Origin of the sequence: Mycobacteroides sp. PCS013, from assembly GCF_049532645.1 — a bacterium.
Classification (GTDB): domain Bacteria; phylum Actinomycetota; class Actinomycetes; order Mycobacteriales; family Mycobacteriaceae; genus Mycobacterium; species Mycobacterium gwanakae.
Genome location: NZ_CP150131.1, coordinates 284897 through 742116 on the forward strand (window position 1 = coordinate 284897; position 457220 = coordinate 742116).

A 457220-nucleotide genomic window follows, 5' to 3' on the forward strand; every position below is an offset into this window, starting at 1 on the left:
GCCGCCAGGGTTCCCGCGTAGCCTCCGCCGATCACGATCACTCGGGTGTTCTCGGTCATTTCGGTGACTTCCTTTCAGTCGCTGATGCCCTTAAGACACCGGCGCGACGAAATCTGTGACAGACCGTGACCGGGATCACTTTTGCGACCTACTTGGGCACCTGATACTTCGGGAACACACCCGTCGGTGCGGGCAGGCTCACACCGGGCTTGAGCCGTGTCCCGATCGCGGAGAAGTCCCGCTGATCTTCGGACTGGCCCAGCAGATCCAGCAGTTTGGCCGCGGACTCGGGCATCACCGGCTGCACCAGTAGCGCGACGATCCGCACCACCTCCAACGTGGTGTACAGCACGGTGCCGAACCGCAGCTGATCCTCGGCGCTGTCACTTTTGCCCAGCACCCAGGGCTCCTGCGCCGAGAAGTACCGGTTGCTCGCGCCCAGCACCTGCCAGATCGCCTCCAGCGCGAGATGCATCGCCGGCACCTCGAAATGGGTGCGGGCTTGTTCCAGCAGGCTGTCCGCGGCGCTGAGTAGTTCCAGATCCTCGGGTGCGAAGTCGCCCGGTTCGGGCACGATGCCGTCGAGATTCTTGGCGACCATGGACAGCGATCGCTGTGCCAGGTTGCCCAGTTCGTTGGCCAGGTCGGCGTTGATCCGCCCGATCAGACCGTCCTCGGTGTAGCTGCCGTCCTGGCCGAAGGGAACCTCGCGCAGCAGGAAGTAGCGCACCTGGTCCAGCCCGAAGGTGTCGATGAGGTTGATCGGGTCGACCACATTGCCGATCGACTTACTCATCTTCTCGCCCTTGTTGGTCAGGAAGCCGTGTGCGAAAACCCGCTTGGGCAGTTCGATTCTGGCCGACATCAGAAATGCCGGCCAGTACACGGTGTGGAACCGGCTGATGTCCTTGCCGATCATGTGCAGATCGGCGGGCCAATACCGCGTGAACGAGTCCGACGAGGTGTCGGGGAAGCCCACCCCCGTCAGATAGTTGGTGAGGGCGTCCACCCACACGTACATGACGTGTTCGGGGTGGTCGGGTACCGGCACACCCCAGTCGAACGTGGTGCGGGAGATGGACAGATCGCGCAGACCACCGGAGACGAAGCTGACGATCTCGTTGCGCCGCACCGCCGGGCCGATGAACTCCGGATGGGCCTCGTAATGTGCCAGCAGTTTGTCCTGGTAGTTCGACAGCCTGAAGAAGTAGGAATGTTCCTCGGTCCAGTCGACTGGGGTTCCCGTCGCGGTGGCTGTGCGGGTGCCGTCGGGGGCGACGGTGGTTTCGGCGTCGGTGTAATACGCCTCGTCACGCACCGAGTACCAGCCCGAGTAGGTGTCCAGATAGATGTCGCCGTTATCGGCCATCCGGCGCCAGATCGCCTTCGATGCCTCGTAGTGATCGGGGTCGGTGGTTCGGATGAACCGATCGAAGGAGATGTTGAGCTTGCGCTGCAACGCCTCGAACACGTCGGAATTGCGCCGGGCTAGTTCCGCCGTCGGGATTCCGGCTGCCGTGGCCGTCTGCGCCACCTTCAAGCCGTGTTCGTCGGTACCGGTGAGGTAACGCACGTCGAAGCCGTCCAGCCGCTTGAAGCGGGCGACCGAATCGGTCGCGACGTACTCGTACGCGTGGCCGATGTGCGGCTCACCGTTGGGGTACGCGATGGCGGTGGTGATGTAGAACGGATCCAATGATTCAGGCATGGTCTGAGCAACTTTATAGACTGGTGTTCTGATGACGCCCGGCAATAAGAGGCAAGCCCCGCCCAACCCCGAGCCGCTCGCGCCCCTCATCGATGCGCACACCCATCTGGATGCATGCGGCGCCGTCACGGACCAGGACGTGCGTGCCATCGTCGATCGCGCGGAGTCCGTAGGTGTGGGACGTGTGGTGACAGTGGCCGATGATCTTGAGTCGGCGCGGTGGGCGGTGTCGGCCGCCGCGAGTGATCCGCGGGTGTACGCCGCCGTGGCGCTGCATCCCACCCGTGCCGGTGATCTCACCGACGGTGCGCGTGCGCAGTTGGAAAATCTGGCCGCACATCCCCGCGTCGTGGCCATCGGCGAGACCGGTTTGGATCTGTATTGGCCGGGCCGATTGGAGGGCTGCGCGGAGCCCTCGGTTCAACGCGAAGCATTTGCTTGGCATATCGAACTGGCTAAGCGGACGGGCAAGGCGCTGATGATTCACAACCGCGATGCCGACGCCGAAGTGCTCGATGTGCTGAAGTCCGAGGGCGCGCCGGCCACGGTTATCTTCCACTGCTTCTCATCGGATGCTGAGATGGCGAAGAGATGCGTCGCTGAGGGCTGGATCTTGAGCTTGTCGGGGACGGTGAGTTTCAAGAACGCGCATGCGCTCCGGGAGGCCGCCGCGCTCATTCCCGACGAACAACTGCTGGTAGAGACCGATGCCCCCTACCTGACCCCCCATCCGTATCGGGGTGCACCGAATGAGTCGTACTGTCTGCCGTACACCGTCCGGGCCCTCGCCGAGATAACCGGGCAACGCCCGGAGCGATTAGCGGCCGCGTCCACGGCGACGGCAGTAAGGGTGTTCAAGATGGTTGATGAGTTGCCTCCGCGCGATGCTTTCGTTACCGTGTCGTGATCAGATTGCCGGGTGGTGTCACCGTTGACTACCGGTATCGAGGCACCGAAACGAACGCAGGAATCTCCTACTCGTGAATGCACTGACGAAGCTCAACGCAACGCGATCGCCCTTGCTGCGCGCCCTTGTGGCCGCCCTGCTGGTGGTGATCGGCGCGGGCGGTGGCTACGCCATCGCTGCGCACAAGACTCTGACTCTCAACGTCGACGGGAACGCCATGACGGTCACGACCGTCAAGTCGCAGGTGTCCGAGGTCCTGGCCGACTACGGGTATGCGCTGACGGATCGTGACGATGTCGCTCCCGCCAAGCACGACGCGGTGCGCGACGGCGACACCATCGTGCTCAAGCGCTCGCGCCCGCTGGACATCTCCGTGGACGGGCAGGGCACCCAGCAGGTCTGGACCACCGCCAACACGGTGAACGACGCGCTGTCTCAGTTGTCCATGACCGACACCGCCCCGACCGCCGCCACACGCGGCAGCCGTCTCCCGTTGGAGGGCATGTCGCTGGCGGTGGTCAGTGCCAAGACCGTGCGCCTGAACGACGGCGGTGCGATCAGCACCCCGCGTATCGCCGCGCCCACCGTGGGAACGCTCCTGGAGGCCACCGGTAACCCGCTGCAGCAGTTCGACACCGTCGATCCCGCGCCGAGCACTCCCGTGACCGCCGATATGCCGATCACTGTGACGCGCATCCGCGTCAGCAAGGTGACCGAACAGGCTCCGTTGGCTCCGACTCCTCAGAAGATCGAAGACGCCGACATGAACATGAGCCGCTCGGTCGTCGAAGACCCGGGCGCTCCCGGTACTCAGGACATCGTGTACTCGGTGCTGACGGTCAATGGCCGCGAAACCGGGCGTATGCCGGTGTCCAACAACGTGCTGACCCCCGCCCGCGACTCGGTGCTGCGGGTTGGTGCCAAGCCGGGCACCGAGGTGCCCGCGGTGACCCGTGGCTCGGCGTGGGACGCCCTGGCTTCCTGTGAGGCCGGTGGCAACTGGGCCATCAACACGGGCAACGGCTTCTACGGCGGCGTGCAGTTCGATTACGGGACCTGGCTGGCCCACGGCGGCGCCAAGTACGCACCGCGTGCCGACCTCGCGACGCGTGAGGAACAGATCGCCATCGCCGAGAAGACGCTGGCTGTGCAGGGTTGGGGCGCTTGGCCGGTATGCAGCGCGAGGGTCGGTGCCCGCTGACCATCAGGCTGCTCGGCCGCACCGAGATCCGACAACTGGCCAAGGATCTCGATTTCCGACCGACGAAGACGCTGGGCCAGAACTTCGTTCACGACGCCAACACCATTCGCCGGATTGTGTCGGCATCGGGTGTCGGTAAGGGCGATCACGTCATCGAGGTGGGGCCCGGCCTGGGCTCACTGACGCTGGGGCTGCTGGACAAGGGCTGTGCGGTGACCGCCGTCGAGGTGGATCCGGTGTTGGCTCGACGCCTTCCGGCCACCGTCAAGGAGCACTCGCACAGCGAGTTCAACCGGTTCTCGGTGATTCACCAAGACGTACTGAAGCTCACCCCCGCCGATATCACGGGGGATCCGCCGACGGCCATGGTGGCCAACCTGCCCTACAACGTCGCGGTCCCGGCGCTACTGCGGATTCTGACCGAATTCGAGTCGGTGAAGACCATTTTGGTGATGGTCCAGTCCGAGGTGGCCGATCGGCTGACGGCGGAGCCGGGTTCGCGGATCTACGGTGTGCCGAGTGTGAAGGTGCGCTACTTCGGCAAGGTGAAGCGTCTCGGTACGGTGTCTCCCGCGGTGTTCTGGCCGATTCCGCGGGTGTACTCGGGTCTGGTGCGCATCGACCGCCATCCTGACGCGATCTGGCCCTCCGATGCCGGGTTCCGTAAGGAGCTCTTCGACCTCATCGACATCTCATTCGCCCAGCGCCGCAAGACCTCTCGTAACGCATTCGCGGAGTGGGCGGGCTCGGGTGACGAGTCGGCACGCCGGCTGCTGGCTGCCAGTATCGATCCGGCGCGGCGCGGCGAGACGCTGGATGTCGCCGATTTCGCCCGGCTGCTGGAGCGTTCGGCGATCGTCTAGGTTCTACTTGTCTCCGAGGTTGGGCGGATCGTCCATCATCGGAGTCTCCGCGATCACCGGGTATTGCCCGGTGTAGCCCACGCGCTCGCGGGCCAGCTGCATGACGCGTTCCTTGGATAGGTACCAGCCGATGATGAGCAGCGGCGTGAAGATGCCCAGAGCCACCAGGTTCCAATAGTTTTCGTAACACATGAGCACCAGCACCACCAGCAGGAAAATGAGTGTGGCGTACCCGGTGTAGGGAGCGCCGGGCATCTGGAACTTGCCGCGTTGCAAGATGCCCCGTTGCGTCCATTGGTACAGCCGCAGCTGACAGATGACGATGGTGGCCCACGAGGCGATGATTCCGAGTGCTGCCACATCTAGCGCGGTCTCGAACGCCTTGGCCGGGATGACCATGTTCATGAAGACGCCGACGACGGTGAAGCACGCGGTCAGTGCGATGCCCGCGAAAGGGACGCCGTTGGATGACATGCGGGACAAGAGTTGCGGTGCACTGCCATTCATGGACATGGAACGCAAGATGCGGCCGGTGCTGTACAGGCCCGCGTTCAGGCTTGAGAGCGCGGCAGTGAGCACCACAAAGTTCATGATGTCGCCGGCGTAGGGCAGACCCACCCGAGAGAAGAACGTCACGAACGGGCTCTCGCCCTCCTTGTAGAGGGTGTAGGGCAGCAGCAATGCCAGCAGAATCAATGAGCCGACGTAGAAGACGGCGATACGAATCACCACGGCGTTGATGGCCTTCGGCATGACCTTCTCGGGGTTCTCCGTCTCACCCGCCGCGGTGCCCACCAATTCCACTGAGGCGTAGGCGAAGACCACACCGGAGGTGACCACCACCAGGGCCAATAGTCCGGTGGGGAAGAGTCCACCGTTGTCGGCGAGTATCGAGGGCCCGGTGGCGGCACCTTCGACGGTGAATCGTCCCGCCAAGAACACGATGCCGACGATCAAGAAGGCCACGAGTGCAACGACTTTGATGAGTGCGGCCCAGAACTCCATCTCGCCGAACAGCTTGACGCTGATCATGTTCATGGTGAGCACGATGACCAGGGCGATGAGTGCGATGGTCCACTGGGGAATGGCCTTGAAGGATCCCCAGTAGTGCATGTACAGGGCGATCGCGGTGACATCCACAATCGAGGTGGCCGCCCAGTTGACGAAGTACATCCAGCCGGCGACGTAAGCGGCCTTCTCCCCGAGGAATTCACGCGCGTATGACACGAAGGACCCCGATGACGGGCGGTGCAGCACCAGCTCGCCCAGGGCGCGCAGCATGAAGAAGACGAAGATGCCGCAGACCGCGTAGACGAGCCAGAGGCTTGGCCCGGCCTCATGCAGTCGTTTTCCGGCACCCATGAACAGGCCGGTGCCGATGGCACCGCCGATCCCGATCATCTGGACTTGGCGGTTCTTCAGGCCTTTGTGATATCCCTCGTCCTCGCGAGTGAGGGCGGACGTATCGTAATTAGCTGGAGATGCCATGGGGCGACGGTACCGGGGATTAGGTCATCGCGTGTGTCAAAAGTGTTATGAACTCCGTACATGTCGGATAGCGGCTTAACGGATCTTTGGCCATGGCCTTGGCGACGATCGAATCGAACGCTCGGGGGATGTCCTTATGGCGGTATGAGATCGGCCACGGAGTGGCGTTCAGGTGCAGGTCAGCGAGTCTCATCGCCGTGCGCGCGGTGAAGGGGGGTTTACCGTCGAACAGTTCGACCGCGGTGCAGGCCAACGCATACTGGTCGGTGGCCGCCGTGACGGGTTGCCCGCGCAGCACCTCGGGTGCCGCGTAGGGCAGCGATGTCTGCACCACGGGCCTGCGCGGCCCGGAGGCGAGAGCAAGTTCCTGGGCGATACCGAAATCTGTGAGCACGGCGCCGCCCGAGCGCCGGCGCATGATGTTGGACGGCTTCACATCGCAATGCACCACCTGGGCGTCGTGAATGTAGTCCAGCGCTCCGGCGATCTGTTGAAGGGTAGTTAGCTTGATGGGCATGATCCAGCTTTGATCTGTGCCCACCAAGTCTTTCGCCGAGCCGCCGGTGAGCGCTTCCATGGCCAGCCAATCGTCACCGCGTTCGTAGACCGTGATGATGCGCGGATGCGAAAACCTTTGGGCTAAATCAAATTCCCGGTGCAACCGGTCGATACTCTCGGGGTTTCTATGCCGTGGATCCAGCACCTTCAGGGCGACGTCCGGACCGCTATCGCGGTGCGCCAGGAAGACCTGTGCCGTACCGCCACGGCCCGCCACAGCGTCGATGACGTAGCCATGGAATTCGCCACCCGGTACCGGCATGCACCGAGGGTGTCACGAGTAGCCCAGCGTGGTGGCGGATTTCGTCCTACTACGCGTGTCTGGGGAACTCTGTGGTCACCGGATCTGGTCCCGCACCGACGGGCGCTGGGGGAGGCGGTACCGAACCTGCCGGCTGAGGTGTTCTCGGCGGCGGCAGTGGCCGGGTGCGCACATTCAGCGGCCACCAGAACCAGCGGCCCAGCAGGGTCGCGATGGCTGGTGTCATGAACGACCGCACCACCAGGGTGTCGAAGAGCAGACCCAGACCGATGGTGGTACCCACCTGGCCGATGATCGTCAGATCGCTGATGGCCATGGCCATCATGGTGAAGGCGAACACCAGGCCCGCGGATGTCACCACGCTGCCGGTGCCACCCATTGCCCGGATCATGCCCGTCTTCAACCCGCCCGGTAGTTCTTCCTTGAGCCGGGACACCAGCAGCAGGTTGTAGTCGGATCCCACGGCGAGCAGCACGATGATCGCCATTTGCATGACCATCCAGTGCAATTCCTGCCCCAGGATGTACTGCCAGATGATGACCGACAAGCCGAATGACGCGCCCAGGGACAGCAACACGGTGCCGACGATCACCAGCGAGGCCACGAAGCTTCGGGTGATGAGCAGCATGATCAGGAAGATCAGGCACAGCGCGGAGATGCCGGCGATCATCAGGTCGTATCGGGCGCCGTCGGACATGTCCTTGAATGTCGCTGCGGTGCCACCCAATTCGATCTTGGCATCCTCAAGGGGAGTGCCCTTGACGGCTTCGATCGCGGCCAGCTTGATGGGCTCGATATGTGAAAGTCCTTCGGGCGACGTGGGATCACCGCGATGCGAGATGATCATGCGCAGCGTCTTGCCGTCGGGGGACAGGAACATCTTGAGGCCGCGCTTGAAGTCGGGGTTGTCGAAGATCTCCGGCGGCAGGTAGAAGGAGTCGTCGTTCTTGGCCTTGTCAAAGGCCTTGCCCATGGCGGTCGAGTCCTTGCTCATCTCGTCCATCTGGTTGTACATGCCGCCCATGGTGCTGTACATCGTCAGCATCATGTTTTGCATGGATTCCATGAGCGGGATCATGTCCCGCATATCGGCAACCATCTGGGGCATGATGACGTCCATCTTCTCCATCGAGAGGACCATGCCGTCCATGTTCTCGGTGAGCTCATCGATCTTGTCGAGCACCTCGAAGATCGATCGGAACGCCTGGCAGACCGGGATATCGAAGCAGTGCTTCTCCCAATAGAAGTAGTTCTTGATGGGGCGGAAGAAGTCGTCGAAGTTCTCGAGGCTGTCCCGCATGTCATGGATGGTGCCCTGCAGGGTGTGCATCTCGACGATCATCTGGTGCATCACGCCGGTGAGCTCGGTCATGTTGGCCAGCATCTTTTTCATGGTGTTCACCATGAGGCCCATTTGGTCGGCCTGGACCTTCATATCGGCCATCCGGTCCTTCATCAGCTTCATGTTCTGAACCTGGCCGACGCCCTGGGCGCTGATGAGGAAGGGGATGGAGCTGTGTTCGATCGGGGTGCCTTGAGGACGGGTAATCGCTTGCACGCGTGCGATTCCCGGAACCTTGTAGACAGCCTTGGCCAGCTTGTCGATCACCAGGAAGTCCGCGGAGTTCCGCATATCGTGATCTGACTCCAAGACCAGCATTTCCGGGTTCATCCGGGCCGGGTCGAAGTGCCGGTCGGCGGCTTGGAAGCCCTGGTTCGCCGGGATGTCCTTGGGGATGTACTTCTTGTCGTCGTAGCTGGTCTGGTAGCCGGGAAGCGCGGCCAGTCCGATGATCGCGATCGCCATCGAAGCGGCCAGGATCGGGCCCGGCCAGCGGGTGATCGCGGCACCGATACGGCGCCAGGTGCGAATTCGCATGGCGCGCTTGGGCTCGAACAGGCCGAAGCGGCTTCCAATGGTGATCAGCGACGGTCCCAGAGTGAGGGCGACGGCCACGGCCGTCAGAACCGCCACGGCGCAGGGCACGCCCAGGGTCTGGAAGTAAGGCATGCGGGTGAAGCTCAGGCAGTACATGGCGCCGGCGATCGTCGATCCCGTGCCCAAGATGACATGTGCTGTGCCATGGAACATGTCGTAGTACGAGGCTTCGCTATCCAGCCCCTTGACCCGGGCTTCCTGATATCGCCCGATGAGGAAGATGGCGTAGTCGGTTCCCGCCGCGATGACCAGCACCACAAGGAGATTCACCGCGAAGGTGGACAGTCCGATGATGTGGTTGTCGCCGAGCACCGAGATCACTCCGCGTGCGGCGCCCAGCTGGATGCCCACCATGAGCAGCACCAACAGCACGGTGAAGAACGATCGGTAGAAGAACGCCAGCATCACGATGATGACGATGAACGTCAGCCCGGTGATCTTGATCATGCTGCTGTCGCCGGCGTGGGCCAAGTCGGTCTGCAGGGCGGCGGGCCCGGTGACGTAGACCTTGAGCCCGTCCGGCATCGGCTTGGGGTTGCCCTGCGCGTCGGTGGTCAGTTTCTTGATGATGTCGCGGACGGACTCGATCGATTCATTCGCGAGCGTCTCGCCCATGTCGCCGGCCAGGTTGACCTGTACGTAGGTGGACTTGCCGTCGGTGCTCTGCGCGCCGGACTCGGTGAGCGGATCGCCCCAGAAGTCCTGAACGTGCTGAACGTGTTTGGTGTCCGCGCGCAGCTGCGTCACCATTTCGTCGTAGAACTTGTGCGCGCCGGGGCCCAGCGGTTGGTCGCCCTCCAGCACGATCATGGCCGCGCTGTTGGAGTCCGACTCCTGGAAGAGCCGTCCCATGTTCTTCATGGCCTTCATCGACGGCGCGTCGTTGGGGCTCAGCGAAACGGTGTTCTCTTGACCGACCTGTTCCAGCTGAGGCGCCGAGAGGGCGAGGATGACGACGATTGCCACCCATGCGATGACAATGGGAACCGACAGGCGCCGAATCCATTTGGCGATGAATGTGGGCTCGCCGTTGGCGTGTGCCCCGCTCATGCGGACTTCACAAAGCAGTAGACGTAGGCGCTCACCTCGTTGGTATACCTCTCGTCTTTTATCTCGCCATTGGCCGTAATGCGGCAGCCCAGCCCGTCAGCATTGCGGGTCTGCGCCAGGATGTTGCCCGTCATCGACGGTGCCGTCGTGACGATCTCAATCGACCACGGTAGCGTCGCCCCGTTGATCTGGTGGGGCTCCCCTTCCTTGTCGATGTAGTTGATGTCGGCAACGGTTCCGGGCGGGCCGAAGATGTCGTAGACCACGTGCTTGGGCTTGGAGTTGTTTTTGTCGTCGGTCATGCTGCCGGCGTAGGTGGGCAGCTGATGAGAACCGAAGATGCCGCGAATGCGCCATACCGCAAAACCCGCGATAGCCAGGACAAGCACCATGACCACCGGGATCCACGCCCGCTTCAATGCGCTGAGAATCGCAGGACCCCTTCACCCGTGTGCTGTCGAACAGATCGTTTACCGGAAAGTGCATGAAGCGTTCACGTATAACGCATAGCGTGTGCGTTACAGGCAACCTACCAGCGGGTAAGTGCGCCCGCAAGTCACACGCCGTGCGTTATCTTGAGGTGGATGACACATCTGGGTTTCCGGCGCGCACGTTCGGAGGAGAACAAGCGTCAACGTGCGGCAACGATCGTGGAAGCGGCGCGCTCGCTGGCGCTGGAGTCCGGTGTCGCGTCGGTCACTCTCACGGGTTTGGCCAATCGTGCGGGTGTCCATCACTCCGCGGTGCGCCGCTACTTCAGCTCCCATAAAGAGGTGCTGCTGAGGCTCTCGACAGAAGGTATGGCCGCGTTGGCCGAATCCGTGTGCTCGGCATTGGACGGCTCGCAGGAACGGTCGCCCGCAGACGTCGGTGCCGTGCTGTCGCGTGCTCTCATCGAGGCGCCGCTGTTCTGCGATCTGCTGGGTAGCCATTATCTGCACCTTGAGCACGAGGTGGAACTCGGCCAGGTCCGGGAGGCTCAGCGGGTCAACCAGGCGGCGGCGATGACGATGGTCGACGCGATAGAACGCGCGGTGCCGGAGCTGGACCGCAACAGCGCGCTCGACATCGTCACTTCGGCCTTCGCACTGTCCGGAATGCTGTGGCAGTTCACTCATCCCCCCGAGGGGCTCGAGCACGATTTCAAGGAAGAGCCAGGCTTTCCGCAAGACTGGGACACGGATTTCGCCAGCACGCTGACGCGGCTGCTCACCGCCACCTGCATCGGGGCCGCGAAAACGCCTTAACCCAGCCGCTTTTCGAACCAGTGGTGCGCGTACTTTTCGTCGTTGAACGCGGCGACCTCGCTGTAGCCCGCCGAGCGGTACATCGCGATCGCTTCGGTAAGCGCCCGGTTAGTGTCCAGGCGAATCGTGCGGGCGCCGTGGGTGATCGCCCGCTGCTCAAGCTCGGCGAGAATTCGTTTCCCGAGTCCCATACCGCGGACATTGGGGGAAATCCACACTCGTTTGACTTCGGCCGTTTCGATGATGCCGCCAGCGTTCCTGAGGAGCTTGAGCCCACCGCAGCCGACGGGCTCTTCATGCAGGGTTGCGACGAGGAACAGTCCGGCGGGGGCGCAGAGTTCGGCGTCTCCGGCGGGGAGCGTCAGCGCGGGATCAAACCCGCCGGAGAACCTCGCCGAGATCTCGTCGAAGTAGGCGCGAATGCAATACCGGGCCTCCGAGGAGCGGGTGTCCATGACAGCGACCTGAACCTGCGAGGCCACAAAGAGTCGTTCGACTTCGGCCATGGCATCGGCGAGCCGTTGCCGCTGGCTGATGCTGAGCGGTTCCAGGATTGAACGCGCTAGGTCGTCCGAGCGACGATCCAGCTCGGACAGTTCGGTGTGGCCTGCGGGCGTCAGGCGCGCGGTGCGCACCCGGGTGTCGCCGTCCGCGGCATTCACATCGATGAGCCCACCGCCTTCCAGGGCACGCAACAGCCGGCTCAGGTACCCCGAGTCCAGTCCCAGGCGGGCACGCAGCTCGCGGATATCGCATCCCCCCGAGAGTCCGGAACCGTTGGCGCCGATCTCCCACAGCACCCGGGACTGCCCCAGTGGGCGGTCCCGGGTGAGGTATTCGCTCTCGAGGACGCCTATTCGTTGGGTGACGGTTCTGTTGAAGCTGCGCAACCCGTCGACCAGGGCATCGGTCATTTACCTGACTCTAGTCAGATAAAGCCGCGATGTCTCCGTTGTTCGACGGGTAACGGCCAAGTGCGCCGCCAGAACGTACCCTCATGGGCGTGTCCGAGACCGTCTCCGATTGGGTGCCCACCGGCGCGGTAACCGTTCGGGCGCCCGGCAAGGTCAATCTGTACCTCGCCGTTGGAGACCTGCGTGACGACGGCTATCACGAGCTGACCACCGTTTTCCATGCCGTTTCCCTGGCCGATGACGTCACGGTTCGGGATGCCGATGTGCTGTCGGTCGACGTTGTCGGGCAGGGCGAGGGGACGGTGCCCACCGACGAGCGCAACCTTGCCTGGCAGGCCGCCGAACTCTTCGCCGACCATGTGGGCCGCGCCCCCGACGTGTCGATCTTCATCAACAAGGACATCCCGGTCGCAGGCGGTATGGCCGGCGGATCCGCCGATGCGGCCGCGGTGCTGGTCGCGATGAACGAGCTCTGGCGCGCCGGTGTGCCGCGCCGCGATCTGCACCACCTTGCCGCGCGGCTCGGCAGCGATGTCCCGTTTGCATTGCACGGAGGAACCGCCCTCGGTACGGGCCGGGGCGAGCAGCTGGCCACGGTTTTGGCGCGCAACGTCTTTCACTGGGTCTTTGCGTTCGCCGACGGGGGATTGTCGACACCCGATGTGTTCCGGGAGATTGACCGGCTGCGCGAGAACGGCGATCCGCCGCGGCTCGACGAGTCCGACGAATTGCTCGGGGCGCTCGCTGCCGGGGACGCACGCCGGTTGGCGCCGCTGCTGGGCAATGAGCTGCAGGCCGCTGCGGTGAGTCTCAATCCGGGTCTGCGGCGCACGCTCCGGGCAGGGGAATCCGCGGGTGCTCTCGCCGGAATCGTGTCCGGTTCCGGCCCCACGTGTGCGTTCTTGTGTACCTCGGCCGACGATGCGGTGCAGGTGGGTGCCGAGCTCGCCGGCGCCGGCGTGTGCCGGACCGTCCGGGTGGCCAGCGGGCCCGTGCATGGCGCGCAGGTCATCCAGGGTCGCAGCGACGGCTAGACACGCCGAATAGTGCGACACGCCGAACGGCCAGATCACAGTGGGTTTTGACGGCGATTAAGAAAAGCCTAAGATGCTACGGGATCGTACGAAGGCATCCGGACTGTCACCTGAACGATATGAATCCGCTGCTAACGGCCCCGCGCGCGCCTACCGCGCGTCGCGGCAGCTGTGGCGGACCATCCGATAAGGACGCGTGACTCGCCCAACAGGCCTAGGCCAGGAGGAACTGTGAGCAGGTTTACCGACGAGCTCTACGCCAATGCGCTGTCCAGCAGCAAGGGCATGGTCACCGGCGAACCCGACACTCCCGTTCGGCACACTTGGAAGCAGGTCCACGAGCGCGCCAAACAGCTGGCCGGTGGTCTGGCCGCCGCAGGTCTCGGGCCTGACGATGCGATCGGCATGCTGGTGGGTATGCCCGTCGAGATCGCCCCGGCGATCCAGGCGGTCTGGATGCGTGGTGCCTCGCTGACGATGCTGCACCAGCCGACCCCGCGCACCGACCTCGCCGTGTGGGCCGAGGACACCCTCAAGGTTGTCGACATGATCGGGGCGAAGGCCGTCATCGTGTCCGCGCCGTTCGACGCCGCCGCACCGGTGCTGGAGGAGAAGGGCGTCATCGTCGTCCAGATCAAGGATCTGTGGGACGCCGATGCGATCGAGCCCCTGGATGTCGACGAGGATGCTGTCGCGCTCATGCAGCTGACCTCGGGGTCGACGGGTTCCCCGAAGGCGGTCAAGATCACCCACCGCAACCTCTACGCCAACGCGCACGGCATGTACGTCGCCTCCAAGTACAAGCCCGAGTCCGACGTGATGGTCAGCTGGTTGCCGCTGTTCCACGATATGGGCATGGTCGGCTTCCTCACGGTGCCGATGTTCTTCGGTGCCGAGCTGGTGAAGATCACCCCGATGGACTTCATGCGCGATGTTCTGTTGTGGGGCAGGCTGATTGACAAGTACAAGGGCACCATGACGGCAGCCCCGAACTTCGCCTACTCGCTGTTCGCCAAGCGGCTGCGCAACCAGGCCAAGCCGGGCGACTTCGACCTCTCGACCCTGCGATTCGTGCTCTCCGGCGCCGAGCCGGTGGATCCGGCCGTGGTCCACGACCTGTGCGATGCCGGAAAGCCCTTTGGGTTCAAGCCCTCCGCGATGGTTCCTGCCTACGGCATGGCCGAAACCGCCTTGGCCGTGTCCTTCTCGGAGGTTGAAGCCTCCGGTCTCATCGTCGACGAGGTTGACGCCGACCTGCTGGCCGCGCTGCGCCGCGCCGTTCCCGCCACCCGCGGAAATCTGCGCCACCTGGCGACACTCGGCCCGCTGCTGCCCGGCATCGAGGCGCGTGTCATCGATGAGGACCTGAACGTGCTGCCCCCGCGCGGCGTCGGCGTCATCGAGTTGCGTGGCGAGTCGGTGACCCCCGGTTACGTCACTATGGGTGGATTCCTGGCGGCACAAGACGAAAACGGTTGGTACAACACGGGTGACCTCGGTTATCTGACCGAGCGTGGACACGTGGTGGTCTGCGGTCGTGTCAAGGACGTCATCATCATGGCGGGCCGCAACATCTACCCGACCGATATCGAACGTGCGGCCGGCCGCGTCGAGGGTGTACGGCCGGGTTGTGCGGTCGCCGTGCGGCTGGAAGCCGGGGTGGACCCCAAGAATCAGCGCGAGACCTTCGCGGTTGTGGTGGAGTCCAACGCATTCGAGAATGCGGACGAGGTTCGCCGGATCGAGCAGCAGGTCGCGCACGAGGTCGTTGCCGAGGTCGATGTGCGTCCGCGCAACGTGGTGGTGCTTGGACCGGGCAGCATTCCGAAGACGCCGTCCGGCAAGCTGCGCCGCTCGACATCGGTGGCCCTCGTCATCTAGGTGCTAACGCTTCTGCTCATCGGTGCCATCGCGTTGATCGTGTGGCGCATAGGCGGCCCAGGCTGGAGGCGCCAGTCCGCACAGCGTCGTTTGGCGCACGCCGCCCAGACATGCGCTGCAGATCCCTCTTTCCGGCTCGGACGTATCGTGTCTGTACTGGCAAGCTATCCGGATCGCGGGTTGTTGGCTCGAATCATGTGGTCTGGCACAGGCATCCAGCAGGATGTCTGGTTCGAACAATCGTGGCCCATCGACGGTGTGTGGGTGGTGGTCAGCGGAGCCGAGGGAGATGGTCGCCCCGGATTCGATCCGCAGGTCTTCTACGTCTCGGCGGTACACGACACCATCGCACTCTGACTGCCCCACGAGCTCGCGTGATCGAGGCCGTATCGTTGCTACGGCTGCGGGAATGGGTGTGACAGCGTGCCGTGGCTCGGTTCGCTCACATGTGCCATACGCTTGCCCATGTTGAGACGGTGAGTAAGGAGCGAGCAGCTGTCTTTGTTGGATCGGTTTGAGGAGCACCCATTTGCGGTTCTCTTCAATGAGGTCGATGACCCGATAGACGCGCGCGTTCTGGACGCTGCGGCCGAACTGATCGGAGATTGCGGCGAGCGGAACGTCACGATGCCGCACATTGTTGAGCGCTCAGGGGTCAGTCGTGCGACCATCTTTCGACGATTCGGCACCAAGGGCACAGTGGTCAATCGTGTCATCCTTCGAGAACTTCGAAAGTTCGTCGTCGAACTCCTGCGGACGATTGAGGTATCGGCTGGTCCTGCAGTGGCGCTTGCTGACTTGTTGGCTCAGGCGGTCCGCTTCTCGCGCGTCAATCCCGCGTTTCGACGGCTGCTTGCCGATGATCCGCAGCAGTTGGTCGACTTCTCTCGATCTCAAGAGCTGCCTGCCATGGAGCTGGCGCGCGCGCTGGTAGCGAGCATCATCGCGGAAACTGACCGGCCGGCGCGTTCTCCTGTGGACAATGTCGACCTTGCCGACCTCGTATGCCATTTGGCGATTGCCTATGCGCTGGTGCCGGACTCGAGCATGGATGTGGCTGGCACCGATGAGCTTCGTGAGTCTTTCCTTGCGTTGGTTGGCCCCGCGTTCGAGGGGCGCCGCAAGTCTCGGGGCTAGCCCTGGCCCACCAAGGCTCCAGTCCCGGACTGGGTGCGCGCGGGTACTGGGTGTGTACGGAGCGCCCGGGCCTGCGGTGAATAGACGCACAGAATCGGTAGCGCAAGATTGGCCGCGGTAGCGATCAGTCCCAGGATGAGCAGACTTGAGCGCGAAGCTCCCGTGTTCAGGCCCAGATACATCGGCCACGTGGTGACGAACGCCTGCAGTCCAAAGGATAGCGGAACCAAAAGTGCGAGAAGCAGTTTCCGCACACCCAGCAGATGCGGAGCCGCCACCAGAATCGTCCAACCGCCGACCAGGGCAAGTGCACCATTTTGCATAAGCGAGTACAGCGGTAGTCCAAGTATCAGTGTCGGATTGTCGCCGTAGTAGGTCATTACGTGGAACTGGCTGATGGTCATTTCCATGGCGGCGTCGAAAAGGCTGAAGGCAACCAGGATCCCGAGAAGGCGTGCTACTGATGTTCCGGTGACAAGGAACCGGTAAGCGAAGTAGACGGCGGTCGCAAAGAACATGGACTCGCCGACGAACACGAACAGCGGAATGTGACGTCCCCACAGCTCGAAGACCAGCAGCGGGGTGTTCAACGGATAAAACGTGGCGCCAAGAATGTCACCGCCAGGCTCGAGGAACCCGCAGAGCACCCCGCCTGCCATGAGTATTAGCGGAAGCCAATCCCGGGAACGTGTTCCCATGCGCAACGCCCAGGCCAGGGTTGCGACGAACGAAACGGCAGTAAATGCCAGAAATCCCCAGGACACCGCGACATTGGCGGTCATGTCGAGGGGGACTGGCGGGTGCTTGAACTCCATCTGTGTCTCCCGGTTGGTTGGAGCGCCGCAGCGCCTGTTCACAAATTAAGACTATTGCTATTGAAAAGTCTCATGAGACTTTTGTAGAGTGATGGTCGCACAGAGACTATCGATTCACAAGAGTCTCATCACAAAACGTCTGTGGGCGATCGTTCACAGGCATCCGTCCAGGTAAGAGGTATGGAGACGTAGATGGCATTGCCGATTAGCGACGAGCTGGGCAGCCCGAATGAAACAGGCGTGAACTCGGCGCCACCGTTTGCGCCCGAGGCCTCTCGATGGTCGCGGGGGAGGCTGAGCATTCTCAATTCGCTTCGTAGCGATCCCTTTTGGCCCACTCGTCGTCCGCTTCGGGTCGCTACATGTGCGGTGAATGGCTCGGGCCGCCCGACACCCTTACCGCCCGGCCCCAAGGGGCTGCCCGTCGTGGGTTCCTTGATTCCGTACTACCGAAACCCCTACGAGTTTCTCCGGGCGAACGCTGAAAAGTACGGAGACGTGTACCGCGTGCCGCTGCCTATTCATGACCTCATCGTGGTCAGCCACCCAGATGACATCTCTGCCTTCATGGATGACGCCACCGGCCGGTACAGCATGTTCGGTACCACGCAATGGTTGTTCCGGTGGATCGGCCGTTCCGTCCCGACCCTTGAGGGCGAAATGTCCAGGGAACGAAGAAAGATGTTGCTGCCGATGTTTGGGCGGCGGCATCTGGCGCGGGTGGCCGACGTTTTGTCCGAGGAATTCGTCAACCGGGTAGATCGATGGGGTCAATGGGCAGATACGTCCAATCCCGTCAACCTCCAGCATGAGATCGCCCGGGTGACACTGCCCGCGTTCTTGCGGACGATGTTCTCAACCTCGATCTCCGATAAGGAAATTCACGAGATCGACGTGGATGTCCGCGCGACGATGCGTCTCGGCGCGTCGTATCTGCTGCTGTCCATGCCTCCAAATCCGTTGCCTTTCCCTGGTGTTCAAAGCGCGCCACACTCGCTCTTGCGGCTCGTGCTGCAGGTCAAGAAGATCGTGAGGCGCCGCCGCGACAACCCTGTTCAGAATCCGGATCTGCTGAGCATCCTGTTGGAGGCGCGCTACGACGACGAGTCGACGCTAAGTGAGCGAGATCTGATTGCAGAGCTGATCGTGCTCATCACCGGTGGTTACGAAACGATTGTGGCGGCGATGTCGTGGACCTTGGCCCTGCTTCTGAAGAACCCCGAGCACGTCGCCCGGTTGTACGAGGAGGTAGATGCGTTGGGTGGCAACGTGCCCGGTGTGGCTGACCTTCCTAAACTGAACTGGGCCAAAGCATGTTTCGATGAAGGTCAACGCCTGCAGGGTGCGCCGCTCAATTGGCGCTTTGCGATGGATGAGAACGAGATCGGCGGATATCCGATTCCCAGGCGCAGCGTTGTGGCCACGTCGCTGTATGTGGTGCATCGGGATCGTCGATGGTGGGGCGACGACCCGGACCGATATGACCCGATGCGTTTCATGGATCCCGAGCAGGTACGTGCACGTCCGCGGTTGGCATTCATGCCCTTCGGATCGGGTACGCATCACTGCGTGGGTACGGGTATGGCGTACATGAATGCCCAGCTGCTGTTGGCGACTATCTTCCAGCGGTACAGACTCGCGGTACCCGAAAATTGGGCACCACGACACAAGTTCGCTTTCTCGACCGTCATCGACGGCGGCCTGCCTGTGACCCTTACGCGGCGTTGAGAGGTTGATGACTATGCCGTCCGTGTCTATCGACCAGAACGTGTGCATGGGGTCCGAATACTGCGTCCGCGCTCATCCAGAGCTGTTTAGCCTCGGCGATGAGGGAGTCGCGACACTGGCAGACGGCGGGGCCGGACCACTGGCCCTGGCTGCGGGTCAGGTGGAGGTGGTGCAGCAGGCAAGCAGGCTTTGTCCTGCAGGCGCAATCGAGTTCTGTTGAGCTGCGCTGACTACTCGAATGGAACGGGTGGCATTCTGACCACCTGCGCGGCATAGCTCAGTCCGGCGCCGTATCCGATGAGCAGGGCCAGATCACCCGGCTTGGCGGCGCCGGTGGACAGCAGGCCCTCCATGGCCAACGGGACCGAAGCGGCAGAGGTGTTGCCCGTGTGCTCGATGTCGTTGGCGATCACCGCATCCGAACGCAGGTGCAGGTTCTTGGCCAGGAGTTCGTTGATCCGGCTGTTGGCCTGGTGTGGGACGAAGACGTCGATATCTTCCGGGCCAACCTTGGCTGCTTCCAGGGCGCGCTGGCCCACCTTGCCCATTTCGAATGCGGCCCAACGGAATACCGAGGTTCCCTCGATGCGCAGGTAGGGGCGCGGGCCCTCCGGGTCGGGTGCTGCCGCGAAGTCCATCCAGTCGATGTCCTGACGAATGGCGTTGGCCTGGCTGCCATCACTGCCCCATACCGTGGGACCGATGCCCTGTTCGGCGGTCTCGCCGACGACAACCGCGCCTGCCCCGTCGCCGAAGATGAAGCAGTTGCCGCGATCGGTCATATCCAGCGCGGGGGAGAGCTTTTCGGAACCGATGACCAGCACCTTGCTGGCGCTGCCGCCGCGGATCATGTCGCCCGCCACGCCCACCGCGTATCCGAACCCGGCACAGCCGGCGGACAGGTCGAATGCCGGGACACCCTGGGCCCCCAGCGCGGTGGCGACGGCCGGAGCAGACGCCGGCGTCTGCAGGTAATGGGTGCTGGTGGCGACGATCACCGCGTCGATCTCGGCGCCGGTGAGCAGTGCGTTGGCGATGGCCTTACGTCCGGCTTCGATGGCCAGAGTCTGGGCGGATTCTTCCTCGGCAGCGAACCGGCGGGTCTTGATGCCGGTGCGGGTGTAGATCCACTCGTCCGAGGACTCGATGCGCTCGCAGATCTCTTCATTGGTGACGACGCGTTCGGGACGGTATGCCCCCAGGCTGAGCAGGCCGATCTTGTTGATGCCGGTGATCTCCGCGATGTCGGTCATGAGGAGACCATAGCGGGGCCGCCCGGATGTCTAACCCCAGGCATGTACCTGATTCTGTGCTGCCTCCAGGCCGAGGCGGATCAGCAGCTCAGTCGCATCGACACCCTGTTCGCAGAGCAACGGAACCTGTTCGGTTTCCGTCTTGGCGAAATTCTCCAGCACGAAGGCCGCAGGATCCTTGCGGCCGGGTGGGCGCCCAACGCCCAGGCGGACCCGCAGATAGTCCTTGGTGCCCAGTGATTGCGATACCGAGCGCAGCCCGTTATGGCCGCCCTCGCCGCCGCCGAGCTTGAGGCGCACAGTGCCGAAATCGAGATCCAGCTCGTCGTGCATGACGATGACGTTCCCGGGGGGAACGGAAAAGAACTTGGCCAGCGCGGCCACCTGAGGGCCGGATGTGTTCATGAACGTGCGTGGTTTGGCCAGATTCACGGCCCGGCCGCCGAGGCGAATCGTTGTCGCCTCGGCGCCGGACTTCTTGTGCGGCTTGAATGTTGCGCCGTCCTTGGCCGCCAACAGGTCGGCGACCATGAATCCGAGGTTGTGCCGGGTCTTGGCGTAGGTCGGCCCGGGGTTGCCCAGGCCGACCACCAGCACGGCGTCGTCGGATAGAGGCACGGATTACTCCGCTCTACTCTTCGGTGGAGTCCTCGGTGGCTTCCTCGGCGGGAGCCTCGGCGCCTTCGTCGCCGCTACCCTCGGCCTCGAGGTCGGCAGCGGTCGGTGCGGTGACGACGTTGACGACCAGGGTTTCCGGATCGGAGATCAGGGTGACGCCCTTGGGCAGCTCGATCGATCCGGCGGTGATCTGGGTGCCTGCGGCAAGGCCCTCAACCGACACGGTCAGGCTTTCGGGGATCGACAGTGCCTCGGCCTCGATCTCCAGGGTGTTGGCGTCCTGGGTGACCAGGGTGCCGCTCTCGGCGTCGCCCTCGACATGGACGTTCACCTCGACGGTGACCTTCTCGCCCTTGCGCACGACCAGCAGGTCGGCGTGCACCAGGTTGCGGCGGATGGGGTGGATCTCGATGGTCTTGGTGAGAGCCAGCTGCTCGCGGCCTTCGATGTCCAAGGTCAGGACGGCGTTGGTGCCGGAGTGGCGCAGCACCGCCGCGAAGTCGCGGGCCGGCAGGTTCAGGTGCTCGGGGTTGGTGCCGTGGCCGTACAGGACCGCGGGGACCAAGCCGTCGCGGCGGGCGCGGCGCGAGGCACCCTTACCGGTGTCCGTGCGGACGGTGACGGTGAGGTTATTGCTGGTGGGGGCGTTCTTCTTGGACATCTGGTCAGCTCCTTGCGTTTCGTGAGACACGGCGCAGGGAGGACATCAGGATGACGCCCATGATCCCGTCGATAACGGTGGGAAGACCCACCCTCGCCGTGACAGCCCGTTCAGAGTAGCCGAGCCCGGACCTGAAAGACCAATCAGCGTGGGTGTCAGAGAGGGAAGGACACCCCGGTGAGCTGCTCGGACAGGTCCCATAGGCCCTTAGCGCTCTCGGCGTCCTGTGCTCTGCGGCTGCGGCCCACCTGCTTGGGGTAGCCCTTGGCTTCGAACGGGCCGTCCGGTCCGATGTACGTGTCGCCCGGCAGATCCTGGGATGCGGCGTACAGCGTCGGCAGGGCGCCGTGCGCGGCATCCTGCGCAAAGAGGTTGCCGGTCTTCAAGGCGATCTCGAAGATCGGGTTCCCGCTGTGCGACTGCAGCTCGGTGGCGGCCACACCCGGATGGACGGTCAGCGCGCGCACCGACGATCCGGCCGCGCTCAGTCGGCGCTGCAGCTCCTTGGTGAACAGCAGGTTGGCGAGCTTGGATGCGCCATACGCTCCGGCGCGGGTGTATCCGCGCCGCTCGTAGTTGAGGTCGGCGAGGTCGATCTTCCCGGCGCGATGAGCGACCGAGGACACCGCGATCACACGGTCGGTGATCTTGGGGAGCAACAGATTGGTGAGTGCGAACGCGCCGAGATGGTTTGTGCCGATTTGGCTTTCGAAGCCATCGACGGTCTTGGCCTGCGGCACCATCATGATGCCGGCGTTGTTCACCAGGATGTCGGCGGTATCGACGGTGTCGGCGAAGGCGCGCACCGACGCCAGATCGGCGACGTCGACCTGACGCACCTCGGTGCTTCCCGTGATCGAGGACTGGGCGGCCTTGCCCTTCTCGGTGTTGCGCACCGCCATGACGACATGGGCGCCGACGCGAGCCAGCTCGCGGGCGGTCTCCAGGCCGAGTCCACTATTGGCTCCGGTGATGATGACGGTGCGGCCTTCGAATGACGGCAGCGCCGCGGCGGTCCATTTGGTCACGGGAGCTGACCCTAATGCTCAAGCTCGATACCGTCGAGGGCGTGACTTTTGAGGCAGACGTCGACGCCTTCCTTTCGGGCCTGCAGTCCCCACCTCGCCTGCTCGGTATCGGAGAACCAACTCACGGGCCGCAGGAGTTCGGGTACCTACGCAACCGGCTGCTCCGTCACCTTGTGGTCGAGCGCGGCTTCCGGTCGGTCGCGCTGGAGAGTGACGCCGTGGCCGGATTCGCCGTCGACCGGTATGTGACGGCAGGGGAGGGCACCCTCGACGAGGTGCTCGACACCGGATTCAGTCACGGGTTCGGCGCCTATTCGGCCAGCCGCGAGCTCATCGCGTGGCTACGCGACTGGAACAGCGGCCGAGGCCCCGGCGAACAGGTGCGGTTCTACGGTTTCGATGCCACCACCGAGATGATGGCGTCGCCGAGTCCGCGCGACACCCTCCTCGCGGTGCACAGGTATCTGTCGAACGGTGGTGCCGCCCTGCCCTACTCGGAGGAGGTGATCACCGATCTGGTGGGTGAAGATGCCGCCTGGTCTCACCCGGACGCCATGCTCGATGCCAAGGTCTCGATCGGCCGATCGGCTCCGGCACGTGCATTGCGGCTGATCGCCGATGAACTCGTGATCGCGCTGGCGAGGTACGCCCCCGCGTTGCGCGCCTCAACGTCGCCGCAGCAGTTCTGGCAGATGTGCACCGTCGCCCGCGCGGCAGTGAGCCTGCTGCGGGCACATTTCGCGATGGCCGACCCTGGCCCGGATCGCATGTCCACCATGCTGGGAGTCCGGGATGCGCTCATGGCCGAGAATCTGGAGGCTATCGCCGAGGCCGAAATGCATAGGGGCCCAACGTTGGTGTTCGCCCACAACGAGCACCTGCAGCGACATCAGAGCACGGTGTCCATGGGCCCTGCGCTGGCGAGTTGGTGGTGCGCCGGAGCGCTGGTGGCCTCGGCCGATCGCGTCCCGTACGCGGTCATCGCGAGCGATTTCGGCACTCATGAGGCCGCGAACATCGGCGTGCCGCACGCTGCCACCCTGCAGGGATGGATGTGGAGCTGGGAATCCGATCGGATCCTGTTTCCCGTGGGCGAGATACCGGACGGACTGCTCGCCCGTCAGGACGTGGCCCCGCAGACGGGTTGTTACCCGATCGATCCCGCTCACCTGGAGGGGGTGGACGCCATCGCTTTCATTCGGCGCCTCAGCGCTTCGTGATCTTCAGACCGCCGGTGAGAGCGGCGACGTCCTTGGCCAGTGCCGACGCCTGCGCCTCGGTGGTGGTCACCGTGAGCTGCACGAGGTAGTGCAGCGGTCCGTCCGGCACGATGACGTCCCGATTCCACGCGTGCACCCGAACGTTCTGGTTGTCGTAGGTGCCTTCGATGGCTGCCGACGGATATCCCTGAAAGTCGTCCAGAGATGAGCTGATCTTCTGAAAGCCCTGGGCGTTCTGCGCGTCGACGAACCCGTGCTCGGTGATCGCCGTGCGGGCGTCCAGGGCACCCTCCAGCCTGATGAGGTAGATCACCGCGCTGGGTGTTCGTCCTTGATCGGCCGCGCTGGGTTTGTCACTGACCAGGTAGGCGGGCTCGAACGCGCCCAGATTTTCCCAGCCTTCGGGCAGCGGCATCTCGACGCGCACGTTCGCCGAACTCTCCGGCGATACCGGGACTACCTTGACGCCGGCGCTTTGCAGGTACTCGTTCATCGAGGTCGGCGTGGTGGTGGGTGTCGCCGTGGTGCTCGATGCCGAGCTGCTTGACGAACCAGCTTGTGGCTCGGGTTGTTTCGACTCGCATCCGGCGGTCGCGAGCGCCAGCAGGCACCCCGCGACCAGCGCGGCGCTACGCATTCCCGTCGAAAAGTCCTGTTACCGAACCGTTCTCGAAAACTTCGCGGATGGTGCTGGCGAGCAGCGGCGCAATCGACAGCACCGTCAGCTGGGGGAAGCGCTTCTCCTCGCCGATGGGCAGCGTGTTGGTGACCAGCACCTCGCGGGCACCACAGTTGGCCAGGCGCTCGGCGGCGGGGTCGGACAGCACGCCGTGGGTGGCGGCAATCACGACGTCCTTGGCACCGGCCTCGTGCAGCAGCCCGACGGCCCCGGCGATGGTGCCACCGGTGTCGATCATGTCGTCGGTGATGACGCAGGTCTTGCCGGTGACGTCACCGACGACGCGGTTGGCCTTGACCTGGTTGGGCACTCGTGGGTCACGTGTCTTGTGGATGAAGGCCAGCGGCACACCGCCCAGGGAGTCGGCCCACTTCTCTGCGACGCGCACGCGCCCGGAGTCCGGCGACACGACGACGACATCTTCGCCATTGCTCACGTAGTGCTCGGCGATGTATCCACACAGCAGCGACTGGGCGCGCATGTGATCCACCGGTCCGTCGAAGAAGCCCTGAATCTGGTCGGTGTGCAGGTCCACCGTGACGATGCGGTCGGCGCCCGCGGTCTTGTACAGGTCTGCCACCAGGCGCGCCGAGATCGGCTCGCGGCCACGGTGCTTCTTGTCCTGGCGCGCATACGGGTAGAACGGCAGGATCGCGGTGATCCGCTTGGCGCTGCCGCGCTTGAGCGCATCGATCATGATCAGCTGTTCCATCAGCCACGTGTTCAGCGGTGCCGGATGCGATTGCAGGACGAACGCGTCGCAGCCGCGTACCGACTCCTCGAAGCGCACGAAGATCTCGCCGTTGGCGAAATCGCGGGCGGTCTGCGCGGTCACCTGGACGTCGAGTTCCTTGGCGACCTGTTCGGCCAGTTCAGGGTGCGCACGACCCGAGAACAGCATCAGATTTTTGCGGTTATCGGTCCAGTCGGTGCTCACGGCGCAGCTAGTCCTCTTGGGTTCGTAATTTTGGGCTTCACAAGGACGGCGCCGGGTACCGGCCCGCCGGGCTAATGGTACGGACCTTCCCCCGGTGGCTGGGAGCGGGTTGCCGGAATTTGAACGCGAGATGTCCAACCCCGGCTTTCGGAGGCCGTGTTCGCCCTCGGAGGTCAGGAATCCCTGGACGCTTCCTCGGCGGCCCTGGCCGCATCGCTTCCGGGGCGTTTCTGCGCGACCCAGCCTTCGATGTTGCGCTGTGGACCGGCCGACACCGCCAGCGCGCCCGGCGGCACGTCCTCGCGAATGACCGTGCCCGCGCCGGTGTACGCGCCGTCGCCGACGGTCACCGGGGCCACGAACATGGTGTCCGATCCGGTCTTCACATGCGAGCCGATGACGGTGCGCCGCTTGGTTTCTCCGTCGTAGTTGACGAAGACGCTGGATGCGCCGATGTTGCTGTGCTCGCCGATATCGGCGTCGCCCACATAGGTCAGATGCGGCACCTTGGTGCCCCGGCCCACCGTCGAGTTTTTGACCTCCACGAACGCGCCCAGTTTGGCGCTCTCGCCGGTCACGGTGCCCGGTCGCAGGTACGTGTACGGCCCGATCACCGACCGTGCGCCGATGGTGGCGCCCTGGCCGTGGGTGCGGATGACGGTGGCCGAGTCGCCCACCGTCACGTCGATGAGGGTGGTGTCGGGGCCGATGTGGCAGTGGCCGCCGATGACGGTCTGCGAGTGCAGCTGGGTGCCGGGCGCGATGGTCGCGTCCTGCCCGATCCGGACGTCGACATCGATCCACGTGCTCGACGGGTCGACGATGGTGACTCCGGCGCGCTGGTGGAATCGGATGATCCGCCGATTCAGCTCGGCGCCCATCTCAGAGAGCTGCACCCGGTCGTTGACGCCGGCCACCAGCGCACTGTCGTCAACATGGTTGGCGTGCACCGCTTTTCCGCCCTGGCGGATGATCGACACGGCGTCGGTGAGATACAACTCGTGCTGGGCGTTGTCCGAGCGCAGCTGAGATAGCGCCGCGTGTAGCGGCCCGATGTCGAAGGCGTACACCCCGGCATTGACCTCACCGATGGCACGTTGGCTGTCGGTGGCGTCGGTCTGCTCCACGATGGCGATGACCTCGCGGTCCTGGGTGCGCAGGATGCGCCCGTAACCGGTGGGATCGGCCAGGGTGGTGGTCAGCAGGGTGGCGGCGGCGGGCTCGGCCTGATGCCGGTTGATCAGCCCGGCAAGTGTTTCCCCATCGAGTAGGGGGATATCGCCGGAGGTGACGACGACGGTGCCGGCGAAGTCCGCGGGCAGCGCCTGCAGGCCGCATGCCACGGCGTGCCCGGTGCCAAGCTGCTGTTCCTGCACGGCGATAGCGATCTCGCGATGCAGCGATTCGGCGAGTATCTCCACCGCGGTGGCGATGCGTTCGCGGTCGTGTCCCAGCACGATCACCAGGTGTTCGGGGTTGACACTCGCGGCGGCATGTACCGAGTGCGCCAACATCGAGCGGCCGCCGAGGGTATGCAGCACCTTGGGGATGTCCGAACACATGCGGGTACCGGCACCCGCGGCCAGCACGATTACTGCAGTCCCAGCGGGATTGCCTGGCATTTCCTACTCCCTACTGCTCCGTCGCCAGGACTCGAACCTGAACTATCTGAACCAAAATCAGAGGTGCTGCCGATTACACCACGACGGACTGTTACAGAATGAAGACTGTAGTCGACCAAGGAGCGAGGCTTGTCCGAGCGACATCAGGTCAACAAGCTCGGTCGTGCGGCCGAGGAAAGTGATGGCACATGTCGGTACCAAGCAGGCCGGACGGCCCCGGGCGGACTCCTCGCGTCCGGATGGCCGGTACTGAGCGGCGCCGCCAGCTGATCGATGTCGCGCGGTCGTTGTTCGCCGAACGTGGGTACGAGGCCACCTCCATCGAAGAGATCGCCCAACGCGCCGGAGTCTCCAAACCCGTCGTGTACGAGCATTTCGGCGGTAAGGAGGGCCTTTACGCCGTCGTGGTGGATCGTGAGATGTCGGTGCTGCTCGACGGCATCACCTCGTCGTTGACGAGTTATCGCTCGCGGGTGCGGCTGGAACAGGTGGCGTTGGCCTTGTTGAGCTATATCGAGGACCGCACCGACGGTTTCCGGATCCTGATCCGGGACTCACCGCCCGGGGTCAGCTCGGGGACATATTCGAGCCTGCTCAACGACGCGGTCAGTCAGGTGTCGAGCATCCTGGCGGGCGACTTCCAGCGCCGTGGACTGGATGCGGAGATGGCGCCGCTGTATGCGCAGGCGTTGGTGGGGCAGGTATCGATGACAGCCCAGTGGTGGCTCGATGCGCGGGAGCCCAAGAAGGAAGTGGTGGCGGCGCACATCGTCAACCTGTGTTGGCATGGCTTGAAGCATCTGGAAGCAGATCCGCAGCTACAGGAGGAATGAGTCTTCACCCCGGAACATCTGCGCGCCGCGCTTCGTTGGACATGACGGGTGGTACGCGCAGGAGGTGGTCGGTGGTGACAGGGATTCGCCTGGTTCTCGGTGCCGCGGCCGCTGTCGCGGTCGCGTTGATGGGTGCTCCCGTTGCGGCCGCAGACGACTGCAGTGGTCCGCTGACCGCGCGGGTGTGTGTGAAGCCGGGCAACGCCGAGTTGCATTCCACGCCGAACCGGGAGTTCATCCCTGATGTTCCGCAGGCCTCGCCGTGGCTGGTCGTGGGTGGCACCGGCTCGGGTATCCGGATCCCATAGCGGGCGCGCTGTCGAACCGAATCAGTGCGTGACATGCGCCGATCACCTAGAATTTAAGTCGTTGGGGTTGACCACAGGATGAGGTGTATGTGATGACGTCAGTAGTTGTGCGATGGGCTGTGGTCGGCGCCGCCGCGGCCGCGCTGGGCGTTTTGCCCGTGTCGCTGGCTTCGGTTGCCGCGGCTGATCCGGAGTGTGCGGACCCGGCGATGTGTCAGTCCGAGCCGCCTAACCCCGAGAACTGCAACGGTGGACCCGACGACATGGTGTGCACCCGTGCGGGCGATGCGGAGCTGCATTCTTCGCCGAACCCGGCAGATATCCCGCCGGTGCCGCAGGCCGAGACTCCGCCCTGGATGGTTTTCGGTAACCCCGGTATGGGCGGCCACTAGCCGGCAACCCCGGGGTAGCACTGCCCTTGATGGTTGCTTTCAGATCCTAACGAGTTTAATGTTGTGTCGTTAGGGAATCTAAGCATTTAAGGGGTGTTGTCCCATGCCTGGCCTTCGATATGCCATGGCGGTGGTAGTGGTGAGTCTGCTGGCAGCGGTGCCCGCCGGTCCCAGTTCAGTGGATGTAGCGAGTGCTGTCCGTGGTGGGCACGGAAATTGCGCGCAGCCTCGGACCGGATCCGAGGTGTGCATAACTCCGGGTGATGCCGAGCTGCGGTCGTGGCCGGATCCGGCCGATCTGCCGACGCCGCCTGATGTTCCGTTACGCCCGGACAACCTCTGAGGTGATTCGGGGCCAGAACCTTCGCGATAAGTTCGAAAAAGCTGTGAACTAGCTGTGTGACGTGCAAAAAGCGCCTAAAGTCAGACTCTGGGGTCGATGGATAGGCGAGGTGGTCGTCATGACGTCAACAGTGATGCGGTGGGTGGTGGCAGGAGCCGCCGCGGCGGCGCTGGTGGTCACGCCCGCGGTACTTGCTCCGATGGCTGGGGCGGAGCAGCCGTGCGCGGATCCGGCGATGTGCCAGGCACCGACGCCGGGGCCGGTGCACGAGGATGCCGAGCTGCACTCGAAACCGAATCCAGCGGACATGCCGCAGGCCCCGCAGAGTGGCATGCCGCCGTGGCAGATGATCAACGCTCCGGGGGAAGCGCGTAACCACCCCTGAGCCTTGGCGCGGTCGGTCGTCAGCTGTGAACTGGCTGGGAATAGCGCTGGTCTGATGGCATCTTGAGTCGCCTCGACTTATCGTCGTGCTCATGATGTTTGTGCTGGTACGGCGTGCGGCGCTGCTGGTGGCGGCGGGTGTGACCATCGGTGTGCCGCTGGCATTGGGCGTATCGCACGCCGACCCCCCGTGTGCACCGGGCGCTGCCGCGTGCGCGCTGCCTACGGCGGTCGTCCCGCCGGCAGGAGCGCACGAAAAGTGCAGTGCACCAAAGCCGGGCGAGGAGGTCTGTGCCGAGCCCGGCGATGCCGAGCTCCACTCAACCCCGACGGCTCACATCCCGGCACCGCCGTTGACGGTTGCTCCGACCAAGGGTGGTGCTGCGCTCTAGCGCGCGCCGCAGTCTCGGGAGAGCAGATCGGCGATCGTCTCGCGGCGTACCAGCTCGCGCACCCGTCCGTCGCGGACTGCTAGCACGGGGGGACGTCCAACCAGGTTGTAGGACGAGGCCATGCTGTGGTTGTACGCACCCGTGCAGGCCACTGCCAGCACGTCGCCGGGGCGCACATCGGAGGGCAGGCTGACATCGCGGGCGATCTCGTCGCCGGATTCACAATGCCGCCCGGCCACTGTCACGAGTTGCGGTGGGGCAGAGGGATGCCTATTTGCCAGTGCGACACTGTATTTCGCGTCATACAGTGAGACGCGGGGGTTGTCGCTCATGCCGCCGTCGACGGCTACGAAGGTACGCCCGCCGGGCTGAGTCTTCACCGACACCACCCGGTACAGCGTCACTCCCGCGCGGGCGGAGATGGCACGGCCGGGCTCCACGACGACGCGGGGCCGCGGGAAGCGCTCGGCCGCGCAGGCGGCGTCGAGGGCGTCGTCGATGAAGTCGCGCAGTTCGGCGAGGTCGAGTTCGGGGTCACCCGAGCGGTAGGGAACGCCGTGGCCGCCACCGATATTGAGCTCACCCAGGATCACGCCGCGCTTGGCGCGGATATCGGCCATCGCGGCGATCATGTGGCGAATGGTTTCGCCGTAGAGCGTGCAATCGGTGACCTGTGAGCCGATGTGGCAGTGCAGGCCGACTAGGTCCAGCAGGGGCTGGTCCAGCACGCGGCGGACGGCCTCGGTGGCATGCCCACTGTGTAGCGGGAATCCGAACTTCTGATCGGTGACGCCCGTTGTTACCGCGGCGTGCCCGTGGATGTCGATATCGGGGGTGACCCGTACCAGTACACGCTGGCGTTTCTTGAGCCGGGTCGCCAGGAACATGATCTCGGTGTTGGAATCCAGCACGATCCGGCCCACGCCGACCGCGGCCGCGTCACTGAGCTCGTCAGGGGTCTTGGCGTTGCCGTGCATGATGATTCGTTCGGGGTCGAAGCCGCCCGCGAGCGCGGTCGCCAGCTCGCCGGAAGAGCAGACATCCAGCGACAGCCCCTCCTGCGCCACCCAGCGCGCGATATCGGTCGTCAGCAGCGCCTTGCTGGCGTACGCGATCTCGATCTCGCGCAGGGTGCGGCGATAGTGACGGGCGCGGTGGCGGAAATCCTCCTCGTCAACCACGTAGGCGGGGGTGCGGAATTGGTCGGCGATTTCCGAGAGCGCCGTCTCTCCGACGCACATCCGGCCCTGCTCGTCCAGGTGTGTGGTGACCGGCCACACGGCCGGGTCGACGCGAGGTCGCGCCACGTTATGTAAGGACGGCAGGAGGTCCAGAAGTGTCATGCATCTACCGTGCGCCTGTGGCGACCCCATGCGGAGTTTCTTGACGTGGCCTTGACGGTGATGGGCCCGATCTTTTCGAGATCTGGGCGCCGTAGAATGAACGCACCATGACTGTGACTGCCCCGCCTCTCGCCGGGGTGATCCGGACAGCCTTGCGGGATCCCGCATTCGATGTTCTTGCCCCGGCCCTCGCCGCCAAGACCGGCCTTGATCTGACGGCACCGTCGTGTGCCCGCCCATTCGTCGTCACCGGTATGGCCGATGCGAGCGATGCGCCCGTCCTGGTGGTGACGGCCACCACCCGGGAAGCGCAAGATCTCGCCGCCGAGCTGCGTGACGTGTACGGCGACTCGGTCACCCTGCTGCCGTCGTGGGAGACACTTCCGCACGAACGGCTGTCACCCGGCGTCGACACCGTGGGAGCCCGGTTGCAGGTGCTGCACCGGCTCGCCCATCCGGAGGACTCCCGGATGGGGCCCGCGCTGCGGGTGGTTGTCACGACGGTTCGCTCGCTGTTGCAGCCGATGTCGCCCGAGCTGTTCGATCTGGAGCCGGTGGAGCTCACCGTGGGGGCCGAGTCGGAATTCGACGGGCTGATCGCCCGACTGGTCGAGCTCGCGTACACCCGGGTGGACATGGTGGCCGGCCGTGGCGAGTTCGCGGTGCGCGGCGGCATTCTCGACGTCTTCAGTCCCACCGCAGACCATCCGGTGCGCGTGGAGTTCTGGGGCGACGAGGTCAGCGAGATGCGCTACTTCTCCGTTGCCGACCAGCGGTCGATCCCCGAACTGCAGGTCACCTCCGTGCTGGCAATGCCCTGTCGCGAACTGCTCCTCACCGAACAGGTGCGCACGCGTGCGGCCGAGCTCGCGGCGGCGGCCGGAGACTCTGGTAGTACCGAGGGCGAGCACCGGCTCGGTACCGGGCTGGGGGAGATGCTGGCCAAGCTGGCCGACGGAATCTGTGTCGACGGAATGGAATCGCTACTGCCCGTGCTGCATTCGGGTGAGCTGACCATACTGGTAGACCATCTGCCCGAGGGCACTCCCGTGCTGATCTGCGATCCGGAGAAGGTGCGCACCCGGGCGGCGGATCTGGAGCGCACCGGCCGGGAGTTCCTGGAGGCATCCTGGTCGGTCGCCGCGATCGGCGCCGACGCACCAATCGATGTTGCCGCGCTGGCGGATTCGGGATTTCGGGAGCTTGATGACGTCAAGCACGCGGCAGACGAGACCGGGCATCCGTGGTGGTCACTGAGCCCGCTGAGCATGGGCGACGATCAGGCGATCGATCTCGCGGTACGGCCATCGCCCTCTTCGCGCGGCCACAAGGAGGGTGCGGCGGAGATCTTCGCGATGCTGCGCGCCCACGTGATGACCGGCGGGCGGGCCGTGGTGGTGGCCGCTGGTACCGGCACCACCCACCGGATCATCGAGCAGCTGGCCGAAACGGAAACGCCGGCAAAGCTGTTGGAGCCGGGCACGGAGCCCGTCGATGGCGTTGTCGGAGTGCTGCGTGGTCACCTCACCGACGGTGTGGTGCTCGCAGGCGCCAACATCGTCATCGTCACCGAGACGGACCTCACCGGCAGCCGGGTCGCGGCCACGGATGGCAAGCGGTTACCTGCCAAGCGCCGCAACCAGGTTGACCCGCTGGCCCTCGCGGCCGGCGATCTCGTTGTGCACGATCAGCACGGCATCGGGCGATTCGTCGAGATGGTGGAACGCACCGTCGGCGGGGCGCGCCGGGAGTATCTGGTGCTGGAATACGCGTCCGGTAAGCGTGGCGCCGCCGCCGGTGGGCAGAGCGATCGCCTGTACGTGCCCATGGACTCCCTCGATCAGCTGTCCCGGTATGTCGGTGGCGAATCTCCCGGCCTGAGCCGTCTCGGCGGCAGCGACTGGGCCAATACGAAGACCAAGGCGCGCAAGGCTGTTCGTGAGATCGCGGGTGAGCTGGTGGCGTTGTACGCGGCGCGCCAGGCCGCGCCCGGACATGCCTTCGCGCCGGATACTCCGTGGCAGCGGGAGATGGAAGACGCCTTCGGGTTTGTCGAGACGGTTGATCAGCTGACCGCCATCACCGAGGTGAAATCCGATATGGAGAAGCCGGTTCCGATGGACCGGGTGGTGTGCGGCGACGTGGGCTACGGCAAGACCGAGATCGCGGTGCGCGCGGCGTTCAAAGCCGTCCAGGACGGTAAGCAGGTCGCGGTGCTGGTGCCCACGACGCTGCTGGCCGATCAGCATCTGCAGACGTTCACCAATCGCACCGCGGGATTCCCGGTGAAGGTGGCAGGCCTGTCGCGGTTCACCGATCCGGCCACCTCGAAGCTGGTCATCGAGGGAATGGCCGATGGCTCAGTCGATATCGTCATCGGCACACACCGGCTGCTGCAGACCGCGGTGCGGTGGAAGGACCTCGGTCTGGTGATCGTCGACGAAGAGCAGCGATTCGGCGTCGAACACAAGGAACACATCAAGGCGCTGCGGACCCATGTCGACGTTCTGACCATGAGTGCCACCCCGATTCCGCGCACCCTGGAGATGAGTCTGGCGGGCATCCGGGAGATGTCGACCATCCTGACGCCGCCCGAAGAGCGTTACCCCGTGCTCACCTACGTCGGTCCGCATGACGACAAACAAGTGGCAGCCGCCCTGCGGCGCGAGCTGTTGCGCGATGGTCAGGCGTTCTACGTGCACAACCGGGTGAGCTCCATCGATCGGGCCGCCGCGCGCATACGTGATCTGGTTCCTGAGGCCAGAGTCGTTGTGGCACACGGCCAAATGCCCGAGGAATTGCTGGAGCGCACCGTCGAGGGGTTCTGGAACCGCGAATACGACATCCTGGTGTGCACCACCATCATCGAGACGGGTCTGGACATCTCCAACGCCAACACCCTGATCGTGGAGCGGGCGGATATCTTCGGGCTATCGCAGCTGCACCAGCTGCGCGGGCGCGTCGGCCGTAGCCGTGAGCGCGGTTACGCGTACTTCCTGTACTCGCCCGAGGTGCCGCTGACCGAGACCGCCTACGACAGGCTCTCGACCATCGCGCAGAACAACGATCTGGGTGCCGGCATGGCGGTGGCCATGAAGGATCTGGAGATCCGCGGCGCGGGCAATGTGCTCGGCGTCGAGCAGTCCGGCCACGTCGCCGGGGTGGGGTTCGACCTGTACGTCCGGCTCGTCGGCGAGGCTGTCGAGGCGTATCGCGCGGCGGCCGACGGCAAGACGGTGCAGACCGCCGAGGAACCCAAGGAGGTGCGTATCGATCTGCCGGTCGACGCGCACTTGCCCACCGACTACATCGGTAGCGACCGGTTGCGCCTTGAGGCATACCGCAGGCTGGCGGCGGCCGGGGACGCCGCGCAGATCGGCGCGGCGGTCGAGGAACTCGTCGACCGGTACGGTCCGCTGCCGCTTCCGGTGCAGCGACTGGTCGCGGTGGCCTCGCTGCGTTTGCTGTGTCGTGAGATGGAAATCACCGATCTTTCGGTGGTCGGTACCAACATCCGAATACAGCCGTTGCCACTTCTGGATTCGGCGCAATTGCGGCTCAAGCGTTTGCACCCGGCCGCGCAATATCGTGCGACGACTTCCGTTGTGCAGGTGCCTATCCCGCGTGCCGGCGACGGGGGCGTGGGCTCAGAGCGCATCCGCGACCTGGAGCTGGTGCACATGATTGTCGATCTGCTGCTGGCGTTGTCGGGGCGCCCCGCGGGCAGTGTTGATATAACACCAGTGGAGGTGAGCAAATGACCGTCATCCTTGTGGACCCGCGCCATCCGTCGATGGTGCCGGTCGAGGCCGTCGGTTTGCTCGCCGGTGATCTGCAGTACACCGAGGAGCTTCCCGTCCGGCTGGCGTGGTCGCTGTCGACCGCACGTCCGGTGTACATCGGTGAGGACGCCCCGGCGCTGTTGTCCTCGGACCGCAACCATCCGGAGGTGAAGGCGCGGATCGCGGCCGGGGCCACGGTCATCGCACCGCCGGTGCGGCAGGGCGAGAAGCTCATCGACGCGGTGGCGGTGATGGACAGGCTGCGCACGAACGGCCCGTGGGAGGGCACTCAGACTCACGATTCGCTGCGGCGATACCTGCTTGAAGAGACCTACGAGCTGTTCGACGCGGTGCGTACCGGTGACGTCGACGAGCTTCGTGAAGAGCTAGGGGATGTACTGCTGCAGGTGCTTTTCCACGCCCGCATCGCCGAGGATGCCCCGGAGCATCCCTTCAACATCGACGATGTCGCCGAGGCGCTGCTGAAAAAGTTGGGCAACCGCATTCCGGTGATCCTCGGCGCCGGTGGCGATTCCAGCTCGATCTCGCTGGAAGAGCAACTGGCGCAATGGGAAGAGCGTAAGGCGCAGGAGAAGGATCGCGACTCGTGTCTGGACGGTGTGTCCAGCAGCCAGCCGGCCCTGGCACTCACGCAGAAGGTGCTCGGCCGGGTGACGGCCGCTGGTCTGCCCACCGAGTTGATCCCGGCGCAGCTGCTTTCGGTGACCATCGAGCTGGATGGAGATGCCGAGAACCAGTTGCGGGCAGATGTTTTGGAATTCATGGATACCGTGCGTCGCGCCGAGAAGAGCATCCTGGCCGATCGCCGCGGTGAGGACACCGCCGCCGGATTGGCGAGCGCCGATCTGCGTGATGTCGCTGCCGGGGAGTGGCGCGAGCATTGGCTGAGGAATCCGGTTGAGGCTCCTGCCGACGATGCCGTCGAGGTACCCGCCGAGAGCTAGGGCGTAGCCCGGGAGACCGTGCGGCGGGACTTTGTGCCTGGCCTCGCGGGACCATGGTCCGCACAGCATTTGCACAGCATTTAGGTACGCCATACCTTATCTACGTGGTGTTATCGGATGCGGTCCCCAATCTGTTGATTGGCCTGAGAGAGGGTCTCGAAGCAGGACTTGTGGTGAGCATCCTGCTTGCCGCCGTCCATCGTTCACCGCTGGCGGCCAACGGGCGCCGGGCCACGGCGCCGGTGTGGCTGGGCGTGCTCGGGGCGCTCTCGGTATCGGCCAGCTTCGCGGCGGTGCTCACGTCCACGACCAGCTCGCTGGGCGCAACCGGCCAGGACGTGGTGGGCGGCGTGCTCAGCATCCTGGCCGTCGGGTTGGTCACCGCGATGATCTTCTGGATGTCGCGCACCGCCGCCAGCCTCTCCGGTGAGCTGTCCGGGAAGGTGGAGCACGCGCTCACCCTCGGTGCGGGCGCGCTGGCCCTGACGGCGTTCTTGGCGGTCGCCCGCGAGGGATTAGAGACCACGCTGTTCTTCTGGACCGCGGCCAAGGCAGCGGGGGAGATCACCGGACCGGTGATCGGTGGCGCCCTCGGGCTAGCGATCGCGGTGACGTTGTGCTGGCTGCTGTATCGCCGCGCGGTGAAGCTCAATCTCAAAGTGTTCTTCACCCGTACGGCGGTCGTGCTCATTGTGATCGCCGCCGGAATTCTGGCGTACGGCATCGGGGATCTGCAGACCGCGGGCTGGTTGCCCGGGCGGACCTGGTACGCCTTCGATCTGAGTCAGCGCATCTCCGCGGACTCCTGGTGGGCCACCATCGTCACCGGCATTACCCAGCTCACCCCGCGGATGACCGTGCTGCAGGTGGTGGCCTGGGCTGGATATCTGATACTGGTGATACCCCCGTTCTTGCGGGTATCACGTGAAAACCATTCGCCCACTGCCGCGTCCGAGCTCGACGAGGAACCCTCGGCCTTCGCGCGCGTGATCGGCCAGCGCCCCTTCGCGGTTGCCGCGACCATCGTGGTGGTACCGGTACTCATGGCGGCCGCGGTGATTGCGATTCTGCCGTCCGCCAACCGTGATGCCGATACGCAAGTCACCGTGACGGCTAGCGGGTGCGCCGACGACTGGACGTCCGCGGGTACCGGCCTGCAGACGTTCTCTGTCGTCAACAAGTCGGGCAAGACCGGTGAGATCAACCTCGTGGACGGCAACAACGGTGTGGTCGCCGAGATCGAGACCCTGGGCCCTTCCACCAGTGCCACGCTCACCGCGACGCTCTCGGACGGGACGTACAAGTTCGCGTGCCTGATGGCCGGAGAGCCCGCCAGATACTCCGCATCTCAACAAGTCCGGGGCAAGGCCGACCCTGGGGCGCCGCAGCCGGTGGTCAGGGTGACCGAGGACGATCTCAAGCCGCCGATGCAGGCCTACCAGCGTTACGCCGACAATCTCCTCGCGGTGCTGGGTACCCAGGCGCGCGCACTTCGTGCCGACCTTGCCGCGGGCAACATCGAAGCGGCGAAGAAGGATTGGCTGCCGGCGATTCTGACCTGGAATCGAATCGGTGCGGCGTACGGCAGTTTCAAGGACTACGGGGACGCCATTGCCGGGCTGCCGCATGGGCTCCCCGACGGAGTGCACGATCCCGATTTCAAGGGCTTACGCCGCCTGGAGTACGGGTTGTGGCACGGGCAACCCGCGCCGGTGTTGGTGCCGGTGGCAGACGAATTGGTCTCGACCATCGACAAGCTGCGTGCCAACCTGGCGGACGTGATGACGGAGCCGGCCGACCAGACGAAACGCCCACACGAAATCCTCGAGGACACCTTGCGATTCCAGCTCATGGGCTACACGAACCAGGGAGCGGGAACCGAGTATGCGGAGGCGGCAGCTGCGGTCGAAGCCACCCGTGCGGTGCTGGGCCAGTTCTCCGCGCTGATCAATGCCCGCGCGCCGAAGTTATTGGCGGAAAGCAACTCCCAGCTCGATATCCTTGACGCCGCACTCAAGGCGACGCAGCAGGGTGGACAGTGGCGTCCGCTCGAGCAGGTGCCGCTGGCCGGTCGCCAGGCGGTGGATGCCGCGCTGGGGCAGGTGCTCGAGACGCTCGCCTCGGTGCCACTGCTCATCGAACTTCCGCCGAGCCGATGACCAAGGAGGCGCGCAATATGGATGTCAACCGCAGGAACTTCCTCCGCGGCGCGGCCATCGGGGCCGCAGGCACGGCCGTCACGGGTGCGGTGCTGGCGCACGGTGCCGAGGTTGACGCGAACGCGGCGGCAGTGGCCGCGCCCCCGAATCGGTACCCATTCCACGGGGCCAAGCAGTCGGGAATCCTCACCCCGGTGCCCGCCGAGAAGCAGAATTTTGCCTGCCACGTGGCGTTCGACGTGACATCGAAGAACAGGGATGCGCTGACCGGTGCCTTCAAGAAGTTGACCGAGCGGGCGCGGTTCCTCTGTACCGGCGGCACCCCGCCCGAGCTGGGGGTGGGGCAACCGCCGGCGGATAGCGAGGTGGTTGGGCCCGTGGTCGAGGCCGACGGCCTCACCGTCACAGTGGCGGTCGGGTCGAGCCTGTTCGATAGCCGATTCGGGCTGACCGACCGCAAGCCCGCCAAGCTCAAACCAATGACGGTATTTCCCAACGACTTTCCTGATGCGGCGTGGACACACGGTGATCTGCTGGTTCAGCTGTGCGCCCACAATCCGGATACCGTGCATCACGCACTGCGCGATATCACCCGCGCGGTGCGGGGCGATCTGCAGATGCGCTGGCGTATCGAGGGGTACAACTCGCCCCCGCGCCCGTCCGGAACGGGCCGAAACCTTTTGGGGTTCAAGGATGGCACCGCCAACCCGGTGTCCAACGATGCCGAAAAGCTGATCTGGGTGGGCGATGGCGAACCCGCCTGGACCGCGGACGGCACCTACATGGTGGTACGCCTCATCCGGATGCTCGTCGAGTTCTGGGATCGGGTTTCCATCAACGAGCAGGAGCGGATGTTCGGTCGACGTCGCGACAGCGGCGCACCGTTGGACGGGAACAACGAGTTCGATAACCCCAACTACACCACTGATCCCGAAGGCCAGACCATTCCCCTGGATGCGCATATCCGGCTGGCCAACCCGCGCACCGCGGAAACCGACAACCAGCGGCTGGTCCGGCGTTCCTACAACTACGACCTGGGCGTGGAACCGAACGGGAACATGCAGTCGGGACATGTCTTCGTCTGTTTCCAGCAGGACCTCGAGCGCCAGTTCGAAACCGTGCAGAACCGGTTGAACGACGAGCCCCTCGTCGACTATGTGCAGCCGTTCGGGGGCGGATACTTCTTCGCGCTGCCGGGCGTCGCCGACGAGAACGACTGGTACGGAAGGACCTTGCTCAGCTAGCCGAAGAGCGACTGACCCCAATACTCCTTGGGACCCAGGCCCGGTGGACAGGCGAAGATCGCCGAACCGGTGTGCAGGATGTATTCGTTGAGGGCGTCCTCGGTGGCCAGCTTGCGCTGCATCGGGATGAACTGCGATTGCGGATTGCGCACGAAGGCGATGAAGAACAGCCCCGCGTCCAAATGCCCGAACCCGTCCGACCCATCGGTGAAGTTGTAACCGCGGCGCAGGATCTCGATACCGCCCAGTTCTTCGGCGGAGGCCAGTCGCACGTGCGCGTCCACATCCAGCAGCGGTTCCCCATCGGATTTCTTGCCGGTGAAGTCGATGGCCGCGAACTCGTCGCTCTGGCCGATCGGCGCACCCGATCCCTTGGAGCGCCCGATGACTCGTTCCTGCTCGTTGAGTACGGTGCGGTCCCAGCTCTCGATCAGCATCCGGATGCGCCGCGCCACCAGGTAGGTGCCGCCGGTCATCCATTCGGGGTTGTCGCCCTTGGCTACCCAGACGCTGGTGTTGACCTTCCCGGTGTCTTCGGCCTTGATGTTGCGGGTGCCGTCCTTGAACCCGAACAGGTTTCGCGGCGTCACCTGCGACCGGCTGGTCGAGGAGGTGCGGCCGAATCCGAGCTGCGACCACTTGACCGCGACGGTTCCGAAGCCCACCCGGGCCAGGTTGCGGATGGCATGCACCGCGACTTGTGGGTCGTCGGCGCAGGCCTGAATGCAGATATCGCCGCCGCAGCGGGCAGGGTCCAGCTTCTCGTTGCGGAACTTCGGCAGTTCCTGCAGTGGCGCCGGTAGCTTGTCGGCGATGCCGAACCGGTCCACCCCGTCCTTACGGAAGAACGAAGGGCCGAAGCCGATCGTCAGGGTCAGTGCGGAGGCGGCCAGGTCCAATGCCTCGCCTGTATCGGTCGGCGGGGCATAGGGATTGCCGTCGATCGCACCGCCCGGTGTGGTCTCCTCGCCCTGGGACATCCGCTCGGCCATCTCGGTCCACTGACGCAGCATGGCCTGCACCTCGCCGCGGGTGGCGTTGGGCATCACGTCGAAGGCGCAAAAATGCATCCGGTCCTGCGCCGGGGTGGTGATCCCGGCCTGGTGTTCGCCGCGGAACGGGACCTTGACGTTGTCCGGTCCGATGCTTGCCGCGCTCGCGCGGCCGCCCAGCACTCCGGCTCCCGCGGCACCGGCCACGGCGGCGGTAACTCCCGCCGCGCCCAGCAGCTTGCGGCGGTTGAAGCCGTTACCGTCCGGCGATGACACCTTGCACCTCGCTGACCTCCTTGGACAACGCATCGATGGCATGTGCCAGCTCGATGCGCTGATCCTGGGTCACCGTGTCGTAGAAGACGAATCCGTCACCCTTGCGGTACTTGCCCAGCAGGGTGTCGACTTCCTTGAACCGCTTGTCGATCGCCTGTCCCAGTTCGGGTTTGCGCTCGTCGAGGATCGGGCGCACGGTAGCGACCGCGTTCTGCGAGCCGTCCACGTTGGCCTGGAAGTCCCACAGATCGGTGTGGCTGAAGGCCTCTTCCTCACCGGAAATCTTCGTCCTGGCCACCTCGTCGAGCAGCGTCTGCGCTCCACCGGCGATCTTGGTGGTGTTGATGTCGAAGTCCTTGGCGCGCACGCCGTCCGAGAGCTCCTTGATGTCCTTGAGCAGCTGATCGGCGATGGCGTCGGTGTCGGGCTGCAGGCCGGTCACCCACAGGTCCTTCTCCAGGCGGTGGTAGCCGGTCCACTTCTCGCCGGGCTGAAGGTCGGCCTCGCGCAAGTCGATTCGAGGGTCCAGGTCGTTGGGGAAGGCCTCGGCCACCGGCTCGATCCGCTCGTAGTACACGCGGCTGGTCGGGTACTGGGCCTTGGCGGAGGCGATGTCCTTGGCCTTGACCGCCTCGACGAACTTGCCGGCGGATTCACTGAGGGCGTCCACCTGGCTGATCACGTAACCCCGGTAACGATCCGTGGCGTCCTTGAACTTGCCCTCGGCGTCGAGCTTCACCGCGGCTCCGGTGATCTTGAAGTCGCCGCGAATGCCGTCGCCGATCATGCCGGGCTTGCAGGCGGTCTGGTAGGTGCCGGGCTCGGTGAACTGCACGATGAGCTTGCGGTTGATGCCCGAGCCGATGTTCTCGACCTCACCGAGCGCGCGGTCGCCCTTGTCGTAGACGTAGAACTCGGTGACCTTTGACCCGTTGTTGGTCACCTTGAAAGTGACTGGGCCCGTGGTGGCCTCGGTCTCGGACACCTCGCAGCTGGTGTCGGTGGCGGTGACGGTGATCTCCTGACCAGCACCGGCGGCACCGCTCTCGGCGGGCTCCTTGGGGGTGCAGGCCGCCAGGGTCGTACCGGTGGCCATCGCAAGCGCGGCGGCTACGTAGGCGAGTGATGGTTTCATCCAGCGGTCCTCTCGGGTTGGGCTTCTGTGGTGTCGGTGGTGGGCGCCTTGGGCTGAGTGGCCACAGGACGTAGGAAGAGTCCGAGCACGATCACCAGGTAGGTGATCCAGCCCGCCAGTTGCAGCACTGTCGGGGTCGGTGTCACGTTGAAGATGCCGCGCAGCAGCTCGCCGTACCAGGCGCTCCAGTCGAACCAGCCGGTGATGTCAAAGGCCTTGTGCGACAGCCCGGGAAGCCATCCGACGGTCTGGAGGGCGCCGATGCCATAGGACAGGATGCCGGCGGCCACCACGACCAGGAAGGCGCCGGTGTACTTGAAGAACTTGCTCAGGTTGATCCTGACCGCGCCGCGGTACATGCCATAGGACAGTGCGGCCGCGGCCGCGACTCCGGTGACGAGTCCGGCCAGGGGCCAGGCGGTTTCGGCCTTGGCGTACCCGACCATGAACAGGGCGGTTTCGACGCCCTCACGTCCGACGGACAGGAACGCCACGGTTAGGACCGCCAGCGAGCCAGCTTCCAGTGCCTGGGCCATGCCCTGACGCAGTTCGCCGGCGATGCTGGCGGCGGCGGTGCGCATCCACAGCACCATGGTGGTCACGATGGCCACCGCGACCAGCGAGGCCACCCCGGCGATCGCTTCGGCGCCCAGGTCGCTGATGGTGTTACTGCCGAAGTGGATCGTCAGGAAGACGAGCAGGGTCATCGCGATGGCACCGGCGACGCCCAGCCACACCCAGCGCAGCGCGTCGCGTCGGTTCGACTTGACCAGGAACGCCACCAGGATCATCACGACGATCCCGCATTCGAGGCCCTCGCGCAGTCCGATGAGGCCGCTGCTGAAGTATTGCGAGAAGTGAGTCGGCCCGTCGGCTAGGACGCCGATACTGCGCATGTCCAGGGTCCTTTTCCCTCATGTGACTTTGGCTAGCCAACGCTTGCCAAGGTGCGGCTGACCTTACCTGAATAGGTCCTGTGGAAGTGATGGCAACGCATCGGCTGCGTCCGTGTGTGTCCAGCTCATGCGACGATGGTGAGCAATCCATCGCACCGTCTAGGAGTTCCGTCGTGTCGTCCCTCGCCGTGCGCTCCTTGTCGGCGCGTTTAGTGCGGATCGTGCTCGTCGTCTCCATTTCGACGTTTCTGCTGGCAGCGGGCTGTTCCTGGCAGTTGGGTGGGCGTACCCCGCTACCGCAGGGGGTGCCGCCGCCTGCCGGAGATCCGGTGCCCGATATCGAGACGCCGCCCGCGCAGATTCATGGCCGTCCCGCTGACCAGCTCCGTGACTGGTCCACCCCGCGTGCCCAGAAGACGGGAATCCCCGTCATCGCCCTCGAGGCGTACGCATACGCGGCCAAGGTTGCCGAGCGCGAGAATCCACGGTGCAAGATCGCGTGGACGACGCTGGCCGGAATTGGCACTGTCGAGAGCCACAACGGCACCTACCACGGCGCCGAATTGCACCCCAACGGCGACGCACTGCCCCCGATCCGTGGGGTGCGCCTGGATGGATCCAACGGAAACCTGCGGCTTCCGGACACCGACAAGGGCGTGCTGGACGGTGACGCGAACCAGGACCGGGCGATGGGACCCATGCAGTTCATCCCCGAGACCTGGCGCATCTACGGCGTCCGCGCCGCAGGTGAGGGCGACCCCAGTCCCGACAACATCGACGATGCGGCGCTGTCGGCGGCGGGGTACCTGTGCTCGCGTGGTGGCGACCTGAGCACCACCGAGGGCTGGATCAAGGCGCTGTGGGCGTACAACATGTCGGACGTGTACGCCGAGCAGGTACGGGATTGGGCCACGGCCTACGCCAAGGGCGGGTCGCTGTAGCACTAGTCTGTACCCGATGTTCTTCGCCCGAGTGGCTCATCAACATACGACGTCGGAACCGCAGCACCCCTAAGGAGAGACAGTGCCGATTCTTGAGCAGGTAGGCGCCCGCGAGATCCTCGACTCACGCGGCAATCCGACCGTCGAGGTCGAGGTCGCCTTGACCGATGGCACGTTCGCACGGGCGGCGGTCCCCTCGGGTGCCTCCACCGGTGAGCATGAGGCCGTTGAGCTGCGCGACGGCGATGCACGTTACGGCGGCAAGGGCGTCACCAAGGCCGTGAACGCCGTGCTCGACGAGATCGCCCCGGCCATCATCGGTGAGAGCGCCGATGACCAGCGCCTCATCGATCAGGCCCTGCTCGATCTGGACGGCACCCCGGACAAGTCGCGCCTCGGCGCCAACGCCATCCTGGGCGTCTCGCTGGCGGTGGCGAAGGCTGCCGCCGACTCGGCCGGGCTGGCACTGTTCCGGTACCTGGGTGGCCCGAACGCGCACATCCTGCCGGTGCCGATGATGAACATCCTCAACGGCGGCGCGCATGCCGACACCGGGGTCGATGTCCAGGAGTTCATGGTGGCGCCCATCGGTGCGCCGAGCTTCAAGGAATCGCTGCGCTGGGGCACCGAGGTGTACCACTCGCTCAAGTCCGTGCTCAAGAAGCAGGGCCTGTCCACCGGACTGGGTGACGAGGGCGGGTTCGCCCCCGACGTCGCCGGAACCCGGGCCGCGCTGGATCTGATCAGCACCGCGATCGAGGCGACAGGTCTCAAGCTGGGCTCGGATGTGGCGCTGGCGCTCGATGTCGCAGCCACCGAGTTCTACAGCGCCGCAGACGGTTACAGCTTCGAGAAGGAGAAGCGCACCGCCGAGCAGATGGGCGCCTTCTACGCCGAGCTGCTCGACGCCTACCCGCTGGTGTCCATCGAGGACCCGCTGTCCGAGGACGACTGGGACGGATGGGTGGCACTGACCACCGCGATCGGTGACCGGGTGCAGCTGGTCGGCGACGACCTGTTCGTCACCAACCCCGAGCGCCTGGAAGAGGGCATCGAGCGGGGCGCCGCCAATGCCCTGCTGGTCAAGGTGAACCAGATCGGCACCCTCACCGAGACGCTGGATGCGGTGACACTGGCGCACAGCAGCGGCTACAAGACGATGATGAGCCACCGCAGTGGCGAGACCGAGGACACCACCATCGCGGACCTGGCGGTCGCGGTGGGCAGCGGTCAGATCAAGACCGGCGCCCCGGCGCGTAGCGAGCGGGTGGCCAAGTACAACCAGCTGCTGCGTATCGAGGAAACACTTGGGGACGCTGCCCGTTTCGCGGGTGATCTTGCCTTCCCGCGGTTCTCGATCGAGACGTCCGACTAGCGGACAAGCCGACGGGCTGAGGCCGAGCTATGGCTGATTCCAAGCGCCGCCCCGCGTCCGGTAGGTCGCGGGGTCCGGCTCCGGCTGCCCGTAAACGGACACCGGTCAAGCGGCCGGCGCAGAAGGTCGTCCGAGGCCCCGCCCGCAGCGGTCCGGCGGCTCCTACCAAGGCGGCCAAGCCCGGCGGGGCGACCGGCGCGGTGGCCGCGTCGATCGAACGCAGTGCCGAGCATCAGTCCGAGCAGCGCCTGGGGTCCACCGCACGCCGGGCCGCTGTTCTTGCCGCCGTGGTGTGCGCGCTGACCCTGACCGTGGCCGGTCCGGTGCGCACCTACTTCTCGCAACAGGCCGAACGGAATCAGCTTGCGGCGGCGGAAGCTCAGCTGCGCGACCAGATCGCCGGGCTCGAGGACAAGAAGCGCCGGCTGGCGGACCCGGCCTATATCGCCGCCCAGGCACGTGAGCGGCTGGGGTTCGTGATGCCGGGTGAGGTGCCGTTCCAGGTGCAGTTGCCGAACACCCCCGTCGATGCCAAACCGCAGAGCCAGGGGCCGGTGGACAACGGCAACCCGTGGTACACCAACCTGTGGCACAACATCGCCGACTCGCCCACGGCAATACCGACCGCCCCGGCGCCGATCCCGTGATCTCCGACGACGATATCGCTGCGGTCACAAGTCAATTGGGTCGCGCACCGCGAGGCATGCTGGAGGTCTCCTACCGTTGTCCCAACGGGGAGCCCGCCGTAGTCAAGACCGCTCCGCGGCTCCCCGACGGCACACCGTTTCCCACCCTCTACTACCTGACGCACCCGGCTCTGACGGCCGCGGCGAGCCGTCTGGAGTCCGGCGGGCTGATGCGCGATATGACCGATCGCCTTGCCTCCGATGAGGAGCTGGCCGCCGCGTATCAGCGCGCCCACGAGAGCTACCTCGCCGAGCGTGACGCCATCGAGCCGCTCGGCACTACGGTGACCGCAGGCGGAATGCCCGACAGGGTGAAGTGTCTGCATGTGCTGATCGGACATTCACTTGCCGTGGGGCCCGGAGTCAACCCTCTGGGGGATGAGGCGATTCGAGAGCTGCTGGGCACCATGCCGGGTGTGCTGCCGGAGGTCTGGTGACGGCCCTGCGGGTTGGCGCCGTGGATTGCGGCACTAACTCGATCCGTCTGCTGGTCTCGGATGTCGACGATGCCGGACGGCTGACCGATGTACACCGCGAGATGCGGATTGTGCGGCTGGGGCAGGGCGTGGACGCGACGGGGGAGTTCGCGCCGGAGGCCATCGCGCGCACCCGGGTGGCGCTCAAGGCGTACACGGAATTGATGAGCTCCCTTGGGGTGCAGCATGTGCGCATGGTGGCCACCTCGGCCGCGCGTGACGTCACGAACCGCGAGGCGTTCTTTGCGATGACCGCTGAGTTGCTCGGATCCGTTGTGCCGGGGGCGGTGGCGGAGGTGATCACGGGCACCGAGGAGGCCGGGCTGTCGTTTGCCGGCGCGGTAGGCGAGTTGGATTCGGCGGCGGGGCCCTATGTCGTGGTGGACCTTGGCGGAGGGTCGACCGAGACGGTGATCGGCGATGCCGGTGGGGTGAGGGCCAGCTTCTCGGCCGATATCGGATGCGTACGGCTCACCGAGCGGTGCCTGCACTCGGATCCGCCCACCGACGATGAGATCGAAGCAGCACGCGACGCGGTGCGCGCGCAGCTGGCGCGGACCTTCGAGGTGGTGCCGGTCCAGGACGCGCGAACCTGGGTGGGGGTGGCGGGCACCTTCACCACGCTGGCGGCGCTGGCGCACCGGCTGGACGCCTACGATCCCGCCGCGATTCACCTGTCGCGGGTGCCGCTGGAGCGTTTGTCCGAGGTGACGTCCGAGTTGATCGCGATGCCGCGCGCGCAGCGCGCCGCCCTGGGGCCGATGCATGAGGGACGCGTCGATGTCATCGGTGGTGGATCGATCGTCGTGCAGGAACTGGCGCGCGAGTTTTCTGCCCGCGCCGGCATCACCGAGCTGGTGGTCAGCGAGCACGACATCCTCGATGGCATCGCAATGTCCTTACGCAGGTAACCAGGCCTTAACACGTAGCCATGTGACCTGCGTAACAGTTGACAATGTACCCCCTGCTCCAGTTGACAAGTTGATCAAATCAACTGACAGTTGATATATCAACACAGACCGATAACGGACAGTTGAAGTTCCATAAACGGTCAGTTGAGAAGGCGCAGCGTCGCGCGGAGCCCGGATCGGCAACGTTTGATTAGGTGCGGAAGGTTTGGATATCCCATGTCCGGATTGATGTCGAAGGCCGAAGTACGCGAAATTGGGGTTTCGGAAACAGGTTTCGTGCGACGGCCCGACCCGGACGGTGCCGCGGTCGCGTACCGGACGTATGGGCGCGCGCGGCCCGGTGTCGCCGATGTGGTGTTGGTGCACGGCAGCCTGCAGAACTCGGCCGTGTGGTCCAAGCACGGCTACATTGCGCAGCTGTCTCAGCAGTACCGGGTGACCACCATCGACGTGCGCGGGCACGGCGCCAGCGAGAAGCCCGATCATCCCGGCGGATACGCCATCGCCTCGTCGGCGCGGGATGTCTGCGCGGTCATGGATCACCTGGGCATCCACCGGACGCACTACATCGGCTACTCGCTGGGCGGGCGCATCGGGCTCACCCTTGCCGCCACCGCTCCCGAGCGGCTCACCTCGCTGGTGGTCGCGGGGTCCTCGCATCGGCCTCAGCGTGGTGCGGTGGACGTTCTGATCTTCCCCAACGCCGTTCGCGTGGTGGAGGAGTCCGGTCTGGAGGCTTTCGTCGACGGCTGGGAGGCACACCGCGGCCAGCAGATGAGCTCGGGATTCCGGGCGACCATCGAGGCCCTGGGCCAGCGTGGCCTGGCGGCGCTGCTGCGGCAGTGGGATGCCGAGCCGGGTGTCGCCGAAGACGTTCTGCTTCAAATCGAGACGCCCACACTGTTTTTCGCCGGGTCCGAAGACCCCATGCGACTGGCCGAGTCGCGGGAGGCGGCGGTCCGGATGCCGCGTGCCTACTTCGCCCTGCTGGCCGGCTGCAACCACGGGCAGACGGTGACGATGCGTGAGCGCATCCTGGATCGCGCCGAGGCGTTCTTCCGGCTGTCCGAGTTCTCCGATATCGAGAAGCTGCGGGTGGCCGGGTGACCGGAGATCCTGGGCCGCGCCCGAGCCTGGCGACGCTTGCCCGCATCGGCGTGCTCGGCGGTATGTCGGGCGGGCTGCTGGGCGGTGGCACCGGAGTGATCACCGTGCCCTCGCTGGCTCGGGCGACCACGTTGAGCCGGGCCGTCATTCACGGCACCTCGACGCTGCCGAACGTCTCTGCCGCGATCGCGGGCAGCACCGTCTACGCGCTGCACGGGGCGAAGGTCGACGTGGTGGCGGGCGCCGGGCTGATGGCGGGCGGCGTGATCGGCGCGGTGGTGGGGGCCAAGCTGGTGGCCCGCATTCCCGAGTGGATTCTCAAGGCGCTGTTTGTTTTTGTGCTGCTGGCCACCGCGCTCAAGCTGCTTCTCAGCGCCGCAGGCATTGACCCTTCGGCGGGTGAGGCACTGCTTCCCGATGCTGTGCTCGCCCATGTGCCATCGGTCATCGCTATCGGTGCCGTGGTCGGTTTCGTGGTCGGTGCGTGGTCGGCCGCACTAGGTCTTGGCGGTGGGCTGCTGACGGTTCCGGCGATGCTGGTGCTGTTTGGTTCGGATCTGCACGTGGCAGAGGGCACTTCGTTGATGGTGATGCTGCCCAACGCGCTGGTCGCGGCGACCACACATCTGCGTCAGGGCACCGCTGATGCTCCGATAGGTTTCCGGTTGGCGGCATTCGCGTTGCCCGGCACCGTCGTCGGGGCGTTGCTGGCGCTCGCCCTGAACGCGCGCTGGCTCGCGCTGGTGTTCGGGTCCTATCTGGTGTTCATCGCCATCCGCGAGATCGTGCGGGTGTTTACGAGCTCGTCTGTCCGGACGACGACGAAACCAAGTCCGGCGCCAGCGTCGCAGGCGTGTGTTGGCGGTTGATCTTCTGCAGCTCCCGGGCGACGTCCAGGAGCCAGTTCAGTTCTTCCTTGCGGTTGGCGCCCGTACGTTCGCCGATGATCTTGGTGCCGGAGGTCTTGTCGTGCTGCGGTGCGGTGCGCTGTTGTTCGATGGCCGAATGAATTTGGCGCGCCGCGGATGTGGTGGACGCGTCTTCGGTGAGGTAGGGGCGGATGGCGCTCAGGCCGTCGCGGATCTCGACGATTCTGCGATAGAGCCGGTAATTGTGATCGCCGATGGCGGCCTGCGGTGGTGCCAGTGCGATCTGGGCGTTGCCCTCATACAGCGCGGTCCACAGCGGCTCGAGTTGACGGTGCTGCCGGTAGGCCTGGATGCGTTGGCGTGCCGACGTGACCAGCTGTGAGAAGGACGGTCCGGCAAGGCCTACCACGATGAGGATCTGCCCGATGGTGGCGGCCAATGGGGCCAGACGCTGCCAGGAGTAGCTGTCGTTGGTGATCATGCCGTAGATGGCCGAGTGTGCCCGCATGATGCAGAACAACAGGCACATGGCGGCTCCGGCCGCGGTGAGCAGCATGCTGCGTCGCAGCCACGCGACATCGTGAAAACGGGCGTACTGCAGGCATTTGACGGTGATCAGGAGTGCGCCCAGGCCGTAGGTGATCAGATAGATCAGCATGTAGAGCACCCAGGCCGGCTTGTTGCCGTGCGAGGCGTAGAAGTCCTGTGGCAGTTCAGAAGTCGGTGCCACAAACCAGCAGAGAACCAGCGCGGCGCCGATGGCTACTGCCATGCCGACCCAGAGCCGTGCACGCTGCACCGCACGGGGGCCGGATTCACCCCAGAAGGTGATGACCGTGAGAACGCATGCGGTCCAGGCCATGCCGCCCGAGAGGTTCAAGACGAGCCGGCCCATGTTGTGCACGCCGACCAAGTTGTCGAACTTCTCGTAGAGCGGCGGAGTCGCCAAGGTGACGGCAATGCCCTTGAAGAGGAATGACAACAACAGTGCCACCGAGGCGGGTGGACGGACCCGGGAACGCAGCATCGCGGCGGCAACCACGACCACAGCGCCAAAGCTGAAGACGGCCGCTATCGAATACGCCGCGGCGGAGTCTTCAAAAACTGAGGTCACGGTGCCGCCGGTGAGCCTTCCAGCACGAGTGATGCCAGGATGCGCCGGAGGTTGGCGTTCGTGACGGGGATGGGGCGGTGGCTGTCGGGACTGACGCGCTGCCCCATCATGGAGGCGAGCATTTCTGCCTCGACCTCCTGGTCGTCGAGATAGGTCTCGCGACACAGGACCTCGGCCAGTTCACGCTTGCTTGAACTGGTGTGTCCACACATCACATGGCTCAGCTCATGCAGGATGATGTGCTCGCGATGCATGGTGGTGGTGTCGCTGTCGTACACCACGTAGTCGGTGGCATCGGTGCGGACCAGCAGGCCGTGCACGCCGCTGCCGGAGAGCGCGTAGGGCACCAGCTGGATATCGCGCTCGCTGAGTTCACTGGCGCGGGCGCGGATGTCCTCGACGGTCGTGAGTGTGTCCAGGCCCAGGTCCGCGAGCTTGCGGGTGCACTGCTTGTGGATAGCTTGAAGTTCGCGAGTGGACCGTAGATCGGTTGTGACACAACGCATCTTCGGCATGATTACTGCCCGTTGCTGACCGAGTTGTCCACCGTCGGCAGGCCCTGTAGCGCGCGCACGTGATCGAGCACGGCGGCGACTGTTTCCAGGCTCTGCTTGTTCAGGCCGATCGCACGTAACGCGATCAGCTCCACCTCGTCCCGCGTGGTCTCATCCAGCGCACCGAGACGCTCATCGAGCGAGTAGGTGCGCTCGGGATCGGTGAGCACCGAGAGCGGAACGCGGAAGAAGTCGGCCAGTGCGCCGAGCAGGTCGATGGCCGGACGGGCGCGCTTACCGGTGCGCAGCGCCGAGAGGTAGGCACCGCCGACCTTGATGCCGGGGTGAGCCTTCTTGATGCCGTTGGCGACCTCATCATTGGTCCACATCCGGCCGTCGGGACGACGATGCGACTGGAAGAGCGCATTGATGCGATCAGCGAGGTTCGCGTCGGCGGCTTTGGCGTCCTGAAGGGACACCTGCGGCGGGCTCGTAGTGGCCATCTACTAAGTCAAACACCGATGCCGCGCGCCCTCAACGTGAGGGGGCAGACTCCCAGTGTGATTCAACGCACAGTTGAGGTTGGTCTTAGCGGTAGGCGCCCGTGAGATATTCCGCACGGCACGCGCCACGGGCGAGTTTTCCGCTGGTGGTGCGGGGTATCGCTCCCGCGGCGACCAGCCGGACGTCGGCCACGGGCAGATTGTGCTGGCGTGAGATGGCGGCACGGATCGCCTCGACGACGGGAGCGTGTTCGGCCCGTCCCGAACCTGGCGCACGTTCGGCGACGATGACCAGGCGCTCGCTGGTGTCGGCAATGGCGGCCTCAGCGAGCTGATTGGCCGCGACGGAGAACGCCGCGACATAGCCGGAACGCACCGCGGACGAGGCCTCCGAGGCGGTGGCCTCGATGTCCTGCGGGTAGTGGTTGCGCCCGTCGATGATGATGAGGTCCTTGATGCGGCCGGTGACGTAGAGGTTGTCGTTCAGGTACACCCCGAGGTCGCCGGTGCGCAGCCATCGGGCCTCGGCGGTGGTTCCGGTTGCGTGACTGCGCTGGGTGAGTCGCGACTTCAGTGTGTTGCCGAAGGTGTCTTGGGTTTCCTTGGCGCGACCCCAGTAGCCGCGGCCGATGTTGTCGCCGTGCAGCCAGATCTCGCCGATTTCCCCTTCGGGGAGTTCGTTTCCGGTGCGCGGGTCGACGATGGTCAGCCATTGGCTGGAGATGACCTGACCGCAGGAGACGTGCGGGACCGCCATGGGCGCATCCGGTGAGACGGGCACGGCGCGGTCTTCGGCGAGCTGGTCGCGGTCCAGGTAGATGACGCTGGGGCGCGCGTCGATGGCGATGGTGGCCACGGAGAGCGTTGCTTCGGCCATGCCGTACGACGGTTTGATCGCGGTGGCCGGGAATCCGTAGGGAGCGAAGGCCTCGGTGAACTTCTCGATCGCGGAGATGGTCACCGGCTCAGATCCGTTGAGCAGACCCGCGACATTGCTCAGATCCCAGGTCTCGCCGGCCGGTGGGCGGCCACGCTGGGCGGCGAGTTCGAAGGCGAAGTTGGGGGCCGCGGCGAACACCCGCCCGAACGCGGATTCGGCGGCCAGTTGTTTGACCCAGCGCCGGGGGCGCCGCACGAAGGCCAACGGCGACATCAAGGTGATGTGGCCGCCGCACAGCGGAGGAAACAGGATCATGATCAGGCCCATGTCGTGATACAGCGGCAGCCAGCTCACGCTGCGGATGTTGGTGTCCAAGCCGCCGGCCAGAATCATCTGCAGCACGTTCGTACAGGCCGCGCGGTGGGTGATCTCGACACCGGCCGGGGTACGGGTGGAACCCGAGGTGTACTGCAGGTAGGCCAGGTCCTCGGAATCGAGTTCGACGGGGATGAATGTCGCGCCGACCGAGTCCGGCACCGCGTCGATGGCGATGACGCGCGGGCGCCGCCCGCGAGGAAGCTTGCGCAAGAACGCGTTCACCGATTCGGCGGCGCTGTCGGTGGTCAGGATGACCGACGGGGTGGCATCGGCGAGCACTGCGTCGAGGCGTTCGGTGTGGCCGGGCAGCTCGGGGGCGAAGAGGGGAACCGCGATGTTTCCGGCCTGAATGGCGGCGAAGAATCCGATGACGTAGTCCAGGCCCTGCGGCGCCAGGATCGCCACGCGATCACCCGGCTGGGTGACCTGTTGCAGGCGGGCGCCGATGGCGCGCATCCGGGTGTCCAGCTCCACCCAGCTCAGCTCGATCGCGACACCGTCATCGTCACGGGTGAAGTCCAGGTAGCGGTAGGCGGCCGTAGCGCCGAATTCAGCAATGTTGTGTGCGAAGTTGGAGAGCAGGGTGGTGCCGGGAGGAAGGTCGATCGAGCCCTGCGCGTCGAGATAATCCTCAACTCCACTCTGGCGAACCGCCACTGCATCTGACATATCCAACTCCCGACTCACGATGGAAAACACTACCTGCGCTAACTAAGGAATCTCTTTGTTTGCAGGTGACCCGTCGTGCGAGGAGCGGGCGGCAACTTTCAATGTCGGCGTTCGCGCGGTCTGGTGACGAATCACACCAGAGTCCAATCGAATCCTGGTGCTGTACAAGGGGTATCACTATCTGTCGGAGAGTTTCAATGTGACGCCAGGGTGTGTCGCGCCGGGGTGTGATCTTTGTCCCAGGTCAGCGGGGGTGGAGACCGGAAGTTGGCGCCAGGGGATGCGCCGGGTAGAACTAGGGCTGACCTGCAAGGCCCCCATAGCCCAATTGGCAGAGGCAGCGGACTTAAAATCCGCCAAGTGTCGGTTCGAGTCCGACTGGGGGCACTCTGTTGGGGCGGCTAGATGGGCGCGCGACCTACTCGGGCTGCTTTCGTGGCCCCTTTACCTCGGCGTCGCCCCGGCCATGTGGCGAGTACACAGGCACGGAGCACGCGCGAACGAGGAACGAGGGCAATATCCTCGAATGGCTCATCGACCCCTACCTTGGTCATAACCTTTCCAGATGCCTGGAATCTGGGTTGTTGACGGCGTTGACTTGCGGATCAGTGATATTCGACTTGAACTGGGTGCCGAGGGTCTGGTGCCCTCGTCCCCGAAGTTGGATCTTCGATTAGAGCTGTGGCGGTACTGGCTCATCGAAGCTGTAAGCGCTGCAATCGAAGCCGCAGGAATTGCACCCAAATTGTCCGCTGAGGTTCTGGCGACCGATCGCGAAGAGGCTGCACAGCTGTTGATCAATGAGTTTCGCGCCTCGATGCGTGCGATCACCTCAGCCGCATTCGCTATTGACGCCTTCTACGCATCCGTAAAGGTGAGGTCTCCAGATCGACCGTGCCCGGACGCTTGGAGTGAAAAGCGCCCAAGTAGGCACCAGCAGGTTGCCGAAACATTGAAGCACCATCTCAGAATCACCAAGAATGACCAGTCGAAGGAGATAAGCAAACGAGTGAAGGAGATTTTCGGGCTTCGGAACTCGGCGGTGCACCCAGGTAGCCGATTCAAGAATCCCGCGTACCGGGAAGACCTAGACGCCCATGTTGATTGGCATTTCAATGCCTTCTGCGCCACCAACGCCGTGGCCGGCGTGGCCAAGACCGTCCAACTACTCGACTTCTTAGTAGCAGTACTAGACCGCGGCTCCAAGGAATTGGCGGAGTGGAAGCCCTACGCTCGGAGCGCGATGAACCAGATCCTGGATACGTACGAGGCATCAGACAAACTGATTCCAATTGACAGAGTCGAGCCATCTAGCTACGACGTATAGTTCGGTCTAGCAGCGGTGTGGGTTACTGCATCAAACTGACGAGGGGTGTTGTTGTGGGGGCTTCAGGTCAGAACGTTTCTGAACCAGGCGGCTCGGGTGTCATTCGACTGGAGCCGGATCCTGTGCACAACCATGCCAAGGACGTGTTTCGGATTGCCGATGCGTTGGATCGCTTGAACATTGATTCGGTGTTGTCTGCGGGGTCAGCAGCGTGTCCCGGAACGGACCTGGTTTCGGGACTGTCGCAGCACGCGGTCGATGAGCACGCACACGTGAAAGGCATGTCGAAGGAAGCCGACCGTCTAGCCGGGAATGTTCGTGACGTGGTGGAGGCGTTTCGCCGGGCTGATGAACTCTGAAAAGCAGGCGGGGCCATGACCACTGTTTCAGATGTGCGTGCTTGGAACCTCGGTGAGTTGTCGAATACGGCTGCTGGATTGCGCTCGGGAGCGGCGAGCTTGGCCGAGCACGCGTTAACAGTGATCAACGGGCTCAAGGGAATCACTACCGACTGGGAGGGTGAATCCAAGGACGCTTACGCCGTCAAGGCTCTGGATTTGGCGGGCGAAAAGCAGAAGAAGGCGGAACGCTGGAGCAACGCCGCCAAAGTCCTGGACACCGCTGTTCAACAGATGGGTTTATTGCGTAACGCGATCCTCAACGTGGTTGATAATGCGGATAACAAGGCTAAGTACGTGTTTGGCGATGACGGCAATGTTGAGTTGACGGACTCCTATTCCAAGACCCTTACTTCCGAACAAGATCAGAAGGATGCCGAGGCTGCCCGTAGTGAACTGGAGTCTGCGCTCCGCTCCTTGTTGGCGACAGCTGATGTTGCTGGGCAGCAATATGATTGGCAGACCACGAATGCGCTGCGAGGCGAGACTGATGGGTCGCGTCCGTTTCAAGCCCGTGTCCCTAGATCGCCGCAAGCCCCTAAGGGGGCAAAGGAGCAGGCCAACAAAGACGGATCAGGGCCAGATCAATACGGGATAGATAAGCCAGACTGGCTCGGTAAGATGCGTCTACAGGGCACGAAGTCCATGTTTGAGCTGGCGATGGAAGCGGGGCGAATCGGTGGTGACTACGCCCCAACCTGGTTGGCGCACTTCCTAAAGGGCGGTGGTGAACCGATGCAGGCCCCCGTGGGTGCGATGCTCAAAGACATGCCGTGGTTTAGACAGGGCTCGGAAAACACGGCTAAAGCCGCGCTGGCTAGTGCTACTAAAGCGATGCCTCCCGGCTACACCGGGCCTATCGCCTTCCAAACGGACTATTCAGCCAGAATGGGCGGAAAGCCGGTGCGGCCGGACAAGATTGATAATCCGGACTGGTTCGCGACTGTCGGGACATTCAGTTACCAGGTCAGCGGTGTGGCGACGCCCACCGGTAATGGGAACTACAGCATCGCCGCACAGACCAGCGTCTACGATTACTTCAACTTCGATACCACCGACCCGAAGCCCTGGCCTCAAGCCTCAGACCTGAACAAGCTGCACCGCGCGGGTAACGGATGGGGGCAAAACTTCGAAACCTTCGGAACGTCAAACCCCTACCAGGTGCCTTACCCATGATGATGCGGCAGCTCACGGCCACCCTGACAGTTTGCGCGACCTTGCTCATTGCGGGGTGTGTGGGGCCAGGATTGACTGACGAGGGTACCGACGAGGTCAGCCTGATGAAGATCGAGGTCCCGCAGTCGGCCACCAATGAGGTTGGATCAGTGAACCCTTACAAGGTCCGATTCCTCATGCCTAACGACGAATGGCGGGATTACCTCGCCAAGTACGACCTGAAACCTGAGCCGTCGAAACTGAAATACACGACTGAGTACGAGGTTCCGCCTGATTGCATTCCGGCATTCCGCGCAAAGGGAGACTTGGAGCATTGGACTGCCGGAGGCAACATCAAGTGGCGCAAAACCGAACGCGATGCCTACCGTTTCGTGAGTGTGATCCCTGATTGCGAACCTGGTAAGGCGATGCTCCTCTGGCAGTTGGACCCGAAGTAGAATCTCGCGGAGACCACACTCCTTTTCGCTTGCAGTTCAGAAAGCCTGCTCCGCACGACCTGTCGCGAATGCTTCCTTTAGTAACGTCAAATCCCCTTTGGCCCTCGCGGCAGAACGGCGGGGGCTATCGCGCAGCAGGGGAGCGATACGCGGTACCGCTCGACTGATCGTAGCCGCTCGCGATTGGCGCGTTCTACGACACCATTTTCCGCTACGCCCTGGAGGCAATCGGCTTGCCGGCCACTCGACCGGCCCCAAAGACACACCTGCGCGACGCGGTGTACGGCTACACGACTTCCGGCACACGTTCGCGGTCCTACCGCTTTCGGCGGGCGTGCACTTCATGCTGGTATCGAAGTGGCTCGGACACAGCACCTACACGCTCAACCCTTGATGTGTACGGCGACTACATCCCAGAAGAAGATGGCGGCGCGCTCGACACCCTGCCAGCACCACCCGCCCCGGCGAAGCAAGCCGACGAGCTACCAAGCAACGTCATCAGTCTGTTTGGGCGGCAGGCGAATTAGTCCGAGTCGCTCTCGGGAATGAGGCCAAGGGACGGCTCCGCCTGTTCGACCAAGTTGGTTGCCACTTCCAGAGCTTTCGTGGCGCTAGCAAGCGTCTGCGGGACGCCGCTATGAGCAGCCTTGTTTCGAGGCTCCTGTAGGTCATTCTTGAAATTCGTTGGGACCAAACCCGCGCCAAGCTCTCTCATGAGCTTCGATCGACCCTCAAGTGTTCTGCTTCGACCGATGAGCGCGTCATGGAGCACGGTGTCAGCGGCCGCCAAATCTTGGTCGAGAATTTCGGTCATTGCCAATTCTGCAGCGGTCCCGGCGTCTATCACCGCCCGACGAAAATCGCCCCTGGCGATGAGCGCACGCGCGTCTCGGATAAACATCCACATGTCAGGCGGGGGCTGTCCGTCAGCGGCGAGCCTCATGCAGGCTTCTAGGGTCGTGACGTCAACTGGTGCCCCAGCTGTCTGGTTGTAGACCTGTCCGGACCGTGCCACCCCTGCGTTGCGTCGGCTGACGAGATCGCTTGCATCCCATATCCAGATCGGCTCGGCACGTATGCCTCCGCTCGTTCTCCTGGTCGATATGTTGTGCGAAGTTATGATTTCAAGCCAGGAGCTAAACAACTCCCACCACTCGTCAATCTCTTCCATCGCGGACCAGGCTGTGGAGCTGAAAGACGCACCCGCCGGAAATTCAACAAGGAACTCGATGCGCCATCGGTCGACCCGCGCCGTAATCGGAAGTTGACTGCCATCGGGTGCATTTTCCCAGGCCGTGATCACTCCCCACTTGAAGTCCCCTTCCTGCTCTTTCAGGTCTGCGGGATTCGTTGCGTTCGCATGCCATTCGGGAGCAACGAGTTGAAGGTCGTAGTTGAAGCGCGGCAGCGTCACGACCAGATCGAATGACTTCGTCTTTGTGTTGAAAGATTCGCCGACGCAGTCCGCGATGACGGGAATACCAGCGCCGCAGGCGACGTGCCCTTCAACTAGACGTATGTCGGCGTTGCCCGATGGCGTAACTGTCAACGGTAGCCATCGAAACGTATTACGGCTTCAGGGAGGAAGGTTATCGTGATCACCTTTTTCGGGTTCCACATGCTTTGTCCTCTTACCTCGATGACCTCACGATTGAGTTGGTCGTCCTGAACGCGACGGTATGTCCTGAGAAGGTACTTCTCGGTAGAGCCATGGGGGTCGTTGAATTCGACCTCTAGCCACTTCCACATCTCGTCTCCGCGGACTAGGCGGAACTCACTGCCCGGCAGCGGCTCATCTGGTTGCGCGAGCCTGTCGATTGCTTCCCCTGGATAAGCGGGCTTCTCAAAGAGCCCTGCCCCGCCCCGAACAAGCTCTCCATTGATCACGATCATCCCCGCTGGCGGCGGGTCGTCGCGAATGTCGAGAATCTTGCCGTGCATAGCAGCTTGCGGCGACGGGTCGTCTGGGTTTGGTACCAATATCTCGTCGCCTGGCCTTAGCGACCGGGCCGCAGTAGGGCGAATCGGCCAAAACTGGACCGGTTCGCCTTCCGGAGTCTCGCCGAACACTCCAACACCCCCCTCCCGCTACGTGTTGCGTGCAGTATTGCATTGGGAGTACGGCAACCCCACCACAATGCTCGCTAAACCCCTTACCCGGTGAGACCCCGGCGACTGAGGGCGATACGGGGCCTTACCGAAGGCCTAACTACGCCGTACCGCCACCGCTCTAAAATGGGCCTCTTACAGCGCTTTTGATACTTTTAGCGACCCCGTTTCGCCTGGTCGCGATAGGTGGCCCGTCCGGACTTAAAATCCGCCAAGTGTCGCTTCGAGTCCGACTGGGGGCACAGAGTACGAATTGGTAACGGCCCTGGGGACAAAACCGTGTACAGCGCGCTCGCCGCAGTCATACATTGAGCCGTGGAGCCAAAACGGCTCACGAGCCGACCCACGAAGCTGATGCCAGCAGCGCAGGCGCCATCGTTGCGGGTTCTGGTCGTCGGCGCCGGTGTCGGCGGTATCTCCATCGCGCGGGGGCTATTGCGCGACGGCCATGACGTGACCGTCTACGAGCAGCGTCCGGATGTGCACGCCGGTGGCGGTGCGGTGACCATCTGGTCGAATGGGGCCACGGTGCTGCGGCAGCTGGGCGTGGATATGGACCGGGCCGGCCAGCAGCTGTCCACCGTGCGGGTCATGACGTCGACGGGGCGCCCGCTGGCCACCTTGGACGTGGCCTCGATCGCTGACCGGCTGGGCGAGCCGATTCGGATGGTCCCGCGTCACGTCTTGCTTGAGCGGCTGCTGAAAGACTTTCCGGCGGAACGTATCCGGTGTAATGCCCGGGCCGTTGCGGTGATGGGCGGACGCAACGGAGCGCGCGTCGAGTTCGCGGACGGCAGCGTGGCCGAGGGAGACCTGGTGATAGGCGCCGATGGCAGGCATTCGCTCGTTCGCGATGTCGTCGGCGCAGACCAGGCGGAGCCGACCGGATGGTGCAGCTGGCAGGGGCTGACGACCCTCCCGGACGGCGCCAATGAGCAGGTTGCCTTTGTCGTCATCGGTGAGCGCGCAAGCCTGGGTCTGTGGCCGGCCGGAGGCTCCGATGTGCAGTGGTGGTTCGATCTGCCCTGGTCGTCCGGCTTTGTCAGACCCGAACGCCCGATCGACATGATCCGGTCCACGTTCGCCGGGTGGTCCGGGCCCGTCGATCGCGTACTCGCCACGCTCACCAATGATGATCTGGCGCATTCGCCCTATCCGCATTTCCGCCATCCGATTCCCCGGCCGGGCCATGGAGTGCTGACGCTGCTCGGCGATGCGGCCCACACCATGCCGCCCACGCTTGCACAAGGCGCCAACCAGGCACTGCTCGACACGATGGTGTTGTGTAGGGCGGTTTCGGAATTCCAGCGCGGCCACAACACCGACCTGCCTGAGGCGCTGCGCTGGTATGAGAAGACCCGGCGGCGCCGCGCCGCCGCCGTGTCCCGGGTTGCCTCGCTTCAGGTTTCGCACGGTGAGGCCGTGCTGAGAACCGCGGCGATGGTCTCAGACCGTTTCATGACGTGGGCACTGGCGACGTTCCTACAGTCGGTGAGTCATCGCCGGATGGCCGCTGACATCAGCCGGGGCCATGCCGCCGACACCGCCTGCCGGCCGTGATGTCCGACGCCGTCCGTGTGCGAGGCGGGATCGACGCGCCCTCGCGCTGGCTCTTTCTCGTCAAATGGTGCGTGCTGGCGGTGCCGCACTACCCCATATTGATCGTCCTTTATCTGATGTATCCGGTGCTGACCGTCGTCGCCGGTATCGCGATCTTGTTCACCGGGCGATATCCGCGAATCATCTTCGACGTCAACGTCGGAGTGCTGCGGTGGTCCTGGCGGGTGATGAACTACCGGTTTCCGATGAACAGCACCGATAGGTATCCGCCTTTCACGCTCGCCGCGCGGCCCGACTATCCCGGCGAACTCGACGTCGACTATCCAGAACACCTCACCCAGTGGGCAGTGCTGGTGAAGGTATTGCTGGCACTGCCGCAGATCATCATCTGCTGGGCCATGGAGCCACTGCTGCAGGTGCTGGCCGTCATTTCCGCGGTGCGGTTGTTGGTCAGAGGCACGGTGTCGCAAGGCATGTTCGACCTCCTCATGGGAATCGTGCGGTGGCGTTACCGGGTGGCCGTGTACGTCTCGTTGATGTGCGACGAATACCCGCCGTTCCGAATGGACTTGGGTGGTGGCGGCACGTGAAGCACCGTAATCCGTTGTTCCCGTACATATATGGGATCGGTATGCCGATTTTCGACCGGCTGTTCTACCGGCGATACCGGCGGGCGGCGATGAGTCTTGCGACCGGCAGGCTGCTCGTCGTGGGCCTCGGCCCGGGAACCGACCTCATGTTTCTGCCGCCCGCGGTGACATCGGTCGCGGCGGTCGAGCCGGAGGCGGCGATGCGTCGGATGGCGGGCGCCCTGGCACGCCGCTGTGGCGTCGAGGTCGACATCGTGGAGGGGGTCGGGGAGGCGATGCCGTTCCCGGACAACAGTTTCGACTCGGTACATGTCGGGCTGGTGTTGTGCTCGGTCGACGATGTGGCGGCAACCCTCGGGGAGATCCGGCGGGTGCTTGCCCCGGGAGGCCGGTTGGTGGTTCTGGAGCATGTCCGCGGCGACGGCGTGATGGGGCGGTTCCAGGATCTGATCGCCAAGCCGTGGTCGTGGCTTGCCTCCGGGTGCGAGCCGAACCGCCGGACCGTCGAGGCGATTGCCGCGGCCGGATTCGATACCAGCGGCCTGCGCAGTGTTCGAAGAACCCTGGTGCCGCCGCCGTGCACGCCTCACCTGCAAGGCGTCGCCACCGTAGTCGAATAGTGCTATTCGACATCGTTATTCGACGCTGATGGCCTCGATGATGTTGAGCCGCGCGGCGCGGCGTGCGGGTGGGACCGAGCCCAGCAGGCTGATCGCCAGCGCGCCCACGGTGAAGGCCACCGCCATCGGGCTCGGCCGGAAGGTGACGTCGAAGTTCATGATGGTGCCGCTGACGAGGCTGAACAGCCACTGATCAACCACACCAATTAGCAGCCCCGCGACACCGCCCACGAGCCCGATGGCCGCGGCCTCAGCAAGAACCATGCCCAAGGTGTATCGGCGGCTCGATCCCATCGCCCGCAGTACACCGATTTCCCGGCGTCGTTCGAGTACCGAGAGTGTCAACGTGTTGAGTAGCGCGACCGCGGCGACGAACACCACGATGATCCACACGGCGTTGGCGATCAGCATGCTTTGGTGCAGCGGGGCTTCCAGACCGGCCAACGCGGCGCGGCCGTCGTACACATAGTTCGGTTCGGGCACCGCACCGCGCACGGCGGCCAGTAGCCGTCCCGGATCTGTGCTCTCGACGGCGGTGACTTGCAGTGTCGTCGTGCCCGGGCGGTCAAACCATGCCCGCATGCGTTCCAGGCTCATTCCGACGGTGCCGATGACCGTCGAGAAGTAGGGCACCAGGGCCAGCACGGGCGTGCGCTGTGGACCGTGGGGCGTTTGCAGCTCCAGCTCGTCGCCCACCCGGACGTCGAGAGTCTTACCCAGGTTCTGTGAGAGCACCACGCCCCGGCCGGCGAGTACGTCCTGACGTACCCGTTCGTCGAGCGCACGGAAAAGCGGATTGTGGGTGCCGTGGGAGAACCCGTCGAGCATCACGCGGGTGCCGCCGATGACGGCAAATCCGGAGGCACCTTCGACGACGTTAGCTACACCCGGAACCGCTGCTACCTTCTCGGTAAGACCTTGCGGCAGAACATCAGTGGGGTAGCGGTCGGGTGAGTTCGCGCTCACCCAGACATCGATATCGGCGACCGGCGCGAAGATGGCGCGCGCGGATCGGATCATGTCGTTGTTCGTCCCGGTGATCACCACGGTGGTGACTACGGCGATCAACACGGTCATGACCGTGGCCCACACCCGTCGCGGCGCGCGCTGGACCGTCGGCGCCGCCAGCGCCCCGGGCGAACCGAACACTCGGGCCACGGTGGCTGTCGCACCGACGATGGGTCCGGCCAGCGCGAAACCCAGCGCGATCTCGGCGACGAACAGTGCTGCGATCGCGACAAAGGCGAGCGACCCCGGTTGGTAGAGCACGGTCAGCATCGATGCCGCCAGGACCGCCGCAGCCACGACTCCGCTGGCGATACGCAGCCAACGCGGCACGTTGTCGGCCACGGAGACCCCGACGGGTGCCAGCGCCTCGATCGGTGACACCTTGTACACCTGCCGGGCGGCCATCGCCGACGCGGCCACACTGGTCAGTACCGTCGCGGCGACGGCCGCCGGGATCGCGTAGTCGGGCAGCCAGTATTCGATGCGGGCTTCGAGCCCCTGGGTTACCGTCGGCGGCAAACGGTCAATCGCCTTTCGGCCCAGCAGAATTCCGAGAGCCGAGCCGATGGCGCCGCCGATCAGCCCGAGGATCGCGGCCTCGGCGAGCATGTCGCGAATGATCGTGACGCGGCGCCCGCCGATGGCGCGCAGCATCGAGATGACCGGGCGGCGTTGGGCGATCGCCATGGTCATCGTCGTGTAGATCAGGAACGCGCCGACCACCAACGCGACCGCCGCGCCCATCAGGGCCATGTAGTTCATGAGCTTGACGCCGTCGCCAGCCCGCACCGCCCGCAGGCTCGGATCAGCGACGATCGCCCGGCCGTTCACGGCGGCGGTGACCTGGTCCCGGACTGCCGAGAGATCTGCACCCGGTGTTGTGGTGACCAGAATCGAATCGAGCTGACGTTGTCGCCCGGTGACCTCCTGCGCCAACGGCAGTGCGGCGAGCACATAGTGCCCGCCATTGAGATCCGCGAGTTGCTTGCCCCGGAGCACTTCGGCCACGGTGACCGAACCCGAGCCGAGCCGGAATGTATCGCCCTTCGCGTGGCCGACGGACGGCCCGATCTGGACACCGGCGGCCGTCCGCGACGGTGCGTCAACCTTCACGCCGACAGCATCTTTCAAGGCGCCTTCCAGCGCGGCGCTGCGGTCATCGGCGCCGAACAGCAGAACCGGTTCGGTATCGGTGGGTGCGGACATCCGGATCATCGGTGCCGCAGCCGCCACTCCGGGAACCTTGGCGACATCGGCCAGCACCGCTTCGGGGAACCCCGCATCGGTGATACCCGATACCTCGAGTGCGGCGACTCCGGCGACTCCGTCCGCCAGCCGGTTGACCGATCCGGTGATCGACCCGAAGATTCCGAATATCGCCACGAGATACATTGCGGAAACTGCCATTACGGCAACCGAGGCGACTGTGCGGCGACGATGCACAGTCAATTCGCGCAGGCTGAACACACGTAGCCGGCTCACTGCGGCGGCGATGGTGGCTCCGGGGCCGTGCTGCTCCTGGTGTCCGCGGCCACTCACCCTGGCGCCACCGACATCTCGTCGGAACCGAGCCGACCGTCCTGCAGCGTGATGACCCGATCAGTTGCCGCGGCGGCGTCGGCGTTGTGGGTGACCATCACCACCAGACGGCCGGAGCCCTCCTCGTGGGCGACCTCGGCGAGCAGCGCCAGGATGGCGGTGCCCGTATAGGAATCCAGGTTTCCGGTCGGTTCGTCGGCAAGGATCAGCGGTGGGTCCATCATCATGGCCCGTGCCACCGCGACGCGTTGCATCTCGCCGCCGGACAGTTCGGCCGGGCGGTGTTCGGTCCGCTTACCGAGGCCGACCCGGTCCAGCAGCCGAACCGCGTCCGCTTTGACCTTGCCGAGGCGGACGCCGTCGAGCAGCCTCGGCACCGCCACGTTCTCCCACGCCGAGAGCGTGGGCAGCAGGTTGAAGAACTGAAAGACGAACCCGACCCGATGGTGACGGAACTCCGACTGTTGCTCGTCGCGGAGCCTGCCGATCTCCTCACCGTCGAAGGTGATCGATCCCGAGTCGGGGGAGTCCAACGCCCCGAGCAGATGCAGCAGTGTGCTTTTCCCGGCCCCCGACGGACCGACGATCGACACGAACTGGCCGCCTGCCAGGTGCAGGCTGATCTCGTTGAGCGCGCGCACCGTCTGCCCGCCAACCCTGTACTCGCGCACTACATTGCGCAGTTCGATGGCCAGTTCGCGCTGGGGAGTATCGGTGTTGTCCAGTTGTCTCAAGGTGGCCTCCTACGAGACCGGGTTACCCGGCGCGCGGAGACGTGGTCGGGATATGCGGAGCCTACTCCCGGCGCTCTCGCCACATATGGGCTTATGCGAGGTTCCTAAGTGAGTCCCCCAACCCATTGGTCGAGCACCGGCCACCGGTTCATGCAAGATGGGTGCCATGCCGCAGGAGCTCACCGCCGAACAGGCCGCTGCACTGTTGAAACCCGCCGATACGCTGGGAATCCCTCTGGGCCCCGGCCAGCCACCGGCCTTCCTGCGCGCTCTCGGCGTGCGCACGGACTGGACGGATCTGCGGGTGTACGGCGCGCTGCTGGCGGTCGGCACCGAGCTGTTCTCGCGGCCGGGTGTGCACTACCTGTCGGGCTTTTTCGGCCCGCTCGAACGTGCGCTGCGGGACATGGGTGCCGATATCGAATTCGCCGCCGCGGACTTCCGCCGGTTCGGGCCATTACTTGAGCGCCAGTCGCCGCGGGTGATGACGACCGTCGCGGCGCCACCGGATGCCGACGGCTGGTGTTCCCTGTCGCTACACGCGGGCGGGACCATCGGTGAGCTGCACCGCGCGGGCGCTGATCCGGAGCGACTGCTCATTGCCGAAGTCTCGGAAGGATATCCGCGCACCTACGGGTTTGGGGAGGATCATCGCCACGCGCTGCATATCGACGAGATCGACATCCTGCTGCGCTCGACGGATGCACCACTGGCGCTGCCCGGGGGTGATGCGGAGCCGTCAGATATCGATCGGGCGATCGCGCAGTACGCGGTGGGCTTCATCGGTCCGGGAGCGACACTGCAAACCGGAATCGGCGCCATTCCCAACCAGATTGCGGCTTTGTTGGCCGAAGGTGACGGCGGCGGCTACGGGCTGCACAGCGAGATGTTCACCGACGGCTGCATGCGATTACACCGCGCCGGCAAGGTCACCAACACCGGCAAGGGACAGTACGGCGGCGTCAGCGTGACGACCTTCGCCTTCGGATCACCGCAGCTCTACGAGTGGCTGGACGACAACTCCGATGTCGCGTTCCTGCCGGTCGAGATTGTTAACGCGCCAGAGGTTATCGGCGCCAACAACGACATGATCTCGATCAACGGTGCGCTCTCAATCGACATCCAGGGGCAGGTTGTCGCCGACACCATCAACGGAGGGCAGTTCAGCGGGATCGGTGGCGCCGAGGACTTCGTGGCCGGGGCCGGGCTGGAGCTGTCGGACCGCTCGCTGATCTGCCTGCCCTCAACCTTCGAAAAGGATGGTGTGCTGCAGTCACGCATCGTGCCGTGGTTCGGTCCGGGTGCCGTCATCACCACGCCGCGTCACCAGGTCGATGTGATCATCACCGAGTACGGCGCCGCAGAACTGGAAGGCAGAACGGTCCGTGAGCGCGGAGAGGCGCTGGCATCCATCGCCCACCCGCAGTTCCGGGATGGCCTGTTGGCGGCCGCTGAGCGTGCGTCGAATGGCCGCTCACCGGTCAGCTGAGCTCAGCCCTGCTCGACGGTGTTGTTGTTACCGGACTTGGAGACTTCCGGTTCCCCGGAGTAATAGGTGACCTTGTTGTCGAAGCCCGAGACGCCGATCTTGCTGGCTGTTTCCAGGTGAACCGTGTTCTCGACACCGGATACCGTCAGGGTGTCGCAATTGCCCGTGATTTCAACGGTATTGGACACTCCGCTGACGTTGACCAGACAGCCGTCGCAGTTGACCGCGACCTGCTTATGCGTACCGGAGACGCTGAAGGTTGAACCCGCGGGCACGAAGGTGGGACCCGCGGGCGCGCTCGACGAAGGAGTCGCGCGGGTACGCGTGGCAGGTGGCACGAGAGTTGACCTGACGGGCAGTGAGGATGTCGGACCCGTGCGCACATGCTGGGGCAGTGTGGGTTTGGCGGCGTAGAAGACCAGTCCGGCAACTCCGGCCGTGATCAGGGCGAAGAAGACGATCAATCGCCGGCGAAATCTGCGGACAGGCGGCCGGGGCGGATAGGGCGTTCCGTAGACCGGCGGGGGTGGATACGGGCTCGACGCCGTCGGCGGGTACGGATACGGGTTCGGTTTCGTGACACCCAGTTCCGAGGTCCGTGCGGTCTCGTTCAGGGAGCGTTCCAGCTCTCGGATTCGGGCTTCGGGGTCACCGTCCGGCTCCACCCACAGATAGTCCCACATAGGGGCCACCGCGGCGGTAGCGTTTTGACTATGGGTTCCTCGGAGATTGTCGCTGCCGAACCACAACTGTTCGTCACCGACTTCGAACGCGCCATCGGCTTCTACGTCGACACGCTCGGATTCGAGGTGGCCTTCACCTACGGCGAGCCGCCGTTCTACGGCCAGGTGCGCCGGGGAGGGGCGAGCCTGAACCTACGCAAGGTCGTTGGCCCGGTATATGACGGCAATTTCCTTGCCACGGAACATGATCCGCTTTCCGCCATACTCACGACCTACAAGCTGGGCCCCTTGCATGACGAGTACCAGGCGGCGGGTGTGGCCTTCCATCAGCCCCTGCAGACCGAGGAGTGGGGCAGCGTCACCTTCATCGTGAAAGACCCCGACGGGAACCTGCTGTTGTTCTCTGGTGCGGAAGCCTGAAAAGAAGCTCTCGCCATTGGGGCGCCGAGCGATGACAATGAGGCATGCGATTGCCAACCTCATTTGAAGGGCTCGTCACCGACGGCGGCAAGTCCATCGTGTACGGCGAGCCGTACACGACAGCCGACGGCACCCTGGTCATCACGGTTGCCAAGGTGCGCAGCCGGGGCCGCGGCGCCGACGGCGAAGCCCTGGAATCACGTGCGAGACCACTGGGCGTCTTCGTCGTCAAAGACGGGAATGCTCAATGGCAGCCCGCTTTTAACGCCGATCGGGCCTCGACCCTGGGCATACTCACCGGAATGGTCGCGGCGGTGTTGGGACTGACAGCCCTTATCCGCCGGCCGCCGTGGCCTGATCTCACCTTGCCGGGATGGTCACCGGCAGAAAACCCGCACTGGTTCCGCGACAGGCGCTAACCGCTCAGCGCCTGCCGCGGTAGCCAATCGCTACTTCGGGGTGACGGTCTCCTTGAAGGTCCCGTCGCCCTGGTTCAGCCAGGTGATGGTGCCCTTCTGGAATTCGCCGATCCAGCCGCCCTTGGCGACATCGGGTCCGCCGGCCGTCTCCGCCTCGTCGGCGGTGGGGAAGCCGAGCGTGCCGCCCGCGCCGCCCTGCGCGGTGTACACCTTCAGGATTTCACCCTGAACCAGATGCGCACCGGTGGACGGCGAGCTGAAGATCGTGCCCTTGGCAAAGGCCTGCACGGTGCCGTCGCCCACCTTCTCGGGCTGCCCGGTCGGCAAGCCGAGCTTGGCTTCTCCACCGGCCTTGGTGTACGCCTCGGCGACCGGCGGCTCCAGCGTCACATCGCCGACACCCGGCACATTGACGGTGGAGGGAGCCCCGGCCACGACGGAGGACACCGCACTGCTGGCCGACGAAGCGGCACTCGATGCGGCGCTGCCACCAGCGCTGATGGCCGAGGATGCCGCACTGGTCGCGCTCGACAGCGACTCCTTGGCGGCGTTTTTGTCATCTTGAGAACACGCGACGACGACTGCTGCTGACATGGCGACGATGGAAACCGCGCCTGCTGCTCGTTTCATCAGATTGGTATCCATGAACCGAACGTAACAATGTAAACCGGGCCAATAGGTGAGTTTTTCGATGTTCACCAATTGGTCATCGGGCGATTTCGGCGGAAAAAGGCGCGTTGAACGCACGAAAATGCACCGAAATTACGTGAAAAACTACGAAACCGGTGTCAGCTCGCAGACGTAGTCGCCGACGACGATGTGTACCTTGGTCGCATCCGGCACCGTGGGGGTGGGCACGACGTTGAGCTGGAACTGCTCACGGCCGAACTCATCGGTGGTCCCCGGCCACTGTTCCTGCAGGATGTCGCTGATCAGACCGGCGACCGCGGGTTCGGTGATGCGGTAGGTCTCGGCCTGGCAGAACTTCGAGTACACCTCGGTGACCCGGATGCGCGCCTTTTCGATGGGCAGGGTGCCCAGGTCATCGCCGGTTTCCGGATCGCGTACCGCGGTCCCGGTGGCCCCGATGACCGAGAAGATCATCCCGACCTCGACACCGGCCTCATCGCCCTTGTTGACCAGCACCGAGTAGCGGTCGACGATATCGGCGACCTTCCCGATGATCGGGTCAACGGGCTCCGGCTCCAGTTCACCAGCCGATTGCTCCGCTGGTTTCGTCTCTTCAGGCATTGCCCACGCCGACGGTGTAGTTGTTGGGGCGCGACGCGGTCTCGATCTTTTGCCGCTCCGGCTGCCCGGCGGTCTCGGCCGTGGCGAAATCGGTCTTGGCCTTGGCCACCGCGGCACTCGAGACGTTCTCCGACTCGCGCAGCGCCTGGAAGGCGTGGCGCAAAGTCAGGCGGCTGATGGTCAGCGCGAGGTTCAGCGCGCTGGAGGCGGACTGCTTGTTGCCCTCGTTGAGGTCGTTCGATGCGGTCGCAAGGTGCTTGTCCACGTCGATCATGCCCTGCAGGGTCACCATCGTGGCGTACGCCGACTGCCCGACATTGCGATCAAGCTTGTTGCTCTGCTGAATGCGGTGATACAGATCGGCAATCAAGATCCCGGAGACGAGGGCGAGCAGCGGTGTGACGATGCCCTGGACGAATCGGACGAGTTCGGTGTCGCCCGCCGTGAAGCCGACAACCGCCGCGACGATGGTTGCGACAACCGCCGCTCCGACGATCGTCCAATGAACCAGCGTGGGCTTCGGGGGAAGCTGATCTGAATTTGCCAACGTCGTTACCGTCCGTTCGGTGAGTGGACACATTCATTGCATCCGTGACCCCATGAGCACTGACCGGAGCATGCTAACACCGTGTACAGCTTCATCCAAGGTGAGGTTACGTGCATTAATCGATGTTTGCTGAGTGTTGCGATCGCGTCGGGTTTCTCCGAATATTGTTGAATCGCAAGGGGTGTCGATAGGGGCCCTATCGGGCCGTTCTTAGCACTGTTGCGCGGCGGCGGCGTTCGTCGCCACGATCACCGCAGCTTGCCGGTCCGCGGGCAGCTCATGCCAGGACTTGTGAAATGTCCCGGGGCCGACGTTCCCATTGGTCTGGATGGACTGCAGATAGCCCTCCACAAGCTGGGTGGGGCCATCCTGCTTCCCGGTCATCCAGTCGGCGGCCGCACGGCAGGCCTGGTAGTACTCCTCTTCCAGGGAACTGGGTGCGGCGTCCACGGACGTTGTGACGCCCGCTGGCGACATCCCTGAGCCGGAGGCTGGAGGCTGCGCCGCCGGTGCCTCGATCGGGGTGGTGGAGGCGCCGGCCGGGTTGGGAGCCGCCTTCTCGTCGGATTTCGACGTGCATGCCGCACCGATCAACGGGACACAAAGGGCCATCAGGGTCGCGGCGATGCGGATTGGGACGGTCACCACTCCAAAGTAGCAAGTGCCTACCAGCGGCAACATTTACTCACTCAGAGCTTTTGCCCTGGGGGCAAAACCGCAGGAAAACGCCGGTACCATTTCAGCTGTGATGGGACACAGGGGTTTTCAGGGGTGGTGTTGCGGCTAGCCGCCACCATCCCTGCCCCTGCCATCGATTTGAGCCTTCATGACCACTGCATCTGTCCTGGATCTGCGCCGTCCTGCCTCCGCCGGATCCTCGCCCACCCGCCTGCGCCTGCCGGATCTGCTCCGCATCACCGATGAGGGTGCCGACGACGCCCTGCACGGTCGTTTCGACCATCTGCTGCCCGAGGGCGGCCTTCCGGTCGACGAGCGCTGGGCCACCCGCATTCACGCCGACGACGAGCTCGATGTCTGGCTGATCAGCTGGGTGCCCGACAAGTCCACCGAGTTGCACGACCACTGCGGCTCGCTCGGCGCCCTGACCGTGCTCAACGGCTCGCTGCATGAGTATCGCTGGGACGGAAGCCAACTGGTGCGCCGCCGGCTCGACGCGGGCGATCAAGCGGGATTCCCGCTGGGCTGGGTGCACGATGTGATGCGCGCACCTGAGGCTCCCGTGCGCATCGCCACCGGACCTACGTTGAGCGTGCACGCGTACTCGCCGCCGCTGACCGCGATGTCGTATTACGAAGTGACCCAGGCCAAGACGTTGCGGCGCAGCCGCACCATCCTCACCGACGAGCCCGAAGGACCGGCGGCATGACGGTGCATGATCTGCTGGCCACCGCGCGTGGTCGGCTGCGGCGCCTGCCCGCCGACGAGGTTCCCACCGCGCTGGGCCGCGGCGCGTTCCTGGTCGACATTCGCCCCGCGGCACAACGTGCGCAAGAGGGCGAAGTGGTCAACGCCTTCGTCATCGAGCGCAATGTCCTGGAATGGCGGCTGGACCCCGAGAGCGACGCCCGCATCCCTGAGGCCGGTAATCACGACATCGAGTGGGTCATCCTGTGCCAGGAGGGCTACACCTCCAGCCTGGCCGCGGCCTCGCTGCAGGAGATCGGCCTGTACCGGGCCACCGACGTCATCGGCGGATACAAGGCCCTCAAGGACAAGGGCATCCTGATCTAGGCGGGCACCACGTGCGCGAGGTCTAGGACGTCTGGCTTTAGCCGAAGTCGCCCGCGTCGCGCCGCAGGTGCGTCAGCACCGACACCAGCGTGCGGGTGCGTGAGGGTGACAGCCCGATCTGTGCGAACACCTTGGCGTTCAGGTCGGTGGTCGCCACCGAACCAAGATCGCGTCCGGCATCGGTGATCTCCACCAGCGTGCCGCGTCCGTCGGCGGGGTTGGGCACCCGGCGCACCAGCCCCGCCTCCTCCAGCCGGTCGACCGTGTTGGTTACCGAGGTGGGGTGAACCTGAAGCCGCGCACTGGCTTTGGCCATCGGCATGGAGCCCGCCCGGCTGAACGAGAGCAGCATCAGCAGCTCGTAACGCGAAAAGGTCAAACCGTGCGGGCGCAACACATCTTCGACCCGCGCCAGCATGATCTGGTGCGCACGCATCACCGACGTGACGGCGGCCATCCCGTCGGCGACCTCACCCCAGCCGTTCTCGACCCAATGGCGATGGGCATCGTCGACGGGATCGAACGGCAGAGTCATGGTTCCGGCGAATCTTTACCGGTGACTGAAGTTGGCGGGGCGCTTCTCGACGAACGCGGCCATGCCCTCTGACTGGTCGGCGGTGCCGAATGCCGAGTGGAAGATCCTGCGCTCGAACAGCAATCCCTCGGCGAGGCTGGACTCGAAGGCCCGGTTGACGGCTTCCTTGGCCATCATCGAGGCCGACAGGGACATCTCGGAGATGGTCTTCGCGACGGCCTTGGCCTCGTCGAGCAGGCTCTCGGTGGCGACCACGCGTGACACCAGACCACTGCGCTCGGCCTCGGCGGCATCCATGTTGCGCCCGGTGAGGATCATGTCCATGGCCTTCGCCTTGCCGATGGCACGGGTGAGCCGCTGCGACCCGCCCATGCCGGGCAGCACGCCCAGCTTGATCTCGGGCTGCCCGAACTTGGCGTTCTCGGCGGCGATGATCAGGTCGCACATCATGGCCAGCTCACAGCCACCGCCGAGGGCGTATCCGCTCACCGCGGCGATCGTCGGAGTCCGTACCGCACCCAACTTGCCCCAGGCGGCGAAGAAGTCGGAGCCGAACATATCGCTGAACGACTGGTCGGCCATCTCCTTGATATCGGCACCCGCCGCGAACGCCTTCTCGCTACCGGTGATGATGATCGCCCCGATGCCCTGATCGGCGTCGAATTCCGCTGCGGCGGTGGTGACCTCATTCATCACCTGTGAGTTCAGCGCGTTGAGCGCCTTGGGCCGGTTCAGGGTGATGACAGCGACGCGGTCGATCCGCTCGGTGAGGATGGTTTCGAAAGTCATGACGCTCCTTGAATTCGCGTGAAGATCGCCGAGAAGTCTAGGCCCGAGCCGCCCGAGGTATTGAAGTCGTCGTAGATGTGGGCGGCCGCGAGACCGAGCTGTGCATCAACGCCGTTGGTGCGCACCGCATTGGCGGCCAGCCCCAGGTCCTTGGCCATCAGCGCGACCGCGAAGCCGGGTGTGTAGTCGCGATTGGCGGGGCTGGTGGGCACCGGGCCGGGCACCGGACAGTTCGACGTCAGAGCCCAGCACTGGCCCGAGGCGTTGGCGGCGACATCGAAAAGCGCCTGATGGCTCAGACCGAGCTTCTCGCCCAGTGCGAACGCCTCGCTGATCGCGATCATCGACACCCCGAGGATCATGTTGTTGCAGATCTTCGCGGCCTGCCCCACACCGGGACCGCCGCAGTGCACGATGCGCTTGCCCATGGCCCCCAGAATCGGTTCTGCGTCGGCGAACACCGCGTCATCGCCGCCCACCATGAACGTCAACGTCGCCGCGGTGGCCCCGGGCACACCGCCGGAAACCGGTGCGTCCGCGAAGCGATGCCCCGCCGCCGTCGCAGCATCATGTGCGGCGCGGGCGTCGGACACATCGACGGTGGAGGAGTCGATGAACAGCGTGCCCGGACGCGCTGCGGGCAGCAGCTCCTGGTACGCGGCGAGCACATGCTCACCCTTGGGCAACATGGTGATCACCACGTCGGCGGCCGCCGCTGCCGCCGCGCCCGATTCCGCCAGCGGCACGCCGGCCTCGGTGGCGGCAGCACGTGCCTGCTCGGACAGGTCGAAGGCGGTCACGGTGTGCCCGGCCTTGGTGAGGTTGACCGCCATCGGTAACCCCATGTGGCCCAAGCCGATAAAGGCAATGTTCGTCACGACCACTCCAGATCGTCGTTGACCGGCTGGAAGAAGGCCTCGACATCGGCCGCGGTGACCTCGGCGAGTGTCTTCGGATTCCACTGCGGGTTGCGGTCCTTGTCGACCAGCTGCGCCCTGATGCCCTCGACCAGGTCGTGGGAGCTCACCGACTGGCTGGACACCCGGTACTCCTGCGTGAGAACTGCTTCCAGCGAGGGCAGTTCGCGTGCCCGCCGCACTGCTGCGAGCGTTACCGACAAGGCGATGGGGGAGCGGGTCAGTATCTGATCGGCGGCCGCGCGGGCACGTTCGTCGCCGTAGGCCTGCAGTGCGGCCACGATATCGGCGACGGTGTCGGCGGCGTAGCACTCGTCGATCCAACTACGTTGGGCCAAAAGGTCACTCGACGGAGCGATGGCACCGTGCACTGTGAGCGCGGTGGCGATATCGCTGTCGATGATGGCCTTGACGAACTTCTCAAGCCGGTCATGGGGCACGTAATGGTCGGCGAATCCCAACGCGATGGCGTCGGCACCGGAGAAGGGGGCGCCGGTCAGTGCGGCGTGCAGTCCCAGCTGTCCCGGGGCACGGGAAAGCAGATAGGTCCCGCCCACATCCGGGATGAACCCGATGCCCACCTCGGGCATGCCGACCTTGGAGGTGTCGGTGACGATGCGGGTGTTGGCATGTCCGGCCACTCCGACACCGCCACCCATCACGATGCCATCCATCAGCGCCACATACGGTTTCGGGAACCGGCCGACCTGCGCGTTGAGTTGGTACTCCTCGCGGAAGAAGCGGCGGGCCACCACACCGTCGATCTTGGCGCTGTCGTGGATCTCCACCACATCGCCCCCGGCGCACAGGCCGCGTTCCCCGGCGCCGGAGAGCACCACGGCGCGGATGTCGTCGTCGGCCTCCCACTCGGACAGGGCCACCGACATCGCGGTGATCATGTCGTTGGTCAGTGAGTTGATGGCCTTGGGGCGGTTGAGCGTCAGCAGGCCGACGCCCTTTTCGACCCGCGTCTGGATCTGATCCGTCACGCCGGAAGCCCTTCTTGGATAAGCTTGCGGGACACGATGACTCGCATGATCTCGTTGGTTCCTTCCAGAATCTGGTGCACCCGTAGGTCGCGGACGATCTTCTCGATGCCGTACTCGGCCAGGTAGCCGTAGCCGCCGTGTAGCTGCAACGCCTCGTTGGCCACCGTGAAACCTACGTCAGTGGCGATGCGTTTGGCCATGGCACACAGCTCGGCCGCACGCGGATCGCCCTCGTGCACCGCCGAGGCCGCACGCCAGACCATGGTGCGAGCGGACTCCAGCTCGGTGGCCATATCCGCCAGCCTGAACTGCAGCGCCTGGAACTTGATCAGCTCGTCACCGAATGCCTTGCGTGTGCGCAGGTACTCGATGACCTTCTCCAGTGCGGATCGGGCACCCCCGAGTGAGCAGGACGCGATGTTGAGCCGTCCGCCGTTGAGGCCGCGCATCGCGATGGTGAATCCGATGCCTTCCTCGCCGATCCGGTTGCCCACCGGCACCCGGACATCCTCGAAGACGACCTGCGCGGTGGGCTGGGCGTGCCAGCCCATCTTGCGCTCGGGTGGCCCGAAGGACAGTCCCGGCGCGTCCTTGGGCACCACGATGGTCGAGATGCCCCGTGGGCCGGGGCCACCGGTGCGCGCCATCACCACGTAGAGATCCGCCGCTCCCGCGCCCGAGATGAACTGTTTGACCCCGTTGAGCACGTACTCGTCACCGTCGCGAACCGCGCTGGTTCGCAAGGCCGATGCGTCACTGCCGCATTCGGGCTCGGTAAGGCAATAGGCCCCGATCGTCTCCATGGTGCACATCGAGGGCAGCCATCGTTGGCGCTGCTCCTCGTCGCCGAACTCGTCGATCATCCAGGCGGCCATGTTGTGGATGGAGATGAACGCCGAGACGGCGGAGCACCCGGTGGCCATCGCCTCGAAGATCAACGAGGCATCCAGGCGGGTGAGCCCGGAGCCCCCGACATCGGGGTTGATGTAGATGCCACCCATGCCCAGTGCCGCGGCCTTCGGGAACACCTCGACCGGGAAGTACTTGTCGCGGTCCCATTCCAGGGCGTGCGGTGCGATGTGGATATCGGCGAATTCCCGTGCCGTATTCCAGATTTCGCGCTGCTCGTCGGTGAGATTGAACATGGATAGTCCACTCAGTCCATGGTGGGAATGACGAAGGAAGCGCCTTCCTTGGTGCCCGAGGGCCAACGCTGGGTCACCGTCTTGGTCTTGGTATAGAACCGGATCGAGTCGGGCCCGTGCTGGTTGAGGTCGCCGAATCCGGATCGCTTCCAGCCGCCAAACGTGTGGTATGCCACCGGAACCGGAATCGGCACATTCACGCCGACCATTCCGGTGTTGACCTTGGCGCAGAAGTCGCGTGCGGTGTCGCCGTCGCGGGTGAAGATCGCGACACCGTTACCGAACTCATGCTCGGACGGCAGGCGCACGGCCTCGTCGTAATCCTTGGCGCGCACCACCGATACCACCGGCCCGAAGATCTCTTCTTTGTAGATGCGCATCTCGGGCGTCACGTGGTCGAAAAGTGATGCGCCGATGAAGAATCCATCCTCATGTCCGGACACGGTCAGATCGCGGCCGTCCAGGACCAGCTCGGCTCCCTCGGCGATGCCGATATCGATGTAGTCGCGCACCCTCTTGAGGGCGTCGGCGCCCACCAGCGGGCCGAAGTCGACGCCCTCGTCGAGGGACGGTCCGACCACCAGCTCGCGGGCGCGCTTGGTCAGGCCGTCGACGAGCCGTTCGGCGGTGGACTCACCGACGGGTACCGCGACCGAGATCGCCATACAGCGCTCGCCGGCCGAGCCGTATCCCGCACCGATGAGCGCATCGATGGCCTGGTCGATATCGGCGTCCGGCATGATGATCATGTGGTTCTTGGCGCCGCCAAAGCATTGGGCGCGTTTGCCGTTCGCGGTGGCGGTCTCGTAGATGTACTGCGCGATCGGGGTCGATCCGACGAAGCCGACGGCGGCGATGCGCGGATCGTGCAGCAGCGCGTCGACGGCGGTCTTGTCACCGTTGACGACGTTGAAGACGCCGGCCGGCAGTCCTGCTTCGAGGAACAGCTCGGCCAGGCGCAGCGGCACCGACGGGTCGCGTTCGGAGGGCTTGAGCACGAAGGCGTTTCCGCACGCCAGTGCGGGCCCGGCCTTCCAGAGCGGAATCATGGCGGGGAAGTTGAACGGGGTGATGCCCGCGACCACGCCCAGGGGCTGGCGGATGGAGTACACGTCGATACCCGTGCCCGCACCGCTGGTGTACTCGCCCTTGATGAGGTGGGGGATGCCGGTGGCGAATTCGCAGACCTCGAGCCCGCGTTCGATATCGCCCTTGGCGTCGGCATGCGTCTTGCCGTGCTCCTGGGACAGCATGGTGGCCAGGTCGTCGATCTCCGCGCGAACCAGGTCGACGAACTTGGCGAGCACACGAGCGCGTTGCTGAGGGTTGCGGGCGGCCCAGCCGGGCTGAGCTTCGGCGGCGTTCGCGATGGCCGCTTCGACTTCGGAAACGTCTGCCAGCGGCACCTGCCGTACCGGCTTGCCCAACGTCGGGTCGTAGACGTCGGCATAGCGGCCGGAGGTGCCGGGGACGTGCTTACCGGCGACGAAATGTGACAGTTGCGGTAACGAACTCATGGTGTAGCCCCTTGGGAAACGGTTGGATATCCGGGAGGTCGGCACTTCTGAATCTAGTTGGACATCCATGTAATGTCTAGTAGGACTTCCAGCTAAAAACCCTGGTGTTCACAGGGATTTGCCACAGCGGCAGGCCGCGAGCGGTACTGTGAGGCCACGACGTGGCCGGACAGTTCGGGAACCTGTGGCGTAAGCATGGAACTCTTGCACTTGCCTGCTCGTTAAACGTCCAGTTGACTTGTTTGACGTCATCCGCGGAGGCCGCATATCGCGGCACCGCACTTCCAGGAGAGGATCACGACGGTGCGAACCACCAGCAATCCCATTCTTCGGTCGCTGCCCGGAAAAGAGGGTGGCGGCTATGCGCAGTTCGGGTCGGGCGCTGCAGGTGCCGGTGCCATGGCGGCCCAGCAGCTGCGGCAGGACCCCTACACCGCGTACCCGGAGGCGCAGGCCGGCGTATCCCGGCCACTGACCATCGACGATGTGGTGACCAAGACCGGTATCACCCTCGGCGTGATCGTCGCCGTCGCCGCGGCCGCGTTCTTCTTGATCAGCTCCAACACCGGGCTGGCGCTGCCGTTCCTCGCGGTCGGCGGCATCGGCGGTTTTATCATGGTGATGATCGCCAGCTTCGGGCGTAAGCAGGACAACCCGGCGATCGTGCTGAGCTACGCGGCGCTCGAGGGCCTCTTCGTGGGTGCCATTTCGTTTGTCATCCCGGCCAGCGTGGGTGTCGGAGGGGCCAGCGCGGGTGCGCTAATCGGTCAGGCAGTCCTCGGCACCGTCGGTGTGTTCATCGGCATGTTGTTCGTGTACCGCTCCGGCGCCATCCGCGTGACGCCCAAGTTCCAGCGGATGCTGCTGGCCGGTCTGGTCGGTGTGCTGGTGCTGGCGCTGGGCAACCTGGTGCTCGGCTTCTTCGGTATCGACATGGGTCTGCGCAGCGGTGGCCCGATCGCGATCATCTTCTCGCTGGTCTGCATCGGGATCGCCGCGTTCAGCTTCCTGGTCGACTTCGACGCGGCCGATCAGCTGGTGCGCGCCGGTGCGCCCGAGAAGGCCGCCTGGGGTATCGCCCTGGGGCTGGCCGTCACCTTGGTCTGGCTCTACGTCGAGATCCTGCGACTGCTGAGCTACTTCCAGAACGACTAGTTGTCGACAACAAAAAAGGGCGCCCCGTTCGCGGGGCGCCCTTTTTCATGTCACCGAGAAACGCGGACCCTGCCCGCAGCCTCCGCGGCATTGCGCCGCGCGGTCTCCACGTCCGGGTCGTACGCCAGGGCCACTCCCATACGGCGGGTGACGAAACTCTCCGGCTTCCCGAACAACCGCAGATCGGTGCGCGGCACGGCCAGGGCGGCCTCGAGCCCATCGAACACGACACCTTCCGCGTCGACCCCGCCATAGATCACCGCGCTGGCACCCGGGGTCTTCAACGACGTGTCGACGGGAAGCCCGAGGATGGCGCGCGCGTGCAGTTCGAACTCGTTCTGCCACTGCGTGATCATGGTGACCATGCCCGTGTCGTGCGGGCGGGGGCTTACCTCGCTGAAGTACACCTGATCGCCCTTGACGAACAGTTCGACGCCGAAAATTCCCTGCCCGCCCAGGTTTTCGGTGACGGACCGCGCGATGTGCTGTGCACTCCGCAAGGCTTCATCCGACATGGGGTGCGGCTGCCAGCTCTCGACGTAGTCGCCGTTGGCCTGCCGGTGCCCGATCGGCGCGCAGAAGCTGGTCTCGATCTCTCCGCTGTCTCCCAGCGCCCTGACCGTCAACTGCGTGATCTCATAATCGAAGTCGACGAATCCTTCGACGATCACGCGGTTGTTGGTTACCCGGCTGCCCGCCATCGCGTAGTCCCAGGCCTTCTCGACATCGGCCGGTCCGTCGAGCTTGCTCTGTCCCTTGCCGGAGCTGCTCATCAGCGGCTTGACGACGCACGGGTACCCGATACCGCCGTCGATCGCGGCCTGCAGCTCGGCCAGTGAGTCACAGAATTGGTAAGGGCTGGTGGGTAATCCGAGTGTCTCGACCGCCAGGCGCCGGATGCCCTCACGGTCCATGGTGAGCCTGGCAGCGCGGGCGGTGGGGATTACCCGTACCGTGCCCTCGGCCTCCAGGGCTTCCAGGGTGGCGGTGGCGATCGCCTCGATCTCGGGGACCACCAGATCGGGCTTCTCCGCCTCGATCAGGGTGCGCAGCTGCTCGGGGTCGGTCATCGAGATGACGCGCGCGTGGTGAGCGATCTGGTGCCCGGGGGCGTTCTCGTAGCGGTCGACGGCAATGGTCTCGACGCCCAGGCGTTGCAGGGCGATCAGCACCTCACGGCCGAGCTCGCCGGCGCCGAGCAGCATGACCCGCGTCGCGCGCGGTGACAGGGGAGTTCCGATAGTGGTCATCGCGACTGAACTTTAGTAGCAACGAGACCGAGGTTGTGGCGGGAACGTCTGAGACGAACCCACCACAACCTCGGTCTCGTTGTGGAGAAAAGGGCGAACTAGGCGAGGCGCTCGATAACCATCGCCATACCCTGGCCGCCGCCGACACACATGGTCTCGACACCGAAGGTCTTGTCGTAGGTGGTCAGGTTGTTGAGCAGGGTGGCGGTGATACGCGCACCGGTCATACCGAAGGGGTGCCCCAGGGCGATCGCACCGCCGGAGACGTTGAGCTTGTCCTCGTCGATACCGAGCTCACGAGCCGAGCCCAGCACCTGCACCGCGAACGCCTCGTTGATCTCGAACAGGTCGATATCGCCAATCGTCTTGCCGGCGTTCGCCAGTGCACGCTTGGTGGCCTCGATCGGGCCCAGGCCCATGATCTCCGGGGACAGGCCGGACACACCGGTGGACACGACGCGAGCCAGCGGGGTCAGGCCCAGCTCCTTGGCGCGCGTGTCGCTCAGGATGACCAGCGCGGCCGCGCCGTCGTTGAGCGGGCAGGCGTTACCGGCGGTGATGGTGCCGTTGGGGCGGAAGACCGGCTTCAGCTGGCTGATCGCCTCGTAGGTGGTGCCGGCACGCGGGCCGTCGTCCTTGGACACCACGGTGCCGTCGGCCAGGGTCACCGGGGTGATCTCACGCTCGAAAAAGCCGTCGGCGATGGCCTTTTCGGCCCGGTTCTGGCTGCGCACGCCCCAGTGGTCCTGGTCCTCGCGGCTGATGCCGGTGTGCAGCGCCACGTTCTCGGCGGTCTGGCCCATCGCGATGTAGACATCGGGGGTCAGGCTGTCGTTACGCGGGTCATGCCATTCGGTGGCACCCTGCGCGGCAGTGGCGGTGCGGGCCTCGGCATCGGCGTACAGCGGGTTGTGGCTGTCCGGCCAGCCGTCGGAGGTGCCCTTCGGGAAACGCGAAACCGTCTCCACGCCAGCGGAAATGAAGGCGTGGCCTTCACCGGCCTTGATGGCATGCAGCGCCATGCGGGTGGTCTGCAGCGAGGACGAGCAGTAGCGGTTGACGGTGGTACCGGGCAGGAAGTCGTAGCCCAACTGCACCGCAACCGCGCGACCGATGTTGAAACCGGCCTCGCCACCGGGCTGACCGCAGCCCAGCATCAGGTCGTCGATGTCCTTGGGGTCCAGTGCGGGCACCTTGTCGAGGGCGGCGCGCACCATCTGCGCGGCCAGGTCATCCGGCCGCATGCTCACCAGCGAGCCCTTGCCGGCTCGCCCGATCGGGGAGCGGGCAACGGAAACGATCACGGCTTCGGGCATGAAAACTCCTGAATATAGGGGAATTAGTACTGGTTCTACTCCCCTGGAATCTAATGCAGGGATACAGCGGGCAGGTCGTCGGCCCGGGCGGCGGGCTCGTTCATGCCCACGGCGATCTCCGCGGCGCTGCGCCGCCAGATGCGTCCCAGAACGCGTATCCGGGCACCCATGGTCTGTGATTCCGCGGCAGCGGACACCCATGGCAAATCGGGGATGGGACCACCCGTCCACTCGCCGAGGGCATGCGCGACAGCCGGGAGCAGTAGGCGCGCTGCCAGTGCATATCCGGCTGCCGAGGGGTGGTAGTGGTCGTCGGCGAACATCTCTTCGGGTGCCTGCAGAAACTCCGGTGACAGCAGATCAGCAAGCGGAACCGGCACCCCGCCGGAGGCTCGCACCGCTGCCGCCTGGAAATGCGCCAGGCGTAGCCCGCGCGAGCGCACCACCGCGCGCAAAGGCTGCGGTATGGCGGTGATCACCCCGAAATCGGGGCAGGTACCCACCACCACGGCCGAGCCGGCCGTGCGCAGTCGCCGGATCGCGTCGTCCAGTCGCTGCGCGGAGGCACGCACCGCGTTGAGCGAGGTCACGTCGTTCGCGCCGATCATGATCACGGCGAGATCCGGCGGCGGGCCAATGATCGACATGGCATCGATCTGGGCGGCCAGCCCCTTGGACGTCGCGCCCGATATCGCCTTGGTGGACAGCCGGATTCGTTTCCCGGACTCTTCGGCCAAACCGCGGGCCAGCAGCACTCCCGGTACCTCGTCGGGTATGTGGCAGCCGTATCCGGTGGCGGTGGAGTCTCCGAAAATCGCCAGGTGCAGGTCGAATTCCACGCCCCGGCTGTACCTGGTCACGGGGCCGCCGCCCTGCACGTACACGCCGTCGGCAACCGGGGGAGCGTCGTGAGTCTTCGGGATCACCAGGCGAACCTGCCTGGCCTGCGCGTTCAGGAAGCTGTACGCCCCCCAGAGCCCGGTACCCATCGCTGCGCCCGCAGCCCCGGTGCTCAGGGCTGCCCAGATCGTCCGTCTGCGTGTGGCGAGGATGCTCACGGTGGCTATTTTCACGGAAGGCGACACACCGCGCCAGTCCTCTGACCAGCATCACGCGAAATGAGGCGTGGACGATGCGGTATCGAAAGCGGTTCGTTGCCTGTTGATAGGTATAGTCCATCGGACGCTAGCTGGCAGCTAGCAGTCTGAAGCGTCACAGGACACTGGCTAGGCAAAGGAGCCTGAACAGATGACCGCACCGAAGCGCGCCCCCGAGTACGGGCCTGCAGGGTCGATGGGATCTTCCCTGAACACGCTGGTACGCGCCTTTCCGATGAGCGATGGCGCCGCAGTCGAAGTGATCGAGGACGCGGCGAGTCTGGCCGCACGGGTCCTCGGATTCGGTGTCCGGATGACGGTGCGCACGGTCCTGCAGATCGGCAGCCACGCCCCCACGCTCCCGTACCCGTTTGGGCTGCTCGAAGAGCTGGGCCGTTTCCTGGTTCCCCCGCGCGGCACGGTCAAGGCGACGGTGACGCTGCCGAACACCAATGCGCGGTTGATTCGCGCCAAGGGTGTCGGTCCGGTGGACGGCACCGGACGCGTGGTCTTGTACCTGCACGGCGGCGCGTTCATCGTGGGTGGTCCAAACACCCACAGCGCCTTGGTGTCCACCATCTCCCAGCACGCCGACGCACCGTGTCTGCTGGTCGACTACCGGATGCCGCCCAAGGCCTCCCTGGACCAGGCGATCGACGACTGCCTGGACGGGTACCGCTGGCTGCGTGGGCAGGGGTACGCGCCGGAGCAGATCGTGTTCGCGGGCGATTCGGCCGGCGGTTTTCTCTCGGTCGCGGTGGCCCAGCGGCTGCTCGCAGAGGACGGTGAGGTGCCGGCCGCGCTGGCCCTCATCTCGCCGCTGATCGAGCTGGACCCTGCGCCCAAGGTGGCGCATGAGAACGCCAAGACCGATGTGATGCTGCCGCCCAACTGTTTTGAGGCGCTGCAGAAGATCCTCACCAAGGCCGGCGGCGGCATCCCGCCTCAGGAGATCATCGACAAGGTTGACAGCCGGATGCCACAGACCCTGGTGCATTGCTCCGGCTCGGAGGTGCTGCTGTACGACGCGCGCCTGCTGGGGCAGCGCCTCGCCGAGCAGGGTGTGCCGGTGGAGATCAAGGTCTGGCCCGGTCAGATGCACGTCTTCCAGGTGGCCACCAAGGTCGTGCCCGAGGCCAAGAGGTCCCTGGCACAGATCGGCCAGTACATCCGCGACGCGGTGCCCGAGACTTCCTCGGCCGAGTTCGTCGCACCCGCGGCGGTTTGATCGCTCCGTTAGCTCCCCTGTGCGCGGGCCGGCCGCCGGTCTAATAGCGTTACCGGTATGCGCATTGCCCAGCATGTCTCCGATCTGATCGGTAACACCCCCCTTGTCCAGCTCAACTCGGTGGTGCCCGGGGGCGGCGCGGTCGTGGCGGCCAAGATCGAGTACCTCAATCCCGGCGGTAGCTCCAAGGACCGCATCGCCGTCAAGATGATCGAGGCGGCCGAGGAGGCGGGTCTGCTCAAGCCCGGTGGCACCATCGTCGAGCCCACATCGGGCAACACCGGCGTCGGGCTTGCGCTGGTGGCCCAGCGCAAGGGCTATCACTGCGTGTTCGTGTGCCCCGACAAGGTCAGCGAAGACAAGCGGAATGTGTTGCGGGCCTACGGGGCCGAGGTCGTCGTGTGCCCCACGGCCGTACCGCCGGAGCACCCCGACAGCTACTACAACGTCTCCGACCGTCTGGTGCGTGAGATCGAGGGCGCCTGGAAGCCCGATCAGTACTCCAATCCGAACGGGCCGGCCAGCCACTACGAGACCACCGGGCCGGAGATCTGGGCCGACACCGACGGCAAGATCACCCATTTCGTCGCGGGAGTAGGGACCGGAGGAACCATCACCGGTGCGGGCCGGTACCTCAAGGAGGTCTCGGGAGGCGCGGTGAAGGTCGTCGGCGCGGATCCGGAGGGTTCCGTGTACTCCGGCGGGACGGGCCGCCCCTACCTCGTCGAGGGTGTGGGAGAGGACTTTTGGCCCACCGCCTATGACCCCAGCGTGGTCGATGAGGTCATCGCGGTATCGGATGCCGACTCGTTTGAGATGACACGCCGGCTCGCGCGCGAAGAGGGGTTGCTGGTCGGCGGTTCCTGCGGCATGGCCGTGGTGGCGGCAATTCGACTGGCCGAGAAGGCCGGACCCGACGCCGTGATCGTGGTCCTGCTGCCGGACGGTGGCCGGGGATACCTGTCCAAGGTGTTCAACGACTCCTGGATGTCCTCCTACGGCTTCCTGCGCAGCCGCCTCGACGGCAGCAAGTCCGAGCCCACTGTCGGCGATGTACTACGTGGAAAGTCCGGTGCGCTACCGGATTTGGTGCACACCCACCCGTCGGAGACGGTGCGCGACGCCATCGAGATCCTGCGTGAGTACGGGGTATCGCAGATGCCCGTCGTCGGCGCCGAACCGCCCGTCATGGCCGGCGAGGTTGCCGGGTCGGTGTCCGAAAGGGAGCTGCTGTCAGCGGTATTCGAGGGCCGGGCGCAACTGGCCGACGCCGTGTCCCAGCACATGAGTCCGCCGTTGCCACTGGTCGGCGCCGGCGAACCGCTGAGCACCGCGGGGTCCATGTTGCGCGACACCGACGCGGTGATGGTCATCGACGAAGGTAAGCCCGTCGGTGTCATTACCCGCCATGACCTGCTGGGATTCGTCTCATCAGGTAGAAGCGTGCGCCACTGAATTTGGTCCCAAATCGTTTCGCAGAAGCCAACCTGTGGAAACGCTGAAAGCGTAATGTCCTCTGTTGCTCGACGCTCATGCGTGCCATACGAACTGGAGGACAACCGTGACTGAAGTTCCACCACCCTCGCCGCAGGATCCGGGCGGTTACCCGCCGCCTCCGCCGGCAGCCGGTGCACCAGGTCTACCGGGCGGCAATTTCGAAATCTGGCTCCGGCGCGTCGGTGCCTACATCATCGACGTCATCCCGGTGGCGCTGCTGAGCGGTATCGGCGGCGGAATCGCGGGCGGAACCGCTACGACCGCTGATTGCATCAGCGACTCCTACGGCGACCCCATGACCGGCGGAATGAGCTACATCAGCTGCCAGCCGGAGTACACCGGCGTGGGCTGGGCCGCCTACATTCTGTTCACCCTCGCCGCGATCGCGTTCGCGGTGTGGAACTGGGGCCTGAAGCAGGGCACCACCGGATCCAGCATCGGCAAGGGCCTGCTCGGTATCCGGGTCCTGGGTGAGGCCACCGGTCAGCCGATCGGGTTCGGCATGTCCGTCGTCCGCCAGATCGCACACTTCCTGGACGCGGTCATCTGTTACATCGGCTTCCTGCTGCCACTGTTCACGGCCAAGCGGCAGACGATCGCCGACATGCTAGTGAAGACCGTGGTCGTTCCCAAGTAGAAGTAACCCGTTTGGCGGCGTTGGGCTGTCTCACGTCACGCGGTCCGTATAGGCTCGGACCCGATGAGTGAGCAGCGCAGCGCCGCCGACGCGTCTCGGTGGCAAGGGTTTTCCACACGGGCCATCCATGGCGGTTTCCATGCCGATCCACAGACCGGTGCGGTCAACGTGCCGATCTATGCCAGCTCGACCTTCGCCCAGGATGGCGTCGGCCAGCTGCGCGGCGGATTCGAATACGCACGCACCGGCAACCCCACCCGAGCGGTTCTTGAATCCTCCCTGGCCGCATTGGAGGACGCCCACTTCGGCAGGGCATTCGCATCAGGCATGGCGGCCACCGACTGCGCGCTGCGCGCGCTGTTGCGCCCCGGCGATCACCTGATCATCCCCAACGACGCCTACGGCGGCACCTTCCGTCTGATCGACAAGGTGTTCTCGCAGTGGGGAATTAGCCACACACCTGTTCCGGTGGCCGATGTCGACGCCATTCGCACCGCCATCACCCCCAAGACCAAGCTGATCTGGCTCGAGACACCCACCAATCCGCTGCTGAGCATCGCCGATATCGCAGCCGTGGCCCAGGTGGCTGCCGAGCATTCCGTGAAGCTCTTGGTGGACAACACCTTCGCATCGCCCGCGCTGCAGCAGCCGCTGAACCTCGGTGCCGATATCGCGTTGCATTCCACCACCAAATACATTGGCGGACACTCCGATGTGGTGGGTGGCGCCCTGCTCACCAACGACGAGGAATTGGATACCGCCTTTGCGTTCCTGCAGAACGGGTCGGGCGCGGTGCCCGGTCCGTTCGACGCCTATCTGACCTACCGGGGCATCAAGACATTGGCCTTGCGCATGCAGCGGCACAGTGAGAACGCTCAAGCGGTCGCCGAGTTCCTGGCGGGCCACCCCGCGGTCGCGAACACCATCTACCCGGGCCTGGACCGTCATCCCGGACATGCGGTGGCGGCCAAGCAGATGCGCGCATTCGGCGGCATGATCAGCGTGCGCCTCGCGGGCGGGCGGCAGGCCGCACTCGATTTGTGCTCGCGAACAGAGCTTTTCATTCTCGCTGAATCCTTGGGCGGTGTGGAGTCGCTGATCGAGCATCCGGGCGCCATGACACACGCGTCGACCGCCGGATCGCTGCTGGAGGTACCCGAGGACCTGGTGCGGTTGTCCGTGGGCATCGAAGAGGTTGGCGACTTGATCGGCGATCTCGAGCAAGCTTTGCGCTAGGCGCCCCGCGTCAGTTCATCGAGTGCAGGGCTGCGGAGATCACCGCGCCGGTCACAGCAAGATTGACCGCCGGACCACGATTGTCGCGAACCTGGGCGGCCCAGCCGCCGTCGGCGATGGTCTGCGACCACCGGGACACCTGCTGCTTGCCGACGGGGTCCAGGCTCAGTATCGCGTCGAATCCGTTGACCCCGTGCAGTACTGCGATGATCGCGGCCGTGCTGGGAGCGGGCGGGGCGTAGTGGAACAGCACATCCGTGACGCCCTGTCGCACCGCGTTCGCACGTTCGTTGTTGGTCACCGGCCAGTACTTCTCTGGGAAGAGCCGGCTGCCCATGCGAACTGTGTGGATATCCCCGGTGATCTCCAGCCTGTGCAACATCTGGGAGTTGACGCCGCGACCGACCTTGGTGATCGCCTCGGTCGGGCTCATCGGCCGTCGCCGCAGCCGGTGCACCGCCCTGTCGAGCACGGGGTCCCCGATATCGGGCGCCTGCAGCACCAGCAGATCACCGGCCTTCCCTGGCTCACCGTGGGTGGCCGGCCGGACGCGTTGCGCCAGAGCAAGATCCAGAATGATCGCGGCGGCGAGGGCCTGCATGCGCCGATCCTTGTCCAGCAGAGGCCGTCCGGAGGCATTGTTCAGCAACAGAAGCAGGAGGTCCTCCGCAATCTGTGGCATGAGGGGACAATAGCGGCAGAACTGGTGACATGATGCGTGGCATGGGCATCCAGGCAGCGGGAGCAACAGGGTTGGTGACGGTCCAGGAGATCCAGGAGGTGGCTGAGCGGCTCGCTCCTGTGATGCGGCGCACACCGGTGGTGGCTTTTCGGGCGCTCAGTGAACGCTGCGGTCACGAGGTGCGGCTCAAATGCGAAAACCTGCAACGCACAGGATCTTTCAAACCGCGTGGCGCCTACAACCGGATCAGCCTGCTGCCCGATGACCAGCGGGTGAACGGTGTGGTGGCCGCCAGCGCGGGTAATCACGCCCAGGGTGTGGCCTGGGCCGCGACCACGCTCGGCATCGCGTCCACGGTGTTCATGCCGGTAGGGGCCGCGCTGCCCAAGATCGTCGCGACCCGCGCGTACGGCGCCACGGTGCACCTCACCGGCACGACCATCGACGAAGCGCTGTTGGCCGCGACGGAGTTCGCGGCGGAGACCGGCGCGGTGCTCATCCACCCCTTCGACCATCGGGACGTCGTGGCCGGGCAGGCCACCGTCGGGCTGGAGATTCTGGAGCAGCTTCCCGACGTGGGCACCATCGTGGTGCCTGCGGGCGGCGGCGGGCTGGTCGCGGGTATCGCCGCGGTAGTCAAGGCGGCTCGGCCCGAGGTGCGGATCATCGCGGTCCAGGCCGCGGGTGCGGCCGCCTGGCCGGTGTCGCTGCAAGCGGGGCATCCGGTGGCGCTGGAATCCATGGAGACCATGGCGGACGGCATCGCGGTAGGCAAGCCAGGAGCGGTGCCGTTCGAGCATGTGGCCGCGCTGGTCGATGATGTGGTCACGGTCAGTGAGGAGGCGCTGTCGCGCGGGCTGCTGCTGTGCCTGGAGCGGGCCAAGCTGGTGGTGGAGCCCGCCGGCGCCGCTGCGGTGGCGGCACTGCTCACGCTGTCCGCCGAGGAGCTGGACCTGCGCGGCCCGGTATGTGCGGTGCTTTCGGGCGGAAACATCGATCCGCTGCTGCTCACCCACGTCATCACCCACGGCCTGCGGGCGGCCGGTCGCTATCTGACGGTGCGTGTCACCGTCGCGGACGCGCCGGGCGGTCTGTCGGGTCTTCTCGACGTGTTCCGGGCGTCAGGAGCCAGCGTTGTCGACGTGACGCACTGGCGTAACAGCGAGCGTCTGCGTCTGGGTGAGGTAGATGTGCTGGCGACCGTCGAAACGCGGGGCCCAGAACACCGTCAGGCCGTCCTTGACGCAATCGTCGCGGCCGGCCTGACGGTCCAGGAAGAGCGGTAGCTGCCCGGCCCACAACGAGAGCGAGCCTCACACGGATTTCGGTCAGATCTCCGCGTGAGGCTCGTGCTCGACGAACTATGGAAGGAATCAGTCGTGGTAAGGCTCGGCGCTGACGAGCGTCACCTTGACCTCGGCGCCGTTGGGCACGGTGTAGCTGCGGGTCTCGCCGACCTTGGCGTCGATGAGCGCGCCGCCCAGCGGTGAGCTGGGGGAGTACACCTCGAGCTTGCCGTCCTTGACGCCCTCCTGGCGGGTGGCGATCAGGAAGGTCTCGGTGTCGTCCTTGTCGCCGTCGTAGTAGACCTTGACGACCGAGCCGGGCAGCGCGATACCGGACTGCGTCGGGACCTCACCGACCTTCGCGTTGTTGAGTAGCTCTTGCAGCTGACGGATGCGCGCTTCCTGCTGGCCCTGCTCTTCGCGTGCGGCGTGGTAGCCGCCGTTCTCGCGCAGGTCTCCCTCTTCGCGGCGCTCGTTGATCTCGGCGGCGATGACGGGGCGGTTGGCGATCAGTTGGTCGAGTTCCGCCTTGAGCCGATCATGTGACTCCTGGGTCAGCCAGGTCACCTGGGTGTCGGTCATGGTGCAGGTACTCCTTGTCTCAGGCCAGCAACGTCCACTGGCGCTCATCTATCGGGTGCCGGGTCGGGTGCATTGCTGCGGGTTTGACTGTCCAAAATGCAGCAATACACGGTCCCAGCAGGGATCCGTGTATCCGCCCAGCATACCACTGTCGCTGTGATGTTCAGCCTATTTTTGGACGAGGTTTGCCCGATGTGAACGTTGCCGACGTGTGTCTGTCGGCCCCCGGCGTGGTCCGATGACTCCGGCCGTCAGGAAATCGAGGTCAGGACGCGACCAGATATGGCGGAACCGCCAGGCTGCAGCCGTAGACATCTCCGGTCACCGGGGGATGGGTGGTCTTCACCAGGGCTGTGACCGGCACGGATCGCTGTGAGGACGGCGGTACCAGCACCTCACGCCGTCCTGTCTCGTTTCCGTCGATGGACCGCGCGCGCAGGATGCAGACCGCCGGCCGCGACGGATCTTTCCGTTCCACCGAGGCCGTGACCGATACCGTGGATGAGTCCACGAGCTTGTAGGCGGAAAGTTCGCCCTTGACGTCTCCGGGGCCCAATCGGGCATATCCGATCGCGGCGATCGCGACTCCGGCCACGATGACCAAGGCGGTCAGCCCGACCGCGATCCAGCGGCCGCGGTTGGGCTTGGCGGGCTTGGTGCCGTAACGGTCCTCTGGTCGCTGCACGGGTCAACGGTATGACGGGTATACCCGGGATGAAACGATGGGGGGCGCGAGAACAGTGACGGCTGACAGAAAGAGGCGGGCGCACGGGTGACCGGATGGCGATTGATGGCGGTGCACGCCCACCCCGATGACGAGGCCAGCAAGGGTGCCGCGACCACGGCGCGGTACGCCGCCGAGGGCAACGACGTCATCGTGGTGACGCTGACGGGCGGCGAGCGCGGCGACATCCTCAACCCGGCGATGGACCGCCCTGAGGTGGCCGCGAACATCGGAACCATCCGTCGCGAGGAGATGGCCAAGGCGGCGGCCGAGCTGGGTGTGCAGCACCGCTGGCTGGGTTATGTCGACTCGGGCCTTCCGCAGGGCGATCCGTTGCCCCCGCTGCCCTCGGATTCGTTTGCATTGGTGCCCATCGAGGAGCCGATCGCCAAGCTGGTCGCGGTGATCCGGGAGTTCCGGCCACATGTCATGACCACCTACGACGAGAACGGCGGTTACCCGCACCCGGATCACATCCGGTGTCACGACGTGTCGATGGCCGCCTTCGAGGCCGCCGCGGACCCCGAGCAGTTCCCCGAGGCCGGCGAGCCGTGGACCGTCAGCAAGATCTACTACAACCACGGATTCATGCGGGCGCGCATGCAGTTACTCAACGCTGAGTGCAAGAAGCACGGATACAAAGGGCCGTTCGACGAATGGCTGGAGCGCTGGCCGGCCGATGACGACGTCTTTGATCGCCGGGTGACCACTCGGGTGCCCTGCGCCGACTTCTTCGATGCCAGGGATGCCGCGTTACGCGCGCATGCGTCTCAAATTCCGCCGGACAGTAGCTTTTTCGCGGTCCCGCGAGAATTCGAGCGGCGGCTGTGGCCTACCGAGGATTTCGAGCTCGCGAAATCACGCGTGCCGACGAGCACCCCCGAGGACGATTTGTTCGCAGGAGTTGAGGCCAAATGATGTTGATGGATGCTGTGCTGGTGCTCGCCGACGAGAAGAGCCCGAGCAACATCGGGCCGGATTTCGGCAAGGCGGGCCCGTTCGGTCTGACGGTGGTGGTGCTGCTGCTGGTGGGCACCTTCTTCCTGATTCGGTCGATGAACGCGCATCTGCGCAAGCTGCCGGAGACGTTTGACCCCGAACATCCCGAGCCTGATCAGGCCGTCGACGACGGCACCGTCGGAGCCGCCGATGAACCCGAAAAGCCTTCGGGTTCTGCCGATCAGCGGGGCGATGACCGTTAACCGGCTCGGCGAGGCGACCAGCCCATACCTGCGCCAGCACGTCGACAATCCTGTGCACTGGCAGCAGTGGACGCCAGAGGCATTGCAGGAAGCGCAGTCTCGCGATGTGCCCATCTTGTTGTCGATCGGGTATGCGGCCTGCCACTGGTGTCATGTGATGGCCCACGAGTCCTTCGAGGACGACGAGGTGGCCGCCGTCATGAACGCCGGTTTCGTCAACATCAAGGTTGACCGCGAGGAGCGTCCCGATTTGGACGCCGTCTACATGAACGCCACCGTTGCGATGAACGGACAGGGCGGCTGGCCGATGACGTGTTTCCTCACCCCGGACGGGCGGCCCTTCTATACCGGCACGTATTACCCGAAACAGGGTTTTCTGCAGTTACTTTCGGCGGTTCGTGAAACCTGGGAGCAGCGCCGGGACGAGGTGGAAGAGGCGGCCTCGAGCATCACCGGGCAGCTGCAGGCGATGTCTGGCCGCCTGCCTGCCGGGCCTGGCGTGGATGTCGCGCTGTGCGATACCGCCATCGCGGCGATTCTGCCCGCGGAAGACGTGCGCTTCGGCGGATTCGGCGGGGCACCGAAGTTCCCGCCGTCGGCTCTGCTGGAGGCACTACTGCGCGGATACGAACGCACGGCAGACGCGGCGGTGCTCGGGGTGGTGGCCCGCACCGCGACAGCGATGGCGCGTGGCGGCATCTACGACCAACTGGCCGGGGGCTTCGCGCGGTACAGCGTGGACGCGGCCTGGGTAGTGCCGCACTTCGAGAAGATGCTGTACGACAACGCGCTGCTGCTGCGGGTCTACGCGCACTGGGCCCGCCGCACCGGCGATGCCCTGGCGCGGCGAATCGCCTCCGAGACGGCCGATTTCCTGCTGAATGAACTGCGGGTGGGCGAGCTGTTCGTCTCATCGCTGGACGCCGACGCCGCTGGCTCCGAGGGCTCCACCTATGTGTGGACACCCGAACAACTCGCCGAGGTGCTGGGTGTCGAGGATGGCGATTGGGCGGCAACACTTTTCGAGGTGACCGCGACGGGCACCTTCGAGCACGGCAGTTCGGTGCTACAGCTTCTGCAGGATCCCGATGACGTTGACCGGTGGCAGAACGTGCGCACAGCCTTGCTGGCGGCGAGGTTGCAGCGCGTGCAGCCAGGCCGTGACGACAAGGCCGTCACCGCCTGGAACGGGCTGACAATCACCGCGCTCGTCGAAGCCTCGATCGCGCTGGATCGCGACGATCTATTGGATGCGGCGGCAGGCTGCGCCGCCAGGCTGCTGGAGCTGCATCTGCGTGACGGGCGTTTGCGCCGCGCGAGTCTGGGTGGGCAGGTCTCCGACGGGGAGGGCGTGCTGGAGGATTACGGCACCCTTGCGACGGGCCTGCTGTCGCTGTATCAGGTGACCGGTCAATGGCGTTGGCGCGAGGCCGCCACCGCGTTGCTCGACACCGCGCTCGATCATTTCGCCGATCCCGACTCGCTTGGTGCGTGGTTCGACATCGCCGACGATGCCGAGCAGCTGGTGCTGCGGCCCAGCGATCCCTTGGACGGCGCGACCCCATCCGGGGCGTCCTCGGTGACCGAGGCGCTGCTCACCGCCGGGTACCTGCTGGAGGACTCGCGCTACCGGGAAGCCGCGCACGCCTCGCTGTCGGCGGCGTCCATGGCACTGGCGCGTGCTCCACGGTCGGCCGGTCACTGGCTGGCGGTGGCCGAGGCCGCGGTTCGGGGCCCGATCCAGGTGGCGGTGGCCTGTGATCCGGAGAACTCACCGCTGCTGCGGCAGGCCCGGCAGTCGGCGCCTGGGGGAGCAATTGTGGTTGGCGGGGTGAAGGATTCAAGCGAGTTGCTACGCGACAGGGGGCCGGTGGCCGATGTCGAAGCCGCCTACGTGTGCCGGGGTACCGTCTGCGATCTCCCGGTCACCGGGACCCAACAATTAGACGCCGCGTTGGGTAGGTAGCGTCCGGGGCATGACCGTTACCCGCGAACAAGTTCTCGCCGTCGTCCAGAGCTATTGCGATCTGCTCACCACGGGCACCGCAGCGCAGATCGCCGACCTCTACGCCGACGATGCGACCGTCGAGGATCCGCTGGGCGCCGACGTACTCAAGGGCCGTGAGGCGATCCAGGGTTTCTACGCCGCCATCGAGCCGCTGGACCGTCATGGCGACCTCAAGCTGGTGCGGGCCACCAACAACGAGGCCGCGTTCCACTTCGAGCTGACCATCAAGCACGAGAACGGTGGCATGGTCATCGCACCGATCGACGTGATGACCTTTAACGACGAGGGCAAGATCAGCTCGATGCGGGCCTTCTGGACCCAGGACGACATCAAGCAGCTCTAGCCTTCCCGGGGAGCCGCTACGAGAAGACGGCGAACCAGACCGCGATGTAGTGGCACGTCGCGGCGATGACCGTCGCCGCATGGAAGAACTCGTGATGGCCGAAGTGCAGCGGCCACGGGTTGGGCCATTTCGCGGCGTACAGGATTGCGCCGATGCTGTACAGGGCGCCGCCGACGATCAGCAGCACCACCGCGGGCACCCCGGCGCCATTCAGCAGCGTGGGGAAGAAGCCGACCGCTACCCAACCGAGCAGTAGGTACAGCGGCACTCCCACCCAGCGCGGTGCCGTCGGCCAGCACATCTTGAGAATCACGCCGGCGAGTGCGCCGCCCCACACGATGGCGAGCACCAGGTTCCCTTCGGAGGGCGGCATCGCCAGCATCGCAAAGGGCGTGTAGCTGCCCGCGATGAAGACGAAGATCATCGAGTGATCGAGCCGCTTCATCCAGGTGCGTGTGGTCTGGGATTTCCAGTTCACCCGGTGATAGGCGGCGCTCACCCCGAAGACACCCAGCACCGTCAGGCTGTAGATGGCGGTGGCCAGTCCGGCCTGCGGTGAGCGCACCGACCACGCGACCGACACCAGCACGATTCCCGTGACTATGGCGATCACGCAGGCATAGAAATGGATCCAGCCGCGTGCCTTGGGTTTGATCGGCAGGGTCTCGATACCGCCGACAAGCGCTGCCATCGGGAGCGAGAGCTCGGAGGTCGGTGCTTCGGGTGCAGGAGACTCATCGGTCTGCATGCGTCACAGTATCCCTTCCCCGTCCAAACCCAGTTTGTGAATGTTGTGTGCAGATCGATATCTGCTGCTCCGGCGCGCGGCGGGCTCGCTAGGCTGGATCCGTGGAGATCATCCCGCCGACGCTCAAGGAACCGCTGTACAAGCTCTACGAAATGCGGCTCCGCCAGGAGCTGGCCAAGTCGGCGAAACCACGGCACATCGCCGTCCTGTGCGACGGAAACCGCCGCTGGGCCCGGTCGGCGGGGTACACCGATGTCAGCCATGGATACCGGATGGGCGCCCGCAAGATCGGCGAGATGCTCGGCTGGTGCCAGGACGCGGGCGTCGAGATGGCCACCGTGTACCTGTTATCGGCTGAGAACCTCACCCGTGATCCCGATCAGCTCGGCGAGCTGTTGGAGATCATCACCGACGTCGTCGAGGAGCTGTGCGCCCCGCAGAACAAGTGGAGCGTGCGCAGTGTGGGAGATCTCGATCTGCTGCCCGACGAGGTGGCTGAGCGGATGCGTCAGGCCGTGAAGTCGGCGCCCGCGGACGCGGCCTTCCACGTGAATGTGGCGGTCGGTTATGGGGGCAGGCAGGAGATCACCGATGCGGTGCGCACCCTGCTGAACAAGGAGCTGGCCAACGGGGCCACCGCCGAGCAGTTGGTGCAGGCGGTGACCGTCGACGCCATCTCGGAGAACTTGTACACCTCGGGACAGCCGGACCCGGATCTGGTGATCCGGACATCAGGAGAGCAGCGGTTGTCGGGATTCCTGCTCTGGCAGAGCGCGTACTCCGAGATGTGGTTCACCGACGCCTACTGGCCCGAGTTCCGGCGGGTGGATTTCCTGCGCGCGCTGCGTGACTACGCCGCGAGAAACCGGCGGTTCGGCCAGTAGTTAACGGCGGCCCATCAGTTCGTCGATCTCGCCGACGGTCCAGACCGGGGCCTCGCGGTATCCGAGCGGCGTCGGGACCTGTCGTTTGAAGCGCCCGATGAAACCGCCTGCCGCGATGAATATCTGGCCGGTGATGCGTGCGGAGAGATCCCCGGCGAGGTAGGCGTACAGCGGCGCGACGCATTCCGGCGGTGCCGGTTCGAGCGATGCCTGCAGGGTCATCTCGTCGAGCAGTCCGCGGGCGTACAGATCCCGCAGGTGGGCGATGTACTCCCCGCCCTCCGAGAGCCGGGTGCGTGCACCCGGGCAGATCACATTGGCGCGCACACCGCTTTGCTTCAGCTCGGCGGCGATCGCCAGGGTGAGTCCGTGGACGGCCGCCTTACCCGCCGGATATCCGGTGCCGCCGTAGATGCCCAGGGCGGCAGTCGATCCGGTGTTGACGATGGCTCCGTGTCGCTTGGCGGCCATCAGCGGTGCGGCGACGCGGCAGGTGTGGAACACCGTGCCGAGATGCGCGTCGATCAGCCGCTGGAAGTCCTCGGCGGTGATGGTCAGGATGGACGACCCGGCGGGCTCCGGTATGCCCGCGCAGTTGATCAACGCGTCGAGGCCGCCGAACTCGGTGCGGCAGGTGTCGATCAGATCCGTGGCCGTCTGTTCGTTATCGGGCGACCCCACGAAGGCGACCGCTGCGCCCCCGGCTGACGTGATCGCCGCGACCGTCTCCTCGACAGCGTCGGAATATCGGCCATTGACAACCACATTCGCGCCGAGCTCACCCAGGAGCCGGGCCACCGCCCGGCCGATTCCGCGGCTGCCGCCGACGACAACGCAATTGGCCATCAGGACATCAGTGCGAGACCGGGCAGTAGGCCGTGTCGAACTTCTTGATGCCGTTGATCCAGCCCGAATGAAACCGCGGGGCGTCCCCGATCCGCGAGATGTCGGGCATGCGATCGGCGATCTTGTTGAAGATGATCTCCAGCTCAACCTTGGCCAGGTTGGCGCCCAGGCAGTAGTGGGCTCCCGTGCCGCCGAAGCCCAGATGGGGATTGGGATCGCGGGTGATGTCGAAGGTGTGCGGGTTCTCGAACACCTCTTCGTCGAAGTTGGCCGACGGATAGAGCATGACCACTCGCTCACCGGCCTTGATGGGAACGCCGCCGATCGTGGTGTCCTGCAACGCGGTGCGCTGTTGCGAGATCAGCGGGGAGGTGTATCGGACGATCTCGTCGACGGCAGAGGAAGGCCTGTCCCGTTTGAATAGTTCCCACTGATCCGGGTGCTCCAGGAAGGCCATCATGCCCATGGTGGTTGCGTTACGGGTGGTTTCGTTGCCCGCGACCGACAGCATCACCACGAAGAATCCGAACTGCTCGGGGGTGAGCTGCTCACCGTCCACCGTCCCGGTCAGCAGGCGGGAAACCACATCGTTGCCCGGACAGTCCCGGCGTTGTTCGGCGAGCTGATAGGAGTAGCCGAGGATCTGGGCGGCGCCGACACGGGGATCGATCTCGACATCGGCCTCGTCGTACCCCGTCATCTGGTTGCTCCATTCGAAGAGCTTGACGCGGTCTTCCTCGGGGACACCGATCAATTCGGCGATGGCCTGCATGGGCAGCTCACTGGCCACCTCGCGCACGAATTCGCCGTGCCCGCCCTCGATCGCGGCCCGTACGATGCGTTCTGCCCGCTCCTCCAGGGTGATGCGCAAGGCCGCGATCGAGCGTGGGGTGAACATGCGCGACACCAGTCCGCGGAGCTGGGTGTGTTCGGGGGCATCCTTGTTGATGAGGACAGACAGCGTGGCCTGGAACTCCTCGGGGCTGATGTGGTCCTCGAGACGGGGGATGGCGCCCTTGCGGCCCGACGAGAAGATGTCGGTGTGTAGTGAAACCTGGCGCACGTCACGATGCTTGGAAATCACCCAATAGCCGTCGTCGGCGAATCCGCCCACTGTGCGTGGCTGCGGATTCCACCAGACGGGTGCCTCCCGGCGCAGGGTCGCGAACTCCGCGTGTGGCATCCGTTCCCCGTACAGCCCCGGATCGGTGAAATCGAATCCTTCCGGAAGTCCCAGCTCCGCAGTACTTTTCATTGCCATACACCTCCGTATGTGGCCGAATGTCGACTTTCTGTGCCCGCTGATCGCGGTTCTTCGCCGAAACTCGACACTCGGCGCGGTGGGTGGGGAAGCCCGCCGTTCACCAGAGGGGGACCGGGGTCTTGCCAAGTGGGTAGTAGCCGGGCACCTTCTCGCCCGACAGGCCGCGCTGAATGCGTTTCTGCATGCCCTCACTGAGCTTGCCCGCCTTGATGAGGTCCATGTACAGGGCGGAAACGTGGCCGAAATCGAAGAAGTCGCGTTGCCAATTCCATTGGCCATTACCGGCATACCGGAACCAGCTGCCCCCGATGCCATAGATCTCGGACTCACTGCCGTCGGAGTCCGTGGCGATCTGCTTCCAGAATCCGATGACCTCGCCTTGCTTGTCATCGACGATCACCTTCTGATACGGATACGTCCACCCGTCCAGGCCCTCCATCTCCTGGCCGAGGGCGATATCCCGTATCTCGTCGATGCCGACGCACATCACGTCTTCCTTGGGGCCGATGTTCCAGCCGTAGGTGGCATCGTCGGTGTAGAAGCGAGCCAACGGTTTCCAGTCACCGGCCTTCTCGGCATCCAGATTGGCCTGTAGCCAGTCCGCGACGACATCGTCGAGTTCTTGGCGGGGGAATTGCGGCATCGTTGACGCTCCTATTTCTCGGTGATGAACAAAGCTCGGGCCGGACATTCCTCGACGGCGCGCTCGATCTCGTCGCGGGCGTCCTCGGGCGGTTCGTTGTTCAGGATCTCGACGGTGCCGCGCTTGGGTACGCGGAAGTGGTCGGGGGCTTCCAATTCGCACATGGCGTGCCCCTGACAGAGGTCGGTGTCCACGTCGATCCTGAAAGGCATTGCTCAGGCCCCTCGGCGCCGGTAACGAACCTTGGCGGGCTGTGCCAGCTGCACCACCATCTTGGAGTGATCGTTATGGTACGAGTCGGCGGGCTGCGCCATCTCGAACTCGTACTCGCGCAACAACACCGAGAAGATGGCCTTGATCTGCATGGTGGCGAACGCGGCGCCCACGCAGCGGTGCCGGCCCGCGCCGAACGGTATCCAGGTCCAGCGGTTCACGATGTCTTCCTGGCGGGGCTTCTCGTATCGGTCGGGCACAAATCCGTCCGGGTCGGGGAAGTCCTCGGCGATCCGGTTCGAGACAGCGGGAGAAGCCGCCACCATGTCACCGCTATGGATGGGAAAACCGCCCACCTCGAATTCGCCCTTGGCGACCCGCATCAGGACGATCAAGGGCGGGTGCAGCCGCAGGGTCTCCTTGAGCACATTCTCCAGCTTCGGGATCTGGCGCAGCGCATGGAAACTCACCTCGCTGCCATCGGCGTACAGTTCGTTCAGCTCGTCGATGACCTGCGTTTGGATAGCGGGGTGCCGGAGTAGTTCGATGAGAACCCAGGAGGCGGTTCCCGAGCTGGTGTGGTGCCCGGCGAACATCATGGAGATGAACATGCCGGTGATCTCATCGGCGGTGAAGCGGGGATTGCCGTCCTCGTCTTTGATCATGATCAGCACGTCGAGCATGTCGCGCTGGCTCTTGTCGGTGGGCGGGTTGGCGATCCGGCTGTTCATGATCTCTTGGACCAGCGCCACCAAGCCCGCACGCGCGGCATCGCGTTGCCGGAAGCTCTCGATCTCCAGGTACGGGTCCACGTAGCACAGCGGATCGGTGCCCTGCTCAAGCTGGTGGTAGAGGTGCGCGAACCGGCCGTCGAGTTCATCGCGAAACTTCTTGCCGATCAGGCACGCCGACGAGGTGTAGATGGTCAGCTCGGCGAAGAACTCGAGCAGATCAATCTCACCGCTCTCACCCCACTGCGAGATCATCTGCCGGACTTCGTTTTCGATGGTTGCCGCGTGGCCCTTCATCTGTTCGCCGCGCAGCGCCGCGTTGTGCAGCATCTCCTTGCGGCGTTCGGGATCGGCATCGAATACCACGCCCTTGCCGAAAATCGGCGTCATGAACGGGTACGCCTCGGCCTGATCCAAATCGTCGTCGCTGGAGCGGAAGAAGAATTCGTTGGCCTCAGCACCGGACAGAAATACGACCTGCTTGTCGGCAAGCTGGAAGGTGCCGACGTTCCCGCATTCCTCCCGGATGCGCCGCATCAGTGCGATGGGGTCGGTGCGGAATTCCTCGAGGTGGCCGTACTGGTCCTCACCGCCGGAGACCCGCGGAACGGTGGGAGTGGTCATGAGGGCATTCCTTCCTCACCAAGCTCGAGTTTCTGTTTGTCGGCGGGTGCATCCGTCAGGGGCGCCTCCGGCTGCACCTCCATCTCCGCGATGTGTGCGCCCCTGGGTGTTTCGGCGACGAAGGTGACCGCACGTGCGATGTCGGAGGGTCGCAGGAAGTAGGAGTGCCGCGCTTGTCCCCACGTCTTCCAGTCCTCCAGCATGGGGCCGACCTGTTCGGCCGAGAGCTGCCAGCCCATCGAGGTCAGGGTCGGCCCGGGATGCACAATGGAGGCCCTGACGCCGGTGCCCTCCAACTCCATCCGCATGGTGTTCACCATGGCGAGCAGGGCCGCCTTGGCCGCCCCATAGGCGCCCATGTGGGGGCGCTGGTGCAGTGCGACATCGGATCCGATGAACACCACGTCGCCGCGCCGCCTCGCCACCATGTCGGGCACGATCGCCGTGGCGAGCCGATTGGCGCCCAACAGGTGCACCTGAATCTGCGCGGCGAAGGTATCGGCACTCATTTCATGGACCCGTCCCGGGTACATGTCGCCGGCACCTGATACCAGCAGGTCGATCTCGCCCAGTGCATCAATGCTCTGCGCAACAAAAGACTTCACCGAATCCGCATCGGTGACATCCAGTGGGAAGGCGACTGCCTCTCCGCCGTCGGCCTGGATCTTCTCGACGAGTTCGGTCAGCTTGTCGACGCGGCGAGCGCCTAGCGCCACCGGGAATCCGCGGCCGGCGAGCTCGATTGCCGTCGCTGCGCCGATACCCGAGGACGCTCCGGCGATGATCGATGGACGCCGGTCTGGGTGCGGCTCAAAACGGGGCATTAACAGACCTCCACGGTGATGGGCAGAGAGGCGAACCCGCGGACATTGCTGGAATGCACACGCACGGAAGCGCTTTCATCGATCTCGTAACGGCGAATTCGGGTGAATAGTTCGGTGAGTGCCACCTTGGCCTCCATCCGTGCCAGATGCGCACCGAGGCAGAAATGCGCACCGCTGCCAAAGCTCACGAGCTTGGCGCCGATCTCTCGGCCGATGCGGTACTCATCGGCGTTCTCGAACACCCGGTCATCGCGGTTCGCCGAGCCGGGCAGCAGCAGCAGGATGTCACCGGCGGCAACTGTGGTGTCGTAGAAGGTCATGTCCTCTGCCACGGTGCGCGCGAGGATCTGACTTGAGGTGTCGTACCGCAGCGACTCCTCCACCCATAGCGGTATGAGTTCGTGATCGGCGTGGACTGCGGCAAGCTGGTCAGGGTTGCGATGGCCCCAGTACACGGCGTTGGCCAGCAGCTTGGTGGTCGTCTCGTTGCCGGCGATCACCATGAGGAACAGGAAGGCCAGCACCTCTTCGTCAGTGAGGCGGTCGCCGTCGATTTCCGCCTGCAGGAGAGCGGAAGTCAGATCCTCCGTTGGGCGCCGGCGACGTTCTTTGACCATGTCGATGTAGTAAGTCATCAGGTCAAAGGAGGCCTGGATGGCCTCGGGCGGCACGTCGGCGAGACCATCCTCGCGGTGCATGACTCCGTCGGCCAACTCCCGGATGCGGGTCCGGTCGGGCTCGGGCACGCCCATCAGCTCCGAGATGACATCCATGGGAAGCTTGCCTGCATAGTCGGCGACGAAATCGAAGCTTTCCGACTGCAGGGCGTTGTCCAGGTGCGTGCGTGCAAGCGCGACGACCCTGCCTTCAAGCTCCCGGATTCGCCTGGGGGTGAATCCCTTCGACACCAGCGTGCGAAGCCGAAGATGCTCGGGGTCGTCCATCGCCAGGAACGACATCACCAGTTTGGCGTGTGGCCCGAAGGAGGCCTTGTCCATCGAGACACCGTTGGAGTTGGACAGTGCCTCGCTGTTTCTGAAGCCCTGCAGCACATCCTGATGACGCGAGAGCGCCCAGAAGTTCAGGTCGTCGTTGCGGTACAGCGGCGCTTCGTCGCGTAGGCGCCGGTAGTACGGGTACGGGTCCTCGTGAAAGTTGTAGTCGTACGGATCGAAAACCACAGAGGACATCGAGGCAGCCGTCATTCGTTGCCTCCCAGCATGAGATCCACCACGAAGGTCAGCTTGTCGGCGATCTCGTGATACGTGAAGGTGCCGCTGCCCGCGTGCATGAGGGCGCCGAAGAAGGTCATTTCGAGGGCCGACACCACGCGCGGATCGGCGTCGGGTCCCATGGCCGAGCGGATCCTGCGATGGATTTCCAGCCCGATCTTGTCGCGGACGGCACGCACAGCTTCGTCGTTGTTGCTCAGCAGCGCGGTCGTGCACCCCGTGGCGATCTCGGGCTCGTCGGCGACCACCAATGCCAGGCTGCGCAGCGTCTTGGTGACCCGGGCGGTCTGGCCGTCGTTGACGTCGGTGAAGTAGGGCGCCTCATGGATGAGGTCGAGATAGATCTCGGCCACCAGATGACTCTTGGAGGAGAAGTAGGTGTACGCGGTCGCGGGGGCCACCTTCGCGCGTGCGGCCACGCCGCGGATCGTCATATCCGCATACGTCGTCTCGCCGAGCATCCCCCGGCCTGCGGTGACGATCTTGCGGATCGTCTCTTCCTGCCGCCGGTTTCGCGGCGAGTCGCTCGTCAGGGTCACCACAGCTTCACTGGACACCTGTCCAGATTAGCGTGCGTGCGGCAACCGGGCAATACCGTTCATGAAAAATGCTGTCCAACACTAGTTTTTGAATAGTCACTGGATGCGCTCTTGCCATGGATTGATTCAGGTGGTTATGGTTCACCAGTAAGGAATGGACATGTGTCCAGATTCTTGGAATGAGGTGACATGACGCTTCTGGCCGATGGCGACAGTGATCTGTTCATCGACGGAAAGTTGATTCCCGGCGGTGCCGGACGATTTCCTACGGTGAACCCGGCCACCGAGGAGGTGCTCGGGACTGCGGCCGATGCCGATGCCGATGACATGAGCCATGCCATCGAGGCGGCGCGCCGTGCGTTCGACGACACCGATTGGTCACGCAATGTGGAGCTGCGAGTGCGGTGCCTGCGGCAGCTCCGGGATGGCATGCGGGCTCACATCGAGGAGCTGCGCGACCTAACCATCGCCGAGGTGGGGGCGCCTCGGATGCTGACCGCCGGTGCGCAGCTGGAGGGGCCGGTGGACGATCTGCGATTCGCCGCCGACACCGCGGAATCCTTCGGCTGGAGCACTGATCTCGGTGTTGCCTCACCGATGGGCATCAAGACTCAACGGACTCTCATGCGTGAGGCCGTTGGCGTGGTCGGCGCGGTCACGCCGTGGAACTTTCCGCATCAGATCAACCTCGCCAAGGTGGGGCCGGCGCTGGCCGCCGGTAATACCCTGATACTCAAGCCCGCTCCGGATACTCCCTGGTGCGCGGCGGTGCTGGGCCGAATAATTGCCGAGCACACCGATTTCCCACCGGGCGTCTTCAACATCGTGACTTCCAGCGACCACCGCATCGGTGCGCAGCTGTCGACGGATCCCCGGGTGGACATGGTGTCGTTCACTGGTTCCACGGCGACCGGACGCGCGGTCATGACCGATGCCGCCGCCACCGTCAAGAAGGTGTTCCTGGAACTCGGCGGCAAGTCGGCGTTCATCGTGCTCGATGACGCCGACCTCGCCGCGGCCTGCTCGGTCTCCGCATTCACCACGGCGATGCATGCGGGCCAGGGATGTGCCATCACCACCAGGCTGGTCGTACCGCGTGCACGCTACGAGGAGGCGGTGCAGGCGGCGGCCGCCACGATGGGCTCGCTCAAGCCGGGGGATCCCACCAAACCGGGCACGATCTGTGGCCCGGTGATCTCGGCGCGTCAGCGCGACCGGGTCCAGTCCTACCTGGATCTTGCTGTTGCCGAGGGTGGTTCATTCGCCTGCGGAGGCGGACGGCCAGAGGGTAGAGACCGCGGATTCTTCATCGAACCCACTGTCGTCACCGGACTGACCAACGATGCGCGCGTGGCGCGCGAGGAGATCTTCGGCCCGGTGCTGGTGGTCATCGCCCATGACGGCGACGACGACGCGGTGCGGATCGCCAACGATTCACCGTACGGACTGTCCGGGACGGTGTTCAGTGGAGACGACGAGCGTGCGGCGCGAGTGGCATCCCGGCTACGGGTGGGAACGGTGAATGTCAACGGCGGTGTCTGGTATTCCGCCGACGCACCCTTCGGCGGCTACAAGCAATCGGGTAACGGCCGAGAGATGGGCGTCGCCGGATTCGAGGAATACCTGGAAACCAAAGTCATTGCAACGGCTGTGAAATAGAGGAGATCTCATGGGAGAGTTCGAGGGCAAGGTCGCCATCGTCACCGGAGCCGCGCAGGGCATCGGCGAAGCGTATGCGCACGCGCTGGCCGGCCAAGGTGCGGCCGTGGTGGTCGCCGATATCAACGCCGAGTTGGGGGAGGGTGTCGCCAAGCAGATCGTGGCCGACGGTGGCAAGGCCATCTTCGCAAGCGTCGATGTCTCCGACCCCGATTCGGCAATAGCCATGGCGGACAAGGCGGTCGCTGAGTTCGGTGGTATCGACTACCTGGTGAACAACGCTGCCATCTACGGCGGCATGAAGCTCGACCTGCTGCTGTCGGTGCCGTGGGACTACTACAAGAAGTTCATGAGCGTGAACCAGGATGGCGCGCTGGTGTGTACCCGGGCGGTGTACAAGCACATCGCCAAGCGTGGCGGCGGCGCCATTGTCAACCAATCATCCACGGCCGCCTGGCTGTACTCGGGGTTCTATGGCCTGGCCAAGGTAGGCATCAATGGTCTGACGCAGCAGCTTTCGCGTGAACTGGGTGGCCAGAAGATCCGCATCAACGCGATCGCGCCGGGGCCCACCGACACCGAGGCCACCCGCGGCACGGTGCCTGAGCAGTTCCGCAGCGAGCTCGTCAAGAACATCCCGCTGAGCCGCATGGGCACCGTCGACGACATGGTGGGCATGTGTCTTTTCCTGCTGTCGGACAAGGCGTCCTGGATCACCGGCCAGGTGTTCAACGTCGACGGCGGACAGATCATCCGGTCATGACGCAGTCTGTCCTCTCACTCGGGTACATCGGTCTGGGCAACATGGGTGCGCCCATGGCCCAGCGGCTTGTCGACTGGCCCGGCGGCCTGACGGTCTTCGATCTGCGTGCCGAGACCATGGCGCCGCTTGTCGAGGCCGGCGCGCGTGCGGCGGACAACCTGACCGATATCGCGAATGCCGACCTCATCAGCGTCACCGTGCTGGACGACGCACAGGTACGTGAGGTGGTCGGAGAACTCGCGCCCAGGGTCAAGCCGGGCACCATCATCGCCATCCACTCCACCATCAGTGACGCGACAGCGGTGCAGCTGGCCAACGAACTGGCGCCACAACGGATTCACGTCATCGATGCACCGGTGAGCGGTGGCGCCCCCGGTGCCCACAAGGGCGAGTTGGCCACCATGGTCGGCGCCGACGACGAGACGTTCGCGCGGGTCAAGGAGCCCTTCTCGAAGTGGGCGTCGCTGGTGATTCATGCCGGTTCCCCTGGTGCGGGTACCCGGATGAAGTTGGCGCGCAACCTCCTACATTTCGTTGCCTTCACCGCGGCCGGTGAGGCGCAGCGCCTGGCCGAAAGTTGCGGCCTGAACATCACCGACCTGGGCAAGGTGGTGCGTCATACGGACGCCATCACCGGTGGGCCGGGCGCCATCATGTTGCGCGATACCACCGAACCGGTGACATCGGACAGCTTCTGGCGCCCCATCTTCACGCACGTGCGAGGTCTCGGTGAAAAGGATCTGAGCCTGGCCCTGGCGCTCGGCGAAGAGCAGTCCGTCGAGCTGCCGCTGGCCGCGTTGGCCCGTGAGCGACTGGCCGCGAGTCTTGGTGTGCCACACGAGGAAGGGGCAAGTAATGGATGAGTTGCGCCGCAAGGGTCTGGACAAGATGAAAGAGGTCTATGGCTGGGACATGCCTGACCTGCCCGGCGACTACTTCAAGTACACCGCCGAGCATCTCTTCGGCACCATTTGGGATCGCCCGGAGCTGTCGATGCGTGATCGCCGGCTGCTGCTCCTGGGAGCCGTAAGTGCCCTGGGACTGGACGAGATTCTGGAGATCCAGACAGGGGCCGCCCTGGCCAACGGTGAACTCACCGATGCCGAACTGCGCGAGGTCGCGCTGTTCATCACCCACTACGTCGGGTGGCCGCTGGGGCAGCGTGTCAATAAGCATGTCGAGATGGCCATCGCCAAACGTGCCAAGAAAGACGCGGAATCCGCCGGTGACTAGCCGATTCTCCGAGTTGTCCCGGGATCAGTTGGCGGTCCTGGTTCCCGAGCTGTTGCTCATCGGCCAGCTGATCGACCGCTCTGGAATGGCCTATTGCATACAGCATTTCGGGAGGGAGGAGATGTTGCAGGTCGCCATCGAAGAGTGGGCGTCATCCAGTCCGATCTATACCCGGCGCATGCAGAAGGCGCTGCGGTTCGAGGGCGACGACGTGATCACCATCTTCAAGGGTATGCAGCTCGACATCGGCGCGCCGCCCCAGTTCATGGACTTCCGGTACACCGTGCACGACAAGTGGCACGGGGAGTTTCATCTCGACCACTGCGGTGCGCTGCTCGACGTCGAACCGCTCGGACCCGATTACGTGACAGGTATGTGCCACGACATCGAAGACCCCACTTTCGATGCGACGGCCTTTGCCACCAATCCGCACGCGCAGGTTCGTCCGATTCACCGGCCGCCGCGCACGCCCGCCGACCGGCATCCGCATTGTGCGTGGACGGTGACCATCGACGAGTCGTATCCGGCGGTGTCCGGAATCCCGGCCCTGGACGTTGTCGGCGCATCGATCGCCGCCGGTTGGGAATTGGGAGAGATCGATCCTGCGGACGTGGGAGCCTCCGACTACGCCGGACCGCTGCTGTCGGACTTGGACTTCGGTGCGTTCTCACATTCGGCACTGGTGCGGATAGCTGACGAGATCTGCCTGCAGATGCATCTGTTGTTCCTGGGGTTCTCCATCGCGGTGCGTAAGCGGGCGGCCGATGCGGAGCTGGCCCGCACCGTATGTACCCAGCAGCTGATTGGGCTGGCGGGTGTCGCGGCGGCGCGGATCAAACATGCGTTGCAGGTGCCCGACGGGATCGAGGGTGTCCTCCGGGTACTTCAGGTGCACCCGCTGTTGAGTCCGATTGGCTATGTGAATGCCGAAATCTCCGGCGGTCAGCTCCACGTGTGGGAGTCACCCGCACACGTGGATCACGCCTGGATCTCGCTGTGCGGTCCTGCCGAGACGCGGCCGCTTCAGGCCATCGCGACGGCCATCGATCCGCATATCGGCGTGGAGATTTCTGGAGACGCGCAAGACTGGGTGGTCTCGTTCGTCGAGCATGAGGGCGAGGATAAGCAACTGCCCGAGGTCATGATCGCCAATGTCAGTGGGGGATCGCGGTTTGTCTTCGAGCCGCGCAAGTCACTGCCGCTGACCGTGGTCTGAGACGCCGATGACAAAGGGCTCGAAATACATTGTCCGGGAACCGGTGCGGGTGCAGACCGCCAATGGTGTGGTGGAGGGGTTTCACGATCGAGGTGTGCGCCGCTTTCGGGCCATACCGTATGCCGAGCCGCCGGTGGGCGCGCTGCGTCTGCGCAGCCCGGCGCCCGCGAAGCCCTGGGCTGGGGTGTTGCCCTGCGACTCCTGGAAATCGGCGTCACCGCAGAAACGTATCTATGTGCCGCTCTCGCTCAACAGATTCCAGGCGGTCAGCGAGGATTGTCTGACGGTGAACGTGACAATGCCGGATGAGCCCTCTTCGGAGGCTCTGCCGGTGATGTTCTACATTCACGGCGGCGCCTATGTTTTGGGGAGTTCCGCGCTGTCCTTGTACGACGGCGCCGACCTTGCGCGGCGCGGCTGTGTCTTCGTCTCGGTGAACTACCGGGTCGGCGCCTACGGCGCGATAGACCTGTCGTCCTTATCGGATGATCGGCACACCATCGACAGCAATCTGTACTTACGCGATCTGGTGCTGGCGCTGCGGTGGGTGCGCGACAACATAGCGGCGTTCGGCGGAGATCCGGGCAGTGTCACGATTTTCGGCGAAAGCGCGGGCGCGCATTGCGTCGAGATGTTGTTGGCCGTTCCGGCGGCGGCAGGGTTGTTTCAGCGCGCGATCTGCCAAAGCACGGCCAGCGGAATGATCCATACTCGGGATGAAGCGGCCGCCAATGCGCGCCGGCTCGTCGGGTATCTCGGTGTCGATGTCCGTAACCCCGCCGAGGCGGTTATCAATGCCAGGCCGCGTGATCTCGTGAGGGCGACACACCGGCTGCTCACCGCGAAAACCCGGGAATCGGCCTTCTCGCTAGGTGTGGGCCCCAGCATTGACGGTGACGTTGTGCCCGACGACCCGATCGCGATGATGGAACGCGGGGAGGCGCAACGGGTCCCACTCATCATCGGATACAACGCGGAAGAGGTTCGGTTGTTCAACCGACTGCTGACCCGGGTGTTGTCGGTGTCCCGGTTCGATGCCCGTGCTGTCGCGGGCACGCTCGATGCGCTGAGCCCCGAGGCCGCGAAGCGGGTGATCGATTCCTACGAGGGCTATCCGTCCAAGGCTGCGCTGGTGCGTCTGATGGGCGATGCGATGTTCGGCTCGGAGGCCTGGCGGGTGGCGCGGGCGTACAGCCGGCATGCGCCGGTTTACTTTTACCGGTACGACTACGCGCCGCGGCCGCTGCGGCGTTTCGGACCGGGAGCCGCACACGCGACGGAACTGTTCGCGGTGTTTGGTCTTTTCAAGCGCTGGCCCGCATTGGCAGGGAAACGCGATATGGCTGAGGCGCTAGCGCTGACCGAGGACATTCAGAGCCGGTGGCTCGCGTTCGCAGGCACGGGCATCCCGGGCATCGATTGGCCGGGATACACAGAGCCGGAGCACGCGGTCATGGTGTTCGACCAGCATCGGCGTATCGATATGGATCCGCATCGTGTGCAACGGGAGCTGTGGCGCGATATCAGCCGTGCAGCCTGATCTGCTCGCGCGGGAACTTGCCGAACAAACGCTGCGTTGACGGTCAATGCCCGCTGCTCAGGATGAATTCGACCGCCAGCTTTCCCGCCTGACCGAACTGGGGTGCCCGGTCGGCGACCATGCCAGTCAGCTGGGAAATCGAGTCGCTGACCTTCCGCAATCCGTGGTCGACCCCGGCGATCACATCCCGTTCCTTCTCATTGCCGCCGGAACCAGCTATGAGCAGACGGCGCCGTTGATGAGCCTGAATGGGCGCAAGGGCTTTCATGTCATGGATGACGGCGACGTGAACGTGTACCGACCGATTGTGGAGATTCCGGATCAGGCTTACCTGCTTACCGACGTCGACACCGGCAGCGAGTTCTGCAACGTGACACCGGAGGCGGCGTTGCAGACCATCACCGCGCGTGGACGGACCCCGCTCACCATCGAGGAGGGCATTGCCTTGGTTCTGTTGCGGCCGGACATGTTGCGCAAGAACAAGTGTTTCTCGCTGGCGGCCTCGCGGGGAAACGGACAGCGGGTGCCTGCGATCTGGATATCCGATCGGCGTCCCAAACTCGGGTGGTGCTGGGACCGCAATCCGCACACCTGGCTGGGCACCGCCTCGTGCGGTGGCCGGGTGGCCTTGTAGGCCACGTCCTTCCTTGCCGGATAGACGGGCGTGACTCGTCGGCCGGTCACCTGTCACACTGTTACCAATGGTGGCGATGTCGGCACTGGTTTTCGGACTCAGCTGGTGGCTGGGTCTGTATCTGCTCGCGCGTAATCCCCGTAAGCCCGTCCTCGTGCTCGCGGCCATCGGGCTGATCGGTTACTCCGTAGTCGTCGCACTCGATGCCATCCGCGTCACCCCGGGTTCGGATGCCGACCTCCTGGGCCGTATCGAAGTGTTCACCGCGATCATTCCGAGCGTCTCGTGGCTGTTGGTGCTGCTTGAACTCACCAACACCGGTGACCGGTGGCGTGATCGCGCCGCGATGGCCGTACCCGGTGCCGTCCTGGCCGTCGCGCTGCTCGTGGGCGCCTCATTGGCCGGCACCATCGCCGGTCCGGCTCAACTGGGGCACTGGATCATGTTCTGTGCCAATGGGACCGCCGCCATCGGTGCGGCCATCTTGTTGTTCCGCCGCCGTGCCTCGATACCCGGCTCGGCGCGGGGTGTCGTCCTAGTCGCCACGATGTTCTTCACCCTCGGCGATGCGCAGCTGATCATTCCGCTCGGCATCCTTCCAAGCTGGCTGGCGCTGGCGTCGACCGGCTTCGACCTGGTGCTACTCGGTCTGGGTGTGGCGCTCTGGGATGCCTTCGACGAAGGACAAGCGTTGCGCGGCGACATGCTGCGTTCCTTTGTGGCCTCGATCCTTGTCGGGGCGTTGTTCGGCGCCCAAGCGATGATCGGCATCGCCGTTGTCGGGCAGTCGGTTGCACTGGTGGTCCTGCTGTTCACCAGCGTGGGCCTGGCCATCTGCATTCAGGTGCAATCGGGCCCCTTCGCCGACTTCCTTGACCGCCTGGCCTTCTCGCGTTCCCCGCAGCTGCGCCACGAGCGTTCCGAGCTGCGTAGTACCGAGGCGGCCTTGCCGCTGAAATCGGCATCGCCCATCGACGGCGTCGATGATGAGACATTCACCCGGCTGACCCGCCGGGCCCTGAGCCACTACGGGGATCTGGCCAAACTCGTCGCCAGTCCGCTGACATCACTGCCCGCGATCGACGAAAGACTCACCGATCGTGGCGCTTCCGACCAGCCCGTCGAGCGCGCCAACGAACTCAGAGCCGTGCTCGCCGAATCCATCTCGCGGCTCAAGCCCCGGGATGACGGAGATTTCGGTACCACCGACCAGTGGCGGTACTACAACGCGCTGTACTTCCCGTACGTCATGGGTGTGCGGGCCTATGCGCAGGGCGCGACGGCCGCAGGACTGGACCCGGTATCGCGTCAGGCGTGGCAGTGGCTGGTCACCGAGGTGCCACAGCGTTCGTTGCATAACTGGCAGAACGCCGCGGCCAAACTCATCGCCGCGGATCTGCGCGCACAGACCGTTCCGGTGCCCAATGATGTTCGCACCAACGGTTCGTCACCAGTTCCGCGGTAGCCGTCCCCGTTCCCGGCGCCATCCGGCGTGGCTGCCCGGGTGCCATCGCCACGATGTCGGGATGAACGGCCACGCCAGCGGCACGGCACGGCCCAGCGCGCGGTAGGCGGTCTCGTCGGCCAGGTTCCACCGAATCCCAAAACGCTTGCGCACCTGGGGTGGCAAGCCGCCATAGATGGTCAGCCGCAGCGGAGGTGCCAACGCCATCCGCATCGGTGTGGTGGGCAGCGCGAGTCGTGCAGCCGGCTTCAAATACGACGCCACCGGTAGGTAGGGAGACTTGCTCATGTCGGGAACGGCGCGTCCCTCGATGACTTTCATCAGGTAATCAGCGGCGGGGTTGGGGGTGAGCACCTCGTCGCAGTATCGGTCCCATTCCTGTTGGAACGCGGCCCTATTCGGTGGCAGCGGTTGCTCGCTCATCGCGTACCGGCGATACCATTCGACACCCTCCTGGTAGAGCTGTTCACGTTCGGCGTCGGACAGCTGATAGCGGGAGTACCTGTCGATGGTTTGTTCGACCATCACCTGGAACGTGGCATGCGCCCACCAGAACGTTGTCGGGTTCAGCGCGTGATACCGGACGCCGTCGGGCTGGATTCCCTTGATGCTGCGGTGAAAGTCCCGCACCTTCACCCCGGTGCCGGCGGCGGGCTCGTCGTACACGGTGCCCAGGATCGGTGGCAGCGAGCGGAACACCCTGTCAACGGGGTCTGCGAAGAAATTCGAGTGCTCGATCAGCGCATAACCGATGGCGGGGTCCATCGTTTGCAGGAGCCCGGCCGTACCGCCGGTGAAGGCGATGCGCATATCGCCAGCCCAGCGCCATAAAAGTGAATGACGGCCGAGCTGTGCACCGGGCACGGTAGAGATGACATCCGCTGTTGTCATCCTTAGATGATGGCATACCGCGCAGCGAATTGGCAGGGATTGGCAGTGCCGAATGTCGAGATGGCAGTACATCCCGAGGAATGTCAGTGGTGTCAGCTTTCACCCGGAGCTTTCACACAAGGAGTCCCCAATGTCCATAGCTTCAGAGAACGCCTCGGTACTTCGCACACGATTCGCCCAACCCGACTCGCTCCTGCGATTCGGAATCGGCCTCGACGGCATCGCCACCGGTTCGGTTGCTGTCGTTCTGCTGGTCGCCGCGAAATGGCTTGTCGAGCCGCTTGGTCCCTCATTGGGATTTCAGGTGGCGCATGCCGCCGCGCTCATCGGATACGGGGTACTGGCCTTTGTACTGAGCCGGGCCGACAGGTCCAAGCTCGGAGCCATCGGCGTCGCGTACATCGCGGGCAACCTGCTGGCCACCGTGCTCTATGTGGCTGCGGGTGTCATGAAATGGGTACCGCTGACCACCGCCGGGGTGACGCTTTCCATCGCGTTTGGCATCTACACCGCCGTCATGGCGGACATCCAATTCCTCGGACTACGGCGCCTGCGCTCGGCGTAGCCGCCCACATGCTCGCCTCGTTCTGAAGGCGAGCCGGTGCCGGGCCATCCACTGGATGGCCCGGCACCTTCATGTTTTAGACCGGGGTCAGCGGCAGGCGCAGCGCGCCGGGGGCGGACTCCGGAACCGTCGGACGGTTGGGCTGCACCGGGAAGACGCGCTTGTAGGGCGCACCCAGCGCCGGCCGTGGATCGAGCTCACCCTTGTTGGGCCAGAACGCCATTGCGCGTTCGGCTTGGGCGGTGATGGTGAATGACGGATTCACACCCAGGTTGGCCGAGATCGCTGAACCATCGGAGACATACAGCCCGGGATATCCGTAGACCCGTTGGTACGGATCGATCACCCCGGTCTCGGCAGAATCGCCGATGGGGCAGCCGCCGATGAAATGCGCCGTCAGCGGGATGTTCATCGAATCCAGGTGAGTGCTGCCCGCGTATCCGTCGACCTTGTCGGCCATCCGCCGTGCGACATCGTGGGCGACCGGAATCCAATCCGGGTTCGGTTCTCCCGAGCCCTGTTTGGTGGTCATCTTCTTGCCGAACAGCCCGCGTTTGAGATAGGTGGTCAGCGAGTTGTCCAACGACTGCATCACCAGCACGATGATCGAGTGCTGCGCGGCGCGGTAAGGGAACATCGATCGGAACACCATTGCGGGGTGCCGCACATTGGCCAGCCAGGTGCGCGCGAAACGCCACGGGCCGCCGTCAACCATGTTGGTGCCCAACATGCTCAGGAAGGTCGAGCCTTCCCCGTATCGGACCACCTCGACATGGGTATTGGGTTCGGGGTGGATCGACGAGGTAATGGCGACGCCCTGCGAGAAGTCATCGCGGGTGGGGGAATAGACGATGGGCACCGATTCGGAGTTGGTGCGTGTCTGTTCGCCCAGGCGATCCGACAAGTTGGGCAGCGACCCTGAATCCTTGAACTTGTGCAGCAGCCGCTGGGTGCCCAGCGATGCCGCCGAGAACACCACATGCTGAGCGGTGAACGTGCGCTTCTTCTTACGTACCAGCCGCCCGGTCTGTTTGGTGCTGACCGCATAGCCCTCACGATCCTGCAGGGGCCGCACGTCGAGCACCTCGGTAAGCGGATGTATTTCTGCGCCAGCGTGTTCCGCGAGATACAGGTAGTTGGTCTCGGTGGTGTTCTTGGCATTGTGCTTGCAGCCGGTCATACAGGCGGCGCAGCCGATGCAGCCGGACCGCTCGGGGCCGGCGCCGCCGAAGAACGGATCCGGCACGGTCTTGCCCGGCTCATCGCCGAAGAAGACACCGACATTGGTGGGGTGGTAGGTGTCTTCGACGCCCAGGTCCTTGGCGACGGCGAGCAGCACCTCATCGGGTGGGGTGGTGTGCGGAGTCTGCGCGACTCCGAGCATCCGGCTGGCCTGGTCGTAGTAGGGCGCCAGTTCGGACTTCCAGTCGGTGATATGCGCCCACTGCTTATCGGTGTAGAACTGCTCCAGCGGTTCATACAGCGTGTTGCCGTAGATCAGCGATCCACCGCCCACACCCACCGCGCTGGCGATGAAGGTCTTGCCCAGCACGGTAAGCCGCTGCGGTCCGAAGCACCCGAGCGCGGGTGCCCACATCGCCTTGCGAACGTGCCAGTTGTTCGGGGGAAAATCCTCGCGTTTCCAGCGTTTTCCCATATCTAGTATGCCGACTCGGTAGCCCTTTTCGGTGAGGCGGAGGGCCGCAACGCTCCCACCGAAACCGGACCCGATGACGACTACGTCGTAGTCATAGTCCATGGCGGTCAACCTACTGGTTGGTCGTGAGCTGTGGGGTGAAATCAGCCTTGCGCTTGGGCTAACGCGGCGCGCATCTTCTCGTGCAGCAGATTGATGGCCTGCAACGGACGGATCATGACCTTGAACTCCACGATCTTTCCGGCATCGTTGCAGGTGATGATGTCGATTCCGTTGATGTACTTGCCGTCCACGGTCGCCTCGAACTCGAGTGCCGCGGTGTTCCCGTCCAGGATTTCCTTGGTGTAGTGGAAGTTGTTCTCGGGTCCGGCAAGGGTGGCGAAGGCGGCCAACAAGTACATGGCGGTGATCTGCTTGCCCTGCTGCGGGGTGAACACCACAGGGGAGTAGAAGGCCGCGTCCTCGGCCAGCAGGTCGTTGAGCGCTTCGGGGTTGGCGCCGGAAATGATGCCGTGCCAGGTTTCAACCACGTCGTTGATCATGCGCCGAATATACCATTCGGTCTACTTCATGCAAGCCGATCTATAGCTTGCGCAGGCGCAGCCGGTTGATCGAGTGGTCGGCATCTTTGCGGAGCACCAGCGTCGCCCGTGGCCGCGTCGGCAGGATGTTCTCCAGCAGGTTCGGCAGGTTGATCGAGTGCCAAATCTCCTGTGCGGCAAGGGTTGCCTGCTTATCGGACAGCTTGGCGTAGTGATGGAAATGTGATGAGGGATTTGCGAATGACGTGGAGCGCATGGCCAGGAACCGGGAGATGTACCACTGTTCGATGTCTTCGATGCGGGCGTCCACATAGATCGAGAAATCGAACAGATCCGAGACCATCAGGGTGGGGCCGGTTTGTAGTACGTTCAAGCCCTCGAGAATCAGGATATCGGGTTGCTGCACAACGTGTTTCTCGTTTTTGATGATGTCGTACAGCAGGTGTGAGTACACCGGGGCGGTGACCTCATGGGCTCCCGATTTGACCTCGGTGACGAATCGCAGCAGTCCGCGCCTGTTGTAGCTCTCCGGAAATCCCTTGCGGTGCATGATGTTCCGCCGGGAAAGTTCGGCATTGGGGTAGAGGAATCCGTCGGTGGTCACCAGGTCCACGCGGGGATGGTGGTCCCAGCGGGCGAGCAATGCCTGCAGCACGCGCGCCGTTGTCGACTTGCCTACCGCGACGCTGCCAGCGACGCCGATAACGAAGGGGACAAGACGGTCCGGGTGTTGGTCCCCGAGGAAGGTGGCGGTGGCGGCGAAGAGCCGCTGGCGGGCGGCCACCTGAAGGTGAATGAGACGAGCCAGCGGCAGGTAGACCTCGGCGACCTCGGTCAGATCGATCTGCTCGCCAAGGCCACGCAGGCCGAAGAGCTCTTCCTCGGTGAGGACCAGCGGCGTGGACTTGCGCAGCGCGCGCCACTGTTTCCGGTCGAACTCCACATAGGGGCTCGGCTCGCTCAGCCGCGGCATGGACGCAAGTCTTGCAGGAACCATTCGTGAACGCGGCACTAGGGTTGTGTGACATGGGCGATAACGGCCGGTCGGAGAACAGCCTCGTCAACGAATACCTGCTGCTCGGGCTGCGATTTGACCGTATTGAGAGTGGATACGTCGACTCCTTCACCGGTGATCCGGCGCTGCGGCAGCGTGTCGAGAACGAGCCCACCCCCGATCCGGCAGACCTGGCCCGCCAGGCCGTGGCCCTGCGTGCCGAGCTGACCGCAAGTGACCTCGATGCCGCGCGCAAGGCCTTCATCGATACGCACTTGAAGGCGTTGGCCTGTGCCGGCCGCAAGTTCGCGGGCGAGAACATCGGATTTGTCGACGAAGTGCATGACTACTTCGACGTGCGCATCGCGAAAGGCGACGAAGAGCGCTACCGGGAAGCCCATGAGGCGCTGGAAAATGTTCTGCCGGAGGGTGGTTCGCTGCTGGAACGGAAAACCGCCTATGACCGGTCCCAGGAAATTGACCCGAACCGCCTGCAGGAATGCGTCGACGCGTTCTCCAGTGCGCTGCGCGACCGGGTGCGCGCGGAGTTTCCGCTGCCCGACACCGAGACGATCACCTACGAGATCGTCAGCGACAAACCCTGGTCGGGGTTCAACTATTACGAGGGCAATTACCGCTCGACAGTCGCCATCAACTCCGATCTCAAGCAATATCTGACCAATGTGCCGGCTCTGATCGCCCACGAGTCCTATCCCGGGCACCACACCGAGCACTGCCGCAAGGAGGCGGGTCTGGTGCACCTGGGGGACCAGCAAGAGCAGACCATCTTCCTGGTGAACACACCCCAGTGCCTGATGGCGGAGGGGCTCGCCGACCTCGCCCTGTACGCGGCCATCGGTGACGACTGGGGGCTGTGGGCACAGGAGATCTACGCCGACCTCGGGCTGCGCTTCGACGGCGAACAGGCTCAGGCTGTCGGGCGGGCGCGGGCCGGACTGATCAACGTCCGCCAAGACGCGGCCCTGATGCTGCATGACGAGCACCGTGACGTCGAGGACGTCATCGCATTCCTGAAACGCTGGCTGCTGGTCTCCGACGAGCGGGCCCGGCACATGCTCAAATTCCTGTCCTCGCCGTTGTGGCGGGCGTACATCTCCACCTACGTCGAGGGCTATCAATTGTTGAAGGGGTGGCTGGACCGTCGCCCCCCGGAACAGTCCCTCACGGCCCGCTTCGGGCGGCTGCTCGACGAGCCCCTGGTGGCGTCCACGCTGACATAGCCGCCGACTAGGCTGATGGCCATGACGACCTCAGCATCCAGTGATATCGCGCAGGGCGCGCAGTACGCCGAGACCGCCAGCGCCGCCTACCGATCGGCCCTGGAAGTCATCGCGACCATCGAGCCGCGGATCGCGGATGCGACCCGTAAAGAGCTTGCTGACCAACGCGATTCGCTCAAGCTGATTGCCAGCGAGAACTACGCCTCGCCGGCCGTGCTGCTGACAATGGGTACCTGGCTGTCCGACAAGTACGCCGAGGGCACCATCGGCCACCGCTTCTATGCCGGTTGCCAGAACATCGACACCGTCGAGGCGCTGGCGGCCGAGCACGCCCGCGAGCTGTTCGGGGCGCCGTACGCCTACGCGCAGCCGCACTCGGGTATCGATGCCAACCTCGTCGCCTACTGGGCGATCCTCGCGACACGCGTCGAGGCCCCCGCGCTGGCCGAAAAGGGGGTGCGCAACGTCAACGACCTCTCCGAGACCGATTGGGAGGAGCTGCGCCACCAGTACGGCAATCAGCGCCTGATGGGTATGTCACTGGACACCGGAGGCCACCTGACCCACGGCTTCCGCCCCAACATCTCGGGCAAGATGTTCCACCAGCGCAGTTACGGCACCGATCCCGAAACTGGTCTGCTGGACTATGACGCACTGGCCGCGGCGGCACGCGAGTTCAAGCCGCTGGTGCTGGTGGGTGGCTACTCCGCCTACCCGCGCCGGGTGAACTTCGCCAAGCTGCGTGAGATCGCCAACGAGGTGGGCGCCACCCTGTTCGTCGATATGGCGCACTTCGCCGGCCTGGTCGCCGGAAAGGTGTTCACCGGCGACGAGGACCCGGTGCCGCACGCCCACATCACCACGACCACCACCCACAAGTCGCTTCGCGGACCCCGCGGCGGCCTGGTGCTGGCCACCGCCGAGTACTCCGATGCCGTCGACAAGGGCTGCCCGATGGTGCTGGGCGGACCGCTCTCGCACGTGATGGCCGCCAAGGCCGTCGCCCTGGCCGAGGCGCGCCAGCCCTCGTTCCAGGCGTACGCACAGCGCGTCGCCGACAACGCCAAGTCGCTGGCTGAGGGATTCCTGAAGCGGGGCGCACGCCTGGTCACCGGCGGAACCGACAACCACCTGGTGCTGCTCGACGTGCAGTCCTTCGGGCTCACCGGGCGGCAGGCCGAGTCGGCCCTGCTCGATGCTGGCGTCGTCACCAACCGCAACGCCATCCCGGCAGACCCCAATGGCGCCTGGTACACCAGCGGCATCCGGTTCGGCACCCCGGCGCTCACCAGCCGCGGTTTCGACGCCGACGAGTTCGACAAGGTGGCCGAGCTTGTCGTCGACGTACTGACCAACACGGAGGCCGACGGGACGTCGAAGGCCAAGTACACGCTCGCCGATGGTGTCGCGGATCGCGTGAAGGCCGCTTCGGCCGAACTGCTGGCCGCCAACCCCCTGTATCCGGGCCTCACTCTCTAGGGTCTTTAGTCACCGCGAGCGGACGCTTAGTACCCGCCCTTACTGGGGTTTTGCGGTACTAAGTGTCTCTACGCGAAGGGCCGCGCGGCGATTTCCCATTTCTGATTCGTCCGGTTACCGTTACCGCATGGCACAGAAACCTGTACCCAATGCGTTGACTCTTGAGCTGACGGATGTCGTCGCCGAGAACATCGATCGCCACCGCGACACCGCGGAGCTTTGGTACGCCCATGAGCACGTCCCCTACGACGAGGGTGAGAACTTCGCCTTCCTGGGCGGACGCGACTGGGAGCCCTCTGACGTCAAGCTGCCTAAGGCCGTCGTCGACGCCCTCCAGATCCTGCTGATCACCAAGGACAATCTGGCGGGATACCACCGCGAGATGGTCGAGCATTTCTCGCTGGAGATCATCCCGTGGGCCGACTTCATCGGCCGCTGGACCGCGGAGGAGAACCTGCACGCCATCGCGCTGCGCGAGTACCTCGTGGTGACCCGTAACGCCGACCCCAACGGCGACGAGGACACCCGGCTGGCTCACGTCATGAAGGGCTACCGGGCCGACACGTACAACCAGATCGAGACGCTGGTGTTCAACGCGTTCTTCGAGCAGATGCACGCGGTGTTCGTGCAGAACCTGGCCGCGCGGACCGACGACGCCGTGCTCAAGGGCCTGCTCGCGAACATCGAGAAGGACGAGCGTCGCCACGAGCAGATCTACAGCAACATCGTGCTCGAATGCCTGCGTCTGCACCCCGAGGACACCATTGCCGCCATCAAGGCGCGCGCTGCGGAACTGAAGGTCATCGGCGCCGATATCGACGGTTACGAGGACAAGGTCGCCTCGGTGGCCGACGCCGGAATCATCGACGAGGTCACCGTGCAAGACGTGGTCCGCGAACTCACCGACAAGTGGGGCGTCACCGAGCGGCTCTGATCTTTCGCCGAGTGTCGACCTATCGCGGGGGACACTCGCGTTTTCTGTGTGACAACTCGACACTCGCGCGAAATGTGCGTTAACCCGGAGTTAGTCAACACGCTCGATTCGGTGCGCGGCATCTGCGCGTAGGTGCGAGTAGCGTCAAAAGCGATGGCTAGCGACATGCTTTGCTATCCGGGAGGTACTGATCGTGGCGAAAACGACAGGACCGGCCCCGGTCCTGATGTGGACGGTCTCACGAGGCGTCCACACACGGTACCGACCGCGTCCACGACAGATCGCGTGTGGTGCCGCACGGATGTCAGGAGCGCTCGGTGACTGCTTCAAAGAACCCTGGGACAATCCGTACCTATGTGCTCGACACCTCGGTGTTGTTGTCCGACCCTTGGGCCACAAACCGATTCGCCGAACACGAGGTAGTGATCCCGTTGGTGGTGATCAGCGAGCTGGAAGGCAAGCGTCACCATCACGAGTTGGGTTGGTTCGCCCGCACTGCGTTGCGGATGCTGGATGATCTGCGGTTGGAGTATGGCCGCCTTGATCAGTCCATTCCTGTAGGGACACAGGGTGGTTCGCTGCACGTCGAGCTGAATCACACCGATCCTTCGGTGCTGCCCGTGGGCTTCCGCACCGACTCCAACGACTCTCGGATTCTGGCGTGCGCACTCAACCTCGCCGCCGAGGGCAAGCTGGTTACGTTGGTGAGCAAGGACATCCCGCTGCGCGTCAAGGCCGGTGCGGTGGGCTTGGCCGCCGACGAGTACCGGGCTCAGGACGTGGTGAACTCGGGCTGGACGGGCATGACCGAACTGGACACCACTGCCGAGGTCATCGACTCGCTCTTCGAGTCAGGCGAGGCTGATCTGGAGGCGGCGCGAGATCTTCCGTGCCACACCGGAGTTCGGTTACTCGGCGGCACCTCGAGCGCTCTTGGCCGAGTCAACGCGGAGAAGCGGGTGCAGTTGGTGCGCGGTGACCGCGAGGTCTTCGGACTGCGTGGGCGCTCCGCGGAACAGCGTGTGGCACTGGACATCCTGCTCGATGAGTCGGTAGGCATCGTTTCCCTGGGCGGCAAGGCAGGCACCGGTAAATCGGCGCTGGCGTTGTGCGCCGGACTGGAAGCGGTGCTGGAGCGCCGCAGTCACCGCAAGGTCGTGGTGTTCCGGCCGCTGTACGCGGTCGGCGGTCAGGAGCTGGGCTATCTGCCGGGCAGTGAGAGCGAGAAGATGGGCCCGTGGGCGCAGGCCGTCTTCGACACCCTCGAAGGTCTGGCGTCGCCGGCGGTCATCGAAGAAGTGCTGTCGCGCGGCATGCTCGAGGTGCTCCCGCTCACGCACATCCGCGGGCGGTCCCTGCACGACTCCTTTGTGATCGTCGACGAGGCGCAGTCCCTGGAGCGCAACGTGCTGCTGACGGTGCTGTCGCGGTTGGGCACCGGCTCGCGGGTGGTGCTCACCCACGATGTCGCACAGCGCGACAACCTGCGTGTCGGTCGTCACGACGGTGTCGCTGCGGTGATCGAGAAGCTCAAGGGTCATCCGCTGTTCGCGCACGTCACACTGGTACGCAGTGAGCGTTCACCCATCGCGGCGCTGGTCACGGAGATGCTGGAGGAGTTCGGCCCCGGGCTCTCTTCCTGAACTGACGGTTACGCTGTGGGGCGTGCTATCCAAGCGTGATGTCTTTCGGTGGACGATGGTCGCGGCCGCTGTGGGAAGTTTGATCGCGGCCGCGATCGTCGTCACCGACAAGCAGCGCGCCCTCGCCGAGCCGGTGGACTGCCAACGTGAGAAGTGCGTTGCGCTGACATTCGATGACGGGCCCAGCCCGTTCACCGACCGGCTGCTGGATATCCTGCGAGCCAACGGCGCGCACTCGACCTTCTTCGAAATAGGCAACAAGGTTCAGCGCGATCCGGCGGGCGCCAAACGAGTGGTCGATGCCGGGATGGAACTCGGCAGCCACACCTGGGAACACCCCAACATGACGACGATCCCGCCGGAGGCGATCGCCAGCCAGCTGAGTAAGGCCAGCGACGCGATCGAAGCGGCCACGGGCAAGCGCCCCAAGCTGTTCCGAACCGCCGGTGGCCTGATCAACGACCAGGTGCTGGCCGAGGCCAAGAAACAGGGGCTGGCCGATATCAACTGGGATGTGATCCCGTTCGACTGGGCCAACGATTCGAACACCGACGCCACCCGGGCCATCCTGATGTCACAGATCAAGCCGGGATCTGTGGTGCTGTTCCACGACACTTACTCCAGCACAGTGGATCTGGTTGAGCAGTTCCTCCCGGTGCTCAGGGCCAACGGATACCACGCGGTCACCGTCACGAAGCTGCTCGGTCCGCGTGAACCCGGTAGCAGTTACGGCAGCCGCGATAACGGGCCACCTGTGAACCTGCTGAAAGACATTCCGGAGTCGGAGATTCCGCCGCTGCCGAATACTCCGTCGCCGCTGCCCGCGACGAACATCCCCATCACCGACCTGCCCAATCAGGGTGCGGGCGGACCGGCCGTCGGGCAGTAGCGGTGCGACTCGTCGCCTTGGTGTTGATCACGGCATTGCTTGTCGGACCCGCCAGCGTCGTACTTCCCGCTCCTCAGCGCTACGTCGCGACGATCAGCCGAGACGAACGCGGTGTCCCGCATGTCAGCGCGGATGATTGGGGCTCATTGGGTTACGGCACCGGGTACGCGTTCGCAGAGGACCGCGCCTGCACGCTGATCGACCAGATCATCAAGGTCCGCGGCGAGCGCAGCAAGTGGCTGGGGCCCGGCGCCGGCAATCGGAACGTCGATATGGACTTCGGTTACCGCCACCTGAAACTGTGGGAGAACGCCCCCAAACGCTGGGCGGACCAGCCGGTCAGAGTGCGTGAGCTCGTCGACGGGTACGTCGCCGGGTTCAACGAATCTCTGGCGCTCAACGGCGTGAACGGTGGCTGGTGCGACGGTGCCGGTTGGGTCGGCCCGATCACGTCGCAGGACTTGTACGCGCATTTCTCCGATGTCGTGATGACGGTGTCCAGCATCTCCATGATCACCGAAATCGGCAGGGCACAGCCGCCTTCAGGCACATCGGCGCCGCACCCGGGTGCGCTACCCGCCCGGCCGCAGATGGGAAGCAACGGATGGGCGTTGGGGTCGGAGCGCTCCAGCACCGGCGGCGGCCTGCTGTTGGCCAACCCGCATTACCCCTGGACGGGCGAGAACCGCCTCTGGGAGGCGCATCAGAGCATTCCCGGGCAGCTCAACGTTTACGGCGTCGGATTGTCCGGAATGCCGTTGGTGCAACTCGGATTCACCGATGCGGTGGCGTGGACGGCCACCGTGGCGGCCGGGCGCCGCTTCGCGCTGTATCGCTACGACCTGGATGCGTCCGACCCCACCGCGTACTACGTGGACGGACGGCGCCAGGTGATGACGCCCGACCCCATCACCATCGAAGTGGCGGGCGAACAGGGTGTTTCGCCGATGAGCCGCACCCTCTATTCCACCAAGCACGGACCGGTGGCCGACGTGGACACCGTGGGCTGGACACGGGCCCAGGCCATCGCGATGGCCGACGCCAACGCCGATACCAGCACCACGCTGACCCAGTATCTGGGCATGGCCACCGCGAAATCCATGGATGATTTCCAGGATGTTTTCCGGGCCAATCGGGGTGTGCCATGGATGAATACCGTCTCGACGAGCGCCGACGGACGTGCCTGGATCGTCGACAGCTCCGCCACTCCCAATCTGTCCAGGGAGGCGCTCGCCGCGTGGGCCGTGGATCGCGAAAAGCCGGGCCTGATCAGGGATGCGTATCGCTCCGCGGGCATGGTGGTGCTCGATGGCTCCCGGTCGCTCTTCGACTGGGCCGACGATGACAACGCCGCGGCGCCCGGGCTCATCGGGTACGACCACATGCCCCAGCTCGAGCGGCGGGACTACGTCTTCAACGCCAATGACAGTATGTGGCTTGCTCATCCGGATCAGCTGCTCACCGGCTATCAGCCACAGCAGGGCGGCGAGGGGTGGATGCTGACGCCCCGCACCAAGACCAACGCCCGACTCCTCGCCGAGAACAGCGGTAAGTGGACGATCGACGATGTGGGCGCCGCGTTGTTCTCCGATCGCGCGATCCTGGCCGACCAGCTGCGTATGCCGCTGGTGCGGGCATGCACGGCGACCAAGGTTGTCGACGGCGTGGACCTGGCCCCGGCATGCTCGGCGCTGGCCGCCTGGGACGGCAGATTCACCAAGACCGCCCGCGGTGCCGCTGTATTCCGCGAATGGCTCTCCCGCTTTACCCCCGAGGAGCGAAAGGACCGCGGCAGGCTTTTCGCCGACGGGTTCAACCCGGCCAATCCCATTGGCTCGCCCTCGGTTCCGGCCACCGACGTCGGGCCGTGGCTCACCGAACTGGCGGCCGCCGTGCGGCTGCTGCAGCGCGCCGGCATTCCGGTCGACGCGCCCTTGGGGGATCTGCAACGTGAGGTGCACACCGGACGGCTGCTGCCGATCGGCGGCGGAACCGACATCGAAGGCGCCGCCAACATCGTGGACTGCTGCTCCTGGGGCATCAGCTCCGAGCCGCAGCCCAGTCCCGGTGAACGCCTGGAACCCGGGACGGAGCTGCGCGCCATCCCGGGCCCGTCGGGGGTGCTCAACGGGTACCCCATCCAGGAAGGCGACAGCTTCATCATGGCGCTGCAATACGGTCCCGACGGGCCGGATGCGAAAGGCCTTCTGGTCTACGGCAACCCGGACGATTCCAGGAACCCCGCCTATTACGCGGGCGCGCAGGCATTCAGTGCCGAACAGCTGCGCCCATTGGCCTTCAGCGCCGCCGACGTCGCCAAGGAAGCGGTGTCCACGGTGACGATATCGAGGCCGCGCTAATCCGCCCGGGATTCCTCAGCGGCCGCGAACCACAGCGCCAGTGCCATGAGCGCCGCCGTCACCAACAGGCCGAGTCCTTCGAAGAGTCCCAGAGCCTGGCCCTGGTGATGGTTGGTGTCCACCAGATGGCTCACGGTGTGCAGCACCCAATGGCCGGTGGCAATGGCCAGCGCGGGTACCCGCCACGACGGCCACTTCACCGCGGCCAGCAGCGCCAGCCCTACTGGGATCGCGAAGGACCCGAAGTCGAACAGGTAGTGGTCGTTTCGCACGCCGAACGCACCGAGCGTGTCGAAGAACGATTCAGGGGCCACAATCGCCCAGGTCCCCGTCACCGCCTGGTAGATACCGGCGATGACGAGGACCAGACGGACGAACCGAGCCTTAATTAATCTTTCACCTTCGCCATGGCGAGCACGTCCAGGCGCTTGTCCAGCTCCTCGACGCTCAGCTTGTCGCCGATGAGGCCGCGATCGATGACGGTCTGACGAATGGTCTTGCGCTCCTTGAGCGCTTCCTTCGCGACGGCGGCCGCTTCCTCGTAGCCGATGGCCGAGTTCAGCGGGGTGACGATCGACGGGGAGGACTCCGCCAGCGTCTTCAAGTGCTCCTCGTTGGCCACCAGGCCGTCCACGCACTTGTCGACGAAGAGACGAGACACGTTGGCCAGCAACGTGAACGACTCCAGCAGGTTGCGCGCCATCACCGGGATGTACACGTTGAGTTCGAAGGCGCCGGACAGTCCGCCGACGGTGATGGCGGCATCGTTGCCGATGACCTGTGCGGCCACCTGGGTCACGGCCTCCGGCAGCACCGGGTTGACCTTGCCGGGCATGATCGAGCTGCCGGGCTGCAGGTCGGGAAGCTGGATCTCGCCCAGGCCGGTCAGCGGCCCGGAGCCCATCCACCGAATGTCGTTGGCAATCTTGGTCAATGACGCGGCGATGGTCTTCAGCGCGCCCGACGCCTCGACCAGTCCGTCACGAGCGGCCTGTGCCTCGAACGAGTCGGCGGCGGTCTTCAGCTCCGAGAGGCCCGTCGACTTCTTGAGTTCCTCGACCACCTTGGCGCCGAAGCCGTCGGGGGCGTTGAGGCCGGTGCCGACTGCGGTACCGCCGATGGGCAGCTCACCGAGACGGGGGAGCGTCGCCTTCACGCGCTCCGCGCCCGCCTCGATCTGGCGGGCGTAGCCGCCGAATTCCTGGCCCAGGGTCACCGGCACCGCATCCATGAGGTGGGTGCGGCCCGACTTGACCACGGTCTTCCAGGCCTTGGCCTTGGTGGCCAGCGCCTGCTGCAGGTAATCCAGCGCGGGAATCAGGTCGCGCACAGCGGCTTCCGTCGCGGCCAGGTGAGTGGCCGTCGGGAAGGTGTCGTTGGAGGACTGCGACATGTTCACGTCGTCATTCGGGTGCACCGTCACGCCGTTGTTGGCGGCGATCGAGGCGATCACCTCGTTGGCGTTCATGTTCGAGCTGGTGCCCGAGCCGGTCTGGAACACGTCGATGGGGAACTGGTCGTCGTGCTTGCCGTCAGCGATCTCGGCGGCGGCGGCGATGATGGCGTCGGCCTTGGCCGGGTCCAGCAGACCCAGGTCCTTGTTCACCTGTGCACAGGCGCCTTTGAGGAGGCCGAGTGCACGGATCTGTGTGCGCTCCAGGCCGCGCCCCGAGATGGGGAAGTTCTCGACGGCGCGCTGAGTCTGCGCGCGCCACAGTGCTTCCACGGGTACGCGAACCTCGCCCATGGTGTCGTGTTCGATGCGGTACTGCTGTTCAGACAATGGTCTTCCTTCTCGTCGTCGATGATGGAATTAGGGGAGGGGGTGCGTGGCGTCGTCGTCGCCGGTGAAGTCGACCGCGGAGTACTCGCGGAGCTTGGTGAGGCGGTGGTACGCCTCGATCATCCGAACGGTGCCGGACTTGGAACGCATCACGATGGACTGCGTGGTGCAGCCGCCGCCGAAGTACCGGACACCCTGCAGCAGATCACCGTCGGTGACGCCGGTCGCGCAGAAGAAGACGTTCTCGCCGGACACCAGGTCCTCTGTGGTGAGGATCCGGTCCAGGTCGTACCCGGCGTCGATGGCCTTCTGGCGCTCCTCGTCGTCGCGCGGGGCGAGCTTGCCGTGGATGGCGCCGCCCATGCACCGCATGGCAGCCGCGGCGATGATGCCCTCGGGAGTACCGCCGATGCCCAGCAGCATGTCGGTGCCCGAGTTCGGGCGGGCCGTCGAGATGGCGCCGGCCACGTCGCCGTCGGAAATCAGGCGGATCCGGGCACCGGTCTCGCGCACGTTCTGGATCAGTTCGCCGTGGCGGGGCCGGTCCAGGATGCACACAGTGATATCGGACACCGAACAGTTACGCACCTTGGCGACGCGCTTGATGTTCTCCGAGACGGGCGCGGTGACGTCGATGACATCGGCGGCGTCCGGGCCGACAGCGATCTTCTCCATGTAGAAGACGGCTGAGGGGTCGAACATGGTGCCGCGCTCGGAGACCGCGAGCACCGAGATCGCGTTGGGCATGCCCTTGCTCATCAGGGTGGTTCCGTCTACCGGGTCCACGGCGAAATCGCAGTCCGGCCCGTCGCCGTTGCCGACTTCCTCGCCGTTGTAGAGCATCGGGGCGTTGTCCTTCTCGCCTTCTCCGATGACGACCACACCGCGCATGGAAACGGAGTTGACCAGCTCGCGCATGGCGTCGACGGCGGCGCCGTCGCCCTTCTCCTTTTCCCCGCGGCCGACCCATCGACCTGCGGCCATGGCACCCGCCTCGGTCACTCTGACCAGCTCTAACGCCAGGTTGCGGTCCGGGGCTTCTCTGCGCGACGGGCTCATGGGTTGTGATTGTTTCATGCGCGCCTGCAAGGATGGGGGCGTGGGAGGCGCACCAGATCCGGACCAAGATTCCGGACCCGACGATCGCATCGCCGTGCCCGCACCCCGTCCGGCCAAGCCGCGGTTGTTTCAGGACGGCCGGGACATGTTCTGGTCGATGGCTCCGCTGGTGGTCGCGTGCATCGTGCTGGCCGGACTGCTGGGGATGTGTTCCTTCACGCCGAATGGGCCGACGGTCGGTGACCCGCCCTCATATGACGCGCACGCCGCGCTGCAGGCCGATGCCCGGCAGTTCTCGTTTCCGGTCCGGGAGCCGTCGCTGCCCGCGGGCTGGCGGGCCAACTCCGGCGGGCGGGACAGCGTCGAGGGGATGCCGCTGTCCAAGGTGGGCTACCTGAGTCCGACCGGTACGTATATGGCGGTGGTGCAGAGCGGTGCCCCCGAGGAGAAGTTGGTCCCGAAGCTCAACAGTGGGCTGGTGCCCCGCGGGCCGGAGAATGTCGACGGCGTGAGCTGGGTGGCGTATGAGGGTGGCGAGGGTGCGGAGCCGCTGTGGGCCACGCGGCTGGACAACTCGGTGACCGTCGCGCTCACCGGGTCCGGAAACACCGAAGACTTCCGGACCGTCGCGCGGGCGGTACAAACCGCTAAGCCGCTGCCGCGCTAGGAGGCGCGCATCTAGGTGTTGGCGCCCCGTGCGGCCACCGCCCAGCGGCGCGGGCCGCCCGAGGTATCCACGACCAGCGTGTCGACCAGGTTCACCGCATTGCAGAGATGGTTCGGCGCGATCCGCAGACGGGTGCCGGCATCCGGTGCCTCCCCAGGAAACTCGATGGTTGCGTGATGCTCGGACAGCGCGATGATGCGCGCATCCGGTTCGCTGATTACCCGTCCGAAACCGGTCGCCCAGCCCGGCCGGTCGGCGCCCAGGATCTTGCTGCCCGCGTCCACGACGGCGGTCCGGTCGCGGGTGTGCACCACTGTGGTGACGGCACTGAGAGCGATGTCGTCGAGCGTGCAGACCTCCAACTCGAACTGCTGGGCATCGTTGAACGGGTAGACACCGGGTCGCACCTCGGTCAGCACCGTGTTGTCGGCGGCATCGACGGTGGGGGTGGAGCCGCCGCTGATCACCGACGGCTCGATCCCCTGTGCGCGAAGGCTTTCGGCGGCCGCTCCAAGCGCGTGCGATTCCTGGGCGGCGACCTCTGCGCGGTGACCCGGTGTGTAGCCGTGGCCCGGAAATGTGAAGACACCCACGACATTCAGTCCGGCAGCGCGTGCTGCTGCCGCGACATCACCGGCCTCGGCCGGCTCGACCCCGGTGCGGTGATGGCCGGAATCGACCTCGATGACGACGGTGATGGGTAGATCGGCGAGATACTCGGCCAACTGCCGGGCACCCGCGATGGAATCGACCCCGACCCGCAGTTGCGCGCGGGCGGTCACCTTCCGTATCCGGTCGGCCTTCTGCGGAGTCAGCCACAGCGGGTAAGCGATGAACAGATCGGTGAATCCCGCGTCCGCGAACACCTCGGCCTCGCCGATGGTGGCGACGGTGAGGCCAATGGCTCCGCTGTCGATCTGGCGCTGCGCTATCTCAACGCACTTGTGGCTCTTGGCATGTGGCCGCAGCTGGACCCCGGTGCCGCGAAGGCGCCCGGCCAGCCGTTCGATGTTGCGGTCCATCACCGCCAGATCGATGGCCAGGAAAGGGGTATCGATATCGTCCAGACCACAAGGTTGCGTCGCGTCAGACATGTCTCGACACTAATCGGAGTGAGGTCGCGAGCCCGAGCGGCCCGGCCGCCTACATCCTCACCGGTGACGACAATTCGAAGCAGTATCTGCGGGCCACCGCGGATTCATATGCATTGCACGCCAACCAATCCGAAGCTCCCGACGATTCTGCCTTTGCCGATACGCATTCCCTCGGCCAGCAGCGGGCGGTGAACTTCCTCTGTTACGTCTATGGCTCCGACGAGAAGACCTTCCAGTACCTCGTGGACCAAGGCTCACTCGATGGCGACCGTGCAGGGGGCTGCGCCGCCGAGTACACCCAAATGGCCGACGGGTGGGAAGCGCTACTTGCTCCTTACCTGCGCAAATAGCGTCAGGACCTTGCCGCTGCGTTTGCACGACAATTAGGACAACGGTCAATGTTGTCATTGACAAATGGCAACATTGACTGTTGTCTTACCGATAGCGCCAATGGCGGCGTGCCGGTGAGGAGAATTGTCAATGACGACAGTGCATGAGCCAGTACCGCGATCCGATGGGGTATGCCCGGCGGGGCGCACGCCCACCGCCGAGGCGGTTGAACCGGCTGCCCATTTCCCGGCGGCACCCATGATCAGGGATGCGCTTCTGGTCGGGCTGAGCTACCGGTCGGGCTGGGTCGATCGGGTGCGGGGGCACGACATCGCTCGATTCCGCACGGGGACCAGGCGATTCATCACGCTCTGCCACCCCGAGTACGTGGACCACGTACTGCACGCGGGGCGGCTCAACTACTACAAGTCATTCGAATATGAACTGCTGCGCGCCCTACCGGGTGTCAGCCTGTTCACCGATGAAGAAGAGTCGTGGCAGCGCTACCGCACCATGCTGTCCCCGATGTTCGCCAAACGGCACCTCAACGGGCTTGTCGATCTGATGATCGAACCGATTGACGAACTGCTCAATGAACTGCAGCAGCGCGAGGGGCGCATCGAGGTCGACATGGTCTCGGAGATGGTCGAACTCACGCTCAACGTGGTGGGCAATTCGTTGTTCAGCCAACAGTTCGGGCCCGTCGCCACCGGGATGTCACCCATGGTCACGGGCGGGCTGCGTTTCGGCGAACGTCTGCTACGCGTGTTCATGGTGGCCGCACCGCCGCCGATCGTGTGGCGCGGCCTGGCGCGGGTGGCGTTCACCCCGTTGCCGTTGCCGCCCCCGTTTCGGGACATCCAGCGAATCGTCACGCTGATCGACAATGCGGTGTGGCAGGTCATCAACGACCGGCGGGAGAACCCGGTTGATACGCCGGACCTGCTGAACCATCTGCTGAATGCCTCCGACGAGAAGGGAGGCATGCCGATCAAGAGAGTGCGCGACGAGGCGATCACGCTGATGCTCGCCGGGCACGAGACAACAGCCAACGCATTGTCGTGGATGTGGTACCTGCTGGCACTGAATCCGGGTGCCCGTGACCAAATGTTCGAGGAGATCGACACGGTCCTGGCGGGGCGTACCCCAACGGCCGACGATCTGCCCAATCTTCCATGGACAACAGCGGTTTTCATGGAATCGATGCGGTTCTTCTCGCCCGCGTGGGCCATCCCGCGCGTCGCGGTGCGCGACGATGTGATCGGCGGTCATCACGTGCGCAAGGGCACCACCATCATCGTGCCCGCGCATCTGATCCACCACGATCCGCGGTGGTGGCCTAACCCGGAAGAGTTCGATCCCGGCCGATTTATGCCGGGGGCGGGTAAGGACCGGCCGCGCTCGGCGTACCTGCCCTTCGGCGGTGGAAAACGCAGCTGTATCGGACAGGGGTTCGCCGTCATGGAATCGGTGCTGATCACCGCAATGCTCAGCCAGCGTTATGTTTTCGACTTGGTGCCCGGCCATCCGATTGAGCCCGAGGCCACCTTGACCTTGCGGCCGAAATTCGGCCTGCCCATGATCGCCCGGCGGCGGGAGGTTGCCCTATGAGCGGCATCGAGCCCCGGGGCGCGGTGGTCGTCGTCACCGGTGCGGGCAGCGGGATCGGTGCGGCGGTCGCCGAGCGTTTCGCACGGCTGGGTGCGGTGGTCGTCGCCAGTGATATCGACGAGGCCACCGCCAAGGACACCGCCGAGCGCTGCCGCGCTCATGGAGCGCGGGCTCACTCCTATCAGTGTGATGTCGCTGATGGTGAAGCCGTTGCCGCACTGGCGAAATCGGTGAACTCCGAGGTAGGTGATGTGGACATTCTGGTCAACAACGCCGGAGTCGGAGTCGGCGGGCCATTCCTGGACACCACCGAGGACGACTGGACATGGCTACGGTCCATCAACATCGACGGAGTGGTGCACGGCTGTCGATCGTTCGGCGCCTCGATGGCAGCCCGTCGGCGCGGACAGATCGTGAACATCGCCTCCGGAGCGGCCTATCTGCCGAACCGCAGGATGGCAACGTATTGCGCCTCAAAGGCCGCCGTGGTCGCATTTTCGCGAAGTCTGCGCGCCGACTTTTCGTCCGAACGCGTCGGCGTCTCGGTGATCTGCCCCGGTGTGATCAACACCCCGATCCTCTACAACACCCGACTGCGCGGCACGGCAATCTCTGAAAAAGATCGGCTCTCGCGGGTATTCAGTATCAGCCACTCGCCCAACGCGGTTGCCAAGGCCGTCACCACGGCGGCCGCGCGAGACCGCGCCATGGTGTCGGTCGGCTTCGAAACGCAACTGGGCTATCACGCGCTGCGCCTGATGCCGGTGCTCAACGGATTGGTGGCACGGCTATGAGCACCACGACTGAACAGGTGCGTAAACGCGCGCAGCGCAATACGAAGGTGGCCATGATCGGCGCCGTGCGGACCCGTGTCCTGGACGTCGACGGCAGCGGTCCCACGATCCTGCTGATCCATGGATTCACCGAATCGGCCGACGGCTGGCGGTCGGTGCTCGACATGCTCGGTGAGCAAGGCCACCGCTGCGTGGCGGTCGATCTGCCGCACTTCGGGCGCGCGGCGCGGCCGGTGACGACTGGATATCTATCTGCTGTCGACGATTTCATCGCGGCCGCGGTGCGTCAGTTTGATCGCGGGGATGGCGTTGTGCTCGTGGGTAATTCGGTCGGCGGACTGGCGGTGTTGCGTGCAGCCCAGCGCGCGGATCTGCCGCTGGTCGCCGCGGTGGCCATCGGTCCCGCCGGGCTACACACGACGTGGTGGATGCGACTGGTGCGGCGGGTGCGGCCGGCCACCGACTGGATACTTGGCTTGCCTATTCGGCCGGTTTTCCGGGGCACCGTCACAGCGCCGGCGTTGATCAGTGCGGGGTTCGCGCGTGCGGTGGCCGCGGGCCGTCTGACCCCGGAAGCCAAAGCGCAGTACGCCTCGCATTGGGGGCCCGGGGATCTGCGCCGCCAGCTGATGCTCGGCGGTGAAACCATCGTCGAACTGAGCCGTCCCGATGCCCTGGCGAATGCGCGGTTCGCGGCGCCCGTCACCGCGATATGGGGAAGCAAAGACTGGGTATGCCCGCCGCGAGGCGCAAAAGCCTTGCGTGACAGGCATCCCGATGCGATGCTCCAGTTCATCGACGGTTCAGGGCACTGCCCTCAGTACGACCAGCCGGTGCGAGTTGCCGAGATCATTCGTGCCGCGATTGCTGACGCGGTCAGCAGCCGCGCCGTACCAACCACCCTTCAGGAGAAACTCTCGTGACGACTATTGACAGCCCGGCCCACACCGCACTGCCCACCGGAGGCGGATTGCACAGCGACGTGATAGTCATCGGCGCCGGTTTCGCCGGCATCGGATTCGCGATCAAGTTCAAAGAGGCAGGGTTTCACGATTTCGTCATCCTGGACGAGGCCGACGGGCCGGGTGGCACCTGGCACTGGAACACCTATCCGGGCATCGCAGTGGACATCCCGTCATTCAGCTATCAGTTCTCGTTCGAGAAGCGCCGTGACTGGTCACGCTCGTATGCGCCCGGGCAGGAGCTGAAACGCTACGCCGAGCAATGTGTGGCCAAATATGGCTTGGCCCAACATATCCAGTTCGGTACCAGTGTGCTGTCCGCCAGCTGGGATGGCGCTGCCAACCTCTGGCGCGTCGCCACCGCCGACGGTGCCGAACGCACCTGCCGCTATGTCGTCAGTGCGTCCGGCGTCCTGACCCGGCCCAACAACCCCGATATCCCCGGGGTCGAGGCGTTCGCCGGCATCAAGATGCACACCGCGCGCTGGGACCATGACCAGGATCTGCGCGGTAAACGCGTCGGGATCATCGGGACCGGAGCCTCTGCGGTGCAGATCATTCCGTCCATTGCCGGGGAGGTGGAACACCTCACGGTGTTTCAGCGCACTCCCATCTGGTGCATGCCCAAACCCGACTTCGCCTTGTCCGCGCCATTCCGTTGGGCGCTGCGTCGCGTCCCGGGGGCGCAACAGGCAACGCGGCTCGCGAGCCAGGCGTTTGTCGAGGCGACGTTCCCCATTCCCGCGCACTACGACCGGATTCTGCGGATCAGACCGCTCGCCGAGAAGCTGGGCCGCACCTATCTGCGGTCACAGGTGCGTGATCCGGAGGTTCGCGCCAAGCTCACTCCGCAATATGGGCTGGGGTGCAAGCGGCCCAGCTTCCACAACGGCTACCTGGCCACCTTCAACCGCCCCAATGTCCTGCTGGAGACGGCATCGATCACGGAGATCGGCGCTGATGCTGTGCACACCTCCGACGGAGCCCAGCATCGGCTCGACGTCCTGATCCTGGCGACGGGTTTCAAGGTGATGGATCCCGAAAACATGCCCACCTACGAGCTGCGCGGTGTCGGCGGCCTCAGCCTGCGGGAGAAGTGGTCGAACGAGCGTCTGCAGGCCTACGAAGGTGTGTCGGTACCCCAATTTCCCAATCACTTCAACATCTTCGGCCCGTACGGGTACAACGGGTCGTCCTACTTCGCGCTCATCGAAGCGCAGACCGCACACATCATTCGGGTCCTCTCCCATGCCCGCAAGGTAGGCGCCGAGCGTGTCGAGGTGACCCAGGAAGCCAACGATCGCTTCTTCCAGGAGATGCTGAGCAGACGGCATAACCAGATCTTCTGGCAAGACAGCTGTGCCAGCGCCAACAGCTACTACTTCGACAAGAACGGCGATGTGCCGTTGCGCCCGACCACCACGCTGGAGTCGGCCATCCGCAGTCGGCGATTCAACCTGGATGACTACTCGTTCCGCGGGCGAGCACGCACATCGGCCGAGTCGTCAGCGCGGCGCGCGCACAGCACTCCCGCGGCGAATGCGAACATAGCCACCTAACAACCGCATCCCACCGACAAGGTCCACCATGCCGACACGACGCCCCGCCGCGCCTCCGCGTAGTGACGCGGGACCGGTCACGCCGATCACGTCGATACTCGCCGGGCTGCGCCGCGCCCCGCGGCAGATCCGGCGGCAGTCGCGGGATGCCGTGAAAGCTGTTGTCGAACAGCTATTTACAACTATTGCTCAGTCTCCGGTCGACCAGTCGGCGGTTGGTGCGCTCTCGCCGCAGGAGTACCGCATCGATGACTTGGCGCGCGCCGCCGGAACGGCTATCCGCAATGTTCGCGTGTATCGCGACAGGGGGTTACTGCCTGCTCCGGTACGAGTAGGGCGGTTGGCCCTGTACAACGAATCGCACCTGGCGCGGCTGCGGCTCATCACGTCCATGCTCGATCGCGGATACAATCTGGCCCACGTGCAGGAGATGCTGACCGCCTGGGAGGAGGGCAAGGACCTCGGCGACATCCTCGGCATCGAGACCGCACTCGTCGGTACCTGGGCCGACGAGCGACCCAGCACGATGTCGCGGGCGGAGGCCGAGCAGCTGGTGGATGACCCGGCGGCACGTAAGCGCCTGGCGGCGCTGGGCCTGATCCGCATCACCGGTGACACGGCCAACATCACCCGGCCGAAACTCATCGACGCTTTCAACGACATCCGCCAGTACGGGATGGGGCTGGACCAGCAGATCGACGTGTACGAAAAGGTACTGCCACATATCGAGGAGATCAGCCGCATCCTGGTGGAGTCGGGAGCGCAGATGGTGACGGCGCGCCTCGAATCCGGCGGGAAACAACTCGACGACGCACAGATCCGCGAATTGCTCACGCTGCTAGTCAAACTGCGCACATACTCCGTCAGTTCGGTTCATGACACGCTGGCCGTGTCGATCGAAGCGACGATCGAATCGATGTTCTCCGAACTCCTCGCCGGCCTGGTCACTCCCGCATCCGCGTCGGACACGGCCTAAGGCTCGCGGACGCCTACTCGGAGTCCAGCGCGTCCTCGATGCGCTTGCGTGCGCCCGCCAGGTGCTCCTCGCAGCGTTTGGCCAGTGCCTCACCACGTTCCCAGAGCGCCAGCGAGGTGTCCAGATCCAGGCCGCCCTGTTCGAGCTGCTGCACGACCTCGATGAGCTCGGCGCGCGCCTGCTCGTAACCGAGTTCGGCGGGATTGGTCATGACGATTCTCCTGTCACGGTTGCGGTCACGGCACCATCGGAAACGCGCACGCGCAGCGATGCCCCTGCGGGTGCATCGGTCACCGTCCGCAGCACCTCCACCGTGCCATCGTCGCGCACCCGTTGCACCACCGAGTAGCCGCGGGCCAGGGTAGCGGCCGGTCCCAGCGTGGCCAGCTGCGCCGATAAGTGGCCCACCCGTTGCGATTCGGATTCCACCAGCCGCTTCATATCGCGGCGCAATGCCGTTCGCGCGACGGCGATTTCGTCCTGGCGCACGGTGACCATCCGGAGCGGATCGGCCAGCACCGGCCGGCTGCGTACCTGATCCAGCCCGCGCTGCTCGCGCTGCACCCAGTTGCGCAATGCCTGAGCCGAACGGCGCCGCAGGTCCAGAATCAACGCCTGCTCGGCCGCCGCGTCGGGTACCAGTTTCTTGGCCGCATCCGTGGGTGTGGCCGCGCGCAGGTCCGCCACCAGATCGGAGAGCGGGTTGTCCGGCTCATGCCCGACGGCGCTGACCACCGGGGTGCGGCACGCCGAAATCGCGCGGCACAGAGTCTCGTCGGAGAACGGCAGCAGATCCTCCACGCTGCCACCGCCGCGGGCCAGCACGATCACGTCCACCGCGGGGTCGGCGTCCAGTGCTTGCAGCGCGGCCACGATCTCGGCGACCGCGTGTGGGCCCTGCACGGGGGTGTTGCGCACCGTAAATTGCACTGCGGGCCAACGTGACAAGGCCACCGAGGTCACATCGTGCTCAGCGGCGCTGGCCCGGCCCGTGATCAGGCCGATGCGGGACGGCAGGAACGGGACCGGGCGCTTGAGTCGCGCGTCGAACAGCCCCTCGGCGGCCAGCAGCTGACGCAGCCGCTCGATCCGGGCCAGCAGCTCGCCGATACCTACCGCACGGATCTCGCTGAGCCGCAAAGAAAATGAGCCGCGCACCGTGTAGAAGGTTGGTTTACCGCACACCACCACCTGGGTGCCTTCGGTCAGCTTCACCGGGGCGTTGCGCACCATGTCGGGCGGGCAGGTCACGGTCAGCGACATGTCGGCGGCCGGGTCGCGCAGCACCATGAACACGGTCTTGCTGCCGGGCCGCACATCGATCTGCGTCAGCTGACCTTCCACCCACACCTGGCCCAGGCGGTCGATCCACTTGGCCACCCGGGTGGCAACGGCCCGGACCGGCCACGGGTTCTCGGGGCTTGTCCCCGGATCAGCCACGGGCAGCGGCGCGGGTGATCCTGTTCGCGAGCAAGGTCTGATACGGCGCGCGTGCCTTGTGAGCGTCTTCGTAGGTCAGCAGTTCTTCGAGCTCGCTCACGGACAGCGACTGCAACCGCGCCCGCAGCTGCGCCAGCGTCAGGTCGTGATAGCCGAGCTCGACGACGACATCGGGAGCATTCGGGTCCGCCGCCTCGGACGGTGCCGCCGGGGCTGCCTTTTTGGCCGGGGCCTTCTTGGCGGCAGCCTTCTTCGCGGGCGCCTTACGCGGTGCGGCCTTCGCGGCTACCGGCGCGGCCTCGGGGGCCGGTGCGGTTGCCTCGGGTTCGGAATCCGACGGCGCTGCGGGTTCGGAGGAGTACAGCGCAAACCGGCCCTGGGTCATCCGCTCGGCCGCGTCCTCGTAGACGGCGTTGGCCTGCGTCTCGTCGGGTTCGGGTGCATCGAGCTCGTCGATGTCCTCGTCGAAGGTCGCCCACTCCGGCTGCTCCTCGGTGGGCGGAAAGATGTTTTCCCAGGTCTCGTCGCCCTTGATGGCCAATTCCGTGACGGTCTGCTGGAACCGCATGAAGTTCTGCACGGTCTGGCTGGCGGCCGTCATGGGATAGGTCAGCACCGCCTGCGGCAGCTTGCGGGTCTCTTCAAGAACGGTGGCGGCGACCCCAAGAAGCAACCGGACGCCGAACGGAGGACGAATCATAGGTCCAAGCTTGCCTTACGTCGGTCGTGCAGCGAAAGGCTGGGCCGTAAGCTGGTGACTATGGCTGCAGTCGATATGGGCACTCCGGGGATGGTGAGCACCGTCGTCGGCCCGGCGACGAGCAAGCGCGTGCTGCTGGCTGAGCCGCGCGGCTACTGCGCTGGGGTCGATCGTGCGGTGGAGACCGTCGAGCGGGCGCTGGAGAAGCACGGCGCCCCCGTCTACGTGCGGCACGAGATCGTGCACAACCGATATGTGGTGGACACGCTGGCCAAGGCGGGTGCGATCTTCGTCGATGAGACCGATGAGGTGCCCGAGGGCGCGATCGTCGTGTTCTCTGCGCACGGTGTCGCGCCGACCGTCCACCAGGACGCCGCCGCGCGCAATCTGAAGACCATCGATGCCACCTGCCCGCTGGTCACCAAGGTGCATCAGGAGGCCAAGCGGTTCGCCCGCGACGACTTCGACATCCTGCTGATCGGTCACGAGGGCCATGAGGAAGTCATCGGCACAGCCGGTGAGGCCCCCGATCACGTGCAGCTGGTCGACGGCCCCAGCTCGGTGGACAACGTCACCGTGCGTGACGAGAACAAGGTCATCTGGCTGTCCCAGACGACGCTGAGCGTCGACGAGACCATGGAGACGGTCCAGCGCCTGCGCGAGCGTTTCCCGACGCTGCAGGACCCGCCCAGCGATGACATCTGCTACGCCACGCAGAACCGCCAGGTGGCGGTGAAGGCGATGGCTCCCGAATGTGAACTGGTGATTGTCGTCGGCTCGCGCAACTCGTCGAACTCGGTGCGGTTGGTTGAGGTCGCGCTCGGCGCGGGCTCCAACGCTTCCTACCTGGTTGATTACGCCGAGGACATCGACCCGGCCTGGCTTGAGGGTGTGACGACGGTTGGCGTCACCTCGGGTGCTTCGGTGCCGGAGGTGCTGGTGCGCGGGGTCTTGGAACGGCTCGCGGAGCACGGATACGGCCAGGTGCAGCCGGTCACCACCGCCAACGAGACGCTGGTGTTCGCGCTGCCGCGCGAGCTGCGGGCCTCGCGGCGCTAGGTTCCCGCTAGCGGTCGTAGTCCCAGGCGTCGTCGTATCGCTCTGGACGGCGCCGTGGGGCCGGTGGACGCTCATCTCTGTACCTGACCGCGGGGCGGTGCGGCTCACGCGTGGGTTCTGCGCGGGGCTCCCGGTAGCGGGGCCGCGGTTCATACCCGTAGTCGTCGTATTCGTCGCGGGCCCGACGCGCGGGACGGCGTTCGGTCCGCATCGGGCGCTCGTCTTCCCACGGGGTGCCGACCGCCGATGCCCGCCGCGAGACGGGTTCGGAATCGTGGGCGGGGCGGCGGCGCGTGCCGGACTCGTGCCGTCCGTGGCGTGTCCGCGCGGCGGCCTCGTCGGGGCGGGGACGGCGGGTTCGCGTAGTTGTTCCCGCGCTCCTGCCCGTGGTGTCGGCCTCGGCATCGACCAGCGCCTGTACCCGGGTCCGTGACGACGTCCTCGGCTTGGCGGCCTTGGTGGTCTTCGCGGCCTTGGGCTTGGCCGTCTTTTCTTTGGCGGGCTTACTGGTGAACATTCCCCAGTACCAGCGCACCACTCCGATGATCAGCACGCCCAACGCGGTGCTGATCATCAGCGGGAAGCGTTCGATCAGTGGGTACCCGGTGGTGATGGCCATGTTCCTGATGCCATCGGCCGGTCCCTTCGACATGATCATGTAGGCCATCGGGATGCTCGCGAACAGGATCAGCGGCGGCTGCACGATGGCGGTGAAGATCGATGAATACCGCACCGCGAAAACCGCCAGGACGCATCCCGCCGCGTAGCAGCCGGCGAACGCGCCGGTCAGCTTCTCACCATTGGCCATCGCGTCAATTGCGAAACCGAGCGCGGTGCCAGCGACCGCGATCAGGATTGCGCCCCACCACGGCACACCCGGGATATCGGGATGCGCCGACCGGTGATCGGCTTCCACCGATGAGCGGGCGCGTTGACCTGTCACATGTTGAAAGGTACCGGTGCCGAGCCGGATGTTCGGTAACGGTGCCCGTCAGCGTGCTTGTGTCAGCAGCATCGCGCCGACGGATTGGCGTCCGCATCGGCGTACCGCGTGCGCCAAAATTCGGCCTCGGTGGGCACCGGAGCGCCCGGATGGCGGCGCCGTAGGTGCTCGACATACCGCTGGTAGTCGTGGTCGCCCATGACGGAGGTGAACCACCACACCAGCCCCTTGATCAGCTTCATGTCCGGGTCCCGGCGAGTTCACGTGCTGCCCACTGCTTCTCGACTTCATTCTCCACATCGGTGGGCAGGAAGCCGCTGGGTGCGAAAAGCCGGGACGGAACATCGTCGTCCTCGGTGGTCGGCAGACCTCCGGCCCGCACCGCGCGCAGACACGTCCAGGCGGCGGCCGCGACAACCACCAACACCAACGAGGCGAAGACAATCGACAGCGTTCCCTGCACAAACGTGTTTCGGATCACGGCGTCGATGGCCTCGGGCGTCTTGGCGGTCTTGAACGTCGTCAGACCCGCGTCGCGGGCGTCCGCGTACAGCTGGTGCTGCTTCCAGTAGCCCACCGCGGGATCCGACGAGAAGATCTTCTGCCAGGACGCGGTCATGGTGACAATCAGGTCCCAGGCCAGGGGGACAGCGGGAATCCAGGCCCACTTGTAGAGCCGCTGTTTGACGACGACCGTCAGCACCACCGTCAGGGCGATCGCCGCCAGCAGCTGGTTGGCGATGCCGAACAACGGGAACAGGGTGTTGATACCGCCGAGCGGGTCCGTGACGCCCATGAGCAGGATCGAGCCCCAGCCGCCGACGACGACCGCCGAGCAGATCCACGCCCCGGGCCGCCAGGAGGCGTCCTTGAAGCGGCGCAGCGGGCCGCCCAGGTTCCCCAGGGAATCCGACAGCATGAACCGGGCAACTCGGGTGCCTGCGTCGACGGTGGTGAGGATGAACAGCGCCTCGAACATGATCGCGAAGTGGTACCAGAACGCCTTGAACCCGCTGCCGCCGAATACATCCGACATGACGTGCGAGATCCCGATGGCCAGGGTAGGGGCGCCGCCGGTGCGCGAGACGATCGAGGTCTCGCCGATGTCCTTGGCGGTTTGGGTCAGCTGAGCACCGGTGATGTCGGGCCCGCCGATCGGCAATGCGTTGACGTAGGCGGCCGCGGTTTCGGCGGTGCCGCCCGTGGCCGCGGTGGGTGCGTTGATCGCAAAGTACAAGTGCTGGTTGAGGATCGCCGCGGTGACCAGTGCCATGACGGCCACGAAGGACTCGGTGAGCATGCCGCCGTATCCGATGAAGCGGGCCTGGCTCTCTTTCTCCAGCAGTTTGGGTGTGGTCCCCGAGGCGATCAGCGAATGAAAGCCCGAGAGCGCCCCGCAGGCGATGGTGATGAACAGGAACGGGAACAGCGATCCGGCGAAGGCCGGGCCCGAGGTGTTGAAGGCGAACTCGCTGACCGCCGGCAGTTGCGCCACCGGCCGGGCGATCAGGATGCCCAGGGCCAGCATCGCGATGGTCCCGACCTTCATGAAGGTCGACAGGTAGTCGCGGGGCGCGAGCAGCAGCCACACCGGCAGCACCGAGGCGGCGAACCCGTAGAACATCATCAGCCAGGCGATGGTGGTTTTGTCGAGGCTGAACAGTGTTTCGCCCCAGCCCGATTCGGCAACCCAGCGGCCGGAGATGATCGCGGCGAGCAGCAGCGCGACACCGATGACGGTCACCTCACTGACCTTGCCGGGTCGCAGGTAACGCAGATACACGCCCATGAACAGCGCGATGGGGATGGTCATCGCGATGGAGAACACGCCCCAGGGGCTTTCGCCGAGGGCGTTGACGACGACCAGGCCCAGCACCGCGATCAGGATGATCATGATGACGAAGATGGCCACCATCGCGGCGACACCGCCGACGGTGCCCATCTCGTCGCGGGCCATCTGGCCCAGACTGCGGCCGCCGCGCCGGGTCGAGATCACCAGCACCAGGTAGTCCTGGACCGCCCCGGCTAGCACGACGCCGACGACAATCCAGATGATTCCGGGCAGGTACCCCATTTGCGCGGCCAGCACCGGGCCGACCAGCGGGCCTGCTCCGGCGATGGCGGCGAAGTGGTGACCGAACAGCACCCGCCGGTCGGTGGGGACGAAGTCCTTGCCGTTGTCGAGCGTCTCGGCCGGGGTGGCGCGGTCATCACGCGGTCTGACGAGCTTGCGTTCAATCAGCTTGGCGTAGAACCGGTAGGCGATGAGGTAGGTGCAGATCGCGGCGACGACAAACCACACCGCGTTGACGTGTTCCCCGCGCAGCAGCGCGATCATCGTCCAGGCGAAGGCTCCCAGTAATGCCACCAACACCAGCACCACACGCGACGTGGGTGAGGGTGCCCGATTGTCGATGACGCCGACGGGTGGAAGGTCGGGGTCGGTCCGCAGCAGTTCGACGCCGGGTGGGGGAGTCAGGTCCTGGGGCTCTGCGGCGGTGGCCATGCGCGTTACCTTAGGTCCCCGCTGTGGCGCCCTGTTGTACATCGAGTGTCTGTTCAAGTTCAGGGATAGATCGGGGCCATCCCTGATGTCTTTCGCGGTCTTTGGTTCATAGCGTTGGGTATGACCAAAACAGCGTTGTTTACAAAGGCTTTGGGTGCCTTCGTGGTGTTCCCGATTGCGGCGGTGGCACTGGCGGACGTCGCGCAGGCACGCCCGAAGGACTATGGCGACCCCGAGACTGTGATCAGTTCCCTTGAAGAACAAGGAAATTACGTCATGCTGAACCGAACGGGTACGTGGCCATTGGAGGACTGCGTGGTAACTGGGGTGCGGCAGGGCACCTCGGTGTACCGGGAAGAGCATCCTGTCGGCGCCCACCGCAAGTCGGTTCAGAAGGTGCTGGACCACGGAACCTACTACGTGGACCTGGCATGCTGAGCCGCGAAGACCAGGGAAAGATCAGGGGCTTCCCTGATGCGCCTGGACGTTTCGGCCGCCTACGGTGAACTTATGACTACTGCACTGCGACGGCCCCGCGCGGGGAAGATGATCGGCGGGGTGTGCGCGGCAATCGCGCAGCGCTTCGGATGGGATGTCACGATCGTCCGGGTGCTCACGGTCGCGTCGATCCTGCTTCCCGGGCCGCAGGTGCTGGCCTACCTGGTGTTGTGGGCTCTTATTCCGCGGGAGCAATAGCTCGGCGGCGGGCGTTAAGTTAATTTCTCGTAACCACCGGGTGTATAGATCTCGGCACGGGGGCAAATCATGAGCTAGTGTGCGGGGCATGCGGTCATACGATTACCCCCTAAGGGTTATCGCATTAGCCGTTGTCGTGGGTGTGGTGTGCTTCGTCGGAGTGAATCCCGGAAGTGTCATGGGCCAGGCAACGGCGATGACGCACGCCGTCGACCCGGACGGTGCGAGTGCGGCGCCGGCGGATGCCCCTCAGGTCGATGCCTTCGCGCAGGTGGTGCAGATCGCCAAGATGTGCCGCGGGGTTCTCGCGGGGGCGATGCTGCTGGTGCTGGGGTTCGTGGTGCGCTACGTGCTGCTCACCGCGACTCGGGGATCGCCTGTGCTGCAACGGATTACCGGACAATCGGGCCGGATGGTGTTGCTCAAAGGCTGTGTAAATCGGTGCTGACGGGGTCGGTTAACCCGACCCCATATCAGTCATGCCGCGATAGCGCGGTTCTACACAGGAGCATCCATGATTTCTCGTTTTGCGGTATCCACGCTGGCGGTAGCAGCGACACTTCTCACCGCGCCGACGGCGCAGGCCGGTCCCGACGGCGACCCTGCTGCCGACGTCATCGCCGACTTGGAGGCCCGCGGGAACGTCGTCGTGATCAACCGCGTGGGCAGTGGTCCCATGGCGGACTGCAAGGCGACCGCCGTGCGGCCCGGCAGGTTATTGGCGCCGGGGGCGTCGATCAATGCGCCGGGGACTAGCTGGGGTGGATCGATCCTGTCGACTCATCGCGTGATGCACGTCGACATCACGTGCTGAGGAAATCCCGCAGCACGATCGCGTGATTGTGCTCCGGGTCCTTGGCGGCGTAGAGCAGCGTGACGGTGCCGTGTTCGCGTTCAAGCTCGTGGGCGGTGTCCACTGCCGGGTTGGTAGCCAGCTCGGTGCGGTACTCGTCGGCGTAGGTGCTCCACTCTTCAGCGGGGGCGTGGTGCCAGCGGACCCGCAGGTCGGGGCTTGGGGCGATGTCCTTGAACCAGAGGTCGACCTGCGCGGCAGCCTTGCTCACGCCGCGCGGCCACAGCCGGTCGACCAGCACGCGATAACCGTCCGAGGGGTCGGGAGTCTCGTAGATCCGCTTGGTGGAAAAGGTCACCTGAGCATTCTTATCTACCGGGGTCCGTAGACTCACCATCTCGTGAGCCTGAACTTGGGAATCGTTGGTCTGCCGAACGTCGGAAAGTCGACGCTGTTCAACGCGCTAACGCGCAACAACGTGCTGGCGGCCAACTACCCGTTTGCGACCATCGAACCGAACGAGGGCGTGGTGCCGCTGCCGGACCCGCGCCTGGACAAGCTGGCGGAGGTATTCGGCTCGGCGCGGACCCTGCCCGCGACCGTGACGTTCGTGGACATCGCCGGAATCGTCAAGGGTGCCTCCGAAGGGGCCGGGCTGGGGAACAAGTTCCTGGCCAACATCCGTGAATGCGATGCCATCTGTCAGGTGGTGCGGGTATTCGCCGATGACGACGTCGTGCACGTGGACGGCCGCGTCGATCCGGCCGCCGATATCGAGGTGATCGAGACCGAGCTGATTCTCGCCGACATGCAGACGCTGGAGAAGGCGGTGCCGCGGCTGGAGAAGGAAGCCAAGACCAAGAAGGACCGTCAGCCACTGGCCGACGCTGCCAAGGCCGCTCAGGAGGTCCTCGACAGCGGCAAGACGCTGTTCTCGACGGGGCAGGACTGGTCGGTGGTGCGCGAGCTGAACCTGATGACCACCAAGCCCTTCCTGTACGTGTTCAACGCCGACGAGTCGGTGCTCGGTGACGACGCGCGGGTCGCTCAGCTGCGGGAGCTGGTGGCCCCCGCCGATGCGGTGTTCCTGGACGCGAAGATCGAGTCCGAGCTGCAGGAGCTGGACGAGGAGTCCGCTGCCGAGCTGCTGGAGTCGATCGGGCAGAGCGAACGGGGTCTGGATGCGTTGGCGCATGCGGGATTCCACACGCTCAAGCTGCAGACCTACCTGACCGCCGGGCCAAAAGAGGCGCGGGCGTGGACGATTCATCAGGGAGACACCGCGCCCAAGGCGGCCGGGGTCATCCACACCGACTTCGAGAAGGGCTTCATCAAGGCCGAGGTGGTGTCCTACGAGGATCTCGTCGAAGCCGGTTCGATGGCCGCGGCGAAGGCTGCCGGGAAGGTGCGGATGGAAGGCAAGGACTACGTCATGGTCGACGGCGACGTGGTGGAGTTCCGCTTCAACGTCTGATCAGCAGCCGAAGAAGTAGCGCTATGCCCCTCCCCGAATCCACCCGCTCAGAAGTTGTGAACTATGCACTCGCCGACTTGCCGGGCGACCTTGCCTGGCACGTCAGCTACTTCGATTTTATTGGCGATTCCGATCTTCGTGGTCGACTCGGACAAGAGTTCTACGCTGCGAGATGCTTATACAAGCTCTGGGAAGGGCTGAGGATTGACGAGCAGTGGGCGAGACAGGCGCAGGTGCAGTTGCAGGTTCAGCAGTATGCCTCGATCTACGAGGCATCCGTCCATCACCTTCTGTTTGTTGAAGCGGCCGACGAACCAATAGTTCAGCGCCTCAATGAGTACCGTGGGCTGGTCCAACGTCTGTTACCGGGCCACATTATGGACCGCATTCGTCGCCTCGATGCTGAGGACGCCAACGACATAGTCGGGGCAGTACTGGCGACGCGCCGCGCGCAAGAGTCAAAAATTCGGTTCGATAGCAAGGTTGCAGCGGCTGTGGAACTTGGAATTCTCGACGAGTCCCTCGGGCGAGAGGTTAAAGGCTTTTACACCGCCCGGAACTACATTCACATCCACGCAGAGATCCAACAGGCCGATTTTGAGTGGCAGGTCTCGTTCGCGCGCAACGCGTATCAGCGCTTGGAGCCATTCAAGTCGCAGGTCTCGTCTTGGCTTGCGAAACGGGCTTGATCAAAGACAAGCATGATCGGCTGTTGAGGAGCCTTCAGGCCTCTCCACAAGTGTTCATCGGTCACACCGGATTAGCGTCCGCGATCAATCAGAAACACTCAGCGCGTGATACCGCTGACCTGGTGAAACATCTGTCACGCTTGATGGATGGCATCCGACATCGTGGTCGCGCTTAGTAGTGACGGTGCGTGAATGGCGACAGGGCAGTACGTCATGTCGTCGATCGCCATCGTCCTGTCACTTCTATCGCTTGGCTGGCAAGTCAAGCTCAACTGGTGGGACCGTCCGCATCTAGTACTTGAAGACGAGCGGGTCACGGCTGAGTTCACCTCGGGAGTGCTGACCGGGTGGTCGACGCGAGTCGTGGTGAGCAATACCGGAAACGCTGAGACGCAACTCTTGGCTGTTCTATGGGAATTCGAGTGTGAGTCTGGTAGGTCGCCGAGTATTCACGTCATGGGCTCTATCCATGGAAGTGGAATGGCCGTCGAGGTGACCGAGTTGCCGGAACTGGAGCGGGGGGAGTACAGGGAGATCCTTCGTGATGATCAGAGGACCGCTTTCGAGCCGACTGTCCTGGGGCGGAACCACGGCCGTACCTACGAGTTTGAACTAGCGCCGATTGCTCTGGAGAGTCTTAAACACTGCCACAGAGCACGGCCAGTGGTGAAGTATGTGGATCGCAAGCGTCGGTTCGGCCCCACGCGCCATGGTGTCGGGATTTCCTATGGGCCATGGTGTCTCACACCGCGCAATGCGCCAGATACCAACCGCTAGGCGCAGTGCGACACGAACGCGTGCCCTATCGATATTCAGATCAGACCTGCTGGGATCGGGTCAGTCGGTGAGCGGTTCGGACAGCTCCGGCAGGTAGCAGCGTGGTCCGTCGGCAACGCACGGGCGCGCTATTTGCTCTCTATCAGTTGCCGTGCTTCGTCCTTCGGCCACCTAACGATGACGGTCCCATCATCACCCGGTAGTTCATCCTCGAAATACGTTGCGATGCTCGGCATTAGCTCCCGTAGTACCACCTATTCGTCGGTCCCGATCGTCGCCGCAACGGCGCTGTAATCGGCACCGCCACCGTTGTCATCGTTGTTTTCGTCGCAGATCTCCATTGCCGCTCTAAGCGTGGTCCGAACTTCGGGTGTGAGTGTCATGGCGACTATTTCGCCTCGCCGGTACGACAATCCCTGATCCCCCGATGCTCGGCGTTAGCCCCCTTAGCAGTGGGGTGGTTGACCTGCTCACAGCCCGCCGATACGCCGCACCCACGGGATGTATCCGCTGTTGATCGGCACTACTAGTGCTAGGCCCCTGCTGCCGGAAAGGCGTCCGGTAGGAACTACGAAGGTGATCTGTGCTCCGGCTGTCGTGGCCAGAGTTTCTAAGACGATGGTCGCCGCTGCTACCGAGTCTGGTTGGTGCTGTCCGGCTTCCCGGCCGAGCATGTCAGCCTCCAGGTCGGACAGCTGGCCCGCGATACGGCACGTCCCGGTCTCCAGTGCGGCGATGAGGCCCTGAGCACGAGAAAGGGCCTAGCCCTTTGGTGGCCAGATGGCGACGGTGATCTTGTGCCAGCTGCCGCTGGTCTCCACCGTAGTTCGCTCGCGGCGTCCCGGCTCGGGCTTCTGTCGGATTGCTTACCTCGGCAGGGGGTTCCAGTCTGAAGCGCCAAGATCGACACAACCGTCTGAATCGACTATGGAAACCCGGAAGCCTTGCGTCCCATGCTGGAAGCGAGCGATGCGAAGCTTGGCCCGTTCAAGACGACCGTTCCAATCGGACGGCGGCACCCCATCACCTTTGAACAGCCAATCTGGCCGCAGGTTGTGTTCGTCGTACCAGAACTGCACCTCTGTTGCCTTGGCGTTTAGCTCGGTGGTGAGGTGGGCGCTGCGCGCGTTCACTTGCTCCCAGAACCACTGATAAAAGACGCGCACTCCTGCCATGTAGCGTTCGATGATCGGCGCGAAGTCAAAGCGATCTGGCTGTGCGCGGAGATACGCCGTTGCGGCTGCTCGCCATTCGTCCCAGCGCAACAACTCGTCGCGGGAGAGCTGCAAGGTGTTCACACGGATCACCGGGCCGCCAGCTTCCCAGGACATGCTCGTACCCAAGCCGGGAACTGGAATCGAATAATGCGTGCAGTAGTTCCGCAGCTTCTGCATGAACTCGGCTTCGCCGCTCTCGAACGTGGCTTTCAACTGTGCTGCATAGTCCGTTGTCTCGAACTCCGAGTACTCACCCTTTTTCGCCGACGGCCACCGATGCCGCATGAGTACTCGCTGTGCGTCAATCAGAGTCGTTATCGACGTGAGGTAGTTGTGGAGCAACCGAACAAGTTCGTTGACGTACTCGTCGGACAGCTCGCGAGCAAAAGTGGTCTGCGAAAGCAGGAACTGTCCAACATGCCTGGACAATTCCTCAGCGTTTCGGCCGAAGGTGTAAGAACATCGATTGAGGGCTTCGAGGTCGAGCTTGAGGCGATACCCCGGGAGCGCCTCAAGGTGGTTCTTGCGCCTCTCGAACTCAGCTGAGAACGGGTCCCTATAGATGGTCTCGGTCTCTGGTTCCTCTGCCACCCTTCGACCGTAGGGCCACGCACGGTCACGCTTCAACGCTTTGGGGGATCAAGCCAGGCGCCGAGCGCGATCGAATTCACCCGATGGGTTCAACCCATTGAGCGCGGGTTGGTCCGGGTTCGAAGGGCTCGCCGAAGTACTGCGTTTCGCGGATCACCTCGCCGTCTTCGAACTCCATGATGCTCACAACATGAAAGGGCTTAGCGTCGTACGTCGCGATGAGCTCGCTGACCCATAGATCGCCCCCACCGGTGATCCGTCGCACGGTGAACCGTTTCCTGTTCGGCTGAGCTTCACGCGAGGCTTGAATGTTGGCGCGCCCACGAATTCGCTCACCAGACTGCGGGTATTCGAGAACCGCATCATCTCGATAGACGCGGTGTTCCGCATCGAAGTCGTTCGCGTCGGAAGCCGCCCAGTGGGCTTCGAGCGCGCTTCGCAGATCCATGTCACTCATGGAGGCCTTTCTTTCGATCAGATGGTTCCAGTTTCCCGGACTTGTCGGGGTCCGCACCTAGCATCTGGCTCACCGCGCTGTCCGCCGATCATCGGCGGCATTCCCAGGAGGTCTACCAATGAGATTCGTTTCGACACGAATCATCACAGCCGACGTCGATCGGTTGGTCACGTTCTATGAGATGGTCACCGAAGCAGTGGCCGTCTGGGGGAATGAACTCTTCGCGGAGATTCCGACACCGGTCGGCACGCTGGCGATCGGCAGCGAGAAAACTGTCCCGCTGTTCGGGCGGGGATCTGCCGAGCCGGCTGCGAATCGCACAGCCATTCTCGAGTTCATCGTGGATGACGTGGACGCCGAATTCGCCCGGCTTCGCGAGCGTCTCGCCGATGTGGTCACCGAACCGACAACGATGCCGTGGGGGAACCGCGCCCTGCTGTTCCGGGATCCCGACGGGAATCTCGTCAATCTGTTCACCCCGGTCACCGACGAGGCGCGTGCCAAGTTCGGGGTATGACTCGTCGTGGACATGTGCGCACGATGAGTTTCGATCCGGGCATTCGACTAATCCGCTGCCGTCTCGTTCAGGATCGAAGTGATGAATTCCGAGCGCGGTGTGAATACGTCGAGGAGACCGACTGCACGCACGGCCGGCGCTAGGTTTCGGAGTTCGCTTTCGATGGCTGCGCGCCGTGGATCTGACTCGGCAGTGGTCTCTAAGAGTTTGGCATTCGCGATGAATGCTGCAACTGTGCCCTTCCGTACGGTGAGTCCGTCGACGGTGGTTGAGTTGTCGGCGTCGGACAGAACGTCCTCGGGGCGAACTGCACCTTCACTTGCCACCGGGACTCCCTTCACGTGGTCGTATATCTCTCTGCGAGGGTAGCAATCTTGCTCTCCGTGAAGGTCGCTATGCAGTGCTGCAGAGGATCTGCCGCGCGTCAGTCCTGCACGTAGGACACGACCGCCATCATTCCGGCTTCGCCGTGATAGATGTTGTGGCAGTGGGTAAGCCACTGCCCGGGATTGTCGGCATCGAAGTCCACCTCGACGGTCTTCATGGGGGCGACGAGGACCGTGTCTTTGCGGGCGCGGTATGTCCCCTTCGCATCTCGGACCGAGAAGGTGTGCCCGTGGAGATGCATGGGGTGGAACATCATCGAGTCGTTGACGAAACGTAGCCGTGCCCGTTGGCCCTCACGTACGGGCAGCCCGTCGCGTGGATCGTAGGTCTTGCCGTTGATGGTCCAGGTGTACTTGCCGACTGGACCGGCCAACCGCACATCGTGAATGACGTCCGCATTGCGCTGGCTCAGTTGAACCTCGGGGGCAGCGCTGAGTGTCGCGGTGTCCAGCGGCACCTGCGACTTCATCAGCATCGCGGTATCTTCGGCGCGCCCGCGCACCGGGGTATCTCCGGAACGCAGAATCATTTGGGCGAAGCCATCTTTGCCCTCGGGTACGGCCACCAGCGGCACCGACGAACCAGGGATGGTGACGACGGCGTCGACCCGCTCGCCCATGGTCACCAGGATGGTGTCGGCCTGGAAGGGTTGCACCGGGAAGCCGTCGGTGTGGGTAACCGTCATCGGCACGCCGGGAATGCTGACCCGGAATGCCGTATCGCCGCCTGCATTGACGATGCGCAACCGCACCCGCTGTCCGGCGCGATAGGTGACGGCCTGCGGATCGGCAGCCACCCGCCCATTGATCAGATAGTGGGGGTACTTCACATCGCCGGCGTCCATCCCCAGCGGCGCGGTCGGGTCCGATCCCATGCCTCCCATCATCGAATGATCCATCGGGGGCATGCCCTTGGCGCGTAGCCCTTCGAGCACCTGGTCGGGATCGGTACCGGTGCCGTCGATCCAGTCATCGAGCGCCACCACCAACTCCTCGTCGTACGCGGTGCGCTCATCGGGGTCCTCGATGATCAGCGGCGCGTACAGTCCGCGATCGATCTGCGTACCGACATGGGGGTGGAACCAGTACGTGCCCGCGTGGGGCACCGCGAACTCGTAATCGAACACTCCGGTCGGCGGTATTTCCGGCTGAGTGAGGCCGGGCACGCCGTCCATGTCGTTGCGCAGGGCGAGCCCGTGCCAGTGCACGGTGGTGGGCGCCGGGAGGTTGTTGACAGTTTGCACACGCAGGATTTCACCCTTGCGAACACGGATCTCCTGGCCGGGTACCCGCCCTCCGTATGCCCACGTCTGCACCTGGGTTCCGGCGAGGTCGAGCTGAGTGGGTCCGGCGTTCAGAGCGAACTGTCTGACCGCGGCCCCCTGGGGTCGCCGGGCCGCTTCCACTGCGGCGACCCGGGCTGAATCAGGTTTAACGCGTTGTGGTGTCGCGGTTCCGGAGGGGTTCCTGGTGCAGGACGCGAGAAATCCGGCTGCGGCCACCGTCATGCCCAGACGGAGGAGCTCGCGGCGGCCAAGCAGTGGTGAATTGCCCGTTGTCATGATGATATGTATACCCCGTAGGGGTATTTTAAGCGAATTGCGTGCTACGGTCGGGGTGTGTTGCCGTCCAGTGGTGAACTGCAACCGGTGTGGCGGGTCCGCGTCGTGTCGGGTGCCCGTGCGCTGGCCGAGGCGACGTGGTGAAAACCAGGGGTTCGTCGCGATCTCGATGGATCGCCGTGCTTGTCGCAGGCGTGATCGCCGCACTGCCGGTACTGCACTGCACGGTGATGGCCGATGCGGCGCTCCCGGTCGTCTCGCACCAGCTCGCTGCGTCCGCGTCTGACGCGGTTGAGGGTGTGGGCCAGCACATCGGCCGGGCCTCTCAGGACTTCACCAGCCAGATCTTCGATGTGATCGCCGGAAAAGTCCGATCCGGTAACGCATTCCGAATGCTATGGGCGGCGGCACTGGTCGTGACCCTGGCTGTTTCGCTGCTCCCTTTGCGGGTGGTGGTCCCACGTGCGCCGCCGCGCCGTCGTGCGTGTGTCACAGTCGTTGGCGGCCGAGCCCGTCTGCAGCAGATCTGCGTGAGTCGGCGCTGATGAATCCCTTGCGGCGGATATGTCCTGCTGCCGCATACGGCTGTCAGTGAAGACTCGCCACACCGAAGTGGCGCAGACGTTGGGAATCGTTATGTACGGACGCCTCATCTTCCACCGCCTCGGCGGCCTCTGTTTGGCCGCGGCCGCCGCTGGTGCACTCATGGCTGTTGGCACACCGCGTGCCGACGCCGGTCCCAAGAACCATGGGAACGCCGACGTTGTCATCACATCCCTGAAGGCCCGGGGAGACAAGGTCGTCATCAATCGGCGCGGCAGCGCACCGCTGACCGAATGCGTTGCGACCTCCGTGCGTGAGGGGCGGTCGGAGTACCGCTGGCAGCGCATCCGTGTGGCCGATCCCACCAGTCCGCTGGTTCAGGTACTGGACTACCGGGTCATGCATGTCAGCGTTGAGTGCTGACCACAGTTAGATAGCGATCAGGTCACATACCCCATGAGGGTATGTTAAATCGTGCTAACCTCGCGTCATGCTGACCGGAGCGCGCCGCACGAGTCGCCGTGGGCGGCTGTGGCTGGTCGCGGTCCTCGTCGCAACGGTCGCGACCCTGCCGATCTTGCACTGTGTGTCCGTCGGTCACGGTGGCGGCGAGGCGCCGCACCATAAGGCGACGCACGCCGCACTCCAGGGGCACGGGCCGTCGGCTACCCATGCACACCTCGACAACGCGGTCCATGAGATGGCATGTCAGACCGCAGACGGGCTGGTCGCACTGGCCCGGGGTTTCAATCCACTGCGGATTCTGTTCGTGCTGGCCGCGTTTGCTCTCGCCATGCTGGTGTTCCAGCCCGTGGCCGCCCACCTCTCGCGCGGTCCACCACGTGCCGTCGGCTATCACGGGGCCCGAACGGGCCGCGACATTCTCACCAAACTCTGCGTCATTCGGCGCTGATCGGTCCCTCGGGCAAAGCGGAGTTCCGCAATGCCCGCACGCCGTCATCAGCTTCCCGGCCGTCTCATGCGGCCCCCACGCAGGGATTCTCAATGAACAACAGCATTGCTCTGTCATCTCGTCGTAGCTGCACACACCTAGGGCCTAAGTTCCACGACCCCAACACACTGGTGGGCAACACCCCGGTGCTGTGGGTATCGGAGCCATTCGCGACGCCAGGCACCGGCTTCTGGGCCAAGCTCGAAGGTCACAACCCCAACGGCATGAAAGACCGGCCCGCGCTGCACATGATCGAACAGGCCAGGGCGCGGGGAGAACTCAAGCCAGGTGCCATGATCGTCGAATCAACCAGCGGAACACTGGGGCTGGGACTGGCCCTGGCCGGAATCATCTACCGGCACCCGGTCACCCTCGTCACCGACCCGGGCCTGGAGCCCATCGTGCGCAGCATGTTGACCGCCTACGGCGCTCGGGTCGAGATCGTCACAGAACCACATCCGATCGGAGGATGGCAGCAGGCGCGTAAAGATCGTGTCGCCGAAATACTTGCCGCCGAAACGGATTCGTGGTGCCCTGATCAATACCAGAACCCCGACAATGTCGATGCCTACCGCGGGCTCGCGGAAGAACTGATCGACCAGCTGGGAACCGTGGATACCCTGGTCTGCTCGGTGGGAACCGGCGGACATTCCTCGGGTGTGGGACGTGTACTGCGGGAACACAATCCGAACCTGCGACTGGTAGGTGTCGACACCATCGGCTCCACGATTTTCGGGCAGCCTGCCAGCTCACGCCTGATGCGCGGCCTCGGGTCGAGCATCTATCCGGGCAATGTCGACTACGCCGCATTCGACGAAGCGCATTGGGTGGCACCGAATGAGGCCGTCTGGGCGGCCCGGACCCTGGCCGCTGCGTACCACGCCAGCGGCGGATGGAGCGTCGGGGCAGTGGCATTGGTCGCGGGGTGGGTGGCACGGACCTCGGCTCCCGGATCCCGCGTCGCGGCGATCTTCCCCGACGGTCCGATGCGTTACCACGGCACCATCTACGATGACGACTACTGCCGCAGCCACGATCTGTTGGACCGCCCTCCGGCGCAGGAACCCGACGTGATTGACGATCCGTCGGATCGGGTGGTGGATCGATGGACCAGGCTGACCCGCGTGATCGACCCGATCGGGAGAATGGCGTGATCGAAACCTTGCGCCAGTTCCGGTCTTTCGATCGGCCCAGCCAGATCCTGATGGTGAATCAGTTCGCCATCAACGTCGGCTTCTACATGCTGATGCCTTACCTCGCCGGATACCTGGCCGGGCCATTGGGTTTGGCCGCGTGGATGGTGGGGCTGGTGCTGGGTGTCCGGAACTTCTCTCAGCAGGGCATGTTTCTGGTCGGCGGCACGCTGGCCGACAGATTCGGATACAAGCCGCTGATTGTGGCGGGATGTCTGTTGCGTACCGGCGGATTCCTGATGTTGGCCTTCGTCGGCTCCCTGCCGGCGATACTGATCGCCTCGGCGGCAACGGGTTTCGCGGGTGCTCTGTTCAACCCCGCGGTGCGCGCCTACCTGGCAGCAGATTCCGGGGAACGCCGGGTGGAGGCCTTCGCTGTCTTCAACGTCTTCTACCAGGCGGGAATCCTGTTCGGGCCGATCGTTGGACTCGCATTGACGGCATGGGACTTCCGGATCACCTGCGCCGTCGCCGCAGCGGTTTTCGCGGTCCTGACGGTCATCCAGTTGATGGCGCTGCCGCCGAACCGCACCGAGCAGGAAGCGGAACGCCAGCCGGTGCTCGCCGACTGGCGTTCGGTGGTGTCCAACCGGGCCTTCCTGCTGTTCTCCGGCGCCATGATCGGCTCCTACGTGCTGACGTTCCAGGTCTATCTCGCGCTGCCGTTCCAGGCGGCCCTGCTGACCGGCGACAAGAAGTCTGAAACGGTGTTGGTGACAAGCATCTTCGTGGTGTCCGGATTGGTCGCCATCGCCGGACAGGTGCGACTCACCGGGTGGCTTTCCGTGCGATTCGGCCCCAGCCGCAGCCTGGTGCTCGGAATGCTGGTCATCGCGGCAGCCTTTGTGCCGCTGATGCTGCTACCCACAGCGGCGGCGGCAGGGCAACTCGCTGCCGTTGGTGCGCTGCTGCTGGCGGCGGCCCTGCTGGCCGTGGGCACCATCGCGACCTTCCCCTTCGAGATGGACACCGTGGTCAGGTTGGCGCGCAACAGGTTGGTGGCCACGCACTATGGGCTGTACAACACGATTGTCGGCGTCGGCATCTTGGCCGGGAACCTGCTGACCGGATCGATATTCGGCTACACCCAGCAGCACGGCAAGCCGGCATTGTTATGGGTATCGCTGGCCGGGATCGGGCTGGTGTGCGCGGCGGCGCTGTTCGCGTTGCGGCGGGCAGGTCTGCTGGACCAGGGCAGGGAAGTGGCGCGGGCTGCCAATGCCTGAGTAGTTTGTGGAGGCCATGACCAGCCCCGCTAAACCCATCAACCTCGTCAACCTCGAGAGTGTTTCGAAGTCATACGGCGTCAAGCCGCTGCTCTCGAACGTCAGCCTGGGGGTGCAAGCGGGAGACCGCATCGGGGTGGTGGGCCTCAACGGCGGCGGCAAGACCACGCTGCTGGAGGTGCTCGCCGGTGTCGAACCGGCGGATCAGGGCAGAGTGAGCCGGACCGGTGACCTGCGCCAAGCCGTAGTCACCCAGCGCGACGATCTTGAAGGCGAGACGGTATTCGACGTCGTGATCGCGCCCCTGGGCGTCGCTGAACACGAATGGGCCGGGGATGCGCGCATCCGTTCGATCCTCGAAGGGCTTGGAGTGGCGGCCCTCGGCCTCGATCGGCGCGTGGATGAGCTGTCCGGAGGCCAGCGGCGGCGCGTGGGGCTCGCCGCCGCACTTGTTCGCGATCTGGACCTGCTCATTCTCGATGAGCCGACGAACCACCTGGACGTCGAAGGCGTCCAGTGGCTGGCCGAGCATCTGCTGGCGCGGCGCACCGCGCTGGTCGTCGTGACCCACGATCGGTGGTTCCTGGACACCGTGGCCACCCGCACCTGGGAGGTTGTCGACGGCAGCGTCGAATCGTATGAAGGCGGTTATGCCGACTGGACGTTCGCCCGTGCCGAACGAGGGCGGCAGGCCGATGCCGCGGAGGCGCGCCGCCGCAATCTCGCGCGCAAGGAGCTGGCCTGGTTGCGGCGCGGTCCACCTGCGCGAACGTCCAAGCCGCGATACCGAATCGAGGCGGCCGAGGCCCTGATCGCCGATGTGCCGCCGCCGCGAGACTCTGTGGCGCTGAGCGCATTTGCGCGTCGCCGCCTGGGCCGTATCGTCATCGAGCTTGAGGACGCGACGGTGACGACACCCGCCGGTGAGGAATTGGTGCGCGATCTGACCTGGCGCCTGGCTCCGGGCGAGCGCATTGGCCTGGTGGGCGTCAACGGATCCGGAAAGACGACTCTGCTGCGCGTGCTTGCCGGTGCGGTGCCGTTGGCGGCCGGACACCGCAAGGAAGGCAAGACGGTCAGCATCGGCTGGCTGCGCCAGGAGCTGGACGACCTGCCCGGCGACATCCGGGTGCTCGATGCGATCGAGTCGATCGCATTGCGGATCACGCTGGGAGACAAGGAGCTTTCCGCCTCGCAGGTTGCCGAGATGCTCGGATTCAGCCCGGCACGTCAACGCACGCCGGTCGCCGACCTCTCTGGTGGAGAGCGTCGCCGGCTGCAGCTGACCCGGGTGCTGATGGCAGAGCCGAACGTGCTTCTTCTCGACGAGCCCACCAACGACCTGGACATCGAAACCCTGCAGCAGGTCGAGGATCTGCTGGACGGCTGGGCCGGCACCCTGGTTGTGGTCAGCCACGACCGGTATCTCATCGAGCGGGTGTGTGATTCGACGTGGGCGCTGTTCGGTGACGGCAAGCTGACCAATCTGCCCGGTGGCATCGAGGAGTATCTGCGCCGGCACGTCCAACCCACCGCGGCCCCCACCAAACCGGCGCCCGATCGTGGCCGTGATGGTGCGGCGCTGCGCGCCGCGCAAAAAGAGCTCGGACGACTCGAACGGTCCGTTGCCAAGCTGGGGGAGCGAGAGGCTGTGTTGCATGAGCGGCTCGCTGAACATGCCACCGACCCGGACCGGGTGGTGACGCTGACCGCCGAACTCAATGCCGTCGTCGCCGAGAAGGACGCGGCCGAGGTGCAGTGGATGGAACTCGCCGAAGAGCTTGAGTAGCCCACGCGGGCGTGATCCTCAATAAAAAGCGAGGGCAGTCGGTGTGACTGCCCTCGCTCTAGAACTGAATGGATGAGTGAGAAACATCCGGGACTTGGCCCGGCATGCGATGCGCTACGCGCCTCGCCGATGCGTCCCCCTATGGGGTTCGCCTACCTGCCGTTATACGGCTAGCGGGAACCACTCATCGGTCTGCTCCGAGTTGTCGCCCTCAACCAGCATCTCGCCGCTGTAGATGGCTTCGAAGTCGATCTCGATGACCGTGGCACCGAATTCCTCGTTCGTCATGTACTGAACAGTAGGGGTCACTATTAAGAAATCATTGAGTTACGAATCGGAAAAGTCTGGCAATTTTCGCTAGACGCATCGGCGCAGGTCATAGACCATGAGCGACCTTGCTGAACTCTTAAGAAAACGGGTTGGTGCCCTTAATGAGCACCCACGCGGCGATCGCGCCCCCGATTCCGGCGATGAGCAGCACCGATGAGACCGCGGAAGGCCACTCGTCGCGGCCAAATCGCCCGTCCACAGAGATGCGTCCCGGGCCCAACAGCAGCAGCGCCATGGCTGCCGCGCCGAGCACAAGGGGGAACTGCACGGCCGGGCCCGATTGCAACAGGTCGTTTCGCGCCACATAGGTCTGGGTTGCGACGTAAAGCATCGAACCCAGCACGGCACTGGCGCCAAAGGGAGTGAGAAGTCCGGCGACCAGCATGGCGCCCCCGATGCTGTAGACACCTGCGAGCACACGAGCCGCCGTATCGGGATGCGCAAGGATCGGCGAGGAGCCCAGTTGTGCGAACTGCTCGGAGGCGAACACGATGTTCAGCCCGCTCCAGCACAGCGTCGCTCCCACCGCGACACGCAGGACCAAGAGTCCAATATCGTTGCGAGTCAACGGATCGCTGTACTGCTTGGTGCTCGGCACGCCGGAAGTCTATGGCATGAGGGCTATGGTGAATTCGCTATGGCGGCGGTCCATTCCCGGTATGACGACGGCAACGACATCCCCGGCATACCGTCCGTGCGGGTGGCGCGCGCCGAACTGACAGCGATCACCGCGATCACCGCTCTCGTATTCGGTTGGGCCAGCAGGGGGTACGGGTACTTCTTCGACGAGGCCTACTTCGTTGTCGCGGGCCGCGACCATTTGTCGTGGGGATACTTTGACCAGCCCCCGCTGGTGCCCCTCATCGCGGGCCTCGCCGACAACATCGCGCCCGGCTCCCTCTGGGTGCTGCGCCTGGCGGCGACCGCTGCGGTGGCAATTGGCACGTTGATGTGTGGGCTGATCGCCGCTGAGTTCGGCGGCGGCCGCCTCACACAATCCCTCGCGGCCATCGCGTACGCCACCGCGATGTTCCAGATCCTGGCCCACTGGCTGCAGACACCGGCCATCGATCCGGCGCTGTGGTCGGTGGTGTGCTGGCTGTTGGTGCGCTGGACCCGCAGTCTCCGGGAACGACTGCCCGACGATCGGCTGCTGCTGTGGGCGGGAGTCGTCACCGCGATCAGCATGCAGACCAAATTCCTGATCCCGGCGCTATGGCTTGCGGTACTGCTGAGCGCGGCGGTCCTCGGCCCGCGGGTGCTGCTGCGCAGCCGGCAATTGTGGATTGGGGCGGGTTTCACCGTCGTGGCCACCATCCCGACCCTCATCTGGCAGGGCACCCACGGCTGGCCATACCTGCGGATGGCCGGAATCGTGGCCGCGGAGTCCGAACGCGGGGCGGCGTTGTTGGCGGGCATGCTTATCGGTTCGGTGTTCATCGGACTGGTGCTGCTGCTGGCCGGGGTTGTGGCGCTGCTGGCGGCGCCGTCACTGCGCGCCTACCGATACCTGGGCGTGGCTGCGGTGCTGGTGGGAGCGTTCATGTTCGCCTCTCATGGACGTGCCTATTACGCCATGGGGCTGTACGCCTTGTTGATCGCCGCGGGCGCGGTGGGACTTTCCCGGTGGCGCCCTTCCCGGGCCGCGGCACGGGGCGTGGTCTACGGGCTCATCGGGGTGGTGACGGCCGCATCGGTGATCATGGCGATCGTCAGGCTGCCCATCGTGTCCGAAACCGCTGCCGCACGCTGGTTTTCCTGGGCGGGCGAGATGGGGCCCACCATGCTTGCCGGTGGCGATCACTCCACGGAGGGCCTGCGCCAGGTGGCGCGCGACACCTACGATTCGATGCCGCCCGAGGTACGTGACCGTACGGCTCTGGTGCTGCAGATCTATCCCATGGCCGCCGCCTATGACGTCGAGGCCGGACGCGAGGGCGTTTCCCGTGCCTACAGCTTCCACCGCGGGTACTACTACTTCGGGGCGCCGCCGGAATCGATGACGGACATGATGTACATCGGCGTCGATGCTCCGGATTCCGCACTTGCCCAAGGGTTCCGCGGGGTGCAGCGAATCGAGCTGCTGCACGCCTCCGGCGAGGACGAGACACAGGTCTACCGCTACTACGGCAGAATTGCGCCGTGGCAACAGCTATGGGACCAGTGGCGCACCTACAAGTAGGCGGCTCATCCGTCGAACAGATGGCACCCCGCGACGCCCAGATGTACTGGATGTCGACCAGACTCCCGAACGATCAGTTCCTGCTGTTCTGCTTCGATTCGCCGACGCAGGATGTCGCCGCCCTGCGGAACACGCTCGCCGCGCGCGCGTCGCGCATCGCGGATCTGCGGGTGCGGGCCGTCGACGTCGCCGGACACCTCGATTACCCGTACTGGGCGCCGCGTGACGAATCCCAGGTGCCCCTGACGGTGCACTCGCTGCCGGATTCCAGCTGGACGCAGTGCCGATCCGCGATCGCCGCACTGCTCACGAGCACCGTCGACATTCGCGAAAACCCTTGGCATCTTCACCTTTTCCCGGGAGTGCATGGCGCACCGAGGTCATCGGGTCCGGCGCTTGTCGCGGTATTGCAGGTATCGCACGCATTGGCTGATGGTCAGCGGGCCACCGCGGCCGCGCGGGCATTGTTCGGCGATGCGGCGGGGGAGGCCGGGCTGCTGCCGGAGGTACCTGGTTATGCCGCACTGCGAGGGCTGGCAGGCTTTCCGGTGAAGCTGGGTCGGCTGCTGAGTGCGAGCCGCGATGGCTATCGGGCTTACCGTCAGCAGCAGGAGCTTGTCGCGGCGGGTGAGTTGGAGCCGGAACCGCAGGGATTCCCACTGATTTCACTGAATGCGCGGCCCGATGAGCATCGGGAGATCCGGATGATCGTGCGGCCACGCGATGAGCTTCGCGCCGACGACGTGAGCGTGACCGTCGCGGTCCTCACCGCGATCGGCATCGCGCTGCCGCAATATCTGCGCGACCACGGACAGTGGGTTCCCGAACGGCTGGGCGCGGAGGTAACCGTCGCATCCGCCGGTGAATCTTTGGCGCGCAATAATTTCCGCAATGTTGGCGTCGACCTGTGCTGGGGTGAAACGGATCTACGCGCCCGGGCGCGGAAGATCGCGGACGGTATCGAGAGCAGGCGCCGTCGCGCCATGCACCCGGTGCTGGTCGCGCAACGTGCTGGAGGCGCGGCGCTGCCCGCGCCGATGATGTGGGCGGGTGTCAACGCCTTCAACACCGACCTGATGCCACCCACCGTCGCGGGCAACACCGTGGTGTCGAGCGTGGTGCGCGGTGCTGCCGATCTGACGTTAGGCGGTGGACGGGTGGTGTTCACCGCCGGATTCCCCGCGCTGTCGCCGGTGATGGGCCTGACCCATGGGGTGCACGGCATCGGCGACACCGTGACGGTGAGCGTGCACACCAGCGCGGCAGTGATGCCCGATGCCGATCACTACGAAGACCTGTTGGCCGACGCGCTCACCGAGGTATCTGCCCGGTTGCGATGAGTTTTCTCGTCGGCGCGGGTCGATACAGGTATGCCGACGATTACTCCATGCCTGTGGTTCGATACTCGCGCCGAAGAGGCCGCCAACTTCTATGTGTCCGTGTTTCCGAACTCCCGGATTCTCGAGGTCACCCACTACGGACCGAACACCCCCATGCCGGAGGGCACGGTGCTCACCGTCGAATTCGAGCTCGACGGGCAGCGGTACACCGCGCTGAACGGTGGACCCCAGTTCACGTTCGATGAGGCGATCTCATTTCAGATCGACTGCGGGTCTCAAGACGAGGTTGACCGCTACTGGGAGGCGCTCACGACTAACGGGGGAGAAGAGTCCCAATGCGGTTGGCTCAAGGACAAATTCGGGGTGTCCTGGCAGGTGGTCTCGCGCGAGCTGATCGACCTGATCTTCCACTCTGATCCCGTGACCGGTAACGCGGCGATGCAGGCCATGATGACCATGCGCAAGCTCGATGTGGCCGTCGCCAAGGAGGCGGTGGCCGCGGCGCAGTCCGGGTCTTAGTCGTCGTCTCCGAAGTCGTTACCTTTGCAGGCTGATGGTGAGGGTCTGATCATCGGTTCTCCAGCGAGTGGCGGATGAGATCACGACTGCGCCGGCTTCGGATGCGGTGAATTTCCATCCCCTGAGTACGTCATCGGGGTCGTTGATCGTTGCCAGGTCGCTGACCGGATGGCCGACAGGTAGACGAAGCGCCCCGATCGACCCCTTGATCGTTTCGATGCGACCACTGTCGTTGACGACCTTCAGATCAAAGTCGGGCTGGAGCCTTGCCGGCGCTACGGCCACGAGCAGACGGCTCGTCCCCGATGACCAATTCTCGACGATGTCGCCTGGCCGAATGTCCTTCATGTCGACTTGGTCACCGGCAAGCACAGCAGTAGGCGAGTAGGTTCCGAGTACTGCCAACTGAGTCTGCATGGCTGCCTCGCCCGAGCGCTGGGCTGTGAACGGCTGAGTGCCGGTACACACGGCGATTCTTTCGTTGACAGCGCATTGGATCCCCGTGGCCAGCGCAATGGTCACTTGTGGAAAGGTGCCAATCTGAGCGTGGCTGGTCGTTGTCGGCGCAGGTGCCGTCACGGCGGGCGGTGCGGTGGACTGCACCTCTTGTGTCGCGGTGGGCGGCGCCTCATGCCCGGTGCAGCCGCCTGCGGTCGCCGCCACAGCCAACGCTAGAAGCATGCTTGCGATCATCCGGCTGATGTGGCTCAGGCCATCCGCGCAACGCACGCCCGTCACGGTCGCACCTAGTTTGTGTGGGGTTGTGGTCATTCGATGCCTACCTTCCTTAGTGGGTGGTTTGCCGCTGCGGCATAGCGTCGTACTCACATCACGGGCGCGCCGGACGGACTGCAGCCGATGCTCGACGGCTAGTTACGGTTTGCCGAAGGTGTTGCGGGGCTGAAATACGCGCTGCAAGTGGGCGAGTATTTCTGGGATCAGGCCGATGTCGTTAGACGTTGTCGAGGGTGTGCGTTGTTGAGGTGGCTGGTGGCGGAGCTTTCGGGATAGGTCCAGGGGTCGGTGAAGACGGTCCACAACTGGTAGCGGTTGAGGTCCTCGGCGGTTTCGTTGACCTTGGTGAAGATCTTGTCGGCCTTGTCGTCAGGCAGCGGCAACTCCATCTGGGGCTGGCTGTGCCAGAACTCGGCGGCGACACAGTGGATGCGTTTGAGCCAAAGCATGGCCTCATCGACCGCGGGCGCCAATGCGCCTGCCATGCGGGCAGTTTCACGCGACGCAAGCTGTCCCAGCACATCGATGGCTTGATGCCGGTCGGGCATATCGGCTACTTCTCGTCGCCGAAGTCGACGTTCCAGCCCATGGACTTGTAGCGGCGTTTCTCCGACTCGCGGCGTTGCTTCTCGGCACGTTCGTGCTCGCTCCAGTCGCCGATGACGCCGGGGGATGCCTTGGGCAGATCGCCGAACAGCTCGTTGCCGTTGTCCCAGTTGATGAGGAACTCCGGAGTCTGGTGTTCGTCGTCGTCTTCGCCCTTGCCGCCGCGGCCGTGGGCGCCGCCCATGGGAGCCATGCCCATGCCGCCCATACCCATTGCGCCACCACGGACTCCGGCACCACCGATGCCGGCGGCGTTGGTTCCGGCGCCGCCCGGGCTGGGAACACCTGCGCCACCGCGCAATGCTCCTGGGCCGCTGAGGGTTCCGGTACCCGAGCCTGACCCTGAGCCTGAGGGGGAGCCGAAACCTGCGGCGGTCGTGTTGCCGGGCGCCAGGCCTGAGCCGTCCTTGCCCAGGCCGCCCGCGAGGCCACTGAGTGCATTGCCCAGGCCACTGCCCGAACCACCGGATCCGCTTTGGGGGCTGCCACCGCCCGCGCCACTTCCTCCGCCCGAACCCGCGCCCTGGCCTTGTCCGCTCTGGTTACCCGAACCGTCGCTGAAGGCAGGCTTGGTGTTCTTATCGGCGAGGCCATTGGCCAGATTGTTTGAAGAGCTGGGGTTTTGGCCGCCACCGCCGCCGTTTTGGCCGCCACCGCCACCACCGTTGTTGCCAGATTCGGTTCCGTTGCTGGGCTGCTGAAGCGTGATGTTGCCGGGGTTGTTGCCCTGGGGTGGCCGCACGTCGGTGACATTGTCGCCCTCGCGAACAACCGGCTCGCTGAATAAGCCAACCATCTGTAGGCGCGCGAAGAACTGCTCCTGGTTTTTCCGCTGCTTGATCTCGGCATCGGAGTATCCGGACTTCTTCATGTCTGCGGCAGCGGCATCAGACATCGGCGGCTCGATCTTCGACTTCGCGGTGCTCATCGCGTCGCCCAGCGGCGGCATCCTGTCGGCCACGTGCCGGATACTGATGATGCCCCGTTCTGACGCCCGGAAATACTCGGACATGTTGTTCTGCAAGGATTTTGCGGCCTGGCCACGCCAATCTTCGACTAGCATACCCTGCACTTTGCCGCCGAGCGTGTGCATGATGTCGCCCAGCTGCTCCGCTATGTTGTTGATCGATTCCTGGGCTGCCTGCGGGCTGCCGGTCTGGAATGCCTGGGGCAGCGTTGTAGATCGACTGGTGGTCGTGGCCTTCCCAGTGCTCCTTCTGGATTTGCTTCTTCCCCATGTCTTCTCCTCCTGAAAACTTTTGGCTCTAAGGTATTTTCGGCTCGATCTGCTTCATGATCTGCAGGGCCAACGGGCATTGGTCGTAGCGTTGCTCGGTGAGATCGGTCTTTAGATCGACCTGAACAGTGGCGATTGCTTTTTGCGACGGAATTGTCACCGAGCAGCTCATACCGTTGACGTCGTGAATGAGCCATCCAGATCGCGCACCAACGGTGACCTGCTCATGACGGTCCCACCTGTCGTTCGGCTGTTCTAGCTTCGATAGAGGGGTATCCACCGCGTACACCTTGATAAACCAATCTGGCCCACCCCAAATGCATCCACGTACTCGCTGTCCGAACGCGGTCTGGTGGGCGTCACGTTTGTTGGTGGGGTCGACATTCCACGTCGCGACGTCCGCATCTGTGATCGCAGTGCACGCGGCGAAGGTAGTTCCCTTCACCGGGTCGCTGTCGGTGCTTGTTGTCGTGGAGGACACGCTGGCGGACGATGAAGTCAAGCTGGATGACGAGGCGGATCCTGAGGTAGGCGTGCCTTGGATTCCCTCGTGTGAACACCCTGCAACGAGCGCGGTCGAAACTGCGGCAACGGCGATCGATTTCATCTTCATTAGTTCGAGCCTCCTGACCTGTCAGCTGGTGATGGGCGGCGGATAGACACCCAAGCCATTGCTGTCGATCGTGTCGCCTCTGAGCTGTTCGAATGCTTCGGTGTTTCGGTGCTCGGTGTTGTCGTATTCGGTCTGCGCCACCTTGGCCCACTCTGCCCACGTCTTAACCGTCTTGATGTGGGCGTTAATGACGGCGAGAACGGAGTCGGATTCGCCAGTGACCAACTCTCGAAGTGCGTCATTCCAGGAAGTGCCTTCGGCGCACGAGCCCATTCCGAGGTCGGTTTGAAAGGCCCCTGCATCGTTGCGTAGCGCCTCGAGCTTGTCGACCGCTGCGCTGAACTCCTGCGAAACCTTCGTTGCGGCTCCAGGCGCTAGATGCAGCTCGTTCATATCGAGCCCTGAGTCTCCGGGCATGGACTCTCCCCTCGCTGGTCAAGCAGACATGTTTGTCCTACATATACGTCTGACGTCAGATGAGCCGTTTTGGTTCCATGATTTTTCGGGTGGGTCAATCTGCGGGAACCAGGAAGATTATGGAACCGAACCGGGCGCTGCCTCGTCAGAGCATTACATAGGGGCATAAGTGCTGTTGAGACGAGGGAGAGCCAGACATGTCGACCGTTGCGGGTTCATCGGGTGGACACCTGCATCTGGACCCGGCCGAGCTGCAGACCCATGCAGACCGGCTTCATGGACACGCTTCGGATCTCAAAGAGGCGCACGAGGCCGCTCATCGTGCGATGACGGATGCGCAGGCCGGTTTCGGATCGGGGCGGGCGGCCCAGGCGCTGAGTAGGCGGATTTCCGATTGGCAGAAGGAAACCGCAGACCATCACGCTGAGCTGACCAGCCATAGTGAGAACTACACATCGTCTGCTGCAAAGTTGGTAGAGCGCGATGCGGCCAATCGTGGCCGCATCGAGCAAGCTGGATCAGGCAGCACGGTCTAAACGGGGGAACGTTATGGGGATGACGCTCGACGAGCTACAGAACTGGCCACCGCAGATCAAGGCGCTTGCGGACGCCGCGTCGAAACGTGGTGAGGCCAGCCAACAGGCCGCCGACAAGGTTCAGGCCATCGTCGATGTGTCCACCTGGAAAGGCGACGCGGGCGATGCAGCAAGGGATGCGATGACGCGTTCTGCGGCTCGATTCCAGACCGCAGGATCCCAGGCGACCGCTGTCGCGATGCAGGCCAACAAAGCTTATGGAGAGTCTCAAACGTTGGCTGCTGACATCGGCTCTTTCCTGGCTGATGCTGCCGCGCCTCCCGCTGTGCTCATTGATCCCAAAACCAATGGCGTGACACCTCCCGATATCACTGGGATGGATAAGGATCAGCTACAGAAAGTCATCAACAAACTCAAGGATCTCAAGACCCGTGTGACAGGTCTGCTGGCGCGCGGTGACACGCTCGATGACGAGCTGGCTCGCGTGCTCGACGAAGGCACCGGCGGAAACACCATGGCAGACAAGCTGTCTGGGGAAGAAATGCGGCGGCCGGAAATGCGTCAGCGTGCCGAGCAGGATGTTCAGGATGCGCTAGCGGGTGACGAAGAGGCTGCGAAGCGGGTTGAGACCGTTCTGAACGGCATAAAACCCGGACAGGAATTGACCGCCGAGCAAGGCTCGTACCTCAGTCAGATGCAAGCCCAACAGAAGGGCATGACGGTCGAGGAACTCAAGACGGCCGAAGCGCGGTTGGGCGATCAGAAGCACATCATCGGAGATTCGTGGCAGTTGATGAGCAACGAGAATGTGCGGTTCCCGAAGACTGAAACGACGGTAGACGCCCTCGACGATCCGAACAACGTAGTCAAGGGCGGCTTCGATCAATTGCCGGATTCAGTGAGGAACACAATCTCGAACGGTGGGTACGACACACAAGCCGATCCCCGCAAGATTCAGGACCTGACTGATGTCACGGACATGGTTCGGGATGGAAGACGCGAGCTGCAAACCGGTACGGAGATTGATCGTGAATTAATCCGGTTGGCCGACCGGAGGATGGATTTGCCTCCCCCGTCGGATGATTGGCAGGTGAGAGATATTTTTACGTCTGCTGGGCGTGATCATCAGGTGATCCACGACCAACTGCTCGGTACCCGCGGCGACAACGGTGACGACTTTCTGCACGACATCACAAACGTGCCGTGGGCAGATAAGGGCGCGGCTGCGGGTTCACTGTTCGGCTGGACAAACGAGCAAGCGACTGGCCCCGAGGCCGATATTGCCGCGGAGACCGCCGAGAAGTACGCGCAATACATCGGCTCGCACAAGGATGAGTTGCTGACCGATCGCGGCCCCTTTGCCAACCAAACGCTTGGGCAGGCCAACCCCGAACTGGTGAAGGCGTTTGCCCATGGGCTAACTCCATACATGGATGACATCGCCAGCGTCGCTGGCGCTGGCCGCGACGGCGACAAGTTTGATCCACTGGATCCCACGAACTCGGAACGGCCAATTGCCAAGGGTCTGTTCGCAGTTTTGGGTACACAGCAGGATGCGTATGTGGAATTCAACGGAGCCGCCGATCGCCTTGCACTCGACAGAGCGCACAACTACGCCGAAGACGTCAAGAACGGCGTACCGGTAAGCAAAGATGACGCGAGGCTTCTTGACTCAGCGATCCTCAAAGGTTTAGTCGCCTCGGGTACCGCTGAGGGACTGCATGCGATCGGTCTCAACGATGCCGAGGCTCAGAAATGGCGTGGCTACGCCTACGACGCGGGAGCGAAAACGCTGTTGGGTAGTAACCCACTTGTCGGAGCATTTGCGGCCGCGATGAAAGATTCGATCATCGGCGCGCCACCGAATACCTCCACACCGGTGGTGCCCAACATGGGGGCAGATGAGTCCGCGCGCTTCGTGCTCAATGCGCTCATCGCAGACGGAGCTCCGGTTCCGGGGGTTGATCAGGCCTACATGGTTAACGGACACTTCGGCACGCTAGCGGAATTGAAAGACCGCGAAATTATTCTGTCGGACTCCGAGTACCAGCAGATACTCAACAACGTCTTGGATAACACGGTGGGCAAAGAGAACAATCCGTCGGCGCCATTTGCGCAGAAGTACGAGAACGTCATCAAGCGGCCGGACGCGAACAAATGACGCGTATCCGGGCATTCTTTGCGCTCGTCCTAGTAGTGGCTATGCCGGTGGCGGGATGTCGCTTCTTCGACAGGGACCAACCTGAGATCCAGCGTTGGGGCGGTTTGTTGAGCGAGCTTCGGGTCCAGTGGAATGCCGAGCCCGGCATCGACCTCTTGACCGGCCCGGCTGTCCCAGTACGCGCATACATGGAGTCAAGATTGTTGGCTGAGTACATGGGCGACCTGCAATACGCGTACCCGGGATTCACCGACGTGGTAGCAACCGACGAAATGCGGGGCATCCTAGGCACCGGCTACCGCCAGCCGAATGTGAACCACCCCACGACATCTGCGCTGGTTGGCAACGTCCGTTACCGCATCCTGTCGGTGCGCCGCTCCGGACGGGATCTCGCTATCACACTCTGCAACTACCCCTACGGGATTGCCTCGCAACAGAACGGCACTTTCGCCAGCGCGGGCCGAGCGGTTGGAGACACTCCTGGCGTGTACGCCATGCGGGTCGATCTAACCTCACCGGCGGGCGAGCCGTCCCCCCCGCTGCCCCCGCAGGCCGGGCCCGCGCCGGCCCCCGGAAACAATGTTTTCGGCGGCTGGCAGATCACCGGTTTCCTAAATGACCTATTCACCAGTGACTCTGGATTCGAAACAGTGTGGCCCACCTACGATGCCGACCGCCAGGCCTGTATCGACAAGGCGCCTGATCCGCCGGAGCGGCGCGCTTTCCTCATCGACGGCGAGCATCCCCGCAGTGACTTCCCGACGGAGCCTCCCAGCCCGGGTTGGCCGGGGTCCTGACCCCTGGCCCATCCTTCGCCGAGCGCATACTGCACGCAGGTGAAACGCCCGAAAGGCCTGCGTGCGGTATGCGATCGGCGGGGACGCTCGGAACCTTGACCGCCTAACTTATCGCTGATAACTTAACGCCGTTATTCTCTGGAGGAAGGCGTTGCGATGCTGGAACGTTTGGCTCGATCGGTTATCGCGGCGCCTCGCCTCGTGCTCGGCGCGGCACTACTTATCGCCATAGCGGCCGCCATCTTCGGCGTACCGGTCACCAAGCATCTCGCCGCGGGCGGGCAGCAGGACCCCAACTCCGAGTCTGCCCATGTGACACGGGTTCTCGCGGACAAATTCGGCATCAGCGACCAGTCCCTGGTCTTCATGCTCACCAGCGAGCAGGGTGTGAAGAGCCCGCAGATGCGCGCCGTCGCAAGCGATCTGGAGCGCCAGCTCAAGGAATCCGGCGACGTGCTCAACCTGACCTCGGCGTGGACGGCGCCGCCGCCCGTCGCCGAGGATCTCTTCGGCACGGACGGCAAGTCGGGGTTGATCGTCGCTGGACTGACCGGTGGCGAGAACGACGCGCAAAAGCACGCGGCGACTCTCATCAAGTCGCTCGCCGTCGATCGCGATGGCGTCTCGATCAAGGCCGGAGGAGTCGCCACCCTCTACAACCAGATCGTCACACAGTCCGAGAAGGATCTGCTGGTCATGGAATCGATCGCGATTCCGATCAGCTTCGTGGTGCTGGTCTGGATCTTCGGCGGACTCTACGCGGCGCTACTGCCCCTGGTGGTCGGGGTGTTCTCGATCGTGGGGGCGATGTCGATCCTGCGGGGCCTGACGTACGTCACCGATGTATCGGTGTTCGCGTTGAACCTCGCCGTCGCAATGGGATTGGCGCTTGCTATTGACTACTCGCTGTTGATCATCAGCCGCTATCGCGAAGAGGTGAACGCCGGTAAGCCGCGCGATGAGGCGCTGGTGCTCACCATGACCACGGCGGGGCGCACCGTGCTGTTCTCGGCGCTGACGGTCGCTCTCGCGCTGGTGGCGCTGATCTTGTTCCCGATGTACTTCCTCAAGTCATTCGGCTACGCGGGTGTCGCCGTGGTCTTCGTAGGAGCCATCGCGGCACTGGTCATCGTGCCGGCAGTGGTCACGCTGCTCGGCGACCGGATCGATGCGCTCGACGTGCGCCGTCTCATCCGTAAGATCCTGGGCAGGCCAGAACCCGTCGCCAAGGACGTCACCGAGACGTTCTGGTACCGGAACACCAAACGCGTTATGGCCCGAGCGGTTCCGATCGCCGTCGTGATCGTCACGGCATTGGTGGTTCTCGGCCTGCCATTCCTTGACGGCAAGTTCGGGTTCCCGGATGACCGGGTGCTGCCCGCGTCGGCCTCGGTGCACCAGGTCGGCAACGAGATGCGCCGGAACTTCAACAACAACAGCTCCACCAACCTGTCCGTCATCGCCGAGGGCATCGGGGCGGTGCCGCCGTCGGGAATCGATCAGTACGCGACGGACCTGTCGAAGATCGAGGACGTCAAGGAGGTGGCCGCACCCACCGGCGCCTTCATCCGGGGCATGAAGGTCGGCCCGCCCTCCGGTGCAACCGGGATCAAAGATGGGACAGCACTTTTCACGGTGCAGACGGGCGCTAAGCCCTACACGGCAGATGCCGAGCGTCAGCTCGACGCCATCCATGCCCTACCCGGCCCGGGTGATACCACGGTAAAGATCGGCGGGGGAGCGCAACTGGACCGTGACGCCGTCGACGGCATCGTGGACAAGCTGCCCTTGGTGCTGGCCATCATCGCGATCGTCACCTTTGCACTGCTGTTCCTGTTGACCGGCTCGGTGGTACTGCCCCTGAAGGCACTCGTGCTCAACGTGTTGTCGCTGACGGCTACCTTTGGCGCACTGATCTGGATTTTCCAGGAGGGGCACCTGGGCGGATTCGGGACCGAGGTCACCGGAACGATCGTCGCCACCATGCCGATGCTGTTGTTCTGTATCGCGTTTGGGCTGTCCATGGACTACGAGGTGTTCCTCATCTCCCGGATCCGTGAGTACTGGATGGCATCCGGACGCACCCGCGCCGACAACGACGAGGCCGTGGCGCTCGGTGTGGCCCGCACCGGGCGGGTCGTCACCGCCGCAGCGATGATCATGACTATCGCCTTTGCCGCGCTGATAGCCGCGCAGGTGTCCTTCATGCGCATGTTCGGCACCGGACTGACCATCGCGATCGTGGTCGACGCCACCATCATCCGGATGTTGCTGGTGCCCTCGTTCATGCGAATGCTCGGGCGCTACAACTGGTGGGCACCTAAGCCGCTGGTCAAACTCCATGACCGAATCGGATTCAGTGACTAAGCGTCCGCGTTCGTCGCGCGGGGAAGGAGACCAACTGCGCGACGAAATCATCGACGCCGCAATAGAACTTGTCCTGGAGGCCAAGGAGCTGCGTGCGCCGTCGATCCGTGAGGTGGCCCGCAAGATCGGTGTGACCCCACCGTCGATCTATCTGCATTTCGCGGACAAGGATGAGCTGATGGACGCGGTGTGCGGGCAGTACTACCAGCGGCTGGACGATGAGATGGTGGCCGCGGCCGTTGATCAGCAGACCACGCTGGAGCGCCTGCACGCGCAAGGTATGGCCTACGTGCGCTTCGCCGTCGCGACCCCGCTGATGTACCGGCTGGCCACCTCGGCGCCGCCCCGCGATGACAGCGAACTGGACGAAACGCTGGTGAGTGCGGCATTTGCGCACTTGCACAAGGGGGTTCAAGAACTCGTGGAAGAAGGCTTCTACCCAGACGGCGACACCGTCGCAATGGGTCTGCAGCTGTGGTCGGCGGCGCATGGAGTGGCCTCGATGCTGGTCACCAAACCATATCTGCCGTGGGGTGATGCGGAACTGTTCGCCGACAACGCCTTACGCGCAGCGTGCCTGGGACAGGCGGTCAGTGATGTCGATCTGACCGCAGTGCTGCCGCGTCAGAAGTAGAGCCGCACCGACGCCAACGTGCCCGGTGCCGCCGAGTTGTTGGAGAACTCGAAGAGCCCGACTCCGCGCCGATCACCCAGATGCACGGTGGCCGACACCGAGGAGCCCGCGGCCAGCAGCTTGTTAACGGTCAATGAACTTGTTGCCGAGACAAACTCGGCCAGCGATGCGTCGGTAACGCCGTCCAGGGAGAGGGAGGCGTCGGGGGAGAGCAGCCGGGTGACCGTCGGGACGTCCCGGGCAGCCAGGGCGCCCGCCAGTTCCTGGACGCGCTGCTTGCCTGTCTCGCGAACGCCCTTGAGGCCGCGCATGAACCCCAGTACCCCGTTGAGCCCCTGGTTCTTCAGCAGCTGCGGTCCCAGCTTCGCGCTCGCCAGTAGTCCGTCGCTACCGGCGCCCAACAGCTGGCCGATCATGGCGCGCAATTCCCAGAACGCGAACAACCGATCGATCTTGAGCGATGCGGCCGGCCCGTCCTCCACCACGTCATAGCGCAGGTGCATCGGGATGTGCATGGTGACGCCGGTCGACATCGTGGTGTGAATGGTCAGATCGCGCAGCACCGACATCCCGGCAACCACATCGTTTTCGACCTCGAACACGATGGTGTTGGGCGCGATGAAGGTGTCGTAGAACTTGCTGATCGCGGCCTCACCGATATGAGGCCGCGAACCCACCGGGTCGTTGACCTGGCCGTAGGTGGCGAAGAGGCCGACCCAGCTGTCCTTGTCGTGTGCACCGACAGCTGCGGGCGACGCCTGAACGGTCGCCAGCAGCTCGTCGGCGAATGGTGCGCTGGACACCGGTTTAGGACAGTGCCCCGAGCACCGCGTCGTAGTCGGGCTCCTGAGCGATCTCGGGCACCAGCTCGGTGTAGGCGACATTGCCGTCGGCGCCGATCACGACGATCGCGCGGCCCAGCAGCCCGGTCATCGGGCCGTCGGCGATGGTGATGCCGAAGTCCTCACCGAACGCGCTGCGGAATGCCGAGGCGGTGCCCACGTTCTCGATGCCCTCTGCGCCGCAGAAACGCTTCTGGGCAAACGGCAGGTCCTTGGACACGCACAGCACCGGCGCGCCCGCTTCGGCGGCACGCTGGTTGAAGGTCCGCACGCTGGTCTGGCAGACGGGGGTGTCGATCGAAGGAAAGATGTTGAGGATCACCGGCTTATCCCGGTACTGATCGCTGGTCACAGGGCCGAGATCGGCGCCTACCAGCTCAAATGCCGGGGCAGGAGAGCCGACAGCGGGAAGCTCGCCGACCGTGTTGATGGGGTTTCCGCGCAACGTGATCTGTGCCATGGGTCCAGTGTTCCAGAGTTCGTGTGCTGTTTGCATCAGCGGGGTTAGGTTGGAGGCATGACGACGCCCGTCAGCTTCGATAACCGGTTCTTCTCGGCAACGTGGTCCGCCATCGCGCGGCGCGAACCTCCAGAGATCAAGGAGCTGCGCGCCGAGAATCTGCGGGGCCTGACCGGACGCGTCCTGGAGGTGGGCGCGGGCACCGGCTCGAACTTCTCGCTGTACCCGAACACCGTGACGTCGGTGACGGCCCTGGAACCCGAATCCGGGCTGCGTCCGCAGGCCGAGGATGCGGTCGCTGCCGCTGCGATCCCGGTGACGGTGACCGCCGGCGTGTTCGAGGATCTCACCGTCACCGGCGAGGACCGATTCGATGCGGTGGTGTGCTCGCTGGTGTTGTGTTCGGTCGGTGACCCCGATCGTGCCGCCGCGCAGGCATTCGAAGTGCTCAAGCCCGGCGGTGAGGTGCGTTTCTTCGAGCACGTCGCCCACGGGGGCGCGCTCGGAGTGGCTCAGCGCGCGGTCGACGCGACGTTCTGGCCCCGATTGTTCGGGAACTGCCATACGCACCGCGACACGCTGGCAGCACTCGAGCGGGCCGGGTTCCAGATCGAGGAACGGCGCGACGACTGGCTGAAGATATTCGGAATCCCGATGCCGTCCTCGTCGATCGTGATCGGCCGCGCGGTCAAACCCGCGTAGTGCAGACGTGCTTGGAGCGCCCGCGGATCAACCGAATTCGACGACCGTCATCGCCGGCCTGATCCGGTCAGAGAACGGCAGGTCGTAGAACAGGGGCGTGGCCAGCTTCAGGAAGTTTCCGCGTCCGGGAGGCATCCGCACCTCACGCACCGTGCGTACACCGTCAAGGGCCCGCAGCTGTCCGTATTGGTGCGCGGTGAAGGAGAACGGCATGGGCGGCACCGTGTAGTGCTCGCTGAGCTTCCAACCGCGCCGCTGCGAATAGACGCTCATCAACCAGGGGATGGTGTCGAAGACCATCCACCCGCCGGGAAAGCGCTTAGCGCAGGCGGCGATGAGGTCGAACACCACATCGCGCTCCAGGTACATAAACAGCCCCTCGGCGGTGATCAGGACGCCGTTGGAGTCGTCGACCTGGTTCATCCAGGAGTGCTCGAGTGCGGACTGCGCGATGTAGCGGAGCCGATCAGAGGGCGGAAGCAACTGCTGACGCAACCGCACGATGGGTTCCAGGTCGACGGACAACCAGTTCAGCTCGCCGTTGTCGATGCGCCAGAAACTGGTCTGCAGACCCTCGGCCAGCGCCACCACCGTGGCACGCGGGTGAGCCGCGAGATAGTCGTTGGAAACGTTGTCAAAGGTCAACGCCCGCAGCGCGATTCCCTGGTGGGTGCGACCAAAGTGGTGGTAGTCGTAATCGAGGCTGTCGCGCAGCACGATAGCCATCGGGTCCTCAAGAACGCCGTCGGGCCGGTTCGCCTCGGTGGCCCGCTGATTCAGCGTGATGAGCGCGGTCTCCGACACCCCGTCGAGGTGGCGGGCATCAATGGCAGCCATGCCAGCCACAGTACTAGCGAACGAGTTTGTGCAACGTCCGCAGGTTGCGGGTGGTCGTCGTCGACTTGTACCGCTTCTTGCCCATCGTCTTACCGACGGGGCTGGCCAGGGTCTGCGACTTGGGCACCTGCCAATACAGCACGCCGTCACCGGCGGCGATGCGTTCACGGTCATCGAGCTCGCCGCCAAGGGCTGCCAGTTCGGTGAGCACCGCAGGGTCGCTGCAGAACATCACGTAGGAGTGCACGTCCTCGATATCAGGCTCCCAAGGGAACGCATCGATGATGCGGCCGACCGTGTCCAGGTCGTACACCAGCACCCAGGCCTCGTAACCGAAGCGATCGCCGAGTACCCGCTGTAGCCGTTCCTTGACCGCGGAGGCGGTATCGCTGGAGTCCAGCAGCACATTGCCGCTGGCGAGAATTGTTGTCACACCAGCGAATCCATCAGCGGTGAGGGCTTCGCGGACATCGGCCATCTTCATCGTGATGCCACCAACGTTCACTCCGCGCAGCAGGGCGGCGTATCTGGTCACGGCTATCCGAACTGCAGCAGCGTCATGGAGGGGCGTGTCCGGCGCAGAAATCCACGATCAAGGCGCTTGGAGTTGATGAACTTCCAGAGGCCACGGCCGGGCTGCAGCGGTATGTCGACGGCGGCCACCACTCCCGGGACTGAAGTGAGGGCCTCGCCTTCGTCGGGAGTCAGCGCGAACGGCATCGGCGGGGCCACATAGCGGTCCGACAACCTGAGCCCTTGCAGAGTGCGCCTGCTGAACCAGTGCGGAATATTGTCGAACATCATCTGGCCACCGGGAAAACGCTTGGCACAGGCCTCGATCAGCCCCAGAGATTCCTCCGGCTGCAGGTACATAAGTAGACCCTCGGCCGTGATGAACGCGCCCTCTGAGGCATCGACCCGATCCATCCAACTCAGGTCCAGGGCCGACTGCGCCAGCCCGACGATCCGCTGGTTCTCCGGCAGCAGCTTGTTGCGCAGTTCCATCACCGGCGGCAGATCAACTGAGTACCAAGTGAATTGGGCTGTGGGTTCGGCTCCGCCGAGGCGCCAGAAGCTGGTCTGCATGCCCTCGGCAAGTGCGACGATTGCTGCCCGGGGATGCGTCGCCAGATACACACGTGCCTGCGTGTCGAAGGCCAGTGCCCGCAGCCCGTGCGATTGCGACGGGCGCCCGAACTTGCGGTAGTCGTACTCGATGGCATCGAAGAGTTCCGCGGCCAGCGGATCCTTGATCACACCGTCCGGCCGCTTGGCTTCGGTTCCGCGGTTGTGCAGAGTCCACAGGGTGGTAGCCGAGACGCCCTCCAGACTGTCTCCGCTGATCCCCGATGAGCCGCTGGGGCGAAGAGCATCAGACTCGGTCATGACGCTGATGCTAGTGAAATGGGGCGACGATAGGACTGCCCCTTGGTTAGGCTGACCGGTATGACCGAATCGAAGGCGGGCGGAGACTCGGCCGCGGATGATGCCAAGCGCAAGTTCCGCGAGGCCCTTGACCGCAAGAACAACAAGGCCAACGCCGCCGCCGACCACAAGGACACCGCAAGCAAGCCGACCCATGCACATGGCCGGGCCGGCTCGCATCGCGAATTCCGCCGTAAGAGCGGTTAAGCCACTCGCCTCTGGCTGGCCAGTGACCGGGCGATGATCAGCCCGGCCAGCACCACCACCCAGCACACGAGGCCAAAGCCCTTGAGCCCCCACACCACTGACGCCAGGGTGAACCCGCCGGCGGCCATCAGCGCTACCCCGACGGCCGCGCTGCGCACACCGGGATGCGCGACGTAGCCGCCGTCCCAGCCGGGCAAGGGGTTGTTCTCCAGCGGCCGCAGGGCCAGGAAGAGGCCCGTCACCAGGATGGTCATCGTCACCACCTGAAGCACTGACAAGAAGACGAAATTCGTTGCCGTGGTGTCGTATCGGGGGAATCCCAGGAAATCGAACACCAGGTGCATGCCCAGCAGCGCGGGCATGTGCCAGAGGTACAGCGTCATCGCGCCCGAGTTGCCGATGGCCACGGCCCACCAGACCCGTGGGCGCTGAGCCCATCGATTGATGGCAGGCATCGCTGCGATGGCCAATGCCGACAGGACGATCGCGTGCCCGGCCAACACCAGCGACGGCGGGATCATGTTCGGCACCTTCTGGCCGGCCACCCCGACCAGGCTGATGGTGTACGGGCCGAATGTCACCAGCGCGATGTTGATCGCGAAAACAGCTGCGGCGAGTATCAGCGCCGCCTTCTGGGTGATCAGCTGCCGGCGGTACCCCACGCCTAAAACCGCCGGCAGCAGCCACACCACGAAGTTCACGTATCCGATGCCGGCGGGAGCCCCCAGCCCCAGCCGCAGCACGTCAACTGCCGCGATACCCAGATAGATCCCGGCCAGCGCGCCGAGCATGCTCCGCGTGGTCGTGATGCGGGCAAGCAGCGGAACCGCCGCTAGCACCAGCACGTAGGCGCCCAGGAACCACAGGAGCTGGGTGCTTACCCCCGCGACCGGCTCGTATACGTGCAGCGGCAGGATCTGCCGAAGAATCAGCAGCGCCACCGCCCAGAAGCCCAGGTAGTAGAACACCGGGCGGTACAGGCGGGTGCAGCGATGCATGAGCCAGGATCCCCAGCTGGTTCCGGGCTTCCAGGAGCCCACGCTCGCGGCAACCCCGGCGAAGAAGAACAGCGGCATGATCTGGAAAACCCAGGTGAGTGCCTGGAAAACGGGGCGACCGTTGAGCAGGTTGCCCCACAGCAACACACCGTTGTCGATGGCGCTCACCGCCATGACGGTGTGCCCGAGGACCACGCCGACCAGCGACACGATCCGGATCACGTCAAGTGCGCGGTCGCGCGTTGCCGCCGTGGCGGCGCCCACCTCATCGGCGGTGGGCAGGCCCAGAGTCATCGTCATGCACCTAGCGTCGCCGAGTGCCGATCGCCGACACAGCGCGTCGCTACGCGATCTCGCTAGGTAGTTTCCCCTGGGCCCGCCGCGTAGGACTAGCCGCCGAGCGCGGCGATGAGGTCCTTGATCTTGGCGGCCTCGTCCTCGGTGACCTGCTCCTCGGACTCAACCGCCGTCAGGAAGCCGACCTTGAGGCCTGCGCCATTGGCGGTTTCCTGTGCGGTGAGCCGGGCGCGCCGACGTGCGGTGTACAGACGCTGGCCCAGCGTCGCGCTGGGGCTGTTGGCCGCGTCCTTCATCAGATCGTCGTAGCGATGGCGCACCCCGCTCAGCGCGACGATCACCGACGGCGTCACGCGGCTGCGGCCGGCGGCCTTCGAGATCGCGCCCTCAAGCTTGCGCAGTCCGCTCAGGACGACGGCGACGCGTTCGCCGTATTCGGCGTCGCTGGGTTCGGGCAGGGTGTCGATGGCGGAGGCGTACATGTGCACCGCCGCATCGACGAGGCTGACAATGACTGGGGCTTCGCCGTCATCCGGCACGACTTCAGGCACGACCCATCGACTCCTTCTGAAAAGACCGGTAACGACCCCGAAGTAGGCGGGGGTCGCCGACAACTTAGCGCCGATCCACAGCCCGGACAACCCCTATCGGATGAACGATTTCTGATCCGAGTGTCTAGCCATGGGTGTGCGAACTGTGCTGTGCTACCAACCTTTTCGGCAGTACAGCTGTGGTCATGGGGTGTGGGGGCAACAGATCTTGATTAGCCGGTGCTCACCGGTGCGTCCGGTTTCACCCGGCGCGGGCGCTCTTGCCAGATGACGGCGATCAGGCACAGCGCGGCCAGGGCGGCCACGGCAAGTGCGAACGTGACGCCCGCGGTGCGCAGTCCCCATGCTTGGGCGGCCAGGCCCTCGCCGATGACCGGCAGGGCGATTCCCACATAGGCGACCACGAAGTAGCTGGAGGTCACTTCGGCACGGTTGTCCTCGGGGGTCCGGTCGGCGATGGAGGCGAGTCCGCGGCTGAAGCTGATGCCCTGTCCGATGCCCACCACGACGGCGCTGGCCAGGTACCAGGGCAGTGACGAAGTATGCAGGGCCACCACAACGAGCAGCATCCCGGTCAGCAGGATGGCGCAGCCAAGGATCAGCGCCTTGGCGGCCGGTACCTGCCGGACGAGAATCTGTGCCACACAAGAAGATCCGAACGTCAGGAAGACACTTGCCCCGGCCACCGCGTGGTTGTCGATGCCGAGTACCCCGGACAGGAACCCGGGTGCCACCGCCGTGAAGGATCCGAGTGCCGCGAATCCCGCGAATCCCGCCGTCGCTGCTGCCGCGAATGTCACCCGGACCTCGGGAGGCAGCGAAAGGCGTTGCACACCAAGTTTTCCGTGCCGCGGTGCGGTCTCGGGTGCCAAGAGCAGCGCGACCACGGCGATCGACACAAGTCCGATATGAACGATGAAGGCCAGATGTGTGGGCCAGGGTGCGTACTGAACGAGAACACCGGCCACCAAGGGGCCCAATCCAAGGCCGCCGGTGTTGGCGATGGTGGCCACGGCGGCGGCCCGTCCCCGCCATTGCTCGGGTGCTGCCTCGATGACGGCGACGGTAGCGGCACCGGTGAAAAACCCTGCGGACAGTCCCGAGACGATGCGCGCGACCAGCAGCAGCGGAACCGAGTCGACGAACAGGAAGATGACCGAGCTGAGGATGGCGAACCCGGCTCCGGTCAGCAACAGTGGACGACGGCCGAGAACATCAGACCAGCCGCCGAACATCAGCAGCGCGAACAGCACGCCTGCGGCATAGGTGGCGTAGACGACCGTGGTGGTGAGCACGGAAAAATGCATCTGCTGCGAGTACAACGCGTACATGGGAGTCGGCATGGTGGTGCCGATCATGACTGCCGAGAAGCTGAACGCCAGCAGGATGAACGCGGCCGAGTGGCGCAAGCGAGCAATCACAACCCAATGTAAGTCACGGGCGGGCCTGTCTCATTCCGCCACGATCAGTGTGCAATCGCCTTCTCCGCGCCGATGCCCGTCAGGGAGCGCACCTCCATCTCGGCGTTCACCCCGGGATCGCCCTTGTCGCTGGAGGTGAGCGTGCCGATGATGCCCAGCAGGAAGGCCAGTGGAATCGACACGATGCCCGGATTGGCGAGCGGGAACCAGGCGAAGTCGGCCCCGGGGATCATCGCGGTCTTGGCGCCGGAGACGGCGGGGGAGAAGACGATGAGCACGATGGTGGAGATCAGGCCGCCGTACATGCTCCACAACGCGCCGCGGGTGTTGAACCGCGCCCAGTACAGCGAGTACACGATGGTCGGCAGATTGGCCGCCGCCGCGACCGCGAAGGCAAGCGCCACCAGGAACGCGACGTTCTGCCCGTTGGCCAGGATGCCGAGCCCAATCGCGATGACACCCAGCACTACTGCGGTGATCCGCGACACCCGGACCTGCTCTGCTTCAGAGACATTGTGGCCCTTGATGACCGAGGCGTAGATGTCATGTGCGAAGGAGGCCGATGCGGTGATCGTCAGCCCGGCCACCACCGCGAGAATCGTGGCGAAGGCCACCGCCGAGATCACCGCCAGCAGGATCACGCCGCCGAGTTCGAAGGCCAACAGTGGTGCGGTCGAGTTCTGCCCGCCCGCCGCCGCCAGGATGCGATCGGGTCCGACGAGCGCCGCGGCGCCGTAGCCCAGCGCCAGGGTGAACAGATAGAAGGCGCCAATCAGTCCGATCGCCCACACCACCGAACGCCGCGCCTCCTTGGCGGTGGGCACGGTGTAGAAGCGCATCAAGACGTGGGGGAGGCCGGCGGTGCCCAGCACCAGCGCTAGTCCCAGCGACAGGAAGTTGATCTTCGATGTCAACGAGCCGCCGTACTGGGCGCCCGGCGCCAGAACATCGCGGGACGCAACACCTTTGGTGTGACTGTCGGACACGGCGTGCTGCGCCGCGCCGAGGATGTCGGAGAAGTTGAAACCGAACTTGGCGAACACCGCGGCCGTCATGAGCGCCGCGCCGCTGATCAGCAAGACCGCCTTGATGATCTGCACCCAGGTGGTGCCCTTCATTCCGCCCACCAGGACGTAGACGATCATGAGCACGCCAACCACGCCGATCACAATCGATTGGCCCCATCGGCTGTGAATGTTGAGCAGGAGTGCCACCAGGCCTCCGGCACCCGCCATCTGCGCGAGTAGGTAGAACAGTGACACCGTCAGGGTGGACGTGGCCGCCGCCAGACGGACCGGGCGCTGCCTGAGCCGGAAGCTCAGCACATCGGCCATGGTGAACTTGCCTGTGTTGCGCAGTAATTCGGCCACGAGAAGCAGGGCCACCAGCCAGGCCACCAGGAATCCAATGGAGTACAGGAAGCCGTCATAGCCGTACACCGCGATGGCCCCGGCGATTCCGAGAAAGCTTGCGGCGGAAAGGTAGTCGCCGGCGATGGCGATGCCGTTCTGTGGGCCGGAGAAGGCGCGGCCGCCGGTGAAGAAGCCCTCTGCGGTCTTGTTGCTGCCGCTGGCCCGGATGACGAGGTAGAGGGTGACGGCGACGAAGACGGTGAAGATCGCGATGTTGGTGGCTGGATTGCCGACGGTCTCGGCCGCCAGCGTCGATATGGTGCTCATGCCTGTTCCACCTCGGCGCGGATGGCCGCGGCCTTCGGATCCAGCTCGCGGTTGGCGAATCTGACGTAGAGGCCGGTGATGACGAAGGTCGTAAGGAACTGGCCAAGGCCCAGCACGAGTCCCACGTTGATGTTGCCGACGAGTTTGATCGCCATGAAGTCATGGGCGAACGCGCCCAGCACCAGGTACAGGCCGTACCACGCGAGAAAGAATGCCGTCATGGGAAAAACAAAGCGTCGCAATGTCTTCCGAAGTTCCTGAAACTCCGGGCTGCTCTGGATTTCCAGGGCTCGTTCGGTGGACAGCTCGCTAGGATCGATCGCGGTCAACGCTGGCTCCTTATGGGTACCTGTAAGGGTGCTGGGAGAGCGTAATGAGAGCTGAGTCACAGCGGCGGGGTTTCTGGCGCTGGTTTGTCAGGTGTTCACCTGACCGGCCGCGGGAGCGACCGCTCACACGCTCCGGTGTACCGATTCATCCCCGTACTGCTGGTTGACCGCGCGCAAGAACTTCTCGGCATCGGTCGGTTCGACCGGAGGCAGGTGGATTGTTTCGCTGACGATGCCGTCGGGCAGACGTGGCTCGGAGCCGACATCGGGGATGAAGTTCTTCAGGGCGCCATCGGTGAAGGGCACGCCGGACTTGACCTGATTGTTGGAGACCAGATCGAATGCCCGCGTCATCGCATCGCGGGATTCCTCGGGCAGTGCTGCTTTGATCGCGGCGATCTCGGTGGCGGACTTCCCGTCGAAAGACTGCGCGAACTCGTACAGATACTGCAGCTGATTGGACGGGATGGTGACGCTCTTACCCGCGGCGAGATCCTTGAGCTGCCGATCATCCAAGAGTGATGCCGCGTTGACCCTGCTCAGCACGCTCTGATCGCGCTGGCTGTCCGCCTGGAAATGCTCCCCGTCCCGATTTCCCTGTGCGGGAGTCAGCCCGCAGAAGGGGTTGAACGAGGCCGCCAACTCATCGCAAATGGCGTCGATCTGCTGCTGGGCTTCCAGTTCGGCGGCCCACCACTTGTCGTAGGCCTTGCGCATCACCCGCGTGAACTTGGCGGCGCTTTGGTTTGCCTTCTCGATGACCTCCGCGCTGGCATCGGGCTGCATGTTCCAGCTGACAGTGAGGTCCTCGGCCACGGTGTAGCCATGATCGCTGGCCTCGTTGTACAGGTCGACCGCCTCGCGGCGGTACTCAATCGACTGGAACTCCAAGGTGACCAAGGCCTTCGGGGCGTCATCGAGCAGCACCTGGGTGGCCAGGTAGATCGTCTTCTCGTCACTGGCCGCGGTGTCCTGGACCGCGCGCGCGGTTTCACCGTCCCACGGAAGGCCGCCGGGCATGTCGACCGAATGTTTGTAGTCCTGGGCGCGATGTTGCAGCTCGGTGGCGGTCAGCATCGCCAGGCGCAACGGCACGATCGACTGTTCGGGATGGTTGGTCAACAACCGTCTGGCCGAGTAATCCGACTTCATTGCGGCCTCGACAGGGACGCGGCCGAAAGGATGGTTTGGCGCACGTACTCTTCGGTATCCCCGAACCGGGTCTGTGCTTGCTCGGACAAGTCAGCCATGTTGACGCAACGCGCCGCGAACATGCGCTGTAGCTCGGGGATGACTTCGGTGACCAGTCGTCTGACGGCGGTCAGCGATGGAGCATCCCCCGCTTCGACCCTCGTGGGGTTGTCGGCCCGGCTGCACAGTTTGTGGGCCTGTTCTCGTAATTCCGGCGACAGCTTGCGCAACGCCTCTAGATCAACGTCCAATTGGCCTGACAGCGGCAGCCTCCCCGAACACTGTGATCTTGGTCGCCCAAGTTGCCGTAGCGTAGCACCGCTGGCGTTGTCAAAGTTCAGAAGGAAGGAATGTCACATTGGCGAAATTGCAGCTTGCGCAAGATCCGGCCGCCGATGAGTTGCTGGAGGAGAATCCGCTAGCGCTTCTGATCGCCATGCTCCTCGATCAACAGATCCCGATGGAAGTGGCGTTCGCCGGGCCGAAGAAGATCGCCGACCGGATCGGCGGTATCGACGCGCACCAGATTGCGGAGTACGACCCCGACAAGTTTGTGGCCTTATGTTCCGAACGGCCCGCGATCCATCGCTTCCCCGGCTCGATGGCCAAGCGCGTCCAGGTGCTCGCGCAGGAGATCGTTGATGAGTACGACGGCCGCGCCGAGAACATCTGGAAGACCGGCGATCCGGACGGGGCCGAGCTGCTCAAGCGGCTCAAGGCGCTGCCTGGTTTCGGTGAGCAGAAGGCCAAGATCTTTGTGGCGCTGCTCGGCAAGCAATACGGGGTCCAGCCGAAGGATTGGCGCAAGGCCGCCGGAAATTATGGCGAGAAGGACACCCATCTGTCGGTTGCGGACGTCGTCGACGGCGAGTCGCTGGGGCTGGTGCGCGCCCACAAGAAAGAAATGAAGGCTGCGGCAAAAGCAAAGGCGGCCAAGGCATAAAGCCCTGACCGCCTCGCTTGTGTCGTGAACTACGGCAGCGCCGCGAACAGCGGTGCCGACGGGACCACCCCAACACCGGGAGCGGTCGCGGCGGGCAGCCCGGCGACGGGAGCCGCTGCGGCTGCCGGGATTCCGTTGACCAGGGCCGGCGGAATCAGCGTCTGCTGCACTCCGGCAGGCAGCAGCTTGGGCAGGTTGGTGGCCCACAGATCAACGGTCTGGGTGACACCGTCTGCGCCGGGGATCTGCGAAACGCCGGGCACGCTGCTGGTTGCGGGAACAGACGCGGGGGACAGCGCCTGGGCGGCTGCCGGCGTCAGTGCCTGAGCGGCCGGAGGCAGCGCAGGTGCGGCGGGCGCCAGGCCCGGAACCTGAGCGGCCGGTGCGGCAGGAGCCAGGCCCGGAACCTGAGCAGCCGGTGCCGCGGGAGCGACGGCCGGCAGCGCCGGTGCGGCCGGTGCGGCGATGGCCGCGGGTGCCGCAGGAGCAACCGGTGCGGCGGCGGGCGCGTTACCGAAGCCCGAAGCTGCCTGGCCCAGGATCGCGGCGGGGTTGGTCGGGTTCGGCCCCGGGGCGGGGATGGGGTCAGCGCTGGCGGTCGACGCCAGGCCCAGCGCCAGGCCGGCCGACGCGAAGGCCGCGATCGACGCGCCCATGAAGACGTTGGTGATCCGTGACATATTGAACTCCAATGCTGTTTCGCTAGACGTGATTACTGGTGTTAAACGCCAAGGTAATCCGTTACGCGTGTTACTCAAGTGACGCGTGTGGCGTAGATGGAACCGTTACCAAAACGAGTGAGCGAGGTTATCGAAGCCCCGATGAGAACAGAGCCGACCAGGGCGAATGCCGAGCCCCAGGTTTCGACACGCGGCGCGTCGGCGTGGCGGCGTGTCCGCGAATGGGCTCCGTGGCTGTTGGCGCTGAGTGTCGCGGTGCGCCTCGCCTGGGCGTACCTAACGCCGCACGGTGCCGACCTTGTGGACCTGCATGTGTACGTCAGCGGTCCGGCAACTCTGGGCCACGGCAATCTCTACGAGTTCACCTACCCGGACAAGACGCCGGACTTCCCGCTGCCCTTCACCTATCCGCCCTTTGCGGCCGTGGTGTTCTGGCCGCTGCACCTGCTTCCGTTCACTCTGCTCGGACTGTGCTGGATTCTGGGCACCATCGCCGCGCTCTACGCGGTGGTCCGGCTGAGTCAGCGGTTACTCGGATTCGACGACGCGCGTGGGGCCGCCGTGTGGACGGCCGTGACCATGTGGACCGAACCGGTGCGTTCGACCCTGGACTACGGGCAAATCAATGTGTTGTTGATGCTGCTGATCTTGCTGGCGGTGACGTCATCGCGGTGGTGGATCTCCGGAACGCTGGTGGGACTCGCAGGCGGGGTGAAGCTGACTCCTTTGGTCTCCGGCCTCTACTTCCTGGGTGCGCGCCGCTGGGCGACCGCCATCTGGGCCGCGGTGGTCTTTGTGCTCACCGTGCTGGTGGGCATCGCGATCGTCGGGGAGCAGGGGCGCTACTACTTCACCGATCTGTTGGGTAAGCCGGACCGGATCGGGCCGATCGCCACCGTGTTCAACCAGTCCTGGCGGGGCGGGATCTCCAGGATTCTCGGCCACGACGCGGGCTCGGGAGCACTGGTGCTGGTGGCATACCTGGTGACAGCGGTACTGGCCTTTTTCGCCTGGCGGGCCGTGGACGACAGGTTGGGGCGGATCTGCGTGGTGCAGATGTTCGGTCTGCTCATCTCGCCCATCTCATGGACCCACCATTGGGTGTGGATGGTTCCGTTCATGGTGTGGCTACTCCACGGGCCCTGGCGAGAAAAACTGGGCGCGAAGATCTTTGGGTACGGATGGCTGGTGCTGTTACTGGTCGGGGTGCCCTGGCTGCTCAGTTTCGCCCAACCGGATATCTGGCGCATCGACCGGCCCTGGCCGTTGGCATGGGCCGGGCTGGTGGACATTGTGGCGGCAATGGCGACGTTGACCTGGATGGCGGTGACGGGGATCAGGTCACGGGCTTGGAATCGGGAAGTTTCGCCCACCGGCTAGCGTTGCGGCCATGTCTGAACATTGGACCGTCCTGGTCACCGGTGCTTCCAGCGGGATCGGCGCGAGCGCGGCCCGGATCTTCGTCGAGCGCGGGCACCGCGTCTTCGGTACCAGCCGTAATCCGGACACCATCGCCGACCGCATCGCCGGGGTGCAGTATCTGCGGCTGGACCAAACCGACAAGGCCAGCGTCGCCGAATGTGTCGCGCAGGCGGGCGAGGTGGACATCCTGGTCAACAACGCCGGAGAAAGTCAGATCGGCGCGCTGGAAGACATCTCCATCGATGACTTCGAGAAGCTGTATACCACCAATGTCTTTGGGCCCGTGGCGCTTACCAAAGCGGTGCTACCCGGGATGCGAGAACGGCGCCGCGGCGCCATCGTGATGGTGGGATCGATGGCAGGCACCTTGCACGTGCCCTTTCGGTCGACCTACAGCTCGGCTAAATCGGCATTGCACACCGTGGCCGACTGCCTGCGGTACGAGGTCGCGCCGTTCGGGATCACGGTAAGCACTGTGGAACCCGGCGTCATCGCCACGGGGATCGAGACGCGGCGCAATCGCATCGTGGCCGAGGGATCCGCCTACCGCGAAGCATTCCAGACGGTCGACGCGGCCATGGCCGCGCGGGAACAGCACGGCATGGCCACCGATGATCTGGCCCGCCTGGTTGTGGACGTGGCGCTGAATCCGAACCCGAAGCCTTTGTACGCCAAGGGCAGTAACGCCCCGCTCATCATGGCCGCGCAACGGCTACTGCCCGCCCGGCTGTTCCTGAAGTTCTTGGCGCGCATGCACGGACTGAAGGTGGGGTAGGGCATGTTTCCCATATCTCCCCAAGGGGCCCACCCCACGGGCTCGTCGGATGCCTTCCACTCCAAGGACATCGGCAGGCTGCTGCTGCAATGCCCCGACCGGATCGGCGTGGTCGCCGCGGTCAGCGCGTTCCTGGCCGAGGCCGGCGCCAGCATCATCTCGCTGGCGCAGTACTCGACGGAACCGCAGGGTGGCTGGTTCATGCAGCGCACTGTCTTTCACCGTTCCGGGCTCAGCGCCGCACGCGAAGACATGGAGAAGCGATTCGCTTCCATCGCTGAAGAATTCGAGATCCAGTACCGATTCAGTGAGGCCGCCAAGCCCAAGAGAGTCGCGATCATGGTGTCGCGTACAGATCACTGCCTGCTGGACCTGTTGTGGCGTAACCGTCGCGGCGAGCTCGACATGTCGATCGTGATGGTGATCTCCAACCACCCCGATCTTGCCGATCAGGTGCGCTCATTTGGGCTGCCCTTCGTGCATATCCCGGCAACTCGCGAGAACCGCGCCGAAGCCGAACGCAAGCAGCTGGACCTGCTGCAGGGAAACGTCGACCTGGTGGTCCTGGCTCGATACATGCAGATCCTGTCGCCGGAATTTCTCAACGAGATCAGTTGCCCGCTGATCAACATCCACCATTCATTCCTCCCCGCGTTCACCGGCGCCATGCCGTATCGCCGTGCACGGGAACGCGGCGTGAAAATGATCGGTGCCACAGCGCATTACGTGACAGCGGAGCTGGACGAGGGCCCGATCATCGAGCAGGACGTGATCCGGGTCGACCACACGCACACCGTGGAAGACCTGGTGCGGCTCGGTTCCGATGTGGAACGCCTGGTGCTGTCGCGTGCGGTTGCCTGGCACTGCGAGGACCGGGTCATGCGACACGGCAATGTCACCGCGATCTTGTAAAGCTCCGCAGCGCCCGAGTTCCTCGGCATCCACTGTCCTGTTGCCCGCGTCTATGCGACAACTAGGGCAGTGCAGAGCCTGTAACACGTTTTGTCGCATAGACGCGGGCAGAGCCGATGTGGCATGGACCTAGCGGCCGGTCTGTGAGTCGATGGTTTCGGCCAGCGCCAGATCCTTGTCGGTGATGCCACCTTCGGAATGCGTGGACAGCACGAATGTCACGGTGCGCCATCGGATATCGATATCGGGGTGATGATCGGCGGCTTCCGCGTGCTCGGCGATGCGGCGTACCGCGTCGATTCCGTCGAGAAAGGCGTCGAACGTGACGGCGCGGCGCAGGGAGTCGCCCTCGCGGGTCCACCCGGGAAGCTCGGCGAGCGCTGCGTTGATCTGGTCATCGGTGAGCAGGGCCATCAACTCAACGTATAGCGTCGACCACCATGGCGATAGTGGTCGCGGGTGCGGTGATCGATGGCGACAAGCTGCTTATCGCGCAGCGATCCAAACCTGCCGAGTTGGCCGGGCAGTGGGAGCTCCCGGGCGGCAAGGTCGCCGAGGGCGAATCGGAGCCGCAGGCACTTGCCCGGGAGCTACGCGAGGAACTCGGGATCGAGGTCGAGGTTGACACCCGCGTCGGCGAGGACGTCGTCGTCGGGAATCTGGTGTTGCGTGCCTATCGCGCACGCGTGCACGACGGCGGCATCCCGCACCCGCATGAGCATCTGGCCCTGCGCTGGGTCACCGCCGACGAACTCGACACGGTGGAGTGGGTCGCCGCGGACGCGGGGTGGATCCCCGCGCTGCGGGCGGCGCTAGTGGGCCCGCGCCCGGTGTAGCACCTTCTTGAGCTCCTTGTCGGAGAGCCCGTGCTGCTCGGCTTTCTGCATCTTGTGCACCACAAGAGGGCACTTCATACAGCGTGGTTTGCTCTTACAGCACTTCTTCTTGGGCTTGAGTCGTGCGACCTTGCTGGCCTTCACTGAGGGTCCTACTTCTGGGTCTAAATGCGTCTTGGGCTGTGTTTGTGTCTATGTCGGGCGTCACACGTGATAACGCCAGTTTCGTGAACAGGGGTCCTCACTGCCAGAATTGGCAGACGTGACCCACAGTTTCCGGAACGTAGCCATTGTTGCGCACGTCGACCACGGCAAGACAACCCTGGTCGACGCGATGCTCAAACAATCGGGTGCGCTCACGCACCGAGGTGATGACGCCGTCGAGCGCCTGATGGACTCCGGTGATCTGGAGAAGGAAAAGGGCATCACCATCCTGGCCAAGAACACCGCGGTGCACCGGCACCATGCGGATGGCTCCATGACCGTCATCAACGTCATCGACACCCCCGGCCACGCCGACTTCGGCGGCGAGGTGGAGCGCGGCCTGTCGATGGTCGACGGAGTGCTGCTGCTGGTGGACGCCTCCGAGGGGCCCCTCCCACAGACCCGGTTCGTGCTGCGCAAGGCGCTTTCGGCGCACCTGCCGGTGATCCTTGTCGTCAACAAGACCGACCGCCCCGATGCGCGCATCGCCGAGGTGGTCGAGGAGAGCCACGACCTGCTGCTCGATGTGGCCTCTGACCTCGATGAGGAAGCACAGGCGGCTGCGGAGAAGGCGCTCGATCTGCCCACGCTGTACGCATCGGGCCGCGCCGGGATCGCCAGCACCACCGAGCCCCCGAACGGGGAGAACCCGGACGGCGAGAACCTCGACCCGCTCTTCGACGTCCTGCTCGAGCACATCCCGCCGCCCAAGGGTGACCCCGAGGCGCCGCTGCAGGCCCTCGTCACCAACCTGGATGCTTCGGCGTTCCTGGGCCGGCTCGCGCTGATCCGCATCTACAACGGACGGATCCGCAAGGGTCAGCAGATCGCCTGGATGCGCGAAGTAGATGGCCACCCCGTCATCACCAACGCGAAGATCACCGAGCTGCTCGCCACCGAGGGTGTCGACCGCAGCCCCACCGAAGAGGCGGTCGCCGGTGACATCGTCGCCGTCGCGGGTATGTCGGAGATCATGATCGGCGACACGCTCGCCGACCCCGATCACGCGCACGCGCTGCCGCGCATCACCGTCGATGAGCCCGCCATCTCGGTGACCATCGGTACCAACAGCTCGCCGCTGGCCGGCAAGGTGTCGGGGCACAAGCTGACCGCACGCATGGTCAAGTCGCGGCTGGACTCGGAGCTCGTCGGCAACGTGTCCATCAAGGTCGTCGACATCGGCCGTCCAGACGCCTGGGAGGTGCAGGGCCGTGGGGAGCTGGCGCTGGCCATCCTCGTCGAACAGATGCGCCGTGAGGGCTTCGAACTGACCGTCGGCAAGCCTCAGGTGGTCACCCGGCAGATCGACGGCAAGCTGCACGAGCCCTTCGAGGCCATGACCATCGACTGTCCCGAGGAATTCGTGGGTGCCATCACTCAGCTGATGGCCGCCCGCAAGGGCCGCATGGAGGAGATGGCCAACCATGCCGCGGGATGGGTCCGCATGGACTTCATCGTGCCGTCGCGTGGCCTCATCGGGTTCCGCACCGACTTCCTGACGCTGACCCGCGGCACCGGCATCGCGAACGCCGTCTTCGAGGGTTACCGCCCGTGGGCGGGCGAGATCCGCGCGCGGCACACCGGATCGCTCGTGTCCGACCGGACCGGCAGCATCACCCCATTCGCGATGATCCAGCTGGCCGACCGCGGGCAGTTCTTCGTGGAGCCCGGTGAAGACACCTATGAGGGCCAGGTCGTCGGGATCAACCCGCGTGCCGAGGATCTTGACGTCAACGTCACCCGCGAGAAGAAGCTGACGAACATGCGCTCGTCGACCGCTGATGTCATGGAGACCCTGGCACGGCCCATCGAGCTCGACCTCGAGCAGGCCATGGAGTTCTGCGCGGCCGACGAATGTGTCGAGGTGACCCCGGAAATCGTGCGCGTGCGCAAGGTTGACCTGGATGCCAACACCCGGGCGCGCAATCGCTCACGCGCGAAGGCAGCCGCCAACAACAGCTAGGTTTGGCCGATGGCCTGTCGTATCAGCGAGCTCGTGCTCGATTGTCGCGACCCGGAGGCGCTGGCACGGTTCTGGTGCGAGGTTCTGGACTTCGTCGTGCTGAGTCGTGAGGAAGACGGCTCGCTGGAAATCGGACCCCGCGAGGGGTTCGGCGGCCCGCAGCCGACGCTGTTCCTGAGTTTCAGCGCTGAGCCGCGCTCCGGGAAATCGCGGCTGCATATCGACGTCAACCCCACCGACCGCGATCAGGACGCCGAGCTCGAACGCCTCCTGAAGCTCGGCGCACGTCCGGCCGACATCGGTCAGACCGGCCAGGAGCAATGGCATGTCTTGGCCGACCCCGAAGGCAACGAGTTCTGCCTGCTCAAAGCTCGCCTCAAGGAGCTTTGAGGCTCGCTGTCTCGCATCGCCGCCGGAATGGGAGCAGACTGCATGGCGTGGTTGATTTCAACTCCATCAAGCGCCTCGTGGTTCACAACGCACAGCGGTATCTCGTCAACCCGGTGGGACGAAAACTGCCGGTCGTGATGCTGGAAACCACGGGCCGCAAATCCGGGCAGCCGCGGCACACCGCGATCGGCGGGCGCCTCGTCGGTGACCAATTCTGGTTGGTCTCCGAACATGGCGATCACTCCGACTATGTGCGCAACATCAGGGCCAACCCGGCGGTGCGGCTGCGTATCCGCGACCAATGGCGCACCGGCACTGCGCACCTGCTTCCCGAGGATGACGCCCGCGCGCGGCTGCAGCAGCTGCCGACGGCCAATAGCGCAGTGGTCCGTGCCGTGGGCACCGAACTATTGACCGTCCGGGTCGACCTCGACTGAGTTTGGTAACGGCGGTTGCCCTGGCTCAATGAACTCGTTTGAGCGATAACGGCTTTCGCGATCGCTCGAAGGGGTCTGTGGGTACTATCGCGATATGGAGCAGACCCAGCCCACATCGCGCATCATCGAACAGAACGTGGCGGCGGCGCAGGAACTTCCGTTCGCCAACACTGCGGACCAGGACGACGCCGACAGGGGATTCATCGCGGCCCTGGAACCCGGCATCGTCACCGATGATTCCGGAAAAACAGTGTGGGACAACGACTCCTACGGCTTCTTGCGTGACAGCTGCCCGGCATCGGTGCACCCGAGCCTGTGGCGGCAGTGTGGCCTGAATATCAGGCAGGGGCTGTACCTCGTCACCGAGGGCATCTACCAAGTACGCGGCCTGGACATCTCCAACATGACGCTCGTTGAGGGGGAGCGCGGGGTCATCGTGATCGACCCGCTGGTGTCCGCGGAAACCGCCGCTGCCGCATTGGCGCTCTACCGGAGTCATCGGGGCGATCGCCCGGTGACCGGGCTGATCTACACCCATTCCCACGCCGACCATTTCGGGGGCGCGCTGGGGGTGGTGAGCGCGGAGGATGTCGCAACGGGTCACTGCCCAGTCCTGGCCCCGGCGGGATTCCTGGAACATGCGGTGGCCGAGAACGTGTATGCGGGAACCGCGATGACGCGCCGGGCCGTGTACATGTACGGTGCGGTGCTGCCGAGGGGGCCGCTGGGGCAGGTGGGCTCCGGCCTGGGGCAAACCAATTCGATCGGCACCGTCACGCTGATTCCGCCGACTCTCGACATCACCCATACCGGGCAGGAAGAGACCATTGACGGAGTGCACATGGTCTTCCAGCTCACGCCGGGCACCGAGGCGCCCGCGGAGATGAATTTCCACTTCCCGCAGCGCCGCGCGCTCTGTATGGCCGAGAACGCCACGCACACCCTGCACAATCTGCTGACCCTGCGCGGCGCACTGGTCCGTGATCCGCACGTGTGGGCGCGCTACATCACCGAGGCCATCAACCTGTACGCGCGTGCTTCCGATGTGGTGTTCGCCTCGCACCATTGGCCCACCTGGGGTACCGAACTTCTGGTGGAATACCTTGCCCTGCAGCGAGATTTGTATGCCTACCTGCACGATCAGACGCTGCGCCAGCTCAACCAAGGACTGGTGGGCTCCGAGATCGCCGAGTCGCTGCAGCTTCCCCCGGCCCTTGCCAACGCGTGGCATGCGCGCGGCTACTACGGGTCGGTCAGCCACAACGTCAAGGCGATCTACCAGCGCTACATGGGCTGGTTCGACGGCAATCCGGCGCACCTCTGGGAGCATCCACCGGTCGCGAACGCGCAGCGGCACGTCGAGTTCATGGGTGGCGCCGAGGAGGTACTACGTAAGGCGCGCATCGCCTTTGAGGAGGGCGACTATCGTTGGGTGGCCCAGGTGGTCAACTATGTGATCTTCGCCGATCCGGCCAACGAAGCGGCCAAGGCGTTGCAGGCCAGCTGTTTTCAGCAACTGGGTTACGGATCGGAGAACGCCACCTGGCGTAATTTCTACCTGATGGGCGCCTACGAACTGTCTCATGGCAACGTCGGAACTCCCATCACAGTCGGTTCGCCCTCGGTAGTGGCCGCGCTGACGGTGGATCAGGTCTTCGACGCGCTCTCGCTGCGCATCAACGGCCCGAAGGCCTGGGATGAACACTTCGTCAGCGATTGGCGTTTCACCGACGAGGATCGCGTGCACCGCGTGGAGCTGCGCAACGGCGTGCTGGTGCACTATGACCGGCCCGCGGACATCAGTGAGCCCGACGTGACCTTCACTCTTACCCGGCCGATCCTCATCAAGGTTCTGCTGGATGGCACGGACCCGGCGCAGCTTGTCGCTTCGGGCGAGATCACCGTGGACGGCGACGTGACCGGATTCGCGCGGCTGGTCGCCGTGCTCGATCAGCCCGATCCCAACTTTGCGATCGTGACCCCCTGACCGGTTGCCGCGGGCGCCACGCGCCACCCCACCGATAAGGTTGGTCCTCATGCCGATCGAGTCACCGCGCCTGCGACTGTGCGCAGTACTCGGTGTGGTGCTGCTCGCGGGGTGCTCCGTCAGCGCGCCACCGGCCGTGCAAGGCAGCGAAACCACCAACTCCACGACACCGCCGCCGCCCAAAAAAGAGCAGATCGTGGTGGGTATCGATTCGATCGGCGCCGGATTCAATCCGCACCTGCTGTCCGATCAGTCACCGGTGAACTCCGCGATCAGCTCGCTGGTGCTGCCCAGTGCCTTCCGCCCGGTGCCCGACTCGACGACCACCACCGGCTCACGCTGGGAGCTGGACCCGACGCTGCTGGTATCGGCCGAAGAGACCAGTCAAGAACCCTTCACGGTCACCTACACGATCCGTCCCGAGGCGCAGTGGACCGATAACGCACCCATCGGTGCCGACGATTTCTCCTACCTGTGGCAACAGATGCTCGTTCAGCCCGGGACCGTCGACCCGGCGGGCTACGGAAACATCACCGACGTGCAGTCACGTGACGGCGGCAAGCGTGTGGTCGTCACCTTCGACCACAAATACCCGGCCTGGCGCGAGCTGTTCACCGATCTGCTGCCCGCGCACATCGTGAAGGACATTCCGGGCGGGTTCGCCTCCGGGCTGATCAAGTCGATGCCCGCGTCCGGGGGACGCTTCCGGGTCGACGCGATCGACCCCCAGCGCGACGAGATCCTGCTCGCCCGTAACGACCGGTACTGGGCCAAACCCGCGGTTCCCGACGAAATCCTGTTCCGGCGTGCAGGCGCGCCCACGGTGCTGGCCGACTCGATCCGTAACGGAGACACCCAGGTAGCCCAGGTGCACGGCAGTGCGGTGACCTTCGCTCAGCTGTCCAACATTCCTGGCGTGCGCACCGCGCGCATCGTCGCGCCGCGCACCTTGCAGCTGACCTTGCGCGCCGGACAGCCCACGCTCACCGATGCCAAGGTGCGCCGCGGGCTGCTCGGACTGCTGGATGTCGGGCTGCTGGCCGCGGTGGCTGCCGGCAACGACAACGCCGTCACCCTGGCGGCGGCACAGGTGCGTTCCCCCTCGGACCCCGGATACAAGCCCACCGCGCCCACTGCTCTCACCCGCGACGCGGCCCTGGCGTTACTCAAAGAGGCCGGATATGAAGCCGTCGAGGTACCGCCGGCACCCGGCACCCCGGCAGGTCCGCCACAGATCACCCGGGACGGCGAGCCGCTGAGCCTGGTGATCGGTGCCGCTGCCAACGATCCGACGTCGGTCGCCGTCGCCAACACCGCCGCCGATCAACTGCGCAATGCCGGAGTGCGGGCCAGCGTCCTGGCCCTCGACCCGCCCACGCTGTACGGCCAGGCGATTCCGGACGGCCGCGTCGACGCCATCGTCGGCTGGCACCAGTCGGGCGGAGACTTGGCCACCGTGCTGGCCTCCCGCTACGGCTGCCCGGCGCTGCAATCGAGCAAGCTGCCCGAGACCCGCACCACGACACCGCCCCCGCCACCGGCGAGCAATACGCCGGCGCCGCCAGCGCGGGAAGAATCCGTTCGCGCCCCGAGCAATCTCACCGGGTTGTGCGATGAGGGCCTGCAGGCCAGCATCGACGCCGCGCTTACCGGGCAGGCCGATGTGGGCAAGGTCGTCGATCAGGCCGAGCCGCAATTGTGGAAGATGGCAACGGTGTTGCCGATCATGCAGGACACCACCATCGCCGCGGCCGGGCCCAGCGTGCAGAACGTCGAGCTGACCGGTGCGGTTCCGGTGGGAATCGTGGCCACGGCAGGAGAGTGGAAGAAGACCCGCCCATGACCCGCCGTCTGATGCTCGTGCACGCGCACCCCGACGATGAATCCCTGACGACCGGCGGAACCATCGCGCGGTATGCCGCCGAAGGCGCCGACGTCAAGGTTGTCACCTGCACCCTCGGCGAGGAAGGCGAGGTGATCGGCGACCGCTGGGCACAGCTCGCCGTGGACTACGCCGATCAACTCGGCGGGTACCGCATCGCGGAATTGTCTGCCGCGCTGAAGCACCTCGGGGTCGAGCAGCCCGTTTTTCTTGGTGGTGCCGGGCACTGGCGTGACTCCGGCATGGCCGACACCGGGCCACTGCATCCGCGGGCATTCGCCGGTGCCGACATCGACGATGCCGTCGCGGAACTGACGCGGTTGATCGACGAGCACCGCCCGCACGTCGTCATCACCTACGACCCCTTCGGGGGATATGGGCATCCCGACCACATCCAGGCGCACACGGTGACCACCGCTGCGGTCGAGCAGGCCTCCTGGAAGGTGGCCAAGCTGTACTGGACCGTCATCGCCACCAGTGCGCTGAGCGCGGGGCTCGCCGCGATGAAGCAGCTGCCTCCGGGATGTGAGCCGGCCCCCGTCGACGTCATACCCACTTATGCCGACGAGCAGATCAGCGCCGCCATCGACGTCTCGGCCTATCGCGACGCCAAGGCCGCCGCGCTGCGCGCGCATGCCACCCAGCTCACCGTCTCCGAGGACGGGACCTCGCTGGCGCTGTCGAACCTGATTGCGTTGCCCCTCGCGGACATCGAGCATTTTGTGCTGGTGCGTGGTGTGGCCGGTGTCGACACCGGATGGGAATCAGATCTGTTCGCCGGCGTGGAGTTGTAAGCTCGATCCATGCCACCTGATCCGGACCTGGACCCCAACCAGCAGCATTGGCAAGACCGGCTGGACAACTTCCAATGGGTCGTCGGCTCACTCGTGGCCCAGCTCGACTCCGTCCCGATTTAGACGCCTGAACGTTTATCTGCGCGCGTTCGTGCTGACCGCGCTCGTTGTCGACGGCATCATCAGTGCCATTTTCGGCGCTGCTCTGCTCAACACGCGCTTTGGCGGGGTTCTGGTTCCGCTGGGCCTGGTCATCAGCGCTGTCCTCAACGTGGTGCTGGTGTGGTGCGCGCTGCAATGGGCACCGTCGACGCGATGGTTGGGGGCACCGCTGTGGGCGTTCGTGGCGACCACGACGCTGCTGTTGTTCGGCGGGCCCGGCGGTGACGTGATTTTCAGCGGGTTTGGGCCCGTGCTGCTGTTGGCGTTCGGTGTGCTGCCCGCGGCATATGTCCTACGGCGGGCGAACGCCTAGCCCAAGTACTCAGACTCGAGGACCAGGTCCTTCACCAACGTCTGGTACTCGACATGGGTCTCGTGCTCGATGGTCTGCCAGCGCTTTCCCTGCTGTTCCTTCATGTACGCGCGGTACTTGGGGGAGCCGGGGAAGCCAACGTTGTCGGCCACCACGATCGTGCCCGGATGCAGCCAGCCCCGTTCCATCAGCCGCTGCAGGTCGTCGAGGTAGACGTCCTTCCAGTGGTCGATGAACACGAAGTCCAGGCATCCCTCGGTGAATCCGTAGTCCTTGGTCAGTGTGTCCAGGGTGGTGCCGTCGTCGGCTGTGCCAGTGAGGCAGGTGGTGCGGTCGGCCAGCCCGGCGTGTGCCCAGACCCGGCGGGCCACCGAGGCGTTGGCCCCCGACTTCTCGATGGAGAAGAACTTGGCGCCGGGAGCCGCACGCGCGATCCGTAGCCCGCTGTAGCCGCAGTACGCGCCCAGCTCGAGGGCGATCTTGGGGTTGGCGCGTTTGACGGCCGCGTCGAGCAGCTGCCCCTTCTCGTCGCCGACATTCATCAGAATCGATTGGTCATACGCGAAGTTGTCGATGGCGTTGATCGCGGCGTCGACATCCCCGGCCGGGGCGGTGGCGATGACGTGCTCGGCGGTGGCCTCTTCACGTCCGTCGCCCATCTGACCAGTGCGCATGACGTTCAGCCCGCCGAACACCGCACGCAGAAACGAATACCGCAGAAACGGAAGTTTCTGCTTGAGCGTTCTCGTAAGACTCACGAAGATCAGCCTAGCCATCCCGGGTGTTTTCGCAGCGTGGTCCCGTTGATGAACCCCCGAGTGGTGGGGCTTTTGGTACGGGCGGATGATCTGGGGGTGACCGACGGTTGTACAAACGTGCCCGACGACGTAACGCCGCTGCCGAATCCCGCCTTTCCCGCGCCGAAAGCGGCATCTTCTGTTCCGGATGCCGCACGCGCAGGTGCCTCATCGCCCGCGCTGAGGCGGGTGCTGCGCCGCGCCCGCGATGGCGTGACGCTGAACGTCGATGAGGCCGCGCTCGCGCTGACCGCGCGGGGAGACGATCTGGTCGACCTGATGGCCAGTGCGTCGCGCGTGCGCGACGCCGGGCTGGAGTCGGCCGGGCGTCGCGGCGCGGCCGGGCGTCTGCCGGTCTCCTATTCGCGCAAGGTCTTCATTCCGGTTACCCATCTGTGCCGGGACAAGTGCCATTACTGCACCTTCGTGACGGTTCCGGGCAAGCTGCGCGCGCAGGGCCAGGGCATGTACCTGGAGCCCGACGAGATCTTGGACATTGCCCGTCGCGGCGCCGAATTGGGTTGCAAAGAGGCCTTGTTCACGCTGGGCGATCGGCCTGAGGACCGCTGGCCGGAGGCCAAGCAGTGGCTCGATGAGCGTGGATACGACACCACGCTCGATTACGTGCGGGCCATGTCGATCCGGGTGCTGGAAGAGACGGGACTGCTGCCGCACCTGAACCCGGGCGTGATGACGTGGTCCGAGCTGGCACGGCTCAAGCCGGTGGCGCCTTCGATGGGGATGATGCTGGAAACCACGTCGCGGCGGCTGTTCGAGACGCGGGGCGAGGCGCACTATGGTAGCCCCGACAAGGACCCCGCGGTGCGGCTGCGCACGCTGACCGACGCCGGCCGGCTGTCCATCCCCTTCACCACCGGGCTGCTGGTGGGCATCGGGGAGAACCTGACCGAACGGGCCGAGACCATTCACGCGATCCGGAAGGTGCACAAGGAGTTCGGGCACGTGCAGGAAGTGCTTGTGCAGAACTTCCGCGCCAAGCCGGACACCGCGATGAAGTCGACGCCCGACGCCGACATCGACGACTTCCTGGCCACCATCGCCGTGACCAGGCTGGTACTGGGTCCCAAGATGCGGGTGCAGTCGCCGCCAAACCTGGTGTCCCGCAGTGAATGCCTCGCGCTTATCGCGGCGGGTGTGGACGACTGGGGCGGTGTCTCGCCGCTCACGCCCGACCACGTCAATCCCGAACGCCCCTGGCCCGCAGTGGACGATCTGGCCGACGTGACCGCCGAGGCCGGATACGACCTGGTGCAGCGGCTCACCGCGCACCCGCAGTACGTGCAGGCGGGGGCGGCGTGGATCGACCCGCGGGTACGTGGACACGTGGAGGCCCTGGCCGATCCGGAAACCGGTTACGCCCTGGATATCTCGCCGACGGGATTGCCCTGGCAGGAGCCCGACGAGACCTGGGAGTCGACGGGCCGGGTAGACCTGCATGAGGCCATCGATTCGGAGGGCCGCAACACCGACACCCGTAGCGATCTGGCGAGTGCCTTTGGGGACTGGGAATCCATCCGCGAACATGTTCGTGAACTGAATGCGCGGGCACCGGAAAAGGTGAGCGGTGACGTGCTGGCGGCGCTGCGCTCCGCCGAGAGAGATCCGGCCGGCTGCAGTGACGATGAGTACCTGGCGCTGGCGACGGCCGAGGGTCCGGCTATGGATGCTGTTGCCGCACTGGCTGATTCGATCCGCGCGGATGTGGTCGGCGACGACGTCACGTACGTGGTGAACAGGAACATCAACTTCACCAACATCTGCTACACCGGCTGCCGTTTCTGCGCCTTCGCGCAGCGCAAGGGCGATGCCGACGCCTTCTCGCTGTCGGCCGAGGAGGTCGGAGACCGCGCCTGGGAGGCGTATGTCGCCGGTGCCACCGAGGTCTGCATGCAGGGCGGTATCGACCCGGAGCTGCCGGTCACCGGGTATGCCGATCTGGTGCGCGCGGTCAAGAAGCGGGTGCCCAGCATGCACGTGCACGCCTTCAGTCCGATGGAGATCGTCAACGGTGCGTCCAAGGGCGGCCAGAGCGTTCGTGAGTGGTTGACTGAACTGCGCGCCGCAGGTCTGGACACCATTCCGGGCACCGCCGCCGAGATCCTCGACGACGAGGTTCGGTGGGTGCTGACCAAGGGCAAGCTGCCCGCGTCGGAATGGATCGATGTCATCAGTACCGCACACGAGGTGGGGCTGCGGTCCAGCTCCACCATGATGTACGGGCACGTCGATACGCCCAAGCACTGGGTGTCACATCTGCGGGTTCTCTCCGGAATTCAGGACCGCACAGGCGGATTCACCGAGTTCGTGCCGCTGCCGTTCGTGCACCAGAGTGCCCCGCTGTACCTGGCGGGCGCCGCGCGGCCCGGGCCCACCAACCGCGACAACCGGGCGGTGCACGCATTGGCGCGCATCATGCTGCATGGGCGTATCCACAACATCCAGACCAGCTGGGTCAAGCTGGGTATCGACGGCACACGGGTGATGCTCGAAGGCGGTGCCAACGATCTGGGCGGCACCCTCATGGAGGAGACCATCTCCCGGATGGCCGGATCTGAACACGGATCCGCCAAGACCATCGCCGAGCTGGAAGAAATCGCCGACGGCATCGGACGCCCCGCAGTGGAACGCACCACTACCTACGCGCGGCGGCCGTCCGCCGCGTAAAGCTTGGCTACGCTGAAGCCTTCACTGAGTCTACTCGGGTGAGGCAGTTGACGTCGTGACCATCCCCGCGTGTGCCTGAGTCGCGAAGGCGCCCGACGAGGATCTCGCACGTGATGGATTCAGCCGACCCCATTATGGGGTCCGCCCCTACAAGCTGACTGCCGTTCGCGCTCTGAGTAAATCTGGTCGTACCGCCGCAATGATTGGTTGTCGTCAGCACTCTCGCAGGTGATGAATCCGGCGCGGTGATGTCTATGCAATCCGTACCAGTCCAGGTGACTAGGGTCTCGTAGCTTGCGCCGTCACCGCCGCCCGACAGCAATCCCGGTGCGGGAATCGGCGTTGAAACAGGTTGTGGCGCTTGCATGGTGGGGATTGCTGGCGCGGGGACAGCTTGGCCGGGCGCGGATCCAGATGAGCCGGTCTCACACGCGACACCGTCACCATCGCGGTCGAGCTTCGAACTGTATCCAGGCTGGCCTCGGTACAGGGGCGCAGCCCCGGCCGCTCTCGCAGCGGCGCAATTGGGGTAGGCCTGTGCCAACGGCGGCGAGACGAGACCAAACGATGGGCCTACCAATGTGGCGATAGCGAGATACAGAATCTTGGTACGCAGGTGACCCTCCTCAGATGCAAACGTGACCTTGATCTTTACCGGATCTAAGAGCTGTCGGGAGGTGAATCGCGAGAAGAAATTGGGGCACTGCCCGTACCTGACCGCGGGTGCGGATTTCGGCAGTGGGCTGCCGTTGATGGCGGTAGCCTCGTGCCCTGATGACCGAATTCCCGCCCGACGAGGAGTCGATGCCGCCGACTACCCAGCGGCCATTGAATCCGCCTGCCGCTGCGTACTCCGAGGTGGATGACTCCGAGATTTCCGTAGGCAATCGCTCATGGCGCTGGGTGTGGATCGTCTGTGCGGCGGCGGCCCTGGCCATTGTGGCGGCGTTGGTTCTGGCCCTGCTGGAGGTGGATAAGGCTGAGGAGCCGGTGGCCCCGGCTCCGGTGACGACGACGACCGAACATCCGCGTGTGCCAAGTAGTTCGGTGCCCGTCGCGCCGCCGACGGAGACGGTGGTCACCACGGTTATCGAAACCACCGTGGTGGTGGAGACGCCCGCGCCGGTCGCGCCGACAGAGGTGACGCCAACAGAAGTGGTGCCGACACGTCCAGAAGAAGGCCGGTTGTGTCACGAACTGCACCCGCGGCGCGAATGCGACGGATACCGCTAAGTTGACGCTTTCTGCGCGCACCTGACTGACTGGATCGCGGTGGGTTAACTCCGGTGGCTGGTTTGGGCATCGTGATGTGCGTGATTACCCGACTCGTAGCGACAAGCTTCATCGTTGCCATGCTTGGGTTCATGGTCGCGGTACCGGCCAGTGCAGAGCCGAGAGAGATGGCGCCGCAGTCATATTCGCGGACGACCCGCGATGGCTGGCAACTGCAGATCAGGCTCGACAATGAACGCGTCAACGTGGTTCCCAACCTGGCCGCGGCAACCAACTCGCGTGAGGCATTCATTACCCTGTCGGGCACGGCGACCGCCTCCGGCGGCACCAACCCCATCACCGACAGCCTCTTCGTCATCGGATATCAGCTCGGTTGCCAGTCGGATGTGTCTTCGGGCTTGCAGCTTGGTGGATCGGCGGGTATCGCGCCGTCGGTGAGCCTTGGCGTGGCACCGACACCGTCGGTGGGAGTGGGAGGCAGCGCGGGAGTCAGCGGGTTCGTTCAGACCGTGGTGCAGCCGGGCGTCATCGTGAACCTCCCGATGGCCAATATGGTTCTGTCACACGGTGGTACGGGCGCGCTGGATTTGGACAACGTGCATGTAAAGGCCGATGCCTGTGGTGGTGACGTGACGATCCGTTCCTTCGCCTCGTTGCGGGCGTCGACCGAGACCGGTCACACCGAGTTCGCAATCTATGGCGATCCGATCAAGATCTGATGATGAAATTCGTCTGTGCCACAGGGGTATTAGTGTCCTTGTGGTGTGCGCCGCAAGCCATGGCGGACCCGCCGCCGGTGAACCCGATGCCTGCGGTGCCCGTGGCCGTGCCGGGTGGGACGCCCAACTATGCGGCGACTGCGGCGCAACCACCGTTTGGGCTGTCTCCGGCAACGCCGCGCGGTGCCCGGATCTCCGCCGGTGTCGACTCCGGGTACACCGCCCGAATCGGCGCCGGGATGACCGCCGGGCAGCTGGAGGACCCACGTGGCATGACTGAAGGGGTGGCACCATGATCCGAACATTTTGTGTAGCAACGGTTGTGGCGGCAATCGCGGTCGGCGTTGCCCCGCCTGTCGCCGCGGCTCCGCCGCCGCCCGTTCCGGCGCCCTATAACCCGGTCTTCGTGCCCGGCCAGCTGCCCGCACTGCGTCCCTCGCGCGGTACTCAGCTGCCGGTGCTGATGTCGGGCCCCGCCCGGGGGCCCCGGATTTCGGCCGGGGTAGTCGATGGCGCGGGGGCGCCGGGTGGAGTGAAGCCGGGTGTCGGAGTCGGAGACGGGAAGCTGGAAAGTCCGACCGGCACAGCGACGCGCTGACCCCTGCAAATCGTCCAAGTATTTGGCAGCTGCATCTCAGCGGCACCTCAGAATCGCTCATTAGCGTGGCGGCATCCGGCGCCATCGGCTCGGTAGCAGATCGAGCGATGACCGTCACGGAGGTGCCGAGGAATGCCGTCCTACGAAGACACGGTGCGGGCCTGGAGCGACGGCGGGGACGAGCCCACGCAATTGCTCCCGGTGACCCCGCCGTCTCGGGGCACATCCCGTCAGGTGTGGATCGTTGCGATAGCCGCGGCGGCGGGTGTGCTGGCGATCATTGCTCTCGGGTTTCTGCTTCTCGTTCCCGAGAAGACAACGGTGCCACCACTTGTCCCCATCACGTCGGTGACGACACCCTCGACATCCGCGCCGGTGTCGTCATCCCTATCACCGTCTGCGCCACCCTCGTCGACGGAGACGGTCACCGAAACGGTGACCGCAACCACCTACCTCCCGGCGCCGGCGATCACGCCCACAACCGACGCGCCACCGAGTACCACCACAACGGACCCGAACGACATCTGGAGGGCGTGCCGCCAGATGCATCCGCACCGTTGGTGCAACGGATATCGGTAGGCCCGTCGGCAGTTGGGGGGACTACAGCTTCGCGGCCAGCTCGGTGCCCTGCTTGATCGCGCGCTTGGCGTCCAGCTCACCGGCCAGCGCAGCGCCACCGATCACGTGGGCTTCGACCCCGGCTTCCTTCAACACGTCGTCGAGGTCGCGCACCGATTCCTGGCCCGCGCAGATCACCACGTTGTCGACCTCGAGCACCCGCGGGTCTTTGCGCTCCTCACCGAAACTGATGTGCAGTCCGGCATCGTCGATCCGCTCGTAGTTGACCCCCGCCAGCTCGGTCACCTTCTTGGCCTTGAGTGATGCGCGGTGCACCCAGCCCGTGGTCTTGCCCAGTCCCTTGCCCAGCGATCCCTTCTTGCGCTGGCACAGGTAGACCTCGCGAACCGCTGGAGCCGGAATGGGTTTCGTGAGTGAACCGCGGGAGTCGTGCTCCTCGGAGATACCCCACTCGGCCCGCCACTCCTTGAGGTTCAGCGTCGGTGACTCGTCGATCGTCAGGAACTCGGACACATCGAAGCCGATGCCGCCGGCGCCGACCACCGCTACACGCTTGCCGACGGGCTTGATCTGCTTGATGACCTCCGGGTAGGAGAGCACCATCGGGTGGTCGATGCCGGGGATGGCCGGAACCCGGGGCTTGACCCCGGTGGCCAAGATGACATCGTCGAACTTGCCGGCGATCAGCTCCTGCGCATCCACCTTCTTGTTCAAAAGCACTGTGACGCCGTACTTTTTGAGCATCGTCGTGTAGTAGCGAATGGTCTCGTTGAACTCTTCCTTGCCGGGAATCTTGCGGGCCATGTCGAACTGGCCGCCGATCTCGGGGTTGGCCTCGAACAGCACCACCTTGTGCCCGCGTCCGGCCGCGGTGACGGCGGCCGCCAGTCCGGCTGGGCCCGCGCCGACGACAGCGATCTTCTTGGCATGCCGGGTCGGCAGCAGTTTGAGCGTTGTCTCGTTGCCCGCACGCGGGTTCAGCAGGCAGCTGGCCTTCTTGTTCACGAACGAGTGATCCAGGCAGGCCTGGTTGCAGGCGATGCAGGTGTTGATCTCGTCGGCGTGATCGGCCGAGGCCTTCTTGACCCAGTCCGGATCGGCCAGCAGCGGCCTGGCCATCGAAATCAGCTGCACCTGACCGTCGTTGAGGATCTGCTCGGCGGACTGCGGCATGTTGATCCGGTTGGATGCCATCACCGGAATCCGAACCTCTTGAGCGATCTTGTTAGACAGATCCACGAACGCGTTCTGTGGCACCGAGGTGACGATGGTGGGCACTCGCGCCTCATGCCAGCCGATGCCGGTGTTGATGATCGTCGCACCGGCAGCCTCGATCTCCTTGGCCAGCGCCACGATCTCATCCCAGGTCTGGCCGTCGGGCACATAGTCGGCCATGGACAGCCGATAGCAGATGATGAACTCCGGTCCGACCGCCTTGCGGACGGCCTTGACCACCTCGACGGCCAGTCTGCGCCGGTTCTTCGGGCTGCCGCCGAACTCGTCGTTGCGATCGTTGGTGTACGGCGCGAGGAACTGGTTGATGAAATAGCCTTCGCTACCCATGATTTCCACGCCGTCGTAACCGGCCTTCTTGGCCATCTTGGCGCTATGTGCCCAGTCTTCGATCGTCTGCCAGACACCCTTGGTGCTGAGCTTGCGCGGCTTGAACGGCGTGATGGGTGACTTCTTGTTCGACGCGCTCACCGAGAACGGGTGGTATCCGTAGCGGCCCGCATGCAGCAGCTGGACGATGATCTTGCCGCCGTTCTTGTGCACCGCGTTGGTGACAATGCGATGCCGGTACGCCTCAAGGGAAGTGGTGAGCTTTCCGGCCAGGGGCTTGAGCCAGGCGGCACGGTTGATGGCGTATCCGCCGGTGATGATCATGCCGACGCCGCCTTTGGCGCGCTCGGCGAAGTAGGCCGCCAGGGCGGGCGTATCCCAGGGGAAGTCCTCAAGTCCTGCGTGCATGGATCCCATGACGACTCGGTTCCTCAACGTTGTGAAGCCAAGGTCCAAGGGGGACAACAGGGTTGGATATGGATTACTCATGATTCTCGCTTTCAGTCCGGGCTGTGGACAAGGAAGTGATCATTTCGTCGCACCAATCGGTGAAGCCCTCTTCCATGCGGACACCGCCGCGTAGGACGAGATATTGATGCAGGGCCGCGCCGGTGAGCTGATCCGGAGCGGGAAACTGGCGTTTTTCCATTTCGCGGTAGTTGTCGAGCATGACGAGGTGCGTGTCGCGTTGGACACGGATGTGTTCGACCACCGTGTCGATGTCGCCGTAGGTACCCGCGCGGACCTTGAGGGCCAGGTCGCGCATGTCGGTGCCCTCGGAGCTGTTGACCCACCGGGACAACTCGCGATAGCCCAGCTCGGCGACGTCGTAGACCTTCTTCGCGGGCCGTCCCTCTTGGTCGACGACGGTGCAGCGCAGCCAGCTGTCGTCCTCCATGCGGCGCAGCGTGCGATAGATCTGCTGGTGCGTGGCGCTGTAGAAGTAGCCGATCGACCGGTCGAATCGGCTCGTGAGCTCGTAACCTGACCCGTTCTGCTCGGCCAGGGACAACAGGATCGCGTGGGTGAGTGCCACGGCAGCATGCTGACACGAAACCGGACCCCTATGCAACTTGTTGCAGTGCAACAGTCTGCATATAACTGTCCAGTTAAGTGTCGCGGCCGGTAACGGTGACTGTCTGAAGCATGTCGTTGGGTGCGGTGCTTCCGGAGGTTGTGCGTGATGCAGATGATCGCCGAACCGTGTGCGGGCGCGCCGGATCAAACCTGCACCGGGGGATATGCCGGCGACTGCGTCGACGAGGGTGCGCAGGCCAGCCGCATCAGCCCCGCAGAATGTGCGGATTATGTTGCTTGCGAACCGGTTTGCTCAGGTGACGTCATCGTCTTGGGTGATGACAGGCCTCGCCGGTGGCCGGGTCGCGTATGCGTCGGCACGGACTACGTCGTAGGCCCTTGATCTACCCGAACGGCGCATGTCCGAGAGGCGCGATCGGTGGGGGCATGCCGCGTGGCACGCGTCTGTGGCCCGGGGGCTGAGCGTGGCTGCTGGCGGCAAGTCAAGTTAAACGTTAAGCTAAGTACCTGTAACCGGCGGATACGGCTAGATCGCCCTGGCGAGTTAGGTCAGCCTGTGTCGCGGGGCACATCTATGGACCGGGATACTTGCCGCAACGCATGAACTGGACATCAGCGCAGGAAATGAGGAAACCTTCGTGACCTACACGATCGCGGAACCGTGCGTCGACGTTATGGATAAGGCATGCATTGAGGAATGCCCCGTCGACTGCATCTACGAGGGTGGGCGCATGCTCTATATCCACCCCGACGAATGTGTCGACTGCGGTGCTTGCGAACCGGTGTGCCCTGTGGAGGCCATCTTCTATGAGGACGATGTGCCGGATCAGTGGACCGGCTATATCCAGGGCAACGCCGACTTCTTCGTAGACCTGGGCTCGCCCGGTGGTGCCGCGAAGGTAGGCAAGACCGATTACGACCCGCCGTCGGTCAAGGAGCTTCCGCCCATGGGTGAGGGACACTGAACTTGTCGTCTGAGTCCCGGCCGCGGGTCTCGTCCCGGCTTCCGGAGTTTCCGTGGGACACCATCGCCGGTGCGAAGGCGACCGCCGCGGCGCACCCCGAAGGGATTGTCGACCTTTCCGTCGGTACCCCGGTGGACAGTGTGGCCCCGGTCATCCGCGACGCATTGGCCGCGGCCAGCGACCTTCCCGGATATCCGGCGACCGCCGGCACGCCGGCATTGCGCCAGGCAATCCGCGACGCGGTATCGCGGCGATACGGCGTGGTGCCGCTTGCCGACGACGCCGTGCTGCCGGTCATCGGCACCAAGGAACTCATCGCGTGGCTGCCGACCCTGCTCGGGCTGGGCAGCGACGACCTGATCGTCATCCCCGAGTTGGCGTATCCCACCTATGAAGTGGGCGCCCGGCTTGCCGGTGTGCCCACGGTCCGCGCGGACTCGCTGACTCAGCTGGGTCCGCAGCATCCCGCCCTGATCTACCTCAACTCGCCCAGCAATCCCACCGGCGCGGTGCTGCCGGTGGAACATCTGCGCAAGGTTGTCGAGTGGGCTCGTGAGCGCAGCGCCCTCGTGGTGTCCGATGAGTGTTACCTCGGGCTCGGGTGGGACGCCGAGCCGGTGTCGGTTCTCGATCCACGGGTCTGCGACGGCGATACCACCGGATTGTTGGCCGTGCACTCGCTATCCAAGACCTCATCGCTGGCGGGGTACCGGGCCGGATTCGTGCTGGGCGACGCATCGGTGGTCGGCGAGTTGCTCGCGGTACGCAAGCACGCCGGGATGATGGTGCCGGGACCGGTGCAGGCGGCGATGACCGCGGCGCTGAACGAGGACGAGCATCAGCGCGATCAGCGTGCCCGCTACCAGATTCGTCGCGACAAGCTTTCGAAGGCGTTGATCGGCAACGGATTCCGGATCGACCACTCCGAGGCGGGCTTGTATCTGTGGTCGACGCGGGGTGACTCCTGTGATGACGCGCTGGCGTACCTGGCCCAGCGTGGGATTCTGGTGGCGCCCGGACGGTTCTACGGCCCCCGCGGCAAGGAACATGTGCGAGTGGCCCTCACCGCGACCGATGAGCGGATCGACGCCGCGATCGCGCGCCTGGCCGACTGACCGTCGAAGACCCGAACTACCACACGTAACGTCCCGCCGGATTTCGGTGTTACCTGAGGTTTCGTTGCGCATTGTCCAGATTCCTCGACAGTCATGGGGGAACAGGACGATGCTTAGTGCATGGATGCCATCACCAACGTGCCGGCGCCCGTCAACGAGCCGGTGCTCACGTACGCCCCTAACACTCCCGAACGCGACCGATTGACGACGGCATTGGGTGAGCTGAGTGCCTCGCCCATCGATCTGCCGCATGTGATCGGTGGCGTTCGCCGAATGAGTGAGGGTGAACGCATCGATGTGGTGCAGCCACACAACCACCGTGCCGTGCTGGGGACCGTCACCAACGCAGGTCATGCCGAAGCCGGCGACGCGGTCGAGGCCGCGGTCGCCGCGAAGAATGATTGGGCGGCACTGTCATTCGATGACAGGGCGGCCGTCTTCCTGCGAGCCGCCGATCTGCTGTCAGGTCCGTGGCGGGCCACCCTGAATGCCGCCACCATGCTGGGGCAGTCGAAAACCGCTTATCAGGCCGAGATCGATTCGGCCTGTGAACTGGCCGACTTCTGGCGGTTCAACGTGCAGTTCGCGCGGCATATCCTCGCGGAACAGCCCAGCAGCGGCGGTGGCGCGTGGAACCGGATGGAGTACCGCGCCCTCGAGGGCTTCGTCTACGCCATCACCCCCTTCAACTTCACCGCCATCGCTGGAAATCTTCCAACGGCCCCAGCACTTTTGGGTAATACGGTGGTGTGGAAGCCATCCGTTACCCAGGCCTTCGCCGCGCACTTCACCCTGGAGCTCCTCGAAGCCGCCGGATTGCCGCCCGGTGTCATCAACCTGCTCAACGGGGACGGCATCGCGGTATCGGATGTGACGCTCGCCGATCCGCGTCTGGCGGGTATCCATTTCACCGGCTCCACCCGGACATTCCAGCACCTGTGGCGTGAGGTCGGGACCAACATCGACAGGTACAACACCTACCCGCGGCTCGTCGGGGAGACAGGCGGCAAGGATTTCGTCGTCGCGCACACCTCAGCGCGTCCAGACGTGTTGCGTACCGCACTTATTCGCGGTGCGTTCGACTACCAGGGGCAGAAATGTTCGGCGGCCTCTCGCGCCTTCGTGGCCCGCTCGGTGTGGGATCAGATGGGCGATGAGTTCCTCGATGCCACCTCCGCGTTGACCTACGGGGACGTCACCGACCTCGCCAACTTCGGCGGTGCCGTCATCGACGAGAAGTCGTTCAAGCGCAACGCCGCCGCCATCGATCGTGCCAAGAGTGCCGGGGTGACGATTGCGGCGGGAGGCGAATACGACGACAGTGAAGGATATTTCATCCGACCCACGGTGTTGCTCTCGGACGACCCGACCGACGAGGCGTTTTCCACCGAGTACTTCGGCCCGATCCTGGCGGTACACGTCTACCCCGACGACGACTACGAGCGCATCCTCGACATCGTCGATACCGGTTCCCGATACGCGCTCACCGGCGCTGTCATCGCCGACGACCGCCAAGCCGTCCAGGCGGCCAGTGACCGGCTTCGCTTCGCCGCGGGCAACTTCTACATCAACGACAAGCCCACCGGCGCTGTCGTCGGCCAGCAGCCCTTCGGTGGTGGCAGGGCATCGGGTACCAACGACAAGGCCGGGTCGCCGCTGAATCTGCAGCGCTGGCTGCTGCCGCGATCCATCAAGGAAACATTCGACGCCCCAACCGAATACGAATACCCCCACATGGAGCGTGAGGATGGCTGAGTGGTTCGGCAAAACAGCCAGACCCGCCATCCTGGCGGCCAGTAGGTCTGCGCGGCTTCGGCACGCCGCCGAGCGCATGCCGTTGACGCGCCAGGTAGTGCGCCGTTTCGTCCCCGGTGAATCCGAGGACGATGTTCTTGCGGCGGGTACCGCACTGCTGGACTCGGGGCGGTTCATCTCGATTGATTACCTGGGCGAGGACACCACCGATATCGAGCAGGCCACCCGTACGGTGTCGGCGTACCTCTCGCTGCTGGACGCTCTGGCGCAGCGCAGCGACACCGTACATACCGGTGTGCGTCCGCTGGAGATTTCCCTGAAACTCTCCGCTCTGGGCCAGGCGTTGCCGCATGGTGGCGAGCAGATAGCCCTGGAAAACGCGCAGCTGTTGTGTGCCAAGGCCGATCAGGCCGGGGTATGGGTCACCGTCGACGCCGAGGATCACACCACTACCGATTCGACCCTGGGTATCGTGCGTGAACTGCGCACCGACTTCCCGTGGCTGGGTACCGTGCTGCAGTCCTATCTGAAACGTACGTATGCCGATTGCGTCGATCTCTCCGGTCCGGGCTCGCGCATTCGATTGTGCAAGGGGGCCTATGACGAGCCCGAATCTGTGGCGCATCGAGACCCCGAGGACGTCGATGTCGCGTACCTGCGTTGCCTGCGCGTCTTGATGGAGGGTGACGGCTACCCGATGGTGGCCTCACACGATCCCGCCATCATCGATGCGGCCAACCTGATGGCGCGCGAGACAGGCAGGGGACCAGGCGATTACGAATACCAGATGCTGTACGGGATTCGCGATGCCGAACAGCGCCGCCTCTCAGGTGAGGGGCACCACATGCGGGTGTACGTGCCGTTCGGCGAGGAGTGGTACGGGTACTTTGTGCGACGCATCGCCGAGCGTCCCGCCAACATGACCTTCTTCCTGCGCGCGCTGCTTTCCGGGGGCTAGGCATGTCTCAGCGGCCCTGCAAAGCGGTCGCGTCCTAGGCTGGGCTCATGCTGCTGACGTCCCTTCACCCCAAGTCGCCCGATCTCGCGGACGCGGTTCGCATCGGTGAGGACAGCTGGGGTCGCGCCGACCTGGTAGGTGCGGCGACGGCAGCAGCCGAACGCATCGGTGGCGCCTCGGGTCCGATCGCGGTGCTGGCTCGTCCGAGCATCGACACGGTGCTGTCCGTCATCGCCGGGCTCATCGCCGGAGTTCCCATCGTGCCGGTGCCGGCAGACGTTGGGGTGGCCGAACGCCGCCACATCCTGGCCGATAGCGGGGCCATCGCGTGGCTGGGTGAAACACCAGACGAGCCAGAGGGATTGCCGCACGTGCCGGTACGCCGCCACGCGCGTTCCTGGCATCAATACTCCGAACCTCGCCCCGAGTCGACCGCACTCATCGTGTACACCTCGGGGACGACCGGTGCGCCGAAAGGTGTACAGCTGAGTCGGCGCGCGTTGGCCGCCAGCCTGGACGGGCTGGCTGATGCGTGGGCGTGGACACCCGACGACGTTCTGGTACATGGGCTTCCGCTGTTCCACGTGCACGGGCTGGTACTCGGTCTGCTCGGATCGTTGCGTGTGGGAAATCGGTTTGTACACACCGTCAAGCCGACACCCGAGGCGTATGCCGCCACTCCCGGCACGTTGTACTTCGGTGTGCCCACGGTCTGGTCGCGGGTGGCGGCCGACCAATCCTGCGCTCGTGCACTGTCTTCGGCGCGGTTACTGGTGTCGGGGAGTGCCCCACTGCCGGTGCCCGTTTTTGACGAGCTGCGCGCACTCACCGGACATGCCCCGATCGAGCGCTACGGTGCCACTGAGACTGTCATCACGCTATCGACGCGTGCCGACGGAGAGCGGCGCGCAGGCTGGGTGGGTCACCCCTTGACGGGGGTGCAGACCCGTCTGCTGGCCGAGGATGGCGGCGCGGCCCCACATGACGGGGAAACCGTTGGCCAGCTGCAGGTTCAGGGCCCCACGCTGTTCAGCGGCTATCTCAACCTGCCGGAAAAGACCGCCGAGGTACTCACCGAAGACGGCTGGTATCGCACCGGGGACGTCGCCGTCGTCGACGCCGACGGAATGCACCGGATCGTCGGACGCGAATCGGTCGACCTGATCAAATCGGGTGGCTACCGCATAGGCGCCGGTGAAATCGAAACCGTGCTCCTGGGTCATCCCGGGATCGTGGAGGTCGCGGTGGTGGGAGTACCCGATGACGACCTAGGCCAACGCATCGTCGCCTACGTTGTCGGTGATGTGGTGGAGGACGACGTCATTGGCTTCGTGGCACAACAACTCTCGGTGCACAAGCGTCCCCGCGAGGTCCGTCGGGTGGACGCGCTACCCCGGAATGCCATGGGGAAGGTCCTGAAAAAGGAGCTGATCACTTGGACGTGACCGCGGAGATCGTCGATCAGATCAACTGGCACTGGACCTCCCAGCTGCGTCCCCGCTTCGACGGGCTCACCGACGACGAATACTTCTGGGAACCGGTGCAGGGCTGCTGGAGTCTGCGGCCACGCGGCACCGCGACGACTCCGCTGCAGGGTGGATCAGGCGACTATGTGATCGAATTCGCCGCTCCAACCCCCGAACCCGCGCCGGTCACCACCATCGCCTGGCGGCTCGGCCATATTCTCGTGGGCGTACTCGGGGCGCGTATCACCAGCCATTTCCCCGAGAGCTGGGCCGGACCGGCCATCGATTACCTGACCTACGACTACCCGGTCACCGCGGCCGACGCCCTGCAGCGCCTTGATGTCTTGTATGCCGCATGGCTCGACGGCGTGCGCGGCAAAGACGACGGGGCAATGGCACTACCGGTCGGTCCGGCCGAAGGCCCATGGGCCGACAAGCCGTTTCTGACGCTGGCACTGCACATCAATCGCGAATTGCTGCACCACGGCGCGGAGATCGCGCTGTTGCGCGATCTGTACGGCCGGCGCCGGAACTAGTTGGCGTGCAGCGCCGCGTTCAGCTCGAACGCGCCGCCATCACGCGACACCACCTCAACCGCACCGGTCTGCGAGTTGCGCCGGAACAGCAGATTGTTGGTGCCGGACAATTCCAGTGCCTTGATGGTCTTACCGTCGGGGGTGGCGACCTTGGTGCCGGCGGTGACATAGAGTCCGGCCTCGACGATGCAGTCGTCGCCCAGGCTGATGCCCACGCCGGAGTTGGCGCCCAGCAGCGAGCGCTGGCCCACAGAGATCACCTGGCTGCCGCCGCCGGACAGGGTGCCCATGATTGATGCGCCGCCACCGACATCGGATCCGTCACCCACGACGACACCGGCCGAGATGCGGCCCTCCACCATCGACGCGCCCAGAGTGCCCGCGTTGAAGTTCACAAATCCTTCGTGCATGACGGTCGTCCCGGGGGCCAGGTGCGCACCCAGCCGCACCCGGTCAGCATCGGCGATACGCACTCCGGTGGGCACCACGTAGTCGACCATGCGCGGGAACTTGTCGACGCCGAACACGGTCACCACGCCGCGCGCACGCAGCTTCGCGCGCACCGTCTCGAAATCCTCGACGGCGCACGGGCCGAAGTTCGTCCACACCACGTTGGTGAGCACACCGAACAACCCGTCCATGCTGGCACCGTGCGGTGGGACCAGCCGGTGCGACAACAGATGCAGGCGCAGGTAGGCGTCATAGGCGTCGGCGGGCTTATCGGCGAGCGAGCCAATGGTGGTACGTACCAACACCTTCTCGACGCCACGGTCGGCATCGGGCCCGGCCAGCGCTGCCAGTTCTGCGGGCGCGTCTGCCGCGTCGATTCGCTCGGTACCCGGAGTGCCGGGTGCGTCGGTCAACTCGGGCGCCGGGAACCAGGTATCCAGTACCGATCCGTCCGCCGCGATGGTCGCCAGGCCAAGTGCTACTGCTCCGCTCACGGGGTACACGCTAGCCTGAATCGGTGGCGCTCGAACTCGCTGGTGACCCGATAGCCCTGACGGCTGCCCTGGTAGACATCCCCAGTGAGTCCCGGCACGAAGCACAGATCGCTGACATCGTCGAGGTTGCCCTGCGGGAACAGACGACCGGATTCGAGGTCATACGCAACGGCAACGCGGTGCTGGCCCGCACCGATTACGGTCACAACACCCGGGTGATGCTCGCCGGACATCTCGACACCGTGCCCGCCGCCGACAACGTACCGAGCCACTGGGAACGGAACGAGGACGGCGACATCTTGTTCGGGTGCGGCACCGTGGACATGAAATCCGGTGATGCGGTCTTCCTGCACCTGGCCGCCACCGTGACACCCCGTGTCGACCTGACACTGGTGTTCTACGACTGCGAGGAGATCGAGTCCTCGGCCAACGGGCTGGGCCGTATCGAACGCGAACTGCCCGAGTGGCTCGACGCCGACCTTGCCATCCTCGGTGAGCCCACCGCCGGTCTCATCGAGGCAGGTTGCCAGGGCACCCTGCGCGTGGTGATCCGGGCCGCCGGTACCCGCGCACACTCGGCGCGATCCTGGCTGGGGGACAACGCCATTCACAAGCTCGGCGCCGTCCTGGACCGGCTCGCCGCATATCGGGCGCGCATCGTCGACATCGACGGCTGCGAATATCGGGAGGGGCTGTCCGCGGTGCGGATCGACGGCGGAGTTGCCGGGAACGTCATCCCGGACGCGGCCGCGGTCACCGTCAATTTCCGGTTCGCCCCCGACCGCAGCCCCGAACAGGCGCTTGTCCACGTGCGGGAGGTCTTCGACGGACTCGACGTCGACATCGAACTGACCGACGCTGCGGCCGGGGCACTGCCCGGCCTGGATCGCCCGGCCGCCGCCGAATTGATCGGCGCGGCTGGGGGAGTGGTGCGCGCGAAGTACGGCTGGACCGATGTGTCCCGGTTCGCGGCGCGAGGGATCGCCGCGGTCAACTACGGGCCGGGTGACCCCAATCTGGCGCATACTCGCGGCGAACACGTTCCGGTACAGCAGATCACCGACGTGGCCGCCGTACTGCGGCGCTACCTCAGCGCGTGACGGGTGCGGCGTAGGTTCCCGGTGTCTGACCGAGGATGCGCCGGTACACGTCGATGAACGCACTCGGTGTGGCCCAACCACACTGATGCGCCACATAGGTGACGGGCCGCCCCTCCGCGAGGAGTCGCAACGCGTGATGAAGACGGATCTGCGTGCGCCACTGCGGGTACGTCATACCCATGTCGGTGCGGAACAACCGGGTCAGCGTGCGCTCACTGGCACCTACCCGCCGCCCCAGTTCGGCCACGGTCCACACCTGTGTCAGGTCGTCATCCACCAGCGCACACGCCTCGGCCAACCGCTGATCACGGGGGATGGGCAACTTCAGCGCCTGCTCCGGGCTGCGCCGCAGCTGGTCGATGAGTACGACCTCCAGCCGCGTGACCTCCTCCCGGGGCAGGTCACCGGGAACCGAACACGTGATGATCAGCTCCCGTAGCAGCGGGGACACCGCGATGACGGTCGGAGCTTTCAGTTCCACCAGGTACTTCTCCGGATCGAAGGCCACGGAATGAAACTCGGTGGGGCCGTAAAAGCGATGTTCGTGACCAGCGCCGGCGGGTATCCACAGCGCGCGATTCGGGGGTGCGATCCAGGTGCCGTCGTCCGTCGTCACCGCGATGACACCGGAGGCGGGATACACGATCTGATGCACCTCGTGCCAGTGGCGGTCGATGCGTTGCCCACCGCTCAACGACATCACTCCGGTGAGGTGGCGGCTAATCAACACAAGAGGCGATTTTATCGGAAGTCGGCTGCGTGGGAAATTATCGCGCTGATTCTGCGGGGAATAGCCACCTGAACGCGCGGGGTTGGCCGAGACGTGAAACTCGGAGTGGCGATCGGCCGACCCCTCAGCGTCCAGACCGACACCAACCTGGTCGATGCGTTCATCGCCCACGGGCGCAAAGTCACCGATGCCGGCGTCGGGACGCTGTGGCTGGGGCAGATGTATCACTATGACGCGATCACCGTGGCCGCGGTGATCGGGCAGGCGATCCCTCCGGAAAAGCTGAGCGCTGTGGGGGTTTCGGTGATCCCCATCAATCCGCGTCACCCCATCGAGGTATCGGCGGCCGCGCAGACCGCCCAGGCCGCAAGCCGCGGGAGATTTCAGCTCGGGCTGGGGCTCGGCGCGCCGGTGATCGAGGGCCCTAGCTATGGCCTGCACGTGGACAAGCCGATACGCCGCCTACGCGAATACCTCACCACTCTCCGGCAGCTGCTCGACACCGGAACCGCCGACTTTCACGGCGAGACCCTCACGGTCGCACCGAAATTCACCACCTCACAGCCAGGCGGCGAGAACATCCCCGTGTTGGTCGCGGCCATGGCCCCACAGGCGCTGCGGGCCACCGGCGAGCTGGCCGACGGCACGATTCCGCTGCACGCCGGACCGCGAGCGCTCAGCCGGGAGATCGTTCCCGTCATCGATGCGGCCGCCGAGCAGGCCGGGCGGCCACGCCCGCGTGTCATCGCCGGTGTCGCCGTCGTGGTCACCTCCGATCCGGCACGGGTCCGGGCGCTTGCCATCGAGGACATGGCGTTCTACGAGAACATCCCGTCTTATCGGAAAGTGCTTGACGCCGAGGGGGTTCAGCACACCGGGGAGCTGGCGATCATCGGCGACGAGGAGCATGTGGCTAGCGAGCTGCGGCGATACTTCGATGCGGGAGCCACCGAAGTGTTCGCAAGCCACACCGAGTTGGGCGGACCGGAAGACGAGGCCCGCACGCTGGCACTACTGGGTGAGCTGTCCCGCGGGAATTGATTTGCCCGCTGCCCCTAGGCTGGCGGCGTGCCAGAAAGTACCGAACCCCAACTGCACGGACCGGTTCAGCTGCGTCGTGATCGATGTGAGAACACCACCGCCGACCAACGTCTGCTGGACATCCGCGACACCACCACCTGGACGCACACCGATCCGTGGCGCGTGCTGCGCATTCAGGGCGAGTTCGTGGAGGGCTTCGATGCGCTCGCGGAAACCCCCAAAGCGGTAACGGTTTTCGGCTCGGCCAGAACGAAGCAGGATTCGCCCGAATATCGGCTCGGGCGGGAGCTGGGTGTGGCCCTGGTCAAGGCGGGGTATGCCGTCATCACCGGCGGCGGACCGGGCGCCATGGAGGCCGCGAACCGTGGTGCGAGCGAATCGGGCGGTTACTCGGTGGGCCTGGGTATCGAGCTGCCGTTCGAGCAGGGCCTCAACGAATGGGTGGACCTGGGCATCAACTTCCGCTACTTCTTCGTCCGCAAGACCATGTTCGTCAAGTACGCACAGGCCTTCGTGTGTCTGCCCGGTGGATTCGGCACCCTCGACGAACTCTTCGAGGCGCTCACCCTGGTGCAGACCCGCAAGGTCACGCGGTTCCCGATCATCCTGCTGGGCACCGAGTACTGGTCGGGCCTGCTCGACTGGATCCGCGGGACGATGCTGCCCGCGGGCAAGATCGGTGAGCAGGACATCGCGCTGCTCTCGGTCACCGACAGCATCGACGAAGCGGTGGCGGCCATCGTGCAGGCCGAGGCGGTCAACGGGAAGGGGAGTCACCGATGAGTTTGTCGGTCTGTGTGTACTGCGCGTCGGGCCCCCGCCACCCGGAACTGCTGGATCTAGCCACTCGTCTGGGCACCGCCATCGCCGAACGCGGCTGGACGCTGGTCTCCGGGGGCGGCAACGTCTCGGCCATGGGCGCCGTGGCGCAGGCGGCGCGCGCCGCCGGAGGACGCACCATCGGGGTCATCCCCAAGACACTCGTACATCGAGAGGTCGCCGATACCGACGCCGATGAGCTCGTCGTCACCACCACCATGCGCGAACGCAAGCAGATCATGGAGGACCGATCCGACGCCTTCATCACCCTGCCCGGCGGGATCGGCACGCTGGAAGAGGTTTTCGAGACCTGGACCGCCGGCTATCTGGGGTTACATGAGAAGCCGGTGGTGTTGCTGGACCCCGACGGTCACTACACCGGACTGCTGCGCTGGCTCGATGAACTCCAGGACAAGGGCTACGTGGCCGCACACGCGCGGGACAGACTACTGGTGCACACCGATATCGCCGCTGCCCTCGACGCATGCAAGCCAACGGATTGACGGGGCTGGGTCGTTCGTCAACAATGCGGTGAGCCATTGCCTACTGGGCGGTAAGGAACAGGGAGAACTAGATGTCCGCAAGCAGCGCCATTCCGTCGAATCCCCGTGATCGGGTTCACCTGACCGAGGTATTGGCGCAGCTGCCGGGCATGGCCTGGGACCTGCCGATTCTGGCGCGCGGCATCATCAGCGGTATCAAGTCCAACCCCAAGGGCCGTTGGTCGATCGGGGCGCTCTTCGCCGAGCGCGCCGCCAAGCACGCCGACCGCGTCTTCCTGCGGTTCGAGGGCACCGACATCACCTACGCGCAGGCGAACGCCACCGCCAACCGGTACGCCGCCACGCTGGCCTCGCACGGTGTGGGTCGCGGTGACGTCGTCGGCATCATGCTGCGCAACTCGCCGCAGACCGTCCTGCTGATGCTCGCCACCGTGAAGCTCGGTGCCATCGCCGGAATGCTCAACTACAACCAGCGCGGACACGTGCTGGCGCACAGCATCGGACTGCTCGACTCCAAACTGCTGATCAGCGAGGCCGACTTCGTCGAACCGATCAACGAATCCGGCGCCAACGTCATCTCCCTGCTCACCGGCGACGAGCTGGACCGGGCCTCGGTACTCGCGCCCACCACCAATCCCGCCGCCACCGACGCGGTGATGACCAAGGACCGGGCGTTCTACATCTTCACCTCCGGAACCACCGGCCTGCCCAAAGCCAGTGTGATGACGCACTATCGGTGGCTGCGCGGCATGTCCGGAGTCGGCGACATGGCACTGCGGCTGCGTCCCAGCGATGTGCTGTACAGCTGTCTGCCGCTGTACCACAACAACGCGCTGACCCTCGCCGTATCGACCACCATCAACGCCGGCGCCACGCTGGCGATCGGCAAGTCGTTCTCGGTGTCGCGCTTCTGGGACGAGGTCATCGCCAGCCGCGCAACCGCTTTCATCTATATCGGCGAGCTGTGCCGTTACCTGCTCAACCAGCCGCCCAAGCCCACCGATCGCCAGCACAAGGTGCGCGTCATCATCGGTAACGGGCTGCGGCCCGAGCTGTGGGGCGAGTTCACCCACCGTTTCGGCATCAAGCGGGTCTGCGAGTTCTACTCGGCCAGCGAGTCCAACACCGCGTTCGTCAACGCGCTCAACATCGACCGCACCGTCGGTATCTGCCCGATGCCCATCGCCTACGTCAAATACGACATCGAGACCGGAGAACCGCTCCGCAACTCGAAGGGGCACCTGACGAAGGTCGGAGCGGGCGAGGCGGGTCTGCTGATCAGCAAGGTCACCAGCCTGGCGCCGTTCGACGGGTACACCGATCCGACGGCCTCGGAGAAGAAGCTGGTGCGTGACGCCTTCAAGAAGGGCGACACCTGGTTCAACACAGGCGATCTGATGCGCAACCTGGGCTGGGGACACGCGGCCTTCGGTGACCGACTCGGCGATACCTTCCGGTGGAAGGGCGAGAACGTCGCGACCACCGAGGTGGAAGGCGCACTCCATCACGCCGACGCCATCGAGGAGGCCACGGTCTTCGGCGTCGAGGTGCCGGGTACCGACGGCCGCGCCGGTATGGCCGCCATCAAGCTGCACGACGGCGCCGAGTTCGATCCAAAGGCATTGAGCGACATCGTGTATCAGTACCTGCCCGCCTACGCGCTGCCGCTTTTCGTAAGGATCGTGGACACCCTGGAGCACACCACCACCTTCAAGAGCCGCAAGGTGGAGCTGCGTGAACAGGCGTACGGGGAGGCCGTGACCGATCCGCTGTACGTGCTCGCCGGTCGCGGCGAGGGTTATGTGCCGTTCTATCCGGAATACGCAGGCGAGGTCGCGGGCGGCCAGCGTCCCAAGGCATAGCCCTTCGGCGGGTTACTGTTCCACCGTGGGAGTCAGTCGACGGGTGCGTGCCTCACGGCGCCGTCAACGTCTGGTGAAGCTTGCCGACAACGACCTCACCGACGCGCAGTGGCTGACACTCGTGGAAGCCTGGGGTGGCTGCGCCTATTGCGGTGCGACCGGAACAGCGCTGCAACGCGACTGTGTCCAGGCGATCTCCCGTGGTGGCCGGTACACGCTGTCCAACGTGGTGCCGGCCTGCCCATCCTGCAATGCGAGTAAGTGCAATGCGGAGGTGACCAGCTGGATGCGGCGCAAGCGGCTCGACGAGACCGCCTTCCTGCGTCGCTACGTGGAGATCTCAGCAGCGGGCTAGCCTGCGGTGTACACACCGGTCGGTTCAGCGTGGTAGCCCTTGGCGCCGATCTCGCGGGCCAACGGACTGCGGAAATCCTGCTCTGCGGCAAGGCAATCGAGGATGTGGCGATAGTCGTAGCGTGGTGTCCAGCCCAGTTCGGTGCGGGCCCTGGTGTTGACGTAGACCCGGTCGATCGTCGGGAACATCGTCCATCCGTGCACCGCGTACAGATTGGGCTGCTCGGGGAAGAGTTGAGCCACCACGCCCGGTGCATCGGTGCGCAGCTGCGCGATGTCGGCGCGGGAGAACGGCGTGGTCGCCGAGACCACGTATTTGGCCCAGCCGATGTCCGCCCCGCGTTCGGCCGCCAGCAGGTGTGCCTCGACGACATCGGCCAGATCCACCCGGCGATAGAGGTATTCGTTGGCCTTCACATTCGCATCGGAGTAGCGGGCCCGGACCGCGTCATTGTCGTCCTGCTCGGGGAAGAATCGGGAGGTGCGCAGCACGATGATCGGCAACCCGCTGCCCTGGTGCACCACATGCGCGATATCTTCCGCGGCGGTCTTGGTAGCGCCATAGATGTTCTTGGGCACCGGCGCCACCTCCTCGGTGATCCAGGCGGCCTCCCGGGTGCCTACCAGCGCGTGTCCGAATGCACTGGTGGTGCTCGTGTAGACGAATCCGGCCACGCCCGCGGTGACGGACTCTTCCAGGAGCGCGAGTGTGCCCTCGATGTTGGTCTCGACGAAGTCGGCCCGCGTATGCGAACCCACATGCGGTTTGTGCAGGGTTGCGGTGTGCAGCACCGACGTCACCCCGGCCATCGCCTCGGTGACAACCGCGCGGTCGGCGATCGACCCGACGATATCCGTGGCCGGTCCGGCCGCGATGTCGATGCCGACGACATCGGTCCCGCCCCGGCGCAGGGTGCGGACCAGGGCCTCCCCGAGATGGCCCGAGGATCCGGTGACCAGGAATCGCTTTCCGCCCATGTGCCCATACTGCTCAGGCCCGCAAGTCATTTCGCTCGCCGAGTGTGAAACGCGGGCGGGAAACCGGGGGAAATCTCGCCCACGTTTCCCACTCGGTGCAGCCGCTGGGGCCCTGGCCTGCACAATGAGGGCGTGCATGAGACGTTTTGCGGACGGCCCGTCCGCACCGATCGTGCCCTCATCATGGCGATCGTCAACCGCACGCCGGACTCCTTCTATGACCGGGGTGCCACCTTCACCGACGAGGCCGCCCAGTTCGCGGTGCACAAAGCGGTGGCCGACGGCGCCGATGTGGTGGACATCGGTGGCGTCAAGGCCGGCCCGGGCGAGACCGTCGACGCCGAGGCCGAGATCGCGCGGGTGGTGCCCTTCATCGAATGGGTGCGCGATGCCCACCCTGACCTGCTGATCAGCATCGACACCTGGCGTACCGAGGTCGCGGAGAAGGCCTGCGCGGCAGGCGCCGACCTCATCAACGACACCTGGGCCGGCACCGACCCGGAGCTACCCGCAGTGGCTGCCGCCCATGGCGCCGGACTGGTTTGCTCACATACCGGCGGCGCGGTGCCGCGCACCCGGCCCTATCGGGTGAACTACGGGACCGAGGTGGACGGTGTCGTCCAAGCCGTCATCGCCGAGGTGACCGCGGCCGCCGAACGCGCGGTGGCTCTCGGGGTATCGAAGGACTCGATTCTGATCGATCCGACGCATGACTTCGGCAAAAACACCTTCCACGGGCTCGCTTTGTTGCGCCACGTAAACGATCTCGTTAATACCGGGTGGCCGGTGCTGATGGCATTGAGCAACAAGGATTTCATCGGGGAGACTCTTGGTGTGGGACTGACGGAACGACTCGAAGGCACTCTCGCCGCTACCGCCCTGGCGGCGGCGGCCGGTGCCCGCATGTTCCGGGTGCACGAAGTCGGGCCCACACGCCGCACGCTGGAAATGGTGGGCTCCATCGTCGGAACCCGCCCACCGGCGCGAACAGTGAGGGGGTTGGCATGACCCATCAACTAAACGGAGTAGTTGGTATCGATCCGAGCTGGCTGGAAACGCACAGTTGGAACCGGCCCGATTGGACAGTCGAGCAGCTCATCGCCGCGAAGAAGGGCCGCACCGTTTCGGTGGTCCTGCCCGCGCTCAATGAGCAGGAGACGGTCGCCGCGGTCGTCGACACCATCAGCCCATTGCTGGGCGGTCTGGTGGACGAGCTGATCGTGCTCGACTCGGGCTCCACTGATGACACCGCGATCCGAGCCGTGGCCGCGGGTGCGCGCGTGGTCAGCCGTGAACAGGCGCTGCCCGAGGTGCCGCCCAACCCGGGCAAGGGCGAAGTGCTGTGGCGGTCGGTGGCCGCGACCACCGGCGACGTGATCGCCTTCGTCGACTCCGATCTGATCGACCCCGATCCGATGTTCGTGCCGCACCTGCTCGGCCCGCTGTTGTTGGGTCAGGGTGTCCATCTGGTCAAGGGCTTCTATCGGCGTCCGCTCAAGGTCAGCGGGTCCGAGGATGCCAACGGCGGTGGGCGGGTGACTGAACTGGTGGCCCGGCCTATGCTTGCCGCTCTCCGGCCCGAACTGAGCTGTGTGGTGCAGCCGCTGGGCGGTGAGTACGCCGGCACCCGGGAGCTGCTGTCCTCGGTGCCCTTCGCACCCGGATACGGCGTCGAGATCGGCCTACTGATCGACACGTACGACCGACTCGGACTCAATGCCATCGCCCAGGTGAACCTGGGTGTGCGCAGCCATCGCAACCGGCCGCTGGTCGAACTCGGTGTGATGAGCCGTCAGGTGATGGCCAGCATGCTGTCGCGGTGCGGGATTCCCGACTCAGGGGTGGGCATCACCCAGTTCTTCGCCGACGGTGACGGGTTCACCCCGCGCAGCTCCACGGTGTCGCTGGAGGACCGCCCGCCGATGAACACCCTGCGCTGAGCCTCAGGTCTTCGGGATCTCGCGCTCACCGTCGGTGGGCGACCAGACGGTGACGATCATGTGGTCGTCGTCGAGTCGCACGGCCGAGGCTCCCTCGATATCTGCGACATAGAACGGCGCGAACCGGCGGCCGCGCAGGTCGAATCCGATTGTGGCGTAGAGATACTCGGCGAACGCGGCGTGCAGGTCGAGATCCTGTTCGTCGTGCACGACGCCCCAGACCTTGGCGTCACCGTGGCTGATGCGGGTATCGGTGGTGGCCGTGTGCAGCTCGAAGCGAGGGTCGCGGGCAAGATCAGCGAGCTTGGCGGTGGCGGGCATGCCGCCGACGATCAGCCTGCCCTCGAAGATCCGCGGTTCCATCGGGCTGATCCGTGGGGCGCCACTGCGGCGCAGCGTCGAGAGAAAACACAGATTGCGCGTCGCGTGGTGGCGGCGCGCGAACACGTCGGCGATGGACGGCGCCTGCTGGGTGAACTCTTGCCAGGAGGTCATGGCCCCACGGTAGGTCGCGATGTCATACCGCGCTGGCAAGATCAGTGTTGTGACGTTCGCACTGACGTATCTGCTGGTTCTCGTCGCGGTGGCCGCCGTGCTGTTCGTGCTGGGCTCGATACTGTTCGGCCGCGGGGAGGAGTTGCCGGCGCTCCCCAAGGGCACTACCGCGACAGTCCTGCCCGCCGATGATGTGGCCGGTGCCGATGTAGACGCCGTCAAGTTCTCATTGGTCTTCCGGGGGTACAAGGCCAGTGAGGTTGATTGGGTGCTGGACCGGCTTGCCCGCCAGATCGACGAGCTGCGCGCCGAGCTCGACGAGGTGCAGGGCGCCCGGGCCGGCATCGAAGCCAATGCCGAATAAGGAGCCCTCCCGCTGCTCCTGGGCCGCCGACCCGCCCGGGTCGACGCTGTACGCCGACTATCACGACAACGAGTGGGGACGCCCGCTGTACGGGCGCGACGCCTTGTTCGAGCGGCTGTGCTTGGAGGCCTTCCAGAGCGGGCTGGCGTGGATCACCATCTTGCGCAAACGTGAGGGGTTCCGTCGTGCGTTCGACGGCTTCACACCGGAGAAGGTTGCCCGGTACGGCGACAAGGATGTGGCGCGGCTGATGGCCGATTCCGACATCGTGCGCAACCGCGCCAAGATCGAGTCGGCCATATCCAATGCCCGCGTCGTCCTCGATTTGGACACCGATCTTTCGGACCTGTTGTGGTCGTTTGCGCCGAAACGCCGCGCCCGGCCGCAGCGTCTTTCCGACGTGCCCGCGGTGACCGATGAGAGCATTGCGATGGCCAAAGAACTCAAACGCCGGGGGTTCCGTTTTGTAGGTCCTACCACGGCATATGCCCTGATGCAGGCCACCGGGATGGTCGACGATCATGTGCGTTCCTGCTGGGTTCCGCGAGCCGAAACCGCCCCCTCCGGAAGGTCCAGTTGAGGGTCTGCTGTCCCCAGATGTCCGCGATAGGGAAGAATGGCTCAGTGAAACGGCAGCTCAGATAGGGAACAATGGTCGGAGATGCCGAACACCCTTGGCTGGAATTTGGAGGGAGCACACGATGGCGGCCATGAAGCCCCGAACCGGCGACGGTCCTCTCGAGGCTACGAAAGAGGGGCGCGGGATCGTTATGCGCGTGCCACTGGAAGGTGGCGGTCGCCTGGTGGTCGAGCTGACCCCCGATGAGGCTGCCGCACTCGGCGACGAACTCAAGAACGTCACCAGCTAGGCCCTGCCTCGGGCGTCAGCCGCAGACTTTTTGATAGATCTGCAGCGTCATCTCCGCGATATGCGCCCACGAGAACTCTTCGATACATCGCGCCCTGCCGGCATTCCCATATTCGGTGGCGCGGGCCGGGTCCGCGACCAATGCGTTGACCGCGTCGGCGAGCCCTGCCTCGAACGCCGCGGCTTCGCTGCTCTCGTACGCCACCAGAGTTCCGGTGACACCGTCGGCAACCACCTCAGGTATGCCACCGACACGCGATGCCACGACCGCAGTGCCACATGCCATCGCCTCGAGATTGACGATGCCCAGTGGCTCGTAGATCGACGGGCATACAAACACCGTTGCCGCGGAAAGTATTTCCCGCAGCTTGGGGATGGGAAGGAATTCGCGTATCCAGTGCACTCCGGGCCGTGCCGCGGCTAGCTCGGTGACGGCACCGGTGATCTGCTCGGCGATCTCGGGAGTGTCCGGCTCACCGGCACACAAGATCAGCTGCACCTCGGGGGAGAAATGGTGTGCCGCGGACACCAGGTGCGCGAGACCTTTTTGCCGGGTGATGCGCCCGACGAACACGGCAATCGGGCGGCCCAGATCCACGCCGAGCTCGGCGAGAACCGACCCCGGTTGGGTGATCGCCTCGGCTGGGTCAACCGGATACCAGGTGGTGGTGTCGATTCCGTTGCGCACCACATGGATCCGGTTCGGGTCCAAACCGGGGTAGGTCGCCATGATGTCTTCGCGCATCCCGCTGCTGACCGCGATGACGGCGTCAGCGGCGTGTATCGCGGTGTGTTCCACCCACGAGGACACCCGATACCCACCGCCGAGCTGTTCGGCCTTCCACGGGCGACGTGGCTCCAGGGAATGCGCGGTCAAAACGTGTGGGATGCCATGCAGCAGCTTGGCCAGATGTCCGGCCAGGCCCGTGTACCAGGTGTGTGAATGCGCCACCGACGCACCAGCCGCCGCTGCGGCCATCACCAGATCGGCCGACAACGTCGTCAAGGCGGGGTTGGCGCCGTCCAGCGCCGGGTCTGGCCGGTGCACGAAGGCGCCGTCGCGCGGTGCGCCCATGCAGTGCACCTCGACATCGCACAGTGTGCGCAGCTGAGCCACCAGCTCGGTGACGTGAACACCGGCACCGCCGTAGACCTCGGGTGGGTACTCCCGCGTCATCATTGCCACCCGCGTCGGGGATGAGCCGCGCGCGTGAAGACCCTCCGTCATAGCCACGACCGTAGTAGGTGGCCCCGACGACCGCAGGCCCGCCGGGGGTGTACCGCTGGCCGCTTCTGCCGAGTGCCGATAGGTTGATTGCTATGAGGGCATCGCCACACGTTCTGGGGATCGTGCTTGCCGGCGGTGAGGGCAAGCGTCTCTACCCACTGACCGCCGACCGCGCGAAACCGGCGGTGCCCTTCGGCGGTGCCTATCGCCTCATCGATTTCGTGCTGAGCAACCTGGTCAACGCGCGGTTCTTGCGTATTTGTGTTCTGACCCAATACAAATCGCACTCACTGGACCGGCACATCTCGCAGAACTGGCGGCTCTCGGGCTTGGCGGGGGAGTACATCACCCCTGTCCCTGCCCAGCAGCGCCTCGGTCCGCGCTGGTACACCGGGAGCGCCGATGCCATCCACCAGTCGCTCAATCTGATCTTCGACGAGGATCCCGAGTACATCGTGGTGTTCGGCGCCGACCATGTGTACCGGATGGATCCCGAGCAGATGCTCGACTTCCACATCGACAGCGGTGCTGGAGTGACCGTGGCGGGTATCCGGGTGCCCCGCAGCGAGGCGAGCGCCTTCGGTTGTATCGACGCCGACGACACCGGCCGTATCCGTGAGTTCATCGAGAAGCCCGCGGATCCTCCGGGCACACCGGATGATCCCGACGCGGCCTTCGTGTCGATGGGGAACTACATCTTCACTACCAAGGAATTGATCGACGTCATTCGCGCCGACGCCGACGACGACCATTCCGACCACGACATGGGCGGCGACATCATTCCCCGGCTGGTGGCCGACGGGCGGGCCGCTGTCTATGACTTCAACACCAACCTGGTGCCCGGCGCCACCGAGCGCGATCACGCGTACTGGCGCGACGTCGGAACCCTCGACGCGTTCTATGACGCGCACATGGATCTGGTTTCGGTGCACCCGGTGTTCAATCTGTACAACCGGCGCTGGCCCATCCGTGGCGAGTCCGAGAACCTGGCGCCTGCCAAGTTCGTCAACGGCGGTTCCGCGCAGGAATCGGTGGTGGGTGCCGGCAGCATCATTTCGGCGGGTTCCGTGCGTAACTCGGTGCTGTCCTCGAATGTCGTCGTCGACGACGGTGCCGTGGTGGAGGGCAGCGTGCTGATGCCCGGTGTGCGAGTGGGCCGTGGGGCGGTCGTGCGGCACGCGATTCTGGACAAGAACGTGGTTGTCGGTGTCGGAGAACAGGTTGGTGTTGATATCGAGCGCGATCGCGAGCGTTTCAACGTCAGCGCGGGCGGCGTGGTCGCCGTCGGCAAGGGTGTGTGGATCTAGCCTCTCACCACACCAGTGGCACAAGACGGCTGCGGACCTTCTCGGTGTATTCGTCGTAGCCGGGCAGGTCGTGGCGCAGCATCTTCTCCTCGTCGATGATCCGCACCACCAGTGAGCCGAATGCGGGAATCGCCGCGAGCAGGCCCCAGAACGAACCCAGCGCCAACGGTATGCCCACCATCATCACCAGTGAGCCCGTGTACATCGGGTGGCGCACCAGCCCGTACAGACCAGTTGAGGTGACGGTCTGCCCGGACTCGACGGTGATACTCGCTCCCGCATAGTGGTTCTGGGCCACGACCAGCGTGGCGGCACCCAGCCCGGCGATGACCAGTGCCTCTCCGACGATGACCAGCCAGGTCGGTACATGAGACCAGCCGAACCTGTGATCGAAGGCGCTGACCACGACCAGGGCCAGGAAGGAACTCAACAGCACCGTGACCGCGAGCTTCTGTATCAAGCGTGTCTCCGCGATGGGGCCGCCGCGCATACGACGCCGCAGCACCTCGGGATTCGTCCTGGCCAAGTAGACCGAGGAAATCGTGGAGCTGATCGCGAAGATCGCCAGAAACACCCAGGCCTGCCAGTAGTCGAACGTTCCCGCGGGCCAGAACAGTGCCGCGCCGAAGACAGCGAGGGCGATGATTCCCGAGATAAGAGCTTGTACACCAGTTTTCATGATCTTCCTTTCTCAGAGGGCGTCACGACGGCGGTAGATCTCGCCCGCGGCTGCGATAAGCCCGGTGCCGATGACAATGAGGACGAACATGGTCAACCACGGATACTCGACCGGCGCGCTGACCCGCATCACCGGTGAGAACTTCACAATCCAGGACGGCAGCTGCAGGATGCCTGCGTACAGCATGCCCACGGAAAATGCCACCACGAGCCAGCCGATCCAGCTGTGCCGCAGTGCAACTGATAGGGCAGCGATACCGGCGATCACCAGCAGGGCGGGAATCTGTGCCAATGCGGCGAGCGTGAGACGCCACACCAAATCCGGATTGTGCAACGTGCTCGCCGCGCCCAGTCCACTGCCCAGACCGGCGATCAGCATGAGAATCGCACTGCCCACCAGTGTCACCGCGACCGCGGACAGTAGCCAGTTCCAGCGCGATACGGCACGCGCCAGTACGGCTTCGGCGATGCCGCTCTGTTCATCCTTGGCGAGCCTCATGATTGCCGACACCACGTACGCGGTGACCGCGATGGCGAGCACCTGGTTGAAGGTGGCGAAGATGCTGTCCAGGCCGTGCGCCTGGAACGCCCGGGTCAACAGCGGGTTGGTGTCAATCGAATCCCGCAGGCTCTTGGCCATCGACCCGAAGGCCATACCGCTCAGGAAGATTCCGACTCCCCATCCGGTGAGCAGCCCGCGTTGCAGTTGCAGGTTGAGTCCGAAGACGGACCTGATCTCGGGGGCATTGGCGTCCTCGCCACGTGAGGGCAGCACCCCCGCGTCGTATTGGCGGTGTCCTTCGAGCGCGTGCGCGGCGAGCATCAGGGCCACGGTGGTGCCCACCAGCAGCAGGAGGGGCCACCAACGCAGATCGACGAAGGGCCGCATCTGCTGGGCCCACGCCAGGGGCGAGAACCAACTCAGTCTGCTGCCCCTGTTGTCGATGATGTCGCCGAGCCCGCGGATCACGACGGCTGCTGCCAGGGATGCCATCGCGACACCGGTGGCGGCTCGGGAGGTGCGCCACAACTGGGAGGTGACCGCCGCGATACCGGCGAAAACCATGGAGGCTCCGGTGATTCCGAGACTGATTCCGAGACTGTCGGCGACATCGAATCCCGCGGCGGACAAAGCAATCGTCATGGCCAGGGCCAGAACGGCGTTCATCAGGCCCACCACGATGAGCGCCGCGTAGGTGCGTGCCTGGTGGCCGACGACCGCCGACATGACCAGCTCGGCACCGCCGGATTCCTCTTCGGCGCGGGTATGCCGGATGACCGTCAGGATGGACATGATGGCAGCGGCGGCGATCATGACGGTCATCAGTTCGTTGGCGACCATGACACCGATATCGGTTTCGTTGATGCCGAAATTTGGCCCGCCCATGATGATTCCGGCGGGGGTCTTCATCATCGTGACCCGGGCCATCCGGTCGGCGGACGTCGGATACATCGACGCGAACGCCAGCGGGGTATAGGTCATCAGCAGCGTCAGCCAGCCGACCCACATGCAGATCCGGAGCCTGTCGCGGCGTAGTGCCAACAGGATCAGGGTGCCTGTTCCGGTCAACGGATGTTTCGGGGTACCGTCCGAAATCGGCTGACGCATGGGGAGCGTCGCGAAGTCGCTTCTCATCGCGGTACGCCCTGATACTCGCGCATGAAGAGCTCTTCAAGTGATGCCGGCGCCACGGTGAGGTCGACGATCCCGAGGCTTGCCAGCTGTTCCATGATGCGGTCCAGGTCGCTGCGATCCACGGTGAAGGAGGCCCGGTTGCCGCCGATCGTGAGGTCGCGCAACTGTGGAATCGATTTGAGACCAGAGGGATTCGCCAGTGTGCGTACCGTCACCGAGGTCCGCATGACATGGCGCAGCTCGGCTAGGGAGCCGGACAACACCGCGCGTCCGGCGCGGACAATGGTCACCCGGTGGCACAGCTTCTCCACCTCGGCCAGGATGTGGCTCGACAGCAACACCGCGCATCCGCGCGCGGCCACTTCGGCCACACACTCCTGGAAGACAGTCTCCATCAGCGGATCCAGGCCGGATGTCGGCTCGTCGAGTATGAACAGTTCGGCGTCGGAGCAGAACGCCGCGATGAGCGCCACCTTCTGGCGGTTGCCCTTGGAATAGGTACGTGCCTTCTTGGTGGGGTCGAGTTCGAAACGCTCGATGAGTTCGTTGCGCCTCGGTAGTGAAATATGTTCGGTGCCACGCATCCTGGTGAGGAAGTCAATCGCCTGCCCGCCGGTGAGGTTGGGCCACAGCGTGACGTCCCCGGGCACGTAGGCGATGAGCCGATGCAGATCCACGGCGTTGAGCCACGGGTCGCCGCCGACGAGCTGCACGGTGCCGGAGTCGGCGCGCAGCAGGCCCAGGAGTACTCGAATGGTGGTGGACTTTCCCGCGCCGTTGGGGCCGAGGAAGCCCGCCACCTCGCCGTGGGCGACCGACAGATCGAGCCCGTCGAGTGCCTTGGTCTTCCCGAATGACTTGGAGAGGCCGCGTATTTCGACCGCGAGGTTGGAATACATCACTTCGAGTCTCCTCCGTTGCGAGAGTTTTCCTGTTGTGCCGCAAACGCATCGAGCATGGTGGAATCGGTCATGAGGCCTTCGGTGTAGACCTCGATGGCGGGGAAGATCAGCTCATCGGAGTAGCGGCGCAAGATCGTGCCCAGGTCGTCGTCGGGGTACATCTGTACGTAGATCGACAGCGCGCCTACGCCGTTCAAGGAGAGCCACAGCGCCCGGCCCTTGGGATCACGGCTCGGCTTGATCGTGCCCGCGCGGACTCCGTCGTCCAGATATGCCTCGGCGTTCTCGATGGAGTGCTGAAGAAACGCGCGGCCGGGCTCTCCGCCCGATTGCACACTGAGCAGCAGGTACCTGACCATCGGCGCGAACGTCTCGATTTCGTCGATGGCGTCGAGCCAGACCTTGGGGTCGTTGGAGGTCAGCGTGCGCGATTTCTCCGAGCGGATGTACTCCAGCAGGTATTCATCCACTGCCTGGCGGAGCCCGTCCTTGGATCCGTAGTGATGAATAACCAGTGCGGGGCTCACTCCCGCGGCTTCGGCGATCGCTCGCACGCTGGTGTTCAGCCCCTGTTCGCCCCACAACTTGATGGCGGCATCCCGGATGCGGGCGGCTGCGGTGAGATCATCGACTGAACGCATGTTTAGTACGTTAAACACACGTTCAGCCTGGCGTCAAGGATCTAGCCCGCGTCAGATGAGGGTTTTGACGAGAACGATGCGAAGGCGCCGCCGAAACGACGGTTTACGCGTCAGTCGCGGGTGGCAGCGAGCAGGCCGTCTCCCAGTGGGATCAGCACTGCGGTGAACCGGCCATCATCGGCGATGATGCGCGCGGCTTCGCGAACTCCGACCACATCGGGATCGTTGGCTGCGGGGTCGCCCGCGCGTCCGCCGGCGGACACCCCGTGGATCACTACTGCTCCGCCCGGGCGCAGCAACCGAATGCCACCGGCCAGGAACTCGGGTTGATCGGCCGGCGCGGCATCGATGACGAGCAGGTCATACGACTCGTCGGCCAGTCGTGGCAAGACCTCCTGGGCGCGCCCACCGATCAGCCGGGTGCGCGACGGGGCGATGGCCGCCTCCGAAAAGGCCTGTTTGGCACTGCGCTGGTGCTCGGGCTCCAGATCAATGGTGGTCAGCACGCCGTCCTCGCGCATTCCGGAGAGCAGCCACAGGCCGCTGACCCCCGCGCCAGTCCCGACCTCGACGACGGCCTTGCCGCCGGAAAGGCGTGCGAAGACACTGAGAAGGGCGCCGACAGCGGGCGTTACCGGGCCCGCGCCCAGGTCAACGGCACGTTCCCGGGCGGCGGCGACGATGTCGTCTTCGGAGATGGCGCCCTCGGCGTGGCTGACCATCGCCTCGACGCGGGATCGATCTGCGCTGCTGGTCACGATTCGATCCTGTCGAGTGGGAGGGCATCTGTCCCGCGACACGCCGCACTCATCAAGGATGTGACGGGTTTCTTGTCCCGGATCCCCCGGCGAGATCGGATCGAGACCGCATTCTCAGGAAGAGTTAAGTTAGCTCATAAGTGGCCCACACCTCGGTGATAGAAGGTCATTCACATGTCGCGATCCATCCTGAACGAGAGCCCGAGTGCCCCGCGCCTATCTGGGAATAACACCCGTGGCATCCGGGTTGAGCAGGCTGACAGCTTCCCCATTGGGGGTGAAGCCGCCACAACCGAACAGGAGGAACACGCGATTTCGCCTACGCGTATCAGCGAGTCGGCCGAATACACCGACTTCGTCGAGGCTATCGATCCCGCCGAACTATCCGGGACCGCAGTGTTCGATGCCACCGGAGACCAGGCAGCCATGCCGTCTTGGGATGAGCTGGTTCGTGAGCATGCCGACCGCGTGTACCGCCTGGCCTACCGCCTGTCGGGTAACCAGCAAGACGCTGAGGACCTGACTCAGGAGACCTTCATTCGGGTGTTCCGCTCGCTGCAGAACTACCAGCCCGGCACCTTCGAGGGGTGGTTGCACCGCATCACCACCAACCTGTTCCTCGACATGGTCCGCCGCCGTGGCCGCATTCGCATGGAGGCGCTGCCCGAGGATTACGACCGCGTCCCGGCGACCGACCCAGATCCCGAGCAGATCTACCACGACGCCCAGCTGGGCGCCGATTTGCAGGCCGCGCTGGACTCGTTGGCGCCGGAGTTCCGTGCCGCCGTGGTTCTGTGTGACATCGAAGGTCTGTCTTACGAGGAAATCGGCGCCACCCTGGATGTGAAACTCGGCACCGTCCGCAGCCGCATCCACCGCGGTCGCCAGGCCATCCGTGAGTATCTGGCTGCGCACTCCTCGACGTCCGCGCTCGCGGCCGCCGAGTAGCGCGCAACACCATTGGTGCAGGTTGGTACGCAATGAGTACATTCGCGCGCTATCTTCGAGTTAGGTCGGCACGAGTCCGCCGGCCCTACCGGACCGAAGGGAGCGTCGCCGTGGTGGATAGCGGCTCGTTCCGGCGAGCGTTCTCGAGCTTCTCGTCGTTCTCCCGGCTGCCGTCCCCATTCGCCTCGCAGAGCGAGGCGCCGGTGGGTGCTCCGCGCCAGTTCGGATCGACCGAGCATCTGTCCACTGAGGCGATAGCCGCGTTCGTGGATGGCGAGCTCCGGATGAGCGCGCACCTGCGAGCGGCGCACCACTTGTCGATGTGCGCCGAATGCGCGCTGGAGATCGACGCACAGCGCCAAGCACGCAGCGCACTGCGTGATTCCGGGGGCATCCGGGTGCCGGTTTCGTTGCTCGGGTTGCTCAGCCAGATTCCGCACATCCCGCATGAGGCCGCACCGCCTTCACCGTCTTCACATGAGGGCGACTTGCCACCCGCGTTAGCCAGTGATGAGGTGCGTCGTCGTCGTAAGCGCCGGTAGGGTGGGCCGGTGACCGCACATCAGGACACCGCCCCCCGGTTGGCGCCGCGCCCGGTTGACCGGCCGCCCGTCGATCCGGCTTCGCAGCGGGCTTTCGGCCGTCCTTCGGGGGTATCCGGTTCGTTCCAGGGGGCGGACAAGTACCGAGACCAGGGGGAGTACACACCGCGGGTGGGTCCGCCCGACCCCGTGTTGGCTCAGGCCTTCGGACGGCCCGATAACGCCACGACCTCCTTGCAACGTCATCCCGCCGATGCCGGCAAGCTCAACGCCGTCGACGAGGGCCCGGATGCCGCTGAGGATCCGTGGCGCGACCCGACCGCACAGGTGCAATTGGGCAGGCCCGCGGTGACCAAGGCGCCCGTCGCGCTCGACGGCACGCCCGCCCCGAAGCTGGGCGTCCGCGAGGTCCTTTTCGGCGGACGGGTTTCCATCCCGGCGCTGGCCGTCCTTGCGGCGATCGCGCTGCTGATCGGCCTGGTCGGCGGCATCGTGGGCCGCAAAACGGCCGAGGTGGTGCAAGCCTTCACCACCTCGAAGGTCACCTTGACCACCGACGACAGCACCCAGCCCGATGAGTCACGCTTCACGGCGGTCGCCAACGCCGTCAAAAGCGCGGTGGTGACCATCGAGGCCAGCTCGGACGATGAGGTAGCGCAGGGTTCGGGGGTTGTCATCGACCCCAAGGGTTATGTCATCACCAACAATCACGTGATCTCCGATGCCGCGAAGAACCCCGGCAAGTTCAAGATCGAAGTCATCTTCAACGACAGCAAGAAGGTGCCCGCCAATCTTGTGGGTCGTGATCCCAAGACTGACATTGCGGTGCTGAAGGTGGATAACGTCGACAACCTGACCGTGGCGCGTCTGGGCGACTCGGACAAGGTCGCCGTCGGTGCCGAGGTCATTGCCTTCGGTTCACCGCTGGGTCTGCGTAGCACGGTGACCAGCGGCATCATCAGCGCACTGCACCGTCCGGTGCCGCTCTCGGGTGAGGGCAGCGATACCGACACCGTGATCGACGCGCTTCAGACCGATGCCGCCATCAACCACGGAAACTCCGGTGGCCCGCTCATCGATATGAAGTCTCAGGTGATCGGGATCAACACGGCCGGAAAGTCGTTGAGCGACAGCTCAAGTGGCCTCGGATTCGCCATCCCGATCAACGAGGCTGCCGAGGTCGCGCAGTCGCTGATCCGTGACGGCAAGATCGTGCACGCGACGCTGGGTATCAGCAGCCGCACGGTGAGCAATGCGACCGCTACCGGCGCCGAGGTGGCCAACGTCAAGGCCGGCAGCCCCGCCGAAAAGGGCGGCATGCTGGAGAACGATGTCGTCGTCAAGGTGGGTAACCGGACGGTGGCCGACGCCGATGAGTTCGTGGTCGCGGTGCGGCAGCTGAAGATTGGACAGGAAGCCACCATTACGGTGCTGCGTCAGGGCCGTCCCGTCGAGCTCAAAGTTACTCCCGGCCCCGACGGTTCCTGATGTTCGGCAGTGTCGGCTGGGGGGAGCTGTTGGTCCTGCTGGTCGTGGGACTCGTGGTGCTTGGTCCCGAGCGGTTGCCGGGGGCGATCCAGTGGACCACTGAGTCGCTGCGCAAGGTCCGCGACTACGCCAGTGGCGCGACGGCCTCACTGCGTGAGGAGCTTGGGCCGGAGTTCGATGACGTGCGCAAGCCGCTCGCCGAGCTGCAGAAGCTGCGCGGTATGACGCCACGCGCCGTCATTACCAAACACCTTCTGGACGGCGATGATTCGGTGCTCGATTCGTTGACCAAGCCGCTTGAAGACGTGAAGAAGGCGGTCTCGGAGCCGGCGCCCACGCCCGTCGCCAACCCTGATCTCACCAAGCCTGGGGAGCCGGGCCCGACCCGCTACGACGCCGACGCGACCTAGTTGCGCCGTGCGGTGTCGATGTTCAGCGACATGCCCGCCAGTCCGCGGCTACGTGTCGAGAGCTTGTCGGCGACCGCCCGAAGTGCCTGGCCCGCAGCCGAATCCGGCTGACTGAGCACGATGGGCAGCCCGTCGTCGCCGCCCTCACGTACCGCTGGGTCCAGTGGAATCTGGCCGAGCAGTGGCACTTTCGTTCCCACCACCCTGGTCAGGCTTTCGGCGACGGTGTCGCCGCCGCCGGATCCGAACACCTCCATGCGGGTGCCGTCGGGCAGCACCAGCCAGGACATGTTCTCCACGACGCCGACGATGCGCTGACGTGTCTGGGTCGCGATCGCTCCCGCGCGCTCGGCCACCTCGGCGGCGGCCTGCTGCGGGGTGGTGACCACCAGAATCTCGGCACCGGGAATGAGCTGCGCCACCGAGATCGCCACGTCGCCGGTGCCCGGCGGCAGATCCAGCAGCAGCACGTCCAGGTCTCCCCAGAACACGTCGGCCAGGAACTGCTGCAGGGCGCGATGCAGCATCGGCCCGCGCCACACCACCGGGGTGTTGCCCTGGGTGAACTGGGCGATGGAGATGACCTTCACGTCGTGGGCGACCGGGGGCAGGATCATCCGTTCCACCTGAGTGGGGCGATCCGAGGTGCCCATCATGCGCGGTACCGAGTGGCCATAGATATCGGCGTCGAGCAGCCCGACCGAGAGCCCCTTGGCTGCCATTGCCGCCGCGAGGTTGACGGTCACACTGGACTTTCCGACACCGCCCTTTCCCGACGCCACCGCGTACACCCGGGTAAGCGATCCGGGCTGAGCGAAGGGAATGACGGGCTCGGCGCTGTCGCCACGCAACTGCTTGCGCAACTCGGTGCGCTGCTCGTCGTTCATCACATCCAGCAGCACGCGCACGGTACCTACGCCGTCGACGTCTGCGGCGGCCTGAGTTACTCGTTCGGCGATCTCCGCCTTCTTCGGGCATCCGGAGGTGGTGAGGTAGATCCCGATCTCGACGTTGTGGGCGTCGTCGAAGGTGATGTCCTTGACCATCCCCAATTCAGTGATGGGGCGGCGAAGTTCGGGATCGATAACCCCGGCGAGTGCACTGCGCACGGCCGTGGTGAGCTCGGATGTCACTACCCGAGTCTAGGGCGTGCGGTTTACGGCTTTGGCGCTGCCGGTCCCGGTGCTGGTCCGGGGGCCGGCCCGAGCTCCACTGGCGGCGGGGGCGGAGCGAACGGGTTGAACGGCTGCGGGGCCGGTGCAAACGGGTTGAAGGGTTCAGCCGGCGGTGGTGCGAACGGGTTGAAAGGCTCGGCCGGCGGTGGTGGCGGTGCACAGAAGAACACGCACGGTGCCTGGGGCGCCTCGGGCGCCGGCGTGACGGCGGCGGGTGGGCCCACGACACCGACCCGGTCCGGTGTCAGCGGGGTGAGGATCGGCAGCTGGGCCAGCGGGTCATTGGGGGACAGTCCGGCGACGTCGGTCGCCGAGCCCGGCCCAAGCCCGCGTGACTCGCCGCCGCCCAGGTGAGCCTTGCGCTCGGGTGCGACATCGGCGGCGGTCAGCGGTGGCAGGTTGAGCGGGATGACCCCGGTGGCGTAACCAGCGGCCCAGGCGAGCACGTTCTGTGCGTAGGCCACCGAATTGTTGTAGCGCAGGATGGACGACATCACCTGCGAGCGATCCCGCAAATTCAATCCGCCGCTGCATAAATAGCGGGCGGCGGCCAGGCTCGCGTCGAAGACATTCTGTGGATCGGCCTTTCCGTCGCCGTCACCGTCGGAGGCGTAGTGGTTCCATGTGCTCGGCAGGAACTGCATGGGGCCCATGGCCCGGACGTACACCTGTGCACCTTGGGTGCGGCTCTGCTCGTGGTCGACGATGACTTCGTTGCCCGGAAGACTCCCATCCAGGCTCGGGCCATAGATGGGACGCACCACGCGGCCTTTGATATCGGTGGCGCCGTTGTTGGCATGCCCTGATTCGATGCGGCCGATGCCCGCCAGCAGGTTCCAGCTGACACCGCAACCGGGTGCGGCCTTGGCCATCATCCGTTCGGCGTTTTGGTAGGCGTCCAATGCGATCTTCGGGATACCAAGTCCCCCGGGGGCCATGACGATTCCCGGTGGCGGCGGTGCGATCGCGGCGCTCGGCGCGACACGGTACTGCGTCGGCGGGCGCATCACGGTCACCAGATTCAGCGGGCCCATTTCCGCCTGCTCGGCGACGGCGGAGGCCAGCGGGACCGGAACGGGTACGACGGCCTGCCCGCTGACTTGCGCGCCACTGGCCGCCACGGCAGAGCCAACGACCACCAGGGCGCTCAGTCCGCCCACCCGGAGCCAGGGCACCGGTGCGCCTGCAACGCGGAGCACCGCATCACGGGCATGCTTGACCGACGACGCAACCCAACCCGGAAGCTCCACTGCGCCCCTATCTCTCGGGCCCTCGCTTTTTCGCTGTGGTCCCAATCTGCCGGCACCCATTCTGACGTATGCAGTCGTGACGGATGTGACCGATGTGAACCGGAGCAACCATACCGGCGAGATGTCGGTCCGGTTGCAAAATGGGCAAACCCCAGCGAATTTCGGATCCCCGACGAATCTTCTCTGACCATGGCGAGTTCGGTCCGGGCACGCTACGGAAAATGGGCGAGTGGCTATCTCGGGCCATAGAGATCGCGATTAATCTGACTTACAGTCAGTATCTGGACGTAAAAGTAATCAATTGATAGCGTTGCAGCATGACCGCTTCACCAGATGTCGCCGTCCGCTGGGAGCTCGGCTCCGATCGTCCCCGCGAGGATTACGGATTCTTCGGACCGGACTCACCGACGTGGAAGGTGTGGACAAGCCCCACCGCGCTTATCGGGTTTCAGCGCTCGGTGGTGCTCGAGCACTTCGAACCCCACCTGGCCGCCGCCGTGGCCGATTCGGCGGGCATCTATCGGGATCCGCGTGGGCGGATGGATGGAACCCTCGCCTACTTCCTCATCGTCGCGACCGCCGATTCGCGAACCGCCGTCGAGGCCTCCGAACACCTGCAGAAGGTTCACGCTCGCTCCAAAGGCACCGACCCGGTGACCGGCAAGCGGTACAGCGCCAATGATCCGGCCTCGCAGCTCTGGATCCACGTCACCGGCTGGCATTCGGTGCTCAAGTGCTACGAGATGTTCGGTCCCGGGCCGCTGAGCCAGGCCGAGGAGGACCGCTACTGGTCCGAGTGTGTGATCGCCGCCGAGCTGCAGACCGTCAATCCGGCCGACGTTCCCCGGTCCCGTGACGAGGTGCGTCAGTACTTCGCCCAGATGCGTCCCGCGCTGTGTACCTCCGAGCGGGCACAGCATGCGATGCACTACCTGCTGCGCACCCCGCGGTCGGGCAGCAATCTGCGGTTCTGGGCAGTCAGCCGGATGATGGCCCCGGCGACCATCGCGACACTGCCGCGGTGGATGCGGGAGCTGGGCCAATTCGATCAGCCGGGAATCGTCGACGCCGCGTACCGGCCCCTGGTGTCGGCAGCCATGTCGATCGCCAGCGTTCCCGCGGTGGAAGACTCCATCGCGCGATTCGCCAAGCTGCCGATGACGGCAACGACACTGCGTGAGTTCCACGCGGGCAAGACGCCCGTGCGCCCCGTCACTCTCACTCCCGCCGAAGCCAAGGAGCGGTACGGGAGGCGCGCCACCGCATAATGCGGCGCTTTACGCTGGCTAGTTGTGACAGCTCGCACCTACCGTCCGCGCCGCACCACCCTGGCCGTTCCGGGCAGCAGCCAGAAGATGATCGACAAGGCGAAAACCCTTCCCGCGGACGAGATCTTCCTCGACCTTGAGGACGCCGTGGCGGCACCGGCCAAGGTGGAGGCACGTCAGCGCATTGTTGAGGCCCTCAATGCGCCGGGATGGTCCGGCCAGCTGCGATCGGTGCGCGTCAATGACTGGACCACCGAGTGGACCTACGCGGATGTGGTGGAGGTTGTCACGCGAGCCGGCGGCAACATCGACAACATTCTGCTGCCCAAGGTGGTGGACGTATCGCATGTGACGGCATTGGATCTGCTGCTGACCCAGGTTGAGCGTTCACGGGGTCTCGAGGTGGGCGCGATCGGCATCCAGGCGCAGATCGAGAACGCCGAAGGACTCACCAACATCGATGCGATCGCATCGGCGAGCCCGCGGGTGCAGTCGCTGGTCTTCGGCCCCGCCGACTTCATGGCCAGTCTTGGCATGCGCACCCTGGTCGTCGGGGAGCAGCCACCGGGCTATGACGGCGAGGCGTATCACCACGTGCTGATGACCATCCTGGTCGCCGCGCGTACCCATGGCATCGACGCCATCGACGGCCCCTATCTCAAGGTGCGCGACGTCGATGCCTTCCGGGTTGCGGCCGGTCGTTCGGCCGCGCTGGGCTTTGACGGCAAGTGGGTGCTGCACCCCGCACAGGTTGAGGCCGGCAACGAGATCTTCAGCCCGCGCCAGGAGGACTACGACAGGGCCGAACTCATCCTCGACGCCTACGAGTGGCATACCTCGGTGGCAGGCGGCGCACGTGGCGCGGTGATGCTCGGGGACGAGATGATCGACGAGGCCAGCCGCAAGATGGCCCTAGTGATCGCCGGTAAAGGCCGCGCTGCGGGTATGGCGCGACAGGCGCCCCCGTTCGAGCCCCCGGCGGGCTAGTACGAACTCGAACTGCCGCCCGAAGCGATGCCGATGATCATGATCAGCACCCAGAACACGATCACCGCGGCACCGATGATGATCCCGGCGATGGCGACACCCTTGCCGTCCTGCGGGGAGTTCTTCAGCTGATTGAGCGCGATGAAGCCCATGATGACTCCGGCAATCGATCCGATGCCGCAGAAGACGCCGACGATCGACGCGATCAACGAACCGATGGCCAGCGGGTTGGTGCCGCCACCGGTCTGCCCGTAGGCGCCGTATCCGTACGGGTCGGCGTATCCGGGTGCCGGATATCCGGGATAACCACCGGCAGTGGGATAACCCGGCGGCGGGTATGGGCCCGGCTGTCCCGACTGGTACGGCGGATACGTCTGGCCATATTGCGGATATGCCGGCGGTGCCGTCGGATACGGAGGCGGAGCCGTGGGATAGGCCGTGGGATAGGCGGGAGGAGTGGTCGGATAGGCCGGGTAGGACGGGGGAGGCCCGGGCGTCTCCCACGCCGGGGGAATGCTCGGAGGCACCTGGCTGGCCGAGGACGCGGCATCGGCCGGCGGCGCGGACTGCTCCAGGGACGGATACTCGTATCCGGACGAGGCGTCGGGGCCGGTGCCGGAGGGTTCGTTGCCCGGGGTAGTCATGGCGCAAACCTAGCGTATCGAGGGCGTTTCTGGCCGCGCTGCGGGCGGAAAGTCGCAGGTCGCGGTCAAAGGGGCACCATCTGGTGCGGTCGGGCGTTAAATGGGTGCTAGCTAGCGCGTTACCGTGCATCACCGACTTCTGCAGGAGGACCGAACTCGTGGGACAACCGCTCACACCCGGGCAACCACAGCGCTCGACGTCACCGCGTTCCCCGTTGTCTTCGTCCCTGTCTTTGCCGACGCCACCGCAGGGTTGGCCCATCGGCTCGTACCCGACGTACGCGGAGGCTCAGCGCGCCGTCGACTACCTGTCCGATCAGCAATTCCCGGTCGAGAACGTCACCATCGTCGGCGTGAACTTGATGCAGGTCGAACGGGTGACCGGCCGATTGTCGTGGCCCAAGGTACTCGGCGGGGGCATGCTCAGCGGAGCGTGGCTGGGCCTGTTCATCGGCCTGGTGCTGGGGATGTTCAGCACCAATCTGGCCGGCTCGCTCGTCGTGGGACTTACCGTCGGATTGGTGTTCGGATTGGTCACCGCCGCGGTGCCCTACGCGATGACGAGGGGCACAAGGGATTTCGCATCAACCATGCAGCTTGTCGCGGGTCGCTATGACGTGCTGTGCGAGCCGGCGCAGGCAGAGGCCGCGCGCGACATGCTGGCCAAACTAGCTATCTGAGACTGCTCGGCGGTGAGCCGTATGGCGTTGGCCTGCGGCGTTGCCCGCGCCCCGGGTGGTGGGACGCGCGCACCGAACATGTTGCATGTCACCTGGTTTTAGCTCTACGGTTGCCGCGCGGGACGGGTGTGCCCGCCGTACCGGCACGCGGAGGTGCCGAGACGCGTCAACGAACCAGGAGGCGGTCGTGTTGGAGTCGTCGGCCGGATGGTTCCGACGGAAGGGTGTGGCGCTGGGCGTCACGTGCCTGACGCTGGCTTCGCTGACGGGATGCGCCCGCTCCGACGACGGGGTCGTCATTCGCTTCTACACCCCGGCCAGTGAGGCCGGGACCTTCACGGCCGCCGCGCAACGATGCAATAAGGAACTGGGTGGGCGCTTCACCATCCGGCAGGTGAGCCTTCCGAAGCGGGCCGACGAGCAACGGCTGCAGCTGGCTCGCCGATTGACCGGTAACGATCGCACCCTGGACCTTATGGGCATGGACGTGGTGTGGACTGCGGAGTTCGCCGAAGCGGGTTGGGCGCTACCGCTTTCGGACGATCCGGCGGGTGTCACCGATGCCAACGCCCAGCGCGACACTCTCGCGGGCCCGCTGGCCAGCGCCCGCTGGAAGGACAAGCTGTACGCCGCCCCGTTGAGTACCAACACCCAGCTGCTCTGGTACCGCAAGGACTTGGTTCCGGAACCGCCCGAGACGTGGGAGCAGACGGTGCAGGAAGCCGAGGGCTTCGCGCGATCTGGCGGACCTAGCTGGATTGCGTTGCAGGGCAAGCAGTACGAGGGCCTGGTGGTGTTGTTCAACACCCTGCTGGTAAGCGCGGGCGGCTCGGTGCTGGGCGACGACGGCAAGCGAGTCACCTTGACCGATACCCCGGAGCATCGCGCCGCCACGGTCACCGCCCTGCGGATCATCAAATCGATCGCGACGGCCGATGGTGCCGACCCTTCGATTACCCAGACCGATGAGGGCACAGCGCGTTTGGCCTTTGAACAAGGTAAGGCCGCCTTTGAGATCAATTGGCCGTTCGTGATGGCCAGCATGATGGAGAACGCGATCAAGGGTGGAGTTCCATTTCTGCGCCTGGATCGGCGCCCAGACCTGACCGGTGCGATCGCCGGTGCTGGCCGCTTCGAACCGAACGATGAGCAGTTCACGGCCGCGTACGAGGCGACCAGTGCGGCACTGGGTTTCGCGCCCTTCCCGTCGGCGGTCGCGGGCCAGCCCGCCAGGGTCACCATCGGTGGGCTGAACATCGCGGTCGCCAAGACAACGCGCTACAAGGCGCAGGCCTTCGAGGCATTGAACTGCCTGCGCAGCCGCGAGAACCAGAAGGCGACGGCAATCGAGGGCGGCCTACCCGCGGTGGACTCATCCCTCTATGACGATCCCGAATTCCAGGCCAAGTACCCCGCGTACGCGATCATCCGCGAACAGCTCGCCAACGCCGCGGTGCGTCCGGCCTCCCCGTACTACCAAGCCATCTCGACGAGAGTCTCCGCTGCGCTGGCCCCGATCACCGGAATCGATCCCGAGCGCACCGCCGATCTGCTCACCGATCAGGTGCAAAAGGCCGTGGACGGACGGGGGCTGATCCCGTGACCGGTTCGGGTGTCAAAGGGGCCGCCTCGGCAGGGAAGAAGGCCGAGCGGCGTCTCGGTCTCTTACTCATCGCACCGGCAGCGCTTCTCATGCTCGCGGTTACCGCATACCCCATCTGCTATGCCATCTGGCTCAGCCTGCAGAAGTACAGCCTGGCCAGCCCGCAGGACCGCAAGTTGGTGTGGTTCGACAACTACGTCACGGTGCTGACCGACAGATACTGGTGGAGCGCCCTGGTGGTCACACTTGTGATCACGGTGATTTCGGTGGTCATCGAGCTCGTACTCGGCCTGACCCTCGCGCTGGTGATGCATCGAACGATATTCGGGAAGGGTCTGGTGCGCACTGCCGTGCTGATCCCCTACGGAATCGTCACCGTCGCAGCGTCTTACAGCTGGTACTACGCGTGGACTCCGGGTACGGGATATCTGGCGAATCTTCTTCCGTCGGGTAGTGCGCCACTGACGCAACAGATTCCGTCGCTGGCGGTGGTGATCTTGGCGGAGGTGTGGAAGACCACGCCGTTCATGGCTCTGCTGTTGCTGGCCGGCTTGGCACTCGTCCCAGACGACTTATTGAAGGCCGCCCAGGTCGACGGTGCCAACGGCTGGAGCAGACTGATCCGCGTCACCATCCCGATCATGAAACCGGCGATTCTTGTGGCGCTGCTGTTCCGAACCTTGGACGCCTTCCGGATTTTCGACAACATCTACGTGCTGACCGGCGGCAGCAACAACACGGGGTCGGTGTCGATTCTGGGGTACGACAACTTGTTCAAGGCCTTCAATGTCGGACTTGGTTCGGCGATCAGTGTCCTGATCTTCCTGTGTGTGGCCATCATCGCGTTCATCTTCATCAAGGTTTTCGGTGCCGCGGCCCCGGCGGCCGATGACGAAGGGGCAAGACGGTGAGCCGCACAACGCCCTCGCGCGCTGTGGGCTGGGTGATCGCCGACGTGTTGGTGCTGTGCTACGCGCTGGTACCGGTGCTGTGGGTGTTGAGCCTGTCCCTCAAACCCACCTCGACGGTCAAGGATGGCAAGTTCTTCCCATGGCCGGTGACGCTCGATAACTACCGCAGCATCTTCAGCGGAAATGTGTTCACCTCGGCACTGGTGAACTCCATCGGCATTGGGCTCATCGCGACATTGATCGCCGTCAGCGTCGGCACCATGGCCGCGTACGCGGTGGCGCGCCTGGACTTTCCGGGGAAGAAGGCCCTCGTCGGCGCGGCCCTGCTCATCGCGATGTTCCCGCAGATCTCGCTGGTGACGCCGATCTTCAACATCGAGCGCTCGGTCGGCCTGTTCGACACCTGGCCAGGACTGATAATCCCGTACATCACCTTCGCGTTACCCCTGGCCATCTACACGCTGTCGGCGTTCTTCCGCGAGATCCCTTGGGAATTGGAGAAGGCCGCCAAGATGGATGGAGCCACACCGGCACAGGCCTTCTGGAAGGTCATCGCACCGTTGGCCACACCGGGCATTGTCACGTCCGCGATCCTGGTCTTCATCTTCGCCTGGAACGACCTGCTGCTGGCGATCTCGCTGACAGCCACGGACCGATCCATCACGGCCCCGGTCGCCATCGCGAACTTCACCGGCAGTTCGCAATTCGAGGAGCCCACCGGGTCGATTGCCGCGGGCGCCATCGTCATCACGGTGCCGATCATCATCTTCGTGCTCATATTCCAACGACGGATCGTTGCCGGACTGACCTCCGGTGCAGTGAAGGGTTAGTGATGGCTGAGATTGTGCTGGACCAGGTGTCCAAGACGTATGCGGACGGTTCCGCGGCGGTGCAGGACGTCAGCCTGAATATCGCCGACGGCGAGTTCATCATCCTGGTCGGGCCATCGGGGTGCGGTAAGTCCACGACGTTGAACATGATCGCCGGACTCGAGGACATCTCCTCGGGCGAGCTCACCATTGCCGGTGAGCGGGTCAACGAGAAGGCGCCCAAGGATCGCGATATCGCCATGGTGTTTCAGTCGTACGCGCTGTACCCGCATATGACTGTGCGCCAGAACATTGCCTTCCCGCTGACCCTGACCAAGATGAGCAAGGCCGACGTGAACGCAAAGGTCGAAGAGGCCGCGAAGATCCTGGATCTGACCGACTATCTGGATCGCAAGCCCGCAAACCTCTCCGGCGGACAGCGGCAGCGGGTGGCGATGGGCCGTGCGATCGTCCGCAGTCCGAAGGCATTTCTCATGGACGAGCCGTTGTCCAATCTGGATGCCAAACTGCGGGTGCAGATGCGCACCGAGATAGCGCGGCTGCAAAAACGGTTGGGCACCACCACCGTCTACGTCACGCATGATCAGACCGAGGCGATGACGCTCGGTGATCGGGTGGTGGTCCTGCGCGCCGGAAAGGTGCAGCAGGTCGGTGCTCCCCAGGAGCTTTACGACACCCCGGCCAACCTGTTCGTCGCCGGTTTCATCGGATCCCCGGCCATGAACTTCTTCCCGGCGACGCTTACCGATATCGGAGTGCAGCTGCCGTTCGGTGAGGTGACACTCGAGGCGAGCGTCTACGCCAACGTTTCCGCCAAGAAGGCCGGCGTTTTGGGCAGCGACGTGATCGTGGGGATTCGGCCCGAGCAGTTCGAGGACGCCGCGTTGGTCGACACCTACAAGCGGATCACCGGACTGACGCTCACGGTGAATGCCGACCTGGTGGAGTCGCTGGGCTCGGACAAGTACGTGCACTTCACCACCGAAGGCGGCGCGGCTCATTCGGATGAGCTGGCCGAACTCGCCCAGGAGGCGGGCGTGGCTGGGGCAGACGAAAACGAATTTGTGGCAAGGCTTTCCGCGGCATCCAAGGTCGTGGAGGGGCAGCCCGTCGAGCTGATCATCGACACCGGCAAGCTGGTGATATTCGATGCCGCATCCGGGGAGAACATTTCACTGCCCGGCAATGCCACTGTCGGGCAGTGACCGGCCCGGGGATGAATTCGGACGAGATCGTCCGTCACGTACGCGCCCATCTGGCCGATCACTTCACGGGTATCGGTGCGGGCGAGCCGGATTCGGCCTCGGTCACCTTTCTGGGGTCTGAACCTTATGAGCTGTTGCGCTATGGTCCCGATGATGCCGGGGTATCGCATTTCGTCTCGGTGGGAGCCTCGCGCTATCCCATGGCAGACCCGGGGGAGATGCTGACTTCAGAGGAGCTGGGTCCGCGCGCCGAAGTGCTGATCAGTTTGCGCGGCAATGTCTTTCCCGGCCTGGCCCGATCTCTTGCGGTGCTGGCCGCCTCGCCGGCGGTGGAGGGGCTGGTGCTCACCGAGGACGCGCTGGTCGATCTGGGCCAGCCGCTCTGGGACGATCCGGCACGGCAGGCGTATACGGCGGTACTGCTGCAGAACGGCGATATCCCGGATCTCCTGTTGCCCGAACCGCTCTCGCCGGTGCGTTTTCTGGTGGCGGTGCCCATCACGGCCAACGAAGCGGCCTGGGTGCGGCTCAAGGGCGCCGATGCGTTGAGGGACGCATGGATGCAGGCCGATATCGATGTGAAGGACCCGTCGCGCGCCCACGCGCAGCCGAGCTAGCGCGCTACAGCCACCCGTTCTTCCGGAAGTTCCGGTACAGCAGCGTGCATACGACGACCATGACGAGTAGCACGATCGGGTAGGCGGCCGGCTCGGCCAGCTCGGGCATGTGCTCGAAGTTCATGCCGTAGATGCCGGCGAGCATGGTCGGAAACGCGGCGATGCCCACCCAGGCGCTGATCTTGCGCATGTCGGTGTTCTGCTGCATGGCCACCTTGCCCAGGGCCGCATTCACCAGGGAGGTGAGCATCTCGTCGTAGCTTCCGATCTGATCGGCGGCGTGGCTCTGATGATCGAGCACGTCACGCAGATATCGCCGGACTTCCTTGGTGATCAGGTCGTTGTGGTCCTGGGTGAGCTTGCTGAGGGCTCCCGTGAGCGGGCTGATCGCGCGGCGCAACTCCACCACTTCACGCTTGAGCATGTAGATGTGTTCGATATCGGTGCTGGATCGGGGCGAGAAGACGTTCTGCTCCATCGCATCGATATCGGTTTCGACGAGGTCGGAGACCTCCATATACGAGTCGACCACGCGATCGGCGATGGCATGCATGACGGCATACGGGCCCAACCGCATGTGGTCCGGATCGGAATCCATCTGGGCGCGCACCTTCGCCAACCCGCTGTGGTCGCCGTGGCGCACCGTCACCACGAAGTCGCCGCCCACGAAAATCATGATCTCGCCGGTCTCCACGATCTCGCGGGCCGAGGAGATGGATTCGTGTTCAACGTAATTCACGGTCTTGAGAATCAAGAACAGGGTGTCGTCGTACCGCTCGAGCTTGGGACGGTTGTGCGCATGCACGGCATCCTCGACGGCCAGCCGGTGTAGTCCGAACGGCTGAGCGACCGCCTCCATCTGATGTTCGTCGGGTTCGTGCAGCCCCACCCAGACGAACCCGCGGTCCAGCGAGCGCACCTTTTCCAGCGCAGCGGTGGGCGTGTACTTGCCCGGCAGCCGGACCCCGTCGACGTACACGCCACAGTCGACAATGGCGCGGGCGAGAGGGACCGGGATGCGTTTGGCATCGGTCTCGGGTTCACGGCCGCGGATAGGTGAACGCAACGACGACGGATTGACCGACGGAAATCGCGCCATGATGTGGGCTCCCTGCTCGCAACCAATCGTTCTGCGGAACCGTTCCGCGAGATGGTAACCCGCGAGCCTGTGGGACCGCCTGGGACACTGAAATCGTGACATTCGATATTGCGGTGTTCACCTCAGTGTTCATCACCCTGGTCGTCATCATGGATCCCCCGGGTGCGGTACCGGTGTTTCTGTCGCTGACGGGCCGGCAGCCCGCCGCCGAACGACATCGTGCCGCCTGGCAGGCGCCGGCGGTCTCGTTGACCGTCATCTCGATGTTCGCGATCGGCGGGCAGGCGATCCTGACCTATCTACATATAGGTGTGCCCGCGCTGCAGGGTGCCGGCGGCCTGCTGCTGCTCATCACGGGCCTATCTCTGTTGATGGGCGGCGCCACCAGCCAGAACGCCGATAGCGGCGTCAACGTGGCGCTTGTGCCGCTGGGCACCCCGCTGATGGCAGGACCGGGAGCCATCGCGGCGACCATCATCGCGGTCCGTCAGGCGCAGGGGCAGGTGGGCACCTATCTGGCCATCGCCGCCGCGATCCTGTGCGTGCACCTGGTGCTGTATCTGACGCTGAGGTTCTCTACGGTGCTGATCAGAGTGCTGCGGGAGGGCGGGATCATGCTCTTGGCCCGGGTCGCAGGCTTGTTACTGGCCGCCATCGCGGTGCAGATGATCGCCGAGTCGGTGCGCGGATTCGTGGCAGGCGCGTAACGGGCCGCTCACAGTTCCAGAGTCGCCAGGAGTGACTTTCGTGGGGGCCAGTAGTCTCACCGCTGTGACCGCATCCGACGTTGTCGTGACAGATGAAGAGATTTTCGAAGCACATATCGACGGGAAGCTGTCGGTAGAGCTCAAGTCGCCGCTAGACACACAGCGCGCACTGTCGATCGCCTACACCCCGGGTGTTGCGCAGGTATCGCGGGCCATTGCCGCCGACGCCAGCCTGGCCAAGAAATACACCTGGGCTCATCGCCTGGTCGCGGTCGTCAGCGACGGCAGCGCGGTGCTCGGTCTCGGTGATATCGGTCCTTCGGCGTCGCTGCCCGTCATGGAGGGCAAGAGCGCGTTGTTCAAGACCTTCGCAGGGCTCAACTCCATCCCGATCGTGCTCGACACCAAGGATCCCGACGAGATCGTCGAGACGCTGATCCGCCTGCGCCCCACCTTTGGTGCGGTCAATCTGGAGGACATCTCGGCGCCGCGCTGTTTCGAAATCGAGCGGCGCGTGATCGAGGCGCTGGACTGTCCGGTGATGCACGACGACCAGCACGGCACCGCCATCGTGGTGTTGGCGGCACTCATGGGGGCATCGCGGGTGTTGGGCCGCGATCAGAAGTCACTCAAGGTGGTGATCTCCGGTGCGGGTGCGGCCGGCGTCGCATGCGCCAACATCCTGCTGGCCGACGGCATTACCGACGTGACGGTGCTGGACTCGAAGGGCATCGTGCATTCCAGTCGCGATGACCTCAACGAGTTCAAGGCAGACCTTGCCGCACGCACCAACCCGCGCGGTCTTACCGGCGGACAGGCCGAGGCGCTCGCGGGTGCCGATGTGTTCCTGGGTGTTTCGGCAGGAAAGGTCGACGAGTCGCTCATCGCGACCATGGCAGACGAGAGCATCGTCTTCGCGTGCTCCAATCCCGACCCCGAGATTCACCCGCACGTGGCCGCCAAGTACGCCGCGATTGTCGCGACCGGGCGCAGCGACTTCCCGAACCAGATCAACAACGTGCTGGCCTTCCCCGGTGTGTTCCGTGGGGCACTGGACGCCGAGGCCACCAAGATCACCGAGCGGATGAAAGTGGCTGCGGCCGAAGCAATCTTCTCGGTCGTGGAACCTGACCTGGCGCCGAACAAGATTGTGCCGAGCCCGCTCGATCCGCGCGTCGGACCCGCCGTGGCCGCCGCGGTCCAGGCCGTCGCGCACGAGAGCGACTAGCCCTCTAGCCGTCGATGTTCAAGGTTCGCGCGTGGATAGCGGGGCTGCTGGCTGCAGTGTCGGTACTCGCCGCGTGCTCGGACAATCGTGGTCCCGCACCGTATTTGACGGTGGTGGCCACGAATGACCCGCAGTATCGGGTGCTTGCGCACATCTATGCCGCAGCGGTGAAGGCGACCGGTATCGATACCAAGGTGCGTGAGAGTGCCGATCCGGTAGCCGAATTGGATACCGGTATCGCGAGCGTCGCACCCGGATTCACTGGGCGGCTGCTACGGCAGTTCGCGCCACAGCAGCGGGCCAGCGGTGACGAAGAGGTCACGTATAAGGCCATGATCGCCGCCCTGCCCGCCGGTGTGGCAGCCGCCGATTACGGGACTGCCGAAGATCGTCCGGCGCTGGCGGTGGCGACGTCTCCGAGCGCCTCGTCTAAACCGACATTGAAGGCCCTGGTTCGGCATTGCGATCAACTGGCGCGTAGCGGACAGGTAGGGCAGGGGACGGTGCCGGTGCCGCGCGTTGGTCCGTGTGAGACCGGCACTCCCCGCCAGTTCGCCAGCGCTGGTGAGCTTTTCGCGGCACTGAAGCGCACCGACATCGCGGTGGCATGGACCAGCACGGCCAGTCCGAGCCTGCCTGTCGACGGGGTCACCCTGCTCGACGATGAGTCCGAGTGGCTTCCGGCCAACAGTGTGGTGCCGTTGTACCGGAGAAACGAGTTGACCGAGCCACAAGTGTTGGCGCTCAACAAGGTTGCCGGTGAGCTGACCACCGGAGACTTGGCGGCGATGACCCGGGAGGTTGCGGGCGGTGCAGATCCTCAGCGCGTGGTGGACACCTGGCTCAACGATCACCAGATTTTGCTGCGTTGATGACCGCGACGCTGTGACCTGCGATAACGCCGCAGGCAATCAGATTGTGACTTGACCCGAATATTTGACACGTGGTACCCAAGTGTCACTATGGCGATCCCACTGGGCCCCAATGTTGCGGCCACAGCACCTGTACGTGGCACTGAGCTGTACCCGGGCGACCTGCCCGGATTGCGGCTACCGAACGGAGTGGAGGGCTGGGCGCGGCCCGAGCTGGCTCCCGTGGTCCGAACCTTCGAGTGGATGTTCACCAAGTACCGCCTCGGCGGCGGTGGCCTCTGCGTCTATGTCGACGGTGAACCGGCATTGGACATCTGGGCCGGTGCGGCTGCTGCGGGGCAGGGCTGGACACGGGACACCGGAGCGCTTGTCTTCTCGGCGTCGAAGGGTATCTCGGCCACCGTCATCCACCGTCTGGTCGACCAGGGTCTACTCGCCTATGACGCCCCGGTTGCGCGTTACTGGCCCGAGTTCGGCGCCAACGGTAAGTCGTCGATCACCGTGCGCCAGGTTCTCGACCATCGCGCCGGACTGTCCCGGCTGGATGGGATCGCGCGCCATGCGGAGGAAGTCGCCGACCACGAGCTCATGGAACAGCGTCTGGCCGCGGCGCCGGTCGACAAGTTCTACGGCAAACGCGCGTATCACGCGCTCACCTTCGGGTGGCTGCTTGCGGGCCTGGCCCGGTCGGTCACCGGCAAGGACATGCGTGAGCTGTTTCGCACCGAGATCGCCGAGCCGCTCGGGGTTGAGGGGATACACCTCGGACGTCCACCGCGGACCTCGTCGACCAAGGCCGCCTCGATGTACCCATTCCTGGATCCGGTGGCGACCCGGCCCGTGGTGGGCCGGGTGCTGCCGACAGTCATCCGTGCCGTCGATCGTCTTCCCGGTTTCGAGGGTGCGATCGGCACGATGTACGAGCCCGGAATGGAACGGATCCTCGCCGACGACGGCACTCTGAGTTCAGCGCTGTACGACATGCAGGCACCGGCGGCCAATGCGGTCGCGACGGCACCGGCGCTCGCCAAGATGTACGCAGCCCTGGCAGGCGGTGGCACTGTCGAGGGCCGCGAGTTCCTTTCGCCGGAAACTGTTGCCGGGCTTGCTCGTAGAATCAATCTGAGCATCGACCGCACCATTGTGTTCCCCATGGGCATGCACCTGGGATACATGTCGCTGCCTATGAATGGATTCCGCGGCGGATTCGGCCACATCGGGCTCGGTGGCTCCATGGGATGGGCCGACCCCAAGCGCAAGATCGCTGTCGGCCTCGCGCATAACCGGCTGCCACTGACCATGGCTCTCGATCAGATCTCGTTTGCGTTCTTGTGGCCGCAGATCGTCAAGGCCGTCGGCTGAGATCGTGAAGTGCCCCCAATCGTCGAGCGTCGATTGGGTATCTGTCCTGACATCTGATTCATCACCCTTGTCTTGACGCCAAGTACCTGGTACTCACTGTTACTTATGGCACAACCTCACGGCCTCGACGACGCGGTCCCGGAATCACCGCTACCCACCCCCTTCGCCTATCCGCCGCTGGAACGCGGTGTGGAGCTGCTGCCGCCGGGGGTGAACGGCTGGGCGCGCCCCGAGTTCCGAGGGGTGGTGCGCGTCTTCTCGCTTGCCTTCACCCGGTACCGCGTGGGCGGTGGCGCGATCTGTGTGTACGTGGACGGCGAGCCCGTACTGGATCTGTGGGCCGGTCAGGCGCAGAAGGGGCAGGCCTGGACGCGCGATACGGCGCCGGTGATCTTTTCGGCGTCCAAGGGAGTTACCGCCACCATCGTCCACAAGCTGGTGGACCGCGGACTGCTGGAGTACAACGCCCCGGTCGCCCGGTACTGGCCCGAGTTCGCCGCCCACGGCAAGGGCGCGATCACGGTCGACGAGATCCTGTCGCATACGGCAGGGTTGTCGCGGCTGACGGGTATCGCGCACAACTACGAGGAGATGTTCGACCCGGATCTGATGGCCGACCGGTTGGCCGCGGCGCCCGTCGACAGATATTTCGGCAAGCCCGCCTACCATGCGTTGTCCATCGGCTGGCTCATGGGACGGCTTGCCAAGGCCGTCACCGGTAAGGACCTCGAAGAGCTGTACCGCACCGAACTGGCCGAGCCGCTGGGCGTCGACGGTATCCACATGGGTAGGCCGCCCAAAGATGCGCCGTCCGAATCAGCCGCGCTCACACCGCATTTGGACAGGGTCGCACGGTCCGGCTTTATCCGTCGGACGGCTCCGCCGGTCATGGGGATGCTCGACAGGATGCCCGGGGCCAAGGGTGCGGCCTCCACGCTGTACCAGCCAGGTGCCGAGATGCTGCTGGCCGACGACGGCCACGCGAGTGCTCCCGTGATGGATCTGCGGTGCGGCGCCGGCAGCGCCTGCTGTACCGCACCCGCGTTGGCCAAGCTTTACGCGGCCCTGGCGGGCGACGGGAGCGTTGACGGAACACGGTTGCTCTCGCCCGATGTCGCCCAGGGCCTCGGACGCAAGAACAGCTACCAGATAGACCACACGCTCGGGATACCGATGGGCTGGCACCGTGGGTACCACTCCCTGGTGGCGCCGGTGATCGGTGGCGGCTTCGGGCATATCGGCGCGGGTGGCTCCTTCGGCTGGGCCGATCAGAAACGCAACATCTCCGTCGCCATCGTGCACAACCGGCTGCCCACCACCATGGTCTTTGACCAGACCATCATCGGCACCTTCTTGCCGTCGATCATCCGCGCGGCGCGCTAGCCGGCACGGATGATCGACCCGGGTCGTTACTTCCCGGGCTTGGGCATGATGAAGCCCGTCACCAGCGAGAAGATGTCCTGGTAGCGGGAGCCGGTCACGCGTACGACCAGATCCAGGATCTTGGCGTCGGGTCCGACGAGCACCCGTGGCTTCTTCTTGCGGACGGCGGTCAGGATGATGCGGGCCGCGGCCTCGGGGCTGGTGTTCGCAAGGTACTTGTCGAACATCGCGGCCATCGCCTGCTGGTCGTAACCCTCTGCGGTGGTGGAGTTGCGCGCGATGGCGGTCTTGATGCCACCGGGGTGCACACAGGTGACCGCGACCGGCTTCTTGCCGATGATCATCTCCTGGCGCAGTGATTCGGTGAAGCCGCGCACCGCGAACTTGGCCGAGTTGTAAGCACTTTGGCCCGGCATGGACAGCACGCCGAACAGGCTGGAAACGTTGACGACGTGACCGTCGCCGGAGGCAATCAGGTGCGGCAGGAAGGCCTTGGTGCCGTTGACCACGCCCCAGAAGTCGACGTCGATGATCCGCTCGATGTCCTTGAACTGGCTTTCCTCTACCTCGCCCTGGTAGGCGATGCCGGCGTTGTTGTAGATCTGGTTGACCTTGCCGAAGTGCTCCTTGATGGCATCGGCGTAGAGCAGGAAGGCTTCGCGCTCAACGACATTGAGGCGATCGGCGCGAACATCCGCGCCCAGGGCCTTGACCTGGCGTTCGGTCTCTGCCAGGCCTTCGGCGTCGACATCGCTGATGGCCACCTTGGCGCCCGAGCGCGCGAGTTCCACCGCCAGTGCACGTCCGATTCCCGAACCCGCACCGGTCACCACGGCCACCTTGCCGCTGAAGCCTTCCATAGATGTCTCCTTGTTAGACGACTGTCAAATAGTCAGAGTAATGGGTCAGTGGGAACGTTTGGGCATCAGGAATCGCTCGACGAGAACGAACAGATCCTGGTAGCGCGCACCGGTGAGTCGAACCAGGAAGTCGATCACCTTGGCGTCGGGGCCGACGAGTACACGCGGCTTCTTTTTGCGGACTGCGGTGAGGATGATCCGGGCCGCCGCCTGCGGACTGGTGCGTGCGACCCGATCGAACAACTTCGCGAACTGGGCGTGGTCGTAGCCCTCGGCCATCGTGGCGTTGCGGGCCACGTTGGTCTTGACGCCGCCGGGGTGTACGCAGGTGACCGCGACCGGCTTCTTGCCGGTGATCATCTCCTGGCGCAGTGATTCGGTGAAGCCGCGCACCGCGAATTTGGCTGCATTGTAAGCGCTTTGGCCGGGAGCTCCCATGATGCCGAAGATGCTGGAAACGTTGACGACGTGACCGTCGCCGGAGGCGATCAGGTGCGGCAGGAAGGCCTTGGTGCCGTTGACCACGCCCCAGTAGTCGACGTCGATGATCCGCTCGATGTCCTTGAATTCGCTGACTTCCAGGTCGCCGTGGAAGTCGATGCCGGCGTTGTTGTAGATCTGGTTGACCTTGCCGAAGTGCTCCTTGACGACGTCGGCGTAGAGCAGGAAGGCTTCGCGCTCGGCGACGTTCAGCCGATCGGAGCGAACCTCCGCGCCCAGGGCCTTGATCTGACGTTCGGTCTCGGCGAGGCCCTCGTTGTCGATATCGCTGATGGCCACCTTGGCGCCCGAGCGCGCGAGTTCCACCGCCAGTGCACGTCCGATTCCCGAACCCGCACCGGTCACCACGGCCACCTTGCCGCTGAAGCCATCCATGACTACTCCTGACAGATTTACGTTGCGACGCTGACGTCAATCAGTGAGGGTAATGGATGGTGGCGCGGAGCGGTCGGGTGCCGGGTAGGTGAGGGTCAGGCCTTGAGGCCAACGCAGATCCAGTCGACCGACACCAGCGGTGGCGTGAACGGGCGCTCCACCGGGCGATGCACGACGACATCGAACCCGGCACGCGAGAAGAGCCGCTCCATTTCCCCGGCCGTGGGAAAGTGCGCAGGTCCGCGTTCTCCGGCTCCGCGCCGCATCCAGCGCCGCTCCCTCGGACAGATCGTGGCGACCGAGACCATGCCGCCCGGGGCGAGTACGCGATAGAACTCCGCCAGTGCCGCGGGCTGATCGAAGAAATGGAATGCCGACGTTGTGACGACCGCGTCCAGAGTGCAGTCCTCGAACGGGAGCTGCTCCGCGGGCGCCTTCCTCCACTGGACGTCGGCAGACCGTGCCCTCGCCTTGGCGAGCATGCCATCGGACATATCGATCCCGTAAACAGATGGCTGGGTCAGCTCGGACTGAATCCGCGACGCCAATATGCCAGTACCACAGGCAATATCGGCGATCCGCCGTGCGTCATGTGCGCGTAGCTGCCTAACGGTGTCGTTTTGCGCCGGGCTGTAGATGTGGCGCTGCACGAGCGGGAAGTTGTACACCTTCGACATCACGGTCCAGTACCGCGTGACCAGATTATTAAGCGAACGCCGTGGGGCGATGGCAGTCATCGTTGAAACCTAGGATCGGCGCCCGCGGAAAGTCGGTGACTCGTCCTGATCTTTGTGAAAGATACGAGGCCCACGCCCGAAAGCTATGACCGGCCCCAATAACCGGCGAACCGCTGCGATGAACCTTCGAGCAAACCTCCCAACTCGGGTACAGGACGGTAGGGTGCGCAAGGGTCTCACGGATGCGATCGGTGAGGGATACGGGTATTCCACGATGCAGTGGGAGAAGGTTGGAGTCCGCTGATGACGGCGTCACTCAGTGATCGGTTCATGCGTCGGCTGCCGGAAACGGCGCGCCGCGCGGTGGACTGCTTCGCTTCCGAGGTGCCGTACTACGGAATGCTGCCGCGCGAGGTTCTCGACGGTGAGATCACCGAGTTCACCAAGCAGCACTTCCGAATCTTCTCCCGGGTGATGCTGGAATCGCGGGCGCCCACCGAGGACGAATTCGCGGTGTCGATCCTGGCTGCGTCCCGGCGCGCGCAGGAGGACATACCGCTACCGGCGATCCTGGCCGTCTACAACGTCGCCGCTCGGGTCGGCATCGAGACACTCCGGGAGTTGGCAACCCCCGACGAGTTCGATCAGGTGCTGGCCATCAGCATGCAGGTGCAGCGATACCTGCAATTGATGCTTCCTGCCGTCACCGCCGCGTATCTCGAAGAGCGCCAAGGTCTTTATAGCGCGACGACCGAGGCCCGGCGCGACCTCTTCGATGCTCTGGTCAAGGGGGTGCCGTGGATCGACGCCGCCGAACGCGCCAGTGTCACGCTCGCCCTGTCGTACAACGTGCTGTTCCTATACATGCCCGAACCCGCAGCCAACACCGTGGTCGCGCGCAGACGTGCGCATCTGGTGCAGGACATCGTCGACGAGCACGCGCGCGAGCCCGTGCTCACCTCCCTGGACGGCCGCGGCGGCACCATCTTGCTGCCTGCGGTGGGCGCGGTGGAGTCACTGCTGCCCTTGTTCTCTGAGGTGGCCGGGGGACCGGTCACGCTCGGAGTTTCCCATGCGACCGACCCCGGTGAGATTGCCGCCGCAGCGGATGAAGCACGCGAATTGGCCTTGCTCGCGTTACGGCTCGGCCGAACACCGGGTGCTTACCGGCTCTCCGATCTGCTGCTGGAGTACCAGATCACCCGTCCGGGCAGAGCCCGAGACCTGCTTGCCGCCACCGTCCAGCCACTCGTGGCCCACCCGCATTTGCAGCAGGCGCTCAGTGCGTATCTGCAACACGAGCACGGACGGCAGCTCGCGGCTAAATCGCTGCATGTGCATCCGAATACCCTCGACTACCGGTTGCGCCGGGTCGCAGAACTCACCGGCCTGGACCCCGCGCAGCCCTCGGCCGCACGGACATTGGCGGCGGCCCTGCTAGCGGTCAGAACTGCCGGCGGTATGCCGTCACAGTCGTCCGGCAAGTAGCTTCACGACCGCCAGGATCTGCCGGAGATACATGATCACGGCGCGTGGCGACAGGACCGTTGACAATACGGTCCGGACATCGGGTCGCGTGGGTAATGTCTTGCCGCGCATGCGTTCATCAAGCCAGCCGAGCGCGTCATGACCGCCGGACAGTAACAAGAAGACGCGGTCGCTGGCGCGGTCGCGCCGGTAGGTGACCTGTGCGCCACCGGCTATGTAATCCTCGGCGAGCTGGTCCGTGCTGGAAACCGGCAACAAGACATCGTGGATCGAGTGATAGAGATAAATCGGTGCGGTGGGGGTGCGCAGCCCCAGTGTCATCGCGTCGGTGAGGGCGGCGATTTCCGGGGTGTCCATCACCTCCTCGAGCGGGCGATCGAAGATCTTGTTGAAGTTGAGAAATGGCCAGTACAGCAGGGCCTGAATGACGGTGAGACGCTCGGCCTTCTCGACCATCCGGCGGCCTCTTTTGGTGAGGTGCTTCTGCAGAAATTCCTGGATGGAGGGGCTTACCCGCATCATGGCCGCCAGCACGATGATGATGAGGCCCGAAGCGTACTGGCCACTGAGCTGGTGCATGAGGGGGCCGGGTTGGGGTGCGGGCGCGCCGATCAATGCCCCGACCAGGTTGAGTTCGGGTGCGTACTCACCGGCGAGTTCGGCGGCCCAGGCGGTGGCGTTGCCGCCGGCCGAGTACCCCCATACCGCGGTTGGTGTCTGGTTGGTCAAGCGCGGGATGCCGTCCTCACCGGATGCGGCAATCGTGGCGCGCAGCGCGTCTAGTACGTGGTAGCCGGGTTGTTTGGGTGCCATCCAGAGACCCTTCGGGCCCTCATGGTCACTGATGGTGACGATCCATCCCCGTTGGAGTGCGGCAACCGCGAGCAGAAACTCGTTCTGCGACTGGTTGATACCGAAGGTCCGGTGCTGCAGGTAGTAGGAGGGGAATCTCTTGGGGGTGACGGCATCGATAGCACTCTGAAAGGCCAGTAGCGGCGATTCCGATGTCGCGTTCTTGGGGACGAGCACCGTGGTGACCGTGGTCTCCGGCGCACCGTGCAGGTCGGTGCTGCGATAGAGCACCTGCCAGGCATGCAGCTTCAGCGGGAAGATCCCGAAGAAGCCGATCTGAACTCGCCGGCGTCGCAGGGGTGTTCCGGGTGCGGCCTTCTCCCAGCCGTCAGCCGGACGGAAGAACGGGTCCTGCGGCGACGGTAGTGGCTTGCCAAGTTGCATCGGCCAGGCCTCGATGGGCTGGGTCGCCGGGGCCGACGTGGGCGCAGTGCCGGCTGTCATCTGGCTCCTGTCCTAGCTCTTGTCATCCCGGGTGAATCGATGGGCTGTGCTGATGCCGAAGAAGAATCAGGGGATTCGCGCAGCGTATTCAACAAGAATGATTCGTGGCAACGAATCGACATTGAATCGGGGTTACTCACCAAGGTGCCAGTGTGACCTTGTGGTTCATCACCGATGAGGCAAACGGCCGAAGTCAACCTCGAGACCATTCTCAGGATACATGGGCCACCATCATCGCTGCCCAGAGGGTTGCTAGTGGGGAATGCCGCTACCCAAAATGAACACACTGGTTAATTTCTTGGCACAAAGGATGGCCACCGATGCGCTATCTACAGGCGCCCGAGGAACAGCTTCAAGATCCCCCATTGCCAGCGCAGTTGGCTCCGCGCGGCGCGGAAGGTCAACGAGGTCGAGATCACGGTGCGGACGTCCGGTTCCGGCGGCAGGGGTCTGCCCGCTAACCGCGCAGCCAACCATCCAAGGGCGTCACTGCCGCCGAGTACCGCGAGCAGGATGTGCTCGGTGGTCCGGTCGCGCCGGTACGTCACATGCGTGCCGCCCGCGATGTAGTCGTGTGCCAGCTTGTCGGAGGCCGTGATGGGCAGCAGCTGGTCGTGGACGGCGTGGTACAGGTAGACCGGTGCGTTCGGCGTGCGTTGCCCCAGGCGCATTTCGTCGGTGACAGTGCTGATTTCGGGGGTACTCATCAATTCCTCGACGGGCCGATCGACGAGCGTGTCGAAGTTCTTGAAGGGCCACCGCAGCGCCGATTCGACCAGGCCCACCTCCGCCGCTTTGGTGATGATCTGACGGCCACGCCGATTCAGGTGTTCGCCGAGGAATTCGCGTGCACTCGGGTGTGCCCGCATCATCGCGGCCAGCACCGGTGGAATGAGTCCCGAGGCAAATCTGCCGCTGTGTTTGCGCACCAGCGAGCCCGGCTGAGCCGCGGGAGCGCCGAGTAGGGCTCCGGCGACATTGAGTTCCGGAGCGTAGACAGGAGCCATTTCTGCCGCCCAGGTGCTCGCCGTCCCGCCTCCGGAATATCCCCAGAATCCGACGGGGGCATCGGCGGGGAGCTGAGGTATGCCGTGTGTGCCACTGGCGTTCAAGGTAGCTCGCACACCGTCCAGCACGTGGTACCCCGGCTGCCGGGCCACCATCCATAGTCCTTGTGGGCCTTCGTGATCACTCACCGAAACGACCCAACCGCGGGCGAGTGCGGCCACCATCAACAGCAGTTCGTTCTGGGTCTGGTTGAGCCCGAACGTATGCGGGAGCAGCCCATACGAGGGGAAGGCGCGCGGGGATACCGCATCGATGGCGCATTGGTAGGCCAGGACCGGCGACGTCTCATGTGCGTCGCGGGGAACCAGCATCGTTGTCACGGTGGTTTCGGGCGCTCCGTGCAGATCTGTGGTGCGGTAGAGCAGGTGCCAGGCCTGCAGGCGCAGGGGAATTATGCCGAACAGTGCGATCCGAACTTTCCTGCGCCGCAACAGACTTCCGGGCAGTGTGTTTTCCCAGCCGGACGGAGGGCGATAGAACGGGTCTTCGGGTGAGGGCCTGGGCTTGCCGCTGAGCGGTGGCCATTCCTCCACCGGCAGTGTTATGGGTTCGATAGCGGGTGCGGTCTTGGCCGTCATTGGCGCAGCGTATTGAACACGCGCGCAACGGGGCAGAGGTCCAAGAATGAATCAGGCCCGCCCCCTAAGGGGCGGGCCTGACCTTGGGCTCAATCACTCCTGCGCAGATGTGGGGGCGAAGGCCTCGTCGATGATCTCCTGCTGCTCGACGGCGTGCACCTTCGAGGAACCGGATGACGGCGCCGACATGGCGCGGCGGGAGATCTTGGTCAGACCCGCCAGGCGCGGCACCACCTCGGGCAGGTTCAGGCCGAAGGTCGGCCACGCGCCCTGGTTGGCAGGCTCTTCCTGCACCCAGATGTACTGTGCGTCATCCGGATAACGGCTGAGAGTCTCCTCCAGGCGATACCGCGGGATGGGGTACAGCTGCTCGATGCGCACGATCGCAACGTCGTCACGCTTGTCGGCAGTCTTACGTGCCAGCAGGTCGTAGTACAGCTTGCCGCTGGTCAGCAGAATCCTGCGGACCTTGCTGCGATCGCCGACCCCGTCCTCGTAATTGGCTTCTTCGAGGACAGAGCGGAACTTGCGGTCGGTGAAGTCCTTGATATCGCTGACCGCAGCCTTGTTGCGCAGCATGGACTTCGGTGTGAAAACCACCATCGGCCGGGTGATGCCGTCCAGCGCGTGCCGCCGCAACAGGTGGAAGTAGTTCGCGGGTGTCGAGGGCATCGCGACCGTCATCGAGCCCTCGGCGCACAGCTGCAGGAACCGTTCGATACGGCCCGAGGTGTGGTCGGGGCCCTGTCCCTCGTGGCCGTGGGGGAGCAGCAGTACCACTTCGGAGAGCTGTCCCCACTTGGCCTCGCCGGAGGAGATGAACTCGTCGATGATGGACTGCGCGCCGTTGACGAAGTCGCCGAACTGGGCCTCCCACAACACCATTGCGTCGGGGTTTCCCACCGAGTAGCCGTATTCGAAGCCGACGGCCGCGTACTCGGACAGCGATGAGTCGTGCACCACGAGGTGGCCGCCGGTGGGGTTGCCTTCGGCGTCGACACTGACCAGCTGCAAGGGACTGAACTCATCGCCGTTGTGCCGGTCGATGATCACCGCGTGGCGCTGGGTGAAGGTGCCGCGCTTGGAGTCCTGGCCGGACAAGCGCACTACCTTGCCCTCGGCGACCAGGGTGCCGAATGCCAGGAGCTCGCCGAAGGCCCAGTCGACCTTGCCTTCGTAGGCCATTTCGCGGCGCTTCTCCAGCACGGGCTTGACGCGCGGATGCACGCTGAAGTCCTCGGGTACCGCCAGGAAGGCGTCACCGATGCGCTGCAGCAGTGCCTTGTCGACGGCGGTGACCAGCTTCTGCGGGAGCTGCTGGTCTTCTTCCACGGACTCGCTGGGCCGCTGCTGGTACTTCTCCAGGTCGCGGACCTCGTTGAACACCCGCTCCAGCTGACCTTGGTAGTCGCGGAGGGCGTCCTCGGCTTCCTTCATCGAGATGTCGCCGCGGCCGATGAGGGATTCGGTGTAGGTCTTGCGCACACCGCGCTTGGTGTCGATGACCTCGTACATCTGCGGGTTGGTCATCGAGGGATCGTCGCCCTCGTTGTGGCCGCGCCGGCGGTAGCAGACGAGGTCGATGACGACGTCCTTGTTGAACTTCTGCCGGAAGTCGACGGCCAGGCGTGACACCCAGACGCAGGCCTCGGGGTCGTCCCCGTTCACGTGGAAGATCGGGGCGCCGATCATCTTCGCGATATCGGTGCAATATTCGGTGGAGCGGGAATGCTCCGGCGCGGTGGTGAAACCGATCTGATTGTTCACCACGATGTGAATGGTGCCGCCGGTGCGGTAGCCGGGCAGGTTGGCCAGGTTCAAGGTTTCCGCGACCACACCCTGCCCGGCGAATGCGGCGTCGCCGTGCAGCATCAACGGCACCACGGTGAAGCGGCCACCATCGGTGCCGACGTCGAGAAGATCCTGCTTGGCGCGAACCAGGCCCTCCAGTACCGGGTCGACCGCCTCAAGGTGCGAGGGGTTGGCCGTCAGCGACACCTCGATGTCGTTGTCACCGAACATCTGGATGTAGGTGCCGGAGGCGCCCAGGTGGTACTTGACGTCGCCGGAGCCGTGGGCCAACGCCGGGTTCAGGTTGCCCTCGAACTCGGTGAAGATCTGCGAGTACGGCTTGCCGACGATGTTGGCCAGCACGTTCAGCCGGCCGCGGTGCGGCATGCCGATGACCACTTCGTCGAGCCCGTGTTCGGCGCTCTGATCGATGACCGCGTCCATCATGGGGATGACGCCCTCGGCGCCTTCCAGTGAGAAGCGCTTCTGCCCAACGTATTTGGTGGCCAGGAAGGTCTCGAATGCCTCGGCCGCGTTGAGCTTGGACAGGATGTACTTCTGCTCGGCGACGGTCGGCTTGTCGTGCTTGACCTCGATGCGCTCCTGCAGCCACTTCTGCTGCTCGGGCTCCAGGATGTGGGTGTACTCCACGGCGGCGTGCCGGCAGTACGCGTCGCGCAGCACCGAGAGCACGTCGCGCAGCTTCATGTACTCCTGGCCCTTGAATCCCGACACCTTGAACTCGCGGTCCAGGTCCCACAGGGTCAGCCCGTGGCTGAGCACATCCAAATCGGGATGGCTGCGGAAACGGGTCTTGTCCAGGCGCAGCGGATCGGTGTCGGCCATCAGGTGTCCCCGGTTGCGGTATGCCGCAATCAGTTCCAGCACTCGGGCGTTCTTGTCGACGACGGAGTCGGGGTTGTCGACGCGCCAGCGCACCGGCTCGTACGGGATGCCTAACTCACGGAAGATGTCATCGAAGAAGTCGTCGGAGAGCAGTAGCTGGTGCACCGTGCGCAGGAAGTCGCCGGACTCAGCGCCCTGGATGATGCGGTGATCGTAGGTGGACGTCAGCGTCATGTGCTTGCCGATGCCCAGATCGGAGATGCGCTCCTCGCTGGTGCCCTGGAACTCCGCGGGGTATTCGAGCGCACCGGCGCCGATGATGGCGCCCTGTCCGCGCATGAGGCGCGGCACCGAGTGCACGGTGCCGATGGTGCCCGGGTTGGTCAGCGAGATGGTGACTCCGGAGAAGTCCTCGGCGGTGAGCTTGCCGTCCCTGGCCCGGCGCACGATGTCCTCGTAGGCGTTGATGAACTGGCCGAAAGCCATTTCCTCGCAACCCTTGATGGCTGCCACCACCAGGGTGCGGTTGCCGTCCTTGCCGGGGAGGTCGATGGCCAGACCCAGGTTGACGTGTGCGGGGGTGATGGCGACCGGCTTACCGTCCACTTCGGCGAAATGCCGGTTCATGTTCGGGAAGTTCTTGACGGCCTGGACGATGGCGTAGCCCAGCAGATGGGTGAAGGAGATCTTGCCGCCGCGGGTGCGCTTGAGGTGATTGTTGATGACGATGCGGTTGTCGATCATCAGCTTGGCCGGGACGGCCCGGACGCTCGTGGCGGTCGGGATCTCCAGGGAGGCCGACATGTTTTTCACCACGGCCGCGGCGGCGCCGCGCAGCACCTGCGTCTCGTCACCTTCGGCGGACGGGATGGGAGCAGCGGCCGGCTTCGGCGCCGGGGCGGCAGCGGCGGCCGGCTTCGGTGCGGCGGCGGGGGAGGCGGCCGGCTTTGGTGCGGGGGCGGCCGGTGTCGCGGGCGCGGGGGTCGCTGGTGGTGCGGGCGCGGGTGCGGCGGCGGATTGGCCGTTGGAGACATCGGTGGCGGGCTCGGCCACATAGTCGGCAAGAAATTCGTGCCAGCTGGAGTCCACCGAGGACGGGTCTTCCTTGAATCGCTGGTACATCTCTTCGACCAGCCATTCGTTCTGCCCGAATTGGGGATTTGAACCGTTCACGGCAGTCTTCGCCTCGCTCCGTCTCGTTCGATATTCAGTCCGTTCAGCGACCGGTACCAGGCTAACGCGTCGCCAAAAGGGGTGAGGTGTCACGGTGATATGACAGAGGCGACATCATCGGCGCCGCTGATGGCCGAAGGGTGGCTGGACCGTGAACAGCCAACCTTCCGGTTACTAGGTCTTGGGCGCGACCAGACGCAGTTGCACCGGCCACGCGGTCGGTGCCGGCCCAAAGGCATTACGCGCGTTGGTAATGATCCGCTTGCCGATGAACCGGTTGCCACCAGCGCCGATGACGGCGCCGATCCCGGCCGGCAACAGCTTGCCGAACGCCATGGCCCCGCGTTTCACCGCGAATTTCTTGGTGAACCGCTTGAGCAGGGTGGCGTTGAGATGACTGAGCGCGGGTACCGGCAGCGTCGAGGTCGCGTCGGCCAGCCAGCCGCCGCCGACGGTGCGTTCCTTGCCCAGCACGTCCGAGACGGTTGTCTCACCGTCCTCGCCGAGTAAGACAGCGAGCACCAGTGTGTGCCGATGTTCGATCTTGGCGACCTCGATGTCGTGGACCGCCGCCAGCGCGAGGGTGAACAGGGACGTCGCCTCCAGGAACAGCACTGCCTCTCCGGCGGTGGCCGACAACGCCGCCAGAGTGCCTACCCCGGGGAAGGCGGCGGCGGCGCCGACTGCTGCGCCGCTGCCCATCACCGTCGCCAGATAGCGCTTCTCCAACATGGTGATGATCTCGCCGGGTGCTGCGCCCGGGTGGGAGGCTCGTAGTTTCTGGACATACGCGCGGACCGCGGGTTCCTGAACTTTGGTGCTCTGGTCCAGGATCAGCGAGAGCAGCTTGCCGGAGGCTCCGACTTTGGTTTCTTTGCCCTTGCCTCCCAGGGCGAGCTGCCGCTGCGGTTCGGTGAAGCGAGTGCTCATCGGCGTGTGTTCCTTCAGTGCGGTGGGCTGGATGGGTCCACTGGTTGTGAGCGAAGATTTTGTCTTCACAGTAATGAAGACGAATGACGAGCGCTTTTCGTTCCTACGCCGGGGGTTGATCGGGTGTGTTTCAGATGACTGCTTGACCTCATCCAGCACTTTTGCTCACCGAGGGTGCGGTATTGGCCTGGCAGGTCGCGAGATGGATTCGGACGGCGGCGAGCAAAGCCGCAGCGGGCGGAATCACCGCGGAATAGCCGTGGCGGCGCTGCTGGCCGCGGTGGCGGCGTTGATTGACTTATTCGGGTCGCGCCAGAGGTTCGGCGACGTCGATGGGGATATGGTGCAGGACGGGTACCGGGGGCGACTCATCACACCGTCGCTGGGCATGGAATTGGTGAGATCCAACTCACATTTGTTAGGAAACGGAAGGTTTTGCGGCGTGCGAGCGCTGACCACTGAGATGACAGCTGCCCGGAGTGAGACGACCACGGACGCTCCGACACCGGTCGATTCGGTCTCTCCCCCCACCACTCGGTTGGGCAGGGCGTGGCTCATCACCGTGTTGGGTGCGATGGTTGCCCTGGGGCCGCTCACCATCGACATGTACCTCCCGGCCCTGCCCGACATCGGGACGGATCTGCATGTCACCTCGACCCTGACGCAGCTGACCCTGACCGGGACGCTGCTCGGATTGGGACTGGGACAGCTCCTCGTGGGTCCGTTATCGGATTCGCTGGGGCGGCGTCTGCCGCTGATTGCCGGGGCGACCCTGCATATTTTGGCGTCGTTGGCCATCACGGTGGCTCCGAACATCGTGGTGCTGGGTGTGCTGCGGGCGATCGAGGGCGTGGGTGCCGCGGCGGCAATGGTCGTGGCGATGGCCGTGGTGCGCGACCTCTACACCGATAAGGCGGCCGCCACCGTGATCTCCCGACTGACGCTGGTGATCGGCATCGCGCCGATCCTCGCCCCATCGCTGGGTGCGGCAGTGCTGGTGCACGGGTCATGGCAGCACGTGTTCGCGGCCCTGTCATTTCTGGGAGTGCTGCTGCTGATTCTCGCGGTCCTGGCACTGCCCGAGACGCTGCCACCCGCCGCCCGGCGGCCCTTGCAGGTGAAGGCAATCTTGCGGACCTATCGCGATCTTCTGCGTGACAAGGTGTTCGTGGTCCTGGCGCTCGTCGCCGGACTGTCGCTATCAGGCCTGTTCGCTTACATCTCGGGTGCGTCGTTTGTGCTGCAGGGCCAGTACGGCATGAATCAGCAGGTGTTCGCGGTTGCGTTCGGCGCCGGCGCCATTGCGTTTGTCGCGGCCTCACAGCTGAACGTGGTGTTGCTCAAACGATTCGAGCCGCAGCAGATCGTGCAGTGGTGCCTGTCGCTGGCTCTGATTCCCGCTGCGGTACTGCTGGTGCTGGCTGGGCTCGGGGTTGGTGGGCTCGTCGGCTTCGTGGCTCCGGTGTGGACATTGATGGCGTTCATGGGATTCGTCATTCCCAACGCGCCTGCCCTGGCTTTGTCTCGTCACGGTGAGGCGGCTGGTACCTCGGCGGCGGTGCTGGGCGCCGCACAGTTCGGTGTCGGAGCCGTGATCGCGCCGTTGGTTGGCGCGTTGGGCAATAACGCACTCGCCGTGGCCGTTGTGATGGTGGTCGGCGTTGTGCTGGCCCTGGCGGGGTTGGCCGCCGTGAGAAGCCGTGCCACCACCTGAGCGGCGACTAGATTCCGGAGCTGTAGACCAGGACTATCCGCGGCCGTGGACGACGTTGTGGGTGGTGCTCTTCGGCCTGTTCATGATCCTGCTCGACTCGACCATCGTGTCGGTCGCCAATCCCGCCATCAAGGCCGCTTTCAGTGCCGACTACTCGGCGACGGTATGGGTCACCAGCGCCTATCTGCTGGGCTACGCGGTGCCGCTGCTGATCACCGGGCGACTTGGGGATCAGTTCGGCCCGAAGTCCATGTACTTGGCGGGATTGGCGGTTTTCACCGCCGCCTCGTTGTGGTGTGGACTCGCCGGATCGATCGGGTGGCTTATCGCTGCACGGGTAGTGCAGGGGTTCGGCGCGGCGATGTTGACCCCGCAGACACTGACGGTGGTGCAGCGAGTGTTCCCGCCACAGCGGCGCGGAACCGCCATGGGGGTGTGGGGTGCGGTCGCCGGGATCGCGACCCTGGTGGGCCCGGTTGCCGGTGGCCTGTTGGTCGACGGGTGGGGGTGGCAGTGGATCTTCTATGTCAACGTTCCGGTGGGTGTGCTGGGAATGATCCTGGGCGCCATCTACATTCCGCGCATGGCGACGCATCCGCATCGGCTGGATCTACTCGGCATGGCGCTCTCGGCTGTGGGCATGTTCGCGTTCGTGTTCGCGCTGCAGGAGGGGGAGAGCTTTCACTGGGCGCCCGGGGTGTGGGCGATGATGGCCGCCGGTCTGGCGGTCCTGGGCGTGTTCGTGTGGTGGCAGTCGGTGAATCGGGGCGAGCCACTGATTCCGTTGCGGTTGTTCACGGACCGCAACTTCTCACTCGCCGGTGTCGGTATCGCGTCAATGGGCTTTTGCGTGATCTCCACTGGTTTGCCCATGATGTTCTACACGCAATTGGCGCTGGGTTTCTCGCCGACGAAGGCGGCGTTGACGCAGGCACCGACCGCGATCGTGAGCGGGATCTTGGCGCCAGTGACCGGCTGGCTTGTTGACCGCGTCCGTCCCTCGATACTGATCGGCGGCGGTGTCACGCTGATGATCGCGTCCACGTTGTGGTGGACGGCACTGATGCGGCCCGAGACGCAGATGTGGCAGTTGATGTTGCCTGCGGCGGGTATCGGTGCTGCCATGGCATGCATCTGGGGACCGTTGGCGACCACCGCGACGCGGAATCTGCCCACCGAGGTGGCCGGGGCCGGTTCCGGTGTTTACAACACGCTGCGCCAGGTCGGAGGTGTGCTGGGCAGTTCGGCAATGGGGGCGTTGATGACAGCGCGTTTGACTGCCGAAATTCCTTCAATGCCAGTCGATTCCGATTCCGATGGGGTGTTGCCGCCTGGGCTGCGCGCGCCATTCTCGGCGGCGATGGCGCAATCCATGCTGTTGGGTATCGCCGCGTTGGTCGTGGGCCTGCTGGCGGCCTTGTTCATGCGGCCGACCGCCCTAAAGGTAGGTGCCGTGCCCCTCGATCACATTGTCCCCATCGAAGATTAGGACCTCGTTGACGAGGCCACCCCGGTGGTTTCGGTAGTTGATGACGAGGGCATTTGCGCCCACGTACGTGCCGATCGGTTCGAAATGTAGGTCAGGGTTGCGGGTGAGGGCATCGGCCCAGTAAGCGCGAATGGCGTCCTTGCCCCGAAAGACACCCCCGGTTTCTGGGGCGATCTCGGCACCATAGGCGGAGGTAAAGACGGCGTTGTCGTGGAAATGCGCGAGTACTGCGTCGATGTCGTGGGCGTTCCACGCCGCGAACCAGTCCCGACTGAACCCGTGAGGATCGACGGCGAGTGTCATGCTCGGGTGGCGAATAGCACCGCGGGGTTCAGGTATCCGGTGGGATCGAAGGCTGCTTTGACGGCGCGCATGGCGGCGATGTCGCCCGGTGTGCGGGCCATGCCGAGATAGTCACGTTTGATCGTCCCGACCCCATGCTCGGAACTGACATTGCCGCCCAGGTCGGCGATGAGCGTCATCATGGGCTGATACAACGCGGTGGAGTCGGGGCAGCGCAACACATTTAAGTGCAGGTTGCCCTCGCCGACATGGCCGAACAGCACGGGTATGGCATCGGGGACGGTCGCGGCGATGAGCGCGGTGGCGCGCTGCTCGAACTCGCCGATATGTTTCAGGGGCAGCGCGACATCGAATTTCAGCGGTGGGCCGTACACGCCGAGCTCCTCGGCGATGGATTCGCGTACCTGCCAAAGACGCTCGCGGGAGGTGGCATCCAAACCGACGGCGGCCTGATCCGCCACTCCGGCGGCTTCGAGTGCCTCGGCCAGGTCTTCGGTGGGATCGCTATCGCGGGCGAGTTCGATGAGCAGCAGCCATGGGTTGGCGACGGGGCTCGGTATGCCCAACCTGGCGTCCATGAGTTCCAGGGCCGCGATTCCACTGAGGTCGCGGAAGATCCGGCTCGCCTCGACCAACTGATCCAGATCGTCGAACCCGGTGATCGCGGCGACGCTGTGTTTCGGTACCGGGTGCAGGCGCAGTTCGAGCGCCGTGATGACGCCGAGGGTGCCCTCGGCGCCGACGAACAGGCTGGTGAGGTCGTAGCCGGTGTTGTCGGCGCGAACATCGCTGTGGCGCTCCATGATTGATCCATCGGGCAGGGCAACCTGCAGGCCGATGACTTGCTCGCGCATGTTGCCATAGCGCACCGTGCGCAGGCCGCCGGCGTTGGTTGATGCCATGCCGCCCAGGGTGGCCGAGTCGCGGGAGCCGATGTCGACGCCGAACTGCAGGCTCTCCTTGGCGGCGGCCTGTTGCAGTGCGGCCAGGGTGACCCCGGAACCCACGCGTACGCGTCGATCGATCGTGTCGATGGTGCCGATCTCGGTGAGTCGCTCGGTGGACAGCAGTACGTCGTCGTGCTCGGGAACGGTCCCGGCGACCATCGACGTGCGGCCGCCCTGGGTGGTGACGGGGGTGCCGTGCTCCTTGCAGGCCTTCAGGATTGCGCCGGTTTCCGTGGCGGAACCGGGGCGGATCAGCAGGCTCGCGGCGCCGCGATAGCGGCCGGTGTGATCGATGGTCCGTCCCGTCAGCACGTCAGCGTCGGTACTGACATACCGGTCGCCAACAATCTGGACAAGGGCATCGACGAGCGCGGACATAGACCTCAGTCTGGCATGGGCTACTGCGCCAGGTCCGGACTTAGCGCCAAGAACGCCCCCAGCTCCACCAGTCCGTCGGGTGTGGCCGGCAGATACTCGGTCAATGCCGGCGATCGGACGATCACCGCCTGGAACTTCGCGCGACTGATCGCCACGTTCAAGCGGTTTCTGTTCAGCAGGAACGACATCCCGCGCGGTACGTCGTCGACGGCCGAGGCCGTCATCGATACGAACACCACCGGTGCTTGGCGGCCCTGGAACTTGTCCACTGTCCCCACCAACACCTCGTCCAATCCAGCAGCGGCCAGCGCGGCTCGCACCGTCAGTACCTGCGCGTTGTACGGAGCCACCACCAGCACATCGGACTGCGCCAATGGCCGGGTCCCGGATTCATCGGTCCACTCCGAACCGATGAGCCCCGTGATCTCCGAGGCGATCTCCTCGGCTTCCTGCGGACTGCTGGTCGCGTTTCCGTGATGATCCACCAGCCGCGTCCGGACCCCGGGCAGCTGCCCGGCCAAGTTGCGTGGCGGGGCCGCGGACTCGAGCTCGCCATCGTAAGAAAGCTGTGAGACCTGTTGGCATAGTGCGGGATGCATCCGGTACGAGCGCTCCAAGAAGTACCCTCGCTCGGCGGGCAGCGCGCCATGGCCTTCGACCAGCCAGCCCAGCGCGGAGCAGTCCACCGGCTCGGGGTGCACACCCTGCGACACCTGCGGCAGCTGCTGCGGATCACCGAGCAGCAGCAGGTTCTGTGCTCCCCGTGCGACTGCCAGCGTGTTCGCCAGACTGAACTGGCCCGCCTCGTCAATCACCAGCAGCCGCAGCACCCCATCGGCCACGCGGGTGGTGTTCGCGAAATCCCATGCGGTGCCGCCGATGACGGCGCCCTCACCGGCGTGGGATGCGATGAAACCCGCATAGTCGCTGTCACGAATCTGGGTCCACGCGGCATCGCCGCTGTAGGGCGAGGCCTTCTTGGCCACCCGTTCTGGCGGTACACCTGCCGCGACTATCTGATCGAGGAGGTGTTCTACAACGGCGTGGGATTGGGCCACCACACCGACAAGCCACGCTTCCTGCGTCACTAGTTCGGCAATGACGCGCGCCGCCGTGAAGGTCTTACCGGTTCCCGGTGGGCCGTGTACGGCAAGGTAGGACGAGTCCAGATTCCGCAATGCGGAAGCAATGGCTTCGGCGTATCCGCCGTCGCCCACAGGTGGCAATTGCGCGCCACGAGGGTTGCGGCGCAACAGAATATCGATGGATGCGGTGCTGGGCATATCGGGAAGGCCGTGGGCAACGTCCACGGCGACCTGCTCGATGGCGGATTCCAGTGCCTTGGTCATCACCGGTGCGCCGGGTGCCAGGGCCATCGGCATCTCCGTGAACACCTCGCCGTTCTTCGGCGTGAGCTCCTGGATCGTCACATCCACGGGTACGCCGCCGGATTCGGTGATCTCCACTACGGTGGCCGAACCAGATGCCCGGCGGTCGGGGTCCCCGTCGCCGAGCCCTGCGGGAGCGGGGGGCTCGTAAAGCGCGTAGACACTGTCATCGAGGACGCCGCCAGCGAGGTCGCCCGTCAGCCTCACATGTCGCCGGAGCTTGCGCTGGCTACCTGATTTATGCCAGTCCTCGATCAGTTCCGCGCCCTCCACGATGAAGACTCCCGCCGTGTCGGCCCATTCGTCGACGGGATTGTTCAACCTATCGAAGTGGCTCCACCAGAATGGTTTTCGCTCCCGGGTGTGATATCCGCGCGCCGCCGAAACCATGGCCGCCGCCGTTTGATCGGCGCGCCGGTCGGTGGGACCGCCATCGCCGACGAACGCCGCCAACGCCGCGCCGACCTCATCGGGCTCCGGCTCGTCCTTTTCGCCGACAGCGGCAGAGGAGGACAAGTGAGTAATGCCGTGCTCGAATGCTCGTACCAGTAGCCAGTCTCGGAGCTTTCGTGTGGAGGCGCAGTCATACCGGTTGTACTCGGCGATGGAGTCCAACACCTCTTGCGCTGCGGGGTCGCCGCTGTCGCGCAGCGCGCAGTAGCGTGCGTATTCGTTGATCGAGTCCACCGCGGTGGTGACATCACCGGAGCGTTTTCCGGATTCGATGAACAGCGGCTCCAGCGCCTTGAGCCCGTAACCGCTGGATCCGGAGCGAATGCTTTTGCGTACCACGGGATAGAGGTCAACCAACACGTTGTCCCGAAGGAGATCGTCGATCTGCTCCTCGCCGACGCCGTACCGCCCGGCGAGGCGCAGCAGTGCGGTCTTCTCGTACGCCGCGTAGTGGTAGACGTGCATCCCTGGATATCGGCGGCGACGTTTGGCTACCAGGTCCAGGAAGGTGGTCAGGGCCTTACGTTCGCTGTGGCGATCGTGAGCCCAAATCGGCCGGAACTTCTCATTTCCGGACCGGTCGTACTCAAGCACGCCAAAGAGGTATTCCAGCCCCCATTGCACGCCGTCTGCCGTCCAGAGCGGATCGCCCTCGAAGTCGAAAAAGATGTCGCCAGGGTTGGGTGCTGGCATCGTGCCCAGTGGAATCGGGTCGGCTACCTCGAATTGTGGTGCACCGCTATCGCGTTGGCGCACCTGCAACTGAGACTGTGCCACCAACTGTTGCAGACTGCGCGCCGACAGATCGGGGACCGGCTCGACACGTGTGGCCAGCTCTTCGACGGTGCCGACTCCGGCCTCCAGCAGCGCCGCACGCTGGCTGATCCGCATGCCCGCGACAAGTAACAAGTCGTCAGTGCGATCGACCTCCGGCTCGCACGCGGGACAGCGGAAGCAGGCGCGCACGCGCGCATCTGACCACTGGACCGCAGCACCGCCCGACAAATGGCGATCAAGCAAGTCCTGCAACTGGATTCGTCGTTGGCGATACACGCCAACCAGATCGGCGACCGGATAGTCGACGGTCGAACGGTCGCCCAAAATCAACCGCACCTCCGGCGACACCGGCACATCCGCCGCCATCAGGCTGTCGGCGTAGGCCGCCAACTGCAGCAATGCGGTCACCTTGGCGCTGCGGGCCAGTTTGGTATCGCAGACACGGTATGTCTGACTCTCCCGAACCACGAAGTCCGCGAAACCGAGGAACCGGCCGTCGAACATGGCGGCCTGGTACACCACCGGATGCCCGTCGTCGAAGGCCCGTTTGGTCGCGGCCGCCGCAGCATTCAGTCCATCGAGTGTGAATGTGGGAGGAAACGGGATGCTGGCCACCCCGAAGCCGAAGCGCTTCTGCAGTTCGGCGAGATGGTGAGCCTCGTGAGCGTCACCCAAAGTCGCGGTGCGCGCCAGTAGTTCATCGTCACGCGGGGGCGTAGGCCCCCAACCGAGTTTGGCATCGAACACCCGCAGCAGGGCGTATTCACAGCGGGCGGCGGAGGCAAGATCCGAAGCGCTGTAGACGACCCGGCCGTCGAGGACGAACACCCGATCACTCTAGGTGCTGGCACCGACGGATCGCGGCTACTGTCCGGCCTGTTGCACCTTTTCCACACCAGATCCATTCCAGCGGAACGACACCACACTTTCGAGACCGGGAATGCCGTTGGAGAAATTGAGTACCACCGTGTCCAGGGTGCTCGCCGACAGGTCGATGGCGTTGTAACCGTAGGTATCGGGGACACCATGGGAGATCACCCCACCCAGATGGAAGAACACTGCACGGGTGGCGGAATCGGCCGCGTGTGTGGCTCCGTTGCCGGTGGTGACGATGATCGCCGACAGGGGAGCGCACTTGTTGTAGTTGCCCGCTACCGGTACTGGATTCCACGTGGCGGCACTATCGGGTCCCGGGGGTAAGAGTGCGATGGCCGCCGCGATGGCCGGGTCCTTCAGATTCACCGTGCAGTCGTCGTTGGTCGACGGCGGCGGTTTGGGCTTGGATGTGGGGCCCGCGGTCCCGGGAGATGACGGCGTTTGCGACGGTGAGGCAATGGTGTTGGTGGGCGTTTTGGACACCGTGCTGTCGCCGCCGGTGCACGCGCAGGCGAGGGCGAGCGCAGCCGGAAGCACGGTCAGCGCGGCCACCACATCCATCCTTCGCACGGCCCCGCACACTACCGACATTTATCGAAGATGCCACGGAGGCGGGAGTTGAGCGCTATAGCGCCTAGACTTCTTGACGCCATGACCTCTACAGATATCCCCACGCCCGACACCGGCGAATCGAGTGCACCACGCGCGGATGACGCCGTCACCTTCGCGGACCTACAGATTGCCCCCGAGGTGCTGCGTGCGGTGTCCGACGTGGGGTACGAAACACCGTCGGCGATTCAGGCCGCCACCATCCCGCCGTTGTTGGCAGGTTCGGATGTGGTGGGCCTGGCGCAGACCGGTACCGGGAAGACGGCGGCGTTCGCCATCCCCATCCTCTCGAAAATCGATCTGACCTCCAAGAACACCCAGGCCTTGGTGCTGGCGCCCACACGTGAGCTAGCGCTGCAGGTCGCCGAGGCGTTCGGCCGGTACGGCGCCCATATGCCCAAGCTGAATGTGCTGCCGATCTATGGCGGCCAGTCGTATGTGGTGCAGCTGTCGGGCCTCAAGCGAGGGGCCCAGGTTGTGGTCGGGACACCAGGGCGTGTCATCGATCACCTGGAGCGCGGCACGTTGGATCTGTCGCACTTGGACTATCTGGTGCTGGACGAGGCCGACGAGATGCTCACCATGGGCTTCGCCGAGGATGTCGAACGCATCCTGGCCGATACCCCCGAGTACAAGCAGGTGGCGCTGTTCTCGGCCACCATGCCCACCACCATCCGCCGGCTCACCAAGAAGTACCTGCACGACCCGGTGGAGATCAAGGTCGAGGCAAAGACGTCCACGGCCGAGAACATCACTCAGCGCTTCATCCAGGTGGCGGGCCCCCGCAAGATGGACGCGCTCACCCGGATTCTCGAGGTCGAGACGTTCGAGGCGATGATCGTGTTCGTCAGGACCAAACAGGCCACCGAGGAGGTGGCCGAAAAGCTCAAGGCGCGCGGATTCGCCGCGGCGGCGATCAACGGCGATATCAACCAGGCACAACGTGAGCGGACCATCAACGCGCTCAAGAGCGGGACCATCGACATCCTGGTGGCCACCGACGTCGCCGCCCGCGGTCTGGACGTCGAACGCATCTCCCACGTGCTCAACTACGACATTCCGCACGACACGGAGTCGTATGTGCACCGCATCGGCCGCACCGGTCGCGCGGGCCGCTCGGGTACTGCGGTGTTGTTCGTCTCTCCGCGTGAGCGGCATCTGCTCAAGGCCATCGAGAAGGCCACCGGTGCCAGGCTTGCCGAGGAGCCGCTGCCGTCGGTCGACGATGTCAATGCCCAGCGCGTGACGAAGTTCCGCGATGCCATTACCGCTGCGCTCGCGGCACCGGAAATCGAACTGTTCCGCCGGCTCGTCGAGGACTACGAACGCGATCACAATGTGCCGGTGGCCGATATCGCCGCAGCGCTGGCGGTACTGTCGCGCGACGGCGAGCAGTTCCTGCTCAAGCCCGATCCGCCCCGCGATCCCCGCCATGAGCGTGGGGAACGCCCCGAGCGTGGGCCCCGCGAACCGCGCACGCAGACTCCCGGCTTGGCGACGTATCGCATTGCTGTCGGCAAGCGGCACAAGGTGATGCCCGGCGCCATCGTAGGCGCGATTGCGAACGAAGGCGGTTTGCATCGCAGCGACTTCGGGCACATCACGATCCGCCCCGATCACTCACTTGTGGAGCTGCCCGCCAAGCTGTCGCCCAAGACGCTGAAGGCACTGGAGAACACCCGAATCTCCGGTGTGCTCATCGAACTGCGCCCCGCAGGTGGGGCCGATGGTGCGCGCCCGGCCCGCAAGTTCTCGGATCGCAAGCGTCCAGACCACAAGCACACGGACCACAAACGGTCGGAGGCGAAGCGTCCCAAGCGGTCCCCCAAGAAACCATGACGGCGGTCCCCGCGACTGACAGTGCCCCCGTCGTCCATGGTCCCGGACGCGTCGCTGCGCTCACGGGTATCCGGGCGGTGGCCGCGACCCTCGTGGTGGCCACCCATGCGGCCTACAGCACCGGGAATTATGTCGTCGACGGCGTCTCGCCATGGCGGGCCTATCTGCACCTGATGCAGGCCCGTTTGGAGATCGGTGTCCCGATTTTCTTCGTTCTGTCCGGGTTCTTGCTGTTCCTGCCCTGGGTGCGTGCCGCTGCCGATGGAACTGCCCCACCCTCGGTGAAACGCTATGCCTGGCACAGGTTTCGGCGCATCATGCCGGCGTACTGGATTCTGGTGGCGATCGCGTACACCTGGTATCACATCCGGGATCAATATCCGAACCCCGGACACACCTGGCTGGGCTTGCTTCGAAACCTCACGCTCACCCAGATTTACACCTCCAATTACGGGTATCGCTATATCCATCAAGGCATGACTCAGATCTGGAGTCTTGCCGTCGAGGCGGCGTTCTACGTCGCGTTGCCCTTCTTGGCGTGGCTGCTGATCAAGAAACTCTGTGGGGGTCAATGGCGGCCGGTGCGCCTGCTGGTTGGTCTGGGTGCTCTGGTCCTGGTGACACCGGCGTGGATGACGCTGGTGTACACCGTCAGTGCCCTTCCCGATGGTGCGAAACTGTGGCTTCCGGCCTACCTTTCGTGGTTCGTGGGCGGCATGATTTTGTCCGTTCTCGCCGTGATGGGTGTGCGGTGCTACGCGCTGGTGACCGTGCCGCTCGCGATCATCTGCTACCTCATCGTGTCCACGCGGATAGCCGGAGACCCGACGACCTCGCCGTGGGCGCTGCCGCAAGCACTGACCAAATCGATCTTCTACGTGGTGATTGCGACATTGCTGGTCGCGCCCGCCGGGCTGGGTGACAACGGCTGGTATGTCAGGTTTCTCTCGTCGCGGCCCATGGTGTGGCTGGGCGAGATCTCCTACGAGCTTTTCCTCATCCACATGATCCTGATGGAGATCGTGATGGTCGACCTACTGCACTACCACGTCTATACCGGGTCGGTGGTGATCGTTTTTCTGGTGACGATGGTGGTCAGCGTGCCTGCGTCGTGGCTGATCCATCGGGCTGCGCAGATGCTGCTGGCGTGGGGTTCACGTCTGCGGAAATCATGGGCGCGACGAACTCCGTGATCAGAGTGCGCTCGTCCTGGGGGTTGTCCTCGGGGTAGGACAGCAGCGAGATGATCACCCGGACATACCATTTAGCCCGCAGGTGAGTCACCGCAGTGACATTCTCCGCGGAGACAAACGCCGACACCATGGCGTTCAGGACTTCCGAATGCAGGGCCAGTGAACCGCCGACATACTCGCCGGGCCGGAACCAGGCCGACAGCGCCGGGTTTTCACGCACCAGCCGCAGGCTGGTGAGCACGGCGCTGACCAGCCGCTCCGTCGGATCGTCGATTCCGGCCACCGCTGTGGTGACCTGCCCGGTGATGGTTCGTGCCTCGCGGTGCACATAGGCGATATGCAGCGCCTCGCGGTTCTCGAAGTACCGGTACAGCGTTGCCCGGGAACAGCCGGCCGCTTTGGCGATTTCATTCATGCCCACGGCAGCGACGCCGTCGCGCACGAACAACTCGGCGGCCGCATCGAGGATCTTTTCCGCGGCGACCGAGGTCCGCGTGTCGCTCAACCAACTCATGCTGGTTCACGCTCTTCGCGCCGGCGCCTCATCGCACGATCATCGCACGCGGATGGGAACCGTCAGGGGCCTTCGCACATACGAGCCGTCCGCCCAGGTGACGCCGTCGAGATCGACCTCGAAATCCGGTATGCGGGTGAGTAGTTCCTCGAGCGCTACCCGAGACTGCATGCGTGCTGCTGCGGCCCCAAGACAGTGGTGATTTCCATGGCTGAAGGTGAGCAGCTTGCCTGGGTTCCGCAGGACGTTCAATTCGCCTGCATCATTGCCGTATTCGCGCTCGTCCCGGTTGGCACTGCCATAGAGCAGCAACGCACGCCGTCCCGCGGGAATCGTGGTGTCTCCGAAGGTGACGTCACGGGTTGCGGTGCGTGCCAGACCCTGCACCGGAGAGGTCAGGCGCAGGAATTCCTCCACGGCGCCCGGGATGAGCGATGGGTCTTCGATGAGCTTGCGGCGTTGGTCGGGGTACTGGTGCAAGAGTTGTATTGCACCGCCGAGCATTCCGGTGGTGGTGTCGTTACCGCCCGTCACCATGGTGAATGCGAATCCGAGGATCTGGAGCGTCCCGCTGATGTCTCCATCGGCGCCGACTCCGGCGGCGACGAGGTGGGACACGGTGTCGTCCTCGGGTTCGGCACGCCGCCGCTCGATGAGTCCGGTGAAATACATCATCAGTTCACCGATGGTCTGAGCGACCTCGCCCTGCATGGACTCGATGTCGATGGCACCGCCGGATGCCGCGGCGACGATGCCGTCGGTCCAGACATCGAACTGTGCACGGTCCTCCTCGGGGACCCCGAGGTAGTGCGCGACGACCATGGAGGGCAGTGGCTTGAACAGCTCGACGACGATATCGCCTTCGCCGCGTTCCTTGAGGCGCTCAAGGCGTTCCACCACGAACTCGCGCACCTTGGGTTCTACAGAGGTCACTTGGCGCGGTGTGAATCCGCGGGAGACGAGCTTGCGGAAGTTGGTGTGGGTGGGCGGGTCCTGCATGACCATGGGCGGATTGTCGCCCATGCCGGTCTTCTCGAGATCGCCGTACATGATGGTCAGACCCCGGGCCGAGGAGAACGTTTCCCAGTCACGCGCCGCCTCGTAGATGTCGGCGTGCCGAGTGAGCACGTAGTAGTCCTCGGTCGGGGCGTGCTCGGGTACCACGTGGTGCACCGGGTCGTGATCGCGAAGCGCCGTATACATCGGCCATGGATTGGTCCAGTTGTCGGATGCTCCGGGGATGTAGCGCGGCACAACTGCGTGAGACACATCGACTGACATGTCTTATGTGTAAGGCATGTGGCGTGGAGTGTCAACACTCTTTGTGAAACTAGACGAGCGTCCCAGGGTTCAGGATGCCTGCGGGGTCGAGCGCCTGCTTGATCCGGCGGTTGACTTCCAGCACCTCCGGCCCGACCTGGCCTCCCAACCATGGCTTCTTGAGCCGTCCCACTCCGTGCTCACCGGTGATAGTGCCTCCCAGGGAGATCGCCAGATTCATGATCTCGCCGAACGCGGCATGGGCGCGCTGCGACTCATCGGGGTCGTTGGGGTCGTGCACGATCAGTGGATGGGTGTTGCCGTCGCCGGCGTGCGCGATCACCGAGATGAGCAGCCCGTGTTGTGTGGCGATGGCTTCCACTCCTTCCACCAGCTCGGCGAGCTTGGGAAGCGGGACGCCCACATCTTCCAGCAGCAGCGGACCTTTCGCTTCCACCGCAGGGATTGCGAACCTGCGTGCCGCGACGAAGGCCTCGCCCTCGTTCTGGTCGTCGGTGGAAAAGACTTCGGCCGCATGGTGATCGGCAAATATCCGTGCCATTAGGTCGGCATCCTCTGCCGAGGTTCGACCGCGTTCATCCGAGCGGGCGACGAGCATGGCGGCGGCGGCGCGGTCCAGCCCCATCTTCAGTTTGTCCTCTACCGCGTTGATCGCCACCGAGTCCATGAATTCCAGCATCGACGGCCGGATCTGTGCGGTGATCGCCAGCACCGCGTCGGCCGCCTCGTGCACCGTATTGAACGTCGCCACCACGGTGCACGGCGGCGGTTGTGGGGGCAGTAGCCGCAGCGTGACCTCGGTGATCACTCCGAGGGATCCTTCGCTGCCGACGAAGAGTTTTGTAAGACTCAGTCCAGCAACATCTTTCAGTCGAGGTCCGCCCAGTCGCAGGATCGTGCCGTCGGCCAGGACGACGTGCATCCCCAGCACGTAGTCGGTGGTGACGCCGTACTTGACGCAGCACAGCCCGCCGGCGTTGGTCGCGATGTTGCCGCCGATGCTGCAGATCTCGAAGGATGATGGGTCCGGCGGATACCAGAGGCCGTGTTCGGCGGCGCTGGCCTTTACTTCCGCGTTGAGGGCGCCGGGCTGGGCGATCGCGACACGTGTGGTGGTGTCGATCGTGATAGCGCGCATCCGTTCGGTCGACAGCACGATGGCGCCGTCCTGGGCGGTCGACCCGCCGGACAGTCCTGTGCCCGCACCGCGGGGCACGACGGGGATGCGGTGGGTGCTGGCCCATTTCAGGGTCGCGGAGACCTGCTCCGTACTGCTGGGACGCACCACCGCGACAGGCGTTCCGGCGTCAGGATCGAAGGCGCGGTCCTGTCGATAGGAGGCGGTGATATCCGGATCGGTGATGACCGCACCCTCACCGAGGGTGGTTGCGAGCTCGTCGAGGGCGGTCTGGCTCATATCATTCGCGCCGTCGCGCCGGCGTCGATCGGCAGCACCGTTCCGGTGATGTGCGAGCTGGCTTCGTGAGCCAGGAACAACACGGCGCGGGTGACTTCCTCGGCTTTGAGGAAGGGCGCGTACTGCAGGTGCAGCGACGCGAAGACGGACTCGACGTCCTTGAGGGTCGGTTTGTCGAGGTCGGGGCGCATCATGCCGAAGACGAAATCGTTTTGTGTCATCGGGGTTTCGATGTTCCCCGGTGCGACGGCGTTGACGGTGATGCCGTAGCCGACGAGGTCATGCGCGGCGACCTTGGTCAGCCCGATGACGCCCCACTTCGACGACACGTACGAGGCCTGCGCCCACGTCGCACTGTGTCCGAGCATCGAGGAGACCGTGACGATCCGACCGTAGTTCCGCTTGATCATGCCGGGTGCCACGGCGGCGATGGTGTTGAAGGTTCCGGTGAGGTTGGTGCCGATGACCTCGTCCCATTGCGCAGACTCGACGTCGGGCAGCAGCGCGATGGTGCTGATACCGGCGTTGGTGATGGCGATATCGATTCCGCCGAGTGACTCCTCGGTCTCGGCGACAAACGCCTCCAGCGCTGCACGGTCTTTCACGTCGAGTTTGGCTGAGATGCACTGGCGTCCGGTCTTTTCGACCATCGCGACCGTCTCGGCCAAGTCGTCCTCGGTTGCCAGTGGATACCCCACGGCGTCGCTGTTCTCGCAGCGGTCACAGATCGCGATATCAGCGCCCGCCTCAGCCAGCGCCAGTGCGTGCGAACGCCCCATTCCGCGCGCGCCGCCGGTGATCAGTGCAGTTCTTCCCTCGAAATCAGCCACGGAGCCGACCCTACCGAGTGGGATCCTTTTGGGGCCGCTGTTCGTCCCGGTCCAACTCCCGCAAGACGGGCATCCGCGTGCTGGCGACGGCGATGAGGATCATGGGTATACCGATGATCGTCAAGGTCGACGCGACGCCGAACTTGTCGGCAATCGGGCCGGCGAGCATGAATCCGAGCGGCCCGGCGCAGTACGCGGTGGACGTCATGACGCCCACGACTCGCCCGCGCAAGTGTTCGGGGGAGCGGGTCTGCATCACGTAGTTGGCGATCGGCGCCACCGGTCCGTAGATGAAGCCCAGGCACGCGCCGAGTACCAGCAGCACCGCGATGGGTGGCAGAAGCGACATGCCCAGCGTGGTGATGCCGGCGGTGAAGGTGGCACACAGCATGATGGTGCGGCGTTGGACGTAGCGGACCATGGTGGCGTACCCGAGGGCGCCGAGCAGCCCGCCGACTGAGATGGCCATGAGTATCCAGCCGAGTTGCTGAGGTGTTCCGGCATCGCTGAAGTGCTTGGGCAGCAACACACTTTCGATCGGCAGGTACAGCGCCGTGATGGCCATGTCGATAAGTGCCAGGGTACGGAGGATCTTGACATTCCAGACGAACTTCAATCCCTCGACGACGCCGCTGACGACGCCGGTGGGCTTGGTTTCGGCAGCCGGTTTCCCGCTGCCATCGACCTTGAGAAAGGCGATGGCCACCACCGACACGACGAAGGTCGCAGCGGTGGCCCACATGGTGTTGACACCGCCGATGGAGGCGATCAGCAGACCTCCCAGACCTGGTCCCACGATGTAGGCGACGTTGAACACCGCTTCGTACATGCTGTTCATCCGGTCGAGCGACCAGCCGGCAGCCTTCGCCGCGGCAGGCAGCATTGATTCGCGTGCGGTGATCCCGGCGGGGTCGAAGATGGCGCCGAGCGCGGCAAGGCCCGCGAGCAGCGGCACGCTCAGCCCGGTCGTCATCGCCAGAATCGGTATGGCAGATACGGATAACAGCGAAAGTACGTCGGAGATTATCGACATCTTGCGTCGCCCGAAGAAGTCGACCGCGGTCCCCGAGATCAGGGTCGAGAAAACCAGCGGCAGGGTGCCAGCCGCGGCGACGATCGCGGCATCCGCGGCAGAGCCGGTGCGCTGCAGCACCAGCCAGGGGATCGCGACGATCGACACACCGTTGCCGATGGCGGCTACAACGGATGCGAAGAGCAGCAGGAGTACCGGCCGGCGATTCACCTGATCGATTGTCGGCGAATCCGCCGTCGGAGAGGACATGTCGCGGAAAAACGTAGCAGCGAGCTGGGCGGGTGGTCGAGCGAATTTCTTGGCTAGTTGGCCTGCACCGCTGCGCGGATGATTTGGGCGGTCGCTTCCAGGTTGGGATCGCGACGAACCATGAATCCCTTTGCGAAGGCAAGTTTGTCGCCTCCGCGTCGCGGCACCACGTGTAGGTGCGCGTGCATGACCGTCTGGAATGCGACGCGGCCGTCGTTGAGCGCCAGGTTGGTGCCATCGCTCTGCAGCTCCGAATCGCGCATGGCGTTGGCGATGCGCTGGCCCACCGTCATGATGGCGGCGGCGTCATCGGGCTTCAGATCCGTGAGGTCCTGTGCGTGGGCCTTCGGGATCACCAGGGTGTGTCCGCGGGTGATGGGGCGGATATCGAGGAAGGCGAGCGTCGTCTCGTCCTCGTACACACGGAATGATGGCGACTCGCCGGCGACAATGGCGCAGAAGACACACGACATGAGCACACCGTAGCGGGTCGGCAGATCAATTCACTTCTGTCACAGCTGTTTCAGGGCATGGCTGGGTGCCGATGGGCGAGATTAGCGTCCGAACATGTATTCGATTGGGGTGTTGGGGGCTGCGGTTGATGCCTTCTGTGCTGATGCGATCGATGCGTTGAGCGCTTCTGAGGCGTTGGCGGTGTTGGCCCGGTCAGAGTGGCGCAGCGTCGGCTCTGCGCTGCTGGGCTGGGGTTGGTGCCTGCGGTGACGCCCAAGCCTCGCCGGTTGAACTCGCTGGTACCTCTCATGCCGATGTTTTGTCTGGGCGGTTGCATGTCAGTAAGGGGGCGGCGCGGCGCCGGATCGCTGATGCTGACTGGTTGGCAACCCGACGGGCGGTGACCGGTGAGGTGTTGGCGCCCGTATTGCCCCGCACCGCTGCGGCCTTTGAGCGGGGTGAGATCGGGGGCGAACACGTGCGGATCGTGCGGCAGTTCTAGGACCGCCGTTGCCCAGACTGCCGGGACGCCCGCCCCGATCACGAAAGCCGCCAACAGGCCCGTGCTGGGGGGGGTGTTGGAGGCGGCCTTGATGCCTTCTGTGACCGGGTCTGCATCCGTGGTTTAGCTGTGCGCCACCTCACTCCCGAACGTAATTTCCCGGTGCTCGGCGCGCTCACAGACGACTTCGGCGCCATAATCCTATTGCGGGAGTGTCCCATTCGGGCGGTGGGCGCAATCCGCCTGACCGTCGCGCGTCTGATCGCGCCTAGAGAATCAACTTATAGATGACAGACTTCGTCTACCAGTTGCGAACCCTATCGCCCAGTCTTATCGTTTCTGCTATCAGGTTCACGGCGAGTGATCGCCAAGTGCCAACGTTGTCACCTGATCGAAGTTCGAATCTATCGCCAACTGGCAGAGCCTTTTTCGGCTCGCCTTGAGCGAACCAGACGGCAAAGATGAAAGGCACTCTGATACCCATGAGCAATCTGCTTAGCTACGACCAGATTCACACCATTGTGCGTGAGGAATTGGCCGAGGTGCTCGGCATCGAGACCGAGGAAGTCACGACGGCGCCGATGTCTGACCAGGGCGTAGAGTCGCTCGATATCGTCGAACTCCGGCGCAATCTGGAGTCGAAGTTCCGCGTTACCTTCCCGCGCAGCAACGTTCTCAGCGCTCTCGCTGATGAGCTTGGAGGTAAGGACCGCGTGTACGACGCGGAAGGTCGGATCACCAAGCTGGCTGAAGGTGCGTTGTATCAATCGGCGTTCGGCTACACGGCCGACGACTTCCAGGCCGGTGCTTGGCCGCACGAGGTTTCGGGGGCGACAACGACCGCCCATTGGGCGTCGATGGCGCATCGCCTCCTCAACCCTTCGGCTGGTCCGGTCACCGGCGATGAACTTCTGGTCGCCGATGTGCGGGAAGCACTTACTCAGGCCAACTCGGCTGTCGCATAGCGTCTTTAGCTAAAGCATCTTCACAGATGGAGCTACAGAAACAGTCACCTGACGACGACGATGTAGTCATCACAGGGATTGGACTTGTCGCGGGTACGGTTACCGATCCCGAGGAGCTATTTTGGCAGTTGAACGACGGTGCCTCCTTCATCCGGCAACACCAGGAGCATCGCGATGCTGAGTTGCCCGCGTCGGTTTCCGGGCATGTAGATGAGGAAACCGTGCGCAAGCTGGCGAGTGCCTTGCCGGAGCAGGCGGCTCGGGTTGGTGCGGCTGGTGTAATCGGATGGCATGCGGCAGTGGAGGCTTGGAAGCGCAGTGGCCTGCCTAACCTTGCGGGCAGCGACCGGGTCGGTGTGTTTGCCGCGTGCAACAAGCTCGCGTTCGCGCCGGACACACTCACGGATCTGTCTCGGCTCTATGACCGGCAAGCCGGCACGTTCGACCTCGACGCCTACCTGGACCATCGCGAGGCCGTATCGGATCTTCCGGATGATCTTCTACAGTTTCTTCCGGATACGCTGACCGCCTCTCTGGCCGAGTATTTCGGCCTCGGTGGACCGCTGGTGACTCATGCGGAGGCGTGTGCTGCGGGCGGTGTGGCGATCGGCAGCGGCTACCGGCATATTCGCTCCGGCGAATTGGATGTGGCGCTGGTCGGTGGCGCAGAGCGACTGACTACCTACAGCATCGTCACGGCTTTCGCTGCGCTCGGCGCGCTCGCCCCCACTGGTGACAAACCAAGCGCCGAGATAAGCAGGCCATTCGATAAGGCTCGCAACGGTTTCGTCATCGCCGACGGCGCCGCATTCCTTGTGCTGGAACGACGCTCGCACGCCGAAGCGCGTGGTGCACAGGCGCTGGCAAGAGTCGCCGGCTACACGGGCACCGCCGAAGCAGTACGGATAACCTCAAGCGAGCGGGACGGTGCGACATACGCGGCATGTATGCGTGCCGCGATCGCTGATGCCGGTCTGAATCCGTCAGACATACATCATGTGAACGCTCACGGGACGGGTACGCAAGCCAACGACGAGTGTGAAGCTGCAGCTCTGCACTTGGTGTTCGGTGCCGACGCGGCCTCAATTCCGTTGACCAGCACCAAGTCCTCGCTCGGTCATGGATTTGCGGCAAGCGGCGCGATCGAAGCCGTGCTGTCTGCGATGAGCTTGCGTGAACAGGTTATTCCGCCCACGCTGAATTTCAGCGAGCCGGACGATGTCACCAAAGGGCTCGACGTAGTCACCAAGGCCCGGCACTGTGAGTTCGACACCGTGCTCTCCAACTCCTTCGGCTTTGGCGGCATGAACTGCACACTAATCCTGGCAAAGGAAGCGTGACACTCGATGAATCAGCGGTTGGCGGTAGGACTGTGCAATCCAGGCTTGTATTCCGCAACCGGGCTCGGCGTGGAGGCCGTATGGGAAGCACTGCGAATAGGAAAAAAGAGCACTGTCCCAAACGAATTCATGTTCGGACCGTGGTCCGAGATTCCTGAAGTCTTCGCCGTTCCCGATCCAGATGCATCGACGCTTGGTATCCACCGAAAAGCACTGCGCACGACGGTGAAACAAACTCGCTTGGCGATGTATGGGGCTCAACTGTCACTGAAGGGCATCTCGGACGTGGGCCGCCCTGAGTGGGGCGCCTATCTCGGCTTACCTATGGTTCTCAGTCCGCTACTGCCGCAATGTGATACGCCTGACCTTGACGAGGTGGCGCAAGACCCCCAGAAGATCGCCGAGCTGTATCTTCGAGATATTCCACCGTTCTTCGCGCTGACAGATTCGAACAACACGGTGGCTGGCCATATCGCAATCCTGTTTGGGTTGACCGGCCCCACGTCGGTGTATTCGCCCTTCTCCGATGCAGGCATGCAGGCGCTGATCGAAGGTGCACTCGCAGTTGCGGAAGGCGATTGTGAGACTGCGTTGGTCGGCGCGGTAAGCCCGTCTATATCCCCTTGGTTGGCATTGCAATACGACGATCTGGAGTGGAACGGAGCGATCCCCGGCGAAGCGGCGGCATTCTTCAGCGTCGGGCAGTCCAGCGATGTTGTACTTACGGGCTACAGCCGCGGGTTCGCTACCAGTCAGAATCGCCCCGAGGTGCTTGCGGAGACGCTGCGAAATGCGTTGCGCATGGCCGAATTATCGGTTGAGGACGTGGGCTGGATACTGGCCGACAGCCCATGGACAGACGAGGTGGCTCACGCTCAGCATGCCGCGATTAGCGGCGTGTTCAACGATCAGGCGCCGGTGTTCTCCGCGGAGCAGGCCATCGGAGTTACCGGACCGGCACAGCCCTTGGTACACGTGTTGTTGGCCCGGCACGGACTGCTTCGCGGGCTGCGGCTGTTCCCGGCGAACGGAAACGGCGACGATGCCGTGGCCGAAGAATCACTGTCGAACAATCAGGCGGTTGTGGTGCTCAGTTGCGGTGTCCAAGGACAGGTTTGCGCTGTCGTAGTGGAGAAGGTGGCGCGATGAGCGATGTGAACCAGCCCCGGCACGGCAATCGTGTATTGGTGACGGGCCTTGGCGTGGTCTGTGGCCTTGGCATGAACTGGCAGTCCATGTGGGATGGATTGGTAAACGGGCGTTCGGCAATACAGGCATGGTCGCCGCCCGATGTTCCGAACTTCCCCGTCGGCTATGCGGCACCGGTAGACGACCAAGCGTTTACCGCGTTGTTTCCCGATTTCGGTGCGCCGATGGAGAGGCGCACCCGGTTTGGCCTCGCCGCCGCGCAGCAAGCACTGGAGGACGCCGGTGTGACGAACGCTGAGGCACTGGGCCGAGTCGGTGTTTCGATCGCCTCGGAAATGCCAGAACGTGAATCGGGAGAGTTGTTGAGTGCGTATGTCGATGGCGTCGTGGACTGGAAGCGCGTACACGAACAACAGATCGGACTTGACCGGTCCCACGCGCCGTTGGCCACCGGCGATGCCTTGGCGACCGAAATCGCTACGCGCTCTGGCCTAGCTGGTCCCACGCTGAACCTCAATACGGCGTGCGCCGGGGCAACACACGCACTCGGGCACGGCTTCCGGATGATCCGGCGCGGAGAAACGGATGCCGTGATCGCCGGGGGAGCGGTTAGCCCACTGAATCTGCCGATAATGACGAGTCTGTACCTGCTCGGCGCCCCATCAACATCAAAACTCTACGGCGACAGACTATGTCGGGCATTTGACCGCGATCGCAGTGGGATGGTCACGGCCGAGGGGGCAGCAATGGTGCTCTTGGAGAGCGAGTCGTCGGCACTGGCGCGCGGTGCGCATGTGTACGGCGAGGTGGCGGGATTCGGCAGCTCGCTGGACGCATATCAGGTCACCGCACCCCACCCGCAAGGAGGCGGGTCGGTTTTGGCGATGCAGCGTGCCCTCGCCGATGCTGGAGTCGCACCGTCCGAGGTGGGTTATGTAAGTGCGCACGGTACATCCACCCCGCTGAGCGACGCGGCCGAGACGGCGGCGATCAAGGAAGTGTTCCGCGCCGGTGAGCATTACCGCTCACTCATGGTCAGCTCTATCAAGACGATGCTGGGCCACATGCTCGCCGCGGCGGGCGCCCAGCAGCTGATATCGACGGTGCTGTCGCTGCGCGACGGAATCATCCCGCCGACGCTCAACCTGGAGAACCCCGACCCGGCCTGTGACCTTGATTATGTGCCGGGTCAGGCCCGCAAGGCCGATGTCGAGGTGGCAATCAACAACTCGCTCGGGTTCGGTGGGCTCAACGCTGCTCTGGTGGTACGCCGTTATGACAACTGAACATTCAGATCAATCAATAGTCGTGACGGGAACCGGCGTGGTACTGCCGACGGGTCGTCACATCACGCCCTTGTGGGATGCCTGGACTGACGGAAAACCGGCTATTTCGCCGTACCTCGATCCGCTGGTCTCCACGCGCCGGATCACGCATTTCGGCCATGTACCGGCCGAGGTCGTGGAGCAAAGCCGGGAAGCGGTGCCACACAGACAGCGGAAATACGGCACCCCGTACACCTTCAACGCGGTATTGGCAGCTCAAGATGCGATCATCGAGGCTGGACCAGGCTGGGCGACCATCGATGATCATCGACGCGGACTATTTGTCGCACAGGACAATTCCACTACACCGAGCATCGGAACCTTCGCGCGAGGACTGACACAACTGGGTGAGGGCCGCGAAATCGATTTCGGCGCAGTGACAAACGAGCTACTCATGAACGGAGGGCTTGATCCGTTCACCATCATTCATGCCCTCAACAACAACACGCTCGCGCTGGTAAGCATCGTCCATGAGCTCCGCGGGGATTGCGCAGCGCTGGTCCAGGGCGAATCTGCGGCAGTCACCGCGCTGCAACGAGCCAAGTTCAGTCTGCGTAACGGGCATTGCGATATCGCGCTGGTGGTGGGTGCAGGCAGCTACAACGAACCACTCACGCTGGCCGGGCATTACCGCCTGGGCCATCTCAGTAAAGATGCTGGCGGCGACGGCCAGCTGCGGAGTTTCGATAGTGCGCAAGACGGAACGATCCTGAGTGAAGGCGCGGTAGCGCTGGTGTTGGAACGCTCGCGAGACGCGACCGCCCGCGGTGCCACACCGCTGGTCCAATTATGTGACACGGTTGTCGTTTCGGGCAGCCGCGGCGCCGGGCCCGCACACGTCGCTGGCCGTTATGAAGGCATGCTGCACCAGAACGGGATTGGCACAGAGCAACTCGGTGCGGTGCTGGCCGACGGCAAGGCGGCCCCCGGCTACGACACCGCCGAGATCGAACTGCTCACCACCTTGTTCAAGGGCAGTGGCATACCCGTATCGACCGTTCGGCCGATAACCGGTACGCCAGGTGCGGCCGGCCCGCTGGTCGATATTGCACTCGCTGGGCAAATTTTCACCGAAAATACTCTGCCGGCAATCGCCCATCTCGGAGATCCACTGTCTGATCAGCTCGAGTTCGTACGGGGCGGACCCCGAAAGCAGCGGATCGACTCAGTTCTGGGCACCTATACCAACTTCAACGGAATCTCCAGTGCGGTACTGGCCAAACGTCCAGACACAGCGGGCGCGGCGTGAACATCAGGACCACTTGAGCATCACAAACCAGGGAGAAACGTGTCTTTGAGCGGCAAAGAGTTTGAAGGTCAGGTTGCACTTGTCACCGGGGCCTCACGCGGAATCGGACGTTCCATCGCATTGGCGCTTGCCGAACATGGGGCGGATATCGCAGTGCACTACGGAAACTCGAAACCGGCAGCAGAAGAGGTCGCCGAAAAAATATCCGCGTTGGGTAGACGGGTCCTCCTCTGTCAGGGCGACATAGCCGATCCCGCAGTACCCGAGCTGCTAGCGGATACCGTGCACGCCGAATTCGGCCGGATCGACGTCCTTGTGAACAACGCGGGCACTCACGGAGCCGGACTGCTCCTTGACATCGCCCCGGATTATCTCGAGGAGACGGTGGCTACCAACCTCCTGGGCCCCATCCGGATGACGAAAGCTGTCGTCGCGCACATGCTGGGCCAGCGATACGGACGAATCATCAATATTTCATCCGTGGCCGCCGGCAAGCCCGATAGCGGCCAATCTAGTTATGCCGCAACCAAAGGTGGCTTGGAGTCGTTCACCAAAGCCATAGCCGTTGAGTTCGCGTCGCGAAACATCATCTCGAACGCGGTGGCGCCAGGCGTCATCTACACCGACATGGCGGAGATTACGCGTACCCATGTCCCTGCCACCTTCGAACGCTTGAAGGCCCAGATACTGGCCAAAGACTTTGCAAAGCCGGAAGTAGTTGCCAACGCCGTCCTGTACCTCGCGAGCCCCCACAACACCTACATCACGGGCGAGGTTCTACATATCGACGGCGGATACAAGATGAAGTAGCGACGAAAGCCGAAGAGCGCGAACGTATCACAATTTCTCAGACAGCATCCGCTGGGTTTCATCACAGACGGGCGCCTCGACAGACTAAGGAGGACAGGTGCGCAGGACCGATGAGTTACTGCCTGGCAATCCTTGGCTGCGCAGGCTCCGCGACGGGAGCGGTGCGACGCGGGTGATCTGTTTCCCCCATGCAGGCGGTTCCGCCAGTTACTTCAGGGGATTGGCGAAGATGCTGCCCGTCGACACCGAAGTGCTCGCCGTGCAATACCCGGGACGGGGAAATAGATTGCGCGAGCGGCCGATAGAGTCAGTGCCCCTGCTCGCAGAAGGCATCGCATCGGCCCTACCCGCTAGCGATAAGCAAGACGTACTGTTCGGTCATAGCCTCGGTGGCCATATAGCGTTCGAGGTGGCGCAGCGGCTGCCTGTTCGCAAACTTGTGGTGTCCGGGATAGTGGCACCGTCCAAGGTGGTCGATCTCGGTTATCGCCTACTCGACGAGGCCGAAGGAATCGAAAGAATAGCGGCTCTGGGTGGCTTGCCACCCGAGATCCTCAACGACCCCTCGGCCCTCAGCGCTCTTTTACCGGTGCTGCGAAGCGATTTCACGGCCGGCGAGACATACACCCCACCGCCCGACGCGACCGTCGGTTGCGATATCACCGCGCTCATCGGTGACCACGACGTCTTGGCCCCACAGGAGCGGGTGAGTTCGTGGCGCGAACACACACGTGGCAATTTCGATCTGCAGGTATTCCGCGGCGGCGGGCATTTCTACTTGGAAGACCACATCGACGAAGTAAGCGCCTGCCTCGTTCGGGCGTTCAACGTCAGCCCAATCATCTAGGCGACGATGCAAAAAGCTACTGCCGGAGAATTTCTGACCCCACTGGGAAAGCGAGGAAATGTGTACAACTACATCGTCACGTCCCCCGGGCAAGGTGTGCAGAAGCCGGGCATGCTCGATCCTTGGCTAACCCTGTCCGCTGCCCGCGATCGCATCGCTATCTGGTCTGACGCGGTCAAGTTCGACTTGGTGACCGCCAGCAGAGATGAGAATTCTTTGCGGGATACCGCCGTCGCTCAGCCTGTCATCATCGCGGCGGCGCTGCTGTCACTGAGCTTGCTGCGCGAGAAAGTCGATATCTCCGGAGACAGCGCGCTGTTCGCCGGCCACTCGGTGGGCGAGCTCGCGGCTGGGGTGGGCGCGGGCTATCTGACTGATGAGGCCGCCCTGACGTTGGCCGGCGTGAGGGGCGGTGCGATGTCATCGGCATGCGCCCTCGCCACTACCGGTATGGCCGCGGTGATGCCGACGAAAAGGGGCGGCGCGTCAGATGACGAGATTGTGGCGAAGACGCATGAACATGGCCTCTCAACGGCCAACCGTAATGGCTGCAACCAGTTCGTCGTCGCCGGACCCCTCGACGCTGTCGAGCATTTTGCGGATGCGCCACCCGAGGGCATGCGCGTCATGAAACTGGATGTGGCGGGCGCCTTTCACACATCGGCGATGGATTCCGCGATATCACCGTTTGCGGACGCAGTGAATAGCTGTCCGGTTTCGGCTCCGTCATCTCCCATGATCGGCAATAGCGACGGAGCGATCATCGCAGGTCCATCGGACTTCAAGAAGCGGTTGATCGCCCAGATCAACTCGGTGGTCCGTTGGGACCTCTGCGCTGCCGCGATCGCCGCGGCAGGAACCGCCGACACCCTGTTCATCGAACTAGCACCGAGCGGACCGTTGACCCGTCTGGCGGAACGTTTGGACGCAAAATTTCAGACTGTCGCCATCCGCGAGCCAGGGGACGTGGAGCTGCTTTCCGGCGAGTTTGCGATTGATTAGCCAAGTTCCGTGCGAACACTATGCGTAACAGGGCGAATAGCCAAGAAAGGAGGCAACGTGACAGACACGCGACCGCATCAGGACACGGTGGACGCGCCTGGCGAGCCAATTCGTCCACTTAGCCGCCTGGAGACATACTTCACTTTTGGGTTTGGTCATTTCGGCGGTCAGTCAATGCTCATCTCGGGGGATTTAAATATCGAGGCGCTGAATGACACTTGTATTGAGATGCAGCTCCGCCACGAATCCCTGCGAAGCATCATCCGTAAGAATGATCAAGTCCCCGAGTTTGTGGCGACGCACCAACCGCCCAAATCGATCCGCGTATTCGAGGGAGAAGACCTTGAGACCCGGTCCACTGGGCGTGAGGCCGTATTCGATCAGACGCAGCAGCTTTTCTATGTCGATCTGCTTCTCGGGGACGGCCAGGCCCGCATAACGTTCTTCGTCCACCACTCAATCGCGGACGGCCGTCATGGATCTGCGATCCTCATCGAGTTTTGGAGCCTTTACGTTCAGCGCATCGAGGAAGGGCAGTTCCCGCCGATCCTCACCCAAAAATTCCCGCAGTCGGGGGAGTACTTCCTGAACCGCACTCAGTATCCGGGCGCGGATCCGAGCGTGAAGGCGGATGAAGTATTGCGTGTGCCGCTGTGGGATGAGGCCGCGCTTGCCCAGAAACTCCCGCCCCCTCGGGAGCCCGCGCTCGCCAAACAGATGCAGTTGGAAAAACTCGGCAGAGCAAACCTCGCCCGCCTCGGCAATATCGAAAGCATCTCGATCAACGCGCTTGTATCCGCAGCTCTGATTCGTGCGCATGTCCGCGCTGGCGACCCAGTCCCACTGTATTTCTATCCGGTGGATCTTCGCGACTGTGTGGCGCCTCCGGTTGCCCCCACCGAAGCGACCAACTTGCTCTCCAACGCATGGTTCGGCGATGTTGAGATCGGCCCGGACCTCGTCACACTCGCCAGAAAGATACATGTCCAATTCGACAGGGACTTAGCGGACGGCACAATTCACCGAACGCGAGTTAGAAATGAGCCAACGAAGCTTCTTGCTGATAGGTCTTTTGGTGGCGCAATTCATGCCACTCAGCTAGGTCGAATTCGTGTTCCCCGCCTACCGGGGAATCTGGTCGTAGACGACATCACATCCAGTCATGCATCGGCATTGGGGCCAGCTATTTATACGTTCTTGTACGGTCGGGAGGTTTCGGTGTACACGATTGACTCGCTGAATCAACGACTGCGGGTGGGTTTCCTAGCCGGAAGTTACGAAAAGAGCGATGAGCTTCTTGCGTACATCGAAGACGAACTGACCGCGGCGATAGACGCTCGCATCTGATGGCGTTCCATCGAGGGCTCGGTGCGTTCGGGCGCAAGGTCATCCGACACGGCTGGTTGGTCGTGGTGATAGCGGTCGTGGCCTCGCTTGCATCCGTATCCGTGGTGAAGGTGCGCGCGCTATCTGCCCCGTCGGGGCCGGTGGTGAGTCCGAAGGGTGCACCGAAGCTCCCGTCGTTCGCTCCCAAGCATGTGGTCTACATGGTGTTCGGGGAATCCGCGGACACAGGGACGCTCACTTACCTAGACGTCGACAGCAGACCACACCGTGTCGACTTCACGACGTTGCCTTGGACGCACGAAGAAGTGACGACCCGCACGTCGATGTTGGCCAATCTCATGGCGCAGTCGACGGGGGATCAGCTCGGTTGCAGGATCATCGTCAACGGCGAGGTTCGCGACGAACAGGTCCAGAGTCGCGAGCAGGGATCGGTCGCATGCAAGGTGAAGTCGGCATGACCACCGCACGAGACGACGTGACGCGTGGGTAACAAGCATGTGGGGCCCGACCGCGGCGAAAGGCGCCCTTTCATCGCGCACGCTGTTCGGGTGCTCGCGATCCCGATCGTCCTCTTCTGGGTCGGCGCTGCCGTTGCGGCTAGCTTGTTAGTCCCCAAGCTCGACGGCGTGACAAAGCAACACGCAGGGCCGATGGTTCCCCTGGATGCGCCTTCGCAGCGCGCAATGCTGCACATTGGCGAGAAGTTTCAAGAATCGACTTCCACGAGCCTCGCCTACATCCTGCTGGAGACCGAGGGGCGAATACTGGGGGATGCCGACCACAAGTACTACGACGAGTTAATCCGTTTGCTCGACGCGGACAAGCAGCATGTTCAGTTCATCATGAACATGTGGGGTAAGCCGATCACGGCCGCGGGCAGTCAGAGCCCCGACAACAAGGCCGCCTACGTGATGCTGCGTTTGGTCGGCGATATCGGCGAGGCCGCCGCCAACGAGTCCACCATCGCACTACGCAAGACGGTGCAAAATACCCTTGAGCGAACCCCGCCTCCACCCGGACTCAAGGTGTACGTCTCCGGGGCGGCGCCGCTGTCTGCGGACCTGCTTGACGCCGGCGACAAAAGCATGAAGCGTGTCCTGCTTTTCACGGTTGCCGTCATCATCATCATGCTTGTCTTGGTTTACCGCTCCATTGCATGCGTAGTACTGATATTACTCACCGTCGCCTTCGAATTCACGGTGTCCAACGGCATTGTTTCCTTTTTCGTGGTTCACAACGTCATCGGCATTTCGACATTCGCGACCAGCATGGTCGAGTCACTTATCATTGCAGCCGGAACAGATTACGGGATATTTCTGCTCGGCAGATATCACGAGGCACGTAATGCGGGCGAGGACCGGGACCGCGCGTTTTACACAACGTTTCACGGAGTGTCGCACGTCATTTTGGGGTCGGGGCTCACCATTGCGGGGGCGTGCCTCTGCCTTGGTTTTGCGCGGCTTGGCTACTTCAATACGATGGGGCCGGCCTGCGCCATCGCCATGTTGGTCACTGTCGCAGCGGCGTTGACGCTCGGCCCGGCTCTGCTCGCAATCGCAAGTAAATTTGGCCTTCTCGACCCGAGATCGACCCGGCAGTCCCGGGGATGGCGCAGGGTAGGCACGATCGTCGTGCGCTGGCCAAAGCCAGTCCTCGTTGCCTCAAGTGCAGCAGTACTGGTGGGGGCCGTCTTTCTGCCGTCCTACCGAGTGAGCTATAACGAGCGGGCCTTCCAGCCGGTGAACACGCCCGCTAACGCCGGATTCATGGCCTCGGACCGGCATTTCGCGGGCGGGAAACTGAACTCAGAAATGCTCTTGATCGAGTCCGACCACGATATGCGAAACCCTGCCGATTTCATCTCACTCGATCATATCGCCAAGACCATCTTCCACACTCCGGGGATTGCCCAAGTTCAAGGCATCACCCGGCCGGAGGGCCGTCCGATGGAGCGCGCGTCAATCGCGAACATACTGGCGGGACAAGGTAGTAGCAGTGGTCAACAGCTGCCATTTACCGAGAACCAAGTAGCAGATTTAGATAACCAAGTGGCCGTCATGGATCACACCATCTCGATCATGCAGACAATTCTTGGGCTCATGGATCAAATGACGCAACTCACCCATGACATGGTGGGGACAATGGAGGAGATGAAGGCACTCGCTGACCAGGTGGAAATAAACATCAGCGCCGTCGACGATTTCCTCAGACCTATTAAGAACTACTACTACTGGGAACCGCACTGCGCGGACATCCCCATTTGCTGGATGGGGCGGTCGATGTTCGAGTCGATGGACAGCATCGACGGGATGACGGCACTGACAGCGGAGGCGCTGGCCTCCATGCAGGTCATGGACCAGCTGCTGCCCCGCATGCTTGCCCAGACACGCATGGCATTAAGTGACATGACCATCATGCGCGGGATGATGGTCAAGTCACGCGGCACCCAGGCGCTGAACACCTACACCGCGGCCGACGACGCAAACGACATGATCGATATCGGTCAGGATTTTGACGATTCTCGTAATGATGACCTCTTCTATGCGCCGAAATATATCTTCAGCAACACCGACTTCCAGGTCGCTCTCCGGTTTCTTGTTTCGCCGGACGGTACGGCGGCGAGGTTCATCATCAACCATGACGGTGAGGCCCTGAGCCCCGAGGGGGTAGCCCATGTTAATGCCATCGAAAAGGCCGCCTATGAGGGGCTGAAAGGCACATCTCTCGCCGGGGCGAAGATCTACCTCGGAGGCTCGGCCTCGAATTATCGAGACATCGAACAATATGTAAAGTCCGATCTGCTGATCGCGGCTATCGCCTCGTTCACTTTGATCTTCATCATAATGCTGATCATCACGAGGAGCATTATTGCCGCGTGCACCATTATCGGCACCGTAGCCTTCTCCTTCTCGGGAGCTTTTGGATTGGGCGTATTGATTTGGCAGCACATAGTTGGCTTGAACCTGCACTGGATGGTCCTGCCTCTTGCCTTTATCCTCTTGGTCGCGGTGGGTTCGGATTATAATCTGCTGTTAATCGCACGTATGAAGGAAGAATTGCACGGCGGAATCCAGACTGGGATCATACGGTCGGTCGGGTCAACCGGTGGTGTTGTGACAGCCGCCGGTTTGGTATTCGCATTCACCATGCTGTCCATGGTGCCGAACGATCTACGCGCCATCTCGCAAGTGGGCTCGATTATCTGTGTAGGCCTTCTGCTTGACACCCTGATTGTGCGCTCGTTCATCGTCCCAGCTATCGCCAGGATTCTGGGCCCATGGTTCTGGTGGCCGCGGATCGTGCGTTGGCGCCCGCCGGCGGGTACGTCCGGCACCACCCTCGCGAATGCCCGGAATGGAACATGATGTCGATGTCTACCGCTGAATCGCAGAGCGGCGCCGCAGGCAGGATCCGTGCCAAGTCCCGAGAGTTTCGCGTCGCGGCAGTTGGCCTGCTCCTGGCCTCGATGATTGGACCCGCGCAGCTGTATTGCATCCAGGGAATTCTGCCGCAGGTCGCGGAGGGGCTACAGATCTCTGCGGGCGACAGCCAACTCATTTTCCTGGCGGCATTTGCCGGTTTTGCGCTGGGATTGATCCCCATCAGCCTGTTGTCCGAACGCTATGGCAGGCGGAGCATACTGCTGGCGTCGTCGACACTTGGAACGTTGATTTACCTGCTTCTGGTGTTCTGCGACAGCCTCACTGAAATCGTCTTGTTGAGAGGACTTCAGGGAGTCTTGCTGGCCGGTGTTTCTGCCATTGTTATGGCATACATAGGCGAAGAGTTCGAACCCCAGGCCGTTACCCCTGCGATGGGGATATACGCGGCAGGAAACGCCCTCGGGTCACTCTTGGGCCAAATGTTGCCGGCCTGGATTGTTGGGGGCACGGGTTCATGGCGGTTGGCACTCGGCGTGCTGGCCGTGCTACTGCTTGGAGTAATTGTTGTTTCCGCTATCACACTGCCGCGCTCGAACTTCTTCATATCCAGCGATATTTCGTACGCCATGGAAGCCAGGCTCTTCCTCTCGCACCTTTCGAACCCTCGGTTACTCGTAATATATCTGCTGATATTTTGCTTCATGGGGGCGATTATTTCGATATTCAATGCCTTGCCCTTCAGGGTCGAATCGCCACCATTCAATATATCGCCGAGTATGTACGGCACATTCTTTCTGGTTATTCTGGTGGGCGTTTTCACCGCGAAGACCTCGGGTACCGTAGCCGCGAGGATCGGAATCAGGAACACGCTACTTCTGGCTGTTGTCTTGATGCTGGCCGGAGTAGCGCTACTAGCCGTTCCCGTGGTGTGGATCATTGTGCTTGGCGCAGCGCTTGTCACCGGGGGAGGGTTTGCGGGGTACACGTGTCTCACGAGCCTGTCGGCGACGATCGCGCATAAAGGTAGGGCGCAGGCGTCCTCGCTTTTTCTCGCGTCGAGCTTCAGTGGGAGCGCCGTGTTCGGGCTCGTCGGTAGCCGCGTGCTCACGGATGCGGGATGGGCTGGTCTGTTGATATACATCAGCGGATTGATGGGCCTCGGTTTCTTGCTGGCGCTCACTGTCCGCGACGCACCACCCGCCGATGCCGAAGGTAGGAAATCGTGATCAGGCCCATTGATGCTGTCTTGAAGTCTGTCCTCGATGCGAGCCCGGCGGTGCATCTTGATCGGCCAGCGGATTTGTCTCTGGCACGTGAGTCCCGCCGACATGCTGTCCGCGGTGAGGCGCCGTCGACCGCGGTTGGCCGTGTGAAGGACATCGTGATTCCGGCGACCGACGCACCCCCCATCGCGGCGCGCGTCTACTGGCCGCTGGGCTTCGAAGACGCCGGAGAGCTCCCACTTGCCGTCTACTACCACGGCGGCGGTTTTGCGCTGGGCAGCATCGATACTCACGACTGGGTGGCACGTTCGATATGCGCACATATCGAAGCGGTGGTGGTCTCCGTGGATTACCGCCTCGCGCCCGAAAATCCCTACCCTGCCGCTGTCGACGATGCATTCGCCGCACTCACTTGGGCGGCAGAGCATGCTACGGAATTGGGCGCGGACCCAGCCAGAATCGCGGTAGCCGGCGATTCTGCCGGGGGTAACCTCGCCACCGTAGCCGCCCAGCTGGCCAAAAGCCGCGGTGGTCCACATCTGAAGTTTCAACTGCTCTGGTACCCGGGCACCACCAGCGATCTCTCCTTGCCGTCGGTCATCGAGAATGCCGCAGGCCCGGTTCTCTCCCGCGACATGATGAGGATCTTCGGCCAGGCATATCTCGGTGAATTATCCGAAACCGCTGACCCGACAGCACTACCGTTCACCGTTGCGCCGGTCAACGGGGACCTCGAGGGTCTGCCCCCGGTGTACATCGCCACCGCGCAACACGACCCGCTTCGAGACGACGGCAGGATCTACGCGGCACTTCTCGCGGACGCGGGGGTAGCGGTCCAGCTCCGCAACGCGGACGCCCTGGTCCATGGCTATCTTGATTTCGCCCGGATAGTTCCGGCAGCGAAAGAGGAGTTCCTACTTTCCCTGGACGCCTGCAAGGCCGTGTTGTAGGCGTCTGCGTGCCCGAAAGCCCGGCCTTGAGGTCCCCCCACCACAACCAGAGTTGGGCAAGGCCATCACTGGTGCGTATGAGCGACCGGGCACGCTTTATTCTCCTTTGCTGTAAGGCTTTTGGAATGCATATTTTGGACCGGCGTTCAGTTCCCTACGGGGCAAACAATTTTCGCGCGGTGCGCAGCGGCGATAGTCCTTTGCCCACTCGCGGGATTGTTCTCGATGGGTACCCTCGGGGTGGTGTCAGACCTAGCAATCCAATTGTCCGAGTCCGGCCGGGATTGGCTGATCCATAAGCCGGTCGACATCGCGATCTACATCGTTTTGGCGCTGGTGGTGAGATACGTGTTCCACCGCGCGATCGATCGCCTGGTCCAGGGGGCGAGACGGACAGATCAGGCGGAGAGCCGTCGGCGGTGGTCGCTTTTCACGCACCGCGCACCGGAGACGGCGGAAAACGAGGCTCTTGATGAGGCCGAGCGACGACCCTCGACCGTGCGCACCCTGCGCGGACGTGCTCAGGACCCGGCCCGCGACGCACGAAGGCGTAAACGCCGAGCGCAGCGCGCGCAGACCCTGGGTTCTGTTCTCAAATCAGCAGTCTCGTTTCTGGTGCTCGTCTGGGTGATCCTGCAGTCGCTCGCGATCCTGGGAGTGAACGTGGCGCCCTTCATCGCATCCGCGGGGATCGTCGGCGTCGCGCTCGGATTTGGCGCGCAAAACCTGGTGCGAGACTTCATCACCGGAATATTCATGCTGTTCGAGGACCAGTACGGCGTCGGCGACGTGGTGGACGTCGGTGATGCGGTGGGCACCGTTGAAAGCGTTGGTCTGCGCATCACCACGGTGCGTGACCTGCACGGCACACTCTGGTACGTGCGCAACGGGGCGATCGCCCGCGTAGGCAATTTCAGCCAGGACTATGCGGTGGCCTTCCTGCAGGTGCCCGTGTCCTACAGTGCCGATGTCGACCTGGCCTGCAAGGTGGCGCTCGAGGCCGCTGAGCGGGCAGTCGCCGACGATGCGCTGCGTCAGGACGTGCTCGGAGCTCCGGAGATGCAGGGTGTCGACGGAATCACCACCGACGCGATCAGTCTGCGGTTGACGGTGGCCGTCCGGGCCAATGCGCAGTGGGCGGTGGAGCGCGAGTTGCGGCGCCGGATTCTCGTCGCGTTCGACGAGAACGGTATCCGTCCGCTCTATCTCGACGGGTTACTGCGTGCAGATGCCGAGGTCCTGGAAAAAGCGGACCGCTGACCGCGGCAGAGGCGCAGTACGCTGGTGATATGGCTGGTAAGGAAATCGACAAGCAGCGGGCAAACGCCGCGCTGGCGGTGATCCGTCAGCACCCAGGTATGGCGCTGTTCTTGGCCGCCCCGGTGCTGGCTGTCCTCGGCGCTGTGTGGTGGATCGCTGGTCTCGGATGGGCGCTGGTTCTCGCGGTGGTCATCCTGCTCGCGGGCGGCGCCGCGATCGTTATGCGCCGCAGCTGACGTAGCGTCCGGCGTTCCCCAGGTTGTTCGCTATAGGCGAACGCCGTGACATTTGTAAGTATGTAATTTTGTAATCATGAAACGAGATCAACAATCCGACGCCTCCGACGCCGCGGATTGGTTCGCCGGGCGCCTGCCCGACGGCTGGTTCAGTGGTGACCCCGAAGTCGTTGTCGACCGCGAAGAGATCACTGTCATCGGCCGATTCCCCGCCGAGGACAGTGAGAAGGAAAGTGATGCGCGCGCGGCAGGCCGCGCCTCTCGCTTCCGGGAAGAGACCCGCTCTCACCGAATGCGTATCGCCGATGAGGCGCAAGCCCGGTATGGGCGCAAGGTCTCCTGGGGAGTCGACGTGGGCACCGCCGAAGAGTCCGAGCGGATCCTGTTCACGCACATCGCCGTCCCGGTGATGACTCGCCTGCGCCAGCCCGAGCGTCAGGTGCTCGACACCCTGGTCGAGGCGGGAGTCGCGCGGTCACGTGCCGATGCACTGGCATGGGCGGTGCGGCTGGTCGGCGAACACGCCGAGGAATGGCTGGGCAAGCTACGGGGCGCCATGACAGAGGTTCGGGATCTGCGCACGCAAGGTCCGCAGCTCTAGGCCTGCGTCATCGCGAAGTAGGGACCGCGGCGCGCCAGCAGCTCCGTGTGGGTGCCACTCTCGACCACGCTGCCGCCATCCATCACCACAATGCGATCCGCATCGCGAATGGTGGAAAGTCTATGGGCGATAATGAAACTCGTCCGGTCCCTGCGTAGCTCGGCCATGGCCCGCTGAATCCGTAGTTCGGTGCGGGTGTCCACCGAACTCGTCGCCTCATCGAGTATCAGCAGCTGCGGTCGTGCCAGGAATGCTCGGGCAATGGTGATCAACTGCTTCTCGCCGGCGCTGACGTTCTCGCCGTCGTCGGCGATCCTGGTGTCATATCCGTCGGGAAGTGTCTGCACGAATCGGTCCACGTACGCCGCGCGTGCTGCCTCGCGAACCTCGTCGTCGGCCGCCCCCGGCCGCCCGTAGGCAATGTTCTCGGCGATGGTGCCTGCGAAGAGCCAGGTGTCCTGCAGCACCATTCCCATCCGCGATCGCAGATCGTGGCGGCTCACCGTTGAGATATCAACGCCATCAAGCAATATCCGTCCGGAGTCGAGGTCGTAAAAGCGCATCAGCAGGTTCACCAGGGTGGTCTTTCCTGCTCCCGTCGGCCCGACGATCGCCACCGTCTGCCCCGGTTCGACGCGCAGCGACAGCCCATCGATCACCCGGGTCTCGGGGGAGTAGCCAAAGCTGATGTCCTCGAACTCCACACCCGGCGACCCGGCGGGAATGGTGGCTGCATAGGCCGGGTCCGGAGTCTCCTCGTCGGCATCGAGCAACTCAAAAACCCTTTCGGCGCTGGCGAGTCCGGACTGCAGAGTGTTGTACATCGCGGCCACCTGCGTCAGCGGTTGGTTGAACTGCCGCACATACTGCGTGAACGCCTGGATGCTGCCCAGCGTCAGGTCACCCGAGGCCACCTTGAGACCGCCCACCACCGCTACGGCCACATAGCTCAGGTTCCCTACGAACGCCGTAGCGGGAGACACCAGCCCCGAGAAGAACTGCGCACCAAAGGCGCTGCTGTACACCTTGGCGTTCCGGTCCGCGAAGATCGCCTCTGCGTCGGCGCGATGTCCATACGTCTTGACGATGGTGAAACCGCTGTACGTCTCCTCGATATGTGCGTTCAGTTTCCCGGTGTTAGACCATTGCGCGACGAACAGCCGTTGTGAGCGACGGGCGATGGCCCGCGTCACCCAGAGTGACAGGGGCACCGTGGCGAGGGTGATCACGGCCAGCAGCGGCGAAATGCTGAGCATCATGACAAGCACGGCGACCAGCGTGAGCATCGAACTCAGCAGTTGGTTGATGCTCATCTGCAGGGACGTCTGGATGTTGTCGATATCGTTGGTCACGCGGCTCAGAATCTCCCCGCGCTGGCGGGAATCGAAGTAAGACAACGGAAGCCGATGTAGCTTGTCCTCCACATCGGTGCGCAACGCCACGACCGTGCGCTGCACGGTGACGTTCAGAAGCCGCGCCTGCACCCATGCCAACAACCCGGCCGCCAGATACAGGCCCAGCGCTAGTGCCAACGTCATCCCCACGGCATGAAAGTCGACACCCGCTCCGGGGGTAACGTTCATGCCGGAAAGCATCTGCGCGAATTGGCCGTTCCCGCGTGCCCGTGCCGCCTCGATGGCTTGTTCCTTGCTCAGTCCGGCGGGCAGCTCTCGCCCAACCACCCCGTTGAACAACAGGTCGGTGGCATGGCCCAGGATTCGGGGTCCGATCACCCCGATCGCGATACCGGTCATCGACAGGATGATCACCACGGCGGTCAGAAAACGTTGTGGAGCAAGACGCCTCACCATTCGCACCGCGGTGCCACGGAAGTCCCGTGAACGCTCTGCCAGCCCTTGCTGCACACCTCGAAAACCGATCCCCTGGGTCATACCAGTGACACCGCCTGCGAGTCGCAGATCTCCCGGTACATCCCACAGCAGTCCACCAGCTCGGCATGGGTGCCCACCGCGGCCACTCGGCCATTGTCGAGCACCACAATCTGGTCGGCATCGATTACCGTCGAGATCCGTTGCGCCACCACGATCACAGTGGATTGTGCGGCGACCGCGCGCAGCGCCTCCCGCAACCGGGCATCGGTACGTACATCCAGCGCGGAGAACGCGTCATCGAACAGGTAGACGCCCGGACGGCGAATCACCGCGCGGGCAATGGCTATGCGCTGACGCTGTCCACCGGAAAAGTTGATGCCGCCCTGCGACACCGGCATCTGCAGCCCCGCGGGATGCGTTTGGACGAAATCCGCCGCCCGCGCCACCTGTAGCGCCTCCCACATCTCGTTCTCGGTAGCGTCGGACTTGCCGTAGCGCAGGTTGCTTTCCACCGTTCCGGAGAACAGGTACCCGCGTTGCGGAACCAAACCCATGAATGTCCAAAGGTTCTCCGGGTCATACCGCCGGACATCGTTACCGCCCACGCGTACCGAACCCGCGGTCACGTCGTGCAAGCGGGGGATCAATGACAGCAGCGTGCTCTTGCCGCATCCGGTCGCGCCGACCACCGCGGTGACCGTCCCGGGCCGCGCTGTAAACGAAACCCCTTCCAATACCGCGCGTTCGGCGCCTGGATAGCGGAAGCCGGCATCGATGAACTCGACGATCGGATTCGATGCATCCGGGGAAACCGGATCGGGCGGGGCGGTAATCGATCCCACCGTCTCGAACACCTCGGTGATCCGTTCGGCGCACGCCGAGGCTCGCGGCACCATGACGGCCAGCATGGTGAGCATCATCATCGACATGAGGATCTGCAAGAAGTAGGACAAGAAGGCCACCAGCGAGCCCACCTGCATCTGCCCGTGGTCGATACGCAGCCCGCCGAACCAGATCAGCGCCACGCTGGAGGTGTTGATGACCAGTGAGGTGGTGGGCAGCATCAGGGCCTGCCACCGGCCGGCGGCAAGTGCCGCTTCGGACACCTCGGCGACGGCCACGCCAAACCGCTTGCGTTCCAGAGTTTCCCGGGTAAATGCGCGAATGACACGAATGCCGGACAACTGTTCGCGCATGACCCGGTTGATGCCATCGATGAGCCGTTGCATGCGGCGGAAGATCGGCAACATCGACCGCACGATGTACCAATTGACCAAGCCGAGCGCCGGCATGCTCACGATGAGCAGCCAGGACAACCCCGCATCCTGGTGGATCGCCATCGCGATCCCGCCGATGCACATGATCGGTGCCGTCACCAGCATGGTGCAGGTGATCTGGACCAGTACCTGCAGCTGCTGAACGTCGTTGGTGGTGCGCGTCAACAGGGTCGACGCACCGAATCGAGACGACTCTTCGGCGGAGAACCCGGTGATGTGGTGGAACAGCGCCGACCGCATGTCGCGACCGAACCCTATGCCGGTCCGGGAACCGAAGTAGACCGCGCCGATCGAGCAGGTGATCTGTACCAGAGTCACGGCCAGCATCACCATGCCGAGACGGGTGATCGTGCGCGTATCACCCTGCGCGACTCCGTCGTCGATGATCGCCGCGTTGACTGTCGGCAGATAGAGCGCGGCCAAGGTGCTGATGATCTGCAGCATGACGACCACCGCGACCAGACTGCGGTAGGGACGGACATAACGTCGCAGGAGGGCCCGCAACTGACCCTGAGGCATGCGCACCACTGTCGCACACGACTCCCGCAACAAACCCGCAGCTCAGTGGTTGGCGCGGGTTTGTGCCGCTACAGTGCACATGTGAGGTTGGGCTTGGATTCGCGCAACGTGTGGAGCAAGTGTGCTGTCGCCGTGGTGATGGTGGCACTTGTGGTGGCCGGCTGTTCGGGCGGTGATAAGTCTGATCAGCCCAACGGTAATGAGCCGAACGCGACAGCGCCGGCGCAGACCAAGTCCAAGGGCGTCGAAGGTCCGATGTTCTCGGAATGCGGCGGTGTCAGCGATCAGGCGATGATGCAGCTGACCAAGGTCGTGGGTTTGGTGGGCACCGCGAAGAACTCGGTGGGTTGTGTCTGGCTGCGCGGGGGAAGCATCGTGGGACCGCACTTCTCCTTCAACTGGTACCGAGGTAGTCCTATCGGTCGTGAACGGGCGACGGAAGAGCGGACGCGCCCGAGCGTCGAGGACATCGAGATCGCCGGATACAAGGGTTTCATCGCCACTAACGGCTACCCGGGCACCGTGACCACACTGTGCGAGATCGGCATGGACTTCGGGAACGACTTCATCGAATGGTCTATCAACTTCGAGCCCGGATCCGGCGCTCCCGACTCCTGCGACGTGGCCAAGCAGCTGACCGAGACGTCCATCAAGGCGGCCAAGAAATGATGCATCGGAAAACGAAGTCACTCTTCGCGGCGGCGTGCATCGCGCTCGTCGCATTCACGTCCGCAGGCTGTGGCGGCACCGTCGACGGGGAAGCGGTCATGCCCGGCCGCGGCGATCTGGGTGACGGTACGCCTGCCGAGCAGAAGTACCCCAACCTGCTCAAGGAATGCGACGTCCTCACCACGGACGTTCTGGCCAAGGCCGTCGACGCAGATCCGAGGGACATTCAGAGCACATTTGTGGGCGCGTTGTGCCGTTGGCAGGCGATGAGTAAGAGCGGTGGCCTCGTCGACATCACCCGCTTCTGGTTCGAGACGGGCAGTCTCGAAGCGGAGAAGGCCACAGCGAACAGTCTGAAGTACAACGTCCAGGAACGGGCGATTCAGGGAATCCCGTCGATCGTGATGAAGCCGCCGGACCAGCCGGGCGCCTGTGGAGTTGCCAGCGACGCGGCAGGTGTTGTTGGATGGTGGGTCAACCCGCAGGGCCAAGGCGGAGACTCATGCACGCAGGCAATAAAATTGATGGAGATGACGCTGTCAGTGAACATCTGACAGGTCGTGTTCGCTCGTCCCGTGTGGGCGGGATAGTGCTGTGTGCTGTGCTGGCCATGGGAATGCTGTTGAGTTCTGGGTGTTCCGGAAACCACCACGAAGTCAACGGGCATGAGGTGGCTACCTCGCATGATGTCCGGGTCGGCCCGGGGTACTCCGAGTGCGGCAGCCTCACCACACCCGATGTCATGGCCGTCGTACGCCGGGCTGACCTCAAGCTGATTGCAAAGACCCCCGCCGGATGCACCTGGTCTCCGAATGGATCGTGGAGCGCGCTCCCGAACGTCACCCTGTCCTGGTATCGCGGCAGCCCGATCGGCCGCGAGCGGGAGGGGGAGGAGCGGACGCGTGACGAGGTCAGGGATTTCTCCGCGGGAGGCAAGAGCGGCTTCATCAGTTCGACGTACGGGATGTGCGTCACCGCGCTGGAGTACGGGGACGACCAATTCTTCGAGCTGGCGGTCACCCTGCTCGGTGCGGGTCACGGCACGTCCTCGGACGCATGTCACTGCGCGATGAAGCTGTCCACCCAGGTGGCTGAGAAGGTCTGAGGCCCGCCGACTAGCGCGGCACGTGGAACTTGGTGAGCGATCCGCCGCCCAATTCGAGCCGTGACCATGGCGACCGAGTGGTGAGCACTGCGATCGCGGAGGTCGGAAACTTGGTGGAGATCCGGTTCGCGGCCTCCGCATTGCTGGTACCGGTATCGGCGAGCATGAGTGCCAGCTGCGATGTGGTGGGTTCATGCCCGACGACGAGGACCGTGCTCGCGGAATCCGGTACCGCGTTGATCTCGCCGAGGGTGATTCCCACCGTTGAGTCGTAGAGTTTGTCGCTGAATCTGACGAGCTGGCTGTGTACCCCGGTTTGAGTCAGCGTCGCGCGGGTCCGGGTGGCGGTTGAACACAGCACCGCGTCGATCCGATTGAAATTGTCCTGCAGCCATGTTCCGGCCTGGGTGGCTTGTCGCGTACCGCGGAGATTCAGCGGGCGCTGGTGATCGTCCACTCCCGGCGGGTACGCCGACTTCGCATGCCGCATCAAGATCAGGGTGCGCTTGGCGTCATCCGGCATGGTCGTACGGTAGCCGGGCTGGGTGACGAAAGACGGGCAAATGCCCGACCTGTGGATAAGTCACCAATCCGGGCCCCGGGGATCAGGCGCGGCACCCGGAGGTTGTCAGTGGACGGCCATAGACTTCCCGTGTGAAGTTCCTGCACACCGCTGACTGGCAGCTCGGCATGACCCGGCATTTCCTTGCCGGCGAAGCTCAGCCGCAGTATTCAGCCGCCCGTAGGGAGGCTATCGCTTCCCTTGGCGAGGTTGCTGTGGCTCAGGGTTGCGACTTCATGGTGGTGTGTGGAGATGTCTTCGAGTCCAACCAGCTGGCCCCACGCGTCATCAGTCAGGCGCTGGAGGTGATGCGCGGCGTCGGGGTGGACATCTATCTGCTGCCTGGCAACCACGATCCCCTGGATGCCGCCTCGGTGTACACCAGTGAGCTGTTCCTGGCTGAGAAGCCCGCGAACGTCCACGTCCTCGATACCGCGGGCGTGCATCGGGTGGCTGCCGGTGTCGAGCTGGTCGCGGTGCCGTGGCGTTCGAAGGCACCCACGCATGATCTGGTGGCCGAACAGCTGGAGGCTCTGCCCGTTGACGGCACCCGGCGCATCGTGGTGGCCCACGGCGGTGTGGACGTGCTGGACCCCGACCCGACGAAGCCGGCGCTCATCGCGCTGAAGGCCGTCGAGGACGCTATTGCCCGTGGTGCGGTCCATTACGTGGCGTTGGGGGACAAGCACTCCCGGACCCAGGTGGGTTCCACCGGGCGGGTTTGGTACTCGGGGGCGCCCGAGGTCACCAACTACGACGATGTCGAATCCGATCCGGGACATGCTCTCGTGGTCGACCTGGACGAATCGGGTGCGGTGCAGGTGGATGCCCATCACGTGGGCAGATGGCGGTTCGTGACGTTGCGGCGGTCGGTGGACAACGCACGCGATATCGCCGATCTCGGACTCAATCTCGAACTGCTGCCCGACAAAGAACGCACGGTGGTGCGTCTGGCCCTCACGGGCACGCTCAGCGTGACCGATAACGCCGTGCTGGAAGAGTGCCTGGACAAGTACACGCGGCTATTCGCCAGCGTGCGGGCGTGGGAGCGGCACACCGATATTGCGGTGGTGCCTGCCGACGGAGAGTTCAGTGATCTCGGTGTCGGTGGTTTCGCTGAGTCCGCGATCGCCGAGCTGAAGGAGATGGCGGCCGCGGGCGGGGCATCGTCGGCGGACGCCCAGGGCGCGTTGTCGCTGTTACTGCGCCTCACGTCCAGTACCGGGCGAGGCGGATCGGCCAAGGGCGGCGCGGTGACACGAGGGTCGGCGGCGTGAAGCTGCACCGCCTCTCGGTCACCAACTATCGCGGAATCGCTCATCGCGACATCACTTTTCCCGATCGCGGTGTTGTGGTGGTCAGCGGAGCGAATGAGATCGGCAAGACGTCCATGATCGAGGCGCTGGACCTGCTGATCGAATCCAAGGATCGCTCCACCAAGAAGGACGTCAAGCAGGTCAAGCCCACATTTGCGGACGTAGGCTCCGAGATTGAAGCCGAGATCAGCTGCGGCCCCTATCGATTCGTGTATCGGAAGCGTTTTCACAAACGCGCTGAGACGCATCTGACGGTCATCGAGCCGCGCCGCGAACAGCTCTCCGGCGATGAGGCGCATCAGCGGGTGCTGGACATGCTGGATCAGTCCATCGACATGAACTTGTGGAAGGCGCAGCGGGTTCTGCAGTCGGCAGGCGCGGGTGTGCTCGATCTGTCATCGAGCGATGCGCTAACCCGCGCCCTGGATCTTGCTGCCGGACAGTCGGTTGCGCTGTCCGGTAGCGAGCCCGATCTGGTGGAGCGGATCGACGCCGAGTACGCGCTGTACTTCACCGCGACGGGGCGTCCCACCGGTGAATGGGCCAAGGCCGGCGTCCGGCTGACCGCCGCTGAGGATGCGCTTGCCGTCGCCAACGCGGCCGTGGCCGAGGTCGAGCAACAGGTTCGTGAGCACGACGAGCTGACCCGGGAGCTGGCCTCCGTCATCGCCGACCGTGCCGAGGTGAGTCGTCGGCTGGCTCCGTTGGAGCAGGCCTCGCAAGCCGTTTCGACCTTGATGCAACAACGCGATAACGCAGCGGTAGTCGCGGAGGCGGCGCAGGCCGCGGCGGTGGCGGCACAGACCAAACGTGACGAGCGGGCCCAACTGGTCGCCGATATCCAGGCTCGTCGCGCCGGGATTGATGGCCTCGCCGAGCAGGTGTCGGCCGCGAAGGAAGCGCACGCTGAGGCGCAACAGGTAGCAGAGGCGGCGGAGGTTGCCGCGGCCCGGATGGCCGAGGAAGTCGAGGCTACCCGCGCTCAACTGCAGTCGGCCCGCGACACTTTGGACCGCGCGTTGGCCCGGGATGAGGTGGATGGACTGGCGGCCCGGGTGTCGCGTGTCGACCTCACTACCCGGCAGTTGACCACGGCCGGCGCGGAACTTTCGGCACTGGCCATCACCGCACAGGCCCTCGGTGCTATCGAGGCTGCCGCGCAAACCGTGGGCATGGCAGAGGTGGCTCTGGACACCGCTTCGGCGCAGGTGGAGGTGCGTGCGCTCGCCGATGTCGACATCACCGTCGATGGCCGCCAGCTGCGGGTTGCGGCCGGAGAGCAGTGGGCGAGTGCGGCCACCGATACCGTTGAGATCACCGCTCCCGGCGTGGCAGTCACCCGAATCATTCCGGGGGCCAACGCGGCTCAGCTGCGTGGAAACCTCGATGCGGCTCGTGAGGCACTCACCGGCGCCTTGGCGGCTGCTGGTGTAGCCGATGTCGGTGAGGCCCAGAAGCAGTATGAGCGGCGGACCGAGCTGAATGCTGAACGCGACCGGTTGACGGCACTGCTCGATGGGCTGATGGGGTCGGAGAGTCTTGACGCACTGCGTGAGAAGCTGAGCCGCTTGCGCGAGTTGGCGCCGGAGGCCGACGGTCTGTGGGATGCGATCGATCCGGCGCAGGCTCGTACAGAGGTCGCCCGGTTGGTGGCCGAGGTCGAGCGGCTGCAGGCCGAAGAGGTCACCCACCGCCACGCCGTCCAGGTCGCCAATCAGAAACTCGCCGAGAAGTCCACCGAGGCAATGGTATTGCGAGAGAAGCAGGGCGCCCGCGCCGAAGAGTTGGCCGCCGTGGAGCAGCGCCTGGCCCAGGTTCGGGCATCGGCCTCCGACGATTTGCTGAGCGAACGTCATGACCAGGCGGTCCAAGCGGCGGACCTGACCGCCCGCCGCATCACCGATCTGATGAGTCAGTTGGCTGCGCTTGAGGCTGATCGGGTACGCGCCGAACTCGGCGAGGTCTCCGCACGGGCACAGCGGCTGGATCAGCAGCACGATTCGTTGCGTCATCGGCTACGCGATATCGCGGTGCGTCTGGAAGTGTTCGGCAGGCAGGGCCGTAAGGACCAGCTGGATGCGGCGGCTTCCGAGCGTGAATATGCGGCAACGGAATTCGCCCGAATCGGGGCTAAGGCCCGAGCCGTCGACACCTTGCGATCGGTGATGCTGCGGCATCGGGACGGCATGAGATTGCGTTATGTCGACCCGTTCCGTGCGGAGCTGGAGCGGTTGGGGCGCATGGTCTTCGGCCCCACCTTCGAAGTGGACGTCGACAGCGATCTGAGTATTCGCAGCCGGACGCTGGAAGGCCGAACGGTGCCCTACGAGTCGTTATCGGGTGGCGCGAAGGAACAACTGGGCATCGTCGCGCGATTGGCGAGCGCCGCGTTGGTGGCGCCGCAGGATGCGGTGCCGGTCATCATCGACGACGCGCTGGGATTCACCGACAGCGACAGGCTGGAGCGCATGGGTGAGGTGTTCGGCGCGGTGGGCACCGAGGCGCAGGTGATCGTGCTGACCTGCAGCCCTGACCGCTATCACTCGGTCACCGGGGCACAGCGAATCAGCCTGTCGGCCTGAGTGACTCGGCTGCGCCGACACCCCTCAAAATCGGTGCCTCTCAGAAATACGCGTTCGCCGGAAGCGGCGTGCCGTGCAGCAGGTTCTGGCCGATTACCCGGGCCTTGTAGTGCACCGGATTATGCAGGCTGATGGTCCGGATGTTCCGCCAGTGCCGGTCCAGATTCCGGCTCCGGCTGGAGGCGCTGGCACCACCCAGGTCCAGCAGCTTGGTGGCGGCATCGAGTGCCACGGCATCGATGTGGACCTTGGCCTTGGCGACCGCGAGTTGGGCTTCCTCGGCGAGCTGCGCATCGGGAACTCCGTCGCGCAGGGACGCGGTGGCGGCATCAATGGCATCGGCCGCGGCAAGAACCGCAGCCTCGGCCGCGAACGCGGTTGCGCTGAGCTCGCCCAGGGTGCGTTGTAACAACGGATCATCAACAGGGCGTTCGGTGAGAGCATGGCTGAAGTTGCGCTGCCGGGAACGCAGCAGTGCCGCGCCGTCATCCACGACCGACCGCAGCACTCCGGCGACAATCGCCAGGATGTAGAGCTGCAACGACGCATACTGCGTGGTGGGCACGGGGGCCGCGTCATACGGTGTGTCGGAAAGGATTTCGTTGCTGGCGACATCGACCTGAGTAAAGATCGTGGTGCCCGTACCAGTGCGTCGCTGGCCGAACCCATCCCAGTCGTCCACCAGCCGCACCCCGTCGCGATCGCCGGGGACGATGACCGATGCGATCGAATCGTGGTCGGTGGTTGCGGTGACCGTCAGGTAGTCCGCGAACAAGGTCCCGGTGCTGTAGAACTTCTCGCCATTCAACCGATATCCGTCACCGGCCGGCAGTAGACGGGTGTTGAACACCAGACTTCCGACGGCCAAGGTCCCCTTCTCGCTGAATGCATTGGCGAACAGGTTGCCTTCGTTCACCTTCGTCAGCCAGGCGGCCGACGTGGAATCGGAAAGCGTGCGCAGCCGTTCCTCGACGAACCAGAAGTGAGTGCGGAAGATGTGCGCGACGATGGGGTCGGCCTGCGCTATATCGATAATGGCGGAAAAGAGTTGCCGCACAGAAAGTCCTGCGCCGCCGAGTTCGACGGGGATACGCAGCCGGCCGATCCCCGCTTCCTTGAGCAGCCGAACCTGGTCGAAGGGATTCTCGTCGTCAAGGTCACGTTCTCGTGCCCCGTCGGCGACCTGGGCGAGCAGATTCCGGTAGGTCTCGGTGCCGGGCAGTGCGCGGATTTCGAGGACTGACGGAGCGGAGGTCATGTCTTCGTTGTACGCAGCATGCCCATTGACGGCATCGCTTTGAATCACCCAGAACCGAAGCGGCAATATGGGTCACGATGATTCGCATAGTTCGTTCGTGGTTTCCGTGCTTTCGCTGGCTCACCCTGGTGTGTGCTTTGGCGATCGCGTGCCTGCTGTTGTTCACGCCCGGCAGCGCAGTCCCGTCCGGACCGCCCGGGGCGGACAAGGTGGTGCATTTTCTGATTTTCGGGATGCTGGCAGTGTCCTCGCGATTCGCAAGGATCGGTGAAAGGTTCACACTGGCCTGGGTTCTGGCCTTCGCTGCGTGTTCAGAGGTTATTCAGGCGCTGTGGGTTCCACGCCGGGACGGAAGTCTGCTTGATGTGCTTGCCGATGCGGTCGGCATGCTCATGGGACTCTGGTTGTGGCAGAAGATTCGTCCTGTGCACCGGCAGCAGTCGGCTTCGGAATGACGGTCGTGACGCTGCCGGTGTGAGCCAGCCCGCTGGTGACCAGGTCTAACTGGCGCAGCGCACGGTTGAGGGCCGCTTGCGCGTCGGCGTCGCTGGGGTGATCGGTATCCACCAGCATGCCGATGGTGTTGAGAATCGAGCCGGCGATGAGTTCGGCGGCGATCTCGAGATCTTCGGTGGTGTGGTGGTTTGTTGCGGGATTGCGCGCGAGCTCGACCACGACATCGTTGGTGAGCATGCGCATCTCGTTGTTGATGGCACGCCGAACCTGCGGCGAGCCGCCATGACGTTCACGCACCAGAAACCGGAAGTTGTTCGCATGCTCGCTCACCCGGTCGACCATGAGTCCGAGAATTTTGGCAGGGTTGTCACTGCCCACCTCGCGCCGGGCCTGACGGAAGGTGTCGCGAAGCGCACGAACGCTCTCCTCGGCCAGGACCGTGCCCAGGTCCTCCATCGATTCGAAATGCCGATAGAACGCCGTGGGAACCAAACCCGCGGATTTGGCCACCTCGCGCAGGCTCACGGCGGCGAAGCCACGCACCTTGAGCAGATCCAAGGTCCCGTCGAGCAATGCGCGGCGGGTATGCAGCTTCTTTTCAGCACGGCTATGGCGCATACCTGTCAGTGTACGGTCGTGCTCTTATCGATTGGTTTCTTTTGTTCGAAGCCGTGTTGAGGCCTGGTATTGACAGGTTCATCTACGTTACGCACACTGATCTCAGTGCACGATTGTTCACTATTTGGCCACCGAATTCGAAGGGGCAGTGCAGCATGGTGTAGAGCGCAACGTCAACGTCGTCCAGGAGGTCGTGGAGTCGGTCGGGTCTCGTGTCGGCCGGATCATCCGCATCATCACGCGGACGGTGGGAGAAGTTGGGCAGGAGCTGAGCGGCGTTGTGGCCGACGGGTTCGAAATCGCGGAGGCCAACAAGAGGGCCCGAGCTGACCATGAGCGCTGGGGCGCCTCGGCTGATGCAGATCTGGACGACGCGGCCGACGACGACGCCGAGGAAGGCGAACTCGTCGACCTCGATGACGAGGACCACGACGATGACGCTGCCGACGCTGGGGCCGATGACAAGAACGACGCCGTGGCGGAAGAGGTGACTTCCGGATCAGAGGTTGACGAGGCGCGCGACGGCGTCTCCGAGCAGGAAAGGGTCTAACCGTGTCGGCTCCAGCGTTGCAGCCAGAACCCCTTTCCGCGCCGGTCGCCACGGCGGCCCGTGAATGTCCGGTCAACCACGACCTCTATCCGGGCGGGCCGACCTTCCTGCGGTGGCATAACACCAAGGTCGGCTATCTGAAGTCGTGGCGTCTCGCACTCGGGGCGGTCTGGTCCACCTACCGGCACACCATCTCCGAGTACCTCGCCGACCTGCCTGGGCAGGATGACGTCATCGTCGCGCGGGCACCCATGCGTAAGACGGTGATTGTCCGCAATCCGGAACTGGCCCGTCATGTGCTGGTGGCCAATCAGGACAATTACATCAAGAGCGCCGAATACGATCTGCTGGCAGTCGGTTTCGGCCGCGGGCTGGTGACCGATCTCAACGAGGGACTCTGGAACCGAAATCGTCGGCTGGTGCAGCCGATCTTCGCCAAGCGTCAGGTCGATCTGTTCGCCCCACAGATGGCCGAGGCCAGCGCGCGCACCCTCGCCCGGTGGGACGAGCTGTACGCCCAGGGGAAAGCGGTCGATGTCACCGCCGAGATGAACTACCTGACCATGGATATCGTCGCGCAAACCATGTTCGGTATCGATCTGTCCGGCGACATGGCCGAGAAGATGCGGATCAACTTCGCACGCCTGCTCAAGCTCTTCGGCGTGGGCTACATCGTGGGGGCGGCGCCGCCGCTGCGCTGGTTCGTGGACAAGCTTGCCACCCACGGCCCCGACGAGTTGGCGTCACACACCCCGCGGTTGGCCATACGCGCGCTGCGTATCGGCGCGTCGGTGGCCGCGCCCCGGACCATGAGGGGGTTGCGCTGGGTGGAGCGCACCATCGATCAGCTCATCGCCGATCATCACTCCGGCCGGATCACCAGGCAGGACAACCTGTTGGCGCTGTTGATGGCCGCCGAAGATCCCGAAACGGGCGCTAGGTACACGGATCTGGAGATCCGCGATGAACTGATGACCTTCCTCGGTGCGGGCTTTGAGACCACCGCTGCCGCGCTCGCGTGGACCTGGTATCTGTTGTCCCGCAATCCCGATGCGCGTACGAAACTCGGCGAAGAGGTCGACCGCGTGCTCGGTGGACGGTTACCCACTGCCGCGGATGTCGACAATCTGCCATGGACCGCCGCGGTGCTGAATGAGGCGATGCGCGTGTACCCGCCGATCTTGGGATTGGCGCGTGCTGCGAAGGCAGATGACGTGCTGGGTGATTACCCGATTCCGGCCGGTACCACCGTCACCGTGTTGATCGACAGCATCCACCACAACGAGCGGGTGTGGGAGAACGCCAGGACCTTCGATCCCGCGCGGTTCCTCAAGGAGAACTTGCAGCCCGAACAGCGCAAGGCACACATGCCCTTTGGGGCGGGCAAGCGCATGTGTATTGCCTCGGGCTTCGCGAACTTGGAAGCCATCATCGGAATCGCGTCGCTGGCCCAGAAATACGAGCTGGAAATGGTGCCGGGCCAGAAGCCGCGCCGCGAGGTGACCTTCACCGGAGGGCCCGAGGGTGAGATCCTCATGCAGCTGCGTAAACGGCATCCCTGAGGCTGAACTGCGCAGGCTTGCCTGAGGATGTCAGCGGCGCCGCACCGTCATGAGCCCGTTGTTCTTCGGGCAGGAGGCGACCCCGCGTGAGTGCCACTTTTCGTTGGGTGCCGTCGTGGTCTCGATGGTGAAGTGCCGCAACACGGTCCGTAGGACGATGTCCATCTCCATGTTGGCGAAGGCCGCACCGACGCAGCGCCGGGTTCCGCCGCCGTAGGGAACCCACGAGTTGCCGGGTTTGGCGTCGGTGAAGCGTTCCGGGTCGAAACGCTCGGGGCTGGGGAAAGCCGCCGGGTCGTCATGCATCAAATTGATGCTCACCACCAGGGAGTGGCCCTGGGGGATTCGGTAGGGCCCGATGTCGACGTAGGGCGCCAGCACGTGACGCCCCGCGAAATCGATGACCGGCCGACTGCGTTGTACCTCAAGGATTGTCGCCTGGCGGTATTCGTTGTTCTCGGTCTGGGCCTCCTCGGCCAGGCGCGACAGCACCTGTGGGTGACGGGTGATCCGTTCGAAGGCCCACGCCAGAGTGGTGGCGGTGGTCTCGTGGCCGGCCGCCAGCAGAGTGAGTAGTTCGTCGGAGACATCGCTGCGCGACATGGTGGTGCCGTCGTCGTAGGTGGACCGCAACAGCAGGGCGAGGATGTCGGTGCGATCCTCGAAATCTGGTGCGGCGAGCGCCTTGTCGATGAGAAGTGCGATCACCTCGTCGTACCGCGCGCGGTAGGCCTTCAATCGGCCCCACGGACTGAACCGCCCATAGACTCGTTTCGGTTGCGGCACCCGGGTGGTCAGAGACGCCAGTACCACCCACGGTGGAATCAGCTCGCGCAGCACGTTCAGCTCGGCTCCGTCGGCGCCGAAGACCGCGCGCAAGATGGCGTTGAGGGTTATCCGCATCATCGGTTCCATGGTCTGGAACTGCTGACCCTCTGGCCATGACGCGCATTCGCGCAGCGTCTCTTCCTCGATGATCTGCTCGTACTGAATCATGGCCTTGCCGTGAAACTTTGGTGCGAGGAGCTTGCGGCGATGCCGGTGTTCGTTGCGCTCCAAGGCGAAGACTGATCCGGGTCCGAGCTGCTGGCTCAGGTTGGGCTGGATATTGCCCAGAATCTCGGTGCTGGTGGTGAACACCTGCCGGGTGAGATCTGGGTCCGCCACCACGACCGTGTACCCGAATTTGGGAATGTTGATCGTGTAGACCTTGCCGTACTTCTTGGCCAGTCTGCTGGTGGTCCATCGCCGGGAGGCTACGAAGGCGATGCCCTGGGCCAGCTTGGGAAGTGCCACGAGCGGGGGAGCGGTCGGCTCGGGCGTATCGGCTTCTCGGTCGATGGTTGAGGCTTCGGTCACGTCACCCTCCACGGCGTTGTGGTGTTAGTAGACATGTGTCTTATAGCTCAGCCTACCTCTGTCATGTCGGTCACACCAGGGGGAATCGCGGGAGATTTCACCGGCGGGTCGACTTGACAGGGGTAACTCTGGCACCATGTATCTCGTCTGTCGCAGGAGTCACTGAGACTTGGAGGGCGCATTGATCACTCGATGGGCGACCACCTTGGTCGTCGGTGCCGTTCTCGCGCTGTGCACTCCCGCGGTCGCGAGCTCCGAGCCCATGGCGGCGGGCAAGGACTTCTCGAAGCCGGCCGTGGTCATCCTTGGGTACGGCCTCAAGCCCGATGGCTCGATGCGGGACAAGCTGTATCAGCGGGTCGCGACGGGCAGGGCGATCGCCAATATGTTCCCGAACTCGTTCATCATCGTGACCGGAGGTAATCCGCAAAACGGGGTGTCGGAGGCCGAGCAGATGCGCAATATGCTTGTCGGCCTTGGTTATCCATCCGATCGCATCATCGTGGAGCCCCGGGCCAACAGCACGGTGCAGAATGCGCAGTTCTCGGTGCCGCTGGCCAAACAGGCGGGTGCCTCGGGAATCATCTTGGTAACGAACTCGACCCATCAACAGCGCGCAGGCCGGAACTTCACCGACGCGGGGGGCAATGTGCTGGCCACCGCGAGCTTCCCCGATGGTGATGCGCCGACCAACATCGGACAGTTCATGCGCGACATCACCAGCCCGTTCCGCTGACGACTGCGGACAACTACCGGACGACCACAGTTCGCCTGAAGGGAATGAACCCGGCAGAATCGGTGGTTGACCGATCAGGGCGCTCATCGATGTGCGCATCTAGCCGCATACCGCACAGGAGCCCTATTCATGACTGCCGTTGTCGATTCACGCGTGCAGCCCGAGTCGCCGGTGTCACCACGCACTCGCCGAGGCGCGATTCTCGCACTTGCTATAGGTGGATTCGGGATCGGGACAACCGAATTCGTGGCGATGGGGCTGCTGCCCAACATCGCACATGGCTTCGGTGTCACCGAGCCTGAGGCTGGACACGTCATCAGCGCCTATGCGCTGGGCGTGGTCGTGGGTGCACCGATCATCGCGGCACTGACCGCCCGGGCCTCGCGTCGGACCCTGCTCATCGCGCTCATGATCGCGTTCACGATCGGCAATGCGGCCACCGTCTTCGCGCCGGGTTATGCGGCGCTGATCGCCTCCAGGTTCGTCGCCGGGCTGCCGCACGGCGCGTATTTCGGCGTTGCGGCACTGGTGGCCGCGCATCTTGCCGGCCCAGGGGAGCGTGCCAAGGCGGTTGGGCAGACCATGCTGGGTTTGTCGGTGGCCAATGTCGTGGGTGTTCCGGTGGCCACCTGGCTGGGTAACACGGTGGGCTGGCGTTCGGCCTTCGCCGTCGTGGCGGTCATCGGCGTGGTCACGGTCGCGGCGTTGTTGCGGTTCTTGCCAGGGCTGACGGATATGAAGATCACGAATCCGCTAACAGAGCTCAGCGCGCTGCGACGCGCTCAGGTGTGGTTCACCCTGCTCATCGGCATCGTGGGCTTTGGCGGCATGTTCGCGTTCTACACCTACATCAGCACCACACTCACCAGCGTTTCCGGACTGTCGAGGGCCCTCGTCCCGCTGGCATTGGCGCTCTACGGCATCGGCATGGTCACCGGAAACGTGCTGGGCGGCTGGATGGCGGACCGCAGTGTCGTCAGGGCCATCGCTATCGGCCTGGTGCTGGTCGCCGTGATGCTGGTGATTTTCGCGGCGGTGTCGCGAAATCCTTGGGCGGCACTGGTGCTGGTGTTCGCCGTGGGAGTCTCCGGAACGTCACTGGTGCCCGCGCTGCAGACCCGTTTGATGGATGTGGCAGACGACGCGCAGACGTTGGCCGCCGCGCTGAACCATTCCGCGCTCAACATCGCCAATGCCGGCGGAGCCTGGCTCGGGGGCCTGGTCATCACCGCTGGGTATGGCTACCGCGCCCCGTCTCTGGTCGGCGCGGCGCTGGCGGTCGCGGGGCTCGTAGTGCTTGCGTTATCGCTGCTGTACGCCCGGCGCCGTCCACGTACGCCGTCAGCGGCCTGAGTCGATCAGTGAGGGATGCCGCCCGGCGCCATCGTCGGGGGCGCGATTGTCGGCGGCGGCATGAAGCACGGCGGGACCCCCGGCGCGTACGGCGGAACGCATGGCTGCGGGAAACATTGCTGCCCGTTCCACCCTGATGGCTGGTTGAACGGGCAGACCGGAATCGGGTCAGCATTCGCCACCGGCGCCCAGCACAGCGTCAATGCCAGACCAATCAGACCGAACACTGCTTTCTGGCGCACGAACTCAATTCTATTGGCATAGCCTTTTCCCATGGCTGGGAGTGGCAAAGCAGGGCCTGTGGGCAAGGAGTCGGTCTGGGCGAGGTGGCGCGGTCGCGTGATCGCGGTCATTGCGTTGTTGTTGACCTTGGTTGCCGTGTACTTCGCACTGTCGGCCTTCATCCCGCGGTGGTGGGCACAACGCATCGCCGATATGTCCGGTCACGGCAGCTTCACCAAGGGGATCGGCAGCGGGCTCACGCTCGGTCTGCTGTGCACCGGAATACCGTTGTTGCTCGCGCTGTGGGCATTTTTGATACGGGGTCGCCGCGGCGGGACCTTCTTCGCCGGGGTGCTGACACTGCTCGCCGTCATTGTCGCGGTGCCCAACCTGATGACCCTGACGATCGTGTTCGGCACCAGCAATTCCGCACATGCCGGTGAGCGTGTGCTGGACGTCGAAGCGCCCGGTTTCCGGGGAGCGACGGCCATCGGGGCGACCGTGGCGCTGGTGATCTTCCTGCTCGTCACGTTCTTCGTGGTGCGTAACTGGCGACGCCGAGTGAAGGTGGAGAAGCAGCAGGTTCGTGAGGCTGCTGCCGCCGCGGCGGAAAGTCCCGCGGCCGAATAATTGTGTGCCCTCGGCAGGAATCGAACCTGCGGCCTTCTGCTCCGGAGGCAGACGCTCTATCCCCTGAGCTACGAGGGCGTCAGGGCTTGGAAAGACTAGCGGGGACAGCCTAGCGCATCCCAACCGGCATCCCGACCACCGTTTCGGTCGCGGGTAAAGGATTCGGGGCCTGGATACCCGAGCCCATAGGATGATCGCCGTGACTCCCGCCGACCTCGCCGACCTGCTACGTTCCACCGCTACCACGGTGCTGGACGAGCGAGGTCTGGACACGTCGGCGCTACCGGACACCGTGACCGTCGAACGGCCCCGTAATCCCGAGCACGGTGACTACGCCACCAACGTGGCCCTGCAGGTCGCCAAGAAGGTCGGCGTCGCCCCGCGTGACCTGGCCACCTGGCTCGTCGATGCCCTCGTCGCCAACGACGCGATCGCTGCCGCGGAGATTGCCGGACCTGGGTTTGTGAACCTGCGGATCGCCGCCGACGCACAGGGCACCATCGTCGCGAACATCTTGGACGCGGGCGAGAACTACGGCAATTCCGATGCGCAGGGCACGCACACCATCAACTTGGAGTTCGTCTCGGCCAACCCGACGGGCCCGATTCACATCGGGGGCACCCGGTGGGCCGCGGTCGGCGACGCGTTGGGCCGCCTGCTGACCCGCCAGGGCGCCAAGGTCACCCGCGAGTACTACTTCAACGACCATGGCGCGCAGATCGACCGGTTTGTCCGCTCGCTCATCGCCTCGGCCGAGGGCAAGGAAGCTCCCGAGGATGGGTATGCCGGCGATTACATCGCCGATATCGCCAAGCAGGTCCTTACTCGGCGTCCCGATGCGCTCGCGCTGCCGGAGACCGAGGCTGCCGAAGTCTTTCGGGAAATCGGCGTGGACCTGATGTTCACCCACATCAAGAAGTCGCTGCACGAGTTCGGCACGGACTTCGACGTTTTCACCCATGAGGACTCGATGCACACCTCGGGACGTGTGCAGGAGGCCATCGCGCAGCTGCGTAAGACCGGCAACATCTACGAGAAGGATGGCGCGTCCTGGTTGCGTTCGAGCAACTTCGGTGATGACAAGGACCGCGTTGTCATCAAGAGTGATGGCAATCCTGCTTATATCGCCGGTGACATCGCCTACTACCTCGACAAGCGCGAGCGCGGCTTCGACCTGTGTATCTACATGCTCGGTGCCGATCACCACGGGTACATCGCACGCCTGAAAGCCGTTGCGGCGGCATTGGGTTACGACGCCGACAGCGTCGAGGTGCTCATCGGTCAGATGGTCAACCTGGTGCGCGACGGTCAGCCGGTGCGGATGTCCAAGCGTGCGGGCACCGTGATCACTCTCGATGACCTGGTCGACGCCATTGGAGTCGATGCTGCGCGCTACGCGTTGATCCGGTCTTCGGTGGACACCTCGATCGACATCGATCTGCAGCTGTGGGCCTCCGCGTCTAGTGAGAACCCGGTCTATTACGTGCAATACGCGCACGCACGGCTCTGTGCACTGGCGCGCAATGCCGCGGATCTGGGCCTACGGCACTCGACCGATCATCTCGAACTGCTCACCCATGAGAAGGAGGGTGCGCTGATCCGGGGGCTCGGCGAGTTTGGCCGCATTCTGCAAAACGCCGCGGTGCTGCGTGAACCGCACCGCGTCGCAAGGTATTTGGAAGACATCGCCGGTGATTACCACCGGTTCTACGACTCGTGCCGGGTGCTCCCGCAAGGTGACGAAACACCGGGGGATCTACACGCGGCACGCCTAGCGTTATGCCTTGCCACCCGGCAGGTCATCGCCAACGGCCTGGACATTCTCGGCGTGAGCGCACCGGAGCGGATGTGAGCGCACACCCGGCAGGCCCCCGCCACGCAGAAGGGGAACAGCACACCGCCATGAGCAGCGCACCTCCGGCCAATCCGACCGAATTGGCACCGAACGTATGGCCCCGCAATGCCTCTCGCGGCACCGACGGCGAGGTGACCCTTGCGGGTCTCACCGTCTCCGAGCTCGCCGAGAAGTACGGCACGCCGCTTTTTGTCATCGACGAGGACGACTTCCGATCGCGCTGCCGCGACATGGCCGCGGCGTTCGGTGGCGCTGCGCGCGTGCACTACGCCTCGAAGGCGTTCCTGTGCACCGAGATCGCGCGGTGGATCAAGGATGAGGGGCTGGGCCTGGACGTCTGCTCAGCGGGCGAGCTGGCCATCGCGCTGCGCGCCGAGTTCCCTCCGGCGCGAATCGCGTTGCACGGTAATAACAAATCTGAGGCGGAGCTCGCCCAGGCGGTGCAGGTAGGCGTCGGACACATCGTCGTCGATTCGATGATCGAGATCGAGCGACTGGACGCGATCGCGGGCAGTGCCGGTGTGGTGCAAGACGTTCTGGTGCGTGTCACCGTCGGTGTCGAGGCGCACACCCATGAGTTCATCTCCACCGCGCATGAGGACCAGAAGTTCGGGTTGTCCCTGGCCGGTGGGCAGGCACTGGAGGCCGTGCGACGTGTCTTCGCCACCGACAACCTGCGACTCGTGGGACTGCACAGCCACATTGGTTCGCAGATCTTCGATGTCGACGGGTTTGAGGTCGCCGCGCACCGGGTGATCGGGCTGCTGCGCGACGTGGTCGCCGAGTTCGGTACCGAGAAGACCGCGCAGCTCAACATCATCGACCTCGGCGGCGGCCTCGGCATCAGTTATGTGCCGTCCGACGATCCGCCTCCCATCGAGGATCTGGCGGCCAAGCTGGGCGTGATCGTGCGCACCGAGTCGGCGCTGGCGGGCCTGCCCGAGCCGCGTTTGGTGATCGAGCCCGGCCGGGCCATCGCCGGTCCCGGCACCGTAACGCTGTACCGCGTGGGCACCACCAAGGACGTGATCCTGTCCAACGGGCAGCGGCGCTACGTGAGCGTCGACGGCGGGATGAGCGACAACATCCGCACCTCGCTGTATCAGGCCGAGTACCACCCGCAGCTGGTTTCCCGCGATAGTGACGTCGCACCGGTGCTGTCCCGGGTGGTGGGAAAGCACTGTGAAAGCGGCGATATCGTGGTCAGGGACGCGTGGTTGCCCGAGGACGTGGCTCCCGGCGACCTGGTGGCGGTCGCCGCGACCGGTGCGTACTGCTACTCGATGTCCAGCCGGTACAACCTGCTGACCCGTCCGGCGGTTATCGCCGTCAAGGACGGCGAGGCGCGACTGATCCTGCGGCGGGAGACCGTCGAGGATTTGGTGAGTTTGGAGGTAAGTGAATGAGTGACGCGATAGGCGTAGCGATCCTGGGCCTGGGCAACGTCGGCAGTGAAGTAGCGCGGATCATCGAAAGCAGCGCGAGTGACCTCGCGGCCCGCATCGGTGCGCCGCTGGAGATTCGCGGTATCGGTGTGCGCCGTGTGGCCGATGACCGCGGTGTTCCGGTCGAGCTGCTCACCGACGATATCGACGCGCTGGTTTCACGAGACGATGTCGACATCGTCGTCGAGCTCATGGGTCCGGTGGAACCCGCACGGCGCGGCATCCTGGGTGCACTCAACGCGGGCAAGTCGGTGGTGACCGCCAACAAGGCGCTTCTGGCCCAGTCTGCCGGTGAGCTCGCCGAAGCTGCCGAGAAGGCAAGGGTTGACCTCTATTTCGAGGCTGCGGTGGCCGGTGCCATTCCCGTCATCCGGCCCTTGACCCAATCGCTGGCCGGCGATTCGGTGATTCGGGTCTCCGGCATCGTCAACGGCACCACCAACTACATCCTGTCTGCCATGGACACCACCGGGGCCGGTTATGACACCGCACTTGCCGAGGCAGGGGAGCTCGGATACGCCGAGGCCGATCCGACCGCCGATGTCGAGGGCTACGACGCTGCGGCCAAGGCCGCCATTCTCGCGTCGATCGCCTTCCACACCCGGGTCAGTGCCGACGACGTATACCGCGAGGGCATCACGAAGATCAGTGCCGACGACTTCGAGTCGGCGCGAGCCCTGCAGTGCACCATCAAGCTGCTGTCTATCTGTGAACGGCTTACGGACGCCGGTGGAAACCAACGAGTTTCGGCGCGGGTGTACCCGGCGCTGGTGCCGTTGACCCATCCGCTCGCGAGCGTCAACGGAGCGTTCAACGCGGTCTTCGTCGAGGCTGAGGCCGCCGGCGAGCTGATGTTCTACGGCCAGGGCGCCGGCGGTGCGCCGACCGCATCGGCCGTGCTCGGCGACTTGGTGATGGCGGCGCGCAACCGGGTGCAGGGCGGACGCGGTCCGCGGGCATCCCGGTACGCACAGCTGCCCATTGCGCCGATCGGTCTCATCCCGACCCGGTACTACGTGCGTATGCGCGTGGCCGACAAGCCCGGTGTGCTGGCCACCGTTGCCGCCGAGTTCTCCAAGCGCGAAGTCAGCATCGCCACCGTCCGGCAGGAGGGCGAGGTCGACGAGACGGGCGCCCGTCTGGTGGTGCTCACTCACAAGGCCACCGATGCTGCGCTCTCGGAAACCGTTGCTGCACTTGCCGACCTCGACGTGGTGTTGGGTGTCGCAAGTGTCATCCGGCTGGAAGGAACACAAGAGTGACCGTTCATACCCCTTGGCCCGGCCTCATCGCGGCATACCGGGACCGCCTCCCGATCGGGGAGAACTGGCAGCCCGTGACGCTTCGCGAGGGTGGCACTCCGCTGCTTCCCGCGAAGCGGCTGTCCGAGCTCACCGGTTGCACCGTGCACCTGAAGGTCGAAGGCCTCAACCCCACCGGCTCGTTCAAGGACCGCGGTATGACCATGGCGGTGACCGACGCGCTGGCCCGTGGCCAGCGCGCGGTGTTGTGCGCCTCGACCGGGAACACCTCGGCCTCCGCCGCCGCCTACGCCGCCAAGGCGGGTATCACGTGTGCGGTGCTGATCCCGCAGGGCAAGATCGCGATGGGCAAGCTGGCCCAGGCCGTGATCCACGGTGCGCGGATCATCCAGGTGGACGGCAACTTTGACGACTGTCTGGAGCTGGCGCGCAAGACAACCGCGGACTATCCGACCATCGCCCTGGTGAACTCCGTGAACCCGGTGCGCATCGAGGGACAGAAGACTGCGGCCTTCGAGATCATGGATGCCCTCGGCACCGCCCCCGATATTCACGCGCTGCCGGTCGGCAATGCTGGAAACATCACCGCCTACTGGCGCGGTTACAACGAGTACCACCGCGACGGTCTGTCGGACCGGTTGCCCAAGATGCTGGGTGCGCAGGCCGCGGGTGCGGCACCGTTGGTGAACGGGGCGCCGGTTGCCAATCCGGAGACCATCGCCACCGCCATCCGGATCGGATCGCCTGCGTCGTGGTCGGGTGCTGTTGCCGCACAACAGGAATCGGGCGGCAAGTTCCTGGCCGTCACCGATGAGGAGATTCTCAGCGCCTACCGGCTGGTCGCCTCCAGCGAGGGCGTGTTCGTGGAGCCCGCGTCGGCGGCCAGCATCGCGGGCCTGCTGAAATCGGTTGCCGACGGCTGGGTTCCGAAGGGTTCCACCGTGGTGTGCACCGTGACGGGGAACGGCCTGAAGGATCCCGATAACGCCCTGAGCGGCATGCCCGAGGTGACTCCCATTCCGGTGCAGGCGAGCGCGGTCGCCGAGGCGCTGGAACTCGCGTGAACCAAATCCTGCCCGCGGGGCTGATCACCACCGTCGTGGTGCCGGCGTCGAGTGCAAACCTGGGTCCGGGCTTCGACAGCCTCGGTATCGCGCTGTCGCTGTACGACGAGATCGAGGTCAGTACAACCGAATCCGGTCTCAAGGTGGCTGTCGAAGGTCAGGGTGCCGGTGAGGTCCCGCTGGATGGCAGTCACCTGGTGGTGCGGGCGATCGAGCGTGGGCTCGCCGCCGGAGGAGCTGCCGCCGCTGGCCTGATCGTTCAGTGCCGCAACAAGATTCCACACTCGCGGGGTTTGGGTTCTTCGGCCGCGGCTGCAGTTGCCGGCCTGGCCGTCGCCAACGGACTCCTTGCCAAGGCCGGACACCCGGTGCTCTCCGACGAGGTGCTGGTGCAGTTGGCCTCGGAATTCGAGGGGCATCCCGATAATGCGGCGGCCAGCGTGCTCGGGGGAGCCGTGGTCTCCTGGTCGGAGACCACGGGTGCGGCCGCCGTCTATGCGGCCACCCGGCTGGATGTGCACCCCGATATCAGAATTGTCGCCGCAATCCCGGAGGAACAGTCCTCCACCGCACACACTCGCGTATTGCTGCCAGAATCTGTCACCCATGTAGACGCTAGGTTCAATATTAGCCGAGCGGCGCTACTCACCGTCGCGCTGACCGCGCGGCCGGATCTGCTGATGACGGCCACCGAAGACCGTCTACATCAGCCCCAGCGCGCCTCCGCGATGCCGGCGTCCGCCGAGGTTCTTGGATACCTGCGCAGTCAGGGGGTTGCGGCGGTTCTTTCCGGGGCTGGACCTGCGGTATTGGCCCTGACCACCGGTGATATCCCTGACGTCGCGGTGAAATACGCTGAAGATCAAGGTTTCTCGCTGGCGACGATGTCCGTATCGGCGGGCGTGTCGGTTCGATAGCCGACGTTATGGCTGGTGAGCGGGGGACTCGCCGGGGGGGTGCTGGTTGCTTGATACCCACCTGGGGGTTATCCTCGGTATCAGTCCCAGCAATTGCAGCTTCTGCGCACCTGCGCCGAGAACGAGGACGATCACAAATTCTCCTAGTTCTTTCCGATGCCTCCGTCGTCGCCGACAGGCGGCGATATTGGGCAAGGTCGATGGTCAGCTGCCATTTCTCAGGACCTCGCGTGGCCCTATCTGTGTGGGCCCGCAGCATGAACTTCGCGGCCAGCAACCTGACTGGCCGAAGTGAGACCCTCGCCCCATATTCGGCGGGGGAAGGAAAGGAAATCCGTGACCGATACGGACCTCATCGCGACCGAAGCCGCCCCGGAAGCCCCCGAGGCGCCCGCCACAGCCTCCTCTGATCGCTCCAACAAGGAGCGTCGGGGTGATGGACTGGGTGCGCTGTCGACGATGGTGTTGCCGGAGTTGCGTGCATTGGCCAGCCAAGTAGGCGTCAAGGGCACCTCCGGAATGCGTAAGAGCGATCTGATCGCCGCCATTCGTGAGCATCAGGGTGCGCTTGGCGCGTCGAAGAACAACAACCAGTCCACCCAGGCCCAGCAGCCTCAGGCCTCAGCACCGGCCGAGGTTGCCCAGAAGGAACCGGCCCAGAACGAGCAGAACGAATCTGCTGGATCCGAGCCCACTCAGACCGCACTCGATCTGCCCGCCGAGGCGCCGAAGTCCGCTCCGGAAGCCGACTCCGGTGAGGGCAAGGACTCCGAGACGGCGGGCGCGCCTCGCGAGGGACGCGGTGAGCGGCGTCGCAACCAGAACCAGAACCAGAACGCCGAGGGCGAGCGCAAGCAGCAGAACGGCGGCCGGGGCAACTCGGAGAACGCCGAGAACTCGGGGCGTGAGGGTGGCTCGGGGAGCCAGAACCCGGACAACCAGAACCAGGACAACAACCAGAACCAGGGCAACCGCGGCGATGACGGTGAGGGCCGGGGCCGTCGTGGTCGCCGTACCCGTGAACGCCGTCGTGGTCGCGATCGCAACACCAACGAGGGTGGCGAGACCGAGCTGCGCGAGGACGATGTCGTCCAGCCCGTGGCCGGCATTCTGGATGTGCTCGACAACTACGCGTTCGTCCGGACGTCCGGATATCTGGCCGGCCCGAACGATGTGTACGTCTCGATGAACCTCGTTCGCAAGAACGGGCTGCGCCGCGGCGATGCCATCACCGGCGCCGTGCGGGTACCCCGCGACCCGGATGCCGGGAATCAGAACCAGCGCCAGAGGTTCAACCCGCTGGTGCGCCTCGATTCCGTGAACGGTGGCCCGGTCGAGGACGCCAAGAAGCGTCCCGACTTCACCAAGTTGACCCCGCTGTACCCGAATCAGCGGCTGCGGCTGGAAACCACCACCGAGAAGCTGACGACTCGTGTGATCGACCTGATCATGCCCATCGGCAAGGGGCAGCGCGCGCTGATCGTGTCTCCGCCGAAGGCCGGTAAGACCACGATCATGCAGAACATCGCCAACGCGATCTCCGCCAACAACCCCGAGTGCCATCTGATGGTGGTGCTGGTCGACGAACGGCCCGAAGAGGTCACCGACATGCAGCGCTCGGTCAAGGGTGAGGTCATCGCCTCCACCTTCGATCGCCCGCCGTCAGACCACACTCAGGCTGCCGAGCTCGCCATCGAGCGTGCCAAGCGTCTCGTGGAACAGGGCAAGGACGTCGTGGTCTTGCTCGACTCCATCACCCGTCTGGGACGTGCCTACAACAACGCCTCGCCGGCGTCCGGCCGCATCCTGTCCGGTGGTGTCGACTCGACGGCGCTGTACCCGCCCAAGCGGTTCCTGGGCGCGGCGCGCAACATCGAGCACGGCGGCTCGTTGACCATCATCGCCACCGCGATGGTCGAGACCGGATCCACCGGTGACACGGTCATCTTCGAGGAGTTCAAGGGCACCGGTAACGCCGAGCTCAAGCTCGACCGCAAGATCGCCGAACGCCGCGTGTTCCCCGCCGTCGACGTCAACCCGTCGGGTACTCGCAAGGACGAGTTGCTGATGAGCGGCGACGAGTTCGCGATCGTGCACAAGCTGCGCCGCGTGCTCTCCGGCTTGGATTCACACCAGGCCATCGACCTGCTGATGAGCCAGCTGCGCAAGACCAAGACCAACTACGAATTCCTGGTCCAGGTCTCCAAGAACACTCCGGGCTCCAACGGCGCTGACGAGCCGCAGTACAGCTAGAGCCTGACGCGGTATCACCGGGTATCGGTGATACCGCGCAGGTTCATATGGCCGGGACCGCTAGCCGATCGACGCGAGCGGAATCCAGATACCGAACAGCCAGAATCCCCAGGTCCGGAAACCGTCATCCCAGATCGGCTGTACCCGATATCCCCAGTAGTCGAAGGCCGCAGGGGGCGGGCCCCAACGATCTGGAAGCGGTCCGCGCCATTCCGCGCGAGGCGGCGGGGCCCAGCCCCACGGTGGACGCTGGTCGTAATGCCACGGGTTGTCGCGCCATTCCCGGCGGTCATCGCGCCATCTGCGGTCATCCCGCCAGTCCTGGTCGCGGTCGCGCCAATTGTCATTGCCGCGCCAGTTGCCGTTGTTCCGCCAACCGTCGTGGCCGCCCCAGTCATCGTCATCGTCGCCGTGTGGGCGGTTGGGATGATCCTGGATGTAACTGGGCTGTCCCGGAGGCTGCGCATACGCCGGAACGGCGCCCAGCCCAAGCGCTCCCATCGTCAACGTGCCAACGATGACACCCTGGCTCACAACACTTTTCAGATTCACGTGCGACTCCTGTCCGATTATCTCGGCGGTTCGCCCCGACTCAACCGAAGTACCGATTTCCAACAGCTGCACCGCGTTGGTTATGCCGCGGCTGCCGTTGTGAATATCGACAGGATGTCAATGCCCGTTACATGCCCGAGGTCGGGCGAGTATCAGGGCTGCGGAATGGACGGAATCTGCGGAATCGGCGGCGCCTGAGGGACGGGCGGTACACCGGTTCCCTGGGGGATCGGTGGAGCCTGGGGGATGGGCGGCGGTGCCGGGGGCGTGATGGGGTCGGCGTAGGCCAGCCCCGGTGCGCCGGCGAATGCGGCCAAACCCATCGCTGCCGCGGATGCGCTTGTGACGATCAATCTCTTGATGTTCATGCGTTTCCTTCCCGAATCGGCTTTCCTTCCCCAACGTACGCCGGGTTCAGAAATCGGGAATAGTGCGCAGGTCGGCGCCGTTTAGGTTCTACGTAACTGAGCTGGCATAATGGCCTCTCAGCCTTTTGAAGGGTTCCGGTTCACGCCCACAAGCGACCCGGCGACCACAACACGCAGAGGAAAAGCAATGAAATCGGGTATCCACCCCACCTACGTCGAGACCAACGTGGTCTGCGGCTGCGGCAACACCTTCACCACCCGCAGCACCAAGGACAGCGGCCACATCGTGGTCGAGGTCTGCTCGCAGTGCCACCCCTTCTACACCGGTAAGCAGAAGATCCTGGACAGCGGCGGTCGCGTCGCCCGGTTCGAGGCCCGGTACGGCAAGCGCAAGGCCGCAGCCGACAAATAGCTTCCTTGCCGACGCCCGGATTTGCCTTTGTGCAGTCCGGGCGTCGGTTTTTTGTATGACCAAGTGCGGGTATGAACATTGGGAGGAGGGCGCATGAGCGAGACGCCGCTGATCGAAGGAATGCTGGCCGAGCACGCTGAACTGGAGAAGCAACTGGCCGACCCAGCGCTGCACGCGGATCCTGGCGCGGCGCGCAAGGCCGGACGCCGGTTCGCGATGCTCTCGCCGATCGTCGCCACCCACCGCAAGCTGGTCTCCGCCCGCGATGATCTGGCCACCGCCCGTGAACTGTCGGCGGACGATCCCTCGTTCGCCGACGAGGTGACCGAGCTGGAATCTTCGATCGCCGAGCTGGAGACGCAGCTCTCGGACATGCTCGCGCCCCGCGACCCCCATGACGGTGACGACATCCTCCTCGAAGTGAAATCTGGTGAGGGAGGCGAGGAATCGGCGCTGTTTGCTGCCGACCTGGCCCGGATGTACATCCGGTACGCCGAGCGGCATGGCTGGAAGGTCACCGTTCTCGACGAGACCGAATCCGACCTCGGCGGATACAAAGACGCCACCTTGGCCATCGCCAGCAAGGGCGATACTGCCGACGGCGTCTGGTCGCGGCTTAAGTTCGAAGGCGGTGTGCACCGCGTCCAGCGCGTGCCCGTCACCGAATCCCAAGGGCGCGTGCACACCTCGGCAGCCGGAGTGCTGGTCTATCCGGAGCCGGAAGAGGTAGAAGAAATCCAGATCGACGAGTCGGACCTTCGGATCGACGTCTATCGCTCCTCGGGTAAGGGCGGCCAGGGCGTCAACACCACCGACTCGGCGGTCCGCATCACCCACCTGCCGACCGGGATCGTGGTGACCTGCCAGAACGAGCGTTCTCAGCTGCAGAACAAGGCCCGCGCCATGCAGGTGCTGGCGGCGCGGCTGCAGGCGCTCGCCGAGGAGCAGGCGCAAGCCGACGCCTCCGCCGGCCGGGCCAGCCAGATCCGCACGGTGGATCGCAGTGAGCGCATCCGCACCTACAACTTCCCGGAGAACCGCATCACCGATCACCGCGTGGGGTTCAAGGCGCACAACCTTGACCAGGTGCTCGACGGTGACCTCGACGCACTGTTCGATGCGTTGGCAGTGGCCGATCGGAAGGCACGCCTTCAGGAGGCGTGAGCGAGATGAGCGCGTTGCGTCAGCTGATCGCCGAGGCGGTCGAATCGCTCTCTGAGGCAGGAGTTTCCAGTCCGCAGGTAGACGCCGAAGAGCTCGCCGCCCATCTGCTCGGAGTCTCGCGAACGCGATTGCGCTTCGCCGAGCTCGCCCCTGATTTCCCCGAGAGTTACCGCGACCTGGTGGCGGCGCGCGTGCAGCGGATTCCCTTGCAACACTTGACCGGAAACGCCGCATTTGGCCCCGTCGAGGTGTCGGTGGGCCCGGGCGTGTTCATCCCGCGTCCGGAGACGGAATCTCTGTATGCCTGGGCAACAGGGAAATTGACGCCACACGCCACAGTCGTCGAGCTGTGTGCAGGGTCCGCGGCGCTGGCGATCGCGCTGTCGCATGACGAGCCCGCCGCACGCATCCTCGCGATCGAGCTTGACGATCAGGCACTGGTCTACACACGGCGCAACACCGCCGGAACTCCGATCGAGGTGGTCCAGGCCGACGTGACCTCACCCGCGCTGTTGACGGAGCTCGATGGAACGGTCGATCTGATCGTCGCCAACCCGCCCTACATCCCCGAAGACGCCGAATTGGAGCCGGAAGTGGCGCAGCATGATCCGCCGTTGGCGCTTTTTGCGGGGTTCGACGGGCTTACCGTCATCGCGCCAATCGTGACCGCCGCAGGCCGGCTCCTTGCCCCCGGAGGCCACATCGGTGTTGAGCATGACGACACCAACGGTGAGGGAACACGTGAGTTGTTCACGGCCAGTGGACTGTTCGATGAGGTTGTGCAGCGACACGACCTGGCAGGCCGTCCGAGATTTGTCACCGCACGCCGCAAATCTCCGGCGTCATAGACTGGGGTCGTGACCGCCGTCTACGAATGCCAGGACGCTGCGACCCGCCAGGAGGGGGTCGACGCGGCGGTGAGCGCGCTTAAGGCGGGTGAGTTGGTGGTGATGCCCACCGATACCGTCTACGGATTAGGTTGTGACGCATTCGATTCCAATGCGGTTTCGGCGCTGTTAGCCGCCAAGGGGCGAGGCCGGGATATGCCCGTCGGCGTGCTTGTCGGGTCCTGGCACACCATCGACGGGCTCGTCTTCGCCGTTCCGTCGGCGGCCCGCGAACTCATCGAGGCGTTCTGGCCGGGGCCGCTGAGCATCATCGTGAAGCATGCGCCGTCGTTGTCCTGGGATCTCGGGGACGCGCAGGGAAGCGTCATGCTGCGGATGCCGCTGCATCCGGTGGCCATCGATCTCTTGCGCGCTGTCGGTCCGATGGCGGTCTCCAGTGCCAATGTTTCGGGGCAGCCGGCGGCACTCACCGCCGGTGAGGCACGCGATCAACTGGGGGACAAGGTTGCCGTGTATCTGGACGGCGGCACCGCGGAATTGGGGGCGGCGTCGACCATCGTTGATCTCACCGGGCCGGTACCGCTGGTTGTGCGGGAGGGGCCGATCACCCGGGAACAGATCGTCGATGTGATTGGTGGCGACGTCGGTCCCGGCGAGTCGGCGGAACCCACAGAATCTTGAAGTACGGTCGGATGCGTGAGTGAGCTGCTGGCCCTTGCCGATCGCGGTGCGGGTGTCCCTCTGCGTGAGCTTGCCCTGGTTGGGCTGACCGCGGCCATCACGACGTTCTTCTGCACCGGTGGTGTGCGGATGTTCGCGACCCGGGTGGGAGCGGTGGCTTACCCGCGCGAACGCGACGTGCACCTGCAGCCGACCCCCCGGATGGGCGGCCTCGGGATGTATCTCGGTGTTTGTGCCGCGATCTTCCTGGCCTCGCAACTGCCCGCCCTGACAAGGGGATTCGTCTATTCCTCGGGAATGCCCGCCGTGGTCGTCGCGGGAGGCATCATCATGGTCGTCGGTCTCATCGACGACAAGTGGGGCCTGGACGCGCTCACCAAATTCGCGGGCCAAGTCACGGCCGCCAGCGTGCTGGTCACCATGGGGGTGGCCTGGAGCATGATCTACATCCCGTTCGGTGGGGTGGGAACGATCGTGCTGGATCAGATGTCGTCCATCCTGGTCACGCTCGCCTTGACGGTATCGATCGTCAACGCCATGAACTTCGTGGACGGTCTCGATGGTCTGGCCGCAGGCCTGGGGCTCATCACCGCGGCGGCCATCTGCATCTTCTCGATCGGGCTGCTGCGCAGCCACGGCGGTGACGTCCTGTACTACCCGCCCGCCGTCATTTCGGTAGTGCTGGCCGGGGCGTGCCTCGGATTCCTGCCACACAACTTCCACCGGGCCCGCATCTTCATGGGGGACTCGGGGTCGATGCTGATCGGCCTCATGCTGGCCGCGGCATCGACCACGGCCGCGGGCCCCATCTCGCAGAGCTCGTACGGGGCCAAAGACATGTTCGTCCTGTTGTCACCGTTCCTACTGGTGATCGCGGTGATGCTGGTGCCCGCCCTGGATGCGTTGTTGGCGATCATCCGGCGCACCCGCGCGGGCCGCAGCCCCTTCAGCCCGGACAAGATGCATCTGCATCACCGGCTGTTGCAGATCGGGCATTCCCATCGCAAGGCGGTGCTGATCATCTATCTGTGGGTGGCCATCATCGCGTTCGGTGCCGCCAGCACCATCTTCTTCGAGCCTCGGTATGCCGGTGCGGTGGTGTTGGGCGCGATCGGTATCGCCATCGTGGCGACGGTTGTGCCCTTGCTGCGCGGCGAAGAACCCGATCAGCTCTCAGGCGCTCAATTGGACGGGAGTTCGACGACGGTTCCGGCCGAGCCGGTCATGTACGACGAAAAGTAGTAGGGGTGCATTAACCCCCTCTACCATGTGATACGGTTCTGCCATACCCGAAAACTCACGGGTGCCGGCCACGCCGGATCGGTGCAATTTTTGGAAAGTCTGTCTAGACAGTCCAGGGGTTCGCCGGACCGATCAACTGACCGACAGGGAGCTGCCCTTTGAGGTGAGTTCAGCGAGCCCGCAGACCTCCTATAAGGTCTGGAACCGACGAATGCAGTTTTTGTTCCGCCACCCCGACAAAGATGTGAGGTGACACCCCAGGTGACAACGCCCGACGCCCCGCTGGTCCTTCCGGCATTGGCGTTTCGCCCGTTGCGTCTGGCGGTTCTGTGTGGCGTGCTCGGTGCCCTGGCTCTGCTGGCCTCCGCCCTGCTCGGGCATTGGCAGTTCGGCATTTTCTTCGTTACTGGGCTTGGCCTCGGACTGGTGAACGCTCTCCTCGTTCGCCAGTCTGCGGAAGTCATTACTGCGCAAGACAATCCAAGCAAGCAAAAGATGGCCATCAATTCCGCAGCGCGGTTGATGATCATCACCGTCCTCGCCCTGGTGATCGCCTTCGTGTTCCGCCCCGCAGGTCTTGGGGTGTTCTTCGGAGTCGCGTTGTTCCAGGTGCTGCTGGTGTTGACCACCGCTGTGCCGGTGTGGAAAGGGATCCGTTCAGTGAATCAGCCGCAGGCGGAGGTATAAGCCCAGCATGATTACGACATTCCAGGCAGAAGCCGCCATCGAAGTTGGCCATCACAAGCACTGGACTTGGCACGGTGACTTTTGGCCTTACGAACTGACGTTCAACGTGGACACCATCGTTGCCACCTCGCTGGCCGCGGTGGTGGTGATCGCGCTGGCACTGTTCCTGCGGGCCAAGGTCACCTCGACCGGTGTGCCGAATGGGGTGCAGCTGTTCTTCGAGGCGGTGACCGTTCAGTTCCGCAATCAGGTCGAGTCGGCCATCGGCATGAGGATCGCGCCGTTCGTGCTGCCGCTGGCGGTGACGATCTTCGTCTTCATCCTCGTGTCCAACTGGATCTCGGTGCTTCCCGTGCAGTACACGGACGAGAACGGAAAGACGGCCGAACTGCTGGCCCCGCCAGCCTCGGACATCAACTACGTGCTGGCGTTGGCGCTGTTCGTCTTCGTCTGCTACCACATCGCGGGCTTTGCACGCCGCGGCCTCATCGGCCACCCGATCAAGCTGCTCAAGGGCCACACCTGGGTGACGGCGTTCATCAACCCGATCGAGGAACTGGCCAAGCCGATCTCGCTGTCGTTGCGACTCTTCGGCAACATGTTCGCCGGCGGCATCATGGTCGCGCTGATCGCGATGTTCCCGGCATGGATCATGTGGGCGCCCAACGCCATCTGGAAATCGTTCGACCTGTTCGTCGGCCTGATCCAGGCTTTCATCTTCGCGCTGCTGACTGTCCTGTACTTCAGCCAGTCGATGGAACTGGACGACGAGCACCACTAATTACACAGACCACATTGAATAGACCCTGGTAGCACAGCTACCACTTAATAAGGAGGAAGAAAATGGCGGACCCGACAATTGTTGCTGGTGCCCTCATTGGCGGTGGGTTGATCATGGCCGGCGGCGCGATCGGTGCCGGTATCGGTGACGGTATCGCCGGTAACGCCCTGATCTCGGGTGTGGCCCGTCAGCCCGAGGCTCAGAGCCGGCTGTTCACCCCGTTCTTCATCACCGTCGGTCTGGTTGAGGCTGCGTACTTCATCAACCTGGCCTTCATGGCGCTGTTCGTCTTCGCGACTCCCGGCGCCAGCTAATCGGCATGGGTGAATTGCACAGTGTCGCTTCTGCCGTCATGGCAGTCGCGGCGGAAGCCGCCGAAGAGGGTGGGAAGCAGAACAACTTCCTCATCCCCAACGGCACCTTCTTTGTCGTCTTGGCGATCTTCCTGATCGTCCTGGCGGTCATCGGAACCTTCGTGGTGCCGCCGATCCAAAAGGTGCTCAAGGCACGCGAGGACACGGTCGCCAAGACGGTCGAGGACAACCGGAACGCCGCTGAGCAATTCACCGCCGCCGAGGCTGACTACAAGGACGAGCTGGCCAAGGCGCGCGGTGCGGCAACCGCGGTGCGTGACGAGGCCAGAGCCGAGGGACGCGGAATTCTCGAGGACATGCGTCAGCGGGCCAACACCGAAGCGACCGCCGTGAATGCGAAGGCCGCCGAAGAGTTGGCTCGTCAGGGCGAGGCAACTTCCGGAGAGCTGTCGGCAAGCGTCGAGAGCCTGTCTCGGACGCTCGCCGAACGCGTTCTCGGCGTGAGCCTTTCGGAACCAGCGAACGCAGGGCGAGGCTAAACAAAGATGTCGACATTTATCGGACAGCTCATCGGTTTCGCTGTCATCGTGTTCCTGGTGGTCAAGTTCGTGGTGCCGCCGGTACGCACGTTGATGGCCAAGCAGCAGGACGCGGTGCGTCAGCAGCTCGCTGACAGCAAGACTGCGGCGGACAAGCTGGTCGAGGCCGAGGGTGCACATGCCAAGGCCATCGAGGATGCCAAGGCCGACGCCGCCCACATCGCGGAGGAAGCCAAGGCCGATGCCGTGCAGATCTCGAAGCAGCTGCGCGAGCAGGCCGATGCCGAGGTCGAGCGGATCAAGGTGCATGGGCAGGAGCAGATCCTGCTTCAGCGCCAGCAGCTGATCCGTCAGCTCCGCGGTGACCTCGGCGCCGAATCCGTGAACCGCGCAGGCGATCTGGTTCGTTCACACGTGAGCGACCCCGCGGCGCAGTCCGCCACTGTCGACCGGTTCCTGGATGAGCTGTCGCAGATGGCCGGCAGTATCAATACCGAACGTCGGCCGTTGGCCGCCGGTGGTGCGGGTCTGCACGCCGCCAGCCGCGAATCGCTCGCCGAGCAGGTGAAGGCCTTCCAGGCCAATGCGGTCTCCCTCGACAGCCTGACGCTCAACGCGCTGGCCGATGATCTGACTGCGGTCGCCGAGGTTCTCGTCAAGGAATTGGTGCTACGCAAGCACCTGTCCGAGCCGGTCGATGCCAGCGAGCAGGCCGCCAAGGTCGCCCTGGTCGACTCGGTGTTCGGGTCCAAGGTCGGACGGCCTGCACTCGAGGTCGTGCGTGCGGCCGTGACCGCCCGCTGGTCCGCCTCCAACGACCTGATCACCGCGATCGAACACATCGCCCGTCTCGCCTTGTTGGAGCGGGCCGAGCGCGACGGCCAGATCGACGACGTCGAGGACCAGTTGTTCCGCGTCAGTCGCATCCTGGACAGCGAGCCGCAGCTGAGCACGCTGCTGGGTAACACCACCTCGCCTGCCGCCGATCGTGTGGCATTGCTGAAGAACGTGCTGGCCGGTCGGTCCAATCTGATCGTGACAAGCCTGCTCGCGCAGACCGTGCGTCTGCTGCGTGGCAAGCGCGCCGATGTCGCCGTGCTCGAGGTGGCCGAACTTGCGGTTGCCCGGCGCGACGAGTCAGTGGCACACGTGAAGTCGGCCGCACCGATCAGCGATGCACAGAGCACACGGCTTGCCCAGGTGCTCGGGCAGATTTACGGCCGCACCATCGCGGTGCAACTGGATGTGGATCCCGAGCTGCTGGGCGGGCTCGTCGTCAACATCGGTGACGAGGAGATCGATGGCAGTCTGTCCAGCCGACTCTCGGCCGCCGCACTCCATCTGCCCAACTGACCATTATTTAGACCTACCCCGATAGACGAGCAGGAAGACGAAAAGCCATGACAGAGTTGACGATCTCCTCGGCGGATATCTCCGGCGCGATCGAGCAGTACGTCGCGACGTTCTCTGCCGACCCCACCCGTGAAGAAATCGGCATCGTCTCCGACACCGGTGACGGCATCGCCCACGTCGAGGGCCTGCCCTCGGTCATGACCCAGGAACTCCTCGAGTTCCCGGGCGGAGTGTTGGGCGTGGCGCTCAACCTCGACGAGCGCAGCGTCGGCACCGTTATCCTCGGTGACTTCCACGGCATCGAAGAGGGCCAGCAGGTCAAGCGCACCGGCGAGGTGCTGTCGGTGCCGGTGGGCGACGCCTTCCTGGGCCGCGTCATCAACCCGCTGGGCCAGCCGATCGACGGCCGTGGTGACATCGAGGCCGAGACCAACCGTGCCCTCGAGCTGCAGGCCGCCTCCGTGGTTCAGCGCCAGAGCGTGTCCGAGCCCCTGCAGACCGGTATCAAGGCCATCGACTCGCAGACCCCGATCGGTCGCGGCCAGCGCCAGCTGATCATCGGCGACCGCAAGACCGGCAAGACCGCCGTCTGCGTCGACACCATCCTGAACCAGAAGCAGGCCTGGGAGACCGGTGACCCGGCACAGCAGGTGCGCTGCATCTACGTCGCTGTCGGTCAGAAGGGCTCGACCGTCGCCGCGGTGCGCCGCACCCTGGACGAGGCCGGCGCGCTGGAGTACACCACCATCATCGCCGCCCCGGCCTCCGATGCCGCCGGCTTCAAGTGGCTTGCGCCGTACACCGGTTCGGCTCTCGGCCAGCACTGGATGTACCAGGGCAAGCACGTCCTCATCGTGTTCGACGACCTGACCAAGCAGGCCGAGGCCTACCGTGCCATTTCGCTGCTGCTGCGTCGTCCGCCGGGCCGCGAGGCATACCCGGGTGACGTCTTCTACCTGCACTCGCGTCTGCTGGAGCGTTGCGCGAAGCTCTCCGACGAGCTCGGTGCCGGTTCGCTGACGGGTCTGCCGATCATCGAGACCAAGGCCAACGACATCTCGGCCTACATCCCCACCAACGTCATCTCGATCACCGACGGACAGTGCTTCCTGCAGACGGACCTGTTCAACCAGGGTGTGCGCCCGGCCATCAACGTCGGTGTGTCGGTTTCCCGCGTGGGTGGTGCCGCACAGATCAAGGCCATGAAGGAGGTGGCCGGCTCGCTGCGTCTGGAGCTCTCGCAGTACCGCGAGCTGGAAGCCTTCGCTGCGTTCGCCTCCGACCTGGACGCCACCTCGAAGGCCCAGCTGGAGCGTGGTGCCCGCCTGGTCGAGCTGCTCAAGCAGCCGCAGAACTCGCCGTACCCGGTCGAGGAGCAGGTTGTCGCGATCTACCTGGGCACCGGTGGACACCTCGACTCGGTGCCGGTGGGCGATGTGATCCGCTTCGAGCAGGAGTTCCTTGATCACGTGCGCGGTTCACACGCCGACATCCTGGCCGATATCAAGGAGACCAAGAAGTTCTCCGAGGACACCGAGACCAAGCTGACCGACGCCGTGAACGACTTCAAGAAGAGCTTCGCCGCCACCGACGGCAGCTCGGTGGAGGTCAAGGACGCAGCGGCCGAGGCGCTCGACGCGTCCGAGGTCGGTCAGGAGACCGTCCAGGTCCGCAAGCCGGCTCCCAAGAAGTAATCAGCCATGGCTGCACAAATCCGAGAATTGCGCCGGCGGATCAAATCCGCCGGGTCGATCAAGAAGATCACCAAGGCGCAAGAGCTGATCGCGACATCGCGCATCTCCAAGGCGCAGGCTCGCGTGGTGGCTGCCCGGCCGTACGCGACCGAGATCACCAACGTGCTCACCGCGCTCGCCGATGATGCCGCGCTGGATCATCCGCTGTTGGTGGAGCGGGCCGAGCCCAAGCGGGCCGGCGTGCTGATCGTGTCATCGGACCGCGGGCTCTGCGGTGGCTACAACGCCAACGTGCTCCGCGTCGCCGAGGAGCTCTTCGCGCTGCTGCGCGAGCAGGGCAAGACTCCGGTGATCTACGTGATCGGCCGTAAGGCACTGAACTTCTACAAGTTCCGGGGCCGCACGGTCACCGAGTCTTGGACGGGGTTCTCCGAGCGACCCGAGTACACACATGCTCAGCAGATCGCGGGTGTGCTGGTGGACGCGTTCCTGTCGGGCGCCGATGACGACGGTGACGATCCGGGCGCTGACGGAATTCTGGGTGTGGACGAGCTCCATATCGTCTACACCGAGTTCAAGTCGATGCTGACCCAGTCGGCTGTGGCCAAGCGGATCGCCCCGATGGAGATCGAGTACGTCGGCGAGGCCACCGGCCCCACCACCCAGTATTCGTTCGAGCCTGACGCCACAACGCTTTTCGCGTCGCTGCTGCCTCGTTACCTGGCCACCCGGGTATACGCGGCGCTGCTGGAGGCGGCAGCCTCGGAGTCGGCATCCCGCCGGCGCGCCATGAAGGCCGCCACGGACAACGCCGATGAGCTCATCAAGGGACTCACCCTGGAAGCCAACCGCGCTCGCCAGGCCCAGATCACCCAGGAAATCAGTGAAATCGTTGGCGGCGTGGACGCGCTTGCCTCGGCCGCCGCAAGCGAACATTAGGAAGAGACGAGTACATGACCGCACCAACTGCTAACAAGACCGTAGGGCGAGTGGTTCGCGTTACCGGCCCGGTTGTTGACGTGGAGTTCCCGCGCGACGCCGTGCCGCCGCTCTTCTCCGCCCTCAACGCCGAGATCACCTACGAGGCGATGGCCAAGACGCTGACCCTCGAGGTCGCACAGCACCTGGGCGACAACCTGGTGCGCACCGTGTCCATGCAGCCGACCGATGGTCTGGTGCGCGGCGTGGATGTCATCAACACCGGTAACACCATCGCGGTGCCGGTCGGCGACGGCGTCAAGGGGCACGTGTTCAACGCCCTGGGCAACTGCCTCGACGAGCCGGGCTACGGCAGCGACTTCGAGAAGTGGTCCATCCACCGCAAGCCCCCGGCCTTCGATCAGCTCGAGCCGCGTACCGAGATGCTGGAGACCGGCCTCAAGGTCGTCGACCTGCTGACCCCGTACGTGCGTGGTGGCAAGATCGCCCTGTTCGGTGGTGCCGGTGTCGGTAAGACCGTTCTGATCCAGGAGATGATCAACCGCATCGCCCGCAACTTCGGTGGCACCTCGGTGTTCGCCGGCGTGGGTGAGCGCACCCGTGAGGGCAACGACCTCTGGGTCGAGCTCGCCGACGCCAACGTCCTCAAGGACACCGCGTTGGTGTTCGGCCAGATGGACGAGCCGCCCGGCACGCGTATGCGCGTCGCCCTCTCGGCGCTGACCATGGCCGAGTACTTCCGCGACGAGCAGGGCCAGGACGTGCTGCTGTTCATCGACAACATCTTCCGGTTCACCCAGGCCGGTTCCGAGGTGTCGACCCTGCTGGGTCGTATGCCTTCGGCCGTGGGTTACCAGCCGACGCTGGCCGACGAGATGGGTGAGCTGCAGGAGCGCATCACCTCGACCCGTGGCCGGTCCATCACCTCGATGCAGGCCGTGTACGTGCCCGCCGATGACTACACCGACCCGGCGCCGGCGACCACGTTCGCGCACCTGGACGCCACCACCGAGCTTTCTCGTGCGGTGTTCTCCAAGGGCATCTTCCCGGCCGTGGACCCGCTGGCTTCGTCGTCGACGATTCTGCTGCCGTCCGTCGTGGGTGACGAGCACTACCGCGTCGCGCAGGAAGTCATCCGGATTCTGCAGCGCTACCAGGACTTGCAGGACATCATCGCGATCCTCGGTATCGACGAACTGTCGGAAGAGGACAAGCAGCTGGTGGGCCGCGCACGTCGTATCGAGCGCTTCCTGAGCCAGAACATGATGGCCGCCGAGCAGTTCACCGGTCAGCCCGGCTCGACCGTGCCGCTCAAGGAGACCATCGAGGCGTTCGACAAGCTCACCAAGGGCGAGTTCGACCACCTGCCCGAGCAGGCGTTCTTCCTCATCGGTGGCCTGGACGACTTGGCGAAGAAGGCCGAAAGCCTCGGCGCCAAGCTGTAATTCGTCACTAGCTATCTGAAGGAGGTGCATTGAATGTCCGAGATTGACGTCGAGATTGTCGCCGTCGAGCGTGAGATCTGGTCGGGTAAGGCCACATTCGTCTTTACCCGCACGACCTCCGGTGAAATCGGCATCCTGCCGCACCACATTCCGTTGGTGGCGCAGCTGGTGGACGATGCAGCGGTGAAGATTGAGCGCGAGGGCGATGATGACCTGTGGTGGGCGATCGACGGGGGATTCCTGTCGATCACCGACACCAAGGTGAGCATCCTGGTTGAGTCCGCGCAGGCTCGTGCGGATATCGACGAGTCCAAGGCCAAGACCGATTCCGGTTCTGAGGATCCACGGGTTGCGGCGCAGGGACGCGCGCGTCTGCGTGCCCTTGGCCAGACGGTTTAGCAGTACCCACACGGCCAACCACTAAGGAAATACCGCTTTGAGCGTGACGGCGATGATCGAGATATCGGTCATCGCCGTCCTTGCTTTGGCGGTGGCTGCATTGAGCTTTCGTCTGCTCAAGTTGCGCAATGGCGGCACCGCGGCATTGCTGCGCGATGTGCCGGAGGCGGGGGAGGGTCGCTGGCGACACGGCGTGATGCGCTATCGCGAATCTCAGGCCGAGTTCTATCGGCTTTCGAGCGTGCGGCTCTGGCCCGATCGCCAGCTCTCGCGGCGTGAACTGGAAATCATCGACCGGCGGATTCCGCGCGGTGACGAGTACGACATCATGACGGCCGAGATCGTGGTGCTGCAGCTGCGCGATGGTGCGCGCACCTACGAAATGGCCCTGGATCGCGGTGCGTTGACCGCATTCATGTCCTGGGTTGAGTCGCGGCCCTCACCGCGTGCGGAGCGCCGCAGTCGCGAGCGTTAGGCGGGCTGCGCCGGGCCGCCGGGCTTCCAGAGAGTGTCCTTACCGTCGTTGGCAACCCGCGACAGGATGAACAGCAGATCCGAGAGCCGGTTGAGGTACTTGGCGGTGAGCACATTGGTGCTGTCGGGATAGGCGTCGATGGCCGCCCAGGCCGACCGTTCTGCCCGACGTGCCACGGTCCGCGCCACGTGCAACAACCCGGATAGCGGGGTACCGCCCGGCAGCACAAACGAATTCAGTTTCGGCAGATCGGCGTTGTACTCGTCGCACCAGCGCTCGAGACGGTCGACATAGGGCTGGGTGATCCGCAACGGTGGGTACTCGGGATCGGGTACGACGGGAGTGGACAGGTCCGCGCCGGCGTCAAAGAGATCGTTCTGGATCTGCAGTAATACCGAACCGACCGATTGGCTTGGGTTCCCGAGCACAACCGCGACGCCGATGGCGGCGTTGGCCTCGTCACAGTCGGCGTATGCGGCCAGCCGCGGATCACTCTTCGATACACGCGAGAAGTCGCTCAGACCCGTGGTTCCGTCATCTCCGGTGCGGGTATAGATGCGAGTCAGATGCACGCCGCTCGATGATCCTCGCTCACGTTGCGGGTCCGGGGCCTCATCGGTCATGTGTCGAAACGTTACCCGGCTACGCTGTCGGGCGTGAGCGAGCATTTCTTGGTGACCGGCGGCGCCCGGCTTACCGGCAACGTGGCAGTAACCGGCGCCAAGAACAGCGTGCTCAAGCTGATGGCCGCTGCTCTTCTTGCTGAGGGAACAAGCACCATCACCAACTGTCCGGACATCCTTGATGTGCCGCTGATGGCGGATGTCCTGCGTGGATTGGGCGCCACGGTGGAACTAGAGGGCGATGTTGTCAGGATCACTTCTCCCGATGAACCCAAGTACGAGGCTGATTTCGCGGCAGTGCGCCAGTTCCGGGCTTCGGTGTGTGTCCTGGGCCCCCTGGTGGGGCGCTGCCGGCGTGCCAAGGTGGCGTTACCGGGCGGAGATGCGATCGGCTCACGTCCACTCGACATGCATCAGGCGGGATTGCGACAGCTTGGAGCGGAGTGCACCATCGAACATGGGTGCGTGGTCGCCGAGGCAAAAGCGTTGCATGGAGCTGATATTCAGCTTGAGTTCCCCTCCGTGGGGGCGACCGAGAACATCTTGATGGCAGCGGTTCTCGCGGATGGTGTCACCACCATCCACAACGCCGCGCGTGAACCGGACGTGGTGGACCTGTGCACCATGCTGGTCCAGATGGGTGCCCAGATAGAGGGTGCTGGAACGTCGACGTTGACGGTGATCGGTGTTCCGAAGCTTCATCCCACCGAGCATCGCGTCATTGGAGACCGAATCGTCGCTGCCACTTGGGGTTTGGCTGCTGCGATGACGCGTGGCGATGTCACGGTGACGGGAGTGGATCCGGAGCACCTGCAGCTGGTGCTACACAAGCTGCATGATGCCGGTGCGACAGTGACCCAGAACGACAACGGATTTCGTGTGGTTCAGTACGAGCGCCCCAAAGCGATCAATGTGGCCACGTTACCGTTCCCGGGATTCCCAACTGACCTGCAGCCCATGGCAATTGGGCTTGCAGCGATAGCCGACGGCACCTCCATGATCACCGAGAACGTCTTCGAGGCCCGATTCCGTTTCGTAGAGGAGATGATGCGGTTGGGGGCCGACGCGCGGACCGACGGGCACCATGCGGTAGTTCGGGGTATCCGTCAACTGTCCAGCGCGCCGGTGTGGTCATCGGACATTCGGGCCGGCGCCGGACTCGTGCTTGCGGGGTTAGTGGCGGATGGCGTCACCGAGGTATACGATGTCTTTCATATCGACCGCGGTTACCCGTTGTTCGTGGAGAACCTCCAGAGCCTGGGTGCCGAAGTCGAGCGGGTCAGCTAGCGCTGACCACCCCCAGAACCCGAAGTTGACTCAAGTTCATTGGACTTGGTACAGTGGTCGGGTTGCCCTGAATGAGCGAGGCCGGGACAAGGAAGCGATTCCGAAATTCCGGTCTTAGGTTGGTGCGCAGTTGACCAGCCAAAACCCGGAGTTTGACTCAAGTTCACCGAACTTGATACGGTTCCCGGGCCGCTTACAAAGGGCGAAAGCCGAAATAGAAGAAGAAATTCAGATATCTCGGCGATCGGATGGTGCGCAAGTGACCAGCCAAAACCGGGAATTTGACTCAAGTTCACCGAACTTGATACGGTTTCCCAGCCGCCCGAAAGAGCGGAAGTCGGAATTCAGGAAGAAATTCCAGAATGTCGGCGATCGGATGGTGCGCAAGTGACCAGCCAAAACCGGGAATTTGACTCAAGTTCACCGAACTTGATACGGTTTCCGAGTCGCCCGAAAGGGCGAAGGCGAGAATGAAGGAAGTAATTCCGGAATTCATAGCCACAACAAATTAAATGTGTTGTTTGAGAACTCAATAGTGTGTCAGTGTTTATATAGACATTTTATGTCGATAACAATTCTTTTGACAGTTGTTTTGTCGGGATTAAATTTTGTTTGGAGAGTTTGATCCTGGCTCAGGACGAACGCTGGCGGCGTGCTTAACACATGCAAGTCGAACGGAAAGGCCCTTCGGGGTACTCGAGTGGCGAACGGGTGAGTAACACGTGGGTGATCTGCCCTGCACTCTGGGATAAGCCTGGGAAACTGGGTCTAATACCGGATAGGACCACACACTTCATGGTGAGTGGTGCAAAGCTTTTGCGGTGTGGGATGAGCCCGCGGCCTATCAGCTTGTTGGTGGGGTAATGGCCCACCAAGGCGACGACGGGTAGCCGGCCTGAGAGGGTGACCGGCCACACTGGGACTGAGATACGGCCCAGACTCCTACGGGAGGCAGCAGTGGGGAATATTGCACAATGGGCGCAAGCCTGATGCAGCGACGCCGCGTGAGGGATGACGGCCTTCGGGTTGTAAACCTCTTTCAGTAGGGACGAAGCGAAAGTGACGGTACCTACAGAAGAAGGACCGGCCAACTACGTGCCAGCAGCCGCGGTAATACGTAGGGTCCGAGCGTTGTCCGGAATTACTGGGCGTAAAGAGCTCGTAGGTGGTTTGTCGCGTTGTTCGTGAAAACTCACAGCTTAACTGTGGGCGTGCGGGCGATACGGGCAGACTAGAGTACTGCAGGGGAGACTGGAATTCCTGGTGTAGCGGTGGAATGCGCAGATATCAGGAGGAACACCGGTGGCGAAGGCGGGTCTCTGGGCAGTAACTGACGCTGAGGAGCGAAAGCGTGGGTAGCGAACAGGATTAGATACCCTGGTAGTCCACGCCGTAAACGGTGGGTACTAGGTGTGGGTTTCCTTCCTTGGGATCCGTGCCGTAGCTAACGCATTAAGTACCCCGCCTGGGGAGTACGGTCGCAAGACTAAAACTCAAAGGAATTGACGGGGGCCCGCACAAGCGGCGGAGCATGTGGATTAATTCGATGCAACGCGAAGAACCTTACCTGGGTTTGACATGCACAGGACGTACCTAGAGATAGGTATTCCCTTGTGGCCTGTGTGCAGGTGGTGCATGGCTGTCGTCAGCTCGTGTCGTGAGATGTTGGGTTAAGTCCCGCAACGAGCGCAACCCTTGTCCTATGTTGCCAGCGGGTAATGCCGGGGACTCGTAGGAGACTGCCGGGGTCAACTCGGAGGAAGGTGGGGATGACGTCAAGTCATCATGCCCCTTATGTCCAGGGCTTCACACATGCTACAATGGCCAGTACAGAGGGCTGCGAAGCCGCAAGGTGGAGCGAATCCCTTAAAGCTGGTCTCAGTTCGGATTGGGGTCTGCAACTCGACCCCATGAAGTCGGAGTCGCTAGTAATCGCAGATCAGCAACGCTGCGGTGAATACGTTCCCGGGCCTTGTACACACCGCCCGTCACGTCATGAAAGTCGGTAACACCCGAAGCCAGTGGCCTAACCTTTTGGAGGGAGCTGTCGAAGGTGGGATCGGCGATTGGGACGAAGTCGTAACAAGGTAGCCGTACCGGAAGGTGCGGCTGGATCACCTCCTTTCTAAGGAGCACCATTTCCCAGCCGAATGAGCTTGGGAACATAAAGTGAGTTTCTGTAGTGGTTACTCGCTTGGTGAATATGTTTTATAAATCCTGTCCACCCCGTGGATAGGTAGTCGGCAAAACGTCGGACTGTCAATAGAATTGAAACGCTGGCACACTGTTGGGTCCTGAGGCAACACATTGTGTTGTCACCCTGCTTGGTGGTGGGGTGTGGTCTTTGACTTATGGATAGTGGTTGCGAGCATCTAACAAGCCTCGCTCGTTTACGAGTGAGGTTAGTTTTTGCAATTTATTAGCTAAGTTCTTAAGGGCACATGGTGAATGCCTTGGCACTAGAAGCCGAAGAAGGACGTAGGAGGCTGCGATAAGCCTCGGGGAGCTGCCAACCGAGCTTTGATCCGAGGATGTCCGAATGGGGAAACCCAGCACGAGTGATGTCGTGTTACCCACTGCTGAATATATAGGCTTTGGGAGGAAACGCGGGGAAGTGAAACATCTCAGTACCCGTAGGAAGAGAAAACAACCGTGATTCCGTGAGTAGTGGCGAGCGAAAGCGGAAGATGGCTAAACCGCATGCATGTGATACCTGGTAGGGGTTGTGTGTGCGGGGTTGTGGGAGTTGTACTTGCCGGTTCTACCAGGCCGGCGGACAGTAAAAAAGTGTCGTGATTAGCGGAAGTGGTCTGGGACGGCCCGCCGCAGACGGTGAGAGTCCGGTACGCGAAAATCCGACACCTGTCTCGTACTTCATCCCGAGTAGCAGCGGGCTCGTGGAATCTGCTGTGAATCTGCCGGGACCACCCGGTAAGCCTAAATACTCTCTAGTGACCGATAGCGGATTAGTACCGTGAGGGAATGGTGAAAAGTACCCCGGGAGGGGAGTGAAATAGTACCTGAAACCATGTGCCTACAATCCGTCAAAGCCTCCTTTGTGGGGTGATGGCGTGCCTTTTGAAGAATGAGCCTGCGAGTCAGGGACACGTCGCGAGGTTAACCCGTGAGGGGTAGCCGTAGCGAAAGCGAGTCTGAATAGGGCGCCCATAGTGGCGTGTTCTGGACCCGAAGCGGAGTGATCTACCCATGGCCAGGGTGAAGCGGCGGTAAGACGCCGTGGAGGCCCGAACCCACTTAGGTTGAAGACTGAGGGGATGAGCTGTGGGTAGGGGTGAAAGGCCAATCAAACTCCGTGATAGCTGGTTCTCCCCGAAATGCATTTAGGTGCAGCGTCGCGTGTTTCTTATTGGAGGTAGAGCTACTGGATGGCCGATGGGCCCTACTAGGTTACTGACGTCAGCCAAACTCCGAATGCCAATAAGTTAGAGCGCGGCAGTGAGACGGCGGGGGAGAAGCTCCGTACGTCGAGAGGGAAACAGCCCAGATCGCCGGCTAAGGCCCCTAAGCGTGTACTAAGTGGAAAAGGATGTGCAGTCGCAAAGACAACCAGGAGGTTGGCTTAGAAGCAGCCACCCTTGAAAGAGTGCGTAATAGCTCACTGGTCAAGTGATTGTGCGCCGACAATGTAGCGGGGCTCAAGTACACCGCCGAAGCCGCGGCATTCATGCAATACATTCCCTTCGGGGCAGTGGCATGGATGGGTAGGGGAGCGTCCTGCACCCAGCGAAGCTGCGGAGTAATCCAGCAGTGGAGGGTGCGGGAGTGAGAATGCAGGCATGAGTAGCGACAGGCAAGTGAGAAACTTGCCCGCCGAATGACCAAGGGTTCCTGGGCCAGGCTAGTCCTCCCAGGGTAAGTCGGGACCTAAGGCGAGGCCGACAGGCGTAGTCGATGGACAACGGGTTGATATTCCCGTACCCGTGTGTGCGCGCCCATGATGAATCATCGGTACTAACCACCCAAAAGGTTCTAGATCAATCTCTTCGGAGTGCGACGTGAACCCGCTGCGTGGGACCTTCGGTGGTAGTAGTCAAGCGATGGGGTGACGCAGGAAGGTAGCTGTACCGGTTAGTGGTTATACCGGAGCAAGCCCGTAGGGCGATGTCTAGGTAAATCCGGACGTCATTAAGCCTGAGAGGTGACGCATAGCCGATTGAGGCGAATTCAGTGATCCTATGCTGCCAAGAAAAGCCTCTAGTGAGTTCACACACGGCCCGTACCCCAAACCAACACAGGTGGTCAGGTAGAGAATACTAAGGCGTACGAGATAACTATGGTTAAGGAACTCGGCAAAATACCCCCGTAACTTCGGGAGAAGGGGGACCTCGCTTGGTGACCGGACTTGCTCCGTGAGCTGAACGAGGTCGCAGAGACCAGTGAGAAGCGACTGTTTACTAAAAACACAGGTCCGTGCGAAGTCGCAAGACGATGTATACGGACTGACGCCTGCCCGGTGCTGGAAGGTTAAGAGGACCCGTTAACCCTTGGGTGAAGCGGAGAATTTAAGCCCCAGTAAACGGCGGTGGTAACTATAACCATCCTAAGGTAGCGAAATTCCTTGTCGGGTAAGTTCCGACCTGCACGAATGGCGTAACGACTTCTCAACTGTCTCAACCATAGACTCGGCGAAATTGCACTACGAGTAAAGATGCTCGTTACGCGCGGCAGGACGAAAAGACCCCGGGACCTTCACTATAGCTTGGTATTGGCGTTTGGTTCGGTTTGTGTAGGATAGGTGGGAGACTGTGAAGCAGGCACGCCAGTGTTTGTGGAGTCATCGTTGAAATACCACTCTGATCGTATTGAACCTCTAACCTCGGACCGTATATCCGGTCCAGGGACAGTGCCTGGTGGGTAGTTTAACTGGGGCGGTTGCCTCCCAAAATGTAACGGAGGCGCCCAAAGGTTCCCTCAACCTGGACGGCAATCAGGTGTTGAGTGCAAGTGCACAAGGGAGCTTGACTGCGAGACTTACAAGTCGAGCAGGGACGAAAGTCGGGACTAGTGATCCGGCATCTCTGAGTGGAAGGGATGTCGCTCAACGGATAAAAGGTACCCCGGGGATAACAGGCTGATCTTCCCCAAGAGTCCATATCGACGGGATGGTTTGGCACCTCGATGTCGGCTCGTCGCATCCTGGGGCTGGAGCAGGTCCCAAGGGTTGGGCTGTTCGCCCATTAAAGCGGCACGCGAGCTGGGTTTAGAACGTCGTGAGACAGTTCGGTCTCTATCCGCCGCGCGCGTCAGAAACTTGAGGAAACCTGTCCCTAGTACGAGAGGACCGGGACGGACGAACCTCTGGTGTACCAGTTGTTCCACCAGGAGCACGGCTGGATAGCTACGTTCGGACAGGATAACCGCTGAAAGCATCTAAGCGGGAAACCTATTCCAAGACCAGGTTTCTTACCCTTTTAGAGGGATAAGGTCACCCACAGACTATGGGTTCAATAGGCCAGACCTGTAAGCGTAGTAATACGTTCAGGGAACTGGCACTAATCGACCGAAAACTTACTAATAAATCGCAACCACTATTCGTCGTCATTTGACGACCACACTCCACCACCAGATAACTTGTGTGTTAATCACACGAAAGAGTTACGGCGGCCACAGCGAGAGGGAAACGCCCGGTCCCATCCCGAACCCGGAAGCTAAGCCTCTCAGCGCCGATGGTACTGTTCTCAACACGGAACGGAAGAGTAGGACACCGCCGAACATAAATTGGAAACACCCCCCAGGAAACTGGGGGGTGTTTTCATTTCTGCTGTTAGATTTTTCGAATAGCGCGACGGTAGAGATGGGAATCTTGTGCAGGCATTGAAGGGGCGCTTCAAACTGAAGCCGACGGCCACCACCGTAGGTGCGGTCGTACTCGTGCTGGTCATCTACGTCGGATTTCTTGTCATCTACCGAATGCTGGATCATCATTCGGGGCCGGCTTCGGCCGATCTCGATCTGTCCCGGGACAACGAGACTGTGGTGGTCATCGATCTGCAGGATCTGCGGACCGTAAACAACCGGTTGGATTCTGAGATCGTGGTGCTGCCCGCGAAGGCGAACCTTGACGCCTTTGGCCTGTTGAACGCGGACATGTCCGTCCGCTTGGTGTCATCGCTGGATTATGGGGAGCGGCATTTTCCGCGGGGCACGTTACCCGCGGCTATGGACGACACTCTGGTCGCAACGGGCGACGCGCAATCATGGCCCTTCGATGAGTACTCCACCGAGAAGCTGCGCGCAGAGGTCATGGTGGGCAACGGTGAAGGGCGACGTACCGTGCCTGCTCGTATCGAAGTGATCGGAAGCCTGGGCGGATGGCGCGTGTCGACGGAGACGTCGCAAGCTCCGGCAGGCAAGGGCGACCAGACCACAATTACGTTGGTGCGAGCCCGGGGCACGCTGGCGTTCGATGTCGGTATCTGTCTTGTGTTGATCACACTTCCGACGATGGCGCTGATTGTGGCGATTGAGACGGTCCGGGGGAGGAAGAAGTTCCACCCACCGCTCACCACGTGGTTCGGCACCATGTTGTTCGCGATCGTGCCGCTGCGGAACATCCTGCCCGGGGCGCCGCCACCGGGAGCATGGATAGACCAAGCCTTGGTGCTGTGGGTGCTCATCGCACTCGTCGTGGCGATGGTGCTCTATGTCGAAGCCTGGTGGAAGCAGTCCGAATAGGCCGCGGTGCGACAGCCTCAGGCCACAGGTACCGCAAGCTCGGTGGGCTCGGCGCGGCCACGCAAGGTCACGGTATCGCCGGAACGCCAGTGCAGCGCCTCGCGATGGTGTGCGCGCAACACGGTGTCTAACGAGGCCACCAAGTGTCCGGGCACGGTTTTGGAGAGCTCGCAGAGCCGGGCTGCCTCGTTGACCGGGTCGCCGATCACGGTGTATTCGAAACGGTCGTGAGCGCCGACGTTTCCGGCCACCGCCTGCCCCGAGGCGACACCGATGCCTGCTTGGCATTCGGGGACCTCGGCCCGTAGTCGGCGGGCAATGGCGCGAGCAGCGGCGAGCGCCTGGCTCTCGGGGCGGTCTTGCCGAACGGGTGCTCCGAACACCGCGAGGGTGGCATCGCCCTCGAACTTGTTGACCATGCCCTCGTATCGGTCGATTTCTTCGACGACGACGGTAAAGAATCGGTTCAGCAGTGCGACCACCTCGATGGCCGGCCGGGTGGCTGCCAGCTGGGTGGATCCAACGATATCGGCGAAAAGCACTGCGACGTGGCGTTCTTCGCCGCCGAGCGCGGGCTGTTGCAACTCGGCGGCAGCGGCGACCTCGCGGCCGACATGCTTGCCGAAGAGATCCCGGACGCGCTCGCGCTCGCGCAGTCCCTCCGCCATGGTGTTGAAACCTGCCTGCAGCTCGCCCAGCTCGGTGCCGTCGTAAACCACCAGGTTCACGTCCAGGTCGTTCTGCTCGACGCGCTTGAGCGCGGACTGAACCTCCTTCACCGGGGTGGCGAGCATCCAGGAGGAGATCCAGATGAGGATGAGCCCGAAGGTTGGGATCGCAGCGGCGATGATGATGACCGCCACCGCGAGCTGGTTGACCGTGAAGTTGCCGAAGATCAGCGCTCCGACACCGGCGAGCATGATGCCGACGGCGGGCACGCCAGATCCCAGCACCCAGGCCAGCATGGTGCGCACCATGATTCCGGAAGCGAGTCGCCTTCTGCGGTATCCGGCTTCGAGGGCTCGCGCGGCGACGGGCCGCATCGCGAATTCGGTGAACAGATAGTTGGCCGCACACACCACGACACCGCTGAACCCCACCGCGAAGAAGATCTTGGGGATGTAGAGCGGATTTTGCAGACCGTAGAGCGTGGTGAACAGGGCGGTGCCGCCCGCCCACAGGATCGCCTCGACGACCGTGAGTCGCCGCGGGACTGCGAACGCGTTGCGCTGGTCCGCCTTGGTCGGCTCCCGTTCATCGAGTGCCCACCGCACCACCTTGAAGATCCGGCGGGTGCCCCAGACGGCGCCGACGAGCACCGCGAGCGTGACGTACACCGGAACGACCACGAAGTGGATCCACCAGGGCGCATCGAAGACGTTGGGATCGGGCACGGCCACGAGCACCAGCAGGATGACGACGGCGACACCAATCAGGTTGGCGGCCACCACGAACACGGTCAGCATCAGCTGGATGCGGATGCGCTGGATGAGCGTGCTTTCGCCATAGCGGCCCAGCAGCCACGATCCGTACCCGTCGCCGGCCTCGAGCCGGCCGGTCTGCCCGGTGATCGTGGCCAGGGCACGGCCCACTCGCTGCGACACTGCGCGAATCGACTCGTTTGCCATAGTTGTCGCCAGCCTAACTCCCTATACAGTGGGCCGGTGCGTCTCGTCGTAGCTCAATGCACCGTTAATTATGTCGGTCGGCTCACCGCCCATCTTCCGTCTGCCAAGCGGCTCCTGCTCATCAAGGCCGATGGTTCGGTGAGCGTGCACGCCGATGACCGTGCCTACAAGCCGCTGAACTGGATGAGCCCGCCGTGCTGGCTCGTCGAGACGGAGAACGAGGAGTCTGCCGAAGCGGGTGCCTCGACCGTCTGGGTGGTGGAGAACAAGGCCGGTGAACAGCTGCGGATCACCATCGAGAACATCGAGCACGACTCGGCCCACGAGCTCGGGGTCGACCCCGGATTGGTCAAGGATGGAGTCGAGGCACACCTGCAGGAGTTGCTCGCCGAGCACGTCGCGCTGCTTGGCGACGGGTACACCCTGGTGCGGCGCGAGTATATGACGCCCATCGGGCCGGTTGACCTGCTGTGCCGGGACGCTGACGGTGCGACTGTTGCGGTCGAGATCAAGCGCCGGGGTGAGATTGACGGTGTCGAGCAGCTCACCCGCTACCTCGAACTGCTCAACCGGGACACCACGCTGGCGCCCGTCGCCGGCGTCTTCGCCGCGCAGCAGATCAAGCCGCAGGCTCGCACCCTTGCCGAAGATCGCGGAATCCGGTGTCTCACACTGGACTACGACGCGATGCGGGGAATGGACTCAGACGAATTCCGTTTGTTCTGAAATTGCCCGACCACTCATAGAATCACCGCATGGGCCGCCGACATCCGCCGCGCCGTGCCGCTGGCGACCGTGCCGCTGGCGACCGTGCCGGTGTGCAGCCCCTCGGCCGCGACCAGGTGGAGCAGGGGACCGACGGGCTGGACTACCGCGTGCGCCGGATCGCCGGGGCACGCGCGATCAAGATCTACCGCTGTCCCGGCTGTGATCACGAGATCGCGATCGGCGTGGCTCATGTGGTGGTGTGGCCCGTCTCCGAGGGACAGGACAGGGGAGTGGAGGACCGTCGGCACTGGCATACGCCGTGTTGGAGTAACCGCGCGAATAGGAGCCCGACGCGGCGTTGGAGCTAGTGCGACTGCGTCGGCTGGACGAGCTCGATGAGCACGCCGCCGGTGTCCTTGGGATGCAGGAAGTTGATCCGTGAGTTCGCGGTGCCGATGCGCGGCTCGTCGTACAGCACTCGTACGCCCGCGGCGCGGAGCTGATCGGACAGCGCATCGATATCGGTGACGCGGTAGGCCAGCTGCTGCAGACCGGCCCCCTTGGTGCTCAGGAACTTGGCGATCGGCGAGGACTCATTCAGCGGTGCCATCAGCTGGATCTGTGAGCTGCCGGGTTCGGCGCCGGGGAAGGACAGCATCGCCTCGCGGACGCCCTGCCCCTCGTTGATCTCCTCGTGCACCAGGATCATGCCCAGGTGTTCGTGGTACCACTCGATTGCGACGTCCAGGTCGGGCACCGCGATGCCCACGTGGTCGATCGCGGTCACCAGACCGGTCGATAGGATCGAGGGAACATCAAGAGGAGACGATGTCGTCATAACGCAACGGTAACGCGTTCCAGAAAACGGCGTCCACTCGAGCAGTATTAAGGAGATTCGATGAGCACGTCCGTGATTGTTGCTGGAGCACGTACACCCGTTGGCCGCTTCCAGGGATCGCTGAAGGACTTCTCGGGCGCTCAGCTCGGCGGTATCGCCATCAAGGGCGCTCTGGAGAAGGCCAAGGTGGCGCCGTCTGCGGTCGATTACGTGATCATGGGCCAGGTGCTCACCGCGGGCGCCGGGCAGATTCCCGCACGCCAGGCTGCCGTTGCCGGCGGAATCGGTATGGATGTGCCGGCGCTCACCATCAACAAGGTGTGCCTCTCGGGTGTCGACGCCATTGCGCTGGCTGACCAGCTGATTCGGGCCGGTGAGTTCGAGGTTGTCGTCGCCGGTGGGCAGGAATCGATGACCAACGCCCCGCATCTGCTGCCCAAGAGCCGCTTCGGTTTCAAGTACGGCGATGTGACGCTCGTTGACCACATGGCCTTCGACGGCCTGCATGACGCCTTCACTGACCAGGCCATGGGCATCCTCACCGAACAGCGCAACGCCGCCGACAAGTTCACCCGCGAGGAGCAAGACGAATTCGCGGCGCGCTCGCACCAGAATGCCGCCCGTGCGTGGAAGGACGGTGTCTTCGCCGACGAGGTGGTCTCGGTTCAGATCCCGCAGCGTAAGGGTGATCCGATCGAGTTCGCCGAAGACGAGGGCATCCGCGCGGACACCACCGCGGCATCGCTGGCGGGGCTGCGTCCGGCGTTCAGCAAGGACGGCACCATCACGGCGGGGTCGTCCTCGCCGATCTCCGACGGCGCCTGCGCGGTGGTGGTGATGAGCAAGGAGCGCGCGGAGCGCGAGGGGCTGGAGTGGATCGCCGAGATCGGTGCCCATGGCGTGGTCGCCGGCCCCGATTCCAGCCTGCAGCTGCAACCGGCCAACGCCATTCGGAAGGCTTGTGAGCGGGAAGGGATTTCCCCCGAGCAGCTCGATCTGGTCGAGATCAATGAGGCCTTCGCCCTGGTGGGCTTGGCCTCGGTGAAAGACCTGGGTATCGACCCGGCCAAGGTCAATGTCAACGGCGGAGCGATCGCCATCGGTCATCCCATCGGAATGTCGGGTGCCCGGATCACCTTGCACCTGGCGCAGGAACTCAAGCGCCGCGGCGGCGGAATCGGTGTGGCCGCACTGTGCGGCGGCGGCGGTCAGGGCGATGCCCTGATCGTGCGAGTGTGATTTACGACGCGACGTAGTAGATCGATGATGTGTCGCGCGCTGTATCGGGCAGACTGAGGGCATGACACAGCTTTTCGACCTGCGCAGCACTGCCAGCAGGTTTCGCACCGTCGCGTTGCTCGAGGCCATCAGCTGGGCAGGTCTGCTCACCGGGATGTTCTTCAAGTACGTGCCGGACCCGGGTAACGAGATCGGTGTGAAGGTCTTCGGCTGGATCCACGGCATCGTCTTCATCGCGTACCTGGTGTTGGGCTTCCTCGCGGGCCGCGAATACCGCTGGAGTCCGCTCACCTGGTTGCTCGCACTGTTAGCTGGAGTTGCCCCATTGTGCAGTGTGATCTTTGTCATATGGGCTGATAAGACGGGTAAATTGCCCGTCGCGGGGTCTGCGGCTGCGGGCGACGCTGGACCGTAGTGCGGAGGCCGTGAGCCGTGACAGACTGGACAGCGTGACCCGACCACGTCCCGCGATGGCTGCGGCCATGTCCGGAGCTGTCGACCTCTCTGCTCTCAAGCAGCGCGCGCAGGAGCCCACGGCTCCTCGCGAGCCCTCGGCCGGAGATGCATGGACCGTCGAGGTGACCGAGGCGAATCTCGAAGCCGAAGTACTGGCGCAGTCCAATCGTGTCCCGGTCATCGTGCTGCTGGGATCGCCGCGCAGCGAGGCCTCGGCGGCACTGGCCGCCACTCTGGGTGACCTGGTCGCGCAAGACCGCGGCAAGTGGGCCCTGGCGCGGGTCAACGTCGACACCAGTCCGCAGATCGCACAGGTTTTTGGTGTGCAGGCGGTGCCTACCGTGGTGGCGGTGGCCGCCGGGAGGCCTATCACCAGCTTCGCGGGACCTCAGCCCGCCGATCAGCTGCGGCGGTGGCTTGACTCCATCCTCGACGCGGTCGCCGGCAAGCTGCCCGACGCCACCGCGCCGGACGGGGAGGATGTCGGGGAGTCCGAATACCCCGAAGAAAGTACAGATCCGGCGCTCGCCGCGGCGCGTGATGCGCTCGACTCCGGAGATTTCGAGGCGGCCCGTGCCGCCTATCAAGGTCTGCTGGACGACGGCGCCACCGGGGTGGTCGCGGCCGAGGCAACCGCGTCGGTGCGTCAGATCGAGTTCTTGATCCGGGCGACAGCCCACCCTCAGGATGCGGTCGATGTCGCCGATGCCTCACCCGGTGACATCGACGCCGGGTTGGCTGCTGCCGACGTGGAAGTGCTTTCGCAGCAGCCGGATTCGGCCTTCGACAGGCTCGTCGCACTTGTTCGCGTGACCAGCGACGACGAACGCGCCAAAGTGCGTGCCCGGCTGCTGGAGCTGTTCGAGCTGTTTGATCCGGCCGATCCCGCGGTGGTCGCCGGGCGGCGCAAGCTCGCCAACGCCCTGTTCTGACTCGGCCGCTGTCCGGTCCCGCGGTTACGGGAAGCGTTTGGCGCAGGTTTGGTCATTGCCCAGGACGCCGATTCGGTAGGCGTCGATGCGGGAGAATCCGGAGGGGGCCGTCTCACCCTTCACGTCGCTGGAAGCCCTGCCGCTGGAGAGCAATTCGGAGACAGCCTCGTCGAGGTCGCCGCCGGAGAGGATGACCGGTGCGCGGGGAGTCACGATGCCCCTGCCGGCGGCGCGTGAGGTGAAGTATCCGGTCAGGCACGCGGTGCGTAACCCGGTCATGATTCCCTCGGTCTCCAGACCCGCGGCCTTTTCTGCCGCCAGTGCGTAGCGCGAGACGATCACGCTGAACGCCGAATAGTCGCCGTTGACTTGCGCGGAGAACAGCGCCCGGTCCGACACCGGGGTGGCCATCTTCTGCAGGGCCTTTGGATCCAGGGCAATCGTATTGTCGTTGGGGCAGAACGAGGCCGGCGCGGTGCCCGAACCGTCGGAGCACTTGCCGTCGCCGTAGACCGCCTTGGGTGGGTTGTCCATGGGGAACACCTGTGAGGCGGCGCTCAGCACCGCATCGATGGTGTCCGGGTTTATCGGCCAGTTGTCGCCGTTGGGCCCCACACCCAGGCCCTTGGGCAGCTCGCCGCGGCGCTTGAGGATCTCGCGGGGATCGATGCGCTTGCAGGCCATGGGGCCGTCGGTGAACCCGAACTGGAAGGCCGAGACCCGCTCGAAGGCCGAACCGTGGATGGCCCACTTCTTACTGGTGTCGTTGTCGCGGATCGCGATCATCGCGGCCGTGACCTTGTTCAGCCCATCGGCGGTGTTCAAGGTGAATCGTGGCGAATCCCCTTGCGCGACCCAGCGCAGATAGGCGCCGGAGAAGCAGTCGGCTTGCTGTTCCTGAGTCAGGTCGACGAGGTACTCGACCTGATCCTTGGTCATCTTCGGATCGTCGATCGGAGTGATGAGCTGAGCGTGATACTGGATCGAGTGTCCGTACTCGTGGGCCATGACGGTGTTCATCGCCATCTCGCCCATTTGCTTGCGCAGGTAGGGGAACAGCTGGCCACGATCCCAGGCGAACGAGTTCTCCGGTGGACAAAACGCGGCATTGATGAAGTCGTTCAGGTTGCCCCCGCAGAACCTGATGCTGCCGTTGTCCTTACGGGAGTCGACCGAGATGAGCCGGGATACCGGCCGGAAGTTGGCGAACGAATCGCCGTAGAACTGCGTCCAGAAATCCTCGATGTCCGCCAGGGACACCTTGACGTAATCGTCGATCTCACCGTTGTCGGTGTTCTCGATCTTGCGTTGGGGAATCTGGACGCCGGGCTTCATGCCGGAGGGGCCGTCGACCGCGGGCATACCTGCCACGCGCAGGGGGTCGGCGTAGATCGATTGAGGTTGCCCACCGAGTGGACGGCCACACGACGTGATCACCAGCACCAGCCCCACCAGCAGCGCCACCCAGCGTTTGGACATCGAGCCACCCCTTATAACTACGCGAGTTTGCGTTTAGCGCATCCTAATGTTGTCTACAGGTCCCCGGAGATGGGTTCCAGCCAGATCGCGGCGGCGGGGGGCAGGGCCAGCGTGGCCGAGGCCGGGCGGCCGTGCCACGGGTTCGCCTCGGCGATGACTTCGCCTAGGTTCCCTACTCCGCTGCCGTGGTACTGCAGTGCGTCGGTGTTGATGACCTCACGCCAGCGTCCGGTCAGCGGCAACCCCACCCGGTAGCTGGCGTGCTCGATGCCCGCGAAGTTGAAGATGCAGGCCAACACCGAACCGTCGTCGCCGAAGCGCAGGAAGCTCAGCACGTTGTTGGCTGAATCGTTGGCGTCGATCCACGAATATCCCTGGGGGGCGGTGTCTTGTGACCACAATGCGCGACGCTGCTGGTAGGCCGAATTCAGGTCGGCGGTCAACGCCGCGATTCCTGAGGAGTACCCGTCCTCGCCCAGCTGGAACCAGTCGACGCCGCGCTCATCGGACCATTCGGCCCGCTGACCGAACTCCTGACCCATGAACAGCAGCTGCTTTCCGGGGTGCGCCCACATGTAGGCCAGCAGGCAGCGCAGCCCCGCGGCCTTGGCGTGGTCATCACCGGGGATGCGGGTCCACAGTGTGCCCTTGCCGTGCACCACCTCGTCATGGCTGATCGGCAGCACGAAATTCTCGCTGAACGCGTACAGCATCGAAAAGGTCATCTCATGGTGATGGAAGCTGCGATGGATGGGATCGCGCCCGAGGTAGCCCAGGGTGTCGTGCATCCACCCCATGTTCCATTTCATGGAAAAGCCAAGGCCGCCAAGGCTGGTCGCCCTGGTGACACCCGGCCAGGAGGTGGACTCCTCGGCCACGGTGACAATCCCGGGATGCAGCTTGTGCACGGTGGCGTTCATCTCCTGCAGGAACTGCACCGCCTCGAGATTCTCTCGGCCGCCGTGAATGTTCGGTGTCCAGCCACCCGCGGGGCGTGAGTAGTCCAGGTAGAGCATCGACGCGACGGCGTCGACTCGCAGCCCGTCGATGTGGAACTGGTCGAGCCAGAACAGGGCATTGGCGACCAGGAAGTTGCGAACCTCGGGGCGCCCGAAGTCGAAAACATATGTGCCCCAGTCCAGCTGCTCGGCCCGGTGTGGGTCGGCGTGTTCGTATAGGGGTGTTCCGTCGAAGCGGGCCAGCGCCCACGCATCTTTGGGAAAGTGCGCGGGTACCCAGTCGACGATGACGCCGATTCCCGCCCGGTGCAGGGCATCGACCAGGTAGCGGAAGTCGTCGGGCGTGCCCAGCCTCGAGGTGGGGGCATAGTACGAGGTCACCTGATAGCCCCAGGACCCACCGAAGGGATGTTCGGCCACCGGCAGCAGCTCGACGTGGGTGAAACCTTGTGCCAGTACGTAGTCGGTGAGCTCGCGGGCCAGCTCCCGATAGGAGAGTCCGGGGCGCCAGGACGCCAGATGCACCTCGTAGGTACTCATGGGCTCGAACACCGGGTTGCCGCTGGTGCGCCGGGTCATCCATTCCTCGTCCTGCCAGGAGTAAGACGACGTGGTGACCCGCGAGGCGGTGGCAGGCGGCAATTCAGTCGCGAACGCGAACGGGTCGGCGCGGTCGGTCACCGACCCATCGGCGCCGTGCACACGGAATTTGTAAAGCGAACCGAGCGTCATGCCCGGCCAGAACAGTTCCCAGACTCCGGAGGATCCCAGGGTTCGCATGGGGGCGTCGTTGCCGTTCCACCCGTTGAAATCGCCGATTACCGAGACCCCGTGCGCGTTGGGTGCCCACACCGCAAAGGAGATCCCGCTGACCTCGCCGTCCGCGGTGACGAACGAGCGTGGGTGCGCACCAAGGATTTCCCAGAGTCGTTCGTGACGGCCCTCGTTGAACAGATGCAGATCCACTTCGCCCAGCGTGGGCAGGAATCGATATGCATCGGCGATGATCAGCGGCGTGCCGCTGTAGTCGACGTTGAGGCGGTAGTCGAGGAGGTCCAGGAAGGGCAGCGCTACCCCGAAAAGTCCGGACCCGAGGTCGGCCATCGGGTGCAGCTCGTCGCCCACCACCGCGGCCACCGCGGTGGCGCCAGGTTTGAACGCGCGAATGACGGTGTGTCCCTTGCCGCCCGGGTTGGCATACTCGTGCGCGCCGAGAATCGAATGCGGATTGTGGTGGGTGCCCGCCACCAGTCTGGCGAGATCGGCGGCATCCGGTTTCAGGAAGGTCGCGGGTGTGGTCACGGGCGGAACACCAAGTGCGTGCGGGCCGACTCGCGGACCTGCGGCAGATTCAGGATGTGCGCCACTTGCCGAGAAGGTGTCAGGGGGTCCAGTCGCACATAGTTGGCTTGGCCCCAGCGGTATTGCTCGCCGGTGAGCTCGTCACGCACCCAGAACGTTTCATGCCAATCGAGGCCGAGTGCGGGCAGGTCGAGCCAGATGGTGCCGTCCTCGGCCCCGAAGGGGTTGAGATTCACCACGATCAGGACGGCATCGCCGGTTACCGGGTCGAACTTGGAGTACGCCAGCAGGGCGTCGTTCTCGACGTGGTGGAAGGTGATGTTGCGCAGCTGTTGCAGTGCCGGATGTAGCCGGCGGATCTCGTTGAGTCGGGTGATGAATGGCTCCAATGATTCGCCGCGCGCGGCAGCTCCCTTGTAATCGCGGGGACGTAGCTGGTACTTCTCCGAGTCCAGGTACTCCTCGCTGCCGTCGCGCAACGGGACGTGTTCGTAGAGTTCGTATCCGGAGTACACGCCCCAGGTCGGGCTCAAGGTGCCGGCGAGGACCGCTCGGATGGCGAACATGCCCGGGCCGCCGTACTGAAGGCTCGCGTGCAAGATGTCCGGGGTGTTGACGAAGAGATTCGGGCGTGCCACGTCCGCCTGCGCAGCGATCTCTCGGCCGAACTCGGCGATCTCGGATTTGGCGGTGCGCCAGGTGAAGTAGGTGTACGACTGGGTGAAGCCGAGACGGGCCAGTCCGTAGAGACGAGCCGGGCGAGTGAACGCCTCGGACAGGAACAACACGTCGGGATCGGCCGCCTTGACCTCGCCGATCAACCATTGCCAGAAGTCCGGTGGCTTGGTGTGCGGATTGTCTACCCGAAATATTTTGACGCCATGGGCAATCCAGTGCTGCACGACACGCAGCACCTCGGTGTACAGCCCGGCAGGGTCGGTGTCGAAGTTCAGGGGATAGATGTCCTGGTACTTCTTGGGAGGATTTTCCGCGTAGGCGATGGTGCCGTCGGGAAGTTCGGTGAACCACTCGGGATGCGCACTGACCCACGGGTGATCGGGTGCGCACTGCAGTGCCAAGTCCAGCGCCACTTCCAGGCCTAGCTTGCGTGCGGTGGACACGAACCGGTCGAAGTCCTTGAGGGTTCCCAGCTCGGGGTGGATCGCGTCGTGACCTCCCGCAGCACTGCCGATGGCCCACGGCGAACCGACTTCACCGGGCTCGGCGATTGGATTGTTGTTGCGGCCCTTGCGGTTGATCTCGCCGATCGGATGCACCGGCGGTAGATACACCACATCGAACCCCATCGCGGCGACCCGCGCGAGATCGGCCGATGCGGTGGCCAGTGTGCCGTGCATGGGCCGTCCGTCCGGCCCCACTCCGCCGGTGGAACGCGGGAACAGCTCGTACCAGGAGCCGTAGAGCGCCCGAGTGCGGTCAACCCAGATACCGTATTGGGTTCCGCGAGTGAGCAGATCGCGCAGCGGGAACTCGGCGAGCAGTACCTGTACCTCATCGGAGAGCGCATGTTGAAAGCGAGCTCCCGGGTCGTCCTGAGTGCGCAGCCCTTCCGCTGAGGCCAGCAGCGGCCCCCGACGTTTCCGTGGCACTCCGGCCGCCGCACGTTCGAACAGGCGCGCACCGATCTCCAGATCGTTGGCCAACTCGGCAGCGCCCTGCCCCGCTTCCAGTTTGGCCTCGACGTTGTGGCGCCAGGTTGCGATCGGGTCGCCCCATCCGTCGACCCGGAAGGTCCACAGCCCCTCCCGGTCCGGGACGAAGCTGGCATGGAATCGATCGAGCGCCCCACCCGGCTGCATCGGGATATGCAGCGGTTTGATTCGTGTCGCGCTGGTGTCCTTCTCGCGGGGCGCCGAGATCCGGCGCAACGGCCCCTCGGAGAGCTGCGGGTAGCTGGGCCCGAGGCAGCGCACCACCAGTGTCGCGGAGACGGCCTCATGGCCTTCACGCCAGACGGTTGCCGCCACGGGGACGACCTCACCCACGACGGCCTTGGCCGGATAGCGCCCACCGGAGATCGCGGGGGCGACATCATCGATGCCTATGCGTCCGGTCACCACGTCCACCGTAGTAGACGGGCCCCTGCGGTGCGGTGCAGAAGCGCTACCAGAGGCTTCGCCGGTACGCCGGTGATCGGCGCGAGCGTGCGAGACGGAACCTCCACAGCATCGCGTATCGGTACGGAATTTCCGCCGGGCATGCGATCCACCGAAATCTCAGTAAAGTTCTGAAGGGTGAAAGCCCTACGTCGATTCACGGTTCGTGCCCATCTTCCGGAGCGGTTGGCGGCGCTGGGCGAGTTATCCAACAACCTGCGCTGGTCGTGGCATCAACCCACCCGGGATCTCTTCGCCGATATCGATCAGCAGCTGTGGGAGCAGACCAACCACGATCCGGTTGCGGTCATGGGGTCGGTCCCGGCGCAACGGCTCGATGAGCTGGCTGCCGACGATGGTTTCGTCGACAGGGTGGCTGCCCTGGCGGGTGATCTTCATGACTATCTGAATCGCCCCATGTGGTACCAGCGTCAGCTGGAGCGGGACGGTGAAGAGGGCGCCGAGAGCAGCGGTCTGCCCGCCGCGATCGCGTACTTCTCGATGGAGTTCGGCGTCTCGGAGGTGTTGCCGAACTACTCCGGCGGTTTGGGCATCCTGGCCGGCGATCACCTCAAGGCCGCCTCCGATCTGGGCCTGCCGCTCGTCGCGGTGGGGTTGCACTACCGGTCGGGATACTTCCGGCAGTCGCTGACCGCCGACGGCTGGCAGACCGAACAGTATCCGCTGATAGACCCGGCCGGTCTGCCGTTGCGCTTGCTGGCGCATGACGATGGCACCCCGATCCTCATCACGGTGCCGATGCCGCAGGACCGGGTGCTTTCGGCGCGCATCTGGGTCGCTCAGGTGGGCCGGATTCCGCTGCTGCTCTTGGACTCCGATATCGCGGAGAACGATCGGGAATTGCGCTACGTCACCGACCGGCTATACGGCGGCGACCAGGACCACCGCATCAAGCAGGAAATCCTGGCCGGTATCGGCGGGGTGCGCGCCATTCGTGCGTACGTCTCCTCCTCCGGCGCGCCGTCTCCCGAGGTGTTCCACACCAATGAGGGTCACGCCGGGTTCCTGGGGCTCGAGCGCATTCGCGAGTACATCGGGCAGCACGGGCTGGACGTCGAAACTGCCCTGACGGTGGTCCGATCTAGCACCGTGTTCACCACGCACACACCGGTTCCCGCCGGAATCGACCGCTTCCCGGTGGACTTGGTGCGTCGATACTTCGGGGAATCCGGTGATTCCACGCTGCTGCCCGGTGTGCCGGTGGATCGCATTATTGCCCTGGGCGCGGAGGACGACCCCTCCACGTTCAACATGGCTCATATGGGGCTGCGGCTGGCGCAGCGCGCCAACGGTGTATCGCTTCTGCACGGCCAGGTGAGCCGGTCGATGTTCAACGGGCTGTGGCCGTCATTCGACGCCGCCGAGGTACCTATCGGATCGATCACCAACGGCGTGCACGCGCCCACCTGGGCAGCACCGCAATGGCTGGAGCTGGGCCAGCAGCTCGTCGGTGCCGAGGCGTTCAACGACGCCAGTGGATGGGAGCGCATCCACGAGGTAGACCCCGGACACATCTGGTGGATCCGATCGCAGTTGCGTGAGCAGCTGATTCAGGATGTGCGACGGCGGATACGTGCCTCGTGGCTGCAGCGCGGCGCGGCTGAGGCCGAGTTGGGCTGGGTGGACGATGCGTTCGACCCGGGTGTGCTGACCATCGGGTTCGCGCGCCGGGTCCCGACGTACAAGCGGCTCACGCTGATGCTGCGTAACCCGGAACGGCTGCGTGAGCTACTCCTGGACGAGAAGCATCCGGTGCAGCTGATTGTGGCCGGTAAATCGCATCCTGCCGACGACGGCGGTAAGGGGCTCATCCAGCAGATCGTCAGGTTCGCCGATCAGGCGGACGTGCGGCACCGGATCACCTTTCTTCCCGACTACGACATGTCCATGGCCCGCTATCTGTACTTCGGCTGCGACGTGTGGTTGAACAATCCGCTGCGTCCGCTCGAGGCGTGCGGGACCTCGGGGATGAAGAGCGCACTCAACGGTGGGCTCAACCTGTCCATCCGTGACGGGTGGTGGGACGAGTGGTACGACGGCGAAAACGGTTGGGAAATACCGACGGCCGACGGAGTCACCGACGACACCCGGCGCGATGACCTGGAGGCCGCGGCGCTTTATGAGCTGCTGGCGCAAAAGGTGGCGCCCAAGTTCTATGAGCGCGATGAGCACGGCACGCCGCAGCGCTGGGTCGAGATGGTTCGGCACACCCTGGAGAAGCTGGGTCCAAAGGTTCTGGCATCCAGGATGGTTCGCGATTACACCGTCGGCTACTACGCTCCCGCGGCCCAGTCGTTGCGTGCCACCGTCGGAGCCGATCATTCGTTCGCGCCAGCCAAGGAGCTGGCGCGCTATCGCGAACGAGTGCAGCAGGTATGGCCCTCGCTGGTCATCACCGATGTCGACAGTTCGGGCCTGCCGGACACCCCGCTGCTGGGATCACCGTTGACGCTCACCGCGTCGGTTCAGCTTTCCGGGCTGGCACCCTCGGAGGTCGCCGTGCAGGCGGTGATCGGGCGAGTGGACCTGGACGACAAGCTATCCGAATCGGTGATTGTCCCGATGGCGCACACCGGCAGTCGTGACGGTGGGGTGGAGACCTTCTCCACCACGACCACCTTGCCGGTGTCCGGGTCGGTGGGATACACGGTGCGGGTGCTCCCGCATCATCCGCTGCTGGCCGGTGATAGCGATCTGGGTCTGGCGGTGCTGGCAGCCAGCGACCTGGAGCACTAACGGCACGACTTACCCGTAGCGGGTGAGGCAGCGGTCCGTCGATCCGGCGACTCCGTCTCGGAAGGCATCGATCCGGGAGAAGCCCGCCGGGATGGTGGTCCCGTTGACATCACTGGCCACGATGCCGTTGGTGAGCAGCCCCGATACCGCCTCATCGAGGTCCTCCGCGGTGAGCACCATCGGGTTCGGTGCATCGTCGGGTGTGGTGGGTTTGGCCATCGCCGCCGACGCGACACCCGTTAGGCAGGCGGTGCGTAGCGCGCTCTGCCCGTTGTCGAGCGGCAGGCCGTGTTGATTCTCGACCGCTAGTGCGTAACGCGAGATGACCATCGAGTACGCGGTGAAATCGCCGGCGATCTGACCGCGATTGTGGCTTGGTTCTGCGAGTTTGGCCATCCGGGGCAGATCGAGAGCAATCGTATTGGTACCGGCACAGTATTTGACCGGGGGTGATTCCGTAGGTTGGCTGTGCCCGTCACAGCTGGCACCTGACACCGACAATCGCGGTGGTTCGGTGTTTCCCTGAACGGGCAACACCGCTTTGAGCACCGTCATCAGTGTCCGTAAGGTGTCGACGGTGGGAGGTGCGTCCGCCGATGGACCTGACGGCAGGTCGAGCGGAAGCCCTCCACGGCGTTTGGTGATCTCGGCCATATCTATCCGGGTGCACTGCGGCGCACCGTCTGTGAATCCGCGCTGAAACGCCGAGACTCGGTCGAAAGCAGACCCGTGAGCGTCCATGGCGCCGACGACCTCGACAGGATCATCGCGGAATGCGATGAGTGAGGCTATAACGTTGTTGAGTCCGTCGCCGGTACTCAGTGTGAAACGTGGTGAGCTGCCCTGAGCGACCCAGCGTAGGTATGTCCCCGCGAGGCAGTCGGCCATTTGTTCGCCGATTAGCGACTGCGTTGCCGCATCCATCATCTCTGATTGATGTGCGACGGCATGGCCGTACTCGTGAGCCAGGGTCATCGGCACCGCCATAGGACCGAACATTTGTGTCAGCCTGTGAAACAGTGCGCCCCGGTCCCAGCCGATCGCGTTCTGGTCGCTACAGTACCCGGCGTTGTCGAAGCCCAGCGTCACGTTGTCGCAGAACTCCGTGACGACCGGTCCTGCGCTATCCCATGACATCAACGATTCGATGGAGCGGAATTTGGCCCAGAAGGTCCTTGGATAGGCACTCTGCCAGAAGTCTTCGATATCGGCGATCGAGTAGATGGCAAGCCGATCCATCTCACCGCCGTCGGTACCGAGGACGACTCGGTCGGCCGGTTTGGGCTGTGGACGCAGCCCGGAAGGTCCGTCGACAACGGGTAGTCCGGCCACTTGATTGGGGTCTCCGAGCTGTGAGATCGGTGTGCCGTTAACGGGATTGGTGCAGGCTGACAGTCCGAGAGCGCAGCAGGTTAGGACCGCTACCGGCGTACGGAACCACCTGACCGAATTCGGCATGGCCATCTCCCTGTAGTGGCTATCCCCGCGTGGGGGAGCCTTCCTCAGCATAGGTCGCATCGTGCTTGGTCATCAGTCGTTGCAGCGCCGCGGTGACTACCGACAAGTCGTGTGTCGACCAGAATGGTGGCAGCGATGCACGCAGAAATCCGCCATAACCCGCCGTGGCCATCCGTGAATCAAGCACCGCGACAACGCCTCTGTCCTGTGCGCCGCGCAACAGCCGGCCAGTGCCCTGGGCCAGAAGTAACGCCGCCTGGGTGCCCGCCACCGCCATGAACCCATTGCCTCCGCGCGCGCTGATTGCCCGCTGCCGGGCCGCCCTAAGCGGATCGTCGGGGCGGGGGAATGGGATTCGGTCGATGAGAACAAGCGACAGCGACGGTCCGGGCACGTCGACTCCCTGCCACAGCGACAGCGTCCCGAACAACGAGGTTTGTGGGTCCGCGCTGAACTGTTCGACCAGAATCGATGTCGCGTCGTCTCCCTGGCACAGCACCGGGGTGTCGAGCCGCGTCCGCATTTCCTCGGATGCCTCTTTGGCGGCACGCATCGAGGAAAACAGCCCCAGGGTGCGTCCTCCCGCGGCGCGGACCAGAGTCTCGATCTCGTCGAGCGTCGCCGCACCGACGCCATCGCGCCCCGGGGCGGGAAGGTGCCGCGCCAGGTAGAGAATGGCGGATTTCTGATGCTGGAACGGGGATCCGACGTCGATGCCGTGCCAGACGGCCTTGGCTTCGGTATTCGTCTCTGTGCTGGGCACTCGGGCAGGCAGGCCCCAGGAGGCGGCCATGGTGTCGAACTTGCCCCCGAGGACCAGAGTGGCCGAGGTGAGGACGACGGTGCGCTGCCCGAACAGGCGGGTGCGCAGCAGCCCGGCGACCGACAGCGGGGCGATTCGCAGTACCGGACGCACCGTGCCGCGGTTGTCCTCGTGATCGAGCCACACCACGTTGGGGCGTGCCGTGATGTCCGGTTCGGCCCAGCAGGCCAGCGTCAGGGATGCGGCATCGACGATATCGTCCAGTGCGGCAACTGCTTCGGTGCGTGCGGCGGCAGTGGCGGGGTCGGTGGACTGGCCGGTGGGGATCTCGGTGCGTGCGGCGGCCGCGGCGTCGCGCAGCGCGGTGAGGTAGGTGACGGTCTCCTCGTCCGCGCGGTCGATGGTGCCGGGCCTGCTGTCGTGGATCAGCGAAGAGAAGGTTGCCGAGCTGGCCTCGAAACGGCTCGCCGTTTCGGGTGACACCAGGCGACCTATCCGCCGGATGGTGACAGTCAGCCCGACTGCCGAGAGTTCTTGGGTGGCAACACTTGTCACCCGGTCGACGAGGTCGTGTGCCTCATCGACGATCACCGCGTCATGTTCGGGCAGGATGTTTATGTCGGCAATGGCGTCGATGGCCAGCAGTGCGTGGTTGGTGACCACCACATCCGACTGTCCGGCGTCGAGCCGGGCCAGTTCGGCGAAGCATTCGGTGCCGAACGGGCACCGGGTGGCGCCGAGGCATTCACGTGCCGACACGCTGACCTGCGACCAGGAGCGATCGGGAACGCCGGGCTTGAGCTCATCGCGGTCTCCGGTCTTGGTGGTCTCCGCCCAGTCGTTGAGACGCTGTACGTCGCGGCCGAGCGCGCTGGCCGCGAAGGGCTCGAACAACGTGTCGGGTGCTTCCTGATCGGATGCTGCGCCGTTGTGCAATTTGTTGAGGCAGAGGTAATTTCCACGGCCCTTCAGGATTGCGAATCTGGGCTTGCGGGCCAGTGCGGGTGCCAACGCCTCCGCCAACCGGGGCAGGTCACGATCCACGAGCTGGCGTTGTAGCGCGATGGTGGCGGTGGATACCACGACCGGGGATGACTCCTCGATGGCGTGGGCAAGGGCCGGTACCAGGTATGCCAGCGACTTGCCGGTGCCGGTGCCGGCCTGGACCACCAGGTGCTCGCCGCTATGCAGGGAGTGCTCGACGGCCGTGGCCATCGTGAGCTGTCCGGCGCGTTCGGTTCCGCCGAGCGCGGTGACGGCCGTGGCAAGCAGGCCCGTGGCAGACGTGGGCGTGTCGGTGTTCTTCAGCGGACTACCTCGACGCCGGCGGCCCGGAGCTCACCCAGGGCGCGATTTATTGATTGTTCTTCAATGCCAACGGCATACGCGGTGAGTACGCGGGTATGCAGCCCCTGTCGGGCCGCGTCGCGCGCGGTGGCGGCCACACAGTGATCGGTGGCGATGCCCACCACGTCGACGCTGTCCAGATCCCGTTTCTGCAGCCACGACGCCAGCGTGGTGCCATCCGCGCAGGCGCCCTCGAAGCCCGAATACGCGGCGGAGTACTCGCCTTTGGAGAACACCGCGGCGACCGGGGTGAGGTCGAAGTCGGGGTGAAAGTCGGCGCCGGGTGTGTCGACCCGGCAATGCGGCGGCCAGCTTGTCGCGAAGTCCGGTGTCTGGGAGAAATGGTCGCCGGGGTCGATGTGAAAGTCGCGCGTCGCGACCACCGCGTCGTACGCACCGGATGCGGTGAGGTCGTTGAGCTTCTGGGCCAGCGCTGCTCCGCCGGACACGGGCAGCGAGCCGCCCTCGCAGAAGTCGTTTTGCACGTCGACGACGATAAGCGCCCTGCCCATGGATCGACGGTACCCCCGCCGGTACTCAGTCGAAGATGTCAGACACGTGACGGCCCATGCGTGAGATGTAGTCGATGAGCTCGTCGCGGCTGATGGCCAGATCTCCGCGCAGATAATCGATGATGGCGCCGGAGGCCGCGCCGACAAGCGACACCGATAGGAAGCGCCGCCGCCCCGGATCGTCGACGTCGATCAGTGCCTTCTCGGCAAGTGAGGCGAAGGCCATCGAGCCCGCGAACCCGACACTGCCCAGTATGGGTTCGGTGAACGGGGCGAGCATCATGATGCGTCCGTAGGCGGGGTTGTCGACGGTCGCCCCGATGAAGGTCTCCACCGCGCGGGTTTCTAAATCGTCTCCCTCGGCGGCGAATTCGGTGACGACGCGCATCACGGATTCGAGGACGTCTTGGTACACCGCACGCACGAAGTCGTCACGGTCACCGAATTCCTCATAGAAGTTGCGCTCCGATACGCCGGAAGACCTGCAGACCGTGCGGATAGTCAGCGCCGGGCCGTCGATGGCGCCGAGCGCCGCGATACCCGCATCGAGCAGTGCCCGCCGACGCGTCGCTCGACGCTCGGCGGGAGTGGTTCCCGCCCATTGCCTTCTGGCTGCCATGTGTCCTCCGGCCAGGAATTATCCCACCAATCGGGTGGTGATCGCAGGATCCCCGTGCGAAAGGCCCAGCCCCTCCCACGGCAGGCTCAGTAATCCCGTGCGTACCCGGTCTCTGGCGTCGTCGAGAGAGTCGGAGGTGGCGGGCGCGCCTCCGCGCACCAGTGGGGTGGTCAGTACCCGGTGCGGCTCCATCACCGTGGGCTGACCGGCGGCCGCGCGATACACCACCTCCTCGGTGACGGTGCCCGTCGGCTTGGCGGTGCGCAGCGCACACTTGTGGCCGCCATGTGATTCCTTGTGGCTACTGCGTTTTGCCACCGGGATACCGTCGATCTCGACGAGTTTGTAGACCATGCCGGCCGCCGGGAACCCCGATCCGGTTACCACCGAGGTGCCGACACCGTAGATGTCGACGGGTTCGGCGCGCAGTGCCGCGATGGAGTACTCGTCGAGGTCCCCGGAGACGACAATGCGGGTCCGGTGCGCTCCCAGCCTGTCGAGTTGTGCCCGAACCTGCCGGGCCAGCATGCCCAGATCTCCCGAGTCGATGCGCACCGCCCCGAGCTCGGGCCCGGCGACGGCGATGGCGTTGTCGACCCCGGTGGTGATGTCGTAGGTGTCCACCAGCAGGGTGGTGGACACCCCGAGCGCCTCGACCTGCGCGCGAAATGCTTCACGCTCGGCCTCGCTGGGGCTCATGCCGTCCTTGGCGTGGAGCAGAGTGAAGGCGTGCGCGGCGGTGCCGCGGGCGGGCACACCATAGCGGCGGTGGGCCTCCAGGTTGGACGTCGATTCGAATCCCGCGAGATAGGCGGCGCGGGCGCAGGCTACCGCCGCCAGTTCGTGGGTGCGCCGTGAGCCCATCTCGATAAGCGGACGGCCTGCTGCGGCCGACACCATTCGGGCGGCGGCAGAGGCGATGGCACTGTCGTGGTTCAGGATCGACAGTGCCAGGGTCTCCAGAATGACGCATTCGGCAAAGGTTCCCCGCACCGTGAGCACCGGGGATCCCGGGAAGTAGAGCTCACCCTCGCGGTAGCCGTCGATGTCGCCACTAAATCGATATGCGGCCAGGTACTGGAGTGTGTCCTCGTCCAGAAAGTCGGACAGCGATTCCAATTCTTCCGATCCGAATCGGAATTCGGCAAGCGCCTCGAGCAATCGGGCGGTGCCGGCGACGACGCCGTAACGGCGGCCGTCCGGCAACCTCCTGGCGAACACCTCGAACGTGGCTTGACGTCCCGCGGTGCCGTCACGCAGTGCGGCGGCAAGCATAGTGAGCTCGTACTTGTCGGTGAGCAATGACGTATGCAGGTGCGCCATGTGCGCCACGTTAGCGGGATACCCGGGTGCGTGAACGGGTCCCGAGAGGCTCCGGGGAGACGGGGAACCCGAACTTCATGCTGACAGAGTTCGCGGCCCCGGTATTCTGGGGCCATGGGTGCGCCGGCGCGAGCCTTGCCAGGGACTACCGCAGAGAGGTCTGTCGAACATGTCGACGAGACCCAGTCGCCGTGGGTCACCATCGTGTGGGATGACCCGGTAAACCTGATGAACTACGTCGCTTACGTGTTCCAGCAGCTGTTCGGCTACAGCGAGAGCGAGGCCACCAACCTGATGCTGCAGGTTCACCACGAGGGCAAGGCTGTGGTGTCCTGCGGGGCGCGTGAGTCGATGGAGATCGACGTCAGCAAGCTGCACGCCGCCGGTCTGTGGGCCACTCTGCAGCAGGATCGTTGAGCCGCTGATCCGTGCGAAAGTGGAAGCGCGTCAACGCGTCTGATGGGGTTCGGCTGCGTTCTGAGATGGAGCCGCACGAGGCGGCGCTCGTACAGTCGATGGTCACTTCCATGCTGGCGATGCTCGATGAGCGCGAATCGTCAGCGCCCAACGACGAGCTGGCACAGCTGACCGGCATCCGTACCGGGAACACCGCGGCGCCCTCCGATGTCACTCTTGGGCGGTTGCTTCCCGACTTTCACCGCCCCGACCAGGACGGCACCAGCAGTCTCGAGGCGGTGAGCGGACTCAACAGCGCACTGCGCAGCCTCTATGAACCGGAGATCATCGACGCCAAACGTGAGGCGGGTCAACGGTTGCTGCGCACGCTTCCCCTGGAGGGCGGGCGCTTTGAGCTGTCCGAGGACGACGCGCGCGCATGGCTGACCGCGCTCAATGATGTGCGCCTGGCGCTGGGGGCGATGCTCGGGATCGACAGCGACGGGCCGCAGGAGTTGCCCGCAGACGATCCGATGGCGGGGCATATGGACATTTACCACTGGCTGACCGTGATGCAGGAGTTGTTGGTGCTCGCGTTGATGGGGAAGTCGGCGGTATGAGCCTGTTCTCGGGTGCGATCACCGACGTTCCGGGAATGCTGGTGGGACATCACCAGCGCGTGGATGCCGACGCCGAACTCGGATCGGGCTGGGCCACCGGCACCACCGTGGTGCTGGCGCCGCCGGGGACGACCGGTGCGGTCGATGTGCGCGGCGGAGCTCCGGGAACGCGTGAATCCGATCTGCTCGATCCGGCCAACACCGTCTCTACGGTCGACGCCATTGTGCTCAGCGGCGGCAGCGCCTACGGACTGGCCGCCGCCGATGGGGTGATGCGCTGGCTGGAGGAGCAGGGCAGGGGAGTGGCCCTGCAGGGCGGCACCGTGCCCATCGTCCCGGGAGCAGTCATCTTCGATCTACCGGTGGGTGCCTGGAAGAGCCGTCCCGACGCTGAATTCGGTTACCGGGCGGCAGAACTCGCAGGCGATACGCCCGAATGGGGTGCCGTGGGTGCTGGTGTCGGAGCGCGAGCCGGCACTCTCAAGGGCGGTGTCGGCTCCGCGAGTGCGGATCTGGGTAATGGGATTGTGGTCGGTGCCGTGATCGTGGCCAACCCGGTTGGACTGGTGATCAATCCGTCGACAGGGCTGCCGTGGGAGCCCGCCTGTGCGCCGGAACTCGGCGCGCCTCCGGCAAGCCAGATCGCGGCGCTGGCCGCGTTGCCCGACAAATCGGTCTCGTTGAACACCACGATCGGCGTGGTGGCGACCAACGCCCCGCTGAGCAAGGCGCAATGCCGCCGGGTGGCGATTGCTGCGCACGACGGGTTGGCACGGGCGATCAGGCCCGCGCATACCCCGATGGATGGGGACACGCTGTACGTGCTGGCGACCGGGACCGGCGAGGGCGATGCCGAGGCTCTCACCATTTCGGTGGGGATTGCCGCCGCCGACTGTGTGGAGCGTGCCGTGGTGCGGGCCGTGGTGGGCGCCGTGAGCGTGGCCGGAATACCCGCATATCGTGACGTGTTGCCAGGAGCGTTTTCGTAATCGTCCGAGACGCCAAGAGGGAAGCAGGAAAGACAGTGCTGGTAGTTCGCGCCGATTTGGTCGACGCCATGGTCAAGCATGCCCGCGCCGATCATCCCGATGAGGCTTGCGGTGTACTGGCCGGTCCGGAGGGTTCCGATCGTCCCGAGCGACACGTTGCCATGATCAACGCCGAGCGGTCTCCTACTTTTTATCGCTTTGATTCCGGTGAGCAGCTTCGGGTTTGGCGGGCGATGGATGACGCCGATGAGGTGCCGGTGGTTATCTATCACTCGCACACCGCGACCGAGGCCTACCCCAGCCGTACTGATATCAACCTGGCCGCGGAACCCGATGCCCACTACGTTTTGGTGTCCACTCGCGATCCTGAGCAGCACGAACTGCGCAGCTACCGGATCGTCGACGGGGTGGTCACCGAAGAGGAGATTTCCGTTGTGGACCAATACGTCGAGCAGTACTAGAGAAGTCGAGCAGTACTAGAGAAAAGGAATATCCACCGTGTCGATTCAAGTATCGATTCCCACGATCCTGCGTACGCACACCGGTGGCGAGAAGCGCGTCACGGCAACGGGTTCCACGCTGCAAGCGGTGATCGCGGACCTGGAATCCAACTATTCCGGGATCTCCGACCGGCTGGTTGACGACGGCAAGTTGCACCGTTTCGTCAACATCTACGTCAACGACGAGGACGTGCGGTTCTCGGGTGGGCTGGACACCGAGATCGCCGATGGCGATTCGGTCACCATCCTGCCCGCCGTGGCCGGTGGCTAGCGGCGCATGACCCGATACGACTCGTTGCTCCAGGCCCTCGGGAACACGCCGCTGGTCGGGTTGCAGAGGCTGTCCCCGGCCTGGGACGGCGATCCGCATGTGCGGCTGTGGGCCAAGCTGGAGGACCGCAATCCGACCGGCTCCATCAAGGACCGGCCTGCCCTGCGCATGATCGAACAGGCCGAGCAGGACGGGCTGCTGGAACCGGGAGCCACGATTCTGGAACCCACCAGTGGCAACACCGGAATCTCGATGGCGATGGCCGCGCAGCTCAAGGGTTACAAGATGATCTGCGTGATGCCGGAGAACACCTCCATCGAGCGACGCCAGCTGCTTGAGCTATACGGCGCTCAGATCATCTTCTCCCCGGCCGAAGGTGGCTCCAATACCGCCGTCGCCACTGCCAAAGAGCTTGCCGCGCAAAATCCTTCGTGGGTGATGCTGTACCAGTACGGCAACCCGGCGAATGCCGCCGCGCACTATCACGGCACCGGCCCGGAGATTCTGGCCGACCTGCCCGAGATCACCCACTTCGTTGCCGGGCTGGGCACCACCGGAACCCTCATGGGTACCGGACGGTTCCTGCGGGAGAACGTGCCCGGGGTGCAAATTGTTGCCGCCGAGCCGCGCTATGGCGAGGGCGTCTACGCACTGCGCAACATCGACGAGGGATTCGTGCCCGAGTTGTATGACCCCGAGGTGCTCACCACCCGCTTTTCGGTCGGGTCGTTCGACGCGGTGCGCCGTACCCGCGAGTTGGTGCAAGTAGAAGGCATCTTCGCGGGCATCTCGACCGGCGCGATTCTGCACGCGGCGCTCGGCATGGCGGCCAAGGCCGTCAAGGCGGGCGAGCGCGCGGACATCGCATTCGTGGTGGCCGATGCGGGCTGGAAGTATCTGTCGACCGGCGCCTACGCCGGTACCGTGGATGACGCAGAGGACGCGCTGGAAGGGCAGTTGTGGGCATGACGGGATACCAGGGTGGCCCGGAGGGGTTCCATCCAGCCCGTCCCGAGCGGTCCAGACGGCCACAGTGGGTCACCGGCGGAATCCTGGTGGTCTCATTCGTCGCGTTGCTTTATGTCATCGAAGGCATCGATACGGTTACCGGGCACCAACTCGACGAGAACGGCATCCGGCCGCTGGAGGCCGATGGTCTGGACGGCATCCTGTTCGCGCCCCTGCTGCATGCGAATTGGGGCCACTTGGTTGCCAACACGGTGCCCGCGCTCGTGCTGGGTTTCCTGGCCGCGGCCGCCGGGCTCGGACGCTTCCTGCTGGCAACTGCGATCATCTGGGTTCTCGGCGGGATCGGCACGTGGCTGATTGGCAACCTCGGCTCGCCCTACGAGACCAATCACATCGGGGCGTCGGGGCTGATCTTCGGCTGGCTCACCTATGTGATTGTCCGAGGATTCTTCAACCGCCGCGTGGGTCAGATCCTCATCGGTGTCGTCGTGATCGTCCTCTACGGGGGTGTGCTGTGGGGTGTGCTGCCCGGACAGTTCGGGGTGTCCTGGCAGGGGCACCTGAGTGGGGCTATCGCCGGCGTACTGGCCGCCTATTGGCTCTCGGGTAGGGAACGCAAGGCGAAGGCTGCACGTGGTCCTGGGGCGCCACCAAGGCTGTCGACATGACGGGCCCCGGCGCTGCTCTCGAGGGTCTTGGCGCAAGCGGCGCATCGCCGATCGGGATATTCGATTCCGGAGTCGGCGGACTGACCGTCGCGCGGGCCATCATCGACCAGCTGCCCGACGAGGACATCATTTACGTCGGTGATACGGGTAACGGGCCATATGGTCCGCTGACCATTCCGGAGATCCGCCGGCACGCGCTGGCCATCGGTGACGACCTCGTCGGACGCGGGGTGAAAGCCCTGGTGATCGCCTGTAATACGGCCTCGGCGGCATGCCTGCGTGACGCTCGTGAACGCTATGCGCCGGTGCCGGTCATCGAAGTGGTGTTGCCTGCGGTGCGCCGCGCCGTGCACACCACCCACAACAACAAGATCGGTGTCATCGGAACCGCGGCGACCATCGCATCGGGTGCGTACCAGGATGCGTTCGCGGCCGCGCGGGACACCGAGATCACGGCGGTGGCATGTCCGCGTTTCGTCGACTTCGTGGAGCGTGGCATCACCAGCGGGAGGCAAGTGCTGCAGCTCGCCGAGGGCTATCTGGAGCCGCTGCAGCGGGCTCAGGTCGACACCGTGGTGCTGGGTTGCACGCACTATCCGTTGCTGTCCGGGCTGATCCAGCTCGCCATGGGCGAGGATGTCACGCTGGTGTCCAGCGCCGAGGAAACTGCCAAGGACCTGCTGCGGGTGCTGTCGGAGAGGGATCTGTTGCGGCCGCATCCGGATAACCCGAGTGCCTCAGGTCCGAACCGCGTTTTTGAGGCAACCGGTGACCCCGATGCGTTCCGCACCCTGGCGGCCAGATTCCTCGGTCCGGCTGTGACAGCGGTGCAAACTCGAGCTAGCGGTGTTGCGGGTTACACCGAAATTGCAACACCTCTCTAACCCTGTGCCGAGACGCTTGCCGGACGTGGCAAGCTAGGGGCTGTGCGAGTCACCGTGCTCGGCTGCTCAGGCAGTGTCACCGGACCGGATTCACCGGCGTCTGGTTACCTTCTGACGGCACCGGATGCGCCACCGTTGGTCATCGACTTCGGTGGCGGCGTCTTGGGCTCTCTGCAACGGTTCGCCGACCCCGGATCGGTGTCCGTTCTGCTGTCGCACCTGCATGCCGACCACTGCCTGGACCTGCCTGGTCTGTTCGTGTGGCGCCGCTATCACCCGAATCCGCCCAAGGGCAAGGCCATCATGTACGGGCCTGCCGACACCCTGATTCGGGTGGGGGCCGCGTCGGCCGAGATCGGCGGTGAGGTCGACGACTTCACCGACATCTTCGACTTGTATGCGTGGAGTGAAGGTGTGCCCGTCGAATTCGGGTCGCTCACGGTGACACCCACACGGGTGGCGCATCCGCCGGAGTCATATGGACTGCGGATCGAGGACACGTCAGGTGCCGTCCTTGCCTACAGCGGTGACACCGGCATATGCGACGCGGTGGTCGAGCTGGCTCGCGATGCCGACGTGTTCCTGTGCGAGGCGTCGTGGACGCACATGCCGGGGCACCGCCCGCCGGACCTTCACCTGTCCGGCACCGAGGCGGGGCAGATCGCGGCCCGAGCAGGCGTGAAGGAACTGCTGCTGACCCACATCCCGCCGTGGACTTCGCGCGAGGATGTCATCGCCGAGGCGAAGTCGGCATTCGACGGGCCGGTGCGGGCCGTCGTCGCCGGGGAGACCATCGAGCTGTAGCTCTGCCGCTCACGCTCGGTACTTTCGCGGAGACGATAAGGTCGAGGGCGTGTCCAGACGAGAAGACGGCAGGCAAGACGACGAACTGCGCCCGGTGACCATTACGCGGGGATTCACTTCGCACCCGGCAGGTTCGGTACTCATCGAGTTCGGTCAGACGCGGGTGATGTGCACCGCCAGCGCCACCGAGGGTGTGCCGCGCTGGCGCAAGGGTTCTGGACTTGGTTGGCTGACAGCCGAATACGCGATGCTGCCGGCCTCTACCCATACCCGCAGCGACCGTGAATCGGTCAAGGGGCGCGTAGGTGGCCGTACTCAGGAGATCAGCCGCTTGATCGGGCGTTCTCTTCGTGCGTGTATCGACTTGTCGGCATTGGGGGAGAACACCATTGCCATCGATTGTGATGTGCTGCAGGCCGACGGCGGGACTCGCACCGCCGCGATCACCGGTGCGTATGTAGCGCTCGCCGATGCGGTGACGTACCTGGCCGCGCACGGCAAGCTCGCCGATGATGAGCCACTGTCGTGTGCGATCGCCGCCGTGAGTGTTGGCGTGGTGGACGGCCGGGTGCGCGTAGACCTTCCCTACGAAGAGGATTCGCGCGCCGAGGTGGACATGAATGTGGTGGCCACCGACACCGGTACGTTGGTGGAGGTTCAGGGCACCGGTGAGGGCGCCACCTTCCCGCGTACGACGCTGGACAAGCTGCTTGACGCCGCCGTCGGCGCCGCCGAGGAACTGTTCGTTCTGCAGAAGGAAGCGTTAGCCCTGCCGTATCCGGGTGTCCTGCCGGAGGCGCCACAGAAGAAGGCGTTCGGTTCGAAGTAGGCGGGGGCCATGAAAATACTTGTCGCGAGCCGTAACCCGAAGAAGCTCGCGGAGTTACATCGGGTGCTCGAGTCGTCAGGGGTTACCGGGGTCGAACTGGTTTCGCTCGCCGATGTGCCCGAATACGAGGAAGTGCCAGAGACGGGCGCCAGCTTTGAGGACAACGCGCTCATCAAGGCGCGTGAGGGCGCACAACAGACCGGATTGGCCTGCGTCGCCGACGATTCCGGGCTTGCGGTAGATGCGCTGAACTGGATGCCCGGTGTGCTGTCTGCGCGCTGGGCGGGGCGGCACGGAGATGATGCTGCCAACACCGCACTGTTGCTCGCGCAGCTCTCCGATGTGCCTGATGAGCGCCGCGGTGCGGCATTCGTATCGGCGTGTGCGCTGGTGACTCCGGACGGCGATGAGGTCGTCGTAGAGGGGCGCTGGAAGGGCTCGGTCGCGCGCGAACCCGCGGGGCAGAACGGCTTCGGCTACGACCCGATCTTCGTGCCGCGCGGCGGTCTGCGGACCGCAGCGGAAATGACGCCCGAAGAGAAGGATGCGGTATCGCATCGCGGACGGGCGCTGGCGGCGCTGCTCCCGATGCTGCGCAACCTGGTTAACCTCGGCCGGACCGCGCCGTAGCCTCCCCGGGGAGCAGCCCCCGCATTAGGGGGCTGCTCGCGGGGGTCAGGGCAGCAGGATGACCTTTCCGCGGGCATGGCCCGTCTGGACGTACTCATGGGCCTGGCGCGCTTCGGCCAACGGATAGGTGCGATCGATGGTGACCTTGAGTTCGCCATTGCCCGCAAGGCGAATCAGCTCAGGGCGGGCGGCCAGACGGATCTCCGTGCCCGCATCGGCACCGGGGCCGCCGCCCAGTGCTTTGAAGCCATCGGTTGCGGCACGGCCGAATCCGGCGATCGTGGCGATACGGTCCTTGTCGGCAACGAGTGCCAATGAGACGTCGGCGGCTTCATCGGTGCCGACCAGATCGAGGGCTGCATCAACCGAGCCGATTGAGCTGACACGGTCTTGCAGTCCGGGGCCGTATTCGACCGGGATCGCTCCGTAGCCACGAAGCTGTTCGTGGCGGGCAGCGCTGGCGGTGGCGATCACGGTTGCACCGCGGGCCTTGGCGAGCTGGGTGGCCAACAGTCCCACGCCGCCCGCGGCACCGTGAATCAGAACGGTGTCCCCTTCGGTGACATTGGTGGCTTCCAATAGGTGGACCGCGGTCTGCCCGGTGAGCAGGAATCCTGCGGCCTCGTTGAAGGACAGACTCGCGGGCTTCTTGAACACCTGGTCTGCGGTGGTGACGATCTGGTTGGCGTAGCCACCGATCTGCCCGGCGGCGATGACGTCATCACCGGGTTGGAACCCGTCGACACCCGGGCCGACGGCGGCGATAGTTCCGGAGATCTCGAGGCCGAGGCGCATGGGGATTGCGGCCGGGTCGGTGCCGAAGGCTCCCGAATACAGCTTCCAGTCGATGGGATTAACGCCGGCGGCTTTGACGTCGATGAGCACTTGGCCGTCGGCGGGGCCATCGATCGGCAACTCGCGGAACTCGAGTACGTCGGATGCGCCATAGGCGGTGGCGACAACTGCATGTGTGGTGGTCATACCGCTATCAAAGTCGCATCACCATGTCAGTATTCCTGACATTGGAGATTTCTTTCGGCTAGATGCCGAACTGCTCCTTGACCTGCTTGGTGCGGTAATGCTCGACGATGAAACCGAGCAGCGGGATCGTGCCCGCGAGCAGCGTGCCGGCGGTGCGTGGCCACGGCCAGCGCACCTTGATGGCCAGATCGGTGGTGAAGATCAGGTACACGAAGTAGATCCACCCGTGCACGATGCCGATCCAGCTCGGCGGATGCGGTACGTGCTCAATGTATTTGAGCCACATTTCCCAGCAGAGGGCGATCAGCCACACACCGGTGGTCCAGGCCAGGATCCGGTAGCGCCACAGGGCGCCACGGATTTTCTCGACCGGCGTGGTCACGGCGGGCGTCTGGGGTGTGGCTTCGGGCTCGGTCACGGGGCAGGCTTCCTATCTTCTTCGGCCAGGGCGGCGAGGTAGGCGTTGTAGTCGGTCAGTGTGCGGTCGGCGGGATCCGGCTTCGCGGCGGCAGGGCGCTCGGGAAGCAGGCCCTCCGGTATTTCGGTCACCCGGTCGCTGGGCGGCGGGGGCGGGCCCTCGTCCTCGTACTGCACAAAGCGGCGATAAGCCCAAATCACGAACGCCGCGAAAAGCGGCCACTGCAGGGCGTAGCCGAGGTTCTGGCCATCGCCGGTCACCGACTCGAATCGCTGGAACTGCCAGTAGGCCAGGCCCAGGAACGCGAGCGCACTGACGCCGACCAGCACGATGAGTGCCGGTCTCCGACGCCGTGTAGTGGACACCTCCTGACGGTACCGCGTGAGGTGGGGGCGGGTGCCAACGCCCCTGGTCAGCGCTTTGGTCCGATGAACTCGTCGAGACGCGCGGTGGCAGCTTTGCGGTAGACGGAGACGACGTAAGCGGTCGATCGAGTCCAGGGGATGTCGAGCCTGTCGAGGGCTGCGGTGAAAAGGCCGAGGATGTCTTCCGAACGGTTGGTGAAGTGATAGCGGGTGCTGGCGACTCCGCGATCGTTGGCGACCACCCGGCAGCCATCGCTGTGAATCAGACCCCGGACGAAATCCTCGGTGGCCTGATCGACGAGGCTCTGCTGCCAGGGCTCGAGGGCGATCTTTCGCGAATGCTTGCGGCCGGGGCCATGCTGAGGAAAGAGACAGGGCCAGTGTTTGGAGTAGTGAGAGACTTGCACACATCCCTTGGGGCACTGAACGATCGCGGCCTGCTGTCCAGGCATCAAGGCCTCGATGGCGACTCGGCACCGCTCGATGATGACCGGATACTTCTGGTCCAAGGTGATCCTGAGACGCCAGCACCGTCTGTCCGGTGAGATGCACCCATCGCCCAGATAAAGGCCTAGGAGGTAGGCGTAGCTTTCTGCGTGCAGCGAAGACCGTTCGTGAGCTACCCCACAGGCTGACGAGTTGATAGATGCCCTCACGAGGACTCCAGGCCGGCGGCGCCAGTCTCGCACCGTCGGTCGAGGTATCCCTGTTTGACGTGCGATGGCACAGTCATTCATCCCGGTCTCGATGAGTCGTTGGACTCGGCAAAACTCGTCTGCAGATCGCAAAGGGACTCCTCAAGGCGATTTGTGTTCGAACGTAACGAGGGTCTCTGACATCGAGGAGGTACGATCGGAACTCTGCGGGCGTGGCGAAATGGCAGCCGCGCGGGCTTTAGGTGCCCGTGTTCGTAAGAACGTGTGGGTTCGAGTCCCTCCGCCCGCACCAGAGATTCAGTGGGACCCGGTGTGCACTCCGCGCGCCCGTAGACTTGAAATCGTGGTTCGCGCTGACGGTTTGCTTGATATCGACGATTGCCTGAATGCCGACGGAAACGTCGAACTGCCGCCCGGCACCACGCTGATATCCCTCATCGAGCGCAACATCAGGAACGTCGGGGACACCGTCGCCTATCGCTATCTGGACTTCACCACCTCCGAGGACGGCACCCGTATCGAGCTCACGTGGTCGCAGCTCGGGGTGCGTCTGAAGGCGGTAGCCGCGACGCTGCAACGCCACATCGAACGTGGTGATCGGGTCGCCATTCTGGCTCCACAGGGTCTGGACTATGTCGTCGGATTCTTCTCGGCGATCAAGGCCGGCGCCATCGCGGTGCCGCTCTTCGCTCCCGAGTTGCCCGGCCACGCTGAGCGTCTGGATACCGCCCTCACGGACTGCAGGCCAACGGTGGTCCTGACGACCTCCAGCGCACGCACGGTTGTCGAAGACTTCCTCAAAGAACAGGACACTCGCATCCTCGTCATCGACGAGATCCCCGATGAAGCGGGTGAGACCTTCGAGTACGTGCATCTAGTGGATGACGACATCTCGCATCTGCAGTACACCTCGGGTGCGACTCGACCTCCGGTCGGCGTGGAAATCACGCACCGCGCCGTCGGTGTCAATCTGACGCAGATGATCCTGTCGATCGATCTGCTGGATCGAAACACGCACGGCTGCAGCTGGTTACCGCTCTATCACGATATGGGTTTGTCCATGATCGGCTTTCCGACGGTCTATGGTGGCCACTCCACCCTCATGTCGCCGACAGCCTTCATCCGTCGGCCGCAACGCTGGATCAAGGCGCTCTCCGACGGCTGCAAGGAAGGCCGCGTCATCACCGCCGCCCCCAATTTCGCGTACGAGTACACCGCACAGCGCGGTGTGCCGAAGGACGGTGCGGACATTCACCTGGGCAACGTAGTGATGATCATCGGTTCCGAGCCGGTCAGCATCGATGCCATCCGCACCTTTGAAAAGGCCTTTGCGCCCTTCGGATTACCGTCGACCGCGTTCAAGCCCTCCTACGGCATTGCCGAGGCCGTCCTGTTTATTTCCAACATCGCACCGGATGCCGAACCCTCCGTCGTATACCTAGATCGTGCGCAGCTCGCCGAGGGCCGTGCGGTATCGACCGCTGTTGATGCACCCAACACCACTGTCCATGTGTCCTGTGGCCAACTCGCCCGCAGCCTGTCAGGTGTGATCGTCGATCCAGCGACTGGTAACGAGCTTCCGGACGGTCATGTCGGCGAAATCTGGTTGCAGGGCAACAATGTTGGCCGCGGCTATTGGGGCCGTCCGGACGAAAGTGCGAGGACATTCCACGCCCGGCTCGGTGAGACGCTCGTGAAAAGCCATGCTGACAAGTCCAATGTGGACGGCGACTGGTTGCGCACCGGCGATATGGGTTTCTATCTCGATGGTGAGTTGTACGTCACCGGACGCATGGTCGACCACATCACTATCGACGGCTGGTCGTATTACCCGCAGGACGTCGAGGCGGCCGTCGCGGACGCATCGCCCATCGTGCGCCGCGGATACGTCACCGCCTTCACCATCGACGATGGTCTGGTGGTTGTCGCCGAGCGTGCCTCGCGGACGGCCAAGGCTGACCCGCAGGAAGCCGCCGACGCGGTCCGCGAGGCGGTCCGCAGCCACTACGGCCTGGAACTCTGCGACGTGCGCCTGCTCCCGGCGGGAGCCATCCCGCGCACCACCAGTGGAAAACTGGCGCGACGGGCCTGTCGCCGCCAGTACCTGGACGGCACCCTGGGTGTTCACGGAGATCTCAGCTAACTCATTTGCCTCATTTGTCCCACGTCAGCGAGCCCATTCGCCACGCCTTCGTCGGCCCGGTAGGTTTTCCGGGCCGGTGGCTACGACAGCTACGGGGCCGGGGGACACGCGCTAGCTATGTGATGGAGGTGTGCGATGACTGACCTGACGATCGAAGAGCTGTTCGCGCACAACGACGACGTGCAGAAATCCCGGGCGGTCAGGCTATTGGCCGCTAAGAATCTGGCGCCGTACATCACGCTCATGGAGCGTCACCTGGACCGCAGTGCGAAGGTTTCCGAACCCCAGCTGGTGGCCAAACTGGACCGGGATCTTGACGCGGTCGGCCTGGGGGAGCAGTCCGGACTCGCCCTCATCAAGAGCTGGGCAAGTGACGGCTGGTTGCACCGCGCGTCGGATGGCGCCGGTCACGACGCCGAGAACGTCTGCTCGTTGACCGAGGACGCACGCAGTGCGCTGGCCTTCGTCCGGCGACTGCGTCGTGCTGACAGCGTCGCCACCGGCGGGTCCATCGCGGGCATCGCCGCGGGCCTCAAGCGGGTCGCGACTCAACTGGATGGCGACCCGTCGCGGCTGCGTGCCGATATCGAGGCTCAGATCGCCGAGTTGCAGAGCTACTTGCACGCGATCGACGACGGATATCGTCCCGAGCCGGACATCGTCGATCTCGAGGATGAGACCCGGGCCATCGCCTATCAGATGGAGCAGGTGATCACCGACATCGTGCGCTACGGCAGCATGCAGAACGAGATCACCGCCGGACTCATCGACGCGGCGGAGGACTCCGATTCCGGGTTCCGCGACCGTGCACGACGGATGTTCGCCGACTACGACGCCCTGTTCGACTCCCGCGAACGCGCCTCGTACGCCGCCTTTACACGCACCATCCAGGACCCCGACCAACGTGCCGCCCTACGCAGCGATATCGCCTGTGTCGCTGAGGGATTACCTGAGCTAGACCCGGGTTTGCGTGATGTCATGAAGAACTTCTTCAAGCTGGTTTCCCAGCAGATCGCGGAAGTCTCCCGCATCGAGCAGCGCTGTGCGCAACGTATCCGGCGATTCTTCGCCGCCGGCACCACGGAGCAGGCGCGTGGCCGTGCGCGACAGCTCAACGATGCCCTGGCCGCCGGGCACGCGCTGCTCAAGGTGTCCACCGCGGATTCCCCGATTGACGCCGAACTACCGATCGGCCGCTCTGCGGCGGCGTCCATCGGTGCCCTGTCATTCACCATCAAGGACACGGCGCCGCCGGTGCTGGCTCAGGAAGCGCCATCGGGCCCCTTGGACTTGAGTGGATTCTCGGCATTGGCGACCCAGGTGGACATGGCCGCACTGGCCGAGACGGTGAACAGAGCTGTTGCCGGTGGCCCAGTTTCCCTGCCTGACATGATTTCTCATGTCGACGCACCGTATCTGGGTGACGTGATCGTGCTGTGGTCGCTGGCCCTCAAGCAGGACAACACCCTTGATCGCGAGTCGGTCAAGGTGAAGTTCCGGTCCCTGGATGGACAGGACCGGGTGATGGAGGTACCTCAGTTGATGTTCCGTGAACCGGTGTTGGCAACCCTCGAAGAGGAGGGGGCGGCACTGTGACGACAACGCCCCTGGGAAACATCAACTTTGACGATCTGCCGGGCGTCGAGCCGGATGCCTCGGCACCCAGAACCGTCAAGGGACCACGGTTCGACGGCGACACCAGCGAGCTGACCGACAAGGCATGCTGGGCGTTGCAGAACCTGGTGGCCCGGCGCTATCTGAGCAAGGACGGCCAGCCGGAGTTGTGGGCATCGATGATGGAGCACCGCAAGGTGCTGGCCTCGCGTTTGTCCGAATTGGACCTGCGGCTACGAGTTTTCGACGATCTTGAGGTCGCCTACGCCGAACCGGCTCCCTTGGAGAACCCCAGCGCGTACGGCGCCCGGGTGTTGCGCCGCGAACCCCTGGGCACGTATGCCTCGATCGTTGCGCTGCACCTGGCCAAGATCGCGAGGACCGCGCACGACGAGCAGGTGCTGGTCAGCCGCGACGATATCCATGAACTGTTCGCCAATGTCAGCCACGACATCGACCGCGATGAAGCGATGCTGCGCGACCGCGTCGACGAAGCCATCAAACGCCTGTTAAAGGCCGAGATCCTGCAGCGCACTCGCGATGACGAGCACAGCTACACCATCAGCCCCGTCATCAACGCGCTGATGTCCGCGCAGATGATCGAGGCGTTGCAACGCCAATACGAGCAGCTGCAGCGTGGCGGTGCCGCCCCAGAAGACTCCACCGACGATGAAGAAGATGGCGATACCGATGACGATGAATGAGGGCCTACCCGGCAGGCCGGGTGATTCAGCCACCCAGCAGTTCTGGCTGTCTCGACTGCAGGTCATTAACTGGGGTGTCTTCGACGGGTACCACACCATCGAGTTCAGCCGCCGCGGCACCCTGATCACCGGCTCGTCCGGAAGCGGTAAATCTTCACTGCTGGACGCGATTTCGCTGGCGTTTCTGTCCTCGAACCGCCGTAACTTCAACGCGTCAAGCGATACCACTGCGGCCGGCTCGAGTATGGGCAAGCGCACCGTCGACAAGTATGTGCGCGGTCTGTGGGGTGAGCTGAAGAACCCGGGGGAGCGGCCAACGCAGATGTTCCTGCGCGGCAAGGGTGCGGCATGGTCGGCGATCGCGGTCACCTATTCGGGCACCGATGGTCGCGTGATCACCGGCCTCGTTCTCAAATGGCTTGCACCGGGTTCAGATTCGGATTCCTCGAGCCGCTATTACCTGATCGACGCCGATGCCGATATTCGTGACCTGTGTAATTCCTGGGCGAGTAAGGGATATTCGGCTGCGGTTTTCGATGGCGCGGGCTGGCGTGGACACAAGAGCGAACGCTGGTATTTGGAACAGCTCTACGCCGCCGTTGGTATCCAAGGTTCCTCGGCAGCCCAGCAGCTCTTGGGTAAGGCCAAGTCGCTCAAAAGCGTTGGTGGCCTGGAACAGTTCGTCCGCGAGTACATGCTCGACGAGCCCGAGTCCATGGCCGCGATCTCCGAGGCCCTGGGGCAGATCACCCCGTTGGTGGACGCGCGTGCCGCACTGGCGGTCGCGCAGCGCCAGCGTCAGACGCTGGGCGATATCGAGCAGATTCAGCAGACGTACGCCAGCGACGCGGCGCAGCTGGCCACCGTCGACGTGGTGGATCACCACACCGTCCGCGACTACGTTGATCAGCAGCGGCTGGCGCTGGCCGGTCCGGAGATCGACCTGTTGGACACCGAGATCACTCGGCTCGGCGGTGAATGCGACGAAATCCAGTCGCGCCAGGACATTCTCACCGGCGAGCGGGACAAGCTGCTCGGCCGGATCGCCGCCGCCGACAGTAATCTCGCACCGCTCAAGAGTGAACTCGCTCATGCGCGGGCCCGGGCCGAGGAGGTGTCGCGCCGCCGTACCGCGTACGACAGCGCCCTGTGGGACCTCGGCCACGACGAAGACGTCGAATCCGCTGAGGAATTCGAAGCCATGCGGGTCGAGAGCCTGCGCGCAGTCACCCGGATCAATGCGGAACTCGAAGCGGGTCATGACGCCTATGTGATGGCGGCCGGCGCCTTGTCGACAGCGCGCGATCAGCTGCGGGCTGCTTCCTCCGAGCTCAAGCGCGTTGAACATGTCGGTACCTCGGTGCCTCCTGACGAGGACCGCATGCGTGGGGAAATCGCGGCGGCGCTGGGTCTTACCGCCAAGGAGCTGCCCTACGTCTGCGAATTGATGGATCTGCGCCCAGGCCAGGAACGGTGGCGCAGATCGGTGGAGAAGGTGCTGCGGTCTACCGGTCTGTGCCTGTTGGTGCCCGATCAGCACCACCGGCAGGTGCTGCGATACGTCAACGAGAACCCGATGCGCGGTTACCTGCAGATGGAGCGGGTGATCCCTTCCGGCGCGCCGCGGCGTGCCGAGCCGGGCACCCTCGCCGACTGCCTTCGCCTGACCAACCCTAATCACGAATGCGCCAGTGCTGCCATGAATCTGGTGGCGGCTGTGGGCGATTACGTGCTGGTTGATACACCCGACGAGTTCAGCAAGCACCGCCGGGCGGTCACCGATCAGGGCCTGCGCAAGGACGGCGACCGGCGCGCGGTCAAGGATGACCGGCGCGAGCTGCGTGCCTCCCAGTACATCTATCAGGGCAACGCAGGCGACAAGCGGGCCGCGCTCTCCGATGATGTGGTCGAGGCGCAGCAAGCCGTTGGTGACGCCGAGAAGTTCATCGGCGAGATGGACACCAAGCGTGAGGAACTGCGCTCGGAGGTGGTGCGGTGGTCCAAGCTGCACAGTCAGTACGAGTACTGGAGCCAGATCGACACCGATTCGGCCGAAGCCGCCGTGGCACGGCTTCAGGACCAGTACGACGCGATGCTGGAGGCCAACCCCGACCTCACCGGACTGCAGCAGCAGGCCGATTCCTATCTCGATGAGATCAAGAAACTCTCCGAACGTATCGGTGCGCTCAGAAGGCAAGAATCCGAACATGATTCGCGCCGCACGAGACTACTGGACCTGTTGGACAATTTGAACCCGCGCGAGGTGGGCGGGCACACCCGGTCCGGTATCGAAGCCTATGTTCCGCAGCTGTCGTCAAGCCTGGATGTGCTGGAGCCGGACACCTACCGGTTGGAGCTGTGGCGTCAGATCGAGAAGGACCAGTCGGTGCTGCGGGAAAGTGTCACCCGTTCACGCAACGAGCTGAACCGGATCCTCAACGCCTACGACCGGGACTTCCCGGATTCGATTCCCAACGACAGTGAGAACTTCGACGAGAAGATCCACGATTACGTCGCCTTGTGCCGCCGAATCGACGAGCGCGACCTACCGGCCGCCTACGAACAGATGCTGCGACTCATCACCGAGCAGGCGCCCACCGCAGTCCTGCGGTTGCATCAGCTCGCCGAGGAGGAGGCGCACCGCATCACCGACCAGATCGACCGGGTCAATAGCGGTTTGGGCTCGGTGGAGTTCAACAGGGGTACCCGGTTGACCTTGCGTGCCGAGCCCAAGGCGCTTGAGGCGGTGGGCGAGCTCAACGAGCGGGCCCGGCGGATTTCGGGACGGGCCGTTGCGGTTTCCATGGGGGACGAGAAGGCCATCCACGACCAGTACCAGGACATCCTGCAACTGCGGAATCTACTGGCGGCGGAGACTCCCGAGGCCAGGCAATGGACGCGCGACGCGTTGGATGTGCGTAACCGCTTCGTGTTGTACTGCGAGGAGCGCGACGCCGCCACCGGCGAGGCGATTCGCACCTACAGCAATGCGGGTGCGAATTCCGGTGGGGAGCAAGAGAAGCTGATGGCGTTCTGCCTCGCCGGTGCGCTGAGCTTCAACCTCGCCAACCCCGAAACCGGAGACAATCGGCCGGTCTTTGCGCAGCTGATGCTCGACGAGGCATTCTCGAAGTCCGATCCGCAGTTCGCGCAGCAGGCGCTATCGGCGTTCCGTAAGTTCGGGTTCCAGTTGGTGATCGTTGCGACCGTGCAGAACACGACCACCATCCAGCCCTACATCGACAGCGTGGTCATGGTGTCCAAGCCCGACGGCCCGGGAGTTCGGCCGGTCGCCTCGACGCGCACGGTGCCTATCGGGGAGCTCGGTGACGTGCGGAAGGCAGTCAACGCCCGCTGATCGGTGGATCTTCAGCGGCCCACGAACTCGGCGGTGGTTCGGGTCAGGAAGGCCTGCACGCCCAGCGCCGCGTCCTCGGTGGTGAAGAGTTCCCGGATGGTGGGCACCAGCTGCGTCTCGGCAGCGGCTTCGCCCTCGCGTATCGCCGAGCGGGCGTTGCGCAGGGTGGCCTGCACTCCCAGCGGTGCCTGTCGCGAGATCGTCTGCGCGATGGCGATCGCCTTATCGACGTGCTCGCCGGCGGCAACGACCTCCTGCACGATTCCGATGCGGTGAGCCTCGGCGGCGTCGAAGGTGTCGGCCGTCAACATCCATCGCATCGCGTTACCCCAGCCAGCGGCTCGCGGGAAACGAATAGTGGCACCGCCGAACGGGTAAATCCCTCGATTGATTTCGAGCTGCGCGAAGGTCGCTGTCTCATCCGCGATCACAATATCGCCGGCGAGTGCGAGCTCGATGCCCAGTGTGAGGACCTTGCCATGTACCGCGACAACCAGTGGCTTGGATAGTTGCGTGCCATCGACCTGCCATGGGTTGATCCCGCCCTCGGGCGTCAGGGAGGCACCGCTTTGAATCTCTGCGGCCACACTCGCCAGGTCCAGACCGGCGGTGAACATCGTGCCCTCGCCGTACAGGACGGCAGCCCGTAGCTCCGGATCCGTCTCGAACTCGCCGAATGCCAGAGACAACTCCTGGAGCATGGTCTTATCGAACGCGTTGCGCTTGGCCGGCCGGTTCAGGCCGATGACCAGGACATATCCGTCGCGACGGATGCTCAGGGTTTCGTACTCAGACATTGACTTCTCCGTGTCGGTAGCCGATTATGTAGAGCAGCATACATAGACCTGTGCGCCACGGGAAGGACGACAATTGAGCACCCCGCGTGAACGAATGGTTGCCTCGGCCGCCCTGCTGATTCGTGAGCGCGGGGCACACGCGACGGCCATCTCCGATGTACTCGAACACAGCGGGGCGCCGCGCGGCTCGGCGTATCACTACTTTCCCGGCGGTCGCACTCAATTGCTGGGTGAAGCGGTGGATCTGGCGGGGGAGTACATCGCCGGGATGATCGACGCCACACCCTCAGGGGTGGAGGCCTTGGACAGGCTTGTCGCGTCCTATCGGAAGCAATTGGTGCGCAGCGATTTCCGGGCTGGGTGTCCCGTTGTGGCAGTCGCGGTAGAGGCCGGAGACCCGGAGAGCCCTGCCAGTAATCAAAAGCTCATCGAACACTCGGCGGCGGTCTTCCAGCGTTGGATCGGCCTCATCGCCGAAAAGCTCGCCGCCGCGGGAGTCCCCGGCGAACGGGCCGACGAGCTGGCCATGCTGATGACAACTTCTCTGGAGGGGGCAATCATCGTCGCGCGGTCCACTCACGACATCACACCAATCGATGTGGTGCATAAGCAATTACGCACGCTTATCGAGGAGGCTTTGTCATGAACACCACCAATTGGTTACCCACCGCCTGCATCTTGTGTGAGTGCAACTGCGGCATTGTGGTGCAGACCGAGGGGCGCACACTTGCCAAGATTCGCGGCGACAAGGACCACCCCGCGAGCAAGGGATACACCTGCAACAAGGCATTGCGCCTGGATCACTACCAGAACAATGCCGATCGACTGACCTCACCGATGCGCCGCCGACCCGACGGTACCTATGAGGAAATCGATTGGGATACGGCCATTGTCGAGATCGCCGAGGGCTTCAAGCACATCCGTGACAGCTATGGCGGAGACAAGATCTTTTATTACGGTGGGGGCGGTCAGGGCAATCACCTGGGTGGGGCCTATAGCGGTGCCTTCCTGAAGGCCATCGGATCCAAGTACCGCTCTAACGCGCTGGCACAGGAGAAGACGGGCGAGGCCTGGATCGACAAGAACTTGTACGGCGGCCACACCCGCGGCGAGTTCGAGCACGCCGAGGTGTCAGTCTTCGTTGGTAAGAACCCTTGGATGTCGCAGAGCTTCCCGCGGGCGCGGGTGGTGCTCAACGAGATCGCCAAGGATCCGCAACGGTCGATGATCGTCATCGACCCGGTCATCACCGACACCGCCAAGATGGCCGACTTCCACCTGCGAGTGCGCCCCGGCGCCGACGCCTGGTGCCTTGCGGCACTGGCCGCGGTACTGGTGCAGGAAAATCTCTGTGACGAAGCTTTTCTCGCGGCACATGTCAACGGCACCGAGGAGGTTCGGGATGCCTTGCGTGAGGTACCGATCGACGATTATGCGCAGCGCTGCGGCGTGGCGGCAGACCTCATTCGCGCGGCGGCGCGGCGGATAGCCGCTGCCGAGAGCGTGGCGGTCTTCGAAGACCTCGGGATTCAGCAGGCGCCCAACAGCACGCTCAGTTCCTATCTGAACAAGATGCTATGGATCCTCACCGGAAGCTTCGCCAAACGCGGTGGACAACATCTGCACTCGTGGATGGCGCCGCTCATGGGTGGTTTCTTCGGCAACACCCCGGTGACAGGAGCTCGCATCATCGGGGGCCTGGTGCCGTCCAACGTCATTCCCGACGAGATCCTCACCGATCACCCTGACCGGTTCCGTGCGATGGTTGTCGAGAGCAGCAATCCCGCGCATTCCCTTGCAGATTCGGCCCGATGCAAGGAGGCCTTCCAGGCATTGGAGCTGCTCGTCGTCGTCGACGTGGCGATGACCGAAACGGCCCGCCTCGCTCACTATGTGCTGCCTGCCGCCACCCAGTTCGAGAAGGTGGAAGCAACATTCTTCAACTTGGAGTTCCCGCACAACACTTTTCAGCTGCGGCACCCGCTGCTGGAGCCCGAGCCCGGAACCTTGCCCGAGCCGGAGATCTGGGCGCGACTGGTCCGGGCATTGGGAGTGGTCGACGACACGGACTTGCAGCCGCTGCGTGATGCTGCCGCACAGGGTCGGGATGCCTATCTGCAGGCGTTCTTCGCGGTGCTGGCCAATCCGGTGCTCGGTCCGCTGGCTCCGTACGTCCTGTATGAAACCCTCGGCCCGACCCTGCCCAAGGGGCTGGAGGGTGCCGCCGCGCTGTGGGGTCTGGCGCAGAAGGCGATGATGACGTATCCGCAGGCGGTGGCACGGGCGGGCCATTCGGACGGCAACGCGCTCTTCGATGCCATATTGAACAGCCCATCGGGCGTGACCTTCACCGTTCACGAGTACGAAGACGACTTCGCGCTGATCACGCATGCGGATCGCAAGATTGCCCTCGCGATCCCCGAAATGCTGGACGAAATCAGAGGATTGGCCTCGCGGCCGGCGCAGCTGACCACTCCGGAGTTTCCGATTGTGCTGTCGGCGGGCGAGCGACGGGCGTACACCGCCAACGACATACTGCGTAATCCGTCCTGGCGTAAACGTGATCAGCAGGGCGCACTGCGGATAAGCCTGGAGGATGCCCAACAGCTCGGCATAGCTGACGGTGACCGGGTGCGCATCTCCACCGCGGCGGGTAGCGCGGAGGCCACCGTCGAGATCAGCGACATGATGCAGGCAGGCCATGCCTCACTCCCAAACGGATTCGGCCTCGACTACACCGACGAGTCCGGTGAAACGCACGTGCCGGGTGTGGCACCGAACGTACTGACATCCTCTGCCTGGCGGGACGAGTACGCGGGAACCCCATGGCATAAGCATGTTCCGGCGCGTTTGGAGACACTGACCGCTGCCCTCTAATGCACGCGAGCGGGATACTCGATGTCATTCCTTAAGGACTGCCTCGAAGGCCACTCGGTCACCCCGGAAAAGTGAGCGCACGCATTCGATCGGTCGTCCGTCGGTGTCGAGCGTGCGTCGGTGCAGAAGGAGCATGGGCATAGCTGTCGAGGTGTCCAGAAGTGATGCCTCGCGTGGTGATGCGAGCACCGTTTCGATGCGCTCGACGGCACTGCCGAACCCGACTCCCAGTTCGCGTATGGCCTCGTACAGCGAGGTGCCGGGATCGAAAGTGTTGCGCAATGAGCCGAACCGCGACTTGGGTAGATAGGTGCTTTCCAGCCCGAGCTTGGCACCATCGGCCAGCAGGACGCGTTCCAGGTGCATCACCGTCGAGGAGTTCCGGATGCCAAGGTCCCGGCATAGGTCCGGGTCTCCGGTGATGTCCTCCCAGGTGACCAGCAGTCGCCCGGGCGTTCGGCCCTGGCTCTGGGCGCCCTCGGTGTATGACCGTAACGATAACGGCTGCACCAGCTTCGGCGCAGATACCACGGTTCCTCGTCCGCGTCGCTCGATGCGCCCTTCCACGAGCAGCTCGTGCAGCGCCTGGCGGACGGTCTCGCGTGACACCTCGAATCGTTCGGCGAGATCGCGCTCGGGCGGAACCGAATCTCCTTCGCTCAGTGCCGAAAGGATGTGGTCGAGTTCGGTGCGTACGCGGTAGTGCTTGGGAAGCCGCACGTCAGAAGTCATGTCGTGTCACCACCTTTCGGGCCAGTGCGAGCACGTGGGGAATGGAAAGCCCCTTGGCCCCAGGAATCTTCGCTCCGTCGTCGAACCGGCGCAGCCGGAGTGCGTCTGGCCACCACGGGTGCTCACTCCATCGGCTATCTGCGCCGGCTCCGCCCTGGCTGGCCAGCGATGCTACGGATGCGGCGGACAGATGCGACGCGTAGTCGGAATCGGTCAGCGCGAGGTACCTCTTGGCCGCGACGTGCGAACCGGCAAGCCATCCAACCCGTTTCCCGAGGCGAGGGGTAAGCCATTCACGCGCGATGGAGTCGTGTCGGTGGTCGGCGGCGGGGCCGAGGAGCGGACTGTGCCCGATGTCGTGCAGAACCGATGCGAGCAGCAGCTCATCGTCCGCGCGGTCGGTGTGGGCGAGGTATCCGGCCTGCAGGGCATGGTCGAGCTCGTCGACGGCCTCCTCGTCCCATACCCCGCGCAGTGACATCAGCACTGCTTCGAGTTCATCGACGGTGTCCACGGACTGAGCGTACGCCAAATTGGTCTATACCAATTGTTCATACTGTGTTCGCCCCCGCGTTCTTGATTGGTCTAGACCAATGCGAGACGCTGGTGGCATGCGAGTGGTGGTTGTTGGTGGCGGGATTCTGGGTACGGCCCATGCGTGGGCTGCGATTGAGCGCGGACACCACGTGGTGCAGCTGGAACGTGAATCCGAAGCCCGTGGGGCCACCGTCCGGAATTTCGGCCTGGTATGGGTTTCCGGCAGGTCGCCCCGAGAACTGGAGGTCGCACAACGGTCTCGGGATCTCTGGCAGGGGATCGCGAAATCGGTTCCGGGTACCGGCTTCCGGGCAATCGGATCGCTTACCTTGTTGCAGACACAGGAAGAGGTGGCTGTCGCCGAAGAGGTGATGGCGCGCTCCGATGCCGGTGCGCGTGGATTCACGCTGCTCGATCCGGAGGCGGTCCAGCGGCGTAACCCCGCACTACGCGGAAAGTTCCTCGCCGGGCTGCATTGCGCTCGGGACGGTGCCGTCGAGTCACGCGTGGCTCTGCCGGCTATGCGGTTACACCTCAAGGAGACGGGGCGGTACTCCTTCCGGCCCGGCGCGGAGGCCCGGTCGGTCGACGCCACATCCGACGGAGTCTCGGTTCGTGCTGACGACGGTGAGGTGTACCGCGCGGATGCGGTCGTCATGTGTGCCGGGGCGGCGCACGGCGGACTGGTGCGAGAGTTACTGGGCGACTTCCCGGTTCGCCGGGTGCGGTTGCAGATGATGCAGACCGCCGCACTCGGTGAGGAGCTGACCACGGCGATCGCGGACGGGGACAGCCTGCGTTATTACCCGGCATTCGCCGGTGATGCGCTCGACGCCCTGAATGCCGTGCAGCTTCAGGAACCGACGGCCGCCGAGTACAAGATGCAGCTCCTGTGCGTGCAAAGACTGCACGGCGGACTGACGATCGGGGACACCCACGAGTACACCGAACCCTTCGCCTTCGACGTTGACGAGGCTCCGTACCGGCACGTCATCAACAGGGCCGAGGAACTGTTGGGGCGCAAGCTCCCCCCAGTGGTGCGGCGGTGGGCGGGTGTCTACTCCCAATGCACCGACCCGAACGAGATCGTCTACCGGCGCGAGGCGGCGCCCGGGGTGTGGGTGGTGACGGGCCCCGGCGGGCGCGGGATGACCCTCGGTCCGGCGATCGGTGCGGACACAGCTGACCTGATGAACCTCTAGTACAGACGACCCCAGGAAAGGGAAAAACGATGTCCGATATTCCTATTCGTCTTGCCGTGCTCGACATGGCCGGCACCACGGTCGCCGATGGTGGATTGGTGCTCAAGGCATTCGAGACGGCGGCTACCGCCGGTGGTATCGAGGAGGTGGGTCCTGAACGTGATCGTGCCCGCCAGTACGTCATCGACACCATGGGGCAATCGAAGATCGCCGTGTTCCGCCATCTACTCGGCGACGAGGACAGGGCTCAACATGCGAACCGGACCTTCGAGGACGCGTACGACAGGCTCATCGGAGACGGTCATGCCAGGCCGATTGACGGTGCGGTGGAGGCTATTTCGACGCTCAGAAAAGCCGGCGTCAAAGTCGCGCTCACAACGGGCTTCAGCGCCTCCACCAAGGAGAAGCTACTGGCGGCGCTGGGATGGGCCGACATCGCAGACTTGACACTGGCGCCCTCGGAGGCCGGGAGGGGCAGGCCCTACCCGGACCTGGTGTTGACGTCCGTGCTTCGTCTGGAGGTCAATGATGTTCGCGAGGTCGCGGTCTTGGGCGACACCTCGAGCGATGTGTTGGCCGGTCATCGCGCCGGCGCACAGATTGTCGCCGGGACGCTGACCGGCGCTCATGATGCCGCCCAGCTCAGTACCGCGCAGCCCACGCACATCGTGCACTCGGTGGGAGAGTTTGCCGACATCGTCCTGCATCGAATCTGAAAGAGCAGGACATGAAACATCTCCCGCTGATGCGGGTACTGAGGTTCGTATCGACCGTGACAGTTGCCCTGACGGTAAGCGGCTGCGGCGGCACCGGTGGTGGGACCGGTCCGAACTCGGTCACCGTGTACAGCGCGGACGGGCTCGGCTCGTGGTACGAGACTCAATTCGAGAAATTCACCCAAAGTACTGGAATATCCGTGAATCTCGTGGAAGCCGGTTCTGCTGAGGTGGTCTCACGGGTCGCCAAGGAGAAGGCCAACCCGCAGGCCGACCTGCTGGTGACGTTGCCGCCCTTCATCCAGAAGGCGGCAAGAAGTGATCTACTCGTTGGCGCCGGGGTTGACGTCTCCGCGGTAGCCGAGAACAACCGAGACACTGATGGTAGATACGTCGCGATTGTCGACAACTATCTGACGTTCATCGCGAACCCTGCTGCGGAGCTGAAAGATGCGCGGTGGAGCGACTTTCTGAGTCCTAGGTTCAGGGGCAAACTTCAGTATTCGACACCCGGGCAGGCCGGGGACGGTACCGCCATGTTGGTACTCCTGCGGCACCTCATGGGAGAGCAGGGCGCCGTCGACTATCTCAGAAAGCTGCAGCACAACAACGTCGGACCGTCCAGCTCCACAGGCAAGCTTCAGCCCAAGGTCAGTAATGCAGAACTTTGGGTGGCCAACGGGGACGTTCAGATGAACCTCGCATCGATCCGCGAAGACCGCTCGAACTTCTCCGTGTTCATCCCCGCGACCGATGATGGTTCCCGCTCAACGGTTTCCCTTCCGTATATTGCCGGAATCACCCGGGGCGCCCCGCGACTGGAGAACGCGAAAAAGCTGCTCGACTACTTGCTGTCCGTGGGCGTTCAGCAGACCGTCTCTGGTGAGGCATTGGGGATGCCGGTACGTGCCGACGTACGACCCGAGACGGGACCCAACACGCCGGCGGAAGTCTTGGAGGGAGTGAACATCTGGCATCCGGACTGGAATCAGGTGCTCGACACCCTCGATGCGTCATTCATTGCCTACCAGAAAGCGACCGGGAGCTGATATGGACCGCAGTGCCGAATTCTCCTCGCCTAAAAGGTTTGTCGGCGATGTCCTCGCCGGGACTCCAGTCGAACCTGCCCCGCGTGCTGGCGCTGCCGCGGACGCACCGGCGATCGTCTTCGACCATGTGACCGTCGCCTATGGCCGCGGTAAGAAGAGGTCCGAAGCGTTGCGAAACTTCAACCTGCGTATCGCCCGTGGTGAAACGGTGGCCCTTCTTGGACCCAGTGGATCGGGAAAGTCCACCGCGCTCAAGGCACTCGCCGGCTTCGTACGGCCGACCTTCGGCACGGTCAGGTTGGATGGGCACGACGTGACGGACCTACCGCCCGCGAAACGAGGAATCGGCGTAGTTGTGCAGTCCTATGCACTGTTTCCTCACATGCGCGTGCGAGACAACGTTGCCTTCGGTTTGCGGGCACGTAGAACCAAATCCGGCCACATCGCGACGCGTGTCGACGAGGCGCTGGCGATGGTGAGCATGTCCAGGTATGCCGACCGTTATCCCCGCGAGTTGTCCGGCGGTCAGCAGCAGCGCGTGGCCATTGCACGCGCGCTGGCAATCCGTCCCCGGGTGCTGCTTCTGGATGAACCGCTTGCCGCCCTGGATGCTCAGTTGCGTCAGTCGATGGTCGCCGAGCTGCAGCAGCTGCAAAAGACCTTGTCGGATACCGCCATGCTGTACGTCACCCACGACCAAAGCGAGGCATTGGCGTTGGCAGACCGGATTGCCGTCATGCGCAACGCGGAGCTGGTCGATGTCGATACCGCGCGCAACCTGTGGACCCGGCCGCCCTCCGATTTCACCGCGAACTTCCTCGGTGGCGCGAACCTGATCCCCTGCACCGTCGGACGGGTGTCGGGGGATTCGGCACTAGTCTCGGTGGGGGACAAGGTACTGAGCGTCACCGCGCCAAAGCCCGAAGTGGGCCGTGACCCCTGGGCCCCCGGAGCCAATGCGATGGTGTGCGTGCGCCCACACACACTTACCGTGGTCGCCGCGACCGAACCGGGTGCACTGCACGCACGCGTGGCCGCACAGGTGTGGCGCGGAGCATCGACCAGGCTGTCGCTCGCGGTGAATGGATTTCCCGACCAGCTCATTGATGTGGACGTGCCCGGGCATGGCGACTTTCCACCGGATTCGGCTGTCGGCGTGAAGTTCCCGGAGTCGGCCGGAGTTCTCGTCACCATTCCGGGGGCGGCGAAATGACCGCGGTTCTGGAAAGTGCCAAGCCCACGGACGCAGCACCCGGTAGGGAGCCGCGACGGACCGTGCCCATGCTGTGGGCGCTGCCGCCGCTTCTCGTCATGATCGTTATCATCGTGTACCCGTTGCTGCGAGTGTTGTCGAATTCCGCTGACGGAGAGGGGAACAGCACGTGGCTGGCGGTGCTGACCTCAACGCTGTTCCAGCGTGCTCTGGTGAGGACGGCGCAGATCGCGGTGCTCACCACCATCGGTTGCCTGGCGCTGGGGACTTTTATTGCCATCGTGCTGTCTTTCGTACCGTTTCCGGGGTCGGAACTGGTCGGACGACTGATCGACACCGTCCTGGCGCTTCCGTCCTTTCTGATCACCCTCGCCTTCACCTTTCTGTACGGCACCGCGGGTGCGGTCAACGCTGTCGTCGCGGGTATCTCCGGAGGAGCGCGTCCGCTGGATTTCCTGTCCAGTCCCACCGGAGTGATCCTGGCCGAGATCACCTTCTTCACGCCGTTTGTGGTGCGCCCCTTGCTGGCCGCTTTCGCGACAGTCCCACGTGAACAGTTGGATGTTGCCGCGAGCCTCGGGGCCTCACCGTGGCGGGTGCTGCGCACAGTACTGATGCCGGAAGCCTGGCCGGCCCTGATGGCAGGCGGCAGCTTGGTGCTACTTCTGGCGCTCAATGAGTTCGGGATCGTCCTATTCACAGGTGCCAAGGAAGTCGTGACACTGCCGGTCCTGATCTACACCCGGGGCATCGTCACCTTCGATCTGCCGGGCGCGGCAGTCATCGCGGCCGTTCAGGTAGCGCTGTCACTTGCGTTGTACGGCCTGTACCTGATCATCTTCTCGCGCATGGTTTCCGGGCGGACTGCGCTTCATCCCAAGGGGGCATGACATGCTGCTGTGGAGCAGGCGGAGCAGACTTATCCTGTGGACGTGCTTCGTGGTTGCGGTCACCGTGATCTTCCTGGCACCGATTGCCACCGTGGTGCTTGCCGGATTCGCCGGCGCGTGGACTGGCCCGTTGCCCTCGCAGCTCGGGTTTGAGCGATTCGAGGAGGCGCTCAGCGGGGATGATCTCGCCAGTTTGGCCGTCAGTCTGCAGACGGCCCTCATCGCGAGTGCATTCGCGTTGGTGCTCGGTGCCTGGGCCGCATTGAGTGTGCGTGAGGTGCCGCCATGGTTTCGGAGAGCCATTGATGTCGTCTTCCACCTACCGATCGCAATTCCGTCGGTGGCGATCGGTCTGGGATTGCTGATTGCTTTCAACGAACGCCCTTTCTTGCTCGGGGGAACGAAATGGATTGTGATCCTTGCGCATACCGCACTTGTGTTGGCCTTTGCCTTCAGTTCCGTTGCGGCGGCGCTGGAACGTCTTGATCCGGCCTACCGTCACGTGGCGGAGTCGTTGGGCGCGGGGCCGGGGCGGGTACTCGTGAAGGTGACGCTGCCGCTGCTGATGCCGTCACTGGGTGCAGCCGCCGGACTGGCGATCGCGCTGTCCATGGGGGAGTTGGGAGCGACGGTGATGGTGTATCCGGCCACGTGGAGAACCCTGCCGGTGACCATCTTCGGTCTCTCGGACCGTGGACAAGTGTTCTCGGCGGCGGCATCCACGACGCTGCTGCTGCTGGTGACGTTACTCGCGCTGCTGGTGGTCGGCAGGGTTCGCGGGAAGGCGGCACTTCGCTAGGCCGAACTGCCTCCAAGCGGGTCCGTCGCTCCTATGATGTCGCTGTCCACATCACCAGACGGGTACGCATTGGCAGATACCGGCGACGGCCACCATCGCTTGGTGGCACAGCCCCACAGCGAGGATGAAGGTCCGATCGCTGAGGCGGAACGCCGTGCGGCACAAATACGTTCGGATCATCATCCGCTCGGCCGCCGTGGTACCACCTGGAACCGTCACGCTCCGTTCTACGTCGGGCTGATGGCGTCGGCCGGTGTGGCCGTGACCTACGGCGTCGTCCATCTCTTGGCGGCCATGTCCTCGGTATTGATTCTCATCGGGCTGGCGATGTTCGTCGCATTGGGGCTGGAACCGGCGGTGTCATGGTTGGTCAACCACAGATGCCCGCGCTGGGCTGCCGTGTCGGTGGTGGTGCTGGTGGCCTTTGGGGCGCTGGCCGCCTTCCTGGCCGCGGCGATCCCGCCGCTGGTGGAGCAGGGAACTCAGCTAGTGCACCAAACTCCTCGCTACATTCAAGCGGCACAGGACCATTCGTCATTCATTGGTCAAATCAACGATCGGTTCGATGTGCAGCGCCACATCGGCGAGTTCGTCAACCGCGAAGGCGACACCGCGTTCTCGGATCTGTTGCGCGCCGGAACCGCCGTCTTCGGCGCGCTCGCGGACCTCGGCATCGTCGCGGTGTTGACCGTCTACTTCCTCGTCGACATGCCCCGCATCCGTGCCACGGTGTACCGCCTTGTGCCGCACTCGCGTAGGCCACGAGCTGTCCTCATCGGTGATGAGGTGTTCGCGAAGGTGGGGGCCTATGTCGGCGGCAATGTGGTGACCTCGATCATCGCCGGGGTCGCCACCTTCATCTGGTGCGCCGCGTTCGATGTGCCCTATGCGGTGCTACTCGGCGTACTGGTCGCGATGTTCGACCTCATTCCCTACGGATCGACCGTCGCGGGCATCGTTGTTGCCGCGGCGGCGCTCACGGTGTCCATCCCGGTGGCGGCCGGCACCTTGGCCTTCTATGTCGGATTCCGTTGGTTCGAGGATTATGTGCTGACACCCAAGGTGATTGGGCGTGTAGTCAAGGTGCCGGCAGGAGTCACCGTGGTCGCAGTGCTCATCGGCGGTGCGCTGCTCGGCATCGTCGGTGTGCTGGTCGCGATTCCGATCGCAGCGGCGGTTCAGGTGCTTGCGCAGGAACTGCTGTTCCCGGCGCTCGACGAGGCGTGACTACTGGTACAGATACACGCTCTCGGCCGCGCACGGCGGCCGGTCCTTGCCTTCGATCTCGTATTTGATGCCGTACGTCGCCTCGACGGTGCCCTTATCGCGCAACTTGGCCGACAGCAATGTGACATGTCCGCGTACCCGTGCTCCCACGTGTAGGGGCGCAGGGAACCGCACCTTGTTCACGCCGTAGTTGAGCACGGCGTCATATGACGCGATCTCAAGCACCTCGTCCAGGAACGCCGGGGCGAGTGCGAGCGTGAGGTATCCGTGCACGATGGTCCCGCCGAACGGGCCGGCCTTGGCGCGTTCGGTATCGGTGTGAATCCACTGCCTGTCACCCGTCGCATCCGCGAACTCGTTGACCTGCTCCTGGGTGATCTGAACCCAACTGCTGGTACCCAATTCGACTCTGCCCAGGGACAGCAGCTCCTGTGGTGTCGCCAGCTTGGTGGACATACCGCGCACTCCTTTTCGGGTCGTGGTGCCTGATCGCATTACCGACTTCTCATGCCGGCTGGACCCTTCTTACCCGAGATCGCATGCCTGCCACGGGACAATGCCGAAATCCGGCAGCACGGTACATGCGGGTAATGTTTGCCGACATGAGGTGGTCGGTGCCGCTGGTGGTCGCGTTGCTGCTCGGGGTGGTGGCCTGCCAACGTGGGGTCGACGGCGAGGCGACGGCCGATCGGGCATCTGTATCGGCGGGACCCATCCAGCCCGCTCAGCTCGATCAGCTGCTCACTCCCGCGCAATCGTTGAGCGTGACGCCGGGAAAGCCGCTGTTCGAGACCGATATGCAGTCGGTTCTATGGATCGGTGCCGATCCTGCCGAATGCCAGGGGGTCGTCGGATATGGCCGTCATCCGCTTTTCCCCACGAACTACACGGGGCGCGAAGCGCGGACGCAGACCGATAACCAGTACCCGAACCAGCACCAGCTCCTCGAGGTGTCGGCTACCTACCCCGGTGATTTCCAGGCGTCGAGATTCCTCGAGTCGGTGCGCACCACCGTCTCCAAATGTCAGCTTTCGGTAGCTGCCTGGGGGGATGATCAGAAACGCAGTACGGTCACGCCCGGCCCGGTGGTCCCCGGTTCGCCGGACATGGTCCGCTGGTCGACGAATCTCGATGGCGATCAATGGATTTGCGAGTTCACCGTGATCGCCAAGGCAAACGTGATCTCGCAGTTGGTCACCTGCTCAGCGGATCGGTCGATCGACAACAAGGCGCTGTCGTACGAGCGGCTCCAGAAGATCGAGGAGCTGCTCAACTCCAAGGTCTGAGCGCCGATCAGGACGCTTCGCGCGCCGCGATGTCCTGGGCGAGCAGGTTCTCGGCCCGTTCGATGATGGCATCGACGGTGAAGTCGAAGTTGGCGTCAGAGATCGTCGCGATCGAATGACCGCGGGACGCCAGATCATGCAGGGTAGGGGCCAGCGAGGCGTTCGGCACCACGCTGCGAGCCTCACCGGATGCGGGCATGACGGTGTCCATGTGCTCAAGCACCACGATGCCCCGGATGTGCAGCGACAGCGAAAAGTACACATCGAGCGCGTTATCCGGGCTGAATCCGACGCCGATGAGGGTTTGGACAAGCGATTCCAGGTTTTGAATGCTGGCCTGCAACGCCTCGGCACTGAGCTCGCTGGTGCGCATTAAGATGAGCTCAACGAGCACCGGACGTTCCCGGAACGCCTGCCGCATTCGGCGGGTATGACTGCGCAGGGCGTCCTGCCAGGTTTCGTCGCCAACGAAGGGTGCGGCGAAGTGATACTGCTTGGTGGCGCGGTCGGTCATCGCATCGAGAAGCTCACCCTTTTTGCGGAAGTACCAGTAGATACTGGTCACACCGACATCGAGATGCTTCGCTAGCAGCGGCATGCTCAGCCCACAGATCCCTATTTCCTCGGCAAGCTCGAATGCTCCGGCGATGATGTCCTCGGCGGTGATGGAGCCGCGGCGCCGCCGTTCCCGCTTAGGGCTTTGGGTGCTGGTCGTCCTGGCCTCGCGGCCGACACCGGCATGTCGCATGTGTAATCCTCGTCGTGCCCCCGTTGCGTCGATCTGCCCCGCCCTATGGACAAACGCCCTGATAGCAAGTTGGCAGAATACCGCAGAGACCTGGGTGGGCGGTCGCCTCCCCGTCGTGCACAGTTCGCTGAGACGGTGTCGGCCGATCCGCCTCAGAGATTTGCGCGGGGGAGTTTCCGGTGGTGGTGGCGCCGCGCAGGGCGACCGCGACGTGTCGCCGATCTGGTAATACCTCTGTGCGGTACGGCGACGTGCAGGCACCATTGACATTCGCAGCTGGCGGCATCGAGAAGGGTGTGGCGATGGCAATCGACAGGGATATCGACAGCGATATCGAGGAGGAACCGGCGGTGGAGACCGCTGTGCAGAAGCCAGGGAAGAGGCACTGGTGGGCGCGGCAGTACACCTTCACCGGCACCGCGGTGGGCCTGGTCTTTCTCTGGCTGTCCATGACTCCTTCGTTGCTTCCGCGTGGACCGCTCTTTCAGGCGCTGGTCAGTGGGGGCTCGGGCGCCATCGGGTACGCGCTGGGTGTGCTGGCGGTGTGGTTGGTGCGGTACATGCGGTCGCAGGATGCGAGTCCTAAGGCGCCGCGTATCGCGTGGTGGATTCTCATCGTCGTGGGGATCATCGGCACCGCCCTGATGATCGTGTGGTTCCACTTCTGGCAGGACCGCGTGCGCGACCTCATGGGTGTGCCGCGGCTGAGTTTCTGGGCGCACCCGCAGACCGCTGCGATGTCTATCCTCGTTTTGTTCATCCTGGTCGAGATCGGCCAGCAGATCCGCCATCTGATTCTGTTTCTCATCGAACGGCTCAATCGTGTGGCCCCCAAACGTGTCTCGGCTGTGGTTGCGGTCACACTGGTTGTTGTTCTTGCGATGGCACTCATCAACGGGGTTGTCGTCAGGGTCGCGATGGATTTCTTGAACAACACCTTCTCGGCGGTGAACAACGAGGAGAACCCGGACAACCCCGCGCCTACCACGGCGCTGCGCTCGGGCGGGCCGGGCTCGTTGGTCTCTTGGGCTTCGCTGGGTAACCAGGGCCGCGCGTTCATCGGAGGCGGTGCCACCACACAAGAGCTCTCGGCGTTCAACAAGGCTCCGGCCACCGAGCCCATCCGGGCGTATGCGGGTATGGAATCGGCCGACAGCATCAAGGCCACGGCCGAGCTGGCGGCCAGTGAGCTGGAACGTGAGGGAGGCCTGCACCGCAAGGTGGTCGTGGTGGCTACCACCACCGGAACCGGCTGGATCAATGAAGCCGAGGCAGACGCCCTCGAGTACATGTACAACGGCGACACCGCCATCGTCAGCATGCAGTACTCGTTTCTGCCCAGCTGGCTCTCGTTCCTGGTGGACAAGGAGAACGCGCGCCAGGCGGGACAAGCGTTGTTCGAAGCCGTCTCGGCACGGGTCCGCGCGATGCCGGAGGGGATGCGGCCCAAGCTCGTGGTGTTCGGGGAGAGCCTCGGGTCGTTCGGCGGTGAGGCACCGTTCCTGTCGGTCAACAACATCGTGGCCCGCACCGACGGTGCGCTGTTCTCCGGCCCGACCTTCAACAACACGATGTGGCTGGAAGCCACCCACAACCGCGACGACGGTTCTCCGGAAGTGCTACCCATTTACGACAACGGAAGAAACGTCCGATTCGCTTCGCGCCCAGAAGATCTCAAACGGCCCGCCGATCCGTGGGGTCGCCCGCGCATTGTCTATCTGCAGCACGCGTCGGATCCGATCGCGTGGTGGAACTCCGACCTCATCCTGAGCAAGCCCGACTGGCTGCGCGAACCTCGCGGCTACGACGTGTTGCCCAGCATGGAGTGGATTCCGTTTGTCACCTTCTTGCAGGTGTCCGCCGATATGGCCGTGGCGGTCGATGTTCCCGACGGGCATGGCCATGTCTACGTCAGAGCCGTGGCCGATGCCTGGGCGGCGATTCTGCAGCCTCCGGGCTGGACGCCGGAGAAGACCGAACGGCTGCGGCCGCTGCTGCGCTCGGGGGAGTAGCGGCCCGCGCCTGGGCGGCGGCTGTTCCGTACGGTGGGCTGGGTGAGCCACACCCTGGGGTCGAGCAACTACGTGAGCACCGCCGACGGGCGTGCGTTGCATTACATGGTCGCCGGAACCGGTGACCCGACAGTGGTCTTCGAGTCGGGAATGGGATTTTCGCGGTCGGCATGGGGGCTTGTGCAACCCCTTGTCGCCCAGCGTTTTCGGTCAGTGGTCTATGACCGTGCGAACTTGGGGCGCAGCGACGACGATGATCAACCGCGCACACTGGAGCGCATCACCGGGGACCTGGATGCACTGCTGACGGCGCTCGGACCGGGTCCGTACATCCTGGTCGGCCACAGTTACGGCGGAACCATCGCACTGGCGTCGACCGCTGCCGATCCGTCACGCATCGCGGGGATCATTCTCGTCGATCACTCCGACGAGAACCTGGATTCGTACTTCCGGCCGACCTCACTCGGCCTCCAGATCCTCGGCACCATGCATCGCGCGGCGCTCGATGCGCTGGGGCGGGTGGGTCTGCTATCGCACATCGTCCGCCGCATGATGCCGCGGATGCCGCGCGACGTCGTCGACGACATGACGGCCGAAGATCTCACGTGGCGGGCCGGGCGGGCCGCCAACGAGGAGGACCGGCGCTTTGTGGCAGGGCTGACGGGGTTGCGTGATAACCCGCCGATGGTCAACGGCATCCCCGTCACCGTCATATCGGGAGCCCGCGCCGAGTTTCTCAACGAGGAGACGCGGTCGGAGCTGAACGCTGCTCACCAATTGACCGCGCATCGGCTGGGAGCGCGCCACGTCGTGGCCCGCAAATCTGGGCATCAGATAGTCCTCACCGAACCGCGATTGATCGCCGACGAGGTATTTCGGATGGCGGGGGCATAAACCCTCTGTGTCGTATGTGACAAGCGTGGCTGCCGTGTTTGTTGAGGTAGCTGTCGTAATCTGAGGCTCGAGTTCTTCAAAGTTCTCGGAACGGCCTTGCGAGGTAACAGTGGTGTCCATATCCCGTAGGGATGTCCTCAAATACGCCGCGGTCATGCCGGCCGCAGTGGCGCTGGGTGGTGCCGCCTCGGCCGTAGCCGCCCCCCGCGCGAACGCGGCCTCACTGGGAACACTCATCGATTACGCCGGCGGTGTCCCGACTCCCGAATCGATCAAGGCAGCGGGGCACTTGGGTGCTATTCGGTACGTATCAGATCCGCGCAGCCCAGGGCTGTCGGCGGGCAAACCCATCAAGCTCGCCGAGGCGCGCGATCTCTATCGGGCCGGTTTGAAGATCGTCTCCAACTACCAGTACGGAAAGCAGGACACCGCCGACTGGCTGGGCGGCCAGGAGGCGGGGATCAAGCACGCGCAGCGTGGTTGGCAGCTGCACGTCGCGGCTGGCGGCTCCTACAACGTGCCGATATACGTCTCCATCGACGACAACCCGACGCCCGAGCAGTACAAGAATCAGGTGGCGCCGTATCTGAGGGCCTGGGAATCCGTGGTCGGCCATGCCCGCACTGGGCTGTATGGCAACTCCAAGACCATTGATTGGGCGCTGCAGGACGGGCTGTGCTCGTATTTCTGGCAGCACAACTGGGGAAGTCCCAAGGGCTTCGTTCACCCTGAGGCGCACCTGCATCAGTTCGAGATCGACAAGCGTCAAGTTGGTGGAATCGGTGTCGACCTCAACGACATTCTCAAGCCCAGTTTCGGGCAGTGGGTCTGAGCGCATACCTCGTCAGGGGCGGGCGCGTGGATGGTCGTGCCCTGCGAGCCATGGCGTGTAAATGTCGGGACACCAGGCACTGTTACGAGGCCGGTCATGACGGGAGACATCGCGCCGTGAGCAGCGGGGATGATTGCGTTTCTTGATGTTTCGGCTACTGCCTCGCGGTTGAGCACGCCGATGCCCCGCACGACTGCCTAGTCGATCGAGGGCTCGAGGCACCCGATGAAGTGGTCGGGTGCCATGATTTCCCGATATGCCCACGGCGTGCACCGCCCTCGGCCGTTCGGGTCAACTCGATGCCATGGACCGTGGATTTCAGCCCATGGCGCGCGGGGTGGGCCGTGCGCTGGCGAGGCAGATGCCGACGGATCGGCGGCCTCCCGCGCGCCCGCATGTGGCATGGCTTCGGGCGTGTGGATGCGTAGCTGGACAAACATCACCAGTCTCACCCGTCACAGAAGTCGGCGCTGCGTCGCAATGCCAGCAAACTTGTGACACGTGTCCTGTATTTCTGAGGCCACGACGACCTCTTTGTGGCCGTGGTGCGCGACACGCGCGAACACGTTCGGCGGTATCGGAATCTAACATAACGATTCGATAACAATCGATGTCTGATCTGCGATGTTATACCTACTCGACCGTAACCACCTGCATGCAGCGCGTTTGATTCGGCGGTCAGTAGCCAGCGTGCGGCCTGCTGTTACGTAAGCGGTGGTTACTCTCGCGTAGAACTCGGCAGTAACTATTACGCCAGAAGAAATCGTCACCCCTCTTATGACACTCTTAAATCCAGACCTGCGGTGATGGTGCCTATGAACGTGCCTCAACGCTCCCGATCGACAAGGACGACGACACGGGCGCGGCTGGATTCATGACTGATGGAAAGACGGGTAGCGGCGACGTGACGATTAACGAATACGACAAGGTGACCAGCTCTGAGGACCCCGACGCGAACAGTGCGGTCGATCCCGGTCCCAGCGCGGGTCCCGCGCTGATCGACCGCCTGGAGTCCGGTGAGCCCTACGCAGTGGCCTTCGGCGGCCAGGGCTGCGACTGGCTGGACTCGCTCGCGGAGCTGGCGGCCTCGGCCGGTATCGAATCGGAGCTCGCCACCCTTGCCGGCGAGGCCGAGCTGCGCCTGGAGCCCGTCGCCAAGGAACTCGTGGTGGTGCGCCCGGTCGGCTTCACGCCGCTCACCTGGGTGCGTGCGTTGACCGCTGAGGAGCCGGTACCCGCCGCTGCCCAGCTGACCTCGGCCGCGGTCTCCATGCCCGGCGTGCTGCTGGCCCAGCTGGCCGCCGTCCGCGCGCTGAAGATCCAGGGCCTGGATGTGGCCCAGCTTCCGCCTGTCGCCGTCATCGGGCACTCGCAGGGCGTGCTCGCCGTTGAGGCGCTCAAGGCGCACGGCGATCGCGATGTCGAGCTGCTGGCCATCGCCCAGCTCGTGGGTGCGGCGGCCACCTTGGTCGCGCGCCGCCGCGGCATTGTGGTGCGCGGTAACCGCACCCCGATGGTGTCGGTGACCAATGTCGACCCCGAGCGCATCAAGGCGCTCCTCGACGAGTTCGCCCAGGATGTCCGTACCGTGCAGCCGCCCGCGCTGTCCATCCGCAACGGTCGCCGCTCCGTTGTCATCACCGGCACCCCCGATCAGCTGTCGCGTTTCGAGCTCTACTGCGAGCAGATCGCCGATCGCGAGGCCGCCGAGCGTAAGGACAAGGTGCGCGGAGGCGCGGTGTTCAGCCCGGTCTTCGACCCGGTCAACGTGGAGGTGGGCTTCCACACCCCGCGTCTGGCCGACGGTGTCGAGATCGCCGGCCGCTGGGCGGCCGCCGCGGGACTGGACGTCGAGCTGACCAAGGCACTGACCGAGGCCATTCTCGTCACCCCGGTGGACTGGGTGAACGAGGTGAACCACGTCGCCGACGCCGGCGCCCGCTGGATCCTGGATCTTGGTCCCGGAGACCTGCTGACCCGGCTGACCGCGCCGGTGATCCGTGGCCTGGGGATCGGGATTGTGCCCACCGCCACGCGCGGGGGTCAGCGCAACCTGTTCATGCATGGTGCGGTTCCCGAGGTTGCCCGGGCCTGGACCAGCTTCGCGCCCACCGTGGTGTCGCTGCCCGACGGTTCGGTCAAGCTTTCCACCAAGTTCACCCGCCTCACCGGACGTTCGCCGATCCTGTTGGCGGGCATGACGCCGACAACGGTTGACGCCAAAATTGTTGCGGCCGCCGCGAACGCGGGTCACTGGTCCGAGCTTGCCGGTGGTGGGCAGGTCACCGAGGAGATCTTCAGCAGCCGCATCGAAGAGCTGACCGCCCTGCTCGAACCGGGTCGCCAGATCCAGTTCAATTCACTGTTCCTGGATCCCTACCTGTGGAAACTGCAGGTGGGCTCGAAGCGCTTGGTGCAGAAGGCCCGTCAGGCCGGTGCGCCGATCGACGGTGTCGTGGTGACCGCAGGCATTCCCGAGCTGGAAGAAGCCGTCGCACTCATCGACGAACTCACCGACATCGGCTTCGCCCATATCGTGTTCAAGCCGGGCACGGTTGAGCAGATCCGCTCGGTGGTGCGTATCGCCGCCGAGGTGCCCACCCGGCCGATCATCATGCACGTCGAGGGTGGCCGCGCCGGAGGGCACCACTCCTGGGAAGACCTGGACGACCTGCTGCTGGCCACATATTCGGAGCTGCGCTCGCGTTCCAACATCACCGTCTGTGTCGGTGGTGGAATCGGAACTCCCGAGCAAGCTGCCGAATACCTCAGTGGACGTTGGGCGTTGAAGTTCGGTTTCCCGTTGATGCCGGTCGACGGCATCCTCGTCGGTACCGCGGCCATGGCCACGCTGGAGGCCACCACCTCGCCGTCGGTCAAGCAGATGCTTGTCGAGACCCAGGGCACGCCTGAGTGGGTTCCCGCCGGAAAAGCCCAGGGCGGCATGGCCTCCGGGCGCAGCCAGCTGGGCGCCGACATCCACGAGATCGACAACGCGGCCTCGCGCTGCGGCCGCCTACTCGACGATGTTGCCGGTGATGCCGACGCGGTGGCCAAGCGTCGCGACGAGATCATCGCCGCGATGGAGCTGACTGCCAAGCAGTACTTCGGCGATGCGGCCGAAATGACGTATGCGCAGTGGCTGAACCGCTATGTGGAGCTGTCCATCGGTGACGGCGACAGCACCGCCGATACCGCCGTGGCGCACTCGCCGTGGCTGGACATCACGTGGCGCGATCGCTTCGAGCAGATGCTCAAGCGCGCAGAGGCGCGGTTGCACCCCAAGGAATCCGGTCCCGTCGAGACGCTGTTCGCCGACGAGACGCTGCTGGAACGCCCTGCCGATGCCATCGCGGCACTGCTGCAGCGCTACCCCGAGGCGGCGGCCATCAAGCTGCACCCGGCCGACGTCCCCTTCTTCGTCGCGCTGTGCAAGACACTGGGTAAGCCCGTCAACTTCGTACCCGTCATCGACAAGGATGTGCGTCGTTGGTGGCGCAGCGACTCCCTGTGGCAGGCCCACGACGCGCGCTACACCGCTGAGCAGGTATGCATCATCCCCGGCACCGCTGCGGTGGCCGGGATCACCCGGGTCGACGAGCCGGTGGGCGAGCTGCTCAACCGTTTCGAGCAGACCGCGATCGACGAGGTCGTGGCAACCGGTGCCGAACCGTTGCCGGTGCGCTCGCGGCTGCGTCGCCGCTGGGATGTCGAGGGCCCATTGGCGACCGTCCTGGATGCCCCAGATGTGCTGTGGTCCGGGCGAATTGCCGTCAACCCGGTGCATCGGATCGCCCCGGATGGTGCCTGGCAGGTCTTCGAGGACCGCACCGCGTCGCACCCGTCGACCGGTGCACGCCTGGAGGTCACCGGCGACGACTCGGTGCGCCTGAGCGTGCCGCTGTCCGGCATCTGGGTCGACATCGATCTGACCTTGCCTGCCACCACTCGCGACGGTGGTACCCCGGTGGTCACCACTGAAGCTGCGGGCGCCGCCATGCGGACCGTGCTCGCGGTTGCCGCCGGCGCCGAGGATCCGGCCGGCCTTCCGCTGGTGGAAAACGGTACGGCACGTGTTGTCGCACAGTGGGATCCGGAGCGCGTTGCCGACCACACCGGCGTTACCGCCGTCCTTCCGGCGCCGCTCGCGCCCGGGTCGTCGACCGTGCCCGACGCGCTGGTCGGCCTGTGCTGGCCCGCGGTGTTCGCCGCGATTGGCGATGCCAAGACCGCGGACGGTACGGGCGTCATCGAGGGTCTGCTCTCGCTGGTGCACCTGGACCATGCCGCCCACCTGATCGCCGCTCTCCCCGCTGAAGCAGCCGAACTGTCTGTTACCGCAACGGCTTCCGTGGCGACCGACACCGAGGTCGGCCGGGTTGTACCGGTTGACGTGACCGTGGCGGCAGCGGATGGCACCGTGTTGGCGACGCTGCAGGAGCGCTTTGCGATTCTGGGCCGCAACGGGGCGGCCGAGCTCACCGACCCGGTCCGTGCCGGTGGTGCGCTATCTGAGCACGAGGCGGACACCACTCGTCGCCGCCGTCGTGACGCAAAGATTTTCGCGCCCACCGACATGCGGGCGTTCGCAGTGGTTTCAGGCGACCACAACCCGATCCACACCGATAAGTCGGCCGCGCTGCTGGCCGGACTGGGATCACCGATCGTGCATGGCATGTGGCTTTCGGCCGCCGCGCAGCACGTGGTCACCTCTGCCGATGGCTCCAGCACTCCGCCGCGCACGCTGGTCGGTTGGACCTCGCGATTCCTGGGGATGGTGCAGCCGGGAGACGAGGTTGACGTTCGGGTTGACCGTGTCGGAATCGATTCCGGCGCAGAGGTTGTAGAGATCCAAGCCAAGGTCGGCAGCGACCTGGTGATGTCTGCGACCGCTCGGCTCGCAGCCCCCAAGACGGTGTACGCCTTCCCGGGGCAGGGCATCCAGCACAAGGGTATGGGCATGGACGTGCGTTCACGTTCCAAGGCCGCCCGCAAGGTCTGGGACAACGCCGACAAGTTCACCCGTGAGCGTCTCGGCTTCTCAGTGCTGCACGTGGTCAAGGACAACCCGACGAGCCTTATCGCAGGTGGCGTTCACTACCAGCACCCCGAGGGCGTGCTGTACCTGACGCAGTTCACCCAGGTGGCGATGGCCACTCTGGCCACCGCGCAGATCGCCGAGATGAAGGAATCCGGTTCGTTCGTCGAGGATGCGATCACGTGTGGTCACTCCGTCGGTGAGTACACCGCGCTGGCCACCGTCAGTGGCGTCATTCCGCAGGACGGTCTGCTCGAGGTGGTGTTCCACCGCGGGTCGGCGATGCACGACATCGTGCCGCGAGATGAGCAGGGGCGCAGCAACTACCGCCTCGCCGCGATCCGCCCGTCGCAGATCGGGCTGGAAGACGCCGATGTCAGCGCGTTCGTCGCGGGGATCGCCGAACACAGCGGAGAATTCCTGCAGATCGTGAACTTCAACCTGCGGGGCTCGCAGTACGCCATCGCCGGAACGGTGCGCGGCCTGGAGCTGCTGGAGGCCGAGGTCGAGAAGCGTCGCGAAGAGTTCGGTGGCAGGCGCTCCTTCATCATGGTGCCGGGCATCGACGTGCCGTTCCACTCCGAGGTGCTGCGGGTCGGCGTTGCCGAATTCCGCCGTTCGCTGGAGCGGGTGCTGCCCATGGACGGCGACCCGAACCTGATCATCGGGAAGTACATCCCGAACCTGGTGCCCAAGCCGTTCACCCTGGATCGTGAATTCATCCAGGAGATCCGGGATCTGGTTCCCGCCGAACCGCTCGACGAGGTGCTGGCCGATTACGACACCTGGCGCAACGAGAAGCCGGTGTTGTTGTGCCGCAAGGTGCTTATCGAGCTGCTCGCCTGGCAGTTCGCCAGCCCGGTGCGGTGGATCGAGACCCAGGACCTGCTGTTCACCGAGGAGGCCGCCGGCGGCCTTGGTGTGGAGCGCTTCGTCGAGGTGGGCGTGAAGTCCATGCCGACCGTCGCCGGTCTGGCCAACAACACCCTGAAACTGCCCGAGTACAGCCACAGTTCGATTGAGGTGCTCAACGTCGAGCGCGATCACGCGGTGCTCTTCGGAACGGACAGCGATCCCGAGCCCGAGCCTGAAATCGAGGAGCCCGCGGAAAGCACTGCCGCCGCGGCGTCTGCCGAAGCTGCACCGGCCGCGGCGCCTGCGGCTCCTGCGGCGCCGTCGGGCGGCCCGCGTCCGGAGGACATCGGCTTCGACGCCTCCGATGCGACGCTTGCGTTGATCGCGCTCTCGACCAAGATGCGCATCGATCAGATCGAGCCGGTGGACTCCATCGAGAGCCTCACCGACGGTGCGTCCTCGCGTCGTAACCAGCTGCTGGTCGACCTGGGCTCCGAGCTGAACCTGAGCGCTATCGACGGTGCCGCCGAGGCGGACCTGTCCGGATTGCGGGTGCAGGTCACCAAATTGGCGCGTACCTACAAGCCGTTCGGCCCGGTGCTTTCGGACTCGATCAACGACCAGCTCAAGACGGTCTTCGGACCTTCGGGTAAGCGTCCGGCCGCCATCGCCGAGCGGATCACCAAGACCTGGGAACTGGGTCCGGGCTGGGTCAAGCACGTCACGGTCGAGTTGGCGCTGGGTACCCGTGAGGGCACCAGCGTCCGCGGTGGCGACCTCGGCGGCCTGGCACCGAGCACGCTGGCGGACGGTAACGCCGTCGATGCCGCGATCGACGCCGGTGTTGCGGCAGTGGCCGCGCGCCGTGGCGTCGGGGTATCTCTGCCCTCGGCCGGTGGAGGCGGCGGTGCGACCGTCGACGCTGCCGCGCTGAGCGAGTTCACCGACCAGATCACCGGTCGCGACGGCGTTCTCGCCTCGGCCGCACGTCTGGTGCTCGACCAGCTGGGTCTGTCGGCCCCGATCGCCACTTCGGACGGGGCGACCGATACCGAGCTCATCGAGCTGGTTTCGGCCGAATTGGGTTCGGACTGGCCGCGTTTGGTGGCGCCGAGCTTCGACGGCAAGAAGGCCGTGGTGTTCGACGACCGCTGGGCCAGCGCCCGCGAGGATCTTGCGCGCCTGTGGATCACCGACGAAGGTGAGATCGACAGCCAGTGGGCACAGTTGGCCGAGAGCTTCGAAGGTGCCGGGCATGCCGTTGGCGCTCAGGCCAATTGGTGGCAGGGCAAGTCGCTGGCACAGGGCCGCAACGTGCACGCCTCGCTGTACGGGCGGATCGCCGCCGGCGCTGAGAGCCCCGAGCAGGGCAAGTGGGGCGGCGAGGTCGCGGTGGTGACGGGTGCTTCCAAGGGCTCGATCGCCGCATCCGTGGTCGCGGCGCTGCTGTCCGGTGGTGCGACGGTTGTCGCCACCACCTCGCGTCTTGACGAGGACCGGCTGGCGTTCTACCGCAACCTGTACCGCGAAAGCGCGCGGTTCGGCGCCAAGCTGTGGGTCGTACCGGCCAACATGGCCTCGTACGCCGATATCGACGCGCTGGTGCAGTGGGTGGGCACCGAGCAGTCCGAAAGCCTTGGGCCGATGTCGATCCACCTCAAGGACGCGCAGACCCCAACGCTGTTGTTCCCGTTCGCCGCACCGAAGGTGGTCGGGGATCTGTCGGAAGCCGGTTCGCGTGCCGAGATGGAGATGAAGGTGCTGTTGTGGGCCGTGCAGCGGCTCATCGGTGGCTTGTCGGCCATTGGAGCTGAGCGCGATATCGCCTCGCGTCTGCATGTGGTGCTGCCGGGTTCGCCGAACCGCGGCATGTTCGGTGGCGACGGTGCATACGGCGAGTCCAAGGCGGCGCTCGATGCACTGGTCACCCGCTGGAAGGCGGAGTCGTCGTGGGCGTCGCGAGTCAGCCTGGCGCACGCGCTGATCGGCTGGACCCGTGGCACCGGGCTGATGGGTCACAACGACGCCATCGTCACCGCCGTCGAAGAGGCGGGAGTCACCACGTACTCCACCGCGGACATGGCATCCATGCTGCTGGCGCTGTGCTCACCTGAAGCACGCGTGCAGGCCGCACAGACACCGGTCGAGAAGGACCTCACCGGTGGGCTGGCCGAGGTCGAACTCGACATGGCCGAGCTGGCCGCCAAGGCCCGCGAGGACATGGAGGCCAAGGCGAAGGCCGAGGCCGCCGCGTCCGCCGACGACGAGGACGACCCGAACCTCATTGCGGCACTGCCGTCTCCGCCGCGCGGTTACACCTCGACGCTGCCTCCCGAATGGGCCGACCTCGACGTCGACCCGGCCGATCTGGTGGTCATCGTCGGCGGTGGCGAGCTGGGCCCGCTGGGCTCCTCGCGTACCCGCTACGAGATGGAGGTCGACGACGAACTGTCGGCCGCCGGCGTGCTGGAACTCGCGTGGACCACCGGACTGGTCAAGTGGGAGGACGATCCCGAGGCCGGTTGGTACGACACCGAATCCGGTGAACTGGTGCCGGAATCGGAGTTGGTGGAGCGTTACCACGACAAGGTGGTCGCCAACATCGGTGTCCGCGAGTTCGTCGACGACGGTGCGATCGACCCCGATCACGCTTCGCCACTGCTGGTTTCGGTGTTCCTGGACAAGGACTTCACCTTCACGGTGTCGACCGAGGCCGAGGCTCGCGAGTTCGTGAAGTGGGACCCCGAGCACACGGTGATCCAGCCGTTGGCGGATGGCAGCGACTGGCAGGTGACCCGCAAGTCGGGTACCGAGGTTCGGGTGCCGCGCAAGACCAAGCTGTCGCGGACCGTGGGTGCCCAGATTCCGACCGGTTTCGATCCCACCGTCTGGGGCATCACCCCGGACATGGTCAGTTCCATCGACCGGGTGGCGCTGTGGAACATGGTCGCGACGGTGGATGCGTTCTTGTCGGCGGGCTTCACCCCGACCGAGCTGATGCGCTGGGTGCACCCCAGCCAGGTGGCCAACACCCAGGGCACCGGTATGGGCGGCATGACCTCGATGCAGACCATGTACCACGGAAACCTGCTGGGCCGTAACAAGCCGAACGACATCCTGCAGGAAGTGCTGCCGAACGTCGTTGCCGCGCATGTGGTGCAGTCCTACGTCGGTTCCTACGGCTCGATGATCCACCCGGTGGCCGCGTGCGCCACCGCGGCGGTGTCCGTCGAGGAAGGTGTCGACAAGATCCGCCTCGGCAAGGCGCATCTGGCACTGGCCGGCGGTTTCGATGACCTGACGCTGGAGGCCATCATCGGCTTCGGCGACATGGCCGCGACCGCCGACACCGAGATGATGCGGGCCAAGGGCATTGCGGACAAGCGGTTCTCGCGGGCCAATGATCGTCGTCGCCTTGGGTTCGTCGAGGCGCAGGGCGGCGGCAGCGTGCTGCTGGCACGCGGTGATCTGGCGCTCAAGATGGGTCTGCCGGTGCTCGCGGTGGTCGCGTACGCACAGTCGTTCGGTGACGGTGTGCACACCTCCATCCCGGCTCCGGGTCTGGGCGCGCTCGCGGCCGGACGCGGTGGCAGGGATTCGGATCTGGCGCGCTCGCTGAACAAGCTGGGCGTCACCGCCGATGACATCGCCGTGATCTCCAAGCACGACACGTCAACGCTCGCCAACGATCCCAACGAGACCGAGCTGCATGAGCGGCTCGCCGCCTCGCTGGGGCGCTCGGATGGTGCGCCGCTGTTCGTCATCTCGCAGAAGAACCTGACCGGCCACGCCAAGGGCGGCGCCGCGGTGTTCCAGATGCTTGGCCTGTGCCAGGTGCTGCGCGACGGCGTCATTCCGCCGAACCGCAGCTTGGACTGTGTCGACGATGAACTGGCCACCAGCCAGCACTTCGTGTGGCTGCGCGAGTCGCTGCCGCTCAAGGAGAAGCTGCCGTTGAAGGCGGGTCTGGTGACAAGCCTGGGCTTCGGTCACGTGTCGGGTCTGGTCGCGCTGGTGCATCCGCAGGCGTTCATCGCCTCGCTGCGTCCGGAGGATCGTGACGACTACGAGAAGCGCTCGCGTGGGCGTGTTCTCGCCGGACAGCGTCGCCTGGCCTCGGCCATGGCCGGCGGCCGCCCGATGTACGAGCGGCCGGACGGACGTCGCTTCGACCATGACCACGATGAGTCGGAGAAGCGCCAGGAAGCGTCGATGCTGCTTGATCCAGGTTCGCGCCTGAGTGAGGACGAGGTCTACCACCGGTGATTGTCGGTATCGGGATCGACCTGGTCACCATCTCCGAGTTCGGAGAGCAACTAGCGAGTCCCGGAACGGCTTTCGGGTCCGCGTTCACGCCGGGGGAGCGGCGCGACGCGGCCTCGAAGACTGGTGGAGAGGCGCGCTACTTGGCTGCCCGCTGGGCCGCTAAGGAGGCCGTCATCAAGGCGTGGTCGGGGTCGCGGTACTCGCAGCGGCCGGTGTTACCGGAGAACATCCACCGGGACATCGAGGTCGTGACGGACACCTGGGGCCGTCCCCGTATACGGCTTTCCGGGGCGATCGCCGAGTACCTCGCCGATATGACGGTGCATGTGACTCTGACGCATGACGGCGACACCGCGGCGGCATTCGTCGTCCTGGAACAGGAAGGTGAATCGCCTTCCTAGCGTCGAGTGTGCGGATACAGCTGGTTTTCGCGCAGATATCGACTTGATTCGCACACTCGCCTCGGCCGGATACGGACTCGGTCTGTTAAGAAGTGCCTATGCCGGTTCCGGAATTCGTCATCGAGTTGCGTCGACACATCGGACATGCGCCGCTGTGGTTACCGGGCGTGACCGCTGTGGTCATTCGAGATGAACAAGTGCTGCTGGTCAAGCGGGCCGACAATGGCGTCTGGACGGCGGTAACCGGAATCGTCGACCCCGGCGAGAATCCGGCCGACTGCGCCGTCCGGGAAGTGCTGGAAGAGGCCGGCATTCGCGCGATACCCCGACGGCTGGCGTGGGTGCATGTGACCCGGCCGATGGTTCATGTCAATGGGGATCACGCTCAGTACCTGGACCACGTGTTCCGAATGGACTGGGTTGCCGGATCACCCTTTCCCGCGGACGGCGAGAACGATGCCGCGCAGTGGTTCGATATCGCCGCGATGCCGGACATGACGGTGGATATGCGCCGCCGGATCGAACTTGCGGCGGACACCGACAGCGCCGCCACGGTTTTCGATATCACTGACCCGCAGGACTAGGAGAGCGGTGCATGCTCTGTTGAGGCGGCCGGGGCGATGAGAAATGTCGCGGCAAGTCCCAGCGCGAGGAACGCCGCGGCTAGGTAACTGCCCAACTCGACTCCATGGGCCATCGCCTGGCGCGCGGCATCGGCGACGGCCTCGGTCTGGGGTTGACGCGCGAACCCGTCGATGGCAGCACCCGCACTGCGGACGACCGCACGGGTGAGCGCATCGGATTGATCGGCTGGCAACCCGGTGGACGCGAGAGTGCCGCTGAGCCGTGCGCTGATGGCGCTGAAGAAGGCCGTCGTCAGCACGGCGATCCCGAGGGCCGAGCCCAGCTGCCGGAACACGCTTTGCATGCCCGACCCTTGACCGGAGCTACGTTCGGGTACATCGGCGAGCACCACGTTGGTCACCTGAGCGGTGGCGAATCCGATGCCGATCCCATACACGAACAGCGCCGCCGCGATGGCCCACCAGGTGCTGTCGGGCCGGGCGATGTAGCCGAGCGCCGCCAACCCCACTGCCTCCAGCGCCAGCCCGATGCGCACCAATCCCAACGCCGAGATACGTGACGTCATAGGGAAACTGGCGCCACTGGCGACGAAACTGCCGAGTGCAATGGGTACCAAAGCCAATCCCGCCTCAACGGCGCTGTATCCCAACGCGAACTGCAGCCACAGCGGAAGGACGGCCACGATGCCGAATTCGCCCATCCCGATGATCAGCGTGGCGATATTGCCGTTGCGGAACGAGCCGATGGAGAAGAGCCGCACGTCCATCAGTGCGGTGGTCGGCCGCGCGGGATCGATATCGCGTGTCAGAGTGACCTGGCGGATGACAAAGGCGATGAGGGACAACGCTGCCAGGACGAGTGCGACGAAAACCGGTGATACGTTGAGCGTCCAGCGCATGCCGAGCACCTCGAAGGGTTCGGTGCTGCGGACCCACCCGTAGGTGCGACCGTCAATCAGACCGAAGGCGAGCAACCCCAGCCCGAGGATCGAGAACACCGCCCCGGCGACATCCACGCGTGCCTGAGTGCGCGGTGAGCGTGGGATGAACGCCAGTGCGCCGATACAGATCACCGCGACAAGCGGGATATTGATGCCGAAAGCCCAACGCCACGAGGCGTGTTCGGCGAGCCATCCGCCGAGCAGCGGACCCAGGGCCGTCGCGGCTCCGATGGTCGACCCCCAGATGGCGAACGCCTGGCCCCGGGCCTTTCCGGTGAACTGCGCATTGAGCAGTGCAAGCGACGTCGGCAGGATCAGCGCGGCCCCGGCACCTTGCAGGAAGCGGGCCAGTATCAACCAGCTTCCGGTGGTGGCCATACCGGCCAGCAAGCTCGTCACACCGAAAATCACTACCCCGGTAAGGAAGACGCGGCGGGCGCCGAGAATGTCAGAGAATCGTCCGACAAGCAGCAGCAGCGCCGCGAAGACGATTGCGTATGACTCCTGTACCCACTGCGCCTGTGCCGACGTGACGCCGAGGTCGCGCACGATCGAGGGGATGATGACGTTGACAATCGTCGTATCGACGACGATCAGCGCCACTCCCAATGCGATGGCGGCCAAGCCCAGCCACTTGCGGGCACCCTCTGGCACGGACGTCCTCAACGGCCTGAGGTTTCAGAATCGCTCTGATCCCATGCCGCAACGGGCAAGGTCAGATAGACGCCGGCAGTCTGTTCGTCCGCGATGACGTTTCGTACCGCGTCGTGGATTGCCTCGGCGCGACGCTGACGGTCCTGCGCTCGGTCGCTGAACCACTTCGACTTCACCTCGACGAGTACGTCGATATCGAAACGGTCGAAGGGGCCGACCTCGTGGAACCGGATCAGGACGTCACCGGGTTGTAGATGGTGGTCATAAGGTTCGTCCGTGCATTGCACCGCCAATGAGACCGCGTCGGGAAGGACTTCGGCGAGCCGTGTGCGAGTGCCATCGGTGACGGTGGGGCCGCAGGTGATGTCGATCAGTGGCATTTGGTCTACACGGAGATGTCGCGGCGCAGCTTCGCGACGTGTCCGGTGGCTTTCACGTTGTACTGCGCCACCTCGATCTTGCCCTTTTCGTCCACGACGAAGGTGGATCGGATGACGCCCTCGACGATCTTTCCGTACAGCTTCTTCTCGCCGAAGGCGCCGTATGCGGTCAGCGTCGTCTTATCGGGGTCGGACAACAGCGGGAAGTTCACGCCATCGCGTTCGCGGAACTTGGCGAGTTTCTCGGGCTTGTCGGGGGAGATACCGATGACGTCGAGGCCCGCCTCGTTGAGCTGGGCGAGGCTGTCACGGAAGTCGCAGGCCTGTTTGGTGCAGCCGGGCGTCATGGCGGCCGGGTAGAAGTAGATGATGACCTTGCGGCCCTTGTAGGAGGACAGCGACACCTTCTTGCCATCGGCGTCGAGCAAGGTGAACGCCGGGGCCTTGTCGCCAACTTCGAGCCGCTTGGTTTCCGCCATGACCGATGCCTTTCTGTTGACCCGTACAGTTGTTGCCCTAGGGTAGTTGCTTGAGTTTCAACCGCGGACGTGGAGGAGTACACGTGGCCAGGGATCCCGAGGCAATCAAGGCCGATATCGACAAGGCCCGCGATCAGCTCGCGGCGACTGTCGACACCCTGAGTGACCGCGCAAATCCGCAGCGTCTGGCCGAAGACGCCAAGGCCTCGGTGCTGGCGACTCTCAACAAGCCGGCCATCAAATTCACCATTCTCGGTGTCGGCGCGATAGTTGCCGCACTGGTGGCGCGCAAGGTTGTGCGCAAGTTCCGTCGCGACTGATTTAGTGCTCGCCAGGCGATGCAATGGCGACTTCCTATATCGCATTGACATGCGATTAGTTACATTGAGCAAGTGGAGCTGCGCTTGCTGTTTGAACCTGCATGGGTTCGGTACGTGGTCTTTCTGGCGTATGGGTGGCTGCTTGCCGGGTTGTTTGTCCTCTTCGGCGCGCAGTGGGATGGGCCGGAGAAGCAGTTCTGGATCGTCGTAGGCTTCAGCGCTCTGGGGTTGTTAGTCGGCTGGTCCTGGAAGTTCCACGCCCGGCGCTATCACCGGCTCATGGGTGACGTTCCAGCTGGTCAATATCGCGACGTCTACCGGGCGATCACACGCGGGCGGGTGCCGGAGGATCGAGCTTTGCGATCGGCAGCTATCGCGGTCGCGCAGCGGTACCTGAAACAAGCGATGCAGGGGAGACGCTTCGGCATCGGAATGTCCGTGCTGTGGGTTGGCGCCTGCGTATTCAACGCTCGGGCGATGAACTGGGACGGGAGTGCTCCTAACGTCTCCGTGGCGTGGCTGGGGTTCGCGGTCCTGGCGGCATTCCAGGCCGTGCAGAATTTTCGCGTTCCGCGGATTGTGAAGGCACGGCTGCAACTCCTGGCGGATGCCGACCAGCCGGTAGTGGGTGAACCCGTATGACGGTCCGACTGGCGCTCTCCCCGCTGTGGGTGCAGTTGCTCGCATCGATCGCGATCTGGTGGGCAATGGGAAGCCTCGTGTTGGGCTTCTGGCGGTCAGGTGGGCAGCAGCCCAGCGAGCACGTGGGTTGGTGGATCGCCGTCGGTATTGGCGGGATGGTGTTTGGGGCACTGGGTGCGGCCATAGGACAGGTAGATGGTGTGAAGTATCGCGCCGTCGTGAAAGATATTGCACCCCAGCATTCTCGGCAGGCCGCGAGGATTTTGGTGCGTGGCGCAATGCCCACCGATCCCTCGGTAAGAGTCGCGGCTATTCGTCTGGCTGACGTGTATTTGTGGCGCGCCGGGCAGCTACCCCGATTCTTCGGGCCAATGATTTTGTCCGCCATCATTATCTGGACCGGTATGGCGATTCTGCAGGGCTTTGACGGGGGTGTAAATCCCGTGATCGCAGTGACTAGCCTGCCGATCTGGCTGTGCTTGGCCGTGCAGATCTACTACGTCGTTCCGCTTGTCGAAGCACGACGCGTTCTGATGCTGAATTTCGAAGGCGCGCAGGCTTAGAACTCGAAACGCAGGATGCGCGCGGAACGTCTCATCGACGGGCTGTATCGCGCCAGCCGTGACGATATCTGCAGCCACTTCGGAAAGAGTTCCACCTCGGGGGCGTCCACCAGGCTGAACTCTTCAACGAACCGCAGCTTCGGGTTCCAGCGCTCCGGGGTACGCGGATCGTCATAACCTTCGAACCCGCGCAGCTGATTGACCTTCTTGAACATCTTCTGTGGAAACAGCTTTGAGATCCACACGCCCACCACCATGCGGCCGTAGTCGTTGAATGCGAGCTGTCCGCTGGGAAAGTGATCGGTGACGGCTCGCATCGTGGCGATGATCTGCTCCTTGGTCAGGAACGCGAAGGACCCGTCGGCGACCACCATCGCCGGACGGTCCGACGGTATTGCGTCGATCCACGTCGGGTGGGTGACCGACACCCCGATGGTGTGCTCACCGGTCCCCGGGGGCATGACTTCATCACGCAGCCTGGCCATCCCGGGCAGATCGACGCTGTACCAATCGACGGTAGGTGGCGGTTGGATGCGTCGATACCCGTCGTCGAGACCCGCTCCGAGATCGACCACCACCGCGTTGGGGTGCTTGACGATGAACCTCCGCACGCGATCATCGAGAAGTTTTGCGCGTAAAGAGGATTGGCATACCACGGGGGCTATTACCCCCAGTGCATCGAAGTCGTAGTCGATCGCGGCGACAGCGGCTGTCGCTCCCGGATCCGGAAGGATCGGTCGCTGCCAGCCGTCATTGACGGCCCGTGCCTTCAGGGTGAGAAAGGCGGTCTCTTCCTCCGGGGTGATTCCGCTGGTGTCGATGCCCATGCCGTCGACTATACAAGCGTGTAGCCAATTGTCCAGGCGTGTAATATGCGGCGATGGAGACCGTGGACCCCGACGACCTCACCGCCCGCGCCCGCATCCGTGATGCCGCGCTGCATGAGTTCGGTGAGAGGGGGTACGACGGTGCGACCATTCGAGGCATCGCCGCGCGAGCGGGGGTCTCCTCCGGGTTGTTGCGGCATCACTTCGGGTCCAAGCAGGAACTGCGCGAGGCATGCGATGAATACCTCGTCAAGACGATGCGGAACATCAACGAGCAGGTCCGGATAAACGTGGAACGCGGTGATGTGCATTATGTTTCGGCGCGCATTCCGATCGGCCAATACCAGGACTACATCACCAGGGCTTTGGTCGACGGCTCCGCGGGCCAGGTGTTCGACGAGATGGTCGCAATGACCGAGGGCTGGCTGGCCAGTGCCGACCAGAATCGTGTGTTTCCGGCCGATATCGACGTCAAGTCCCGTGCCACCGTCATCACCGCGATGGCCATGGCGGTGCCACTGCTTCAGCAACATGTTTCGCGTGGGCTTGGTGTTGATGTCGGTTCGCCCGAGGGTGAGCTGAAAGTGGCGGCCACGCTCGTCGATATCTACGCCAACCCTCTGTTGACCCCTGAGCAGGCAAATTCGGCTCGTGAGGATCTCGCGCGCAGAATGGGATAGCTATATTTATCGCGCAATATTCGCTGCAGGCATCGCACTTGCCCCACTACCTGGTTACTCTATGTGCGTGCGAAGTTTCCGCGCGCGGCTGGAGCCTCGATGATTATTGTCGCTGGTCTGAGGGTAGATGCGACCGTGGCCAAAGCTGCGGCGATGCTGCTGTACGTCGTCGGATTTGCGTTCACGGTGTTCTTCGGCATCGATAGTGTGCGGCTTGCCGTGGTGTTTCTTGTCGGGATCGCAGCGACGGCACTGCACTACTGGCCGGACCGTGACAAGTTCGACCGGATCTCGATAGCGGTTGCGGTCGGCCTGATGCTCGCCTTTGCGCTCGACGCATGGTCGACCTGGGTTATCGACGGGACGCTGGTGCCGGGTATCGGAATCGGCGTGGCGCGCCTGTTGGCATGGCTGCTCTCGGTGGCCGGCATCCTGGCGTTTCCGCGCCGGCTCATCGACAGGGATGCCGACGGCTAGGCCCCGGTTCGTTCCAGCCGTGATGGCCGCGTCAGCAGGTATGCGAGCACCCCGGCCGTGCGGGGCGAGCGCGCCTTCGACCACCTGAACAACAGCCCGCGCAGCAGCGGTGCCGGTGACCACCAGAACCACTTGCCCAGCAGGCCCGCCACCGCAGGCACGACGAACGTTCTGACGATGAGCGTGTCGATGATCAACCCGACCCCGATGGCGGTGCCCACCTGCTCGATACTCAAAACGTCACTGGAAAGCATGGCGAACATGGTGATACCGAAGACGATCCCCGCCGTCGTGACCACCCCGCCCGTGCCGCCGAAAGCGCGGATCATTCCCGTGCGCAGTCCGGCGCCGTCCAGGAAGATCTCTTCACGCATGCGCATGGTGAACAGCAGGTTGTAGTCGGCGCCTACCGCGACCAACGCGATAAGGGCGATCGAGGGAACCGACCAGTGCAGGTCGCGTCCCAACATGTCATGCCAGATCAGGGTGGTGATTCCCAGCGCCGAGGCATAGGAGATGACCACGGTGCCGATGACCACCGCTGCTGCCACCGGGCTGCGCAGCATCACCAGCACGATGAGGAAGACCAGCGCCAGCGCCACGGCCGCCAGTAGTAAGAAGTCGTCGCTGACATATCCGCGCAATTCGGCTGTGCCGGTGCCGAATCCAGCAATGTTCACGGTGCTACCGGCGAGGGTGCCCTCCTTGGTGGCCTCGCTCACCGCGAGGGTGATCTGCGGAGACCGGTGGGCGCCGTCCGCGCCGAACACTTTGCCGTCCCCGAACACCAGCATGCGGGTCGAGCGGCCGTCTGGGGCGAAGTACAGCCCGGCGGCGCGCTGGAAGCGCGGGTCCTGCCAGGCCCGCTGGGGTAGGTAAAAACCTCCCTCGCCGCTGCTGCGGAAATCCTCGCGCATGGCGCGCAGGTATTCGGTCAGCCCGGAGAACATGGTGCGTGTCTCACCGACTGCCTTGGTCAGTTGATCGGTGATCGTGCTGAGCTGCGCCACCGTCGCTCGCATGTTCTTGACCGAGTCCACCGCCCCGGAGAAGGATTTCTGCATTCCCTGGGCGCCGGTACCGAACTTGGCAGTGCTGGCCGTCAGCGATGCGGTCGCCGCCACCACGGAATCCATCGGTTCGACCGCCTTGAGAACCAGCGAGCAGATGCCGTCGTTGGCACAGTTGGGGTTGCCGTTGGTGAAGTTCCGTAAAGGCTCCATGTAACCGGAGACCTGGGACACGTTGTCCTGCAGTGCTTTCATTCCCGAGTGCATGTCTCCGACGCCGCCGTTGAGTTCGCCCAACCCGCTCACGCCGCCCGCGAGACCGTTCTGCAGTTGCGCGATCGCCTTGGAGAATTGGCCCAGCGTTGCCGAGAGCTGGTCCACGGCTCCAAGACGTTGGCTCATCTGGGTGGTTCCGTCGTCCAGCTGATCGGCGATGATTCCCGCTTGTTCGGTCAATGCCGCCTGCTCGGGGATGGCACCTGCCGGGCGCGAGGCCGACTGGACCATCCGAATGCCGGGAATCTCCATGAGCTTCTTGGTGACTCGCTCGATACCGATGACTCCCGCTGGGTTACGCAAATCATGGTCGGATTCGATCGAAACGATCTCCGGCAGCAATCGGTTCGGCGGGAAATGCCTGTCCATTGCCTGATAGCCCCGGTTGGCGTGTGTGGAAAGCGGCTGCGAGGCAAGCTCATCGAAGCCAAGGCGCAGGCCGGCCACAGGAATGGCGCACACCATGAGCACTAACGCCGAACCGACGAGGACGGGCCCTGGCCAACGCGCGACCATCGTGCCCACTCTGCGCCACCGGCGCCCCGGCTGTCCGCGTAGTGGGCGGGGCTGGGCCAACCCGCGGCGGCCGGCCAGCCCGATGAGCGCGGGAAGCAGCGTCAGCGATGCCGCCATGCCAGTGAGGATTCCTATGGCACAAGGTAATCCGGCGCTGCGCAGCATGCCTACCTGGGCGAACATGAGGCAGGAGAGGGCGGCGGCGATGGTCAGCCCGGATGCCGCGATGACCGGCGCTACGCTGCGGTTGGCGATTTCGAGTGACTGCTCATGCTCGAGCCCTGAACGTCGCTGTTCGTGATAACGCCCGAGTAGGAAGATGCCGTAATCGGTCGCCGCGCCGAGCACCAGGGCGGCCAGCAGCGCGACCGAGAAAATGGAGACCTCGATGAGATTGCGTTCTCCGAGGAAGGCGACGATCGAGCGCGCCACCCCCAGGCCCATGCCCACGGTGATCAGAGGAATGGCAGCGGTGATGGCAGATCGGTAGACGGCGAAGAGCAGTACCGCGATGAGCACCACGGTGACGCCGGTGATCATCAGCATCTGGGTGTCGATGGACGTGAGCTCATCGGCGATGGTGGCGCCGGGCCCGGTGACCCAGGGGTGCATCCCTGCTGGTGCGGGCTCGTCGGCGACGATCTGACGGACCGCGTCCAGGGACGCGTTGGCCTGCGCACCGCCGAGCTCGCCGGTCACGCGCAGCATGGTGTACACAGCCTTCCCGTCGGGGCTGATTGCGCCTTCGGCGGTTAGCGGGTCCGCCCACAAGTCCATCGCCGAATCCAGATGGGCGGTGTCTGCGCGCAGTTTCGCCAGGAGCCGATCATGATACTGGTGCTCGACAGGCCCCAATTTGTGGTCGCTCTCGAGGACCAGGTAGTTGAGGTTCCCGCCGTCGCCGTCCTGGAACTGCCTGCCCATCACGGCACCCGCGGTATTCACTGGGGCACTTTGTGGCAGGAACCCGCGCGCATGGTTATGTGCCGTGCTTTCCACCTGCGGCACAAGCAGATTGCCTGCCGCTGCGGCGAGTACCCAAATCCCGATGACGAGAAACGCGTATCGGCTGCAGAACCTTGCGATGGCTTCCCACATGCATGCCGACGCTACGGAGAGGCAGTGAGGCCGGCGTCGTGCTGTGGGCGAGACTTGCTCTCCTACCGTGGTAGGAGACGCGAATCCGCGCGAAGCATGATGTGTGACGCCGTGACCGCCTCTACGCTGGCGCTATGGATTGGTTCCGGGAGACTGCGTTGCAGCGCCGTGCTCTGGTGCCGTACGAATTTCCGTGGGCCGTGCCGCTGGTCATGTACAGCAGCACGCTGCTCATCGTGGGTTGCTCTGTCCTGCAGCGAGGTTTCACCCGTCCGTGGCTGCTGGCCTTAGCGGCCCTGCTCGCGTTGACCCCGATACTGTCGTTCATCATCGCTGGCCGCAAGCTGAACGCGTTCTGGACCGTGGCGTTTGCGCTGGCGGGGGTCGGGTTATTTCTCACCTGGCCGGCCAATGTCGTCGATGGTGCGCCCTTCCTGCTGATGTTCACGCTCGGGGAAGTGGGAGCCATCGCGTCGGTGCGCGCTGGTCTTCTCGCGGTTGGCGCCTGTGTGGCACTGCTCGTGGCGGCCGAACAGCTGCATCACCTTGGGACCTTCTCGCTCTACATGGTGTTCTTTGTGCTCTGCGGGTGGTTGATCGGGCGCATCATGCAACTACAACAACGCCTGCTCTTACAGGAACGCGCACAGCAGGTGCGCATGCTGGAGCAGGCAGCTTCCGATGAACGACGCCGCATCGCACGTGAAATCCATGATGTGATAGCGCATTCCCTGTCCGTGACGATGCTTCATCTGACCGGGGCGCGGCGGGCATTGCAGGAGGATCACGATGTCGATGATGCCGTCGCCGGATTGCTCGATGCCGAACGTCTTGGGCGTCAGGCGATGTCGGATATCCGCGGCACGGTGGGGTTGTTGAGCGCTGGTCCCGGCGGAACCGAGCCGATGCGGCTGTCGCCCGAACCCGGCATCTCCGATATACCTGATCTGGTCGCTGATTTCACGGCGGCGGGGATGGCAGTGGAATCACATATCTACGGGTCAGGTGAGTCCGTCAGCGCTGGAGTGGGTTTGGCGCTGTACCGCGTGGCTCAGGAATCTTTGGCCAATATCGCCAAGCATTCGCCTAGGTCGTCGGCGGCGGTTCTCCTTGATATCAACGGGTCGGCGGCCAGTTTGACCGTGAGTAACGACTTGGCCGCGGGATTACCCCACGACGTGTGCTCGGGGGGCGGTCTCGCAGGCATGCGGCAGCGCATTGAGATGCTCGGCGGCGAGTTCCGTGCCGGGCGGGCGGACGACGGCTGGACAGTCTCGGCCAGCGTCCCATTGGAAACCGATGGGGCTCCGTGCCGCGTGCGGCGAAAGGTGTTATGGCGTCATGACTGATACCGAAGTGGGCGTGCTGCTGGTCGACGATCAGGAGCTGGTGCGCACGGGACTGCGCCGGATTTTGCGTCGCAAGGACGGATTCTCGATTGTCGGGGAGTGCGCGGATGGCAGTGAGGTAGCAGCGGCGGTCACCCAGGCGCGGCCCGATGTGGTGATCATGGATCTGCGTATGAAGCAGATGAGCGGTATCGAGGCGATCCGATTGCTGCACGCCGCCGAGGGGCCGCCGGCATTGGCACTCACCACATTTGACGACGACGAGCTGCTGTCCGGTGCGCTGCGTGCCGGTGCCGCCGGGTTCATTCTCAAGGATTCTCCGGCCGAAGAGCTGGTCCGCGCCGTGCATGCGGTCGCCCGTGGTGAGGCATATCTGGATCCGTCGGTAACATCGCGGGTTCTCAGTGCCTATCGACGCGCACCCGCCGCCAGTACCGGTGCCGCCGAGGAAAAGCTCACCGTACGGGAGCTGGATGTGTTGGCGCTCATCGCATCCGGCGCGAACAATTCCGAAATCGCCGAGCAGCTGGTGATATCCGAGGTGACGGTCAAGAGCCACATCGGCCGAATTTTCGTCAAACTCGATCTGCGAGATAGGGCCGCGGCCATCGTATATGCCTACGACCACGGCATCGTGACGCCCAAATAGGGTTACTGGGTCTCTTTTACGCGAAGCCCCTCGATGGCCTCGTGCAATTCTTCAAGCTCACGGCGCAGATAGTCGCGGGTGGCGACCTCTCCCACCGCGAGCCGCAGCGCCGCCAGCTCCCGTGCCAGGTATTCGGTATCGGCCTTGGTTTGTTCGGCGCGCCTGCGGTCTTCTTCCAGCGACACCCGGTCGCGGTTTTCCTGGCGGTTCTGGGCCAGCAGGATCAGCGGCGCGGCGTAGGCGGCCTGGGTGGAGAAAGCAAGGTTGAGCAGGATGAAGGGATAGGGATCCCATTGGAAGCCCACCGCGAAGAGGTTCAAGATGATCCAGACGATGACGAACACCGTCTGCATGGCGAGATAACGTCCCGTGCCCAGGAACCGGGCGATGTTCTCGCTGACCCGGCCGACTGCCTCGACATCGAGGCCGAGCGACAGACGCCGGGAGGTCCGTGGAGTATCAAGCCGCTGCCGCGCCGATGCGTCGCTCACGAACGGTTACCTCCCGTCACGCTCTCGGGTTCGTCGGCGCGCCAGCCGTCGGGCATCAAGTGATCCAGTACGTCGTCGACCGTAACGGCGCCGAGCAAGTGGTTCTCCCTGTCGATCACGGGACCGCACACCAGGTTGTACGCGGCGAAGTAACGGGTGACCTCGGCCAACGGCGCCTCGGCATCCAGGTAGGGCAGGTCGGTATCGAGAATGCCGCCGACCATCGCATAGGGGGGCTCACGCAGCAGCCGCTGCAGGTGCACGCATCCGAGATAGCGCCCGGTGGGTGTCGCCGTGGGTGGCCGGACCACGAAGATCAGCGAGGAGAGCGCCGGGGTCAGATCCGGATCACGCACGCGGGCAAGAGCTTCGGCCACTGTGGTGTTGGGGCTCAGGATCACCGGTTCCGGGGTCATCATGCCGCCGGCGGTGTTGGGGGAGTGGGTCAGCAGCCGTCGGACGGGCTCGGAGTCCTCTGGATCCATCAGCGCCAGAAGCGATTCGGCCTCTGCGGGCGGCAGTTCGCCCAGCAGGTCGGCGGCGTCGTCGGGGTCCATGGCCTCCAGCACGTCGGCGGCGCGCTCATCTTCCAGCTTGGTGAGCACCTCGGCCTGATCGTCCTCGGGAAGCTCCTGCAGGATGTCGGCCAGGCGTTCGTCGTCGAACGCGCCCAGTACCTCGTCGCGCCGCTTGGGCGGAAGCTCACGGATCGCATCGGCCACCTCGACGGGCCGCATGCCCTCGAACTGGAGCATGAGCTGGGCCACGCCCTGTCCGGGCAGGTTGAGTGCCGACGGCGTCAGTCCGTGGATGTGGTTCCATCCGGTGACCTGTACGCCGCTACGCCGGCCCAGTCGTCGTGGGCTGCGCACGGCCACCCGGGTGACCACCCAGTCGCGGGTGCGGGTCTGCTCGAGGCCCAGATCAACCACGACAAGATCGACGCCTTCGAACTGTTCGAGCTCGGGGTCATCGGTGCGCACCGTGGTGTCCAGGACCTGCCCGAGCACCAGTGCTTCGCTGGGACGCTGTTCGAAGCGGCGCAGTGAGACGTTTCCGGTGTTCAGCGTCACCGATCCGGGCTCGATGGCGGTGACGCGCAGCATAGGAACGAATATTCTTCGGCGCGTGAGCATTTCAACAACCAGGCCAATGACCCGCGGCTGTTTTCGGGCAACGCCGATCGCGATCACGACATCGCGTACCCGTCCGATCGATTCGCCGTCCGGGCCGAGAACCACCAGGCCTGAGAGCCTGGCTGCGAACACCTTGCTCACTGCGGCCATGGTGCAAGGTTAGGGGGTAGGCCTTGCGGCGCCCTGCGCCGGTGCCGCGAGTTGGGTGCTTAGGAGCCGATTCCGCCGTACATGAGGGCGATGACGGCGGCCGAGAATCGCTTGCTGTCCTGCACCTCGCCGCCCCGTGAGGCATGCAGGCCGGTGGCCAGGATCATCCCGGTCACGGCTCGGGCGGTGTACTCCGTATCGAGATCGGCACGCAGGTAGCCTTTTTCGACCCCATGTCGAAGGTAGGCCTCGGTCAGTTGGTCACTTGTGACGAGCATGCCGAAGACGCGCTCGCGTAGCTCGTTGTCGACCGAACCCGCTTCCAGCAGAAGTAGTGGCAACTGTGGGTTGTCCCGGAACAGGTCCGCAAGCGCGGCACCAATGCGCACCGACTGTTGGCGATACTGCTCGATATCGTCGGCCAGCCCTGCGGCGTTCTCCGCGCCGATCGCCTGAAAGATCTGTTCGGTGACGTCATCGATGACATGCTCGATGATGTCCCGCTTGCTCTTGAAGTACCGGTAGAAGGTCCCATGGCCGATCCCGATCCGTCCGGCGATGTCCGCGACACCCGTCGCGTGGTAACCCTGCTCGGAGAAGCACGCGAACGCAGCGTCCAGAATCTCTTGCCGCATCTCCAGCTTCTTGCGCTCGGCGCGACTGAGTGTGGACGGGCTGGACGTCATAAGCCGCGATCCTACCGACCTTGACACCCGTCGAGAATGACATATCATTCCGAAACTGACAAGCCATTCCGTTGGAGGTTGATGTGAGTCGTTATCCGAAGATTGAGCTGCCAGGCGCGGTGGTCGTCATCACCGGTGGAGCCAGGGGAATCGGTGCTGCCACCGCGCGCCTTTTCGCCGATAAGGGGGCCGATGTCTGGATCGGTGATGTCGATGACGTGGTCGCCAAAGAGACCGCGGACACGATTCCGCGTGCACAGTCCGGCGTGCTCGATGTCACCAAGCCCGAGTCCTGGGCCGCGTTTCTTGATCGGGTGCGCGCCGAGTCGGGCCCGATCGACATCCTGATCAACAACGCGGGCGTGATGCCGCTGGGGGGATTTGTCGAGGAGAACGAACGCACCACCGATCTGATTCTCGATGTGAACGTGCGCGGTCCGCTCAACGGTGCGCGGGCCGCGTTGCCTGAGATGGTGGCGCGGGGGCGTGGGCACATCGTCAACGTGGCGTCCATGGCCGGCAAGCTGGCCGTTCCCGGCATGGTCACCTACAACGCGTCCAAGTTCGGCGCGGTGGGGCTTTCCGTCGCGCTACGCAAGGAGTACGCAGACAGCGGCGTCAGCATCAGCTCCGTACTGCCGAGCGCGGTCCGCACCGAGTTGGCCTCGGGCGCGCCGCTGGGCAAGGGGATGCCGACCGTCGACCCGGAGGACGTGGCGGCCGCGATCGTGCGCAGTGTCGAGACTCGTCGCGCACAGATCTCGGTGCCGGGCTGGCTCGCATTCGGATGGGGTCTGGTGGATCTGTTTGTGCCCGAACCGCTTGAGCGACTTGGCCGCCGGCTCATCGATGACCGTCGCGCGCTGACCTCGCTGGACCTGAACGCCCGTGGCGCGTACATCGAACGCATCGAGCGGCAGAGCAAGGAGCACCAGAAGTGAGCGAACGGCGCAGTCCCAGAGTTGTCGTCGTCGGCGCCGGTATGGCCGGAATCGCGGTGGGGCACAAGCTCAAAGAGGCCGGTTTCGACGATTTCACCATTCTGGAGAAGGGTGATGACGTCGGCGGCGTCTGGTACTGGAACCGCTATCCGGGGCTGACCTGCGATGTACCCTCCCAGGCCTATCAGTACCCCTTTGCGCCACGCACCGACTGGCCACGACTCTTCGCCACCGGTGCGGAGATCCAGGCGTATCACCGCACGGTCGCAGAGGATCTGGGGGTCATGCCTCATATTCGGTGCGGGCAGGAGGTCACCGCCGCGGAGTTCACCGGTGCGGGCTGGCGGGTTACCACCGCAGCGGGGGAGCTACTGGAGTGCGATTTTCTGATCGCCGCCACCGGCGTGCTGCACCACCCGAACATTCCCGACATCCCAGGGCTCGACAGCTTCCGCGGCAAGGTGGTGCACACCGCGCGGTGGGATGACTCGGTGCAGCTGGAAGGAAAGCGTGTCGCCGCGATTGGAACGGGCTCTACTGGGGTGCAAGTGGTTTCGGCGATGCAACCCATCGTCGAGCAGGTGACCTCATTCATCCGGACACCGCAATGGGTGCTGTGGGCACCGATGGCGATGCGGCAGCCGAAGTTCGTCTCCAAGCTGCTGGAGGCGCTGCCCACCGAACGCATCGTGCGATTCAGCGCGTTGACGGGCACCGACGCGTTGGTGAACATCGTGACCCGGCCCAGCTGGGGTCGGCGTCTGGTGCAGCAGTACGCGCGGGCGTGTCTGCACCTGATCCGCGACAAGGAGTTGCGTCAGAAACTGACCCCGGATTACGAGCCGCTGTGTAAGCGGCAGGTCTTGTCCGGGTCGTTCCATCGCGCCGTCCAGAAGCCGAATGTCGAGATCGTCACCGACCGCATCGACAGGGTCACGCCAACCGGCATCGTGACGGTCGACGGTGCCGAACGTGAATTCGACGTGATAGTGCTGGCCACCGGATTTCAGGCGCACAACTACATGCGGCCGATGAATCTGGTTGGCAAAGACGGATATTCGATTGATGAGGCATGGGAGAAGGGGCCCAAGGCGTACCGGATGACCGCCATCCCCGGCTTCCCGAACTTCTTCACCGTGCTCGGCCCGAACTCGCCGACCGGATCGATCTGGCTTCAGCACACGGCTGAGCGCACCGCCGAATACATCATCAGCTGGCTACATCGCTTCGCCCGTGGCGAGATCACCACGGTTGAAGTGAGCCGCGAGGCGACCGATGAGTTCAACATCCAAGCACGCGAGGCGATGAAACCCACGGTGTGGGCGACCGGTTGCAACTCCTGGTATCTCACCGAAGACGGATCGGTAGACCTGTGGCCCTTCGATCGAAAAACCATGGAGCGCATGCTCGCCTCACCCGAGGAGAGTCACTACATCGTGCAGTGATGCGCGTTAGCGCAGATTGAACGTTGACGGATCAGGGCCGATGCGACCGTCGGCCGCGTCGAGCCCGGTGATGCGCTCCACCTCGTCGGTGCTGAGTTCGAATCCGAACACATCGAAGTTGGCCGCGATGCGCGCCGGTGTCACCGACTTGGGGATGACGACGTTGCCCAGCTGAAGATGCCAGCGCAGGATCGCCTGCGCTGCGCTCACCCCGTGGCCCTCGGCGATGGCGCCGATGGTCGGGTTATCCAAGATCGTGCCCTGGCCAAGTGGCGACCAGGCCTCGGTGAGAATGCCGTACTCGGCGTGGAAGGCGCGTAGCTCGGGCTGGGTGAACCGCGGATGCAGCTCGATCTGGTTGAGAGCAGGCACTTCTCCGGTTTCGTCGATCAGCCGTTGGAGATTCTCGACGGTGAAATTGCTGACTCCGATGGCCTTGGCGCGGCCATCGGCCTGGATCCGCTGCAGAGCCTTGAAGCTGGCCACGTATTCGTCGAGTTCGGGCACCGGCCAGTGGATCAGGTACAGGTCCACGTAATCGGTCCCCAGCCGCTCCAGGGAGGCGTCAAACGCGCGTAGCGCACTGTCGTAGCCCTGATCGGCATTCCACAGCTTGGTGGTCAGGAAGACATCCCCACGGGGTACCCCGGACTGCGCGATGGCGCGTCCTGTGCCCTCCTCGTTCTCGTACACCTTCGCGGTGTCGATGCTCCGGTATCCCACCTGCAGGGCGGTCGATACCGCCGCCTCGGCTTCGTCGCTGGGCACTTGCCAGACGCCATAGCCGAGCTGGGGAATCGTGGTACCGGAATTGAGCGTCACGTTGGGGACTATCTGGGGAACCGTCACGGTCAACCCAACGCGGGGAGTCGCGGAGTATTCCCGGAGGCTCGGAGGTAAATGAAACGCCCCGCTCCCAATGCTGGGAGTGGGGCGTTTCTGGTGGTGCGCCGTCAGGGGCTCGAACCCCGGACCCGCTGATTAAGAGTCAGCTGCTCTACCAACTGAGCTAACGGCGCGTGAACGTGCGTGGAAGACCTTAGCAGCCTCGGAGCCCGTAACGAAAATTGTCATCCCCCCGATAGCCCGGTCGCGGTTATTGAGGTCGTCGCCGACCATCCTGAACCCGTACAATCATCGTTGAGTTTGTGCGTCAAGTTTCAAAGGGAGCAAAGCATGACCCAGGGTCGTCCACGCCTGCTGGTTGGCGCGCGTCGGCGGTGGGCCACCGCGCTCGCACTCCCCGTTGTGGCCATGGCTGTGCTGGCCGGATGCACGGACGCCGCCTCCAAGGAACCGCCGAAAGTCATTGACAAGGCAACGCCTTACGCCGATCTGCTGGTGCCCAAGCTGGCGATGTCGGTCAAAGATGGAGCGGTCGGCGTCCCGGTCGATGCGCCCGTGACCGTGACTGCGGGCGAAGGCGTGCTCGGAACCGTCACGATGGTCAACTCCGACGGCAAAGAGATTGCCGGTGAAGTCGGCGCCGACGGTGTGACGTGGTCCACCACCGAGCCGCTCGGCTATGACAAGCAGTACACCATCAAGGCCGATGCCAGAGGCCTCGGAGGGGTAGCGCGCGCCAACGCATCGTTCCGTACTCATTCGCCGGACAACATGACGATGCCGTACGTCATGCCGGGTGATGGTGAGGTGGTCGGTATCGGTCAAACGGTCGCCATCCGGTTCGACGAGAGCATCCCGAATCGGGCCGCGGCGGAGAAGGCCATCAAGATCACCACCAACCCGCCCGTCGAGGGTGCTTTCTACTGGTTGAACAACCGCGAAGTGCGTTGGCGCCCAGAGGCGTTTTGGGAGCCCGGAACGTCGGTCGACGTGAAGGTCAACACCTACGGGGTGGACCTGGGCAACGGCGTCTTCGGGCAGGACAACGTGACGTCCCGCTTCTCCATCGGCGACGCGATCATCAGCCGCGTGGATGACAACAACAAGGTCGTCAACGTCGAGCGCAACGGCGAGATCATCAAGACGATGCCGACCTCGATGGGTAAGGACAAGGCGCCCACCAACAACGGCACGTACATCATCGGCGAGCGGTTCAAGGATCTGATCATGGATTCCTCGACCTATGGTGTCGCAGTCAACTCGCCCGACGGCTACCGCACCAAGGTGCAGTACGCCACCCAGATGTCCTACAGCGGGATCTACGTGCACGCCGCACCGTGGTCGGTCGGCGCGCAGGGGCGCACCAACACCAGTCACGGCTGCCTGAATGTCAGCACCGCGAACGCAAAGTGGTTCTACGAGAACACCAAGCGCGGTGACATTGTGATCGTTTCCAACACGGTTGGCCCCGTTCTTCCTGTCACCGACGGACTTGGCGACTGGAACATTCCGTGGTCGCAGTGGAAGGCCGGAAACGCCCGGAACTAGCGCCGCCGCAGACGAAAAAGCCCCCGACACGTCGAGCGTGCGGGGGCTTTTCTGCGGAGTGGTCCGCTTCTAGCCTTCTATGACCTTCTGGTCGAGCACTCGCTTGGACGGCACCATGATGATGGACTTGGAGTTGTCACGATCGCGGTAGGCCGACTCCAGGATGGACGGGATGCTCTCGAGCTTGCCGTGCACGCTCATCAGCTGCTCCAGAATCGAAATGCGCTGCTGGCCAACCTCTTCCACGGAGCGGCGAGCCTGGTCCAGGCGGCGCTCGATCTGCTCGTCGGCCAGACGCAGGCGGCGATCAGCTTCTTCCTTGGCGTCAGCGAGGCGCTTCTCGCACTCGGCCTGGGTGCCGCGCCGCTGCTCGTCGACGGCTGACTGGGTCTCCGTACGCAGCTTGGTCAGCTCTTCGTCCAGTTCGGTCTCCGCCTTTTCGCGCCGCTTGGTCTCGGCGGCACGCAGCCGCTCGGACTCGCTGACGGCCTGGGCGACAATCTGATTGGCTTCCTCGCGGGCGCGGGCCATCACCTCGGTGTACTCGGTCTCCAGCGCGCTCTGCCGGGCCGCCATATCGGCCAGCATTTCTTTGTGCTTGGTGCGCATGGCCTCCGCGTCGGACTTGGCCGAGGCGACCAGGGCTGCGGACTCGGTGCGCGCCTCGTTCTGCATCTCGGAGACTTCGTCGACCGCGATGCGCAGCATCTTGGCCATCCGGTCGGTCATCGCATGCGCCGAGGGGGAGGTGTCGCTGAGGTTGGACACCTCATCCTTGAGCGAGCCGATCTGCTTGGTGGCGTCCTCGAGTCGGCTCTTAAGCGTCTCGACGTCGTTCAGCCCGGACTGGTGCATGATCGTCAGCCGGCTGATGTACTCGTTCACCTCAATGGGGTCGTACCCGTTGCGGGTGCGGGTGAAGTTCCGAGTGGACTCGTTGGTGGTGGTCGCGGTCACTGGTACCCCTTGGAAACAGGTGCGGAAAGAGTGGATGGACGTTAGCCCGCGAAGAGTATGACACGCGTTACCAGTTCTCGTATACACCTGTTGGTAAAGACTGGGTCATGACGTAACCAGATTTGTCATCGTTCGACGTGCCTGGTCATAGCGCCAATATTGATCGGAACGTTCAGGATTTCATCGGCATCAGCATGCGGGGAGAAGGTTTCCTGCGGTGGCGATGCTCTGTATTCGTGATTAGCTGACGGCTTCTGGCGGCGGTCACTGTCGACGTGCACTTTTGGGGCCTGCCGGTTTGCCATGGATCGTGAAATGAAACGTATCGCCTACAGGGGGCGTTTCCTGAAATCGATCTTGATCGCTTAATCCCAGGTAGCGATGGTGTGAATTACCCGATCGCGGTATGGGTTACCTGGCTAGCGACGGGGGTGTGATCGTGCCGCGGCCGCATCGCGGACCAGGAGGAAGAACGGAACCGCAGTGCCCGCTCCGACGCCGAATGTCACCAGGACGGAGGCCGCCCACCACCGGAGAATGCCGAGCCGACGGGCTTCGGAGAACGCCCAGGCCTGAAACGGGGCGGCTTCTCCTCCGGTGGGGGCTGCGGCTGCGCCTGCGGTTCCTTGGCCGAGGTTTTCTCGGAGGTAACCTCCGAGGCTGTCGGCTACGTGGTGCGCTTCATTGCCCAGCGTTTCCAGACGTCCCTGGGGCGTCGCGGTGGTGTGGTCCCACAAGTCCTTTGGCGGTGTCGGTCGCGAGGATTTTCAAGGCTTCTGCGACCCCTGGCGCGCCTGGGCGTGCTTGTCCGCTCAGTTCTTTGCCCTGTTGCAGCAGGGCGTCGACGGCTTTGTGCTCGTCACTGGCGTTGGCGAAGGACTTGTTGATTGAGGTGTCTGCTCGTTGTTGCTCTGTTGGTGCGTGCAGGTTAGGGGCTCAGGTATCTTTGGAGCATTAACTCGGGCATAACGCCGCGTGGGGGGAGTCCAGATGAACAAGCTTGATGAACAGACCAAGCAGTTCCCTGATGTCGGTGTAGCACAGAATCAGGATCCTGCTCGCCGGTTGACTGCGGTTGCCGCTGGCGTGGTTTTACTGGTGGCCGGGGTGGCGGGCTTGCACCACCTGGCGCGCGCGGGTGATGGCATTGGTGAGCTGCTGGTGTGGGGTGGGCTGTTGCTGGGTTGGTTCACCGCTCTCGGGGGCGGTGTCAAACTCGCTGCTTGGGGTTTAAAACCCGTCACGACAGCGCTTTTCGATACCGTCACGGCGAAGGTGTCTGAGCCTGCGCAAGCGGTGATTGCCGCGCTGGCAGTGCTTACGGGCAGTGCAGGTTTGTGGTGGGTGCTGCGCGGCGGATACAGCCTGTGGTGGCAGCAGTTGTCGGCGGAACCCGGCTGGACACTGGTGCTGGGCGTTGGGCAGATGCTCATCGCAGTCTTGTCGGGGGCCGTGCTATTCACCGGTGGTAACTACCTGGCGGGGCTGGCGCGTGAAGTCTTCGCAGGTGTCGGTAGCGATGAGGGCGTGCACCGCTTTCCGTCCGCTGCGAAAACGTCTACGAGTTCGGGGCAGTCGCATCCTGCTCTGTTGGCGGCGTTGTTAGGTGGTGGTGTGGCGCTGGTCGTGATGACGGCCTGGCTGGTGCCCATCTTGTTGTCCACGATCACGGGTTCCTCGGTGCTGCCCGCCGTTAGTGCTATCGCCGTGATGCTTACCTGGGCTGTTGGGGCGAATTTGGGGTGGTGGCACGGGCTTACAGGGTTGTACCGGTGGGCGAGCGCTACGACAAACAAAGCCACTGCGGTCGCGGGGGCGATCGCGCTGGTGGTGTTCTCGGCCGGTGGATTGGGCTTGGGCTGGTTCACCCCCGAGACGGTGCCGTTGGCGCGGGCGGCATGCCCGCCCGATTGTGGCGGCGGGGGCGGTCTGGACGGGCCCCCTGGTGGGGGCCAGATGTTCCAACCACCTAGCCAGGGTGGTCCCCAGATGCCGGACTATCAGGGCGGTATCAATCAGCCGCCGCTGGACCAAAACGGCTCGGTCAGCATCTACAACACGCAAGCCCCGTCGATTACGCAGAACGGCAGCAGCGGCTATCAGTCCTCGCAAGGACCACAGCAGGGTTGGGATCAGCCCGCGCACGGGACACAAATACCGGACTATCAGAGCGCGCCCGGATACACCCAAGGACCAGGCGAGCCCAACCCCGATTGGGCGGGAAATCAGCCCGCACAACAAGGTGGACAATCCAACACGGGAAACCAAGGCGCACAACCTAACCAGGGCGTACAGCAGCCTCAACAGCAGCCGAGTCAGTCTGATTCGCAGCGTGTCGAGGATTTGACGCGGCAGCTACAGGACCAGCAACAGCAGAATCAAGGCAATCAGCAGCGTATAGACGAGTTGACCAAGCAGCTGCAGCAGCAGAAACAGCAGCAGAACAATAATCAGAAGTTGCCGCGGCTTCCTGAACAGGGCAAGGACAAGAAAAAGGACCAGCAGGACCAGGACGGTGACAACCAATCAGGTGGCAACGACCTTGCCGCCCTACTGCTGGGGTCGGCCTCGACACGGCGGCGAAAGCCCGATCAGCAGGGCCAGCCACAGGGACCGGATACGCAGGCGTTGACAAAAGATAGCGGTCAGCTTGCTTCAGGATTGCCGGGCGATATCGCCAACACAGTCTCTGATAGTGCGAACCTGGGGCAGTCAGCAGGCAGTGCTGCACAGAACTTTGGGTCGGCTGCGCAGGCGGGTGCCTCGATTGCCTCGTCAGCGCAAAGTGGTGCGGTCAACCCGATGGATGCTGTTGCAGTTGTTCAGGGTGTCTCCGGTGGTATCAGTGACACTGCCGAGTCGGTGAACTCAGGTGCGCAGATAGCTTCCACGTGGCTTGAAAACAGTGGTGAGGCAGCGCAGCTCGCCGCCGATGTGAATCCGCAACTGGAGCCGCAGGCTCAACAGGTTCAGCAGATGACCGAAGCAGGCGGTCAGGTTGCGGACATGACTGGGCAGGCCGCATCAGGAGTGTCGCAGGTTTCCGGGATGGTCAACACCGCCAGCAGCTTTGGCACATCGGGGATGCCTGATACGAGTGGGGTGGCTGCTGATGTGCAGTCTGTGGATCTGCAGAGCGGGCAGGTGCCAGAAGGCGTAGCGACCGCTGTGGACTTCAAGCAGGCACCGGCAGATCCTGTGGGGCCGGATGTGCCTGAGCCGCCGGTTCCGCCGCGCGTGTCTCAGCTGCCCTCTGCCCAGCAAATGAAGTCCATGACCGACATGGAAATCTTGGGGCTGAGTAAGGAAGCTCAGGCCGCGCTTACCGCCTACGACGCGCAGTTCCCCAAAGTTATCCCGCAGCCGCAGTATCCGGCCTATCTGGAGGGGCGTGCCCCGCTTCAAGCAGCGAAAACAGCATACGACGCACAACTGGCCTCGCGCGGTGTTACCTTCGGCCCTCTCGGCGGGGAAGTTGAATACAATCAGCAAACAGGTTCCATCCTCAGATTCCGCGACTACCCAGCCAAGCCAGGAGACCCCACACCACCCTGGAAAGAACTAGGCACACCCGAACTGCCGCCCTCGGTGCCCCAGGAACCGCCGCCGTCGCTGACGGAACCTCCCACCTCAGTTTCTGGTTATAGAGGCCATGCGACGGACCGAATGCAAGAACGCGGCTGGACGAGAGGCCAAGTCGAAGATGCAGTAGATAATCCCAAGCAACCAGCAATATTCCAGCCTGACAAGGGCACCTGGTTATACCGTGGACAGAACGGCATAAATGTTGCTGTCAACCCGTATGGGGAAGTAGTCACCGTCTTCTGATGTTTGATGTATTAGTAGTCAAGAGGAAATATCATGGAAGCAAGTAATAGCAAGGTTTCGTTTCTATCTGAGACAGAATATGAGCTGCTCAGGAATGTCCTTACGCGACGTAACCCCAGACTACTTGAGCGCATCATCGTCCCGGGTTCCTTAAGTGAAGAAGATGTGGAAGCACTCGCCCTAGTATTGAATGGGGAAGAGTTCTGCGCGAACTTAGATGAAAATTGGGACCCGACGGCATACGCCCTAAGAGTCGAGAAGCTTGGCGACGACATTAAGGCTCGGTGGCTCGAATCGTCAAAATAAGGTAGAAGTACTGGTTATTGTCGCTGCGATATCGCAGAGCTGACCAGCGCCTGGGCCCTACCGGGAAGCCTTATTTCACCCGAAACCCGTATCATGGTAAACGCTCAGCTACTCCCCGGTAGGACTCCCCAAGGGTTGAAGCTGCTCTCGATAACGTGCCCGGTTGGCGTGTAGAAACACTGGCAAGAGGTAGTCAAGAAGGCAACGGATGGGTTTTCCGTCAATACACTGAGTAAGGCAACCCGACTGGACTTCAACTACCACGGCGGTGGTCATCACGGACCAGGCCCTGGAGAGTGAAGGGGCCAAATGGAAACATCGGTGGAGACGCTGAAGGGATCGTTAGATGATTTCTTCAAATGCGTCCTGGCGTAAGAAATTTATAGATATCGTCGAAGTCCTCGCTTCCCCAGCTGATGACCAGAACGGATACGTAAGACGGCTAGATGTCGTTGTTGATGAACTGGCTCTTGAGTTCGAGTCGTTGTTCATCCCGGATAAACTAGATATGAATGAAGTGCAGACAGGGTACGCAGATACGATAAACCAGCTCTTCGAGGAACTGACTACGGCACCCAATGTAGGTCAGTGGTCGCCGACTGGACTTGAAACCGATAGTCGGTGGGAAACGGTCCGAGTCGCTGCTCGTGAGTTACTGGATTCTCTGCGTGAACCCGGGCCCCCTCGCGAAACGGGTGAGAGAACCCGGTATGAGCACGGTCGCCGTGGAGGGATCTAGAGTTCCGGTGTGGGGCCAGATTTCTCTTTGATCGATTCCGAGCAGAATGCGCAGCAGCTTTGTGCGCAGGGCTCTTTGGTGCGCATGCTGCTGCTCCCCGCCGAGTTCAGTGGGCCGGATATCCCCGAGAACGTGGTTTATGTGCCTGGCTGGTTGGCGTTGCGCTGCTTCATCACCAGCCGCATGAAGGTGGCAGCTGGTCCGAGTCCGGGCTCCATATGGCCGTCGAACGGTTCGAGTGCAATGAAGGCGTTGGTGTCGAGCGGGAGTCGGGTGGGCGCAGCAGCCGCCGCCTCCCTGTTCTCCACTATGGTCGGGATTATCACCCGCCACACTGGTCACACCGTATTGAGACACGCACTTGACCGTGGCAGGCGTTAGCGGCACGGCCCAATCAACCCGCTGAGTGCTTGGACCGCCCGTTTCGTCCTGCCAGTCTTAATGCTCAGTTCCGCATTTTCCAGCGCATTACGCATTGGATTACGCATCGACCCCAAAATGAAGATCGCCCCACCTGCGATGCAGATGGGGCGATCTTCTTGGTGGGGTGGCTGACGGGACTCGAACCCGCGACAGCCAGGATCACAACCTGGTGCTCTACCAACTGAACTACAGCCACCATTGCCGCGCGAAGCGGCGTGAAAGATCTTAACCGGTGATGGCGCCTTAGGCCGAATCGGTATCCGCAGCGTTGTCCAGGTTCGCCACGATCGCGACAAGGTCACTGGTAGACGGCCCGGGGTCGGGAACGAAGGCGGCGCGCCGGTAGTAGCGCAGCTCGCGGATCGACTCCTTGATGTCGGCCAGCGCCCGGTGGGCCAGGCCCTTGTCGGGCTGGCCGAAGTAGATCCGCGGGTACCAGCGGCGGCAGAGCTCCTTGATGGAGCTGACGTCGATCATCCGGTAGTGCAGGAACTCGTCGAGAGCGGGCATATCCCGTGCGATGAATCCGCGGTCAGTGGCAATGGAGTTCCCGGCCAGGGGAGCGACCTTGGCCGAGGGCACGTGCTGGCGGATGTAGTCGAGCACCTGCGCCTCGGCCTCTTCCAGAGTGACCGTCGACTTGCGGACCTCATTGGTGAGCCCGGACTTGGCATGCATGTCTTTGACCACCGGAGGCATCGCGGCCAGCGCCGCATCATCGGCGTGAATGACGAGGTCAACGCCTTCGCCGAGGATGTTGAGGTCGCCGTCGGTGACCAGGGCGGCGATCTCGATCAGTTTGTCTGAGCCGAGGTCGAGCCCGGTCATCTCGCAGTCGATCCAGACCAGTTCATCGCGTGGGGCACTCACAGTCTGACCACATTAGCGGTACGTGCGATCCGTGAGTGTGACGTCAGCACGGAATTTCGCGAGCAATCCCGTGTCGACGCCACACTGAGCGATGACGGAGACGGTTCGGGGCATTAGGGTCGTGGCCATGGCCGAGCAGACCACCGCGGGATCCACGCCCGCACAGCAGATCGCCGCCGGATACGCCACCACAGGTCAGGCACTTGAACTGGGGTCGGTTGTGGTCGACGGCACCGTCGATCCTGCGGCGCGTATCCGCATTCCGTTGGCAACTCTGAACCGGCACGGCCTCATTGCCGGCGCGACCGGTACCGGCAAGACCAAGACCCTTCAGGTGATCGCCGAGCAGCTCAGCGCCGCGGGAGTGCCGGTGGTCATGGCCGACGTCAAGGGTGACCTGTCCGGCATCTCCAAGCCCGGCGAGGCCAGCGACAAGACGGCAGCACGTGCCAAGGACACCGGCGACGATTGGGTGGCCTCGGGCTTCCCGGCGGAGTTCGTCTCCCTCGGTACCACCGGAATCGGTGTGCCCATCCGCGCCACCATCCGCAGCTTTGGGCCGATTTTGTTGTCAAAGGTGCTGGGGCTCAACGCCACCCAGGAATCCACGCTGGGGCTGATCTTCCACTGGGCAGACCAACAGCAGCTACCACTGCAGGATCTGAAGGATCTACGCGCGGTCATCACGTACCTGACCAGCGATGAGGGCAAGGCGGACCTGAAGAACCTCGGTGGCGTGTCGGCGGCGACGGCGGGCGTGATCCTGCGTGCGCTGATCAACCTGGAGGCCGACGGCGGCGACACGTTCTTCGGCGAACCCGAAATCGATCCGAACGACCTGATGCGGACATCCGGAGACAAGGGCGTCATCACGCTTGTCGAGCTAGGGGCGCAGGCTGCGCGGCCGGTTCTGTTCTCCACTTTCCTGATGTGGATTCTGGCCAACCTGTTCACGAAGCTGCCCGAGGTCGGCGACGTTGACAAGCCGAAGCTCGTGTTCATCTTCGATGAGGCGCACTTGCTGTTCGCCGACGCGTCGAAGGCGTTCCTGGAGCAGGTGGAGCAGACGGTCAAGCTCATCCGGTCCAAGGGTGTTGGCGTCTTCTTCTGCACCCAGCTGCCCACCGATGTGCCCAACAACGTGCTCTCGCAGTTGGGTGCGCGCATTCAGCACGCGCTGCGTGCCTTCACGCCCGAGGACCAGCAAGCCCTTACCAAGACCGTCAAGACCTATCCCAAGACCGACGTGTACGACATGGGCACGGCGCTGACCTCGTTGGGCATCGGCGAGGCGATCGTCACGGTGCTCTCCGAGAGAGGCGCGCCGACGCCGGTGGCGTGGACCCGGATGCGTGCGCCGCGTTCGTTGATGGCCGCCATCGGTGACGACGCCATCAAGGCCGCCGCCGCGTCCAGCCCCCTGCAATCCAAGTACGGCCAGACGGTCGATTCGCGATCCGCCTTCGAGGTTCTCGCCGAGAAGGCAGCCCAGGCAGCGCAGGACGCACCCATCGAGGCCCCCGTGAAGAAGGGCGCCAAGCCGGCACCTGAGAAGCCCAGCTGGTGGCGGCGCCTACTCAGCAACAGGAGCTTTCAGAGCTTCCTCAGCGCGCTGGGCAAGCAGCTCATCCGCAATATGGGTAAGAAGTAAGGGCTGCCGAGTAGATCGTCGATCTAGCCGTCCGCTGTCCGTTTTGACTGTGGCACAAAGCCTTCGGGCAGCATCCGGGAGCGCTGCCAGAGGAACTGCACCAGGCGGCCCTCCAGCATGTTGGCCTCATCCATGACGCGGACGAGGCGCTCGCCGAAGAACCGCAGATTTGCGTGATAGTGCGGATTGCGTAGCGCCGCCCACGTCGCCTTGAGGGGCGGAAGCCCGGCGTCGCGGTACACGGCCGGTTGCACCATGACCAGTGGGATTACCGATGCCCCGGCGGCGACGATTACGCGCTCGACGGCCATTCGGGTGCGGCCCGTTCGTGTGACCGCGCGGTTCAGCGCCGTGCGGGCGTAGCTGATGTGGCGAGCCTCTTCGATGACGTGAATCTTGGCGATCGCACGGGTGCGGGGCTGCAGCGTCTCGTCATTCATGGTCTGGCGCTGCAATCGGTCCAGTATCTCCTCGACCATGAGCATCATCGAGAAGATCGTTGCGGACAACGGTGCGAGCGCGGTGATGCCCACCAATGCCCGGGCGATCTTGGGCGGGTTATAGCTGCGGTCGCTCAGTGTGTTGATCTGGCGGCCGAACATCACCGAGTGGCGACACTCGTCAGCGACTTCGGTCAGAGCGTATTGCGCTGTGGCGCTGCGGGGATCGCTGACCGAGGCCAGTTTGAGCATGGGGTGCATCAAGGCGCTCTCGGCGAGAATGCCCCAACTGGCCAGGGCCGATGCCTCCAGCCGCCCGAGTGTGATCTTCTCGTCCTCGGTCATCCGCTCGAACATTTTCGTGCCGAACAGCGAGATGTACTTATCGGGCACGTAGCGCAGGCCCGGCACGTCGGGGGCGTCCCAATCGACATCCACTTCCGGGTTGTAGGAACGTTCGACCGATGAGCGCAGTAGCCGCACCGCCGTGCGTTCGATGGGTGAGTCGTCGTGATCGATGGGCGTTTGCGACATGACATGCCTCCCGCTGCTCAGTCCGCCATTCCGTAGGTAGTACCAAAAAGTACCGGGTACTTCGCGTATCGTCAATGACATGGCGGATGGCGGTGATGCGCGGCGCGACCGATGGGCTCAGCACAAGGTGCGGGTGCGCCGAAAATTTGTCTCGGCGGCGGTGGTGGCAATCGAGAGAAACGGCCCGTCGGCCACGGTCGAGGACGTCGTCCGCGCGGCGCACTCCGCTAAACCCAAGCTGTACAGGCATTTCGAAGACCGCAACGACCTTTTCGACTCGGTGGCGCAGGCCATGGTGGGCGCCATCCGGCGGCGACTGACCTCGGCCGTCGACATCGCCATCCCGCCGCGAGAATCCGCGCATCGCGCCGCATCCCGCTTCATCGAGCTGGTACAGCGGTATCCGCAGTCGACCCGATTCCTTTTCGAACATCAGATGGTGAGTGTGCGCGGAAAGTCCGCCCCGGCGCTTCGCCGCGATGGGGCCATTGCCGAACTGGCCGCGGCGATGTCATCGTTCCTCGAGCGGGTCAACGTGCATCCCGCCGGTGTCGATCAGCTGGCCGCCGCATTGATCGGCACGGCGGCGACGACGGCGATATGGCAAGCAGCGCAGGGTGCCACGCCCGATGAGGCTGTGGGCCAACGACTTGCCGAGACGTTGTGGGCCTCGGTCGACGTCTTCCTGCGGACCAAGGGCGTCATCGTCGACCCCGACCACGTGCTCGATCAGGGCCGAGTCGAGACCGCCGGCGCTACGCTACGCGACTTGCGGGGCGAGGGTCAGTCGCCGAGCTTCTTATAGAAGCTGCCCACGATCGGGGCCACGATGGCGCGCGGTGCGTACCCCGCGGCTACCGACATTGCTTTGGAAGTGATGCCGGGCACGACACGCATCTTGTTGCGTTCCAATGCATTCAGTGACACACGAGCGGTGTACTCGCCGTTGATCCACAGGAAGTCCGGGACCACCTTGTCGACAATCGAGGCTTCGGCAGGGTCGGGTTCGACGGTGCGCACCGGTCCCGGTGCCAGCAGCGTCACATGCACCCCGGTGCCCTTGAGTTCGCCGCGCAGCGACTCGGAGAAGGTGTTCGCGAATGCTTTGGTGGCGGCGTAGGTGGCGTTGTTGGGAATCGGAGAGTTCCCGGCCGCCGATCCCGAGATGAGGATGCCGCCGGCCCCACGCTCAAGCATGCCCGGCAGCACCGCCAGCGTAAGGTCATGCACCGCAACGGCGTTGAGCTGTACCTGCTTGCGTTCGCCCTCAGGATCCAGGCCGCGGATGGGCCCGAACGTTGCGGTCCCCGCGTTGTTGCACAGGATCGAGATGTTGCGCTCGGACAACTCGGTGCAGAGGGCGCCGCGCGCACCGGGGTCAGCGAGGTCCACTGCGCGCACCTCGACGATCACCCCCGTCTTCTCGGTGAGGGTGTTGGCCAGGTCATTGAGGATCTCGCCACGACGGGCGGTGATGATGAGGCTGTGTCCGCGGGCGGCAAGCTCTTCGGCGAGCGCCGCTCCGATCCCCTGAGAGGCTCCGGTGACTACGGCGCGGGCATCGGGACTTGGTGCGGGTATCGGCATGGGGCAATCGTAAAGGTTTGCGATGAGCGCCTGCGCGAAGAGCAGCGGGCGGCGTTCGTGGGCCAAGCTACGCTTGTCGTTAATGAGCATGCCTGGCGTCGAGGAGCCTGTGGGGCGTCACGACCCAGGACCGGACCGGAAATCGGACACCCCCACCTCACGTGGCCGGATAGCTGCCTGGGCGGCGTTTGACTGGGGATCCGCGGCCTTCAACACCGTCATCGTGATGTTCATCTTCACGCCGTATCTGACGGGCCGGGTCGGCGCCGGGATGCCCGACGGCGTCCCGCAGGGACTCCTCGGCTGGATGATGGGCCTGGGCGGTGTCCTTGTTTTCCTGCTCGCTCCGGTGATCGGGGTATGGGCCGACACGCCACAGCGGCGCCGTATCGCGCTGGGCACACTCACTACATTGGTGGTGCTGGTCGCCACGGCGATGAGCCTGGTGCGTGAGGACAACCGCTACCTCTGGTTGGGTCTCGGGTTGTATTGCGCGGGTTCGGTATTCAACGAACTCGCGCAGGTTCCCTACAACGCGACGCTGCACGGACTGACCACATCGGCCAACGCCTCGCGGGTCTCCGGGCTCGGCCTGGCGGCCGCCTACATCGGCGGCGTAGTCGTTCTGCTGATCTGCTATCTGGGCTTCATCTCGGGGGACGGACCGACTCGCGGCTTCTTCCACATACCCGCTGCCGACGGATACGACGTGCGGGTCTCCGCGTTGTTGGCGGCGGCGTGGTTCGCGGTGTTCGCGCTGCCGCTGGTGCTCAGCCGACCGGTGGCCGATCCGGAGGACCCGCCACCCACCTCGCCCGGGTTTTTCGGGGTGTACCGGGAATTGTGGCGTGACCTCGTAGAGCAGTGGCACATGGATCGGCGCATCATCTACTTCCTGGGCGCAAGCGCGATCTTCCGCGACGGGATGGTCGCAATGTTCGCGCTGACCCCCGTCATCGCCAACGGGGTCTTCCACTTATCCGGGGCCGACATCACATTGTTCGGCGTGGCCGGAAATGTGATGGCCGCGGCCGGTGCGATTGTCGGCGGTTTGATCGACACTCGTTTGGGGTCCAAGGGGATCATCGTCGGCTCCTTGGTCGCGATCGTCACCCTCGGCATCGTGATGATGTGCCTGTCCGGTGAGCCCTCGTTCTGGATCTGTGGGCTTGCGATCGCCGCGTTCGTCGGCCCGCCCCAGTCTGCGGCCCGAACGCTGGTGCTGCGCATGGCGCCGGCGGGCCGGGAGGCGTTCGTCTTCGGCCTCTACACCATGACCGGGCGGGCGGTCTCTTTCGTCGGTCCGTGGCTTTTCGCCGTCTTTGCGCTGCTGTTCCACGCCACCCGTGCGGGAATCGCCGGCCCGGTGCTGATGATCGCGCTGGGAATGGTGGCGGTGATGTTGGTGAAGGTTCCCCGATACCACCCGGTGACCGGCGAAAACATCAGCGGCGCAAGCTAGCCCATACCGCTACAGGTCGCCATCTTTCCCGAGGTGGTGCTCTTCTGCGCTCCGTTGACGAGCAGGGTGCAGGAGACGTCGTGCGAGAAATCGGCGGCGATCACGACGGCGTTCGTCAACTGTTCGGAGTTGAGCTTGACTTCCTTGCGCCACGGCAGCTTGACGTTGAACTCCATCTGCAGGGAGCCGCTGGCGTCGAAGTAGGTGATGTTGAGTGCGGGGCCGCGTCCGGACACCTCATAGACGACAGTCTCGGTGGCCGCCTGACTTCCCTGTGTCGGAGGATTCACCGGAATTGGGGGAATGGTGAAACTCGGTATCGGCGGGAGGCTCGGCACGCTGGGCGCGGTGGTCGTCGAGGTTCGGGTGGAGGGAGTGGCGATAACTGTGGGGGGCTGCTCATCCTGGCGCTGGATCAGAACGACGAGCGTGGCGATGAGCGCGATGATGACGACCAGCGCCCCGATGCCGACGACCCACAGCCAGAAGGTGTTCGATCGGCGCGGGGGCGGGGGATCCTGTGGGGGAGGACCGTAAGTCCCGTATTGCTGCGGCAGCACAGCCGTTTGGTTGGGCTGGGCAGTGCTGGAGAGCGCGGGATACTCGAACGCCTGCGAGGCGTAGGCCGGGTCATCGGGGTAATCCAACGGTTGGCTGGACTGCGACCACGACCCGTATGACGTGGAGCCGCCCTGGGCGGCCGCATCGTCGCGGCGGTTGCTGTCCATGGCCGCCAGGGTACCCGCCAACCTATCGATGCAGGTGAAAGCCCGTCGGCCGTGTTTCCGGCAGTTCATCGCCGCACGTGGGTCAATGGGCGGGGCCGTGCTGTGATCCCGGTCACGGTACGGCACGATAGGGGCCATGACAGTGACCGAATCCACGGCTTCCGAGAGCGCCCCGCCCAAGAAACGCAAGGACCGCACCCATTGGCTCTATATCGCGGTCATCGTCGCGGTGGTGCTGGGCGTCGTGGTCGGCATGCTGTGGCCGGGGTTCGGCAAGTCGGTGGGTGTGCTTGGCGAGATCTTCGTCAGCCTCATCAAGATGATGATCAGCCCGGTGATCTTCTGCACGATCGTGTTGGGCATCGGATCGGTGCGCAAGGCCGCCAGTGTCGGCCGCGTCGGGGGGCTGGCGTTCGTGTACTTCCTGGCGATGTCGACCGTCGCGCTGGCGATCGGTCTGGTTGTCGGCAACCTGCTCGCGCCGGGCACCGGGTTGCATTTGTCCGGGGCGAATCAGGGGGCGGGTGCCAAGTACGCCGACCAGGCACATGCCGCCGGTGGCACCTGGCATTTCATCAAATCGATTGTGCCGGAGACGATGTTCTCGGCGCTGACCTCAGGCAGCGTGCTGCAAACGCTGTTCATCGCGCTGCTGGTCGGTTTCGCGGTGCAAGCCCTGGGATCCACCGGTGAGTCGATCGTGCGCGGTGTCGGCATGCTTCAGAAGCTGGTGTTCAAGGTCCTCATCATGGTGCTCTGGCTGGCGCCCATCGGCGCCTTCGGTGCCATCGCCAATGTGGTCGGCCAGACCGGCTGGAACGCCGTGAAAGAGCTGGGCGCACTCATGCTCGGCTTCTACACCACGTGTGTGATCTTCATCTTCGGTGTGCTGGGCGCGCTGCTGTGGGCGGTTGCCCGGGTGTCGATCTTCAAGCTGGTGCGCTACCTGGCGCGTGAGTACCTGCTGATCGTCTCGACGTCCTCCTCTGAATCGGCGCTGCCCCGGCTGATCGCGAAGATGACGCACCTCGGGGTCGAGAAGTCGACGGTGGGAATCGTTGTCCCGACCGGCTACTCGTTCAACCTGGATGGGACGGCGATTTATCTGACGATGGCCTCATTGTTCGTCGCCGACGCGATGGGCAAGCCGTTGTCGATCGGTGAGCAGATCTCGCTGCTGGCGTTCATGATCATCGCTTCCAAGGGCGCGGCCGGGGTGACCGGTGCCGGCATGGCCACGCTGGCGGGTGGATTGCAGAGCCATCGGCCCGACTTGATCGACGGGGTCGGGATGATTGTCGGCATCGACCGGTTCATGTCGGAGGCGCGGGCGCTGACCAACTTCTCCGGTAATGCGGTGGCCACGTTGCTCATCGGAACCTGGACCAAGACAACGGATCGTGAGCGGATCAAGACGGTGCTCTCCGGTGCCGATCCGTTCGACGAAACCACCATGCTCGACGATCACACAGACGACGCCGTCGCCGAGAAGGTGCCCGCACAGGCGGCCAACTGACGGCGGTGTGCGCCGTCAGTTCATGCGGTATGGATAGTTCGCGACAATCGCATCGGTGCGATCAATGAGATTGGCCGTCAGCACAATTCCGGTCTGATTGTGCAGGATCTGGTGCCAGCGGCGCTTGGTCTTGATCTCGGTGATGAGCACGGTCACCTGGCGACCGTCGGACTGACGCTTCTTGACGTACTCCACCAGTGGTGTCACCAGCGATCGGTGCGCGGTCGGCAGCACCACGAGCTCAAGCCCGGGGTTCCATTGATCCCAGCGTTTGGTCATGGTGTGCGCCTTCTGATCCGTGCGGCTGATGGTGACCGGTACCACCTCGCCACCGAGGTGCAATGCCGCCTCGAGTAGCTGAACCGTTCGTTTGTTGATGTCGTCGATCGGCACGATCACCAGGGGTGTCTGATCGGGGGGATTGGGTGTCAGCGTGGGCAATTCATCGAGCTCCAGTTCACGTTTGACGCCCTGGTAGTAGTTCTCGGTGCGCCCGAAAAGCAAAATCAGCAGGGGAATGACGATGACCAGCAGCCACGCGCCCTCGGTGAACTTGCTGCTGAAGAACACGACCATGGCGATGGCCGACAGGGCCGCGCCGAACCCGTTCAGTGCGGCCTTCCAGTGCCAGCCCGGGGTGCGGGCACAAAACCAGTGTTTGACCAAACCGGCTTGGCTGATGGTGAATCCGATGAACACACCGATCGCGAACAGGGGCAGCAGCCGGTGGGTGTCGGCGCCGCTGGCGATGAGGATCACCGCCGCGAGGGCGGCCAGTGCCGCCACACCGTATCGGTAGACCGGCTTCTCGGCCCGCAACGCGAAGAGATGAGGCATCCGATCGTCTTTGGCGAGCAGACTCATCAACACCGGCAACCCACCGAAGCTGGTGTTGGCGGCGAACCCGAGGATCAGTGCGACGGTCACATTGGTGATGTAGAAGGGGATTCCGGTGCCGAAGGCGGCAGCGGAAAGCTGCGCCAGAATGGTGACATCGCCGCGGGGGACCACATGGTGCGCCTTGATGAGGATGCTCAGTCCGATCAACATGACGCCCAAGAGAATTCCCAACGCGACCTCGGTGTACTGGGCCCGTTTGATGGCGGGTGTCTTGAATGCCGGGACGCCGTTCGCGATGGCCTCGACACCCGTCAGCGACGAACATCCGGCCGCGAATGCCTTGAGAACCAGGATGATTCCGAGCGCGCTGACCGGTTCGATGGGGCCGAGGTCCTTGCCGATGACGGCCACGGGGGTGGAATGCGATAGCCCGAAGACGATGACCGCGAGGATGCACACGATGAAGACGAAGGTCGGCAGCATGAGCACCTTGGCCGACTCGCTGATGCCTATGAGATTGAGGACGGTCAGGATGGCCAGTCCGATCAGCGTGATGGACAGCAGGTGTGGGGCGAGAGCGGGAAAGGCGCTCGCCAGGCTTGCCGCCCCGGCAGCCAGGCTCACCGCGACAGTCAGCACGTAGTCGACGACGAGGCTCGCGGCGGCCAGCAGGCTCGCACCCCGGCCGAGGTCTTTCTTGGCCACGGCGTAGGAGCCGCCACCTTCGGGGTGTACCGCGATCACCTGGCGGTAAGAGAACACCAACACGATGAGCAGCACCGAGATCGCGATGGCCACCGGCAAGGTGAAGGCGACGGCGCCGACCCCGCCCGCGATCAGGGCCAGGACGATGGCCTCCGGGCCGTAGGCTACCGAGGACAGCGCGTCCAGGGACAGCGCGGCGAGGCCGCCGACGGCAGTCAGTTTGTGTGCGTCATCCTTCAGGACGCGGCGCAGCCGCGGGTCGGCGACGCGTGGCGGTATGGGCTGGGTCGGGGGCGCAGAAACCACCGGGGGAGAGTAGACCCGGACGTGGCGCTTTTCGTGGGTCTTTACGCGATCTTGAGGCCCGGATAGTGGTGTCAATCACGATGACATCGTCGAACCTATGTCCCATGAGGTCAACGGATGTAGACTCACCGGCATGAAGGGACTCAGTCTTACTGCGATGATCGCGATGGGTGCGGGTGCTGCCGCGATCGCCATGGCCTCTCCGGCGCATGCCGATGACGTCAGCTTCAACGAGACACTGCACTCCTACGGCATCTACGCGCCGCCGGACAAGACTGCATACCTCGGCAAGATCGCCTGCCATCGTCTGGACACCGGTCTGGACAAGGACGCCTACCAGGCCACCAGCTTCCTGACCAAGAACCTGGACCGCAACACCTCCACCGAGCAGAAGTGGCAGTTCCTGGGCGCTTCGATCGATGAGTACTGCCCCGAGCAGCGTCCGGTCCTCGAGCGCGCAGCCAGCCGTACCTAAGCCGGTTCGTTCTTAACCGCGCTCAGCGAGCACGGTTAAGAACGTCGATGACCTGCGCCACCAGCCCGTCGATATCGGCACCGGTGGTGTCGAGAGCGAGTTCGGGATTTTCCGGAGCTTCATAGGGTGCTTCCACACCCGTCAACCCCTTCAATTCGCCGGCGCGAGCCCGTGCATACAGCCCCTTGGGGTCCCGCTTCTCGCATTCGGCCAGCGGGGTGGAGATGTACACCTCGATGAACGGCAGTTTGGCCGCGGCGTTGATGCTGCGCGCGGTTTCCCGATCGGAGCGCAGCGGCGACACCAGTGATGCCAGCGCGACCACTCCGGCGTCGGCGAAGAGCCGCGCCAGGTGTGATACCCGGCGAATGTTCTCGGCGCGGTCGCCCGGTGAGAACCCGAGGTCATCGGAAAGTCCATGGCGCAGGTTGTCGCCGTCGAGTAGGTAGGCCACCTGGCCGGACTCCACCAGCGCCCGTTCCACCGCGACCGCGATGGTGGACTTGCCGGACGCGGGCAGGCCGGTGAACCAGATGATGGCGCCGCGCTGAGTGGTGCTGTCCCAGCGGTATTCGCGATCCAGGGCCGAGGGATGCCACCGGATATCGGTGCGTGAGTGCGTCTCCGGCTTTACCTCGCGTGCCTCGGTGATGGTTCCGGCGCCGACGGTGTCGTTGGATGCCTCATCGATCAGGATGAACGCGCCGCTGTCCCTGCTGTCTGCGTAGGAGTCGGCCACCACGACCGAGCTGGTGCGCAGAGTCACCGAGCCGATGTCGTTGAGCGCCAACTCAACCGGACCGTCCAGCTCGTCGAGAGTTTCCGGGTCCAGCCGGGTGTGCAGAGCCTGAACGGTGGCCCGCACCGTCCGGGTGCCCTGCTTGAGTGCGAGCCGGTCACCGGCTCGCAGCGGGCCGTTGGTGAACCAGCAGACCGTGGCGTCCAGCTCGCGCGCCAGCACCGGCAGCACCGCATCCTCTACGCCGCTCACCAGCACATCGCCTCGGCCCACATCGATGTCGTCGGCCAATTCGATCGATACCGACAGTGGAGCCACACCGGTAGAACGGTTTTCATCCAGAGTGTCGACCACCGTCACCGTCGACCGGGTTCCCGACGGCAGGTTCACCACCGGGTCTCCGACGCTGAGGGTGCCACCCGCCAACCGTCCGGTGTATCGCCGACGCTGATCGGCCGTTGGGCGCGAAACCCACTGCACGGGCAGGCGCAGTTTGGCGGCCTCGGGTTGCGGGGGCGAAAGCTCGACGTTCTCAAGGTATTCGAGCAGCGTCGGCCCGCTGTACCAGGCGGTGTTCTCGGAGCGGTGCACCACGTTGTCGCCGAGCTTGGCTGCGATAGGAATGACGGTGATGTCTACCTTGCCGAGCCGGTCGGCCAGTAGATGCAGCTCGCGCTCGACTTCCGCGAACCGCTCCGCATCGAAGTCAACCAGGTCGATCTTGTTGATCGCGGCCACGAAGTGCTTGATACCCAACAGCTTTGCGATGCGGGCGTGGCGACGGGTCTGGCGCAGCACTCCGGCTCGCGCGTCGACAAGCAGGATCGCGACATGCGCGTTAGAGGCGCCGGTGAACATGTTGCGGGTGTAGCGCTCGTGACCCGGGGTGTCGGCCAGGATGTAGCTGCGGGTCGCGGTGGAGAAGAAGCGGTACGCGACGTCGATCGTGATGCCTTGCTCGCGTTCGGCGCGCAGGCCGTCGGAAAGCGCAGCGAGGTCGGCGTTTCCCTCGTCGTCGGTGACGGCCTCCAGGTGGTCGACCGGCAGGCTGTCGGTGTCATGCAGCAGTCGCCCGATGAGGGTGCTCTTGCCGTCGTCCACCGAACCGGCGGTGGCGATGCGCAGTAGTTGGCGGGTGTCCACCGCGGTCTGGGTGCTCATCAGAAGTAGCCCTCTCGTTTCCGGTCTTCCATGGCGGCCACGGATGTGCGGTCATCGGCGCGAGTCTCGCCGCGCTCGGACACGGTGGCCACGGAGATCTCCGCGATCACCCCTTCGATCTCGGTGGCCTGGGAGCGGACCGCGCCGGTGATCGTCATGTCGCCGACGGTGCGGTAGCGGACCCATTCGGTGGCTGCCACCTCGTCGCCCTGTGGGGTGGCGTACTCGGAGGTGGCCAGCAGGATGCCGTCACGCTCGAACACCTCGCGTTGGTGTGCGTAGTAGATCGATGGCAGCTCAAGGTTTTCCAGCTGTATGTAGCGCCAGATGTCCAGTTCGGTCCAGTTGCTCAACGGAAAGACCCGGACCTGTTCGCCCTTACGGATGCGGCCGTTGTACAGCGACCAGGGCTCGGGACGCTGTGCCCGCGGATCCCATTGGCCGAACTCGTCGCGGAAACTCAGGATGCGCTCCTTGGCGCGGGCACGTTCCTCGTCACGGCGGGCACCGCCGAATGCCGCGTCGAAATCGCCGGCTTCCAATGCATCGAGCAGGGTGCGCGTCTGCTGACGGTTGCGTGAGGCGCCCGGGCCCGGGTCGGCGACCCGTCCGGCGTCGATGGTGTCCTGCACCGAGGCGACGATCAGCTTGTGTCCGTGCCCGGTGGTGCGGCGGTCACGGAACTCGATGACCTCGGGGAAGTTGTGCCCGGTGTCGACATGCAGCACGGGGAAGGGCAACGGTGCCGGGCGAAATGCCTTCTCGGCCAACCTCAGCAGGACGATCGAGTCCTTGCCCGCCGAGAACAGCAGCACCGGGCGTTGCAGCTCGGCAACCACCTCCCGGATGATGTGCACCGCCTCGGCCTCTAACAGCCGAAGCTCGTTGACCTGTAAGAGATCGGGCGTTGTCGCGGTGTCGCTCATAGTGGCAGTCCCTCTCGTTCCGCATCGCTCCGGTAGCGGTCCACCCAGTCGTCAGACCGCTGATCTGCCTGCCGTTCCAGCACCGGTGCCGGTGCGAGCCGGGGGTCTTGGCCCAACGCCTCCAGCACGGTGCCCACCACCTGCGTCAGGTTGCGCCACAGGAATGGGTACGAGACATCGATGGGCTGGATGTTCTCCTCGGCGAACCAGCGGCGCCACCCGGCTTCCTGCGCCTGCAACATGGTGATGACATGGGCGATGGCCCCCGCGTGATACTCGGCGCGGGCATCGCGCACCGGGTCGGGGCGTCCACGCCACACGCGGGTCTGCACCGCGCGCCAGAACGAAACCGCTTGGGACACCACGTCTGGTCGGTATACGTGCACCAGCACCGGGTCGCTGCCGACGACGTCGCGTATCGCGGCGAGTAGACCGTCGCCGGATCGATCGGGAAGACCTTGGGCGCGGTTTAGCAGTAGCGGAGTCTGGTTCCACATGAGCTTGCCGCCCCAGATTCCGTTGGGGGTGCGCCCTACGGTGCGGATGTAATCGCGCCAGATGGTGGCGGGCGCCAGGTCGGGCTTGCCCGCGTCCAGCGGATCGAGCAGACGCAGGATCGACTCGTCCTGGACGTCGGCGAACCATTCCCGCGGCTGCGGGGACTGGCTTGTGGTGGGCAGGTACTGGAAGAACTCCTGCGGCTCGCCCGCTACACCGGTTGCGCGCAGAGATTCCACCAGGAGTGTGCTGCCACTGCGCTGCGAGGCGAGCACCAGATATGCGGTGGGATGTTCGGGCATGCGCAGTAGCCTAACCGCAATTGTTTTGTATTCGACTAATTGGGTTCGCCGTGAATTGCAATCATAGCGAACATAACTATTGTTCGATGCCGCGTTCGTCGGCGATGGCGGAACGGTTGGCTCCGGGGCGGCCATGGATGCGCAGGAATGTCTCGGTGTAACGCTCAGATATGCGCGTGCCCGCAAAATCCGAGGGAATGACGTCGAGGGTCTTCTCACGCCAGTCGTTGAGACGCAGCGCCAAGTCGTCGGCGACGGCTCGCGCTTCCGGATCGGCATCCAGTCCCAGCAGGTTATGTGCTTCTCCCGGATCTGCGACAAGGTCGTAGAGCTCGCGATGCGGGCGTGGGTTGGTGATGTGCGTGGCGACGGCCCGGCCTGGGGGGCTGTCGGCAATGTCCCACGGTAGGTCCAGGACCGGTCTGGGTGCGTAATTCTCTATATAACTGTAGTTCTTTGTCCGAATGGCCCGAATGGGGTCAAAGGAATCGTGATATGTCTTCGCGGTGAATAGCTCGGAGCGGACTTGTTCTAATTCTTCCGCCGGTTTCAGGATATTGCCGGCGTGAGAAATTCCCTGAATTTCCCCGGGGATATCGACACCGAGTAATTCCAGGAGCGTGGGCAGCAGATCGACGCCGCTGAAGAGTTCGTCGTAGCGCAGTGACTCGGTGCGTCGGCCACGTGGGGGACGCACGATCAGCGCGATGCCGGTGCCGGCGTCGTACAAGGTGGACTTGGCGCGCGGCAACGCCGGGCCGTGATCGGTCATGAAGACGACCCAAGTGTTCTCGTTGAGGCCGGTCTCGGTTAACACGTCCAGCAATTCACCGACTTTGGCATCGGCCACCGCGATTGAGCCATAGAACTCGGCCAGGTCGTCGCGCACCTCGGGGGTGTCGGGCAGATAGTCGGGCACGTTCACCGTGTCGGCGTCGGAGGGTTCATAGCGCTCCCGTGGAAACGGGCGATGTGTTTCGAAGAATCCAGCGGTGAGCAGAAACGGTGCCTTGGGAGAATTGCGCAACCATCGAGATGCATGCTCCACCACGTATTCGCAATACGAGTTCGACACGTCGTACTCGTCGAATCCCAGCGTCGCGGGATACGCCGTCTCATGCTGCATTCCGAACAGCACTGTGTGCCAGCCCGATCCGGACAGAATGTGGGGGAGTGTGCGCACGCCGGCGCGATACTCCCAGCCGTGATGGGCCAGGCCGATGAGGCCATTGCTCTGCGGGTATCGGCCGGTGAAAAGCGAGCCGCGCGATGGTGAACACAGCGGTGCTGTGGCGTGTGCGCGGGTGAACAGGATGCCGTCGGCCGCCAGCTGGTCCAGGTGTGGGCTGGACACATCGGGATGCCCGTAGACGCCCAGGTAGCGACCGAGGTCGTGCCAATGGACGATCAGAACGTTGTCCCGTGACGCTTCGGTCACTGCGCTCCCTTCCTGAGGTTCGACGGTCTACCCAACAGTGTGCCTCGGTTATCTGGCAACCCTTCGGCTCACCCGGAGCAACTAACTCTCAACGCGAGCCCCGGAATCCCACGATATGGCTGAGAAGGTCACGGACGGCCCCGGCGGGTGGTACGCGCGCTCCGCGCCAGATGGCGCGAAGATCGCGGTGCAGGTCGATATCGCATACTGCGACGGCGCGGAGTCTGCCCATGGCCAAGTCGTCGCCGACCGCCAACGCACTCATCACCGCCGGGCCGGCTCCCGCGCGTACCGCTGCCCGTACTGCTGCGGCGGAGGACAGTTCCAGGGCAGGCGCGGCTTGATCGACGGTGCCGAGTGCGGTGCGCAGCGCTGCGGTCAGCGAGTCTCGGGTACCCGACCCGGCCTCGCGCGCGACCAGCGGTGTCTCAGCGAGCTCGATGGGGGTCACAGGGCGGGTTCGCTTGGCCCACTTATGATCCGGCGCTACCACGACCACGAGATGGTCATGGGCCACCACTTTGCTGCGCAGGCTCTTTGGTGCCAGGGGGCTCTCGATGAATCCGACATTGGCGCTGCCGTCCTGCACCGCCTCGGCGGCGTGCTCGCTGTTGGTCGCGGTGAGTACCACCGTGGCAGCCGAGGTGCCCAAGCGTGTCGCCGCAGCCTGCAGCGACACCAACCAGCGCGGCATCAGCTGCTCGGCGATGGTCTGGCTCGCCGCGACCTTGACGCGGGCTCGGCTCTCTTCGCGCAGCGATGCCAGCGCGGTGTCGACCTGCGTGGCGACCGCCAGCAGCTTGGCGGCCCATTCGGCTACCGCGACGCCGGTGGTGGTGAGCTGAGACCCGCGTGGAGTTCTGCTGACCAGTGGCACGCCGGTCTGTGCTTCAAGGGAGGCGATGCGCGCTGATACGGCCTGCTGGGTCAGGCCGAGGTCGCGGCCCGTGGCACCGAGACTGCCGGTCCTTGCGATACCCAGCAGCACCTCGAACGCGGACAGTTCTGGCATCCGGCTGCTCAACATGATCCATGTTAGGCACAAATCAGCCTTGTGAGCCCACAAATTCGCGAGGTCTACTGCCGGATCTCCCTCAGATCGACGATTGATTCATGAGCAAGACATCCTCCAACGCAAAGGAAATGACCATGAACACTCTCGTCGCCAACGCAGCCGGCAAGGTCGTCATCTGGGCCGGATTGGCACTCGCC

General features: G+C 64.2%; 441 protein-coding genes, 6 tRNA genes, 3 rRNA genes and 3 pseudogenes (2 of these 453 running past the window's edge). 267 read left to right on the forward strand and 186 right to left on the reverse strand.

Going from position 1 to position 457220, the window contains the following annotated elements:
• Together RHO23_RS01405 and metG are read right to left on the reverse strand one after the other, a co-directional pair.
• Positions 1–59, reverse strand: partial view of an NAD(P)/FAD-dependent oxidoreductase gene (locus tag RHO23_RS01405; RefSeq protein WP_423488582.1) — the 5' portion only. Its footprint begins 1099 nt before the window's first position; only the first 59 of its 1158 coding nucleotides appear in the window; its start codon is at positions 57–59; its stop codon lies beyond the left edge, outside the window.
• Positions 60–148: 89 nt separating this feature from the next.
• Positions 149–1708: a methionine--tRNA ligase gene (gene metG, locus RHO23_RS01410; protein ID WP_423488583.1), complete on the reverse strand. Its 1560-nt coding sequence runs from the start codon at positions 1706–1708 to the stop codon at positions 149–151.
• Between the two features lie 31 nt (positions 1709–1739).
• Between metG and RHO23_RS01415 the strand changes: the two genes are divergently transcribed.
• The 3 genes from RHO23_RS01415 to rsmA all read left to right on the forward strand — a co-directional run bounded on the left by RHO23_RS01415 (position 1740) and on the right by rsmA (position 4679).
• The gene (locus RHO23_RS01415; protein WP_423488584.1) at positions 1740–2615 is read left to right on the forward strand and encodes a TatD family hydrolase; all 876 of its coding nucleotides are present in this window, start codon (positions 1740–1742) and stop codon (positions 2613–2615) included.
• 73 nt (positions 2616–2688) lie between these two features.
• Positions 2689–3816, forward strand: a complete 1128-nt coding sequence (locus tag RHO23_RS01420; RefSeq protein WP_046252756.1) for a resuscitation-promoting factor — start codon at positions 2689–2691, stop codon at positions 3814–3816.
• Positions 3789–4679: a 16S rRNA (adenine(1518)-N(6)/adenine(1519)-N(6))-dimethyltransferase RsmA gene (gene rsmA / locus RHO23_RS01425; RefSeq protein WP_057968640.1), complete on the forward strand. Its 891-nt coding sequence runs from the start codon at positions 3789–3791 to the stop codon at positions 4677–4679. Before RHO23_RS01420 ends, rsmA begins: the two co-directional genes overlap by 28 nt.
• 3 nt (positions 4680–4682) lie before the next feature.
• Here rsmA and RHO23_RS01430 read toward each other — a convergent pair whose 3' ends face one another.
• Genes RHO23_RS01430 through RHO23_RS01445 form a run of 4 tightly spaced genes read right to left on the reverse strand, consistent with a single transcriptional unit; the run spans position 4683 to position 10395 of the window.
• Positions 4683–6167: an amino acid permease gene (locus RHO23_RS01430; RefSeq protein ID WP_057963786.1), complete on the reverse strand. Its 1485-nt coding sequence runs from the start codon at positions 6165–6167 to the stop codon at positions 4683–4685.
• 19 nt (positions 6168–6186) lie between these two features.
• On the reverse strand, positions 6187–6987 hold the full coding sequence (locus RHO23_RS01435; RefSeq protein WP_070942774.1) for a serine/threonine-protein kinase: 801 nt from the start codon (positions 6985–6987) through the stop codon (positions 6187–6189).
• Between the two features lie 49 nt (positions 6988–7036).
• Complete coding sequence (locus tag RHO23_RS01440) at positions 7037–9976, reverse strand: RND family transporter (protein ID WP_057963788.1); 2940 nt, start codon at positions 9974–9976, stop codon at positions 7037–7039.
• The gene (locus RHO23_RS01445; RefSeq protein WP_101312646.1) at positions 9973–10395 is read right to left on the reverse strand and encodes an MmpS family protein; all 423 of its coding nucleotides are present in this window, start codon (positions 10393–10395) and stop codon (positions 9973–9975) included. Before RHO23_RS01445 ends, RHO23_RS01440 begins: the two co-directional genes overlap by 4 nt.
• Before the next feature lie 165 nt (positions 10396–10560).
• On the opposite strand from RHO23_RS01445, the gene RHO23_RS01450 reads away from it, so the two are divergent.
• On the forward strand, positions 10561–11223 hold the full coding sequence (locus tag RHO23_RS01450; protein WP_046252758.1) for a TetR family transcriptional regulator: 663 nt from the start codon (positions 10561–10563) through the stop codon (positions 11221–11223).
• On the opposite strand, the gene RHO23_RS01455 is transcribed toward RHO23_RS01450, so the two are convergent.
• Positions 11220–12137, reverse strand: a complete 918-nt coding sequence (locus RHO23_RS01455) for a bifunctional helix-turn-helix transcriptional regulator/GNAT family N-acetyltransferase (protein WP_423488585.1) — start codon at positions 12135–12137, stop codon at positions 11220–11222. The genes RHO23_RS01450 and RHO23_RS01455 overlap by 4 nt on opposite strands.
• An 83-nt stretch (positions 12138–12220) precedes the next feature.
• Between RHO23_RS01455 and RHO23_RS01460 the strand changes: the two genes are divergently transcribed.
• The 4 genes from RHO23_RS01460 to RHO23_RS01475 all read left to right on the forward strand — a co-directional run bounded on the left by RHO23_RS01460 (position 12221) and on the right by RHO23_RS01475 (position 16189).
• Complete coding sequence (locus RHO23_RS01460; protein ID WP_057963791.1) at positions 12221–13171, forward strand: 4-(cytidine 5'-diphospho)-2-C-methyl-D-erythritol kinase; 951 nt, start codon at positions 12221–12223, stop codon at positions 13169–13171.
• A 231-nt stretch (positions 13172–13402) separates the two neighbouring features.
• On the forward strand, positions 13403–15052 hold the full coding sequence (locus tag RHO23_RS01465) for a fatty acyl-AMP ligase (protein WP_057963792.1): 1650 nt from the start codon (positions 13403–13405) through the stop codon (positions 15050–15052).
• A gap of 195 nt (positions 15053–15247) precedes the next feature.
• Positions 15248–15409, forward strand: coding sequence for a hypothetical protein (locus RHO23_RS01470; RefSeq protein ID WP_423488586.1), 162 nt, complete (start codon positions 15248–15250; stop codon positions 15407–15409).
• 144 nt (positions 15410–15553) lie between these two features.
• Positions 15554–16189, forward strand: a complete 636-nt coding sequence (locus tag RHO23_RS01475; RefSeq protein WP_423488587.1) for a TetR/AcrR family transcriptional regulator — start codon at positions 15554–15556, stop codon at positions 16187–16189.
• On the opposite strand, the gene RHO23_RS01480 is transcribed toward RHO23_RS01475, so the two are convergent.
• A complete protein-coding gene (locus tag RHO23_RS01480) occupies positions 16186–17004 on the reverse strand; it encodes a hypothetical protein (RefSeq protein ID WP_423488588.1) in 819 nt (272 codons plus the stop codon). The two genes, RHO23_RS01475 and RHO23_RS01480, sit on opposite strands and share 4 nt — an antisense overlap.
• Before the next feature lie 192 nt (positions 17005–17196).
• Here RHO23_RS01480 and RHO23_RS01485 point away from each other — a divergent pair, with 192 nt between their 5' ends.
• Positions 17197–18732, forward strand: coding sequence for a cytochrome P450 (locus RHO23_RS01485; RefSeq protein ID WP_423488589.1), 1536 nt, complete (start codon positions 17197–17199; stop codon positions 18730–18732).
• Positions 18733–18745: 13 nt separating this feature from the next.
• Positions 18746–18952: a ferredoxin gene (locus RHO23_RS01490; protein ID WP_081349554.1), complete on the forward strand. Its 207-nt coding sequence runs from the start codon at positions 18746–18748 to the stop codon at positions 18950–18952.
• Positions 18953–18962: 10 nt separating this feature from the next.
• Here RHO23_RS01490 and RHO23_RS01495 read toward each other — a convergent pair whose 3' ends face one another.
• The 4 genes from RHO23_RS01495 to RHO23_RS01510 form a co-directional block, all read right to left on the reverse strand.
• Positions 18963–19985: a beta-ketoacyl-ACP synthase III gene (locus RHO23_RS01495; protein ID WP_030094572.1), complete on the reverse strand. Its 1023-nt coding sequence runs from the start codon at positions 19983–19985 to the stop codon at positions 18963–18965.
• Positions 19986–20015: 30 nt separating this feature from the next.
• Positions 20016–20582 (reverse strand): aminoacyl-tRNA hydrolase, encoded by a 567-nt coding sequence (gene pth, locus RHO23_RS01500; RefSeq protein ID WP_081252350.1) that lies wholly within the window; start codon positions 20580–20582, stop codon positions 20016–20018.
• 34 nt (positions 20583–20616) lie between these two features.
• Complete coding sequence (locus RHO23_RS01505; protein ID WP_101312650.1) at positions 20617–21264, reverse strand: 50S ribosomal protein L25/general stress protein Ctc; 648 nt, start codon at positions 21262–21264, stop codon at positions 20617–20619.
• 155 nt (positions 21265–21419) lie between these two features.
• Positions 21420–22292 (reverse strand): oxidoreductase, encoded by an 873-nt coding sequence (locus RHO23_RS01510; RefSeq protein ID WP_423488590.1) that lies wholly within the window; start codon positions 22290–22292, stop codon positions 21420–21422.
• Between the two features lie 14 nt (positions 22293–22306).
• Here RHO23_RS01510 and RHO23_RS01515 point away from each other — a divergent pair, with 14 nt between their 5' ends.
• The gene (locus tag RHO23_RS01515) at positions 22307–23512 is read left to right on the forward strand and encodes an erythromycin esterase family protein (protein WP_423488591.1); all 1206 of its coding nucleotides are present in this window, start codon (positions 22307–22309) and stop codon (positions 23510–23512) included.
• Here RHO23_RS01515 and RHO23_RS01520 read toward each other — a convergent pair.
• The 4 genes from RHO23_RS01520 to RHO23_RS01535 form a co-directional block, all read right to left on the reverse strand.
• The gene (locus tag RHO23_RS01520) at positions 23499–24149 is read right to left on the reverse strand and encodes an LpqN/LpqT family lipoprotein (RefSeq protein ID WP_030094577.1); all 651 of its coding nucleotides are present in this window, start codon (positions 24147–24149) and stop codon (positions 23499–23501) included. The genes RHO23_RS01515 and RHO23_RS01520 overlap by 14 nt on opposite strands.
• Positions 24142–25128: a ribose-phosphate diphosphokinase gene (locus RHO23_RS01525; RefSeq protein WP_005059141.1), complete on the reverse strand. Its 987-nt coding sequence runs from the start codon at positions 25126–25128 to the stop codon at positions 24142–24144. Before RHO23_RS01525 ends, RHO23_RS01520 begins: the two co-directional genes overlap by 8 nt.
• A 173-nt stretch (positions 25129–25301) precedes the next feature.
• Positions 25302–26750: a bifunctional UDP-N-acetylglucosamine diphosphorylase/glucosamine-1-phosphate N-acetyltransferase GlmU gene (gene glmU, locus RHO23_RS01530; RefSeq protein WP_030094578.1), complete on the reverse strand. Its 1449-nt coding sequence runs from the start codon at positions 26748–26750 to the stop codon at positions 25302–25304.
• Between the two features lie 16 nt (positions 26751–26766).
• Positions 26767–26838 (reverse strand) — tRNA-Gln (locus tag RHO23_RS01535).
• A gap of 151 nt (positions 26839–26989) precedes the next feature.
• Between RHO23_RS01535 and RHO23_RS01540 the strand changes: the two genes are divergently transcribed.
• The 6 genes from RHO23_RS01540 (at position 26990) to RHO23_RS01565 (ending at position 29402) form a co-directional block, all read left to right on the forward strand.
• Positions 26990–27583, forward strand: a complete 594-nt coding sequence (locus tag RHO23_RS01540; RefSeq protein ID WP_030094579.1) for a TetR/AcrR family transcriptional regulator — start codon at positions 26990–26992, stop codon at positions 27581–27583.
• Between the two features lie 128 nt (positions 27584–27711).
• On the forward strand, positions 27712–27891 hold the full coding sequence (locus RHO23_RS01545; RefSeq protein ID WP_423489144.1) for a hypothetical protein: 180 nt from the start codon (positions 27712–27714) through the stop codon (positions 27889–27891).
• Between the two features lie 92 nt (positions 27892–27983).
• Complete coding sequence (locus RHO23_RS01550; RefSeq protein WP_064410172.1) at positions 27984–28283, forward strand: hypothetical protein; 300 nt, start codon at positions 27984–27986, stop codon at positions 28281–28283.
• Positions 28284–28386: 103 nt separating this feature from the next.
• Positions 28387–28626 (forward strand): hypothetical protein, encoded by a 240-nt coding sequence (locus tag RHO23_RS01555; protein WP_081347353.1) that lies wholly within the window; start codon positions 28387–28389, stop codon positions 28624–28626.
• A gap of 118 nt (positions 28627–28744) precedes the next feature.
• Complete coding sequence (locus RHO23_RS01560) at positions 28745–29011, forward strand: hypothetical protein (protein ID WP_057966846.1); 267 nt, start codon at positions 28745–28747, stop codon at positions 29009–29011.
• 91 nt (positions 29012–29102) lie between these two features.
• Positions 29103–29402: a hypothetical protein gene (locus tag RHO23_RS01565; protein WP_030094584.1), complete on the forward strand. Its 300-nt coding sequence runs from the start codon at positions 29103–29105 to the stop codon at positions 29400–29402.
• Here the strand turns inward: RHO23_RS01565 and lysA (RHO23_RS01570) are convergent.
• Positions 29399–30745 (reverse strand): diaminopimelate decarboxylase, encoded by a 1347-nt coding sequence (lysA, locus tag RHO23_RS01570; RefSeq protein WP_423488592.1) that lies wholly within the window; start codon positions 30743–30745, stop codon positions 29399–29401. The two genes, RHO23_RS01565 and lysA (RHO23_RS01570), sit on opposite strands and share 4 nt — an antisense overlap.
• Before the next feature lie 107 nt (positions 30746–30852).
• On the opposite strand from lysA (RHO23_RS01570), the gene mfd reads away from it, so the two are divergent.
• From mfd to efeB (RHO23_RS01590), 4 genes are all read left to right on the forward strand, one after another.
• Positions 30853–34506 carry a transcription-repair coupling factor gene (mfd, locus tag RHO23_RS01575; RefSeq protein ID WP_423488593.1) on the forward strand — a complete coding sequence of 1218 codons (3654 nt, stop codon included), beginning with the start codon at positions 30853–30855 and terminating at the stop codon, positions 34504–34506.
• The gene (locus RHO23_RS01580; protein ID WP_070942759.1) at positions 34503–35492 is read left to right on the forward strand and encodes a nucleoside triphosphate pyrophosphohydrolase; all 990 of its coding nucleotides are present in this window, start codon (positions 34503–34505) and stop codon (positions 35490–35492) included. Before mfd ends, RHO23_RS01580 begins: the two co-directional genes overlap by 4 nt.
• 104 nt (positions 35493–35596) lie before the next feature.
• Positions 35597–37651: an iron uptake transporter permease EfeU gene (gene efeU / locus RHO23_RS01585; RefSeq protein WP_423488594.1), complete on the forward strand. Its 2055-nt coding sequence runs from the start codon at positions 35597–35599 to the stop codon at positions 37649–37651.
• A 17-nt stretch (positions 37652–37668) separates the two neighbouring features.
• On the forward strand, positions 37669–38895 hold the full coding sequence (efeB, locus tag RHO23_RS01590; protein ID WP_264921171.1) for an iron uptake transporter deferrochelatase/peroxidase subunit: 1227 nt from the start codon (positions 37669–37671) through the stop codon (positions 38893–38895).
• Here efeB (RHO23_RS01590) and efeB (RHO23_RS01595) read toward each other — a convergent pair.
• The 3 genes from efeB (RHO23_RS01595) to efeU (RHO23_RS01605) are packed head-to-tail and all read right to left on the reverse strand — an operon-like array spanning position 38892 to position 42194.
• Positions 38892–40163 carry an iron uptake transporter deferrochelatase/peroxidase subunit gene (gene efeB, locus RHO23_RS01595; protein WP_406801195.1) on the reverse strand — a complete coding sequence of 424 codons (1272 nt, stop codon included), beginning with the start codon at positions 40161–40163 and terminating at the stop codon, positions 38892–38894. The genes efeB (RHO23_RS01590) and efeB (RHO23_RS01595) overlap by 4 nt on opposite strands.
• Positions 40144–41298, reverse strand: coding sequence for an iron uptake system protein EfeO (efeO, locus tag RHO23_RS01600; RefSeq protein WP_423488595.1), 1155 nt, complete (start codon positions 41296–41298; stop codon positions 40144–40146). Before efeO ends, efeB (RHO23_RS01595) begins: the two co-directional genes overlap by 20 nt.
• A complete protein-coding gene (gene efeU / locus RHO23_RS01605) occupies positions 41295–42194 on the reverse strand; it encodes an iron uptake transporter permease EfeU (RefSeq protein ID WP_070920386.1) in 900 nt (299 codons plus the stop codon). Before efeU (RHO23_RS01605) ends, efeO begins: the two co-directional genes overlap by 4 nt.
• A 173-nt stretch (positions 42195–42367) precedes the next feature.
• Between efeU (RHO23_RS01605) and RHO23_RS01610 the strand changes: the two genes are divergently transcribed.
• From RHO23_RS01610 to RHO23_RS01640, 7 genes are all read left to right on the forward strand, one after another.
• The gene (locus RHO23_RS01610; RefSeq protein ID WP_046252781.1) at positions 42368–43135 is read left to right on the forward strand and encodes a lytic transglycosylase domain-containing protein; all 768 of its coding nucleotides are present in this window, start codon (positions 42368–42370) and stop codon (positions 43133–43135) included.
• Positions 43136–43217: 82 nt separating this feature from the next.
• Entirely contained in the window at positions 43218–44510 is a 1293-nt protein-coding gene (gene eno, locus RHO23_RS01615) for a phosphopyruvate hydratase (RefSeq protein WP_046252782.1), read from the forward strand.
• A gap of 29 nt (positions 44511–44539) precedes the next feature.
• Positions 44540–45157, forward strand: coding sequence for an FtsB family cell division protein (locus RHO23_RS01620; protein ID WP_264921177.1), 618 nt, complete (start codon positions 44540–44542; stop codon positions 45155–45157).
• A complete protein-coding gene (locus RHO23_RS01625) occupies positions 45154–45633 on the forward strand; it encodes a DUF501 domain-containing protein (protein WP_264921178.1) in 480 nt (159 codons plus the stop codon). Before RHO23_RS01620 ends, RHO23_RS01625 begins: the two co-directional genes overlap by 4 nt.
• A 5-nt stretch (positions 45634–45638) precedes the next feature.
• A complete protein-coding gene (locus RHO23_RS01630; RefSeq protein WP_373877292.1) occupies positions 45639–46583 on the forward strand; it encodes an exopolyphosphatase in 945 nt (314 codons plus the stop codon).
• A 216-nt stretch (positions 46584–46799) separates the two neighbouring features.
• Positions 46800–47690, forward strand: a complete 891-nt coding sequence (locus tag RHO23_RS01635; protein ID WP_052399428.1) for an alpha/beta fold hydrolase — start codon at positions 46800–46802, stop codon at positions 47688–47690.
• Positions 47687–48559, forward strand: a complete 873-nt coding sequence (locus RHO23_RS01640) for a sulfite exporter TauE/SafE family protein (RefSeq protein ID WP_264921182.1) — start codon at positions 47687–47689, stop codon at positions 48557–48559. The genes RHO23_RS01635 and RHO23_RS01640 overlap by 4 nt, the downstream gene beginning before the upstream one ends.
• On the opposite strand, the gene RHO23_RS01645 is transcribed toward RHO23_RS01640, so the two are convergent.
• The 4 genes from RHO23_RS01645 to RHO23_RS01660 form a co-directional block, all read right to left on the reverse strand.
• The gene (locus RHO23_RS01645; RefSeq protein WP_264921184.1) at positions 48486–49673 is read right to left on the reverse strand and encodes an MAB_1171c family putative transporter; all 1188 of its coding nucleotides are present in this window, start codon (positions 49671–49673) and stop codon (positions 48486–48488) included. The genes RHO23_RS01640 and RHO23_RS01645 overlap by 74 nt on opposite strands.
• Positions 49670–50188 (reverse strand): ImmA/IrrE family metallo-endopeptidase, encoded by a 519-nt coding sequence (locus tag RHO23_RS01650; protein ID WP_030094601.1) that lies wholly within the window; start codon positions 50186–50188, stop codon positions 49670–49672. The genes RHO23_RS01645 and RHO23_RS01650 overlap by 4 nt, the downstream gene beginning before the upstream one ends.
• 2 nt (positions 50189–50190) lie before the next feature.
• Complete coding sequence (locus RHO23_RS01655; protein WP_030094602.1) at positions 50191–50670, reverse strand: hypothetical protein; 480 nt, start codon at positions 50668–50670, stop codon at positions 50191–50193.
• A gap of 85 nt (positions 50671–50755) precedes the next feature.
• On the reverse strand, positions 50756–52597 hold the full coding sequence (locus RHO23_RS01660; RefSeq protein WP_423488596.1) for a fatty acyl-AMP ligase: 1842 nt from the start codon (positions 52595–52597) through the stop codon (positions 50756–50758).
• Positions 52598–52910: 313 nt separating this feature from the next.
• Between RHO23_RS01660 and RHO23_RS01665 the strand changes: the two genes are divergently transcribed.
• The 6 genes and pseudogenes from RHO23_RS01665 to RHO23_RS01690 form a co-directional block, all read left to right on the forward strand.
• Positions 52911–52984: transfer RNA gene (locus RHO23_RS01665), tRNA-Leu, on the forward strand.
• A 178-nt stretch (positions 52985–53162) separates the two neighbouring features.
• The gene (locus tag RHO23_RS01670; RefSeq protein ID WP_423488597.1) at positions 53163–53924 is read left to right on the forward strand and encodes a hypothetical protein; all 762 of its coding nucleotides are present in this window, start codon (positions 53163–53165) and stop codon (positions 53922–53924) included.
• A gap of 53 nt (positions 53925–53977) precedes the next feature.
• Positions 53978–54283, forward strand: a complete 306-nt coding sequence (locus RHO23_RS01675) for a hypothetical protein (protein ID WP_264921186.1) — start codon at positions 53978–53980, stop codon at positions 54281–54283.
• 15 nt (positions 54284–54298) lie between these two features.
• Positions 54299–55498: a hypothetical protein gene (locus tag RHO23_RS01680; protein WP_070942748.1), complete on the forward strand. Its 1200-nt coding sequence runs from the start codon at positions 54299–54301 to the stop codon at positions 55496–55498.
• A gap of 71 nt (positions 55499–55569) precedes the next feature.
• Positions 55570–55935 carry a hypothetical protein gene (locus tag RHO23_RS01685; protein WP_234798290.1) on the forward strand — a complete coding sequence of 122 codons (366 nt, stop codon included), beginning with the start codon at positions 55570–55572 and terminating at the stop codon, positions 55933–55935.
• 92 nt (positions 55936–56027) lie between these two features.
• Positions 56028–56462, forward strand: a pseudogene (locus tag RHO23_RS01690) (site-specific integrase); the annotation flags it as partial.
• Here RHO23_RS01690 and RHO23_RS01695 read toward each other — a convergent pair.
• Positions 56459–57484: a hypothetical protein gene (locus RHO23_RS01695; RefSeq protein ID WP_116079904.1), complete on the reverse strand. Its 1026-nt coding sequence runs from the start codon at positions 57482–57484 to the stop codon at positions 56459–56461. The pseudogene RHO23_RS01690 and the gene RHO23_RS01695 sit on opposite strands and share 4 nt — an antisense overlap.
• Positions 57481–58005, reverse strand: coding sequence for a hypothetical protein (locus tag RHO23_RS01700; protein ID WP_123771715.1), 525 nt, complete (start codon positions 58003–58005; stop codon positions 57481–57483). Before RHO23_RS01700 ends, RHO23_RS01695 begins: the two co-directional genes overlap by 4 nt.
• Before the next feature lie 393 nt (positions 58006–58398).
• Between RHO23_RS01700 and RHO23_RS01705 the strand changes: the two genes are divergently transcribed.
• The 3 genes from RHO23_RS01705 to RHO23_RS01715 are packed head-to-tail and all read left to right on the forward strand — an operon-like array spanning position 58399 to position 60814.
• Complete coding sequence (locus RHO23_RS01705; RefSeq protein ID WP_423488598.1) at positions 58399–59604, forward strand: FAD-dependent oxidoreductase; 1206 nt, start codon at positions 58399–58401, stop codon at positions 59602–59604.
• Positions 59605–59621: 17 nt separating this feature from the next.
• A complete protein-coding gene (locus RHO23_RS01710; RefSeq protein ID WP_423489145.1) occupies positions 59622–60194 on the forward strand; it encodes a DUF4389 domain-containing protein in 573 nt (190 codons plus the stop codon).
• Complete coding sequence (locus RHO23_RS01715) at positions 60191–60814, forward strand: class I SAM-dependent methyltransferase (RefSeq protein ID WP_101312660.1); 624 nt, start codon at positions 60191–60193, stop codon at positions 60812–60814. The genes RHO23_RS01710 and RHO23_RS01715 overlap by 4 nt, the downstream gene beginning before the upstream one ends.
• Positions 60815–60829: 15 nt before the next feature.
• On the opposite strand, the gene RHO23_RS01720 is transcribed toward RHO23_RS01715, so the two are convergent.
• Together RHO23_RS01720 and RHO23_RS01725 are read right to left on the reverse strand one after the other, a co-directional pair.
• A complete protein-coding gene (locus RHO23_RS01720; RefSeq protein ID WP_423489146.1) occupies positions 60830–63229 on the reverse strand; it encodes an FtsX-like permease family protein in 2400 nt (799 codons plus the stop codon).
• Between the two features lie 128 nt (positions 63230–63357).
• Positions 63358–64056: an ABC transporter ATP-binding protein gene (locus tag RHO23_RS01725; protein WP_423489147.1), complete on the reverse strand. Its 699-nt coding sequence runs from the start codon at positions 64054–64056 to the stop codon at positions 63358–63360.
• A gap of 205 nt (positions 64057–64261) precedes the next feature.
• Here RHO23_RS01725 and RHO23_RS01730 point away from each other — a divergent pair, with 205 nt between their 5' ends.
• Positions 64262–65584, forward strand: coding sequence for an acetyl-CoA hydrolase/transferase family protein (locus RHO23_RS01730; RefSeq protein WP_423488599.1), 1323 nt, complete (start codon positions 64262–64264; stop codon positions 65582–65584).
• 2 nt (positions 65585–65586) lie between these two features.
• On the opposite strand, the gene RHO23_RS01735 is transcribed toward RHO23_RS01730, so the two are convergent.
• Positions 65587–66267 carry a DUF3060 domain-containing protein gene (locus RHO23_RS01735; protein WP_423488600.1) on the reverse strand — a complete coding sequence of 227 codons (681 nt, stop codon included), beginning with the start codon at positions 66265–66267 and terminating at the stop codon, positions 65587–65589.
• Between the two features lie 30 nt (positions 66268–66297).
• Between RHO23_RS01735 and RHO23_RS01740 the strand changes: the two genes are divergently transcribed.
• Both RHO23_RS01740 and RHO23_RS01745 read left to right on the forward strand, forming a co-directional pair.
• Positions 66298–66687, forward strand: a complete 390-nt coding sequence (locus tag RHO23_RS01740; RefSeq protein WP_423488601.1) for a VOC family protein — start codon at positions 66298–66300, stop codon at positions 66685–66687.
• 44 nt (positions 66688–66731) lie between these two features.
• Positions 66732–67106 (forward strand): hypothetical protein, encoded by a 375-nt coding sequence (locus RHO23_RS01745; RefSeq protein ID WP_423488602.1) that lies wholly within the window; start codon positions 66732–66734, stop codon positions 67104–67106.
• Positions 67107–67136: 30 nt separating this feature from the next.
• Here RHO23_RS01745 and RHO23_RS01750 read toward each other — a convergent pair whose 3' ends face one another.
• The 4 genes from RHO23_RS01750 to RHO23_RS01765 all read right to left on the reverse strand — a co-directional run bounded on the left by RHO23_RS01750 (position 67137) and on the right by RHO23_RS01765 (position 69585).
• Positions 67137–67751, reverse strand: coding sequence for an LGFP repeat-containing protein (locus tag RHO23_RS01750; RefSeq protein WP_109394754.1), 615 nt, complete (start codon positions 67749–67751; stop codon positions 67137–67139).
• A 129-nt stretch (positions 67752–67880) separates the two neighbouring features.
• A complete protein-coding gene (locus RHO23_RS01755; protein WP_423488603.1) occupies positions 67881–68357 on the reverse strand; it encodes a hypothetical protein in 477 nt (158 codons plus the stop codon).
• On the reverse strand, positions 68350–68937 hold the full coding sequence (locus RHO23_RS01760) for a hypothetical protein (protein ID WP_030094633.1): 588 nt from the start codon (positions 68935–68937) through the stop codon (positions 68350–68352). The genes RHO23_RS01755 and RHO23_RS01760 overlap by 8 nt, the downstream gene beginning before the upstream one ends.
• 177 nt (positions 68938–69114) lie before the next feature.
• Entirely contained in the window at positions 69115–69585 is a 471-nt protein-coding gene (locus RHO23_RS01765) for a lipoprotein LpqV (RefSeq protein ID WP_101312663.1), read from the reverse strand.
• Positions 69586–69730: 145 nt separating this feature from the next.
• On the opposite strand from RHO23_RS01765, the gene RHO23_RS01770 reads away from it, so the two are divergent.
• Both RHO23_RS01770 and RHO23_RS01775 read left to right on the forward strand, forming a co-directional pair.
• On the forward strand, positions 69731–70291 hold the full coding sequence (locus tag RHO23_RS01770) for a cysteine dioxygenase (RefSeq protein WP_057967227.1): 561 nt from the start codon (positions 69731–69733) through the stop codon (positions 70289–70291).
• Positions 70288–70656, forward strand: coding sequence for a rhodanese-like domain-containing protein (locus tag RHO23_RS01775; protein WP_046252793.1), 369 nt, complete (start codon positions 70288–70290; stop codon positions 70654–70656). The genes RHO23_RS01770 and RHO23_RS01775 overlap by 4 nt, the downstream gene beginning before the upstream one ends.
• A gap of 37 nt (positions 70657–70693) precedes the next feature.
• Here the strand turns inward: RHO23_RS01775 and RHO23_RS01780 are convergent, their stop codons facing one another.
• Genes RHO23_RS01780 through RHO23_RS01805 form a run of 6 tightly spaced genes read right to left on the reverse strand, consistent with a single transcriptional unit; the run spans position 70694 to position 76548 of the window.
• Entirely contained in the window at positions 70694–71191 is a 498-nt protein-coding gene (locus RHO23_RS01780) for a MarR family winged helix-turn-helix transcriptional regulator (protein ID WP_030094637.1), read from the reverse strand.
• A 15-nt stretch (positions 71192–71206) separates the two neighbouring features.
• Positions 71207–71980, reverse strand: coding sequence for an enoyl-CoA hydratase (locus RHO23_RS01785; RefSeq protein WP_057967225.1), 774 nt, complete (start codon positions 71978–71980; stop codon positions 71207–71209).
• Positions 71977–72858, reverse strand: a complete 882-nt coding sequence (gene mmsB / locus RHO23_RS01790) for a 3-hydroxyisobutyrate dehydrogenase (protein ID WP_423488604.1) — start codon at positions 72856–72858, stop codon at positions 71977–71979. Before mmsB ends, RHO23_RS01785 begins: the two co-directional genes overlap by 4 nt.
• Entirely contained in the window at positions 72855–73886 is a 1032-nt protein-coding gene (locus RHO23_RS01795; RefSeq protein ID WP_070922684.1) for an enoyl-CoA hydratase/isomerase family protein, read from the reverse strand. The genes mmsB and RHO23_RS01795 overlap by 4 nt, the downstream gene beginning before the upstream one ends.
• Positions 73883–75031, reverse strand: a complete 1149-nt coding sequence (locus RHO23_RS01800) for an isobutyryl-CoA dehydrogenase (protein WP_046252796.1) — start codon at positions 75029–75031, stop codon at positions 73883–73885. The genes RHO23_RS01795 and RHO23_RS01800 overlap by 4 nt, the downstream gene beginning before the upstream one ends.
• Positions 75032–75042: 11 nt before the next feature.
• Entirely contained in the window at positions 75043–76548 is a 1506-nt protein-coding gene (locus RHO23_RS01805) for a CoA-acylating methylmalonate-semialdehyde dehydrogenase (RefSeq protein ID WP_070916536.1), read from the reverse strand.
• A gap of 303 nt (positions 76549–76851) precedes the next feature.
• On the opposite strand from RHO23_RS01805, the gene RHO23_RS01810 reads away from it, so the two are divergent.
• On the forward strand, positions 76852–77703 hold the full coding sequence (locus RHO23_RS01810; RefSeq protein ID WP_046252798.1) for a Bax inhibitor-1/YccA family protein: 852 nt from the start codon (positions 76852–76854) through the stop codon (positions 77701–77703).
• Positions 77704–77753: 50 nt separating this feature from the next.
• Here the strand turns inward: RHO23_RS01810 and purT are convergent, their stop codons facing one another.
• The 3 genes from purT to RHO23_RS01825 all read right to left on the reverse strand — a co-directional run bounded on the left by purT (position 77754) and on the right by RHO23_RS01825 (position 81327).
• On the reverse strand, positions 77754–78953 hold the full coding sequence (gene purT / locus RHO23_RS01815; RefSeq protein WP_423488605.1) for a formate-dependent phosphoribosylglycinamide formyltransferase: 1200 nt from the start codon (positions 78951–78953) through the stop codon (positions 77754–77756).
• A 98-nt stretch (positions 78954–79051) separates the two neighbouring features.
• Entirely contained in the window at positions 79052–80269 is a 1218-nt protein-coding gene (locus RHO23_RS01820) for an acetyl-CoA C-acetyltransferase (RefSeq protein ID WP_057967221.1), read from the reverse strand.
• A gap of 50 nt (positions 80270–80319) precedes the next feature.
• Complete coding sequence (locus RHO23_RS01825) at positions 80320–81327, reverse strand: SGNH/GDSL hydrolase family protein (RefSeq protein ID WP_423488606.1); 1008 nt, start codon at positions 81325–81327, stop codon at positions 80320–80322.
• Between the two features lie 190 nt (positions 81328–81517).
• On the opposite strand from RHO23_RS01825, the gene RHO23_RS01830 reads away from it, so the two are divergent.
• The 4 genes from RHO23_RS01830 (at position 81518) to RHO23_RS01845 (ending at position 85964) form a co-directional block, all read left to right on the forward strand.
• Complete coding sequence (locus RHO23_RS01830; protein WP_064407999.1) at positions 81518–82594, forward strand: alpha/beta hydrolase; 1077 nt, start codon at positions 81518–81520, stop codon at positions 82592–82594.
• Positions 82595–82651: 57 nt separating this feature from the next.
• On the forward strand, positions 82652–84049 hold the full coding sequence (locus RHO23_RS01835) for a cystathionine beta-synthase (protein WP_057967218.1): 1398 nt from the start codon (positions 82652–82654) through the stop codon (positions 84047–84049).
• A gap of 106 nt (positions 84050–84155) precedes the next feature.
• On the forward strand, positions 84156–84728 hold the full coding sequence (locus RHO23_RS01840; RefSeq protein ID WP_070920378.1) for an RDD family protein: 573 nt from the start codon (positions 84156–84158) through the stop codon (positions 84726–84728).
• 63 nt (positions 84729–84791) lie between these two features.
• A complete protein-coding gene (locus tag RHO23_RS01845; RefSeq protein ID WP_057967216.1) occupies positions 84792–85964 on the forward strand; it encodes a cystathionine gamma-synthase in 1173 nt (390 codons plus the stop codon).
• Between the two features lie 10 nt (positions 85965–85974).
• Here the strand turns inward: RHO23_RS01845 and RHO23_RS01850 are convergent, their stop codons facing one another.
• Together RHO23_RS01850 and RHO23_RS01855 are read right to left on the reverse strand one after the other, a co-directional pair.
• Positions 85975–86646 carry a GOLPH3/VPS74 family protein gene (locus RHO23_RS01850; protein ID WP_070920376.1) on the reverse strand — a complete coding sequence of 224 codons (672 nt, stop codon included), beginning with the start codon at positions 86644–86646 and terminating at the stop codon, positions 85975–85977.
• A complete protein-coding gene (locus tag RHO23_RS01855; protein ID WP_227465411.1) occupies positions 86607–86822 on the reverse strand; it encodes a hypothetical protein in 216 nt (71 codons plus the stop codon). The genes RHO23_RS01850 and RHO23_RS01855 overlap by 40 nt, the downstream gene beginning before the upstream one ends.
• Between RHO23_RS01855 and ilvA the strand changes: the two genes are divergently transcribed.
• Positions 86784–87932, forward strand: a complete 1149-nt coding sequence (gene ilvA / locus RHO23_RS01860) for a threonine ammonia-lyase (RefSeq protein ID WP_232785625.1) — start codon at positions 86784–86786, stop codon at positions 87930–87932. The two genes, RHO23_RS01855 and ilvA, sit on opposite strands and share 39 nt — an antisense overlap.
• Before the next feature lie 87 nt (positions 87933–88019).
• Here ilvA and greA read toward each other — a convergent pair whose 3' ends face one another.
• Both greA and RHO23_RS01870 read right to left on the reverse strand, forming a co-directional pair.
• On the reverse strand, positions 88020–88514 hold the full coding sequence (greA, locus tag RHO23_RS01865) for a transcription elongation factor GreA (RefSeq protein ID WP_030094655.1): 495 nt from the start codon (positions 88512–88514) through the stop codon (positions 88020–88022).
• 265 nt (positions 88515–88779) lie between these two features.
• Positions 88780–89199 carry a DUF4307 domain-containing protein gene (locus tag RHO23_RS01870; protein ID WP_030094656.1) on the reverse strand — a complete coding sequence of 140 codons (420 nt, stop codon included), beginning with the start codon at positions 89197–89199 and terminating at the stop codon, positions 88780–88782.
• Between the two features lie 87 nt (positions 89200–89286).
• On the opposite strand from RHO23_RS01870, the gene mca reads away from it, so the two are divergent.
• From mca to RHO23_RS01890, 4 genes are read left to right on the forward strand one after another with little or no spacing between them, the layout of a single operon-like run.
• Complete coding sequence (gene mca, locus RHO23_RS01875) at positions 89287–90156, forward strand: mycothiol conjugate amidase Mca (RefSeq protein WP_423488607.1); 870 nt, start codon at positions 89287–89289, stop codon at positions 90154–90156.
• Positions 90153–90440, forward strand: coding sequence for a hypothetical protein (locus RHO23_RS01880; RefSeq protein WP_030094658.1), 288 nt, complete (start codon positions 90153–90155; stop codon positions 90438–90440). The genes mca and RHO23_RS01880 overlap by 4 nt, the downstream gene beginning before the upstream one ends.
• On the forward strand, positions 90430–92406 hold the full coding sequence (locus RHO23_RS01885) for a thioredoxin domain-containing protein (protein WP_423489148.1): 1977 nt from the start codon (positions 90430–90432) through the stop codon (positions 92404–92406). The genes RHO23_RS01880 and RHO23_RS01885 overlap by 11 nt, the downstream gene beginning before the upstream one ends.
• A gap of 10 nt (positions 92407–92416) precedes the next feature.
• The gene (locus tag RHO23_RS01890) at positions 92417–92791 is read left to right on the forward strand and encodes a nuclear transport factor 2 family protein (protein ID WP_030094660.1); all 375 of its coding nucleotides are present in this window, start codon (positions 92417–92419) and stop codon (positions 92789–92791) included.
• A gap of 16 nt (positions 92792–92807) precedes the next feature.
• Here the strand turns inward: RHO23_RS01890 and trhA are convergent, their stop codons facing one another.
• Positions 92808–93539 carry a PAQR family membrane homeostasis protein TrhA gene (trhA, locus tag RHO23_RS01895; protein WP_046252809.1) on the reverse strand — a complete coding sequence of 244 codons (732 nt, stop codon included), beginning with the start codon at positions 93537–93539 and terminating at the stop codon, positions 92808–92810.
• Positions 93540–93640: 101 nt separating this feature from the next.
• Between trhA and RHO23_RS01900 the strand changes: the two genes are divergently transcribed.
• Entirely contained in the window at positions 93641–94423 is a 783-nt protein-coding gene (locus RHO23_RS01900) for a (2Z,6E)-farnesyl diphosphate synthase (RefSeq protein WP_030094662.1), read from the forward strand.
• Here RHO23_RS01900 and RHO23_RS01905 read toward each other — a convergent pair whose 3' ends face one another.
• The 8 genes from RHO23_RS01905 to RHO23_RS01940 form a co-directional block, all read right to left on the reverse strand.
• Positions 94424–95269, reverse strand: a complete 846-nt coding sequence (locus RHO23_RS01905) for an SDR family NAD(P)-dependent oxidoreductase (RefSeq protein ID WP_423488608.1) — start codon at positions 95267–95269, stop codon at positions 94424–94426. It abuts the gene before it with no gap.
• 7 nt (positions 95270–95276) lie between these two features.
• Positions 95277–96524, reverse strand: coding sequence for a cytochrome P450 (locus tag RHO23_RS01910; protein ID WP_064408006.1), 1248 nt, complete (start codon positions 96522–96524; stop codon positions 95277–95279).
• Positions 96525–96630: 106 nt separating this feature from the next.
• Complete coding sequence (locus tag RHO23_RS01915) at positions 96631–97176, reverse strand: nuclear transport factor 2 family protein (RefSeq protein ID WP_030094665.1); 546 nt, start codon at positions 97174–97176, stop codon at positions 96631–96633.
• A gap of 11 nt (positions 97177–97187) precedes the next feature.
• Positions 97188–97388: a ferredoxin gene (locus RHO23_RS01920; protein ID WP_101312671.1), complete on the reverse strand. Its 201-nt coding sequence runs from the start codon at positions 97386–97388 to the stop codon at positions 97188–97190.
• 3 nt (positions 97389–97391) lie between these two features.
• Complete coding sequence (locus tag RHO23_RS01925) at positions 97392–98744, reverse strand: cytochrome P450 (RefSeq protein ID WP_030094667.1); 1353 nt, start codon at positions 98742–98744, stop codon at positions 97392–97394.
• Entirely contained in the window at positions 98741–99568 is an 828-nt protein-coding gene (locus RHO23_RS01930; RefSeq protein WP_030094668.1) for an SDR family oxidoreductase, read from the reverse strand. Before RHO23_RS01930 ends, RHO23_RS01925 begins: the two co-directional genes overlap by 4 nt.
• Entirely contained in the window at positions 99568–100773 is a 1206-nt protein-coding gene (locus RHO23_RS01935) for a cytochrome P450 (RefSeq protein ID WP_070922676.1), read from the reverse strand. Before RHO23_RS01935 ends, RHO23_RS01930 begins: the two co-directional genes overlap by 1 nt.
• Positions 100770–101357, reverse strand: a complete 588-nt coding sequence (locus tag RHO23_RS01940) for a TetR/AcrR family transcriptional regulator (RefSeq protein WP_423488609.1) — start codon at positions 101355–101357, stop codon at positions 100770–100772. Before RHO23_RS01940 ends, RHO23_RS01935 begins: the two co-directional genes overlap by 4 nt.
• 171 nt (positions 101358–101528) lie before the next feature.
• Between RHO23_RS01940 and RHO23_RS01945 the strand changes: the two genes are divergently transcribed.
• From RHO23_RS01945 to RHO23_RS01980, 8 genes are all read left to right on the forward strand, one after another.
• The gene (locus tag RHO23_RS01945) at positions 101529–102998 is read left to right on the forward strand and encodes an aldehyde dehydrogenase (protein WP_064408009.1); all 1470 of its coding nucleotides are present in this window, start codon (positions 101529–101531) and stop codon (positions 102996–102998) included.
• A 10-nt stretch (positions 102999–103008) separates the two neighbouring features.
• Complete coding sequence (locus RHO23_RS01950) at positions 103009–103761, forward strand: SDR family oxidoreductase (protein ID WP_030094672.1); 753 nt, start codon at positions 103009–103011, stop codon at positions 103759–103761.
• Positions 103758–104624, forward strand: coding sequence for an NAD(P)-dependent oxidoreductase (locus tag RHO23_RS01955; protein WP_064408010.1), 867 nt, complete (start codon positions 103758–103760; stop codon positions 104622–104624). The genes RHO23_RS01950 and RHO23_RS01955 overlap by 4 nt, the downstream gene beginning before the upstream one ends.
• Complete coding sequence (locus tag RHO23_RS01960; protein ID WP_030094674.1) at positions 104617–104994, forward strand: carboxymuconolactone decarboxylase family protein; 378 nt, start codon at positions 104617–104619, stop codon at positions 104992–104994. Before RHO23_RS01955 ends, RHO23_RS01960 begins: the two co-directional genes overlap by 8 nt.
• Positions 104987–106210: a hypothetical protein gene (locus RHO23_RS01965; protein WP_081349548.1), complete on the forward strand. Its 1224-nt coding sequence runs from the start codon at positions 104987–104989 to the stop codon at positions 106208–106210. Before RHO23_RS01960 ends, RHO23_RS01965 begins: the two co-directional genes overlap by 8 nt.
• Positions 106211–106253: 43 nt before the next feature.
• Positions 106254–107750: a carboxylesterase/lipase family protein gene (locus tag RHO23_RS01970; protein ID WP_082822498.1), complete on the forward strand. Its 1497-nt coding sequence runs from the start codon at positions 106254–106256 to the stop codon at positions 107748–107750.
• A gap of 46 nt (positions 107751–107796) precedes the next feature.
• The gene (locus RHO23_RS01975) at positions 107797–108384 is read left to right on the forward strand and encodes a DUF5701 family protein (RefSeq protein WP_064408013.1); all 588 of its coding nucleotides are present in this window, start codon (positions 107797–107799) and stop codon (positions 108382–108384) included.
• 67 nt (positions 108385–108451) lie between these two features.
• Entirely contained in the window at positions 108452–109849 is a 1398-nt protein-coding gene (locus RHO23_RS01980; RefSeq protein WP_064408014.1) for a hypothetical protein, read from the forward strand.
• Here RHO23_RS01980 and RHO23_RS01985 read toward each other — a convergent pair.
• Positions 109832–110740 (reverse strand): oxygenase MpaB family protein, encoded by a 909-nt coding sequence (locus RHO23_RS01985; RefSeq protein WP_064408015.1) that lies wholly within the window; start codon positions 110738–110740, stop codon positions 109832–109834. The genes RHO23_RS01980 and RHO23_RS01985 overlap by 18 nt on opposite strands.
• A 130-nt stretch (positions 110741–110870) precedes the next feature.
• Here RHO23_RS01985 and RHO23_RS01990 point away from each other — a divergent pair, with 130 nt between their 5' ends.
• Positions 110871–111305, forward strand: a complete 435-nt coding sequence (locus RHO23_RS01990) for a hypothetical protein (protein ID WP_070920361.1) — start codon at positions 110871–110873, stop codon at positions 111303–111305.
• A gap of 76 nt (positions 111306–111381) precedes the next feature.
• Here RHO23_RS01990 and RHO23_RS01995 read toward each other — a convergent pair whose 3' ends face one another.
• From RHO23_RS01995 to coaA, 3 genes are read right to left on the reverse strand one after another with little or no spacing between them, the layout of a single operon-like run.
• Positions 111382–113064: a GMC family oxidoreductase gene (locus RHO23_RS01995; RefSeq protein ID WP_064408017.1), complete on the reverse strand. Its 1683-nt coding sequence runs from the start codon at positions 113062–113064 to the stop codon at positions 111382–111384.
• Between the two features lie 41 nt (positions 113065–113105).
• The gene (locus tag RHO23_RS02000) at positions 113106–113504 is read right to left on the reverse strand and encodes a nuclear transport factor 2 family protein (RefSeq protein ID WP_046252828.1); all 399 of its coding nucleotides are present in this window, start codon (positions 113502–113504) and stop codon (positions 113106–113108) included.
• 40 nt (positions 113505–113544) lie between these two features.
• Positions 113545–114477: a type I pantothenate kinase gene (gene coaA, locus RHO23_RS02005; RefSeq protein WP_030094690.1), complete on the reverse strand. Its 933-nt coding sequence runs from the start codon at positions 114475–114477 to the stop codon at positions 113545–113547.
• A 53-nt stretch (positions 114478–114530) separates the two neighbouring features.
• Here coaA and RHO23_RS02010 point away from each other — a divergent pair, with 53 nt between their 5' ends.
• The 6 genes from RHO23_RS02010 (at position 114531) to RHO23_RS02035 (ending at position 123044) form a co-directional block, all read left to right on the forward strand.
• Positions 114531–115739 carry a DUF885 domain-containing protein gene (locus tag RHO23_RS02010; protein WP_264921219.1) on the forward strand — a complete coding sequence of 403 codons (1209 nt, stop codon included), beginning with the start codon at positions 114531–114533 and terminating at the stop codon, positions 115737–115739.
• Positions 115740–115760: 21 nt separating this feature from the next.
• On the forward strand, positions 115761–117218 hold the full coding sequence (locus tag RHO23_RS02015; RefSeq protein ID WP_423488610.1) for a glycine hydroxymethyltransferase: 1458 nt from the start codon (positions 115761–115763) through the stop codon (positions 117216–117218).
• Positions 117219–117345: 127 nt separating this feature from the next.
• Positions 117346–118152, forward strand: coding sequence for an acyl-ACP desaturase (locus tag RHO23_RS02020; RefSeq protein WP_418039546.1), 807 nt, complete (start codon positions 117346–117348; stop codon positions 118150–118152).
• A 287-nt stretch (positions 118153–118439) separates the two neighbouring features.
• Positions 118440–119795 (forward strand): PhoH family protein, encoded by a 1356-nt coding sequence (locus tag RHO23_RS02025; protein ID WP_196325608.1) that lies wholly within the window; start codon positions 118440–118442, stop codon positions 119793–119795.
• 22 nt (positions 119796–119817) lie between these two features.
• The gene (locus tag RHO23_RS02030) at positions 119818–120684 is read left to right on the forward strand and encodes a polysaccharide deacetylase family protein (RefSeq protein ID WP_030094695.1); all 867 of its coding nucleotides are present in this window, start codon (positions 119818–119820) and stop codon (positions 120682–120684) included.
• A 2-nt stretch (positions 120685–120686) separates the two neighbouring features.
• Positions 120687–123044, forward strand: coding sequence for a penicillin acylase family protein (locus RHO23_RS02035; protein ID WP_423488611.1), 2358 nt, complete (start codon positions 120687–120689; stop codon positions 123042–123044).
• On the opposite strand, the gene RHO23_RS02040 is transcribed toward RHO23_RS02035, so the two are convergent.
• Genes RHO23_RS02040 through glpX form a run of 3 tightly spaced genes read right to left on the reverse strand, consistent with a single transcriptional unit; the run spans position 123041 to position 125886 of the window.
• Positions 123041–123379, reverse strand: a complete 339-nt coding sequence (locus RHO23_RS02040; protein ID WP_418039543.1) for a hypothetical protein — start codon at positions 123377–123379, stop codon at positions 123041–123043. The genes RHO23_RS02035 and RHO23_RS02040 overlap by 4 nt on opposite strands.
• A 53-nt stretch (positions 123380–123432) precedes the next feature.
• A complete protein-coding gene (locus RHO23_RS02045; protein ID WP_030094698.1) occupies positions 123433–124827 on the reverse strand; it encodes a class II fumarate hydratase in 1395 nt (464 codons plus the stop codon).
• Positions 124828–124857: 30 nt separating this feature from the next.
• Positions 124858–125886 carry a class II fructose-bisphosphatase gene (glpX, locus tag RHO23_RS02050; protein WP_064408020.1) on the reverse strand — a complete coding sequence of 343 codons (1029 nt, stop codon included), beginning with the start codon at positions 125884–125886 and terminating at the stop codon, positions 124858–124860.
• 94 nt (positions 125887–125980) lie between these two features.
• On the opposite strand from glpX, the gene RHO23_RS02055 reads away from it, so the two are divergent.
• Positions 125981–126553 (forward strand): DUF4245 domain-containing protein, encoded by a 573-nt coding sequence (locus tag RHO23_RS02055; RefSeq protein WP_064410183.1) that lies wholly within the window; start codon positions 125981–125983, stop codon positions 126551–126553.
• 11 nt (positions 126554–126564) lie between these two features.
• On the opposite strand, the gene RHO23_RS02060 is transcribed toward RHO23_RS02055, so the two are convergent.
• Positions 126565–127647: a D-TA family PLP-dependent enzyme gene (locus RHO23_RS02060; RefSeq protein ID WP_423488612.1), complete on the reverse strand. Its 1083-nt coding sequence runs from the start codon at positions 127645–127647 to the stop codon at positions 126565–126567.
• 53 nt (positions 127648–127700) lie between these two features.
• Between RHO23_RS02060 and RHO23_RS02065 the strand changes: the two genes are divergently transcribed.
• The 6 genes from RHO23_RS02065 to RHO23_RS02090 all read left to right on the forward strand — a co-directional run bounded on the left by RHO23_RS02065 (position 127701) and on the right by RHO23_RS02090 (position 133879).
• Positions 127701–127997 (forward strand): DUF4344 domain-containing metallopeptidase, encoded by a 297-nt coding sequence (locus tag RHO23_RS02065; RefSeq protein ID WP_423489149.1) that lies wholly within the window; start codon positions 127701–127703, stop codon positions 127995–127997.
• 238 nt (positions 127998–128235) lie between these two features.
• The gene (locus RHO23_RS02070) at positions 128236–129588 is read left to right on the forward strand and encodes a cytochrome P450 (protein WP_423489150.1); all 1353 of its coding nucleotides are present in this window, start codon (positions 128236–128238) and stop codon (positions 129586–129588) included.
• Positions 129585–130382, forward strand: a complete 798-nt coding sequence (locus tag RHO23_RS02075) for an SDR family NAD(P)-dependent oxidoreductase (protein WP_423488613.1) — start codon at positions 129585–129587, stop codon at positions 130380–130382. The genes RHO23_RS02070 and RHO23_RS02075 overlap by 4 nt, the downstream gene beginning before the upstream one ends.
• Positions 130379–131305, forward strand: coding sequence for an alpha/beta fold hydrolase (locus tag RHO23_RS02080; RefSeq protein ID WP_423488614.1), 927 nt, complete (start codon positions 130379–130381; stop codon positions 131303–131305). Before RHO23_RS02075 ends, RHO23_RS02080 begins: the two co-directional genes overlap by 4 nt.
• Positions 131306–131310: 5 nt before the next feature.
• A complete protein-coding gene (locus RHO23_RS02085; protein WP_423489151.1) occupies positions 131311–132903 on the forward strand; it encodes a flavin-containing monooxygenase in 1593 nt (530 codons plus the stop codon).
• A gap of 28 nt (positions 132904–132931) precedes the next feature.
• Positions 132932–133879, forward strand: a complete 948-nt coding sequence (locus RHO23_RS02090) for a MerR family transcriptional regulator (protein ID WP_423488615.1) — start codon at positions 132932–132934, stop codon at positions 133877–133879.
• Positions 133880–133892: 13 nt separating this feature from the next.
• Here the strand turns inward: RHO23_RS02090 and RHO23_RS02095 are convergent, their stop codons facing one another.
• From RHO23_RS02095 to RHO23_RS02105, 3 genes are read right to left on the reverse strand one after another with little or no spacing between them, the layout of a single operon-like run.
• Positions 133893–134090 (reverse strand): exodeoxyribonuclease VII small subunit, encoded by a 198-nt coding sequence (locus tag RHO23_RS02095; protein ID WP_057969296.1) that lies wholly within the window; start codon positions 134088–134090, stop codon positions 133893–133895.
• On the reverse strand, positions 134087–135319 hold the full coding sequence (xseA, locus tag RHO23_RS02100; protein WP_057963839.1) for an exodeoxyribonuclease VII large subunit: 1233 nt from the start codon (positions 135317–135319) through the stop codon (positions 134087–134089). The genes RHO23_RS02095 and xseA overlap by 4 nt, the downstream gene beginning before the upstream one ends.
• Entirely contained in the window at positions 135312–136019 is a 708-nt protein-coding gene (locus tag RHO23_RS02105; protein ID WP_070942723.1) for a lipid droplet-associated protein, read from the reverse strand. Before RHO23_RS02105 ends, xseA begins: the two co-directional genes overlap by 8 nt.
• A 60-nt stretch (positions 136020–136079) precedes the next feature.
• Between RHO23_RS02105 and RHO23_RS02110 the strand changes: the two genes are divergently transcribed.
• Positions 136080–137078 (forward strand): 4-hydroxy-3-methylbut-2-enyl diphosphate reductase, encoded by a 999-nt coding sequence (locus RHO23_RS02110; RefSeq protein ID WP_101312683.1) that lies wholly within the window; start codon positions 136080–136082, stop codon positions 137076–137078.
• Between the two features lie 7 nt (positions 137079–137085).
• Here RHO23_RS02110 and RHO23_RS02115 read toward each other — a convergent pair whose 3' ends face one another.
• The 3 genes from RHO23_RS02115 to RHO23_RS02125 all read right to left on the reverse strand — a co-directional run bounded on the left by RHO23_RS02115 (position 137086) and on the right by RHO23_RS02125 (position 140527).
• Complete coding sequence (locus RHO23_RS02115) at positions 137086–138021, reverse strand: DUF6542 domain-containing protein (RefSeq protein ID WP_423488616.1); 936 nt, start codon at positions 138019–138021, stop codon at positions 137086–137088.
• Positions 138022–138083: 62 nt separating this feature from the next.
• A complete protein-coding gene (locus RHO23_RS02120; RefSeq protein WP_418039533.1) occupies positions 138084–138263 on the reverse strand; it encodes a YbdD/YjiX family protein in 180 nt (59 codons plus the stop codon).
• On the reverse strand, positions 138260–140527 hold the full coding sequence (locus RHO23_RS02125) for a carbon starvation CstA family protein (protein WP_423488617.1): 2268 nt from the start codon (positions 140525–140527) through the stop codon (positions 138260–138262). Before RHO23_RS02125 ends, RHO23_RS02120 begins: the two co-directional genes overlap by 4 nt.
• A 120-nt stretch (positions 140528–140647) precedes the next feature.
• Here RHO23_RS02125 and RHO23_RS02130 point away from each other — a divergent pair, with 120 nt between their 5' ends.
• The 4 genes from RHO23_RS02130 to RHO23_RS02145 all read left to right on the forward strand — a co-directional run bounded on the left by RHO23_RS02130 (position 140648) and on the right by RHO23_RS02145 (position 142037).
• A complete protein-coding gene (locus RHO23_RS02130) occupies positions 140648–140965 on the forward strand; it encodes a hypothetical protein (RefSeq protein ID WP_423488618.1) in 318 nt (105 codons plus the stop codon).
• Between the two features lie 36 nt (positions 140966–141001).
• Positions 141002–141223 (forward strand): PspC domain-containing protein, encoded by a 222-nt coding sequence (locus RHO23_RS02135; protein ID WP_030094710.1) that lies wholly within the window; start codon positions 141002–141004, stop codon positions 141221–141223.
• Positions 141224–141311: 88 nt separating this feature from the next.
• Positions 141312–141671 carry a hypothetical protein gene (locus RHO23_RS02140; RefSeq protein WP_070942718.1) on the forward strand — a complete coding sequence of 120 codons (360 nt, stop codon included), beginning with the start codon at positions 141312–141314 and terminating at the stop codon, positions 141669–141671.
• 66 nt (positions 141672–141737) lie between these two features.
• A complete protein-coding gene (locus tag RHO23_RS02145; protein ID WP_064408033.1) occupies positions 141738–142037 on the forward strand; it encodes a hypothetical protein in 300 nt (99 codons plus the stop codon).
• Here RHO23_RS02145 and RHO23_RS02150 read toward each other — a convergent pair.
• The gene (locus RHO23_RS02150; protein WP_423488619.1) at positions 142027–142413 is read right to left on the reverse strand and encodes a DUF488 domain-containing protein; all 387 of its coding nucleotides are present in this window, start codon (positions 142411–142413) and stop codon (positions 142027–142029) included. The genes RHO23_RS02145 and RHO23_RS02150 overlap by 11 nt on opposite strands.
• Positions 142414–142416: 3 nt before the next feature.
• On the opposite strand from RHO23_RS02150, the gene ychF reads away from it, so the two are divergent.
• The 3 genes from ychF (at position 142417) to RHO23_RS02165 (ending at position 144956) form a co-directional block, all read left to right on the forward strand.
• Positions 142417–143490 (forward strand): redox-regulated ATPase YchF, encoded by a 1074-nt coding sequence (gene ychF, locus RHO23_RS02155; protein WP_030094714.1) that lies wholly within the window; start codon positions 142417–142419, stop codon positions 143488–143490.
• 23 nt (positions 143491–143513) lie between these two features.
• On the forward strand, positions 143514–144179 hold the full coding sequence (locus RHO23_RS02160) for a hypothetical protein (RefSeq protein ID WP_423488620.1): 666 nt from the start codon (positions 143514–143516) through the stop codon (positions 144177–144179).
• A gap of 192 nt (positions 144180–144371) precedes the next feature.
• Positions 144372–144956, forward strand: a complete 585-nt coding sequence (locus tag RHO23_RS02165) for a hypothetical protein (RefSeq protein WP_423488621.1) — start codon at positions 144372–144374, stop codon at positions 144954–144956.
• Positions 144957–145210: 254 nt separating this feature from the next.
• Here RHO23_RS02165 and RHO23_RS02170 read toward each other — a convergent pair whose 3' ends face one another.
• The 4 genes from RHO23_RS02170 to RHO23_RS02185 form a co-directional block, all read right to left on the reverse strand.
• Entirely contained in the window at positions 145211–145339 is a 129-nt protein-coding gene (locus tag RHO23_RS02170; RefSeq protein ID WP_423488622.1) for a hypothetical protein, read from the reverse strand.
• Between the two features lie 87 nt (positions 145340–145426).
• Positions 145427–145630, reverse strand: coding sequence for a hypothetical protein (locus tag RHO23_RS02175; RefSeq protein WP_423488623.1), 204 nt, complete (start codon positions 145628–145630; stop codon positions 145427–145429).
• Between the two features lie 192 nt (positions 145631–145822).
• A complete protein-coding gene (locus tag RHO23_RS02180) occupies positions 145823–146764 on the reverse strand; it encodes a hypothetical protein (RefSeq protein WP_423488624.1) in 942 nt (313 codons plus the stop codon).
• Positions 146765–146840: 76 nt separating this feature from the next.
• Positions 146841–147221: a nuclear transport factor 2 family protein gene (locus RHO23_RS02185; RefSeq protein WP_415384478.1), complete on the reverse strand. Its 381-nt coding sequence runs from the start codon at positions 147219–147221 to the stop codon at positions 146841–146843.
• A 118-nt stretch (positions 147222–147339) separates the two neighbouring features.
• Here RHO23_RS02185 and RHO23_RS02190 point away from each other — a divergent pair, with 118 nt between their 5' ends.
• Positions 147340–147738, forward strand: coding sequence for a VOC family protein (locus tag RHO23_RS02190; RefSeq protein WP_423488625.1), 399 nt, complete (start codon positions 147340–147342; stop codon positions 147736–147738).
• A gap of 47 nt (positions 147739–147785) precedes the next feature.
• Here the strand turns inward: RHO23_RS02190 and RHO23_RS02195 are convergent, their stop codons facing one another.
• A complete protein-coding gene (locus RHO23_RS02195; RefSeq protein WP_030094719.1) occupies positions 147786–148064 on the reverse strand; it encodes a hypothetical protein in 279 nt (92 codons plus the stop codon).
• Between the two features lie 98 nt (positions 148065–148162).
• Positions 148163–149686, reverse strand: a complete 1524-nt coding sequence (locus RHO23_RS02200) for a multicopper oxidase family protein (protein WP_423488626.1) — start codon at positions 149684–149686, stop codon at positions 148163–148165.
• 179 nt (positions 149687–149865) lie between these two features.
• Here RHO23_RS02200 and RHO23_RS02205 point away from each other — a divergent pair, with 179 nt between their 5' ends.
• From RHO23_RS02205 to RHO23_RS02230, 6 genes are all read left to right on the forward strand, one after another.
• Positions 149866–150231 carry a hypothetical protein gene (locus tag RHO23_RS02205; RefSeq protein ID WP_064408045.1) on the forward strand — a complete coding sequence of 122 codons (366 nt, stop codon included), beginning with the start codon at positions 149866–149868 and terminating at the stop codon, positions 150229–150231.
• Between the two features lie 46 nt (positions 150232–150277).
• Positions 150278–150652 (forward strand): hypothetical protein, encoded by a 375-nt coding sequence (locus RHO23_RS02210; protein WP_057979790.1) that lies wholly within the window; start codon positions 150278–150280, stop codon positions 150650–150652.
• Between the two features lie 67 nt (positions 150653–150719).
• Positions 150720–151142, forward strand: coding sequence for a hypothetical protein (locus RHO23_RS02215; RefSeq protein ID WP_109535937.1), 423 nt, complete (start codon positions 150720–150722; stop codon positions 151140–151142).
• Positions 151143–151309: 167 nt separating this feature from the next.
• Positions 151310–152335, forward strand: coding sequence for a PLP-dependent cysteine synthase family protein (locus RHO23_RS02220; RefSeq protein ID WP_064410187.1), 1026 nt, complete (start codon positions 151310–151312; stop codon positions 152333–152335).
• Positions 152336–152343: 8 nt separating this feature from the next.
• Positions 152344–153600: an MFS transporter gene (locus RHO23_RS02225; RefSeq protein WP_423489152.1), complete on the forward strand. Its 1257-nt coding sequence runs from the start codon at positions 152344–152346 to the stop codon at positions 153598–153600.
• A gap of 7 nt (positions 153601–153607) precedes the next feature.
• Positions 153608–155389 (forward strand): ABC-F family ATP-binding cassette domain-containing protein, encoded by a 1782-nt coding sequence (locus tag RHO23_RS02230; protein WP_078284193.1) that lies wholly within the window; start codon positions 153608–153610, stop codon positions 155387–155389.
• Positions 155390–155551: 162 nt separating this feature from the next.
• Here RHO23_RS02230 and RHO23_RS02235 read toward each other — a convergent pair whose 3' ends face one another.
• The gene (locus tag RHO23_RS02235) at positions 155552–155677 is read right to left on the reverse strand and encodes a hypothetical protein (protein ID WP_044104255.1); all 126 of its coding nucleotides are present in this window, start codon (positions 155675–155677) and stop codon (positions 155552–155554) included.
• Between the two features lie 118 nt (positions 155678–155795).
• Positions 155796–156317 carry a DoxX family protein gene (locus RHO23_RS02240; protein WP_057969266.1) on the reverse strand — a complete coding sequence of 174 codons (522 nt, stop codon included), beginning with the start codon at positions 156315–156317 and terminating at the stop codon, positions 155796–155798.
• A 39-nt stretch (positions 156318–156356) separates the two neighbouring features.
• On the opposite strand from RHO23_RS02240, the gene RHO23_RS02245 reads away from it, so the two are divergent.
• From RHO23_RS02245 to RHO23_RS02255, 3 genes are read left to right on the forward strand one after another with little or no spacing between them, the layout of a single operon-like run.
• Entirely contained in the window at positions 156357–157901 is a 1545-nt protein-coding gene (locus RHO23_RS02245) for an ArnT family glycosyltransferase (protein WP_057969267.1), read from the forward strand.
• Positions 157874–159241, forward strand: a complete 1368-nt coding sequence (locus RHO23_RS02250) for a WS/DGAT domain-containing protein (RefSeq protein ID WP_057969268.1) — start codon at positions 157874–157876, stop codon at positions 159239–159241. Before RHO23_RS02245 ends, RHO23_RS02250 begins: the two co-directional genes overlap by 28 nt.
• A 30-nt stretch (positions 159242–159271) precedes the next feature.
• A complete protein-coding gene (locus RHO23_RS02255) occupies positions 159272–159760 on the forward strand; it encodes a VOC family protein (protein WP_057969269.1) in 489 nt (162 codons plus the stop codon).
• 18 nt (positions 159761–159778) lie between these two features.
• On the opposite strand, the gene RHO23_RS02260 is transcribed toward RHO23_RS02255, so the two are convergent.
• The 5 genes and pseudogenes from RHO23_RS02260 to RHO23_RS02280 all read right to left on the reverse strand — a co-directional run bounded on the left by RHO23_RS02260 (position 159779) and on the right by RHO23_RS02280 (position 163368).
• On the reverse strand, positions 159779–160498 hold the full coding sequence (locus RHO23_RS02260; RefSeq protein WP_057969813.1) for a hypothetical protein: 720 nt from the start codon (positions 160496–160498) through the stop codon (positions 159779–159781).
• A gap of 200 nt (positions 160499–160698) precedes the next feature.
• A complete protein-coding gene (locus RHO23_RS02265; protein WP_057969814.1) occupies positions 160699–161043 on the reverse strand; it encodes a hypothetical protein in 345 nt (114 codons plus the stop codon).
• Positions 161044–161048: 5 nt separating this feature from the next.
• Positions 161049–162339 (reverse strand): annotated as a pseudogene (locus RHO23_RS02270) (hypothetical protein).
• A gap of 27 nt (positions 162340–162366) precedes the next feature.
• The gene (locus tag RHO23_RS02275) at positions 162367–162951 is read right to left on the reverse strand and encodes a DUF3558 family protein (protein WP_234798287.1); all 585 of its coding nucleotides are present in this window, start codon (positions 162949–162951) and stop codon (positions 162367–162369) included.
• Between the two features lie 21 nt (positions 162952–162972).
• Entirely contained in the window at positions 162973–163368 is a 396-nt protein-coding gene (locus tag RHO23_RS02280; protein WP_070942702.1) for a hypothetical protein, read from the reverse strand.
• 197 nt (positions 163369–163565) lie between these two features.
• Here RHO23_RS02280 and RHO23_RS02285 point away from each other — a divergent pair, with 197 nt between their 5' ends.
• The 5 genes from RHO23_RS02285 to RHO23_RS02305 all read left to right on the forward strand — a co-directional run bounded on the left by RHO23_RS02285 (position 163566) and on the right by RHO23_RS02305 (position 169863).
• Positions 163566–163904 (forward strand): WXG100 family type VII secretion target, encoded by a 339-nt coding sequence (locus tag RHO23_RS02285; RefSeq protein ID WP_070942701.1) that lies wholly within the window; start codon positions 163566–163568, stop codon positions 163902–163904.
• A gap of 19 nt (positions 163905–163923) precedes the next feature.
• Positions 163924–166065: a WXG100 family type VII secretion target gene (locus RHO23_RS02290; protein ID WP_070942700.1), complete on the forward strand. Its 2142-nt coding sequence runs from the start codon at positions 163924–163926 to the stop codon at positions 166063–166065.
• Complete coding sequence (locus tag RHO23_RS02295) at positions 166062–166862, forward strand: hypothetical protein (RefSeq protein WP_070942699.1); 801 nt, start codon at positions 166062–166064, stop codon at positions 166860–166862. The genes RHO23_RS02290 and RHO23_RS02295 overlap by 4 nt, the downstream gene beginning before the upstream one ends.
• 156 nt (positions 166863–167018) lie before the next feature.
• A complete protein-coding gene (locus RHO23_RS02300; protein WP_423488627.1) occupies positions 167019–169229 on the forward strand; it encodes an MMPL family transporter in 2211 nt (736 codons plus the stop codon).
• A complete protein-coding gene (locus RHO23_RS02305) occupies positions 169222–169863 on the forward strand; it encodes a TetR/AcrR family transcriptional regulator (RefSeq protein ID WP_070917182.1) in 642 nt (213 codons plus the stop codon). Before RHO23_RS02300 ends, RHO23_RS02305 begins: the two co-directional genes overlap by 8 nt.
• On the opposite strand, the gene RHO23_RS02310 is transcribed toward RHO23_RS02305, so the two are convergent.
• Positions 169854–170666, reverse strand: coding sequence for a nuclear transport factor 2 family protein (locus RHO23_RS02310; protein ID WP_057968177.1), 813 nt, complete (start codon positions 170664–170666; stop codon positions 169854–169856). The two genes, RHO23_RS02305 and RHO23_RS02310, sit on opposite strands and share 10 nt — an antisense overlap.
• A gap of 4 nt (positions 170667–170670) precedes the next feature.
• Complete coding sequence (tpx, locus tag RHO23_RS02315) at positions 170671–171165, reverse strand: thiol peroxidase (RefSeq protein ID WP_030094739.1); 495 nt, start codon at positions 171163–171165, stop codon at positions 170671–170673.
• Positions 171166–171222: 57 nt separating this feature from the next.
• Here tpx and RHO23_RS02320 point away from each other — a divergent pair, with 57 nt between their 5' ends.
• Positions 171223–171867 carry a class I SAM-dependent methyltransferase gene (locus RHO23_RS02320; protein ID WP_423488628.1) on the forward strand — a complete coding sequence of 215 codons (645 nt, stop codon included), beginning with the start codon at positions 171223–171225 and terminating at the stop codon, positions 171865–171867.
• 27 nt (positions 171868–171894) lie between these two features.
• Here the strand turns inward: RHO23_RS02320 and RHO23_RS02325 are convergent, their stop codons facing one another.
• The 3 genes from RHO23_RS02325 to RHO23_RS02335 are packed head-to-tail and all read right to left on the reverse strand — an operon-like array spanning position 171895 to position 174090.
• The gene (locus RHO23_RS02325; protein WP_423488629.1) at positions 171895–172704 is read right to left on the reverse strand and encodes a class I SAM-dependent methyltransferase; all 810 of its coding nucleotides are present in this window, start codon (positions 172702–172704) and stop codon (positions 171895–171897) included.
• Positions 172705–172717: 13 nt separating this feature from the next.
• A complete protein-coding gene (locus RHO23_RS02330; protein WP_070916487.1) occupies positions 172718–173239 on the reverse strand; it encodes a DUF1697 domain-containing protein in 522 nt (173 codons plus the stop codon).
• Between the two features lie 2 nt (positions 173240–173241).
• Complete coding sequence (locus RHO23_RS02335; protein ID WP_423488630.1) at positions 173242–174090, reverse strand: class I SAM-dependent methyltransferase; 849 nt, start codon at positions 174088–174090, stop codon at positions 173242–173244.
• A 60-nt stretch (positions 174091–174150) separates the two neighbouring features.
• Here RHO23_RS02335 and RHO23_RS02340 point away from each other — a divergent pair, with 60 nt between their 5' ends.
• Positions 174151–174336: a DUF5302 domain-containing protein gene (locus RHO23_RS02340; RefSeq protein WP_030094745.1), complete on the forward strand. Its 186-nt coding sequence runs from the start codon at positions 174151–174153 to the stop codon at positions 174334–174336.
• On the opposite strand, the gene RHO23_RS02345 is transcribed toward RHO23_RS02340, so the two are convergent.
• From RHO23_RS02345 to RHO23_RS02375, 7 genes are all read right to left on the reverse strand, one after another.
• Positions 174333–175634 (reverse strand): acyltransferase family protein, encoded by a 1302-nt coding sequence (locus RHO23_RS02345; RefSeq protein WP_264921277.1) that lies wholly within the window; start codon positions 175632–175634, stop codon positions 174333–174335. The genes RHO23_RS02340 and RHO23_RS02345 overlap by 4 nt on opposite strands.
• Positions 175635–175723: 89 nt before the next feature.
• Positions 175724–176113, reverse strand: a complete 390-nt coding sequence (locus RHO23_RS02350; protein ID WP_030094748.1) for a hypothetical protein — start codon at positions 176111–176113, stop codon at positions 175724–175726.
• Positions 176114–176394: 281 nt separating this feature from the next.
• Positions 176395–177603 (reverse strand): MFS transporter, encoded by a 1209-nt coding sequence (locus tag RHO23_RS02355; RefSeq protein WP_070953669.1) that lies wholly within the window; start codon positions 177601–177603, stop codon positions 176395–176397.
• Positions 177604–177647: 44 nt separating this feature from the next.
• A complete protein-coding gene (locus RHO23_RS02360; protein ID WP_423488631.1) occupies positions 177648–179282 on the reverse strand; it encodes a solute symporter family protein in 1635 nt (544 codons plus the stop codon).
• The gene (locus tag RHO23_RS02365) at positions 179279–179611 is read right to left on the reverse strand and encodes a DUF485 domain-containing protein (protein ID WP_070920328.1); all 333 of its coding nucleotides are present in this window, start codon (positions 179609–179611) and stop codon (positions 179279–179281) included. The genes RHO23_RS02360 and RHO23_RS02365 overlap by 4 nt, the downstream gene beginning before the upstream one ends.
• A 123-nt stretch (positions 179612–179734) precedes the next feature.
• Complete coding sequence (locus RHO23_RS02370) at positions 179735–180763, reverse strand: hypothetical protein (RefSeq protein ID WP_057968183.1); 1029 nt, start codon at positions 180761–180763, stop codon at positions 179735–179737.
• Positions 180760–181053: a hypothetical protein gene (locus RHO23_RS02375; RefSeq protein WP_057963867.1), complete on the reverse strand. Its 294-nt coding sequence runs from the start codon at positions 181051–181053 to the stop codon at positions 180760–180762. Before RHO23_RS02375 ends, RHO23_RS02370 begins: the two co-directional genes overlap by 4 nt.
• Before the next feature lie 116 nt (positions 181054–181169).
• On the opposite strand from RHO23_RS02375, the gene RHO23_RS02380 reads away from it, so the two are divergent.
• Positions 181170–181745 (forward strand): HhH-GPD-type base excision DNA repair protein, encoded by a 576-nt coding sequence (locus RHO23_RS02380; protein WP_198528428.1) that lies wholly within the window; start codon positions 181170–181172, stop codon positions 181743–181745.
• Positions 181746–181774: 29 nt separating this feature from the next.
• On the opposite strand, the gene RHO23_RS02385 is transcribed toward RHO23_RS02380, so the two are convergent.
• On the reverse strand, positions 181775–182425 hold the full coding sequence (locus RHO23_RS02385) for a hypothetical protein (RefSeq protein WP_030094755.1): 651 nt from the start codon (positions 182423–182425) through the stop codon (positions 181775–181777).
• 96 nt (positions 182426–182521) lie between these two features.
• On the opposite strand from RHO23_RS02385, the gene RHO23_RS02390 reads away from it, so the two are divergent.
• From RHO23_RS02390 to purU, 3 genes are read left to right on the forward strand one after another with little or no spacing between them, the layout of a single operon-like run.
• Positions 182522–183805, forward strand: a complete 1284-nt coding sequence (locus RHO23_RS02390) for a mannosyltransferase (RefSeq protein ID WP_371258619.1) — start codon at positions 182522–182524, stop codon at positions 183803–183805.
• Positions 183806–183815: 10 nt separating this feature from the next.
• On the forward strand, positions 183816–184622 hold the full coding sequence (locus tag RHO23_RS02395; RefSeq protein WP_057968186.1) for an SDR family oxidoreductase: 807 nt from the start codon (positions 183816–183818) through the stop codon (positions 184620–184622).
• Between the two features lie 12 nt (positions 184623–184634).
• A complete protein-coding gene (purU, locus tag RHO23_RS02400; RefSeq protein ID WP_081343222.1) occupies positions 184635–185534 on the forward strand; it encodes a formyltetrahydrofolate deformylase in 900 nt (299 codons plus the stop codon).
• 129 nt (positions 185535–185663) lie between these two features.
• Here the strand turns inward: purU and RHO23_RS02405 are convergent, their stop codons facing one another.
• Positions 185664–185948, reverse strand: coding sequence for a 4a-hydroxytetrahydrobiopterin dehydratase (locus tag RHO23_RS02405; RefSeq protein ID WP_057968188.1), 285 nt, complete (start codon positions 185946–185948; stop codon positions 185664–185666).
• A 26-nt stretch (positions 185949–185974) separates the two neighbouring features.
• Between RHO23_RS02405 and RHO23_RS02410 the strand changes: the two genes are divergently transcribed.
• From RHO23_RS02410 to RHO23_RS02445, 8 genes are all read left to right on the forward strand, one after another.
• Positions 185975–186370: a (deoxy)nucleoside triphosphate pyrophosphohydrolase gene (locus tag RHO23_RS02410; RefSeq protein ID WP_057968189.1), complete on the forward strand. Its 396-nt coding sequence runs from the start codon at positions 185975–185977 to the stop codon at positions 186368–186370.
• A 262-nt stretch (positions 186371–186632) separates the two neighbouring features.
• Positions 186633–188537: a translational GTPase TypA gene (gene typA, locus RHO23_RS02415; RefSeq protein ID WP_046252884.1), complete on the forward strand. Its 1905-nt coding sequence runs from the start codon at positions 186633–186635 to the stop codon at positions 188535–188537.
• Between the two features lie 9 nt (positions 188538–188546).
• Positions 188547–188927, forward strand: a complete 381-nt coding sequence (locus RHO23_RS02420) for a VOC family protein (RefSeq protein ID WP_064408085.1) — start codon at positions 188547–188549, stop codon at positions 188925–188927.
• 47 nt (positions 188928–188974) lie between these two features.
• Positions 188975–189364, forward strand: coding sequence for a nitroreductase/quinone reductase family protein (locus RHO23_RS02425; RefSeq protein ID WP_227457831.1), 390 nt, complete (start codon positions 188975–188977; stop codon positions 189362–189364).
• 94 nt (positions 189365–189458) lie between these two features.
• Positions 189459–191351 (forward strand): alkyl/aryl-sulfatase, encoded by a 1893-nt coding sequence (locus tag RHO23_RS02430; protein WP_070942690.1) that lies wholly within the window; start codon positions 189459–189461, stop codon positions 191349–191351.
• A 49-nt stretch (positions 191352–191400) separates the two neighbouring features.
• Positions 191401–193194, forward strand: a complete 1794-nt coding sequence (locus tag RHO23_RS02435; protein WP_064408088.1) for an ABC transporter family substrate-binding protein — start codon at positions 191401–191403, stop codon at positions 193192–193194.
• 11 nt (positions 193195–193205) lie between these two features.
• Positions 193206–194027 (forward strand): N-acetyl-1-D-myo-inositol-2-amino-2-deoxy-alpha-D-glucopyranoside deacetylase, encoded by an 822-nt coding sequence (gene mshB / locus RHO23_RS02440; RefSeq protein WP_064410195.1) that lies wholly within the window; start codon positions 193206–193208, stop codon positions 194025–194027.
• 139 nt (positions 194028–194166) lie between these two features.
• Positions 194167–194502 (forward strand): hypothetical protein, encoded by a 336-nt coding sequence (locus RHO23_RS02445; RefSeq protein WP_064410196.1) that lies wholly within the window; start codon positions 194167–194169, stop codon positions 194500–194502.
• Here the strand turns inward: RHO23_RS02445 and RHO23_RS02450 are convergent.
• Positions 194499–195260 carry an O-methyltransferase gene (locus tag RHO23_RS02450; RefSeq protein WP_057963917.1) on the reverse strand — a complete coding sequence of 254 codons (762 nt, stop codon included), beginning with the start codon at positions 195258–195260 and terminating at the stop codon, positions 194499–194501. The genes RHO23_RS02445 and RHO23_RS02450 overlap by 4 nt on opposite strands.
• A 117-nt stretch (positions 195261–195377) precedes the next feature.
• Between RHO23_RS02450 and RHO23_RS02455 the strand changes: the two genes are divergently transcribed.
• A complete protein-coding gene (locus RHO23_RS02455; RefSeq protein WP_164687540.1) occupies positions 195378–197984 on the forward strand; it encodes a bifunctional FO biosynthesis protein CofGH in 2607 nt (868 codons plus the stop codon).
• Positions 197985–197991: 7 nt separating this feature from the next.
• Here the strand turns inward: RHO23_RS02455 and RHO23_RS02460 are convergent, their stop codons facing one another.
• The gene (locus RHO23_RS02460) at positions 197992–198564 is read right to left on the reverse strand and encodes an excalibur calcium-binding domain-containing protein (protein ID WP_338120940.1); all 573 of its coding nucleotides are present in this window, start codon (positions 198562–198564) and stop codon (positions 197992–197994) included.
• A 194-nt stretch (positions 198565–198758) separates the two neighbouring features.
• On the opposite strand from RHO23_RS02460, the gene RHO23_RS02465 reads away from it, so the two are divergent.
• The 5 genes from RHO23_RS02465 (at position 198759) to RHO23_RS02485 (ending at position 201113) form a co-directional block, all read left to right on the forward strand.
• On the forward strand, positions 198759–199217 hold the full coding sequence (locus RHO23_RS02465) for a hypothetical protein (RefSeq protein ID WP_064408090.1): 459 nt from the start codon (positions 198759–198761) through the stop codon (positions 199215–199217).
• An 80-nt stretch (positions 199218–199297) separates the two neighbouring features.
• Positions 199298–199936, forward strand: a complete 639-nt coding sequence (locus tag RHO23_RS02470) for an MspA family porin (RefSeq protein ID WP_030094771.1) — start codon at positions 199298–199300, stop codon at positions 199934–199936.
• Positions 199936–200232: a hypothetical protein gene (locus tag RHO23_RS02475; RefSeq protein ID WP_078321548.1), complete on the forward strand. Its 297-nt coding sequence runs from the start codon at positions 199936–199938 to the stop codon at positions 200230–200232. The genes RHO23_RS02470 and RHO23_RS02475 overlap by 1 nt, the downstream gene beginning before the upstream one ends.
• Entirely contained in the window at positions 200229–200534 is a 306-nt protein-coding gene (locus RHO23_RS02480) for a hypothetical protein (protein WP_070942687.1), read from the forward strand. The genes RHO23_RS02475 and RHO23_RS02480 overlap by 4 nt, the downstream gene beginning before the upstream one ends.
• A 132-nt stretch (positions 200535–200666) precedes the next feature.
• Positions 200667–201113, forward strand: a complete 447-nt coding sequence (locus RHO23_RS02485; RefSeq protein ID WP_057968196.1) for a hypothetical protein — start codon at positions 200667–200669, stop codon at positions 201111–201113.
• A 21-nt stretch (positions 201114–201134) separates the two neighbouring features.
• Here RHO23_RS02485 and RHO23_RS02490 read toward each other — a convergent pair whose 3' ends face one another.
• Together RHO23_RS02490 and RHO23_RS02495 are read right to left on the reverse strand one after the other, a co-directional pair.
• A complete protein-coding gene (locus tag RHO23_RS02490) occupies positions 201135–203165 on the reverse strand; it encodes an NADPH-dependent 2,4-dienoyl-CoA reductase (RefSeq protein ID WP_030094775.1) in 2031 nt (676 codons plus the stop codon).
• A complete protein-coding gene (locus tag RHO23_RS02495; RefSeq protein ID WP_070920318.1) occupies positions 203158–203712 on the reverse strand; it encodes a PadR family transcriptional regulator in 555 nt (184 codons plus the stop codon). The genes RHO23_RS02490 and RHO23_RS02495 overlap by 8 nt, the downstream gene beginning before the upstream one ends.
• A gap of 640 nt (positions 203713–204352) precedes the next feature.
• On the opposite strand from RHO23_RS02495, the gene fdxA reads away from it, so the two are divergent.
• From fdxA to RHO23_RS02525, 6 genes are all read left to right on the forward strand, one after another.
• Positions 204353–204679: a ferredoxin gene (gene fdxA / locus RHO23_RS02500; protein ID WP_030094777.1), complete on the forward strand. Its 327-nt coding sequence runs from the start codon at positions 204353–204355 to the stop codon at positions 204677–204679.
• A 2-nt stretch (positions 204680–204681) separates the two neighbouring features.
• On the forward strand, positions 204682–205794 hold the full coding sequence (dapC, locus tag RHO23_RS02505) for a succinyldiaminopimelate transaminase (RefSeq protein WP_423488632.1): 1113 nt from the start codon (positions 204682–204684) through the stop codon (positions 205792–205794).
• A 120-nt stretch (positions 205795–205914) separates the two neighbouring features.
• On the forward strand, positions 205915–207549 hold the full coding sequence (gene pruA / locus RHO23_RS02510) for an L-glutamate gamma-semialdehyde dehydrogenase (RefSeq protein ID WP_070942685.1): 1635 nt from the start codon (positions 205915–205917) through the stop codon (positions 207547–207549).
• Positions 207542–208507 carry a proline dehydrogenase family protein gene (locus RHO23_RS02515; protein ID WP_030094780.1) on the forward strand — a complete coding sequence of 322 codons (966 nt, stop codon included), beginning with the start codon at positions 207542–207544 and terminating at the stop codon, positions 208505–208507. The genes pruA and RHO23_RS02515 overlap by 8 nt, the downstream gene beginning before the upstream one ends.
• A gap of 47 nt (positions 208508–208554) precedes the next feature.
• Positions 208555–209952 carry an acyl-CoA synthetase gene (locus tag RHO23_RS02520; protein ID WP_057968200.1) on the forward strand — a complete coding sequence of 466 codons (1398 nt, stop codon included), beginning with the start codon at positions 208555–208557 and terminating at the stop codon, positions 209950–209952.
• Positions 209943–210509, forward strand: a complete 567-nt coding sequence (locus RHO23_RS02525) for a DinB family protein (protein ID WP_064408097.1) — start codon at positions 209943–209945, stop codon at positions 210507–210509. Before RHO23_RS02520 ends, RHO23_RS02525 begins: the two co-directional genes overlap by 10 nt.
• Here the strand turns inward: RHO23_RS02525 and dapD are convergent.
• Positions 210506–211453: a 2,3,4,5-tetrahydropyridine-2,6-dicarboxylate N-succinyltransferase gene (gene dapD, locus RHO23_RS02530; protein ID WP_064410197.1), complete on the reverse strand. Its 948-nt coding sequence runs from the start codon at positions 211451–211453 to the stop codon at positions 210506–210508. The genes RHO23_RS02525 and dapD overlap by 4 nt on opposite strands.
• Before the next feature lie 23 nt (positions 211454–211476).
• On the opposite strand from dapD, the gene dapE reads away from it, so the two are divergent.
• Positions 211477–212553, forward strand: a complete 1077-nt coding sequence (gene dapE, locus RHO23_RS02535; protein ID WP_030094784.1) for a succinyl-diaminopimelate desuccinylase — start codon at positions 211477–211479, stop codon at positions 212551–212553.
• Here the strand turns inward: dapE and RHO23_RS02540 are convergent.
• Complete coding sequence (locus RHO23_RS02540; protein WP_057968202.1) at positions 212543–213283, reverse strand: AraC family transcriptional regulator; 741 nt, start codon at positions 213281–213283, stop codon at positions 212543–212545. The two genes, dapE and RHO23_RS02540, sit on opposite strands and share 11 nt — an antisense overlap.
• Before the next feature lie 93 nt (positions 213284–213376).
• Here RHO23_RS02540 and RHO23_RS02545 point away from each other — a divergent pair, with 93 nt between their 5' ends.
• The 5 genes from RHO23_RS02545 (at position 213377) to RHO23_RS02565 (ending at position 217863) form a co-directional block, all read left to right on the forward strand.
• Positions 213377–214324 (forward strand): TIGR03564 family F420-dependent LLM class oxidoreductase, encoded by a 948-nt coding sequence (locus tag RHO23_RS02545; protein ID WP_081346336.1) that lies wholly within the window; start codon positions 213377–213379, stop codon positions 214322–214324.
• 27 nt (positions 214325–214351) lie between these two features.
• On the forward strand, positions 214352–215107 hold the full coding sequence (locus RHO23_RS02550; RefSeq protein WP_057968203.1) for a TIGR00730 family Rossman fold protein: 756 nt from the start codon (positions 214352–214354) through the stop codon (positions 215105–215107).
• The gene (locus tag RHO23_RS02555; protein ID WP_070916471.1) at positions 215104–215646 is read left to right on the forward strand and encodes a TIGR00730 family Rossman fold protein; all 543 of its coding nucleotides are present in this window, start codon (positions 215104–215106) and stop codon (positions 215644–215646) included. The genes RHO23_RS02550 and RHO23_RS02555 overlap by 4 nt, the downstream gene beginning before the upstream one ends.
• A 71-nt stretch (positions 215647–215717) precedes the next feature.
• Positions 215718–217508, forward strand: coding sequence for a long-chain-acyl-CoA synthetase FadD6 (gene fadD6, locus RHO23_RS02560; protein ID WP_030094789.1), 1791 nt, complete (start codon positions 215718–215720; stop codon positions 217506–217508).
• Positions 217509–217533: 25 nt separating this feature from the next.
• Positions 217534–217863 (forward strand): HNH endonuclease, encoded by a 330-nt coding sequence (locus RHO23_RS02565; RefSeq protein WP_030094790.1) that lies wholly within the window; start codon positions 217534–217536, stop codon positions 217861–217863.
• Here RHO23_RS02565 and RHO23_RS02570 read toward each other — a convergent pair.
• Positions 217860–218840 carry an NAD-dependent epimerase/dehydratase family protein gene (locus RHO23_RS02570; protein WP_423488633.1) on the reverse strand — a complete coding sequence of 327 codons (981 nt, stop codon included), beginning with the start codon at positions 218838–218840 and terminating at the stop codon, positions 217860–217862. The two genes, RHO23_RS02565 and RHO23_RS02570, sit on opposite strands and share 4 nt — an antisense overlap.
• A 132-nt stretch (positions 218841–218972) precedes the next feature.
• Between RHO23_RS02570 and folP the strand changes: the two genes are divergently transcribed.
• Both folP and RHO23_RS02580 read left to right on the forward strand, forming a co-directional pair.
• Positions 218973–219848 (forward strand): dihydropteroate synthase, encoded by an 876-nt coding sequence (gene folP, locus RHO23_RS02575; protein ID WP_101312695.1) that lies wholly within the window; start codon positions 218973–218975, stop codon positions 219846–219848.
• Positions 219845–220780 carry a glucosyl-3-phosphoglycerate synthase gene (locus RHO23_RS02580; RefSeq protein WP_057968207.1) on the forward strand — a complete coding sequence of 312 codons (936 nt, stop codon included), beginning with the start codon at positions 219845–219847 and terminating at the stop codon, positions 220778–220780. The genes folP and RHO23_RS02580 overlap by 4 nt, the downstream gene beginning before the upstream one ends.
• Positions 220781–220783: 3 nt before the next feature.
• Here RHO23_RS02580 and RHO23_RS02585 read toward each other — a convergent pair whose 3' ends face one another.
• Positions 220784–221275, reverse strand: a complete 492-nt coding sequence (locus tag RHO23_RS02585; protein ID WP_057968208.1) for a pyridoxamine 5'-phosphate oxidase family protein — start codon at positions 221273–221275, stop codon at positions 220784–220786.
• Between the two features lie 49 nt (positions 221276–221324).
• On the opposite strand from RHO23_RS02585, the gene RHO23_RS02590 reads away from it, so the two are divergent.
• From RHO23_RS02590 to RHO23_RS02600, 3 genes are all read left to right on the forward strand, one after another.
• Positions 221325–221639, forward strand: a complete 315-nt coding sequence (locus RHO23_RS02590) for a DivIVA domain-containing protein (protein ID WP_101312723.1) — start codon at positions 221325–221327, stop codon at positions 221637–221639.
• On the forward strand, positions 221629–222219 hold the full coding sequence (locus tag RHO23_RS02595) for a DNA-3-methyladenine glycosylase I (protein WP_057968210.1): 591 nt from the start codon (positions 221629–221631) through the stop codon (positions 222217–222219). Before RHO23_RS02590 ends, RHO23_RS02595 begins: the two co-directional genes overlap by 11 nt.
• A 121-nt stretch (positions 222220–222340) precedes the next feature.
• Complete coding sequence (locus RHO23_RS02600) at positions 222341–222508, forward strand: DUF3117 domain-containing protein (RefSeq protein WP_005059648.1); 168 nt, start codon at positions 222341–222343, stop codon at positions 222506–222508.
• Positions 222509–222523: 15 nt separating this feature from the next.
• Here the strand turns inward: RHO23_RS02600 and glgA are convergent, their stop codons facing one another.
• The gene (gene glgA / locus RHO23_RS02605; protein WP_101312696.1) at positions 222524–223735 is read right to left on the reverse strand and encodes a glycogen synthase; all 1212 of its coding nucleotides are present in this window, start codon (positions 223733–223735) and stop codon (positions 222524–222526) included.
• 92 nt (positions 223736–223827) lie between these two features.
• On the opposite strand from glgA, the gene glgC reads away from it, so the two are divergent.
• Positions 223828–225042, forward strand: coding sequence for a glucose-1-phosphate adenylyltransferase (glgC, locus tag RHO23_RS02610; RefSeq protein ID WP_030094798.1), 1215 nt, complete (start codon positions 223828–223830; stop codon positions 225040–225042).
• Between the two features lie 4 nt (positions 225043–225046).
• Here the strand turns inward: glgC and RHO23_RS02615 are convergent, their stop codons facing one another.
• From RHO23_RS02615 to RHO23_RS02635, 5 genes are all read right to left on the reverse strand, one after another.
• Entirely contained in the window at positions 225047–225721 is a 675-nt protein-coding gene (locus RHO23_RS02615; RefSeq protein ID WP_070920308.1) for a methyltransferase family protein, read from the reverse strand.
• A gap of 12 nt (positions 225722–225733) precedes the next feature.
• The gene (locus RHO23_RS02620; RefSeq protein ID WP_081346266.1) at positions 225734–227356 is read right to left on the reverse strand and encodes an ABC transporter permease; all 1623 of its coding nucleotides are present in this window, start codon (positions 227354–227356) and stop codon (positions 225734–225736) included.
• On the reverse strand, positions 227353–228258 hold the full coding sequence (locus RHO23_RS02625) for an ATP-binding cassette domain-containing protein (RefSeq protein WP_423488634.1): 906 nt from the start codon (positions 228256–228258) through the stop codon (positions 227353–227355). Before RHO23_RS02625 ends, RHO23_RS02620 begins: the two co-directional genes overlap by 4 nt.
• Entirely contained in the window at positions 228255–228899 is a 645-nt protein-coding gene (locus RHO23_RS02630) for a TetR/AcrR family transcriptional regulator (protein ID WP_057968214.1), read from the reverse strand. Before RHO23_RS02630 ends, RHO23_RS02625 begins: the two co-directional genes overlap by 4 nt.
• Before the next feature lie 110 nt (positions 228900–229009).
• Positions 229010–229621: an O-methyltransferase gene (locus tag RHO23_RS02635; RefSeq protein WP_044104568.1), complete on the reverse strand. Its 612-nt coding sequence runs from the start codon at positions 229619–229621 to the stop codon at positions 229010–229012.
• A gap of 210 nt (positions 229622–229831) precedes the next feature.
• On the opposite strand from RHO23_RS02635, the gene sigE reads away from it, so the two are divergent.
• From sigE to tatB, 4 genes are all read left to right on the forward strand, one after another.
• Positions 229832–230605, forward strand: a complete 774-nt coding sequence (gene sigE, locus RHO23_RS02640) for an RNA polymerase sigma factor SigE (protein ID WP_423488635.1) — start codon at positions 229832–229834, stop codon at positions 230603–230605.
• Positions 230606–230715: 110 nt separating this feature from the next.
• On the forward strand, positions 230716–231147 hold the full coding sequence (gene rseA, locus RHO23_RS02645; protein ID WP_109365309.1) for an anti-sigma E factor RseA: 432 nt from the start codon (positions 230716–230718) through the stop codon (positions 231145–231147).
• A 9-nt stretch (positions 231148–231156) separates the two neighbouring features.
• Positions 231157–232635 carry a S1C family serine protease gene (locus RHO23_RS02650; RefSeq protein ID WP_057963883.1) on the forward strand — a complete coding sequence of 493 codons (1479 nt, stop codon included), beginning with the start codon at positions 231157–231159 and terminating at the stop codon, positions 232633–232635.
• The gene (gene tatB / locus RHO23_RS02655) at positions 232635–233045 is read left to right on the forward strand and encodes a Sec-independent protein translocase protein TatB (RefSeq protein WP_030094807.1); all 411 of its coding nucleotides are present in this window, start codon (positions 232635–232637) and stop codon (positions 233043–233045) included. Before RHO23_RS02650 ends, tatB begins: the two co-directional genes overlap by 1 nt.
• Here tatB and RHO23_RS02660 read toward each other — a convergent pair.
• Together RHO23_RS02660 and RHO23_RS02665 are read right to left on the reverse strand one after the other, a co-directional pair.
• Entirely contained in the window at positions 233042–234178 is a 1137-nt protein-coding gene (locus tag RHO23_RS02660) for an Mrp/NBP35 family ATP-binding protein (RefSeq protein ID WP_101312698.1), read from the reverse strand. The genes tatB and RHO23_RS02660 overlap by 4 nt on opposite strands.
• A 23-nt stretch (positions 234179–234201) precedes the next feature.
• Positions 234202–235470 (reverse strand): lytic transglycosylase domain-containing protein, encoded by a 1269-nt coding sequence (locus RHO23_RS02665; RefSeq protein ID WP_070920303.1) that lies wholly within the window; start codon positions 235468–235470, stop codon positions 234202–234204.
• A gap of 317 nt (positions 235471–235787) precedes the next feature.
• Here RHO23_RS02665 and RHO23_RS02670 point away from each other — a divergent pair, with 317 nt between their 5' ends.
• Positions 235788–236738 carry an oxygenase MpaB family protein gene (locus RHO23_RS02670; RefSeq protein ID WP_423488636.1) on the forward strand — a complete coding sequence of 317 codons (951 nt, stop codon included), beginning with the start codon at positions 235788–235790 and terminating at the stop codon, positions 236736–236738.
• A gap of 24 nt (positions 236739–236762) precedes the next feature.
• On the forward strand, positions 236763–237725 hold the full coding sequence (locus tag RHO23_RS02675) for an HpcH/HpaI aldolase/citrate lyase family protein (protein ID WP_423488637.1): 963 nt from the start codon (positions 236763–236765) through the stop codon (positions 237723–237725).
• On the opposite strand, the gene RHO23_RS02680 is transcribed toward RHO23_RS02675, so the two are convergent.
• Entirely contained in the window at positions 237722–238369 is a 648-nt protein-coding gene (locus RHO23_RS02680; RefSeq protein ID WP_423488638.1) for a DUF4190 domain-containing protein, read from the reverse strand. The two genes, RHO23_RS02675 and RHO23_RS02680, sit on opposite strands and share 4 nt — an antisense overlap.
• Positions 238370–238527: 158 nt before the next feature.
• On the opposite strand from RHO23_RS02680, the gene RHO23_RS02685 reads away from it, so the two are divergent.
• The 6 genes from RHO23_RS02685 to RHO23_RS02710 all read left to right on the forward strand — a co-directional run bounded on the left by RHO23_RS02685 (position 238528) and on the right by RHO23_RS02710 (position 244215).
• Positions 238528–239049 carry a general stress protein gene (locus RHO23_RS02685; protein ID WP_030094813.1) on the forward strand — a complete coding sequence of 174 codons (522 nt, stop codon included), beginning with the start codon at positions 238528–238530 and terminating at the stop codon, positions 239047–239049.
• A 187-nt stretch (positions 239050–239236) separates the two neighbouring features.
• Positions 239237–240652, forward strand: coding sequence for an ABC transporter substrate-binding protein (locus RHO23_RS02690; protein WP_064408123.1), 1416 nt, complete (start codon positions 239237–239239; stop codon positions 240650–240652).
• Positions 240649–241563, forward strand: coding sequence for a carbohydrate ABC transporter permease (locus RHO23_RS02695; protein ID WP_057963887.1), 915 nt, complete (start codon positions 240649–240651; stop codon positions 241561–241563). Before RHO23_RS02690 ends, RHO23_RS02695 begins: the two co-directional genes overlap by 4 nt.
• Entirely contained in the window at positions 241560–242393 is an 834-nt protein-coding gene (locus RHO23_RS02700; protein WP_064408125.1) for a carbohydrate ABC transporter permease, read from the forward strand. The genes RHO23_RS02695 and RHO23_RS02700 overlap by 4 nt, the downstream gene beginning before the upstream one ends.
• Before the next feature lie 2 nt (positions 242394–242395).
• Positions 242396–243598 (forward strand): ABC transporter ATP-binding protein, encoded by a 1203-nt coding sequence (locus tag RHO23_RS02705; protein ID WP_064408126.1) that lies wholly within the window; start codon positions 242396–242398, stop codon positions 243596–243598.
• 11 nt (positions 243599–243609) lie between these two features.
• Positions 243610–244215 carry a suppressor of fused domain protein gene (locus tag RHO23_RS02710; protein ID WP_423489153.1) on the forward strand — a complete coding sequence of 202 codons (606 nt, stop codon included), beginning with the start codon at positions 243610–243612 and terminating at the stop codon, positions 244213–244215.
• A gap of 4 nt (positions 244216–244219) precedes the next feature.
• On the opposite strand, the gene corA is transcribed toward RHO23_RS02710, so the two are convergent.
• Positions 244220–245314 (reverse strand): magnesium/cobalt transporter CorA, encoded by a 1095-nt coding sequence (corA, locus tag RHO23_RS02715; protein WP_030094819.1) that lies wholly within the window; start codon positions 245312–245314, stop codon positions 244220–244222.
• A gap of 95 nt (positions 245315–245409) precedes the next feature.
• Between corA and RHO23_RS02720 the strand changes: the two genes are divergently transcribed.
• The 5 genes from RHO23_RS02720 (at position 245410) to RHO23_RS02740 (ending at position 250866) form a co-directional block, all read left to right on the forward strand.
• Complete coding sequence (locus tag RHO23_RS02720; RefSeq protein ID WP_070920300.1) at positions 245410–246021, forward strand: MarC family protein; 612 nt, start codon at positions 245410–245412, stop codon at positions 246019–246021.
• A gap of 64 nt (positions 246022–246085) precedes the next feature.
• Positions 246086–247249: an NAD(P)-dependent malic enzyme gene (locus RHO23_RS02725; protein ID WP_044104280.1), complete on the forward strand. Its 1164-nt coding sequence runs from the start codon at positions 246086–246088 to the stop codon at positions 247247–247249.
• Between the two features lie 14 nt (positions 247250–247263).
• Positions 247264–248121 carry a glycine betaine ABC transporter substrate-binding protein gene (locus RHO23_RS02730; RefSeq protein WP_423488639.1) on the forward strand — a complete coding sequence of 286 codons (858 nt, stop codon included), beginning with the start codon at positions 247264–247266 and terminating at the stop codon, positions 248119–248121.
• A 90-nt stretch (positions 248122–248211) separates the two neighbouring features.
• Positions 248212–249483 (forward strand): serine hydrolase domain-containing protein, encoded by a 1272-nt coding sequence (locus RHO23_RS02735; protein ID WP_423488640.1) that lies wholly within the window; start codon positions 248212–248214, stop codon positions 249481–249483.
• Positions 249484–249588: 105 nt separating this feature from the next.
• On the forward strand, positions 249589–250866 hold the full coding sequence (locus RHO23_RS02740; RefSeq protein ID WP_423488641.1) for a serine hydrolase domain-containing protein: 1278 nt from the start codon (positions 249589–249591) through the stop codon (positions 250864–250866).
• Positions 250867–250892: 26 nt separating this feature from the next.
• Here the strand turns inward: RHO23_RS02740 and RHO23_RS02745 are convergent, their stop codons facing one another.
• From RHO23_RS02745 to RHO23_RS02755, 3 genes are all read right to left on the reverse strand, one after another.
• Positions 250893–251726: an SDR family NAD(P)-dependent oxidoreductase gene (locus tag RHO23_RS02745; protein WP_057967695.1), complete on the reverse strand. Its 834-nt coding sequence runs from the start codon at positions 251724–251726 to the stop codon at positions 250893–250895.
• Between the two features lie 45 nt (positions 251727–251771).
• A complete protein-coding gene (locus tag RHO23_RS02750) occupies positions 251772–252602 on the reverse strand; it encodes an SDR family NAD(P)-dependent oxidoreductase (RefSeq protein ID WP_030094830.1) in 831 nt (276 codons plus the stop codon).
• A 95-nt stretch (positions 252603–252697) separates the two neighbouring features.
• On the reverse strand, positions 252698–253339 hold the full coding sequence (locus tag RHO23_RS02755; RefSeq protein ID WP_423488642.1) for a class I SAM-dependent methyltransferase: 642 nt from the start codon (positions 253337–253339) through the stop codon (positions 252698–252700).
• Between the two features lie 243 nt (positions 253340–253582).
• Here RHO23_RS02755 and RHO23_RS02760 point away from each other — a divergent pair, with 243 nt between their 5' ends.
• Entirely contained in the window at positions 253583–254767 is a 1185-nt protein-coding gene (locus tag RHO23_RS02760; RefSeq protein WP_423488643.1) for a PucR family transcriptional regulator, read from the forward strand.
• Here the strand turns inward: RHO23_RS02760 and RHO23_RS02765 are convergent.
• The 4 genes from RHO23_RS02765 to RHO23_RS02780 form a co-directional block, all read right to left on the reverse strand.
• The gene (locus RHO23_RS02765; RefSeq protein ID WP_057963891.1) at positions 254747–256063 is read right to left on the reverse strand and encodes a lipase family protein; all 1317 of its coding nucleotides are present in this window, start codon (positions 256061–256063) and stop codon (positions 254747–254749) included. The two genes, RHO23_RS02760 and RHO23_RS02765, sit on opposite strands and share 21 nt — an antisense overlap.
• Before the next feature lie 329 nt (positions 256064–256392).
• Positions 256393–257709 (reverse strand): lipase family protein, encoded by a 1317-nt coding sequence (locus RHO23_RS02770; protein ID WP_423488644.1) that lies wholly within the window; start codon positions 257707–257709, stop codon positions 256393–256395.
• Between the two features lie 93 nt (positions 257710–257802).
• Complete coding sequence (locus RHO23_RS02775) at positions 257803–261468, reverse strand: multifunctional oxoglutarate decarboxylase/oxoglutarate dehydrogenase thiamine pyrophosphate-binding subunit/dihydrolipoyllysine-residue succinyltransferase subunit (RefSeq protein WP_423489154.1); 3666 nt, start codon at positions 261466–261468, stop codon at positions 257803–257805.
• Positions 261469–261693: 225 nt separating this feature from the next.
• Positions 261694–262449 (reverse strand): hypothetical protein, encoded by a 756-nt coding sequence (locus RHO23_RS02780; RefSeq protein ID WP_070942670.1) that lies wholly within the window; start codon positions 262447–262449, stop codon positions 261694–261696.
• A gap of 442 nt (positions 262450–262891) precedes the next feature.
• Between RHO23_RS02780 and RHO23_RS02785 the strand changes: the two genes are divergently transcribed.
• Positions 262892–264163 carry a multidrug effflux MFS transporter gene (locus RHO23_RS02785; protein ID WP_070942868.1) on the forward strand — a complete coding sequence of 424 codons (1272 nt, stop codon included), beginning with the start codon at positions 262892–262894 and terminating at the stop codon, positions 264161–264163.
• On the forward strand, positions 264150–265652 hold the full coding sequence (locus RHO23_RS02790) for an MFS transporter (protein ID WP_206193568.1): 1503 nt from the start codon (positions 264150–264152) through the stop codon (positions 265650–265652). Before RHO23_RS02785 ends, RHO23_RS02790 begins: the two co-directional genes overlap by 14 nt.
• Here RHO23_RS02790 and RHO23_RS02795 read toward each other — a convergent pair.
• The 4 genes from RHO23_RS02795 to RHO23_RS02810 are packed head-to-tail and all read right to left on the reverse strand — an operon-like array spanning position 265602 to position 271335.
• Positions 265602–265955 carry a nuclear transport factor 2 family protein gene (locus RHO23_RS02795; RefSeq protein WP_070942668.1) on the reverse strand — a complete coding sequence of 118 codons (354 nt, stop codon included), beginning with the start codon at positions 265953–265955 and terminating at the stop codon, positions 265602–265604. The genes RHO23_RS02790 and RHO23_RS02795 overlap by 51 nt on opposite strands.
• Positions 265952–267280: an FAD-binding oxidoreductase gene (locus tag RHO23_RS02800; RefSeq protein WP_070916454.1), complete on the reverse strand. Its 1329-nt coding sequence runs from the start codon at positions 267278–267280 to the stop codon at positions 265952–265954. Before RHO23_RS02800 ends, RHO23_RS02795 begins: the two co-directional genes overlap by 4 nt.
• A 20-nt stretch (positions 267281–267300) precedes the next feature.
• Entirely contained in the window at positions 267301–270726 is a 3426-nt protein-coding gene (locus RHO23_RS02805; protein ID WP_070942667.1) for a TM0106 family RecB-like putative nuclease, read from the reverse strand.
• Positions 270727–270762: 36 nt separating this feature from the next.
• Positions 270763–271335, reverse strand: coding sequence for an LppP/LprE family lipoprotein (locus RHO23_RS02810; protein WP_057969278.1), 573 nt, complete (start codon positions 271333–271335; stop codon positions 270763–270765).
• A gap of 90 nt (positions 271336–271425) precedes the next feature.
• On the opposite strand from RHO23_RS02810, the gene RHO23_RS02815 reads away from it, so the two are divergent.
• Complete coding sequence (locus RHO23_RS02815) at positions 271426–273222, forward strand: DEAD/DEAH box helicase (protein ID WP_057965156.1); 1797 nt, start codon at positions 271426–271428, stop codon at positions 273220–273222.
• Positions 273219–274415, forward strand: a complete 1197-nt coding sequence (locus tag RHO23_RS02820) for an acyltransferase family protein (protein ID WP_057969279.1) — start codon at positions 273219–273221, stop codon at positions 274413–274415. Before RHO23_RS02815 ends, RHO23_RS02820 begins: the two co-directional genes overlap by 4 nt.
• On the opposite strand, the gene RHO23_RS02825 is transcribed toward RHO23_RS02820, so the two are convergent.
• The 6 genes from RHO23_RS02825 to RHO23_RS02850 are packed head-to-tail and all read right to left on the reverse strand — an operon-like array spanning position 274318 to position 280212.
• The gene (locus tag RHO23_RS02825; RefSeq protein ID WP_057969280.1) at positions 274318–274929 is read right to left on the reverse strand and encodes a TetR/AcrR family transcriptional regulator; all 612 of its coding nucleotides are present in this window, start codon (positions 274927–274929) and stop codon (positions 274318–274320) included. The two genes, RHO23_RS02820 and RHO23_RS02825, sit on opposite strands and share 98 nt — an antisense overlap.
• Before the next feature lie 39 nt (positions 274930–274968).
• Complete coding sequence (locus RHO23_RS02830) at positions 274969–276210, reverse strand: cytochrome P450 (RefSeq protein ID WP_057969281.1); 1242 nt, start codon at positions 276208–276210, stop codon at positions 274969–274971.
• A gap of 49 nt (positions 276211–276259) precedes the next feature.
• On the reverse strand, positions 276260–277627 hold the full coding sequence (locus tag RHO23_RS02835; protein WP_057969282.1) for an FAD-binding oxidoreductase: 1368 nt from the start codon (positions 277625–277627) through the stop codon (positions 276260–276262).
• Positions 277624–278457, reverse strand: coding sequence for a mycofactocin-coupled SDR family oxidoreductase (locus RHO23_RS02840; RefSeq protein WP_057969283.1), 834 nt, complete (start codon positions 278455–278457; stop codon positions 277624–277626). Before RHO23_RS02840 ends, RHO23_RS02835 begins: the two co-directional genes overlap by 4 nt.
• Before the next feature lie 10 nt (positions 278458–278467).
• Positions 278468–279739, reverse strand: coding sequence for an MFS transporter (locus RHO23_RS02845; RefSeq protein ID WP_057969284.1), 1272 nt, complete (start codon positions 279737–279739; stop codon positions 278468–278470).
• A gap of 53 nt (positions 279740–279792) precedes the next feature.
• Positions 279793–280212 carry an HIT family protein gene (locus RHO23_RS02850; protein WP_005116307.1) on the reverse strand — a complete coding sequence of 140 codons (420 nt, stop codon included), beginning with the start codon at positions 280210–280212 and terminating at the stop codon, positions 279793–279795.
• Positions 280213–280306: 94 nt separating this feature from the next.
• Here RHO23_RS02850 and RHO23_RS02855 point away from each other — a divergent pair.
• The 17 genes and pseudogenes from RHO23_RS02855 to RHO23_RS02935 all read left to right on the forward strand — a co-directional run.
• Positions 280307–280691: pseudogene (locus RHO23_RS02855) on the forward strand (DUF222 domain-containing protein); the annotation flags it as partial.
• Positions 280692–281155: 464 nt separating this feature from the next.
• Positions 281156–281659, forward strand: a complete 504-nt coding sequence (locus tag RHO23_RS02860) for a phosphopantetheine-binding protein (RefSeq protein ID WP_030094851.1) — start codon at positions 281156–281158, stop codon at positions 281657–281659.
• Between the two features lie 26 nt (positions 281660–281685).
• The gene (locus RHO23_RS02865; protein ID WP_064408158.1) at positions 281686–282999 is read left to right on the forward strand and encodes a beta-ketoacyl-[acyl-carrier-protein] synthase family protein; all 1314 of its coding nucleotides are present in this window, start codon (positions 281686–281688) and stop codon (positions 282997–282999) included.
• 6 nt (positions 283000–283005) lie between these two features.
• Positions 283006–284148 (forward strand): beta-ketoacyl synthase N-terminal-like domain-containing protein, encoded by a 1143-nt coding sequence (locus tag RHO23_RS02870; protein WP_057968722.1) that lies wholly within the window; start codon positions 283006–283008, stop codon positions 284146–284148.
• Complete coding sequence (locus RHO23_RS02875) at positions 284145–285434, forward strand: beta-ketoacyl-[acyl-carrier-protein] synthase family protein (protein WP_057965147.1); 1290 nt, start codon at positions 284145–284147, stop codon at positions 285432–285434. Before RHO23_RS02870 ends, RHO23_RS02875 begins: the two co-directional genes overlap by 4 nt.
• A gap of 22 nt (positions 285435–285456) precedes the next feature.
• Complete coding sequence (locus tag RHO23_RS02880; protein WP_057968721.1) at positions 285457–286722, forward strand: beta-ketoacyl synthase N-terminal-like domain-containing protein; 1266 nt, start codon at positions 285457–285459, stop codon at positions 286720–286722.
• A gap of 39 nt (positions 286723–286761) precedes the next feature.
• A complete protein-coding gene (locus RHO23_RS02885; RefSeq protein ID WP_030094856.1) occupies positions 286762–287532 on the forward strand; it encodes an SDR family NAD(P)-dependent oxidoreductase in 771 nt (256 codons plus the stop codon).
• Positions 287533–287629: 97 nt separating this feature from the next.
• Positions 287630–288379, forward strand: a complete 750-nt coding sequence (locus RHO23_RS02890; protein ID WP_057968719.1) for a thioesterase II family protein — start codon at positions 287630–287632, stop codon at positions 288377–288379.
• Positions 288380–288439: 60 nt separating this feature from the next.
• The gene (locus RHO23_RS02895; protein WP_057968718.1) at positions 288440–289381 is read left to right on the forward strand and encodes an ACP S-malonyltransferase; all 942 of its coding nucleotides are present in this window, start codon (positions 288440–288442) and stop codon (positions 289379–289381) included.
• A gap of 57 nt (positions 289382–289438) precedes the next feature.
• Positions 289439–290728, forward strand: coding sequence for a phthiocerol/phthiodiolone dimycocerosyl transferase family protein (locus tag RHO23_RS02900; RefSeq protein WP_081343198.1), 1290 nt, complete (start codon positions 289439–289441; stop codon positions 290726–290728).
• Positions 290728–291186 (forward strand): MmpS family transport accessory protein, encoded by a 459-nt coding sequence (locus RHO23_RS02905; RefSeq protein ID WP_057968717.1) that lies wholly within the window; start codon positions 290728–290730, stop codon positions 291184–291186. Before RHO23_RS02900 ends, RHO23_RS02905 begins: the two co-directional genes overlap by 1 nt.
• Before the next feature lie 24 nt (positions 291187–291210).
• Positions 291211–294093: an RND family transporter gene (locus RHO23_RS02910; protein WP_057968716.1), complete on the forward strand. Its 2883-nt coding sequence runs from the start codon at positions 291211–291213 to the stop codon at positions 294091–294093.
• Between the two features lie 5 nt (positions 294094–294098).
• Entirely contained in the window at positions 294099–295337 is a 1239-nt protein-coding gene (locus RHO23_RS02915; RefSeq protein ID WP_057968731.1) for an MFS transporter, read from the forward strand.
• Positions 295334–296284: an alpha/beta hydrolase gene (locus RHO23_RS02920; protein ID WP_109398658.1), complete on the forward strand. Its 951-nt coding sequence runs from the start codon at positions 295334–295336 to the stop codon at positions 296282–296284. Before RHO23_RS02915 ends, RHO23_RS02920 begins: the two co-directional genes overlap by 4 nt.
• A gap of 225 nt (positions 296285–296509) precedes the next feature.
• Positions 296510–297544, forward strand: a complete 1035-nt coding sequence (locus RHO23_RS02925; protein ID WP_057968715.1) for a mechanosensitive ion channel family protein — start codon at positions 296510–296512, stop codon at positions 297542–297544.
• Positions 297545–297573: 29 nt separating this feature from the next.
• A complete protein-coding gene (locus tag RHO23_RS02930; protein ID WP_030094864.1) occupies positions 297574–297780 on the forward strand; it encodes a hypothetical protein in 207 nt (68 codons plus the stop codon).
• A gap of 76 nt (positions 297781–297856) precedes the next feature.
• The gene (locus RHO23_RS02935; protein WP_057968714.1) at positions 297857–298381 is read left to right on the forward strand and encodes a hypothetical protein; all 525 of its coding nucleotides are present in this window, start codon (positions 297857–297859) and stop codon (positions 298379–298381) included.
• Here RHO23_RS02935 and RHO23_RS02940 read toward each other — a convergent pair.
• On the reverse strand, positions 298378–300273 hold the full coding sequence (locus tag RHO23_RS02940) for an ABC transporter ATP-binding protein (RefSeq protein ID WP_057968713.1): 1896 nt from the start codon (positions 300271–300273) through the stop codon (positions 298378–298380). The two genes, RHO23_RS02935 and RHO23_RS02940, sit on opposite strands and share 4 nt — an antisense overlap.
• Positions 300270–301994, reverse strand: a complete 1725-nt coding sequence (locus RHO23_RS02945) for an ABC transporter ATP-binding protein (protein ID WP_198528406.1) — start codon at positions 301992–301994, stop codon at positions 300270–300272. The genes RHO23_RS02940 and RHO23_RS02945 overlap by 4 nt, the downstream gene beginning before the upstream one ends.
• Positions 301995–302147: 153 nt before the next feature.
• Here RHO23_RS02945 and RHO23_RS02950 point away from each other — a divergent pair, with 153 nt between their 5' ends.
• From RHO23_RS02950 to RHO23_RS02960, 3 genes are read left to right on the forward strand one after another with little or no spacing between them, the layout of a single operon-like run.
• Positions 302148–302678 carry a DUF3558 domain-containing protein gene (locus RHO23_RS02950; RefSeq protein ID WP_044104574.1) on the forward strand — a complete coding sequence of 177 codons (531 nt, stop codon included), beginning with the start codon at positions 302148–302150 and terminating at the stop codon, positions 302676–302678.
• Entirely contained in the window at positions 302675–303232 is a 558-nt protein-coding gene (locus RHO23_RS02955) for a DUF3558 domain-containing protein (RefSeq protein WP_078285174.1), read from the forward strand. The genes RHO23_RS02950 and RHO23_RS02955 overlap by 4 nt, the downstream gene beginning before the upstream one ends.
• Before the next feature lie 32 nt (positions 303233–303264).
• Entirely contained in the window at positions 303265–303783 is a 519-nt protein-coding gene (locus RHO23_RS02960; RefSeq protein ID WP_030094870.1) for a DUF3558 family protein, read from the forward strand.
• Positions 303784–303793: 10 nt separating this feature from the next.
• On the opposite strand, the gene RHO23_RS02965 is transcribed toward RHO23_RS02960, so the two are convergent.
• Complete coding sequence (locus RHO23_RS02965; RefSeq protein ID WP_046252954.1) at positions 303794–304306, reverse strand: SixA phosphatase family protein; 513 nt, start codon at positions 304304–304306, stop codon at positions 303794–303796.
• Positions 304307–304437: 131 nt separating this feature from the next.
• On the opposite strand from RHO23_RS02965, the gene RHO23_RS02970 reads away from it, so the two are divergent.
• Together RHO23_RS02970 and RHO23_RS02975 are read left to right on the forward strand one after the other, a co-directional pair.
• A complete protein-coding gene (locus RHO23_RS02970; protein WP_057968711.1) occupies positions 304438–305622 on the forward strand; it encodes a metallophosphoesterase family protein in 1185 nt (394 codons plus the stop codon).
• Complete coding sequence (locus tag RHO23_RS02975; RefSeq protein ID WP_057968710.1) at positions 305619–308243, forward strand: AAA family ATPase; 2625 nt, start codon at positions 305619–305621, stop codon at positions 308241–308243. Before RHO23_RS02970 ends, RHO23_RS02975 begins: the two co-directional genes overlap by 4 nt.
• Before the next feature lie 40 nt (positions 308244–308283).
• Here RHO23_RS02975 and RHO23_RS02980 read toward each other — a convergent pair whose 3' ends face one another.
• Complete coding sequence (locus RHO23_RS02980; RefSeq protein ID WP_193601861.1) at positions 308284–309567, reverse strand: acyl-CoA dehydrogenase family protein; 1284 nt, start codon at positions 309565–309567, stop codon at positions 308284–308286.
• A gap of 11 nt (positions 309568–309578) precedes the next feature.
• Between RHO23_RS02980 and RHO23_RS02985 the strand changes: the two genes are divergently transcribed.
• Complete coding sequence (locus RHO23_RS02985; RefSeq protein ID WP_057969623.1) at positions 309579–309956, forward strand: VanZ family protein; 378 nt, start codon at positions 309579–309581, stop codon at positions 309954–309956.
• On the opposite strand, the gene RHO23_RS02990 is transcribed toward RHO23_RS02985, so the two are convergent.
• Positions 309892–310575: a TetR family transcriptional regulator gene (locus RHO23_RS02990; RefSeq protein WP_030094876.1), complete on the reverse strand. Its 684-nt coding sequence runs from the start codon at positions 310573–310575 to the stop codon at positions 309892–309894. The genes RHO23_RS02985 and RHO23_RS02990 overlap by 65 nt on opposite strands.
• A gap of 148 nt (positions 310576–310723) precedes the next feature.
• Between RHO23_RS02990 and RHO23_RS02995 the strand changes: the two genes are divergently transcribed.
• Together RHO23_RS02995 and RHO23_RS03000 are read left to right on the forward strand one after the other, a co-directional pair.
• Positions 310724–311125 carry a hypothetical protein gene (locus RHO23_RS02995; RefSeq protein ID WP_423488645.1) on the forward strand — a complete coding sequence of 134 codons (402 nt, stop codon included), beginning with the start codon at positions 310724–310726 and terminating at the stop codon, positions 311123–311125.
• A 2-nt stretch (positions 311126–311127) separates the two neighbouring features.
• Positions 311128–312687 (forward strand): cytochrome P450, encoded by a 1560-nt coding sequence (locus RHO23_RS03000; RefSeq protein ID WP_057968708.1) that lies wholly within the window; start codon positions 311128–311130, stop codon positions 312685–312687.
• Positions 312688–312717: 30 nt separating this feature from the next.
• On the opposite strand, the gene RHO23_RS03005 is transcribed toward RHO23_RS03000, so the two are convergent.
• Positions 312718–314058 carry a cytochrome P450 gene (locus RHO23_RS03005; protein ID WP_030094879.1) on the reverse strand — a complete coding sequence of 447 codons (1341 nt, stop codon included), beginning with the start codon at positions 314056–314058 and terminating at the stop codon, positions 312718–312720.
• A 157-nt stretch (positions 314059–314215) separates the two neighbouring features.
• Between RHO23_RS03005 and RHO23_RS03010 the strand changes: the two genes are divergently transcribed.
• The gene (locus RHO23_RS03010; RefSeq protein WP_057968707.1) at positions 314216–314782 is read left to right on the forward strand and encodes a YdcF family protein; all 567 of its coding nucleotides are present in this window, start codon (positions 314216–314218) and stop codon (positions 314780–314782) included.
• 129 nt (positions 314783–314911) lie between these two features.
• Positions 314912–316135: an MFS transporter gene (locus tag RHO23_RS03015; protein ID WP_057968706.1), complete on the forward strand. Its 1224-nt coding sequence runs from the start codon at positions 314912–314914 to the stop codon at positions 316133–316135.
• A gap of 5 nt (positions 316136–316140) precedes the next feature.
• Here RHO23_RS03015 and RHO23_RS03020 read toward each other — a convergent pair whose 3' ends face one another.
• Complete coding sequence (locus RHO23_RS03020) at positions 316141–316377, reverse strand: hypothetical protein (protein WP_123771716.1); 237 nt, start codon at positions 316375–316377, stop codon at positions 316141–316143.
• Positions 316378–316408: 31 nt separating this feature from the next.
• Between RHO23_RS03020 and RHO23_RS03025 the strand changes: the two genes are divergently transcribed.
• A complete protein-coding gene (locus RHO23_RS03025) occupies positions 316409–316987 on the forward strand; it encodes a hypothetical protein (RefSeq protein ID WP_030094882.1) in 579 nt (192 codons plus the stop codon).
• A gap of 5 nt (positions 316988–316992) precedes the next feature.
• On the opposite strand, the gene RHO23_RS03030 is transcribed toward RHO23_RS03025, so the two are convergent.
• Positions 316993–317065, reverse strand: a tRNA-Arg gene (locus RHO23_RS03030).
• Positions 317066–317186: 121 nt separating this feature from the next.
• On the opposite strand from RHO23_RS03030, the gene argS reads away from it, so the two are divergent.
• From argS to rho, 6 genes are all read left to right on the forward strand, one after another.
• Entirely contained in the window at positions 317187–318839 is a 1653-nt protein-coding gene (gene argS / locus RHO23_RS03035; protein WP_423488646.1) for an arginine--tRNA ligase, read from the forward strand.
• Entirely contained in the window at positions 318836–320248 is a 1413-nt protein-coding gene (lysA, locus tag RHO23_RS03040; RefSeq protein WP_423488647.1) for a diaminopimelate decarboxylase, read from the forward strand. Before argS ends, lysA (RHO23_RS03040) begins: the two co-directional genes overlap by 4 nt.
• On the forward strand, positions 320245–321549 hold the full coding sequence (locus tag RHO23_RS03045) for a homoserine dehydrogenase (protein ID WP_423488648.1): 1305 nt from the start codon (positions 320245–320247) through the stop codon (positions 321547–321549). The genes lysA (RHO23_RS03040) and RHO23_RS03045 overlap by 4 nt, the downstream gene beginning before the upstream one ends.
• On the forward strand, positions 321546–322613 hold the full coding sequence (thrC, locus tag RHO23_RS03050; RefSeq protein ID WP_030094886.1) for a threonine synthase: 1068 nt from the start codon (positions 321546–321548) through the stop codon (positions 322611–322613). Before RHO23_RS03045 ends, thrC begins: the two co-directional genes overlap by 4 nt.
• Positions 322610–323530 carry a homoserine kinase gene (thrB, locus tag RHO23_RS03055; RefSeq protein ID WP_423488649.1) on the forward strand — a complete coding sequence of 307 codons (921 nt, stop codon included), beginning with the start codon at positions 322610–322612 and terminating at the stop codon, positions 323528–323530. The genes thrC and thrB overlap by 4 nt, the downstream gene beginning before the upstream one ends.
• 336 nt (positions 323531–323866) lie before the next feature.
• Entirely contained in the window at positions 323867–325783 is a 1917-nt protein-coding gene (gene rho, locus RHO23_RS03060; protein WP_423488650.1) for a transcription termination factor Rho, read from the forward strand.
• Positions 325784–325843: 60 nt separating this feature from the next.
• Here the strand turns inward: rho and RHO23_RS03065 are convergent, their stop codons facing one another.
• Positions 325844–326335, reverse strand: coding sequence for a hypothetical protein (locus tag RHO23_RS03065; RefSeq protein ID WP_070920616.1), 492 nt, complete (start codon positions 326333–326335; stop codon positions 325844–325846).
• 152 nt (positions 326336–326487) lie between these two features.
• Positions 326488–326703 carry a hypothetical protein gene (locus RHO23_RS03070; RefSeq protein ID WP_030094890.1) on the reverse strand — a complete coding sequence of 72 codons (216 nt, stop codon included), beginning with the start codon at positions 326701–326703 and terminating at the stop codon, positions 326488–326490.
• Between the two features lie 187 nt (positions 326704–326890).
• Here RHO23_RS03070 and rpmE point away from each other — a divergent pair, with 187 nt between their 5' ends.
• From rpmE to RHO23_RS03145, 15 genes are all read left to right on the forward strand, one after another.
• Positions 326891–327115, forward strand: coding sequence for a 50S ribosomal protein L31 (gene rpmE / locus RHO23_RS03075; protein ID WP_030094891.1), 225 nt, complete (start codon positions 326891–326893; stop codon positions 327113–327115).
• Between the two features lie 93 nt (positions 327116–327208).
• Positions 327209–328279 (forward strand): peptide chain release factor 1, encoded by a 1071-nt coding sequence (prfA, locus tag RHO23_RS03080; protein WP_030094892.1) that lies wholly within the window; start codon positions 327209–327211, stop codon positions 328277–328279.
• Positions 328280–328284: 5 nt separating this feature from the next.
• Positions 328285–329127, forward strand: a complete 843-nt coding sequence (prmC, locus tag RHO23_RS03085; protein WP_423489155.1) for a peptide chain release factor N(5)-glutamine methyltransferase — start codon at positions 328285–328287, stop codon at positions 329125–329127.
• 9 nt (positions 329128–329136) lie between these two features.
• Entirely contained in the window at positions 329137–329808 is a 672-nt protein-coding gene (locus RHO23_RS03090) for an L-threonylcarbamoyladenylate synthase (RefSeq protein ID WP_030094894.1), read from the forward strand.
• A 15-nt stretch (positions 329809–329823) separates the two neighbouring features.
• Positions 329824–331050: a glycosyltransferase family 4 protein gene (locus RHO23_RS03095; protein WP_030094895.1), complete on the forward strand. Its 1227-nt coding sequence runs from the start codon at positions 329824–329826 to the stop codon at positions 331048–331050.
• A gap of 261 nt (positions 331051–331311) precedes the next feature.
• Entirely contained in the window at positions 331312–331737 is a 426-nt protein-coding gene (locus tag RHO23_RS03100; protein ID WP_030094896.1) for an ATP synthase subunit I, read from the forward strand.
• A gap of 7 nt (positions 331738–331744) precedes the next feature.
• On the forward strand, positions 331745–332518 hold the full coding sequence (atpB, locus tag RHO23_RS03105) for a F0F1 ATP synthase subunit A (RefSeq protein ID WP_423488651.1): 774 nt from the start codon (positions 331745–331747) through the stop codon (positions 332516–332518).
• 62 nt (positions 332519–332580) lie between these two features.
• Positions 332581–332832 carry a F0F1 ATP synthase subunit C gene (locus RHO23_RS03110; protein ID WP_030094898.1) on the forward strand — a complete coding sequence of 84 codons (252 nt, stop codon included), beginning with the start codon at positions 332581–332583 and terminating at the stop codon, positions 332830–332832.
• A gap of 5 nt (positions 332833–332837) precedes the next feature.
• Positions 332838–333371, forward strand: a complete 534-nt coding sequence (locus RHO23_RS03115; protein ID WP_423488652.1) for a F0F1 ATP synthase subunit B — start codon at positions 332838–332840, stop codon at positions 333369–333371.
• Between the two features lie 6 nt (positions 333372–333377).
• Entirely contained in the window at positions 333378–334724 is a 1347-nt protein-coding gene (locus tag RHO23_RS03120; RefSeq protein WP_423488653.1) for a F0F1 ATP synthase subunit B/delta, read from the forward strand.
• Positions 334725–334771: 47 nt separating this feature from the next.
• Entirely contained in the window at positions 334772–336418 is a 1647-nt protein-coding gene (gene atpA / locus RHO23_RS03125; protein WP_030094901.1) for a F0F1 ATP synthase subunit alpha, read from the forward strand.
• A 6-nt stretch (positions 336419–336424) separates the two neighbouring features.
• The gene (locus tag RHO23_RS03130) at positions 336425–337357 is read left to right on the forward strand and encodes a F0F1 ATP synthase subunit gamma (RefSeq protein WP_057968699.1); all 933 of its coding nucleotides are present in this window, start codon (positions 336425–336427) and stop codon (positions 337355–337357) included.
• A 14-nt stretch (positions 337358–337371) separates the two neighbouring features.
• On the forward strand, positions 337372–338802 hold the full coding sequence (gene atpD, locus RHO23_RS03135) for a F0F1 ATP synthase subunit beta (RefSeq protein ID WP_030094903.1): 1431 nt from the start codon (positions 337372–337374) through the stop codon (positions 338800–338802).
• A 33-nt stretch (positions 338803–338835) separates the two neighbouring features.
• Positions 338836–339201 (forward strand): F0F1 ATP synthase subunit epsilon, encoded by a 366-nt coding sequence (locus RHO23_RS03140; RefSeq protein WP_030094904.1) that lies wholly within the window; start codon positions 338836–338838, stop codon positions 339199–339201.
• Positions 339202–339253: 52 nt separating this feature from the next.
• Positions 339254–339676, forward strand: a complete 423-nt coding sequence (locus RHO23_RS03145; protein WP_030094905.1) for a DUF2550 domain-containing protein — start codon at positions 339254–339256, stop codon at positions 339674–339676.
• Here the strand turns inward: RHO23_RS03145 and RHO23_RS03150 are convergent.
• Positions 339673–340248: a cob(I)yrinic acid a,c-diamide adenosyltransferase gene (locus RHO23_RS03150; protein ID WP_057968726.1), complete on the reverse strand. Its 576-nt coding sequence runs from the start codon at positions 340246–340248 to the stop codon at positions 339673–339675. The genes RHO23_RS03145 and RHO23_RS03150 overlap by 4 nt on opposite strands.
• A gap of 84 nt (positions 340249–340332) precedes the next feature.
• Here RHO23_RS03150 and murA point away from each other — a divergent pair, with 84 nt between their 5' ends.
• The 5 genes from murA to RHO23_RS03175 all read left to right on the forward strand — a co-directional run bounded on the left by murA (position 340333) and on the right by RHO23_RS03175 (position 348282).
• The gene (murA, locus tag RHO23_RS03155) at positions 340333–341586 is read left to right on the forward strand and encodes a UDP-N-acetylglucosamine 1-carboxyvinyltransferase (protein WP_030094907.1); all 1254 of its coding nucleotides are present in this window, start codon (positions 340333–340335) and stop codon (positions 341584–341586) included.
• A 609-nt stretch (positions 341587–342195) separates the two neighbouring features.
• Positions 342196–343711: ribosomal RNA gene (locus RHO23_RS03160) — 16S ribosomal RNA — on the forward strand.
• A gap of 296 nt (positions 343712–344007) precedes the next feature.
• Positions 344008–347123 (forward strand): 23S ribosomal RNA (locus RHO23_RS03165).
• Positions 347124–347203: 80 nt separating this feature from the next.
• Positions 347204–347320 (forward strand): 5S ribosomal RNA (gene rrf, locus RHO23_RS03170).
• The 16S, 23S and 5S rRNA genes sit together here, the layout of an rRNA operon.
• Before the next feature lie 92 nt (positions 347321–347412).
• Positions 347413–348282: a DUF4436 domain-containing protein gene (locus RHO23_RS03175; RefSeq protein ID WP_057968697.1), complete on the forward strand. Its 870-nt coding sequence runs from the start codon at positions 347413–347415 to the stop codon at positions 348280–348282.
• Between the two features lie 17 nt (positions 348283–348299).
• Here the strand turns inward: RHO23_RS03175 and RHO23_RS03180 are convergent, their stop codons facing one another.
• Positions 348300–349910, reverse strand: a complete 1611-nt coding sequence (locus RHO23_RS03180; protein ID WP_423488654.1) for an adenylate/guanylate cyclase domain-containing protein — start codon at positions 349908–349910, stop codon at positions 348300–348302.
• 36 nt (positions 349911–349946) lie between these two features.
• Between RHO23_RS03180 and nucS the strand changes: the two genes are divergently transcribed.
• Entirely contained in the window at positions 349947–350636 is a 690-nt protein-coding gene (gene nucS / locus RHO23_RS03185; RefSeq protein ID WP_030094910.1) for an endonuclease NucS, read from the forward strand.
• 29 nt (positions 350637–350665) lie between these two features.
• The gene (locus RHO23_RS03190) at positions 350666–350986 is read left to right on the forward strand and encodes a hypothetical protein (protein WP_423488655.1); all 321 of its coding nucleotides are present in this window, start codon (positions 350666–350668) and stop codon (positions 350984–350986) included.
• Here the strand turns inward: RHO23_RS03190 and mce are convergent.
• On the reverse strand, positions 350983–351456 hold the full coding sequence (gene mce, locus RHO23_RS03195; protein ID WP_046252983.1) for a methylmalonyl-CoA epimerase: 474 nt from the start codon (positions 351454–351456) through the stop codon (positions 350983–350985). The genes RHO23_RS03190 and mce overlap by 4 nt on opposite strands.
• Before the next feature lie 60 nt (positions 351457–351516).
• Between mce and RHO23_RS03200 the strand changes: the two genes are divergently transcribed.
• From RHO23_RS03200 to RHO23_RS03210, 3 genes are all read left to right on the forward strand, one after another.
• Positions 351517–352695, forward strand: a complete 1179-nt coding sequence (locus RHO23_RS03200; protein ID WP_057965121.1) for an acetyl-CoA C-acetyltransferase — start codon at positions 351517–351519, stop codon at positions 352693–352695.
• 61 nt (positions 352696–352756) lie between these two features.
• Entirely contained in the window at positions 352757–353110 is a 354-nt protein-coding gene (locus RHO23_RS03205; RefSeq protein WP_064408208.1) for a DUF3817 domain-containing protein, read from the forward strand.
• A 34-nt stretch (positions 353111–353144) separates the two neighbouring features.
• The gene (locus tag RHO23_RS03210) at positions 353145–354083 is read left to right on the forward strand and encodes a tetratricopeptide repeat protein (RefSeq protein ID WP_064410209.1); all 939 of its coding nucleotides are present in this window, start codon (positions 353145–353147) and stop codon (positions 354081–354083) included.
• A 24-nt stretch (positions 354084–354107) separates the two neighbouring features.
• Here RHO23_RS03210 and RHO23_RS03215 read toward each other — a convergent pair whose 3' ends face one another.
• From RHO23_RS03215 to RHO23_RS03225, 3 genes are read right to left on the reverse strand one after another with little or no spacing between them, the layout of a single operon-like run.
• Positions 354108–355562 (reverse strand): neutral zinc metallopeptidase, encoded by a 1455-nt coding sequence (locus tag RHO23_RS03215; protein ID WP_030094916.1) that lies wholly within the window; start codon positions 355560–355562, stop codon positions 354108–354110.
• 53 nt (positions 355563–355615) lie between these two features.
• Positions 355616–357802 carry a 1,4-alpha-glucan branching protein GlgB gene (gene glgB / locus RHO23_RS03220; protein WP_070942865.1) on the reverse strand — a complete coding sequence of 729 codons (2187 nt, stop codon included), beginning with the start codon at positions 357800–357802 and terminating at the stop codon, positions 355616–355618.
• Between the two features lie 17 nt (positions 357803–357819).
• A complete protein-coding gene (locus tag RHO23_RS03225) occupies positions 357820–359901 on the reverse strand; it encodes an alpha-1,4-glucan--maltose-1-phosphate maltosyltransferase (RefSeq protein WP_057968724.1) in 2082 nt (693 codons plus the stop codon).
• A gap of 177 nt (positions 359902–360078) precedes the next feature.
• Between RHO23_RS03225 and glgP the strand changes: the two genes are divergently transcribed.
• Positions 360079–362697, forward strand: a complete 2619-nt coding sequence (gene glgP / locus RHO23_RS03230; protein ID WP_423488656.1) for an alpha-glucan family phosphorylase — start codon at positions 360079–360081, stop codon at positions 362695–362697.
• Between the two features lie 9 nt (positions 362698–362706).
• Here the strand turns inward: glgP and RHO23_RS03235 are convergent, their stop codons facing one another.
• The 5 genes from RHO23_RS03235 to RHO23_RS03255 are packed head-to-tail and all read right to left on the reverse strand — an operon-like array spanning position 362707 to position 368719.
• The gene (locus RHO23_RS03235) at positions 362707–364155 is read right to left on the reverse strand and encodes a peptidase (RefSeq protein ID WP_371258625.1); all 1449 of its coding nucleotides are present in this window, start codon (positions 364153–364155) and stop codon (positions 362707–362709) included.
• Positions 364156–364174: 19 nt separating this feature from the next.
• The gene (locus RHO23_RS03240) at positions 364175–366226 is read right to left on the reverse strand and encodes an ATP-dependent DNA helicase (RefSeq protein WP_423489156.1); all 2052 of its coding nucleotides are present in this window, start codon (positions 366224–366226) and stop codon (positions 364175–364177) included.
• Positions 366223–366777 (reverse strand): isochorismatase family protein, encoded by a 555-nt coding sequence (locus tag RHO23_RS03245; protein WP_030094922.1) that lies wholly within the window; start codon positions 366775–366777, stop codon positions 366223–366225. Before RHO23_RS03245 ends, RHO23_RS03240 begins: the two co-directional genes overlap by 4 nt.
• 25 nt (positions 366778–366802) lie before the next feature.
• Positions 366803–367396 (reverse strand): TetR/AcrR family transcriptional regulator, encoded by a 594-nt coding sequence (locus RHO23_RS03250; RefSeq protein WP_030094923.1) that lies wholly within the window; start codon positions 367394–367396, stop codon positions 366803–366805.
• Positions 367397–367414: 18 nt separating this feature from the next.
• Positions 367415–368719 (reverse strand): nicotinate phosphoribosyltransferase, encoded by a 1305-nt coding sequence (locus RHO23_RS03255; protein ID WP_423488657.1) that lies wholly within the window; start codon positions 368717–368719, stop codon positions 367415–367417.
• Positions 368720–368833: 114 nt separating this feature from the next.
• Between RHO23_RS03255 and clpS the strand changes: the two genes are divergently transcribed.
• From clpS to rdgB, 11 genes are all read left to right on the forward strand, one after another.
• Entirely contained in the window at positions 368834–369136 is a 303-nt protein-coding gene (clpS, locus tag RHO23_RS03260) for an ATP-dependent Clp protease adapter ClpS (protein WP_030094925.1), read from the forward strand.
• A gap of 11 nt (positions 369137–369147) precedes the next feature.
• Positions 369148–369735: a DUF2017 domain-containing protein gene (locus tag RHO23_RS03265; protein ID WP_030094926.1), complete on the forward strand. Its 588-nt coding sequence runs from the start codon at positions 369148–369150 to the stop codon at positions 369733–369735.
• Positions 369732–370724: a P1 family peptidase gene (locus RHO23_RS03270; protein WP_057967280.1), complete on the forward strand. Its 993-nt coding sequence runs from the start codon at positions 369732–369734 to the stop codon at positions 370722–370724. The genes RHO23_RS03265 and RHO23_RS03270 overlap by 4 nt, the downstream gene beginning before the upstream one ends.
• 68 nt (positions 370725–370792) lie before the next feature.
• On the forward strand, positions 370793–371185 hold the full coding sequence (locus RHO23_RS03275) for a M67 family metallopeptidase (protein WP_199344173.1): 393 nt from the start codon (positions 370793–370795) through the stop codon (positions 371183–371185).
• A gap of 37 nt (positions 371186–371222) precedes the next feature.
• The gene (locus RHO23_RS03280) at positions 371223–371495 is read left to right on the forward strand and encodes a MoaD/ThiS family protein (protein WP_030094929.1); all 273 of its coding nucleotides are present in this window, start codon (positions 371223–371225) and stop codon (positions 371493–371495) included.
• Between the two features lie 6 nt (positions 371496–371501).
• Positions 371502–372464 (forward strand): cysteine synthase, encoded by a 963-nt coding sequence (locus tag RHO23_RS03285; RefSeq protein ID WP_030094930.1) that lies wholly within the window; start codon positions 371502–371504, stop codon positions 372462–372464.
• Complete coding sequence (locus RHO23_RS03290; protein ID WP_057967279.1) at positions 372461–373132, forward strand: rhomboid family intramembrane serine protease; 672 nt, start codon at positions 372461–372463, stop codon at positions 373130–373132. The genes RHO23_RS03285 and RHO23_RS03290 overlap by 4 nt, the downstream gene beginning before the upstream one ends.
• Positions 373129–374016: a glutamate racemase gene (gene murI / locus RHO23_RS03295; protein WP_057967278.1), complete on the forward strand. Its 888-nt coding sequence runs from the start codon at positions 373129–373131 to the stop codon at positions 374014–374016. Before RHO23_RS03290 ends, murI begins: the two co-directional genes overlap by 4 nt.
• 42 nt (positions 374017–374058) lie before the next feature.
• A complete protein-coding gene (locus RHO23_RS03300) occupies positions 374059–374820 on the forward strand; it encodes a cyclic nucleotide-degrading phosphodiesterase (protein ID WP_057965115.1) in 762 nt (253 codons plus the stop codon).
• A 49-nt stretch (positions 374821–374869) separates the two neighbouring features.
• Positions 374870–375649, forward strand: a complete 780-nt coding sequence (gene rph / locus RHO23_RS03305; RefSeq protein ID WP_030094934.1) for a ribonuclease PH — start codon at positions 374870–374872, stop codon at positions 375647–375649.
• 9 nt (positions 375650–375658) lie between these two features.
• Entirely contained in the window at positions 375659–376279 is a 621-nt protein-coding gene (gene rdgB / locus RHO23_RS03310) for an RdgB/HAM1 family non-canonical purine NTP pyrophosphatase (protein ID WP_423488658.1), read from the forward strand.
• Positions 376280–376324: 45 nt separating this feature from the next.
• Here rdgB and RHO23_RS03315 read toward each other — a convergent pair whose 3' ends face one another.
• The 4 genes from RHO23_RS03315 to RHO23_RS03330 are packed head-to-tail and all read right to left on the reverse strand — an operon-like array spanning position 376325 to position 378780.
• The gene (locus RHO23_RS03315) at positions 376325–377260 is read right to left on the reverse strand and encodes an NADP-dependent oxidoreductase (protein WP_070942664.1); all 936 of its coding nucleotides are present in this window, start codon (positions 377258–377260) and stop codon (positions 376325–376327) included.
• 58 nt (positions 377261–377318) lie between these two features.
• The gene (locus tag RHO23_RS03320) at positions 377319–377678 is read right to left on the reverse strand and encodes a DUF3817 domain-containing protein (protein ID WP_030094937.1); all 360 of its coding nucleotides are present in this window, start codon (positions 377676–377678) and stop codon (positions 377319–377321) included.
• On the reverse strand, positions 377675–378043 hold the full coding sequence (locus RHO23_RS03325; RefSeq protein ID WP_075907736.1) for a hypothetical protein: 369 nt from the start codon (positions 378041–378043) through the stop codon (positions 377675–377677). The genes RHO23_RS03320 and RHO23_RS03325 overlap by 4 nt, the downstream gene beginning before the upstream one ends.
• A gap of 47 nt (positions 378044–378090) precedes the next feature.
• Positions 378091–378780 carry an LAGLIDADG family homing endonuclease gene (locus RHO23_RS03330; RefSeq protein WP_064408221.1) on the reverse strand — a complete coding sequence of 230 codons (690 nt, stop codon included), beginning with the start codon at positions 378778–378780 and terminating at the stop codon, positions 378091–378093.
• 125 nt (positions 378781–378905) lie between these two features.
• Between RHO23_RS03330 and RHO23_RS03335 the strand changes: the two genes are divergently transcribed.
• The 5 genes from RHO23_RS03335 (at position 378906) to RHO23_RS03355 (ending at position 386518) form a co-directional block, all read left to right on the forward strand.
• A tRNA-Leu gene (locus RHO23_RS03335) sits at positions 378906–378991 on the forward strand.
• A 51-nt stretch (positions 378992–379042) separates the two neighbouring features.
• Positions 379043–380842 carry a fatty acyl-AMP ligase gene (locus tag RHO23_RS03340; protein WP_064408223.1) on the forward strand — a complete coding sequence of 600 codons (1800 nt, stop codon included), beginning with the start codon at positions 379043–379045 and terminating at the stop codon, positions 380840–380842.
• Positions 380843–380977: 135 nt separating this feature from the next.
• Entirely contained in the window at positions 380978–382438 is a 1461-nt protein-coding gene (locus RHO23_RS03345; protein WP_064408225.1) for a DUF3375 domain-containing protein, read from the forward strand.
• Positions 382435–383160 carry a DUF4194 domain-containing protein gene (locus RHO23_RS03350; protein ID WP_070942661.1) on the forward strand — a complete coding sequence of 242 codons (726 nt, stop codon included), beginning with the start codon at positions 382435–382437 and terminating at the stop codon, positions 383158–383160. The genes RHO23_RS03345 and RHO23_RS03350 overlap by 4 nt, the downstream gene beginning before the upstream one ends.
• Positions 383153–386518 (forward strand): ATP-binding protein, encoded by a 3366-nt coding sequence (locus RHO23_RS03355; RefSeq protein ID WP_101312270.1) that lies wholly within the window; start codon positions 383153–383155, stop codon positions 386516–386518. Before RHO23_RS03350 ends, RHO23_RS03355 begins: the two co-directional genes overlap by 8 nt.
• Positions 386519–386529: 11 nt before the next feature.
• On the opposite strand, the gene RHO23_RS03360 is transcribed toward RHO23_RS03355, so the two are convergent.
• A complete protein-coding gene (locus RHO23_RS03360; protein ID WP_423488659.1) occupies positions 386530–387315 on the reverse strand; it encodes a crotonase/enoyl-CoA hydratase family protein in 786 nt (261 codons plus the stop codon).
• A 73-nt stretch (positions 387316–387388) separates the two neighbouring features.
• Here RHO23_RS03360 and RHO23_RS03365 point away from each other — a divergent pair, with 73 nt between their 5' ends.
• Entirely contained in the window at positions 387389–387961 is a 573-nt protein-coding gene (locus tag RHO23_RS03365) for a TetR/AcrR family transcriptional regulator (protein WP_070942658.1), read from the forward strand.
• Positions 387958–390192 (forward strand): molybdopterin-dependent oxidoreductase, encoded by a 2235-nt coding sequence (locus RHO23_RS03370; protein ID WP_070942657.1) that lies wholly within the window; start codon positions 387958–387960, stop codon positions 390190–390192. Before RHO23_RS03365 ends, RHO23_RS03370 begins: the two co-directional genes overlap by 4 nt.
• A gap of 24 nt (positions 390193–390216) precedes the next feature.
• On the opposite strand, the gene RHO23_RS03375 is transcribed toward RHO23_RS03370, so the two are convergent.
• Entirely contained in the window at positions 390217–390924 is a 708-nt protein-coding gene (locus RHO23_RS03375; RefSeq protein ID WP_057969332.1) for a GntR family transcriptional regulator, read from the reverse strand.
• Positions 390914–391438 carry an HD family phosphohydrolase gene (locus RHO23_RS03380; protein ID WP_164687544.1) on the reverse strand — a complete coding sequence of 175 codons (525 nt, stop codon included), beginning with the start codon at positions 391436–391438 and terminating at the stop codon, positions 390914–390916. The genes RHO23_RS03375 and RHO23_RS03380 overlap by 11 nt, the downstream gene beginning before the upstream one ends.
• A 97-nt stretch (positions 391439–391535) precedes the next feature.
• Here RHO23_RS03380 and RHO23_RS03385 point away from each other — a divergent pair, with 97 nt between their 5' ends.
• The 7 genes from RHO23_RS03385 to RHO23_RS03415 all read left to right on the forward strand — a co-directional run bounded on the left by RHO23_RS03385 (position 391536) and on the right by RHO23_RS03415 (position 398557).
• Complete coding sequence (locus tag RHO23_RS03385; RefSeq protein WP_064408236.1) at positions 391536–392663, forward strand: TIGR03364 family FAD-dependent oxidoreductase; 1128 nt, start codon at positions 391536–391538, stop codon at positions 392661–392663.
• A gap of 29 nt (positions 392664–392692) precedes the next feature.
• The gene (locus tag RHO23_RS03390) at positions 392693–393379 is read left to right on the forward strand and encodes a phosphonatase-like hydrolase (RefSeq protein ID WP_064408238.1); all 687 of its coding nucleotides are present in this window, start codon (positions 392693–392695) and stop codon (positions 393377–393379) included.
• Positions 393380–393408: 29 nt separating this feature from the next.
• Complete coding sequence (locus RHO23_RS03395; RefSeq protein ID WP_423489157.1) at positions 393409–394428, forward strand: 2-aminoethylphosphonate ABC transporter substrate-binding protein; 1020 nt, start codon at positions 393409–393411, stop codon at positions 394426–394428.
• 1 nt (position 394429) lies between these two features.
• Positions 394430–395641 (forward strand): ABC transporter ATP-binding protein, encoded by a 1212-nt coding sequence (locus RHO23_RS03400; RefSeq protein WP_423488660.1) that lies wholly within the window; start codon positions 394430–394432, stop codon positions 395639–395641.
• Positions 395642–395703: 62 nt separating this feature from the next.
• Positions 395704–396531: a 2-aminoethylphosphonate ABC transporter permease subunit gene (locus RHO23_RS03405; protein ID WP_423489158.1), complete on the forward strand. Its 828-nt coding sequence runs from the start codon at positions 395704–395706 to the stop codon at positions 396529–396531.
• A gap of 1 nt (position 396532) precedes the next feature.
• Entirely contained in the window at positions 396533–397330 is a 798-nt protein-coding gene (locus RHO23_RS03410; RefSeq protein WP_423488661.1) for an ABC transporter permease, read from the forward strand.
• 102 nt (positions 397331–397432) lie between these two features.
• Positions 397433–398557 carry an AI-2E family transporter gene (locus tag RHO23_RS03415; RefSeq protein WP_423488662.1) on the forward strand — a complete coding sequence of 375 codons (1125 nt, stop codon included), beginning with the start codon at positions 397433–397435 and terminating at the stop codon, positions 398555–398557.
• Here RHO23_RS03415 and RHO23_RS03420 read toward each other — a convergent pair whose 3' ends face one another.
• Positions 398558–399013 carry a MaoC family dehydratase gene (locus RHO23_RS03420; protein WP_030094965.1) on the reverse strand — a complete coding sequence of 152 codons (456 nt, stop codon included), beginning with the start codon at positions 399011–399013 and terminating at the stop codon, positions 398558–398560.
• A gap of 134 nt (positions 399014–399147) precedes the next feature.
• Here RHO23_RS03420 and RHO23_RS03425 point away from each other — a divergent pair, with 134 nt between their 5' ends.
• Positions 399148–399843 (forward strand): sensor domain-containing protein, encoded by a 696-nt coding sequence (locus RHO23_RS03425; protein ID WP_423488663.1) that lies wholly within the window; start codon positions 399148–399150, stop codon positions 399841–399843.
• A gap of 7 nt (positions 399844–399850) precedes the next feature.
• On the opposite strand, the gene RHO23_RS03430 is transcribed toward RHO23_RS03425, so the two are convergent.
• The gene (locus RHO23_RS03430) at positions 399851–400591 is read right to left on the reverse strand and encodes a TetR family transcriptional regulator (protein ID WP_030094967.1); all 741 of its coding nucleotides are present in this window, start codon (positions 400589–400591) and stop codon (positions 399851–399853) included.
• Positions 400592–400893: 302 nt separating this feature from the next.
• Here RHO23_RS03430 and RHO23_RS03435 point away from each other — a divergent pair, with 302 nt between their 5' ends.
• From RHO23_RS03435 to RHO23_RS03460, 6 genes are all read left to right on the forward strand, one after another.
• Complete coding sequence (locus RHO23_RS03435) at positions 400894–402603, forward strand: alpha/beta hydrolase (protein WP_423489159.1); 1710 nt, start codon at positions 400894–400896, stop codon at positions 402601–402603.
• Positions 402604–402675: 72 nt separating this feature from the next.
• Complete coding sequence (locus RHO23_RS03440) at positions 402676–403497, forward strand: alpha/beta hydrolase (RefSeq protein ID WP_057968586.1); 822 nt, start codon at positions 402676–402678, stop codon at positions 403495–403497.
• 109 nt (positions 403498–403606) lie between these two features.
• Complete coding sequence (locus tag RHO23_RS03445; RefSeq protein ID WP_070916401.1) at positions 403607–404329, forward strand: glycoside hydrolase domain-containing protein; 723 nt, start codon at positions 403607–403609, stop codon at positions 404327–404329.
• 904 nt (positions 404330–405233) lie between these two features.
• On the forward strand, positions 405234–414488 hold the full coding sequence (locus RHO23_RS03450) for a fatty acid synthase subunit beta domain-containing protein (protein WP_423489160.1): 9255 nt from the start codon (positions 405234–405236) through the stop codon (positions 414486–414488).
• On the forward strand, positions 414485–414889 hold the full coding sequence (locus tag RHO23_RS03455) for a holo-ACP synthase (protein ID WP_057965097.1): 405 nt from the start codon (positions 414485–414487) through the stop codon (positions 414887–414889). Before RHO23_RS03450 ends, RHO23_RS03455 begins: the two co-directional genes overlap by 4 nt.
• 98 nt (positions 414890–414987) lie before the next feature.
• A complete protein-coding gene (locus RHO23_RS03460) occupies positions 414988–415473 on the forward strand; it encodes an NUDIX hydrolase (protein ID WP_423488664.1) in 486 nt (161 codons plus the stop codon).
• Here the strand turns inward: RHO23_RS03460 and RHO23_RS03465 are convergent.
• Genes RHO23_RS03465 through bcp form a run of 3 tightly spaced genes read right to left on the reverse strand, consistent with a single transcriptional unit; the run spans position 415470 to position 417927 of the window.
• A complete protein-coding gene (locus tag RHO23_RS03465; protein ID WP_423488665.1) occupies positions 415470–417068 on the reverse strand; it encodes a DHA2 family efflux MFS transporter permease subunit in 1599 nt (532 codons plus the stop codon). The two genes, RHO23_RS03460 and RHO23_RS03465, sit on opposite strands and share 4 nt — an antisense overlap.
• Positions 417069–417076: 8 nt before the next feature.
• On the reverse strand, positions 417077–417448 hold the full coding sequence (locus RHO23_RS03470; protein ID WP_217339679.1) for a hypothetical protein: 372 nt from the start codon (positions 417446–417448) through the stop codon (positions 417077–417079).
• A 5-nt stretch (positions 417449–417453) separates the two neighbouring features.
• The gene (bcp, locus tag RHO23_RS03475) at positions 417454–417927 is read right to left on the reverse strand and encodes a thioredoxin-dependent thiol peroxidase (protein WP_046253022.1); all 474 of its coding nucleotides are present in this window, start codon (positions 417925–417927) and stop codon (positions 417454–417456) included.
• An 83-nt stretch (positions 417928–418010) separates the two neighbouring features.
• On the opposite strand from bcp, the gene RHO23_RS03480 reads away from it, so the two are divergent.
• The 3 genes from RHO23_RS03480 (at position 418011) to RHO23_RS03490 (ending at position 419452) form a co-directional block, all read left to right on the forward strand.
• A complete protein-coding gene (locus tag RHO23_RS03480; RefSeq protein WP_070942653.1) occupies positions 418011–418247 on the forward strand; it encodes a DUF3618 domain-containing protein in 237 nt (78 codons plus the stop codon).
• Positions 418248–418319: 72 nt separating this feature from the next.
• A complete protein-coding gene (locus RHO23_RS03485; protein WP_070942652.1) occupies positions 418320–418889 on the forward strand; it encodes a hypothetical protein in 570 nt (189 codons plus the stop codon).
• The gene (locus RHO23_RS03490; protein WP_423488666.1) at positions 418886–419452 is read left to right on the forward strand and encodes a hypothetical protein; all 567 of its coding nucleotides are present in this window, start codon (positions 418886–418888) and stop codon (positions 419450–419452) included. Before RHO23_RS03485 ends, RHO23_RS03490 begins: the two co-directional genes overlap by 4 nt.
• Here the strand turns inward: RHO23_RS03490 and RHO23_RS03495 are convergent.
• The gene (locus RHO23_RS03495; protein ID WP_423488667.1) at positions 419449–420279 is read right to left on the reverse strand and encodes a class I SAM-dependent methyltransferase; all 831 of its coding nucleotides are present in this window, start codon (positions 420277–420279) and stop codon (positions 419449–419451) included. The two genes, RHO23_RS03490 and RHO23_RS03495, sit on opposite strands and share 4 nt — an antisense overlap.
• 53 nt (positions 420280–420332) lie before the next feature.
• Here RHO23_RS03495 and RHO23_RS03500 point away from each other — a divergent pair, with 53 nt between their 5' ends.
• Entirely contained in the window at positions 420333–420959 is a 627-nt protein-coding gene (locus RHO23_RS03500) for a TetR/AcrR family transcriptional regulator (RefSeq protein WP_101312214.1), read from the forward strand.
• A gap of 99 nt (positions 420960–421058) precedes the next feature.
• Positions 421059–421436 carry a hypothetical protein gene (locus RHO23_RS03505; RefSeq protein ID WP_101312213.1) on the forward strand — a complete coding sequence of 126 codons (378 nt, stop codon included), beginning with the start codon at positions 421059–421061 and terminating at the stop codon, positions 421434–421436.
• Here RHO23_RS03505 and RHO23_RS03510 read toward each other — a convergent pair.
• Entirely contained in the window at positions 421433–424336 is a 2904-nt protein-coding gene (locus tag RHO23_RS03510) for an RND family transporter (RefSeq protein ID WP_101312212.1), read from the reverse strand. The genes RHO23_RS03505 and RHO23_RS03510 overlap by 4 nt on opposite strands.
• A 134-nt stretch (positions 424337–424470) precedes the next feature.
• On the opposite strand from RHO23_RS03510, the gene RHO23_RS03515 reads away from it, so the two are divergent.
• Both RHO23_RS03515 and RHO23_RS03520 read left to right on the forward strand, forming a co-directional pair.
• Positions 424471–425685, forward strand: coding sequence for a sensor histidine kinase (locus RHO23_RS03515; protein ID WP_423488668.1), 1215 nt, complete (start codon positions 424471–424473; stop codon positions 425683–425685).
• Positions 425678–426334: a response regulator gene (locus RHO23_RS03520; RefSeq protein ID WP_064408256.1), complete on the forward strand. Its 657-nt coding sequence runs from the start codon at positions 425678–425680 to the stop codon at positions 426332–426334. Before RHO23_RS03515 ends, RHO23_RS03520 begins: the two co-directional genes overlap by 8 nt.
• 2 nt (positions 426335–426336) lie before the next feature.
• Here the strand turns inward: RHO23_RS03520 and RHO23_RS03525 are convergent, their stop codons facing one another.
• Genes RHO23_RS03525 through RHO23_RS03535 form a run of 3 tightly spaced genes read right to left on the reverse strand, consistent with a single transcriptional unit; the run spans position 426337 to position 428797 of the window.
• Positions 426337–426825, reverse strand: a complete 489-nt coding sequence (locus RHO23_RS03525) for a DUF1003 domain-containing protein (protein ID WP_030094985.1) — start codon at positions 426823–426825, stop codon at positions 426337–426339.
• Positions 426822–428111: a magnesium transporter MgtE N-terminal domain-containing protein gene (locus RHO23_RS03530; protein WP_057965092.1), complete on the reverse strand. Its 1290-nt coding sequence runs from the start codon at positions 428109–428111 to the stop codon at positions 426822–426824. The genes RHO23_RS03525 and RHO23_RS03530 overlap by 4 nt, the downstream gene beginning before the upstream one ends.
• A 59-nt stretch (positions 428112–428170) precedes the next feature.
• Positions 428171–428797, reverse strand: coding sequence for a TetR/AcrR family transcriptional regulator (locus RHO23_RS03535; protein ID WP_423488669.1), 627 nt, complete (start codon positions 428795–428797; stop codon positions 428171–428173).
• An 83-nt stretch (positions 428798–428880) separates the two neighbouring features.
• Between RHO23_RS03535 and RHO23_RS03540 the strand changes: the two genes are divergently transcribed.
• Positions 428881–429738, forward strand: a complete 858-nt coding sequence (locus RHO23_RS03540) for an SDR family oxidoreductase (RefSeq protein ID WP_217339674.1) — start codon at positions 428881–428883, stop codon at positions 429736–429738.
• Complete coding sequence (locus RHO23_RS03545; RefSeq protein WP_423488670.1) at positions 429735–431183, forward strand: flavin-containing monooxygenase; 1449 nt, start codon at positions 429735–429737, stop codon at positions 431181–431183. The genes RHO23_RS03540 and RHO23_RS03545 overlap by 4 nt, the downstream gene beginning before the upstream one ends.
• Before the next feature lie 6 nt (positions 431184–431189).
• Here the strand turns inward: RHO23_RS03545 and RHO23_RS03550 are convergent, their stop codons facing one another.
• A complete protein-coding gene (locus tag RHO23_RS03550; RefSeq protein WP_423488671.1) occupies positions 431190–432005 on the reverse strand; it encodes an aldo/keto reductase in 816 nt (271 codons plus the stop codon).
• Between the two features lie 121 nt (positions 432006–432126).
• Positions 432127–432202: transfer RNA gene (locus RHO23_RS03555), tRNA-Lys, on the reverse strand.
• A 157-nt stretch (positions 432203–432359) separates the two neighbouring features.
• Between RHO23_RS03555 and RHO23_RS03560 the strand changes: the two genes are divergently transcribed.
• Entirely contained in the window at positions 432360–433577 is a 1218-nt protein-coding gene (locus tag RHO23_RS03560) for a L,D-transpeptidase (protein ID WP_423488672.1), read from the forward strand.
• Positions 433578–433646: 69 nt separating this feature from the next.
• On the opposite strand, the gene RHO23_RS03565 is transcribed toward RHO23_RS03560, so the two are convergent.
• A complete protein-coding gene (locus RHO23_RS03565) occupies positions 433647–434534 on the reverse strand; it encodes a DivIVA domain-containing protein (protein WP_030094999.1) in 888 nt (295 codons plus the stop codon).
• Positions 434535–434953: 419 nt separating this feature from the next.
• Positions 434954–435271, reverse strand: a complete 318-nt coding sequence (locus RHO23_RS03570; protein WP_081349535.1) for a DUF2834 domain-containing protein — start codon at positions 435269–435271, stop codon at positions 434954–434956.
• Between the two features lie 253 nt (positions 435272–435524).
• On the opposite strand from RHO23_RS03570, the gene RHO23_RS03575 reads away from it, so the two are divergent.
• Positions 435525–438362 (forward strand): YIP1 family protein, encoded by a 2838-nt coding sequence (locus RHO23_RS03575; protein ID WP_423488673.1) that lies wholly within the window; start codon positions 435525–435527, stop codon positions 438360–438362.
• 1182 nt (positions 438363–439544) lie between these two features.
• On the opposite strand, the gene RHO23_RS03580 is transcribed toward RHO23_RS03575, so the two are convergent.
• From RHO23_RS03580 to orn, 3 genes are all read right to left on the reverse strand, one after another.
• A complete protein-coding gene (locus tag RHO23_RS03580; RefSeq protein ID WP_123771718.1) occupies positions 439545–439742 on the reverse strand; it encodes a hypothetical protein in 198 nt (65 codons plus the stop codon).
• 208 nt (positions 439743–439950) lie between these two features.
• Positions 439951–440026: transfer RNA gene (locus RHO23_RS03585), tRNA-His, on the reverse strand.
• Positions 440027–440073: 47 nt separating this feature from the next.
• On the reverse strand, positions 440074–440658 hold the full coding sequence (gene orn, locus RHO23_RS03590) for an oligoribonuclease (RefSeq protein ID WP_044104593.1): 585 nt from the start codon (positions 440656–440658) through the stop codon (positions 440074–440076).
• A gap of 169 nt (positions 440659–440827) precedes the next feature.
• On the opposite strand from orn, the gene RHO23_RS03595 reads away from it, so the two are divergent.
• Entirely contained in the window at positions 440828–442351 is a 1524-nt protein-coding gene (locus RHO23_RS03595; protein WP_064408268.1) for a helicase HerA-like domain-containing protein, read from the forward strand.
• Positions 442352–442374: 23 nt separating this feature from the next.
• On the opposite strand, the gene RHO23_RS03600 is transcribed toward RHO23_RS03595, so the two are convergent.
• Positions 442375–443325 (reverse strand): AurF N-oxygenase family protein, encoded by a 951-nt coding sequence (locus RHO23_RS03600; RefSeq protein ID WP_423488674.1) that lies wholly within the window; start codon positions 443323–443325, stop codon positions 442375–442377.
• Between the two features lie 79 nt (positions 443326–443404).
• Between RHO23_RS03600 and RHO23_RS03605 the strand changes: the two genes are divergently transcribed.
• On the forward strand, positions 443405–444130 hold the full coding sequence (locus RHO23_RS03605) for a TetR/AcrR family transcriptional regulator (RefSeq protein ID WP_082822376.1): 726 nt from the start codon (positions 443405–443407) through the stop codon (positions 444128–444130).
• Here RHO23_RS03605 and cmrA read toward each other — a convergent pair.
• Positions 444109–444912, reverse strand: coding sequence for a mycolate reductase (gene cmrA / locus RHO23_RS03610; RefSeq protein ID WP_030095053.1), 804 nt, complete (start codon positions 444910–444912; stop codon positions 444109–444111). The genes RHO23_RS03605 and cmrA overlap by 22 nt on opposite strands.
• Positions 444913–445000: 88 nt before the next feature.
• Here cmrA and RHO23_RS03615 point away from each other — a divergent pair, with 88 nt between their 5' ends.
• Complete coding sequence (locus RHO23_RS03615; RefSeq protein WP_064408272.1) at positions 445001–446374, forward strand: MFS transporter; 1374 nt, start codon at positions 445001–445003, stop codon at positions 446372–446374.
• On the opposite strand, the gene RHO23_RS03620 is transcribed toward RHO23_RS03615, so the two are convergent.
• A complete protein-coding gene (locus RHO23_RS03620) occupies positions 446371–447102 on the reverse strand; it encodes an MmpS family transport accessory protein (RefSeq protein ID WP_064410221.1) in 732 nt (243 codons plus the stop codon). The genes RHO23_RS03615 and RHO23_RS03620 overlap by 4 nt on opposite strands.
• 136 nt (positions 447103–447238) lie before the next feature.
• Here RHO23_RS03620 and RHO23_RS03625 point away from each other — a divergent pair, with 136 nt between their 5' ends.
• Positions 447239–448618: a cation:dicarboxylate symporter family transporter gene (locus tag RHO23_RS03625; RefSeq protein ID WP_046253129.1), complete on the forward strand. Its 1380-nt coding sequence runs from the start codon at positions 447239–447241 to the stop codon at positions 448616–448618.
• Positions 448619–448633: 15 nt separating this feature from the next.
• On the opposite strand, the gene RHO23_RS03630 is transcribed toward RHO23_RS03625, so the two are convergent.
• On the reverse strand, positions 448634–450469 hold the full coding sequence (locus RHO23_RS03630; RefSeq protein WP_064408274.1) for an APC family permease: 1836 nt from the start codon (positions 450467–450469) through the stop codon (positions 448634–448636).
• A 133-nt stretch (positions 450470–450602) separates the two neighbouring features.
• Here RHO23_RS03630 and RHO23_RS03635 point away from each other — a divergent pair, with 133 nt between their 5' ends.
• Positions 450603–450944 carry a DUF732 domain-containing protein gene (locus RHO23_RS03635; protein ID WP_030095058.1) on the forward strand — a complete coding sequence of 114 codons (342 nt, stop codon included), beginning with the start codon at positions 450603–450605 and terminating at the stop codon, positions 450942–450944.
• 22 nt (positions 450945–450966) lie between these two features.
• On the opposite strand, the gene cysC is transcribed toward RHO23_RS03635, so the two are convergent.
• The 5 genes from cysC to RHO23_RS03660 all read right to left on the reverse strand — a co-directional run bounded on the left by cysC (position 450967) and on the right by RHO23_RS03660 (position 457038).
• Positions 450967–452844, reverse strand: a complete 1878-nt coding sequence (cysC, locus tag RHO23_RS03640) for an adenylyl-sulfate kinase (RefSeq protein ID WP_423488675.1) — start codon at positions 452842–452844, stop codon at positions 450967–450969.
• Complete coding sequence (gene cysD / locus RHO23_RS03645) at positions 452844–453770, reverse strand: sulfate adenylyltransferase subunit CysD (protein ID WP_030095060.1); 927 nt, start codon at positions 453768–453770, stop codon at positions 452844–452846. Before cysD ends, cysC begins: the two co-directional genes overlap by 1 nt.
• Positions 453767–454570, reverse strand: a complete 804-nt coding sequence (stf0, locus tag RHO23_RS03650; RefSeq protein WP_030095061.1) for a trehalose 2-sulfotransferase — start codon at positions 454568–454570, stop codon at positions 453767–453769. The genes cysD and stf0 overlap by 4 nt, the downstream gene beginning before the upstream one ends.
• 76 nt (positions 454571–454646) lie before the next feature.
• Positions 454647–456008 (reverse strand): sulfatase family protein, encoded by a 1362-nt coding sequence (locus tag RHO23_RS03655; RefSeq protein WP_064408277.1) that lies wholly within the window; start codon positions 456006–456008, stop codon positions 454647–454649.
• Positions 456009–456096: 88 nt separating this feature from the next.
• A complete protein-coding gene (locus RHO23_RS03660) occupies positions 456097–457038 on the reverse strand; it encodes a LysR family transcriptional regulator (protein ID WP_423489161.1) in 942 nt (313 codons plus the stop codon).
• An 83-nt stretch (positions 457039–457121) separates the two neighbouring features.
• Between RHO23_RS03660 and RHO23_RS03665 the strand changes: the two genes are divergently transcribed.
• Positions 457122–457220, forward strand: partial view of a hypothetical protein gene (locus RHO23_RS03665; protein WP_064408279.1) — the 5' portion only. 168 nt of this gene lie beyond the right edge of the window; the window shows 99 of its 267 coding nt (coding positions 1–99); it begins with the start codon at positions 457122–457124; its stop codon lies beyond the right edge, outside the window.

Coding starts and splice junctions, on each gene's coding strand:
- metG (WP_423488583.1), bottom strand. CDS start 1,708: ATGCCTGAATCATTGGATCCGTTCTACATCACCACCGCCATCGCGTAC.
- RHO23_RS01415 (WP_423488584.1), top strand. CDS start 1,740: ATGACGCCCGGCAATAAGAGGCAAGCCCCGCCCAACCCCGAGCCGCTC.
- rsmA (WP_057968640.1), top strand. CDS start 3,789: ATGCAGCGCGAGGGTCGGTGCCCGCTGACCATCAGGCTGCTCGGCCGC.
- RHO23_RS01430 (WP_057963786.1), bottom strand. CDS start 6,167: ATGGCATCTCCAGCTAATTACGATACGTCCGCCCTCACTCGCGAGGAC.
- RHO23_RS01435 (WP_070942774.1), bottom strand. CDS start 6,987: ATGCCGGTACCGGGTGGCGAATTCCATGGCTACGTCATCGACGCTGTG.
- RHO23_RS01440 (WP_057963788.1), bottom strand. CDS start 9,976: ATGAGCGGGGCACACGCCAACGGCGAGCCCACATTCATCGCCAAATGG.
- RHO23_RS01450 (WP_046252758.1), top strand. CDS start 10,561: ATGACACATCTGGGTTTCCGGCGCGCACGTTCGGAGGAGAACAAGCGT.
- RHO23_RS01455 (WP_423488585.1), bottom strand. CDS start 12,137: ATGACCGATGCCCTGGTCGACGGGTTGCGCAGCTTCAACAGAACCGTC.
- RHO23_RS01460 (WP_057963791.1), top strand. CDS start 12,221: ATGGGCGTGTCCGAGACCGTCTCCGATTGGGTGCCCACCGGCGCGGTA.
- RHO23_RS01470 (WP_423488586.1), top strand. CDS start 15,248: ATGTGGTCTGGCACAGGCATCCAGCAGGATGTCTGGTTCGAACAATCG.
- RHO23_RS01480 (WP_423488588.1), bottom strand. CDS start 17,004: ATGGAGTTCAAGCACCCGCCAGTCCCCCTCGACATGACCGCCAATGTC.
- RHO23_RS01485 (WP_423488589.1), top strand. CDS start 17,197: ATGGCATTGCCGATTAGCGACGAGCTGGGCAGCCCGAATGAAACAGGC.
- RHO23_RS01490 (WP_081349554.1), top strand. CDS start 18,746: ATGCCGTCCGTGTCTATCGACCAGAACGTGTGCATGGGGTCCGAATAC.
- RHO23_RS01495 (WP_030094572.1), bottom strand. CDS start 19,985: ATGACCGACATCGCGGAGATCACCGGCATCAACAAGATCGGCCTGCTC.
- RHO23_RS01505 (WP_101312650.1), bottom strand. CDS start 21,264: ATGTCCAAGAAGAACGCCCCCACCAGCAATAACCTCACCGTCACCGTC.
- RHO23_RS01515 (WP_423488591.1), top strand. CDS start 22,307: ATGCTCAAGCTCGATACCGTCGAGGGCGTGACTTTTGAGGCAGACGTC.
- RHO23_RS01520 (WP_030094577.1), bottom strand. CDS start 24,149: ATGCGTAGCGCCGCGCTGGTCGCGGGGTGCCTGCTGGCGCTCGCGACC.
- glmU (WP_030094578.1), bottom strand. CDS start 26,750: ATGCCAGGCAATCCCGCTGGGACTGCAGTAATCGTGCTGGCCGCGGGT.
- RHO23_RS01540 (WP_030094579.1), top strand. CDS start 26,990: ATGGCCGGTACTGAGCGGCGCCGCCAGCTGATCGATGTCGCGCGGTCG.
- RHO23_RS01545 (WP_423489144.1), top strand. CDS start 27,712: ATGGGTGCTCCCGTTGCGGCCGCAGACGACTGCAGTGGTCCGCTGACC.
- RHO23_RS01550 (WP_064410172.1), top strand. CDS start 27,984: ATGACGTCAGTAGTTGTGCGATGGGCTGTGGTCGGCGCCGCCGCGGCC.
- RHO23_RS01555 (WP_081347353.1), top strand. CDS start 28,387: ATGCCTGGCCTTCGATATGCCATGGCGGTGGTAGTGGTGAGTCTGCTG.
- RHO23_RS01560 (WP_057966846.1), top strand. CDS start 28,745: ATGACGTCAACAGTGATGCGGTGGGTGGTGGCAGGAGCCGCCGCGGCG.
- RHO23_RS01565 (WP_030094584.1), top strand. CDS start 29,103: ATGATGTTTGTGCTGGTACGGCGTGCGGCGCTGCTGGTGGCGGCGGGT.
- lysA (WP_423488592.1), bottom strand. CDS start 30,745: ATGACACTTCTGGACCTCCTGCCGTCCTTACATAACGTGGCGCGACCT.
- mfd (WP_423488593.1), top strand. CDS start 30,853: ATGACTGTGACTGCCCCGCCTCTCGCCGGGGTGATCCGGACAGCCTTG.
- RHO23_RS01580 (WP_070942759.1), top strand. CDS start 34,503: ATGACCGTCATCCTTGTGGACCCGCGCCATCCGTCGATGGTGCCGGTC.
- efeB (WP_264921171.1), top strand. CDS start 37,669: ATGGATGTCAACCGCAGGAACTTCCTCCGCGGCGCGGCCATCGGGGCC.
- efeO (WP_423488595.1), bottom strand. CDS start 41,298: ATGAAACCATCACTCGCCTACGTAGCCGCCGCGCTTGCGATGGCCACC.
- efeU (WP_070920386.1), bottom strand. CDS start 42,194: ATGCGCAGTATCGGCGTCCTAGCCGACGGGCCGACTCACTTCTCGCAA.
- RHO23_RS01620 (WP_264921177.1), top strand. CDS start 44,540: ATGGCTGATTCCAAGCGCCGCCCCGCGTCCGGTAGGTCGCGGGGTCCG.
- RHO23_RS01635 (WP_052399428.1), top strand. CDS start 46,800: ATGTCCGGATTGATGTCGAAGGCCGAAGTACGCGAAATTGGGGTTTCG.
- RHO23_RS01650 (WP_030094601.1), bottom strand. CDS start 50,188: ATGCCGAAGATGCGTTGTGTCACAACCGATCTACGGTCCACTCGCGAA.
- RHO23_RS01655 (WP_030094602.1), bottom strand. CDS start 50,670: ATGGCCACTACGAGCCCGCCGCAGGTGTCCCTTCAGGACGCCAAAGCC.
- RHO23_RS01660 (WP_423488596.1), bottom strand. CDS start 52,597: ATGTCAGATGCAGTGGCGGTTCGCCAGAGTGGAGTTGAGGATTATCTC.
- RHO23_RS01670 (WP_423488597.1), top strand. CDS start 53,163: ATGCCTGGAATCTGGGTTGTTGACGGCGTTGACTTGCGGATCAGTGAT.
- RHO23_RS01680 (WP_070942748.1), top strand. CDS start 54,299: ATGACCACTGTTTCAGATGTGCGTGCTTGGAACCTCGGTGAGTTGTCG.
- RHO23_RS01705 (WP_423488598.1), top strand. CDS start 58,399: ATGCCAGCAGCGCAGGCGCCATCGTTGCGGGTTCTGGTCGTCGGCGCC.
- RHO23_RS01720 (WP_423489146.1), bottom strand. CDS start 63,229: ATGGCAGTTTCCGCAATGTATCTCGTGGCGATATTCGGAATCTTCGGG.
- RHO23_RS01730 (WP_423488599.1), top strand. CDS start 64,262: ATGCCGCAGGAGCTCACCGCCGAACAGGCCGCTGCACTGTTGAAACCC.
- RHO23_RS01735 (WP_423488600.1), bottom strand. CDS start 66,267: ATGTGGGACTATCTGTGGGTGGAGCCGGACGGTGACCCCGAAGCCCGA.
- RHO23_RS01740 (WP_423488601.1), top strand. CDS start 66,298: ATGGGTTCCTCGGAGATTGTCGCTGCCGAACCACAACTGTTCGTCACC.
- RHO23_RS01745 (WP_423488602.1), top strand. CDS start 66,732: ATGCGATTGCCAACCTCATTTGAAGGGCTCGTCACCGACGGCGGCAAG.
- RHO23_RS01750 (WP_109394754.1), bottom strand. CDS start 67,751: ATGGATACCAATCTGATGAAACGAGCAGCAGGCGCGGTTTCCATCGTC.
- RHO23_RS01755 (WP_423488603.1), bottom strand. CDS start 68,357: ATGCCTGAAGAGACGAAACCAGCGGAGCAATCGGCTGGTGAACTGGAG.
- RHO23_RS01760 (WP_030094633.1), bottom strand. CDS start 68,937: ATGTGTCCACTCACCGAACGGACGGTAACGACGTTGGCAAATTCAGAT.
- RHO23_RS01765 (WP_101312663.1), bottom strand. CDS start 69,585: ATGTTGCCGCTGGTAGGCACTTGCTACTTTGGAGTGGTGACCGTCCCA.
- RHO23_RS01770 (WP_057967227.1), top strand. CDS start 69,731: ATGACCACTGCATCTGTCCTGGATCTGCGCCGTCCTGCCTCCGCCGGA.
- RHO23_RS01775 (WP_046252793.1), top strand. CDS start 70,288: ATGACGGTGCATGATCTGCTGGCCACCGCGCGTGGTCGGCTGCGGCGC.
- RHO23_RS01780 (WP_030094637.1), bottom strand. CDS start 71,191: ATGACTCTGCCGTTCGATCCCGTCGACGATGCCCATCGCCATTGGGTC.
- RHO23_RS01785 (WP_057967225.1), bottom strand. CDS start 71,980: ATGACTTTCGAAACCATCCTCACCGAGCGGATCGACCGCGTCGCTGTC.
- RHO23_RS01800 (WP_046252796.1), bottom strand. CDS start 75,031: ATGTTCAATCTCACCGACGAGCAGCGCGAAATCTGGAATACGGCACGG.
- RHO23_RS01805 (WP_070916536.1), bottom strand. CDS start 76,548: ATGAGTTCGTTACCGCAACTGTCACATTTCGTCGCCGGTAAGCACGTC.
- purT (WP_423488605.1), bottom strand. CDS start 78,953: ATGACCACTATCGGAACTCCCCTGTCACCGCGCGCGACGCGGGTCATG.
- RHO23_RS01820 (WP_057967221.1), bottom strand. CDS start 80,269: ATGCCCGAAGCCGTGATCGTTTCCGTTGCCCGCTCCCCGATCGGGCGA.
- RHO23_RS01830 (WP_064407999.1), top strand. CDS start 81,518: ATGACCGCACCGAAGCGCGCCCCCGAGTACGGGCCTGCAGGGTCGATG.
- RHO23_RS01835 (WP_057967218.1), top strand. CDS start 82,652: ATGCGCATTGCCCAGCATGTCTCCGATCTGATCGGTAACACCCCCCTT.
- RHO23_RS01845 (WP_057967216.1), top strand. CDS start 84,792: ATGAGTGAGCAGCGCAGCGCCGCCGACGCGTCTCGGTGGCAAGGGTTT.
- RHO23_RS01850 (WP_070920376.1), bottom strand. CDS start 86,646: ATGCCACAGATTGCGGAGGACCTCCTGCTTCTGTTGCTGAACAATGCC.
- greA (WP_030094655.1), bottom strand. CDS start 88,514: ATGACCGACACCCAGGTGACCTGGCTGACCCAGGAGTCACATGATCGG.
- RHO23_RS01880 (WP_030094658.1), top strand. CDS start 90,153: ATGATGTTGATGGATGCTGTGCTGGTGCTCGCCGACGAGAAGAGCCCG.
- RHO23_RS01885 (WP_423489148.1), top strand. CDS start 90,430: ATGACCGTTAACCGGCTCGGCGAGGCGACCAGCCCATACCTGCGCCAG.
- RHO23_RS01890 (WP_030094660.1), top strand. CDS start 92,417: ATGACCGTTACCCGCGAACAAGTTCTCGCCGTCGTCCAGAGCTATTGC.
- trhA (WP_046252809.1), bottom strand. CDS start 93,539: ATGCAGACCGATGAGTCTCCTGCACCCGAAGCACCGACCTCCGAGCTC.
- RHO23_RS01905 (WP_423488608.1), bottom strand. CDS start 95,269: ATGGCCAATTGCGTTGTCGTCGGCGGCAGCCGCGGAATCGGCCGGGCG.
- RHO23_RS01910 (WP_064408006.1), bottom strand. CDS start 96,524: ATGAAAAGTACTGCGGAGCTGGGACTTCCGGAAGGATTCGATTTCACC.
- RHO23_RS01915 (WP_030094665.1), bottom strand. CDS start 97,176: ATGCCGCAATTCCCCCGCCAAGAACTCGACGATGTCGTCGCGGACTGG.
- RHO23_RS01920 (WP_101312671.1), bottom strand. CDS start 97,388: ATGCCTTTCAGGATCGACGTGGACACCGACCTCTGTCAGGGGCACGCC.
- RHO23_RS01925 (WP_030094667.1), bottom strand. CDS start 98,744: ATGACCACTCCCACCGTTCCGCGGGTCTCCGGCGGTGAGGACCAGTAC.
- RHO23_RS01930 (WP_030094668.1), bottom strand. CDS start 99,568: ATGCCCCGTTTTGAGCCGCACCCAGACCGGCGTCCATCGATCATCGCC.
- RHO23_RS01935 (WP_070922676.1), bottom strand. CDS start 100,773: ATGACGGCTGCCTCGATGTCCTCTGTGGTTTTCGATCCGTACGACTAC.
- RHO23_RS01945 (WP_064408009.1), top strand. CDS start 101,529: ATGACGCTTCTGGCCGATGGCGACAGTGATCTGTTCATCGACGGAAAG.
- RHO23_RS01950 (WP_030094672.1), top strand. CDS start 103,009: ATGGGAGAGTTCGAGGGCAAGGTCGCCATCGTCACCGGAGCCGCGCAG.
- RHO23_RS01955 (WP_064408010.1), top strand. CDS start 103,758: ATGACGCAGTCTGTCCTCTCACTCGGGTACATCGGTCTGGGCAACATG.
- RHO23_RS01960 (WP_030094674.1), top strand. CDS start 104,617: ATGGATGAGTTGCGCCGCAAGGGTCTGGACAAGATGAAAGAGGTCTAT.
- RHO23_RS01975 (WP_064408013.1), top strand. CDS start 107,797: ATGCCCGCTGCTCAGGATGAATTCGACCGCCAGCTTTCCCGCCTGACC.
- RHO23_RS01980 (WP_064408014.1), top strand. CDS start 108,452: ATGGTGGCGATGTCGGCACTGGTTTTCGGACTCAGCTGGTGGCTGGGT.
- RHO23_RS01985 (WP_064408015.1), bottom strand. CDS start 110,740: ATGACAACAGCGGATGTCATCTCTACCGTGCCCGGTGCACAGCTCGGC.
- RHO23_RS01990 (WP_070920361.1), top strand. CDS start 110,871: ATGTCCATAGCTTCAGAGAACGCCTCGGTACTTCGCACACGATTCGCC.
- RHO23_RS01995 (WP_064408017.1), bottom strand. CDS start 113,064: ATGGACTATGACTACGACGTAGTCGTCATCGGGTCCGGTTTCGGTGGG.
- RHO23_RS02000 (WP_046252828.1), bottom strand. CDS start 113,504: ATGATCAACGACGTGGTTGAAACCTGGCACGGCATCATTTCCGGCGCC.
- coaA (WP_030094690.1), bottom strand. CDS start 114,477: ATGCCGCGGCTGAGCGAGCCGAGCCCCTATGTGGAGTTCGACCGGAAA.
- RHO23_RS02010 (WP_264921219.1), top strand. CDS start 114,531: ATGGGCGATAACGGCCGGTCGGAGAACAGCCTCGTCAACGAATACCTG.
- RHO23_RS02015 (WP_423488610.1), top strand. CDS start 115,761: ATGACGACCTCAGCATCCAGTGATATCGCGCAGGGCGCGCAGTACGCC.
- RHO23_RS02020 (WP_418039546.1), top strand. CDS start 117,346: ATGGCACAGAAACCTGTACCCAATGCGTTGACTCTTGAGCTGACGGAT.
- glpX (WP_064408020.1), bottom strand. CDS start 125,886: ATGAGCCCGTCGCGCAGAGAAGCCCCGGACCGCAACCTGGCGTTAGAG.
- RHO23_RS02060 (WP_423488612.1), bottom strand. CDS start 127,647: ATGTCTGACGCGACGCAACCTTGTGGTCTGGACGATATCGATACCCCT.
- RHO23_RS02070 (WP_423489150.1), top strand. CDS start 128,236: ATGATCAGGGATGCGCTTCTGGTCGGGCTGAGCTACCGGTCGGGCTGG.
- RHO23_RS02075 (WP_423488613.1), top strand. CDS start 129,585: ATGAGCGGCATCGAGCCCCGGGGCGCGGTGGTCGTCGTCACCGGTGCG.
- RHO23_RS02080 (WP_423488614.1), top strand. CDS start 130,379: ATGAGCACCACGACTGAACAGGTGCGTAAACGCGCGCAGCGCAATACG.
- RHO23_RS02090 (WP_423488615.1), top strand. CDS start 132,932: ATGCCGACACGACGCCCCGCCGCGCCTCCGCGTAGTGACGCGGGACCG.
- RHO23_RS02095 (WP_057969296.1), bottom strand. CDS start 134,090: ATGACCAATCCCGCCGAACTCGGTTACGAGCAGGCGCGCGCCGAGCTC.
- RHO23_RS02105 (WP_070942723.1), bottom strand. CDS start 136,019: ATGATTCGTCCTCCGTTCGGCGTCCGGTTGCTTCTTGGGGTCGCCGCC.
- RHO23_RS02110 (WP_101312683.1), top strand. CDS start 136,080: ATGGCTGCAGTCGATATGGGCACTCCGGGGATGGTGAGCACCGTCGTC.
- RHO23_RS02120 (WP_418039533.1), bottom strand. CDS start 138,263: ATGAAGCTGATCAAGGGGCTGGTGTGGTGGTTCACCTCCGTCATGGGC.
- RHO23_RS02125 (WP_423488617.1), bottom strand. CDS start 140,527: ATGGCCACCGCCGCAGAGCCCCAGGACCTGACTCCCCCACCCGGCGTC.
- RHO23_RS02130 (WP_423488618.1), top strand. CDS start 140,648: ATGACCAAAACAGCGTTGTTTACAAAGGCTTTGGGTGCCTTCGTGGTG.
- RHO23_RS02135 (WP_030094710.1), top strand. CDS start 141,002: ATGCGCCTGGACGTTTCGGCCGCCTACGGTGAACTTATGACTACTGCA.
- RHO23_RS02140 (WP_070942718.1), top strand. CDS start 141,312: ATGCGGTCATACGATTACCCCCTAAGGGTTATCGCATTAGCCGTTGTC.
- RHO23_RS02145 (WP_064408033.1), top strand. CDS start 141,738: ATGATTTCTCGTTTTGCGGTATCCACGCTGGCGGTAGCAGCGACACTT.
- RHO23_RS02150 (WP_423488619.1), bottom strand. CDS start 142,413: ATGGTGAGTCTACGGACCCCGGTAGATAAGAATGCTCAGGTGACCTTT.
- RHO23_RS02160 (WP_423488620.1), top strand. CDS start 143,514: ATGCCCCTCCCCGAATCCACCCGCTCAGAAGTTGTGAACTATGCACTC.
- RHO23_RS02165 (WP_423488621.1), top strand. CDS start 144,372: ATGGCGACAGGGCAGTACGTCATGTCGTCGATCGCCATCGTCCTGTCA.
- RHO23_RS02170 (WP_423488622.1), bottom strand. CDS start 145,339: ATGACACTCACACCCGAAGTTCGGACCACGCTTAGAGCGGCAATGGAG.
- RHO23_RS02175 (WP_423488623.1), bottom strand. CDS start 145,630: ATGCTCGGCCGGGAAGCCGGACAGCACCAACCAGACTCGGTAGCAGCG.
- RHO23_RS02185 (WP_415384478.1), bottom strand. CDS start 147,221: ATGAGTGACATGGATCTGCGAAGCGCGCTCGAAGCCCACTGGGCGGCT.
- RHO23_RS02190 (WP_423488625.1), top strand. CDS start 147,340: ATGAGATTCGTTTCGACACGAATCATCACAGCCGACGTCGATCGGTTG.
- RHO23_RS02200 (WP_423488626.1), bottom strand. CDS start 149,686: ATGACAACGGGCAATTCACCACTGCTTGGCCGCCGCGAGCTCCTCCGT.
- RHO23_RS02215 (WP_109535937.1), top strand. CDS start 150,720: ATGCTGACCGGAGCGCGCCGCACGAGTCGCCGTGGGCGGCTGTGGCTG.
- RHO23_RS02235 (WP_044104255.1), bottom strand. CDS start 155,677: ATGACGAACGAGGAATTCGGTGCCACGGTCATCGAGATCGACTTCGAA.
- RHO23_RS02245 (WP_057969267.1), top strand. CDS start 156,357: ATGGCGGCGGTCCATTCCCGGTATGACGACGGCAACGACATCCCCGGC.
- RHO23_RS02250 (WP_057969268.1), top strand. CDS start 157,874: ATGGGACCAGTGGCGCACCTACAAGTAGGCGGCTCATCCGTCGAACAG.
- RHO23_RS02255 (WP_057969269.1), top strand. CDS start 159,272: ATGCCGACGATTACTCCATGCCTGTGGTTCGATACTCGCGCCGAAGAG.
- RHO23_RS02265 (WP_057969814.1), bottom strand. CDS start 161,043: ATGCCCGACCGGCATCAAGCCATCGATGTGCTGGGACAGCTTGCGTCG.
- RHO23_RS02275 (WP_234798287.1), bottom strand. CDS start 162,951: ATGAAGATGAAATCGATCGCCGTTGCCGCAGTTTCGACCGCGCTCGTT.
- RHO23_RS02280 (WP_070942702.1), bottom strand. CDS start 163,368: ATGCCCGGAGACTCAGGGCTCGATATGAACGAGCTGCATCTAGCGCCT.
- RHO23_RS02285 (WP_070942701.1), top strand. CDS start 163,566: ATGTCGACCGTTGCGGGTTCATCGGGTGGACACCTGCATCTGGACCCG.
- RHO23_RS02290 (WP_070942700.1), top strand. CDS start 163,924: ATGACGCTCGACGAGCTACAGAACTGGCCACCGCAGATCAAGGCGCTT.
- RHO23_RS02295 (WP_070942699.1), top strand. CDS start 166,062: ATGACGCGTATCCGGGCATTCTTTGCGCTCGTCCTAGTAGTGGCTATG.
- RHO23_RS02300 (WP_423488627.1), top strand. CDS start 167,019: ATGCTGGAACGTTTGGCTCGATCGGTTATCGCGGCGCCTCGCCTCGTG.
- tpx (WP_030094739.1), bottom strand. CDS start 171,165: ATGGCACAGATCACGTTGCGCGGAAACCCCATCAACACGGTCGGCGAG.
- RHO23_RS02320 (WP_423488628.1), top strand. CDS start 171,223: ATGACGACGCCCGTCAGCTTCGATAACCGGTTCTTCTCGGCAACGTGG.
- RHO23_RS02325 (WP_423488629.1), bottom strand. CDS start 172,704: ATGGCTGCCATTGATGCCCGCCACCTCGACGGGGTGTCGGAGACCGCG.
- RHO23_RS02335 (WP_423488630.1), bottom strand. CDS start 174,090: ATGACCGAGTCTGATGCTCTTCGCCCCAGCGGCTCATCGGGGATCAGC.
- RHO23_RS02340 (WP_030094745.1), top strand. CDS start 174,151: ATGACCGAATCGAAGGCGGGCGGAGACTCGGCCGCGGATGATGCCAAG.
- RHO23_RS02345 (WP_264921277.1), bottom strand. CDS start 175,634: ATGACGATGACTCTGGGCCTGCCCACCGCCGATGAGGTGGGCGCCGCC.
- RHO23_RS02350 (WP_030094748.1), bottom strand. CDS start 176,113: ATGTACGCCTCCGCCATCGACACCCTGCCCGAACCCAGCGACGCCGAA.
- RHO23_RS02360 (WP_423488631.1), bottom strand. CDS start 179,282: ATGAGCACCATATCGACGCTGGCGGCCGAGACCGTCGGCAATCCAGCC.
- RHO23_RS02370 (WP_057968183.1), bottom strand. CDS start 180,763: ATGAAGTCGGATTACTCGGCCAGACGGTTGTTGACCAACCATCCCGAA.
- RHO23_RS02385 (WP_030094755.1), bottom strand. CDS start 182,425: ATGTCACGGATCACCAACGTCTTCATGGGCGCGTCGATCGCGGCCTTC.
- RHO23_RS02390 (WP_371258619.1), top strand. CDS start 182,522: ATGGAACCGTTACCAAAACGAGTGAGCGAGGTTATCGAAGCCCCGATG.
- RHO23_RS02395 (WP_057968186.1), top strand. CDS start 183,816: ATGTCTGAACATTGGACCGTCCTGGTCACCGGTGCTTCCAGCGGGATC.
- RHO23_RS02405 (WP_057968188.1), bottom strand. CDS start 185,948: ATGGCCCTGCTCACCGATGACCAGATCAACGCAGCGCTCGCCGAGCTT.
- RHO23_RS02410 (WP_057968189.1), top strand. CDS start 185,975: ATGGCGATAGTGGTCGCGGGTGCGGTGATCGATGGCGACAAGCTGCTT.
- RHO23_RS02420 (WP_064408085.1), top strand. CDS start 188,547: ATGGCCTGTCGTATCAGCGAGCTCGTGCTCGATTGTCGCGACCCGGAG.
- RHO23_RS02430 (WP_070942690.1), top strand. CDS start 189,459: ATGGAGCAGACCCAGCCCACATCGCGCATCATCGAACAGAACGTGGCG.
- RHO23_RS02435 (WP_064408088.1), top strand. CDS start 191,401: ATGCCGATCGAGTCACCGCGCCTGCGACTGTGCGCAGTACTCGGTGTG.
- mshB (WP_064410195.1), top strand. CDS start 193,206: ATGCTCGTGCACGCGCACCCCGACGATGAATCCCTGACGACCGGCGGA.
- RHO23_RS02465 (WP_064408090.1), top strand. CDS start 198,759: ATGACCGAATTCCCGCCCGACGAGGAGTCGATGCCGCCGACTACCCAG.
- RHO23_RS02475 (WP_078321548.1), top strand. CDS start 199,936: ATGATGAAATTCGTCTGTGCCACAGGGGTATTAGTGTCCTTGTGGTGT.
- RHO23_RS02480 (WP_070942687.1), top strand. CDS start 200,229: ATGATCCGAACATTTTGTGTAGCAACGGTTGTGGCGGCAATCGCGGTC.
- RHO23_RS02485 (WP_057968196.1), top strand. CDS start 200,667: ATGCCGTCCTACGAAGACACGGTGCGGGCCTGGAGCGACGGCGGGGAC.
- RHO23_RS02490 (WP_030094775.1), bottom strand. CDS start 203,165: ATGAGTAATCCATATCCAACCCTGTTGTCCCCCTTGGACCTTGGCTTC.
- pruA (WP_070942685.1), top strand. CDS start 205,915: ATGGATGCCATCACCAACGTGCCGGCGCCCGTCAACGAGCCGGTGCTC.
- RHO23_RS02515 (WP_030094780.1), top strand. CDS start 207,542: ATGGCTGAGTGGTTCGGCAAAACAGCCAGACCCGCCATCCTGGCGGCC.
- RHO23_RS02520 (WP_057968200.1), top strand. CDS start 208,555: ATGCTGCTGACGTCCCTTCACCCCAAGTCGCCCGATCTCGCGGACGCG.
- RHO23_RS02555 (WP_070916471.1), top strand. CDS start 215,104: ATGAGTTTGTCGGTCTGTGTGTACTGCGCGTCGGGCCCCCGCCACCCG.
- fadD6 (WP_030094789.1), top strand. CDS start 215,718: ATGTCCGCAAGCAGCGCCATTCCGTCGAATCCCCGTGATCGGGTTCAC.
- RHO23_RS02570 (WP_423488633.1), bottom strand. CDS start 218,840: ATGGGCGGAAAGCGATTCCTGGTCACCGGATCCTCGGGCCATCTCGGG.
- RHO23_RS02580 (WP_057968207.1), top strand. CDS start 219,845: ATGACCCATCAACTAAACGGAGTAGTTGGTATCGATCCGAGCTGGCTG.
- RHO23_RS02585 (WP_057968208.1), bottom strand. CDS start 221,275: ATGACCTCCTGGCAAGAGTTCACCCAGCAGGCGCCGTCCATCGCCGAC.
- RHO23_RS02595 (WP_057968210.1), top strand. CDS start 221,629: ATGCCGAATAAGGAGCCCTCCCGCTGCTCCTGGGCCGCCGACCCGCCC.
- RHO23_RS02600 (WP_005059648.1), top strand. CDS start 222,341: ATGGCGGCCATGAAGCCCCGAACCGGCGACGGTCCTCTCGAGGCTACG.
- glgA (WP_101312696.1), bottom strand. CDS start 223,735: ATGACGGAGGGTCTTCACGCGCGCGGCTCATCCCCGACGCGGGTGGCA.
- glgC (WP_030094798.1), top strand. CDS start 223,828: ATGAGGGCATCGCCACACGTTCTGGGGATCGTGCTTGCCGGCGGTGAG.
- RHO23_RS02615 (WP_070920308.1), bottom strand. CDS start 225,721: ATGAAAACTGGTGTACAAGCTCTTATCTCGGGAATCATCGCCCTCGCT.
- RHO23_RS02620 (WP_081346266.1), bottom strand. CDS start 227,356: ATGAGAAGCGACTTCGCGACGCTCCCCATGCGTCAGCCGATTTCGGAC.
- RHO23_RS02630 (WP_057968214.1), bottom strand. CDS start 228,899: ATGCGTTCAGTCGATGATCTCACCGCAGCCGCCCGCATCCGGGATGCC.
- RHO23_RS02635 (WP_044104568.1), bottom strand. CDS start 229,621: ATGGTCAGCCACGCCGAGGGCGCCATCTCCGAAGACGACATCGTCGCC.
- sigE (WP_423488635.1), top strand. CDS start 229,832: ATGTCGCGATCCATCCTGAACGAGAGCCCGAGTGCCCCGCGCCTATCT.
- tatB (WP_030094807.1), top strand. CDS start 232,635: ATGTTCGGCAGTGTCGGCTGGGGGGAGCTGTTGGTCCTGCTGGTCGTG.
- RHO23_RS02670 (WP_423488636.1), top strand. CDS start 235,788: ATGACCGCTTCACCAGATGTCGCCGTCCGCTGGGAGCTCGGCTCCGAT.
- RHO23_RS02680 (WP_423488638.1), bottom strand. CDS start 238,369: ATGACTACCCCGGGCAACGAACCCTCCGGCACCGGCCCCGACGCCTCG.
- RHO23_RS02705 (WP_064408126.1), top strand. CDS start 242,396: ATGGCTGAGATTGTGCTGGACCAGGTGTCCAAGACGTATGCGGACGGT.
- RHO23_RS02710 (WP_423489153.1), top strand. CDS start 243,610: ATGAATTCGGACGAGATCGTCCGTCACGTACGCGCCCATCTGGCCGAT.
- corA (WP_030094819.1), bottom strand. CDS start 245,314: ATGGCGCGATTTCCGTCGGTCAATCCGTCGTCGTTGCGTTCACCTATC.
- RHO23_RS02730 (WP_423488639.1), top strand. CDS start 247,264: ATGTTCAAGGTTCGCGCGTGGATAGCGGGGCTGCTGGCTGCAGTGTCG.
- RHO23_RS02735 (WP_423488640.1), top strand. CDS start 248,212: ATGGCGATCCCACTGGGCCCCAATGTTGCGGCCACAGCACCTGTACGT.
- RHO23_RS02740 (WP_423488641.1), top strand. CDS start 249,589: ATGGCACAACCTCACGGCCTCGACGACGCGGTCCCGGAATCACCGCTA.
- RHO23_RS02745 (WP_057967695.1), bottom strand. CDS start 251,726: ATGGAAGGCTTCAGCGGCAAGGTGGCCGTGGTGACCGGTGCGGGTTCG.
- RHO23_RS02750 (WP_030094830.1), bottom strand. CDS start 252,602: ATGGATGGCTTCAGCGGCAAGGTGGCCGTGGTGACCGGTGCGGGTTCG.
- RHO23_RS02755 (WP_423488642.1), bottom strand. CDS start 253,339: ATGACTGCCATCGCCCCACGGCGTTCGCTTAATAATCTGGTCACGCGG.
- RHO23_RS02760 (WP_423488643.1), top strand. CDS start 253,583: ATGACGGCGTCACTCAGTGATCGGTTCATGCGTCGGCTGCCGGAAACG.
- RHO23_RS02765 (WP_057963891.1), bottom strand. CDS start 256,063: ATGACAGCCGGCACTGCGCCCACGTCGGCCCCGGCGACCCAGCCCATC.
- RHO23_RS02770 (WP_423488644.1), bottom strand. CDS start 257,709: ATGACGGCCAAGACCGCACCCGCTATCGAACCCATAACACTGCCGGTG.
- RHO23_RS02775 (WP_423489154.1), bottom strand. CDS start 261,468: ATGTACCAGCGATTCAAGGAAGACCCGTCCTCGGTGGACTCCAGCTGG.
- RHO23_RS02780 (WP_070942670.1), bottom strand. CDS start 262,449: ATGAGCACTCGCTTCACCGAACCGCAGCGGCAGCTCGCCCTGGGAGGC.
- RHO23_RS02795 (WP_070942668.1), bottom strand. CDS start 265,955: ATGACACTCGCCGTCGATCCTCACGGGTTCAGTCGGGACTGGTTCGCG.
- RHO23_RS02800 (WP_070916454.1), bottom strand. CDS start 267,280: ATGTCCGCGCTCGTCGATGCCCTTGTCCAGATTGTTGGCGACCGGTAT.
- RHO23_RS02810 (WP_057969278.1), bottom strand. CDS start 271,335: ATGGATGTGGTGGCCGCGCTGACCGTGCTTCCGGCTGCGCTCGCCCTC.
- RHO23_RS02815 (WP_057965156.1), top strand. CDS start 271,426: ATGACCTCTACAGATATCCCCACGCCCGACACCGGCGAATCGAGTGCA.
- RHO23_RS02820 (WP_057969279.1), top strand. CDS start 273,219: ATGACGGCGGTCCCCGCGACTGACAGTGCCCCCGTCGTCCATGGTCCC.
- RHO23_RS02825 (WP_057969280.1), bottom strand. CDS start 274,929: ATGAGTTGGTTGAGCGACACGCGGACCTCGGTCGCCGCGGAAAAGATC.
- RHO23_RS02830 (WP_057969281.1), bottom strand. CDS start 276,210: ATGTCAGTCGATGTGTCTCACGCAGTTGTGCCGCGCTACATCCCCGGA.
- RHO23_RS02835 (WP_057969282.1), bottom strand. CDS start 277,627: ATGAGCCAGACCGCCCTCGACGAGCTCGCAACCACCCTCGGTGAGGGT.
- RHO23_RS02845 (WP_057969284.1), bottom strand. CDS start 279,739: ATGTCCTCTCCGACGGCGGATTCGCCGACAATCGATCAGGTGAATCGC.
- RHO23_RS02850 (WP_005116307.1), bottom strand. CDS start 280,212: ATGTCGTGTGTCTTCTGCGCCATTGTCGCCGGCGAGTCGCCATCATTC.
- RHO23_RS02860 (WP_030094851.1), top strand. CDS start 281,156: ATGAAAGGCACTCTGATACCCATGAGCAATCTGCTTAGCTACGACCAG.
- RHO23_RS02865 (WP_064408158.1), top strand. CDS start 281,686: ATGGAGCTACAGAAACAGTCACCTGACGACGACGATGTAGTCATCACA.
- RHO23_RS02870 (WP_057968722.1), top strand. CDS start 283,006: ATGAATCAGCGGTTGGCGGTAGGACTGTGCAATCCAGGCTTGTATTCC.
- RHO23_RS02875 (WP_057965147.1), top strand. CDS start 284,145: ATGAGCGATGTGAACCAGCCCCGGCACGGCAATCGTGTATTGGTGACG.
- RHO23_RS02905 (WP_057968717.1), top strand. CDS start 290,728: ATGGCGTTCCATCGAGGGCTCGGTGCGTTCGGGCGCAAGGTCATCCGA.
- RHO23_RS02915 (WP_057968731.1), top strand. CDS start 294,099: ATGTCTACCGCTGAATCGCAGAGCGGCGCCGCAGGCAGGATCCGTGCC.
- RHO23_RS02925 (WP_057968715.1), top strand. CDS start 296,510: ATGGGTACCCTCGGGGTGGTGTCAGACCTAGCAATCCAATTGTCCGAG.
- RHO23_RS02930 (WP_030094864.1), top strand. CDS start 297,574: ATGGCTGGTAAGGAAATCGACAAGCAGCGGGCAAACGCCGCGCTGGCG.
- RHO23_RS02935 (WP_057968714.1), top strand. CDS start 297,857: ATGAAACGAGATCAACAATCCGACGCCTCCGACGCCGCGGATTGGTTC.
- RHO23_RS02940 (WP_057968713.1), bottom strand. CDS start 300,273: ATGACCCAGGGGATCGGTTTTCGAGGTGTGCAGCAAGGGCTGGCAGAG.
- RHO23_RS02950 (WP_044104574.1), top strand. CDS start 302,148: ATGGTGGCACTTGTGGTGGCCGGCTGTTCGGGCGGTGATAAGTCTGAT.
- RHO23_RS02955 (WP_078285174.1), top strand. CDS start 302,675: ATGATGCATCGGAAAACGAAGTCACTCTTCGCGGCGGCGTGCATCGCG.
- RHO23_RS02965 (WP_046252954.1), bottom strand. CDS start 304,306: ATGCCGGATGACGCCAAGCGCACCCTGATCTTGATGCGGCATGCGAAG.
- RHO23_RS02985 (WP_057969623.1), top strand. CDS start 309,579: ATGATTCGCATAGTTCGTTCGTGGTTTCCGTGCTTTCGCTGGCTCACC.
- RHO23_RS02990 (WP_030094876.1), bottom strand. CDS start 310,575: ATGCGCCATAGCCGTGCTGAAAAGAAGCTGCATACCCGCCGCGCATTG.
- RHO23_RS03015 (WP_057968706.1), top strand. CDS start 314,912: ATGACTGCCGTTGTCGATTCACGCGTGCAGCCCGAGTCGCCGGTGTCA.
- RHO23_RS03025 (WP_030094882.1), top strand. CDS start 316,409: ATGGCTGGGAGTGGCAAAGCAGGGCCTGTGGGCAAGGAGTCGGTCTGG.
- RHO23_RS03045 (WP_423488648.1), top strand. CDS start 320,245: ATGAGTGACGCGATAGGCGTAGCGATCCTGGGCCTGGGCAACGTCGGC.
- RHO23_RS03070 (WP_030094890.1), bottom strand. CDS start 326,703: ATGAACATCAAGAGATTGATCGTCACAAGCGCATCCGCGGCAGCGATG.
- rpmE (WP_030094891.1), top strand. CDS start 326,891: ATGAAATCGGGTATCCACCCCACCTACGTCGAGACCAACGTGGTCTGC.
- prfA (WP_030094892.1), top strand. CDS start 327,209: ATGAGCGAGACGCCGCTGATCGAAGGAATGCTGGCCGAGCACGCTGAA.
- prmC (WP_423489155.1), top strand. CDS start 328,285: ATGAGCGCGTTGCGTCAGCTGATCGCCGAGGCGGTCGAATCGCTCTCT.
- atpB (WP_423488651.1), top strand. CDS start 331,745: ATGATTACGACATTCCAGGCAGAAGCCGCCATCGAAGTTGGCCATCAC.
- RHO23_RS03110 (WP_030094898.1), top strand. CDS start 332,581: ATGGCGGACCCGACAATTGTTGCTGGTGCCCTCATTGGCGGTGGGTTG.
- RHO23_RS03115 (WP_423488652.1), top strand. CDS start 332,838: ATGGGTGAATTGCACAGTGTCGCTTCTGCCGTCATGGCAGTCGCGGCG.
- RHO23_RS03120 (WP_423488653.1), top strand. CDS start 333,378: ATGTCGACATTTATCGGACAGCTCATCGGTTTCGCTGTCATCGTGTTC.
- atpA (WP_030094901.1), top strand. CDS start 334,772: ATGACAGAGTTGACGATCTCCTCGGCGGATATCTCCGGCGCGATCGAG.
- RHO23_RS03130 (WP_057968699.1), top strand. CDS start 336,425: ATGGCTGCACAAATCCGAGAATTGCGCCGGCGGATCAAATCCGCCGGG.
- atpD (WP_030094903.1), top strand. CDS start 337,372: ATGACCGCACCAACTGCTAACAAGACCGTAGGGCGAGTGGTTCGCGTT.
- RHO23_RS03140 (WP_030094904.1), top strand. CDS start 338,836: ATGTCCGAGATTGACGTCGAGATTGTCGCCGTCGAGCGTGAGATCTGG.
- RHO23_RS03145 (WP_030094905.1), top strand. CDS start 339,254: ATGATCGAGATATCGGTCATCGCCGTCCTTGCTTTGGCGGTGGCTGCA.
- RHO23_RS03180 (WP_423488654.1), bottom strand. CDS start 349,910: ATGGCAAACGAGTCGATTCGCGCAGTGTCGCAGCGAGTGGGCCGTGCC.
- RHO23_RS03190 (WP_423488655.1), top strand. CDS start 350,666: ATGGGCCGCCGACATCCGCCGCGCCGTGCCGCTGGCGACCGTGCCGCT.
- mce (WP_046252983.1), bottom strand. CDS start 351,456: ATGACGACATCGTCTCCTCTTGATGTTCCCTCGATCCTATCGACCGGT.
- RHO23_RS03200 (WP_057965121.1), top strand. CDS start 351,517: ATGAGCACGTCCGTGATTGTTGCTGGAGCACGTACACCCGTTGGCCGC.
- RHO23_RS03205 (WP_064408208.1), top strand. CDS start 352,757: ATGACACAGCTTTTCGACCTGCGCAGCACTGCCAGCAGGTTTCGCACC.
- RHO23_RS03215 (WP_030094916.1), bottom strand. CDS start 355,562: ATGTCCAAACGCTGGGTGGCGCTGCTGGTGGGGCTGGTGCTGGTGATC.
- RHO23_RS03235 (WP_371258625.1), bottom strand. CDS start 364,155: ATGCCGAATTCGGTCAGGTGGTTCCGTACGCCGGTAGCGGTCCTAACC.
- RHO23_RS03245 (WP_030094922.1), bottom strand. CDS start 366,777: ATGGGCAGGGCGCTTATCGTCGTCGACGTGCAAAACGACTTCTGCGAG.
- RHO23_RS03250 (WP_030094923.1), bottom strand. CDS start 367,396: ATGGCAGCCAGAAGGCAATGGGCGGGAACCACTCCCGCCGAGCGTCGA.
- RHO23_RS03255 (WP_423488657.1), bottom strand. CDS start 368,719: ATGGCGCACCTGCATACGTCATTGCTCACCGACAAGTACGAGCTCACT.
- clpS (WP_030094925.1), top strand. CDS start 368,834: ATGGGTGCGCCGGCGCGAGCCTTGCCAGGGACTACCGCAGAGAGGTCT.
- RHO23_RS03270 (WP_057967280.1), top strand. CDS start 369,732: ATGAGCCTGTTCTCGGGTGCGATCACCGACGTTCCGGGAATGCTGGTG.
- RHO23_RS03275 (WP_199344173.1), top strand. CDS start 370,793: ATGGTCAAGCATGCCCGCGCCGATCATCCCGATGAGGCTTGCGGTGTA.
- RHO23_RS03285 (WP_030094930.1), top strand. CDS start 371,502: ATGACCCGATACGACTCGTTGCTCCAGGCCCTCGGGAACACGCCGCTG.
- RHO23_RS03290 (WP_057967279.1), top strand. CDS start 372,461: ATGACGGGATACCAGGGTGGCCCGGAGGGGTTCCATCCAGCCCGTCCC.
- murI (WP_057967278.1), top strand. CDS start 373,129: ATGACGGGCCCCGGCGCTGCTCTCGAGGGTCTTGGCGCAAGCGGCGCA.
- rdgB (WP_423488658.1), top strand. CDS start 375,659: ATGAAAATACTTGTCGCGAGCCGTAACCCGAAGAAGCTCGCGGAGTTA.
- RHO23_RS03315 (WP_070942664.1), bottom strand. CDS start 377,260: ATGACCACCACACATGCAGTTGTCGCCACCGCCTATGGCGCATCCGAC.
- RHO23_RS03330 (WP_064408221.1), bottom strand. CDS start 378,780: ATGAATGACTGTGCCATCGCACGTCAAACAGGGATACCTCGACCGACG.
- RHO23_RS03345 (WP_064408225.1), top strand. CDS start 380,978: ATGACTGACCTGACGATCGAAGAGCTGTTCGCGCACAACGACGACGTG.
- RHO23_RS03355 (WP_101312270.1), top strand. CDS start 383,153: ATGAATGAGGGCCTACCCGGCAGGCCGGGTGATTCAGCCACCCAGCAG.
- RHO23_RS03360 (WP_423488659.1), bottom strand. CDS start 387,315: ATGTCTGAGTACGAAACCCTGAGCATCCGTCGCGACGGATATGTCCTG.
- RHO23_RS03370 (WP_070942657.1), top strand. CDS start 387,958: ATGAACACCACCAATTGGTTACCCACCGCCTGCATCTTGTGTGAGTGC.
- RHO23_RS03375 (WP_057969332.1), bottom strand. CDS start 390,924: ATGACTTCTGACGTGCGGCTTCCCAAGCACTACCGCGTACGCACCGAA.
- RHO23_RS03385 (WP_064408236.1), top strand. CDS start 391,536: ATGCGAGTGGTGGTTGTTGGTGGCGGGATTCTGGGTACGGCCCATGCG.
- RHO23_RS03390 (WP_064408238.1), top strand. CDS start 392,693: ATGTCCGATATTCCTATTCGTCTTGCCGTGCTCGACATGGCCGGCACC.
- RHO23_RS03395 (WP_423489157.1), top strand. CDS start 393,409: ATGCGGGTACTGAGGTTCGTATCGACCGTGACAGTTGCCCTGACGGTA.
- RHO23_RS03400 (WP_423488660.1), top strand. CDS start 394,430: ATGGACCGCAGTGCCGAATTCTCCTCGCCTAAAAGGTTTGTCGGCGAT.
- RHO23_RS03410 (WP_423488661.1), top strand. CDS start 396,533: ATGCTGCTGTGGAGCAGGCGGAGCAGACTTATCCTGTGGACGTGCTTC.
- RHO23_RS03420 (WP_030094965.1), bottom strand. CDS start 399,013: ATGTCCACCAAGCTGGCGACACCACAGGAGCTGCTGTCCCTGGGCAGA.
- RHO23_RS03425 (WP_423488663.1), top strand. CDS start 399,148: ATGTTTGCCGACATGAGGTGGTCGGTGCCGCTGGTGGTCGCGTTGCTG.
- RHO23_RS03430 (WP_030094967.1), bottom strand. CDS start 400,591: ATGCGACATGCCGGTGTCGGCCGCGAGGCCAGGACGACCAGCACCCAA.
- RHO23_RS03435 (WP_423489159.1), top strand. CDS start 400,894: ATGGCAATCGACAGGGATATCGACAGCGATATCGAGGAGGAACCGGCG.
- RHO23_RS03460 (WP_423488664.1), top strand. CDS start 414,988: ATGCCGGTTCCGGAATTCGTCATCGAGTTGCGTCGACACATCGGACAT.
- RHO23_RS03470 (WP_217339679.1), bottom strand. CDS start 417,448: ATGCCACTGATCGACATCACCTGCGGCCCCACCGTCACCGATGGCACT.
- bcp (WP_046253022.1), bottom strand. CDS start 417,927: ATGGCGGAAACCAAGCGGCTCGAAGTTGGCGACAAGGCCCCGGCGTTC.
- RHO23_RS03490 (WP_423488666.1), top strand. CDS start 418,886: ATGACGGTCCGACTGGCGCTCTCCCCGCTGTGGGTGCAGTTGCTCGCA.
- RHO23_RS03495 (WP_423488667.1), bottom strand. CDS start 420,279: ATGGGCATCGACACCAGCGGAATCACCCCGGAGGAAGAGACCGCCTTT.
- RHO23_RS03500 (WP_101312214.1), top strand. CDS start 420,333: ATGGAGACCGTGGACCCCGACGACCTCACCGCCCGCGCCCGCATCCGT.
- RHO23_RS03505 (WP_101312213.1), top strand. CDS start 421,059: ATGATTATTGTCGCTGGTCTGAGGGTAGATGCGACCGTGGCCAAAGCT.
- RHO23_RS03510 (WP_101312212.1), bottom strand. CDS start 424,336: ATGTGGGAAGCCATCGCAAGGTTCTGCAGCCGATACGCGTTTCTCGTC.
- RHO23_RS03515 (WP_423488668.1), top strand. CDS start 424,471: ATGGATTGGTTCCGGGAGACTGCGTTGCAGCGCCGTGCTCTGGTGCCG.
- RHO23_RS03520 (WP_064408256.1), top strand. CDS start 425,678: ATGACTGATACCGAAGTGGGCGTGCTGCTGGTCGACGATCAGGAGCTG.
- RHO23_RS03530 (WP_057965092.1), bottom strand. CDS start 428,111: ATGGCCGCAGTGAGCAAGGTGTTCGCAGCCAGGCTCTCAGGCCTGGTG.
- RHO23_RS03535 (WP_423488669.1), bottom strand. CDS start 428,797: ATGACGTCCAGCCCGTCCACACTCAGTCGCGCCGAGCGCAAGAAGCTG.
- RHO23_RS03560 (WP_423488672.1), top strand. CDS start 432,360: ATGACCCAGGGTCGTCCACGCCTGCTGGTTGGCGCGCGTCGGCGGTGG.
- RHO23_RS03575 (WP_423488673.1), top strand. CDS start 435,525: ATGAACAAGCTTGATGAACAGACCAAGCAGTTCCCTGATGTCGGTGTA.
- orn (WP_044104593.1), bottom strand. CDS start 440,658: ATGACCGGGCTCGACCTCGGCTCAGACAAACTGATCGAGATCGCCGCC.
- RHO23_RS03595 (WP_064408268.1), top strand. CDS start 440,828: ATGGCCGAGCAGACCACCGCGGGATCCACGCCCGCACAGCAGATCGCC.
- RHO23_RS03600 (WP_423488674.1), bottom strand. CDS start 443,325: ATGTCGCAAACGCCCATCGATCACGACGACTCACCCATCGAACGCACG.
- RHO23_RS03605 (WP_082822376.1), top strand. CDS start 443,405: ATGGCGGATGGCGGTGATGCGCGGCGCGACCGATGGGCTCAGCACAAG.
- cmrA (WP_030095053.1), bottom strand. CDS start 444,912: ATGCCGATACCCGCACCAAGTCCCGATGCCCGCGCCGTAGTCACCGGA.
- RHO23_RS03615 (WP_064408272.1), top strand. CDS start 445,001: ATGCCTGGCGTCGAGGAGCCTGTGGGGCGTCACGACCCAGGACCGGAC.
- RHO23_RS03620 (WP_064410221.1), bottom strand. CDS start 447,102: ATGGACAGCAACCGCCGCGACGATGCGGCCGCCCAGGGCGGCTCCACG.
- RHO23_RS03625 (WP_046253129.1), top strand. CDS start 447,239: ATGACAGTGACCGAATCCACGGCTTCCGAGAGCGCCCCGCCCAAGAAA.
- RHO23_RS03635 (WP_030095058.1), top strand. CDS start 450,603: ATGAAGGGACTCAGTCTTACTGCGATGATCGCGATGGGTGCGGGTGCT.
- cysC (WP_423488675.1), bottom strand. CDS start 452,844: ATGAGCACCCAGACCGCGGTGGACACCCGCCAACTACTGCGCATCGCC.
- cysD (WP_030095060.1), bottom strand. CDS start 453,770: ATGAGCGACACCGCGACAACGCCCGATCTCTTACAGGTCAACGAGCTT.
- stf0 (WP_030095061.1), bottom strand. CDS start 454,570: ATGCCCGAACATCCCACCGCATATCTGGTGCTCGCCTCGCAGCGCAGT.